At 69.9% G+C, this 461,373-nt stretch carries 395 protein-coding genes, 3 tRNA genes, 11 pseudogenes and 1 riboswitch (2 of these 410 only partly in view); of the genes and pseudogenes, 237 read left to right on the top strand and 172 right to left on the bottom strand.

Annotated elements, in window-relative coordinates; translation table 11 throughout:
* The 3 genes from SGFS_RS22000 to typA form a co-directional block, all read left to right on the top strand.
* A protein-coding gene (locus SGFS_RS22000; protein WP_286252677.1) for an ABC transporter family substrate-binding protein crosses the window boundary here: on the top strand, positions 1 to 2,259 show its 3' portion. Its footprint begins 45 nt before the window's first position; the window shows 2,259 of its 2,304 coding nt (coding positions 46–2,304); its start codon lies beyond the left edge, outside the window; the stop codon is at positions 2,257 to 2,259.
* A 134-nt stretch (positions 2,260 to 2,393) separates the two neighbouring features.
* Positions 2,394 to 3,035 carry a hypothetical protein gene (locus SGFS_RS21995; RefSeq protein WP_286252676.1) on the top strand — a complete coding sequence of 214 codons (642 nt, stop codon included), beginning with the start codon at positions 2,394 to 2,396 and terminating at the stop codon, positions 3,033 to 3,035.
* 195 nt (positions 3,036 to 3,230) lie between these two features.
* The gene (gene typA, locus SGFS_RS21990; RefSeq protein ID WP_286252674.1) at positions 3,231 to 5,138 is read left to right on the top strand and encodes a translational GTPase TypA; all 1,908 of its coding nucleotides are present in this window, start codon (positions 3,231 to 3,233) and stop codon (positions 5,136 to 5,138) included.
* A 67-nt stretch (positions 5,139 to 5,205) separates the two neighbouring features.
* On the opposite strand, the gene SGFS_RS21985 is transcribed toward typA, so the two are convergent.
* The 4 genes from SGFS_RS21985 to SGFS_RS21970 form a co-directional block, all read right to left on the bottom strand.
* Positions 5,206 to 5,736: a hypothetical protein gene (locus SGFS_RS21985; RefSeq protein ID WP_286252672.1), complete on the bottom strand. Its 531-nt coding sequence runs from the start codon at positions 5,734 to 5,736 to the stop codon at positions 5,206 to 5,208.
* 193 nt (positions 5,737 to 5,929) lie between these two features.
* Positions 5,930 to 6,622 carry a LuxR C-terminal-related transcriptional regulator gene (locus SGFS_RS21980; protein ID WP_286252671.1) on the bottom strand — a complete coding sequence of 231 codons (693 nt, stop codon included), beginning with the start codon at positions 6,620 to 6,622 and terminating at the stop codon, positions 5,930 to 5,932.
* Positions 6,623 to 7,405, bottom strand: coding sequence for a hypothetical protein (locus tag SGFS_RS21975; RefSeq protein WP_286252670.1), 783 nt, complete (start codon positions 7,403 to 7,405; stop codon positions 6,623 to 6,625).
* Positions 7,406 to 7,434: 29 nt separating this feature from the next.
* Entirely contained in the window at positions 7,435 to 7,974 is a 540-nt protein-coding gene (locus SGFS_RS21970) for a SigE family RNA polymerase sigma factor (protein WP_286252669.1), read from the bottom strand.
* An 802-nt stretch (positions 7,975 to 8,776) separates the two neighbouring features.
* Between SGFS_RS21970 and SGFS_RS21965 the strand changes: the two genes are divergently transcribed.
* From SGFS_RS21965 to SGFS_RS21940, 6 genes are all read left to right on the top strand, one after another.
* Positions 8,777 to 10,411: a peptide ABC transporter substrate-binding protein gene (locus tag SGFS_RS21965; RefSeq protein WP_286252668.1), complete on the top strand. Its 1,635-nt coding sequence runs from the start codon at positions 8,777 to 8,779 to the stop codon at positions 10,409 to 10,411.
* A gap of 126 nt (positions 10,412 to 10,537) precedes the next feature.
* Positions 10,538 to 11,467 (top strand): ABC transporter permease, encoded by a 930-nt coding sequence (locus tag SGFS_RS21960; protein WP_286252667.1) that lies wholly within the window; start codon positions 10,538 to 10,540, stop codon positions 11,465 to 11,467.
* Positions 11,460 to 12,431, top strand: coding sequence for an ABC transporter permease (locus SGFS_RS21955; protein ID WP_286252666.1), 972 nt, complete (start codon positions 11,460 to 11,462; stop codon positions 12,429 to 12,431). Before SGFS_RS21960 ends, SGFS_RS21955 begins: the two co-directional genes overlap by 8 nt.
* Before the next feature lie 12 nt (positions 12,432 to 12,443).
* Complete coding sequence (locus SGFS_RS21950; protein ID WP_286252664.1) at positions 12,444 to 13,502, top strand: ABC transporter ATP-binding protein; 1,059 nt, start codon at positions 12,444 to 12,446, stop codon at positions 13,500 to 13,502.
* Positions 13,495 to 14,643: an ABC transporter ATP-binding protein gene (locus SGFS_RS21945; RefSeq protein ID WP_286252662.1), complete on the top strand. Its 1,149-nt coding sequence runs from the start codon at positions 13,495 to 13,497 to the stop codon at positions 14,641 to 14,643. The genes SGFS_RS21950 and SGFS_RS21945 overlap by 8 nt, the downstream gene beginning before the upstream one ends.
* A gap of 207 nt (positions 14,644 to 14,850) precedes the next feature.
* Positions 14,851 to 15,246, top strand: a complete 396-nt coding sequence (locus SGFS_RS21940; protein WP_286260006.1) for a VOC family protein — start codon at positions 14,851 to 14,853, stop codon at positions 15,244 to 15,246.
* Between the two features lie 80 nt (positions 15,247 to 15,326).
* On the opposite strand, the gene SGFS_RS21935 is transcribed toward SGFS_RS21940, so the two are convergent.
* Positions 15,327 to 15,866, bottom strand: coding sequence for a hypothetical protein (locus tag SGFS_RS21935; protein WP_286252661.1), 540 nt, complete (start codon positions 15,864 to 15,866; stop codon positions 15,327 to 15,329).
* A 501-nt stretch (positions 15,867 to 16,367) separates the two neighbouring features.
* Between SGFS_RS21935 and SGFS_RS21930 the strand changes: the two genes are divergently transcribed.
* From SGFS_RS21930 to SGFS_RS21905, 6 genes are all read left to right on the top strand, one after another.
* Positions 16,368 to 16,919, top strand: a complete 552-nt coding sequence (locus SGFS_RS21930) for a helix-turn-helix domain-containing protein (protein ID WP_286252659.1) — start codon at positions 16,368 to 16,370, stop codon at positions 16,917 to 16,919.
* A 248-nt stretch (positions 16,920 to 17,167) separates the two neighbouring features.
* Positions 17,168 to 18,808 (top strand): peptide ABC transporter substrate-binding protein, encoded by a 1,641-nt coding sequence (locus SGFS_RS21925; RefSeq protein ID WP_286252657.1) that lies wholly within the window; start codon positions 17,168 to 17,170, stop codon positions 18,806 to 18,808.
* Between the two features lie 79 nt (positions 18,809 to 18,887).
* Entirely contained in the window at positions 18,888 to 19,811 is a 924-nt protein-coding gene (locus tag SGFS_RS21920; protein ID WP_286252656.1) for an ABC transporter permease, read from the top strand.
* Positions 19,804 to 20,820 (top strand): ABC transporter permease, encoded by a 1,017-nt coding sequence (locus tag SGFS_RS21915; RefSeq protein ID WP_286252654.1) that lies wholly within the window; start codon positions 19,804 to 19,806, stop codon positions 20,818 to 20,820. The genes SGFS_RS21920 and SGFS_RS21915 overlap by 8 nt, the downstream gene beginning before the upstream one ends.
* Before the next feature lie 9 nt (positions 20,821 to 20,829).
* Positions 20,830 to 21,813 carry an ABC transporter ATP-binding protein gene (locus tag SGFS_RS21910; protein ID WP_286252652.1) on the top strand — a complete coding sequence of 328 codons (984 nt, stop codon included), beginning with the start codon at positions 20,830 to 20,832 and terminating at the stop codon, positions 21,811 to 21,813.
* The gene (locus tag SGFS_RS21905; protein WP_286252649.1) at positions 21,806 to 22,909 is read left to right on the top strand and encodes an ABC transporter ATP-binding protein; all 1,104 of its coding nucleotides are present in this window, start codon (positions 21,806 to 21,808) and stop codon (positions 22,907 to 22,909) included. The genes SGFS_RS21910 and SGFS_RS21905 overlap by 8 nt, the downstream gene beginning before the upstream one ends.
* Positions 22,910 to 23,054: 145 nt before the next feature.
* Here SGFS_RS21905 and SGFS_RS21900 read toward each other — a convergent pair whose 3' ends face one another.
* The gene (locus tag SGFS_RS21900) at positions 23,055 to 25,190 is read right to left on the bottom strand and encodes a S9 family peptidase (protein WP_286252647.1); all 2,136 of its coding nucleotides are present in this window, start codon (positions 25,188 to 25,190) and stop codon (positions 23,055 to 23,057) included.
* Positions 25,191 to 25,389: 199 nt separating this feature from the next.
* On the opposite strand from SGFS_RS21900, the gene SGFS_RS21895 reads away from it, so the two are divergent.
* From SGFS_RS21895 to SGFS_RS21860, 8 genes are all read left to right on the top strand, one after another.
* The gene (locus SGFS_RS21895; RefSeq protein ID WP_286252645.1) at positions 25,390 to 25,584 is read left to right on the top strand and encodes a hypothetical protein; all 195 of its coding nucleotides are present in this window, start codon (positions 25,390 to 25,392) and stop codon (positions 25,582 to 25,584) included.
* Between the two features lie 122 nt (positions 25,585 to 25,706).
* On the top strand, positions 25,707 to 26,723 hold the full coding sequence (gene mshB / locus SGFS_RS21890; RefSeq protein ID WP_286252643.1) for an N-acetyl-1-D-myo-inositol-2-amino-2-deoxy-alpha-D-glucopyranoside deacetylase: 1,017 nt from the start codon (positions 25,707 to 25,709) through the stop codon (positions 26,721 to 26,723).
* A gap of 199 nt (positions 26,724 to 26,922) precedes the next feature.
* Positions 26,923 to 27,300: a DUF6113 family protein gene (locus SGFS_RS21885; RefSeq protein WP_434027773.1), complete on the top strand. Its 378-nt coding sequence runs from the start codon at positions 26,923 to 26,925 to the stop codon at positions 27,298 to 27,300.
* A gap of 160 nt (positions 27,301 to 27,460) precedes the next feature.
* Positions 27,461 to 29,608: a peptidoglycan binding domain-containing protein gene (locus SGFS_RS21880; protein WP_286252641.1), complete on the top strand. Its 2,148-nt coding sequence runs from the start codon at positions 27,461 to 27,463 to the stop codon at positions 29,606 to 29,608.
* Between the two features lie 337 nt (positions 29,609 to 29,945).
* A complete protein-coding gene (locus tag SGFS_RS21875) occupies positions 29,946 to 30,878 on the top strand; it encodes an ABC transporter ATP-binding protein (protein ID WP_286252639.1) in 933 nt (310 codons plus the stop codon).
* The gene (locus SGFS_RS21870) at positions 30,875 to 31,615 is read left to right on the top strand and encodes an ABC transporter permease (protein WP_286252637.1); all 741 of its coding nucleotides are present in this window, start codon (positions 30,875 to 30,877) and stop codon (positions 31,613 to 31,615) included. The genes SGFS_RS21875 and SGFS_RS21870 overlap by 4 nt, the downstream gene beginning before the upstream one ends.
* Positions 31,612 to 32,787, top strand: coding sequence for a sensor histidine kinase (locus SGFS_RS21865; protein WP_286252636.1), 1,176 nt, complete (start codon positions 31,612 to 31,614; stop codon positions 32,785 to 32,787). Before SGFS_RS21870 ends, SGFS_RS21865 begins: the two co-directional genes overlap by 4 nt.
* Positions 32,784 to 33,398 carry a response regulator transcription factor gene (locus SGFS_RS21860; RefSeq protein ID WP_286252634.1) on the top strand — a complete coding sequence of 205 codons (615 nt, stop codon included), beginning with the start codon at positions 32,784 to 32,786 and terminating at the stop codon, positions 33,396 to 33,398. The genes SGFS_RS21865 and SGFS_RS21860 overlap by 4 nt, the downstream gene beginning before the upstream one ends.
* Positions 33,399 to 33,509: 111 nt before the next feature.
* On the opposite strand, the gene SGFS_RS21855 is transcribed toward SGFS_RS21860, so the two are convergent.
* Together SGFS_RS21855 and SGFS_RS21850 are read right to left on the bottom strand one after the other, a co-directional pair.
* Complete coding sequence (locus SGFS_RS21855; RefSeq protein WP_286252633.1) at positions 33,510 to 34,382, bottom strand: transglutaminase-like and tetratricopeptide repeat-containing protein; 873 nt, start codon at positions 34,380 to 34,382, stop codon at positions 33,510 to 33,512.
* Positions 34,379 to 35,488 carry a GNAT family N-acetyltransferase gene (locus tag SGFS_RS21850; RefSeq protein WP_286252631.1) on the bottom strand — a complete coding sequence of 370 codons (1,110 nt, stop codon included), beginning with the start codon at positions 35,486 to 35,488 and terminating at the stop codon, positions 34,379 to 34,381. Before SGFS_RS21850 ends, SGFS_RS21855 begins: the two co-directional genes overlap by 4 nt.
* A gap of 140 nt (positions 35,489 to 35,628) precedes the next feature.
* On the opposite strand from SGFS_RS21850, the gene fdxA reads away from it, so the two are divergent.
* Both fdxA and SGFS_RS21840 read left to right on the top strand, forming a co-directional pair.
* Positions 35,629 to 35,949: a ferredoxin gene (fdxA, locus tag SGFS_RS21845; protein ID WP_007495984.1), complete on the top strand. Its 321-nt coding sequence runs from the start codon at positions 35,629 to 35,631 to the stop codon at positions 35,947 to 35,949.
* A 143-nt stretch (positions 35,950 to 36,092) separates the two neighbouring features.
* Positions 36,093 to 37,187, top strand: coding sequence for a bifunctional succinyldiaminopimelate transaminase/glutamate-prephenate aminotransferase (locus SGFS_RS21840; RefSeq protein ID WP_286252627.1), 1,095 nt, complete (start codon positions 36,093 to 36,095; stop codon positions 37,185 to 37,187).
* Positions 37,188 to 37,257: 70 nt separating this feature from the next.
* Here SGFS_RS21840 and SGFS_RS21835 read toward each other — a convergent pair whose 3' ends face one another.
* Both SGFS_RS21835 and SGFS_RS21830 read right to left on the bottom strand, forming a co-directional pair.
* Entirely contained in the window at positions 37,258 to 37,722 is a 465-nt protein-coding gene (locus SGFS_RS21835; RefSeq protein WP_286252625.1) for an ATP-binding protein, read from the bottom strand.
* Between the two features lie 330 nt (positions 37,723 to 38,052).
* Positions 38,053 to 39,048 (bottom strand): heavy metal transporter, encoded by a 996-nt coding sequence (locus SGFS_RS21830; RefSeq protein WP_286260005.1) that lies wholly within the window; start codon positions 39,046 to 39,048, stop codon positions 38,053 to 38,055.
* Positions 39,049 to 39,174: 126 nt separating this feature from the next.
* Here SGFS_RS21830 and dapE point away from each other — a divergent pair, with 126 nt between their 5' ends.
* Positions 39,175 to 40,254: a succinyl-diaminopimelate desuccinylase gene (dapE, locus tag SGFS_RS21825; RefSeq protein WP_286252623.1), complete on the top strand. Its 1,080-nt coding sequence runs from the start codon at positions 39,175 to 39,177 to the stop codon at positions 40,252 to 40,254.
* A gap of 77 nt (positions 40,255 to 40,331) precedes the next feature.
* Complete coding sequence (locus SGFS_RS21820) at positions 40,332 to 41,090, top strand: LOG family protein (RefSeq protein ID WP_286252621.1); 759 nt, start codon at positions 40,332 to 40,334, stop codon at positions 41,088 to 41,090.
* A gap of 130 nt (positions 41,091 to 41,220) precedes the next feature.
* Here the strand turns inward: SGFS_RS21820 and folP are convergent, their stop codons facing one another.
* Positions 41,221 to 42,081, bottom strand: a complete 861-nt coding sequence (gene folP, locus SGFS_RS21815; protein ID WP_286252620.1) for a dihydropteroate synthase — start codon at positions 42,079 to 42,081, stop codon at positions 41,221 to 41,223.
* Between the two features lie 119 nt (positions 42,082 to 42,200).
* Here folP and SGFS_RS21810 point away from each other — a divergent pair, with 119 nt between their 5' ends.
* Together SGFS_RS21810 and SGFS_RS21805 are read left to right on the top strand one after the other, a co-directional pair.
* Positions 42,201 to 42,551, top strand: a complete 351-nt coding sequence (locus SGFS_RS21810; protein WP_286252619.1) for a DivIVA domain-containing protein — start codon at positions 42,201 to 42,203, stop codon at positions 42,549 to 42,551.
* Complete coding sequence (locus SGFS_RS21805; protein WP_286252617.1) at positions 42,548 to 43,135, top strand: DNA-3-methyladenine glycosylase I; 588 nt, start codon at positions 42,548 to 42,550, stop codon at positions 43,133 to 43,135. Before SGFS_RS21810 ends, SGFS_RS21805 begins: the two co-directional genes overlap by 4 nt.
* A 119-nt stretch (positions 43,136 to 43,254) precedes the next feature.
* Here SGFS_RS21805 and chcB read toward each other — a convergent pair whose 3' ends face one another.
* Complete coding sequence (gene chcB, locus SGFS_RS21800) at positions 43,255 to 44,058, bottom strand: 2-cyclohexenylcarbonyl CoA isomerase (RefSeq protein ID WP_286252615.1); 804 nt, start codon at positions 44,056 to 44,058, stop codon at positions 43,255 to 43,257.
* Between the two features lie 375 nt (positions 44,059 to 44,433).
* Here chcB and SGFS_RS21795 point away from each other — a divergent pair, with 375 nt between their 5' ends.
* Positions 44,434 to 44,601 (top strand): DUF3117 domain-containing protein, encoded by a 168-nt coding sequence (locus tag SGFS_RS21795; protein WP_003966491.1) that lies wholly within the window; start codon positions 44,434 to 44,436, stop codon positions 44,599 to 44,601.
* A 174-nt stretch (positions 44,602 to 44,775) separates the two neighbouring features.
* On the opposite strand, the gene SGFS_RS21790 is transcribed toward SGFS_RS21795, so the two are convergent.
* The gene (locus SGFS_RS21790; protein ID WP_286260003.1) at positions 44,776 to 45,477 is read right to left on the bottom strand and encodes an O-methyltransferase; all 702 of its coding nucleotides are present in this window, start codon (positions 45,475 to 45,477) and stop codon (positions 44,776 to 44,778) included.
* Between the two features lie 261 nt (positions 45,478 to 45,738).
* On the opposite strand from SGFS_RS21790, the gene sigE reads away from it, so the two are divergent.
* From sigE to SGFS_RS21765, 5 genes are all read left to right on the top strand, one after another.
* Positions 45,739 to 46,455 carry an RNA polymerase sigma factor SigE gene (gene sigE / locus SGFS_RS21785; protein WP_286252614.1) on the top strand — a complete coding sequence of 239 codons (717 nt, stop codon included), beginning with the start codon at positions 45,739 to 45,741 and terminating at the stop codon, positions 46,453 to 46,455.
* On the top strand, positions 46,452 to 47,711 hold the full coding sequence (locus SGFS_RS21780; protein WP_286252613.1) for an anti-sigma factor family protein: 1,260 nt from the start codon (positions 46,452 to 46,454) through the stop codon (positions 47,709 to 47,711). Before sigE ends, SGFS_RS21780 begins: the two co-directional genes overlap by 4 nt.
* Positions 47,712 to 48,018: 307 nt before the next feature.
* Positions 48,019 to 50,859 (top strand): S1C family serine protease, encoded by a 2,841-nt coding sequence (locus SGFS_RS21775; protein WP_286252612.1) that lies wholly within the window; start codon positions 48,019 to 48,021, stop codon positions 50,857 to 50,859.
* A 253-nt stretch (positions 50,860 to 51,112) separates the two neighbouring features.
* Entirely contained in the window at positions 51,113 to 51,553 is a 441-nt protein-coding gene (locus SGFS_RS21770) for a sec-independent translocase (RefSeq protein ID WP_286252610.1), read from the top strand.
* 265 nt (positions 51,554 to 51,818) lie between these two features.
* Positions 51,819 to 52,490, top strand: a complete 672-nt coding sequence (locus SGFS_RS21765; protein WP_286252608.1) for a hypothetical protein — start codon at positions 51,819 to 51,821, stop codon at positions 52,488 to 52,490.
* Positions 52,491 to 52,540: 50 nt separating this feature from the next.
* Here SGFS_RS21765 and SGFS_RS21760 read toward each other — a convergent pair whose 3' ends face one another.
* The 3 genes from SGFS_RS21760 to SGFS_RS21750 all read right to left on the bottom strand — a co-directional run bounded on the left by SGFS_RS21760 (position 52,541) and on the right by SGFS_RS21750 (position 55,776).
* Positions 52,541 to 53,674, bottom strand: coding sequence for an Mrp/NBP35 family ATP-binding protein (locus SGFS_RS21760; protein ID WP_286252605.1), 1,134 nt, complete (start codon positions 53,672 to 53,674; stop codon positions 52,541 to 52,543).
* A gap of 43 nt (positions 53,675 to 53,717) precedes the next feature.
* Positions 53,718 to 54,317, bottom strand: coding sequence for a DUF1003 domain-containing protein (locus SGFS_RS21755; RefSeq protein ID WP_286252604.1), 600 nt, complete (start codon positions 54,315 to 54,317; stop codon positions 53,718 to 53,720).
* 103 nt (positions 54,318 to 54,420) lie between these two features.
* Positions 54,421 to 55,776 (bottom strand): magnesium transporter MgtE N-terminal domain-containing protein, encoded by a 1,356-nt coding sequence (locus tag SGFS_RS21750; protein ID WP_286252603.1) that lies wholly within the window; start codon positions 55,774 to 55,776, stop codon positions 54,421 to 54,423.
* Positions 55,777 to 55,952: 176 nt separating this feature from the next.
* Between SGFS_RS21750 and SGFS_RS21745 the strand changes: the two genes are divergently transcribed.
* A complete protein-coding gene (locus SGFS_RS21745) occupies positions 55,953 to 56,702 on the top strand; it encodes a hypothetical protein (protein WP_286252601.1) in 750 nt (249 codons plus the stop codon).
* Positions 56,703 to 56,715: 13 nt separating this feature from the next.
* On the opposite strand, the gene SGFS_RS21740 is transcribed toward SGFS_RS21745, so the two are convergent.
* Together SGFS_RS21740 and SGFS_RS21735 are read right to left on the bottom strand one after the other, a co-directional pair.
* Entirely contained in the window at positions 56,716 to 57,258 is a 543-nt protein-coding gene (locus SGFS_RS21740) for a hypothetical protein (RefSeq protein ID WP_286252599.1), read from the bottom strand.
* A gap of 22 nt (positions 57,259 to 57,280) precedes the next feature.
* A complete protein-coding gene (locus SGFS_RS21735; protein ID WP_286252597.1) occupies positions 57,281 to 58,405 on the bottom strand; it encodes a magnesium and cobalt transport protein CorA in 1,125 nt (374 codons plus the stop codon).
* Positions 58,406 to 58,999: 594 nt separating this feature from the next.
* On the opposite strand from SGFS_RS21735, the gene SGFS_RS21730 reads away from it, so the two are divergent.
* The 4 genes from SGFS_RS21730 (at position 59,000) to SGFS_RS21715 (ending at position 62,314) form a co-directional block, all read left to right on the top strand.
* Positions 59,000 to 59,584, top strand: coding sequence for a suppressor of fused domain protein (locus SGFS_RS21730; RefSeq protein ID WP_286252595.1), 585 nt, complete (start codon positions 59,000 to 59,002; stop codon positions 59,582 to 59,584).
* 264 nt (positions 59,585 to 59,848) lie between these two features.
* Positions 59,849 to 60,490, top strand: a complete 642-nt coding sequence (locus tag SGFS_RS21725; RefSeq protein ID WP_286252594.1) for a DUF6758 family protein — start codon at positions 59,849 to 59,851, stop codon at positions 60,488 to 60,490.
* A gap of 214 nt (positions 60,491 to 60,704) precedes the next feature.
* A complete protein-coding gene (locus SGFS_RS21720; RefSeq protein ID WP_286252593.1) occupies positions 60,705 to 61,562 on the top strand; it encodes a PHP domain-containing protein in 858 nt (285 codons plus the stop codon).
* 146 nt (positions 61,563 to 61,708) lie between these two features.
* Complete coding sequence (locus SGFS_RS21715) at positions 61,709 to 62,314, top strand: MarC family protein (RefSeq protein WP_286252592.1); 606 nt, start codon at positions 61,709 to 61,711, stop codon at positions 62,312 to 62,314.
* Positions 62,315 to 62,388: 74 nt separating this feature from the next.
* Here SGFS_RS21715 and SGFS_RS21710 read toward each other — a convergent pair whose 3' ends face one another.
* Positions 62,389 to 62,541, bottom strand: coding sequence for a hypothetical protein (locus SGFS_RS21710; protein WP_286252591.1), 153 nt, complete (start codon positions 62,539 to 62,541; stop codon positions 62,389 to 62,391).
* 208 nt (positions 62,542 to 62,749) lie between these two features.
* Between SGFS_RS21710 and SGFS_RS21705 the strand changes: the two genes are divergently transcribed.
* Entirely contained in the window at positions 62,750 to 63,646 is an 897-nt protein-coding gene (locus SGFS_RS21705) for an NYN domain-containing protein (protein WP_286252589.1), read from the top strand.
* 131 nt (positions 63,647 to 63,777) lie between these two features.
* Here the strand turns inward: SGFS_RS21705 and SGFS_RS21700 are convergent, their stop codons facing one another.
* Entirely contained in the window at positions 63,778 to 64,674 is an 897-nt protein-coding gene (locus SGFS_RS21700) for an alpha/beta fold hydrolase (protein WP_286252588.1), read from the bottom strand.
* Positions 64,675 to 64,879: 205 nt separating this feature from the next.
* A complete protein-coding gene (locus SGFS_RS21695) occupies positions 64,880 to 67,414 on the bottom strand; it encodes a DEAD/DEAH box helicase (RefSeq protein WP_286252587.1) in 2,535 nt (844 codons plus the stop codon).
* Positions 67,415 to 67,720: 306 nt separating this feature from the next.
* Between SGFS_RS21695 and SGFS_RS21690 the strand changes: the two genes are divergently transcribed.
* Positions 67,721 to 68,473: a ferritin-like fold-containing protein gene (locus SGFS_RS21690; protein WP_286252586.1), complete on the top strand. Its 753-nt coding sequence runs from the start codon at positions 67,721 to 67,723 to the stop codon at positions 68,471 to 68,473.
* A gap of 128 nt (positions 68,474 to 68,601) precedes the next feature.
* Here the strand turns inward: SGFS_RS21690 and SGFS_RS21685 are convergent, their stop codons facing one another.
* The 4 genes from SGFS_RS21685 to SGFS_RS21670 all read right to left on the bottom strand — a co-directional run bounded on the left by SGFS_RS21685 (position 68,602) and on the right by SGFS_RS21670 (position 70,526).
* Positions 68,602 to 68,871, bottom strand: coding sequence for a hypothetical protein (locus SGFS_RS21685; RefSeq protein WP_286252584.1), 270 nt, complete (start codon positions 68,869 to 68,871; stop codon positions 68,602 to 68,604).
* Positions 68,872 to 69,053: 182 nt separating this feature from the next.
* The gene (locus SGFS_RS21680; protein ID WP_286252582.1) at positions 69,054 to 69,281 is read right to left on the bottom strand and encodes a DUF3107 domain-containing protein; all 228 of its coding nucleotides are present in this window, start codon (positions 69,279 to 69,281) and stop codon (positions 69,054 to 69,056) included.
* Positions 69,282 to 69,461: 180 nt separating this feature from the next.
* A complete protein-coding gene (locus SGFS_RS21675; protein ID WP_286252580.1) occupies positions 69,462 to 70,106 on the bottom strand; it encodes a TetR/AcrR family transcriptional regulator in 645 nt (214 codons plus the stop codon).
* A gap of 201 nt (positions 70,107 to 70,307) precedes the next feature.
* A complete protein-coding gene (locus SGFS_RS21670; RefSeq protein WP_286252578.1) occupies positions 70,308 to 70,526 on the bottom strand; it encodes a hypothetical protein in 219 nt (72 codons plus the stop codon).
* Between the two features lie 219 nt (positions 70,527 to 70,745).
* On the opposite strand from SGFS_RS21670, the gene SGFS_RS21665 reads away from it, so the two are divergent.
* The 8 genes and pseudogenes from SGFS_RS21665 (at position 70,746) to moeZ (ending at position 81,589) form a co-directional block, all read left to right on the top strand.
* The gene (locus SGFS_RS21665; RefSeq protein WP_286252576.1) at positions 70,746 to 71,930 is read left to right on the top strand and encodes an alpha/beta fold hydrolase; all 1,185 of its coding nucleotides are present in this window, start codon (positions 70,746 to 70,748) and stop codon (positions 71,928 to 71,930) included.
* 416 nt (positions 71,931 to 72,346) lie between these two features.
* Complete coding sequence (locus SGFS_RS21660; RefSeq protein ID WP_286252574.1) at positions 72,347 to 73,831, top strand: DUF3152 domain-containing protein; 1,485 nt, start codon at positions 72,347 to 72,349, stop codon at positions 73,829 to 73,831.
* Between the two features lie 169 nt (positions 73,832 to 74,000).
* Positions 74,001 to 74,561 (top strand): annotated as a pseudogene (locus SGFS_RS21655) (ATP-binding cassette domain-containing protein); the annotation flags it as partial.
* 244 nt (positions 74,562 to 74,805) lie between these two features.
* Complete coding sequence (locus SGFS_RS21650) at positions 74,806 to 76,737, top strand: glycosyltransferase (protein ID WP_286252573.1); 1,932 nt, start codon at positions 74,806 to 74,808, stop codon at positions 76,735 to 76,737.
* Entirely contained in the window at positions 76,734 to 78,458 is a 1,725-nt protein-coding gene (locus tag SGFS_RS51845; RefSeq protein ID WP_434027731.1) for a hypothetical protein, read from the top strand. Before SGFS_RS21650 ends, SGFS_RS51845 begins: the two co-directional genes overlap by 4 nt.
* 192 nt (positions 78,459 to 78,650) lie before the next feature.
* On the top strand, positions 78,651 to 79,610 hold the full coding sequence (locus SGFS_RS21640) for an NAD-dependent epimerase/dehydratase family protein (RefSeq protein ID WP_286252572.1): 960 nt from the start codon (positions 78,651 to 78,653) through the stop codon (positions 79,608 to 79,610).
* On the top strand, positions 79,598 to 80,347 hold the full coding sequence (locus SGFS_RS21635) for a spherulation-specific family 4 protein (RefSeq protein WP_286252570.1): 750 nt from the start codon (positions 79,598 to 79,600) through the stop codon (positions 80,345 to 80,347). Before SGFS_RS21640 ends, SGFS_RS21635 begins: the two co-directional genes overlap by 13 nt.
* A gap of 63 nt (positions 80,348 to 80,410) precedes the next feature.
* Positions 80,411 to 81,589 (top strand): adenylyltransferase/sulfurtransferase MoeZ, encoded by a 1,179-nt coding sequence (gene moeZ / locus SGFS_RS21630; RefSeq protein WP_286252568.1) that lies wholly within the window; start codon positions 80,411 to 80,413, stop codon positions 81,587 to 81,589.
* A 62-nt stretch (positions 81,590 to 81,651) separates the two neighbouring features.
* On the opposite strand, the gene SGFS_RS21625 is transcribed toward moeZ, so the two are convergent.
* The 3 genes from SGFS_RS21625 to SGFS_RS21615 form a co-directional block, all read right to left on the bottom strand.
* Positions 81,652 to 83,154: an alpha/beta hydrolase gene (locus SGFS_RS21625; protein WP_286252566.1), complete on the bottom strand. Its 1,503-nt coding sequence runs from the start codon at positions 83,152 to 83,154 to the stop codon at positions 81,652 to 81,654.
* 141 nt (positions 83,155 to 83,295) lie between these two features.
* On the bottom strand, positions 83,296 to 84,846 hold the full coding sequence (locus SGFS_RS21620) for an alpha/beta hydrolase (protein WP_286252563.1): 1,551 nt from the start codon (positions 84,844 to 84,846) through the stop codon (positions 83,296 to 83,298).
* Between the two features lie 236 nt (positions 84,847 to 85,082).
* Positions 85,083 to 87,989, bottom strand: a complete 2,907-nt coding sequence (locus SGFS_RS21615) for a lysylphosphatidylglycerol synthase transmembrane domain-containing protein (RefSeq protein WP_286252562.1) — start codon at positions 87,987 to 87,989, stop codon at positions 85,083 to 85,085.
* A 185-nt stretch (positions 87,990 to 88,174) separates the two neighbouring features.
* Between SGFS_RS21615 and SGFS_RS21610 the strand changes: the two genes are divergently transcribed.
* The 5 genes from SGFS_RS21610 (at position 88,175) to nudC (ending at position 98,370) form a co-directional block, all read left to right on the top strand.
* Complete coding sequence (locus tag SGFS_RS21610; protein WP_286252561.1) at positions 88,175 to 88,540, top strand: MGMT family protein; 366 nt, start codon at positions 88,175 to 88,177, stop codon at positions 88,538 to 88,540.
* Between the two features lie 257 nt (positions 88,541 to 88,797).
* A complete protein-coding gene (locus SGFS_RS21605; RefSeq protein WP_286252560.1) occupies positions 88,798 to 92,235 on the top strand; it encodes an ATP-dependent helicase in 3,438 nt (1,145 codons plus the stop codon).
* A gap of 126 nt (positions 92,236 to 92,361) precedes the next feature.
* The gene (locus SGFS_RS21600; RefSeq protein WP_286252558.1) at positions 92,362 to 95,904 is read left to right on the top strand and encodes an ATP-dependent DNA helicase; all 3,543 of its coding nucleotides are present in this window, start codon (positions 92,362 to 92,364) and stop codon (positions 95,902 to 95,904) included.
* A 10-nt stretch (positions 95,905 to 95,914) separates the two neighbouring features.
* A complete protein-coding gene (locus tag SGFS_RS21595) occupies positions 95,915 to 97,327 on the top strand; it encodes a dipeptidase (RefSeq protein ID WP_286252555.1) in 1,413 nt (470 codons plus the stop codon).
* A 95-nt stretch (positions 97,328 to 97,422) separates the two neighbouring features.
* Positions 97,423 to 98,370 carry an NAD(+) diphosphatase gene (gene nudC / locus SGFS_RS21590; RefSeq protein WP_286252554.1) on the top strand — a complete coding sequence of 316 codons (948 nt, stop codon included), beginning with the start codon at positions 97,423 to 97,425 and terminating at the stop codon, positions 98,368 to 98,370.
* A gap of 18 nt (positions 98,371 to 98,388) precedes the next feature.
* Here nudC and SGFS_RS21585 read toward each other — a convergent pair whose 3' ends face one another.
* The gene (locus SGFS_RS21585; RefSeq protein WP_286252553.1) at positions 98,389 to 98,631 is read right to left on the bottom strand and encodes a mycoredoxin; all 243 of its coding nucleotides are present in this window, start codon (positions 98,629 to 98,631) and stop codon (positions 98,389 to 98,391) included.
* A gap of 212 nt (positions 98,632 to 98,843) precedes the next feature.
* Between SGFS_RS21585 and SGFS_RS21580 the strand changes: the two genes are divergently transcribed.
* The 5 genes from SGFS_RS21580 to SGFS_RS21560 all read left to right on the top strand — a co-directional run bounded on the left by SGFS_RS21580 (position 98,844) and on the right by SGFS_RS21560 (position 102,781).
* On the top strand, positions 98,844 to 101,066 hold the full coding sequence (locus SGFS_RS21580) for an ATP-dependent DNA helicase UvrD2 (protein WP_434027724.1): 2,223 nt from the start codon (positions 98,844 to 98,846) through the stop codon (positions 101,064 to 101,066).
* A gap of 165 nt (positions 101,067 to 101,231) precedes the next feature.
* Positions 101,232 to 101,552 (top strand): hypothetical protein, encoded by a 321-nt coding sequence (locus SGFS_RS21575; RefSeq protein WP_286252551.1) that lies wholly within the window; start codon positions 101,232 to 101,234, stop codon positions 101,550 to 101,552.
* A 172-nt stretch (positions 101,553 to 101,724) separates the two neighbouring features.
* Positions 101,725 to 102,093: a WhiB family transcriptional regulator gene (locus tag SGFS_RS21570; RefSeq protein ID WP_286252549.1), complete on the top strand. Its 369-nt coding sequence runs from the start codon at positions 101,725 to 101,727 to the stop codon at positions 102,091 to 102,093.
* Positions 102,090 to 102,416, top strand: coding sequence for a hypothetical protein (locus tag SGFS_RS21565; RefSeq protein WP_286252548.1), 327 nt, complete (start codon positions 102,090 to 102,092; stop codon positions 102,414 to 102,416). The genes SGFS_RS21570 and SGFS_RS21565 overlap by 4 nt, the downstream gene beginning before the upstream one ends.
* A gap of 155 nt (positions 102,417 to 102,571) precedes the next feature.
* Entirely contained in the window at positions 102,572 to 102,781 is a 210-nt protein-coding gene (locus tag SGFS_RS21560; RefSeq protein WP_286252547.1) for a hypothetical protein, read from the top strand.
* Between the two features lie 7 nt (positions 102,782 to 102,788).
* Here SGFS_RS21560 and SGFS_RS21555 read toward each other — a convergent pair whose 3' ends face one another.
* Together SGFS_RS21555 and SGFS_RS21550 are read right to left on the bottom strand one after the other, a co-directional pair.
* A complete protein-coding gene (locus SGFS_RS21555) occupies positions 102,789 to 104,141 on the bottom strand; it encodes an ABC1 kinase family protein (protein WP_286252546.1) in 1,353 nt (450 codons plus the stop codon).
* Positions 104,134 to 105,411, bottom strand: coding sequence for a ThiF family adenylyltransferase (locus tag SGFS_RS21550; protein WP_286252545.1), 1,278 nt, complete (start codon positions 105,409 to 105,411; stop codon positions 104,134 to 104,136). The genes SGFS_RS21555 and SGFS_RS21550 overlap by 8 nt, the downstream gene beginning before the upstream one ends.
* 218 nt (positions 105,412 to 105,629) lie before the next feature.
* Between SGFS_RS21550 and SGFS_RS21545 the strand changes: the two genes are divergently transcribed.
* The 4 genes from SGFS_RS21545 to SGFS_RS21530 all read left to right on the top strand — a co-directional run bounded on the left by SGFS_RS21545 (position 105,630) and on the right by SGFS_RS21530 (position 109,548).
* A complete protein-coding gene (locus tag SGFS_RS21545) occupies positions 105,630 to 106,226 on the top strand; it encodes a M48 metallopeptidase family protein (RefSeq protein WP_286252543.1) in 597 nt (198 codons plus the stop codon).
* 241 nt (positions 106,227 to 106,467) lie between these two features.
* Positions 106,468 to 108,081, top strand: a complete 1,614-nt coding sequence (locus SGFS_RS21540; protein WP_286252542.1) for a TerD family protein — start codon at positions 106,468 to 106,470, stop codon at positions 108,079 to 108,081.
* Positions 108,082 to 108,089: 8 nt separating this feature from the next.
* A complete protein-coding gene (locus SGFS_RS21535) occupies positions 108,090 to 108,767 on the top strand; it encodes an AIM24 family protein (protein WP_286252541.1) in 678 nt (225 codons plus the stop codon).
* A 28-nt stretch (positions 108,768 to 108,795) separates the two neighbouring features.
* Positions 108,796 to 109,548 carry an AIM24 family protein gene (locus SGFS_RS21530; protein WP_286252540.1) on the top strand — a complete coding sequence of 251 codons (753 nt, stop codon included), beginning with the start codon at positions 108,796 to 108,798 and terminating at the stop codon, positions 109,546 to 109,548.
* Between the two features lie 155 nt (positions 109,549 to 109,703).
* Here the strand turns inward: SGFS_RS21530 and SGFS_RS21525 are convergent, their stop codons facing one another.
* Together SGFS_RS21525 and SGFS_RS21520 are read right to left on the bottom strand one after the other, a co-directional pair.
* A complete protein-coding gene (locus SGFS_RS21525) occupies positions 109,704 to 110,219 on the bottom strand; it encodes an NUDIX hydrolase (protein WP_286252538.1) in 516 nt (171 codons plus the stop codon).
* Positions 110,216 to 111,646 (bottom strand): zinc-dependent metalloprotease, encoded by a 1,431-nt coding sequence (locus SGFS_RS21520; protein WP_286252537.1) that lies wholly within the window; start codon positions 111,644 to 111,646, stop codon positions 110,216 to 110,218. Before SGFS_RS21520 ends, SGFS_RS21525 begins: the two co-directional genes overlap by 4 nt.
* Positions 111,647 to 111,838: 192 nt before the next feature.
* On the opposite strand from SGFS_RS21520, the gene SGFS_RS21515 reads away from it, so the two are divergent.
* The 4 genes from SGFS_RS21515 to SGFS_RS21500 all read left to right on the top strand — a co-directional run bounded on the left by SGFS_RS21515 (position 111,839) and on the right by SGFS_RS21500 (position 115,111).
* Positions 111,839 to 112,951 (top strand): SDR family oxidoreductase, encoded by a 1,113-nt coding sequence (locus SGFS_RS21515; RefSeq protein ID WP_286252535.1) that lies wholly within the window; start codon positions 111,839 to 111,841, stop codon positions 112,949 to 112,951.
* Between the two features lie 201 nt (positions 112,952 to 113,152).
* Positions 113,153 to 113,614, top strand: coding sequence for a molybdenum cofactor biosynthesis protein MoaE (locus SGFS_RS21510; RefSeq protein WP_286252534.1), 462 nt, complete (start codon positions 113,153 to 113,155; stop codon positions 113,612 to 113,614).
* A gap of 106 nt (positions 113,615 to 113,720) precedes the next feature.
* Positions 113,721 to 113,942, top strand: coding sequence for a hypothetical protein (locus SGFS_RS21505; protein WP_286252533.1), 222 nt, complete (start codon positions 113,721 to 113,723; stop codon positions 113,940 to 113,942).
* A gap of 71 nt (positions 113,943 to 114,013) precedes the next feature.
* Complete coding sequence (locus SGFS_RS21500) at positions 114,014 to 115,111, top strand: YlbL family protein (RefSeq protein WP_286252531.1); 1,098 nt, start codon at positions 114,014 to 114,016, stop codon at positions 115,109 to 115,111.
* Positions 115,112 to 115,235: 124 nt separating this feature from the next.
* Here SGFS_RS21500 and SGFS_RS21495 read toward each other — a convergent pair whose 3' ends face one another.
* A complete protein-coding gene (locus tag SGFS_RS21495; protein ID WP_286252527.1) occupies positions 115,236 to 115,778 on the bottom strand; it encodes a PPA1309 family protein in 543 nt (180 codons plus the stop codon).
* 163 nt (positions 115,779 to 115,941) lie between these two features.
* Here SGFS_RS21495 and SGFS_RS21490 point away from each other — a divergent pair, with 163 nt between their 5' ends.
* The 4 genes from SGFS_RS21490 (at position 115,942) to SGFS_RS21475 (ending at position 121,408) form a co-directional block, all read left to right on the top strand.
* Entirely contained in the window at positions 115,942 to 118,863 is a 2,922-nt protein-coding gene (locus SGFS_RS21490; protein WP_286260000.1) for a UPF0182 family membrane protein, read from the top strand.
* A 60-nt stretch (positions 118,864 to 118,923) separates the two neighbouring features.
* A tRNA-Met gene (locus SGFS_RS21485) sits at positions 118,924 to 118,997 on the top strand.
* A gap of 171 nt (positions 118,998 to 119,168) precedes the next feature.
* Positions 119,169 to 121,220 (top strand): tetratricopeptide repeat protein, encoded by a 2,052-nt coding sequence (locus SGFS_RS21480; protein WP_286252525.1) that lies wholly within the window; start codon positions 119,169 to 119,171, stop codon positions 121,218 to 121,220.
* A 114-nt stretch (positions 121,221 to 121,334) separates the two neighbouring features.
* Positions 121,335 to 121,408 (top strand) — tRNA-Met (locus tag SGFS_RS21475).
* An 86-nt stretch (positions 121,409 to 121,494) separates the two neighbouring features.
* On the opposite strand, the gene SGFS_RS21470 is transcribed toward SGFS_RS21475, so the two are convergent.
* The 3 genes from SGFS_RS21470 to hisN all read right to left on the bottom strand — a co-directional run bounded on the left by SGFS_RS21470 (position 121,495) and on the right by hisN (position 123,415).
* On the bottom strand, positions 121,495 to 121,911 hold the full coding sequence (locus SGFS_RS21470) for a Fur family transcriptional regulator (RefSeq protein ID WP_286252523.1): 417 nt from the start codon (positions 121,909 to 121,911) through the stop codon (positions 121,495 to 121,497).
* A 106-nt stretch (positions 121,912 to 122,017) separates the two neighbouring features.
* Positions 122,018 to 122,410 (bottom strand): CBS domain-containing protein, encoded by a 393-nt coding sequence (locus tag SGFS_RS21465; protein WP_286252520.1) that lies wholly within the window; start codon positions 122,408 to 122,410, stop codon positions 122,018 to 122,020.
* Between the two features lie 204 nt (positions 122,411 to 122,614).
* Entirely contained in the window at positions 122,615 to 123,415 is an 801-nt protein-coding gene (gene hisN, locus SGFS_RS21460) for a histidinol-phosphatase (protein ID WP_286252518.1), read from the bottom strand.
* 393 nt (positions 123,416 to 123,808) lie between these two features.
* On the opposite strand from hisN, the gene SGFS_RS21455 reads away from it, so the two are divergent.
* Positions 123,809 to 124,438 (top strand): TetR/AcrR family transcriptional regulator, encoded by a 630-nt coding sequence (locus SGFS_RS21455; protein ID WP_286259999.1) that lies wholly within the window; start codon positions 123,809 to 123,811, stop codon positions 124,436 to 124,438.
* Positions 124,439 to 124,445: 7 nt separating this feature from the next.
* Here the strand turns inward: SGFS_RS21455 and SGFS_RS21450 are convergent, their stop codons facing one another.
* From SGFS_RS21450 to SGFS_RS21435, 4 genes are all read right to left on the bottom strand, one after another.
* The gene (locus tag SGFS_RS21450) at positions 124,446 to 124,769 is read right to left on the bottom strand and encodes a DMT family transporter (RefSeq protein WP_286252516.1); all 324 of its coding nucleotides are present in this window, start codon (positions 124,767 to 124,769) and stop codon (positions 124,446 to 124,448) included.
* A gap of 128 nt (positions 124,770 to 124,897) precedes the next feature.
* Positions 124,898 to 125,911 (bottom strand): ribosome small subunit-dependent GTPase A, encoded by a 1,014-nt coding sequence (rsgA, locus tag SGFS_RS21445; protein WP_286252514.1) that lies wholly within the window; start codon positions 125,909 to 125,911, stop codon positions 124,898 to 124,900.
* A gap of 16 nt (positions 125,912 to 125,927) precedes the next feature.
* Positions 125,928 to 127,241, bottom strand: coding sequence for a 3-phosphoshikimate 1-carboxyvinyltransferase (gene aroA / locus SGFS_RS21440; RefSeq protein ID WP_286252512.1), 1,314 nt, complete (start codon positions 127,239 to 127,241; stop codon positions 125,928 to 125,930).
* Positions 127,242 to 127,429: 188 nt separating this feature from the next.
* A complete protein-coding gene (locus SGFS_RS21435; RefSeq protein ID WP_286252510.1) occupies positions 127,430 to 128,152 on the bottom strand; it encodes a M50 family metallopeptidase in 723 nt (240 codons plus the stop codon).
* Positions 128,153 to 128,202: 50 nt separating this feature from the next.
* Here SGFS_RS21435 and SGFS_RS21430 point away from each other — a divergent pair, with 50 nt between their 5' ends.
* From SGFS_RS21430 to rsrA, 4 genes are all read left to right on the top strand, one after another.
* Complete coding sequence (locus SGFS_RS21430) at positions 128,203 to 129,018, top strand: SOS response-associated peptidase (RefSeq protein WP_286252508.1); 816 nt, start codon at positions 128,203 to 128,205, stop codon at positions 129,016 to 129,018.
* Positions 129,019 to 129,028: 10 nt separating this feature from the next.
* Entirely contained in the window at positions 129,029 to 129,655 is a 627-nt protein-coding gene (locus SGFS_RS21425) for an alpha/beta hydrolase family protein (RefSeq protein WP_286259998.1), read from the top strand.
* Positions 129,656 to 129,957: 302 nt separating this feature from the next.
* On the top strand, positions 129,958 to 130,629 hold the full coding sequence (gene sigR / locus SGFS_RS21420; protein WP_286252506.1) for an RNA polymerase sigma factor SigR: 672 nt from the start codon (positions 129,958 to 129,960) through the stop codon (positions 130,627 to 130,629).
* Positions 130,626 to 130,973 (top strand): mycothiol system anti-sigma-R factor, encoded by a 348-nt coding sequence (rsrA, locus tag SGFS_RS21415; protein WP_286252505.1) that lies wholly within the window; start codon positions 130,626 to 130,628, stop codon positions 130,971 to 130,973. The genes sigR and rsrA overlap by 4 nt, the downstream gene beginning before the upstream one ends.
* A gap of 124 nt (positions 130,974 to 131,097) precedes the next feature.
* Here the strand turns inward: rsrA and SGFS_RS21410 are convergent, their stop codons facing one another.
* Positions 131,098 to 131,463: a hypothetical protein gene (locus SGFS_RS21410; protein ID WP_286252504.1), complete on the bottom strand. Its 366-nt coding sequence runs from the start codon at positions 131,461 to 131,463 to the stop codon at positions 131,098 to 131,100.
* Between the two features lie 154 nt (positions 131,464 to 131,617).
* Here SGFS_RS21410 and SGFS_RS21405 point away from each other — a divergent pair, with 154 nt between their 5' ends.
* The 8 genes from SGFS_RS21405 to def all read left to right on the top strand — a co-directional run bounded on the left by SGFS_RS21405 (position 131,618) and on the right by def (position 138,933).
* Positions 131,618 to 131,992 carry a hypothetical protein gene (locus SGFS_RS21405; protein WP_286252502.1) on the top strand — a complete coding sequence of 125 codons (375 nt, stop codon included), beginning with the start codon at positions 131,618 to 131,620 and terminating at the stop codon, positions 131,990 to 131,992.
* Positions 131,989 to 132,990, top strand: a complete 1,002-nt coding sequence (locus SGFS_RS21400) for a hypothetical protein (RefSeq protein ID WP_286252501.1) — start codon at positions 131,989 to 131,991, stop codon at positions 132,988 to 132,990. Before SGFS_RS21405 ends, SGFS_RS21400 begins: the two co-directional genes overlap by 4 nt.
* Positions 132,987 to 133,694, top strand: coding sequence for a hypothetical protein (locus SGFS_RS21395; RefSeq protein ID WP_286252500.1), 708 nt, complete (start codon positions 132,987 to 132,989; stop codon positions 133,692 to 133,694). The genes SGFS_RS21400 and SGFS_RS21395 overlap by 4 nt, the downstream gene beginning before the upstream one ends.
* A 59-nt stretch (positions 133,695 to 133,753) precedes the next feature.
* On the top strand, positions 133,754 to 134,143 hold the full coding sequence (locus tag SGFS_RS21390) for a roadblock/LC7 domain-containing protein (RefSeq protein ID WP_286252499.1): 390 nt from the start codon (positions 133,754 to 133,756) through the stop codon (positions 134,141 to 134,143).
* A 179-nt stretch (positions 134,144 to 134,322) separates the two neighbouring features.
* On the top strand, positions 134,323 to 135,717 hold the full coding sequence (locus SGFS_RS21385) for an HD-GYP domain-containing protein (protein WP_286252498.1): 1,395 nt from the start codon (positions 134,323 to 134,325) through the stop codon (positions 135,715 to 135,717).
* The gene (locus SGFS_RS21380) at positions 135,714 to 136,967 is read left to right on the top strand and encodes an HD-GYP domain-containing protein (RefSeq protein WP_286252496.1); all 1,254 of its coding nucleotides are present in this window, start codon (positions 135,714 to 135,716) and stop codon (positions 136,965 to 136,967) included. The genes SGFS_RS21385 and SGFS_RS21380 overlap by 4 nt, the downstream gene beginning before the upstream one ends.
* A 198-nt stretch (positions 136,968 to 137,165) precedes the next feature.
* Positions 137,166 to 138,146: a tetratricopeptide repeat protein gene (locus tag SGFS_RS21375; RefSeq protein ID WP_286252493.1), complete on the top strand. Its 981-nt coding sequence runs from the start codon at positions 137,166 to 137,168 to the stop codon at positions 138,144 to 138,146.
* A gap of 136 nt (positions 138,147 to 138,282) precedes the next feature.
* The gene (gene def / locus SGFS_RS21370) at positions 138,283 to 138,933 is read left to right on the top strand and encodes a peptide deformylase (protein WP_286252492.1); all 651 of its coding nucleotides are present in this window, start codon (positions 138,283 to 138,285) and stop codon (positions 138,931 to 138,933) included.
* A gap of 25 nt (positions 138,934 to 138,958) precedes the next feature.
* Here the strand turns inward: def and SGFS_RS21365 are convergent, their stop codons facing one another.
* Positions 138,959 to 139,921, bottom strand: a complete 963-nt coding sequence (locus SGFS_RS21365; protein ID WP_286252491.1) for a GlxA family transcriptional regulator — start codon at positions 139,919 to 139,921, stop codon at positions 138,959 to 138,961.
* A gap of 93 nt (positions 139,922 to 140,014) precedes the next feature.
* On the opposite strand from SGFS_RS21365, the gene SGFS_RS21360 reads away from it, so the two are divergent.
* Together SGFS_RS21360 and SGFS_RS21355 are read left to right on the top strand one after the other, a co-directional pair.
* Positions 140,015 to 140,245, top strand: coding sequence for a hypothetical protein (locus tag SGFS_RS21360; RefSeq protein ID WP_286252490.1), 231 nt, complete (start codon positions 140,015 to 140,017; stop codon positions 140,243 to 140,245).
* Positions 140,246 to 140,331: 86 nt separating this feature from the next.
* Positions 140,332 to 141,129, top strand: a complete 798-nt coding sequence (locus SGFS_RS21355) for a hypothetical protein (protein ID WP_286252489.1) — start codon at positions 140,332 to 140,334, stop codon at positions 141,127 to 141,129.
* A gap of 10 nt (positions 141,130 to 141,139) precedes the next feature.
* Here SGFS_RS21355 and SGFS_RS21350 read toward each other — a convergent pair whose 3' ends face one another.
* The 8 genes from SGFS_RS21350 to SGFS_RS21315 all read right to left on the bottom strand — a co-directional run bounded on the left by SGFS_RS21350 (position 141,140) and on the right by SGFS_RS21315 (position 149,705).
* Positions 141,140 to 142,153 (bottom strand): ribonucleotide-diphosphate reductase subunit beta, encoded by a 1,014-nt coding sequence (locus SGFS_RS21350; protein ID WP_286252487.1) that lies wholly within the window; start codon positions 142,151 to 142,153, stop codon positions 141,140 to 141,142.
* Positions 142,153 to 144,549, bottom strand: coding sequence for a ribonucleoside-diphosphate reductase subunit alpha (locus SGFS_RS21345; RefSeq protein WP_286252486.1), 2,397 nt, complete (start codon positions 144,547 to 144,549; stop codon positions 142,153 to 142,155). The genes SGFS_RS21350 and SGFS_RS21345 overlap by 1 nt, the downstream gene beginning before the upstream one ends.
* Before the next feature lie 124 nt (positions 144,550 to 144,673).
* Positions 144,674 to 144,797: riboswitch (cobalamin riboswitch) on the bottom strand.
* Positions 144,798 to 144,859: 62 nt separating this feature from the next.
* Positions 144,860 to 145,366 carry a GNAT family N-acetyltransferase gene (locus SGFS_RS21340; RefSeq protein ID WP_286252485.1) on the bottom strand — a complete coding sequence of 169 codons (507 nt, stop codon included), beginning with the start codon at positions 145,364 to 145,366 and terminating at the stop codon, positions 144,860 to 144,862.
* 100 nt (positions 145,367 to 145,466) lie between these two features.
* Positions 145,467 to 146,456: a nucleoside hydrolase gene (locus SGFS_RS21335; RefSeq protein WP_286252484.1), complete on the bottom strand. Its 990-nt coding sequence runs from the start codon at positions 146,454 to 146,456 to the stop codon at positions 145,467 to 145,469.
* A 252-nt stretch (positions 146,457 to 146,708) separates the two neighbouring features.
* The gene (gene mctP / locus SGFS_RS21330; protein ID WP_286252483.1) at positions 146,709 to 148,337 is read right to left on the bottom strand and encodes a monocarboxylate uptake permease MctP; all 1,629 of its coding nucleotides are present in this window, start codon (positions 148,335 to 148,337) and stop codon (positions 146,709 to 146,711) included.
* The gene (locus tag SGFS_RS21325; RefSeq protein WP_286252482.1) at positions 148,334 to 148,615 is read right to left on the bottom strand and encodes a DUF3311 domain-containing protein; all 282 of its coding nucleotides are present in this window, start codon (positions 148,613 to 148,615) and stop codon (positions 148,334 to 148,336) included. Before SGFS_RS21325 ends, mctP begins: the two co-directional genes overlap by 4 nt.
* 156 nt (positions 148,616 to 148,771) lie before the next feature.
* Positions 148,772 to 148,888 (bottom strand): CstA-like transporter-associated (seleno)protein, encoded by a 117-nt coding sequence (locus SGFS_RS21320; RefSeq protein ID WP_286252481.1) that lies wholly within the window; start codon positions 148,886 to 148,888, stop codon positions 148,772 to 148,774.
* Positions 148,889 to 148,940: 52 nt separating this feature from the next.
* On the bottom strand, positions 148,941 to 149,705 hold the full coding sequence (locus SGFS_RS21315; protein ID WP_286252480.1) for a GntR family transcriptional regulator: 765 nt from the start codon (positions 149,703 to 149,705) through the stop codon (positions 148,941 to 148,943).
* 368 nt (positions 149,706 to 150,073) lie between these two features.
* On the opposite strand from SGFS_RS21315, the gene SGFS_RS21310 reads away from it, so the two are divergent.
* The 5 genes from SGFS_RS21310 (at position 150,074) to SGFS_RS21290 (ending at position 156,548) form a co-directional block, all read left to right on the top strand.
* Positions 150,074 to 151,354 carry an extracellular solute-binding protein gene (locus tag SGFS_RS21310; RefSeq protein WP_286252479.1) on the top strand — a complete coding sequence of 427 codons (1,281 nt, stop codon included), beginning with the start codon at positions 150,074 to 150,076 and terminating at the stop codon, positions 151,352 to 151,354.
* A 235-nt stretch (positions 151,355 to 151,589) separates the two neighbouring features.
* The gene (locus SGFS_RS21305) at positions 151,590 to 152,585 is read left to right on the top strand and encodes a carbohydrate ABC transporter permease (RefSeq protein ID WP_286252477.1); all 996 of its coding nucleotides are present in this window, start codon (positions 151,590 to 151,592) and stop codon (positions 152,583 to 152,585) included.
* Complete coding sequence (locus tag SGFS_RS21300; protein WP_286252476.1) at positions 152,582 to 153,424, top strand: carbohydrate ABC transporter permease; 843 nt, start codon at positions 152,582 to 152,584, stop codon at positions 153,422 to 153,424. The genes SGFS_RS21305 and SGFS_RS21300 overlap by 4 nt, the downstream gene beginning before the upstream one ends.
* Before the next feature lie 9 nt (positions 153,425 to 153,433).
* On the top strand, positions 153,434 to 154,921 hold the full coding sequence (locus tag SGFS_RS21295; RefSeq protein WP_286252475.1) for a glycoside hydrolase family 3 protein: 1,488 nt from the start codon (positions 153,434 to 153,436) through the stop codon (positions 154,919 to 154,921).
* Positions 154,922 to 155,297: 376 nt separating this feature from the next.
* Positions 155,298 to 156,548 carry an IS701 family transposase gene (locus SGFS_RS21290; protein ID WP_286252474.1) on the top strand — a complete coding sequence of 417 codons (1,251 nt, stop codon included), beginning with the start codon at positions 155,298 to 155,300 and terminating at the stop codon, positions 156,546 to 156,548.
* Positions 156,549 to 156,836: 288 nt separating this feature from the next.
* Here the strand turns inward: SGFS_RS21290 and nagB are convergent, their stop codons facing one another.
* Both nagB and SGFS_RS21280 read right to left on the bottom strand, forming a co-directional pair.
* On the bottom strand, positions 156,837 to 157,622 hold the full coding sequence (nagB, locus tag SGFS_RS21285) for a glucosamine-6-phosphate deaminase (RefSeq protein WP_286252472.1): 786 nt from the start codon (positions 157,620 to 157,622) through the stop codon (positions 156,837 to 156,839).
* Positions 157,623 to 157,780: 158 nt separating this feature from the next.
* Entirely contained in the window at positions 157,781 to 158,533 is a 753-nt protein-coding gene (locus SGFS_RS21280; RefSeq protein WP_286252471.1) for an SDR family oxidoreductase, read from the bottom strand.
* 97 nt (positions 158,534 to 158,630) lie between these two features.
* Here SGFS_RS21280 and SGFS_RS21275 point away from each other — a divergent pair, with 97 nt between their 5' ends.
* Complete coding sequence (locus tag SGFS_RS21275; protein WP_286252470.1) at positions 158,631 to 159,272, top strand: TetR/AcrR family transcriptional regulator; 642 nt, start codon at positions 158,631 to 158,633, stop codon at positions 159,270 to 159,272.
* 476 nt (positions 159,273 to 159,748) lie between these two features.
* Positions 159,749 to 161,224, top strand: a complete 1,476-nt coding sequence (locus tag SGFS_RS21270) for a sensor histidine kinase (RefSeq protein ID WP_286252469.1) — start codon at positions 159,749 to 159,751, stop codon at positions 161,222 to 161,224.
* A gap of 208 nt (positions 161,225 to 161,432) precedes the next feature.
* Here SGFS_RS21270 and SGFS_RS21265 read toward each other — a convergent pair whose 3' ends face one another.
* Entirely contained in the window at positions 161,433 to 161,690 is a 258-nt protein-coding gene (locus SGFS_RS21265; RefSeq protein ID WP_003992873.1) for a WhiB family transcriptional regulator, read from the bottom strand.
* A 318-nt stretch (positions 161,691 to 162,008) separates the two neighbouring features.
* A complete protein-coding gene (locus SGFS_RS21260; protein ID WP_286252467.1) occupies positions 162,009 to 162,980 on the bottom strand; it encodes a diacylglycerol/lipid kinase family protein in 972 nt (323 codons plus the stop codon).
* 178 nt (positions 162,981 to 163,158) lie between these two features.
* Here SGFS_RS21260 and SGFS_RS21255 point away from each other — a divergent pair, with 178 nt between their 5' ends.
* Positions 163,159 to 163,611 carry a hypothetical protein gene (locus tag SGFS_RS21255; protein WP_286252466.1) on the top strand — a complete coding sequence of 151 codons (453 nt, stop codon included), beginning with the start codon at positions 163,159 to 163,161 and terminating at the stop codon, positions 163,609 to 163,611.
* Between the two features lie 42 nt (positions 163,612 to 163,653).
* Here SGFS_RS21255 and SGFS_RS21250 read toward each other — a convergent pair whose 3' ends face one another.
* The 3 genes from SGFS_RS21250 to SGFS_RS21240 form a co-directional block, all read right to left on the bottom strand.
* The gene (locus tag SGFS_RS21250; RefSeq protein ID WP_286252465.1) at positions 163,654 to 164,832 is read right to left on the bottom strand and encodes an RNA polymerase sigma factor SigF; all 1,179 of its coding nucleotides are present in this window, start codon (positions 164,830 to 164,832) and stop codon (positions 163,654 to 163,656) included.
* Between the two features lie 17 nt (positions 164,833 to 164,849).
* A complete protein-coding gene (locus SGFS_RS21245; RefSeq protein WP_286252463.1) occupies positions 164,850 to 165,263 on the bottom strand; it encodes an ATP-binding protein in 414 nt (137 codons plus the stop codon).
* Between the two features lie 320 nt (positions 165,264 to 165,583).
* A complete protein-coding gene (locus SGFS_RS21240) occupies positions 165,584 to 165,844 on the bottom strand; it encodes a UBP-type zinc finger domain-containing protein (protein ID WP_286252461.1) in 261 nt (86 codons plus the stop codon).
* Between the two features lie 61 nt (positions 165,845 to 165,905).
* On the opposite strand from SGFS_RS21240, the gene SGFS_RS21235 reads away from it, so the two are divergent.
* Positions 165,906 to 167,501, top strand: a complete 1,596-nt coding sequence (locus tag SGFS_RS21235; protein WP_286252460.1) for a Na+/H+ antiporter — start codon at positions 165,906 to 165,908, stop codon at positions 167,499 to 167,501.
* Here SGFS_RS21235 and SGFS_RS21230 read toward each other — a convergent pair.
* A complete protein-coding gene (locus SGFS_RS21230; RefSeq protein ID WP_434027690.1) occupies positions 167,498 to 168,472 on the bottom strand; it encodes a 1-aminocyclopropane-1-carboxylate deaminase/D-cysteine desulfhydrase in 975 nt (324 codons plus the stop codon). The genes SGFS_RS21235 and SGFS_RS21230 overlap by 4 nt on opposite strands.
* Before the next feature lie 150 nt (positions 168,473 to 168,622).
* The gene (locus tag SGFS_RS21225; RefSeq protein WP_286252459.1) at positions 168,623 to 169,213 is read right to left on the bottom strand and encodes an N-acetylmuramoyl-L-alanine amidase; all 591 of its coding nucleotides are present in this window, start codon (positions 169,211 to 169,213) and stop codon (positions 168,623 to 168,625) included.
* A gap of 285 nt (positions 169,214 to 169,498) precedes the next feature.
* Here SGFS_RS21225 and SGFS_RS21220 point away from each other — a divergent pair, with 285 nt between their 5' ends.
* Together SGFS_RS21220 and SGFS_RS21215 are read left to right on the top strand one after the other, a co-directional pair.
* Complete coding sequence (locus tag SGFS_RS21220; RefSeq protein WP_286252458.1) at positions 169,499 to 170,905, top strand: family 2B encapsulin nanocompartment shell protein; 1,407 nt, start codon at positions 169,499 to 169,501, stop codon at positions 170,903 to 170,905.
* Positions 170,906 to 171,470: 565 nt separating this feature from the next.
* Positions 171,471 to 172,547, top strand: a complete 1,077-nt coding sequence (locus SGFS_RS21215; RefSeq protein ID WP_286252457.1) for a family 2 encapsulin nanocompartment cargo protein polyprenyl transferase — start codon at positions 171,471 to 171,473, stop codon at positions 172,545 to 172,547.
* Between the two features lie 478 nt (positions 172,548 to 173,025).
* Here SGFS_RS21215 and SGFS_RS21210 read toward each other — a convergent pair whose 3' ends face one another.
* Positions 173,026 to 173,664 carry a TetR/AcrR family transcriptional regulator gene (locus SGFS_RS21210; protein ID WP_286252456.1) on the bottom strand — a complete coding sequence of 213 codons (639 nt, stop codon included), beginning with the start codon at positions 173,662 to 173,664 and terminating at the stop codon, positions 173,026 to 173,028.
* 120 nt (positions 173,665 to 173,784) lie between these two features.
* On the opposite strand from SGFS_RS21210, the gene SGFS_RS21205 reads away from it, so the two are divergent.
* The 4 genes and pseudogenes from SGFS_RS21205 to SGFS_RS21190 all read left to right on the top strand — a co-directional run.
* A complete protein-coding gene (locus tag SGFS_RS21205) occupies positions 173,785 to 174,369 on the top strand; it encodes a dihydrofolate reductase family protein (RefSeq protein WP_286252455.1) in 585 nt (194 codons plus the stop codon).
* Positions 174,370 to 174,437: 68 nt separating this feature from the next.
* Positions 174,438 to 174,731, top strand: coding sequence for a hypothetical protein (locus SGFS_RS21200; protein WP_286252454.1), 294 nt, complete (start codon positions 174,438 to 174,440; stop codon positions 174,729 to 174,731).
* Positions 174,732 to 174,895: 164 nt separating this feature from the next.
* Positions 174,896 to 175,309: a YciI family protein gene (locus SGFS_RS21195; RefSeq protein WP_286252453.1), complete on the top strand. Its 414-nt coding sequence runs from the start codon at positions 174,896 to 174,898 to the stop codon at positions 175,307 to 175,309.
* Positions 175,310 to 175,326: 17 nt separating this feature from the next.
* Positions 175,327 to 175,564, top strand: a pseudogene (locus SGFS_RS21190) (hypothetical protein); the annotation flags it as partial.
* A gap of 20 nt (positions 175,565 to 175,584) precedes the next feature.
* Here the strand turns inward: SGFS_RS21190 and SGFS_RS21185 are convergent.
* Both SGFS_RS21185 and sodN read right to left on the bottom strand, forming a co-directional pair.
* Positions 175,585 to 176,343, bottom strand: coding sequence for a VOC family protein (locus SGFS_RS21185; protein ID WP_286252452.1), 759 nt, complete (start codon positions 176,341 to 176,343; stop codon positions 175,585 to 175,587).
* A gap of 341 nt (positions 176,344 to 176,684) precedes the next feature.
* Positions 176,685 to 177,080 carry a superoxide dismutase, Ni gene (gene sodN / locus SGFS_RS21175; RefSeq protein ID WP_093780820.1) on the bottom strand — a complete coding sequence of 132 codons (396 nt, stop codon included), beginning with the start codon at positions 177,078 to 177,080 and terminating at the stop codon, positions 176,685 to 176,687.
* 145 nt (positions 177,081 to 177,225) lie between these two features.
* On the opposite strand from sodN, the gene sodX reads away from it, so the two are divergent.
* Positions 177,226 to 177,660, top strand: a complete 435-nt coding sequence (gene sodX, locus SGFS_RS21170; protein ID WP_286252449.1) for a nickel-type superoxide dismutase maturation protease — start codon at positions 177,226 to 177,228, stop codon at positions 177,658 to 177,660.
* Here sodX and SGFS_RS21165 read toward each other — a convergent pair.
* On the bottom strand, positions 177,564 to 178,193 hold the full coding sequence (locus SGFS_RS21165) for a CGNR zinc finger domain-containing protein (protein WP_286252448.1): 630 nt from the start codon (positions 178,191 to 178,193) through the stop codon (positions 177,564 to 177,566). The two genes, sodX and SGFS_RS21165, sit on opposite strands and share 97 nt — an antisense overlap.
* Positions 178,194 to 178,293: 100 nt before the next feature.
* Between SGFS_RS21165 and SGFS_RS21160 the strand changes: the two genes are divergently transcribed.
* The gene (locus tag SGFS_RS21160; RefSeq protein WP_286252447.1) at positions 178,294 to 179,100 is read left to right on the top strand and encodes a class I SAM-dependent methyltransferase; all 807 of its coding nucleotides are present in this window, start codon (positions 178,294 to 178,296) and stop codon (positions 179,098 to 179,100) included.
* A gap of 146 nt (positions 179,101 to 179,246) precedes the next feature.
* Here SGFS_RS21160 and SGFS_RS21155 read toward each other — a convergent pair whose 3' ends face one another.
* The 3 genes from SGFS_RS21155 to SGFS_RS21145 are packed head-to-tail and all read right to left on the bottom strand — an operon-like array spanning position 179,247 to position 181,944.
* Positions 179,247 to 180,008 carry an amino acid ABC transporter ATP-binding protein gene (locus SGFS_RS21155; protein WP_286252446.1) on the bottom strand — a complete coding sequence of 254 codons (762 nt, stop codon included), beginning with the start codon at positions 180,006 to 180,008 and terminating at the stop codon, positions 179,247 to 179,249.
* Entirely contained in the window at positions 180,005 to 180,943 is a 939-nt protein-coding gene (locus SGFS_RS21150; RefSeq protein WP_286252445.1) for an amino acid ABC transporter permease, read from the bottom strand. The genes SGFS_RS21155 and SGFS_RS21150 overlap by 4 nt, the downstream gene beginning before the upstream one ends.
* A gap of 38 nt (positions 180,944 to 180,981) precedes the next feature.
* Complete coding sequence (locus SGFS_RS21145) at positions 180,982 to 181,944, bottom strand: ABC transporter substrate-binding protein (protein WP_286252444.1); 963 nt, start codon at positions 181,942 to 181,944, stop codon at positions 180,982 to 180,984.
* Positions 181,945 to 182,569: 625 nt separating this feature from the next.
* On the opposite strand from SGFS_RS21145, the gene SGFS_RS21140 reads away from it, so the two are divergent.
* Together SGFS_RS21140 and SGFS_RS21135 are read left to right on the top strand one after the other, a co-directional pair.
* Positions 182,570 to 183,817, top strand: a complete 1,248-nt coding sequence (locus tag SGFS_RS21140) for an NAD(P)-dependent malic enzyme (protein ID WP_286252443.1) — start codon at positions 182,570 to 182,572, stop codon at positions 183,815 to 183,817.
* 392 nt (positions 183,818 to 184,209) lie between these two features.
* Complete coding sequence (locus SGFS_RS21135) at positions 184,210 to 185,175, top strand: zinc-binding dehydrogenase (protein WP_286252441.1); 966 nt, start codon at positions 184,210 to 184,212, stop codon at positions 185,173 to 185,175.
* A gap of 45 nt (positions 185,176 to 185,220) precedes the next feature.
* Here SGFS_RS21135 and SGFS_RS21130 read toward each other — a convergent pair whose 3' ends face one another.
* Positions 185,221 to 186,318 carry a PadR family transcriptional regulator gene (locus SGFS_RS21130; RefSeq protein WP_286252439.1) on the bottom strand — a complete coding sequence of 366 codons (1,098 nt, stop codon included), beginning with the start codon at positions 186,316 to 186,318 and terminating at the stop codon, positions 185,221 to 185,223.
* A 1-nt stretch (position 186,319) separates the two neighbouring features.
* Positions 186,320 to 187,306 carry a DUF4097 family beta strand repeat-containing protein gene (locus SGFS_RS21125; protein ID WP_286252438.1) on the bottom strand — a complete coding sequence of 329 codons (987 nt, stop codon included), beginning with the start codon at positions 187,304 to 187,306 and terminating at the stop codon, positions 186,320 to 186,322.
* Between the two features lie 181 nt (positions 187,307 to 187,487).
* On the opposite strand from SGFS_RS21125, the gene SGFS_RS21120 reads away from it, so the two are divergent.
* Positions 187,488 to 188,342 (top strand): hypothetical protein, encoded by an 855-nt coding sequence (locus SGFS_RS21120; RefSeq protein WP_286252437.1) that lies wholly within the window; start codon positions 187,488 to 187,490, stop codon positions 188,340 to 188,342.
* 13 nt (positions 188,343 to 188,355) lie between these two features.
* Here the strand turns inward: SGFS_RS21120 and SGFS_RS21115 are convergent, their stop codons facing one another.
* The 6 genes from SGFS_RS21115 to SGFS_RS21090 form a co-directional block, all read right to left on the bottom strand.
* Positions 188,356 to 188,535, bottom strand: coding sequence for a DUF6104 family protein (locus SGFS_RS21115; RefSeq protein ID WP_286252436.1), 180 nt, complete (start codon positions 188,533 to 188,535; stop codon positions 188,356 to 188,358).
* 86 nt (positions 188,536 to 188,621) lie between these two features.
* A complete protein-coding gene (locus SGFS_RS21110) occupies positions 188,622 to 192,422 on the bottom strand; it encodes a multifunctional oxoglutarate decarboxylase/oxoglutarate dehydrogenase thiamine pyrophosphate-binding subunit/dihydrolipoyllysine-residue succinyltransferase subunit (protein WP_286252435.1) in 3,801 nt (1,266 codons plus the stop codon).
* Positions 192,423 to 192,955: 533 nt separating this feature from the next.
* Entirely contained in the window at positions 192,956 to 194,074 is a 1,119-nt protein-coding gene (locus tag SGFS_RS21105; RefSeq protein ID WP_286252433.1) for a HAMP domain-containing sensor histidine kinase, read from the bottom strand.
* A gap of 166 nt (positions 194,075 to 194,240) precedes the next feature.
* A complete protein-coding gene (locus SGFS_RS21100; RefSeq protein ID WP_286252432.1) occupies positions 194,241 to 194,978 on the bottom strand; it encodes a response regulator transcription factor in 738 nt (245 codons plus the stop codon).
* Positions 194,979 to 195,109: 131 nt separating this feature from the next.
* The gene (locus SGFS_RS21095; RefSeq protein WP_286252431.1) at positions 195,110 to 195,784 is read right to left on the bottom strand and encodes a spermine/spermidine synthase domain-containing protein; all 675 of its coding nucleotides are present in this window, start codon (positions 195,782 to 195,784) and stop codon (positions 195,110 to 195,112) included.
* A 91-nt stretch (positions 195,785 to 195,875) separates the two neighbouring features.
* Positions 195,876 to 197,630 (bottom strand): glycoside hydrolase family 3 protein, encoded by a 1,755-nt coding sequence (locus tag SGFS_RS21090; protein WP_286252430.1) that lies wholly within the window; start codon positions 197,628 to 197,630, stop codon positions 195,876 to 195,878.
* 437 nt (positions 197,631 to 198,067) lie between these two features.
* On the opposite strand from SGFS_RS21090, the gene SGFS_RS21085 reads away from it, so the two are divergent.
* Positions 198,068 to 198,904: a rhomboid-like protein gene (locus tag SGFS_RS21085; RefSeq protein ID WP_434028205.1), complete on the top strand. Its 837-nt coding sequence runs from the start codon at positions 198,068 to 198,070 to the stop codon at positions 198,902 to 198,904.
* A 3-nt stretch (positions 198,905 to 198,907) separates the two neighbouring features.
* On the opposite strand, the gene SGFS_RS21080 is transcribed toward SGFS_RS21085, so the two are convergent.
* Both SGFS_RS21080 and SGFS_RS21075 read right to left on the bottom strand, forming a co-directional pair.
* Complete coding sequence (locus SGFS_RS21080; RefSeq protein WP_286252427.1) at positions 198,908 to 199,729, bottom strand: GNAT family N-acetyltransferase; 822 nt, start codon at positions 199,727 to 199,729, stop codon at positions 198,908 to 198,910.
* Positions 199,730 to 199,793: 64 nt separating this feature from the next.
* A complete protein-coding gene (locus SGFS_RS21075) occupies positions 199,794 to 200,453 on the bottom strand; it encodes a GNAT family N-acetyltransferase (protein WP_286252426.1) in 660 nt (219 codons plus the stop codon).
* A 185-nt stretch (positions 200,454 to 200,638) separates the two neighbouring features.
* Here SGFS_RS21075 and lon point away from each other — a divergent pair, with 185 nt between their 5' ends.
* The 7 genes from lon (at position 200,639) to SGFS_RS21040 (ending at position 209,189) form a co-directional block, all read left to right on the top strand.
* Positions 200,639 to 203,077: an endopeptidase La gene (gene lon, locus SGFS_RS21070; RefSeq protein ID WP_286252425.1), complete on the top strand. Its 2,439-nt coding sequence runs from the start codon at positions 200,639 to 200,641 to the stop codon at positions 203,075 to 203,077.
* 420 nt (positions 203,078 to 203,497) lie between these two features.
* Entirely contained in the window at positions 203,498 to 203,899 is a 402-nt protein-coding gene (locus SGFS_RS21065; protein WP_286252424.1) for a hypothetical protein, read from the top strand.
* A gap of 119 nt (positions 203,900 to 204,018) precedes the next feature.
* Complete coding sequence (locus SGFS_RS21060; RefSeq protein WP_286252423.1) at positions 204,019 to 204,942, top strand: hypothetical protein; 924 nt, start codon at positions 204,019 to 204,021, stop codon at positions 204,940 to 204,942.
* A complete protein-coding gene (locus tag SGFS_RS21055) occupies positions 204,935 to 206,431 on the top strand; it encodes a peptidoglycan-binding protein (RefSeq protein WP_286252421.1) in 1,497 nt (498 codons plus the stop codon). Before SGFS_RS21060 ends, SGFS_RS21055 begins: the two co-directional genes overlap by 8 nt.
* A complete protein-coding gene (locus tag SGFS_RS21050; RefSeq protein ID WP_286252419.1) occupies positions 206,428 to 207,237 on the top strand; it encodes an ABC transporter ATP-binding protein in 810 nt (269 codons plus the stop codon). Before SGFS_RS21055 ends, SGFS_RS21050 begins: the two co-directional genes overlap by 4 nt.
* A complete protein-coding gene (locus SGFS_RS21045; RefSeq protein WP_286252418.1) occupies positions 207,234 to 208,514 on the top strand; it encodes an ABC transporter permease in 1,281 nt (426 codons plus the stop codon). The genes SGFS_RS21050 and SGFS_RS21045 overlap by 4 nt, the downstream gene beginning before the upstream one ends.
* A 177-nt stretch (positions 208,515 to 208,691) precedes the next feature.
* Positions 208,692 to 209,189, top strand: coding sequence for a MarR family winged helix-turn-helix transcriptional regulator (locus tag SGFS_RS21040; RefSeq protein WP_286252416.1), 498 nt, complete (start codon positions 208,692 to 208,694; stop codon positions 209,187 to 209,189).
* An 18-nt stretch (positions 209,190 to 209,207) separates the two neighbouring features.
* Here the strand turns inward: SGFS_RS21040 and SGFS_RS21035 are convergent, their stop codons facing one another.
* A complete protein-coding gene (locus tag SGFS_RS21035) occupies positions 209,208 to 209,993 on the bottom strand; it encodes a protein phosphatase 2C domain-containing protein (RefSeq protein ID WP_286252414.1) in 786 nt (261 codons plus the stop codon).
* A 373-nt stretch (positions 209,994 to 210,366) separates the two neighbouring features.
* On the opposite strand from SGFS_RS21035, the gene SGFS_RS21030 reads away from it, so the two are divergent.
* The 5 genes from SGFS_RS21030 to SGFS_RS21010 all read left to right on the top strand — a co-directional run bounded on the left by SGFS_RS21030 (position 210,367) and on the right by SGFS_RS21010 (position 216,255).
* Positions 210,367 to 213,195 (top strand): sensor histidine kinase, encoded by a 2,829-nt coding sequence (locus SGFS_RS21030; protein ID WP_434027673.1) that lies wholly within the window; start codon positions 210,367 to 210,369, stop codon positions 213,193 to 213,195.
* The gene (locus tag SGFS_RS21025; protein ID WP_286252411.1) at positions 213,192 to 213,713 is read left to right on the top strand and encodes a roadblock/LC7 domain-containing protein; all 522 of its coding nucleotides are present in this window, start codon (positions 213,192 to 213,194) and stop codon (positions 213,711 to 213,713) included. The genes SGFS_RS21030 and SGFS_RS21025 overlap by 4 nt, the downstream gene beginning before the upstream one ends.
* Positions 213,710 to 214,213 carry a DUF742 domain-containing protein gene (locus SGFS_RS21020; RefSeq protein WP_286252410.1) on the top strand — a complete coding sequence of 168 codons (504 nt, stop codon included), beginning with the start codon at positions 213,710 to 213,712 and terminating at the stop codon, positions 214,211 to 214,213. The genes SGFS_RS21025 and SGFS_RS21020 overlap by 4 nt, the downstream gene beginning before the upstream one ends.
* Positions 214,214 to 214,382: 169 nt before the next feature.
* Positions 214,383 to 214,958, top strand: a complete 576-nt coding sequence (locus tag SGFS_RS21015) for a GTP-binding protein (RefSeq protein ID WP_286259995.1) — start codon at positions 214,383 to 214,385, stop codon at positions 214,956 to 214,958.
* A gap of 52 nt (positions 214,959 to 215,010) precedes the next feature.
* The gene (locus SGFS_RS21010; protein WP_286252409.1) at positions 215,011 to 216,255 is read left to right on the top strand and encodes a styrene monooxygenase/indole monooxygenase family protein; all 1,245 of its coding nucleotides are present in this window, start codon (positions 215,011 to 215,013) and stop codon (positions 216,253 to 216,255) included.
* Positions 216,256 to 216,297: 42 nt separating this feature from the next.
* On the opposite strand, the gene SGFS_RS21005 is transcribed toward SGFS_RS21010, so the two are convergent.
* The 4 genes from SGFS_RS21005 to SGFS_RS20990 form a co-directional block, all read right to left on the bottom strand.
* On the bottom strand, positions 216,298 to 217,455 hold the full coding sequence (locus SGFS_RS21005) for a C40 family peptidase (RefSeq protein WP_286252407.1): 1,158 nt from the start codon (positions 217,453 to 217,455) through the stop codon (positions 216,298 to 216,300).
* A gap of 162 nt (positions 217,456 to 217,617) precedes the next feature.
* Positions 217,618 to 217,938, bottom strand: coding sequence for a hypothetical protein (locus tag SGFS_RS21000; RefSeq protein ID WP_286252405.1), 321 nt, complete (start codon positions 217,936 to 217,938; stop codon positions 217,618 to 217,620).
* 10 nt (positions 217,939 to 217,948) lie between these two features.
* Positions 217,949 to 218,674 (bottom strand): TetR/AcrR family transcriptional regulator, encoded by a 726-nt coding sequence (locus SGFS_RS20995; protein ID WP_286252403.1) that lies wholly within the window; start codon positions 218,672 to 218,674, stop codon positions 217,949 to 217,951.
* Positions 218,675 to 218,752: 78 nt separating this feature from the next.
* Positions 218,753 to 219,682 carry an AurF N-oxygenase family protein gene (locus tag SGFS_RS20990; protein ID WP_286252401.1) on the bottom strand — a complete coding sequence of 310 codons (930 nt, stop codon included), beginning with the start codon at positions 219,680 to 219,682 and terminating at the stop codon, positions 218,753 to 218,755.
* A 193-nt stretch (positions 219,683 to 219,875) separates the two neighbouring features.
* On the opposite strand from SGFS_RS20990, the gene SGFS_RS20985 reads away from it, so the two are divergent.
* The gene (locus tag SGFS_RS20985; protein WP_286259994.1) at positions 219,876 to 220,766 is read left to right on the top strand and encodes a hypothetical protein; all 891 of its coding nucleotides are present in this window, start codon (positions 219,876 to 219,878) and stop codon (positions 220,764 to 220,766) included.
* A 2-nt stretch (positions 220,767 to 220,768) separates the two neighbouring features.
* Here the strand turns inward: SGFS_RS20985 and SGFS_RS20980 are convergent, their stop codons facing one another.
* From SGFS_RS20980 to SGFS_RS20950, 7 genes are all read right to left on the bottom strand, one after another.
* Positions 220,769 to 221,278, bottom strand: a complete 510-nt coding sequence (locus SGFS_RS20980) for a DUF3291 domain-containing protein (RefSeq protein WP_286252398.1) — start codon at positions 221,276 to 221,278, stop codon at positions 220,769 to 220,771.
* Positions 221,279 to 221,347: 69 nt separating this feature from the next.
* Complete coding sequence (locus tag SGFS_RS20975) at positions 221,348 to 222,811, bottom strand: penicillin-binding transpeptidase domain-containing protein (RefSeq protein ID WP_286252395.1); 1,464 nt, start codon at positions 222,809 to 222,811, stop codon at positions 221,348 to 221,350.
* The gene (locus tag SGFS_RS20970) at positions 222,808 to 224,205 is read right to left on the bottom strand and encodes an FtsW/RodA/SpoVE family cell cycle protein (protein WP_286252393.1); all 1,398 of its coding nucleotides are present in this window, start codon (positions 224,203 to 224,205) and stop codon (positions 222,808 to 222,810) included. Before SGFS_RS20970 ends, SGFS_RS20975 begins: the two co-directional genes overlap by 4 nt.
* A 43-nt stretch (positions 224,206 to 224,248) precedes the next feature.
* On the bottom strand, positions 224,249 to 224,605 hold the full coding sequence (locus SGFS_RS20965) for an SH3 domain-containing protein (protein ID WP_286252392.1): 357 nt from the start codon (positions 224,603 to 224,605) through the stop codon (positions 224,249 to 224,251).
* Between the two features lie 199 nt (positions 224,606 to 224,804).
* Positions 224,805 to 226,076, bottom strand: coding sequence for a sensor histidine kinase (locus SGFS_RS20960; RefSeq protein ID WP_286252391.1), 1,272 nt, complete (start codon positions 226,074 to 226,076; stop codon positions 224,805 to 224,807).
* Positions 226,073 to 226,807 carry a hypothetical protein gene (locus tag SGFS_RS20955; protein ID WP_286252390.1) on the bottom strand — a complete coding sequence of 245 codons (735 nt, stop codon included), beginning with the start codon at positions 226,805 to 226,807 and terminating at the stop codon, positions 226,073 to 226,075. Before SGFS_RS20955 ends, SGFS_RS20960 begins: the two co-directional genes overlap by 4 nt.
* Positions 226,808 to 226,889: 82 nt before the next feature.
* A complete protein-coding gene (locus tag SGFS_RS20950; protein ID WP_286252389.1) occupies positions 226,890 to 227,396 on the bottom strand; it encodes a protein-tyrosine phosphatase family protein in 507 nt (168 codons plus the stop codon).
* Positions 227,397 to 227,493: 97 nt separating this feature from the next.
* On the opposite strand from SGFS_RS20950, the gene SGFS_RS20945 reads away from it, so the two are divergent.
* A complete protein-coding gene (locus SGFS_RS20945; RefSeq protein WP_286252388.1) occupies positions 227,494 to 228,300 on the top strand; it encodes a nuclease-related domain-containing protein in 807 nt (268 codons plus the stop codon).
* Positions 228,301 to 228,938: 638 nt separating this feature from the next.
* Here SGFS_RS20945 and ligD read toward each other — a convergent pair.
* Positions 228,939 to 229,820 carry a non-homologous end-joining DNA ligase gene (ligD, locus tag SGFS_RS20940; protein WP_286252387.1) on the bottom strand — a complete coding sequence of 294 codons (882 nt, stop codon included), beginning with the start codon at positions 229,818 to 229,820 and terminating at the stop codon, positions 228,939 to 228,941.
* Between the two features lie 52 nt (positions 229,821 to 229,872).
* Here ligD and ku point away from each other — a divergent pair, with 52 nt between their 5' ends.
* Entirely contained in the window at positions 229,873 to 230,853 is a 981-nt protein-coding gene (gene ku / locus SGFS_RS20935; protein ID WP_461850751.1) for a non-homologous end joining protein Ku, read from the top strand.
* 84 nt (positions 230,854 to 230,937) lie between these two features.
* Here ku and SGFS_RS20930 read toward each other — a convergent pair whose 3' ends face one another.
* Complete coding sequence (locus SGFS_RS20930) at positions 230,938 to 231,837, bottom strand: lysylphosphatidylglycerol synthase transmembrane domain-containing protein (protein ID WP_350284009.1); 900 nt, start codon at positions 231,835 to 231,837, stop codon at positions 230,938 to 230,940.
* 623 nt (positions 231,838 to 232,460) lie between these two features.
* On the opposite strand from SGFS_RS20930, the gene SGFS_RS20925 reads away from it, so the two are divergent.
* Complete coding sequence (locus tag SGFS_RS20925) at positions 232,461 to 235,346, top strand: SpoIIE family protein phosphatase (RefSeq protein ID WP_286252383.1); 2,886 nt, start codon at positions 232,461 to 232,463, stop codon at positions 235,344 to 235,346.
* A gap of 82 nt (positions 235,347 to 235,428) precedes the next feature.
* Positions 235,429 to 236,208, top strand: coding sequence for a thioesterase II family protein (locus SGFS_RS20920; protein ID WP_286252381.1), 780 nt, complete (start codon positions 235,429 to 235,431; stop codon positions 236,206 to 236,208).
* A 43-nt stretch (positions 236,209 to 236,251) separates the two neighbouring features.
* On the opposite strand, the gene SGFS_RS20915 is transcribed toward SGFS_RS20920, so the two are convergent.
* A complete protein-coding gene (locus tag SGFS_RS20915) occupies positions 236,252 to 237,154 on the bottom strand; it encodes an NAD(P)-dependent oxidoreductase (RefSeq protein WP_286252379.1) in 903 nt (300 codons plus the stop codon).
* A 143-nt stretch (positions 237,155 to 237,297) separates the two neighbouring features.
* Between SGFS_RS20915 and SGFS_RS20910 the strand changes: the two genes are divergently transcribed.
* The 4 genes and pseudogenes from SGFS_RS20910 to SGFS_RS20900 all read left to right on the top strand — a co-directional run bounded on the left by SGFS_RS20910 (position 237,298) and on the right by SGFS_RS20900 (position 241,120).
* The gene (locus SGFS_RS20910) at positions 237,298 to 238,332 is read left to right on the top strand and encodes a GlxA family transcriptional regulator (protein ID WP_286252378.1); all 1,035 of its coding nucleotides are present in this window, start codon (positions 237,298 to 237,300) and stop codon (positions 238,330 to 238,332) included.
* A gap of 47 nt (positions 238,333 to 238,379) precedes the next feature.
* Positions 238,380 to 239,420 (top strand): annotated as a pseudogene (locus SGFS_RS20905) (AMP-binding protein); the annotation flags it as partial.
* Positions 239,421 to 239,571: 151 nt separating this feature from the next.
* A pseudogene (locus SGFS_RS51455) lies at positions 239,572 to 239,679 on the top strand (hypothetical protein); the annotation flags it as partial.
* A gap of 628 nt (positions 239,680 to 240,307) precedes the next feature.
* Complete coding sequence (locus SGFS_RS20900; protein ID WP_286252375.1) at positions 240,308 to 241,120, top strand: acyl-CoA desaturase; 813 nt, start codon at positions 240,308 to 240,310, stop codon at positions 241,118 to 241,120.
* Between the two features lie 128 nt (positions 241,121 to 241,248).
* On the opposite strand, the gene SGFS_RS20895 is transcribed toward SGFS_RS20900, so the two are convergent.
* The 3 genes from SGFS_RS20895 to SGFS_RS20885 form a co-directional block, all read right to left on the bottom strand.
* Complete coding sequence (locus SGFS_RS20895) at positions 241,249 to 242,346, bottom strand: hypothetical protein (protein WP_286252373.1); 1,098 nt, start codon at positions 242,344 to 242,346, stop codon at positions 241,249 to 241,251.
* Between the two features lie 268 nt (positions 242,347 to 242,614).
* Positions 242,615 to 242,875, bottom strand: coding sequence for a S1 domain-containing protein (locus SGFS_RS20890; protein ID WP_286252371.1), 261 nt, complete (start codon positions 242,873 to 242,875; stop codon positions 242,615 to 242,617).
* Between the two features lie 96 nt (positions 242,876 to 242,971).
* The gene (locus SGFS_RS20885) at positions 242,972 to 243,727 is read right to left on the bottom strand and encodes a GntR family transcriptional regulator (protein WP_286252368.1); all 756 of its coding nucleotides are present in this window, start codon (positions 243,725 to 243,727) and stop codon (positions 242,972 to 242,974) included.
* A 78-nt stretch (positions 243,728 to 243,805) separates the two neighbouring features.
* Between SGFS_RS20885 and SGFS_RS20880 the strand changes: the two genes are divergently transcribed.
* The 5 genes from SGFS_RS20880 to SGFS_RS20860 all read left to right on the top strand — a co-directional run bounded on the left by SGFS_RS20880 (position 243,806) and on the right by SGFS_RS20860 (position 245,850).
* Positions 243,806 to 244,084: a hypothetical protein gene (locus SGFS_RS20880; RefSeq protein WP_286252366.1), complete on the top strand. Its 279-nt coding sequence runs from the start codon at positions 243,806 to 243,808 to the stop codon at positions 244,082 to 244,084.
* Between the two features lie 317 nt (positions 244,085 to 244,401).
* A complete protein-coding gene (locus SGFS_RS20875) occupies positions 244,402 to 244,590 on the top strand; it encodes a hypothetical protein (RefSeq protein ID WP_286252365.1) in 189 nt (62 codons plus the stop codon).
* Positions 244,587 to 244,811, top strand: a complete 225-nt coding sequence (locus SGFS_RS20870; RefSeq protein WP_286252363.1) for a hypothetical protein — start codon at positions 244,587 to 244,589, stop codon at positions 244,809 to 244,811. The genes SGFS_RS20875 and SGFS_RS20870 overlap by 4 nt, the downstream gene beginning before the upstream one ends.
* The gene (locus SGFS_RS20865; protein WP_286252362.1) at positions 244,808 to 245,551 is read left to right on the top strand and encodes a GntR family transcriptional regulator; all 744 of its coding nucleotides are present in this window, start codon (positions 244,808 to 244,810) and stop codon (positions 245,549 to 245,551) included. The genes SGFS_RS20870 and SGFS_RS20865 overlap by 4 nt, the downstream gene beginning before the upstream one ends.
* Positions 245,548 to 245,850: a hypothetical protein gene (locus SGFS_RS20860; RefSeq protein WP_286252360.1), complete on the top strand. Its 303-nt coding sequence runs from the start codon at positions 245,548 to 245,550 to the stop codon at positions 245,848 to 245,850. The genes SGFS_RS20865 and SGFS_RS20860 overlap by 4 nt, the downstream gene beginning before the upstream one ends.
* 439 nt (positions 245,851 to 246,289) lie before the next feature.
* Here SGFS_RS20860 and SGFS_RS20855 read toward each other — a convergent pair.
* The 3 genes and pseudogenes from SGFS_RS20855 to SGFS_RS20845 form a co-directional block, all read right to left on the bottom strand.
* A pseudogene (locus SGFS_RS20855) lies at positions 246,290 to 246,662 on the bottom strand (transposase family protein); the annotation flags it as partial.
* Positions 246,663 to 246,815: 153 nt separating this feature from the next.
* Positions 246,816 to 248,675: a hypothetical protein gene (locus SGFS_RS20850; protein WP_286252358.1), complete on the bottom strand. Its 1,860-nt coding sequence runs from the start codon at positions 248,673 to 248,675 to the stop codon at positions 246,816 to 246,818.
* Entirely contained in the window at positions 248,672 to 249,052 is a 381-nt protein-coding gene (locus tag SGFS_RS20845) for a hypothetical protein (RefSeq protein WP_286252356.1), read from the bottom strand. Before SGFS_RS20845 ends, SGFS_RS20850 begins: the two co-directional genes overlap by 4 nt.
* Before the next feature lie 305 nt (positions 249,053 to 249,357).
* Here SGFS_RS20845 and SGFS_RS20840 point away from each other — a divergent pair.
* The 5 genes and pseudogenes from SGFS_RS20840 to SGFS_RS20820 all read left to right on the top strand — a co-directional run bounded on the left by SGFS_RS20840 (position 249,358) and on the right by SGFS_RS20820 (position 256,844).
* A pseudogene (locus SGFS_RS20840) lies at positions 249,358 to 250,086 on the top strand (transposase).
* Between the two features lie 228 nt (positions 250,087 to 250,314).
* Positions 250,315 to 250,491, top strand: coding sequence for a helix-turn-helix domain-containing protein (locus tag SGFS_RS51840; RefSeq protein ID WP_434027655.1), 177 nt, complete (start codon positions 250,315 to 250,317; stop codon positions 250,489 to 250,491).
* A gap of 412 nt (positions 250,492 to 250,903) precedes the next feature.
* Positions 250,904 to 252,361, top strand: a complete 1,458-nt coding sequence (locus SGFS_RS20830; RefSeq protein ID WP_286252354.1) for a TRM11 family methyltransferase — start codon at positions 250,904 to 250,906, stop codon at positions 252,359 to 252,361.
* 15 nt (positions 252,362 to 252,376) lie between these two features.
* Positions 252,377 to 254,902 (top strand): sensor histidine kinase, encoded by a 2,526-nt coding sequence (locus tag SGFS_RS20825; RefSeq protein WP_286252353.1) that lies wholly within the window; start codon positions 252,377 to 252,379, stop codon positions 254,900 to 254,902.
* Positions 254,889 to 256,844: a hypothetical protein gene (locus SGFS_RS20820; protein ID WP_286252352.1), complete on the top strand. Its 1,956-nt coding sequence runs from the start codon at positions 254,889 to 254,891 to the stop codon at positions 256,842 to 256,844. Before SGFS_RS20825 ends, SGFS_RS20820 begins: the two co-directional genes overlap by 14 nt.
* 223 nt (positions 256,845 to 257,067) lie before the next feature.
* Here SGFS_RS20820 and SGFS_RS20815 read toward each other — a convergent pair whose 3' ends face one another.
* The gene (locus SGFS_RS20815) at positions 257,068 to 258,429 is read right to left on the bottom strand and encodes an IS4 family transposase (protein ID WP_286252351.1); all 1,362 of its coding nucleotides are present in this window, start codon (positions 258,427 to 258,429) and stop codon (positions 257,068 to 257,070) included.
* Between the two features lie 368 nt (positions 258,430 to 258,797).
* On the bottom strand, positions 258,798 to 259,895 hold the full coding sequence (locus tag SGFS_RS20810) for a DUF1152 domain-containing protein (protein WP_286252350.1): 1,098 nt from the start codon (positions 259,893 to 259,895) through the stop codon (positions 258,798 to 258,800).
* 90 nt (positions 259,896 to 259,985) lie between these two features.
* On the opposite strand from SGFS_RS20810, the gene SGFS_RS20805 reads away from it, so the two are divergent.
* The 3 genes from SGFS_RS20805 to SGFS_RS20795 all read left to right on the top strand — a co-directional run bounded on the left by SGFS_RS20805 (position 259,986) and on the right by SGFS_RS20795 (position 262,264).
* Positions 259,986 to 260,726: a GntR family transcriptional regulator gene (locus tag SGFS_RS20805; protein WP_286252349.1), complete on the top strand. Its 741-nt coding sequence runs from the start codon at positions 259,986 to 259,988 to the stop codon at positions 260,724 to 260,726.
* A 279-nt stretch (positions 260,727 to 261,005) separates the two neighbouring features.
* Positions 261,006 to 261,470: an ATP-binding protein gene (locus SGFS_RS20800; protein WP_286252346.1), complete on the top strand. Its 465-nt coding sequence runs from the start codon at positions 261,006 to 261,008 to the stop codon at positions 261,468 to 261,470.
* Positions 261,471 to 261,535: 65 nt separating this feature from the next.
* A complete protein-coding gene (locus tag SGFS_RS20795; protein ID WP_286252344.1) occupies positions 261,536 to 262,264 on the top strand; it encodes a GntR family transcriptional regulator in 729 nt (242 codons plus the stop codon).
* 39 nt (positions 262,265 to 262,303) lie between these two features.
* Here SGFS_RS20795 and SGFS_RS20790 read toward each other — a convergent pair whose 3' ends face one another.
* Positions 262,304 to 262,714 (bottom strand): hypothetical protein, encoded by a 411-nt coding sequence (locus SGFS_RS20790; RefSeq protein WP_286252342.1) that lies wholly within the window; start codon positions 262,712 to 262,714, stop codon positions 262,304 to 262,306.
* A gap of 167 nt (positions 262,715 to 262,881) precedes the next feature.
* Between SGFS_RS20790 and SGFS_RS20785 the strand changes: the two genes are divergently transcribed.
* The 12 genes and pseudogenes from SGFS_RS20785 to SGFS_RS20730 all read left to right on the top strand — a co-directional run bounded on the left by SGFS_RS20785 (position 262,882) and on the right by SGFS_RS20730 (position 270,827).
* Entirely contained in the window at positions 262,882 to 263,232 is a 351-nt protein-coding gene (locus tag SGFS_RS20785) for an SCO3933 family regulatory protein (RefSeq protein WP_033530342.1), read from the top strand.
* Positions 263,233 to 263,237: 5 nt separating this feature from the next.
* Positions 263,238 to 264,614 carry an FtsK/SpoIIIE domain-containing protein gene (locus tag SGFS_RS20780; RefSeq protein ID WP_286252339.1) on the top strand — a complete coding sequence of 459 codons (1,377 nt, stop codon included), beginning with the start codon at positions 263,238 to 263,240 and terminating at the stop codon, positions 264,612 to 264,614.
* A 58-nt stretch (positions 264,615 to 264,672) separates the two neighbouring features.
* Positions 264,673 to 265,376: pseudogene (locus SGFS_RS20775) on the top strand (DUF2637 domain-containing protein).
* A gap of 19 nt (positions 265,377 to 265,395) precedes the next feature.
* Positions 265,396 to 265,596, top strand: coding sequence for an RING finger protein (locus SGFS_RS20770; protein WP_286252337.1), 201 nt, complete (start codon positions 265,396 to 265,398; stop codon positions 265,594 to 265,596).
* On the top strand, positions 265,596 to 265,787 hold the full coding sequence (locus SGFS_RS20765) for a mobile element transfer protein (RefSeq protein ID WP_033530338.1): 192 nt from the start codon (positions 265,596 to 265,598) through the stop codon (positions 265,785 to 265,787). The genes SGFS_RS20770 and SGFS_RS20765 overlap by 1 nt, the downstream gene beginning before the upstream one ends.
* A 28-nt stretch (positions 265,788 to 265,815) precedes the next feature.
* Complete coding sequence (locus SGFS_RS20760; RefSeq protein ID WP_286252327.1) at positions 265,816 to 266,010, top strand: hypothetical protein; 195 nt, start codon at positions 265,816 to 265,818, stop codon at positions 266,008 to 266,010.
* 36 nt (positions 266,011 to 266,046) lie between these two features.
* Positions 266,047 to 266,310, top strand: a complete 264-nt coding sequence (locus SGFS_RS20755; RefSeq protein ID WP_286252326.1) for a SpdD protein — start codon at positions 266,047 to 266,049, stop codon at positions 266,308 to 266,310.
* A 131-nt stretch (positions 266,311 to 266,441) separates the two neighbouring features.
* Positions 266,442 to 267,764, top strand: a complete 1,323-nt coding sequence (locus SGFS_RS20750) for a replication initiator (protein WP_286252325.1) — start codon at positions 266,442 to 266,444, stop codon at positions 267,762 to 267,764.
* The gene (locus SGFS_RS20745) at positions 267,737 to 267,931 is read left to right on the top strand and encodes a helix-turn-helix transcriptional regulator (RefSeq protein ID WP_286252323.1); all 195 of its coding nucleotides are present in this window, start codon (positions 267,737 to 267,739) and stop codon (positions 267,929 to 267,931) included. Before SGFS_RS20750 ends, SGFS_RS20745 begins: the two co-directional genes overlap by 28 nt.
* Complete coding sequence (locus SGFS_RS20740) at positions 267,928 to 269,301, top strand: tyrosine-type recombinase/integrase (protein WP_286252322.1); 1,374 nt, start codon at positions 267,928 to 267,930, stop codon at positions 269,299 to 269,301. The genes SGFS_RS20745 and SGFS_RS20740 overlap by 4 nt, the downstream gene beginning before the upstream one ends.
* 104 nt (positions 269,302 to 269,405) lie before the next feature.
* Positions 269,406 to 270,260, top strand: a complete 855-nt coding sequence (locus tag SGFS_RS20735; RefSeq protein ID WP_286252320.1) for a nuclease-related domain-containing protein — start codon at positions 269,406 to 269,408, stop codon at positions 270,258 to 270,260.
* 144 nt (positions 270,261 to 270,404) lie between these two features.
* Positions 270,405 to 270,827, top strand: coding sequence for a hypothetical protein (locus SGFS_RS20730; RefSeq protein WP_286252319.1), 423 nt, complete (start codon positions 270,405 to 270,407; stop codon positions 270,825 to 270,827).
* Between the two features lie 220 nt (positions 270,828 to 271,047).
* On the opposite strand, the gene SGFS_RS20725 is transcribed toward SGFS_RS20730, so the two are convergent.
* Positions 271,048 to 271,119 (bottom strand) — tRNA-Arg (locus SGFS_RS20725).
* A gap of 172 nt (positions 271,120 to 271,291) precedes the next feature.
* Here SGFS_RS20725 and SGFS_RS20720 point away from each other — a divergent pair.
* From SGFS_RS20720 to SGFS_RS20595, 26 genes are all read left to right on the top strand, one after another.
* On the top strand, positions 271,292 to 271,786 hold the full coding sequence (locus SGFS_RS20720) for a response regulator (protein ID WP_434027643.1): 495 nt from the start codon (positions 271,292 to 271,294) through the stop codon (positions 271,784 to 271,786).
* A 357-nt stretch (positions 271,787 to 272,143) separates the two neighbouring features.
* On the top strand, positions 272,144 to 273,154 hold the full coding sequence (gene nrtL / locus SGFS_RS20715; RefSeq protein WP_286252316.1) for an ArgS-related anticodon-binding protein NrtL: 1,011 nt from the start codon (positions 272,144 to 272,146) through the stop codon (positions 273,152 to 273,154).
* A gap of 93 nt (positions 273,155 to 273,247) precedes the next feature.
* Positions 273,248 to 274,639: a diaminopimelate decarboxylase gene (gene lysA, locus SGFS_RS20710; RefSeq protein WP_286252314.1), complete on the top strand. Its 1,392-nt coding sequence runs from the start codon at positions 273,248 to 273,250 to the stop codon at positions 274,637 to 274,639.
* Positions 274,640 to 274,804: 165 nt separating this feature from the next.
* Positions 274,805 to 276,097, top strand: a complete 1,293-nt coding sequence (locus SGFS_RS20705) for a homoserine dehydrogenase (RefSeq protein WP_286252312.1) — start codon at positions 274,805 to 274,807, stop codon at positions 276,095 to 276,097.
* A gap of 6 nt (positions 276,098 to 276,103) precedes the next feature.
* A complete protein-coding gene (gene thrC, locus SGFS_RS20700; RefSeq protein ID WP_286252310.1) occupies positions 276,104 to 277,162 on the top strand; it encodes a threonine synthase in 1,059 nt (352 codons plus the stop codon).
* 271 nt (positions 277,163 to 277,433) lie between these two features.
* A complete protein-coding gene (thrB, locus tag SGFS_RS20695) occupies positions 277,434 to 278,387 on the top strand; it encodes a homoserine kinase (protein ID WP_286252309.1) in 954 nt (317 codons plus the stop codon).
* Positions 278,388 to 278,794: 407 nt separating this feature from the next.
* On the top strand, positions 278,795 to 280,867 hold the full coding sequence (rho, locus tag SGFS_RS20690; RefSeq protein ID WP_286252308.1) for a transcription termination factor Rho: 2,073 nt from the start codon (positions 278,795 to 278,797) through the stop codon (positions 280,865 to 280,867).
* 274 nt (positions 280,868 to 281,141) lie between these two features.
* On the top strand, positions 281,142 to 282,839 hold the full coding sequence (locus SGFS_RS20685) for a trypsin-like serine protease (protein ID WP_286259992.1): 1,698 nt from the start codon (positions 281,142 to 281,144) through the stop codon (positions 282,837 to 282,839).
* A 152-nt stretch (positions 282,840 to 282,991) separates the two neighbouring features.
* Positions 282,992 to 284,134: an LCP family protein gene (locus tag SGFS_RS20680; protein WP_286252307.1), complete on the top strand. Its 1,143-nt coding sequence runs from the start codon at positions 282,992 to 282,994 to the stop codon at positions 284,132 to 284,134.
* 285 nt (positions 284,135 to 284,419) lie between these two features.
* Entirely contained in the window at positions 284,420 to 284,641 is a 222-nt protein-coding gene (gene rpmE / locus SGFS_RS20675; protein ID WP_028804216.1) for a 50S ribosomal protein L31, read from the top strand.
* A gap of 159 nt (positions 284,642 to 284,800) precedes the next feature.
* Complete coding sequence (prfA, locus tag SGFS_RS20670) at positions 284,801 to 285,877, top strand: peptide chain release factor 1 (protein ID WP_286252306.1); 1,077 nt, start codon at positions 284,801 to 284,803, stop codon at positions 285,875 to 285,877.
* 51 nt (positions 285,878 to 285,928) lie between these two features.
* Complete coding sequence (prmC, locus tag SGFS_RS20665; RefSeq protein ID WP_286252305.1) at positions 285,929 to 286,774, top strand: peptide chain release factor N(5)-glutamine methyltransferase; 846 nt, start codon at positions 285,929 to 285,931, stop codon at positions 286,772 to 286,774.
* Between the two features lie 62 nt (positions 286,775 to 286,836).
* The gene (locus SGFS_RS20660) at positions 286,837 to 287,484 is read left to right on the top strand and encodes an L-threonylcarbamoyladenylate synthase (RefSeq protein WP_286252303.1); all 648 of its coding nucleotides are present in this window, start codon (positions 286,837 to 286,839) and stop codon (positions 287,482 to 287,484) included.
* Positions 287,481 to 288,149: an arsenate reductase/protein-tyrosine-phosphatase family protein gene (locus tag SGFS_RS20655; protein WP_286252301.1), complete on the top strand. Its 669-nt coding sequence runs from the start codon at positions 287,481 to 287,483 to the stop codon at positions 288,147 to 288,149. The genes SGFS_RS20660 and SGFS_RS20655 overlap by 4 nt, the downstream gene beginning before the upstream one ends.
* Before the next feature lie 112 nt (positions 288,150 to 288,261).
* The gene (locus SGFS_RS20650; RefSeq protein ID WP_286252299.1) at positions 288,262 to 289,500 is read left to right on the top strand and encodes a serine hydroxymethyltransferase; all 1,239 of its coding nucleotides are present in this window, start codon (positions 288,262 to 288,264) and stop codon (positions 289,498 to 289,500) included.
* Positions 289,501 to 289,629: 129 nt separating this feature from the next.
* Positions 289,630 to 290,913 carry an MraY family glycosyltransferase gene (locus SGFS_RS20645; protein WP_286252297.1) on the top strand — a complete coding sequence of 428 codons (1,284 nt, stop codon included), beginning with the start codon at positions 289,630 to 289,632 and terminating at the stop codon, positions 290,911 to 290,913.
* A gap of 347 nt (positions 290,914 to 291,260) precedes the next feature.
* Positions 291,261 to 291,698, top strand: coding sequence for a hypothetical protein (locus SGFS_RS20640; protein ID WP_286252296.1), 438 nt, complete (start codon positions 291,261 to 291,263; stop codon positions 291,696 to 291,698).
* A gap of 225 nt (positions 291,699 to 291,923) precedes the next feature.
* Positions 291,924 to 292,751: a F0F1 ATP synthase subunit A gene (gene atpB / locus SGFS_RS20635; RefSeq protein ID WP_286252295.1), complete on the top strand. Its 828-nt coding sequence runs from the start codon at positions 291,924 to 291,926 to the stop codon at positions 292,749 to 292,751.
* 73 nt (positions 292,752 to 292,824) lie between these two features.
* Complete coding sequence (gene atpE / locus SGFS_RS20630) at positions 292,825 to 293,055, top strand: ATP synthase F0 subunit C (protein WP_007384721.1); 231 nt, start codon at positions 292,825 to 292,827, stop codon at positions 293,053 to 293,055.
* A 41-nt stretch (positions 293,056 to 293,096) separates the two neighbouring features.
* Entirely contained in the window at positions 293,097 to 293,639 is a 543-nt protein-coding gene (locus SGFS_RS20625) for a F0F1 ATP synthase subunit B (RefSeq protein WP_286252289.1), read from the top strand.
* On the top strand, positions 293,636 to 294,451 hold the full coding sequence (locus SGFS_RS20620) for a F0F1 ATP synthase subunit delta (protein ID WP_286252287.1): 816 nt from the start codon (positions 293,636 to 293,638) through the stop codon (positions 294,449 to 294,451). Before SGFS_RS20625 ends, SGFS_RS20620 begins: the two co-directional genes overlap by 4 nt.
* Positions 294,452 to 294,582: 131 nt before the next feature.
* Positions 294,583 to 296,172 (top strand): F0F1 ATP synthase subunit alpha, encoded by a 1,590-nt coding sequence (gene atpA, locus SGFS_RS20615; RefSeq protein ID WP_286252285.1) that lies wholly within the window; start codon positions 294,583 to 294,585, stop codon positions 296,170 to 296,172.
* 21 nt (positions 296,173 to 296,193) lie between these two features.
* Positions 296,194 to 297,111, top strand: a complete 918-nt coding sequence (locus tag SGFS_RS20610) for a F0F1 ATP synthase subunit gamma (protein ID WP_286252284.1) — start codon at positions 296,194 to 296,196, stop codon at positions 297,109 to 297,111.
* Positions 297,111 to 298,547 (top strand): F0F1 ATP synthase subunit beta, encoded by a 1,437-nt coding sequence (atpD, locus tag SGFS_RS20605; RefSeq protein ID WP_286252282.1) that lies wholly within the window; start codon positions 297,111 to 297,113, stop codon positions 298,545 to 298,547. Before SGFS_RS20610 ends, atpD begins: the two co-directional genes overlap by 1 nt.
* A gap of 214 nt (positions 298,548 to 298,761) precedes the next feature.
* Positions 298,762 to 299,136 (top strand): F0F1 ATP synthase subunit epsilon, encoded by a 375-nt coding sequence (locus SGFS_RS20600; RefSeq protein WP_286252279.1) that lies wholly within the window; start codon positions 298,762 to 298,764, stop codon positions 299,134 to 299,136.
* Positions 299,137 to 299,282: 146 nt separating this feature from the next.
* Positions 299,283 to 299,738 (top strand): DUF2550 domain-containing protein, encoded by a 456-nt coding sequence (locus SGFS_RS20595; protein ID WP_286252277.1) that lies wholly within the window; start codon positions 299,283 to 299,285, stop codon positions 299,736 to 299,738.
* A gap of 13 nt (positions 299,739 to 299,751) precedes the next feature.
* On the opposite strand, the gene SGFS_RS20590 is transcribed toward SGFS_RS20595, so the two are convergent.
* The 3 genes from SGFS_RS20590 to SGFS_RS20580 form a co-directional block, all read right to left on the bottom strand.
* A complete protein-coding gene (locus SGFS_RS20590; protein WP_286252276.1) occupies positions 299,752 to 301,572 on the bottom strand; it encodes a glycoside hydrolase family 18 chitinase in 1,821 nt (606 codons plus the stop codon).
* 127 nt (positions 301,573 to 301,699) lie between these two features.
* Positions 301,700 to 302,341, bottom strand: a complete 642-nt coding sequence (locus tag SGFS_RS20585; RefSeq protein WP_286252275.1) for a response regulator — start codon at positions 302,339 to 302,341, stop codon at positions 301,700 to 301,702.
* Complete coding sequence (locus SGFS_RS20580; RefSeq protein ID WP_286252273.1) at positions 302,338 to 303,606, bottom strand: sensor histidine kinase; 1,269 nt, start codon at positions 303,604 to 303,606, stop codon at positions 302,338 to 302,340. The genes SGFS_RS20585 and SGFS_RS20580 overlap by 4 nt, the downstream gene beginning before the upstream one ends.
* 153 nt (positions 303,607 to 303,759) lie before the next feature.
* Here SGFS_RS20580 and SGFS_RS20575 point away from each other — a divergent pair, with 153 nt between their 5' ends.
* Positions 303,760 to 304,464, top strand: a complete 705-nt coding sequence (locus SGFS_RS20575; protein ID WP_434027630.1) for a hypothetical protein — start codon at positions 303,760 to 303,762, stop codon at positions 304,462 to 304,464.
* A 13-nt stretch (positions 304,465 to 304,477) separates the two neighbouring features.
* Here SGFS_RS20575 and SGFS_RS20570 read toward each other — a convergent pair whose 3' ends face one another.
* A complete protein-coding gene (locus SGFS_RS20570) occupies positions 304,478 to 305,050 on the bottom strand; it encodes a cob(I)yrinic acid a,c-diamide adenosyltransferase (protein WP_286252271.1) in 573 nt (190 codons plus the stop codon).
* A 301-nt stretch (positions 305,051 to 305,351) separates the two neighbouring features.
* On the opposite strand from SGFS_RS20570, the gene SGFS_RS20565 reads away from it, so the two are divergent.
* From SGFS_RS20565 to SGFS_RS20555, 3 genes are all read left to right on the top strand, one after another.
* A complete protein-coding gene (locus SGFS_RS20565; RefSeq protein WP_286252269.1) occupies positions 305,352 to 306,200 on the top strand; it encodes a 3-hydroxyacyl-CoA dehydrogenase family protein in 849 nt (282 codons plus the stop codon).
* A gap of 199 nt (positions 306,201 to 306,399) precedes the next feature.
* Positions 306,400 to 306,723 carry an STAS domain-containing protein gene (locus tag SGFS_RS20560; RefSeq protein ID WP_009297239.1) on the top strand — a complete coding sequence of 108 codons (324 nt, stop codon included), beginning with the start codon at positions 306,400 to 306,402 and terminating at the stop codon, positions 306,721 to 306,723.
* A 271-nt stretch (positions 306,724 to 306,994) separates the two neighbouring features.
* Entirely contained in the window at positions 306,995 to 309,553 is a 2,559-nt protein-coding gene (locus SGFS_RS20555; protein ID WP_286252265.1) for an ATP-binding protein, read from the top strand.
* Between the two features lie 94 nt (positions 309,554 to 309,647).
* Here the strand turns inward: SGFS_RS20555 and nucS are convergent, their stop codons facing one another.
* Positions 309,648 to 310,319 carry an endonuclease NucS gene (gene nucS, locus SGFS_RS20550; protein WP_286252264.1) on the bottom strand — a complete coding sequence of 224 codons (672 nt, stop codon included), beginning with the start codon at positions 310,317 to 310,319 and terminating at the stop codon, positions 309,648 to 309,650.
* Positions 310,320 to 310,723: 404 nt separating this feature from the next.
* Here nucS and SGFS_RS20545 point away from each other — a divergent pair, with 404 nt between their 5' ends.
* On the top strand, positions 310,724 to 311,116 hold the full coding sequence (locus SGFS_RS20545; RefSeq protein WP_286252263.1) for an SCO5389 family protein: 393 nt from the start codon (positions 310,724 to 310,726) through the stop codon (positions 311,114 to 311,116).
* Positions 311,117 to 311,281: 165 nt separating this feature from the next.
* Here SGFS_RS20545 and SGFS_RS20540 read toward each other — a convergent pair whose 3' ends face one another.
* A complete protein-coding gene (locus SGFS_RS20540; RefSeq protein WP_286252262.1) occupies positions 311,282 to 312,310 on the bottom strand; it encodes an LLM class flavin-dependent oxidoreductase in 1,029 nt (342 codons plus the stop codon).
* Between the two features lie 230 nt (positions 312,311 to 312,540).
* Between SGFS_RS20540 and SGFS_RS20535 the strand changes: the two genes are divergently transcribed.
* Complete coding sequence (locus tag SGFS_RS20535; protein ID WP_286252261.1) at positions 312,541 to 312,888, top strand: ATP/GTP-binding protein; 348 nt, start codon at positions 312,541 to 312,543, stop codon at positions 312,886 to 312,888.
* 18 nt (positions 312,889 to 312,906) lie between these two features.
* On the opposite strand, the gene SGFS_RS20530 is transcribed toward SGFS_RS20535, so the two are convergent.
* From SGFS_RS20530 to mce, 7 genes are all read right to left on the bottom strand, one after another.
* Positions 312,907 to 313,770, bottom strand: coding sequence for an ABC transporter permease subunit (locus SGFS_RS20530; protein ID WP_286252260.1), 864 nt, complete (start codon positions 313,768 to 313,770; stop codon positions 312,907 to 312,909).
* The gene (locus tag SGFS_RS20525; RefSeq protein WP_286252259.1) at positions 313,767 to 315,074 is read right to left on the bottom strand and encodes an ATP-binding cassette domain-containing protein; all 1,308 of its coding nucleotides are present in this window, start codon (positions 315,072 to 315,074) and stop codon (positions 313,767 to 313,769) included. The genes SGFS_RS20530 and SGFS_RS20525 overlap by 4 nt, the downstream gene beginning before the upstream one ends.
* A gap of 175 nt (positions 315,075 to 315,249) precedes the next feature.
* Positions 315,250 to 316,020, bottom strand: coding sequence for an ABC transporter permease (locus SGFS_RS20520; RefSeq protein WP_286252258.1), 771 nt, complete (start codon positions 316,018 to 316,020; stop codon positions 315,250 to 315,252).
* Between the two features lie 3 nt (positions 316,021 to 316,023).
* Entirely contained in the window at positions 316,024 to 316,974 is a 951-nt protein-coding gene (locus SGFS_RS20515) for an ABC transporter ATP-binding protein (protein ID WP_286252257.1), read from the bottom strand.
* A gap of 229 nt (positions 316,975 to 317,203) precedes the next feature.
* Positions 317,204 to 318,142, bottom strand: a complete 939-nt coding sequence (locus SGFS_RS20510; RefSeq protein ID WP_286252255.1) for a coiled-coil domain-containing protein — start codon at positions 318,140 to 318,142, stop codon at positions 317,204 to 317,206.
* 270 nt (positions 318,143 to 318,412) lie between these two features.
* Entirely contained in the window at positions 318,413 to 322,264 is a 3,852-nt protein-coding gene (gene scy, locus SGFS_RS20505; protein ID WP_286252253.1) for a polarized growth protein Scy, read from the bottom strand.
* A gap of 347 nt (positions 322,265 to 322,611) precedes the next feature.
* Positions 322,612 to 323,052, bottom strand: a complete 441-nt coding sequence (mce, locus tag SGFS_RS20500) for a methylmalonyl-CoA epimerase (RefSeq protein ID WP_200303868.1) — start codon at positions 323,050 to 323,052, stop codon at positions 322,612 to 322,614.
* Between the two features lie 147 nt (positions 323,053 to 323,199).
* Here mce and SGFS_RS20495 point away from each other — a divergent pair, with 147 nt between their 5' ends.
* The 3 genes from SGFS_RS20495 (at position 323,200) to SGFS_RS20485 (ending at position 326,940) form a co-directional block, all read left to right on the top strand.
* On the top strand, positions 323,200 to 324,402 hold the full coding sequence (locus SGFS_RS20495) for an acetyl-CoA C-acetyltransferase (protein ID WP_286252247.1): 1,203 nt from the start codon (positions 323,200 to 323,202) through the stop codon (positions 324,400 to 324,402).
* A gap of 46 nt (positions 324,403 to 324,448) precedes the next feature.
* The gene (gene meaB / locus SGFS_RS20490; RefSeq protein ID WP_286252245.1) at positions 324,449 to 325,405 is read left to right on the top strand and encodes a methylmalonyl Co-A mutase-associated GTPase MeaB; all 957 of its coding nucleotides are present in this window, start codon (positions 324,449 to 324,451) and stop codon (positions 325,403 to 325,405) included.
* Positions 325,406 to 325,719: 314 nt separating this feature from the next.
* The gene (locus SGFS_RS20485) at positions 325,720 to 326,940 is read left to right on the top strand and encodes an MFS transporter (RefSeq protein ID WP_286252243.1); all 1,221 of its coding nucleotides are present in this window, start codon (positions 325,720 to 325,722) and stop codon (positions 326,938 to 326,940) included.
* A 56-nt stretch (positions 326,941 to 326,996) separates the two neighbouring features.
* Here the strand turns inward: SGFS_RS20485 and SGFS_RS20480 are convergent, their stop codons facing one another.
* Positions 326,997 to 327,695, bottom strand: a complete 699-nt coding sequence (locus SGFS_RS20480) for a PepSY domain-containing protein (RefSeq protein ID WP_286252242.1) — start codon at positions 327,693 to 327,695, stop codon at positions 326,997 to 326,999.
* A 172-nt stretch (positions 327,696 to 327,867) separates the two neighbouring features.
* Between SGFS_RS20480 and SGFS_RS20475 the strand changes: the two genes are divergently transcribed.
* Both SGFS_RS20475 and SGFS_RS20470 read left to right on the top strand, forming a co-directional pair.
* Complete coding sequence (locus SGFS_RS20475) at positions 327,868 to 328,536, top strand: response regulator transcription factor (RefSeq protein WP_286252240.1); 669 nt, start codon at positions 327,868 to 327,870, stop codon at positions 328,534 to 328,536.
* Positions 328,533 to 329,963: a sensor histidine kinase gene (locus SGFS_RS20470; RefSeq protein ID WP_286252238.1), complete on the top strand. Its 1,431-nt coding sequence runs from the start codon at positions 328,533 to 328,535 to the stop codon at positions 329,961 to 329,963. Before SGFS_RS20475 ends, SGFS_RS20470 begins: the two co-directional genes overlap by 4 nt.
* A 122-nt stretch (positions 329,964 to 330,085) precedes the next feature.
* Here SGFS_RS20470 and SGFS_RS20465 read toward each other — a convergent pair whose 3' ends face one another.
* The 4 genes from SGFS_RS20465 to SGFS_RS20450 form a co-directional block, all read right to left on the bottom strand.
* On the bottom strand, positions 330,086 to 330,562 hold the full coding sequence (locus tag SGFS_RS20465; RefSeq protein WP_286252237.1) for a MarR family winged helix-turn-helix transcriptional regulator: 477 nt from the start codon (positions 330,560 to 330,562) through the stop codon (positions 330,086 to 330,088).
* A 130-nt stretch (positions 330,563 to 330,692) separates the two neighbouring features.
* Entirely contained in the window at positions 330,693 to 331,490 is a 798-nt protein-coding gene (locus tag SGFS_RS20460) for an AIM24 family protein (protein WP_286259990.1), read from the bottom strand.
* A 2-nt stretch (positions 331,491 to 331,492) separates the two neighbouring features.
* Positions 331,493 to 332,143, bottom strand: coding sequence for an AIM24 family protein (locus SGFS_RS20455; protein ID WP_286252235.1), 651 nt, complete (start codon positions 332,141 to 332,143; stop codon positions 331,493 to 331,495).
* A gap of 1 nt (position 332,144) precedes the next feature.
* Complete coding sequence (locus SGFS_RS20450; protein WP_286259989.1) at positions 332,145 to 332,777, bottom strand: AIM24 family protein; 633 nt, start codon at positions 332,775 to 332,777, stop codon at positions 332,145 to 332,147.
* 191 nt (positions 332,778 to 332,968) lie between these two features.
* Here SGFS_RS20450 and SGFS_RS20445 point away from each other — a divergent pair, with 191 nt between their 5' ends.
* The 4 genes from SGFS_RS20445 (at position 332,969) to glxA (ending at position 337,616) form a co-directional block, all read left to right on the top strand.
* Positions 332,969 to 333,322 carry a DUF3817 domain-containing protein gene (locus SGFS_RS20445; protein ID WP_286252234.1) on the top strand — a complete coding sequence of 118 codons (354 nt, stop codon included), beginning with the start codon at positions 332,969 to 332,971 and terminating at the stop codon, positions 333,320 to 333,322.
* On the top strand, positions 333,319 to 333,612 hold the full coding sequence (locus tag SGFS_RS20440; protein ID WP_286252232.1) for an MTH1187 family thiamine-binding protein: 294 nt from the start codon (positions 333,319 to 333,321) through the stop codon (positions 333,610 to 333,612). The genes SGFS_RS20445 and SGFS_RS20440 overlap by 4 nt, the downstream gene beginning before the upstream one ends.
* A 221-nt stretch (positions 333,613 to 333,833) precedes the next feature.
* On the top strand, positions 333,834 to 335,657 hold the full coding sequence (locus SGFS_RS20435) for a glycosyltransferase family 2 protein (RefSeq protein ID WP_286252231.1): 1,824 nt from the start codon (positions 333,834 to 333,836) through the stop codon (positions 335,655 to 335,657).
* Positions 335,658 to 335,660: 3 nt separating this feature from the next.
* Positions 335,661 to 337,616, top strand: coding sequence for a radical copper oxidase GlxA (glxA, locus tag SGFS_RS20430; protein WP_286252230.1), 1,956 nt, complete (start codon positions 335,661 to 335,663; stop codon positions 337,614 to 337,616).
* A gap of 9 nt (positions 337,617 to 337,625) precedes the next feature.
* Here glxA and SGFS_RS20425 read toward each other — a convergent pair whose 3' ends face one another.
* The gene (locus tag SGFS_RS20425; RefSeq protein WP_286252229.1) at positions 337,626 to 338,693 is read right to left on the bottom strand and encodes a glycoside hydrolase family 6 protein; all 1,068 of its coding nucleotides are present in this window, start codon (positions 338,691 to 338,693) and stop codon (positions 337,626 to 337,628) included.
* 205 nt (positions 338,694 to 338,898) lie between these two features.
* Here SGFS_RS20425 and SGFS_RS20420 point away from each other — a divergent pair, with 205 nt between their 5' ends.
* Positions 338,899 to 339,408, top strand: a complete 510-nt coding sequence (locus tag SGFS_RS20420; protein ID WP_286252228.1) for a MarR family winged helix-turn-helix transcriptional regulator — start codon at positions 338,899 to 338,901, stop codon at positions 339,406 to 339,408.
* A 36-nt stretch (positions 339,409 to 339,444) separates the two neighbouring features.
* On the opposite strand, the gene SGFS_RS20415 is transcribed toward SGFS_RS20420, so the two are convergent.
* Positions 339,445 to 339,786, bottom strand: coding sequence for a DUF3817 domain-containing protein (locus SGFS_RS20415; RefSeq protein WP_286252227.1), 342 nt, complete (start codon positions 339,784 to 339,786; stop codon positions 339,445 to 339,447).
* Positions 339,787 to 339,880: 94 nt separating this feature from the next.
* Here SGFS_RS20415 and SGFS_RS20410 point away from each other — a divergent pair, with 94 nt between their 5' ends.
* Positions 339,881 to 341,581: an acyl-CoA mutase large subunit family protein gene (locus SGFS_RS20410; RefSeq protein ID WP_286252226.1), complete on the top strand. Its 1,701-nt coding sequence runs from the start codon at positions 339,881 to 339,883 to the stop codon at positions 341,579 to 341,581.
* 152 nt (positions 341,582 to 341,733) lie between these two features.
* Here SGFS_RS20410 and SGFS_RS20405 read toward each other — a convergent pair whose 3' ends face one another.
* On the bottom strand, positions 341,734 to 342,384 hold the full coding sequence (locus SGFS_RS20405) for a TetR/AcrR family transcriptional regulator (RefSeq protein ID WP_286252225.1): 651 nt from the start codon (positions 342,382 to 342,384) through the stop codon (positions 341,734 to 341,736).
* Positions 342,385 to 342,592: 208 nt separating this feature from the next.
* On the opposite strand from SGFS_RS20405, the gene SGFS_RS20400 reads away from it, so the two are divergent.
* The 4 genes from SGFS_RS20400 to SGFS_RS20385 all read left to right on the top strand — a co-directional run bounded on the left by SGFS_RS20400 (position 342,593) and on the right by SGFS_RS20385 (position 346,924).
* A complete protein-coding gene (locus tag SGFS_RS20400; RefSeq protein ID WP_286252224.1) occupies positions 342,593 to 343,570 on the top strand; it encodes a tetratricopeptide repeat protein in 978 nt (325 codons plus the stop codon).
* A gap of 648 nt (positions 343,571 to 344,218) precedes the next feature.
* On the top strand, positions 344,219 to 344,857 hold the full coding sequence (locus tag SGFS_RS20395) for a DUF6230 family protein (protein ID WP_286252223.1): 639 nt from the start codon (positions 344,219 to 344,221) through the stop codon (positions 344,855 to 344,857).
* 191 nt (positions 344,858 to 345,048) lie between these two features.
* Positions 345,049 to 345,609 (top strand): DUF6114 domain-containing protein, encoded by a 561-nt coding sequence (locus SGFS_RS20390; RefSeq protein WP_286252222.1) that lies wholly within the window; start codon positions 345,049 to 345,051, stop codon positions 345,607 to 345,609.
* Positions 345,599 to 346,924, top strand: coding sequence for a hypothetical protein (locus SGFS_RS20385; protein WP_286252221.1), 1,326 nt, complete (start codon positions 345,599 to 345,601; stop codon positions 346,922 to 346,924). Before SGFS_RS20390 ends, SGFS_RS20385 begins: the two co-directional genes overlap by 11 nt.
* Before the next feature lie 96 nt (positions 346,925 to 347,020).
* Here SGFS_RS20385 and pyk read toward each other — a convergent pair whose 3' ends face one another.
* The 3 genes from pyk to pta form a co-directional block, all read right to left on the bottom strand.
* Positions 347,021 to 348,451, bottom strand: a complete 1,431-nt coding sequence (gene pyk, locus SGFS_RS20380) for a pyruvate kinase (protein WP_286252220.1) — start codon at positions 348,449 to 348,451, stop codon at positions 347,021 to 347,023.
* 127 nt (positions 348,452 to 348,578) lie between these two features.
* Positions 348,579 to 349,790, bottom strand: a complete 1,212-nt coding sequence (locus SGFS_RS20375) for an acetate kinase (protein ID WP_286252219.1) — start codon at positions 349,788 to 349,790, stop codon at positions 348,579 to 348,581.
* Entirely contained in the window at positions 349,787 to 351,877 is a 2,091-nt protein-coding gene (gene pta / locus SGFS_RS20370) for a phosphate acetyltransferase (RefSeq protein ID WP_286252218.1), read from the bottom strand. The genes SGFS_RS20375 and pta overlap by 4 nt, the downstream gene beginning before the upstream one ends.
* Before the next feature lie 269 nt (positions 351,878 to 352,146).
* Between pta and SGFS_RS20365 the strand changes: the two genes are divergently transcribed.
* The gene (locus SGFS_RS20365) at positions 352,147 to 353,172 is read left to right on the top strand and encodes an ATP-dependent 6-phosphofructokinase (RefSeq protein WP_286252217.1); all 1,026 of its coding nucleotides are present in this window, start codon (positions 352,147 to 352,149) and stop codon (positions 353,170 to 353,172) included.
* A 29-nt stretch (positions 353,173 to 353,201) separates the two neighbouring features.
* Here the strand turns inward: SGFS_RS20365 and SGFS_RS20360 are convergent, their stop codons facing one another.
* Together SGFS_RS20360 and SGFS_RS20355 are read right to left on the bottom strand one after the other, a co-directional pair.
* A complete protein-coding gene (locus tag SGFS_RS20360; protein WP_286252216.1) occupies positions 353,202 to 353,972 on the bottom strand; it encodes a helix-turn-helix domain-containing protein in 771 nt (256 codons plus the stop codon).
* Positions 353,973 to 354,042: 70 nt separating this feature from the next.
* Complete coding sequence (locus SGFS_RS20355; RefSeq protein ID WP_286252212.1) at positions 354,043 to 355,032, bottom strand: tetratricopeptide repeat protein; 990 nt, start codon at positions 355,030 to 355,032, stop codon at positions 354,043 to 354,045.
* 549 nt (positions 355,033 to 355,581) lie between these two features.
* Between SGFS_RS20355 and SGFS_RS20350 the strand changes: the two genes are divergently transcribed.
* Both SGFS_RS20350 and SGFS_RS20345 read left to right on the top strand, forming a co-directional pair.
* The gene (locus SGFS_RS20350; RefSeq protein ID WP_286252210.1) at positions 355,582 to 356,043 is read left to right on the top strand and encodes a PPOX class F420-dependent oxidoreductase; all 462 of its coding nucleotides are present in this window, start codon (positions 355,582 to 355,584) and stop codon (positions 356,041 to 356,043) included.
* A gap of 156 nt (positions 356,044 to 356,199) precedes the next feature.
* Positions 356,200 to 358,329 (top strand): tetratricopeptide repeat protein, encoded by a 2,130-nt coding sequence (locus SGFS_RS20345; RefSeq protein WP_350284008.1) that lies wholly within the window; start codon positions 356,200 to 356,202, stop codon positions 358,327 to 358,329.
* 168 nt (positions 358,330 to 358,497) lie between these two features.
* On the opposite strand, the gene SGFS_RS20340 is transcribed toward SGFS_RS20345, so the two are convergent.
* The 4 genes from SGFS_RS20340 to SGFS_RS20325 form a co-directional block, all read right to left on the bottom strand.
* A complete protein-coding gene (locus tag SGFS_RS20340) occupies positions 358,498 to 360,414 on the bottom strand; it encodes a tetratricopeptide repeat protein (protein WP_286252209.1) in 1,917 nt (638 codons plus the stop codon).
* Between the two features lie 109 nt (positions 360,415 to 360,523).
* Positions 360,524 to 361,426: a 5'-methylthioadenosine/S-adenosylhomocysteine nucleosidase family protein gene (locus tag SGFS_RS20335; protein WP_286252207.1), complete on the bottom strand. Its 903-nt coding sequence runs from the start codon at positions 361,424 to 361,426 to the stop codon at positions 360,524 to 360,526.
* Positions 361,427 to 361,504: 78 nt separating this feature from the next.
* Positions 361,505 to 362,185, bottom strand: coding sequence for a response regulator (locus SGFS_RS20330; protein WP_286252206.1), 681 nt, complete (start codon positions 362,183 to 362,185; stop codon positions 361,505 to 361,507).
* Positions 362,182 to 363,846 (bottom strand): ATP-binding protein, encoded by a 1,665-nt coding sequence (locus SGFS_RS20325; RefSeq protein WP_286252205.1) that lies wholly within the window; start codon positions 363,844 to 363,846, stop codon positions 362,182 to 362,184. The genes SGFS_RS20330 and SGFS_RS20325 overlap by 4 nt, the downstream gene beginning before the upstream one ends.
* A 440-nt stretch (positions 363,847 to 364,286) precedes the next feature.
* Here SGFS_RS20325 and SGFS_RS20320 point away from each other — a divergent pair, with 440 nt between their 5' ends.
* Positions 364,287 to 365,666: a cation:dicarboxylate symporter family transporter gene (locus SGFS_RS20320; RefSeq protein WP_286252203.1), complete on the top strand. Its 1,380-nt coding sequence runs from the start codon at positions 364,287 to 364,289 to the stop codon at positions 365,664 to 365,666.
* A gap of 160 nt (positions 365,667 to 365,826) precedes the next feature.
* On the opposite strand, the gene SGFS_RS20315 is transcribed toward SGFS_RS20320, so the two are convergent.
* The 3 genes from SGFS_RS20315 to SGFS_RS20305 form a co-directional block, all read right to left on the bottom strand.
* On the bottom strand, positions 365,827 to 366,465 hold the full coding sequence (locus tag SGFS_RS20315) for a TetR/AcrR family transcriptional regulator (RefSeq protein WP_286252202.1): 639 nt from the start codon (positions 366,463 to 366,465) through the stop codon (positions 365,827 to 365,829).
* A gap of 187 nt (positions 366,466 to 366,652) precedes the next feature.
* Positions 366,653 to 367,546 carry an aldo/keto reductase gene (locus tag SGFS_RS20310; protein WP_286252201.1) on the bottom strand — a complete coding sequence of 298 codons (894 nt, stop codon included), beginning with the start codon at positions 367,544 to 367,546 and terminating at the stop codon, positions 366,653 to 366,655.
* 1 nt (position 367,547) lies between these two features.
* On the bottom strand, positions 367,548 to 368,480 hold the full coding sequence (locus tag SGFS_RS20305) for an NAD-dependent epimerase/dehydratase family protein (protein ID WP_286252200.1): 933 nt from the start codon (positions 368,478 to 368,480) through the stop codon (positions 367,548 to 367,550).
* Between the two features lie 45 nt (positions 368,481 to 368,525).
* Between SGFS_RS20305 and SGFS_RS20300 the strand changes: the two genes are divergently transcribed.
* The 5 genes from SGFS_RS20300 (at position 368,526) to SGFS_RS20280 (ending at position 373,684) form a co-directional block, all read left to right on the top strand.
* Positions 368,526 to 369,035, top strand: a complete 510-nt coding sequence (locus tag SGFS_RS20300; protein WP_286252199.1) for an Lrp/AsnC family transcriptional regulator — start codon at positions 368,526 to 368,528, stop codon at positions 369,033 to 369,035.
* Positions 369,036 to 369,064: 29 nt separating this feature from the next.
* A complete protein-coding gene (locus SGFS_RS20295; protein ID WP_286252198.1) occupies positions 369,065 to 369,451 on the top strand; it encodes a MerR family transcriptional regulator in 387 nt (128 codons plus the stop codon).
* A gap of 14 nt (positions 369,452 to 369,465) precedes the next feature.
* Positions 369,466 to 369,780, top strand: coding sequence for a thioredoxin family protein (locus tag SGFS_RS20290; RefSeq protein ID WP_286259987.1), 315 nt, complete (start codon positions 369,466 to 369,468; stop codon positions 369,778 to 369,780).
* Between the two features lie 133 nt (positions 369,781 to 369,913).
* Positions 369,914 to 372,217, top strand: a complete 2,304-nt coding sequence (locus SGFS_RS20285; RefSeq protein ID WP_434027601.1) for a HelD family protein — start codon at positions 369,914 to 369,916, stop codon at positions 372,215 to 372,217.
* 54 nt (positions 372,218 to 372,271) lie between these two features.
* A complete protein-coding gene (locus tag SGFS_RS20280) occupies positions 372,272 to 373,684 on the top strand; it encodes a cytochrome P450 family protein (RefSeq protein WP_286252197.1) in 1,413 nt (470 codons plus the stop codon).
* A 169-nt stretch (positions 373,685 to 373,853) separates the two neighbouring features.
* On the opposite strand, the gene glgB is transcribed toward SGFS_RS20280, so the two are convergent.
* From glgB to SGFS_RS20255, 5 genes are all read right to left on the bottom strand, one after another.
* On the bottom strand, positions 373,854 to 376,442 hold the full coding sequence (gene glgB / locus SGFS_RS20275; protein WP_434027599.1) for a 1,4-alpha-glucan branching enzyme: 2,589 nt from the start codon (positions 376,440 to 376,442) through the stop codon (positions 373,854 to 373,856).
* Positions 376,443 to 376,503: 61 nt separating this feature from the next.
* Positions 376,504 to 378,096, bottom strand: a complete 1,593-nt coding sequence (locus tag SGFS_RS20270) for a maltokinase N-terminal cap-like domain-containing protein (protein WP_286252195.1) — start codon at positions 378,094 to 378,096, stop codon at positions 376,504 to 376,506.
* Between the two features lie 94 nt (positions 378,097 to 378,190).
* Complete coding sequence (gene treS / locus SGFS_RS20265; RefSeq protein WP_286252193.1) at positions 378,191 to 379,891, bottom strand: maltose alpha-D-glucosyltransferase; 1,701 nt, start codon at positions 379,889 to 379,891, stop codon at positions 378,191 to 378,193.
* A complete protein-coding gene (locus SGFS_RS20260) occupies positions 379,888 to 382,035 on the bottom strand; it encodes an alpha-1,4-glucan--maltose-1-phosphate maltosyltransferase (protein ID WP_286252192.1) in 2,148 nt (715 codons plus the stop codon). Before SGFS_RS20260 ends, treS begins: the two co-directional genes overlap by 4 nt.
* Positions 382,036 to 382,283: 248 nt before the next feature.
* Complete coding sequence (locus tag SGFS_RS20255; protein ID WP_286252191.1) at positions 382,284 to 383,522, bottom strand: S8 family peptidase; 1,239 nt, start codon at positions 383,520 to 383,522, stop codon at positions 382,284 to 382,286.
* Positions 383,523 to 383,943: 421 nt separating this feature from the next.
* Between SGFS_RS20255 and SGFS_RS20250 the strand changes: the two genes are divergently transcribed.
* The 4 genes from SGFS_RS20250 (at position 383,944) to SGFS_RS20235 (ending at position 398,474) form a co-directional block, all read left to right on the top strand.
* Positions 383,944 to 386,568 (top strand): glycosyltransferase family 1 protein, encoded by a 2,625-nt coding sequence (locus tag SGFS_RS20250; RefSeq protein ID WP_286252190.1) that lies wholly within the window; start codon positions 383,944 to 383,946, stop codon positions 386,566 to 386,568.
* A gap of 639 nt (positions 386,569 to 387,207) precedes the next feature.
* Positions 387,208 to 390,927 carry a laminin G domain-containing protein gene (locus tag SGFS_RS20245; RefSeq protein WP_434027593.1) on the top strand — a complete coding sequence of 1,240 codons (3,720 nt, stop codon included), beginning with the start codon at positions 387,208 to 387,210 and terminating at the stop codon, positions 390,925 to 390,927.
* Positions 390,928 to 391,023: 96 nt separating this feature from the next.
* Entirely contained in the window at positions 391,024 to 397,983 is a 6,960-nt protein-coding gene (locus SGFS_RS20240; RefSeq protein WP_286252188.1) for a polymorphic toxin-type HINT domain-containing protein, read from the top strand.
* A gap of 5 nt (positions 397,984 to 397,988) precedes the next feature.
* On the top strand, positions 397,989 to 398,474 hold the full coding sequence (locus tag SGFS_RS20235; RefSeq protein WP_286252187.1) for a DUF2247 family protein: 486 nt from the start codon (positions 397,989 to 397,991) through the stop codon (positions 398,472 to 398,474).
* 177 nt (positions 398,475 to 398,651) lie between these two features.
* Here the strand turns inward: SGFS_RS20235 and SGFS_RS20230 are convergent, their stop codons facing one another.
* The 7 genes from SGFS_RS20230 to SGFS_RS20200 all read right to left on the bottom strand — a co-directional run bounded on the left by SGFS_RS20230 (position 398,652) and on the right by SGFS_RS20200 (position 404,490).
* Positions 398,652 to 399,959 (bottom strand): tyrosine-type recombinase/integrase, encoded by a 1,308-nt coding sequence (locus tag SGFS_RS20230; protein WP_286252186.1) that lies wholly within the window; start codon positions 399,957 to 399,959, stop codon positions 398,652 to 398,654.
* Positions 399,959 to 400,183: a helix-turn-helix domain-containing protein gene (locus SGFS_RS20225; protein WP_286252185.1), complete on the bottom strand. Its 225-nt coding sequence runs from the start codon at positions 400,181 to 400,183 to the stop codon at positions 399,959 to 399,961. The genes SGFS_RS20230 and SGFS_RS20225 overlap by 1 nt, the downstream gene beginning before the upstream one ends.
* Complete coding sequence (locus tag SGFS_RS20220; protein WP_286252184.1) at positions 400,183 to 401,628, bottom strand: replication initiator; 1,446 nt, start codon at positions 401,626 to 401,628, stop codon at positions 400,183 to 400,185. Before SGFS_RS20220 ends, SGFS_RS20225 begins: the two co-directional genes overlap by 1 nt.
* Before the next feature lie 148 nt (positions 401,629 to 401,776).
* Entirely contained in the window at positions 401,777 to 402,517 is a 741-nt protein-coding gene (locus tag SGFS_RS20215; protein WP_286252183.1) for a DUF2637 domain-containing protein, read from the bottom strand.
* 37 nt (positions 402,518 to 402,554) lie between these two features.
* Complete coding sequence (locus SGFS_RS20210) at positions 402,555 to 403,955, bottom strand: cell division protein FtsK (protein WP_286252182.1); 1,401 nt, start codon at positions 403,953 to 403,955, stop codon at positions 402,555 to 402,557.
* Positions 403,952 to 404,140 carry a hypothetical protein gene (locus tag SGFS_RS20205; protein ID WP_286252181.1) on the bottom strand — a complete coding sequence of 63 codons (189 nt, stop codon included), beginning with the start codon at positions 404,138 to 404,140 and terminating at the stop codon, positions 403,952 to 403,954. Before SGFS_RS20205 ends, SGFS_RS20210 begins: the two co-directional genes overlap by 4 nt.
* A complete protein-coding gene (locus SGFS_RS20200; protein ID WP_286252179.1) occupies positions 404,137 to 404,490 on the bottom strand; it encodes an SCO3933 family regulatory protein in 354 nt (117 codons plus the stop codon). Before SGFS_RS20200 ends, SGFS_RS20205 begins: the two co-directional genes overlap by 4 nt.
* A 177-nt stretch (positions 404,491 to 404,667) precedes the next feature.
* Here SGFS_RS20200 and SGFS_RS20195 point away from each other — a divergent pair, with 177 nt between their 5' ends.
* Positions 404,668 to 405,537, top strand: a complete 870-nt coding sequence (locus tag SGFS_RS20195; RefSeq protein ID WP_286252177.1) for a winged helix-turn-helix domain-containing protein — start codon at positions 404,668 to 404,670, stop codon at positions 405,535 to 405,537.
* 491 nt (positions 405,538 to 406,028) lie between these two features.
* On the opposite strand, the gene SGFS_RS20190 is transcribed toward SGFS_RS20195, so the two are convergent.
* Positions 406,029 to 407,108, bottom strand: coding sequence for a transcriptional regulator (locus SGFS_RS20190; RefSeq protein ID WP_350284007.1), 1,080 nt, complete (start codon positions 407,106 to 407,108; stop codon positions 406,029 to 406,031).
* A 271-nt stretch (positions 407,109 to 407,379) separates the two neighbouring features.
* On the opposite strand from SGFS_RS20190, the gene SGFS_RS20185 reads away from it, so the two are divergent.
* From SGFS_RS20185 to SGFS_RS20175, 4 genes are all read left to right on the top strand, one after another.
* Positions 407,380 to 407,691: a hypothetical protein gene (locus tag SGFS_RS20185; protein WP_286252174.1), complete on the top strand. Its 312-nt coding sequence runs from the start codon at positions 407,380 to 407,382 to the stop codon at positions 407,689 to 407,691.
* Complete coding sequence (locus tag SGFS_RS20180) at positions 407,684 to 407,971, top strand: DUF7848 domain-containing protein (protein WP_286252172.1); 288 nt, start codon at positions 407,684 to 407,686, stop codon at positions 407,969 to 407,971. The genes SGFS_RS20185 and SGFS_RS20180 overlap by 8 nt, the downstream gene beginning before the upstream one ends.
* Before the next feature lie 244 nt (positions 407,972 to 408,215).
* Positions 408,216 to 408,503 carry a polymorphic toxin type 17 domain-containing protein gene (locus tag SGFS_RS51450; protein WP_126392612.1) on the top strand — a complete coding sequence of 96 codons (288 nt, stop codon included), beginning with the start codon at positions 408,216 to 408,218 and terminating at the stop codon, positions 408,501 to 408,503.
* Positions 408,500 to 408,769, top strand: a complete 270-nt coding sequence (locus tag SGFS_RS20175; RefSeq protein ID WP_286252170.1) for a hypothetical protein — start codon at positions 408,500 to 408,502, stop codon at positions 408,767 to 408,769. Before SGFS_RS51450 ends, SGFS_RS20175 begins: the two co-directional genes overlap by 4 nt.
* Positions 408,770 to 408,986: 217 nt before the next feature.
* On the opposite strand, the gene SGFS_RS20170 is transcribed toward SGFS_RS20175, so the two are convergent.
* The 3 genes from SGFS_RS20170 to SGFS_RS20160 are packed head-to-tail and all read right to left on the bottom strand — an operon-like array spanning position 408,987 to position 412,245.
* Entirely contained in the window at positions 408,987 to 410,312 is a 1,326-nt protein-coding gene (locus tag SGFS_RS20170; protein ID WP_286252168.1) for a tyrosine-type recombinase/integrase, read from the bottom strand.
* Positions 410,312 to 410,503 (bottom strand): helix-turn-helix domain-containing protein, encoded by a 192-nt coding sequence (locus SGFS_RS20165; protein ID WP_286252167.1) that lies wholly within the window; start codon positions 410,501 to 410,503, stop codon positions 410,312 to 410,314. Before SGFS_RS20165 ends, SGFS_RS20170 begins: the two co-directional genes overlap by 1 nt.
* Complete coding sequence (locus SGFS_RS20160) at positions 410,500 to 412,245, bottom strand: replication initiator (RefSeq protein WP_286252165.1); 1,746 nt, start codon at positions 412,243 to 412,245, stop codon at positions 410,500 to 410,502. Before SGFS_RS20160 ends, SGFS_RS20165 begins: the two co-directional genes overlap by 4 nt.
* A 312-nt stretch (positions 412,246 to 412,557) precedes the next feature.
* Here SGFS_RS20160 and SGFS_RS20155 point away from each other — a divergent pair, with 312 nt between their 5' ends.
* The 5 genes and pseudogenes from SGFS_RS20155 (at position 412,558) to SGFS_RS20135 (ending at position 415,551) form a co-directional block, all read left to right on the top strand.
* Complete coding sequence (locus SGFS_RS20155; RefSeq protein ID WP_286252164.1) at positions 412,558 to 412,992, top strand: GntR family transcriptional regulator; 435 nt, start codon at positions 412,558 to 412,560, stop codon at positions 412,990 to 412,992.
* 630 nt (positions 412,993 to 413,622) lie between these two features.
* The gene (locus tag SGFS_RS20150; protein ID WP_274239336.1) at positions 413,623 to 414,006 is read left to right on the top strand and encodes a type II toxin-antitoxin system RelE/ParE family toxin; all 384 of its coding nucleotides are present in this window, start codon (positions 413,623 to 413,625) and stop codon (positions 414,004 to 414,006) included.
* Complete coding sequence (locus tag SGFS_RS20145; RefSeq protein ID WP_274239335.1) at positions 414,003 to 414,341, top strand: helix-turn-helix domain-containing protein; 339 nt, start codon at positions 414,003 to 414,005, stop codon at positions 414,339 to 414,341. The genes SGFS_RS20150 and SGFS_RS20145 overlap by 4 nt, the downstream gene beginning before the upstream one ends.
* 35 nt (positions 414,342 to 414,376) lie before the next feature.
* Positions 414,377 to 414,592: pseudogene (locus SGFS_RS20140) on the top strand (helix-turn-helix domain-containing protein); the annotation flags it as partial.
* Positions 414,593 to 415,149: 557 nt separating this feature from the next.
* Positions 415,150 to 415,551, top strand: coding sequence for a DUF5958 family protein (locus SGFS_RS20135; RefSeq protein WP_286252162.1), 402 nt, complete (start codon positions 415,150 to 415,152; stop codon positions 415,549 to 415,551).
* 136 nt (positions 415,552 to 415,687) lie between these two features.
* Here the strand turns inward: SGFS_RS20135 and SGFS_RS20130 are convergent.
* Both SGFS_RS20130 and SGFS_RS20125 read right to left on the bottom strand, forming a co-directional pair.
* Positions 415,688 to 416,059 (bottom strand): annotated as a pseudogene (locus tag SGFS_RS20130) (tyrosine-type recombinase/integrase); the annotation flags it as partial.
* Positions 416,060 to 416,088: 29 nt separating this feature from the next.
* Positions 416,089 to 417,365: pseudogene (locus tag SGFS_RS20125) on the bottom strand (IS256 family transposase).
* 323 nt (positions 417,366 to 417,688) lie between these two features.
* On the opposite strand from SGFS_RS20125, the pseudogene SGFS_RS20120 reads away from it, so the two are divergent.
* A pseudogene (locus SGFS_RS20120) lies at positions 417,689 to 417,835 on the top strand (IS5 family transposase); the annotation flags it as partial.
* A 122-nt stretch (positions 417,836 to 417,957) separates the two neighbouring features.
* Here SGFS_RS20120 and SGFS_RS20115 read toward each other — a convergent pair.
* The 12 genes from SGFS_RS20115 to glgX form a co-directional block, all read right to left on the bottom strand.
* On the bottom strand, positions 417,958 to 419,478 hold the full coding sequence (locus SGFS_RS20115) for an AAA family ATPase (RefSeq protein ID WP_286252159.1): 1,521 nt from the start codon (positions 419,476 to 419,478) through the stop codon (positions 417,958 to 417,960).
* 84 nt (positions 419,479 to 419,562) lie between these two features.
* Positions 419,563 to 420,084 carry a DUF1990 domain-containing protein gene (locus tag SGFS_RS20110; protein WP_286252157.1) on the bottom strand — a complete coding sequence of 174 codons (522 nt, stop codon included), beginning with the start codon at positions 420,082 to 420,084 and terminating at the stop codon, positions 419,563 to 419,565.
* 75 nt (positions 420,085 to 420,159) lie between these two features.
* A complete protein-coding gene (locus SGFS_RS20105; RefSeq protein WP_286252155.1) occupies positions 420,160 to 421,815 on the bottom strand; it encodes a M4 family metallopeptidase in 1,656 nt (551 codons plus the stop codon).
* Positions 421,816 to 422,127: 312 nt separating this feature from the next.
* Positions 422,128 to 424,200 carry a M4 family metallopeptidase gene (locus SGFS_RS20100; protein ID WP_286252153.1) on the bottom strand — a complete coding sequence of 691 codons (2,073 nt, stop codon included), beginning with the start codon at positions 424,198 to 424,200 and terminating at the stop codon, positions 422,128 to 422,130.
* Positions 424,201 to 424,498: 298 nt separating this feature from the next.
* Positions 424,499 to 425,488, bottom strand: coding sequence for a toll/interleukin-1 receptor domain-containing protein (locus tag SGFS_RS20095; RefSeq protein ID WP_286252151.1), 990 nt, complete (start codon positions 425,486 to 425,488; stop codon positions 424,499 to 424,501).
* Between the two features lie 14 nt (positions 425,489 to 425,502).
* The gene (locus tag SGFS_RS20090; protein WP_286252150.1) at positions 425,503 to 425,898 is read right to left on the bottom strand and encodes a CU044_2847 family protein; all 396 of its coding nucleotides are present in this window, start codon (positions 425,896 to 425,898) and stop codon (positions 425,503 to 425,505) included.
* Positions 425,899 to 425,991: 93 nt separating this feature from the next.
* Positions 425,992 to 427,758 (bottom strand): ABC transporter ATP-binding protein, encoded by a 1,767-nt coding sequence (locus SGFS_RS20085; RefSeq protein WP_286252149.1) that lies wholly within the window; start codon positions 427,756 to 427,758, stop codon positions 425,992 to 425,994.
* Positions 427,755 to 429,491 (bottom strand): ABC transporter transmembrane domain-containing protein, encoded by a 1,737-nt coding sequence (locus SGFS_RS20080; RefSeq protein ID WP_286252148.1) that lies wholly within the window; start codon positions 429,489 to 429,491, stop codon positions 427,755 to 427,757. The genes SGFS_RS20085 and SGFS_RS20080 overlap by 4 nt, the downstream gene beginning before the upstream one ends.
* 115 nt (positions 429,492 to 429,606) lie before the next feature.
* The gene (locus SGFS_RS20075) at positions 429,607 to 431,472 is read right to left on the bottom strand and encodes an ABC transporter ATP-binding protein (RefSeq protein WP_286252146.1); all 1,866 of its coding nucleotides are present in this window, start codon (positions 431,470 to 431,472) and stop codon (positions 429,607 to 429,609) included.
* Entirely contained in the window at positions 431,469 to 433,289 is a 1,821-nt protein-coding gene (locus tag SGFS_RS20070) for an ABC transporter ATP-binding protein (RefSeq protein WP_286252145.1), read from the bottom strand. Before SGFS_RS20070 ends, SGFS_RS20075 begins: the two co-directional genes overlap by 4 nt.
* A gap of 62 nt (positions 433,290 to 433,351) precedes the next feature.
* Positions 433,352 to 436,357 (bottom strand): NACHT domain-containing protein, encoded by a 3,006-nt coding sequence (locus tag SGFS_RS20065; protein WP_286252143.1) that lies wholly within the window; start codon positions 436,355 to 436,357, stop codon positions 433,352 to 433,354.
* Positions 436,358 to 436,473: 116 nt separating this feature from the next.
* Positions 436,474 to 438,732 (bottom strand): glycogen debranching protein GlgX, encoded by a 2,259-nt coding sequence (glgX, locus tag SGFS_RS20060; RefSeq protein WP_286252141.1) that lies wholly within the window; start codon positions 438,730 to 438,732, stop codon positions 436,474 to 436,476.
* A 148-nt stretch (positions 438,733 to 438,880) separates the two neighbouring features.
* Between glgX and SGFS_RS20055 the strand changes: the two genes are divergently transcribed.
* The 6 genes from SGFS_RS20055 (at position 438,881) to SGFS_RS20030 (ending at position 445,270) form a co-directional block, all read left to right on the top strand.
* On the top strand, positions 438,881 to 440,107 hold the full coding sequence (locus tag SGFS_RS20055) for a L,D-transpeptidase (RefSeq protein ID WP_286252138.1): 1,227 nt from the start codon (positions 438,881 to 438,883) through the stop codon (positions 440,105 to 440,107).
* Between the two features lie 180 nt (positions 440,108 to 440,287).
* Positions 440,288 to 441,544 (top strand): L,D-transpeptidase, encoded by a 1,257-nt coding sequence (locus tag SGFS_RS20050; RefSeq protein WP_286252136.1) that lies wholly within the window; start codon positions 440,288 to 440,290, stop codon positions 441,542 to 441,544.
* A 173-nt stretch (positions 441,545 to 441,717) separates the two neighbouring features.
* Positions 441,718 to 442,485: an enoyl-CoA hydratase/isomerase family protein gene (locus tag SGFS_RS20045; RefSeq protein ID WP_286252135.1), complete on the top strand. Its 768-nt coding sequence runs from the start codon at positions 441,718 to 441,720 to the stop codon at positions 442,483 to 442,485.
* A gap of 202 nt (positions 442,486 to 442,687) precedes the next feature.
* Positions 442,688 to 443,296, top strand: coding sequence for an ATP-binding protein (locus tag SGFS_RS20040; RefSeq protein ID WP_286252134.1), 609 nt, complete (start codon positions 442,688 to 442,690; stop codon positions 443,294 to 443,296).
* Between the two features lie 64 nt (positions 443,297 to 443,360).
* Complete coding sequence (locus SGFS_RS20035) at positions 443,361 to 444,584, top strand: YncE family protein (protein WP_286252131.1); 1,224 nt, start codon at positions 443,361 to 443,363, stop codon at positions 444,582 to 444,584.
* A gap of 98 nt (positions 444,585 to 444,682) precedes the next feature.
* Positions 444,683 to 445,270, top strand: coding sequence for an ADP-ribosyltransferase (locus tag SGFS_RS20030; protein WP_286252130.1), 588 nt, complete (start codon positions 444,683 to 444,685; stop codon positions 445,268 to 445,270).
* On the opposite strand, the gene SGFS_RS20025 is transcribed toward SGFS_RS20030, so the two are convergent.
* Positions 445,252 to 445,890, bottom strand: a complete 639-nt coding sequence (locus SGFS_RS20025) for a GNAT family N-acetyltransferase (protein ID WP_286252129.1) — start codon at positions 445,888 to 445,890, stop codon at positions 445,252 to 445,254. The two genes, SGFS_RS20030 and SGFS_RS20025, sit on opposite strands and share 19 nt — an antisense overlap.
* Positions 445,891 to 445,939: 49 nt before the next feature.
* Here SGFS_RS20025 and SGFS_RS20020 point away from each other — a divergent pair, with 49 nt between their 5' ends.
* Positions 445,940 to 446,854 (top strand): helix-turn-helix domain-containing protein, encoded by a 915-nt coding sequence (locus SGFS_RS20020; protein WP_286252128.1) that lies wholly within the window; start codon positions 445,940 to 445,942, stop codon positions 446,852 to 446,854.
* A 72-nt stretch (positions 446,855 to 446,926) separates the two neighbouring features.
* A complete protein-coding gene (locus SGFS_RS20015; protein ID WP_286252127.1) occupies positions 446,927 to 447,139 on the top strand; it encodes an EF-hand domain-containing protein in 213 nt (70 codons plus the stop codon).
* 70 nt (positions 447,140 to 447,209) lie between these two features.
* On the opposite strand, the gene SGFS_RS20010 is transcribed toward SGFS_RS20015, so the two are convergent.
* The 3 genes from SGFS_RS20010 to SGFS_RS20000 all read right to left on the bottom strand — a co-directional run bounded on the left by SGFS_RS20010 (position 447,210) and on the right by SGFS_RS20000 (position 451,467).
* Positions 447,210 to 448,424, bottom strand: coding sequence for an McrC family protein (locus SGFS_RS20010; protein WP_286252125.1), 1,215 nt, complete (start codon positions 448,422 to 448,424; stop codon positions 447,210 to 447,212).
* A complete protein-coding gene (locus tag SGFS_RS20005; RefSeq protein ID WP_286252123.1) occupies positions 448,421 to 450,622 on the bottom strand; it encodes an McrB family protein in 2,202 nt (733 codons plus the stop codon). The genes SGFS_RS20010 and SGFS_RS20005 overlap by 4 nt, the downstream gene beginning before the upstream one ends.
* Positions 450,623 to 450,789: 167 nt before the next feature.
* On the bottom strand, positions 450,790 to 451,467 hold the full coding sequence (locus SGFS_RS20000) for a helix-turn-helix transcriptional regulator (protein WP_286252121.1): 678 nt from the start codon (positions 451,465 to 451,467) through the stop codon (positions 450,790 to 450,792).
* 229 nt (positions 451,468 to 451,696) lie between these two features.
* On the opposite strand from SGFS_RS20000, the gene SGFS_RS19995 reads away from it, so the two are divergent.
* Entirely contained in the window at positions 451,697 to 454,618 is a 2,922-nt protein-coding gene (locus tag SGFS_RS19995; protein WP_286252120.1) for an AAA family ATPase, read from the top strand.
* 334 nt (positions 454,619 to 454,952) lie between these two features.
* On the opposite strand, the gene SGFS_RS19990 is transcribed toward SGFS_RS19995, so the two are convergent.
* Positions 454,953 to 455,987 carry an aldo/keto reductase gene (locus tag SGFS_RS19990; protein ID WP_286252119.1) on the bottom strand — a complete coding sequence of 345 codons (1,035 nt, stop codon included), beginning with the start codon at positions 455,985 to 455,987 and terminating at the stop codon, positions 454,953 to 454,955.
* 34 nt (positions 455,988 to 456,021) lie between these two features.
* Positions 456,022 to 457,503 carry an MFS transporter gene (locus SGFS_RS19985; RefSeq protein ID WP_286252116.1) on the bottom strand — a complete coding sequence of 494 codons (1,482 nt, stop codon included), beginning with the start codon at positions 457,501 to 457,503 and terminating at the stop codon, positions 456,022 to 456,024.
* Positions 457,504 to 457,560: 57 nt separating this feature from the next.
* On the opposite strand from SGFS_RS19985, the gene SGFS_RS19980 reads away from it, so the two are divergent.
* From SGFS_RS19980 to SGFS_RS19970, 3 genes are all read left to right on the top strand, one after another.
* Positions 457,561 to 458,436: a helix-turn-helix transcriptional regulator gene (locus SGFS_RS19980; RefSeq protein WP_286252115.1), complete on the top strand. Its 876-nt coding sequence runs from the start codon at positions 457,561 to 457,563 to the stop codon at positions 458,434 to 458,436.
* Between the two features lie 250 nt (positions 458,437 to 458,686).
* A complete protein-coding gene (locus tag SGFS_RS19975; protein ID WP_286252113.1) occupies positions 458,687 to 459,184 on the top strand; it encodes a cupin domain-containing protein in 498 nt (165 codons plus the stop codon).
* Positions 459,184 to 460,227, top strand: a complete 1,044-nt coding sequence (locus SGFS_RS19970; RefSeq protein ID WP_286252111.1) for a beta-ketoacyl-[acyl-carrier-protein] synthase family protein — start codon at positions 459,184 to 459,186, stop codon at positions 460,225 to 460,227. Before SGFS_RS19975 ends, SGFS_RS19970 begins: the two co-directional genes overlap by 1 nt.
* Before the next feature lie 673 nt (positions 460,228 to 460,900).
* Here SGFS_RS19970 and SGFS_RS19965 read toward each other — a convergent pair.
* On the bottom strand, positions 460,901 to 461,373 hold the 3' portion of the coding sequence (locus tag SGFS_RS19965; RefSeq protein ID WP_286252109.1) for an AfsR/SARP family transcriptional regulator. The gene runs 418 nt beyond the window's last position; 473 of the gene's 891 nt are visible here — the last part of the coding sequence; the start codon falls outside the window, past its right edge — the gene reads right to left on this strand; its stop codon occupies positions 460,901 to 460,903.

The following is a 461,373-nucleotide window of genomic DNA, read 5'->3' as shown; positions in this document are numbered from 1 at the left end:
CTGCTCGGCGCGTGCAGCGAGGAGGACCCGGCCGGCAAGCCCGTCGCCGGCCAGGACATCGCTCCGGCCGACCGGGATCTGATCGCCGACGGCGGCACCCTGCGCTGGGCCGTCGACGCCGTACCGGAGACCCTCAACACCTTCCAGGCGGACGCCGACGCGGCGACGTCCCGGGTCGCGGGCGCCGTACTGCCGTCGATGTACCGCCTCGACGCCGGTGGCCGCCCCCGGCGCAACGCCGACTACCTCGAATCGGCGAAGGTGGTCGACCGCGAGCCGAAGCAGGTCGTGCTCTACAAGCTGAACCAGCAGGCGGTGTGGAGCGACGGCCGCGAGATCGGCGCCGCCGACTTCGTCGCGCAGTGGCGGGCTCTGTCCGGCAAGGACTCGGCGTACTGGACGGCCCGGAACGCGGGCTACGAGCGCATCGAGAAGATCGAGCGCGGCGACAACGACCTGGAGGTCCGGGTCACCTTCGCCCGCCCGTACGCCGACTGGAAATCGCTCTTCTCGCCGCTGTACCCCAAGCAGGTGATGGGCACGCCGGACTCGTTCAACGACGGCGCCCGCCGCAAGCTGAAGGTCACCGCCGGGCCCTTCGCGTTGAAGGAGGTCGACCGCAAGGACGGCGAGGTGACGCTCACCCGCAACGCCCGCTGGTGGGGCCGCCCCGCCAAGCTCTCCGAGCTGGTGCTGCGGGCCGTACCGCGCAAGGACCGGGCGAAGGCGCTGGCCGACGGGAAGGTCGACATCGCGGAGGTCGACGCGGTGCAGGCGCAGCGGGTGATCGCGGCCGGCCGTGACAGCGAGACCGCGAGCGGACGGCCGAAGGGCCGGGCGGGTGGACCGGCGAACGGGCGGGGGCTCGCGAGCCCCGGTGGTGAGCGGACCCCGGCGAAGGAACTGCGTTCCTGGGCGATCGCGCACGGCTCGGACGAGGAGGCGGCCGACAAGGAGACCAGCGCGCGCAAGAAGCGGCGCAAGGCGGTCGCCGCGCACGCCGCCGAGCAGTCAGCCCTGCGCGGTTTCGAGATCCGGCGCTCCCTCGAACCCGCCTACACCCAGCTCGCCCTCAACGGCTTCGACGGCCCCCTCGCCGACGAACGCGTCCGCCGCGCCCTGGCCCGCGCCCTCGACCGCAAGGAACTCGCCACCCTCGTCCTCGCCCCGCTGGGCCTGCCCGCCGAGCCGGTCGGCAGCCATCTCGCCCTCGCGGGCCAGCCCGCGTACGCCGACAGCAGCGGGGCGCTCGGCGACCAGGACACGGAGGAGGCGCGGGCGCTGCTGGCGGACGCGGGGTGGGAGCAGGGCGCTCCGCTGAAGAAGCAGGAGAAGAAGCAGGAGAAGAAGCAGGAGAAGGAGAAGAAGGCGGCGGGGTCGGAGAAGAAGAAGGACGGCAAGGGGGAGGGGGCCGAGGGCGACGGCACGTCCGTCGTCGACGAGGACAACAAGTCGAAGGTGAAGGCGGAGAAGAAGGACGGGGAGGATCAGGACGGGGAGGATCAGGACGGGGAGGGGAAGGAAAGGGAGGGGAAGGTCGACGAGGCTCAGCGCCTCGCGCAGGACGGCAAGAAGTTCAAGCCGGGCGGCGCGCCGGGAGCGTACGCGCCCAAGGGGACGAGGGCGCCGTCCGGTGGGGCGGGTGGGGCGGGCGGCCCCCGCGGGCCGCTGGCCAAGAACGGCAAGCCGCTGACGCTCCGCTTCGTTCTTCCGTCGGGCCCCGGGACGGAGTCCCTCCGGGCGGTCGGCGAGCGCATCGCGAAGATGCTGGACCGGATCGGCGTCCGTGCGGACATCACCAAGGTCGCCGACGAGAGCTACTTCAAGGACCACATCGCGAACGGCCAGTACGACCTCGCCCTGTACTCCTGGCCGGCCTCCGCCTACCCCGCGACCGACGCCCGCCCGATCTACGCCAAGCCGGTCCCGGCGGCGGACGGCTCCCTGAGCGTCGAGCAGAACTACACCCGCGTAGGCACCGACCAGGTCGACCAGCTCTTCGACCAGGCGATCGCCACCCTCGACGAGTCCGAGACCCGCTCCCTGATCAGAAAGGCGGACGCCCGCATCTGGGCGGCGGCGGGCTCGATCCCGCTGTACCAGCGCCCTCAGCTCGTCGCGGCCCGCACGAGTCTGGCGAACGTGGGGGCGTTCGGGTTCGAGACGCCCGTGTATGAGGACATGGGGTTCTTGAAGAAGGACGCGAAGGGGGCGAAGGGGGCGAAGGCGTCGGGGAGCCCGATGCCTGAGAAGGATTGACTGTCGCGCTCATGCCACCTCTGAGCTAGCTCAAATGTCTTGCCGCTCAGGCTTCGCGCCCCGACGATGATCACGACCCGATCATCATCCGATGATCGGGACACGGGGACACGGGGACACGGGGGAGAGGCACCATGGGTCTGAGCGTCATGGCAGGGCGGACTTCGGTGGTGGCAGGACTGGCGACGGTCGCTCTGGCGGCGGGACTCACGGCCTGTACGGGTGGCTCGGACGACGGCGAGGACAAGGCCGCCTCGATGAAGGCGTGCACGGCTGGGACGTATGCCTGGTCGGGCATTCGGCAGTGGGAGGAACTGGCCGAGCTGGCCGACCCGATCAACATCACGAAGAAGACCGCCTTCTACGAGGCCAAGCTCAAGCCCGTGGGCGACAACCGTTACCGGCCGAAGGTCACCGGTGCGCCCAAGGGCGTCGGCACCGATGCTGTGATCAAGGCGCTGGGCAAGCACCTGAAGACCGAGGAGCGGCTCGCGTACCCGTCCGAGCCGGCGGTGCCCGAGACCGCCCACGTCTTCGAGAACGGCACCGGGGACCTCAAGGGCTCGTACTTCGCGTGGTCTTCGGTCGAGCTCGTCGAGGCCGACTTCACGTACACCTGCGAGGGCTCCGAGCCGGTGAAGGGCCACGTGGTGTCGTACAAGAGTTCCCCCACCGGTTGGTGGGACTGCTCCGACGAGCCGGCCGGGGGCGAGGCCGCCCTGAAGGCGGCCCGGCTGAGCTGTCCCGACGGGTCACGTGCGGCGCGGGCCGCCTGACGCCCTCGCTCTGGGCCCGCCGAGGGGCTGCGGCGGGCCCTAACCAGCCCTGACCTGCGGCAAAACACCCGGCGAGCCCCAGCGGCAGCGGCCCCGTACCATGGGGTGAGGCCGTGGCACGTTCCGCCCGGCAGGGTCCGCGTGACGCAGACGTACGCGAGGGCCGTCCACACACCCCGGGAGAATCGCCGCACTATGGCCACGCGCCACGACATCCGCAATGTCGCCATCGTCGCTCACGTAGACCACGGCAAGACGACCATCGTCGACGGCATGCTCAAGCAGGCCGGTGCCTTCGCCGCGCACCAGCTCGAAGGCGTCGACGACCGAATGATGGACTCGAACGACCTGGAGCGTGAGAAGGGCATCACGATCCTGGCCAAGAACACGGCGGTGAAGTACCACCCGAAGGACGGGGGGGACGTCATCACCATCAACATCATCGACACCCCCGGCCACGCCGACTTCGGCGGCGAGGTCGAGCGCGGCCTGTCGATGGTCGACGGTGTCGTCCTGCTCGTCGACGCCTCCGAGGGCCCCCTGCCGCAGACCCGCTTCGTGCTGCGCAAGGCGCTCCAGCAGCGCCTGCCCGTCATCCTGTGCATCAACAAGACGGACCGCCCGGACTCCCGGATCGACGAGGTCGTCAACGAGACGTACGACCTCTTCCTGGACCTGGACGCGGACGAGGAGCAGATCGAGTTCCCGATCGTCTACGCCTGCGGCCGTGACGGCATCGCCTCGCTGACCAAGCCGGAGAACGGCACGGTCCCGGCGGACTCCACCAGCCTGGAGCCGTTCTTCTCCACGATCCTGCAGCACATCCCGGCGCCGACCTACGACGAGGCCGCCCCGCTCCAGGCCCACGTCACCAACCTGGACGCCGACAACTTCCTCGGCCGTATCGCCCTGCTCCGCGTCGAGCAGGGCGAGCTGCGCAAGGGCCAGACCGTCACCTGGATCAAGCGTGACGGCACGATGTCCAACGTCCGCATCACCGAGCTGATGATGACCGAGGCGCTGACCCGCAAGCCCGCCGAGAAGGCCGGCCCGGGTGACATCTGTGCCGTCGCCGGTATCCCGGACATCATGATCGGCGAGACTCTCGCCGACACCGAGAACCCGATCCCGCTGCCGCTGATCACGGTCGACGAGCCCGCGATCTCCATGACCATCGGTACCAACACCTCGCCGCTGGTCGGCCGTGGCGGCACCGGCAAGGGCGCCGAGAACAAGGCGGCCGTCAAGGACCGCAAGGTCACCGCCCGCCAGGTCAAGGACCGCCTCGACCGCGAGCTGATCGGTAACGTCTCGCTGCGCGTCATCGACACCGAGCGCCCGGACGCCTGGGAGGTGCAGGGCCGTGGTGAGCTGGCGCTGGCCATCCTCGTCGAGCAGATGCGCCGCGAGGGCTTCGAGCTGACCATCGGCAAGCCGCAGGTCGTCACCAAGGACGTCGACGGCAAGGTCTACGAGCCCGTCGAGCGCATGACGATCGACGTCCCCGAGGAGCACATGGGCGCGGTCACGCAGCTCATGGGTGTCCGCAAGGGCCGGATGGACAACATGTCCAACCACGGCTCGGGCTGGGTGCGCATGGAGTTCGTCGTGCCGTCCCGCGGTCTCATCGGGTTCCGGACCGAGTTCCTGACCCAGACCCGCGGCACCGGCATCGGGCACTCCATCCACGAGGGCTTCGAGCCCTGGTTCGGCACCCTGCAGACCCGTAACAACGGCTCGCTGGTCGCCGACCGCGCGGGCGCCGTCACCGCGTTCGCGATGACGAACCTCCAGGAGCGCGGTGTGCTGTTCACCGACCCCGGCACCGAGGTGTACGAGGGCATGATCGTCGGCGAGAACTCGCGCTCCGACGACATGGACGTGAACATCACCAAGGAGAAGAAGCTCACGAACATGCGGTCTTCCTCGGCCGACTCGTTCGAGGCGATCGTCCCGCCCCGCAAGCTCTCCCTGGAGCAGTCCCTGGAGTTCTGCCGCGACGACGAGTGCGTCGAGGTGACCCCGGAGGCCGTCCGCATCCGCAAGGTCAACCTGGACGCGCGCGAGCGGGCGCGCGCGGCGAGCCGGGCGAAGCACGGCTGACGACACACAAACGGTCTGGCCGCCCGCGTCATGCGGGAGCGGCCAGACCGTTTTTGCCGACGAGTCGTCAGACGTTCTTGACCGAGGACCAGGGGTCTGCGGACTTCAGCTTGCCGTAGGTCGTGATCGTCTTGCAGTTGCTGGTGACGCGCTTCTGCGTCACCCTGAACTGCCGCTTCAGAATTCCGGTTCGGTACGAGACCCGCTTGTGCGCCGGTACCTTGACGCTCACTTTCTTGCCGACCTCGATGGTGGCACTCACTTCGACCGTGTATGACGTCTTGGCGTTGACTTCAGCGATCAGGATGTTGACTCCGCCGCTGAGTTCGCCTGTGTAGCTCGCCTTGAGTGTCCCGCCCACCTTGACGCTCACGGTCTCGGTCACCGCCGCGCTGCTCTTGCGGTTGTCGATGGTGCCCCGAACACCGACCAGCTTCCCGCCCACCGTCAGCCAGTCAGCCTTGGTCTGCTTGTAGCTGCGGGTGACATAGGGGTCGCATCGTTCGTCCGCGGAAGCAGGGGCTGCTACTACGACCGTGCCGCTCGCGAGGACCAGGCCAGTGACTGTCGCGATCCCCATCGTCTTCATCTTCTGCATGTGTGCGATCCCTTGGTTCGTCTTGCGAGCGCCGGACGGGCGCTCGGTTGATTAGCCACCCCAAGTCTGAGGTGTGCATGCCATAGGCCGCAGCTCGGGTGGGCAAGGAGATCCTTCCGCGCTGGCCGTCCCCGTTACATGGGGCGGCTGTCCCGGAAATGTCCCGCTTCCGCCGGCCCCGGCAGGGCTGACGTCAGTACGTCAGCCCGAAACCCGCTTGTCGGGCGCGGACCACTGCCTGGGCCCGCTGGTTCACGCCGATCTTTCCGAAGATCGCTGAGACGTTGTTCCGTACGGTCTTGTCTGCAAGGGTCAACGCCCGCGCTATCCGGCGGTTGTCGTACCCTCTGGCCACCAGGTCGAGGATCTCCCGCTCGCGCCGTGTCAGTGTGGACAGAAGCTCGTGCTCGGCGGGCCGGAGAGGGGCGCTGAGTAGTCCGTTCAAGAGCAGCGCAGCACCCTGACAGATGAACATGGCACCGGTCGTCACCGCATTGATCGCACCGATCACCTCCGCGACGCCGGCGGACTTGGAGACGTACCCGCGTACACCCGCAGAGAGGGCCGTGAGCAACTGTCCTTCGTCGTCACAGCGTTGGGTCATGGCCACGATCCGCGTCGTCGGTGCATCGCGTATCAGGGCTCCGCATGTCTCCAGGACGGAGGGGCTTGCCCAGTCGAGGTCCATGAGGACGACATCAGGGGTTGAGGCTTTGACGAGCGGCAACGCGTGTTCGTACGCGCCGGTCTCCACGACGATGTCGATGCAGCCCTCGAGGCCGAGCGCCGCATGGAGGTCTGCTCGCAGTCGAAAGTGTCGCTCTCCGACAAGGGCGACGCGGAGCCCGCGGTGGTCGGGCGCACGGTGTATCACGGATGGATCCATCTACTTCGTCACCCGCACCGACTTGAACTCGCCCTCCCATGGTGCCGAGCACACGAACCAGTCCACAGGAGAACCCTGCGCCGGACGGATCACCTCTTCTTCAATGTCGACGTCGAGCCTCGCGGGCACCCTGCTGACTTCGGTGGTCCTTCCGTCCTTCCAGGTGCACGTGACGCGCTGGACGCTCTTGGCGACCTGGCCGATGACCAAGCGGTTGGAGTTGCCGGGACCTGTTCCCAGAGAGCCGGTGATGTACTGCATGTTCGTGTCGGAGACGCTGTTCGTCCTGAACGTGTCTACCCATACCCTTGAGCCGCTGTTCTCGCTGGTCTTCCAGACGATGTACGAGCTCTTGCCAATCAGGTCGGATGCCTGACGCACGTCCGGTGTCTCCCCATGCTCGGTCATCGCCGCCAGTTGGGCCCGGGCCTCGGCCTCGTCGCGTGGTGCCGCCCACACGTAGATGACCACTTCCCAGCCCAAGGACTGGTTGTCGTATCCGTGTCCCAGCACGGTCCGCTGGGCCTTCGTCACATCCCGCTCCTCGGCCGTCGGCGGCTGAGTCGCCACCGGCGCCCCCCGCTTTCCGTCGCCGTCCTGCAGCCCCGTCATCGCCAGTGACACCGTCGAGCCGGCGACCAGCACGGCCGTGGCCGCCGCCACCGCCCAGCGGCGGGTCCTGCGGCGTCGGCCTCCGCGTACCACCGCCTGGACCGGGGCCAGGCCGATCTCGACATCGTCCGCCGCGTCCGCGAGGAGAAGGGTGATGTCCCTGTCTGTCATGCCGTGGTTCTCCTGCCGGTCCGCGCTCATCACTTCCGCCCTCCGTTCGTCACCATCTCGGCCAGGCCCGGTACGGCTCGGAGCTTGGCGATCCCCTTGGCCGCGTTGCTCTTCACCGCACCCACCGAGCAGCCCATCGCCTCCGCGGTCTGGGTCTCGGTCAGGTCCTCCCAGTACCGCAGCACCACCGCCTGCCGCTGCCTCGGTGGCAGTTGGGCAAGGGCCTTGAGCAGGGCTCCGCGGTTGTCGGCCCGTCCGATCGGGTCGCCGGGGTCGGGCAGATCGTGCGCGAGATCGGAGTCGCTTCTGGGCGACAGCAACTCCTTGAGACGTCTGCGGTGTCTGCGCGAATGCGCGTTGATCATCACGCGCCGTACGTACGCTTCGGGGTTGTCCGCCGAGCCGACACGGCGCCAGGCGACGTACACCTGTTCCAGCGTCGACTGGACCAGGTCCTCCGCGGCGTGCTGCTCGCCGGAGAGGAGAAAGGCCGTCCGCAACAACCGCGGCCAGCAGCCGATGACAAAGCTCTGGAACTCCGCGTCTCGAGCCTTTGTCTGTTCCCCCATGGGCACCTCCTTGATGCCCCATAGAGTCCGTGGGCTTCGAGAACCGTTGCCTCGCCTCCAGAGATTTTTCCCGCGGTGTGGCGCGCTCTACAAGATCGCCAGCGAACCGCAGGAGATGTCGTGACGGATCACGGCGGCCGGGCCTGAGGGATTTCCCTGTCCGTGGCCGAGGCCGGAGCTCGCAGCGACCGTGACGGTTCCACCCCCATGGCCGGTGAGGGAAAACCCTTCATTACAGGGGAGAGGGCTCCGCGCCTGGCCGATTCCTATTACTCTGAAGTACGCACAGGTTTCTCCAAGGTCACACCCGTACGTCCTGCGACTGACGTCGCGGTGCGACGTCCGTCGGCAGCCCCGCCGCGGACGGTCAACAGGCGGGAAAACGTTGGTCGTTGAGGAATGCCGCCTGTGCGTCCGGTGCGTGAGCGCGCATGCCGTAGATGCCTTGCACGGCGAGTGCAGCGAGCGCAACTGATTTCCCTCTCCCTACTGTCCGGAATACGGACACCTGCCTCCGGTATTCGTGTAACAAGTCCGTTTCGCAGGGATCTCTCACCAAACTCTTTGTCCGGATTTTGGAAGATGTAGGCGCGAGGTGTGATCGAACCGAGACCTTTTGAAGGTGGCCGGGCGCTGGCCCATGGCAGATAGTTAGGCGCGTAGAGCTCGGATCAAAGCCAGGCGTCCAGGGGGGACGCCGGCTGGCGAGCCCGGGGGGTACCCGACCTTCACCGTCCCGCGTGGCGGCGCGGTGTCTTGTACTCCTTCCTGCGGTGAACAATGGACTCATGAGGAGGAACCCATGCGGGGTGCGAAGAGCGCCAAGTGGGTGGCGATAGCCGCGGTCGTGGCGCTGAGCGTGACCGCTTGTGGTGGTGGCAGTGACAAGGGGGACGACGGCGGCAACGACAAGGGCGCCGTCAACCCCAAGGGCATTGTGACGTTCGAGAGTGGTGAGCCGCAGAACCCTCTGCAGCCCGCGAACACGATGGAGAGCTACGGCTCCGACGTGATCACCTCGATCTTCGACACTCTCGTCGACTACGAGCCCGGCAGCGGCAAGATCACTTACACCAACGCCGAGTCCATCACCACGAAGGACTCCAAGGTGTGGACCGTCAAGCTCAAGTCGGGCTGGAAGTTCCACAACGGCGAGGCGGTCACCTCCAAGTCCTACGTGGACGCGTGGAACTGGGCCGCGAACATCGCGAACAACCAGACCAACGCCTCCTGGTTCTCCGACATCGAGGGCTACGCCGACGTCCACCCGGAGAAGGGCAAGGCCAAGAAGGACGCCATGTCCGGCCTGAAGGTCGTCGACGACAGCACCTTCACCATCACCCTGAGCGCGCCGCTCGCGTACTTCGAGTACAAGCTCGCGTACAACGTCTTCGCGCCGCTCCCGTCCGGCTTCTTCAAGGACCCGAAGGGCTACGGCGAGAAGCCGGTCGGCAACGGCCCCTACGAGTTCGTCAAGTGGGACCACAAGAAGTCGATCGAGGTCAAGACGTACGCCGGCTACAAGGGCCCGAACAAGCCCAAGAACGGCGGCGTGCTCTTCAAGAACTACACCGGCCCCGACGCCTCCTACGCCGACCTGCTCTCCGACAAGGTCGACGTCATCCGCCAGGTGCCGGCCACGAGCCTCGCGAACTACAAGAGCGACCTCGGCGACCGCGCGGTCGACCAGGACTACTCGGCCGTCCAGTCCATCGTCCCTGCCTTCTACACCAAGCAGTGGAAGAACATCGACAACCGCGTCCTGCAGGGCCTGTCGATGGCGATCGACCGTAAGACGATCACCGACACGGTCCTCCAGAAGACCCGTACGCCGGCCACCGGCTGGGTCGCCCAGGGCGTCCTCGGCTTCAAGGCCGGTGCCGCCGGTGACGTCACCACGTACAACCCGGCCGAGGCCAAGAAGCTGATCAAGGCCGGTGGCGGTGTCCCCGGCAACAAGATCAGCATCCAGTTCAACGCCGACGGCGGCCACGGCGAGTGGGTCGAGGCGGTCTGCGGCAGCATCCGCAAGGCCACCGGTGTCGAGTGCACCGGCGACTCCAAGGCCGACTTCCAGACCGACCTCAAGGCGCGCGACGCCCACGAGGTCAAGTCGATGTACCGCGGTGGCTGGGTGCTCGACTACCCGTTCAACGGCAACTTCCTCCGTGACCTCTACGGCACCGGTGTGGCCGGCAACACCAGCGGCTACTCGAACAAGGCGTTCGACAAGCTGGTGAAGGAGGCCGACGCGGCGCCCACCATCGAGAAGTCGGCGGAGCTCTACCAGCAGGCCGAGAAGTCGCTGGTCGACGACATGCCGTCCATCCCGCTCTGGTACTACAAGGTCAACTCGGGCTACTCGAACAACGTGCAGAACGTGAAGTTCAACCAGGCCGGTGACCCGATCCTCAACGAGATCGAAGTCAAGAAGTAACGATCGTCGGCTACTTGGAGAGGCGGCACCGCGAAACCACTTCGCGGTGCCGCCCTCCAAGTGCGTGGTCGCATTGCCCGGGGGGATCTGCGGCCACGTGTTTCACCGACCTGAGACGGAGGCACGATGGGGCGCTATGTCGCACGACGACTGCTCCAGATGATCCCGGTCTTCATCGGGACCACATTGCTCATCTTCCTTATGGTGTACGCGCTGCCCGGTGACCCGGTCCGGGCGATGTTCGGCGACAGGGGAGCCGATGCGGCCACCGTCGCCGCGCTGCGTCACAAGTACGGCCTCGACCAGCCGCTGTGGAAGCAGTACGTCGACTACATGAACGGCATCCTCTTCCACTTCGACTTCGGCGACACCTTCGCGGGCAGGCCTGTCTCGGAGGAAATCGGTCGGGTCTTCCCCACGACGATCCGGCTCGCCACGGTCGCTTTCGTCTTCGAGCTCGTCGTCGGCGTCGCCCTCGGCATCCTCGCGGGCTTGAAGGCAGGCCGGACTGCGGACAGTCTCGTGCTGGTCTTCACCCTGCTCGTGCTCTCCGTTCCGGTCTTCGTCCTGGCGTTCATCCTGCGTCAAGTCTTCTCGTTCAACCTGGGCTGGGTCTCGCCCAATGTGCAGAACGCCGAGAACTGGAACGAGTTGATCCTGCCCGGGGTCGTCCTGGGCTCACTCTCACTCGCGTATGTGGCGCGGCTGACCCGTACCTCGATCGCCGAGAACCTGCGCTCCGACTACATGCGCACGGCCGTGGCCAAGGGCCTGCCGCGCCGCCGTGTCGTCGGTGTCCACCTGATGCGCAACTCGCTGATCCCCGTGGTCACCTACCTCGGAACGGACATCGGCGCCCTGATGTCGGGAGCGGTCGTCACCGAGGGCATCTTCAACGTGCCCGGTGTCGGCAACGCCCTCTACACCGCGCTGTTCCGGCGTGAGGGCGCCACGATCGTCGGCATCGTCACCATCCTGGTGCTGGTGTACATGCTGGCCAGCCTGCTCATCGACCTGCTCTACGCGGTTCTGGACCCGAGGATCCGTTATGCCTGACGTGACCAAGGACGCGGCCAAGGACGCGATCAAGACGGCAGCCGCGGACGTCGAGATTCCCACGCAGGGGACACCGGCTCAGGAACCCGCGCGCAAGGACAAGCCCGCCAGCCTCTGGTCGAACGCATGGCGAGATCTGCGGCGCAACCCGTACTTCATCGTCTCCGCGGCGCTGATCCTGCTGCTGCTGATCATCGCGGCCTTCCCCGGCCTCTTCTCCAGCGGCGACCCCCGCGACGCCGACCTGTCCCAGCACTACCTCGGCGAGCCGGAGCTCAGCCACTGGTTCTCCCCGGAGTGGCTGGGCTACGACGGTCAGGGACGATCCATCTACACCCGGCTCGTCTTCGGCGCCCGCGCGTCGATCCTCGTCGGTGTGGGCGTCACCGTGCTCACCACGGTCGTCGGCGGCTTCATCGGTATGCTCGCCGGCTACTTCGGCGGCTGGATCGACTCGCTTCTCTCCCGGATCACCGACATCTTCTTCGGCATCCCGTTCCTGCTCGGCGCCCTCATCGTGCTCAACTCCTTCGAGACGCGCTCGATCATCGTCGTCATCCTCGCGATGTCCTTCCTGGGCTGGACCCAGGTGGCCCGCGTCATGCGCGGCGCGGTGATCACCAACAAGCAGGCGGACTATGTGCACGCCGCCAAGGCGCTCGGTGCGAGCACCACGCGCATCCTGGCCCGGCACATCCTGCCGAACGCCATCGCCCCGGTGATCGTCGTCGCGACCATCTCTCTGGGCGTCTACATCTCGACCGAGGCCACGCTCTCCTTCCTGGGCATCGGCCTGGCCGACCCGACCGTGTCGTGGGGCATGGACATCTCGTCGGCTGCCAAGGTCATCCGCAACGCACCGCACGTGCTGTTCTTCCCGGCGGCCATGCTGTCGCTGACCGTGCTCGCGTTCATCATGCTCGGCGACGCGGTGCGCGACGCCCTCGACCCCAAGCTGCGCTGAGGAGGGCGTACGTTGACCATCATCGACAACACCGACGCCGTCCCCGCGCCCCGCGGGCATGACGACGACAACGCCCCGCTGCTAGAGGTCCGGGACCTGCACGTGGAGTTCCACACCCGTGACGGAGTGGCCAAGGCCGTCAACGGAGTGAACTACAGCGTGAGCGCGGGCGAGACGCTCGCCGTGCTCGGCGAGTCGGGCTCCGGCAAGTCCGTGACAGCGCAGGCGATCATGGGCATCCTGGACATGCCCCCGGCGAAGATCCCGCAGGGCGAGATCCTCTTCCGCGGCCAGGACATGCTCAAGATGTCGGGCGAGGAGCGGCGGAAGCTCCGCGGCACCAGGATCGCCATGATCTTCCAGGACGCGCTCAGCTCGCTGAACCCGGTGCTCAGCGTGGGCTACCAGCTCGGCGAGATGTTCCGCGTCCACCAGGGCCTCTCCAAGAAGGATGCCAAGGCCAAAGCGATCGAACTGATGGACAAGGTCAAGATCCCCGCCGCCGCGGCGCGGATCAACGACTACCCGCATCAGTTCTCCGGCGGTATGCGCCAGCGCATCATGATCGCCATGGCGCTGGCCCTCGAACCCGACCTGATCATCGCCGACGAGCCCACCACGGCCCTCGACGTGACGGTGCAGGCCCAGGTCATGGATCTGCTCGCCGAGCTTCAGCGCGAGTACAACATGGGCCTGATCCTCATCACCCACGACCTGGGTGTCGTCGCCGACGTCGCCGACAAGATCGCGGTGATGTACGCGGGCCGGATCGTCGAGCTCGCCCCGGTCCATGAGATCTACAAGAAGCCGGCGCACCCGTACACCAAGGGCCTGCTGGACTCGATCCCGCGCCTGGACCAGAAGGGCCAGGAGCTGTACGCGATCAAGGGGCTGCCGCCCAACCTGCTGCATGTGCCAGCCGGTTGCGCCTTCAACCCGCGCTGCCCCCAGGCACAGGACATCTGCCGTACGGAGATTCCGGCACTGCTCCCGGTGACCGAGCGGGACGGCGGCGAACTGGCCGGCCGCGGCAGCGCCTGCCACTTCTGGAAGGAGACGCTCCATGGCTGAGCTCAGCAAGAACGACGAGCCGCAGGACGCCACGCCGAACGTCTCCGAGGTGGATGTCGTCGACGCGCACTCCGAGGCGGAGGCCGTAGCCGCCATCGAGGCGCCCGTCGAGCGCGGCGAGCCGATCCTCCAGGTGCGCAACCTGGTCAAGCACTTCCCGCTGACCCAGGGCATCCTGTTCAAGAAGCAGATCGGCGCGGTCAAGGCCGTCGACGGCATCTCCTTCGACCTCTACCAGGGCGAGACCCTCGGTATCGTCGGCGAGTCCGGCTGTGGCAAGTCCACCGTCGCCAAGCTGCTGATGACGCTGGAGCGGGCCACCGCCGGCGAGGTCTTCTACAAGGGCCAGGACATCACCAAGCTGTCCGGCCGCGCGCTGAAGGCGGTACGCCGCAACATCCAGATGGTGTTCCAGGACCCGTACACCTCGCTCAACCCGCGTATGACGGTCGGCGACATCATCGGGGAGCCCTTCGAGATCCACCCCGAGGTGGCCCCGAAGGGCGACCGGCGGCGCAAGGTCCAGGACCTCCTGGACGTCGTCGGCCTCAACCCGGAGTACATCAACCGCTACCCGCACCAGTTCTCCGGCGGTCAGCGCCAGCGCATCGGCATCGCCCGCGGCCTCGCGCTCAACCCGGAGATCATCATCTGCGACGAGCCGGTGTCCGCGCTGGACGTGTCGGTCCAGGCCCAGGTCATCAACCTGATGGAGCGGCTGCAGGACGAGTTCAACCTCTCCTACCTCTTCATCGCGCACGACCTGTCGATCGTGCGGCACATCTCCGACCGGGTCGGGGTCATGTACCTCGGCAAGATGGCGGAGATCGGCACGGACGAGCAGATCTACGACCACCCGACGCACCCCTACACGCAGGCGCTGCTGTCGGCGGTCCCGGTGCCGGATCCGGAGGTCCGCGCGAACCGCGAGCGGATCATCCTCACCGGCGACGTTCCGTCCCCGGCCAACCCGCCCTCGGGCTGCCGCTTCCGCACCCGTTGCTGGAAGGCGCAGGACAAGTGCGCGGAGGAGATCCCTCTGCTGGCGATCCCCGAGGTCTTCCGGGACGTCGACACTCCGGCCGCGCACGAGTCGGCCTGCCATTTCGCGGAGGAGAAGGACGTGGTCCACGCGGCCTGATCCGCGACGCATGCGTCAATGGGTTCCCGGCACCGGCCCTCCGGTGCCGGGAACCGCTGTTTTCAGCACCGACGGTTTCGAGGTGGATTCGGTGGCCGGGAACGGTGTGCTCGGTGGTTAATCGGTCGACACGCGGGCCGGGGTCAGGAAGGCTCCCGGCGACCACAACCCAGCCCATGGAGGCTTCTGTTGAGCTCTGGCAGCCCAATGCACCCCGCACATCCGACAGCCCACCCCTCCATCCACAGCATCACCTTCGACACCACCGGTGACCCGTACTACGTCGGGCTCTTCTGGAGTCGGTTGCTCGGTCGTCCGCTGGACGAGGACGACAAGCCGGGGGACCCGGCGGCGGTGATCGCGGACCCGGCCGGTGGGCCGAGGCTGCTCTTCATCCAGGTGCCCGAGGGCAAGACGGTGAAGAACCGGGTGCACTTCGACCTGAAGCCGAACGGGCGCACCCGGGCCGAGGAGGTCGAGCGGGCGCTCGGGCTCGGGGCCCGGCTCGTCGCGGACCACACGCGTCCCGACGGTGGGGGCTGGGTTCTCCTCGCGGATCCCGAGGGCAACGAATTCTGTGTGGAGCGGGGCGAGTCGGGGTGAACCGCGGACGGCCCGCCCGGGGTGTGCCACCTCCGGCGGGCCGTCTCACAGGGGCGGCTCGAAGGCCGTGTGACGTGTGCCTACTTGTACTCCAGGCCCCAGACGTTGTTGTTGCGCTTCACCGGGGCGACGAACGTCTTCGTCCACTTGGTCTTCTTCGTGGTCTTGCAGTTGCCGCCCAGAGTCCAGGTGTACTTCCGGGTCTTGAACTTCTTCGCCTCGTGGTACATGACCATGCGGACCTTGGTCTTGCCCGGCTTGTTCTCCGCCGGCAGCTCGTAGTTCCAGCTCGAGCCCTTCGACCACTCGCCGCCCACGGTCACGCTGAACGACGTGCTGGCCTTGGCGAAGATGACACCGGCCTCGGCCTCGACGCCCGCTGTGCCGCTGGCGCTCACGGTGCTCGTCTTGTTCTCGTTGTACGAGATGGTCGGCTTCGTCTTGTCGAAGACCCAGTCGCTCTTGAGGTTGGTCGCCTTGTACACCGTCGACTTGGCGAAGATGGTGTAGCCGGTACCCCGGTCCGGAGCGCAGCCGGCGAAGGCGGGCGTGCCGCTGAGGCCGACCAGGCCGCCCGCCACGATGACGGACGCGATCGCCGAGCCTGCGATTTTCCTCATGGGGTTCGGATTCCCTTCGGTCGGTCAGGTCACTTGGACATGACTGAGGTTGAGTCGTCATCGACGGCTCGGGTGTGGTTTGGGAGGCGTGGACCGCGCCAACTCGTCGACCAGAGGCGGTGACTGACCTGCCGTCCGGCTGACGATGCGCCAAGAGTGATCAGGCCGCGGTGGGTTGGCAAGCGGAGTACATTTGTGCGAAGCGCCACGCGGCTCTTGACAAGGGGTCGGCCGATGAGGGTAAAACGCCCAAAGGGGTGCATGGGGAGAGAGGGCGGTGTCCGCCTTGTGGTGGATGGCCTGATCTCTGCTCCGCGTAATGTGTCGCATCTCTCACGAAGGTCGTTCATGCAGTTCGCGATATGAACGAACCTCCTCGTGAAACTTTCCCGATCGCGGAACCGTTGAAGGTCGTTCGGTTGTCTTCTGGGCGTCGGTGCACGTCACCGGGGTGCAGCCGGTTTCGGCCGGGTCATTCGTTGGCAACGGGGAGAGTGCGGCATGACTGTTCCGTCGGATCGCGATCGCAATGTCGAGCCCGTGGGCGGGCTGTCCGAGTCCTTCGGTGCGGCTGTGCGCGCCCGGCGCCTGGAAATGGGCCTCACGCAGGAGAACCTCGCGTCGCGGGCCGGTATGAGCCAGGGCGCCCTGTCCCGGCTCGAGCACGGCAGGGGCGTACCGACCCTGCCCTCGCTGGAGCGGCTCGCGGAGGCCATGGAGTCGAACCTGCTGATCTCCCTGTCGCCGTCCGGCGCGGTCCAGGTGGCCTTCAGGGCGCCGCGACCGCAGTCCGTGCGGGGGCCGGTCGGTACCGTCGGCGGCGTACCGTCGCAGCGTCCGGCAGGCGGCCTACCGTCTCCGCGCCCGGCGGGCGGCCTACCGTCTCCGCGCCCGGCGGGCGGGGTGCCCTCCCCGCGCCCGGCAGATGGCGTGTCCCGCCCGCGCCCGGCAAGTGGTGTCCCTTCCCCGCGCCCCGCAGGCGGCGCACCCTACTCATGGCGGAACGGCGGCACCCGCCCCACCTCTCTCTCCCGCCTTCACCTTCCCCGCTGACCCACCCTGAGCCCGCCGCTCCACCGGAAGTCGTCGCTGCCTCCGAGTCCCCCGCCGGAAGCCGCCGCTCCACTCCAACCCACCACCCCACCCCGGCCCGCCACTCCACCCTGAGCCCCCTCCCGCCCACTCGTACGGCCCGCGCAAACATGCACTGTGCCCCCTTTCCCCCGATATTGGCCGGTAAAGGAACAGCGCCCCGGCGCTGGAGCACAGCGCGGATCTGCGCACTCACGAGGAGGCACTCCATGCGTCGAGCCATGCGCGGCAGATGGGTCGCTTGCGCGGCGGCGGTAGCTCTCGTGGCGACGGCCTGCGGTGGTGGGGACGACAGCGGCGGCGGTGGCGGTGGCGACAGTGGCGCGGTGCTCAGTTCCTCCTGGGGAGACCCGCAGAACCCGCTGGAGCCGGCCAACACCAACGAGGTACAGGGCGGCAAGGTGCTGTCCATGCTCTTCCGGGGGCTGAAGCAGTACGACCCGAAGACCGGCCAGGCCAAGGACATGCTCGCCGAGAAGATCGAGACGACCGACTCGCAGAACTTCACCATCACGGTCAGGGACGGCTGGACCTTCAGCAACGGCGAGAAGGTCACCGCCAAGTCGTTCGTCGACGCCTGGAACTACGGGGCGAGCCTCAAGAACAACCAGAAGAACGCGTACTTCTTCGAGTACATCGACGGCTACGACAAGACGCACCCGGACGACGGAAGCCAGCAGTCCGCCCAGACGCTGGCCGGGCTGAAGGTCGTCGACGACAAGACCTTCACCGTCAAGCTGAAGCAGAAGTTCTCGACCTTCCCCGACACCCTCGGCTACGCGGCCTTCTCCCCGCTGCCGCAGACGTTCTTCGACGACCACTCCGCATGGCTGAGCAAGCCCGTCGGCAACGGCCCGTACACCGTCGACTCGTACACCAAGGGCTCGCAGCTCTCCCTCAGGAAGTGGGACGACTATCCGGGGGACGACAAGGCGCAGAACGGCGGCGTGGACCTCAAGGTCTACACCGACAACAACACCGCCTACACCGACCTGATGGCCGGCAACCTCGACCTCGTCGACGACGTCCCCGCCGCGCAGCTCAAGAACGTCCAGAACGACCTCGGCGACCGCTACATCAACACCCCGGCCGGCATCATCCAGACCCTCGCCTTCCCGTTCTACGACAAGAAATGGGACAAGGCCGGAATGGAGAAGGTCCGCGAGGGGCTGTCCCGGGCGATCGACCGCGACCAGATCACCGAGACCATCTTCGTGAAGACCCGCACCCCCGCCACCGACTGGACCTCGCCCGTGCTCGGCGGGGACGGCGGCTACAAGGAGGGCCTGTGCGGTGACGCCTGCGAGTACGACCCCGACGAGGCGAAGAAGCTGATCGAGGAGGGCGGCGGGCTCCCCGGCGGCCAGGTCAAGATCTCGTACAACGCGGACACCGGCTCCCACAAGCAGTGGGTCGACGCCGTCTGCAACTCCGTCAACAACGCCCTCGACAACGAGAAGGCCTGCGTCGGCAACCCGGTCGGCACCTTCGCCGACTTCCGCAACCAGATCACCCAGCAGAAGATCAGCGGCCCGTTCCGCGCCGGCTGGCAGATGGACTACCCGCTCATCCAGAACTTCCTCCAGCCGCTCTACTACACCAACGCCTCCTCCAACGACGGCAAGTGGTCCAACGCCGACTTCGACAAGCTCGTCGACGAGGCCAACGCGGAGGAGGACACGGGGACGGCAGTGGAGAAGTTCCAGCAGGCCGAGGAGGTCGTGCGGGACAACATGGCCGCCATCCCGCTCTGGTACCAGAACGGCAGCGCGGGCTACTCGGCGCGCCTCTCCGAGGTCACGCTCAACCCGTTCAGCGTGCCGGTGTACGACCAGATCAAGGTCGGCTGAGCCGAGCCCGACACCGTCATGGGCGGCCCCCTCCCACAAGTGAGACCGACGGCCGCCCAGCAACTCCTCCGGAGCCCTCATGGGACGGTATGTGATCCGGCGCCTGCTGCAGATGATCCCGGTCTTCTTCGGCGCCACACTGTTGATCTTCCTGATGGTGAACGTGATGGGCGACCCCATCGCCGGCCTGTGCGGCGACCGGGAGTGCGACCCCGCCACCGCCGCCCAACTGCGCAAGGAGTTCGGCCTCGACAAGCCGGTCTGGCAGCAATACCTGACCTACATGGGGAACGTCTTCACCGGCGACTTCGGCACCGCGTTCAACGGGCAGGAGGTCACCGAGCTGATGGCCACCGCCTTCCCGATCACCATCCGGCTGACGATCGTCGCGATCCTCTTCGAGGTCGTCATCGGCATCACGCTCGGCGTCGTCACCGGGCTGCGCCGGGGGAAGCCCGTCGACACCGGGGCCCTGCTGGTCACCCTCGTCGTCATCTCCGTCCCCACCTTCGTCACCGGTCTGCTGCTCCAGCTGCTGCTCGGCGTCGAGTGGGGCTGGATCAGCCCGTCGGTCTCCTCCGAGGCACCCTTCGACGAGCTGATCGTCCCCGGGCTCGTCCTCGCCTCCGTCTCCCTCGCCTATGTGACCCGGCTGACCCGTACCTCCATCGCGGAGAACACCCGCGCCGACTACGTACGCACCGCCGTCGCCAAGGGACTTCCCCGGCACCGCGTGATCCGCAAGCACCTGCTGCGCAACTCCCTGATCCCCGTGGTCACGTTCATCGGCACGGACATCGGCGCGCTGATGGGCGGCGCGATCGTCACCGAACGGATCTTCAACATCCACGGCGTCGGCTACCAGCTCTACCAGGGCATCCTCCGGCAGAACACCCAGACCGTCGTCGGCTTCGTGACCGTCCTCGTGCTGGTCTTCCTGGTCGCCAACCTGCTCGTCGACCTCCTCTACGGCGTACTCGACCCGAGGATCCGCTATGCCTGAGCCCGAGCCCCCGGAGCCGCACGTCACGGGCGGCCAACGCGAAGCCGAGGACGGCGCGATCGCCGCGACGGGCATGGGCGGCGTCATGGACCTGGCGACCACCGAGGGGGAGACGCTGGAGAAGGACCTGGACCACGACTCGGACGCCGACGGCCCGTCGGAGAAGCCCCGCAGCCTCTGGTCCGACGCCTGGCGCGACCTGCGCCGCAACCCGGTCTTCATCATCTCCGCGCTGATCATCCTGTTCCTGGTCTTCATCTCCCTGTGGCCCGGGGCCATCACCTGGATGAGCCCCCTCAAGTGCACCCTCTCCAAGGCCCAGGAGGGCTCCCAGGCCGGCCATCCCTTCGGCTTCGACGGCCAGGGCTGCGACGTGTACACGCGCGTGGTCTACGGCGCCCGTACGTCCGTCGCGGTCGGCGTCCTCGCCACCCTCGGGGTCGCCGTCCTCGGCAGCGTCCTCGGTGCTCTCGCGGGCTTCTTCGGCGGTGGCGGCGACTCGATCCTCTCCCGCATCACCGACATCTTCTTCGCCATCCCGGTCGTCCTCGGGGGACTGGTCCTTCTCTCGGTCGTCACCAGCAACACCATCTGGCCGGTCATCGGGTTCATGGTGCTGCTCGGCTGGCCGCAGATCTCCCGTATCGCGCGCGGCTCGGTCATCACCGCCAAGCAGCACGACTACGTGCAGGCCGCCCGCGCCCTCGGCGCCTCCAACTCCCGCATCCTGCTCCGGCACATCACGCCCAACGCCGTGGCCCCGGTCATCGTCGTCGCCACCATCGCGCTCGGCACGTACATCTCCCTGGAGGCGACCCTGTCGTACCTCGGCGTCGGGCTGAAACCGCCCAGCGTGTCCTGGGGCATCGACATCTCGGCCGCCTCGCCGTACATCCGCAACGCCCCGCACGCCCTGCTGTGGCCGTCGGGGGCCCTCGCGGTCACCGTCCTCGCGTTCATCATGCTCGGCGACGCGGTGCGCGACGCCCTCGACCCGAAGCTGAGGTGAGCCGTCGCCATGCTGCTCGAAGTGCGCGACCTCCAGGTGGAGTTCAGGACCCGGGACGGGGTCGCCCGGGCCGTCAACGGTGTCACCTACGCCGTGGACGAGGGCGAGACGCTCGCCGTGCTCGGCGAGTCCGGCTCCGGCAAGTCGGTCACCGCGCAGGCGATCATGGGCATCCTCGACATCCCGCCCGGGCGGATCACCGGTGGCGAGATCTTCTTCCAGGGCCAGGACCTGCTGAAGCTCAAGGAGGACGAGCGCAGGAAGATCCGGGGCTCCGAGATGGCGATGATCTTCCAGGACGCGCTGTCGTCCCTGAATCCGGTCCTCTCCGTCGGCGACCAGCTCGGCGAGATGTTCGTCGTGCACCGGGGCCTGTCCAAGAAGGACGCCCGCGCCAAGGCCGTAGAGCTGATGGACCGGGTCCGCATCCCGGCGGCCAAGCAGCGCGTCCGGGACTATCCGCACCAGTTCTCCGGCGGTATGCGCCAACGCATCATGATCGCCATGGCGCTGGCCCTGGAGCCCTCCCTGATCATCGCCGACGAACCGACGACGGCGCTGGACGTCACCGTCCAGGCCCAGGTCATGGACCTCCTCGCCGAGCTGCAGCGTGAGCTCGGCATGGGCCTCATCCTCATCACGCACGACCTCGGCGTGGTCGCCGACGTCGCCGACCGCATCGCCGTGATGTACGCGGGCCGCATCGTGGAGTCCGCCCCGGTCCACGACATCTACAAGGCGCCCGCCCACCCGTACACCCGAGGCCTGCTCGAATCGATCCCGCGCCTGGACCAGAAGGGCCAGGAGCTCTACGCCATCAAGGGTCTGCCGCCCAACCTGATGCACATTCCGCCCGGCTGCGCCTTCAACCCGCGCTGCCCGATGGCCCAGGACGTGTGCCGCACCGACGAACCGCCGCTGTACGAGATCACCCCGTCGGACGGGGAACGCGGGAGCGCCTGCCACTTCTGGAGGGAGTGCCTCCATGGCTGAACCGACCGTGGCCGCACCGACCGTGGTGGAACCGATTCTGGAAGTCCGCGGCCTGTACAAGCACTACCCGCTCACCCAGGGCATCGTCTTCAAGAAGCAGATCGGCGCGGTCAAGGCCGTCGACGGCGTCGACTTCTCCCTCGGCGCGGGCGAGACCCTCGGCATCGTCGGCGAGTCCGGTTGCGGCAAGTCGACGGTCGCGAAGATGCTGGTCAACCTGGAACGGCCGACCGACGGGGCGATCCTGTACAAGGGCGAGGACATCACCAGACTGTCGGGGCGCGCCCTGAAGGCCGTCCGCCGGAACATCCAGATGGTGTTCCAGGACCCCTACACCTCGCTCAACCCCCGGATGACCGTGGGCGACATCATCGGGGAGCCCTTCGAGATCCACCCCGAGGTGGCCCCGAAGGGCGACCGGCGGCGCAAGGTCCAGGACCTCCTGGACGTCGTCGGCCTCAACCCGGAGTACATCAACCGCTACCCGCACCAGTTCTCCGGCGGTCAGCGCCAGCGCATCGGCATCGCCCGCGGGCTGGCGCTCCGCCCCGAGATCATCGTCGCCGACGAACCGGTCTCCGCCCTCGACGTCTCCGTCCAGGCCCAGGTCATCAACCTGATGGACCAGCTCCAGGGCGAGTTCGGACTCTCGTACGTCTTCATCGCACACGACCTGTCGATCGTGCGGCACATCTCCGACCGGGTCGGGGTGATGTACCTCGGCCGGATCGTGGAGATCGGCCGCGACGCCGAGATCTACGACCACCCGACGCACCCCTACACCCAGGCGCTGCTGTCCGCCGTCCCGGTCCCCGACCCGGAGGCGCGGGTGCACCGCGAGCGGATCATCCTGTCCGGCGATGTGCCCTCCCCGACGAACATCCCCTCCGGCTGCCGCTTCCGTACCCGCTGCTGGAAAGCCCAGGAGAGATGCGCCCTTGAGGTGCCGATGCTGGCGGTGCCCGCGGAGTTCCGGCTGGCCACCGGGCCCGCCGCGCATGACTCGGCCTGCCATTTCGCGGAGGAGAAGCAGGTGGTTCCGCCCGAGGAGCCCACGGAGGATTCCTTGGACGATCATGCGGATGGGGTGGAATAGCCGTACAAATGACCACCAACCGTGTTAACACGCAGGCAACTTGGCTGACGTCATTCCGATATACGGACGCGCGAATCTAAAACGCGTACGGCCGTGCGGGTGCCGTAAACGGGCCGGGGCGCGCCATGTCGCCCCGGCCCGTTTTTTACGCCTGGCCCAGCCCCAGCGAACGCCGCAGGAAGTCCACCTGGAGCAGCAGCAGGTTCTCCGCGACCTGTTCCTGCGGGGTCATGTGCGTGACCCCGGAGAGCGGGAGCACCTCATGCGGTCGGCCGGCCGCGAGCAAGGCGGAGGACAGCCGCAGGGCGTGCGCGAAGACCACGTTGTCGTCGGCGGTGCCGTGCACGATCAGCAGCGGGCGGTGCGGCTCGGCGGGGTCGGACAGGCCGTCGTCCGTGATCAGCGAACTCTTCGCGTACTCCGCCGGGGACACGGTCGGGTCGCCCAGATACCGCTCCGTGTAGTGCGTGTCGTACAGCCGCCAGTCGGTGACGGGGGCGCCCGCGATGCCCGCGTGGAAGACGTCCGGGCGGCGCAGTACGGCGAGCCCGGCCAGCCAGCCGCCGTACGACCAGCCGCGGATCGCCACCCTGGTCAGGTCCAGCGGGAAGGACTTCGCGAGGTCGTGCAGGGCGTCCACCTGGTCGTCCAGCGACACCGTGAGGTCTCCGTCGATCGCCTTCTCCCAGGCGGGGGAGCGGCCGGGGGTGCCGCGCCCGTCGGCGACCACCACCGCGAAGCCCTGGTCGGCGAACCACTGCGACGTGAGGTGCGCGTTGTGCGCCGCCAGCACCCGGGGGCCGTGCGGACCGCCGTAGGGGTCGAGAAGGACCGGCAGGGGAGTGTCGCCGTCGTAGTCCGCAGGCATAAGCAGGGCGCACGGTACGCGGCGTGCGCCCCCCTGTGTGAACCGCACGCGCGGGGAGAAACCGGGATCTTCCGCGTAAGACGCCACGGTCGTCACGCGTTTGCCGTCCTGTAGCACCCGCACCTGGCTGCCCGCCTTGTCGGGCACGGCTGAGACGAGTACCGTCACGCCCCCGGCTCGCACCGCCGAGTGCACGCCGGGTTCCTGCGACACGCGTTCCACGCCCAGCTCGTTCACGCGGTACACATGCACCTCGCCGATCTCCGGCTCGGCAGCCCGCTCGCCCGCGGAAGCCGAGATCAGCACATCGTCGGCGGCGATGTCGAGCACCGCGCGGACATGCAACTGCGGTCCCGTCAGCGGGCGTTCGCCCACCGCCAGCACCCGCGCGCCGCCCTCGTCCGCGACACGCACGAGCTGCCCCGAAGGACTCCAACCGGGCACCCCGGGGAAAAGATCAAGCCAATGTGGATCTTCGTCGGCGTGCACCATCCGGGTCGCCCCGGTCGCCGGGTCCACGGCCAGGTACAGCTGGCTGCGCTGATCTCGCGCCTGCACCAGAAGCAGCGGCGCACCCGCCCCTGACCAGTGCACATGTGCCAGATACGGGTAGCGGGCCCGGTCCCAGACGACCTCCGTGCGCACCCCGTCGAGGTCCGTGAGGAACAGCCGCACGTCCGCGTTGGCCGTTCCGGCCGCCGGATACGCGACCCGCTGCGGAGCGTTTTCCGGCTCTGCGGGGTCCGAGATCCACCAGCGGCGCACCGGCGTGTCGTCCACGCGCGCCACCAGCAGCCCGTCCGAGTCGGGCGACCACCAGTAGCCGCGCGAACGCCCCATCTCCTCGGCCGCGATGAACTCGGCGAGCCCGTGCGTGACGTTCTCCGACGCCTCCCCGGGGCCGCTCTCCGCGAGCGCCCGGTCGCCCCCGCCCTCGGCCTCGACCACCCGCAGGGCGCCCTGGGCGACGTACGCGACATACCGGCCGTCGGGGGAGGGGCGCGGGTCGATCACCGGCCCGGGGACGGCGAGTTCACGTGCGGTGCCGGCCTGCAGCTCGGCCACGAAAAGCCGCCCTGACAAGGCGAAAGCCGCCAACTCCACCGCCGAGTCGGTGGCATAGCCGACGATTCCGGCACCGCCCTCACGGCTGCGCTCACGCCGCGCACGCTCCTCGGCGGACAGTTCCTCCGAGGCCCCGGACAGCAGCGTGAACGGATCGGCGGCGAGCCGCTCCTCGCCGTCTCCCACGTCCAGCACCCACAGTTTGTTGGCCCTGTCGGTGCCGGACGAGGACCGCAGGAACACCACTCGGGAACCATCGGGGGCGACGCTGAACGCGCGCGGCGCGCCGAGGGAGAAACGCTGTGTCCGGGCGTGTCGGCGGGGGAAGGTCTCGGGCTCGGTCGTCATGCCCTGACCATATTGGCCATGCGCCCCCTTGTGCGGCTGTGCGCCGATCGATGCGCGCGTATGGATAGTTATGATCACTACCGCTGAGTGGGTATGAACCTGCTGGCCGCTGTATGGATTTACAACTGCGTCACCCATGTAAGACATTGACAACTGCTTCGCTCCCCAGGTCCCAGGGAACTTTTGGAGGTGAGCCGCCGTGGCACTCTCGATTTCGGCGGTGGTGCTGCTGGCGATCATCGTCGTCATCCTGATCAAGAAGTCAGGGTTGAAGGCACCACACGCGATCATCTGCATCCTGCTCGGTTTCTATCTCGCCTCCTCCACGATCGCGCCGACGATCAGCGAGCTGACGTCCAACATCGCGGGCATGATCGGCAGCATCAAGTTCTGAGCCGCCTCCTGATCCCACCTTTCTGACCTGTACCTTTTATCCTCATTCGCGCGTTGTGGCCGTTCCTGTGAATGACCACGCCCGGCGTGGGCGCGGAGCCGTGGCCTCGTAGGGTGGATCCCATGACGGATCTGCCCGCCCGCCGACTGCTCCTCGTCCACGCCCACCCGGACGATGAGTCGATCAACAACGGCGCGACCATGGCCAGGTACGCGGCCGAGGGCGCCCGGGTGACGCTGGTGACCTGCACCCTCGGCGAGGAGGGCGAGGTCATCCCGCCCCGTCTCGCGCACATGGCGCCCGACCGCGACGACACTCTGGGCCCGCACCGCGTGGGCGAGCTGGCCGAGGCGATGAAGGAACTCGGCGTCACCGACCACCGCTTTCTCGGCGGCCCCGGCCGCTTCCGCGACTCCGGAATGATGGGCGTCGAGCAGAACGAGCGCCCCGGCGCCTTCTGGTCCGCCGACGTCGACGAGGCCGCCGCCCTCCTGGTCGAGATCATCCGCGAGGTGCGCCCCCAGGTCCTGGTCACCTACGACCCCAACGGCGGCTACGGCCACCCCGACCATATCCAGGCCCACCGCGTCGCCATGCGCGCCGCCGACCTGAGCCCGGACCCGGACTTCCGCCCCGACCTGGGCGAACCCTGGGAGATCGCCAAGGTCTACTGGAACCGTGTGCCCCGGGGCGCCGCCCTGGAGGGCTTCGCCCGGCTGCGCCGCGACCTCGCCGAGCCCGGAAAGCTCCCCTTCGGGCGGGCCGCGTCCATCACCGAGGTCCCCGGAGTGGTCGACGACCATGTGATCACCACCGAGATCGACGGCTCCGGCTTCGCTTCCGCGAAGGCCGCCGCGATGCGGGCGCACGCCACCCAGATCGAGGTCCACGAGCCCTACTTCGCCCTCTCCAACGAGCTGGCCCAGCCCCTCCTCGTCGACGAGTGCTACGAGTTGGTGCGCGGCCGGCGCGAAGGGGGCGGCCGGGAGAGCGACTTGTTCGACGGGATCCCCGGCACGTCCGAGGGGATTCCCGGCTCGTCCGAGGATCTTCCCGGCACGTCCGAGGGACTTCGCGGCACCTCCGAGGAAAATTCCGGCACTTCTTTCGAGGGCGCTCAGAACGGAACGGGCCTGTGATGCGTACGAGTGTGTATGACGAACGAGTGGCGCCCACGGGCGGCGGCCGCGTGCCCGAGCGCGACGGCCGAGAGGCGGTCCGGCGATGACGCCGGCGGGCGGGGCGAAGGGCGGTTCCGCGAACAGGCCCCCGGGCCGGCCGGCGGGCGCGCCCTCGGGACGTTCGGCGGGCGGGCAAGGCAGCGCGCTCGCACAGCCGTTGACGCTGCCCCCCATCGGGCGGAGCGCCGCCTACCTGGGGCTCTTCCTGCTCGGGGCGGTGGTCGGGGTGGCCGGGGGACTGCTCCAAGCCGCCTGGTTCCCGGGCGGTTTGCTGCTGTCGCTGCTGGCCGCGGCCGGACTGTTCCTGGGTGGGTCCCGGGCGACCGGCGGCAGAGCGGGGGCCGTTGCGCCGGCCGCCGGCTGGATGGTCTCCGTCATCCTGCTGACCTCCACGCGGCCGGAGGGCGACTTCATGTTCGGCGCGGGAGTCGGCTCGTACCTCTTCCTGCTCGGTGGCATGGCTGTGGCTGTGATGTGCGCCACCCTTGGGCAGGTGCGGCAACCGACCGTGCCCGACGCCCGACTTGGCAAGTGACGTACCACTTCGCCGCAGTGGCGAGGTGCGGGTCGCGTGTGGGTTTCCCACGCGGTCGTGGGATACGCGTCGGAAGTGGCCAGTATGGTGGTGCGCGCCGCCGAGCTGCCCGCTGAGTTGAGGTCGTGACGGGCGGCGGAGCAAACCGGGAGAACCTGCCTTGAGTCGTGAAACTGACACTTCGTCCTCCGGGGCCAATGGGCGCGGCAGCACCGCGTACCCGTCGGGGACACCGCCGTACGGCACGCCCATGGCCACCGGCGCGGGCGCCGACGCGGCCGGGTCGGCCGCGGGCGAGCGGCCGGACGGACCCAAGACCGAGACGACCCTGACGACACGGGTCCGGATCAACATCCCCGGGTCCCGGCCCATCCCGCCGGTCGTCGTCCGCAAGCCGGTCGGCGACGCCGAGGGCGCGTCCGGCGACGCCGGGTCCGAGTCGGAGACGACCGGCACCACGGCGATGCCCGTGCTGACGGACGTCCCGGCCCCCGAGCCGCAGGCGGCGGCGGCCGACGACAAGCCCACGAGCGACTGGTTCGCGCCGCGCAAGGGCTCCGCCCCCAAGGGCGCCCCGGGCGGCGGCGCGAGCAACGGCGCCGGGTTCTCCGCGGGCGGCCCCGGCGCGGGCGCGCCGGGCGGCCCCGGCCAGGGCCCTCGCCCCGGCGGCTCGAACGGCGCAGGCCCGCTGGGCGGCGCCCCCGGCGGCCCGCGCCCCGGCGCCACGGGCGGGCCCCGCCCGGGCGGCAGCGGCGGCGGTACGAACGGCGCCGGGCTCCCCGGTGCCACCGGCGCCGGACCGGTCGCTCCCGGCCACGGCGGCGGCACGGGCTCCTTCGACGTGTCGGCCGCGCTGGCCGCCGCGAAGCCCGAGCGCGACGACCTGCCGTACTTCTCCGAGGGACCGCAGCCGCAGGGCCCCACCGGCGGCCCCGTCACCGGCGACAGCCCCCTCGGGCCCCCGCCCGTCCCCGGACGCCCCGGCGGCGGCCCCGCGGGCCCCGGAAGCCCCTTCGGCGGCCCCGGTGCCGACTTCTCCGCGCCGGGCGCCGACTACGCCCGCCCCGGCGGCGGTATCAGCGACGACACCGCGGTCCTCACCCCGCAGCGGCACGCCCCCGAGCCGGGCGCCCCGGGCTACGGCACCCCCGGTCCGCTCGTGGACAACCCCTCCGGGCACACCCTGACCAGCGGCATCCCCGTGGTCCCGCCCGGCATGCAGGGCTCGCCGTTCGGGCCGGGCGGCGCCGACGGGGCGACCCAGCACACCCCGCCGAAGCTGCCGGACCCCGGCCCGCAGCAGAAGTCCGGATCCGGGAAGGCGGGCAAGCCCGCGAAAGCCGCGAAACCGGCGAAGAAGAAGGGTCGCAGCAAGCTCGGCCTGCTCGTCGGCGGCGTGGTCGTCCTCGGCGGCGGTGTCTACGGCGCCGGTCTGCTGATGAACCACTCCGACGTCCCCAAGGGCACCACCGTCCTCGGCGTCGACATCGGCGGCGGCACCCGCGACGAGGCCGTCAACAAGCTCGACGAGGCCTTCGGCGACTGGACGAACAAGGCGCTCAAGCTCGACGTCGACGGCCAGACGGTCTCCCTCAAGCCCGACCAGGCCGGACTCCAGTTCGACAAGCAGACCACGGTCAGCAACGCCGCCGTCAGCGACTACAACCCGATCTCGGTGATCGGCTCGCTCTTCGGCCAGAAGCGGGTCGTCGAGCCCGTCATGCCCGTCGACGAGGAGAAGCTGGAGGCCGCCCTGCAGCGCGCCGCGGGCAGCTCAGGCTCGGCGAGCGACGGCACGGTCAAGTTCGAGGCGGGCAAGGCCGTCGCCGTCTACGGCAAGGCGGGCAAGGGCATCGACGTCGACGCGTCCACGGACGCCGTCGAGGAGGCGTACCGCACCCAGGTCGAGACCGGCACGGTCACCCCCGTGAAGCTCCCGACCAGCGCCAAGGAGCCGTCGGTCTCCAAGGCCGAGGTCGACCGGTTCATGAAGGACTTCGCGGAGCCGGCGATGTCGGCCAACGTCATCCTGCAGACGAACCCGGCGCAGACCGTCCCCCTCACCATGAGCCCGCAGAACTCCCTGTGGAAGTTCCTCAAGGTCAAGGCGGTCGACGGCAAGCTCGTCGACTCCTACGACGAGAAGGCCCTCAAGGAGCTCTACGGCGGCACCTTCGACGACGTCCTCATCACCCGCGCCAACGGCAAGAAGACGGCCGTCACGGTCGAGGACGTCTACGGCGCCCTCCGCCTGGCCCTGAAGAACAAGACGGACCGCACGGCCGTCATCGAGACGAACCCGAACTAGGGCGTGTTTCGAAAGTGGCGTCGTCCGCCCGGAGGGCGGGGCCCGCGGCGTCTGGTGCGGTGCGTCGCAAGGCGGAGGGTCGTCCGCGTACTGGGTGTACGCGGACGACCCCGACAACGCGGCGAGGTGCCGTGCCAGGCGTCGCGGGGCAGACGGGACTTTCGAAACACGCCCTAGCGGATCCGATCGCTTCGATCGCTTCGTCCAGGGGGCACCCGGCACACGCCGGGTGCCCCCTCGGCGTATATGTCACGGCCGGCGGTATGACTTCTGTCATCCCCGCCTCAGGACCGCCGACACTGCCGCCCCCACCCCCGTCCCGGCCACGATGGTCCACATGACGACGACAACGACGAGGACCGCCGCCCCAGAGGTGGTGGGGTTCGACCAGGTGACCAAGGAGTACGGCGACGTCCGGGCCGTGGACGGGCTGACGCTCACCCTGCACCCCGGCGAGACCGTGGCCCTGCTCGGCCCCAACGGCGCCGGCAAGTCCACCACCCTCGACCTCCTCCTCGGCCTCAAGCACGCCGACAGCGGCACGGTCCGCGTCTTCGGCACCGGCCCGCGCGAGGCGATCGTCGCCGGACGCGTGGGCGCCATGCTGCAGAGCGGCGGGCTGATGGAGGAGGTGACGGTCGCCGAGCTGTTCAAGCTGGCCTGCGCCCTGCACCCGAGGCCGTACCCCGTCTCCGAGGTGCTCGCCCGCGCCGGTATCACCCAGATCGCCGACCGCAAGATCGGCAGGCTCTCCGGCGGCCAGGCCCAGCGCGTCCGGTTCGCGCTCGCGACCGCCGGCGACAGTGACCTGATCGTCCTGGACGAGCCCACCACCGGCATGGACGTCTCCGCCCGGCAGGCCTTCTGGGCCACCATGCGCGAGCAGGCCGACCAGGGCCGCACGGTCCTGTTCGCCACGCACTACCTGGAGGAGGCCGACGCCATCGCCGACCGCGTGCTCGTCCTGCACCGGGGCCGGCTGCTGGCCGACGGCACGGCCGCCGAGATCAAGGCCAAGGCGGGCGCCCGCAGGATCTCCTTCGACCTGCCCGAGGGCCCCATCGACGAGGCCCCCCTGCGCGCCCTCCCCTTCCTCACCACCTTCGACGTATCCGGCCGTACGGTCCGCCTCCAGTCCTCCGACGCCGACGCGACCGTCCACGCCCTCTACGGCCTCGGCGTCTACCCCCGCAACCTGGAAGTCGCCGGGCTCGGCCTGGAGCAGGCGTTCGTCGCGATCACCGCAGCCGAGGAGGCGCGCACCTCATGAACGACCTGATCAAGCTGGAACTGACCCGCGCCCTGCGCAACCGCAAGTTCCTGTTCTTCTCGGTGCTCTACCCCTCGCTGCTGTTCCTGCTCATCGCGGGCAGCGCCAGCACCACGGAGAAGATCAGCGGCACCGGCCTGACCCTCCCGACCTACATGATGGTCTCCATGGCCTCCTTCGGCGCCCTCACGGCCGTCCTGATGGGCAACAGCGAGCGCATCGCCAAGGAGCGGGAGAGCGGCTGGGTACGGCAGCTGCGGCTGACGACGCTGCCGGGGCGCGGGTACGTCTTCGCGAAGACCGCGAGCGCGGCCGTGGTCAGCCTGCCGTCCATAGTGATCGTCTTCGTGGTCGCCGCCGCCGCGAAGGACGTACGCCTCGACGCCTGGCAGTGGCTCGCCCTGACCGGCGCGATCTGGGCCGGCAGCCTGGTCTTCGCCGCGCTCGGCGTCGCCATCGGATACCTGGCGACCGGCGACGCGGTCCGCCCGATCACGATGATCGTCTACTTCGGTCTGTCGCTGCTCGGCGGCCTGTGGATGCCGACGACGACGTTCCCCGGGTGGCTGCAGGACATAGCCAAGTGGCTGCCCACCCACGCATACGCTGCCCTGGGGCAGGCCATCGAACAGAGCCAGGCCCCGCACGCCAAGGACATCGTCATCCTGGCCGTCTCCTTCGCCCTGTTCGCGGGCGGCGCGGCCTGGCTCTACCGGAAGGACACGCTGAAGGCGTGAGTGGCGTCGGTATCGGGCAGCGCCCGCGGAACCGCAGGCAGCGGGCGATGAAATTCCTCTGGACCGGCATCTGGCTCGCCTATCTGAGCGCCCCCGTCAGCGATCTGCTGCACGGGGGCCACAGCGACGGCGTCCGCGCCCTCGGCTGGATCGGCCTGGTGGCCTTCGTCGCCTGGTACTTCGCGCTGATCTTCCGCGCCGGACGCGGCGAGACGAACGGCATGGTGCTCGGCTCGCTCGCCGTGCTCGCCGCCCAGTCCTCGATCCTCGCCCTCAGCCTCGGCCGCGAGTGGCTCGTCCTCTTCGTCTACGTGTCGGTCGCGTCCGGCGCCGCCCTCCCGCTGCGGATGGCCCGGCTGACCGTCCCGGCGGTGTCGGCCCTGCTGACGGCCGTCGCCCTCGCCGTACCGGGCGGCGAGGCCTATCTGGCCTCACTCCTCCTCCCGGCCCTCCTCGGCGGTTTCTCCATGACCGGCGTCCGTGAACTCCTCCGTACGGCGAAGGAGTTGCGCGAGGCGAGGGCGACGGTGGCCCAGCTGGCGGCGAACGAGGAACGCCTGCGCCTCGCCCGGGACCTGCACGACCTCCTCGGCCACTCGCTCTCCCTGATCACCCTCAAGAGCGAGCTGGCGGGCCGGATGCTCCCCGACCACCCCGACAAGGCCGCCCAGCAGGTCGCCGACATCGAACAGGTCAGCCGCCAGGCCCTGGTCGACGTCCGCGAGGCCGTCACCGGCTACCGGCGCCCCCGCCTCGGCGCGGAACTCGCGGGCGCCCGGGCCGCGTTGACGGCGGCCGGCGTCACCGCCGAACTGCCGACGGCCGACCCGGACCTCACCGACGTGCCCGAGGACAGCGAGTCCGCCCTCGCCTGGGCCCTGCGGGAGGCCGTCACCAACGTCGTACGGCACAGCGGCGCCCAGCGCTGCACGGTGGACCTGGTCCGCCGCCAGACCCTGGACGGCCCGATGCTCGAACTCACCGTGGACGACGACGGGACGGGCGACGCGAACGGCTCGGGCGAGGGCGCCGGCACCGGCCTGACGGGCCTCACCGAGCGGCTGGAGAAGGTGGGCGGCACGCTGGAGGCCGGCCCCTCCCGGCACGGCTTCCGCCTGGCGGCCAGGGCCCCGGCCACACCCTCCGGCACGGACGTAGGATCCGGCGCATGAGTCGCACGATCAAGGTCCTGCTGGCCGAGGACCAGTCGATGGTCCGCGAGGCCCTGGCCGCCCTGCTCGGCCTGGAGGGCGACATCGAGGTCGTGGCCCAGGTGGCGCGCGGCGACGAGGTGCTGGCGGCGGCCCGCGCGCACGACGTGGACGTGGCCCTGCTCGACATTGAGATGCCGGGCGCGACCGGCATAGAGGCGGCGGCCGAGGTCCACCGTGCCCTCCCGGCGGTGAAACTGGTCGTCCTCACCACCTTCGGCCGCCCCGGCTACCTCCGCAGCGCCATGGAGGCCGGCGCCGACGCGTTCCTGGTCAAGGACGCCCCCGCCGCACAACTGGCCGACGCCGTACGCCGGGTCCTGGCGGGCGAGCGGGTCATCGACCCCACGCTCGCGGCGGCGGCCCTGGCCGGGGGCGCGAACCCCCTGACGGACCGCGAGCGCGAGGTGCTCCGCGCGGCGGCGGACGGCTCCACGAACGCGGAACTGGCGAAGGCCCTGCACCTCTCCCAGGGCACGGTCCGCAACTACCTGTCGACGGCGATCCACAAGTTGGCGGTGAGAAACAGAACGGAGGCGGTACGGACGGCGAGGGAGAAGGGCTGGCTGTAGAAGCGCCGGTCCGGGGAAGCCGCCCCAGGGGCGCGGGGAACTGCGCGACGAGCCACGACGAACCCGCACCCGCCCACCCACGCACACAACCCCCAAGGCGCACAGGCGAACTCAGTTCAACAGAGCCCGGGCTCCCGCAGCCTCCCCCCGCACCCTCTCCGCGGCGGCTTCGTCCACCGAGGCCACCACCTCCGCGTACTCCTCCAGCGCGGCCGCGCCCCGCAGAAACTCCCCCCGCCGCACAAGCAACTGCGCCCACTCGTACCGCAACCGCGCCGGACGCGAAGGCAGCGCCAACGACAACTCCACGGCCCACAGAGCCACATCCGACCGCTCGGGCCGGGCCGCGGCCCACGCCCGCACGTTGTTCAGGATCCGCAGCACGACATCCAACGGATCGGCGGGACTCAGCATCCCGGGGTCCAGCGGAGCCCCCGTCGCCCCCACGACCAGCGTCTCCGCGTCGCCCCCGCTCAGCACCCGCCCCCCGTCGAACGGATCGGCCAGCACCTGCTCCTCCGGAGGGCCGAACCCCACCACGAAGTGCCCCGGCAACGCGACCCCGTACACCGGCGCCCCCGCCCGCCGCGCGACCTCCATCCACACCACGGACAGCAGGATCGGCAGCCCACGCCGCCGCTCCAGCACCGTGTGCAGCAGGGACGACCCCAGCCGCTGATAGTCCCCGGCGGTACCCCGGAACCCGCACCGCTCCCCGAGCAGCTCCGCCAGCGCGAGCGCCCACGCACGGGGCCCACCGGGACGGTACGGCAGCAGACCCGCGAGCCGGTCGAGTTCGATCTGGGCGGCGTCGATACCGGCCTCGTCCAGCGCCCCGTCCCCCGCCGCCCCCACCAGCAGGCACAACGTGGCCAGATCGGGCCGCTCGGCCCGAGCCTCCTCGGCGAACCGCCGCCTGACCTCGGCGGCCCGCCCGGGCTCCGGAGGACGTGGAGCAGCCATAGCGGGGTGATGCCCGTTCATGACGATCGATAAGGCTCGACGCCGGACTCGATGCCGGACTCGACGCCGGCACCGGACCCGGACCTCGACCCGGCACCGGACCCCTCCCCGGCACCGGACCCGACAGTGCCCCCGCCCTCGGGCGCCCGGTAGTGGTGATAAGCGTGATGCGCCGAGAACCCCATCCCCGCGTACAACCCCCGCGCCCCCACGTTCTCCTCCTCCACCTGGAGCCACCCCGCCGAGGCCCCCTCCTCCAGCGCCCGCCGGGCGAGCGCCGCCATCACCGTCGTGGCCAGCCCCTTCCGCCGCTGGGCGGGATCGACCTCTATCGCCGCGAAGCCCGCCCAGCGTCCGTCCACCACACACCGACCGATCGCCACCGGAGGCTCACCCGCCGCGCCCGGCACGGTCGCGAACCACACCGAGGGCCCGCTCCCGAGCACCTTCAGCGCCACCTCGCTCACCCCCTTGCGCTGGTACCGGCTGAGCCACGCCTCGTCCGCCGCCCGGGACAGCGCGACCCCGGGCGCCTCCCGGTCGCCGATCGGCGCCAGCGAGCCGATCCAGAGCTCGGCGGTGACCTCCCGGACCCACCCGCGCTCCTCCAACTCGGCGCACAGCAGCTCCTGCGTGCCCTCGGCACCGGTCGCGAGCTGCGCGTACGCGGGCAGCCCCCGGGCGGCGTACCAGCCTCGTACGGCCGTCAGGGCCTCGTCCAGGGGCATTCCGGGGTCACCCAGGGGGAGCACCGAGTTCGCCCTCCGGGTGAACCCGGAGGCGGCCCGCAGCTCCCACGCGCCGAGCAGCTCCCGCTCGACCGGCTGCCAGCCCCGCGAGGAGACCCGCGCCAGCTCCTCGTACGAGGCCGCGGGACCCCGTCTGCGCGCCGGAGCCGCGGGCACGACCTTCCCCGCCACCAGCGACGACTCCTCGACGCGCACCCGCTCGCCGTCCCGCCGGGTGATCAGCAGCACACCGTCGTCCCATGATGTGAGAACACCAACCGTGTCGGTGAATTTCCCCCTCTCGGCGCCGTCATGGTCAACACGCCGCACGGAGACACGTTTGCCCACGTCAGCGGGGTCGATACGGACCACGAGCCGTCCGCCGCCAGAGATTTCCACAGGTCGGTCCACCCCTCCTGTTCGGATCATGCCCAAGAACGGAGATACTAGGTGCGGGCATCGACGACGCCGCGCTCCCGCGCGCCAGGCGGCGGGGCCTGAAGCGGCCCGCCAGCGCCCTATCGAGGAGGAACGACAGCGTGACCTACGTCATCGCGCAGCCTTGTGTCGACGTCAAGGACAAGGCCTGCATCGAGGAGTGCCCGGTCGACTGCATCTACGAGGGCCAGCGGTCCTTGTACATCCACCCGGACGAATGCGTCGACTGTGGCGCCTGTGAGCCGGTCTGCCCGGTCGAGGCGATCTTCTACGAGGACGACACTCCGGAGGAGTGGAAGGACTACTACAAGGCGAACGTCGAGTTCTTCGACGAGCTCGGCTCCCCCGGTGGTGCCAGCAAGCTCGGTCTGATCGAGCGCGACCACCCCTTCGTCGCCGCACTGCCGCCGCAGGCCGAGTAAAGGCCCGTCGGCGGCCCCCCAGCGGCCCGCACGCGTGCCGCCTCGGTCCCGTACGGCCTGATCACCCCGATCGCCGTACGGGACCGAGGCGTTTGCCGTACCCGGTCCAGAGGCCGTATCCGTCCCAGAGAGCGAGCAGAACCGTGTCCTCCGCAGTCTCCGACCGCCTTCCCACCTTCCCCTGGGACAAGCTGGAGCCGTATAAGAAGACGGCCGCCGCGCATCCCGACGGCATCGTCGACCTCTCGGTCGGCACGCCGGTCGACCCGGTGCCCGAGCTGATCCAGAAAGCGCTGATCGAGGCGGCGGACTCCCCGGGCTACCCCACCGTGTGGGGCACGGCGGAGCTGCGGGACGCGCTCACGGGCTGGGTGGAGCGCCGCCTGGGCGCACGCGACCTCACCCACCACCACGTCCTGCCGATCGTCGGCTCCAAGGAACTGGTCGCCTGGCTCCCCACCCAGCTCGGCCTCGGCCCCGGCGACCGGGTCGCGTACCCGCGCCTCGCCTACCCGACGTACGAGGTCGGCGCCCGCCTCGCCCGCGCGGACCACGAGGTCTACGACGACCCGACCCGGCTGGACCCGAGCGGCCTGAAGCTCCTCTGGCTGAACTCCCCGTCGAACCCCACGGGCAAGGTCCTGTCCAAGGCGGAACTGACCCGGATCGTGGCCTGGGCCCGCGCACACGAGATCCTGATCTTCTCCGACGAGTGCTACCTCGAACTCGGCTGGGAGGCCGACCCGGTCTCCGTCCTCCACCCGGACGTGAACGGCGGCTCGTACGACGGCATCGTGGCCGTCCACTCCCTCTCGAAGCGCTCGAACCTCGCGGGCTACCGCGCCGCCTTCCTCGCCGGCGACCCCGCGGTCCTGAACCCCCTGCTCCAGATCCGCAAGCACGGCGGCATGATGACGTCGGCCCCGACCCAGGCGGCGGTCGTGGCGGCGCTGGGCGACGACAACCACGTCCAGGAACAGCGCGCCCGCTACGCCGCCCGCCGCGCGTCCCTCCGTGACGCCCTGCTCGCCCACGGCTTCCGGATCGAACACAGCGAGGCCAGCCTCTACCTCTGGGCCACGCGGGACGAGTCCTGCTGGGACACGGTCGCCCACCTCGCCTCCCTGGGCATTCTGGTGGCCCCCGGGGACTTCTACGGCGAGGCGGGCGCGAACCACGTACGCGTGGCGTTCACGGCGACGGACGAGCGGGTGAGGGCAGCGGTAGAGCGTCTGTGACCCCTGCGACCTCCAGGTACAGCAGAAGGGGCCCGGGGAGATCCCCGGGCCCCATCAGACAGACGGCAGGTCAGCCGACCGGCAGCCCACCCTTGAGCGGGAGCTGACCCGCACCCGGCAGGCCACCCTTCCCGACGGAGTCCGTCGGCAGCCCGCCCTTGGTCGCGGTCTTGGTCGCGGTCTTGGTCGCGTCACCCACGACCTTGCCGGCGGAGCCGGCGGCGTCCCCGGCAGCCTTCTGCGCGACGGGCGTCGTCTTCTTGACGGCCTTCCCACCGGTCTTGCTCACGGCCGGCAGGGTGTCCTTGGCCGCCTTGCTGCCGGCGTTGCTCGCCAGGCCGGTGACGTTCTGCGTGGCGCCGTCGACGGTGTTACCGGCGTTCGCCCCATCCACGGCGGACAGACCGCCGAGGTTCGGGGTCGCGGGGAGTTCGGGCGCCGCGCTCGCGGAGCCGGCCGCACCGACCACGGAGGCCGCTCCCGCTGCGGTGAGCAGCGCGGCACGGGCGATCCGGCGGGTCAGGGGGAGGGACATGGTGCTCCTTTGACGGAAGAGAACGTTGAAGTGTCCGACCGGGGCCAACCCCGTGTGTACGGGGAGTGGTTGATCGCTCCGGCCTCGGACGCAGTAACTACCGCTCGAAGTCCGCGAAGGTTGCGGCGACCCGACGTAAAGAGTTGGTAATGCGTCGCATTGTCGAATGCGGACATAGACCGTTAGAAGGGACCCGGTCCGAAAGTCTGCCGAATCCTTACGGCCCCCCATTTCTCAAGGATTTTCGCGATGCGAGGGTGAGTGGGCGAAAATCTGCGCGCACCGTCCATCCGCCGCGCCGGACGTACCCCGCACGGGTGAGCCCGGCGCCTACTGTCCAGTGACGATTCGGACCGCGTCGACGGAGCCGCTCGCCGCGTGCGCCGTACGCCACTCGCCCGCCCGGCCTCCGGCGACCCACTCCCGGCCCGCGTACCCGACGCGCTCGATACCGAGCCGGGAGGAGTTCGCCACGGCCCAGTGCGCCAGCTCCCAGCCGCGCCGCCGGGCATCGGAGCCGGAGTCCTTGGCGCCGTCCGCGACGGGGATGGTCATGGTCCCGGCAGCGGAGGGGGAGGGGGAGGAGGAAGCGGCTGGGCTGGGCGATTCGCCTGCCCCGGCGGCGGTGCCGTCCGACGAGCCCACCACTGCCCCGGCCGTCTCGAACGCGTCCCGGCCGAAGTCCCGAGCGAGCGCGCTGCGCACCGCCTCCGGGCCGCCCGCCCGGGCGGTGGTCGCGGTCTCCGCGCGCCCCTCGCAGGTCAGCGTGGCCGCCGCCCGGCCGGTCAGCGCGGCGGCGAGCAGCGTGGCGTCCGGCTCGTGCTTGGCGTACGCGTCCGGGTAGCCGCTGCGCTGCACCCGCTGGGCGGCGACGGTCAGCGCCAGCTCCTCGTACTCGTCCACCTTGACGAGGTGGTCGTAGAACTCACCCGCCGCGTACACCGGGTCCTGGATCTGCTTCTCGGTGCCCCAGCCCTGCGACGGCCGCTGCTGGAACAGCCCCAGCGAGTCCCGGTCGCCGTGGCCGATGTTGCGCAGCCCGGACTCCTGGAGCGCGGTCGCCAGCGCGATGGCCACGGCCCGCTCGGGCAGCTCGCGCGAGGTGCCGACCGCCGAGATCGTCGCCGCGTTGGCCGCCTGCTCCGGCGTGAACTCGTACGACGTCTCCTCGTCGTCCGCGGACACCACCGTGCACTTCGGCGTGCCGTTTCCCCCGGTCAGGTACTGAACGGTGAGGTAGGCCGCGAGCGCGACCAGGACGACGAAGGCAGCCCCGCAACGCAGGACACGGCTACGGCGACGGGGAGGGCGGGAGGCGGGCGACAGCTTTGGCACGCGTTCCAAGGTACTGGAGAGTAATGGGAGACCGCTGTGGGTTGTGGACAGCGGGCCTGAGGTGGCCGGAACCGTTCGCGGGCCGGCCCGCGGCTCTGGCGCGTTAGGGTCGACGGCATGACCGAGAGCCCCATTGACCTCACGCAGGACGCGGCGCGGCTGACCGCGCAGCTCGTCGACTTCGCCTCCGAGAGCGGCACCGAGAAGCCCCTCGCGGACGCGATCGAGACCGCTCTGCGCGCCCTGCCGCACCTCACGGTCGACCGGTACGGCAACAACGTCGTCGCCCGCACGAACCTCGGCCACGCCGAGCGCGTGGTCCTGGCCGGGCACATCGACACCGTCCCCATCGCGGAGAACGTCCCCTCCCGTCTCGACGAGAACGGCGTCCTGTGGGGCTGCGGCACCTGCGACATGAAGTCGGGCGTCGCCCTCCAACTGCGCATCGCGGCAACGGTCCCCGCCCCCAACCGCGACCTCACCTTCATCTTCTACGACAACGAAGAGGTCGCCGCGGACCTGAACGGCCTGAAGCATGTCTCCGAGGCCCATCCCGAATGGCTGGAGGGCGACTTCGCGGTGCTCCTCGAACCGACCGACGGCCAGGTCGAGGGCGGCTGCCAGGGCACCCTGCGGGTCCTGCTGCGGACGAAGGGCGAGCGCGCCCACTCCGCGCGCGGCTGGATGGGCGCCAACGCCATCCACACGGCCGCCCCGATCCTGGCCCGCCTCGCCTCGTACGAACCCCGCTACCCGGTGATCGACGGTCTGGAGTACCGCGAGGGCCTCAACGCGGTCCGGATCTCGGGCGGTGTCGCGGGCAACGTCATCCCCGACGAGTGCGTGGTGAGCGTCAACTTCCGTTACGCGCCCGACCGTACGGAGGAGGAGGCCATCGCCCACGTCCACGAGGTGTTCGCGGACTGCGGGGTCGAGGAGTTCGTGGTGGACGACCACAGCCCCGGCGCGCTGCCCGGCCTCTCCCACCCGGCGGCCGCGGCCTTCATCGAGGCGGTCGGCGGCACCCCTCAGCCCAAGTACGGCTGGACGGACGTCTCCCGCTTCAGCGCGCTCGGCGTACCGGCCGTCAACTACGGCCCCGGCAACCCGCACTTGGCGCACCGGCGCGACGAGCGGGTGGAGATCGCGAAGATCCTGGCGGGCGAGGAGCGCCTGCGGGCCTGGCTCGCGGAATAGGACACGCTCGCGTCCCCCGTCCGTAACCCGCGTGGATCTAGGCTGGGTGAACGAACAGCACGACGGAGGGAGCGGACATGGCGACCGGCAACCCCGAGGGCAAGAAGCAGCCACCGAAGGAGCAACGGCTGGGGCCGGTGCTGCTCAGGCGCGACCAGGTCCAGTCGAGCACGACGGACCAGCGGCTGCTCGACGCCGGCGGCCCGTCCGACTGGGTCCACACGGACCCCTGGCGGGTTCTGCGCATCCAGTCGGAGTTCATCGAGGGCTTCGGCACGCTGGCCGAACTCCCGCCCGCGATCAGCGTGTTCGGCTCGGCGCGTACGCCGGCCGACTCACCGGAGTACGAGGCGGGTGTACGGCTGGGCCGCGGCCTGGTGGAGGCCGGCTTCGCCGTGATCACCGGCGGCGGCCCGGGCGCGATGGAGGCGGCCAACAAGGGCGCCTCCGAGGCGGGCGGCGTCTCCGTCGGCCTCGGCATCGAACTGCCCTTCGAGCAGGGTCTCAATCCGTACGTCGACATCGGCCTCAACTTCCGCTACTTCTTCGTCCGGAAGATGATGTTCGTCAAGTACGCGCAGGGCTTCGTGGTCCTGCCCGGCGGCCTGGGCACCCTGGACGAACTCTTCGAAGCCCTCACCCTCGTCCAGACCCAGAAGGTGACCCGCTTCCCCATCGTCCTCTTCGGCGAGTCCTACTGGAGCGGCCTCATCGACTGGCTCACCAACACCCTCATCGCCCAGGGCAAGGCCTCGGACAAGGACCTGACCCTGTTCCACGTCACGGACGACGTGGACGAGGCGGTGGCGTTGGTGTCGAAGGAGGCGGGCCGGTAAGCCAGGGGTCTGCCGGGTTGCGGGTGGTGTGGGGTGGCGGCCCGCGGGCCGTTGCCTCTGAGGGCGCCGAGCCTGCGCTACAAATCCCCACCGACCCGCACCCGACAACCCCCCTTACTCCGCCGCGGGCCTACGCCAGCCCCCGCCGGGCCACCGCCGGAGCCCGATGCCCGGCAATGGACGCCACCATGTCCAACACCTGCCGAGTCTCCGCCACCTCATGCACCCGGTACACCTGCGCCCCCAACCACGCCGACACGGCGGTCGTGGCCAGCGTGCCCACCACCCGCTCCTTCACCGGCCGATCCAACGTCTCCCCCACGAAGTCCTTGTTGGAGAGCGACACCAGCACCGGCCACCCCGTCTCCACCATCTCCCCCAACCGCCGCGTCGCCTCCAGACTGTGCCGCGTGTTCTTCCCGAAGTCGTGCCCGGGATCGATCAGCACCGACTCCCGAGGCACCCCCAGCGACACGGCCCGCTCGGCCAGCCCGACGGTCACCCGGAGAATGTCGGCCATGACGTCGTCGTACGTGACCCGGTGCGGCCGGGTCCGCGGCTCCGACCCACCCGCGTGCGTGCACACCAGCCCGACCCCATACCGTGCCGCCACCTCCGCGAGCCGGGGATCGACCCCGCCCCACGCGTCGTTCAGCAGATCCGCCCCGGCCTCGCACACGGCCTCCCCGACCTCGTGCCGCCAGGTGTCGACGCTGATGATCACATCGGGAAACCGCCGCCGCACCTCCGCGACGAAACCGACCGTCCGCCGTGCCTCCTCCTCGGCGGTCACTTCCTCGCCGGGCCCGGCCTTCACACCACCGATGTCGATGATGGCGGCCCCGTCCGCCACCGCCCGCTCCACGCGCGCGAGCGCCGGCTCGTCCAGGAAGGTCGCCCCCTGGTCGTAGAAGGAGTCCGGGGTCCGGTTCACGATCGCCATGATCACCGGCTCGTGCGTGCCGAATTCCCGCTTGCCCAGCCTGAGCATCCGCTGTGACCTCTCCCGGTAAGTCCGTTGAACGACCGCCCTTCGGGGCCGCCTGCGACCCTAACTGTCAGACTCGCATGGCACGATCGGAGCCGGACACACTCGAGGGGACCCCAGCGATGCTCATGTTCTTGTTCCTGGTCGTCGCGCTCGCCGTGGTCGTCGCCGCGGTGACGCTCAACGTGGTGGGCGGCGGCGAGAACGCCGTGCTGCCCGAGACCCCGGTGGAGCGGCTCCAGGACGCGCTGCCCGCCGACCGCCCGGTCCACCGCGGGGACATCGAGTCGCTCCGCTTCCCGGTCACCGCGCGCGGCTACCGCATGGCGGACGTGGACGACGCCCTCGGCCGCCTCGGCGCCGAGCTCGCCGAGCGGGACGACCGCATCGCCCATCTGGAGGCCGCGCTGGCCGGCGTCCGCGCGTCGACGGCGATCTCCCTGAGCAAGCCGGAGGAGGGTGACCACCGGTGAGCGACGGCACGGCCCTCGCCGGACCCGACGGAGCGCTGCGCTGCCCCTGGGCCCTGTCCACCGAGGACTACGTGGCGTACCACGACGAGGAATGGGGCCGCCCGGTCCACGGCGACGACGCCCTGTACGAGCGGCTGTGCCTGGAGGCCTTCCAGTCCGGCCTGTCCTGGATCACGATCCTGCGCCGCCGCGAGGGCTTCCGTAAGGCCTTCGCCGGCTTCCGGATCGCCGAGGTCGCCACGTTCACGGACACCGACAAGGAACGCCTGCTCGCCGACCCGGGCATCATCCGCAACAGAGCCAAGATCGAGGCGACGGTGGCCAATGCCCGGGCCCTGGCCGAGTGGACCGAGGGCGAGCTGGACGAACTGATCTGGTCCCACGCCCCGGACCCGGCCACCCGCCCGGTCCCGAGGACCCTTGCCGACGTCCCGGCGGTCACCGACGAGTCCACGGCCCTCTCCAAGGCCCTCAAGAAGCGAGGCATCCGCTTCGTGGGCCCGACGACGGCGTACGCCCTGATGCAGGCGTGCGGCTTGGTGGACGACCACTTGGAAGCGTGCGTCGCGAGGAGCGCCCCGTAGGAGGCGCGGGGCTGTGACATTCTGCGGCTCCGCCGCGTGGGCGCGATCGACCACGACGGAACCGCAGCTCACCACAGACCGAATCAGCTCCCCAAAAAACCGTCTCTCCGAAAACCGAATCAGCGTCCCAGATACTTCGGTGTCTCCTTGTTGACGAAGGCCTGCACCGCGATCCCATGGTCCTCGGAAGACCCCGCCCGCGTCTGCAGCTCGTCCTCCTTGTCCAGGGTCTCGGCCAGCGAGTGAGAGAACCCGTACGCGACCGCCTCCTTGATCGCCGCGTACGCCACCGTCGGCCCCCCGGCCAGCGCGCGAGCGACCTTCGCCGCCTCCTCGGCCAGCTCCGCCGACGGAACGACCCGGTTCGCGATCCCCAGCTCGTACGCGTCCTGCGCGCTGATGCTGCGCGGGAAGAGCAGCAGGTCGGCGGCGCGACCGGGGCCGATCACCCGGGGCAGGGTCCAGGAGACCCCGGAGTCGGCGGTGAGCGCGACCCCGGCGAAGGACGTGTTGAAGGCGGCCGTGTCGGCGACGACGCGGTAGTCCGCCGCGAGCGCGAAGCCGAGGCCCGCGCCGGCCGCGACCCCGTTCACCCCGGCGACCACCGGCTTCGCCATGCCGGTCAGGGCCTTCACGATGGGGTTGTAGTGCTCGCGGACGGTGGTCATCGTCTGCTGGGAGCCGGTCTCCTTGTCCTGGATCAGCAGCCCGATGTGCTCCTTCAGGTCCTGGCCCACACAGAAGGCCCGGTCCCCGGCGGCGGTCAGCAGCACGGCCCGTACGGCGTCGTCCGAGGCGGCGGACTCAACGGCCTCCCGCAGCGCGACCTTGGTCGCGATGTTCAGCGCGTTCATCGCCTCGGGGCGGTTCAGCGTGATCGTCGCGAGTCCGTTGCTCACCTCGTAGAGCACGGTGTCGGCCATGGCGGTTCCCCTCCGGTGTCGCGGCTCCGGCGTACTGGTCAGTACGCCCTCGGTCACAGCACAGCATGGCGGAGATCGCCGACGGTGGTGCGGGCCGGACATGTGACCTGCGTCAAAGAATCCCTATTGGCCGAGCGGCGGTCGAGGTCCGTGCGGTGGCGCAGTATCGCAGCCACATCGCCGAATTGGGTGGTTTTGCTCGCGCGCGTTGCCCAAGCGATGCCGACTGATGTTGGTCATCGGGTCATGACATGCGGGATAATGGCCTGGAAGCAATGTGTTCGATGCCGGTGTCGCGTGTCCCCGCTTGGACCGCGCGTGCCCTCCAGGGCCGTCGGCTTTGACGATGAGCTGGTTTCAGGAAGGGGAACGAGCATGGCGGCCATGAAGCCGCGGACGGGCGACGGCCCGCTCGAGGTGACAAAGGAGGGGCGGGGCATCGTCATGCGCGTTCCCCTCGAAGGCGGCGGTCGGCTCGTAGTCGAGCTGACCCCTGATGAGGCCGACGCCCTCGGCGACGCTCTCAAGAAGGTCGTCGGCTGACGCGCGTAGCGACCATACCCGTTCAACCGCCCCGGCACCCACGATGGTGCCGGGGCGGTTGTTTGTCCGGGGCCCGGCCCCAGTCGGTGCGGCGGGCCGGTGCGGCGCAGCGAATGCCGTGACCGTCCGGCTCGGTGTCCGATCGTCCGACCCGGTGTCCGCCTCTCGGTCAGCTCAGCGCTTGACCGCGCAGAGCAGGCCGTCGCCCACCGGGAGCAGGGACGGCACCAGCTCGGGGCTCTCGCGGACCGTGCGCAGCAACTCCCGCAGACGTATGACCTCGGTGGGCTGCGGGCCCGAGTCGACCGTGCGGCCGGAGGCGAAGACGCCTTCGAAGGCGACGAGGCCGCCGGGCCGCAGAAGGCGCAACGATTCAGCGAGGTAGTCGAGGGACTCGAGTCGGTCGCCGTCGCAGAAGACCAGGTCGTAGCCGGCGTCCGCGAGGCGTGGCAGTACTTCCAGGGCGTGGCCCGGGATGAAACGGGCGCGGTTGCTGGCGAAGCCGGCCGCGCGGAACGCCTGCCGGGCGAACTGCTGGTGCTCGGGCTCCGGATCCACCGTGGTCAGGACGCCGTCCGGCCGCATGCCGTGCAGCAGATGGATCCCGGAGACACCGGTCCCGGTGCCGATCTCCGCGACGGCCTTCGCGTCCACGGTGGCGGCGAGCATGCGCAGCGCGGCGCCCGTACCGGGCGACACCGAGCGCAGCCCTGCCTCGCGGGCCCGGTCACGGGCCCAGCGCAGCGCGTCCTCCTCGGCGACAAAGGCGTCGGAGAACGCCCAGCTCGTCAGCCGGTTGCCGGTAATGAGCCTCTCCTTATGTCCCCGTGGTTGCCTGGGCGTGACTGTATCCGTTGCCGTCGGGAACCCGCTGATGGGACCGGTCGTTTGAAGGGATGAGTGAAACGACGGGGGCCGCGACGGGGGCAACGGATGGATCAGTACGACGGGCGTCAGGGTGGCGGGCAATTGCTGACACACCCAGATGAGCAGCCATATGGGCCGCATCAGCGCAGATCAATTTCTCGTAAAACCGCTTATCCGGAGCTAACGGGCGAGGTGGCTATGGTAGGGGCTCCACTGGACACCACCAGAGCCGACAGGGGAGGTGCGGCTGCACCTGTGGATCGGGGAGGAGTGCTCCGGCGCTTTCTCGGATCGGCGGGCAGGCCGAAATCCGTGAACGACACCGCTGACCGCAGCCACGCCGACGCCTTCGCCACGCGCGGAGCGCAGACCGCGACCTTCACCACCGACGCGGACTCGCAGGCGTGGACTCCGCCCACCTGGGAGGAGATCGTCAGCACCCACAGCGGCCGGGTCTACCGCCTCGCCTACCGTCTGACCGGCAACCAGCACGACGCCGAGGACCTCACTCAGGAAGTCTTCGTCCGCGTCTTCCGTTCCCTGTCGACGTACACGCCCGGAACGTTCGAGGGCTGGCTGCACCGCATCACGACGAACCTCTTCCTGGACATGGTCCGCCGCAAGCAGCGCATCCGCTTCGACGCCCTCGGCGACGACGCGGCCGAGCGCCTGCCCAGCCGCGAGCCCACCCCGCAACAGGTCTTCAACGACGCGCACTTCGACGCGGACGTCCAGCAGGCCCTCGACACCCTCGCCCCCGAGTTCCGCGCCGCCGTCGTCCTCTGCGACATCGAAGGACTGTCGTACGAGGAGATCGCCGCGACCCTCGGCGTCAAGCTCGGCACGGTCCGCTCCCGGATCCACCGTGGCCGCTCCCAGCTCCGCAAGGCCCTCGCGCACCGCTCCCCGGAAGCCCGGGCCGAGCAGCGTCGCGGGTTCGTGGTGCCGCGGGTGCCCGCGCTGGGAGGAGGGGGCGCGACCGCGTGAGTGGATCACGTCCTACGCCTGCTGAGCAGCATCTGGGAGACCGTCTCTCCGCCCTTGTCGACGGAGAGCTCGGTCATGAGGCGCGCGACCGCGTCCTGGCACATCTGGCGACCTGTCCGAAGTGCAAGGCGGAGGCGGACGCCCAGCGCCGTCTGAAGAACGTCTTCGCGGAGGCCGCGCCCCCGCCGCCGTCCGAGAGCTTCCTGGCCCGTCTGCAGATGCTTCCGGCAGGGGGCGACACCGATGGTGGGGACTCACCGTTCGGTGGTGGCGGCTTCGGCGGAAGACTCAAAGGAACGGCCGGCGGTCCGGGACTCACCCCGGATGCCACCGACTCCAGGGACTTCGCGGACTTCGGCGTCTTCGGCCCGCCCGACGACTCCTTCGGATACCTCCCGTCGGGCCCGCACGGCGGCGCGCTGTCGCCGTCGGAGGGCCGTGGCTTCCTCGGCGGCCGAGGGCTGCCCGGTGGCGGCCGTGGACTGCTCGGTGACCGCGGATTCCTGGGCAACCGGGGCCTCTCCGGTGACCGGGGGTTCCTCGGCGGCCGGGGCGGTACGGGCGCGGGTGACCGCGGGTTCCCGGGCGCAGGTCGCCCGGCGGAGAACCATCGCGAGTCCCGGACGGACGAGGCGGGCGCCGCCGAGGCCGTGGAGGACGGCAGAGGCACCACCGGAGACCGTGGGTTTCGGATCCATGACGTGAGCCGGTCCGAGTTCGAGCGGTCGGCCTCGCGCGGCATGCGGTTCGCCTTCGTGGCGGCCGGCGCCGTGTCACTCGCCGCGATCGCCCTCGGCGGGATGTCCACCGGGGTGCCCACCGAGACGGCGGACGCCCGCGGCGGTCCCGGCTCCGGCAGCAATGTCACCCCGCTGCGGACCCAGGCCTCGGGCACCGCCCAGGCCTCCGAGGCACAGCGCCGCCGGGGAGCCGTCGGCCCCCTGCTCGGACAAGGCGTCCGCTCCATGGCCGAGGGGCCCCTGGCACAGACGTCCGCCTCAGCGCCCCTGCTGCCCGGAGTCCCCGCTCCGGCCGGCCAGGGTCACCACGCCGTGCACCCGCTGACCACACCGGTGCTCGCCGGTGCCGCCGTGATGTCCCCGCTCATACGTCCGCTTCTGGCGACCGCACCGGGCGAGCTGGGCGCCTGGCCGGCGGCACCCGAGCTCACGGCGCCCGAACTCGTGGCTCCGGGCCTGCTGAGCGCTCCCGACACCACCTCGTCCCCCACTCCCACCTCCCCTGCCCTCCGCTGACCCCGGCTTCTGCGCGCCGACCCGCGAACCTGGTTGAATCCAGGGAGGGCCTTGTCCGCTCGGGCCGGGTCCGGCCTGCGGCATGATCCGCCGGACAGCGCCCGAGGCCTGTCCGGCGGATCACTTGGCTTCAGGAGGCAGCGCCTGACCGGCCGCCGGTGAGCGGAGACTGGTGCGTGCGGCTGCGGGCGGAGGTGCGAGGCGACGCGGAGCGTCGTCGATTCACGACGCCGCCGCAGCAGCTGTGCGCGACAGCCCCCGTGGCCCGTGCGTGATCCGCCGGACAGGCCCTAGGTGTGGGGAGAGCATGGACGAGGGGAAGCCCGCGAAGGCGAAGTGGTGGAGCCGGTCCCGTGCCCAGGAGACGGGGGCGACGGGGGACCACGCGGGGTCTTCGGAGGACACCTGGGCGCCGGACACGGTGTCCGCTTCCGCCGGGCTCGGGGACGTGGAGGACGGCACGCGCGGGATCGAGGCCGACAGGGCTGCGGCCGAGCGTGTAGGGGTATCTGACGCAGAGGTACCCGAGCTCGGGGTGCGTCGCGAAAGTGTGGGGGGCGATTACGAGTTGGAACGGCCTGAATCGGTGCCTGCCGGGGGCGGGATCGACACCGGGGACGACACCGGAACCGACACCGGGAACGACTTCGAGCTGGCCCGGCCGGGGGAGACGCCGGCCCCGGGCCGCGGCTCTGATGAGGGTTCCGATGCCGGAGGGGACTTCGAGTTGGAGCGGCCCGCTTCGGTGGAGGCGGCGGGTACGGGGAGCGGCACGCAGGCAGGGGCGGGGGGTTCGAGTTCGTCTCCTGGGGAGGAGGTGACCGCACGCCTCGGTCTGGAGAAGAGCGCTCCGACCGGCGAGACGACTTCACTGCCGGGTGGCGGCGTGGAGGCGGGGGCACCGATGGGTGGCGGGGCGATGAGTGTCCCGGCCGCCGGTGGCGCGATGAGTGCCTCGGGAGTCGCCGACGCGAGCGATGCCCGACCAGCCGCCCAGCAGCCCGCCGACGGCAGTGGTGTTCAGCCGGTCGCCCAGCAGCCCGCCGACTCGGTCGGTACGCCCGGCACGGCGGACACGGGCGTTCAGCCGCTGCAGTACCCGGCCACCCAGCCGACCGCTCAGGTGGAGCGTCCCAAGCCGCTGCACGACCCCGACCCGTACAGCACCCCGCCGTACGGCGAGCCCGGCCCCTGGGCGCCCGCCCCGCCGGTTCAGCACCCCGCGACGACACCCGCGCACGGCACGTCCGTGCAGGCGGGCGCCCCGGCTTACGGCCTGGCCGGTCCGGCAGAGGCTGCGGCTCATGGTGCGCCCACGTCGGCGGAGCCCATGGCGCACGGTGGGCCCCCGTCGGCGGGCGTCCCGGCGCACGCTGGGGCCACCTCGGTCGAGACCCTGGCGCACGGTGTGCCCGCGCCTGCGGGGACCCCGGCGCCCGGCGTGCCCATCTCGGCCGAGCTCACGGCTCCGGTCCCGCCCGGCGTGGCACAGGGCCCCTCCCACGGTTCCCCCGCCCCCGAGGCTCAGCACCAGGCGCCCGGCGTCACACCGGCCCCCGCAGCGACGTACCAGGCGCCCGGCCACACCCAGGGCCCGCCGCCCCACGCCGCCGCCCCCGCAGCCGAGGTGGCCTCCGGCAACGGCATCCCCGGCTCACTGGCGATGACCCCGGCCCACGGCACCTCCGTACCGCCCACGGCGACCCCGTACCCGACGGATGCCGCGCAGCCCGCCCCGGCGACCTTCTACGCCGAGCCGTCCCAGCCCGCTCCGGCGCCCCCTTACGCGGACACGAGCGGGACCACGGTCGCGGCGGCTCCGTACTCGGACGCGAGCGGGACCACGGTTGCGGCGGCTTCGTACTCGGACGCGCCGCACGCCGCGCCCGCGGCGGCTCCATACGCAGACCCCTCCCCAGCCTCACAGGCGGCCGTCCAGGGCACCCAGGCGGCCCCGCCCGGCCCCTGGCAGAACTACGACCCCTGGGCCGGGTCGGGGGCGTTGCAGCAGAACGGGGCCGGTGGGGGTGGTGATCGGCAGCGGAAGCGGGGGCGGAAGGTTCTGGTTCTCGGGGCCGTGCTGCTCGCCCTCGTGGCCGGGGGGATCGGCGGAGCCGTGGGCGCGTATCTGGAGCGCAACGGCGGGGTCGGCGAGGTCGAGCTGCCGCAGTCCAGCGACGGGCTGAAGGGGCGGGCGCCCGACAGCGTCGCCGGGATCGCCGCCAGCGCGCTGCCCGGCGTAGTGACCCTGCATGTGCGCGGGCGGGAGGCCCAGGGCACCGGCACCGGCTTCGTGCTCGACAAGCGCGGTCACATCCTCACCAACAACCACGTCGTCGAACCCGCCGGCTCGGACGGCGACATAACGGTGACCTTCAGCGGCGGCGAGACCGCCGAGGCCACCGTCGTCGGCCGGGACAGCGGCTACGACCTGGCCGTCGTCAAGGTGTCCGGTGTCAGCGGACTCAAGCCGCTGCCCCTCGGCAACTCCGACGAGGTCCAGGTCGGCGACCCGGTCGTCGCCATCGGCGCCCCCTTCGACCTCGCCAACACCGTCACCTCCGGCATCATCAGCGCCAAGGAGCGGCCCATCACGGCCGGCGGCGACGGCGGCGACGCCAGCGACGTGTCGTATGTGGACGCGTTGCAGACCGACGCCCCGATAAATCCGGGCAACTCCGGCGGCCCGCTCGTCGACGCCAGCGCCCATGTCATCGGCATCAACAGCGCCATCCGGTCCGCCGGCAGCTCCGACGCGGACGGCGGACAGGCCGGTTCGATCGGGCTCGGCTTCGCGATACCCATCAACCAGGGCAAGCGCGTGGCCGAGGAGCTGATCAACACCGGCAAGGCGACCCACCCGGTGATCGGCGTGACCCTCGACATGGACTACTCGGGCGACGGCGCCCGTATCGGCACGGAGGGCAGCGGCGGCGGGTCCGCGGTCAACCAGGGCGGCCCCGCCGACAAGGCGGGCCTCCGCTCCGGCGACGTCATCACCGAGGTCGACGGCCAGCGCGTCCACTCCGGTGACGAGCTGATCGTCAAGGTCCGCGCCCACCGTCCGGGCGACGACCTGGAGCTCACCGTCGAGCGCGACGGCAAGGAACGGAAGGTCAGCCTGACCCTCGGGTCCTCGGACGGCTGAGACGACGGCCGAGCCGACCGGAGGGGGCGGACGCACGACGGCCGGGCGGTTACTGACAGGAACTTCACAGCAGAAGGCCCAGCACCCCCTCCGGCCAGGCAAACAGCAGGGAAAACCAGTCGTATGCGGACACCCGGAGGCCGCCCGGCAGTACCGGATCGACAGGATGGCCGGGTACCGTGGACCCGGCCCGGACCACGGAAGACCTGCCGAGGCCCGCGACCGGGACCGAGGACATCGCAAGGAGCTTCAGATGTTCAGTGACATAGGTACGCTTGAGGTGGTGGCGCTCGTCATCCTCGCCGTGCTCGTCTTCGGACCGGACAAGCTCCCGAAGGTGATCCAGGACATCTCACGGACCATTCGCAAGATCCGTGAGTTCTCGGACAGCGCCAAGCAGGACATCCGGCAGGAGCTGGGACCGGAGTTCAAGGACTTCGAGTTCGAGGATCTCAACCCCAAGACGTTCATCCGCAAGCAGCTGGACAACGACGACCTGGGGCTGAAGGAGATCCGCAACGGCTTCGACCTGAAGAAGGAGATGGCCGAGGTCACGGACGCGGTCCACAGCAGCGATTCGTTCTCGTCCTCCTCGTCCTCCTCGGGTGCGTCCGGCGGTTCCGTCGACATGACCAAGAAGCGCGAGGCCCTCGACGTGGGCGAGCGCCCGCCGTACGACCTGGACGCCACCTGAGTCGTACGAGCGTGTGCCGGCCCTCCGGTCGCCGTGCACCCGTGTTCCGCCACGCCCCCGTGCGTGACGCGATTCATACTGCTGAGCCCCTCCGTACGGCCCGAACCCGCCCGTACGCCGTCCCACGCGCCGGGCGCTTTCCCTGCTGCTCGGAGTGCTGTGGCTATGCTGCCCAGTTGTTGTGCGGACCGTATGGAAAGCGAGCGAGACGCCCGGAGGGGGGCGGGCCGCTCCGGTCCGCCGAGAGCGAGGAGGCGTCCGGCAGATGGAGACGACGAGTCGGGTAGGCGCGCAGGCGTCGGCCGCGGAGGGCGGACAACAGGTCCCCTTCGCCCGACGCACGGTCGACGGCTACCTGCTGGCGCCCTTCCCGTGGTACGGCCTCGACGAGGCCTTCACGGGGCCGCGCTGGCTGATGCAGGTCGGTACGTCGGCGGAAGGAGCCGTCGAGCACGGTTCGGTCGGTCACGGTGACGAGCCCTCGGTGCGCAACGAGTACGCCACCGGGGCGGACGACGAGGTCAAGGAGCGGTTCGCGGTCGTGGTGACAGTCGCCGCGAACGACGTCCGTCGCAGCGCGGACGGTACGGGTGTCCTGGAGGCCACCTCGGTCTCCTCCGCGGCGTGGCTGGCCGGGGTCGGGTTGCTGTCCTTCACCTGGCCTGGGCAGTTGGACCACGCCCTGCGGGGCGACTGGCTGGACCAGCAGACCGAGACGGCGTGGGTTCTCGCGGACGATCTCGCGGGGCCGGACTGGTCGACGTTGTCCTTGCCCGTGGACGGGGTGCCTACGCCGTTCCACTACCGGGAGTCCGAGTTCGGGTGGGTGCTCGCGGGGTCCACGTCGCAGGGGGTGCACGTGGGTGCGTACGGGAGAGGGATGAGTGCGTACGGGCTCGGCTTCGCCATGATCAAGGACATTGCGGCGTACGCGTAGCAGAGAGGGGCACCGCTTCGTGTTGCTGCGGTGCCCCTTTTGCTGCGGTGCTAGAACTTGTTCCTCGGTGTGATGCCCAGGCTCATGCCCGACAGGCCCCTCTGGCGGCCGCCCAGCTTGCCCGCGATGGCGCGCAGGGCCGAGCCCGCGGGGGAGTCGGGGTCGGTCAGGACGACCGGCTTGCCCTCGTCGCCGCCCTCGCGGAGGCGGACGTCGATGGGGATGGAGCCGAGGACCGGGACCGTGGCGCCCGTCGTCCGGGTCAGACCGTCGGCGACCGACTGGCCGCCGCCCGTGCCGAAGACGTCGACCATCTCGTCGCAGTGGGGGCACGGCAGGCCGGACATGTTCTCGACCACGCCGACGATCTTCTGGTGCGTCTGGACCGCGATGGAGCCGGCGCGCTCCGCGACCTCGGCCGCCGCCTGCTGGGGGGTCGTGACGACCAGGATCTCCGCGTTCGGGACCAGCTGGGCCACCGAGATGGCGATGTCGCCCGTGCCCGGGGGCAGGTCCAGGAGCAGGACGTCCAGGTCGCCCCAGTACACGTCCGAGAGGAACTGTTGCAACGCCCGGTGCAGCATCGGGCCGCGCCAGACCACCGGCGTGTTGCCCGGGGTGAACATGCCGATCGAGATGACCTTCACGCCGTTCGCGGACGGCGGCATGATCATGTTCTCGACCTGGGTGGGGCTGCCGTCGGCGCCCAGCATGCGGGGCACGCTGTGGCCGTAGATGTCCGCGTCCACGACGCCGACCTTCAGTCCGTCGGCCGCCATCGCCGCCGCCAGGTTCACCGTCACCGAGGACTTGCCGACGCCGCCCTTGCCGGAGGCGACCGCGTACACGCGGGTCAGCGAGCCCGGTTTCGCGAACGGGACCTCGCGCTCGGTCTGGCCGCCGCGCAGCGCGGTCGCCAGCTCCTTGCGCTGCTCGTCGCTCATGACGTCGAGCGTGACGTCGACGTGGGTGACGCCCTCGACCCGCGAGACCGCCTCTGTCACACGCTGCGTGATCGTGTCGCGCATCGGGCAGCCGGAAACCGTCAGGTACACGGTGACCGCGACCGCTCCGTCCGCACCGATCTCCACCGATTTGACCATCCCCAGCTCGGTGATGGGTCGGTTGATCTCGGGGTCGTTCACCGTCGCCAGTGCTTCGCGCACCGCGTCTTCCGTAGCCATAAGGACGATGGTACGGCGACCGGCGGGGGCCTCGGGAAGCCCGTCAGCGGTCGTCTTCGTCACGCCCGCGGTGCTGCTCCTGCGGGAACACGACCCGGCCGTCGCCCCGCCCGTCGTGCTCGTGGAGTTCCTTGACCAGGTCCTGCAGCTCGGAGCGCAGCCAGTCGCGGGTCGCGACTTCCCCGAGGCCGATGCGCAGGGCCGCGATCTCCCGGGTCAGATACTCGGTGTCCGCGATCGAGCGTTCGTTCTGCTTGCGGTCCTGTTCGAGGTTGACCCGGTCGCGGTCGTCCTGGCGGTTCTGCGCGAGGAGGATCAGCGGGGCGGCGTAGGAGGCCTGGAGGGACAGCATCAGGGTCAGGAAGATGAACGGGTAGTTGTCGAAGCGCAGGTCGGCCGGGGCGAAGATGTTCCACAGCACCCACAGGATGATGACGATCGTCATCCAGACGATGAACCGTCCCGTGCCCAGGAACCGTGCGATCCGCTCCGAGAGCCGCCCGAAGGCCTCCGGGTCCCACTCGGGCAGCAGCCTGGTCCTGCGCGGCAGGGGCAGGTCGAGGCGGGTGCGGGGGCGTGCGGAGGCACCCGAGGGCGTGCGCTCCCGCAGGGGGATGCCGGAGGATAGCGTGCGCTCGCGCATCGACGAGGCGCCGGAGTGCGCTCGTTCCCGCCCTTCCCGCCCGTCGCGCTCATGACGCTCGCGCCGGTCATGCCGCTCATGCCGGTCATGCCGATCACGCCAATCAGGAACCATGGCCGACCCCCTCGACTTCGTCGCCGCCCTCGCCCATCTCCCCGCCCTCGCCCATCTCCCCGCCCACGCCCCGGCTTTCGTCCTCGTCCTCGTGAAGGTGGAACTCCGTCTCCCGCCAGTCCTCGGGCAGCATGTGGTCCAGCACGTCGTCCACGGTCACCGCGCCCAGCAGCGAGCCGCTCTCGTCGACCACGGGTGCCGCGACCATGTCGTACGTCGCGAAGAACCCGGCCACCTCGGGCAGCGCGGCCTCCGGGTCCAGCGGCTGGAGGGCATCGTCGAGGATCGCGCTGACCAGCGTGTACGGCGGGTCGCGCAACAGCCGTTGGAAGTGGACCGTGCCCAGGTACTTGCCGGTCGGGGTCTCGTCCGGCGGCCGGCACACATACACCTGGGCCGCGAGCGCGGGGGACAGGTCGGGGTTGCGGACCCGGGCGAGCGCGTCGGCGACGGTCGCGTCCGGACGCAGCACGATCGGCTCGGTGGTCATGAGGCCGCCGGCGGTCTTCTCCTCGTACGCCAGCAGCCGCCGTACGTCCGCCGCCTCGTCCGGCTGCATCAGCGCCAGCAGCCGCTCCTGCTCGTCCTGCGGCAGCTCGGCGAGGAGGTCGGCCGCGTCGTCCGGATCCATGGCCTCCAGGACGTCGGCGGCGCGCTCCTCCTTGAGCTTGCCGATGATCTCGATCTGGTCGTCCTCCGGCAGTTCCTCCAGGACGTCGGCGAGCCGGTCGTCGTCGAGGGCGTTGGCGACCTCGGACCGGCGCTTCGGCGACAGATGGTGCAGCACGTTGGCCAGATCGGCGGGGCGGAGCTGTTCGAAGGTGGCGAGGAGGCTCTCGGCGCCCTGCCCGTGCTCCTCCAGCGAGAACCCGGTGACCGCCGACCACTCCACGGTCAGCGTCTCGGCCTTGCTGCGCCGGAAGGCCCCGCCCCGCCCCTTGCGTACGAACACCCGGTCGATCTCCCAGTCCCGGCGGGCCGGGAGCTGCTGCACCGAGACGTCGAGGACGGTCACCTCCTCGCGGGTCTCGACGAGGGTGACGCGGCGGTCCAGCAGTTCGCCGATGACGAGCCGCTCGGTGGGGCGCTGTTCGAAGCGGCGCACGTTCAGGACGCCGGTGGTGATGACCTGGCCGGACTCGATGCCGGTCACCCGCGTCATGGGAAGGAAGATCCGGCGGCGCGTGGACAGCTCCACGACCAGCCCGAGCAGCCGTGGGGGCTTCCGGCCGACGCGCAGGATGACGACCAGGTCGCGGACGCGGCCCACCTGGTCGCCGTTCGGGTCGAAGACGGCGACGCCGGTGAGGTGGGAGACGAAGACCCGGGGCGCCACCGCTGCCATGAGCCGCCCCTTTCCTTCCCGCCGCAGAGGGATTGTCCGCCGAGGAGGGCTTCAGGCTAGCCCGTCCCGATCGGATATGCCCTGGTGAGCGGTGCGGACGGTCTGCTTCTGAGAGGTGTTCGGGACCCCGGTACTCTGCGGTACGCCCGGACTCCCCACGAAGAGGTGCGAAGCCTGTGACTGTGATTCCCCGTACCCGAAGGGCCGCACTGGTGAGCGCGATCTGCACCCTCGTGGCGAGCGGGGTGGGTCTCACCGGCTGCAGCGAGGATCCCGACGAAGGCACCAACGGTGTCGGCAAGCTGCCGCCCGCGAAGATCCAGAGCAGGACGAAGGCGGCGGCCGACGGCGCGGACACGGTCCGGCTGTCCGGTTCCGTGGTGAGCAACGGCCGTACGTACAAGCTGGACATGCGCCTGAAGGAGGACGGCGGCTCGGGCTCGGTGACATCGGAGGGGGCGACCTTCCGGCTGCTGAAGGTCGGGGACAAGCTGTTCCTGAAGGCCGACGCGGACTTCTGGAAGCACGAGGAGTCCGGCAACCACACGAACGACTCGGAGACGGCCGCCGCGGACAAGCTGGACGGCATGTATGTGAAGGTGCCGACCGACGACCCGGTCTACAAGCGGTTCAGCGGCTTCACCGACAAGGACGTCCTCCTCGACGGTCTGCTCACCCTGCACGGCGCCCTGTCCACCGACGGCCACCACGAGCAGTCCGGCACCCGCACGATCCGCATCACCGGCGACAAGGGCTCAGGCGGCACCCTGGACGTCTCCCTGGAGGGCTCCCCGTTCCCCCTGCGCCTGGTCCGCGCGGGCGACGCGGGAACCATCCTGCTCTCCGACTGGGGCAAGGACTTCACCTTGCAGGAGCCGGACGAGAAGTCGGTCGTGGACTACGGCCAGCAGTTGCCGACGTCGTAGAACTTCGTGGCTGTCAGCCCCGCTTGCGTCGCTTCAGGAGCAACCGGGGCAGCCCCGCCGGGATCGGCTCACGCGTGGTCGCCGGGGTCGGCAGGGGCACCGCGGCCAGGTCGCCGTCGGGCAACGGCAGCGTCGACCCCGCAGGCTCCAGGCGGAGCACCCGGCACTCACGCGCCCAGCGCTCCGGCATCGCCTCGCCGTCGGGCGCGTTCAGCCGCTTGCCCTTGAGCTCGGCCACCGCCGCCTCCCACTCGGGGGAGCGCGCCTCCAGCTCCACGACCGTCGCGTCCCAGGCGACCAGCCGACCGCCCTTGTCCTTGCTGCGGACGGTGACCACGGCCGAGCCTCCGTCGACCAGCCCCGGCAGCGGCTGCTCGCCCGGCCCGTCGCCGACCACGCACGCCGCGCCCTCGTGCCAGACGTGCCACAGCGCACGCGAGGGCACCCCGTGCCCCTGGGTGTGCAGCGTCGGCTCGCCGCCGCCCCGCACCCAGATGAGCCCGGACTTCTTGGTGGCCTCCTCGACGAGGGCCCGGTCGAGCAGCTGTTCCGTCATGGCGCCAGCCTAGCCGGGCCCCTCAGAGCCACCCATTGCGCTTGAGCGTGCGGTGGATGCCCAGGCAGAGGGCGATGGTGACGCCCAGGACCACCGGGTACCCGAACTTCCACTGCGTCTCCGGCATGTACTTGAAGTTCATGCCGTACACGCCGCACACCATCGTCGGTACGGCGATGATGGCCGCCCAGGACGTGATCTTCCGCATGTCCTCGTTCTGTGCGACGGAGGCCTGCGCCAGGTTCGCCTGGAGGATCGAGTTGAGGAGTTCGTCGAAGCCGACGACCTGCTCCTGGACCCGGGCGAGGTGGTCGGCCACGTCACGGAAGTACTTCTGGATGTCCGGGTCGACCAGCCGCATCGGCCGCTCGCTCAGCAGCTGCATGGGCCGCACCAGCGGCAGTACCGCGCGCTTGAACTCCAGGACCTCACGCTTGAGTTGGTAGATCCGGCCGGCGTCCGTGCCGCGCGGCGTGCCCTTGCGGCCCGGCGAGAACACCTCCGTCTCCACCTCGTCGATGTCGTCCTGCACCGCGTCCGCGACCGCCACATATCCGTCGACGACGTGGTCGGCGATGGCGTGCAGCACGGCCGAGGGGCCCTTGGAGAGCAACTCCGGGTCGTCCTGCAGTCGGTGACGCAGTGCCCGCAGCGAGCCCTGGCCGCCGTGCCGGACGGTGATGAAGAAGTCCCGCCCGGTGAAGCACATGACCTCGCCGGACTCGACCACCTCGCTGGTGGCGGTCAGTTCGTCGTGCTCCACGTAGTGGATGGTCTTGAAGACCGTGAAGAGGGTGTCGTCGTACCGCTCCAGCTTGGGGCGCTGGTGCGCGTGCACCGCGTCCTCCACGGCCAGCGGGTGCAGCCCGAACTCGGCCGCGATACCGGAGAATTCGGCCTCCGACGGCTCGTGCAGACCGATCCACACGAACCCGCCGTCGCGGCGCACCTGACGGATCGCCTCGTGCGGGGTGAGGTTCCGCTCGGCTGTGACGCGCACGCCGTCGCGGTAGACGGCGCAGTCCACGACGGCCGTGGTCGCCTCCGCCGGACGCGTCGTGTCGTACACGCCCCCGTCCTTGCGCAGCGACAGGCGCGAGGGTCGGGAGGGACGGACCACGGCACGGAGGTTGTGGATCATCGACATGGGCAGGCTCCTTCGCAACGAAAGGCCGCCGACGACGGTTGGAACTACCCGGAATGGGGACGTTTTGACTGCGGATGTTTGGCACGTCCACAAAGCGGGGAGCACCGCACCGTCGCGGTGACAGCTTCGCTTGATTTCGGATCAGCGGTGCGTGACCAGTGACTTCTGATCGGTGATCGCTGATCGGCGATTCAGATCAAGACGGGAAAGAAATGCTCTTCCGTTGCGCGACGGCCGACGAGCGGCACGACGCGAGTGAGGGTGGCAGCCAGCAGAGCGAGAACTACGGCTACAGCGAGTGCTACGGAACTCGGTGGTCGGAAGAGCGGGTGGTACTGCACGGTCGACTTCGGTCCATCGCAGCCCCACCTCCTCCGGCCGGTCCCTCGTAAGGGACGTTCCATACCCCAGCAGGGGTTCCCCGTAGGGGAGATTCAGTCTCAACGCGTCGAGGCCCTAGGGCTTGCGAAGCCTTGAGAGCGACGCTGTCGCGTGCTGCTCTACTTGTTGCCTCGACCGGCGGTCAAGACTAGCAGCCGGGTGAAGTGTCAAGGCGCCGGATTGCCGGTTCCTGACGAGTTCTATGCTCGGCCCATGGCTGATGTTCTTCCGTTGGTGGAGGCCCGTTTGCGCACCGCGCTGGGCGAACCGGACGCGCGCGCCGCGGTCACCTTCCTCGGCACGGACCGTATCGAGGTCCTCCGTTTCACCGACGGCGACGTCGTCCGCTACGCCACGCTCGGCATGTCCGCCCAGCCGATGGCCGACCCCGCCGCGGTGCTCGCCGATCCCGTCAAGGGGCCGCGCGCCGAGCTGGTCCTGTCCGTGCGCGGCGGGGTCGCCGACACCGACAAGGTGCTCCGCCCGCTCGCCGTGCTCGCTGCGTCACCGCAGGTCGAGGGTGTGGTCGTGGCCCCCGGTGCCTCCCTCGACGTGGGCGGGCCGCTGTGGCCCGGCGCCCCCTTCACCTCGGTCCTCGTCGCCGAGTCCGGCGGGCTGGTGGAGGACCTGGAACTGGACGCCCCCGCCGACCCCGTACGTTTCCTGCCCCTCCTCCCGATGACCCCCAACGAGGCCGCCTGGAAGCGCGTCCACGGCGCCCAGGCCCTCCAGGAGCGCTGGCTCACCGGCGGGACGGATCTGCGCGACCCGCTCCGCAGGTCGGTGTCCCTCGACTGACCCGGTCGGGCCGATCGAGTCGTCTCGCCACGGCCCATGTGACCGAAGGCACGCCCGGCGTGGCCTGTGGGTGACCCGCAGGTGGCTGAAAATCGCCGCTTCCCTTGGTCGTGCGGGCAGTTGATCCCGGTGGTTGATGCCAGTGGACGGATCACTCCCGACGCGCGCGGTGCATGAACGGTCCATAAGCGGAACGTGACGCGCACACGCCGGACGGGTGATCGTCCTTGACGCGAGGAAGCACGGGGAGGACCGTTGAGCCCTATGAGGGGCGAACCCAGTTGCCCGAAGTGTGGTGGCCGGGTCAGGGCTCCCGGACTCTTTGCCGACTCCTGGCAGTGTGATGTGCATGGGACGGTGCATCCGCTGCAGCCCGTGATCCCGCCCAGCGTCGAGGCCCTCAGTGTCGTGGTGCATCGCGCCAAGGTGCCCGTGTGGATGCCGTGGCCGCTGCCCGTGGGGTGGCTGTTCACGGGCGCGGCCTTCGCCGGGGACGACCGCAGCGGTGGCCGCGCCACCGCCGTGGCCTGCTCCGGCCCGGGGCCGCTCGGTGGGATGGGCGAGCTCCTGCTCATCGCCGAGGAGCTCGGCGTCGGTCTCGGCGCGCGGTACGCCGGTGTCGACGGCCCCGACCCCGGGCCGTATCTGAGCGTCGAGAAACCACCCCAGGCCAAGGTCCTGGCCGCCGGCCGCCCGACGCCTCTGTGGCACCTCTCCGGCACACCCGACGACCGTGCGGTGTTCGCCGGGGAAGCGCTCGGGATGTGGCTGTGGGCGATCGTCTGGCCCGAGCAGACGGGGTTGCTGATGTACGACGAGCTGGTGCTGACGGATCTGCGGGACGCCGGGGCGGAGGTGGAGTTGCTGCCTTGTGGGGCGCTTTCGCCGCGGATCCTGGAACCGTAGGGCGCCCTGGTGGCTCGAAGGTTCGGCTGGTTCGGCGGCTTGCGGGTGCCAGGTGGCTTGTCGTGCCCACGCGGCGGAACCGCAAATCGATACAGCACCGCGCCCCTGACCATGTAGGGGGCGCTCGGGGGTTTCGGGTGTGACCGAAGTGGGTCGGAAGCGCGCTACTCTTGAGCGTCCGCTTCTGTTCCGTCACCCGTCTGGAGTCCGCGTCGTGCGTGTCGATCTGCACTGCCACTCCACGGCGTCCGACGGTACGGACACCCCGGCCGGGCTGATGTGCAATGCCGCCGCGGCCGGGCTGGACGTCGTCGCGCTGACCGACCACGACACGACCCGGGGGTACGGCGAGGCGATCGCCGCGCTGCCCGAGGGGCTCACGCTGGTCACCGGCGCCGAGCTGTCCTGTCGGTTGGACGGCATCAGCATGCACATGCTGGCCTACCTCTTCGACCCCGAGGAGCCCGCCCTGCTCGCCGAGCGCGAGCTGGTCAGGGACGACCGGGTGCCGCGCGCCCGGGGCATGATCGCCAAGCTGAACGAGCTGGGTGTGCCCGTCACCTGGGAGCAGGTGGCGCGGATCGCCGGTGAGGGTTCCGTGGGCCGGCCGCACGTGGCCACCGCCCTCGTCGAACTGGGCGTCGTACCGACCGTGGGCGACGCCTTCACCGAGCGGTGGCTCGCCGACGGAGGCCGGGCCTACGTCCCGAAGCACGAGACCGACCCCTTCGAGGCCATCCGGCTGGTCAAGGGCGCGGGCGGCGTCACCGTCTTCGCCCACCCGGCCGCCGTCAAACGGGGCCGGACCGTCCCGGAGTCCGCGATCGCCGAGCTGGCCGCCGCCGGGCTCGACGGCATCGAGGTCGACCACATGGACCACGATCCGGCCACCCGGGCACGGCTGCGGGGCCTGGCGAAGGAGCTGGGGCTGCTCGCCACCGGGTCCTCGGACTACCACGGCAGCCGCAAGACCTGCGCACTCGGCGAGTACACCACCGACCCCGAGGTGTACGGCGAGATCACGCGACGGGCCACCGGCGCGTTCCCCGTCCCGGGGACCGGCGGGAACTAGCTCGCCCTTTTTTGTCGTACGGCACCCGGCTGCTGCCGGCTGTGCCCACCCGTTCCGTCATGCGGAACGACTGCCCGCAGAGTGAGACGGACACGTCGGCCTGTGGGTTGCCCACTCTGACGTACCTCTCTCCGCAAGGCACCCCTGTGTTCGATGTCGCCGTCTTCGGCTCGCTCTTTCTCACCCTCTTCGTGATCATGGACCCGCCCGGGATCACCCCGATCTTCCTGGGTCTCACTGCCGGCCGTCCGGCCCGTACGCAGAAGCGGATGGCGTTCCAGGCCGTCTGCGTGGCCGGCGGTGTGATCGCCGTCTTCGGGCTCCTCGGCCACCAGATCCTCGACTACCTGCATGTTTCCGTGCCCGCCCTGATGATCGCGGGTGGGCTGCTGCTTCTGCTCATCGCGCTCGACCTGCTGACCGGCAAGACGGACGAGCCGACGCAGACCAAGGACGTGAACGTCGCGCTGGTGCCGCTCGGTATGCCGCTGCTCGCCGGGCCCGGTGCGATCGTGTCGGTGATCCTGGCGGTCCAGAAGGCGGACAGCATGGCCACTCAGGTGTCGGTGTGGGTGGCGATCCTCGCGATCCATGTCGTGCTGTGGCTCACGATGCGGTACTCGCTGCTCATCATCCGGCTCATCAAGGACGGCGGAGTGGTGCTCGTGACACGGCTCGCCGGGATGATGCTCTCCGCGATCGCCGTGCAGCAGATCATCAACGGCATCACCCAGGTCGTTCAGGGGGCCTGACGCTTGCGGGGACACGCAGAGCCCCGTACGGCATCGGTGCCGTACGGGGCTCTGAAGTGTGAACGGGTCCGCTGTTATGAGGCGGACACGTCGGCCGGGCGGATCCAGAGGCGCTGTCCGATGGCGGCGGCCTGCTGCACGATCCGGTTGACGGAGGCGGCGTCAACGACGGTGCTGTCCACGGGCGTGCCGTTGACATCGTCGAGTCGCATGATTTCGAAGCGCATGGCTTCTCCCTTCGTCTGGTCATCCTCCGATGAGGACTACTGGTGTTTCATGAGTAGTCAACGGGTTGAGTGTTACGAACATTCCCTACGCTAAGGAAATTTTTCGAGAAGCTAATTACCTCCCGGTAAGTGGTATCGCGGGCGCATCATGGAAGACTGACCGGGACCGGTTGTGTTCGCAGCGTGACCGCCGGGACAATGGACGCATATGAATGACGACCTAGCGGCGCTCGGCGCCCGCATCGACCGTACGAACGAGCTGCTCCAGCGCATGCTCGCCGAGGTGGCGAAGACGCCCTCGACGCATGCGATCTTCGTGGACGCCGGATATCTGTACGCGGCCGTGGGGCGGCTCGTCGCCGGGACGGAGGACCGGCGGTCGTTCGACCTCGATGCGGAGGGGCTCATCGAGGCGCTGATCGACAGGGCGCGCACGATCTTCGCGGACAGCCGGCTGCTGCGCGTGTACTGGTACGACGGGGCGCGGCGTCGCATCCACACGGCGGAGCAGCAGGCGATCGCCGAACTGCCGGACGTGAAGGTCCGCCTCGGCAATCTGAACGCCAACAACCAGCAGAAGGGCGTCGACTCCCTCATCCGCACCGATCTGGAGTCGCTGGCCCGGCATCGCGCGATCAGCGACGCGGCCCTGATCGGCGGCGACGAGGACCTGGTGTCGGCGGTCGAGGCCGCGCAGGGCTACGGGGCACGGGTCCATCTGTGGGGCATCGAGGCACCCGAGGGGCGCAACCAGGCCGAGCCGCTGCTCTGGGAGGTCGACAGTCAGCGGACCTTCGACCTCGACTTCTTCAAGCCGTATGTGTCACGCCGGGCCGCCGTCACATACGAGGCCTCGGCGGGTGCCCGGCCCACGCGCGAGGAGGTTCGTTTCGTGGGCGCGCAGATCGCCGCGAAGTGGCTGGCGTCGCGGGGCCGGGAGGCGCTGGGGGAACTGCTGCAGGGGCATCCGTACCTGCCCGGCTCGGTGGACCAGGACCTGCTCGTCGAGGCGGAGGGGCTGTTGCAGTACTCGATGCGCGGGCAGGCGGATCTGCGGCGGGCGTTGCGGGACGGGTTCTGGGAGCATCTGCGGGCGCAGTTCTAGGGCCTGTCGTCACATTCCCGTCGTCCGCCCGAAGGACGGGCCGCCCGGTGGAGTGGGGGCACCTCCCGCTCGAGCGGAGCCGAGAGTGCGTGCATGGCGTCGCGCGGCAGACGGAAATGTGACGACAGACCCTAGCGGCCGTCCCGCACGCCGTTCCTGCTGTCCACGCCGTCCCAGAAGGCGATGAGGGCCTGTGCCGTCGCCTCCGGCTGGTCCGTGTTGGGTGAGTGGTCGGCCTCGCGGACCACCGTGCGGTGGGCGCGCAGTCGTACGGCCATGTCGTCGAGGACGGAGACCGGCCAGGTGTCGTCGTGGTCGCCGGACAGGACGTGGCAGGGCAGGCCGACGGCGGCCAGTTCGGCGATGCGGTCGGGTTCGGCGCAGAGCTGGCGGCCGGTGGCGATCAGCTGGGCCGGGCTGGTGGCGAGCCAGCGGCGGCGGAGGTCGGCGCTGTCGTCCAGGCCCTCGTCGAGGGCGCCAGTCGCGGTCTCCTCCGGGGGTTCCAGGGCCTGGATGGCTTCCCACACCTCTTCCATGCCCATGACGGTGAGGGCGTCGCGCAGCAACTTCACGCGCTCCTGCTGGGAGGGCGAGATCTGGGCGGGGCCCGAGGACATGAGGGTCAGGGAGGCGAAGGGGGAGGCGTCGCGGAGTACGGCGATGCGGGAGATCTGGCCGCCGAGGGAGTGGCCGAGGAGGTGGAGTGGGCCGCCGCCCTCGCTCACGGCGTGGGCCTGGGCGAGGAGGTCCAGGGCCAACTCGTCCTGGGCGTAGGCCGATTCGTCGTCCCTCGGGCCCGGGGACTCGTACTGTCCGCGGCCGTCCACGGCGATCGTGCGGTAGCCGGCGGCGGCGAGCGGTACGTGGAGGGCGATGAAGTCCTCCTTGCTGCCGGTGAAGCCGGGGATGAGCAGAGCGGTTCCCTTCACCGCCGCGCCCGCCTCGATCACGGCGAACTCGCCGCGCGGGGTGTGGAGGCGGTGGGCGCGGGCGCCGGGGGGTGGGGTGAAGGTGGGCGGACGGCTCATGGGGGGAGGGTATCGGGCGGGTGCGGTTGGTTGGCGGGCGCGGGTTGTGTTGGGTTGTTCGCGCGGTTCCCCGCGTCCCTGAGGGGGTGCGGGGAACCGCGCGACAAGCCCCCAGCGACCCGCGGGCGACAACTCACCCCGGGCTCCACGAACGCCGAAGGCCCGGCCCCCATCGGAATGGGGAACCGGGCCTTCGCAGGCTGAATCAGCCCTCCGTCGACTCCGCGGCAACCGTCGCCTTACGCGTCCGCCGCCTGGGCTTCGGCGCCTCGGTATCCTCACCGGTGACCTCGACCACGGCGGTGGCCTTACGCGTCCGCCGAGGCTTGCTCACGGTCTCCTCGGTTGCCTGCGCCGGAACCACGGCCTCGGTGGCCTTCCGCGTACGGCGGCGCGGCGCGGCCGGAGCCTCGGCCGGCTCGGCGACCACGGCGTCCGGGGCCTCGACCACGGCCTCGGCGGCCTTGCGGGTGCGCCGACGGGGCTTGGCCTCGACCTCGTCCACGACGGCCTCGGCGGTGACCTCGGCCTCGACGGCCTTGCGGGTGCGGCGGCGGGGCTTGGCCGGTGCGGCTTCCTCCACGGTCTCGACCGGGAGGGGGGCTTCGACCGTCTCCACGACGGCTTCGGCGGCCTTGCGGGTGCGGCGGCGCGGCGCGGCCGGAGCCTCGGCCGGCTCGGCGACCACGGCGTCCGGGGCCTCGACCACGGCCTCGGCGGCCTTGCGGGTGCGCCGACGGGGCTTGGCCTCGACCTCGTCCACGACGGCCTCGGCGGTGACCTCGGCCTCGACGGCCTTGCGGGTGCGGCGGCGGGGCTTGGCCGGTGCGGCTTCCTCCACGGTCTCGACCGGGAGGGGGGCTTCGACCGTCTCCACGACGGTCTCGGCGGCCTTGCGGGTGCGGCGGCGCGGCTGCGTCGCCGGGGCCTCCTCCACCGGCTCTGCGGGGAGGGTGGCTTCGACCGTCTCCACGACGGCCTCGGCGGCCTTGCGGGTGCGCCGACGACGCGGCTTGGCCGGGGCCTCCTCCGACGCCGACGAGTCCACGGGCGGGGTGGCGCTCTCCACCGTGTCGGCCACGGCCTCGGCGGCAGCCTCCCCTGCCGCTCCGGCGCGCGTACGGCGACGGCGACGCGGGGTGCGGGGCTCGGCGGAGTCGGTCGGCGCGGGCGTACCCGACACCTCGGACGTCTCCGACGCTTCCGTTGCCTCCGTGGCACCGGGCGTCGTCGCGTCGATCAGCGAGCCGTTGCGCGTGCGGCGGCGACGGCGGGGCGTGCGCGCCGGGCGCTCGCGCTCGGCGGACGGCGCGGACGCCGCGGACGGGGCCGACGAGCGGCCGCCACGACCGCGCGGGCCACGGCCGCCCGGCTCACCGAGGTCCTCCAGCTCCTCCGCGTCCAGACCCGCGCGGGTCCGCTCGGAGCGCGGCAGGACACCCTTCGTGCCCTCGGGGATGCTGAGGTCGGAGTACAGGTGCGGGGACGTGGAGTACGTCTCCGGCGGGTCGTTGAAGTTCAGCTCCAGCGCCTTGTTGATCAGCTGCCAGCGCGGGATGTCGTCCCAGTCGACGAGGGTGATCGCGATGCCCTTGTTGCCCGCGCGGCCCGTACGGCCGATGCGGTGCAGGTACGTCTTCTCCTCTTCCGGCGACTGGTAGTTGATGACGTGCGTGACGCCTTCGACGTCGATGCCGCGCGCGGCCACGTCGGTGCAGACGAGCACGTCCACCTTGCCGTTGCGGAAGGCGCGCAGCGCCTGCTCGCGGGCGCCCTGGCCGAGGTCGCCGTGGACCGCGCCGGAGGCGAAGCCACGCTGCTTGAGCTGGTCGGCGAGGTCGGCCGCGGTGCGCTTCGTGCGGCAGAAGACCATGGCCAGTCCCCGGCCGTCGGCCTGCAGTATGCGCGCGACCATCTCGGGCTTGTCCATGTTGTGCGCGCGGTAGACGTACTGCGAGGTGTTCGCGACCGTCGCGCCCTCGTCGTCCGGCGCCGTGGCGCGGATGTGCGTGGGCTGCGACATGTACCGGCGGGCGAGGCCGATGACCGCGCCCGGCATGGTCGCCGAGAACAGCATCGTCTGGCGGCGGGCCGGCAGCATGTTGATGATCTTCTCGACGTCGGGCAGGAAGCCCAGGTCGAGCATCTCGTCGGCCTCGTCGAGGACCAGGCACTTGACGTTCTTCAGGTTGAGCTTCTTCTGGCCCGCGAGGTCGAGCAGGCGGCCCGGGGTGCCGACGACCACGTCGACGCCCTTCTTCAGGGCCTCGACCTGGGGCTCGTAGGCGCGGCCGCCGTAGATCGCCGACACGCGGACGTTGCGGACCTTGCCGGCCGTCAGCAGGTCGTTGGTGACCTGGGTGCACAGCTCGCGCGTGGGGACCACGATGAGGGCCTGCGGGGAGTCGACGAGGTCCTCGGGCTTGGAGCGGCCGGCCTCGACGTCGGCGGGGACGACGACGCGCTCGAGGAGCGGGAGGCCGAAGCCGAGCGTCTTGCCGGTGCCGGTCTTGGCCTGGCCGATGACATCGGTGCCGGTGAGGGCGACCGGGAGCGTCATCTCCTGGATGGGGAAGGGGGTGATGATGCCGACGGCCTCCAGGGCCTCGGCCGTCTCGGGAAAGATTCCGAGATCTCGAAACGTCGTAGTCAGGGTGCTGCCTCTTCTGTGTGCGCGGTGCGAGGCGAGCGCGGGGGTCGTGTCGTCCGACCGTGCCAGGGGGACGTCGGCCGCCCTCACGGGCGGGCCGTGTGGCACGGGACCACTGCCGACGCTCTAGCGCTCATACCGCTGAGGGGGTCCCTCCGGACGCCGTACGCAGAGTGCCGTACGGAAAAGGAGGGCTGTCGGGTCGGAGCCGATCGGGCCACCGACCGGGCATCCTCATGCGTGCGGCCTGTCGAGATACAGTCGAGACACGTCGACGTACCAGCAGGCGCATTACCACCATACCCCGGAATCGCGCATATGCGATGGCCGATTTGGTCACGTAGTCGTCGTCACACTGAATGACCAGGCCCTTCAACGGGCGGGGAGCGGGCTATTGTGCGCTTCATGACGACGTCTGACAAGCCTGACAACACGGCCGACACCGCCGAGGCCACCGGGATCGCCGCCCAGGACTGGGAGACGGCCGCCGCCGACCCGCAGTACCGCGCCGCGGTAGTGGATCTGCTCGGGGCGCTGGCGTACGGGGAACTGGCGGCGTTCGAGCGGCTCGCGGAGGACGCGAAGCTGGCGCCGACCCTTCTGGACAAGGCGGAGTTGGCGAAGATGGCGGCGGCAGAGTTCCACCACTTCGAGAGGCTGCGCGACCGGCTGGCCGGGATCGGCGAGGAGCCGACGCGCGCCATGGAGCCCTTCGTCGCCGCGCTCGACGGCTTCCACAAGCAGACCGCGCCCTCGGACTGGCTGGAGGGCCTCGTCAAGGCCTACGTCGGCGACTCGATCGCCAGCGACTTCTACCGTGAGGTCGCCAACCACCTCGACTCCGACACCCGCGGCCTCGTGCTCGCCGTCCTCGACGACACCGGGCACGCCGGGTTCGCCGTGGAGAAGGTGCGCGCGGCGATCGACGAGGACCCGCGTGTGGGCGGGCGACTCGCGCTGTGGGCGCGGCGACTGATGGGCGAGGCGCTGTCGCAGTCGCAGCGGGTCGTCGCCGACCGCGATGCGCTGTCCACCATGCTGGTGGGCGGGGTCGCCGACGGGTTCGATCTGGCCGAGGTGGGGCGGATGTTCTCGCGGATCACCGAGGCGCACACCAAGCGGATGGCTGCGCTGGGCCTCGCGGCCTGAGCTGGGGCGCCTCATCGCCGTTGGGGGCCTGGGTTGTCGGGCGCCTGCGAGTTGTTCGTGGCTGTCGCGCCCACGCGGCGGAGCCGCACATGTCACAGTCCCGCGCCCCTCAAGGGGCGCGGCCCCTCTTACGCCGGCGCCGAGCTGCTGTGGAGTCTTTTGGTCGGCCTCAGCAGCAGGGACACGGACGCCGCAGCGAAGACCAGGGCGCCGACGAGGATCACGAGGGCGTTGCCCGAGCCCAGGGCGGTGGCGGTGAGGAAGGCGCCGAAGAGGGCGCCGGCGATGCCGGTGGGCAGGACCAGGGCCCGGGGCGGCAGGCGGTGCGGCAGCCTCACGGCGGCCACCCATGCCAGCGCGAGGCCGAGAACGGCGGAGCCGAGCGCTTCCAAGAACATGATCGGGTTTCCTCCCGCACGGCCATGGCCTGGGCAAATCGGTCGTAGCCGGTCCTACCCGCCCGTGGCGGAACGCAATCCTCCTCTATGGGGGAGTTGTGCTCCATCCGTGCTGAAGTAAGAAGACATGAGAGAGGGGCCCGGTGGGTGAAATCACCGGGCCCCTCTCTCGTGTCTGTCGACTACAGCGCGCTGAAGCCCACCTTGCGGACGGTCGGCTCACCGATGTCCACGTACGCGAGACGGTCGGCCGGGATCAGGACCTTGCGACCATGCTCGTCCGAGAGGCTCAGCAGCGGCGACTTTCCGGCCAGCGCTTCTGCCACGGCCCGCTCGACCTCCTCGGCACTCTGACCGCTCTCCAGAACGATCTCGCGGGGCGCGTGCTGCACGCCGATCTTGACCTCCACGGCTATGTCCCTCCGACGGTCAGTGAAGTGCGCGACCTATCCGCGCCGTACCCAGCACACATTAGCCCGGTGAGGGGACGTACACGCTCCGCTCAAGAACGCCAAGAGCGAACAGTGGGCGGGAACAGAGCCCCCGCCACGGGACGGTCGATGGATCGTGAACAGTGGATCGCGGGTCCGTCAGTCCCGCTGCTCGATGCCGTGCAGCGGGAAGCCCGCGATGCCGCGCCAGGCCAGCGAGGCCAGCAGTTGGACGGCCTGCTCGCGCGGGACGCTGCGGTCGCTGTGCAGCCAGGAACGCGCGACCACCTGGGACAGGCCGCCCAGACCCGAGGCGAGGAGCATCGACTCCGCGCGCGACAGGCCGGTGTCCTCAACGATGACCTCGCAGATCGCCTCGGCGCACTCGTTCGTGACCTTGTCGACGCGCTCGCGCACGGCGGGCTCGTTCGTCAGGTCCGACTCGAAGACCAGCCGGAAGGCGCCGCCCTCGTCCTCGACGTACCCGAAGTACGCGTCCATCGTGGCCCGCACGCGCTGCTTGTTGTCGGTCGTCGACGCGAGCGCCCCGCGTACGGCCTGGATCAGGGCCTCGCAGTGCTGGTCCAGCAGGGCCAGGTAGAGATCCAGCTTGCCCGGGAAGTGCTGGTAGAGCACCGGCTTGCTGACGCCGGCGCGCTCGGCGATGTCGTCCATGGCGGCCGAGTGGTAGCCCTGGGCCACGAAAACTTCCTGGGCGGCGCCCAGCAGCTGGTTCCGTCGGGCTCGGCGCGGCAGGCGTGTGCCCCGCGGGCGCGCCGCCTCTGTCTGCTCGATGGCTGTCACGCCGCCTCCCAAAATCGTCCACATGCGGTGTGCGCCGCGCCGCCATCGTACTTTTCGGTAACCCCGGTGTGCGCGGTGCGAGCGCAGAATTTCACGGACCGGACAGCGGGGAAAGTGCCGCGTAGCACGTCAAACGGGGGCAGGCCGGGCAGAAGGAAGCCCTTGCTCGTCACCGATGGTCGCTCTTCGAGGCTCTCCGCGTCACCTGTAGTCATCCTCGTCGAGGGAGACGACACGGGCCTGTTCGGCGAGGTCGGCCTCGTTGGCGGAGTCACGGTCGGTGCCGGTCAGCGGGTCGTCACGGTCCTCGGTGATGTCGGTGTGCTGCTCGGCGGCGTCGACCTCGGGGGCCTCGAAGTCGATCTCTTCGGCGGTTTCCTCGACCTCGAACGTGTCGGGATCGGTCGGGTCAACGGCCATCGTGGTTTCCCCTTCCGTGCGGGTGCCCGGGTACGGGTGCCCTGTGGTCGAGCCTAGGAGACCGGGGATCGTGGCGCTATGCGATCCGGCGGTGACCTGGCCCCGGCGGGGAGCCGCTGTGGTGGTCGGGAGGATGTCGCGGAGTTTTGTTGGCGCCACGTCAGGTCTGTGACGGCGAACACACGAACCACGGTGTGATCGTCTCGTAACATTGCCCGCATGTCCTCGACCGAGCTGCCGTCCGTGCTGACCGCCACCGCGTCGCCGAAGGCGAGTGCCGTGCGGGTCGCGCCCGGGGAGCGGCTGCGGTCGGTCCGGCTGCCGGGGATCACGCTGTCGATCCGGTCGAGACCGCCGGCCAGGGAGGGGCTGCCGCCCGCCCTGTACGTGCACGGCCTGGGCGGTTCCTCGCAGAACTGGTCGGAGCTGATGCCGCTCCTCGACGACCTCGTGGACGGCGAGGCGGTCGATCTGCCGGGCTTCGGCGACTCGCCTCCGCCGGACGACGGCAACTACTCGGTGACCGCGCACGCCCGCGCGGTCATCCGCTATCTCGACGCGTCCGGACGCGGCCCCGTGCACCTCTTCGGGAACTCCCTCGGCGGCGCCGTCGCGACCCGTGTCGCGGCCCTGCACCCCGACCTCGTCCGTACGCTGACCCTCGTCTCGCCCGCGCTGCCGGAGATCCGCGTGCAGCGGACGGCGGTGCCGACGGGGATGCTCGCGCTGCCGGGCATGACCGCGCTCCTCACCCGCTTCACCAGGGACTGGACGGCCGAGCAGCGCGTACGGGGCGTCACGGCGCTGTGCTACGGCGACCCCGGCCGCGTCACCGACGAGGCCTTCCGCAACGCGGTCGAGGAGATGGAGCGGCGGCTTCAACTGCCGTACATGTGGGACGCGTTGACGAGGTCCGCCCGAGGGCTCGTGGACGCGTACACCCTCGGCGGCCAGCACTCGCTCTGGCGCCAGGCCGAGCGCGTCCTCGCCCCGACCCTCCTCGTCTACGGCCGCCGTGACCAACTCGTCGGCTACCGCATGGCCCAGCGCGCCGCCCGTGCCTTCCGCGACTCCAGGCTTGTCTGCCTGCCGGACGCGGGACATGTGGCGATGATGGAGTACCCCGAGACGGTCGCCGCGGCGTTCCGCGAACTGCTGGCAGATGTGGCGGCGGCGAGGGGCTCGGCCGGCGGCTTGGCCGGCGTGGTGCCGTTGGGCGAGGGCGACTTGGCCGACGCGCGATCGGTGGCCGAGAGTGTCGCGGTCGTGGACGGCGGTCCGGAGACCGGGCCGGCCGATGCGATCGGCGTGGTCGTCGACGGCGGCGCCGTCGATAGGGGATCCTCGGGTGACGAGTCCGCCTCGGGCGGGTCCACTACGGGCGCCTCCGGCGCGGGGAGCTGAGGCGCGGCGTGGGACGGCACAGCCGCAAGGGGCGGGCGCCGAAAGGCGACACAACCGAAAAACAGGCGGCCCAGGCGGGCACCGAGCCACCCTCCGGCAACCGCGGTACGCCTCGGTCGCCGGGGACCCCAGGGGCACCAGGACCGACGGGTCCGTCGACGCCGGGCCCGGGCGGGCTGCCGCTCCGTGGGACGCCCCGCACACCGGACGGCACGCCAACACAAGGAATACCCCAATTTTCCGCCGGCACCCCTGCGCATGGGGTGCCGCGTTTCGCGGACGGCACCCCCGCGCACGGCTTCCCTCGGCTGCCCGACGGCACTCCGGTGCGTGGGACGCCGCGTCCTCCCGACGGCACGTCTGTACAGGGGTTTCCCCGGCTGCCGGACGGTACGCCCTCACGTGGGGGGCCGCGCATGTACGACGGGGCGCCGGCCCACGGGTCGCCCCGGTTCACCGGGGGTGCGCCCGGGCAGGGGGCGCCTCGATTCGGTGACGGTTCGCCCGCGCAAGGTGCCCCGCGTCCTCCCGACGGCACCCCTGCGCGTGGGGTGCCGCGTTTCGCCGACGGGACGCCCGCGCACGGCGTCCCCCGTCTGCCCGACGGCACGCCCGCCTCAGGTACTCCCCGGGTGCGGGGTGGTCACCCCCAGCAGCGCGAAGCCGGTGGTGGCTGGGGACAAGCGGGCGGTGACTCACGGCCGACGGAGGCCGGGCACGGTGTGCGGCACGCGCCTCCCGGGGGCCCTCGCGGTGTGCCCGGAGGTGCTGGTGGTGGGCTCGACGGAGGCCCCCAGGGTCTGCACCCCGGTGGCCCGCAGGCCCCGTACGCCCACCCTCACGGCGGTCCCGCCGGGCAGCGCGGGCCCCGTGTTCCCGCCCCTAGGTCGGAGCGAGGGGCCGTAGCCGCCGGTGGTCCGCGGCAGGCGTATCTCGATGCCTTCGAGGAGGTCGACGACGTCTTCGTGCCTGGTCGAAGGCACCGGCTCGGGGCCACTGGCGTGGCCGATTCCGGCATCACCGCCGAGGTCGATGTCGAGGACGCCGTGCGTGCCGACGGGCTCGGCGCCAAGGAGACCCCCAAGGGCGGCAAGGGCAGGGCTTTCACCGGGATCGCCGCCGCCGCGGTCACCACCGTGCTCGCCGTCATCGTGGGCGGGCATGTCGTCGACGGGCGGGACGACTCCGCCGCGCAGGCGCGGTCCGCCGACACCGCCGAGCGTGATGTGCGCGACGACAGCGCCTCGCGCGGCGACAGCCGGCCCACCCCGTCCGGCGCGCCGAGCCCGAGCGCCACCCCGCTGACGTACGCCGAGAAGATGGCCAAGAAGTACATGCTCGACGCCGATCTCAAGGGGAACGGCAAGTTCGCGGTGGTCGCGGGCTTCGACAAGGCGCCGGGTGCGGGGCGGAAGTACCGCTACCGGATCGACGTCGAGGAGGGGCTCGGGCTCGACGGGGAGCTGTTCGCCGCGGCCGTGCACAAGACGCTGAACGACGACCGGAGTTGGGCCCACAACGGCGGCCGTACCTTCGAGCGGATCTCCTCCGGGCAGCCCGACTTCGTGATCACGCTGGCCAGCCCGGGCACCACCGCCTTCTGGTGCCGCAAGTCGGGCCTCGACACGACCGAGGACAACGTCTCCTGCAACTCTGCCGCCACCGAACGCGTGATGATCAACGCCTATCGCTGGGCGCAGGGATCGAAGACATACGGCGACCGGATGTACGCCTACCGGCAGATGCTGATCAACCACGAGATCGGCCACCGCATCGGCTACCCCCATGTGACCTGCGACAAGGACGGCGACCTCGCGCCCGTCATGCAGCAGCAGACCAAGTTCCTCGATCATGGCGGCATTCACTGCAGGGCCAACCCCTGGCCGTACCCCGGTAGTTGACGGGTAGTCGTCCACGTCGAACGTCCCAGTTGCCTCATAGGTCACATGGGCGCCAGGGCGAAAGTTCGTTTCCGGACGCGACCTGTTCGCCCGACTTGTCCGGAGGGAAGCTCGAGGGCGGGCTCGGATGAGGGCGCGGAGTCCGGGTTCGGAGACGTCGTTCTGGAGGCAGATGGTGTTCCAGGACCCCGTCTCCTCGCTCGGCCCGCGCCGCAGGGTGGGCGAGTCGATCGCCGACCCGCTGCGGGCGCGCGGCGAGCGGGACGCCGTACACATCCGGGGGTGCGTGAGCGAACTGCTGGAGCGCGTGGGGCTCGAACCGGCCCACTACGACCGCTGTCCGCACGAGTTCAGCGGCGGACAGCGCCAACGCGTGGGCATCACGCGGGCGCTCTCCGCCGAGCCGCGCGCCATCGTGTGCGACGAGCCGGTCTCCGCGCTGGACGTGACCACTCAGGCTCAAGTGGTCGCCCTGCTGGGCGAGTTGCAACGCCAACTCGGGCCCGCGCTGGTCTTCGTGGCACACGGCCTCGCCGTCGTACGACAGGTCAGCGACCACGTGGCCGTGATGCGGCGCGGCCGGCTCGTCGAGTACGGGCCCGCCGAGCAGGTGTACGCGTCACCACAGGACCCTTGCGCCAAGCAGCTGTTGGCCGCCGTACCCGCACTGGACCCGACGGTCGCGGCCCGCCGCCGCGCGGTCCGTCTGCAACTGGCCTCGACGGGCTGACGGTTGCCGTGGTCCGGCCGTGGGCTGGGTCCGATGGCCACCATGTCGATCTGACGCGGCGTGACCGCTTGATCCCCTAGCGCGACAAAACGCGACCCGCTCGGGAAAGTTACGGGCGTTCACCCCTTTTGGTGGCGCGACGGACAACCGTCCGTCGCGCCACCGCCTTGTTCGCATACGTTCGTCCCGCTGCGAGCCGCCGGGTGAACGGCGGCTCCCCAAACGGGAGATCGGGGGTGCACGCGTGCGTATCGGACTGCTGACGGAGGGTGGCTATCCGTATGTGAGCGGTGACGCCAGGCTCTGGTGCGACCGACTCGTGCGTGGGCTCGAGCGACACGAGGTCGACATCTACGCGCTCAGCCGCAGTGAGCGGCAGGAGGACGAGGGCTGGATCCCGCTGCCGCCGCAGGTGAGCCGGGTACGGACGGCACCGCTGTGGACGGTCGAGGACGACGGGGTCGTGTACGGGCGCCGTGCGCGACGGCGCTTCGCGGACGCGTACGGCGAGTTGGCGGCGGCGGTGTGCTCGACCGGCGGTGCCGGGGGCATCGGCGGCATCGGGGGACTGGGAGTCGCGGGGGCTTCCGGGGCTCCGGGGAGCGCCTCCGGGAGTGCTGTCGGGGGTGCTGTCGGGGGTGCTGTCGCGGGTGCCTCCGGTGTTGAGGCGGACCGTTTCGGCAGTGCGCTCTACGGGCTTGCCGAACTCGCCCGTGACGAGGGCGGACTGGTCGGCGCGCTGCGCTCCGAGGTAGCTGTGCGGGCGCTGGAGCGCGCCTGTCGTGCGCCCGGCGCGCTGAGTGCGGCACGCGAGGCGCGCGTACTGGATCTGCTGACCGTCGCTGGACACCTCGAACACGCCCTGCGCCCCCTCTCACTCGACTGGTACGAGGACGACGGGCTCGGCTCGGTCGACCTGTGCCACGCCGCGGCGGGTGGCTCGGCCGCACTGCCCGGGCTGCTGGCCCACCACTTCCACGGAGTGCCGCTGCTGGTCACCGAGTACGGCGTGCCGCTGCGCGCGCACTACCTCGGCGCCACCGGGGACGCGCCGGTGCGCGCCCTGCTCGCGGCCTTCCACCGGCAGCTGACCGCAGAGGTGTACCGACAGGCCGTCTGTCTCACCCCCGGCAACACTCACGCCCGGCGCTGGCAGGAGCGCTGTGGCGCCGACCGCGCCAAAATCCGTACGGTCTACCCCGGCATGGACGCGACCCGCTTCGCGGAGGTGGGCGAGTCGCCGGAGTGCGCGGATCCGCACACGCTGGTGTGGGTCGGCCGCATCGAACCCGCCAAGGACCTGATCTCCCTGCTGCACGCCTTCACGGAGATCCGCAAGACCGAGCCGAAGGCGCGGCTCAGGATCGTCGGGGCCGCGGCGGGAGCCGAGGGCGCCGCGTACCTCGGCCACTGCAAGGCCCTGGCCGCCCAGCTCTTCCCCGACGAGGCGGAGGGGGTGCACGCGGTCGGCGACAACCCCGTCTCCTTCGAGGAGATCGGCGGGCCGGCCGTCCCCGACCTGGCGGAGGCGTACGCCTCGGGTGCCGTGGTCGTGCTGTCGAGCGTCGTCGAGGGTTTCCCCGTCAGCCTGGTCGAGGCCATGTTCTGTGCCCGACCGACGGTCTCCACGGACGTGGGCGCGGTCGTGGAGGTCATCGGCGGTACGGGGCTCGTTGTCCCGCCGCGCAATCCGCGGGCGCTCGCGGAGGCGTGCGTGGCGCTGCTGAGCGAGCCCGAGCGCCGTGCGCGCCTCGGCGCGGCCGCCCGCGCACGCGCCCTCGAACTCTTCACCGTGGAGCAGAACGTCGCGGCATTTCGTGGCATCTACCTGGAGATCGTCTCTCACGCCCCGGTCCGGAGGGGCGTTGTGGACGACACCGGCGGACCCCTGCCGTTCGGCGTGCCGGCCGAGGCCCGTGTACCCGGGCGATGGGCCGAGGCCCGGCAGGCCGGAGGGGGTGGCGGAATCGCTGGGGGAGTGGGGGTTTCCGGGGGTGTCGGCGTCGCGGGGGTCGCCGGGGTTGCCGGGCTGGTCGGGAAGCGGCCGCGGTGGGCTGCCGCCGATCCCGTACGGGCCTCGGCGCCGGTACGGGCCACGGCGGGGCCGCCGCCGGCGCCGAGCGGGAGGCCGATGCCTGCGGGCGAACCTGTGCCGGCCGGGGAGGGGGTTCGATGAGCGAGCGGAGACTGAGCGAGCGGCGGTTGAGCGAGCCGGGCGATCTCGGGCGGCCGCAGGCGTCCAGCAGCCTTGACGTCGGCCGGGACGCGTGGCCCGAGGGGCGGCTCCCGGAAAGCGGGGCGGCGCTCGCCGTACGGGGCAGCGCGGAGGCTGCTGCGTGGAGCGTCGCCGAGGAGGCCGAACGAAGCCGCGCGGCCGACGTCGGGCGAGGGGAGCCGGCGGTTGCCGTTCGCCGGGGTGACGCGGGACTTGTGGGGTGTGGTGAGGCAGGGCTTGTGGAGCCTGGCGAGGCTGACCTCGTACGGCGTGGCGAGGTCGACCTCGTGCAGCGTGGTGACGCGGACCTCGCGCTGCGAGACGCGGACCTCGCTCGGCATGGCGCGGCGGTCGCCGGGCAAGGTGACGCACAGTCGCCCGCTGGGGCCGGGGCCGGGGCTGGGGCTGGGGCTGGGGCCGAGGTAGAGGTAGAGGTAGAGGTAGAGGCCGGGATCGGAGTCGGGCCCGTCGAGCCTGGGCTGAGCGATCCGCCCCGAGAGCGGGACGCGGAAGCCCCCCGCCAGGCCGAACTCCCGCTCCGCGCGCCGCTCGGCCGCACGGCCATCGCTTCCCGATCCACCGCCTCCCGACCCACCGACTCCCCACCCACCACCCCCCGACGCGGCGCCGCAGACCCGGTGAAGGCGCTGATGCACCGGCATCGGGAGCTCTGCGAGCGGGCCGTCGACCCGTTGGAGATCGCCGCCGGACTCGAGGCGCACGGCGTCACCGACCGCACCGCTGCCCGCTTCCGGCACCGGGACGTGTTCTCGCTCGCCGAGGAGATGTACGCGCGTGTGCCCCGCGACGCGGACCCGCCACAGGAGCGCGAGCCGACGGCCGCTGGGCCCGGCGCACGCGGCGGATGGGCCGTGCTCGCCCTGCTGCCGGGAGCCCTGTGCGCTGCGGCCGTGGCCGGAGTACGTTTCACCGACGGCCAACCCCGCCTCGTCGTCGCGACGGTGGGCGCCCTCGCGGTCGCGCTCGGTCTGCGCGTGGCCCTCCGCCGGGGCCCGTTGCACGCCCCGTCCGGCACGACCAGCGGCACGCGCGTCTGGACGTTATGGCTCATCGCGTACGCCTTCCTCGGCGACGGCCTGCTGCGCGCAGGCCTCGACGGCGGCCCCGACGACCTCTGGCCCCTCGCCACCGCGCCCGTCCTGGCCCTCGCCCTGGCCTGCGCCCCCGCCACCTGGTGCGCTCACCTCCTCTCCGTACGCGCCCGGCGCAAGCTCGCCGCCAGCCGAGGCCTCGCCGACTTCGCCGACTCCGTCAAACCCCTGCTCGTCGGTGTGTTCGGCCTCTATCTGTGCGCTCTGGCCGCACTTCTCGCTCTGTGCGGCGCGCTCCTGGACGAGCCCGCCGCGTACGCCGGCGCGGGCGCCCTCGGCACACTCCTCCTACTCGCGCGCCTCCTCGCCGCGCACGGCTTCACCCACGCACCGGCCGTCGTCCTCTGCACGGCGGGCCTCACCGAGGCGCTCGCACCGGCCACGGTCTTCGCGAGCCGTCTGCCCGGCTGCGCCTTCCTGAACGCCCCCGTCCGTGCCCTCGTCGACGCCTGGGGCCCCGGCGCCGTCCCTGCCCTGGTCTGCGGCACAGCCGCCCTGCTCCTCCTCGTCCACGCGACCCGCACCCTGACCCGGGCCTCGGCCCACGCCGCCCCCTCCGGAGCGACCTGAACCCCGTCCGACATCCGGCCGACCGGCCCGGACACCGACACCCGGCCCGTCACCCCGGACACCCGAGGCCCGGACCTCCTCCCGGGGGCCCACACCACGGGCCCCGCATTCCAAGACCCACGGCACCACCCCATAAGGAGAACGCCAGATGATCACCTCCCGAACCGGAGAGCCCGCCCCGGGAGCCGCCCGATGAGGGTTCTGCTGATCGGAGCCAACGGCTACCTCGGCCGCTTCGTCGCCGAACGCCTGCTCGCCGACCCGGCCGTACAACTCACCGCGCTCGGCCGTGGTGACGACGCCGACGTACGGTTCGACCTCGCCACCGGCAGCCCCGGAGCGCTCACCCGCTTCCTGGACGCCGTCCACCCCGGAGTCGTAGTCAACTGCGCCGGCGCCACCCGAGGCGGCGCCCGCGAACTCACCCGGCACAACACCGTCGCCGTGGCCACCGTCTGCGAGGCCCTGCGCCGCAGCGGCTGCGGGGCGCGACTGGTGCAGATCGGCTGCGGTGCCGAGTACGGTCCCAGCCAGCCCGGCTCCTCCACCGCAGAGGACGCCGTGCCCCGCCCCGGCGGCCCCTACGGGGTGAGCAAGCTCGCCGCCACCGAGCTCGTCCTCGGCTCCGGTCTCGACGCGGTCGTACTCCGGGTCTTCTCGCCCGCCGGGCCCGGCACCCCCGCCGGCTCCCCGCTCGGCCGCCTCGCCGAGGCCATGCGCCGTGCCATGCAGTCCGGCGACGGCGAACTCAAGCTCGGCGGCCTCGGCGTCCAGCGCGACTTCATCGACGTACGGGATGTCGCACGCGCCGTCCACGCCGCCTCGCTCTCCGCGGCCCAGGGCGTGATCAACATCGGCTCCGGCCGTGCCGTACGCCTCCGCGACGCCGCCGCGGTCCTCGCCCGCGTGGCCGGCTACGGCGGTGCCCTGCACGAACTCGACGCACCGCCCGGCCCCGTCCGGACGGCCATCGGCCACCCCCGTGGCGACTCCGACCACTCCGCCCCGGTCGCGTACCCCTACCCGGACGGCTGCGGCAGCTGGCAGCAGGCCGATGTGCGCACGGCCCGCGACCGGCTCGGCTGGCGGCCCCGGATCAATTTGGAGGAGTCCCTCGCCGATATCTGGATGGAGGCGGCGTGCCGTATCTGACGCCCGCCTCGGCGGGCACCGCGAGCACCGGCCTGAGCCACGGCTTCGGCATCCCCGGTTATGCACACCCCCTCGTCGCCCCACTGGAATGGAGCGAACTCACCCGCCCCGGCACCCCCGTGCACTGGGCTGTCCTCAACGTCTCCGACGGCCCGGGCACCCGCCCCGACCCGCACTGCCTGGAAGCCGCCGGGCGACTGCGCAACGCGGGTGTCCGGGTTCTCGGCCACCTGGACGTGACCTTCGGCGCACGCCCGCTCGGCGAACTCTGCTCCGACGCACAGCGCTATCTCGACTGGTACCGCGTCGACGGCTTCCTCCTGGACCGCTGCCCCACCGAACACTCCACGCTCCCGGAGATCCGCCGTACGGTCACCACCCTTCGGGAGCTCCTCGGCGGCGGCCACATCGTCCTCGGCCACGGCACCCACCCGTACCCCGGATATGCCGAGCACGCAGACCAGTTGGTGACCTTCTCCGGCCCCTGGAGCGACTACCGCTGGTCGCAGGTGGCCGAATGGACCGCCGACCACCCACCCGAACGCTTCTGCCACTTCGTCCACGGAGTCCCGCGCGCCCACCTCGACGAGGCACTGCGCATCGCCCGTTGGCAGGGCGCCGCCACGATCTGGTTCACCGACCGCACGGGCCGCTGCGGCTCCACAGGTCCCTGGGAGGCGCTGCCCGGCTACTGGGACGACATCGTCTCGCTTGTTGGAACGGGTGTCTCGGAATGAAAAAGGGCGTGGCAGTGTTACGGGGAGAACAACTGTAGTGATTGACCGATCAACGGAGTCCCCGTGTCGCTGCCACCCCTGGTCGAGCCCGCTGCCGAGCTCACCGTAGACGAGGTCCGCAGGTACTCCCGCCACCTGATCATCCCTGACGTCGGGATGGACGGGCAGAAGCGGCTGAAGAACGCCAAGGTGCTCTGTGTGGGCGCCGGCGGCCTGGGTTCGCCGGCGCTGATGTACCTGGCCGCGGCGGGCGTCGGCACGCTCGGCATCGTGGAGTTCGACGAGGTCGACGAGTCGAACCTGCAGCGCCAGATCATCCACAGCCAGTCCGACATCGGCCGCTCCAAGGCCGAGTCGGCGCGTGACTCCGTCCTCGGCATCAACCCCTACGTGAACGTGATCCTCCACGAGGAGCGGCTCGAGGCCGAGAACGTGAAGGAGATCTTCAGCCAGTACGACCTGATCGTCGACGGCACGGACAACTTCGCGACCCGCTACCTGGTCAACGACGCGGCCGTCCTGCTGAACAAGCCCTACGTCTGGGGTTCGATCTACCGCTTCGACGGCCAGGCCTCCGTCTTCTGGTCCGAGCACGGCCCCTGCTACCGCTGCCTCTACCCGGAGCCCCCGCCGCCGGGCATGGTCCCCTCCTGCGCCGAGGGCGGCGTCCTGGGTGTGCTGTGCGCGTCCATCGGCTCCATCCAGGTCACCGAGGCCATCAAGCTCCTCACCGGCACGGGCGAGCCGCTGGTCGGCCGCCTGATGATCTACGACGCCCTGGAGATGCAGTACCGCCAGGTCAAGGTCCGCAAGGACCCGGACTGCGCGGTCTGCGGCGAGAACCCCACCGTCACCGAGCTCATCGACTACGAGGCCTTCTGCGGCGTCGTCTCCGAGGAGGCCCAGGAGGCGGCCGCCGGCTCGACGATCACTCCCAAGCAGCTCAAGGAGTGGATCGACGATGGCGAGAACATCGAGATCATCGACGTCCGCGAGATCAACGAGTACGAGATCGTGTCGATCCCCGGTGCCAAGCTGATCCCGAAGAACGAGTTCCTCATGGGCACCGCCCTGGAGAGCCTTCCGCAGGACAAGAAGATCGTTCTGCACTGCAAGACGGGTGTCCGCAGCGCGGAGGTCCTCGCCGTGCTGAAGTCCGCAGGCTTCGCGGACGCCGTGCACGTCGGCGGCGGCGTGATCGGCTGGGTCAACCAGATCGAGCCCCACAAGCCGGTCTACTGACCGGACCTGCTCCGCACGGCGGGGGCTGCGGGCGCCACGGGTGCCCGCAGCCCCCGCCGTCGTCATGAGCAGACCTTGCCGTCCTTCGGCACCGTCCCCTCCAGCAGATAGCCGTTCACGGTCGAGTCGACACAGTCGCTCCCGCTGCCGTACGCCCCATGGCCCTCGCCCTGCCAGGTGAGCACCACACCGACGCCCTCGCCCAGCTCGTCCGCCATCTTCCGCGCGCCCTCGTACGGCGTCGCCGGGTCCCCGGTGTTGCCCACCACCAGGACGGGCGGGGCTCCCGGCGCGCTCACCTCGGGGTTGTCGACCTGGCCGGGCACCGGCCAGTCGTGGCACCAGCCCGCGGTGTCCCAGCCCATGAACTCGCCGAAGACGGGGGAGATCTTCCGGAACTCGGGCAGCAGCTTCTTCGTCTCCTCGGCGGTCGGCCGCTGCTTCTGGTCCAGACACGATATGGCTCGCTGTGAGTGGGTCCCCGTGCCGTAACGCCCCTCGGGATCACGCTCGTTGTACTCGTCGGCGAACGCGAGCAGCTCTGTGCCGTCGCCGTCCTCGGCCGCGTCCAGCGCGCTGGTCAGCGCCGGCCAGCTGTGCTCGGTGTAGAGGGGGTCGACGATGCCGGTGATCGCCAGGGTCTGGGTGAGCCTCCGCTCGGAGGACGTCGCCAGTGGCTCGGCGTCGATCCGCTCCAGCAGGTTCGCGATCTTCCGCGTGCCCTCCTCGGGGTCCTGGTCCGTGGACTTGAGGTAGCTCTCCAGCGCGCGCTGGAAGCCCAGGCTCTGGTTCTTGGCGTGGCCGATCGTGTCGGCCGTGGGGTCGACGACCGCGTCCAGCGCCAGGCGGCCCACGTTCTTGGGGAACAGGTGGGCGTAGACGCCGCCGAGTTCGGTGCCGTAGGAGATGCCGAAGTAGTGCAGCTTGTCGTCGCCCAGGACCTGGCGCATCAGGTCCATGTCGCGGGCGGTGTCCGTGGTCGAGACGTGCGCGAGGAGCTTGCCCGCCCCCTTCGCGCAGTCCGCGCCGAAGTCGCTCGCGTCCTCGAAGAACGCCGTCTCCTCGGCCGCGTCGTCGGGCGTGGAGTCCACCGCCTCGGCGGCCTGGATCTCCTCGTCGTCACGGCAGCGCACACCCTCGCTGCCGGCGACCCCGCGCGGATCCCAGCTCACCAGGTCGTACCGCTCGTGCAGTTGATCGGTGAGGGAGGCATACGGCGGCATGATGGAGACGCCCGAGCCACCGGGGCCGCCGAAGTTGAACAGGAGTGAGCCGATGCGTTCGTCCGCGTCCCCCGTCGCCCTCGACCGGATCAGCGCGAGATCGACCGTCTCCCCGTCCGGCTTCGAGTGATCCAGCGGCACCTTCATCGTCGCGCACTGCCAGTCGCCGCCCGGCGCGGGACCGTCCGACGTCGCCTTGCAACGGCCCCAGTCGAGCTTCTGCGAGCCGAGCGACGACGGCGGCCCGGAGCCACTCTTACCGTCGCTCGTATCGCTGCCACTGCAGCCGGCGCCCAGCAGCACCACTGCTGCCAGAGCCGCCCCCCGTAGGAATCGCGCCATGAGCACTTCCCCCCCTCGCGATGTCGTCCGCGGGATGTCGCGAATGACAGTCCTGCCATGGTAGGCGGGACGTCCCGAGTCGTGCCGAGGCCTGTGGATAACGCTCTGACCTGCAACTATTCCAGTCTGATTCCCAGGCTTCTACGCGCAGACGGTGCCTGCCTTCGGCACCTTCCCCTCCAGCAGATAGCCGTTCACGGCCGACTGCACGCAGGCGTTCCCGCTGTCGTACGAGCCGTGTCCCTGCCCCTTGTACGTCAGCTCGACCCCGACCCCCTCACCGAGCGCCTCCACCATCTTCCGCGCGCCCTCGTAGGGGGTGGCCGGGTCGCCGGTGTTGCCGACCACGAGGATCGGCGCCGAGCCTGCCGCGCCGACATCCGGGTGGTCGGCCTCGCCCGCGACCGCCCAGTCGGCGCAGCTGAGCATGGACCAGGCCAGCCAGGTACCGAAGACAGGGGAGGCGGACCGGAACTCCGGAAGCTTGGCCTCCACGTCCTTCTCGGTGTACCGCGGCTTGTCGTCCGCGCAGTTGATGGAGACGTTCGCCGCGGTCAGGTTGCTGTACTCGCCGTCCTCGTTCCGCCCGTTCATCGCGTCGGCGAGCACCATGAGCAGGCTGCCGTCACCGTTGTACGCCTGCTCAAGACCCTCCGTCAGATAGGCCCAGAAGTCCTTGGAGTACAGGGCCTGCGCGATGCCGGTGGTCGCGGCGGACTCGGTCAGGTCGCGGGGGAATACACCGGGGATCGGTTTGCTGTCCAGGTCCTTCAGCAGCTTCAGGATCCGGTCCTTGACGTCCTGCGCGGTGGCACCGACCGGGCAGTCTCCCTGCGAGACACAGTCCTGCGCGTAGTTGTCGAGCGCGAGCTGAAAGCCCTTGGCCTGCCCGAGGGAACCCTGTTCCGCGTCCTGAGTCGGGTCGACGACCGCGTCGAACACGGCCCGCCCCATCTTCTTGGGGAACAGGTGGGCGTAGACGCCGCCGAGTTCGGTGCCGTAGGAGATGCCGAAGTAGTGCAGCTTGTCGTCGCCCAGGACCTGGCGCATCAGATCCATGTCGCGGGCGGCGTCGGTGGTCCGCACATGGGGGAGGACCTTGCCGGAGTTCTTCTCGCAAGCCGCGTTGAAAGTCTTCGTGTCATCGAGGAGCTTCGTCCGCTCGGCCGAGTCGTCCGGTGTCCCGTCCTGCTGGAAGTACTCGTCGAGCTGCTCCGCGTCCTCGCACTCGACGCCCGCGCTGCGGCCGACCCCGCGCGGGTCGAAGCTCACCAGGTCGTAGCGGGTGCGCAGCTTCGCGTAGTCCTTGCCGAAGGAGGGGAGAGCTGTGATGCCCGAGCCGCCGGGGCCGCCGAAGTTGAAGATCAGCGAGCCGATGCGCTTGTCCTTGGGGCCACTCGTCTCGGCCCGGATCAGCGCGATGCCGATCGTGTCGCCCTTCGGGTCGCCCCAATCGAGCGGGGCCTTCATGGTCGCGCACTGCCATTCATCGCCGTCCGGCAGCGGCGAGGGTGCGTCGCCACCGCCCTCGGAGGCGGCGGGTGCCGGGCAGTCCTTCCAGCTCAGCCGCTGGGTCGCCAGATCCTCGTCCTTGCTCTCGGCCCCTTCGCCACCGCATCCCGCGGCCAGGGACCACAGCAGGACGGCGGTTGCGGTCAGGGCGACGCTACGCGGCGGGGACGGGGTGGACATGCTCCCATCCTGGAGCTGCCCCGGGCGGCACGCTCGGGGCACGGGCCGTGCGGGTGAGGCCTCGGGTGGGAGCGCCACGCGCGCGTACGCCGTTTGCCGGAGGCACACGCGCGTGTGCTGCTTTTCGCGTGTACGCGCGCGTGGCCCGACCTTGTGGGCCCGGCCTTGTGGGGCGTACACCCAGGCCCGCGTGGCCTGCCTTCGCGGCGCGTGTCCGGAGCCGCGCGGCCGAGCTGTTAGAGCGCGCCCTTGCGCGACAGTTGGTTGAAGGCCAGCCAGCCCGGCAGTACGGGCAGCCACAGGGTCAGCAGACGGAACAGCAGGACCGCGGGCGCGGCGACCTCCTTGGGGAGCCCGACGGCGATCAGACCGACCGTCAGGGTGGCCTCGACCGCGCCCACACCGCCCGGTGTCGGCGCAGCGGAACCCAGCGCGTTGCCCGCGAGGAAGACGACGGCGACGCTGGCGATGCTGATCGAGGCCGACTCGTCGCCGAAGGCCCGGATCGAGGCGTCCAGACACATCACGAAGCAACCGGTGAGCAGCAGCATGCCGCCGATGCCGGTGACCAGCTTCTGCGGCCGCTGCAGCACATCGAGCATGCGCGGCACCACACCCGCGAAGAGCGACCGCACGCGTGTGACGACGAATTTCCGCAGGAACGGGATCGACGTGACCACCAGGACGAGCACGGCGACCGTCAGCAGGCCCGCGATGACCGTGCGGGACGGCGACAGGGACGGCGTCTTCTCGGTGCCGGTCAGATAGCCGAAGGCGAGCAGCATCAGGATGTGGCAGCCGAGCCCGAACAGCTGCGACGCGCCGACACTCGCCACCGCGAGCCCCGGCCGCACCCCCGCGCGCTGCAGGAAGCGCGTGTTGAGGGCGACACCGCCCACTGCGGCCGGTGCCACGATCTTCACGAACGACCCGGCGACCTGCGCCGCCACCGTCCGCGGGAACGGCACCCGCTCCGGCACGAAGCCCAGCAGGCTCATCGCGGCGGCGACATAGCTGAGGGCCGAGAAGAACACGGCCGCGGCGACCCAGCCCCACTCGGCGTTCTCGATGAGCAGCCCGAACTCGATGTGCGTGAGCTGGGTCAGCAGGAAGTACGCGCCGATGGCACCGGCGATGAAACTGATGAGCGTGCGCGGTTTGACCCGCTCCAGACGAGCCGGTTCGACCGGTGCCTGGGGCCTGATCAGCAGCACCTGGTGACGGATCTGGGTGAGCAGATCCTCCTCGCGCGCCCCCTCCAGTGCCTCGTCGATCGCCCGCTTCTCGGCCCGCTGCTCGGCACGTACGGCCTTCTTGTCGGCCTTGCCGGGCTCGGCGGCTTCCTTGTGCTCCTCCGCACGGGCCTGCTTGGCCAGCCGGGACGCCTCCAGAACGGCCTCGCGCTCGCGCTCGGCCCGCTCCCTGGCCAGTCGGCGCAGGGTCGCGCGCGTGGAGCGCGACAGCGCGATGGGCTGCAGCATGGGCAGGCAGTCGGCCACCGCGTCGGGCCCGAGAACACTCACCGCCGAGGCCACCGCGCGCTCGGCGCCCACCCGCAGGCCGAGTGTCGTCAGCAGCTGGGAGACGTCCATGCGCAGCACCAGGTCGCCGGCCGCGATCTCGCCGACGCGCAGATCGGTGAGGATCACCGTGCCGGAACGATCCACCAGAATCGCGTCGCCCACCAGCCTGCGGTGCGCGATACGACGCGACTGCAGGGCCTTCACCTGCTCCCAGGTGTCGTGCAGCAGCTCGTCGGTGACGTCCTCGTCCGCCAGCGAGTCCAGGGTGCGCCCGCCGGTGTGCTCGTAGACGAGCATCACGGCGTCGGGCCCGAGTTCGGAGGTCGCGATCAGCTTGGGCGCGTTGGCGCCGGCCGCGATGGCCGCGTACGCGAGAAGGGCCTCCTGCTCCAGGGCCTGGCGCAGGGACTGCAGACTGCGGCGCGTGGTGATGCCGCGCAGTGTCAGCCGCCGCCAGACCCGGTAGAAGAAGCCCTGTGCCTGCTGCTCCCGGTCCACGACGGTGACGTCCAGCGGAGGGCCGTCCTCCAGGGTCACGAAGTACCGTCGGCCCCGGTCGCCGCTCTCCGCCGTGTCGGAGACCTCCTCGCGGGCCGCGCTGACCGGTTTGAAGCCGACGCGCCGCAGACCCGCCATCAGCGTCCGCCCCGTAGGACGTACGTTCGGTGAGCCGACCGCGTACAACGTTCCGTACGCCACGGTCCAGCCGATCAGTACCGTCAGGATGATCGAGAACGGTGTGGTGTAGCCGGTGACCAGCATCGAGAAGGTGTCGAGCAGCAGCACGATCCACAGGACCGCCCGCCAGCGCGGTCGGCGTGACATCCCGACGGCCGTCATGTACGCGATGACCGGCGCGAGATAGCCGTGCACCGGGTCGGTCAGGGCGTGGATGTCGCCGGGGGAGGGCTGGGTGAGCGCCTCCTGGATCGAGTCCGGGGCGGCCCGGGCGACCCACAGGTCGGTGGCCAGCGTCACTCCGTGCGCGAGCACTGCCGCGAGCACGCCGTCCGCGATGCGCAGCCCGTCCCGCTTGACCAGCCGCTCGATCGCGAAGGCGACGGGCACGAGCAGGATCGCGATGCTAGACCCCAGCCCCGCGATGTTGATCAGCAGATCGGGTGCCTTGCCGGTGCCCTCGTTGATGTCCTGCTCGAGCCCCGACGTCGTACCGTGCGCGAACGCCGCGATCGCCAGCAGAACGATGATCCCCAGCATGCCGACCAGGAGCCGCATCAGGTCGGAGGGACGGTGCACGCGCGCGGGGAGGAGCGGTTCGTCGCCCTCCACTTCTTCCGCGTGACCGTCCTCAGGTCTGTCCACACCCGGTCCGACCTGCTGCTTCTCGTTTTCGTACGACATAGGGGAGCGCGTTTTCCCCGACTGCGGCTCGGGGCTGTCGTCCTTCTGCCCGGACTGCGGGTCGGTGTCGCTGTCCTTCTGCGAGGCGGAGCCGGAGTCCGTCCGTGCGGCGGCGTCGGCGTCCTGTTCGGAACCGGTGTCGGTGGTCCTCTTCGAGGAGGCGCCGCCGTCCTTGTCGTCCGCGTCGGCGGTGTCCGGGCGCGACGAGGCGTCAGAGGTGCCCGCCGCGTCCTCGGGGTGCACGCTCTGCTGCTTCATCGTCTCTTCTTGGTCTCGTATCACCAGTCACCGCCCGCACGATGGTGGCATGCCGGGTGGGCACACAGGGGCATCAGGGTGCAATGCGGGGGCGCACAGTCTGCCCGAAGCCTCGCTCCGGGGCGAGGGATGCGCCCTCCGGCCACCACGACCCATTGTCGGTGGGGTGGGGCAGTATGGGGCGGATGAGCGAGGAGAGCCTTCCGGCGGACGCCCTGCCGGAGTACGCGGAGCGGGTCCTCGAGGTCGCCGAGCTGATCCCGCCCGGGCGGGTCATGACCTACGGGGACGTCGCCGAGTGGCTCCAGGAGGGCGGGCCGCGTCAGGTGGGCCGAGCGATGGCCCTCTACGGCGGAGCCGTGCCGTGGTGGCGCGTCGTCCGAGCGGACGGGGCGCTGCTGCCGGGCCACGAACTGAGAGCCCTGGATCACTACCGGGAAGAGGGAACACCCCTGCGAGAGGCGAGCCGCGCCTCCCAGGGCCATCTGCCGCGCCTCGACATGAGGCACGCGCGCTGGGACGGCGGCGCACACGACGAGGAACACCCCTGACAGCTTCCGGCACCGGCCGGACCGCGGTGCGAACCGTGGACCGTACGGGCGAAACGGGGCACGTCGGTGGCATGCCGTACGTTCGTGAGGCGAGGGACGCACGTGTCGCACGAGCCGGGAGGGAACAAGGGGAAGCCCTGTTTCCGCACCACCCGTCGGCGTAGCGTCGGCTGCACACGTCCCCCTCACCCCCCGGCCACCGTCCTCCACGGACGGCGAGCCGCCGACCAGCACACCCACCAGGACCGGCGAACCACGTGAGCTCCTCATCCTCCACCAGGCGCCTGCCGCACACCCACGTGCGACAGGGGAGCCGTGGCGCTTACCGACTGGTGCGTACCCCACCGGCCCGGACGGACCCCCCTCGTCTGGACGCCGAGCAGCGCGCCGTGGTTGACCACAAGATCGGCCCGATGCTCGTTCTCGCAGGTCCGGGCACCGGCAAGACGACCACGCTCGTTGAGTCGGTGGCGTCCAGGATCACCTGCGGCGCGGACCCCGAACGGATCCTTGTGCTGACCTTCAGCCGCAAGGCGGCGGTCGAACTGCGCGACCGCATGGCCCTGCGCATGGGAGCCGCACGCGCCCCGCGGGCCACCACCTTCCACTCGTTCAGCTACGCCCTGGTCCGCGCCCACCAGGACAGCGACCTCTTCGTCGAGCCTCTGCGGTTGCTGTCCGGCCCCGAACAGGACGTGGCCGTCCGTGAACTGCTCGCGGGCCAGCCCGACCTGGAGCGGCTCGGCCTCGCCCATGTGCGCTGGCCGGACGAGCTGCGCGCCTGCCTCACCACACGCGGCTTCGCCGACGAGGTCCGCGCGGTCCTCGCCCGCAGCCGTGAACTGGGTCTCGCCCCCGAAGACCTGCGCAGCTTCGCCGCCCGCATCGGCCGCCCGGACTGGCAGGCGGCCTCCGCCTTCCTCGCCGAGTACCTCGACGTCCTCGACCTGCAGGGAGTCCTCGACTACGCGGAACTGGTCCACCGCGCGGTGCTCCTCGCCGACCGCCCCGGCGTCGCCGAGCACCTGGCAGCGCAGTACGACGCCGTCTACGTCGACGAGTACCAGGACACCGATCCGGCCCAGGTACGGCTGCTGAGGGCCCTCGCGGGTGGCGGCCGCACCCTCGTCGCCCTGGGCGACCCCGACCAGTCGATCTACGCGTTCCGGGGTGCCGATGTGAACGGCATCCTGGAGTTCCCGGCAGTCTTCCCGCGCGCGGACGGCCGTCCCGCGCCCGTCGCGGTCCTCAGGACCTCCCGCCGCTCCGGCGCCGCCCTGCTCGCAGCCACGCGCCTGGTGACCCAGCGCATGCCGCTCACCCGCCTCCCGGCGGAGACGGTACGCGCCCACCGAGAACTGAAGCCGGTACGGGACGGCGGCCGCGTCGAGGTCCACACGTACCCGACCTCGGGCACCGAAGTCGACAACATCGCGGACATCCTGCGCCGGGCGCACCTGGAGGACGGCGTCCCGTGGAACGAGATGGCCGTTCTGGTGCGCGCCGGCGCCCGCACGATCCCCGCGATGCGCCGGGCGCTCACCGCGGCGGGCGTCCCCCTGGAGATCGACGGCGACGACCTGCCCCTGCGCCACGAGCCGGCGGTGCAGCCACTGCTGACGGCACTGCGGGCGGTGGCGCGGGCCGAACTGGGGGGCGCGACGCAGGTTTCCCTCCCCGAAGAAGGCCCGCAGGAGCCCGAGGACGGAGCTGGGCAACCCGAGGACGGAGCTGGGCAACCCGAGGACGGGGCGGGGCAACCCGAAGGCCCGTCCCCCGAAGCCGGCCAAGTCCCCGAGGAAACCTGGCCCTCCTGGCTCGACACCGAAACCGCCCTTACTCTCCTCGCCTCCCCCCTCGCCAGCATGGACACCGCCGACCTGCGGCGCCTCGGCCGTGCCCTGCGCGAGGAGGAGCGGGCCGCCGGCAACCCCGTACCACCGCCCTCCGACGAGCTGTTGGCCCGCGCGCTCGCCGAGCCGGAGCGGCTGGTCGCGCACGACCCGGCGTACGCGCGGGGCGCGCAACGCCTCGGCGCGCTGCTGAAGAAGGCCCGTGAGTGCCTGGCGGGCGGCGGGACGGCAGAAGAGGCGCTCTGGGAGCTGTGGGACGGCACACCCTGGCCGCGACGCCTGGAGGGTGCCGTCCGGCGCGGCGGGGCGGCCGGACGCAACGCCGACCGTGACCTCGATGCCGTGTGCGCGCTGTTCGCGACGGCCGCGCGCGCGGAGGAGCGCACCGGCGGCCGGGGCGCCCTCAACTTCCTGGAGGAGATCGGGGCGGAGGACATCGCCGCCGACACGCTCACCGGCCGGGCGGTGCGCCCCGGCGCCGTACGACTGATGACCGCGCACCGATCCAAGGGCCTCCAGTGGCGCCTGGTCGTCGTCGCGGGCGTCCAGGAGGGTCTGTGGCCGGACCTGCGCCGTCGAGGCTCGCTCCTGGAGGCCGACCGCATCGGACGCGACGGCCTCGCCGAACCGCTCACCCCGGGAGCGCTCCTCACGGAGGAACGACGCCTGTTCTACGTGGCCACCACGCGCGCGCGTGAACGCCTCGTGGTGACCGCCGTGAAGGCCCCCGCCGACGACGGCGACCAACCCTCCCGCTTCCTCACCGAACTCGGCGTCGAGCCCAAGGACGTCACCGGCCGACCGCGCCGCCCACTGTCCGTGGCCGCACTCGTCGCCGAACTGCGCGCCACGACCGTGGACCCGCGTGTGTCGGACGCGCTCAGGGAGGCCGCCGCCGTGCGCCTGGCCAGGCTGGCCGCGCTGAGCGACGAGGACGGCCGCCCGCTCGTCCCGTCGGCCCACCCGTACCGCTGGTGGGGCATGTTCGACCCCACCGAGAGCAAGGTCCCGCTCAGGAACCGCGACCAGCCGGTCGTGCTCTCCGGCAGCGCCCTCGACCAGCTCGCCAACACCTGTGCCCTGCAGTGGTTCTTGGGCCGCGAGGTGAAGGCCGACGCGCCCGCGACCGCCGCTCAGGGCTTCGGGAACGTCGTCCACGTCCTCGCCGACGAGGTCGCCTCGGGGCGCACCCCGGCCGACCTCGACGTCCTCATGGAACGCCTCGACTCCGTGTGGAACGCGCTCGCGTTCGACGCGCCCTGGAAGTCGGAGCAGGAGAAGCAGCACGCGCGCGTGGCGCTCGAACGCTTCCTGAAATGGCACGTCGACTCCAACGGCGTCCGCGCCGGACGGGCCCCTGTCGCCAGCGAGCACGACTTCGACGTCACCCTCGAGGCGGGCGACTACGAGGTGCGCATCCGAGGCTCCATGGACCGCGTCGAGGCCGACACCGACGGCCGCGCCTACGTCGTCGACTTCAAGACCGGCAAGCAGTCCCCGAGCGCCGCCGAAGTGGACCGCCACCCCCAGCTCGCCGTCTACCAGCTCGCCGTCAGCGAGGGAGCCGTGGACGAACCCTTCGGAGGCGTGCGCCCCGAGCCGGGCGGCGCCGAACTCGTCCAGCTCCGGCAGGGCGCCGCCAAGAAGAACGGCGGAGAGACCCTCCCCAAGGTGCAGGCCCAGGCCCCTCTGGAAGGGGAGTGGGTCGGCGACCTCCTCGCCACGGCCGCGGGCAAGGTCCTGGACGAACGGTTCTCGCCAACTACCGGACAACACTGCACACATTGCGCATTCCGGGCTTCGTGCAGTGCGCGACCCGAGGGCCGTCACGTGGTCGAGTGACGTCGGCCACGGCAAGGGGCCGCGACGGAAGTGATCCACCACACCCTGCGCGCTGACCAGTGCTTATCCCGTTCCGGAGGCCGACGCGGGAGTCCACTGTCGGTGGCCGCCGCTAGCCTCTCTGGGGTGTCCGCCCATATCAACGATGCCGAGCAGCTCAAGGAGCTCCTCGGCATCCCGTTCACCCCGGAGCAGACGGCCTGCATCATCGCGCCGCCCGCCCCTCAGGTGATCGTGGCCGGAGCCGGGTCGGGCAAGACCACGGTGATGGCCGCGCGCGTGGTGTGGCTGGTCGGCACCGGACAGGTCGCCCCCGAACAGGTGCTCGGCCTGACGTTCACGAACAAGGCGGCGGGCGAACTCGCCGAGCGCGTGCGCAAGGCCCTCGTCAAGGCGGGCATCACCGACCCGGACGTCATCGACCCCGACAACCCGCCGGGCGAGCCGGTCATCTCCACCTACCACGCCTTCGCGGGCCGCCTCCTCACCGACCACGGGCTGCGCATCGGCCTGGAGCCCACCTCTCGGCTCCTCGCCGACGCCACGCGCTACCAACTCGCCGCGCGCGTGCTCCGCGAGTCCCCGGGCCCGTACCCGTCGCTGACCCGCTCTTTCCCCGACCTGGTCAGCGACCTCCTCGCGCTCGACTCCGAACTCTCCGAGCACCTCGTACGCCCCGAGGAACTGCGCGCCTACGACGCCGAACTGCTGCGCGAGCTGGAGGGCGCCAAGCTCAGCAACGCCGACCTGCGCAAGGTCCCCGAGGCGGCCGCCGCCCGGCGTGAACTCGCCGAGCTGGTGGGCCGCTACCGCGCGGCCAAGCGCGAGAGGGACCTCCTCGACTTCGGCGACCAGATCGCCCTGTCGGCCGGCCTCGCCCGGCTACCCGAGGTGGGGCGCATCCTGCGGGACGAGTTCCGGGTGGTCCTGCTCGACGAGTACCAGGACACCTCGGTGGCCCAACGTGTCCTGCTGGCGGGCCTGTTCGGCGGCGGCACCGGCCATCCCGTGACGGCGGTCGGCGACCCCTGCCAGGCGATCTACGGCTGGCGCGGCGCCTCCGTGGCCAACCTCGACGACTTCCCCGAGCACTTCGCCCACGCGGACGGCACCCGAGCGGAGCGTCAGTCCCTCAGCGAGAACCGCCGCAGCGGCGGCCGCCTCCTCGACCTCGCCAACGGCCTCGCAGAGCCCCTGAGGGCCATGCACGCGGGCGTGGAGGCCCTCAGGCCCGCCCCGGGCGCCGAGCGCGACGGAATGGTCCGCTGCGCCCTGCTGAGCACCCACGCCGAGGAACTGGCCTGGATCGCCGACTCGATCGCCCACCTCGTGCGCACCGGCAAGGAACCCGGCGAGATCGCGGTCCTGTGCCGCACGGCGACCGACTTCGCGGAGATCCAGGGCGCCCTCGTCGCACGCGACGTCCCGGTGGAGGTCGTCGGTCTCTCCGGGCTGCTCCACCTCCCCGAGGTCGCCGACCTCGTCGCCGTCTGCGAGGTCCTCCAGGACCCCGGAGCCAACGCCTCGTTGGTCCGTCTGCTCACGGGCCCGCGCTGGCGCATCGGCCCGCGCGACCTCGCCCTCCTCGGGCGCCGGGCCAGGCTGCTCGTGTCCCACGCGCGCGTGGGCGCCGATGACGACCCCGACCGTCGGCTCGCCGCAGCCGTCGAGGGCGTGGACCCGTCCGAGGTGATCTCCCTCGCCGACGCCCTCGACACGTTCCTCGAGCTGCCGTTCGAGACCCAGAGGGAGGACGACGGGCTGCCCTTCTCGCCGGACGCGCGCGTACGCTTCGCCCGCCTCGCCGCCGAACTGCGCGACCTGCGCCGTTCCCTCGCCGACCCCCTCATGGACGTGCTCCACCGGGTGCTCGCCGTCACCGGCCTGGAGGTCGAGCTCTCCGCGTCCCCGCACGCGCTGGCCGCCCGCCGCCGCGAGACGCTCTCCAACTTCCTGGACACGGCCGCGTCCTTCGCCGCCAACAGCGCCGGAGACGCCACCCTGCTCGCGTTCCTGGCCTTTCTGCGCACGGCCGTCCAGTACGAGAAAGGCCTCGACAACGCCCTGCCGGGTGGCGAGAACACCGTCAAGGTGCTCACCGCCCACAAGTCCAAGGGCCTGGAGTGGGACGTCGTCGCGGTCCCCGGGCTGGTCACCGGAAACTTCCCGAGCACCCAGGGCCGCGAGAAATGGACCGCGCAGGGCAAGGTGCTCCCGCACGGGCTGCGCGGCGACTCCGACACCCTCCCCGACATCGAGGCCTGGGACTCCCGGGGCCTGAAGGCCTTCCAAGAGGCCATGAAGGGCCACCAGCACACCGAGGAACTCCGCCTCGGCTACGTCACGTTCACTCGCCCCCGCTCCCTGCTCCTCGGCTCCGGCCACTGGTGGGGCCCCACCCAGAAACGCCCCCGCGGACCGTCCGACTTCCTCCAGGCCCTCCACGACCACTGCGCCGCCGGATACGGCGAGATCGAGGTCTGGGCCGACCAGCCCGAGGAGGACGCCGAGAGCCCCGCCCTGCACGCGACCACCGCCGACCACGCCTGGCCGCTCCCCCTCGACGACACGGCACTGGCCCGCCGCCGGGCGGCCGCCGAGACCGTACTGGCACATCTGGAGCGCGCGGCCTCCCTCCCCGGGGCCGCCCCCGATCCTCGGCCCCACGAAAACCCGGAGTGGCCGCCTCCGCCGGAGGAAGACTTTCCGGACGACAGCATCGAGGACTTTCCCGAGGAGGACGCCTCCGACTGGGACACCTGGACGGCGGACCGCCCGGCGGAAACGCCGGAGATCCCAGCGGACCCCGAAGAGCCCCTCCACGCGCGCGTGCCCCACCCGGACCCGCACACGCCCGCCATCCCGCACGCCCGACGGCATCCGGCCGAGCACGACCTCACCCCCGAGGAGGCCCGCACCCTCGCCTCCTGGGACCGCGACCTGGACGCCCTCACCGGGGAGCTCCTGCGCGCCCGCGCGAACGTCACCGACGTACCCCTGCCCGCGTCGCTCACCGCCTCGCAAGTGCTGCGCATGGCGGCCGACCCGGACGGTTTCGCGCAGGAACTCGCACGCCCCATGCCGCGCCCTCCACAACCGGCAGCGCGCCGGGGCACCCGCTTCCACGCGTGGGTCGAGGCCCGCTTCGAAGAGCTGACACTGCCCATGCTGGAGCCCGACGAGTTGCCCGGCAGCGAGGCCGAGATCGCCGACGAACGGGACCTGGAGGCCCTCAAGGACGCCTTCGAACGCACTCCGTACGCGCAGCGCACGCCCCACCGCGTCGAGGCGCCCTTCCAGCTCGCGATCGCCGGACGCGTCGTACGCGGCCGCATCGACGCCGTCTACGAGAGCCGCGACGGCGACGGGACGACGTACGAGATCGTCGACTGGAAGACCAGCCGCTCCCTTACCGCCGACCCTCTCCAGCTCGCGCTCTACCGACTCGCCTGGGCCGAGCAGAAGGGCGTGCCCCTGGAGACCGTGAAGGCCGCTTTCCTGTACGTGCGCACCGGCGAGGTCGTACACCACGAGGCTCTGCCCGACCGGGCCGCGCTGGAACGGCTGCTGCTGGAGGAGCCGGGCGTCGACGGGCCGCAGACGCCTCTGGACGGGCCCGAGCCCTTCGCGGACGAACCGCCCGACGGGGATGTCGGTGGGGGCCGATAGGCTCGTGAGTATGAGCAAGCCCGTTGACAGTGCCGTCAGCGCCGTCCGTACGTACATCCAGAACCACCGCGCGGCTTTCCTCGACGACCTCGTGGAATGGCTGCGCATCCCGTCCGTGTCGGCCCAGCCCGAGCACGCCGCGGACGTCGAGCGCAGCGCCGACTGGCTCGCCGCCAAACTCCGGGAGACCGGCTTCCCCACCGCCGAGGTCTGGCGGACACCGGGCGCACCCGCCGTCTTCGCCGAGTGGCCCTCCGACGACCCCGAAGCCCCGACGGTCCTCGTCTACGGGCACCACGACGTGCAGCCCGCCGCCCGCGAGGACGGCTGGGACACCGAGCCGTTCGAGCCCGTGATTCGCGGAAACCGCCTCCACGCGCGCGGGGCGGCCGACGACAAGGGCCAGGTGTTCTTCCACACACTCGGCGTCCGCGCCCACCTCGCCGCCACCGGCCGCACCGCCCCGGCCGTCCGTCTGAAGCTGCTCATCGAGGGCGAGGAGGAGTCCGGCTCCCCGCACTTCCGCGCCCTCGTCGAGCAGCACGCCGATCGCCTCGCCGCCGATGCGGTGATCGTCTCCGACACCGGCATGTGGGCCGAGGACACTCCCACGGTGTGCACCGGCATGCGCGGCCTCGCCGAGTGCGAGATCCAGCTGTTCGGGCCCGGCCAGGACATCCACTCTGGCTCCTTCGGCGGCGCCGTCCCCAACCCGGCCACCGAGGTCGCCCGCCTCGTCGCCGCCCTGCACGACGAGCACGCGCGCGTGACGATCCCCGGCTTCTACGACGGCATCGTGGAACTCACCGACGTTGAGCGCGCACTCTTCGCCGAGCTGCCCTTCGACGAGGAGCGCTGGCTGCGCACGGCCAAGTCGACGGCGGCGTACGGAGAGGCCGGCCACACCACCCTGGAGCGCGTCTGGGCCCGCCCGACCGCCGAGGTCAACGGCATCGGCGGTGGCTATCAGGGCGCCGGCAGCAAGACGATCATCCCGTCGTCCGCCATGGTGAAGCTGTCCTTCCGCCTGGTCGCGGGCCAGGACCCGGACCACATCGAGAAGATCGTCCGCGCGTGGGTCATCGATCGGATCCCCACGGGGATCGGCTACGAGATCACGTTCAGCGGCGCCACCCGCCCCTGCCTGACTCCGCTGGACCACCCCGCCCTGCAGGCCGTCGTACGCGCCATGGGCCGCGCCTTCGAGCAGCCGATCCGCTACACACGCGAGGGCGGCTCAGGGCCCGCCGCCGACCTCCAGGACGTCCTCGGCGCACCTGTGCTCTTCCTCGGCATCTCCGTCCCCTCCGACGGCTGGCACGCCCCGAACGAGAAGGTCGAGCTGGACCTGCTCCTCAAGGGAGTCGAGACCAGCGCCCACCTCTGGAGCGACCTGGCCGAAAGCCCCCGCGAGGCACACTGAACAAGGCCCGCCACGCCCCAGCACATCCGCCCGCCGTACGCCCCGCAGAACCGCCCACTCAAACAACCGTTCCATCGGGGGAGTTGGAAGCACTCGTGACCACTTGGACCGACCACACCGCCGACCGACCCATCGCGCTCACCGCCCCGAGCGGCATCGACCGGGCCGCCCACCACCGGCTCGACGAGGCCTGGCTCGCGGCGGCGTGGAGCCACCCCACCACCCGCTGCTTCGTGGTCTCCGGCGGCCAGGTCCTCATCGACGAGACACCGGACGGCGCGACCGAACTCGTCATGACCCCCTCGTTCGAGGCCCCGCTCACCGAGGCGCACCGCTACTTCCTGGGCACGGACTCGGACGGTGTGAGCTATTTCGCACTCCAGAAGGACGCGCTGCCCGGTCGCATGGACCAGTCCGCGCGCCCGGCGGGTCTGCGGGAGGCGGGCATGCTGCTGTCCGCGCGCGACACGGGCCTCATGGTCCACGCGGTCGGCCTGGAGAACTGGCAGCGCACCCACCGCTTCTGCTCCCGCTGCGGCGAGCGCACGGTCATCGCTGCGGCCGGCCACATCCGCCGCTGCCCGGCCTGCGGCGCCGAGCACTACCCACGCACCGACCCGGCCGTGATCATGGCCGTCACGGACGACGAGGACCGCATCCTGCTCGGCCGCCAGGTGCACTGGCCCGAGGGACGGTTCTCGACCCTCGCGGGCTTCGTCGAGCCCGGCGAGTCCATCGAGGAGTCCGTGCGCCGCGAGGTCCACGAGGAGGTCGGCGTCTCCGTCGGCCAGGTCGAGTACATCGCCAGCCAGCCCTGGCCCTTCCCGTCCAGCCTCATGCTGGGCTTCATGGCCCGCGCCACCTCGACCGAGGTCGACGTCGACGGGGACGAGATCCACGAGGCCCGCTGGTTCTCCCGCGAAGAGCTGCGGGCCGCGTTCGAGTCCGAGGAGGTCCTGCCTCCCTACGGCATCTCGATCGCGGCCCGGCTGATCGAACTCTGGTACGGCAAGCCCCTGCCGATGCGAGGTCACACCGGCTAGGACCCGACCCGCGAGGCGTCAGACGCCGACCTTCTGCTTGACCTGCGCCAGCGAGGGGTTCGTGAGCGTCGAACCGTCCGGGAAGAGAACGGTGGGAACCGTCTGGTTCCCACCGTTCGCCTTCTCGACGAACGCCGCTGACTCCGGGTCCAGTTCGATGTTGATCTCGTTGTACGTGATGCCTTCGCGGTCCATCTGGCTCTTCAGACGGCGGCAGTAGCCGCACCACGTGGTGCTGTACATCGTCACAGTGCCCGGCATGTCTCTGGCGCTCCTTCACGGCGTTACGGCTTGGGATGCGTGGTCGCAGTGGGAGGAACGTACGCGAGAGCGCGGCCATTCCCGTACGCAGCCCTGGGGCGCCTGCAGTACTGAAACGTGGCGCGGTGACAGCTGTCGCATTAATACGACTGCGAGGGCCTCCCTGTGGACAACCGGCTCAGCCGTCTCCGGCGACCTGGCAGCATGGCTGTGTGACAGCAGCAACGCACTCCACCCTCTTCCCGCGGGTCCCCGACTCGGCCGACGCGGTGCTCGAAGGGCTCGACCCCGAGCAGCGCGCGGTGGCTACCGCCCTGCACGGGCCGGTGTGCGTGCTGGCCGGCGCCGGTACGGGCAAGACGAGAGCGATCACCCACCGCATCGCCTACGGGGTGCGCGCCGGAATGCTCCAACCCGCCAGCGTGCTCGCCGTCACGTTCACCAACCGCGCCGCAGGAGAGATGCGTGGGCGCCTCCGTCAGCTCGGAGCCTCCGGCGTCCAGGCCCGGACGTTCCACTCGGCGGCCCTGCGGCAACTGCAGTACTTCTGGCCCAAGGCCGTCGGCGGCGTCATGCCGAGGATCGTCGACCGCAAGATCCAGCTCGTCGCGGACGCGGCCGCCGCCTGCCGCATCCGTCTCGATCGCAACGAACTGCGCGATGTGGCGGCCGAGATCGAGTGGTCCAAGGTCACCCAGACCGTCCCCGCCGACTACGCTCCCGCAGCCGACAAGGCGGGTCGTGACATCCCTCGCGACGCCGCCGAGATCGCCCAGCTCTACGCGACCTACGAGGACCTCAAACGCGGGCGCTCGGTCATCGACTTCGAGGACGTGCTGCTGCTCACCGTCGGCATCCTGCAGGACCGCCACGACATCACCGAACAGGTCCGCTCCCAGTACCAGCACTTCGTGGTCGACGAGTACCAGGACGTCAGCCCCCTCCAGCAACGCCTCCTGGAGCTGTGGCTCGGCGACCGGGACAATCTGTGCGTGGTGGGAGACGCCAGCCAGACCATCTACTCGTTCACTGGCGCAACCCCCGACCATCTGCTGGACTTCCGCCTCCGCCACCCCGGGGCCACCGTCGTCAAACTGGTCCGCGACTACCGCTCCTCCCCGCAGGTCGTCCACCTCGCCAACGGCCTCCTCTCCCAGGCCCGTGGCCGCGCCGCCGACCACCGCCTGGAGCTGATCTCCCAGCGGCCCCCGGGTCCCGAACCCGTCTACACCGATTACACGGATGAGCCGACCGAGGCCGAGGGCGCCGCCCGCCGTATCCGCGACCTCGTCGCCTCCGGGGTCCCGGCCGGCGAGATCGCCATCCTGTTCCGCACGAACTCCCAGTCCGAGACCTATGAACAGGCCCTCGCCGACGCCGGAGTGCCGTACCAGCTCCGTGGTGCCGAGCGGTTCTTCGACCGACCCGAGGTACGCAAGGCGGGCACGGCGCTGAGAGCCGCCGCCCGCTTCGGCGCCAACGACACCCTCCTCGAAGACGCCGTCGACCTCCCCTCGCAGGTGCGGGCCGTGCTGTCCGGCGAGGGATGGACCACCGAGCCCCCGGCGGGCTCCGGCGCCGTCCGAGAACGCTGGGAGTCGCTCGCGGCCCTGGTGAGCCTGGCGCAGGACTTCGCCGCGGCCAGACCGGACGCGACGCTCGGCGACCTGGTGGCGGAACTCGACGAACGGGCGAGCGCCCAGCACGCCCCGACCGTCCAGGGCGTCACCCTCGCCTCACTGCACTCCGCGAAGGGTCTGGAGTGGGACGTCGTGTTCCTCGTCGGAGTCGCCGAGGGCATGATGCCGATCACCTACGCGAAAACCGACGAGCAGATCGAAGAGGAGAGACGTCTCCTCTATGTGGGTGTCACCCGCGCGCGAGAACGGCTCTTCGTCTCGTGGTCCCTGTCCCGCTCGCCCGGCAGCCGCCCGAACCGTCGCCCCAGTCGCTTCCTCAACGGCCTGCGCCCCGGCTCGTCCGCCACCACGGGCCGAACGGGGGCGAGCGGCTCCGGAGGCGTCGAACGGGGCTCGGCGAGCAGCCCCCTCGTGGGTGAGACGGGCGGCGGCACAGCGGCGGCCCCGCGCCGCACCAGCCGTACGCCCGCCCGCTGCCGTGTCTGCGGACGCACCCTGCGGGACGGCGGCGAGATGAAGCTGATGCGCTGCGAGGACTGCCCCTCCGACATGGACGAGGGACTCTACGAACGGCTCCGCGAGTGGCGGGCCGTTCAGGCTCGGCGCAGCGGACAGCCGGAGTTCTGCGTCTTCACGGATCGCACCCTCATGGCCATCGCCGAAGCGGGGCCGAGCACTCCGGTCGAACTCACTCGCATCCCCGGCGTCATCGCGCGTAAGCTCCAGCGCTACGGCGCCGATGTACTCGACATCTGCGCAGGTCGGGAGCCCGCGAGCCTTGACGAGAGCGACTGATACGAACTCGTCGAAAAAATAGTTTGCGCATGCCCCAGCAATCCCCATAGGTTCTTAAGCACGAGAGCGGCGGCCTTTTCGAAGGCCCCAGTTTCGTGATGTACTTCATACCCGTCGGATCGGCTTCGCATCGATCCCCCTAGACGCCGAGAGGAGGCGAGTCCAGTGATCAGCATCAACACCAGCTCCATCAGCCCGGTCAAAATGACCGATTGCTCGGCCGTCTCCCTGTGCATGCTCGGCGTCTCGAACCTGGGCACCGGTCTGTCCGCCATCCGTGGCGGTCGTCCGGCCTCCTCCGTGTCTCCTGCGGGTCTTCCCGTCAGCGAGCGCAATGAGCGACCGACCAAGGCACTGGAAGCAGCAGTAACGGCACAGGCCCAGGCCTATGCCTTTGCGGCCGGTGCCGGATTCCGGAAGCAGACGACGCAGCACCACCTGATGTGGGCCTTCCGTGGGCCACGACCCTGGAGTGATCCAGCCTGATCCGATCAGGCCGGCGCCTTCAGGGCCGCGGAACCCCATCCGGGATCCGCGGCCCTTCTGTTTGTCCCCGACCGGGGGCTGCAGAGCGAAGGGGCCTCGGGACAAGAAAAGAACCCGGTACCAGCCGCCACCCGGCCAACCGGCCGGAACGACAAGACGAGGAAGACGAACCGTGCAACTCGAAGCGCACGCCCCGTCCGTACCGCCCTCAGAAGCGATCCCCAAGCCCGGTCTCACGGAGGACTCCACCTTGACCCCGCTCACTGCGCTCACCGCGCTCGACGACGCCATCGAGAACCTCGGCGTATCCGTCCCCTGCCGCTCCTACGACCCGGAGGTCTTCTTCGCCGAGTCGCCGGCCGACGTCGAGTACGCCAAGTCCCTCTGCCGCACCTGCCCGCTGATGGAGGCTTGCCTCGCCGGCGCCAAGGAGCGGCGTGAGCCCTGGGGCGTCTGGGGTGGCGAGCTGTTCGTCCAGGGTGTCGTCGTAGCCCGCAAGCGGCCCCGTGGTCGCCCGCGCAAGAACCCGGTCACGGCATGAACATCACCGGAACGATCGACCGCCCCCTCACGCACGACCCCCAGAAGCAGGCCCCGATGAAGCCGTCCACCAGCGAGCCCAGAGGCTCCGCGACCCCAGACTTCACCACCACCGGCGCGAACGACTCGCGTCAGAACAGGACCCGAGAGATGCATCTCATGCCAGAAGCCATGGCTCGTGCGCATATGCGCGAGCTCCTGCACACGGCCGAGCAGGAACGCCCGGCCGCGCGCCTGGTGACTGCCCGCCGGATGCAGCGCAGGGCCGAGCGCGCCTCGATGCGCGCCCGCCGTGCGCTCGCCATGGCGGTCATGCAGGCGTAGCCGTCATGCAGTAGTGGTCTCCGCTGACGGAGGACTGACACGTCAGTACCGCCACCTGCAGCAGTGCCTCGTCCCGGGGGGCCGGTCCGAACGGACCTGCCCCCCGGGGTGCGTTGTGACCGGCTTTCCGTCGGTCACGGCGTTATCGTCGCCGAGTGACGAGTCTTTCCGGGGGCGACGACAGCTCCGGCTCTGCCGTCGACCCTCAGACCCTTGTGTGCGCCAACTGTGGCGCCACCACCGAAGACCCCCAGCCGCTGTGGACCTGCTCCGTGGAGAACGGCAGACGGCACTATCTCTGCGAGACCTGTGCCCGCGAGAACCTGCGAGCGATTGAGGGACGGCTCGACTTGGCCTGGTGGTGACCCCCGCTCAGGCCTCGGCGGCGGGCTCGCTCTCCTCCTCCGGCAGGAACCCCGGCAGCCACTCCTCCAGTTCGTCGCGCATACGAACCGTGGCGCCGAGCTGACACAGAACGCCGATCGTGCTCAACGTCACACGGTGGATGAGCAGATAGGACGGGGGCAGGTTCAGCTGCTTGCCGAGCTGGTGGGCGGGGGAGCGGGGATCGGCTATGCGGGCGGCCTGGCTGCGCATCCATCCTCGGGCGAAGGTGAACTCGTCCGCCCGCACCGGCTCGATGATGGGGAGCAGATAGTCGAGGACCGCGTCCGGGTCCAGTTCTATCGACTCCTTCACGAAACCCTCCGTACAGAGCATCTCGTAGACGGCCTCGGCCTCGCCCTCGATGGTCAGCCGCAACGCATCACCGATAGGGGCCGGCAGGCCGCCCGGCAGACGGTCCACCGTGCCGAAGTCGAGGACGCCCAGCCGCCAGCCGAGCTTCTCGTCGGGCAGCAGACGGAAATTGCCCGGGTGGGGGTCCGCGTGAAGGAGGCCCGTGCGGGCCGGGCCCGAGAACAGGAAGCGGGTCAACAACTGGCCTGCCCGGTCGCGCTGCTCCTGAGAGCCGTCGGTGATCACTTCCGAGAGGGGTATGCCGTCGATCCACTCTGTGACCAGGACCTGGTCGCACTGGTGCACCACGGCCGGCACCACCACGTCCGGGTCGCCCGCGAACTCCTCCGCGTGGGCCTGCTGGGCCTGAGCCTCCAAGCCGTAGTCGAGCTCTTCGGAGACTCGGTCCCGCAGTTCCGCGATGAGCGGCTTGACGTCTATCCCGGGGATCAGCGGGCCCAGAAGGCGGGCGAAACGGCCGAGTTGGTTCAGATCGGACAGGAGGGCTTCCCCTGCGCCGGGGTACTGGACCTTGACCGCGACCTGGCGGCCGTCGTGCCACACGGCACGGTGCACCTGACCTATCGAGGCCGCTGCGGACGGCTTGTCCTCGAACTCCAGGAACAGCTCCTGCCAATGGTCGCCGATCCGCTCCTGGAGCACGGAGTGCACCGTGCGTGTCGGCATCGGGGGCGCCGCCTCCTGGAGCTTCGTCAGCGCCGCGCGATAGGGGCCGGCGACCTCCTCCGGGAGCGCCGATTCGAAGACCGACAGGGCCTGGCCGAACTTCATGGCGCCGCCCTTCAGCTCGCCCAGGACCTTGAACAGTTGCTCCGCCGTGCGCTGTTGCAGCTCGCGGCCCACGAGCTCGGCGGACTCGCCGACGATCCGTTTGCCGAGTCCCCAGGTGGCCCGGCCTGCGATGCCGAGCGGAAGCGCGGCAAGCTTGGCGGTCCGGGTGACCGCCTTCCGGGGAAGATCAGACATGCGCCCTCCAAGTCCCAGCAGGCCGTGCCGCGTGTGCCTTGCGGGACAACCTCGTTGACCGCTGATGCCCCGCCATTGTCTCGTGCGGTCCCCCGTCCATAGCGGTGTGTTCCTCATTACCTTTCTCGACGGGCTCCCTCTCCGCGGCCGCGCACGGGCACGCGGGGTGTGCCCAGACCGGGCGCGCGTGCCAGTCGAACCCGGGCAACGTGGTCTCCCAGCGGGCTCCCGCACTGGACGGCAACCGCCCGTCGAGGAACGCGAGGGCATGCCCGGCGGCCAGCCCGGCGACGGTCGTGGCCAGCGCCAGATCGCACGCCTCGACCTGACGAGGCCGACCGGAACGCCACTGGGCCACCAGCCGCGGCCAGGTCTCGTCGCGATCGGCCCGCCCCTGGTCGAGACAGCCCGCGCAGGCCGTCTCACCGGGGAGGACCAGAGGGCCGACGACACCCGTTCCCTCCACGACCCCGGCATAGAGATGGGGTGTGCCCGAGGCGATCAGCGGCTCGGCGGCAGTGGGCTTGGGGGCGTGGACGTCGACACCGTCGCGCGGGGCGACGATCACCAGGGAGAAGCCGGGCTCCTCGCGAAGACGGTTCGTCGGCCCCTCCTCCGCCTGGCTCTTCGAAAACTCCGGTGGCGACTGCGGTCCTCGTCGGCGCCGGGGCGGGCGATCCGGTGCGGCGAGGCGAGCGGCCCGCCGTGCCGCCGTGTCCCTGCGGTCACCGATCGACTCGGCGGGCAGACCGCCCGGCGCCACGTCCCACGGCTCGACCCGGCCCACGTCGCACACGCCGACCTCGCCGACGCCCGCGCCCGACAGGAGAGAGGCGATGACGGCACCGACGCGGCCCGCGCCCCGTACCTGCACGCGCATTGAACGGCGGGCGGCCAGCTGCTTCATGGCGTCACCCGGGGCGGGCGCGATCAGCGAGAGCGTGGCGGCGTCCGGCCGGAGCCGGGCCAGGACCTCGGGTTTCCCCCGCAGTTCGTCGGCGGCCGGGCCGCCGCCCCTCACGTCGTCCAGCAGACCGGAGCGGGCGAGCCGGTCCACCAGCCCGTCCACATGCCCGTCGGGCAAGCCCATTCTGCGGCCCTCGTCACGCAGGAGCGGCAGCCCGCGCGTGCCGTCGAGCAGGTCGAGAAAACTCCCCGTTGCCGTGTCCATCGGCCCGAGCACCATGGCGTGCGCGGGCGCGAGCCCGAACTGCACGGTGTTGAGATCCCGCCAGCCGCGCCGCAGCGCCGGCTTCACCATCGGATGCATGATCGACCCCCGTGGTCGTGAGTAGGTCCCCGTGCGCCGACGGTGTCCGTGCATGGCTCGCCGACGAGTGCCAGCATGTACGGGCCGCGACGACTGGTGTCGAGAGTTGTCCACAGGCGGCCGTATTCGTCGTACAAATCAGGCTCTCGGAGTGCGGATCCTTACCGAACCGTTCGCGAGGCGGGACTTCCCCCATGTGCAGCGGGTAACGTCGGGGCGTGCCCGCCGACCCACTGCACCGCGCCGGAAAGCCACAGCGCAGCACGACGAGCCAGCCGCCAAGCGGTTCGGGGGCGAGCGCGATCGAGGTTCGCAGGAGCGCGCGACGGCGCAGAACCGTCTCCGCGTACCGCGAGGGCGATCGCACCGTCGTACTGATCCCCGCTCGTATGTCCGAGGCGGAGGAGCAACGCTGGGTGACCGTCATGCTCGACAAGCTGGCCGCACAGGAGAGTAAACGGCGCATCGGCGACACCGAACTGGCCGAGCGCGCCGAGCGCCTGTCGGAGCAGTTCTTCGGCGGCCGGGCCCGCCCGACGTCGGTCCGCTGGGTCACCAACCAGAACACACGCTGGGGCTCGTGCACCCCCGCCGAGGGCAGTATCCGGCTGTCGCACCGCCTGCAGGGCATGCCCGAGTACGTCGTCGACTACGTCCTCCTCCACGAACTCGCCCACCTGCTCGTGCCCGGCCACGGCCCGCGCTTCTGGCGGCTGCTGGAGGCGTATCCGCGCACCGAGCGCGCTCGCGGCTACCTCGAAGGAGTGGTGGCCGCCGACCGGCTGCCGCACCTGCCGGCCGGACGCGACGAGTGACAACACCCCTGATGCCACCGCCCGGCAAACGGGGCGCATCGGATGCCCGAGACGCGTAAAACGCGCACTACGGGCAGTCGGCGCACTCCACGCGCGCGTGTGCGTTTCGCGGTACGGGCGGCCGAAGCCGCGTTTTTGTACCGGGTCTGTACCAGCCTCGTACGGCTCGGGACTTTGCGGTTAGCCTGACGCGACGCGCACGCAGGCGTACTCACTTCGGGATGGGGGACGGTCGTTACGCATGGCCAGGGAATTCCAACGCGGCCACAAGGCCAAGATCAGTGACCTCACCGCGGGCACGGACCTGTACGTAGGCGTACAGATCACCGCCCCCGGACTGACCTTCGACATCAGCTGCTTCGGTCTGGACGCCGACGAACGGCTCTCGGACGACCGGTACTTCATCTTCTTCAACCAGCCGAAGAGCCCCGAGGAGTCGATCCAGCTCCTCGGTGCCCAGTCGGGCGACACGGAGTCCTTCCGAGTCACACTCGACAAGATCCCGCCGCAGATCCAGAAGCTGTCGTTCACGGCGACGATCGACGGCAACGGGCAGATGTCGCAGATCTCCCCCGGTTATGTCCGCATCGTCGCAGGTGGCGAAGAGGTGGCCCGCTATCCGTTCGACGGCTCGGAGTTCTCCACCGAGCGCGCCGTGATGCTGGGCGACTTCTACCTGAAGGACGTCTGGCGGTTCGCCGCAGTCGGCCAGGGCTTCGACGGCGGCCTGGACGCGCTGCTGAAGAACTTCGGAGGCGAGGTCGCCGAGGAGGAGCCCGCCGCCGCACCGCAGCAGCCCCAGTCCGACGCCGCCCCCGGCTTCGCCCCGCCCGCGTTCGGCGCACCGCCGGCTTCGGTGCCCGCCCCCGCCCCGGCGCCCGACCAGGGCTTCGCGCCCCCGGCTCCCTCGCCCTCCGTGCACGCCGCGCCGACCATCGTTGCGCCCCTGAACACGCCGCCCGGCGGCACGGTGCCGCCTCCGGCGGCGCCTCAAGGCGGGCCTTTCACGCCTCCCGGTGCCCCACCGCAGGGCGGGCCTTTCACGCCTCCCGGCGCACCACCGCAGGGCGGACCCTTCACGCCCCCCGGCGCCGCGCCGCAGGGAGGCCCGTTCACGCCCCCGGGCGCCCCCGTCGCCTTCCCGGGCCAGGCACAGCCCTTCGGCGGTGGTACGCAACTCGCGCCCGTGCCGCCGGAGGCAGGCCTACGCGCCGTTCTGACGAAGTACAGCGAAGCCCCCGTCGGCGACCGCTGGACCGAACAGAACCCCCAGCTCGTACGGACGACGCTCACCAAGGGCGCCAACATCCTCGCCAAGCAGGGCAGCATGGTCGCCTATCAGGGCGACATCGATTTCGCCCACAAGGGCTCCGGTCTGCTCGGCAAGCTCACCGGGCAGCTCACCGGCCAGGGCATGGCCCTGATGCGTTGTTCCGGCGACGGCGAGGTGTTCCTCGCCGACGAGGGCAGCCATCTCTTCGTCATCCGCCTGGAGAACGAGCAGCTCTACACCAGCGCGCGCGGAGTCCTCGCCTTCGACGAGGCGCTGGACACCGAGATCCGCCGTATCGAGGGTGCGGGCCTGCCCGGCGGCGGCCTGTTCAGCATGCTCTTCTCCGGCACGGGCGCGGTCGTCGTCAAGACGCGCGGCCTTCCCGTCGTCCTGCCCGTCGGCCCGGCCACCTACGTCGACGGCAACGCCGTCATCGCCTGGTCCGCCGGCGCGCAGGCCGTCACCACGACCTCGCTCAGGCTGCGCCGCTCCGGGTACGCCCGGCAGACCCAGGAGGCCATCAACCTCCAGTTCCGCGGCGCCCCCGGCAACTTCGTCGTCGTCCAGCCCTTCGAGGTGTGAGGCAGAGCATGGACCTCCAGACACTCAACGCGCACCGCTCCACGTCCACCGGCGTCCGTATGAGCGTGCACAGCTCCAAAACGCTCAAGGTCGCCATGGTCACCGGTCAGGACCTCCTGGCCAAGGCCGGCTCGATGATCGCGTACGACGGCTATGTGCAGTTCGACGCCGCGCCCGCCTCTCTGCGCCGCAGCGCCGAGGAGATGGTCAGCGGCGAGGGCGGCAAGCTGATGCTCTGCCGGGGCGACGGGGAGCTCTATCTCGCCGACTACGGCGGTGACGTCCTCATCCTCCACCTGAACAACGAGGCGCTGTCGGTCAACGGCCCGACCCTGCTGGCCTGCGACGCCTCCCTCCAGCTCACCATCGAGCCGGTCAAGGGCCTCGCCAAGCTCTCCGGCTCCGGCCTGACCAACCTGGTCATCCGCGGCACCGGATGGGTCGCCCTGGTCAGCCGGGGTGTGCCGATCTCCCTCGACTGCGCCGAGCGGGAGACGTATGTCGACCCCGACGCGCTGATCGCCTGGACCGACGGCCTCGACATGAAGGCCCGCCGCACCATCAAGGCCGGTGCCCTGATCGGCCGGGGCAGTGGCGAGGCCTTCCAGATCGGGTTCAAGGGGCAGGGCTTCGTGGTCGTCCAGCCCAGCGAGGACACCGGCGACCGCTTCAAGATCCGTGGCTGACCGGGGCTGAGAGGAGCACCAGCACACCATGCACAGCACACTCTTCGCGCACATCCCGGTGAACCACACCGAGCGCTACACACTGCAGAACCCGCAACTGCTCAAGACCGACGTCACCATCGGCAGCAGCCCCGTCCTCGCCCGGCAGGGCGCCATGGTGGCCTTCGAGGGGCAGGTGGAGTTCGACAGCCAGTACCGCAACCGCAGCTGGCGCAATGTCGAGCGGATGACCGGTGAGCGCCTCGAACTCATGCGCTGCAAGGGCAACGGCATCGTCTACCTGGCGAACTTCGCCCAGTACCTGCACATCATGGAGGTCGGCAGCGGCATCACCGTCGACTCCTCCGCCGTCCTCGCCTTCGACGGCTCCCTCAACGTCGGCATCGTCGCCGTGGACAGCGCCGTCGAGGTCGCCTCGGCGGGGGCGTACAACCTGGAGCTGTCCGGCGGTGGCAAGGTCGTCCTGATGACCTCGGGCGCGCCGCTCGCCCTCGAAGTCACGCCCGAGAAGAACATCTGCGTCGACTCGGACGCCGTCATCGCCTGGTCCACCTCGCTGCGTACGCAGCTCCAGGCGCCGACCTCCACCTCCGCCGTGTGGCGCCGCAGGGGCTCCACCGGTGAGGGCTGGGAGATGCACTTCGGAGGCCGCGGACACGTCCTGGTGCAGCCGAGCGAGCTGCTGCCGCCGCAGCACGTGCGTACGTCCGGGGTGCTCGGACAGTTCGGTATGGGCGGCGGCGGGCTGAGCGGGAACTCTCTCGGGGGCAGCCGCAACTGATCGGCCTTGGAGCACGGACAGGCACATGTGTAAGGGGCGGCCGCCATGGCGGTCGCCCCTTACGGCGTCTTCCCCCCGACGGGGGTCTTCCCCCAGTTCCGCAGCGCCACACCGTGCCGGGTGTGCCACATCGAGCCGGGCCTCAGAGTCGGGCCTCAGAGTCGGGCCCGCGTCGCCTCCAGCAGTCGTACGACCGAGTCGTCGGCCACGTCCGCCACCTCGGCGTACGGGAACCAGCGCAGGTCGAGGGACTCGTCGCTGATCGCCTCGACGGCGCCGGACGGGGCGAGGGCCGCGTACTGGACGTCCAGGTGCCAGGCGCAGGGTGTGTGATGGCGGTCCAGGCGGACCGGTCCGCCCGGCAGGAGAGTCAGCCCGGCGACACCGGATTCCTCCGTCGCCTCGCGCAGGGCAGAGCCCGCAAGGGTGACGTCCTCCGGCTCGCAGTGGCCGCCCATCTGGAGCCACATGCGCAGCTTCTTGTGGAGCGTGAGCAGCACCCGCTCGCGCTCGGGGTCGATCACCAGCGCGCTAGCCGTGATGTGGCCGTCGCCGCAGGCCTTCCACATGCCGTCCGGGTGGGCCGCCAAGTGGTCCAGATAGGTCTGGCGCAGCTCGGCCTGGTCCTCGTAGCTCTTCAGTACGAGGACCGCGTCGTCGTGCAGGCTCACTCGGTGTCGTCGTCCTTCTTCTTCAGGTCCTTCTTCAGGTCCGGCTTCTCCGTCGAGCCGCCCTCTGCGGCCTCGCCGAGCATCTTGTCCAGCTCGGAGAAGTCGAGCTGCTCGCGGTGCACGAAGCCGTCCGGGTCGTCCAGGTCGGAGGCCGTGGGCAGCATGTCCGGGTGCGCCCACAGGGCGTCACGGCCGTCGACACCGCGCGCGTCCGTCAGGGACGCCCACAGACGGGAGGCGTCGCGCAGGCGGCGCGGCCGCAGCTCCAGGCCGATCAACGTGGCGAACGTCTGCTCGGCCGGGCCGCCCGTGGCGCGGCGGCGGCGCAGCGTCTCCCGCAGCGCGTCCGCAGACGTCAGGCGCGGCTTCGCGGCCGCGTGCACCACCGCGTCCACCCAGCCCTCCACCAACGCCAGCGCCGTCTCCAGACGGGCCAGGGCGGCCTTCTGCTCCGGGGTGTCCTCCGGCTGGAACATGCCCTGCTGGAGCGCCTGCTGCAGCTCCTCGGGGTTCTGCGGGTCGAACTGACCGACCACGTCCTCCAGCTTGGCCGTGTCGACCTTGATGCCGCGCGCATAGCCCTCGACCGCGCCGAACAGATGCGAGCGCAGCCACGGCACATGGGCGAAGAGCCGCTGATGCGCGGCCTCGCGCAGGGCCAGATAGAGCCGGACCTCGTCCTTGGCGATGCCCAGGTCCTTGCCGAACGCCTCCACGTTCAGCGGCAGCAGCGCGGCCTTGCCGGCCGGGCCGAGCGGCAGGCCGACGTCGCTCGAGCCGACGACCTCGCCCGCGAGCACGCCCACGGCCTGCCCGATCTGCTGGCCGAACATGGCGCCGCCCATCGACTTCATCATGCCGATCAGCGGGCCGGCCATGGCCTGCATCTCCTCCGGCAGGATGTCGCCCATGGCGCCGCCGACCCGCTCGGCGACCGGGTCGACCAGCTCCTTCCACGCGGGCAGGGTGGCCTCCACCCACTCCGCGCGGGACCACGCCACGGCCGAGCCCGCGCCGGACGGCAGGGACGTCGCGTCGTCCAGCCACAGGTCGGCGAGGCGGACGGCCTCCTCGACCGCGGTGCGCTCGGCGGGGCCGACGCTCGCGTCCTTCGTGCCGTCGGAGGTGCCCTGCGCGACCGTCTGGCGGGCGATCTGTTTGGCCATGTCCCAGTTCACCGGGCCGCCCTCGTACGAGAGCATCTGGCCCAGCTGCTGGAAGGCGGCGCCCAGGTCGGTGGGGTTCATGGAACCGAACATCGCGGCGAACGGATTGTCGGCGCCGGAGCCGCCGGCCCCGGGGAACCCGAAGCCGAACGGGTTGGCCGGTCCCTGACCACCACCGCTCTCCTGGTCCTTCTTCTTGCCCTCGTCGCCGTCGTCCGGCTCCTCCGGCGGAAGGCCGAATCCGAATGGGGTGTCGCTCACGGGATTCCTCGGCTGGTAGGGCCGGCGGCTCTTCGCCGACGGCACGGGCTGCCCGAACACCATCCAGCGTAGACACCGCGGCGGGTTCGGGCCTCGGTGCTTCGCCGACTGAACGCCTGCGGCAGGATGGATGCCACCTGGTACGTACGCGTCACACGCGTATCTACTGAAGACAACCGCTGGAGACGCCCGGTGAGTTCCCCAGATCCGCAGGTTCGCGCAGCGCGAAACCTTTCAACCAATCCCGCCGTGCGAGGGCCCGTCGTCGCGGTCACCGGCGCCGCGTCCGGGGTCGGTGCGCTGCTCACCGAGCGGCTCGCCGCGTCCGACGAGATCCGGCAGGTCATCGCCATCGACGAGCGGCGCGGCGAGTGCGCGGACGCCCAGTGGCACATCCTGGACGTACGGGACCCGGCGATCGCCGACAAGCTGCGCGGGGCGGATGTCGTCGTGCATCTCGCGGTCGACCTCGACCTGGGTACGGACGCGGCGGCGCGCAGCGCGTTCAATGTGCGCGGCACCCAGACCGTGCTCACGGCGGCCGCCGCGGCCGGGGTGCACCGGGTCGTGCTGTGCACCTCGGCGATGGTCTACGGGGCGCTGCCCGACAACGAGCTGCCGCTCTCCGAGGACGCGGAGTTGCGCGCGACCGCCGAGGCCACCGGGGTCGGCGACATGCTGGAGATCGAGCGCCTCGCACGCCGGGCGCCGCGCGCCCATCCGGGCCTCAATGTCACCGTCGTACGCCCCGCTGTCCTCGTCGGCGGTACGGACACGGCGCTGACCAGGTACTTCGAGTCGCCGCGGCTGCTTGTGGTGGCCGGGTCCCGGCCCGCCTGGCAGTTCTGCCATGTCGAGGATCTGTGCGGTGCTCTGGAGTACGCCGTGCTGGAGAAGGTCGACGGGGAGCTGGCCGTCGGGTGCGAGGGCTGGCTGGAGCAGGAGGAGGTCGAGGAGCTCAGTGGGATCCGGCGCATGGAACTGCCGTCGGCGGTGGCGCTGGGCGCCGCGGCCCGGCTGCACCGGATCGGGCTGACACCTTCGCCGGCGGGGGACCTGGCCTACACGATGTACCCGTGGGTCGTGAGCGGGAGCCGGCTGTACGACGCCGGGTGGCGGCCGCAGTGGACGAACGAGGAGGTCCTCGCGGAGCTGCTGGAGGAGGTCTCGGGGCGGCACACGGTCGCCGGGCGGCGGCTGGGGCGGAAGGACGCGACGGCGGCGGGTGCGGCCGGCGCGACGGTGGCGCTGCTGGGCACGGCGGCGTTGGTACGGCGGGCGCGGAAGGCTCGGCGGCGGCTTTGAGGGTGCGCCCTTGCGGTGGCCGGGCGGGGGTGGGGCGCGCGGCCCGGCGCTCGAGGTGTGCCCTCTCGTCGGGACGGGTGCCACCTCGGCGGCACGACTGCCCGCGGTCACCAGCCGCTGTACGAGGCTCCGAGGCTCCGCGCGCGCGTGACTGGTGATACGACGATGTCGCCTGGTGTGCTGGTGAGGCACGATGGAGGCATGGCTGCCAATAACGATCATCCTGGTGAGCAGGGGGCCGACGAGCCCGTCAAGCTGATCGCCGTTCGCGAGACCGCCCTCTCCCTCGATGAGGTCTTCCGGGCCGTCGGGGACGACGCCGCCGGCGGGACCGCGCTCTTCGTGGGGACCGTGCGCAACCACGACGGAGGCGCCGACGTCGACACGCTCGGCTATTCGTGTCATCCGACCGCCGAGGCCGAGATGCGGCGGATCGCCGAGAAGGTGGTCGCCGACTACCCGGTCCGGGCGCTCGCCGCCGTGCACCGCGTGGGGGATCTCAAGGTCGGGGACCTCGCCGTCGTCGTCGCCGTGTCCTGTCCGCACCGGGGGGAGGCCTTCGAGGCCTGCCGCAGGCTCATCGACGACCTCAAGCACGAGGTGCCGATCTGGAAGCACCAGAAGTTCTCCGACGGGACGGAGGAGTGGGTGGGGGCCTGCTGAAGATCGGCGGGTCCGACGGCCGGTGCCGCCCGTGCTGTGGCCGGAAGGCATCCGTGTGTATTCCGGTTGCGTAACCGGCCCCCCGGCGTGAGCGTTGACGGAGCTGATGGTTAATCTGCTGATCAGTCAGTTGCGGTCGCTCGATTGGGGTTGGGAGGTCGGCATGGCGGCGCTTGCCTGGTTGCTGATTCCGCTTGTGGCTGCGATCTGTGCCGGACTGTGGGCCGGCTGGGTCGGCCGGAACCGCAAGACCATCGAGGACGACACCGAACTCGCGGGCTACACCCGTTTCCGCGAGGCAATGGAGAGGTCGCACTCCGCGAGCTAGGCGCACGTGCGCGCGTACCCGCTCGGCGGCCCCGACAGTGTGTTGACAGAGCTGTCCCGTACTGTCGTTCCATGCCACGCCGCACCGCGACGATGCTCGCCTCCACCCTGATGCTGATCGCGCTCCTGTGTGTGGGAGTGTTCATTCCCGTGCCGTACTCGGAGATGTCACCGGGGCCGACGGTCAACACGCTCGGGGACCACGGCGGCGAGCCGGTGCTGCAGATCTCGGGGCACAAGACCTATCCGACGACCGGCCATCTCAACATGACCACGGTCCGGGTCACCTCCGCCGACTACAAGATGAACCTCGTGGAGGCCGTCTACGGCTGGCTCGCGCACGACAACAAGATCGTGCCGCACGACACGCTGTACCCGGACGGCAAGACCGAGGAGGAGTCGACGCAGGAGAACGCCGAGGAGTTCAGCCAGTCCCAGGAGAGCGCCAAGGTCGCCGCCCTGGAGCAGCTGGACATCCCGGTGACGTCCTGGGTGATCGTCTCCAGCGTACGCAAGGACACCCCGGCCGAGGGCAAGCTGCACGCCGGTGACGTCATCAAGTCCGTCGACGGCACGGCGGTCGAGGCGCCAGGGGACGTGGCGAAACTGGTCACCAAGCACAAGCCCGGCGAGGACGTCGTCTTCACGATCGTGCCCGCGAAGGCGCAGGCCGCCGCCGAGAAGAAGAACAAGACGGCGACCGAGACCGAGAAGGTCACGATCACCACCGTCAAGTCGGACGACACGGGCGAGGACCGGGCGATCGTCGGCATCGCCGCCGGAACCGACCACACGTTCCCGTTCACCATCGACATCAAGCTCGCCGACGTCGGCGGCCCCAGCGCCGGGCTGATGTTCGCGCTCGGCATCTACGACAAGCTCACCCCGGGCAACCTCACCGGCGGCAAGTTCGTGGCCGGCACCGGCACCATCGACGACGAGGGGAACGTCGGCCCGATCGGTGGCATCGAGATGAAGACGGTCGGTGCGCGCGGCAAGGGCGCCCAGTACTTCCTGACGCCGAAGGACAACTGCGCCTCCGCCGCCAAGGACACCCCCGACGGCCTCACCCTCGTCAAGGTCGACACCATAAAGGACGCCCTGGACGCCCTGAAGGACATCCGCTCGGGCGACACAGCCGACCTCCCGAAGTGCACCTCCAAGGGCTGAGACACAGGACGACTCGAAGAGGACGCAAGAAGAGCACAAGAAAACAGACGTACACGCGCATGGGGGCGCCCCGGAACCGGGGCGCCCCCATCGCCGTACATCCGAAGCCGGAAGCGGCTGAAGGTCAGTCCACGAACGTCGCCGCCAGGGCCTCCGCCAGGCCCGGGACCAGCTCCGGGCCCGTCAGGACCTCCGTCGGGGTGTCCTTCTCGCGCAGGCGCAGGGCGGACTCGCGGGTGCCGTCGCGGAGCACCGCGACCGTCATCCGGACCTCCTGGCGGTCCGGGTGGTCGGCCACCCACTTGGTGAGGCGGGCGCCGTCGAGGTCCGCCGGTACGGACGCCTCGGCGGACGGCGGCAGCATCAGCCGCTCCACGGTCAGTGCGCAGCCGACCACCGAGTCCGGCCAGGCGATGGTGCCGAGGAACTCGTCAAGCGGCTTGCCGGACGGGACCTCGTCCTGCTCGATCGGGGTGAGACCGGCGGTCTCGGACTCGTCCTGAAGACCGAGCTGGGCCGCGAGCGCGGGTTCCTGGGCCCGCAGCCGAGCGGTATCCACGAGGGCGAAGAGGCGAGCGGGCTGGTCCCAGCCGAGGCCGGAGGCGTACTCGTCGAGCTCGAGCACGGCCCGGGTGAGCGGGTTCGCTGCCATGGGTGTGTTGGACATGGTCACAATCCTGCCTCGTTCGTCACCGGAACCGGGAACCGAGTAAAGCGTGAGTAAGTTGCATAGGTGAGGCCTCTACGATCACGGGGCCCGCTGGAGGGTCCGTAGACCGCGGGCCTGACGGATCGACAGCGACTTCGAGGTGCGCACCTTGGCTTTCCAGATGCCGGACCGCGGCGGAGGCCCGTCGGGGCCACGGATCAGAGTGGGCCGACCGTCCCGACGTGTCCGGACGCTGCTCATGACACTGGGCGTCCTGGCCGTCCTCGGCATGGCGTTCATCATGTTCGCGGGATTCTGGACGGACTGGCTCTGGTACCGGTCGGTGAATTACTCGTCCGTGTTCACTACCACGCTGTGGACGAAGATCGGGCTCTTCTTCGTCTTCGGTCTGTTGATGGCGGCCGCGGTCGGCTTCAACATCTGGCTGGCGCACCGGCTGCGCCCGCCGCTGAGCGCCATGTCGATGGAACAGCAGAGCCTCGACAGATACCGCATGGGCATCGCGCCCTACAAGAAGTGGCTGCTCCTCGGGATCACCGCCCTGGTCGGCCTCATCGCCGGCGCCTCCGCCTCCGGGCAGTGGCGTACGTGGCTGATGTGGGTCAACGGAGTGTCGTTCGGCCAGAAGGACCCCCAGTTCGACCTGGACGTCTCCTTCTACGCCTTCGACCTGCCCTGGTACCGCTTCCTGCTCGGCTTCGGCTTCGCCGCCGCCGTGCTCTCGGTGATCGCCGCCGCGCTCACGCACTACCTGTACGGCGGTCTGAGGATCACTTCCCCCGGCGCGCGCGCCACGGCCGCCGCCACCGGGCACCTGTCGGTGCTCATCGGGATCTTCGTCGCCCTGAAGGCGGTCGCGTACTGGCTCGACCGGTACGGCCTCGCCGTGAAGTCCAGCGACTTCAAGGCGACCGGCAACTGGACGGGCCTCAGGTACGTCGACGCGAACGCGTATCTGCCGGCCAAGACGATCCTGTTCTGCATCGCCGTGATCTGCGCGCTGCTCTTCTTCGCCACCATCTGGCGGCGCACCTGGCAGCTGCCGGTCATCGGCTTCGGTCTGATGGTGCTCTCGGCGATCCTCATCGGCGGGCTGTACCCGGCGATCGTCCAGAAGTTCCAGGTCCAGCCGAACGAGCAGGCCAAGGAAGCCCCGTACGTCGAGAAGAACCTCGAGGCCACACGCAAGGCGTACGGCATCGACGGCACCGACGTCGAGGAGTACTCGGGCACGAGCGACACCACCGACAAGGCCAAGCTCCGCGCGGACGCCGACACCACGGCGAGCATCCGCATGCTCGACCCGAACATCGTCTCGCCGACATTCCAGCAGCTCCAGCAGATGAGGAACTACTACGCGTTCCCCACCAACCTGGACGTCGACCGCTACAAGGGCCAGGACGGCGCGGAGCAGGACACCGTCATCGGTCTGCGTGAGCTGAACCTCGCGGGCATCCCGAAGAACAACTGGATCAACGACCACTTCCGTTACACCCACGGTTACGGCGTGGTCGCCGCCAAGGGCACCGAGGCCACCTCCGGCGGCCGGCCGGTCTTCACGGAGTCCGACCTGCCGTCCAAGGGTGACCTGGGCACCTACCAGCAGCGGGTCTACTACGGCGAGAAGACCACCCAGTACTCGATCGTCGGCGGTCCCCAGAAGGAGATCGACTACTCCGACGACAACGGCGAGAAGACCAACAGCTACAAGGGCGGCAGCGGGGTCAACCTCTCCAGCCCGGTCAACCGGGCCGCCTACGCGGTGGCGTTCAACGAGCCGCAGATCCTCTACTCGGGCGCGATCGGCGAGGGTTCGAGGATCCTCTACAACCGCACGCCCAAGGAGCGGGTCGAGGCGGTGGCCCCCTGGCTGACCATCGACGGCGACGCCTACCCGGCCGTCGTCAACGGGAAGATCCAGTGGATCGTCGACGCGTACACGACGACCAACGGCTACCCGTACGCCTCCCGCACCACCCTCGGTGACACGACGGCCGACTCGCTGACCGCGAACAACAACCAGCGGGCGGTGGTGGCCCAGCAGAACCAGGTCAACTACATCCGCAACTCGGTGAAGGCGACCGTCGACGCGTACACCGGTGACGTCAAGCTCTACCAGTGGGACACCGATGACCCCGTCCTGAAGACCTGGATGAAGGCCTTCCCGGACACGGTGCAGCCCAAGGCCGACATCTCGCCGGCGCTCATGGAGCACCTGCGGTACCCGCAGGACCTGTTCAAGGTCCAGCGCGAGCTGCTCACCCGCTACCACGTGAAGGACGCCCAGACGTTCCTCAGCGGCAGCGAGGTGTGGCAGGTCCCGGACGACCCGACCAACACCTCGGGCAACGCGGTGCCGCCGTACTACCTGAGCATGAAGCTGCCCAAGCAGTCGGAACAGGCGTTCTCGCTGACGACGACGCTCACGCCGAACGGCCGGGACAACCTCAGCGCCTTCGTCTCGGTCAACGCCGAGGCGGGCACGCCGGACTACGGCAAGATCAGAATCCTGAAACTGCCGACCAGCGAGCCGATCGACGGCCCCAAACAGGTCCAGAGCCAGTTCAACTCGGAACAGGACATCGCCGAGACCATCAGCCTCCTCAAGAGAGGTGACTCCCAGGTCGAGTACGGCAACCTCCTGACGGTCCCGCTCGACGGCGGACTGCTCTACGTGGAGCCCGTCTATGTGAAGGGCGGCGGCCTGAAGTACCCGCTGCTGCGCAAGGTGCTGGTCACCTACGGCGGCAACACGGCCTTCGAGGACACGCTCGACGAGGCGCTCAACAAGGTCTTCGAGACGGAGGGGTCGACCGCCGAGCCACCGGACGAGGGCGACGGCGAAGAACCGCCGACGTCCAGCGATCCGACGGTCAAGGCGGCGCTGGCGGACGCCCAGAAGGCCTTCGGCGAGGGTCAGCAGGCTCTCAAGGACGGTGACTGGGAGGCGTACGGCAAGGCTCAGGACGACCTCGCGGACGCGCTCGAGAGGGCCGAGGAGGCCCAGGCCAAGGTCGACTCCGAGACGGAGAAGGGCAGCGGCAAGAACAGCGACGACAAGGGCGACAAGAGCTCCGGGTAGCTCCGGGAGCGACTGATTCCGAGCTCCACCCCGCGCCGTGGTACGGTTGCAACACAACGGCGCGGGGTGGAGCAGCTCGGTAGCTCGCTGGGCTCATAACCCAGAGGTCGCAGGTTCAAATCCTGTCCCCGCTACTGAAGTTGAAGGCCCGGATCCTCTAAAGGATCCGGGCCTTCGACGTGTTGTGCGTGGAGGTTGGGAAATCTGTGTTTGACTTGTCGCTCTGTGGGCATGTCGACAAAACGCTGTAGTGACCTCAATGGCTGCGGTATACCAGGTGTACCCAGGTTGCAGGTGGTGCGACGATGGACGTTATGGGGGACAAGGCAACTCTGTTGGAGACAGGGCGGTTTGCGCGGCCTGCCGACTTTGCGATGCCTGCCGACTATGTGATGGGTGCCGACCTCGCGGAGCAGTTGACCGACTCCGTGCAGACATCGGGCGAACTCGTACAGACGTCGGCCGACTTCGTGCAGTCGGCGGACCGGGACGAAGTCGTGGACGCGGCAGAGGCCGTGGAGGAGGCCCGGCAGCGGCTCGCTGCCGAGGCCGGTGACGCCGAGGCGATGAGCGTGCTCGGCGCCATGCTGCTGCGTCGAGGAGACCTGGACGGCGCGGAGCCGTTTCTGCGCGCCGCCACGGCCGCCGGGGACCGGGCCGCGGCCAACAACCTGGGCGTCCTGCTGCACCAGCGCGGGTACCCGGACGACGCCGCCCAGTGGTGGCGGATCGCCGCCGTCGCCGGTTCGGCGGCCGCCGCGCACGCGCTCGGACGGCACCACCGTGAACGCGGTGACGAGCCGGCCGCCGAGTACTGGCTGCGCCAGTCCGCCGAGCAGGGCCACGCCCTGGGCGCGTACGCCCTCGCCGATCTGCTGGAACACCGCAGTGACGCCGGGGCCGAGCAGTGGATGCGGGTCGCCGCCGAGCGCGGGCACCGCGAGGCCGCGTACCGGCTGGCCCGGGCGCTAGACCTGAAGGCCGCACGCGAGGAGCGCGCGGCCGTGCGCGAGGGGCGCAGGGTGGCGCGTGCGGCGCTGGAGATCGGGGGCGCGAGCCGCGAGCCCGTACGGGATGCGCGTGCTGCCGTACGAGGACAGGAGTCCGGTGCCGACAACGGTGTCGGCGCGGGCGGTGCCGGGCCCTCCGCCGCCGAGGAGGCCGAGCAGTGGTACCGCCAGTCCGCCGCGCGCGGGCACCGGCGGGCCGCGCTGCACCTGGGCGCGATCCTGGAGCGGCGCGGGGAGCTGAAGGAGGCCGGGCGCTGGTATCTGACCTCCGCCAAGGACGGCGAGCCGCGGGCGGCCTGCGCCCTGGGCTTCCTGCTGCGCGACGCGGGGGACACCGAGAGCGCCGCCGTGTGGTGGCTGCGGGCCGCCCAGGACGGCGACGGCAACGCGGCGAACGCGCTGGGCGCGCTGCACGCCGAGCGCGGCGAGACCCAGACCGCCGAGCGGTGGTACCGGGCCGCGATGGACGCCGGTGACGTCAACGGCGCGTACAACCTCGGGCTGCTCTGCGCCGAGCAGGGGCGGACCGCGCAGGCCGATCAGTGGTACCGCCGGGCCGCGTACGCCGGGCACCGGGAGGCCGCGAACGCGCTGGCCATCCTGCTGCTCCAGGTCGGGGACGCGTCCGGGGCCGAGCCGTGGTTCTCCAAGGCGGCCGAGGCGGGGAGCGTGGACGCCGCGTTCAACCTCGGGATTCTGCACGCCGGGCGGGGCGACGACCCGACCGCGCTCGTCTGGTACGAGCGGGCGGCCGCCGCCGGGCACACCGATGCGGCGCTCCAGGTCGCCATAGCGCGGCTGCGGGACGGGGACGAGCGGGCGGCCGAGCGGCATCTGCGCAGTGCCGCCGGTGGAGGCAGCGCGGAGGCCGCGTACCGGCTGGCCGCGGTGCTCGACGCTCGGCGGCCGCCCCGGCCCGCGCATGAGCTGGGGGAGCCGGCGCGGGAGAGGACGGAGTGCGAGGAGTGGTACGAGCGGGCCGCGTCCCAGGGGCATCGGCGGGCGCAGGTGCGGGTCGGGATGCTGGCCGCCGCGCGCGGCGATGTGGTCGAGGCGGCGCGGTGGTACCGGGAGGCGGCGGAGGCCGGGTCTCGGAACGGGGCGTTCAATCTGGGGCTGCTGCTGGCCCGGGAGGGCAGTGAGCCGGAGGCGGCGTTGTGGTGGACGCGGGCCGCTGACGCGGGGCATGGGCGGGCGGCATTGCGGCTAGCCCTGGTCTACGCGCGTCGTGGGGAGCTGGTGGAGGGGCAGCGCTGGGCGGACCGGGCGGTGTCGCTCGGGCCTGCGGAGGTTGCCGAGCGGGCGGCGCGGTTGGGTGACGCGTTGCGGGAGGAGCTGTCCGCGTAGGCGCACTCCGGGGCCGGGGTGACGTGGGCGGACGGTTCGCGACGCACCGTCGCCTGCCCTGCCGATAGTGATTTGCGCTGGTCGATGCGGGTGACGTACTGTTGCGTTTAACGACGCGGGGTGGAGCAGCTCGGTAGCTCGCTGGGCTCATAACCCAGAGGTCGCAGGTTCAAATCCTGTCCCCGCTACTGAAGGCCGAAGGCCCGGAACCGATGAGGTTCCGGGCCTTCGGTGTTTCCGCCTTCGTTGTTTCCCGTTGTCGTTCGAGACGTGCTTACGCCGCCGCGCAGTTCGGGCACACGCCTCGGTACGTCACCTCTACGTCCGAGACCGTGAAGCCGAAGCGCTCGGAAGAGGGGAGGTCGGCGAGCGGGTTGCCCGTCGGGTGGACGTCACGGATGGTGCCGCACTGGGCGCAGACCAGGTGGTGGTGCGGACGGTGCGCGTTCGGGTCGTACCGCTTGGCGCGCTTGTCCGTGGTGACCTCGAGGACCTCGCCGAGGGAGACCAGCTCGCCCAGCGTGTTGTAGACGGTCGCGCGCGAGATCTCCGGCAGCTTCTCGACGGCGCGGACGTGCACCTCGTCGGCCGTCAGATGGACGTGGTCTCCGTCGAGGACCTCGGCCACGACGCGTCGCTGCGCGGTCATCCGCCATCCGCGGCCGCGCAGTCGGTCCAGAAGGTCACTCATACAGACCAGAATAACAGAAGGAGACCAGAACCCGAACGGGTGTGATTTTGGAAGTCGACTTGAGTTAGATTAGGTCTAAACAGGATCGAGTGGCGCCGAGGGCGCGTCACGCGGGGGCGTGCTGTCGCGCCGGGACCCAGCAGCGGATGATGTCGCGGACCGAGACGATGCCGATCGGATCGCCCCGGTCGAGGACGATGAGGTGGCGGAAGCCGCCGTGTGCCATGGCGCGGGCCGCCTCCTCCAGGGTCCAGGACGGCGCGGCGAACACGACGTCGGTGGTGGTGTGGTCGTGGGCCCGCTCGATGTCGGGGTTCTGGCCGAGGCCCACGGAGTTGAGGACGTCGCGTTCCGTCAGGATGCCGAGTCCGCCGGCGTCCGGGTCGAGGACCACGGCCGCGCCGATCCGGCGCGCGGACATCAGCGCGGCGGCCTGGCGAAGGGTGTGGTCGGGGCCGATGGTCAAGACCACCGTGCTCATGGCGTCGTGGACGAGCATGGAGTTCAGCCACCTCCTAGGGAGTCCCCGTGGTGGGCAGGTCAGGCTCGGCGCCGGAGGCGCCTGTTGAGCACTGCACAAGTTCACAAGTGGGGGAGCTCTCAATGTGGCAGGTAAAGCGGAGGTCAACAAGAGGGCGCGCGTGGTCAGTTCGGGGGCGCCCCGGGATCACTCCGGGGCACCGTGCGCATCGATACGACCGGTTCAGTAGCGCTGGTTGAGATAGCCCAGCAGCTCGTCGTGGAGCGGGCCGTTCGACGCCGCCGCGTTGCCGCTGTGCGGGCCGGGGCGGCCGTCGAGGCCGGTGAACGTGCCGCCCGCCTCGGTCACGATGATCGCGTTGGCGGCCATGTCCCAGAGGGACAGCTCCGGTTCGGCGCAGATGTCCACCGAGCCCTCGGCGACCATCATGTACGGCCAGAAGTCGCCGTACGCGCGCGTGCGCCACACATCGCGGGTCAGGTCCAGGAAGCCGTTCAGATGGCCGCGCTCCTCCCAGCCGCTGAGCGAGGAGTATGCGAACGAGGCGTCCGACAGCTTCGTGACGCGCGAGACGTGCAGGCGGGAGGCCGAGCTGAGGCTGCGGCCGGTGAAGGCGCCGTGGCCCTTCGCCGCCCACCAGCGGCGGCCGAGCGCGGGGGCGGAGACCACGCCGACGACGGGTTGGTAGCCGCCCTCGGCCGCCTCCATCAGGGAGATCAGGGTGGCCCAGACCGGGACGCCGCGGACGTAGTTCTTGGTGCCGTCGATCGGGTCGATGACCCAGCGGCGGGGGCCCGTGCCCTCGATGCCGTACTCCTCGCCGAGGATCGCGTCGCGGGGGCGGGCGCGCTGGAGCTGGCCGCGGATCAGTTCCTCGGCGGACTTGTCGGCCTCGCTCACCGGCGTCATGTCCGGCTTCGTCTCGACCTTGAGGTCGAGGGCCTTGAAGCGGTCCATCGTCGCGGCGTCGGCGGCGTCCGCGAGGACGTGGGCGAGGCGCAGGTCATCGAGATAGTCGGCCATGTTGCGAACGGTATCTGCCGAGGTCGGTGCGGGGCTACAGGGGGACGGGCGTGGGATGGGGATGGTGGCTGGGGGCCGGGTGTGGAGGGCACCCTCTGCCGTGGCCGGGCGGGCGTGGGGCGCGCGCCCACGGCGCTTGCGGGGTCCGCTGCGCTCACCGTGCCGCCCCAGGGGCATGACCGCCCGCGGCTGCGTCAGGCAGCCCCAGGGGCATGACCCTGCAGCTACGACAGCCCAGCGGCCCGACCGCCCGCAGTTACGCCAGAGCGAACCCCGCGCCCCTGTGCGCGCATCCTGGCCGACGCGCGCCCCCCGGTGCCGTCGCGAACCCTTGACAGTGGTCTGGTGCGCGTCAAATCTGGGCACAGAGCTGCTCGCCCCTGGGAGGCGATGATGCCTGCAGCGCGGGAATCCCTGCTGGACGCCGCTTACACGGCGTTGGTCCGACGGCCTTGGTCCGCTGTGCGCATGGTCGATGTGGCCGCGGCGGCCGGGGTGTCCCGGCAGACGCTGTACAACGAGTTCGGCAGCAAGGAGGGGCTCGCCCGGGCCCTGGTCCGCAGAGAAGCGGACGGCTATCTCGCGGGCGTCGAACGGGCTCTCGCCACGCCCCTGGAAACCCGGGATCGGCTGGCCGCGACCGCCGAGTGGACCGTGGCGGCGGCCCGGGGCAACGCGCTCGTCCGGGCCATGCTCACCGGCTGCTGGAGCGAGCGGCTGCCCTCGCCGACGCTCACGGCGGTGCCGTCGTCGTCCGCGGTGCCCGCGCAGCGCCGCGCGGACGGGCCGCTGCCCGCGCCCTCCGACTTCGTGACCCTGGTCCGCGACCGCGCGGTCCTCGTGCTCGCCGCGCCCGGCACCCCCAAGTCGGACACCACGGAACTGGCCCGCCTCTGCGAACTCGCCGTCCGGCTCGCCCTGTCCTGTGTGGCGGCGCCGCCGGGGGAGGGTGGGGTCATCGATCTCGTACGGACCGCGCTCCCGCGCCAGCTCAGCAGATCGCTCAACCAACGGACCGACTAGGGCCGGCCTAGTGCGCCGAGCCCGACAGCTGCAGGCCCACGACCCCGACGATCACCAGTGTGATCGAGACGATCTTCAGGATGGACACGATGTCGCCGAGGAAGACCATCCCGTAGATCGCCGTGCCCGCCGCGCCGATGCCCGTCCAGACCGCGTACGCGGGGCCGACGTCGAGCTTTCTCAGGGCAAGGGTCAGCAGGCCGAAGCTGCCGAGCGCGAAGACGCAGAACGCGACCGTCGGCCAGAGTCTGGTGAAGCCGTGCGACAGCTTCAGACAGACGGCGAACCCGGTCTCCAGAAGTCCGGCCACGACCACCAGCAGCCACGCCATGTCTCGTCCTCCCGTGTCCCCACGTTTCGTGACCGCTTCGTCGGTGCTCGCCTGATCTCGTCCGGTCTGGCTCCGACTGGTGCGATTATGCACTTACCGGGAGGAGGGGAACGCAAACAACGCGGAGGTCAGTCGCCTTCTCGTCGTTCGCGGGTGGCGAGCAGTCTGCGCAGGGAGTAGAGGCGCGCCGGGTCCGCGTGACCGTCCGCGACCCACTGGTCCAGCGCGCAGTCCGGCTCGTCGTGACTGCACGCGCGCGGACAGCCCTCGGTGCCGGGCACCAGGTCCGGGAAGGCGTTGATGACCCGGAAGGGGTCGATGTGTGCCAGGCCGAACGACCGTACGCCCGGGGTGTCCACCACCCAGCCGCCGTCCGAGCCCGCCAGGGGGAGCGCCAGCGCCGAAGTCGTCGTGTGGCGGCCGCGGCCCGTCACCGCGTTCACATGGCCCGTCGTGCGGCGGCGGTCCTCCGGGACCAGCGCGTTCACCAGCGTCGTCTTGCCCACACCCGAGTGGCCGACGAACGCCGTGATCTTGCCGTCGAGATGTTCGCGTACGCGGTCGGCGGCGCCGCCCGTCTCCAGTTCCTGGCGGCTCGTCACCACGTACGGGATGTCCAGGTCGCCGTACAGCTCCAGGATTTTGTCGGCCGAGGCGAGGTCCGACTTCGTCATGACCAGCAGGGGGGTGAGGCCGCCGTCGTACGCCGCGACCAGGCAGCGGTCGATCAGGCGGGGGCGGGGCTCGGGGTCGGCGAGGGCGGTGACGATGGCGAGCTGGTCGGCGTTGGCGACGACCACGCGCTCGTACGGGTCGTCGTCGTCGGCCGTGCGGCGCAGCACCGATGTGCGGTCGCCGATGCGGACGATCCGGGCGAGGGTGTCCTTCTTGCCGGAGAGGTCGCCGACGAGGGCGACGGTGTCGCCGACCACGGCGGCCTTGCGGCCCAGTTCGCGGGCCTTCATGGCCATGACCACGCGGTCCTCGACGAGACAGGTCAGCCGGCCCCGGTCGACGGTCAGGACCATGCCGTCGGCCGCGTCCTCGTGCTTCGGGCGGATGTGGGTGCGCGGGCGGTTGCCCTTGCGGTTGGGACGGCTCCGGATGTCGTCCTCGTCGGTGTGCTTGCCGTAGCGGCGCATGATCGTCGTCCGCCCGTCAGTTCCCGAGCATTCCGGCCCACAGTTCGGGGAAGTCGGGGAGGGTCTTGGCCGTCGTCGCCACGTTCTCGATGCGTACGTCCTTCACCGCCAGGCCGATGATCGCGCCGGCCGTGGCCATGCGGTGGTCGTCGTAGGTGTGGAAGACGCCGCCGTGCAGCGGGCGTGGCCGGATGTGGAGGCCGTCGGCGGTCTCGGTGACGTCGCCGCCGAGCTCGTTGATCTCCTTGGTGAGCGCGGCCAGCCGGTCCGTCTCGTGCAGGCGCAGATGGGCGACGCCGCGCAGCGTCGAGGGGGAGTCGGCGAGGGCGGCGACCGCCGCGATGCCCGGGGTCAGCTCGCCGACCTCGCTCAGGTCCACGTCGATGCCGTGGATGGCTCCGGAGCCGGTGAACGCCAGTCCGTAGTCCGTCAGTTCGCAGGTGCCGCCCATCTCCGTGAAGATCTGGCGGAGCTGGTCGCCCGGTTGGGTGGTGCGCGTCGGCCAGTCGGGGACGACGACCTTGCCGCCGGTCACCAGGGCCGCCGCCAGGAACGGCTGGGCGTTGGACAGGTCCGGCTCGATCGTCAGGTCCCGGCCGAGCAGGGCGCCCGGCGTGACCCGCCAGACGTTCGGCTCGCCGCCCGACTCCGGGGTGTCCACCTGCGCGCCGACCGAGCGCAGCATGTCCACGGTCATCCGGATGTGGGGGAGGGACGGGAGGGTCGCGCCGATGTGGCGGACCTCCACGCCCTGGTTGAAGCGGGGCGCCGAGAGGAGGAGCGCGCTCACGAACTGGGACGAGGACGACGCGTCGATCTCCACGGGGCCGCCGTCGAGGGCGCCGCTGCCGTGCACGGTCAGCGGGAGGGCTCCCCGGCTGTCGTCGTCGATCCGGGCGCCGAGCGTGCGCAGGGCGTCGATCACACCGGTCAGGGGGCGCTCGTACGACCTCGGGTCGCCGTCGAAGCGGATGGGGCCGTCCGCGAGGGCGGCCACCGGGGGCAGGAAGCGCATGACCGTGCCGGCGTTGCCGACGTCGACCGTGGCAGGCCCGCGCAGACCCGTCGGCAGTACGCGCCAGGCCTCGCCTGAGCCGTCCGGGCCGATCCCTTCCTCGATCTCGATGCCCATCGCGCGCAGAGCCGCCGCCATGAGGAGGGTGTCGCGGGAGCGCAGGGGGCGGCGCACCCAGCCGGGCTCGCTCGCGAGGGCGGCGAGCACGAGGGCGCGGTTGGTGACCGACTTGGACCCCGGGACGTGGACCGTCGCGTCGACGGCTCCGCTCGCGTGCGGGGCGGGCCAGAGGGCGGGCTGTGCGTTCAGGGCCATGCGGCCACTTTAGTGGGGCTTCGCGTTAGGGGGTGTCCTCCGTGATCGCCGGGCGCGGTACGGGTGCCTCTTGAGCGCCGTGGGCGTCTACGGGTTCGTTGTGGCTGGTCGCGCCCTGCTGCGGAGCCGCAGATCGATACGGCCCCGCGTCCCTCACGGGGCGCATCTCAAGGGGGCGAATCAGCGATTCAGAGCCCCAGCAGCCATCGGCCGCCCCCCAACAACGAACACAGCGACACCACGTGGAACAGGAACAACCACATCCACGCCGGTACGTGAGTCAGCCGAGACAGCTGGTCCGCGTCCGAGTCGCCCGCGCCGCCCCTGCGCCGCTTGGCCTGGAGTTCGAAGGCGGGGCGTACGCCGCCCAGCAGCAGGAACCACACCACCGCGTACGCGAAGGCCGCCTGGACCTGGGGGCCCGTCAGCCAGGAGACGAGCACGAAGGTGCCGCCGGTCAGGAGGACCGTCAGGGCGCCGTACGCGTTGCGGATCATCACCAGCATGGCGACCAGGAGGATCGTGGAGAGCCACAGGAGAAGCGTGATGCGGCCCGCGCCGAGGAGGGCGGCGCCGCCGAGGCCGAGCAGTGGGGGAGCGGTGTAGCCGGAGGCGGCGGTGAGGATCATGCCGAGGCCGGTGGGCTTGCCCCGGCTGACCGTGAGCCCGCTGGTGTCGGAGTGCAGGCGGATGCCGGTCAGGGTGCGGCCGGTGAGCAGCGCGACCAGGCCGTGGCCGCCCTCGTGCGCGATGGTGATGGCGTTGCGCGAGAGCCGCCAGACGCCGTGCGGGACGATCGCGGCGAGCGCGGCGACCGCCGTGGCTATGACGACCCAGGTGTCGGGGTCGGGCTGGGTACCGAAGATCTCGTCCCAGAGGCCTGCCAGCGAGACGGCTGCGATGCTTTCCATTGGCGGCGATGGCTCCTCTGGGTCGTTTCGGATCTGGCAGTGTGGCACTTATGTGCGGACGGTATGCGGCGAGTCGTAGGCCAGAGGATCTCGCAGGAGTCTTTGAGGTCGAGAAGTGGGAGCCGGAGGAGACCCTGGCGCCGGACTACAACGTGGCTCCCACCAAGGAGGTCTACGCGGTACTCGACCGCCCTCTGAAGGACGCCGATGACAAACGGCCGGTTCGCCAGTTGCGCAAGCTGAAGTGGGGACTGGTCCCGTCCTGGTCCAAGTCGCCCGAGGGCGCGGCCCGGATGATCAACGCCCGCGCCGAGACCGTCCACGAGAAGCCCTCGTACCGCCGGGCCTTCACCTCCCGGCGCTGCATCCTGCCCGCCGACGGCTACTACGAGTGGGTCACCGGCAAGGGGGAGCGTGATCTGGAGGTCGAGGGAAAGAAGAAGCGGCCCCGCAAGCAGCCCTACTTCGTGCTCCCCGCCGACGGGTCCGTCTTCGCGATGGCCGGTCTGTACGAGTTCTGGCGGGACCGTACGCTGCCGGACGACCACCCGCAGGCCTGGTGGGTCACGTGTTCGGTGATCACCACCGAGGCCGAGGCGACCCCGCTGGCCGTGGCCCCGGAGGAGGGCCCGCACGCCCTGGCGGAGATCCACCCCCGTATGCCCCTGATGCTCACGTCCGACCGCTGGGACGCCTGGCTCGACCCGGCCCGCACCGACGCCGACGACCTGCGCGAACTGCTGTCGCCGCCACCCGCCGGGCTGATGCGCGCCTACCCCGTCTCCACGGCCGTCAGCAACGTCCGCAACAACAGCCCGGAGCTGCTGAAGGAGCTGGAAGGGCCCGAGGAGGGCACACTCTTCTAGCGTGACCGAGATCGCAGAAGAGGTTGAGACCGACGCCGGTACCGCCCGCGTCACCTGGCACGAGGCCGAGAAGCCGGCGTTCGTCCTCGCTGTCGGCCATGGCGCCGGCGGTGGCATCGACGCGCGTGACCTGAAGGCCCTCGCCGCCGTCCTGCCCGCGCACGGGGTGACCGTCGCCCTCGTCGAGCAGCCCTGGCGGGTGGCGGGCAAGAAGGTCGCGCCCGCGCCGAAGACGCTGGACGTGGGCTGGCGGGGCCTGTGGCCCGCGCTGGCGAAGCCGGGGCTGCCCGTGATCGCGGGCGGGCGCAGCGCGGGGGCCCGCGTGGCCTGTCGTACGGCGAGGGAGCTGGGCGCGGTGGCCGTGCTCGCGCTGAGCTTCCCGCTGCACCCGCCGGGCAGGCCGGAGAAGTCCCGCGCCGGAGAACTGCTCGATGCCGGGGTGCCCACCCTCGTCGTACAGGGCGCGAACGACCCGTTCGGCCGACCCGAGGAGTTCCCGGAGGGGGCCCACGGGCTCGTAGAGGTGCCGTACGGCGATCACTCCTTCGGCGTGCCGAAGCGGGCGCCCGTCGACCAGGATCAGGCCCTGAAGGTCGTCACCGACGGTGTCGTGGAGTGGATCGCGTCACTCCGGTAGGGCGGACGGGGCGAGAGTGGGATGTGTCACTCGGTAAGGAGTCGGTGGGAAGCGGGGAATGCCGGGGTGCGGCTTTCTGTTGTGCGGATCAGACAGCGCTGACCGTGCTGACCGTCGTACGAGAGGAAGTCCGCCGCATGGGTTCGACCTTCTGCCCGAGCCGCAGCAGCCGTGCTGACCTGGAGTGGACGGTGCTGCACGCGGCCAAGAACGCCCCTATTCGGGCGGCGGCGGGCATGGATCGTCGTCTATCCTCCGATTCTGGTGGTACCGGTTTCGGTACTGCCCGGACGCTGGAGGAGGTGGGTCCGGTCACTGGGACCGACGCAGGGACCGAACACGGCCAGGCGGAGCAGCCCGAGGGCACCGAGACCGCCAGGGAGCGAAGCGCCCGGTTCGAGCGGGACGCTCTGGAGTACCTCGATCAGATGTACTCCGCCGCGCTGCGCATGACGCGCAACCCGGCCGACGCCGAGGACCTGGTGCAGGAGACGTACGCGAAGGCGTACGCGTCCTTCCACCAGTTCCGTGAGGGGACCAACCTCAAGGCCTGGCTGTACCGGATTCTCACGAACACCTTCATCAACTCGTACCGCAAGAAGCAGCGCGAACCCCAGCGCTCCGCGGCCGAGGAGATCGAGGACTGGCAGCTCGCGCGCGCCGAGTCGCACATGTCGACGGGGCTGCGCTCCGCCGAGTCGCAGGCGCTCGACCACCTGCCCGACTCGGACGTGAAGGAAGCGCTGCAGGCGATCCCCGAGGAATTCCGCATCGCCGTCTATCTGGCCGATGTCGAGGGCTTTGCCTACAAGGAGATCGCCGACATCATGGGGACACCCATCGGTACGGTGATGTCCCGGCTGCACCGGGGCCGTCGTCAGCTGCGCGGCATGCTCGAGGACTACGCCCGTGACCGTGGGCTGGTCCCGGCCGGCGCCGGAGAGTCGAACGAAGCGAAAGGCTCGGGGTCATGAGCTGCGGAGAGCCGCACGAGACGGATTGCAGCGAAATCCTCGATCATCTCTATGAGTTCCTGGACCGGGAGATGCCGGACTCGGACTGCACCAAGTTCGAGGCCCACTTCGAGGAGTGCTCGCCGTGCTTGGAGAAGTACGGGCTGGAGCAGGCCGTGAAGAAGCTGGTCAAGCGGTGCTGCGGCCATGACGACGTGCCGACCGATCTGCGGGCCAAGGTGATGGGGCGGATCGATCTGATCCGGTCGGGTCAGGCCGTTCCCGAGCACGATGTCGCGGCCACGGCGCCGGCGTCGGCCGCGCCCGTCTCTCCGGTCTCTCCGGTTTCTCCGCAGGAGTCCTGAGCGCCGAGCAGGAGCGCAGGAACTCTGACACACCTGCGGTATCACGTCCTGAGCCCGTTCCCGGGCGGCCGAACGGCCGCTCCCGGAACGGGCTCAGTGCTTCCCCGCCGCCGGTGGGGGCGGCTCAGACGTCGAGGCCGGTCTCGATGCGCTTCAGGGCGTGGCGGGCAAGCGCCAGGTTGCTGCGCGACCGGTCCAGCGCGAGGTAGAGGAACAGCGACCCCTTGCTGCTGCCGAGCGGGCGGATCAGGTGGTACTGCTGGCCCAGCGTGATCAGGATGTCCTCGATCACGTCGTTCATGTCCAGCGAGGCCAGCGTGCGCATCTTGGAGCGCACCACCTCGGTGTTGCCGGCCGCCGCGAGTTCGAGGTCGAGGTGCTGGCCGCCGCCGAGCGTGCCGAGCGACATACCGCTCTCGTAGTCGACCAGTGCGACGCCGATCGCGCCGTCGACGGTCATCGCTTCCTTGAGCGCGGTCTCGATGTTCATATTGCTGCCCCAATTCCTCAGTGCTGCTGACCGGTAACTGTCCGGCCATCTACGATCGAACGCGAGCGATCCTTGGGTCGCAAACGTCAACTTTGTTGTGGGTTGCGAAAGTTAGCGTTCAAACTACTGTGCGGCGCGTGAACGTGGAGGGCGAATGGGGGAACGGGCCACGGCACTCCAGGCCTCCCTGGACCGGCTACTCGACTCTCCCGGCGTCACCGGCGTCGCCCTGATCGACGCGGTCACCGGACTCACCTACGGCGTGGCGGGAGACGCCGTCCAGGCCGGCGCCGGGACGGAAGCCGCCGACCTCGCCAACCTCATCTCCGAGCGGCTCGGCGAGGCGGGGGCCGTGGGGGAGTTGGAGAGCGTGATCATGACCAGCACGAAGCGCCACCAGGTACTGCTCTCCGTGGTCAGGTCGGCCGGTGATCCGCTGCTGCTCGCGGCCGGGCTCGACCGCAGCCGGGCCAATGTGACCCTGGCACTGCGCAGCATGGGCGACCCGGCCCGCGAGGTGCTGGCGTGAAGAACCCCTCGGCACGCAATGTGCCGGCTCTCCTGCAGGCGCTGCGCGAGGAGGGCTTCGACGGCACGGTACGGGTCTCCGGTTCCCCCGGTGGCACGATTCACCTGCGCGACGGCCTGGTCGGCGCGATCGAGACACCGGGCGCGCCGACCGCGACGTCCGCGCTGCTCGCGTCCGGCCGGATCGACGACGAGGCCTGGCTGGCGGCGTGCGCGGCGCAGCCCGACGCCGACCGGCTCGGATCACATCTGGTGGCCGCGGGCCTGATCGGCGCCGGCGAGCTGGATGTCGTCTGTACGGCGGCCGTGTACGACGGTGCCTTCGCCATGGCGCTCAGCCCGCCCGGCGGTTGGGAACTGACCGGGCGTGAGCCCACGCTCGTCGCCCGGCCCGGAGTGGAACCACGGACACTGGCCGAGGAGACCACCCGACGCATGACGCTGCTGTCCCGGCTGTGGGGTCCTGCGGGGGAGCTGGCCCGGGTACGGCCGGCGCGGGTCGGCGGTTGGGGAGATCCGGATGTGCCGGGGGAACCTGGGGCTTCGGGAGACCGGGAGGGCGCTGGAGGCCTGGGGGCCACGGGAGACCCTGACGCCCCGGGCGGCTCGGCAAACCCTGGAACCACTCGAACTACTGGAACCACTGGACCTCAGGGGACCCGAGGAACCCCGAAGACCCCTGCGCTCGACGGCCGACTGACACGGCGTCACCTCGACCTCGTCGAGAGTGCCAATGGACGCCGTACGCCACGTGACATCGCGTTCGCCCGGGGGCGCGGGCTCTACGCGGTGATGCTGGACCTGATCCGGCTGGAGTCGTTCGGCGTCGTCCAGTGGGAGACCAGGACCACATTCGATGGCCGGCCCAGCACCGCGCCCCGGGTCCCGCAGGCGTACACGGCGTCGCAGGAGCCGTCGGCACGGGCGGGCCCCCTGCCCAGACGCAGACCCGGTGGGGGATCTCCCGCCGACGACCTCGGAGCAGAGGGCGGGTCGTGAGACCAGACGAAGACCCGGCCCGCAAACGCCGCCGGCGCAGCAAGGCCGCCCGGCTTCGGCGGGGCCTGGCCGCGAGTCCGCGAGAGACCGCGGCCGAACGGCCGACGGCACCTGTGGAATCGCCGCCGTCCCACGAGTCCGGCCGCACGGGGGTGGAGTCCGACTCGGGAGCTGCGGAGTCCGGCCTCTCGGCCATGGAGTTGGGCCGTGCGGCCGCGGAGTCGAGCCTTCCGGTGGCGGAGTTGGGTCTGGCTGATGTGGAGCCGGGCCTTCCGGCGAAGGAGCGGGGTTCCGCGGTTGCGGAGTCCGGTCTTCCGGCCCCGGAGTCCGTTCCTCCGGCCGTGCAGTCCGTTCCCGCGACCGACCTGCCCGTTCCCGCGACCGATAAGTCCGTTCCCACGACCGACAAGTCCGTTCCCGTTGCCGACGGGTCCGGCCCCGCGGCTCCAACGCCCGGCCCCACGGCCGAGCCACCGCCGCCGCTGCCCGTGCGGAAGCCGGCGCGGGGTGCGGCGCCCGGTTCCGGGGGTGTCGGCGACGACGGGCAGGGGAGCCCTGCCGGAGTGTCGCCGCCCGATTTCCCTTCCTTATCCCTTCTCTCGGCCGAGGACCTCCTCGCCGACCAACCCTCTGTCGAAATGCTGCGGCGCGTCCGCCGCGGGCTGCGGGCTCTCCCCGAGTCCGACCGGCATCTGTCCGACTGACTGAGCCGCTCGGGCCGCACGACCCACCGCAGAACATCTGGACCAAGGAGCACGTCCCCATGACCGCACACGCATCGACCGAATCGTTGACCGGCATCCTGGCCGCGCTGCGTGACCGGGTGATGGGCGTCTCCGAGAGCGTCCTGTCCACCGTGGACGGGCTGTTAGTCGTCGCCGACGTCGACAAGGTCCACGCCGAGTCCGTCGCCGCCCTCGCCGCCGCAACCCTTGGCGTCTCCCGTCGTATGGCCGACCAGTCCGGCGTCGGCGCGCTCCGCGAGGTGATGATCCGCTGCGGTTCCGGGCACGTCATCGTCGTGGCCGTCGGCGAGCGGACCCTGCTGACCGTGATGGCCGACGACGGCCTCGACATCGCCGCCTTCCAGCGCGAGACCCCCGCCACGGTGGAACAGCTCAACAAGGCCCTCGCGGCAGACGTGGCCGGCTGAGCGACGGCCTGGGAGCGAACGCCACCCAGACCCGTCACCGCAGCCGTCGCCACAGGAACGTCTCTTCACCCGAAGGGGTTAATCCCGCCACCTTGGCCCGACCTATTCCCCCATAGCCACCCCTGCCCGCCCCGGGCCGCCCTAGGCTCCGGAGCCTGAAATCACGGGAAGGCGGCGCCATGGGGTCGGTTCCGGCATGGGCACGTGCGTACGTCGCCTGTGTCGTTCTCGGTGCCCTGGTCTGTCTGGCCCCGCTGCCGGACGTACGCGCCCCGTGGTGGGCCGTCGCACTGCTCGCGGTGCTCTACGCGGCCTGTGAGCAGATCACCCGCTGTCCCTTCGTCGGCCACCGGGCGCCGAAGGGCATGGGCACGTTCTTCCCCGTACTGCTCGCGGGGGCTTTTCTGCTGCCGCCCCCGGCCGCCGCGCTCGTGGCCGTGCCGGGGGCGCTGCTCGCCCGGGTCGAGCAGCGGCCGCGTCGGCTGCGGCGGATCTGGCGCGCGGCGCAGCTGGCCCTCGCCGTGTGGGCCGCCTCGTGGGCGCACTGGGCGCTGGGCGGCCGGGACGCCGTCGCCGGACCCGACTTCCCGTACGCCCTGCTGCCCGCCGGGGCCGCGGTGCTCGCGTTCTGCGCGGTGCTGACCGTGCTCGACGGCGGGATCCGGGCGCTGGCCATGGGGGTCCCCCCACTCGAGCGGAGTCGAGAGTGGGGGAGGGGGCCGGTGCGCGGCGCGTGGGGCGGGCTCTTCGCCCGTTCACTGGGCCCCGTCGCCGTCCATGGGCTCGCCGGGCTGATGATGGCGGTGCTCTGGCGCAGCCCGTACGGACCGGTCGCGGCGCTGCTCGTCCTGCTGCCGATGTATGTGTCCTGCTGGGTGTTCGCCCAGTACCACCGGGAGCGGGCGGCGCACCAGGCGACCATCCGCGCGCTGGTGCAGGCCGTCGACATCAAGGACGGCTACACGCGCGGGCACAGCGAGCGGGTCGGGCAGGCGTCCATGATGATCGCCCGGGAGCTGGGCATGGACGACGAGCGGGCCGAGGTGCTCCGCTTCGCCGGCATCCTGCACGACGTGGGCAAACTCGGCGTCCCCACCCGGCTGTTGCGCAAGGACGGGCCCCTCACCCCCGAGGAACGGCGGGTCATCGAACTGCATCCCGAGTACGGCCACGAGATGGTCCGCGGGATCTCGTTCCTCGGCGAGGCCCGGGCGGCGGTGCTGCACCACCACGAGCGGCTGGACGGGAGCGGGTATCCGTGCGGGCTGATGGGGAACCAGATCCCCGAGTTCGCCCGGGTGGTGGCGGTCGCCGACGCCTTCGACGCGATGACCTCCACCCGGTCGTACAGCCGGGCCCGGCCGGTCGCCGCCGCCCTGGAGGAGCTGGAGAGGTGCGCCGGGGCGCAGTTCGACCCGGTCATGGTGCGGGCGCTCGTCCGGGCGCTGGACCGGTGCGGATGGCATCCCACGGTCACGGCGGAGGCCGGCGGAAACGTATCGGCGCAGCGCACACCCCCGGCCGAGCGGATCGTGGGGCAGCCCAACGCCACGGGTGGGAGGGCCGCTCCATGAGACCGGCCCGCCGCCTGCGCCGCCTCTCGCTCCTCCACACCACCACCGTTCTCCTCGCTCTCGTCTCCGTCGCCCACACCCTCTGGTACGGCCTCCACGAACCCGGGGCCGCCCTCGCCTTCGGGGCGCTCATCGCCGTCGGGGAGCTGTCCCGGTGGAGCGGGGAGGGGCGGGCCAGCGCGCCGCTCGGGGCCGCCGGGGCCCTGGCGTACGCGCTGCTCGGTGAGAACGGCGGACAGTCCACGCACCACGGGGTGCTCCAGGTCGTCGCGGTCGTCGTCGCTGCCGCGCTGGTCGGCTGTGTGCCGCACGTGGCGAAGGGGCGCGGGCGCACCCTCGACCACCTCACCCGGCGTGTTCTCACCGTCGCCTTCGCCGCCGTCTGCTTCCAGCCCCTCTACAACCGGGGCCTGCTGGCGGAGTGGACCGGCCCCGCGTACGTCCTGCTCCTCGTCTCGCTGCTCGTGCTGACCGCGCTGTGCGGGGCCGTCCTCGCCGCGACGACCGCGCGCGCACGCACGGGGTGGCCGTTCGGGCCGCTGCTGAGGGACGAGCTGCGAGCGCTGGTCGGGATCGGCCCCGCGGTGTGCGCGACCGGCGTCGTGATGTCGCTCGCGGTCGCCGTCGTGGGACTGTGGGCCCTGCCCGTCTTCTCCCTCCCCCTGCTGCTCACCCAGCTGTCCTTCCGGCGGTACGCGGCCGTGCGGGCCACCTATCGGCAGACCATCGCGTCGCTGGCCAGGGCCACCGAGATCGCCGGATACACCCCCGCGGGGCACGCGCGGCGCGTGGCCGCGCTCAGCCGTGACGTGGGCCGGGAGCTGGGCCTGACCGAGGCGGAGCTGATCGTGCTGGAACACGCGGCGCTGATGCACGACATCGGACAGCTCAGCCTCGTCGACCCCGTGCCCGCCGGAGCCACCGCAGGGCTCCCGGCCGAGGAACAGCGCCGGATCGCACTGCTCGGCGGCGCGGTCGTACGGCAGACCGGGGTGGACGCCGAGGTCGCCGTCGTGGTGGAGCGGCAGGCGGATCCGTACCGTGAGCAGCCGGTCGGCGCCCGGGTCGTACGAGCGGTGAACGCGTACGAGGAGAAGACGCGGGACGGGGCGGCGGGGGCGCCGCTGAAGGCGCTGGAGGAGCTGCGGCTGGGGACCGCGCGGGACTATCAGCCGCAGGTCGTGGAGGCACTCGCCCGGGTGCTGGCCAGACAAGGGGGCGGCGCGACGGGAGTCCCTCCGGGTGTTTGAGCTCCGGGGAAAGCTCGGCAAGGGCGGTGGTGGGAGAGGGGCCGACGGTCTTACGCTGCCGATGACTGGGTAACCCATGGGTAATGAGCGGCTCTCCTTCCGTCCGTGGTTGGATGCGAGGGAGAGGGTATGCGGGGGCACAGGCCAGCTCACTCCACGGAACTGGCAGGCGGGATTCGTAACTGGCAGGCGGGAATCGTGAGGATCTTCGGCAAGGGACGGCACCGGCCCTCCGCCTCGTGGCGGCAGGCCACCGACCGCGCGTTCACGCTGATCGGCGACGGACGCTACGAGGACGCGGGCGCGCTGCTGACACGTGCTGCGGACCTGGAGCCGTGGCTGTCCGAGTCCTGGTTCAACCTCGCCCTGCTCCACAAGTTCCGGCACGACTGGGAGCAGGCGCGGGCCGCGGGTCTCAGGGCCGTCGCGCTGCTCGACCGCGAGACCGGCGCCCCCGACTGGTGGAACGTCGGCATCGCCGCCACCGCCCTGCAGGACTGGCCGCTGGCCCGCCGGGCCTGGCAGGCGTACGGGCTGAAGGTGCCCGGCAGCGGGACCGGCGCCGGCGAGCCCGTCGGCATGGAGCTCGGCAGCGCGGCCGTACGGCTGTCGCCGGAGGGCGAGGCCGAGGTCGTGTGGGGGCGGCGGCTGGACCCGGCACGGATCGAGGTGCTGTCCATTCCGCTGCCGTCGTCCGGGCGGCGCTGGGGCGAGGTCGTGCTGCACGACGGCGTTCCGCACGGCGAGCGGACCACGGCCGCCGGGCACGCCTACCCCGTCTTCGACGAGATCGAGCTGTGGGCGCCGTCGCCGGTGCCGACGTGGGTGGTGCTGCTGGAGGCGGCCACCGAGGACGATCGGGACGCCTTGGAGCGGCTCGCGGCCGACGCCGGGTTCGCGGCGGAGGACTGGTCGTCGTCGGTGCGGCTGCTGTGCCGGTTGTGCTCGGAGTCGCGGATGCCGTCCGACGAGGGTGACGGGGAGCATCTCGACCCGCATGATCACAGCGAGCCGGGACATCCCGGGCCGCTCGGGCACCGGACCGACGGGCAGCTGTGGGCACCCGAGCGGGAGTGCGGGATCGCTGCGCCGGCCTCGCTGGTCCGGGGGCTGCTGGACGGGTGGGTGGCCGACAGCCCGGACTCTCGTGACTGGCGGGATCTGGAAGAGGTCTGTTAGGGGCGTGCGGTCGTGTTCCGGCCCGCGGGTTCGTGGGGGCCGGTCGCGCGGTTCCCCGCGCCCCTTGAGGGGCGCCACCGACCCGTAGGCTGTATCCGCACCTTTTCTTTGAATCTCAGGAAGGCATACGTCGGTCATGGCGCAGCAGGACACCGATCAGCAGCACGCGGGCGTGCTCCCCGTGGACGACGAGGGCTTCGTCATCGACACCGAGGACTGCGAGGAGCGCGAGGCGGCCCGCCGTGAGCGCGGTACGTCGCGGCCCATCACGGTCGTCGGGAACCCCGTGCTGCACAAGGAGTGCAAGGACGTCACCGAGTTCGACGACGAACTGGCGAAGCTGGTCGACGACATGTTCGCCAGCCAGCACACCGCCGAGGGCGTGGGCCTGGCCGCCAACCAGATCGGCGTCGACCTGAAGGTGTTCGTCTACGACTGCCCCGACGACGAGGGCAAGCGGCACACCGGCGTGGTCTGCAACCCCAAGCTGGTCGAACTCCCCGCCGAGCGGCGCAGTCTGGACGACAGCAACGAGGGCTGCCTGTCGGTGCCGACCGCGTACATGCCGCTCGCGCGCCCCGACTACGCCGAGGTCACCGGGCAGGACGAGAAGGGCAACCCGATCAAGGTGCGTGGCACGGGCTACTTCGCGCGGTGCCTGCAGCACGAGACCGACCACCTGTACGGGTACCTCTACATCGACCGGCTCTCCAAGCGCGACCGCAAGGACGCGCTGCGGCAGATGGCCGCGAACGAGCCCCGTTACGCCGTGGTCGCGAACGACTGAGAGCCGCTCCGGGAGCTGTTCGCCGTCAGGCGGCCTCCGGGCCCCGGAAGGCGCGGCGGTACGCCTGCGGGGTCGTGCCCAGTGAGCGTACGAACTGATGGCGCAGGGCGGCCGCCGTGCCGAAGCCGGTGCGCCAGGCGATCGCGTCCATCGTCTCGTCCGTCGCCTCCAGCAACCGCTGGGCCAGCAGCACACGTTGGCGCAGGATCCAGCGGTAGGGAGTCGTGCCCGTCTCCTGCTGGAAGCGGCGGGCGAACGTACGCGGTGACATATGGGCCCGGGCGGCGAGCTGCTCGACGGTGACCTCCTCGTCGAGGTGCTGCTCCATCCACACGAGCACCTCGCCGACCGTGTCGCACTGTGTGCGCGGCAGCGGCCGCTCGATGTACTGGGCCTGTCCGCCGTCCCGGTGCGGGGGCACGATCATCCGCCGGGCGATCTTGTTGGCGACCTCCGGTCCCTGTTCCTTCCGCACGAGGTGCAGACAGGCGTCGATGCCGGAGGCGGTGCCCGCCGAGGTGATCACCGGGTCCGCGTCCACGTACAGCACGTCCGGCTCGACGATCGCCCGCGGATACTGCCGGGTGAGCTCGTCGGCCTGCTTCCAGTGCACCGTGCAGCGCCGGCCGTCCAGCAGGCCTGCCGCGCCGAGCACGAAGACACCGGAGCAGACGCTGAGCACCCGGGCACCGCGGTCGGCGGCCCGGCGCAGCGAGTCCAGCAGGTCCGCCGGATAGATCCGCCGCACAAAGCTCTCGCCGGCCGGTACGACGATGAGGTCCGCCTCCTCAAGCCGGTCCAGGCCGTACGGCGTGGAGATCGTGAACCCGGCGTGCGTGCTCAGCGTCGGCCCCTCCGCCGAGGTGACCGCGAAGTCGTACACCGGCAGTCCCTCATCGCTGCGGTCCAGGCCGAAGACCTCGCAGACGACGCCGAGTTCGAAGGGATGCACACCGTCCAGGAGGACCACGGCCACGTTCTGCAACATGCTGCCAGTGTGCCGCAGTCTTGGCAGGAATTCGAGGGTGTGCGGCAGTCCTGCCACTCACGGTCAGGAGTGTTCGGCGGGACAGTGGTGTCCATGAACACGACACAGGCAGAAGCCCTCATCGGAACTCTGACCGTCCTCGGCATGCTCCTCCTGGTCGCCCTGCCCGCTCTGATCGGCGTGGCCCGCGACCGGCGCATCGACCGGCAGATCAGGGAGGCCCAGGAGCGTAACGCGGCCGTCGAGAGGCCTGACACCGCGCAGGGCGTGCGCACCGCCGCCCGTGAGGCGTCCTGCTCGCACCGCATCGCCCGCGCGGCCTGATCGCGCATCTTGCGGCGCTGATCGCGTATCCGTACGACGCCGTCCGGCGTCCTGTGTAGCCTCTCCCCGACCACAAGGGGAGGAACATGAGACACAGAACGCGCCCCGCGCACGGCCGGACCCTGGCCGTCGCGGGCGGGGCGGCGGCCCTGGTGCTGCTGGCGGCGACGGGCGCTCACGCCGAGGGGAAGGGCGACGTCCGGGTCACCGACGCGGTCGTCAACGCCGGCAGGAACATCATCATCGGGACGTCGAGGACGATCAGTTTCCCGATCGCCGTCACCATCAAGGACAACTCGGGCGCCAAGAAGATCACCGATCTCAGCACGTTCAACAGGGCCAACGGCTACGGCTTCACGACCTGGTACGGCGACTCGTTCTGCGTCAAGAAGAGTGCGACGACTTCGGTGTGCACGGGAACGATGAGGGTGGACCCCGGCTCGATCCCCGACAGCGACGACATCGACTCCAACCGCGTCGCCGGCGTCTGGCAGGTCAACGCCACCGTCAAGGCGAACGACGGCGACTACTGGATCTCCGACGACATCGCCCGGTACAAGGTCAAGCGTGCCTCGACCCTCACCACGGTCATCAAGCCGGAGAAGGTCGCCAAGGGTGCGAAGGTCGCCGTGACCGGCAAGCTGTCGCGGGCCGACTGGGAGACCCTGAAGTACAAAGGGTTCACCGGGCAGTCGGTCCAGCTGCAGTTCAAGAAGAACGGCGCCACCCGCTACACCACGGTCAAGACGGTGAAGACGGGCAGCGCCGGGAAGCTCGGCACCAAGGTGACCGCCACGGCGGCGGGCAGTTGGCGCTGGTACTTCCCCGGCACGACCACGACCGCGAGGGTCGCGTCGGCCGGGGACGCGGTCACGCTCAAGTGACCTCGGCGGCCTAGAAGTCCTCGTCCAGGTCGACGGTGCCCTCCACCGCGACCTGGTACGCCGACGGACGGCGCTCGAAGAAGTTCGTCAGCTCCTGGACGCCCTGCAGCTCCATGAAGGAGAAGGGGTTCTCGGAGCCGTACACCGGCGCGAAGCCGAGGCGCGTGAGGCGCTGGTCGGCGACACACTCCAGGTACTGCCGCATCGACTCGGTGTTCATGCCCGGGAGGCCGTCACCGCACAGGTCGCGGCCGAACTGCAGCTCGGCCTCGACAGCCTCCTTCAGCATGTCCGTGACCTGCTGCTGAAGCTGGTCGTCGAAGAGCTCCGGCTCCTCCTTGCGGACGGTGTCGACCACCTCGAAGGCGAAGCTCATGTGCATCGTCTCGTCGCGGAACACCCAGTTGGTGCCGGTCGCGAGGCCGTGCAGCAGGCCCCGGCTGCGGAACCAGTAGACGTACGCGAAGGCGCCGTAGAAGAACAGGCCCTCGATGCACGCGGCGAAGCAGATGAGGTTGAGGAGGAAGCGGCGGCGGTCGGCCTTGGACTCCAGGCGCTCCAGCTTCTCGACCTCGTTGATCCACTTGAAGCAGAACTCGGCCTTCTCGCGGATGGAGGGAATGTTCTCCACCGCCGCGAAGGCCGCCGTCCGGTCCTCCGGGTCGGGGAGGTAGGTGTCCAGGAGGGTCAGGTAGAACTGGACGTGGACGGCCTCCTCGAAGAGCTGCCTTGAGAGATACAGGCGAGCCTCGGGGGAGTTGATGTGCTTGTACAGCGTCAGCACGAGGTTGTTCGCCACGATCGAGTCGCCCGTCGCGAAGAACGCGACCAGGCGGCCGATCAGGTGCTGCTCGGCCGGCGTGAGCTTCGCCAGGTCGGCGACGTCCGAGTGGAGGTCGACCTCCTCCACGGTCCAGGTGTTCTTGATCGCGTCCCGGTAGCGCTCGTAGAAGTCGGGGTAGCGCATGGGGCGGAGAGTCAGCTCGAAGCCCGGGTCGAGCAGGTTCTTGGCTTCGCTGGTCATTACTGGCAGGCCTCGCAGGACTCGGGGTTTTCCAGGGAGCAGGCGATCGCCTCTTCGGAGGTCGCCTGCTGGACGGGGATGGTGTTTTCAGGCTGCTGGGCCTGTGCCTGGGCGGCGCGGGCGATGCGGGTCGCCGGGCGCGAGCGCAGGTAGTACGTCGTCTTCAGCCCCGACTTCCAGGCGTACGCGTACATCGACGAGAGCTTGCCGATGGTCGGCGTCTCCAGGAACAGGTTCAGCGACTGCGACTGGTCCAGGTACGGCGTGCGGGCGGCGGCCATGTCGATCAGGCCGCGCTGCGGGATCTCCCACGCCGTGCGGTACAGCGCCCGTACGTCGGCCGGGATCCACGCGAAGTCCTGCACCGAGCCGTTGGCGTCACGCAGCGCCTCACGGGTGCGGGCGTCCCAGACGCCGAGCTCCTTCAGGTCGTTCACCAGGTATGAGTTGACCTGGAGGAACTCGCCGGACAGCGTCTCGCGCTTGAACAGGTTGGACACCTGCGGCTCGATGCACTCGTACACACCGGCGATCGAGGCGATGGTCGCCGTCGGCGCGATGGCGAGGAGCAGCGAGTTGCGCATGCCCGTCGTCGCGATGCGCTCGCGCAGGGCCGCCCAGCGCTCCGGCCAGGTGAACTCGACGCCGTAGTGGTCGGGGTGCAGCACACCACGGGCCGTACGGGTCTTCTCCCAGGCCGGCAGCGGGCCGTTGCGCTCGGCGAGGTCGGCGGAGGCCTCGTACGCGGCGAGCATGATGCGCTCGGCGATCCGCGTGGACAGGGCCTTCGCCTCGGGGGAGTCGAAGGGCAGGCGCAGCTTGAAGAAGACGTCCTGGAGGCCCATCGCGCCGAGGCCGACCGGACGCCACTTGGCGTTGGAGCGGCCCGCCTGCTCGGTCGGGTAGAAGTTGATGTCGACGACGCGGTCGAGGAAGGTGACGGCGGTGCGGACCGTCTCGTCCAGCCGCTCCCAGTCCATGTCACCGGTCGCCCGGTCGACGAACGCGCCCAGGTTCACCGAACCCAGGTTGCAGACCGCCGTCTCCCCGTCGTCAGTGACCTCCAGGATCTCCGTGCAGAGGTTGGAGGAGTGGACGACATGGCCCGACTCGGCCGTCTGGTTGGCCGTGCGGTTGGCCGCGTCCTTGAAGGTCATCCAGCCGTTGCCGGTCTGCGCGAGCGTGCGCATCATGCGGCCGTACAGGTCGCGGGCCGGGATGGTCTTCTTCGCCAGGCCGTTCGCCTCCGCCTTGAGGTACGCGGTGTCGAACTCCTCGCCCCACAGGTCGACCAACTCGGGAACGTCGGCCGGGGAGAACAGCGACCACTGCTCGTCGGCGTTCACCCGGCGCATGAACTCGTCCGGGATCCAGTGCGCCAGGTTCAGGTTGTGCGTACGCCGGGCGTCCTCACCCGTGTTGTCGCGCAGCTCCAGGAACTCCTCGATGTCGGAGTGCCAGGTCTCCAGGTAGACCGCGGCCGCGCCCTTGCGCCGCCCGCCCTGGTTCACCGCGGCGACCGAGGCGTCCAGCGTCTTCAGGAACGGCACGATGCCGTTGGAGTGCCCGTTGGTACCCCGGATCAGCGAACCGCGCGAGCGGATCCGGGAGTACGACAGCCCGATGCCGCCCGCGTGCTTCGAGAGACGGGCCACCTGGTGGTAGCGGTCGTAGATGGAGTCCAGCTCGTCCAGTGGGGAGTCGAGGAGGTAGCAGGACGACATCTGGGGGTGTCGCGTACCCGAGTTGAAGAGCGTCGGGGAGGAGGGGAGGTAGTCGAGGCGGCTCATGAGCCCGTAGAGCGCGGCGACTTCGTCGACGGAACGAGCGGTGTCGTCCTCGGCGAGGCCGCTCGCCACCCGCAGCATGAAGTGCTGGGGCGTCTCGACGACCTTGCGGGTGATCGGGTGCCGGAGCAGATAGCGGCTGTGCAGCGTGCGCAGGCCGAAGTAGCCGAAGCGGTCGTCGCCGGCCGGGTCGACGAGCGCGTCGAGGCGCTCGGCGTGGACGCGTACGAACTCCGCCGTGCGGTCGGCGACGAGGCCCTCACGGTGCCCCACGACGATGGACTGCGTGAACGTCGTGACGCCCTGCGAGGCGGCCTCGGCGCGGACGCTGACGGCCAACAGCCGGGCGGCCAGCTTGGAGTAGGCGGGGTCCTCGGAGATGAGGCCGGCGGCCGCCTCCGTGGCCAGCTCGCGCAGCTCCGCCTCGTCCGCCCGCGCGGACCGGCCGCGCAGCGCGGCGGCGGCGACCCGGCCGGGGTCGGCGTCGGGGAGGTCGGCGGTCAGCTCGGTCAGGGTCCGCAGCAACGCGGTACCGGGACCGTCGGTCTCCGTCACCGGGGCGGCCGAAGCCGGGGCAACTGAAGCCGGGTCGGCTGGCGCGATGGTCACGTGGGGCTCTCCCTCGCTCGGCAGTGGACCTGGTGAAGGGCAGGCGGCAGCACACGAGCGCACGGGGGCGTCGCGTCCACCGGCCCACTCCACGAGGCCCGGACGTCAGGGCACCCGGACCGGTCGGCCGGGCGCGCTGTCGGCAGGTCCTCGGACTGAACAGGCGTGCAAATACACGCAAGTACACCGTTGCGGGACAGTTCCGGATTCGCGCCGGATTCCCCTGCGGCGACAGCGAGCATGAGCATACATCTTGTGTCGGGCTGCGGGGTCACCCCCAGATGTTGTGTCACGTCGACTTCGGAGCGTGTCAGAGCGTCAACTCATAGGTGAGGAGCATGATGTCGTCGAGGTGTGGAACGGGGTTCCAGTCGCGCTCGGGTGTACGAGTGAAGCCCAGACGTTCGTAGATGCGATGGGCGGTGCGCATGGTCCGCTGGGTCGACAGCACGAGGCGTACGCAGCCCTCCACGGCCCGGGCGCGCTCGACGCAGGTACGCACCAGAGCCTCGCCGATGCCTCGACCGCGCATCTCCGGGGCGACCGCGAGCATACGTATTTCGGCCTCTCCCGCACGGGCGATGTCGGCCATGGGGCCACCGGCCGGGACGAAGGTCACACCGCCGAGCACCCGACCGTCCGCCACGGCGACGAGCACCTCGGCCGCGGCGGCCCGCTTGGCCACGTCACGCAGCTCGCCGAGGTACTCGTCGCTCTCTCCGAAGTCCAGCAGTCCGTCGCCCAGGTAGGCCTGAGCGGTGATCTCGCCGAGGGTGGCGTACTCGTCGGCAGCCACCTGCCTGATCGTGATGTCCATGCGTCGCAGTGTGCAGCAGCGGACGCGGATGGGGCCCGGCGTTTTCCACAGGGGCGAGGGATAGTCCTATGAGCAGATCGCTAGAGGGTGGTGGCCGCCATCAGACGGTGGCAGGCCACTGCGGAAGCGTCGCCACGAAGTCCTTGGAGAAGTCGCGGGTGCCGGGGCCCAGGGCGACGCGGCCGGTGGCGCGCAGGCGGGCGGTCAGGGCGGGGGACTCGGAGTAGTAGACCCGCCGGGCTTCCGCGGGTACGAACACGGTCTGACCGCGGGTGAGTTCGCTGGCGCACTCGACGACCACGGCCCCCTCGGCGGCGCTCACGAACGCCTCGTCCGCGCACACGCCCACCGCGAGCGGGTCGTGCAGCGGGCAGGTGCCGTCTCCGCCGTGTCGGGTGTAGGCGTCCATGTAGGTGCGCATCAGCCGTGCGGCGAGGGCCGTGGCCGGGCCCGCGGCCTCCAGCGCGGCCAGGTCGGCGGGGCGGAAGAGCCAGCGGTGCGAGGCGTCCAGGTCGACCATCGTGAACGGGATGCCCGAGGAGAGCACGATCTCGGCGGCGTCCGGGTCGGACCAGATGTTGAACTCGGCGACCGGGGTGAAGTTGCCCGGCACCTGCGCCGCGCCGCCCATGAACACGAACCTCCTGACGCGGCGGGCGAAGTCCGGGTCCTCCAGGATCGCGATCGCCACGTTGGTGAGCGGGCCCGTGGCGCATACGGTCAGCTCGCCCTCGTACTGTCCGGAGAGCCGGAGCAGCGCCTGCGCGGAGGACTCCGCCTGGTGCGGGGCGGTGGAGTCGGGGAGCGTCTCGTCACCCAGGCCGGCGGGGCCGTGGAACGCGGAGGCCTCGCGGTAGGGAAGGCGGGAGAGGGGGCGGCCGGCGCCGCGGTGCACGGGGACGTCGTCGTCGATGCGCATGGCCCGCGCGAGCGCTCGGGCGTTCCGGTAGGTGGCGTCCGCGGGGAGGTTGCCGCCGACCGACGTGTACGCCTTGAGGTCCCACAGGCCCGTGCCGAGCAGGTACTGCAGGGCCACGGCGTCGTCGATGCCGGGGTCGCTGTCGAGGACGATCGGAGCGAGGGCGGTCACGAGGTCCAGCGTAGTCGCGGCAAGCAGGAGGGCCGGGGGCGAGATCCCGCCCCCGGCCCGAGAAGACCATGGATCTAGGGCGTGTATTCGAAAGTCCCGTCTGCCCCGCGACGCCTGGCACGGCACCTCGCCGCGTTGTCGGGATCGTCCGCGTACACCCAGTACGCGGACGACCCTCCGCCTTGCGATGCACCGCACCAGACGCCGCGGGCCCCGCCCTCCGGGCGGACGACGCCACTTTCGAAACACGCCCTAGTGGCTCGACCCCGCCGTAGCCGGCGGCAGCTCCACCTGCACCCCCGCGTCGCCCGCGTCCGCCGTGTAGTCCTCCGGCTTGGTCTGGTCCACGCCCTCGGGGGCCTTGGCCGCACGCAGGACGAAGGTGAGGACGACCGTCACCACCAGGTTCAGGACGAACGCGGTGAGACCGATGTAGCCGATCTCCCCGATCCCGGGAATCTCCGCCGAGGACCCGCCGAAGTGCTTCTGCGTGGGCGAGGCCACCCCGTACGCGGCCAGCGTCCCGTACAGCATGCCCACCGCCCAGCCGGCGAGCAGTGCCCAGCGGTGGAACCAGCGGGTGAAGAGGCCGCCGACCAGAGCCGGGAAGGTCTGGAGGATCCAGATGCCGCCCAGGAGCTGGAAGTTGATCGCGACCGTCTTGTCCATCGTCAGGACGAAGACCAGGGCCCCCACCTTCACCAGCAGCGACACCAGCTTGGAGACCTTGGTCTCCTGCTCCGGGGTCGCGTCCGGCTTGATGAAGTCCTTGTAGATGTTGCGGGTGAAGAGGTTTGCCGCCGCGATGGACATGATCGCCGCCGGCACCAGCGCACCGATGCCGATCGCCGCGAAGGCCACGCCCGCGAACCAGTCCGGGAACATGGTCTCGAAGAGCTGCGGGATGGCCAGCTGCCCGTTGGTCACCTTCACCCCGGCCGCGATCGCCATGAAGCCCAGCAGCGCGAGCAGGCCCAGCATCAGGGAGTAGAGCGGGAGGATCGTGGTGTTGCGGCGGATCACCTCACGGCTGCGCGAGGAGAGCGTCGCCGTGATCGAGTGCGGATACATGAAGAGCGCGAGCGCCGAGCCGAGGGCGAGGGTCGCGTACGTCCACTGGTTCACCTCGGGCGGTACCAGCGCCCCGCGCGGTTTGCCCGTCGCCGGGTTGATCTGGCCGTACGCCTCGCCCGCCTTGGCGAAGATCTCGTCGAAGCCGCCCAGTTTGATCGGGATGTAGATGATCGCCACCGCGATGACGATGTAGATCAGGGTGTCCTTGACGAAGGCGATCAGCGCGGGCGCGCGCAGGCCGGACGAGTACGTGTACGCGGCCAGCACACCGAACGCGATCAGCAGCGGCAGGTCCTTGACGAACCAGTTGGTGTTCTCACCGCCGCCGACACCCATCACGTCCAGCACCGCCTGGATGCCGACGAGCTGGAGCGCGATGTATGGCATCGTTGCCAGGATGCCGGTCAGGGCCACCGCCAGCGACAGCCCCTTCGAGCCCCAGCGGCCGCGCACGAAGTCCGAGGTCGTCACATAGCCGTGCTTGTGCGACACCGACCACAGGCGGGGGAGGAAGGTGAAGATCAGCGGGTACACCAGGATCGTGTACGGCACCGCGAAGAAGCCCGCCGCGCCCGCCGCGTAGATCGCCGCCGGGACCGCCACGAACGTATAGGCCGTGTAGAGGTCGCCGCCGAGCAGGAACCACGTGACCCAGGTGCCGAACGAGCGGCCACCGAGGCCCCATTCGTCGAGGCTGTTCTCGTTCTCGGCCTTGCGCCAGCGCGCGGCCAGGAAGCCCATGACCGTGACGGCCAGGAAGAAGAAGATGAATACGGCGAGTGCGACGCCGTTCACGCCGTCCTTCACTTCGCGACACCCCCGTTCTGCGACCGGACCGGGGCCTGCGACTTGCGGGCACGCTGGTCACGCTGCCAGAGCACGTACGCGGTGGCCGTGAGCGCCGTGGAGATCAGCACCCAGGCCATCTGGTACCAGTAGAAGAACGGGATGCCGATGAACGCCGGGTCCGGCTTGGCGTACGCGCCGACCCAGAGCATCGCCACGAACGGGGCGAACAGACACAGGGCGATGACCACCCGGACCGGTGTCACCACCGGTGGTTTCACTTCAGGCGCGTCTGACATGTCAAGGCTCCGTCCCCTCACCGATACCTGTGATGACTCGTGATCACGTGTGCAACGCGCAGGAAATCTAAGGGACGCTTCCGCGTTAGGGAACCCCGCCCGCATAACGGATGTGCGGCACAACCAGTGCGCCGTGCAACAAGCCCGTCGCGCAGCTCAGCAGCAGCGGAACCCCTGCCAGGGATCGGACTCCCGCCGGTCCGTCCGCAGGCGTTCGAAGTCTCGCCGGGACGGAAGCGGCCGCTCCCGGGCGTGTGCGCGCAAATGATTCACGAAGGTGTGGCCCACTTGGGGCGGCGGGGAAGCGCCACACCGCAACGCGGCCTCAGTCCGTGGGCCTCTTGAGCCTCGCCACGAACTTGTACCGGTCCCCCCGGTACACCGACCGCACCCACTCCACCGGCTGCCCCTCCTTGTCCAGCGAGTGGCGGGAGAGCATCAGCATCGGCAGGCCCACGTCCGTGCCGAGCAGGCCGGCCTCGCGCGGGGTCGCCAGCGAGGTCTCGATCGTCTCCTCGGCCTCGGCGAGATGGACGTCGTAGACCTCGGCGAGCGCGGTGTAGAGGGACGTGTACTTGACCAGGGACCTGCGCAGAGCCGGGAAGCGCTTGGCGGACAGGTGGGTCGTCTCGATCGCCATCGGCTCGCCGTTCGCCATACGGAGGCGCTCGATCCGCAGGACCCGGCCGCCGGCCGTGATGTCGAGCAGACCCGCCAGCGTGTCGTCCGCGGTGATGTAGCCGATGTCGAGCAGCTGAGAGGTGGGTTCGAGGCCCTGGGCCCGCATGTCCTCGGTGTACGAGGTGAGTTGCAGCGCCTGTGAGACCTTCGGCTTGGCCACGAACGTGCCCTTGCCCTGGATGCGCTCCAGCCGCCCCTCGACCACCAGCTCCTGCAGCGCCTGGCGCACGGTCGTGCGTGAGGTGTCGAACTCGGCGGCCAGCGTGCGCTCGGGCGGGACCGGGGTGCCGGGCGGCAGCGTTTCGGTCATGTCGAGCAGGTGCTTCTTCAGGCGGTAGTACTTGGGCACACGGGCGGTACGGACGGTCGTCCCGTTCTCGTTCTCCGCACTGCTGACGTCGGTGCTCATGCTCCGCCTTCCCGGCTCCTTGTGGCGTGATCCTTCTGTATACCCCCACACCCCCCGCTGGTCTAGTCCACGGAGCGAGTCTCGCTGGTCTGCTCCGCGAGGGCGAAGTGGTCTACCCGAAGAGTGTGACCCAACGGCGCGGATTTCGCCGCCTTCTTACTTAAAGGTTCTTGCATATGTAGGTCGCATAACGGCTGGTCGGAGCCGTATCGCACCCCCTTGACACACCGATTGGTCTGAGCCAAGCTCCGGCGTACTGGTCTACACCATTGGTCCAGGTCCCGGCCCCATGGGCGGTACGTCTGTCGCCGCGGGGAGCAGGGGGGTTTGTGGCATCCCTGAGCAAGGGCATCCCTGAGGAGGGTGGCGTGAAGCGCAAGCTGACAACCGCGATCTGTGTCGCGGGCATGATGGTCTCCATCGCGGCATGCGGGAACGGCGAGAGCGGGGGCTCGGACACCGGTGCGGACGCCAAGGAGCTGACGGTCTGGCTCACGGTCGACGCGCAGAACAACTGGCCGGAACTGGTCAAGGCGGCCGATGCGGCGGTCAAGAAGAAGCACCCGGGCATCAAGATCAATCACGAGTACTACGGCTGGCCCGACAAGAACGCCAAGCTCGACGCCGTCCTCGCCACCGACAAGGCCCCCGACGTGGTCGAGATGGGCAACACCGAGATGCTCGGCTACATGGTCAAGGGCGCCTTCGCCCCCGTCGACCCGGCGAAGTTCGACAACTCCGATGCCTGGCTGGACGGTCTCAAGGCCTCCGTCACCTATGAGGGCAAGACGTACGGCGTCCCGTACTACGCCGGCGGCCGCGTCGCCAACTGGCGCAAGGACGTCTTCGCCGCGGTGGGCGTCAAGTCCACGCCGAAGACCTACGACGAGCTGACCGCCGCCCTCGGCAAGGTGCAGAAGAAGCAGGGCAAGAAGTTCAGCGCCTGGTACCAGCCGACCCGCGACTGGTACGCGGCCATGTCCTTCGTCTACGACGCCGGCGGCTCCATAGCCGTCGAGTCGGGCGGCCAGTGGAAGGGCAACCTCTCCTCACCCGAGTCCGTCAAGGGCCTCAACGAGTTCAAGAACGTCGTCGACACGTACATGCACGGCGACAAGACCAAGGACGAGTCCGACCGTTACATCGTCTACGGCCAGGGCAAGTCCGGCATGATCTTCGCCCCCGCCTGGGAGGGCGCGACCGCCGCGGCGAAGGAGAACGACAAGACCGGCAAGCTCGCCGGCAACGTCGAGAACTTCGTGATGCCCGGCCCCTCCGGGAAGAACCTCCCCGTCTTCCTCGGCGGCTCCGACCTCGCCGTCCCGGTGAAGTCCGACGCCCAGGCCGTCGCCGCCGAGTGGATCAACGCGTTCGCGGGCTCCTCCGGCCAGAAGGGTCTGATGGCCAAGGGCAACCTGCCCAACAACAAGACCGACCTCGCCACCCTGAAGGACGACCCGGCGACCGCCGTCCCGGCCACCGCGGCCGAGTCCAACTGGTTCGTCCCGATGGCACCGGGATGGGGCCAGGTCGAGAAGGCCCAGGTCCTGCAGACCATGCTGCAGAGCATCGGCACCGGCAAGAAGTCGGTCGAGGCGGCGGCCGCGGAAGCGGACGCCGCAATCGACAAGGTCATCAACGCCAATTGAGCCCTCCACTGCCCGAAGGCGGTGAATTCCTGGCTCACGTGGCCCGGTCGCTCACCGAGCGACCGGGTCTTACACGATCAGCACCAGCCGGGTTGGAACCAGCCCGGATACGCAAAGCCTGCAAGGACGTTGCTGTGCCAGCTTGGTTCTCGCCAGCACACCGTAACCATCACACTTCGCACGGTTACGGGGCGCGGCTTCCCGTACGACCCAAGGGACTGCTGAGGAGCGCGCGATGAGTGCCGCAGACACGACCACAACCGCCAAGGTGCCGCCCGCGCGGCCCGCCCCCCAGCCACCGCCGGCGGCCCCGCAACGGCCGGGCAGAAAGCGGACTCCCGGCGGCGGTGCCACCGTCCCCTGGGCCCTGCTGGCGCCCTGCCTGCTGATCCTCGCCCTCGTCCTCGGCTATCCGCTGGTCCGGCTGGTCACCCTGTCCTTCCAGAAGTTCGGCCAGTCCCAGCTGTGGGGCTTCAAGCCGGCGGAGTCGGTCGGCTTCGACAACTTCACCGAGGTGCTGGGCGACAGCGAGTTCTGGGCCGTCACCGTACGGACCGTCGTCTTCGCCGCCTCCTGCGTGATCTTCACGATGGTCATCGGCATGCTGATCGCCCTGCTGCTCCAGCGGGTGTCCGGCTGGGTGAAGACGCTCATCAACATCGCGCTCGTGGCGAGTTGGGGCATGCCGATCATCGTGGCCACCACCGTCTTCAAGTGGCTCTTCGACTCCGACTACGGCATCTTCAACGCGCTCCTCAGCAAGCTCCCCGGCGTCGACATGATCGGCCACAACTGGTTCGCCAGCGGTACCGAGGGCCTGGCCGTCATCACGCTCCTCGTGGTGTGGGGCGCGGTGCCGTTCGTCGTCATCACCCTCAGCGCCGGACTCACCCAGGTCCCCAAGGAGTTGGAGGAGGCCGCCCGCCTCGACGGCGCCGGCGCGTGGGGCGTGTTCCGCTACGTCACCCTCCCCATCCTCAAGCCGATCATCGTGATGCTCACGACCCTGTCGGTCATCTGGGACATGGGCGTCTTCCCGCAGGTCTTCGTGATGCGGGGCGGCCACCCGGAGCCCGAGTTCCAACTGCTCACCACCTACTCGTACGACAAGGCGTTCGTGGTCAACGACTACGCGCAGGGCTCGGCGATCGCCCTGCTGACCGTGCTGTTGCTGCTCGGTGTGATCGGGGTCTACATGCGCCAGATGCTGAAGATCGGAGAGGTCGAATGAGTACTGCCACTGTCTCCGGTCCCCGGAGGTCCAAGCTCGGCTGGAACCTCCTCGGCCTGTTCGTCTTCGTCACTGCGGGCTTCCCCGTCTACTGGATGCTGAACACGGCGTTCAAGCCCGCGAAGGACGCCATCGACCCCGACCCCAGCCTGCTGCCGACGTCCGTCACCCTCGCCAACTTCGGCCGGGCACTGGACATCGCCGACTTCTGGGGCCCGGTCGGCCGCAGCCTCGTCGTGTCCCTCACGGTGGTGGTGATCGGCATCTTCGTCGGCATGCTGGCCGCCCTCGCCATCTCCCGCTTCGCCTTCCGCGGCCGCAAGGTCGTGATCGTCGCCATCCTGGCGGTCCAGATGGTCCCGCTCGTCGCGATGATCATCCCGGTCTTCCTGCTCCTGAACGACCTCGGCCAGTACGACCGCCTCAGTGGCCTGATCATCACCTATCTGACCTTCATCCTCCCGTTCACGGTGTGGACCCTGCGCGGCTTCATCGTCAACATCCCGCGCGAGCTGGAGGAGGCGGCCATGGTCGACGGCTGCTCCCGCACCACCGCCTTCCTCCGCGTGGTCTTCCCTCTCCTCGCCCCCGGCATGGTCGCGACCTCGGTCTACGGCTTCATCCAGGCGTGGAACGAGTACCTGTACGCCCTGATGCTGATGAGCCAGCAGAACCAGACCGCGACCGTCTGGCTCGGCAACTTCACCACCAAGCACGGCACCGAATACGCCCCGATGATGGCCGGCTCCACGATGATGGCCGTGCCGATCGTCGTCCTGTTCCTCCTCGTCCAGCGCAAGATGGCCGCGGGCCTCACCGCGGGCGCCGTGAAGGGATAACCCCACCCGATGACGACATTCGCCACTGGCACGGACACTCTGACGCGAGACGTGCTGACGGTCCTCCAGCCCGGGTTCACGGGCACCACCGCCCCCGACTGGCTGCTGCGCCGCCTCGGCGAGGGCCTCGCCTCCGTCGGCCTCTTCGGCCGCAACATCACCTCGCCCGAACAACTCGCCGCCCTGACCGCCCAGTTGCGTGCCGAACGCGAGGACGTCCTGGTCGCGATCGACGAGGAGGGTGGCGACGTCACCCGCCTGGAGGTCCGCACCGGCTCCTCCTTCCCGGGCAACCACGCCCTGGGCGCGGTCGACGACGTGGAACTGACCCGGCAGGTCGCCCACGAACTGGGCCGCCGCCTGGCCGAGTGCGGCGTCAACTTCAACTGGGCGCCCTCGGCGGACGTGAACTCGAACCCGGCCAACCCTGTCATCGGCGTACGCTCCTTCGGCGCCGACCCCGACCTGGTCGCCCGCCATACGGCGGCCTACGTCACCGGCCTGCAGTCCGCCGGCGTCGCCGCCTGCACCAAGCACTTCCCGGGCCACGGCGACACCGCGGTCGACTCCCACCTGGCCCTGCCCCGCATCGACGCCGAGCGCTCCCTGGTGGAGGCCCGCGAACTGGCACCCTTCCGCGCCGCCATCGCCGCCGGCACCCGCGCGATCATGAGCGCCCACATCCTCGTCCCGGCCCTGGATCCCGACCACCCGGCAACGTTGTCCCCGGGCATCCTCACCGATCTCCTCCGCCGCGGCCTCGGCTACGAGGGCCTCATCGTCACCGACGGCATGGAGATGCAGGCCATCGCCGGCACCTACGGCATCGAGCACGGCAGCGCCCTCGCCCTCGCCGCAGGCGCCGACGCGATCTGCGTGGGCGGCGGCCTCGCGGACGACGAGACGATACGCCGCCTGCGCGACGCCCTGGTCGCGGCCGTACGCGCCGGCACCCTCCCCGAGGAACGCCTCGCCGACGCGGCGTCCCGCGTACGGTCACTGGCGCGCAGCACGGCCCGGACACCCGGGGTCTCGGCCGGACCGGCCCGCGAGACCATCGGCCTGACCGCGGCCCGCCGCGCACTCCGGCTTACAAGCGCCGACCCGTACGAGCCCACAACCCACCCCCTCTACGTCGCTGCCTTCACTCCGGTCGTCAACATCGCCGTGGGCGACGAGACACCCTGGGGCGTCGCCGCCGACCTGGCACGCCTCCGCCCCGGCACCGAGACCGGCACATTCGCGGGCGACAGCGCGGGCGCCTCCGCCCTGGCCGTCGCGGGCACACGCCGCATCGTCGCCGTGGTCCGCGACGAACACCGCCACCCCTGGATGACGGAAGCCCTGAACACCCTCCTCACCACCCGCCCCGACACGATCGTCGTCGAAATGGGCATCCCCCAGGCCCCACCAAGAGGCGCCCTCCACATCGCGACCCACGGCGCGGCCCCCGTATGCGGAAGAGCAGCGGCGGAGGTCATCGCGGGGGTGCGGTAGCCCCCCGGAGCGGGCGGCGGCTCCCAACCTCGCGGCGGCATGGAGGCGGCGACCCGCACCCTCCTGCTGGTGGGCGGGGGGTGGCTCGCACCTCCTGCTGCTGTGCCGCAGGCCCCCTCGTAGCCACGGCGTGGCGTCTGCCCACCCATTTTCGCCGGGACGGAACGGGTGGGCACACACCACCCACCGGCCGGCACCTGCCCGACGACCGCAAGCCCTGCTACGCGTAGGCGCCGACGGCCCCCACTTCCGGGGACCTCGGCGCCTGTCTGCGTCCTACTGACTCACCGGCCCTAGTAGGGCTTGGTCATCTTCACTTGTGGATGCGTGTCCACTGCTCTTTGAGCGTCGTTGGAATGGTGTGACACCTGAGGAGATGGCCTCGGTCCGGGAGGACTTGGAGGCGTTCGCGGCGGGGTTGTTCGACGGGTTCTTCCGTGCCGATCAGCGGCGGTGGGGGCAGGCGTATGTGCGCGGGCTGCTGCTGGACGGGCGGCGCAAGTCGGTGGAGCCGATGGCGGCCCGTCTGGGCGAGGACGGCAACCGGCAGGCACTGGCTCACTTCATCACCTCCAGTCCGTGGGATCCCGCGTATGTGCGGGCCCGGCTGGCCTGGAGGATGCAGGACGTGATCGGCGTGGAGGCGTTGATCGTGGATGACACCGGCTTTTTGAAGGACGGGGATGCCTCGGCTTGTGTGTCGCGGCAGTACACCGGCACCGCGGGCAAGGTCACCAAATGCCAGGTGGGCGTCTCCCTGCACCTGGCCAATGACCGTGCCTCCGCGGCCGTCAACTGGCGGCTGTTCTTGCCGGCATCCTGGGATCCCGCCTCGCCGGAGGCCGATGCGGACAAGATCGCCCGCCGCGGCCGCTGCGGGATTCCCGCCCAGGTGGGGCATGTGGAGAAGTGGCAGCTGGCGCTTGACATGATCGACGAGGCCCGGTCATGGGGCGTCGACGTTCCCCTGGTGGTCGCGGACGCCGGATACGGTGATGCCGCCGCCTTCCGCCTGGGTCTGGAGGAGCGCAAGCTGCCCTATGTGGTGGGGATTTCCTCCCGCCATACCGCCCAGCCCGCCGGCGCCCGGCCCGTCCAGCCCGTCTATGCGGGCACCGGCCGGCCACCGAAAATTCAGTACCCCGAGCCTGCGCAGAGCATGAAGGACCTGGTCATCGCAGTCGGCCGGACGGCCGCACGGCCGGTGTCCTGGCGGGAAGGCTCCCGGGCGGGCAAGGGCCAAAGTGGCTTCAAGCGCATGTACTCGCGGTTCGTCGCCCTGCGCATCCGCCCGGCCGGACGCGGCATCTGCAAGGCCGGCGACGATCCTGAACTGCCAGAACGCCGGCTGCTGGCCGAATGGCCTGCCGGTGAGAGCGAACCGGTGCAGTTCTGGCTGTCGAACCTGCCCTCCGGGATGCCGCTGGCCACGCTGGTGCGGCTGGCCAAGCTGCGCTGGCGCATCGAGCACGACTACCGCGAGATGAAACAGGCCCTGGGCCTGGCCCACTTCGAGGGCCGCACCTGGGGCGGCTGGCATCACCACGTCACCCTCGTCTCCGCCGCCCACGCCTTCTGCACCCTGCAACGGATGGCACGAGACCCAAAAGACGCAGCGCAGGTGTGAGTCTCTACCAGATCGTCCGGGAACTGCAGACACTCCTCGCCACCTGGGCCGGAGCCTGCCCCACCTGCCATCGCGACATACCCACACCGATACGAATCTGACCAAGCCCTACTAGGGCGTGTTTCGAAAGTCCCGTCTGCCCCGCGACGCCTGGCACGGCACCTCGCCGCGTTGTCGGGGTCGTCCGCGTACGCCCAGTACGTGGACGACCCTCCGCCTTGCGATGCACCGCACCAGACGCCGCGGGCCCCGCCCTCCGGGCGGACGACGCCACTTTCGAAACACGCCCTAGATCCCCTGCCAGGCAGGCTTGTGCGCATACGTGTGCCGGAAGTAGTCCGCCAGCTTCAGCTTGGACGCCGCCCCCTCGTCCACCACCACCGTCGCATGCGGATGCAGCTGCAACGCCGACGCCGGGCACACCGCGGCCACCGGCCCCTCCACGGTCGCCGCGATCGCGTCCGCCTTGCCCTCGCCCGTCGCGAGCAGCACCAGATGCCGTGCCTCCAGGATCGTGCCGATGCCCTGGGTGATCACATGGTGCGGCACCTGCTCGATGTCCCCGCCGAAGAAGCGCGCGTTGTCGACCTGGGTCTGCTCCGTGAGCGTCTTGATCCGCGTCCGGGACGCGAGCGAGGAGCACGGCTCGTTGAACCCGATGTGCCCATCCGTCCCGATGCCGAGCAACTGCAGATCCACGCCCCCGGCCTCGGTCAACGCCCTTTCGTACGAGGCGCACGCCCCGAGCACGTCCTCGGCGGTGCCGTCCGGCCCCATGAACGCGTCCATACCGAGCCCCAGCGGCTCCAGCACCTCCCGGCGCAACACCGAGCGATACGACTCGGGATGCTCGGCCGGCAGCCCCACGTACTCGTCGAGCTGCGCTATTCGCGCCCGCGAGGCATCCACGCCTCCGGCGCGCACCTTCGCCGTCAGTGCCTCGTAGATGGGCAGCGGGGTCGACCCCGTGGCCACCCCGAGCAGCGCGTCGGGCTTGTGCCGGAGCAACTGGGCCATCGCCTCGGCTATGAGCTCGCCACCCGCCTTGGCATCCGGAACGATGACAACTTCCACGCTGGGCCTGCCGATCTGGAAAGTAAGGGCTCAAGAGGGCTCGACCGCAACCCAGGGGGCCAAGCACCTCCGTCATGTGGTGTAGACCAATCTAGCAGGGGTGGCCGCTCCTCCACAGGGGTCGACCCGGGCGGACGGCGGGAATTCGACGGCAGGTCCTAGTGCAGGCTCAGCAGCGAACCCCCCGTCGCGTCCATGTGCTGGCCCGTGATCCAGCGGGAGTCGGGCGAGGCCAGGAACGCCACCACGTCCGCCACGTCGGAGGCCGTGCCGACACGCTTGAGGACCGAGACGGCCTCGGCGTGCGCACGCACGGCCGGGTCGGCGAGGGCCGCCCGCGTCAGGTCGGTGTCGATGAAGCCGGGCCCGACGGAGTTGGCGGTGATGCCGCGCGGTGCCAGTTCGGCCGCGAGGGAGCGGGTCAGGGTCGTGACCGCGCCCTTCGCCATGTGCGTGGCGGCGATGGGGGCTATGGCGGCGTCCGTGACCGCCGTGACGTTGATGATCCGGCCGTGGTCCCGCAGCCGCCGCAGACCGTGCTTGACGATGAAGAACGGCGCCCTGGCGTTGACCGCCTGTGTCCGCTCGTACATCTCCTCGTCCGTCTCGGCCACGGTGGCGAAGACCGCCATGCCCGCGTTGTTGACCAGGATGTCCACGCCCTGCGCTTCCCGGTCGAAGGCTTCCCACAATGTCTCCGCGTCGCCCGGCACCCCGAGCTCGGCCCGGAGCGCGAAGGCGCTGCCGCCGGCCGCCTCGATCGCGGTCACCGTCTCCTTCGCCGCCGCCTCGTTGCTGCCGTAGTGCACGGCGACCCGCGCCCCGTCGCGCGCCAGCCGCTCGGCAACCGCCCGTCCGATCCCCCTGCTCGCCCCTGTGACCAGCGCCGTCCTGCCCGCGAGCACGCTCATGCCCACGCCCCCTTCGTAATTTCCTAGTGGTCGCTACAGAAAAGACCGTACAGCAGGCCGCCGACATTTCTCTAGTGCTCGCTATAAAATGCATCCCATGGTGAGCGACGAGGAGAAGACAAGCGTGCAGTCGAAGGTCGGGCCCGTGTCCAGGTCCCGTGGGCGTCCGCGCTCCTTCGACCGGGAGACCGCCCTGGAGAAGGCGCTCCTCGCGTTCTGGGAACGCGGCTACGAGGCGACCTCCGTCTCCGACCTCACCCGCGTCATGGGCATCGGCGCCCCGAGCATGTACGCGGCCTTCGGCGACAAGCAGGCGCTCTTCCAGGAGGTCGTTCTCGCTTACGGCGCCCGGTACGCCTCGTTCGGCGACCGTGCCCTCGCCGAGGAACCCACCGCCTGCGCCGCTGTGGCGCGGACGCTGCGGGAGGCGGCCGTCATGTACACCGACCCCGGCCACCCGCACGGCTGCCTCTACGCCCAAGCGGCAGTCAACTGCTCGACCCCGGAGGTCGCGGAATCCCTGCGCGAGCGGCGCAACGCCACCATCGCCGCGTTCGAGAGCCGCATAAGAGCCGGCATCGCGGCCGGTGAACTGCCCGCCGACACCGACGCCGCCAGCCTGGCCCGTCATGCCGGCGCAGTCATCCAGGGCATGTCCCAGCAGGCGCGCGACGGCGCGAGCAGGCAGGAACTGGAAGCGCTCGCCGAACTCGCCATGGCGATCTGGCCCCGAGCCTGACGTGCCACAGGACTTGCCGTGGGACCGGCTCCGGGACCTGCCACGGCATTCCGACCCGGCCCCGGGCCGAAGCGGGCTACTCTGCGGGTAAGCCCTTCGGCAGATGTCGGACAATGGAACAACAACAAACATCCGCCAACGCATGGACACAGGCAGTGGTCTAGTCAACAATGCGTGGTAGAGCATGTGATCGATCAGCGGCCCCCGGCCGTGGAGGATCGCGCGCGATCGACAACAAGCCTCCGCCTTCCCCGCACAGGAAGGCGGATCGAGGAACCGGCGCTCTCTGCCCTGACTGCTCCGGCTCCTCATCCTTCGGCCGACTGGGACCGCACACCCCACGGCCGATGTTGCTCCGGGCTGCGGTGCCGGGAGGGTTGAGGGTCCCTCCCAGGCGCCGCGGCCCGCGGGTGCTCCAGGGGCCGCGCGAGCCTCCGTTTCCGGTCATGTCCGTACCGCCAGGTACGCTCGCACCCGTGCCCTCCATGAACGAACTGGTCCGCCAGCACACCGCCCTCAGCGACTCCGACCTGGAGTGGCTGCATCTGCTGGTGTCGGAGTGGCAGCTTCTCTCCGATCTCTCCTTCGCCGACCTCGTCCTCTGGGTCCCCACGCGTGACGGCACCCGCTATGTCTCCGTGGCCCAGATGCGCCCCAACACCGGCCCCACCTCGTACCAGGACGACATGGTCGGCCACCTGGTCCCGCGCGGCCGGCGCCCCCTCCTCGATGTCGCGCACGACGAGGGCCGCATCGTCCGCGAGGGCGACCCGGAGTGGCGCGAGGAGGTGCCCGTACGGGTCGAGTCGATCCCCGTACGACGTGAGGGACGCGTCCTCGGCGTCATCGCGCGCAACACCAACCTGCTGACTGTGCGCACCCCGAGCCGCCTGGAGCTGACCTACCTCCAGAGCGCCTCCGACCTGGCCCAGATGATCGCCGCCGGCGCGTTCCCGTTCCCCGACCAGCAGGTCGACATGGACGCCTCGCCGCGCGTCGGTGACGGCCTGATCAGGCTCGACGCCGACGGCATCGTCCAGTACGCCTCACCGAACGCCCTCTCCGCGTACCACCGCCTCGGCCTCGCCGCCGACCTCGTAGGCTGCCACCTCGGCCGTACGACCGCCGAACTCGCCCCCTCCCGGGGCCCGGTGGACGAGGCGCTGGCGAAGGTGGCGAGCGGCTGGGCGCCGCGTGAGTTCGAGATCGAGTCGGACGACGGGGTGATCCAGTTCCGGGCGATCCCCCTCAAGCCCAAGGGCCCGCGCATCGGTTCCCTGGTCCTGCTCCGCGATGTGACCGAACTCCGTCGCCGCGAGCGCGAGTTGATCACCAAGGACGCGACCATCCGGGAGATCCACCACCGGGTGAAGAACAACCTCCAGACGGTCGCCGCGCTGCTCCGTCTCCAGGCCCGGCGCATCGAGTCCGAGCGCGGCCGCGAAGCCCTCGAAGAGGCCGTACGACGGGTCGGTTCGATCGCGATCGTGCACGAGACGCTCTCCCAGAACCTGGACGAGCGCGTGGAGTTCGACGAGATCGCCGATCGGGTGCTCGCCATGGTCGCCGAGATCTCCCCGGGCAAGGTCACCGGCCGGCGCACCGGACGCTTCGGCATCCTGGACGCGGAGGTCGCGACCCCGCTCTCCATGGTCCTCACCGAGATCCTGCAGAACGCCCTCGAACACGGTTTCCGCGAGGGCGACACCGGCACCGTCGAGGTCTCGGCCGTGCGTGGCGGCACCACCAAGGAGACCCGTCTCCTCGTCACCGTCCAGGACAACGGCGTGGGCCTGCCCGAGGGCTTCGACCCGCACCGCTCGGGGAACCTGGGTCTGCAGATCGTACGGACGCTGGTGGAGGGCGAGTTGGGCGGCACCTTCGACATGGTCCCGGCTCCGGAGCGGGGCACCCAGGTGATCCTCGACCTCCCGGTGCGCGCCCAGAAGTAGTGCACACCCACGAGCGGACAAGAGGAAGCCGCGCAAGCAGTCACGTAGCAGCCGCGAACAGCACTGAGCCCCGGACCATCAAGTGGTCCGGGGCTCAGGCTCGTGGCTGATTAGGCGCATCGGGGGCACTGCGCGCTGCGGCTCGGGGGCGGGAGATGCGTACTCGCTGTACGCGCCGCCAAGCTCAGGCTATTTGCTGGGTGGGATGTCAGGCAGAGGCCTGACGTGCCCGGTTGCGGGCGGCGCGGCGCTTCATGGCGCGGCGCTCGTCCTCGCTGAGACCACCCCAGACGCCGGAGTCCTGGCCGGACTCAAGCGCCCACTGCAGACACTGCTCGATCACCGGGCAGCGACGGCAGACAGCCTTGGCTTCCTCGATCTGCAGCAGCGCAGGACCAGTGTTGCCGATAGGGAAGAAGAGCTCGGGGTCTTCCTCGCGGCAAACGGCGTTGTGACGCCAGTCCATGGCTGCTACCTCTCCTTGGTATTACATGCACGTTGCTTGTGAATGTGAACGCTTTCACGAATCCCTCAACAAGTGAAGGGACGATCACCAGACGGACTGGTGTGGTCCTGTGTTTTGAGGAGGGGTTCCGGCGCTCTCTTGAGCCGATGTTGCGGGCTGTCCCGAGCGCCACGTAGAGACTCGCAAACCTCAGCGGCGGATACAACCCCTTCCGGAAAGTTTTTTTTGATTCCTCGGTGTCGACTGTGTCACAGCCGTACTTCCATGGGGTGGATCCTGGCCTAAACGTTCGAGTGGAAGGACTTTTGCCCGTTCCGCTCACACAATCACACGCAGTGCACGGCGTACGCCTGTGAACGTCACGCTCGTACGCAGTCCGAGGTGGTCGCCGTCCATCTGGAGGGGGAGGGGGACCTTCGAATGCAAGGTGAACTCGGTCAGGTCGTGCAGGGAGGCCGCGTGCTTGCCCTGGGGTCCGCGAGTGGGGGACGAAGTGAGCAACTGTGTGGCATAACGGGCAAGTGCGGGTGTCGACATCCGGCTCAGGCCGAGCACGTCGAGACCTTTATCGAACGAGGCCTTAGGTGACGCGTACACCGGGCGATTGCCGAGAAACGTCCACGGGGAGGTGTTGCAGACTATGGACAGCACAAGATCGGAAATCGGTTCCTCGCCGGCCCGTTCCAAAGTGATCGTGCCGTGTCTGCGGTGCGGCTCCTCCAAGAACTGACGGAAGGCCTGGCGAAGGTAAAGAGCGTGTGTGGATTTCTTGCCGCGTTCGCGCTGCTGTTCCACCCGGCCGATCACACCCGCGTCGAAACCGAGGCCCGCGCAGAACGTGAACCAGCGGGACGGCACCGACTCGTCCTCCGTGCCCGGCGTGCCCGCGGCTATACCGAGGCCGACCGTACGCTCGCGTTCCTCGCGCAGGGCGTCCAGGAGTGCGCCGGTTGCCTCCACGGCGTCGTTGGGCAGGCCCAGGGCGCGCGCGAAGACGTTGGTGGAGCCACCGGGGACGACGGCGAGGCGGGGGAGGCGCTCGGGGTCGGGGCCGCTGTGCAGCAGGCCGTTGACGACCTCGTTGACCGTGCCGTCGCCGCCCAGCGCGACGACCAGTTCGACGCCTCCCTCACCGTCCGCGGCCCGGCGGGCGAGATCCCGGGCGTGACCGCGGTATTCGGTGGTGACCACCTCGAGCTTCATCTCGCTCGCGAGGGCGTGGATCAGCACATCGCGCGTACGTGCGCTTGTGGTGGTTGCCGCCGGGTTGACCACGAGAAGTGCACGCATGCGTTGCAGGGTACCTACTGGGTGGTACTCGGCCCATACCGAGGTGCGGATCAAGCCGGAGATCGTGTAGTGACGATGAGCACGCGGGGGCGCGCGGCGGCGGAGCACGTGCCACGCGCCGGGATGGGCGAGGACCGGGGTACGGGGTGGGCTGATGGGCGACGGCTACCCTTCAGGGGTGAGCCCTGAGCAGAACCCCACATCGGACACCGCCGACGCCGAGCCCCGCCCCGGGCGCCTGACCGCCGCGGCGGCGCTGGCCGCGCTGGAGGGGGTGGCGCTGTTCGTCGGGGGCGCCGCCATGCTCGTCCTGGGCTTCACCGGCGACTCGGACGATCTGAGCACGGGCGTCACCGGGGGCATCACGCTGATCGCGTTGGCGCTGCTGCCGCTGATCGCCGCGCGCGGACTGCTGCTGCGGCGCAGCTGGAGCCGGGGGCCGGCCGTCATCACACAGATCATGGCGCTGCCGGTGGCATACAACCTGTTGCAGGCGGACAGCGTGGCGATTCCGGCGGGGATCGTGCTGGCGGTGGTCGCCGTCGCGGAGCTGGTGCTGCTGCTCAATCCCGCGACGACCCAGGCCCTTGGGATTCAGGGGCCGGGTCGTACGGAGGAAACCAAGCGGTAGCCGCGCGCCCGGGCGTTGGTTGTCCGGTGCCGGCGCTGTGGCCTACTCCTCCACCAGCAGCTTCTCGCGCAGCTGGGCCAGGGTCCTCGCCAGCAGGCGGGAGACGTGCATCTGGGAGATGCCCACCTCCTGCGCGATCTGCGACTGGGTCATGTTGCCGAAGAAGCGAAGCAACAGGATCCGCTTCTCGCGGGGCGGAAGGTCCTCCAGGAGGGGCTTGAGCGACTCGCGGTACTCGACGCCCTCCAGCGCCTCGTCCTCCGCGCCCAGGGTGTCCGCGACGGCCGGGGACTCGTCGTCCGTGTCGGGGACGTCCAGGGACAGCGTGGAATACGCGTTCGCGGACTCCAGGCCCTCCAGGACCTCCTCCTCCGAGATGGCCAGCTTCTGGGCCAGCTCATGGACGGTGGGGGAGCGGCCGTGCTGCTGCGAGAGCTCCGCCGTCGCCGTGGTCAGCGCGAGACGCAGCTCCTGGAGCCTGCGCGGGACCCGCACCGCCCAGCCCTTGTCGCGGAAGTGCCGCTTGATCTCGCCGACGACCGTCGGCGTCGCGTACGTGGAGAACTCCACCCCGCGCTCCGGGTCGAAACGGTCGACCGACTTGATCAGGCCGATGGTGGCGACCTGGGTCAGGTCGTCCAACGGCTCGCCGCGATTGCGGAACCGGCGCGCGAGGTGCTCCACGAGCGGCAGATGCATCCGGACCAGCTTGTTGCGCAGCTCCGCGTACTCGGTGCTGCCCTCTTGCAGTTTGCGCAGCTCGACGAACATCGCCCGTGCGCCACTGCGGTCCTGAGGGTTGTGCTGGGTGACCTGGACGCGCTGCGCGCCAGGTGCGTCGTCTCGCTCGTGCTCGCTCATAGTCCCGCCCGCCGTCACCGATCCCCCAGCTCCCGACTGTGCTCGAGCGGGGGAGGCCCCAGTCCGTCCTCGTGAGGACGTGGTGCTCGTCACGGCACCCTCCGGATCGTGTCGTACGCCGGAGAGCGCCTCGCGCTCCTCGCCGCCGGCCGGCTCCGCCCGGCGAGCCGCCCCGGCCACTGCGGGGGAGTCGTCCTCCGGGTGCGGCCGGGCCTGCTCGGGGATGCCGTCGACGCCATCCGCCAGGTGCGACAGCCCGTCGGGGCCGCCGCCCTCTCCCGAGCCCACGACTCCGCCCGGCCAGGGTGCGCCCCCGGCCTCCGCGGGAAGCTCCCGTGTGCCGCGTTCTTCGTCCCGCACCGGCCCGTCCTCGCTCCTCACGCCGGCCCGGGTCCCGCGCCGCGCTGCTTGTAGAGGCTGATCGAAACGGTTTTGTCGGCTGCGACCGCGGAGGAGACCTTGCCCGCCAGGGCCGACAGCACGGTCCAGGCGAAGGTGTCGCGCGAAGGGGCGTGGCCGTCCGTGGTCGGCGCCGAGACCGTGACCTCGAGCGAGTCGTCGACGAGGCGGAAGACACAGCTGAGCACCGAGCCGGGCACGGCCTGCTGGAGCAGGATCGCGCAGGCCTCGTCGACCGCGATGCGCAGGTCCTCGATCTCGTCGAGGGTGAAGTCCAAACGGGCCGCGAGGCCGGCCGTCGCCGTACGCAGCACCGACAGGTAGGCACCCGCGGCCGGCAGCCGGACTTCCACGAAGTCCTGGGTCCCGGGCTCGCCTGCGATCTGGGACACCCTCACCTCCAAGGTGGTACAAGCTTTTTCAGGGGCCGAGGGTCGCCCCCCGGGGGTAACGCGCTATGTGGTTCAGCGGTGACGCTACCGCGCTCCGAAGCTCCCTGTCCCAGGGACCCCGCCCCATGCTGTCACTCATAGTAATCACATGAACACGCACGGTGTCTAGGGGTCTGCGGGTCTCAAATAGGAAGAGCGCGCGCCGGATTGACGTACCCCGGCGTCCGACTGCCGAACCTTGTCACACGAGTACGTCGACGTGTCACGGGACGCGATGGTTCCGTCGTACGGGGTCGGTGACGTGTTCGTCGTTGGTCCTGTCATACGAGTACATGGTCCACGAAGCACCAGCGCCAGTTCTCGCCCGGCTCGAAGGTGCGCATGATGGGGTGGCCGCTCTCCTTGTGGTGTTCGGTCGCGTGCCGCCCCGGTGAGGAGTCGCAGCAGCCCACATGCCCGCACACCAGGCAGATCCGCAGTTGTATCGGGTGCGCTCCGACGGCCTGGCACTCCGGACAGGTCTCGCTCAGGGGTGCCGGTTCGGGGAGCGGCAGCGCATCCGCGTGCGTGCACTGTTTCATGATTGCCAGGTTACGACGGGTGCGCGGAAGCCCGCGCGGAAAAAGGAGGCGGCGGGAAGCGATGCACTTTCTGCCCTTGCTGTTGCTGGTCGCGGGGAGCGCGACGGTCGCCGGGGCCGCCCGGCGTACGCCGGTGCCCGCACCACTGCTGCTGGTCGCGGTGGGGCTGGTGGTCTCGTATCTGCCCGGCGTCCCCGCCTACGAGCTCGATCCCGAGATCGTCCTGCCGCTGATCCTGCCGCCGCTGCTGTACACGGCCGCCACGGACAGCTCGTACCTGGATCTGCGGGCCCAACTGCGGCCCGTGGCGCTGCTGTCGGTCGGATACGTGCTCTTCGCGACGCTCGCCGTGGGCTGGGCCGCGTACCTGGTCGTGCCGGGGCTGCCGCTGCCGGCCGCGCTGGTGCTCGGCGCGGTGGTGGCGCCGCCGGACGCGGTCGCGGCGACGGCGGTCGCGCGCAGGGTGGGGCTGCCGTCGAGGGTCACGACGATCCTCCAGGGCGAGTCCCTGGTGAACGACGCGACCGCGATCACCGCGTACCGGGTGGCGCTCGCGGCCACCGTCGGCGAGGGCGCGAGCTGGGCCGGCGGGATCGCCGAGTTCCTGGTGGCGGCGATCGGCGGCATCGCGGTGGGGCTGCTGCTGATGGTGCCCATCCACTGGCTGCGCACCCACCTGCAGGAGGCGCTTCTGCAGAACACCCTCTCCCTGCTGATCCCGTTCGTCGCGTACGGGCTCGCCGAGTGGGTGCACGCCTCCGGGGTGCTCGCCGTGGTCGTCGTCGGCCTCTACCTCGGCTACCGCAACTGGCAGGTCGACTTCGCGACCCGCCTCCAGGAGGAGGCCGTCTGGAAAATGGTCGCCTTCCTGTTGGAGTCCGCGGTGTTCGCGCTGATCGGACTGCAGCTGAAGGTCGTGATCGAAGGGCTGGGGGAGTACGAGGGGGCGCGCGCCACCTGGTACGCCGTCGCCGTCTTCCTTGTCGTCGTCGTGTCCCGGTTCGTCTGGGTGTATCCGGCGACCTTCCTGCCGCGGATGCTGTCGGCGCGGATCAGGGAGCGGGAGGAGAACCCCACCTGGAAGGGGCCCTTCGTCATCGCCTGGGCCGGCATGCGGGGTGTCGTCTCCCTGGCCATCGCGTTCTCGATCCCGCTCACGGTGCACGGCGGCGAGGCCTTCCCGGAGCGGAACCTGATCCTGTTCCTGACGTTCACGACGGTCATCGGCACCCTGGTCATCCAGGGGCTGTCCCTGCCGCCGCTGATCCGGCTGCTGAGACTGCCGGGGCGCGACACGCAGGCCGAGACCCTCGCCGAGGCGAACGCCCAGGCGCAGGCCTCCCGGGTGGCCGAGGCCCGGCTCGAAGAACTGCTGGCGGACGAGAGCAACGCGCTGCCGCCCCCGCTGGTGGACCGGCTGCGGATGGTCCTGGAACGGCGCCGCAACGCAGTGTGGGAGCGGCTGGGCGCCGTGAATCCCGTGACCGGCGAGAGCGTCGACCACACCTACAACCGCCTGTCCCGCGAGATGATCGGCGCCGAGCGGGAGGTCTTCGTACGGCTGCGCGACGGCCGGTACATCGACGACGAGATGCTCCGGACGCTGCTGCGCAGACTGGACCTCGAGGAGGCGGCGGCCTACCGGGAGGCGTCCTAGGATCCGGCGGGCGGGGGGAACGGGCGTCCGGTGATCACGGCGGCGATCGTCGTCCCGCGCGGGAAGGCGTTCTCCGCTGTGAGAGCCAGAAGTCCGTACAGCAATTTGGCGACATAGAGACGCTCCAGGGCCACTTTGTGGCGGGCTTCGAACTCGTCTGCGAAGGCGTCCAGCTCTGGGGTCGTGCGGGCGTAGCCGCCGAAGTGGAAGCGTTCGTCGAGGGACCAGTTGCCGCGTCGGCGGCCGAAGGCCTGCTGCTGGAGGGCGGAGATCTCGGCCGCCAGGAAGCCGCCCTTGAGGACGGGGATGCCGAGGGCGCGCTGCTCGGGGGCGAGGCCGGCGGCCAGGCCCGCGAAGGTGCCGCCGGTGCCGCAGGCGACGGCCACCACGTCGGCGTGACCGCGCAGCTCGACGCCGAGCTCCCGGCAGCCGCGTACGGCAGGGGAGTTGCTGCCGCCCTCGGGTATGACGTACGCCTCCTCGGCGTCGGTGGCGTGGAGGAGGGCGGTCAGGGTGTCCGGGTCGGCCTTGTGGCGATATGTCGACCTGTCGACGAAGTGCAGCCGCATGCCGTCGGCCACGCACCTGGTCAAGGAGGGGTTGAGGGGGCGGTCGGCAAGTTCCTGACCGCGGACGACGCCGATGGTGGGCACGCCCAGGAGACGGCCCGCGGCGGCGGTGGCGCGCAGGTGGTTCGAGTAGGCGCCGCCGAAAGTGAGCAGTGGGCGTCCCGCAGCCGCGACCAGGTTCGGGGCGAGCTTGCGCCACTTGTTGCCGATCAGCTCCCGGTGGATCAGGTCGTCGCGCTTGAGGAGCAGCCGTACGCCGTGGCGCGCGAAACGGTCGTCGGTGACTTCCTGGAGGGGGGACGGCAGCCGGGGGCTCAGGGCGGAGGCCGGGTCGGAGGCTGCCGAGTCAGGGGCTGTTGGGTCGGGGGGCGCGGCGGGTGTCACGTGACTATTGTCGGACATCTGTCCGGGCGGGGCGGGTTCGCCCGGGGCGGGACCTTGTGGGTGGGTGGGGTGCGCCGGGGGCCCGGCACACCCCTTCTCCGGACTCCGGGCTCCGGCACTCCGGTGCTTCGGCCGAGGGTCTGCTTGTCGGCGGTCTGCCGCCCGGACCTAATTCAGACGGTCGCGGATCCGTTCCCGCATGGCGGCCATGGTGAAGCCCTTGGGGTCCGTCTTGCCCGGTTGCCATTCCAGGTGGCCGATGACCGAGCGCTCCGTCCAGCGGTGGTGGCGGCAGATCGCGGCCGAGACCCTTTCCACGGCGTCGAGCTGGGCCTCGGGCCACGGGTCCTCGCCGTCACCGAGGTTCTCGCACTCGAAGCCGTAGAAGTGGCGGTTGCCGTCGGTGTTGGCCTCGTTGTCCGGCGGGAGCGCCCTCTCGGCGACGACCGCCTTCAGGACGTCGTCGTCGCCGAGGCCCGCGTGGTTGGCGCGGCCGTAGCCGACCAGATGGACGCGGCCGTCCTTGGTGATGACGCCGTGGCACAGAGGGCCGGGCAGCCCCGCGTAGCCGTCGCGGCAGATCCGCACGGTGGCTTCGGCGCCGGATGTGACCGTGTGGTGGATCATCACGCCGTGGACAGGTCCCCACGGACCCCTGTGATTGCGATGGTGATGTTCCCAGTCACCGACCTCGACGACGGTCACACCCTCGTTCCTGAGGATGTCGAGAAACCTGGCAGCGGACATGGGTGGGGCCATGACCGACTCCTTAGCGCTGTACGACGGCCGCTCTGGTCATGGCCGTCTCGTACGCAGCTTGTACCGTCGCCGCAGACGTCGGAACCAGGCGTTCGTACGCCGTGCGAGCCGATCCGGACAGGCGGAAGCGTGAGTTCCGGTGGTCGACAAAGTCCCTCGATATGCCCAGCCTTTTAAGATCCATTCCCGCTCTTTCGTGTAATAGCACCGGCGTGCTCGCTGGTGCGAGGGTGGTTCGTGAGATCGGTGACCGCGATATCAGTGCATACCCGGAGGGGAATCCGAATGTCGGTAGGCGAAGAGGTTCGTCCGCAGCAGGACAAGCCGCAGCAGAGTCTCGGCACGGCGGCTGCGCGGAACCTGGCCACGACCACGAAGTCCGCGCCCCAGATGCAGGAGATCAGCTCGCGCTGGCTGCTGCGCACACTGCCCTGGGTGAATGTGCAGGGCGGCACGTACCGGGTGAACCGGCGGCTGACCTACGCGGTCGGCGACGGCCGTATTACTTTTGTGAAGACCGGCGACCAGGTCGCCGTGATCCCCGCCGAGCTGGGCGAGCTGCCCGCCCTGCGGACCTATGAGGACATCGAGGTGCTCGGCGAGCTGGCGCAGCGGTGCCAGCAGCGGGAGTTCTCGCCCGGTGATGTACTGGCCGAGTTCGGCAGCCAGGCCGAGGAGGTGTTCCTGCTCGCGCACGGCAGGGTCGAGAAGATCGGCACCGGACCCTACGGCGATGACGCGGTCCTCGGTGTGCTGGCCGACGGCGCCTACTTCGGCGAACAGTCGCTGCTCGACGGCGAGGCCATCTGGGAGTACACAGCTCGCGCGGTCACCGCGTGCACGGTGCTCGTCCTGCCGCGTCAGGCCGTCGAACAGCTCTCCGAGCGGGCCCAGACCCTGGGTGAGCATCTGCAGCAGCAGCGCTCGATCCCCTCGCAGCGCACCAACAAGTACGGCGAGAAGGAGATCGACCTCGCGGCCGGCCACAGTGGCGAGCCGGACATTCCGCACACCTTCGTCGACTACGAGGCCGCGCCGCGCGAGTACGAACTGAGCGTCGCCCAGACCGTGCTGCGCATCCACTCGCGTGTGGCCGACCTCTACAACCAGCCGATGAACCAGACCGAGCAGCAGGTGCGGCTCACCGTCGAGGCGTTGAAGGAGCGTCAGGAGCACGAGCTCATCAACAATCGGGAGTTCGGGCTGCTCCACAACTGCGAGTACGACCAGCGAATCCAGCCGCACGACGGTGTGCCCAGCCCCGACGACCTGGACGAACTGCTCAGCCGGCGCCGAGGCACCAAGCTGCTCCTCGCCCACCCGCGCGCGATCTCCGCGATCGGCCGTGAGCTCAACAAGCGCGGGCTCGTCCCGGAGACCATCGACGTCGGCGGCAACCGCATCCCCACCTGGCGCGGGGTGCCGATCTACCCGTGCAACAAGATCCCGGTGACCGAGGCCAGGACCAGCTCGATCATCGCCATGCGTACCGGCGAGGAGGACCAGGGCGTCATCGGTCTGCGGGCGGCGGGCATCCCGGACGAGATCGAGCCGAGCCTGTCCGTGCGGTTCATGGGCATCAACGAGCAGGCGATCATCAAGTACCTCGTGACGGCCTACTACTCGGCCGCGGTCCTGGTCCCCGACGCGCTCGGCGTGCTGGAGAACGTCGAGATCGGCCGCTGGCGGTGACCTTTCCCGTGCCGGATGCCGTGTTCCCGCCCGTCAGGACGGGTGCAACCCGGGAGTACGCGCCCAGCGGCAGCGCGAGTGCCACCGTCCGCACACTCTCCGAAACGATCCCATGGGCGAGGTCATGGGTGAGGTCGTGACGGAGACGAAGCAGAGTCCGGCAGAGAGCCCGGAGCGATCGGCCGTGAACCGGGAACGGGTGACCGAGTCACCGGAAAGGTGGAACACCATCGTGACGCCCTCGGATCCGACGGGCGTCCCGGACCCCAGGGATGCCATGGCTTCGAATACCGCGGTCGTGAATCCGGTGGGTGCCGGTCAGCCGCCGGGGGTCGATGACCCGGCGGGGGAGACGGGCTCGGAAGACGCGTTAGGGCCGGGAGCGTCGGTGGGCGCAGCGGCTCGGAGTGGGTCGTCCTTGCCGTCCGGCGCGCCCTCGCGGGTCGACTTGGCTCTGCCGGGTGGCCCAGTGGGGTCGGGTGGCCCGGTGGGGTCGGGCGGGGCGGTGGGATCGGGCGGGGCGGATGAGGTGGGCCGTTCGGGTGGGACGGTTGGCTCGGGTGAGGTGCTTGGCTCGAGCGAGTTTGTCGACTCGGGTGGGGCGGCGGGAGCGTCCGGGGTCCTCGATGCTTCGGAGGCCGCCGGGATTCTTGAGCAGGCTCGGGAGTTCGTCGACCCTGAGCTGCGTCGGGCCGTCGATTCGCTGCCCGTCTCGATGCGGCGGGTCGCGCGCTACCACTTCGGCTGGGAGCACGCGGACGGTACGCCGGCGGCGGCCCACGCGGGAAAAGCGATCCGTCCCGCGCTGGTGCTGGCCGCGGCCACGGCGCTCGGCGGCCGTACGTCCACGGCCGTACGGGCCGCAGCGGCTGTGGAGTTGGTGCACAACTTCACGTTGCTGCACGACGACGTCATGGACCGGGACACCACCCGACGGCACCGGCGCACCGCGTGGGCCGTGTTCGGCGACGCCGACGCGATTCTCGCCGGGGACGTCATGCAGGCCCTGGCCTTGCGACTGCTCGCCGAGGATTCGCACCCGGCGTCCGCGGCGGCCGCCGCCCGGCTCGCGGACTGCGTCGTCGAACTGTGCGCGGGGCAGCACGCGGACACCGAGATGGAGGGGCGTCGTCCGGAGGAGGTCACCCTCGACGAGGTGCTCGCGATGGCCGAGGCGAAGACGGGCGCGCTGCTCGGCTGTGCCTGTGCGCTGGGGGCGTTGTACGCGGGGGCCCGGGAGGAGGACGTCGAGGCTCTCGACGCGTTCGGCCGGGAGGCCGGGCTCGCCTTCCAGCTGATCGACGACGTGATCGGCATCTGGGGGGACCCGAGCCGTACCGGCAAGCCGGCCGGGGCGGATCTCATGGTCCGCAAGAAGTCGTTGCCGGTGGTCGCGGCGTTGGCCTCCGGCACACCGGACGCGGTCCAGCTCGCCGAGTTGTACGGGCTGCCGTACGAGGAGGGGGACTTGGAGCGGACGGCGCTCGCGGTGGAGCGGGCAGGGGGTCGGGACTGGGCGCAGTTGCAGGCGGCCGATCGGATGGCTCGGGCCATGCATGAGCTGTCGCGGGCGATTCCGGATCCGGAGGCGGCCGGGGGGCTCCTGGCATTGGCCGAGTTCGTGACGCGGCGTAGTCACTGAAGTCGGGTGTGTGGCCGGCTCTCGGTGAGGTGTGTGGCCGGTCGGCTCTCGGTGAAGAGTGGGGTTTCGGGCTGTGGTTGTGCTCGGGCCTTGTGGGCCCCGGAGCGTCGGCGCTGTGCAGACCTGACCCTGCACGGCGTCGGTTGCTCCGGCTCGGGTGGGTCCCGCGCATCCCCACGGTGCGCGGGCCTCGCCCTTTTTGGGTTCGCCCCCGCCGCCCCTACCCGTCCCATCCCCCAGGGGCTGCCGCCCCTTCGACCCCTGCCTGCCCCTGCCTGCCCGGGGCTGGGCCCCTCGCCCCGCCACGGGGCTCTGCCTCGGACTCCGCCAGGGGCGCTGCTCCCCCTGAACCCTCGCGGGAATCAAGGGAGCTGGGACCTCCCCGCCGCGGCGCGGCGGCCCGCCGCCCGGCCCGGAATCGCTGCTGACGACGCCTGGATGCCTTGCCCACTGGCCGCCTTCTGGCCCGCTACAGGCCTCAGGGCGTTGTGCCCTGGCCCTGAAGGGTTCCGCACGGTGTGTTCGGCCGCCCCTCGGGCACGATCGTGTTCACGATTCGTTCCAGGAGGGCGTCCGGTACGTCGGCGTCGGGGACTATGCCGGTCAGGACGTCCGGGAGGGTCAAATGTTCGAGGAGGAGGCCGAGGACGGAGAGGTAGAGCAGGGCTACCGTCTCGTCGTCGCCGGGTAGGCCCGCCTCCCGGTGGAACCGCATGCCCAGCTCCAGTTCTCTGCGTACCGACTTGGTGTACGAGGCGCGCAGGGCGGGGCGGCGGGTGGCCTCCAGGCGTAGTTCAAGGAGGGCCAGGTAGCCGGTGCGGTCGCGGGTCGCGCGGGACAGCAGGTCGCGCATGGACGCCAGGACCAGGGAGCGGTCCTTGGGCGCCGCCATCAGCTCCTCGATCACGGCCGGGTCGGGGGCCAGCCGCTCGTGCAGCCGGGTGTCGATCTGGTTCAGCAGGGTGTCGCGGTCGGCGAAGTAGTTCGACGCGGTGCCGACCGGGACCCCGGCCTCGGAGTCCACCGCGCGGAACGTCAGCCCTCGCGCACCCTCCCGTGCCAGCACCACCGCCGCCGCGTCCACCAGGGCGGCCCTGCGCTCCGGGTTTCTCGCCATCCGGCCCGACCTCCTCGACGTACCTCTGCTTACTTCGTTGCAACCACTACACTTGAAGCACTATAACTGAAGTGGTCGGCGCGCTCGGCGCCTGATGAGGGACGACGAAAAGAGACCGGTTTGCGTAAACTCACGTACTTCATCGCCTGCTCCATCGACGGCTTCATCGGGGGTCCGGACGGCGACGCGTCGTTCATGTATCCCTTCGTGGACGAGGAGTTCCTCGCCTTCCTCAAGGCGGAGTACCCGGAGACGATCGCGACCCAGGGCCGCCGCGCCCTCGGTGTCGACGACCTTCCGAACAGGAAGTACGACACGGTCGTCAGCGGCCGTTCCAGCTACGACGTGGCGTTCAAGGAGGGCATCACCAGCCCCTACGCCCATCTGCGTGAGTACGTCGCCTCGCGCAGCCTCGGGGAGTCGCCCGACCCGAATGTCGAGATCATCTCGGACGACCTCGTCGGCAAGGTCCGCGCGCTCAAGGCGGAGGACGGCGAACTCGGCATCTACCTGTGCGGTGGCTCGGTGATCGCGGGCCGGCTGCTCGACGAGATCGACGAACTCGTCATCAAGACCTATCCGATCGTGCTCGGCACCGGTATGCCGATGTTCGGATCCGGCTTCGCCGTCAGTGGGTTCACGCTCGACGGCACACGTGTCTTCGGCAACGGGGTCATGGTGCGGACGTTCAACAGGAAGCGCTGATCACGGCCGTGGAGACGGGCCGTTCCCGCCGTGGAGCGGCTGCCGCGTTCCGGTCATACCCTGAGGGCATGGCTACACAGGAGCATGCCTGCCCGGTGTGCGGACGGCCCGTGGCCACCGTCGTGCGACGGCACAAGACGCTGGGCGCGTACGTACCCGTATGGGGTGCCGGGCCGTGCACGAATCCGCGGTGCGAGGCGTACGTCGACGAGGCGGTCCAGAGGGCGGAGGCAGCCGAGGCGAAGCCGCGGGCCGTTGCCCGTAGGACCCACGGCACCCATGCCACGCATGCCACCCACGGCACCCATGGCGCTCACAGCGCCCATGGTGGCCACGGGGACGGGCGGAGCGAGCCCGGCTAGCCGGGCCCGGCCGTTCGCCCGGTCGGCCCGGCTCGAAGAACCGCCCACGGGGAACCGAGAAAGGTTCGCGGGGTCGTGTCGAGAGGCGCGGGGCGGATCCGACGTTCCCCGTGAGAGCCGCACACCGTGGGCGGTCCGGACGGGGAGGACGAAGGAGCGGACTCATGAAGTACCTGGTGATGGTGCAGGGTACGCAGGCCGACTACGAGGGCATGCGCGGCAAGGCCTCCGAGCACGCCCCGGCCTGGACCCAGGAGGAGCTGCGGGCCATGTACGCCCACATGGGCGCGATCAACGACGACCTCGCCGAGACCGGGGAGCTGGTCGACGGGCAGGGACTCGCCGAACCGGCGCAGACCAGGCTGGTCTCGGTCGACGCGGACGGCAAGCCCGCGATCACGGACGGGCCGTACTCGGAGACCAAGGAACTGCTCGCCGGTTACTGGGTCCTCGACTGCGCGAGCCTGGAGCGGGTCACGGAGATCGCCGAGCGCGTCGCCCGCTGCCCCGGACCCGAGGGGCTCACGGACTACCCGGTGGTGATCCGGCCGATCCTGGACGGGGCCGGGGACGTGTGAGTCGCAGGCCGCGTGTGGCCGGGCAGTGGCCGGTCTCCGGGGTGCCCGACGATCCGCGCGGCCGACTGATCAAGGTCGCCTCGCGGCGGCCCCGGTGAGGACGACACGTTGGCCTTGTTGTTTCTGTGCTGTCACCTTCTGCGCTGTCATCCGGATCTGTCGACTCCTGCGCCGATCGCGTCGACTCCGCGGGCCGTGGGTGGGCATCCCGTCCCCCAGGGGCGCCGCCCTTCGACCTCACCGGGGGCCCGGCTCAGGTTGTGCGGCGTCGGCCGTCACCCCGCCGCCGGCAACCCTCCCGTCTCCGGGTCCCGCCCCGTCAGGCAGTACGTGCCGCCCGCCGGGTCCCGCATCACCGTCCAGTGGGGCGCTCGGGTGATGAACTCGGCGCCGAGGCTCTCGTGGTGGGAGCGGGTCCTGGTGATGTCGGAGCAGGCCAGGTCCAGGTGGGCCGAGGTGGGGCGGGAGGCGTCCAGACGCTGGAGGAGGATGCGGGTCGGGAGGCCGGGCGGGGGTTTCAGTACGTGGAACTCCGGGCGGGATCCCGCGTAGGACTCCCAGCCGGTCAACGTCGTCCAGAACGCGATCTCCGTGTCGAAGGAGGCAGGGGCCAGGTCCACGCACACCTGGTCCAGGCGGCTGTTGTCGAACACCGGTGGGCGCACTGCCTCGCCGTGCCACGGAACCGCGCAGAACAGCTGGCCGCCGGGGGAGCGCAGGACCGTCCAGCCGTCGTGCGGGGTGACGATCTCGGCGCCGAGGGCGAGTGCGGAGGCGACCAGGGCCGGTACGTCGCTCACGCACAGATCCAGGTGGGCGCCGCCGGGGTCGGCTGTGTCGACCGCCTGGGCTTTCACGGAGGCGTCCGCGCCCCGGGGGAGGAGGGTGACGAACTCGCCGTGCTCCCCTCGGGGTTCGGAGAGCTTCGTGTCCGTCACCGCCGTCCAGAAGGCGCACGCGCGGTCGAAGGACGCCGCCGGACGGTCGATGAACACATGTGTCCAGCGGATGGGCTCGAACCGGGGCTCAGTCATGGGTGTCGCTTCCTCTTTCCAGAAATCGCAGCATGTTCCCCGCCGGGCCGCGGAACGCGCGGTCGCGGACGCCGTACGGCTGGTCCATGGCTCCAGGACGATCTCGTGTGCGGCGGCTCGGACTTACTTCCTCAGTGCCGCTTCCCAGCAGTTTCGGTGGCCTTCAGGAGCCGCCCGCCCGTTCCCGGTCTCGGCCCCTCCGCCCCACTCACAGTCGGGCGACAAAAAACCGCACCCGGCCCGTCACACCCACCGTCGTCAACGGTGGGCATCCGGACCGGGTGCGGCAAGTGAGACGCTGCGAGTGAAGAGACCGCAGGTCAGAGGGCACGACCCGAGGGTCAGGCCTTCTTCGTCTCCCAGAAGATGCGGTCGATCTCGGCGATGAGCTCCAGGGCCTTCTCGCCGGTCTTCGGGTCGGTGGACGCCTTGGCGGCCGAGAGGGCCTTCAGGGTGTCGTTGACCAGGACGTGCAGCTCCGGGTACTTCTCGAAGTGCGGGGGCTTGAAGTAGTCGCTCCAGAGCACCGACACGTGGTGCTTGGCGAGCTCGGCGCGCTGCTCCTTGATGACCGTGGCGCGCGCCTGGAAGTGCGGGTCGTCGTTGGCGGCCATCTTCTCCTGCACGGCCTTCACAGACTCCGCCTCGATGCGGGCCTGGGCCGGGTCGTACACACCGCAGGGCAGGTCGCAGTGGGCGCTGACCTTGACCTTGGGGGCAAACAGGCGGGAAAGCATGGAGCATTCCTTCCTCGTGATCGTCTTCTCAGGTGGGACATTACTCCCTGCGGAACGGGATTTCGCGGGTGCCCCCATGGGCTTAGGACAAAAGTCCGGGGTCAGACTGGGACTGGTGGAGGATGGACCGGGGAGGTGCCGGGTGATGCCGGAGCTGTCGCAGGACACCGAGCGCGGGAGGGCTGTTCTGCCCCTGGGGGTGGCCGAGGTCACAGGGCCCTCCATGGTGCCCACTCTGCGTCACGGGGACCGGCTCCTCGTCCACTACGGGGCACGCGTACGGGTCGGTGACGTGATCGTGCTCCGGCATCCGTTCCAGCAGGACCTCCTCGTCGTCAAGCGGGCGGCCGAGCGCCGCGACGGCGGCTGGTGGGTCCTCGGCGACAACGCGTACGCCGGCGGGGACAGCACGGACTACGGGACCGTGCCCGACGAACTGGTGCTCGGCAGGGTCCGGTTCCGGGTGCGGCCCCGGCCCGGCGGTCAGCGTTCGCCGCTCGCGCTCGCCCGCTGGGCGCTCTCCGCGGCCCGGCCCGTGCTCGGCGACCGGTCCGCCTCCAGGCGTTTGCGGGCGCGGTAGGCCGCCACGTTGGCGCGGGTCGCGCAGCGGTCCGAGCAGTAGCGCCGGGAGCGGTTGGTGGAGGTGTCGAGGTAGGCGTTGCGGCACGGGGCCGCCTCGCACAGGCCGAGGCGGTCCACGCCGTACTCGGTCAGATGGAACGCGAGGCCCATCGCGGCGATCGCCGCGTAGCCCGCGGTCGCGTTCGACGGATGGTCCGCCAGATGCATGTGCCACAGGGGACGTCCGTCGTCGTCCCGGTGGTCGTGGCCGGAGATCTGCGGGCTCACCGGGAACTCCAGCAGCAATGAGTTCAGCAGGTCGACGGCGAGCGTCTCGTCGCCGCCGTCCGCCGCCTCGAAGACCGCGCGCAGCCGCCCCCGGACCGAGCGGAAGCGCGTCACATCCGCCTCCGCGGCACGCCGGGCCGCCGACTGATTGCCCCCGAAGAGGTCGCGGACGGCCTCGACCGAGGTGAGCGCGTCCTTGCCCCGGAGCGGTTCCTCGCTGTTCACGAGGCGGACGGCGTAATCCGAGTAATAGGCCAGTTCCACTTGTAGTCCTTACGAGGCCGCTCTATTGTCGAGCGCACGGAGAAGGTAACGGCTGATTGTGCTTTCAGGGTATTACGGGGTACGGCGAGAAGGGGCTCCCATGACGACCACGAGCGGCACCACGTCCGGCAACAGTTCCGACAACACCTCTGGTGACGCCTTCGGCACCGACTGGCGCGCCTGGCAGGAGAGCTGGGACCGGCAGCAGGAGTGGTACATGCCCGACCGCGAGGAGCGGTTCCGGGTGATGCTGGACATGGTCGAGGCCCTTGTCGGCCCCGAGCCCCGCGTCCTCGACCTCGCCTGCGGTACGGGATCCATCACGTCCAGGCTGTTCGCGCGGTTCCCGAAGGCCGTCAGCACCGGAGTCGACCTCGACCCGGCGCTGCTCACCATCGCCGAGGGCACCTTCGCGGGCGACCGGCGCGTCACCTTCGTCACCGCCGACCTCACCGACCCGGACTGGCCGGCACAGCTGCCGTACGACTCGTACGACGCCGTGCTGACGGCGACAGCCCTGCACTGGCTGCACAGCGAACCCCTCGCCGCTCTCTACGGTCAGGTCGCGGAACTGGTCCGCGACGGCGGTGTCTTCATGAACGCGGACCACATGATCGACGAGACCACGCCCCGGATCAACGCCGCCGAGCGCGCGCAGCGCCACGCCCATATGGAACAAGCCAAGGCGAACGGCGTCCTCGACTGGGCCCAATGGTGGAACGTCGCAGCCCAGGACCCCGTTCTCGCCGGTCCGACCGCCCGCCGCTTCGAGATCTATGGCGAACACGCCGACGGTGACATGCCCTCCGTCGAATGGCACGCGCGCGTGCTGCGCGAAAAGGGGTTCACGGAGGCCCGGCCGGTGTGGTCCTCGCCGTCGGACACGCTGTTGCTCGCCCTGAAGTAGGCCGTCAGGGAACGGCCCTGAAGCAGACCGTCCGGGCACGCGGAAGGGGGCGGTACGGGCATTCCCGTACCGCCCCCTTCGTGCGCGCTCACACGAAACGTTCCGTCAGGAGCCGTTCCGCCGGGATCCGATCCCTTGAAGGAGTGTCAGAGCACCTTCGACAGGAACGACTGCGTCCGTTCCTCCTGCGGGTTCGTCAGGACGTCGCGCGGGTTGCCCGCCTCGACGACCACACCGCCGTCCATGAAGACCAGGCTGTCCCCGACCTCGCGGGCGAAGCCCATCTCGTGGGTGACGACGACCATCGTCATACCGGACTCGGCGAGGTCGCGCATGACGTCGAGGACGTCGCCGACCAGCTCCGGGTCGAGCGCCGAGGTCGGCTCGTCGAAGAGCATCAGCTTCGGCTCCATCGCCAGCGCCCGGGCGATGGCCACCCGCTGCTGCTGGCCGCCGGAGAGCTGGGAGGGGTAGTTGCCCGACTTGTCGGCGAGGCCGACGCGGTCCAGCAGTTCCATCGCGCGGTGGTGCGCGTCCGCCCTCTTCGTGCCTCGCACCTGCACCGGCGCCTCCATGACGTTCTCCACGGCCGTCATGTGCGGGAACAGGTTGAACCGCTGGAACACCATGCCGATGTCCCGGCGCTTGAGGGCGACTTCGCTGTCCTTCAGCTCGTACAGCTTGTCGCCTTTCTGGCGGTAGCCGACGAGCTCGCCGTCGACGTACAGTCGGCCGGCGTTGATCTTCTCGAGGTGGTTGATGCACCGCAGGAACGTCGACTTGCCGGAGCCGGACGGGCCGATGAGGCAGAACACCTCGCCCGTCTTCACCTCCAGGTCGATGCCCTTGAGGACCTCGACGGGGCCGAACGACTTGTGGATGCCCTCGGCCTTCACCATGGCGTTCATGCCGAGACTCCCTTCGGGCGGCGCGCGGGCAGCACGGCCGCCTTGAGACGCTGCATCGGTGTCGGCGGGAGGGACCGGGAGGAGCCCTTCGCGTAGTGCCTCTCCAGGTAGTACTGCCCGACACTGAAGACGCTGGTCAGGATCAGGTACCAGGCGGCGGCGAGGAACAGCATCTCCACGGTGGAGCCGGCGCTCTGGCCGATGTCCGTGGCCGCCTTGAGCAGATCCACGAACTGCACCGTCGAGACGAGCGACGTGGTCTTCAGCATGTTGATGACCTCGTTGCCCGTGGGCGGCACGATCACACGCATCGCCTGCGGGATGACGATGCGGCGCAGCGTCCTGGCGTGGCTCATGCCGAGCGCGTGCGACGCCTCGGTCTGGCCCTCGTCGACCGACAGCAGACCGGCGCGGCAGATCTCCGCCATGTACGCGGCCTCGTTGAGACCGAGACCGAGCAGCGCCGTCAGCAGCGGCGTCATGAAGGAGGACCAGTAGTCCTTGTAGATCGGGCCGAGGTTGATGTACTCGAAGACCAGGCCCAGGTTGAACCAGACGAACAGCTGGACCAGGACCGGTGTGCCCCGGAAGAACCAGATGTAGAACCAGGCGATCGACGAGGTCACCGGGTTCCTCGACAGCCGCATCACCGCGAGCAGGATGCCGCCGACGATGCCGATCACCATGGACAGCACGGTGAGCAGCAGGGTGTTCAGTACGCCCTTGATGATGCGGTCGTCGAAGAAGTACTCGGGGATCGCACCCCAGTTGATCTTGCCTTGCGCGAAGGCGTAGACGACCGAGCCGAGGAGGGCGAGCGCGATGGCCGCAGACACATAGCGCCCCGGGTGCCGGACCGGAATGGCCTTGATGGCCTCCGGACCGGCGGGGGGAGTGTCCGCGGGACCGTCCGTCTTGTTGACGTCAACAGTCACGGGTGGAGCCTTTCAGAACCGAGACGAACGATCAGAGGTCAGGAACCGCCGTTGACCTTGGCCTCGGTGATGGCGCCGTCCTCGACGCCCCACTTCTTGATGATCTTCTCGTACTCGCCGTTGTCGATGATCGCCTGGACCGCGGCCTGCAGCGCGTCACGCAGCTCGGTGTTCTCCTTGGCCACGGCGATGCCGTAAGGGCCCGCCTCGACCTGGTCGCCGACGATCTCGAAGTAGTTGCCGCCGCCCGAGGTCTTCACGGAGTACGCGGCCACGGGATAGTCGGCGGAGACGACGTCCGCGCCCTTGGAGCGCATCCGGGTCTCGGCCTCGGGGTTGGTCGCGAAGTCCTCGATCTTGAGGGCCTTCTTGCCGTCCTTCGTACACTTCTTCGCCTGGTCCTTGGCGAGGTCGTGCGAGAACGTGTTGCGCTGCACGGCGATCGTCTTGCCGCACAGATCGTCCCAGGTCTTGATGCCCTGGTCGTCGCCCTTGTTGGTGTAGAGCGAGACACCCGCGGTGAAGTAGTCGACGAAGTCGACGCCGGAGCCGACCTTCTTGCCGCTCTCGGAGTCGACGCCCTCCTGGCGGTCCTTGGTGTCCGTCATGGCCGACATCGCTATGTCGTACCGCTTGGACGCCAGACCACCGATGAGGGTGTCGAAGGTCGCGTTCTCGAACTTGAACTCCACACCGAGCTGCTTGCCCATCGCCACGGCGATGTCCGGGTCGATACCGACGACCTTGCCGGCGTTGTCCTTGTACTCGACCGGGGCGTACGCGATGTCCGAGCCGACGTTGATCACGCCCTTGTCCCGGATCGACGCGGGAAGCTTGTCGGCCAGCGGGGCCGAGCTCGTCTTGGCGGTATCCGAGCCGCTGTCCTTCTTCGTCTGGTCACCACAGGCGGTGAGCAGCAGGGCGCCCGCGACCGCGATCGCGCCGACCGCGGCTGTCCGAGAGCGCAGGCCGGTCGTACGACGGGTGGTGCTTGCGGTCATGGTGGATTCCTCCGGCGGGGTGTGTGGAGAATGTGCCGATTCGGTCGGTGGGGGCCAACACACGCCTTCGAGTGTCGCGACCTCGTGTGATTACCGCATCTTGCCATTCGGGCATGTGCATTCAGATGACCCGCCATGTCAAAATCGGATAACGGGTCACCCCCGATCGCCTCACGAACCGACGCACACCGGGCTATCCAGCCGAATCTTGTGCGGACTTCCCTTCTTTCGGCCGGAAGATCTTCGGCGCATCTCAGGATGCGGGCGGCCGCGAACTCCGTACATGCGGCCATGTGGTGACACGCCATGCCTTGTCCGGACTTGTTTCCCTGTTTGTCGATGAGTCACTCTGCTCGCGGCCGTCCGTACTCGGCTGCAAATGACCTTCGAGTTGTGACCTTCGAGGTATGAACAGGCTTGGGCTCGTCCTTGGCGCCGTCCGTCGGGTAAGAAGGTTCCTTACACCCCTCATCCGGGGCCCAGGGCGCGTGTGCGGCGCGCCCGTCGCGTCTGTGCCCGTACGAGTCGCCGTACGCATCGGTGACCTGGGACCTACGCGGTGCCCGCCCGCTTCCGAACCGGGAGCGGTCACCCTCAAACCTTGAAGCCTTAAGGGGTAAACAAAGTGGCAGCGGAGATTGTCAATCCTCGCACCGACAACGGCGACGGCAATACGGATCAGGACGCCGGTGCGGAGCCTCTCAATTCGCACTCCCACGACGCCTTCGATCCCGCGTTCGCCCTGCACCGCGGCGGCAAGATGGCCGTGCAGGCCACCGTGCCGATCCGCGACAAGGACGACCTGTCCCTCGCCTACACGCCCGGCGTCGCGCGGGTGTGCACCGCCATCGCCGAGCGGCCCGAACTGGTCGACGACTACACCTGGAAGTCGTCCGTCGTCGCCGTCGTGACGGACGGTACGGCGGTTCTCGGCCTCGGCGACATCGGCCCGCAGGCCTCCCTCCCCGTGATGGAGGGCAAGGCGATCCTCTTCAAGCAGTTCGGCGGCGTGGACGCGGTCCCGATCGCGCTCGACTGCACCGGGGTCGACGAGATCGTCGAGACCGTGGTCCGGCTCGCCCCGTCGTTCGGCGGCGTGAACCTGGAGGACATCTCGGCGCCGCGGTGCTTCGAGATCGAGAAGCAGCTCCAGGAGCGCCTCGACATCCCGGTCTTCCACGACGACCAGCACGGTACGGCGGTCGTGACGCTGGCGGCCCTGCGGAACGCGGCCAAGCTGACCGACCGTGGGCTCGGCGATCTGCGCGCCGTGATCTCGGGTGCGGGCGCGGCCGGTGTGGCCATCGCGAAGATGCTGTTGGAGGCCGGTCTCGGCGACGTCGCGGTCACCGACCGCAAGGGCATCGTCTCCGTGGACCGCGAGGACCTGACGCCGGTCAAGCGTGAACTGGCCGAGCTCACCAACCGGGCGGGCCTGTCGGGCTCCCTGGAGGACGCGCTCGCGGGCGCGGACGTCTTCATCGGCGTCTCGGGCGGTACGGTCCCGGAGGCGGCGGTCGCCTCCATGGCCGACAACGCGTTCGTGTTCGCCATGGCCAACCCGAACCCCGAGGTCCACCCCGACGTGGCCCACAAGTACGCGGCCGTCGTCGCCACGGGGCGCTCGGACTACCCGAACCAGATCAACAACGTGCTGGCGTTCCCGGGGATCTTCGCGGGCGCGCTCCAGGTGCGGGCCTCGCGCATCACCGAGGGCATGAAGATCGCGGCGGCCGAGGCGCTGGCCGCGGTCGTCGGCGACGACCTCGCGGCCGACTACGTCATCCCGTCCCCGTTCGACGAGCGGGTCGCCCCGGCGGTCACGGCGGCGGTGGCGGCGGCGGCTCGTGCCGAGGGTGTGGCTCGGCGTTGACGGTCGGTTAGGGCGTGCCGTTTGGAACACGCGGCCTTTCGGGCGACGGCGCCATTTGGCTGCCGGTGCCCCGCGGCCCAGGCGTTGTCCCAAACGACAGGATCTGGATCAGCCGGTTGGTTGAACGGCCCCGCCCGGGGAACGGGCGGGGCCGTTTCGTCGTGGTTCCGGCTGCCGCGGCTGCGGACGTCGTGCCGCTGGGGCCGGAACGGGTGGGCGCGGACGGCGCCCCGTAACGTCCACGTGGGCGTGGTGGAGCCAGTCGACGGGGTCGCTGGGGGAGTACGCACCGTCGGACGGCCCATCGGCCCCGGCGGGGTCACGAAGATCGGGACGCGTGTCACAGCGTCCCGTGGTTCCCTCGCCCCCGGCGGCGTCCTAGGGTCAGGGCCATGTTCGCCGCCTACGCCGCCCGCATCGACCGCGACCATCCCCTCAACGGCCTGGAGTTGGGTGACCGCCCGGCTCCGGAACCCAGGCCCGGCTGGACGACCGTGAAGGTGAGGGCCGCTTCCCTCAACCACCACGACCTGTGGTCCCTGCGCGGTGTCGGCCTCGCGGAGGACAAGCTGCCGATGATCCTCGGCTGTGACGCCGCCGGTATCGACGAGGACGGCAACGAGGTCGTCCTCCACTCGGTCATCGGCCAGTCCGGCCATGGTGTCGGCCCCAAGGAGCCCCGCTCCATCCTCACCGAGCGCTACCAGGGCACCTTCGCCGAACAGGTCTCCGTCCCCACCTGGAACGTCCTTCCCAAGCCCAAGGAACTCTCCTTCGACGAGGCCGCCTGCCTGCCCACCGCCTGGCTGACGGCGTACCGCATGCTCTTCACCAACGCCGGCGTACGCCCCGGTGACTCCGTCCTCGTCCAGGGGGCCGGTGGCGGGGTCGCCACCGCCGCGATCGTGCTCGGCAAGGCTGCCGGTCTGCGGGTGTTCGCCACCAGCCGGGACGAGGCCAAGCGCAAGCGGGCCATCGAGCTGGGCGCGGTGGAGGCGCTGGAGTCCGGGGCTCGGCTGCCGCAGCGCGTGGACGCGGTCATCGAGACCGTCGGCGCCGCGACCTGGTCCCACTCGGTGAAGTCGCTGCGGCCCGGGGGCACCCTCGTCATCTCCGGCGCAACCAGCGGCGACCGCCCCTCGAACGCCGAACTGACCCGCATCTTCTTCCTCGAACTCAAGGTCGTCGGCTCCACCATGGGCACCAAGGACGAACTGGAGGATCTCCTCTCCTTCTGCGCCGCCACCGGCGTACGCCCCGTCATCGACGAGGTGCTCCCCCTGGACCGCGCCCGTGAGGGCTTCGAACGGCTTCAGTCGGGCGACCTGTTCGGCAAGATCGTGCTCACCTGCCCCTGACAGCCGACAGCCACCCGCAGATCGGCCTCTGCCCGCGCCACCCGCTCACCCCTTGGGCACTCGCAGCGCCGCGCCGATGTGGGCCGCCGCCGTCGACAGATGGCGGCGGGCTTCGCGCAACTGGTCCTCCGTCACCCCGTGGTCGCGGGCCGCGTCGCGGATGTCGTCGCGGAAGCGGTCCAGGAGGCGGTCGAGGTCGCGGGCCGGGTCGCCCGTCGGGGCCTCGTGCACCCAGGCGGGCTCATACGCGGCGGGGAAGTCCTCGGGAGTGGTCGTGAAGTCGGGCTCGGCGGGCCTCGGGCCGGTATCGGAGCCAGGCGCGGCACCGGTGCCCGGGCCGGACTCGGTCCCCGCGCGCCCGAACCCGAAGTCCTTGCCGAACTCCTTTCCGAAGTCCTTCCCGAACTCGCCGAACTCCTTGGCCAGTTCGGTCAGCCCCTCGCGCACCCCCGTCGGCCAGTCACCCCGGGTGAAGTGATCCTGGACGTGGTCCTGGACCCGCTTGGCGATGCGCTGCACCTCCTCCTGGGCCTGCGTACGCGCCCGCTCCTGCGCCTCCTTGGCCTGGCGGCGAGCCCGCTGTGCCTCCTCGCGGGCCCGCCTGCTCTCGTCCTTGGCGCGCCGGGCCTGCTCCTTCCACTCCTGCTTGACGCGCCGCATCTCCTCCTTCGCGGCCCGCCAGGACTCCTTGTCGGCGTACTCCCCGAACTCCCCGAGCGGGCCCTGCTCACCGGCACCCTCGCCCCCGGTCCCCCTGCGGGCCTCGGAGGCGGCCGCACGCATCTCACGGCGCAGGTCGCCCGCGGCGCCTCGTACATCGGCCCGGATCTCGGCGGCCAGCTCCGCCACCGAGTCGCGGATCTCCAGCTCCAGGTCGGCCAACTCGCCGCTGCGGTCAGCCAGTTCGGCGCGGCCCGCGTCCGCGATCGCGTACACCTTGCGGCCGCCCTCGGTGGTGTGGGTGACCAGCCCCTCGGCCTCCAGCTTGGCCAGGCGCGGGTACACCGTGCCGGCCGAGGGGGCGTACAGCCCCTGGAAGCGCTCCTCCAGCAGCCGGATGACCTCGTAGCCGTGGCGCGGGGCCTCGTCCAGCAGCTTCAGCAGATAGAGACGCAGGCGTCCGTGAGCGAAGACGGGAGGCATGTCAGAGCACCTTCTTGTCGGTCGTGCCGGAGGCCGGGTCGTCGGACGGATTGTCGTTCACGCCGTCGGGGGCAGCCGTGGGCGGGGTGCCGTCGGGCGCACCGGCCGCCACGGTCCTGCCGGGCTCACCGGCAGACGGGCTGTCGCCGTCGGAGGTGGTCTCGTCCCACGGCTCGTCCTCCGTCGGAGGGCGCCGTAGGAGGGCGATCGAGCCGGAGACCGTCGTCGCCTTCAGCCGGCCGTTGCCCGTGCCGAGGCGGCCGGTGACCTTGTGGGCGCCCCAGGGGCCGCTGACCCGGAGGTCGTCGAAGGCGTTGGAGATCGTGCCTCTCGCGGTGTTCGCCTCGACGTCCGTGTCCGTGAGGTGGGGGAGGCGGATGGCGATCTCGCCGGAGACACTGGTGAGGCCCACGTCGGTGGGGCCGCCCGTGGAGTCGAGGTCGAGGATGATCGAACCGCTCACGGAGTCGGCCTTCACCCTGGGGCAGGAGCCTTCTATCACCGTCAGATCACCGGAGACGGAGCTGAGCCGCAGATCGCCGGTGAGGGCCTGCGCCTCCACGTTCCCCGACACCGTCGTGGCGCGCACCGGGCCGGTGAGGCCCACCAGGGTGGTGTCGCCCGAGACGCCCTTCACCTCCGTACGCCCGTCCACCCCCGACACGACGGCCGTGGCGCCGACCACGCCCACCTCGACGCGGGTGCCCGCCGGCACGGCGAGGGAGACCAGGGCGCTGCGGCGCCAGCCCTTGCGGTCGAGCCACTTCAGGAAGCCCTTCCAGGGCAGGTCGTCGTACGCCACCGTCAGCGTGCCGTCCTTCTGCGTCACCGTCAGGGGTGGGCCCTCGATGTCGGACACCTCCAGACGAGGGGAACCTTCGTCCGTCCCCACCACGTTCACCGTGCCGTTGACCACGTGGACGTGAAGTGCCTTCACCGGCTCGTCGAACGTGAGCTTGCACGGTTCTGCGACGGACCACTCGGACATGACGCCAACCCCCTGGACACCTGAGACAGCTCGACTGAACACCACTCGACCGAACATCACGCCAGACACGCCATATCGCGTATCTCGCTATTCACGATATATCGCGGTCATGGAAAGTCAAGACACCCGTTCTGGTGATCCCGCGAGGATGTACACGTACAAATCGCCCTAGCGTGGAGGCATGTCGACGGACAGCCCGCAGCGACGACCCGGCGGTTCCACGCCCGCCCCCGCCCCCGGCGCGCTCCTGCTCTGCAGGGCGCACCCCGAGGCCGTCGCCCCGGCCGCCCAGCTGCTCCGCGAACGCATGCTGCTCACCCCGGCCGGCCCCGAGTGGAGCGTGCTCGTGCCCGAGGGCAAGCCCTGGCTGGACGGCGCCGAACCCGTCGACCGTGTCCTCACCGGCTGGGCCGGCGCCCTGGCCGTCGGCGCCCCTTGGCCCGTACTCGCCCTGTGGTGGGACGCCGACCGCAGCGGCTACACCCTCGCCTCCGGCTTCCGCCGCACCGTCGGCTACATCTGGCTCACGAACGGCACCCCGGTCGGCGAGGACGAGGCGATGCGCACCTTCGCCGCCCGCCTGGCCCTGGACCCGGTCCTCGACGCACAGCCCCTGGACGACCTCACGCGACCGGACCCGACGGCGAACGCCCGCACCCGCATGCTCGGCCTCCTCGCGGTGCTCACGCGCGCGGGCGTGGCCCTCCCCGTCGGCCTCACCCCCGGCGAGCCCGCCGACCGCCTGCGCGAGGTCGCCCGCGTCCAGCCCGGCGTCCAGCGCATCGAGTGGACCGGCTGGCGCGGAGCCGTACGCATGGAACTCGACGCCATCGAACACGGCCGCCTCGGCCCCTGGCTCCCCTGGGCCGGTACCCCCAGGGCCCGCGCCCTGGCCGCAGCCCAGCTGGCGGCGGGCCTGCCGTTCACGGCCTGGGGCCTGTACCGCCGCAGCGGGGGCTGGATCGTCGCGGGCGGCCTACTGATCGGCCACGGGGCGCTCGGCCTCCTCTACGACCTCGCCCACCCCCGCGACTGAGCGGCCGACGGACCTACTCGTCGTCCTCGTCGTCCAGCCGCGCCAGCCACGTCGCCAGTCGCTCGACGGGCACCTCGAAGTCCGGATTCAGATCGACGAACGTCCGCAACTGCTCGGCGAGCCACTGAAAGGTGACCTCCTCCTCGCCGCGCCGCTTCTCCAGTTCTTCGATGCCACGGTCCGTGAAGTACATGGGTCAAGGATAAGTGCGGGAAAACGGCCGGGCCGCACCCCCGTGGAAGGGAGTGCGGCCCGGCTGCGTACGGCCTTCGAGCGCTGTTACGCCTCGAACACCTCACGCACCAACTGCTCCTGCTCGGCCTGGTGGCGCTTCGCGGAACCCACCGCCGGCGACGAGCCGTGCGGGCGGGAGATGCGCCGCAGACGCTCGCCGTGGGGGACGTCCGCGCCGACCGCGAGGTCGAGGTGGTCGATCAGGTTGAGGGCGATGAACGGCCAGGCACCCTGGTTCGCCGGCTCCTCCTGCGTCCAGAGGTACTTCTCGGCGTTCGGGTACTTGTTGACCTCCGCCTGGACCTCGGCGCCCGGCAGCGGGTACAGCCGCTCGATGCGGATGATCGCCGTGTCGGTGACGCCGCGCTTCTGGCGCTCGGCCTCCAGGTCGTAGTAGACCTTGCCGGCGCAGAAGACGACCTTCTTGACCGCGTTCGGGTCGACCGAGCTGTCACCGATGACCGGGCGGAACTGGCCGCTCGTGAACTCCTCCGCCTTCGACGCGGCGGCCTTGAGGCGCAGCATCGACTTCGGGGTGAAGACGACCAGCGGCTTGTGGTGCGGGTTGTGCACCTGCCACCGCAGGAGGTGGAAGTAGTTCGACGGGGAGGTCGGCATCGCGACCGTCATGTTGTTCTGCGCGCAGAGCTGGAGGAAGCGCTCCGGGCGGGCGGACGAGTGGTCCGGGCCCTGGCCCTCGTAGCCGTGGGGGAGGAGGAGCGTGACACCGCTCGTCTGGCCCCACTTCTGCTCCGCCGACGAGATGAACTCGTCCACGACCGTCTGGGCGCCGTTGACGAAGTCGCCGAACTGGGCCTCCCACATCACGAGGGACTCGGGACGGGCCAGCGAGTAGCCGTACTCGAAGCCCATCGCCGCGTACTCGGAGAGGAGGGAGTTGTAGACGTTCAGCCGCGCCTGGTCCTCGGAGAGGTACATCAGCGGCGTGAACTCCTCGCCCGTCTCGCGGTCGATGATCACCGCGTGACGCTGGCCGAAGGTGCCGCGCTGGGAGTCCTGGCCGGCCAGCCGGACGGGGGTGCCCTCCAGGAGGAGGGAGCCGACCGCGAGGGTCTCGCCCATGCCCCAGTCGATCGTGCCGTCCTCGACCATCGACGCCCGGCGCTGCAGCTGCGGCAGCAGACGCGGGTGGGCGGTGATGTGGTCCGGGACGTTGACCTGGGACTCGGCGATGCGCTTGACGGTCTCCGCCGTGATCGCGGTGTTCACCGCGACCGGGAAGCCGTCCTGCGGGTCCTGTGCGGCGGCGGCGGCCGGCTGCGACGTGGCCTCGCGGACCTCCGTGAAGACCTTCTCCAGCTGGCCCTGGTAGTCCTGCAGGGCCTGCTCGGCCTCTTCCAGGGTGATGTCGCCGCGACCGATGAGGGACTCGGTGTAGAGCTTGCGCACCGAGCGCTTCTTGTCGATCAGGTCGTACATCAGCGGCTGGGTGAAGGCCGGGTTGTCCGACTCGTTGTGACCGCGGCGGCGGTAGCAGATGAGGTCGATCACCACGTCCTTGTTGAACGCCTGGCGGAACTCGAAGGCCAGACGGGCCACACGGACCACGGCCTCCGGGTCGTCGCCGTTCACGTGGAAGATCGGGGCCTCGATCATGCGGGCCACGTCCGTGGCGTACATGGAGGAACGCGAGGACTCCGGGGCGGCCGTGAAGCCGACCTGGTTGTTGATGACGATGTGGACCGTGCCGCCGGTGCGGTAGCCGCGCAGCTGCGACATGTTCAGGGTCTCGGCCACCACGCCCTGGCCCGCGAAGGCCGCGTCGCCGTGCAGGGCCACCGGCAGGACCGTGAAGTCCGTGCCGCCCTTGTTGATGATGTCCTGCTTGGCGCGGGCGACGCCTTCGAGGACGGGGTCGACGGCTTCGAGGTGCGAGGGGTTCGCGACCAGCGACACCTTGATCTGCTCGCCGTCCAGGCCCGTGAACGTGCCCTCGGCGCCCAGGTGGTACTTCACGTCGCCGGAGCCGTGCATCGACTTCGGGTCGAGGTTGCCCTCGAACTCACGGAAGATCTGCGCGTACGACTTGCCGACGATGTTCGCCAGGACGTTCAGGCGGCCGCGGTGGGCCATGCCGATGACGACCTCGTCGAGACGGGACTCCGCCGCGCTGTCGATGACCGCGTCGAGCAGCGGGATGACCGACTCGCCGCCTTCGAGCGAGAAGCGCTTCTGGCCGACGTACTTCGTCTGCAGGAAGGTCTCGAAGGCCTCCGCCGCGTTCAGCCGGCGCAGGATGCGCAGCTGCTCCTCGCGCTCCGGCTTGGTGTGCGGGCGCTCGATACGGTCCTGGATCCAGCGGCGCTGCTTCGGGTCCTGGATGTGCATGAACTCGACGCCGGTCGTACGGCAGTACGAGTCACGCAGGACGCCGAGGATGTCACGCAGCTTCATCAGGGACTTGCCGGAGAAGCCGCCGACCGCGAACTCGCGCTCCAGGTCCCACAGGGTGAGGCCGTGCTCGGTGATGTCCAGGTCGGGGTGCTTGCGCTGGCGGTACTCCAGCGGGTCGGTGTCGGCCATGACGTGGCCGCGGACCCGGTAGGAGTGGATCAGCTCGAAGACGCGGGCGGCCTTCGTGACGTCGTCGTCGTGCGAGGCGTCGATGTCCTTGAGCCAGCGGACCGGCTCGTAGGGGATGCGCAGGGCCTCGAAGATGTCGTCGTAGAAGCCGGCCTCGCCGAGGAGGTAGTTCGCGACGATGCGGAGGAACTCGCCGGAGGCGGCGCCCTGGATGGTCCGGTGGTCGTAGGTCGACGTGAGCGTCATGACCTTCGAGATACCGAGCTTGTTCAGGGTGTCCTGGCTGGTGCCCTGGAACTCCGCCGGGTAGTCCATGGAGCCGACGCCCATGATGACCGACTGGCCGGGCATCAGGCGGGGCACGGAGTGGACGGTGCCGAGGCCGCCGGGGTTGGTCAGGGAGACCGTGACACCGGTGAAGTCGTCCATCGTCAGCTTGCCGTCACGGGCGCGGCGGACGATGTCCTCGTAGGCCTGCCAGAACTCGAAGAAGTTCAGCGTCTCGGCCTTCTTGATGCCCGCGACGACCAGCTGGCGGTCGCCGTTGGGCTTCACCAGGTCGATGGCGAGGCCGAAGTTGACGTGCGGCGGCTTGACGAGGGTGGGCTTCCCGTCCTTCTCCGCGTAGTGCCAGTTCATCGACGGCATCGTCTTGATGGCCTGCACCATCGCGTAGCCGATCAGGTGCGTGAAGGAGATCTTCCCGCCCCGGGCGCGCTTCAGGTGGTTGTTGATGACGATGCGGTTGTCGAACAGCAGCTTCACCGGGACGGCGCGCACGGACGTGGCCGTGGGCAGCTCCAGGGAGGCGTTCATGTTCTTCGCGACCGCGGCGGCGGGGCCGCGCAGCGTGATCAGCTCCGGGCCGTCGGGGGCGGCCGTCACCTCGCCGGCCTTGGGGCGGCCGGGGAGCTTCGCCGCGGCCGCCGGCTGGGCGGGCGCGGCCGCGGGCTTCGCGGCGGCCGGGACCGGGGCGGCGGCGGCGGGCTTCGGGGCCGCCTGCGCGGGAGCGGTCTGGGCCGGAGCCGCGGGGGCGGCCGGGGCGGCGGGTGCCGCGGGTGTGGTGGTTGCTGCGGCCCCCGCGGCCGCAGTACCCGCCGGAGCCGAGGCGGCAGCGGCGCCCGGCTTGTAGTCGGCGAAGAAGTCCCACCAGGCTCGGTCTACCGAATTCGGGTCCTGGAGGTACTGCTGATAGATCTCGTCGACGAGCCACTCGTTCGGGCCGAACGCGGCAGCGGGGTTCTTGCCCGCTTGGTCTGCGTCGGTCGAGATGCTCGAGTTACTGGGGGACTGTGGCGACACGGCGGCAACCGCCCTCTTCCGCTTCACAAGGTGATGGACAGCGGGAATAAAGGCTACGCCTCTGTGGCCGAGAAGGTCAGGCCGAGCCCGCTCATCGTCGCGTAAGTCACATTGGAAAGTGCGTTTCGGGGGTGGAAATGGCGGGAAACAAGCGTGGTTCCGGTCTGGAACGGGTGTGCTGGGCATGTACCGGGCAGGCGTCGGCCGGGCCTGCGGCGTCTTGCGGCGCGGCCCTCTGCGCGAACGCACCTGATCACACGTGTCCGTCGGTGCGGACAGAGGTGGATCTTGTGGCTCCGGTTCGAACTTTACGTCAACTTGGCAGAGATGTAAGCCCCGGGAGGATGAGCGGAATTCGGCAATGGTGGGGGGATTCGGCCACGGTGTATGTGGGTACCTGGGGATTTTTCGCCCCCGCCGCCCCTGCCCGTCCCATTTCCCGGGGGTGCAGCCCCTTCGACCCGGATCGGCTTTGCGCCCCTCAAAACATGGCCTCGGGAAACTGCGCGACCGGCGACGGGGGGCGAGACCCCTCAGGGCTGGGTGGACGTGCGCTGGGATCCCAGGCCGGGCGCACCCGGCAGTACCACCTGGATCCGGCAGCCCTTCCCGGACTCGGCGACGCCGATGCGGCCGCCGTGCAGATCCACCGCCCAGCGGGCGATCGCGAGGCCCAGGCCGGTGCCGCCGTCGCTGCCGGGGCCGTGCGGGGAGCTGACGGCGCCCCGGTTGAAGCGTTCGAAGACGCGGTGCCACTCGCTCTCCGGGATGCCGGGGCCCTCGTCGAGGACCTCCAGCTCCAGGGACTCGGGCACAGGGCCGCGCCGCGCCTTCACCGTGACCCGGCCGTGCGGCGGGCTGTGCTTGACCGCGTTGTCGATGAGGTTGGCGACCACCTGGTGGATCCGCTCCGGGTCCGCGTTCGCCGTCAGCTCCGGTGGGTGCACGTCCAGGTGCAGATGGACGTCCGTACGGGTGTGGTTGCCGGAGCCCGAGGTGATGCCGCCGCGCGCCGAGGCGACCATCTGGGCCTCCTTGAGGACTCCCGAGAGATACGGCCAGACCTCGAAGCGGCGGCGGCGGAGCGGTACCACGCCGTTGTCCAGGCGGGAGAGGTCCAGCAGCGTCTCGACCAGGCGGCCCAGGCGTTCCGTCTGCTTCAGCGCCGTACGCATCGTCTCGGGGTCGGCCTGTGTGACGCCGTCGACGATGTTCTCCAGGACCGCGCGCAGGCCCGCGATGGGGGTGCGCAGCTCGTGGGAGACGTTCGCCACCAGCTCCTTGCGCTGGCGGTCCTGGGCCTCCAGCTCGTCGGCCATGAGATTGATCGTGTGGCCGAGATCACCCAGCTCGTCCCGGCGGTTGTCGCGCACCCGGCGCGTGTAGTCGCCGCGCGAGATGGACCGGGCGACCGTGTTCATCTCGTCCAGCGGAGCGGTGAGCGAATGCGCCACGAACTGCGTAATCAGCAGCGTGGCGATCATCGAGAACACCGTGATGAAGCGCAGCTCGGTCTCGGTGCGCACCGCGATCATCAACAGACCCGTGGTGATCAGCACCGAGACCACGACGAGCGTGCCCAGCTTCGTCTTGATGGAGAAGGGCCGCAGATTGCCCAAGGGGCCCGCGCCCCTGCGCACTTGCGGTGTCATCGACGCCACCGATGCCGACGCCGCCTTCGCCGATGCCGGCGTCACCGACACCGACGCCGATCCCGTCGACGCCGACTTCGACCCACCGAGACCGTTCATACCGCCACCAGCCCCCAACACCTGCACCTGCCATGCCCGTGCGATACGGAGCAACGCTCGCGTCGGCTCAGGGGGTCGGGGTCTCCAGGGCGTACCCGACGCCGTGCACCGTGCGGATCCGCTCCGCGCCGATCTTCCGCCGCAGCGCCTTGATGTGGCTGTCCACGGTCCGCGTCCCGGACGCGTCCGCCCAGTCCCACACCTCGGCGAGCAACTGTTCGCGCGAGAGTACGGCACGTGGGGTGTTCGCGAGACATACCAACAGGTCGAACTCGGTGGGCGTGAGGTGCACGTCCTCGCTGCGCACCCGGACGCGGCGCTGCGCGTGGTCGATCTCCAGCTCGCCGAGGCGCAGGATGCCCGAGCGCGGCGTGGTGGCGGCCAGCGCGGCACGCTCGACGCGACGCAACAGGACGTGCACGCGGGCGGCCAGCTCACGCATGGAGAACGGCTTGGTCATGTAGTCGTCGGCGCCGACGCCGAGCCCGACCAGCATGTCCGTCTCGTCGTCCCGGGCGGTGAGCATCAGCACCGGGACGGGCCGCTGGGCCTGGACACGCCTGCACACCTCCAGGCCGTCGAAGCCCGGCAGCATGATGTCGAGGATCAGCAGATCGGGCTGCCAGGCCTCCGCGGTGTCCACCGCGGCGGGACCGTCGGACGCGGTCTGCACGACGAAACCCTCGGCGCGCAGACGGGCCGCGATGGCGTCGACGATCGTCGGGTCGTCCTCGACCACGAGCACCCGGCGCTGGGCGCCCGGCGTCGCCGTGGTGCTGCTGTGGGTGGTGTGTGTCTGCTCCATCGCCCGCCCCTGTGTTGCTTTCCGGAATCCGTGGGGTGATCCCTTGACTACGCATGGCTGCGCATGACTGCGATTGACGCTTGAATGATCGGCGCCAGGGAAGCAGGGTACGGGCAGTCGCCGCGCGACGGCTATCCAGGTCGGATCGCGAGGTGCACCACGTCCGGAACTCCTCGGGCAACCGGGATCTCTTCGGTACGCACCCCCCGGAACCCGGCATTCCCCAAGGTTTCCTCGAATTCCGCAGATGGCTTCGCGGACCACACCGCGAGTACTCCGCCGGGTCTCAACACCCTTGCGCAGCTTGCCAGTCCGGCAGGTGAGTACAGGGATTCGTTGCTGTCGGAGACGGTCCAGTCGGGCCCGTTGTCGATGTCCAGGCACAGCGCGTCGAACGTGGCGGATGTCTCATTGACGTAACTGACGAGATCGGCTTCGACGATGTCCGTACGGGGGTCCGCGAGCGCGTCCGAGGAGAGCGCGGACAACGGTCCTTCCTGATGCCACTCGATGACGGCGGGCTCCCGTTCGACGACCGTGATCCGGCCCCAGCGAGGGTCCGCGGCGGCGTGTGCGAGCGAGAACCCGACGCCCAGGCCGCCGATCAGCACACTCGGCCGAAACCGATCGTCCAGCGCGTCGAGGGCCGCGTCGACCAGCAACCGCTCCGAGCGCCCGTCCGAAGTGTCCATCAGGAAGCAGCCGTTGGCGATGATCTGCAACAGCTCTCCGTGCCGTCGCAGCACGACCTCGCCGTACGGACCCTCGCGCCGGTCGATTACTTCGGGTGCGTCGATGGTGGACATCCACCCATCTTTACGCGTCCCTTGCGCGAGGGCGGCCGAATTACGACGGCGTCGCCCCGGGATGGCGTGATCGCAGCGTCGGCCGGTGCGTTCAGATCTCCAGCCCGTGCCCGTACGGGAACACCGGGTCCTCCGTGTCGCCCGGTACGTCCGGCCGGGACGCCTCCACCGCCGCCATGGAACGGGGGAGTTCGAAGGGGAGCCGGCCCTCGGCGCGGGCCCGGCCGAAGGCGATGTCCAGCAGGGCCGCGTCACAGGCCCCGTAGTCGGCGACGAGCGCGGCGGCCTTCGCGGCGATCTCCGGGAGTACGGCGGGACGTTCCAGGTTGACGCAGACCAGTGTGGGCACGGCGTCGAGCAGCCCGAGGATTTCCTTCAGCCGTTTCTCGGGGAAGGCGAGCGACCCCGAGTGGAAGAACGACTCGAACCGGCCCGGCCGTTCCTCGTGGGGGGTGCGCAGCCGCAGCACGGCCACGTCCGCGTCGACCGGATCGGTGACGACATTGCCGTACAGCGACGCCGTCTGCGCGACCACGCCCTCGACATAGAGGTTCGGGCGGTCGGTGAGCGGCAGCAGGGACCTGTTCGTCAGGACGGTGAGCGAGCGGCGCTGGGCGGACTGGCCGAGGGCGGTGAACTCGGCGGCGCCGACGGTCTCCTCGGCCCGGTTCGGGCAGACGTACGGGGTGTCGAAGAGCCCGAGGGCGAACTTCTCGCGCAGGAGGCGGCGCACGGAGGTGTCGAGGCGCTCTTCTGAGATCCGGCCGGAGCGGACCAGTTCCACGACGACCTCGGGGCACTGTTCGCCGCCGAACTGGTCGGCGCCCGCGTCCAGGGCCTTCGCCGCGCGTTCGGCGACGGAGAGGTGTTCGACGCCCCAGGCGCGGGCCTCGTGCGACTCGCCGAGGACGGGCGCGTCGGTGAGCAGGCCCCAGTCGGTGCAGACGATCCCGTCGAAGCCGAGGCGTTCGCGGAGCAGGCCGGTGAGGACGTCCCGGTTGAAGCCGAAGCCGACCTCCTCCCAGCCGTCGACGCCGATCGGCCGGCCGTGGCACGGCATCAACTGCGAGCAGCCGGCCTCGATCGCCGCCCTGAAGGGCGCGAGGTGGAGGTCGCGCATCCCGCCCGGGTACACCTGGTCCTTGCCGTGCGGGAAGTGCGGGTCCTCGCCGTCCTTCCGCGGGCCGCCGCCGGGGAAGTGCTTGACCATGGCGGCGACGGAACGCGGCCCGAGGCGGGGCCCTTGAAGACCCCGTATGTACGCCCGTACCAGCGCGCTCGTGACCTCGGCGGACGAGCCGAACGTGCCGGACTGGCGGGACCAGCGGGGCTCGGTGGCGAGGTCGATCTGCGGGTGGAGCGCGACCCGGAAGCCGACGGCGAGGTACTCGCGGCGGATCGTGTCGCCGAACTTCTCCACCAGTTCCGGGTCGCCGATCGCGGCCAGGCCCAGGGGTTCGGGCCACGCGGAGAAGGCGCCGGAGTGGAAGGACGCGCCCGGGTTGTCGATGAACGCGTGGCGCGGGTCGGTGGAGAGGGTGACCGGGATGCCGAGCCGGGTGTCGGCCGCGAGGGCCTGGAGGCGGTTGGCCCACTCGGCCGTCTCCCGGACGCCGTACTGGCCGACGAGGTTGAAGTGGCTCAGATGCCCGTCCACGACCAGTTCGGTGGTGCCCTGCCGCAGAGGACCGCCTTCCTCGGCCTCGGCCAGGGTTCCGTCCGCGTTCATCGTCAGCGTCGTGTGGAAGAGCTGGCCCGCCTTCTCCGCCAGGGTCATCCGGGTCAGGAGGTCTTCCACCCGTTCGTCGACGGGACGGTTCGGGTCACGGTAAGGGGGCGTGGGCATCCGGGATTCCTTGTGCGTGGGGCCCTTGTGGGGCTGCCTTGGGCTACTTGGCGGAGCGGATGAACTGGACGGCGATCGCGCCCACGACCGGATGAGGGCGCGGCTTTGTCGCCTGCGGCTCGTTCAGGGAAGCAGCAAAAACGGGTGGGTACCAGGTTTTCGTCAAGTGGCCACCATCACGCGGCAGATGGCTTGAAACGCAGGGGACTTGACTCGTGTAACCGGCGGTTTCCGAACCGGTCGTGAGGCGGTGCCGGGCTGTGGCGCGCGGAGCTCAACGCAGCGACGAGAGCCAGTGGGTGCTGGACCGTCAAGTTCCCGTCAGCTTCGCTGTCAGGTTTCTGTGAATGGGGCCGAGCGTGGCCGGGGTCACAGACAGGGGCTCGTCGGGCGTCCACTGTGAGGTGAAACGGAAGGAGTGCCTCACCGTGGACACCGTGGGCAGGGCCGCATCGCCCGACGTGACGCCGTCGGCCGCCGGGCCCGTCCTGGACGGGATTCCACGGCAGGCGGGTGCGGTGTCCGCGCCGGTCGAGGAGCAGGTGGGGCCGGGAAACGGAATCGGGACCGTACGCGCCGTCGGACCCGGAATCGGGATCACGGTCGAGACCGGAGCCGAGGCCCCCCGACGCCGTTCCGCCCCGCGCCCCTGGCGGCTCCTCCCCACCCTCAAGGGCACGCCCTTCACCTTCTCCTACGCCACCGTCCTGGTGGTCACCTCGGTCGTCGCCGAGTACGCCGACCCGGCCCTCGTGCGCGCGCTGCACCAGGGCTCCAGTACGGACGTGGCGCATCTGCTCCACGACCCGGTGCTCGTGCTGGTCGCGAGCGCGCTGTGGATCGCGGGGGGCGTCGGCTCGCCGTACGCGGTCGGGTTCCTGGTGGTGCTGACCGCGCTGGAACGCCGCATCGGAGGGTGGCGCACGGCCGCGGTCTTCCTGCTCGGGCATGTCCTCGCGACCCTCGCCACCGAGGTCCCTGTCGGCTTCGCGGTCCTGGGCGGCCACCTGCCCGACAGCTCGCTGCACCGCCTCGACTACGGCATCAGCTTCGGCGTGGCGGCGAGCGTGGGCGCGCTCGCGGGGCTGCTGACGCCGTGGCTGCGATGGCCGATCGTGCTGGCGGTCGGCGGCATGCTCGTGGACGACCTGATCGCGTTCACGAACCCGATGACGAACTGGGGGCATCTGATGTCGCTGGCCATCGGGATCGCGACCTGGCCGGTCGTGCGGCGGTGGCGGGACGAGCACGCGGCCACCACCGACACGGCTTAGGCCTTACGGCCTGTCGTCCGACGACAAGTCCTGAGGGCCCGGCGGCGACCACACGTACGGCGTGGTCGTGGTGACGGCCCGGAAGCCCAGGCCGCGCAGGACGGGGTGGCTGTCGGCGGAGGCGTCGACGTGGAGGTACGGGACCTCGCGGGCGGCGGCGAGTTCCGCGCGGGCGGCGACGAGGGCGCGGTAGATGCCCCTGCCGCGCCACGCGGTGAGGGTCGAGCCGCCGTACAGACTGGCGAACTCCGATGCCTCGCGGAAGATGATCCAGGCCGCGGACACGACCTCGCCGTCGGCCTCGGCGACGAAGACGGCGATCCCGTCCGGGGCGGCGGCGATCCGTCCGATCAGGTCGTCGGCCAGCCAGTGAAGGTCCTGTTCCCAGACGGCCGACTCCAGGGCGGCGATCCGCCGCATGTCCGTCTCGGCGGTGACCTGGCGGACCGTGACCCCGTCGGGCAGCACCGACTGCCGCACGGTGAGGTCCTCGACGATGCCGACGACCACCGTCTCCGGCTCCTCGGCCACGAAACCGGCGGCGAGCAGCCGGCCGGTGAGCTCGGTCGGCCGGTCGTAGCCGCGGACCTTCCACTTCAGGCTCTCGCCGCGCACGCCGAAGTAGTCGCGCTGGCGGACGATCAGCTCGTCCAACTCCGCGCCCCGCACCCCGAGATCGCTTGCCGCCGCGACATACCCGCAGACCTGCCCGACGACCCGCACCACGGGCCCGTCCTGCTCGTACGTCACTCCCGCGGGCGGGTTCGGGGGTGCGCCGCGCATCTGGGCGTCGTAGGCGGCGAGCAGGGTTTCGGTGTCCGTCATGCGCCAGACGCTCGCTCACGGGCCGGGGTGCGGCAACGGGATTTTCACCGCCGGGCGGCACTCCTTACGGCCGCCCCGTGAACTTCGCGCTCGTCAGGGGTGCCGCCACCGTCCAGCCCAGGGACTCGTACAGTGCGCGGCCTTCCGGTGTGCCGGCCAGGATGCCCGTCTCGGCGCCCTGTTCGAGGGCGGCGTGGGTGAGGGTGCGCATGATCAGGGTGCCTAGGCCCCGGCGGCGGTGGGACGGGGAGGTTTCTATCTGGTCGACGACCGCCGTGGCGCCGGTCGGGGCGATCTGGCCGCGGGCCGCCCAGGAGCCGTCGGGGGCGGCGATCATCGCGCGGGTCACGCCGCCGCGGGACCAGACGCGCAGCCGGTAGCCGTCGGGCCCGCCCGGGACCTCGGCGCCCTTCGGTGGCCTCGACAGCGGGACGGACATCAGGTAGCCCGGTTCGGGGTCGATCCACCAGCCCTCGCCGAGCCAGGGGGCGACCGTCGACGGCGCGGCGAAGACCTTGAGCCATACGCCGGCACCGGTCACCGCGTCCGCGACCTTGCGGACCGTGGTCTCGTCGACGGCGTCGTTCGTGGCGGTGAGGACGTGGCGGGTGATGTGGTCGGGCGTTCCCACGTCGATCGTGCAGCCCCACGGCTCCGCGATGGGCGGCGCCGCCCCGCGCGAGACGACCCATCCGTCGATCCAGGCCCGCACGATTCCGTCCACCGCGACCCCCAGGTGTTGTGTGATAGATGAAATGTAATAGGTGAAATGGCTTAGTGATTATTACTTATGCCGGGCCCTCCGCGGTGATCGATCGCTCACAGCGAACGAGCCGCTCCCCTGGGAACAATCACCGGCGCACACGCATTGAGTCGGCATAGCTCAACTTGAATGCCGAGGGAGAGATCATGGCTTCGACGTCCGCACCGCTCACCCTGCCCGTACTGCCGCTCGACGACGAGGTCGTGCTGCCTGGCATGGTGGTGCCGCTGGACCTCAATGACACGGATGTACGGGCCGCGGTGGAGGCCGCGCAGGCCGCGGCGCGGGCCGAGCCGGGCAAGCCACGGGTGCTGCTGGTGCCACGGATCGACGGGACCTACGCGAGCACGGGCGTCCTGGGCACCGTCGAGCAGGTCGGGCGGCTCGCCGACGGCGACCCGGGGGCCCTGATCCGGGCGCGCGGGCGGGTGAGGATCGGGGCGGGGACCACCGGGCCCGGGGCCGCGCTGTGGGTCGAGGGCGCCCAGATCGAGGAGAGCGTGCCCGAGCCGCTGCCGGGGCATGTCGGCGAGCTGGTCACGGAGTACAAGGCGCTCGCCACCAGCTGGCTCCGCAAGCGCGGCGCCTGGCAGGTGGTTGACCGGGTGCAGGCCATCGACGACGTGTCCGCCCTCGCCGACAACTCCGGGTACTCGCCGTTCCTCACCACCGAGCAGAAGATCCAGCTCCTGGAGACCGGCGACCCCGTCGCCCGGCTGAAGCTCGCCACCCAGCTGCTGCGCGACCACCTCGCCGAGCAGGACGTCGCCGAGACCATCGCCAAGGACGTTCAGGAAGGCGTCGACAAGCAGCATCGGGAGTTCCTGCTGCGGCGGCAGCTCGACGCCGTCCGCAAGGAACTGCGCGAGCTGAACGGCGAGCAGGACGGGGACGAGTCCGACGACTACCGGACGCGGGTCGAGGCCGCCGACCTTCCCGAGTCCGTGCGTGAGGCCGCGCTCAAGGAGGTCGACAAGCTGGAGCGGACCAGCGACCAGTCGCCCGAGGGCGGGTGGATCCGCACATGGCTCGACACGGTGCTCGAACTGCCGTGGAACGAGCGGACCGAGGACTCCTACGACATCCAGGGCGCCAAGGGAGTGCTCGACGCCGAGCACGCCGGCCTGGAGGACGTGAAGGAGCGCATCACCGAGTACCTCGCCGTGCGCAAGCGGCGGGCCGACCGGGGGCTGGGCGTCGTCGGCGGGCGCCGCGGGGGTGCCGTACTCGCCCTCGTGGGGCCCCCCGGGGTCGGAAAGACCAGCCTCGGGGAATCGGTCGCGCACGCCATGGGGCGGAAGTTCGTGCGGGTCGCGCTCGGCGGTGTGCGTGACGAGGCGGAGATCCGCGGGCACCGGCGTACGTACGTGGGCGCCCTGCCCGGGCGCATCGTCCGCGCCATCAAGGAGGCCGGGTCCATGAACCCGGTGGTCCTGCTGGACGAGATCGACAAGGTGGGCTCCGACTTCCGGGGCGACCCGGCGGCCGCCCTTCTCGAAGTCCTCGACCCCGCCCAGAACCACACCTTCCGGGACCACTACCTGGAGGTCGAACTCGACCTGTCCGACGTCGTGTTCCTCGCCACCGCCAATGTGCTGGAGGCCATTCCGGAGGCGCTGCTAGACCGGATGGAGCTGGTCCGGCTGGACGGGTACACCGAGGACGAGAAGGTCGTCATCGCCCGGGACCATCTGCTGCCCCGGCAGTTGGAGCGGGCCGGGCTCGGGGCCGACGAGGTCGTCCTCGACGAGAGCGCGCTGCGCAGGCTCGCCGGTGAGTACACGCGCGAGGCCGGCGTACGGAACCTGGAGCGGGCCGTGGCCCGGCTGCTCCGCAAGGTCGCCGCACAGCACGAACTGGGCGAGCGGGAGCTGCCGTTCACCATCGCGGACGGCGATCTGCGCGCGCTCATCGGGCGCCCGCACCACGTGCCCGAGTCCGCCCAGGACCCGGCCGAGCGGCGTACGGCGGTACCGGGTGTCGCGACCGGGCTCGCGGTCACCGGCGCGGGCGGTGACGTCCTGTACGTGGAGGCGTCGCTCGCCGACCCGGAGACGGGCGCGGCGGGGCTGACGCTCACCGGGCAGCTGGGCGATGTCATGAAGGAGTCGGCGCAGATCGCGCTGAGCTTCCTGCGCTCGCACGGGGCCGAACTGGAGCTGCCCGTGGGCGATCTGAAGGACCGGGGCGTGCACATCCACTTCCCGGCGGGGGCCGTGCCCAAGGACGGGCCGAGCGCGGGCGTCACCATGACGACGGCGCTCGCCTCGCTCCTGTCGGGGCGGCTGGTCCGGACGGATGTGGCGATGACCGGTGAGGTCTCGCTGACCGGGCGCGTGCTGCCCATCGGTGGCGTCAAGCAGAAGCTGCTGGCCGCGCACCGGGCGGGCGTCACGACCGTCGTCATCCCCAAGCGCAACGAGCCCGACCTGGACGACGTCCCGGCCGAGGTCCTCGACAAGCTCGACGTCCATGCCGTGACCGACGTCCGGCAGGTGCTGGAGCTGGCGCTCGCCCCGGCGGAGACGGCAGGGGAGTCCAAGTCCGGGGAGTCCGGGGAGGTGAGGATCCCGGCCGCGGCGTGACGGACGCGGTGCGGGTGTGTGTGGCCCGGGGCCCCTTACGGGGTTCCGGGCCACACGCGTATGCGGCGACGGGGGCCGGGGCGGGCGGCTTCGGGTGCCGAGGGGGTGTTTCCGGTCCAACTTCCGTCATGGGCATGACGTCCGGATCAATCCCGAATCGCCTGTGAAATTTATGTCAGCTTTATGTAAAGACCCTGTGTAAAGGACGGGTCGGGGCCCGCCCAGGACGCGAGCGGTGCGCCCGAGGGGTGTGCGCAAGCGGTCAACTCCCTTGTCCGGAACGTTTGTTGGCGGTTTGCCCGCGACTGGCGCCTCCACGACAGTGATGCCGCTCCAACCCTCCGGGGCCGTTCGACGCCCCTGGAGTTCTTCGCAGCACGTTTCCGTTCCACCTCGTCAACTGAGTGAGAGGAAACAGCAATGCGCATCAGAACCGTCCTCGCCGCAGTCGCCCTGAGCGGTGCGGCCGCCCTCGGGGCCGTGGCCCCGGCCCAGGCGGCGCCGAGCGACACCGAGCAGGAGGCCGGCGCCCTCGCGGTCGTCCATGTCGTCCTCTACCAGCACGCCAACTACGGCGGTGCGTCGTTCACCCTGACCGGCGACTACGGCTGTGACACCAACGCCGACGTGGACTGGCAGCTCAGCTCGTTCTCGCCCTACGGGTGGAACGACACGGTCTCGTCCTTCCTGAGCTACTCCGACTGCGAGACCAGGCTCTGGGAGCACGACAACTTCGGCGGGGCGAGCTACGGCGCCTACGTGAACAGCAGCTATGTGGGCGACGCCATGAACGACAAGGCCTCGTCGTCCCAGAACTCCTGACGCTCCCACACACCGTGAGCGTCCTCGCACGGTGAACGGTGGCGCCGACGGCCGGAATCCGCCGGCGCCACTGGGCCCCAGTTTCTCAGAAGGTCTCCCACCCGGAGGTTTGGAGTTCCGTGAGCCGCATCAGGTTCCGCAGCGCGACGCCGGTCGTAATTCTGGCCGTCGTCCTAGCCGGTTGCTCGGGGGAAGGCACCGAGGGCGACGGGCCCGTGCCCGACCTCGGCGCGATACCCCGGGTGCGCAGCAGCGCGGACATCTCCGATCTGCCGATGGACGGGTACATCCTCGGCAAGGAGCAGTACGGGACGTATCTCAAGGCCCAGCGGTCGCTCATCCGGCGGTGCATGTCGCGGTTCGGCTTCGACTTCCGGGCCATGGACGCCGTTCTCGACGCCGGCGAGGTCCCGGACCTCCGCCCCGACATGACCCGTTACTACTTCCTCATCGACGCGGACGCGGCGGCCACCTCCGGCTACCGGGCGCCCGAGCGGCACCGCCCCGTCGAGGAGGGCGACGGCACCGGGGAGGACACCACCCCCACCGCGGCCGAGCGCGCGGTGCTCGTGGGCAGCAACGCGGGCAAGCAGGTCGACGGCGAGCAGGTCCCCGAGGGCGGCTGCCGGGGCGAGGCGAACCGCGAGACGCTCGGCGAGGGCGGGACGGACAGCTTCCTTCAGTTGCCCAACGACCGAGTCGCGCTCCGGGCCCGTACGGACGCCGACGAGCGGGTGAAGAAGGTCTTCGGCGAGTGGAGTGCCTGCATGGAGAAGGCCGGCTACGACTACGACGACCCGATGCAGGCCAACGACGACGACAAATGGGACGCCTCCAAGCCCGCCGGCCAGGCGGAGATCCAGGTGGCGAAGGCCGATGTCGCCTGCAAGCAGAAGGTCAACGTCGTCGGTGTGTGGTGGGCCGTGCAGGCCGCGTACGAGAAGCAGTACATCGAGAAGAACGCCGAACGCATGGCTGAGGTGAAGCGGACCGTCGACGCCGTCCTGCGCAACTCGGGGCGGCTGGTGGGCGGCGGTGCCTGAGGAGTCCACGGAGCCGACGACCGAGGAGCTCGCGGCCGGTACGGCGACCGGGACGGCCGATGGGGGTGCCGCCGATGCCGATGCCGGTGAGGGCGCGGGCGGCGGTGGCGGTGAGGGCGCGGGCGGCGGTGGTGTGGCGCTCGCGCGGCGGCGGAGTCTGCTGGTCACCGTCGTCGTGGCGGCCGTCGTGCTGTCGGCCGGAGGCATCGGCGCCGCCACCCTGGTCAAGTCCCCCGCGGAGCGCGCCGCCGCACAGGGACCGCCCCCGGCGGACGTGCTCACCGCTCCCGTCGAGTACCGGGTGCTCAAGGACTCCGTCGTGCTGCGCGGCACCGTACGGGCGGACCAGACCGTCGAGATCACGGCGGTGTCGGCGGGCGGCGGGGACGCCGTGCGCGCGGTGGTGACCAGGACCCCGCTGCGCGAGGGCGCCGCGGTGAAGGCCGGCTCGGTGCTGGTCGAGATCTCCGGCCGACCGCTCTTCGCCCTTCAGGGCACCCTGCCCGCCTACCGCGACCTCAAGCCCGGCGCGCGCGGCGCGGACGTCACCCAGTTCCAGCGCGCGCTCACCCGTCTCGGCCACGGCACCGCCCCGGACCCCGAGGGCACCTTCGGCGCGGGCACCGAACGGGCCCTTGCCGCCTTCTACGCCTCCCGGGGCTACGAACCGCTGCCCGCCAGACCCGACGGCGCCGCCGAACTGACCGCCGCCGAGCGGGCGGTGACCCAGGCCGAGCGCACCTGGCAGGACGCGCCGAAGGGCAAGCAGAGGAGCCGCGCGGCGGAGGACCTGGCCGCGGCCAAGGCCGAACTCGCCGCGCTGGAGGCGGTCGACGGCCCCATGCTGCCCGCCGCCGAGGTGGTCTTCCTGCGCGGTATCCCCGCCCGGGTCGACCGGCTGGGCACCCGGGTCGGCGCCGAGGCCGGGCCCGGCGCGGAACTCCTCACCGTCTCCGCGGGCGACCTCGTCGTACAGGGCCGGATCGGCCCCGAGCAACGCGACCTGGTTCGGGCCGGGCAGCGGGTCGAGATCCTCTCCGAGGCCACCGGCACCACGGCCGAGGGCACCGTCACCACGGTGTCCGAGGCGGCCGACCAGGGCGACGGCGAGAGCCAGGACGCCGGGGACGGCTCGGGGGAGGGGAGCGGCGGCGGGTATGTCGTGCTGGTCAAACCGGGGAAGAGGCTGCCCGCCGGACTCTCCGGTCAGGACGTCAGGCTCACCGTTACCGCAGGCTCTTCCAAGAAAAAGGTGCTGATCGTACCGGTCGCCGCGATCTCGGCCGGGGCCGACGGCAAGTCCGTCGTCACGGTGTACGGCGCGGGCGGCAAGCGCCACCGCACGGAGGTCGCCACCAGCACCACGGGAGACGGCTTCGTCGCCGTACGGCCCCTGGGCGGAGCCCGGTTGCACAAGGGCGACCGGGTGATCGTGGGCGTGACGGGCGGGGAGAACGCCGGGCCGGACTCCGGGGAGAACGCCGGATGACCGAGGCCGTACACGAGTCCGTGAGCGAACCCCCCGTCCTCGAACTGCGCGGCGCCGCCTTCACCTACCCCGGCCCACCCCCGGTCGAGGCGCTCAAACCCTGTGACCTGCGGATCGAGCGCGGCGAGTACGTCACCGTCGTCGGGCCCTCCGGCTCCGGGAAGTCGACCTTCCTCAACATCGCGGGGCTGCTGGACACCCCGACGGCCGGCATCTGTCTGCTCGACGGCCATGACACCGGCGCGCTGAGGGACAGCGAGCGCACGGCCCTGCGCGGCCGCCGCATCGGCTTCGTCTTCCAGTCCTTCCACCTCCTGCCCCACCGCAGCGCCCGCGAGAACGTCGAGCTGGCGATGATGTACGGCGGGCGCGTACGGCGGGGGGCGCGCGCGGCGCGGGCGCGGGAGGCGTTGGAGCGGGTCGGGCTCGGCGCGCGCGCCGACGCGCCGCCCACCCGGCTCTCCGGCGGCGAACGCCAGCGCGTGGCCATCGCCCGCGCCCTCGTGGCCCGCCCCTCGCTCCTGCTGTGCGACGAGCCCACCGGCAGCCTGGACACCGCGACCGCCGAGTCCGTGCTCCGCCTCCTCGACGCTCTGCACGACGACGGCATGACGCTCGTGGTGATCACCCATGACCCGGCCGTCGCCGCCCGGGGCCGCCGCACGATCACCATCCGGGACGGGGCGCTCAGCGAACCGAGCGGGCTGAACGGGCCGGGCGGGCTGGGCGGGCCGAGCGCACCGGGCGGGCCGGGCGGGCTGGGCGGGCCGGGCGCACCGGGCGGGCGGAACGGGCGTGCCGCATGAGGTTCCCCAGGTTCCCCGGGCTCCGGCTGAGAGCGCCCCGCCGCCACAAGGGCCCCACCCCCACCATCCCCCGCTCCCACCTCACCCTCCACGACCTCCTCTCCGAAGCCGTCGCCGGAGTACTCCAACGCCCCGGGCGCTCCGCGCTCACCGCGCTCGGCACCGTGCTCGGCGTCGGCACCTTCGTGGCCATCCTCGGGCTGACCGCGACCGCCTCCTCCCAGATCGACTCCCGCTTCACCGCCCTGACCGCCACCGAGGTGACCGTCGAGGACACCGGCGGCGACGAACCCGTGAAACCCGCCCTCTCCTTCCCCGACGACGCCGACCGCCGGATCGAACGCCTCCACGGTGTCGAGGCCGCCGGGGTCTACTGGACCGTCGACGCCCCCGCCGCCCGCCGGGTGCGCGCCGCGCCGGTCGGGGAGGGCGCCCGGGGCGACGAGGTCCCGGTCCTCGCCGCGTCCCCCGGTGTCCTCACGGCCGCCCGCGCCACCCTCCAGCAGGGCAGGCTCTTCGACTCCTGGCACGACAGGGAGCGGCAACGGGTCGCCGTGATCGGCGCCGGTACGGCGGCCCGGCTGGGCATCACCACCCTGGACACCCGGCCCGCCGTCTTCATCGGCGAGGTCCCCTTCACCGTCATCGGCGTCGTCGCGGACGTGGAACGCAAGGCCGATCTGCTGCTCTCGGTGGTCGTGCCGCGTACGACGGCGGCAGCGCTGTGGGGCCCGCCCATCCAGAACCGCGCCGGCATGCTGATCTCCACCCGGATCGGCGCGGCCGTCCAGATCGCCGAGGAGGCCCCGCTCGCCCTGCGCCCGGACCAGCCGGGCCACTTCAAGGCCGTACCGCCGCCCGACCCCAGGTCGCTGCGCACCTCCGTCACCTCCGACCTGGACCAGCTCTTCCTCGTCCTCGCCGCGATCTGCCTGGTCATCGGGGCGGTCGGCATCGCCAACACCACACTCGTCGCCGTACTGGAACGCACCGGGGAGATCGGCCTGCGGCGCTCGCTGGGGGCCGGGGGGCGCCACATCCTCGGCCAGTTCCTCGCGGAGTCCGGGGCGCTCGGCATGCTCGGCGGGCTGGTCGGCACCTCGCTCGGCGTACTCACCGTGCTCACCGTCGCCGTCGTACGGGACTGGACGGCCGTCATCCATCCGGGCACCGTGGCCGCGGCCCCGCTCATCGGTCTCGCCACCGGCGTACTGGCCGGCCTCTACCCCGCCTGGCGGGCCTCCCGCATCGAGCCGGCCGAGGCTCTGCGAAGGTAGGGACCGCCCCGGAGCCGACAGACCGCGGGGACGGGTGCCGATCCGGCCCCGGCTCTGCGAAATACTGTCGGAGCTGCGTAAACGGCAGCCCATGGCGGGAACTTCCGGATCCCCGGAAAACCCGGAAGCGCAGCAGACGAAAACCCGGCAGCACAGCGAACGGATCAGGAGCGCCGCATGCGGGACGAGGGCGGAAACGGCGACGGGCAGCACTTCGGGTCCCACGCGCCGACGGGCGGGATGGACCAGGCGTTCCTGGCGCTGGAGCGGGAACTGACGGTCCTGTTCCGGCGGGCCCGCGCAAAGTCCGGCGAGATGGCCCGCGCCGTCCACCCGGAACTGGAGTCCGCCGCGTACGGCCTGCTCGCCCGGCTCGACGAGGCCGGCCGGCTGCGCGCCACCGAACTCGCCGCGTTCATCGGCGTCGGCAAGGCCACCATGTCCCGCCAGTTGCGGGCCCTCGAACACCTCGGCCTGATCGCCCGCGAACCCGACCCCGCCGACGGCCGCGCCTGGCTCGTCCACCTCACGGACGAGGGCCGCGCCCGGTTCAGGGCCGTACGCAACGCCCGGCGCGCGGAGTACGTACGGCAGATGACGAACTGGGACCGCGACGAGGTCGCCCAACTGGCCCACCTCCTGCACCAGCTGAACCGCGACAGCACCGAGAGCTGACGCCCGCCGCGCAAGCCGTCACAGCTCCGCGTACACCACCGTCGCGTCGTCGTGCCGCTTGCTCCGGCCCAGGAACTGCCGCTCCACATCCGCCGTTTCGAGCACCCGTACGCGGTCCACGAGCGCCCGTGCGCCCTCCTTGCGGACGACGGTGAAGCAGTCCGCCCAGTCGCCCTCGTGGAACTTCTCCACCCAGCGGGTCGCGCCGTCCGTCAGCGCGGCCAGCGCCCGCACCTGCGCGCGAGGCAGCGAACCCGTCACCGCCCGCGCCGCCACCGCCGGGTCGGCGGCCGCCGTCCAGAAGCCGCCCTCCTTGTTCCGCAGCGTCGCGTCCACGTGCGCGGCCGACGCCAACGACGTGCGCGGGACGCGGGCGAGACGGTCGTCCAGGAGGGCCGTCACCATGCCGTTCGGGGCCTCGGACAACAGCGCCGAGTCCGACAGGACCAGGTACTCGACCCGCTCCGCCGACCAGCGCGCCAGGACCACCGTCGCCTGCGGGGTACGCGGGTGAGAAAGGTCACAGGTTTGGGCGTGCTCCTCGGCGGTACGAGAAATAGCCTCGCCGAGCACCTCGGTCAGGGGCGGAAGCCGTGGTGAAACGGATAGTTCGGTCAGGGCGCCGCCGAGGCGGGAACTGAACCAGGCGACCGAATGTCGACAGCCGTAGTCCCCCTGAGGGGGCGTCACACCGTCGAGGACGACCAGCGCGCCGCCCTGTCCCCCCGCGGGAAGGGCGACGGATGCGAAGTCCTCGTTGGGGCGGGACGGGTCACCGGGCTCCGAGGCGAGTTCCGTACGCATTCGGCCAGTCTGCAGGAGAGATTCAAGGGCCGTGAAAGGCCGACAACGGTCGCCGTACGTCCGGGACCCGGCAGGCGGGGCGCCGGGTTTGGCATGGAATGATCGTGGCCGGTGAGGCGTGCTGGCGAATCCTGCCAAAGCGCGTCGCCGACGTCCAACCGACCCGCTGTCCGGGACACCCGCGCGAGCCAGCGGAACTTGCTCGCCAACTCCCCCGCGATGTTCACTCCTTCGGGTGGCGGGTCTGATGATGCGGGACCGCCGCCCACCGGCGCTGGGAGGGTCGGGAGCCGTACCGGGGACGCTCTTATGTGACTAGTTGGCGGATCGTCACCCGGGCCCATGGGTACACGAGTCAGGAATGCGAGCACCGGTGCAGAAGACGCGGCCTCGGCGCACAGGCAAGCAGGCGACTGCCAAGGCCTCCAAGGCCCAGAAGGGCTCCGCCACCCCGGGACAGGGGACGGCGGACCAGCAGGGCCCCACTGTCGGCACCGGGCGCAGGACACACGCGCGCAACCGGCTCATCGTCGCGGTGGCCGTCGTGGCCGCCGCCGTCGCGGGCGCCGGCGCCCCCTCGATCCTCGCCGCCTCGGAGCAACTGAGCGACACCCAGAGCCTGGTCACCCTCTCCGAGCGGACCCAGGAAGCGCTCACCCTCGCCCACGCGCTGTCCGACGAGCGCGACGAGGTCACCGCCTACATCGCCGCCGGACGGCCGGAGGGCGCCGTCCCCAGCAAGCAGCACAGCGCCCGCGTCGACCTCCAGGTCCGCGAGCTGAGCGCGGACACCGACACCCCCGGCGCGCTCCGCGAGGACCTCGCGTCCATCGCCGTCGTACGGAAGTCGGCGCTCACCGGCGACGGCACCGCGCTCGAGACGCACCAGGCGTACTCCGCGGTCCTCACCGAACTCCACGCGCTGGCCGTGGACCTGGCCGAGCAGCTGCCGCCCCGCGCGGGCGGCGGCGCCCACGCGCTCGCCGACCTCGACACCGCCGTCCAGCAGGCCGCCGTCGCCCGGGGGCTGCTCCTCGCCGCGCTCAGCGTCCCCTCGACCCCGCAGACGGTCGTCGACCCCGCCACCGGTCTGTCCACCACCACGGACAGCGCCACCGTCGCCGACCGGAAGCAGCGCGACGCCCTCACCGCCGCCGCCCAGCAGGCCCGGGTGCGCTCCGACGCCGCCCTCGCCGACTTCCGCGAGATCGCGACCGCCGCCGCCCGCTCCTCCTACGACTCCACGGTCACCGGCCCCGAGGCGAACAGCGCCGACAAGTACCTGAAGAGCCTCACCGACCAGCCGACGCTCTCCGCCGGCGACCTGGACACCGACCGCGACAAGGCCAACGCGGCGCTCTCCGCCCGCGTCGACCTGATGCGCGGCGCCGAGTCCTCGCTCTACGACCGGCGCACCAAGGACCTCGCCCAGCTGCGCGACGACGACGTCACCGCCCTGGAGATCAGGATCGCCGTCCTCGGCGCCCTGCTGCTCGTGGCCGTCGCCCTCGTCTCCGCCATGGCCCGCTCGCTGACCCGCCCGCTCGCGGTGCTGCGCATCGGCTCGGCCCGCGTGGCGGGCGACCCGGCCGCCGAGGAGCCCATCAAGTTCACCGGCCGCAACGACGAGTTCGCCCAGGTCGTCCGCTCCGTGAACGCCCTGCACGCGCACGCCCTCGCCCTGCACGAGCGGCTCGCGCCCCTGGAGGGCGACCGCAAGCACCTCATCGGCCAGCGCCAGACCATGGCCGACGACCGCGACCGGCTGCGTGCCGAACTCGCCGACGCCGCCGCCCATCTGAAGAAGATCCAGCACAGCATCCACGGCACCTTCGTCAACCTCGCCCTGCGCACCCTCGGCCTCGTCGAGCGCCAGCTCGCCGTCATCGAGTCCCTGGAGGAGCGCGAGCAGGACCCCGACCGGCTCTCCACGCTCTTCAAGCTCGACCACTTCGCCACGGTCATGCGCCGCCACAGCGAGAACCTCCTGGTCCTCGCCGGCCACGAGCACGTCCAGCACCACGCCGGGGCGGTCCCGCTCGTCGACGTCGTCCGGGCCGCCGTCAGCGAGATCGAGCGCTACGAGCGCGTCCGCATCGCCCAGCTCCCACCGCACGCGCACATCGCCGGTTTCGCCGCCGACGACCTGAGCCACCTCGTCGCCGAACTCCTGGAGAACGCCACGTCGTTCTCGCCCCCGGAGATGTCCGTCGAGGTCTCCGGCTGGCTGATGGAGAACGGCGAGATCACCCTCTCCGTCCAGGACGGCGGCATCGGCATCGCCCCCGACCGGATGGCGAAGCTCAACGCCCGCCTCACCGAGTTCGACCCCGAGGCGGTCCACGACCAGGAGGACGGCGAGGGCCTCGGGCTCGGCCTCTACGTCGTGGCCCGGCTCGCCCACCGCCTCGGCACCCGCGTACGGCTCCAGGACCAGCGGCCCGGCGGCACCGCCGCGGTCGTCGTGCTGCCCACCTCGATGCTGGCCGAGGCCCCCGCCGCGCCGACGGCCCCGGCCCCCGCGCCGGGCACCGGCGCGCTGTCCTTCCCGGGCGCGGACGCCGAGACCAACGGAGGCGTCCTGCCCGCCCGTTCCGTCGCCGTGCGGGAGCCGGAGGGCGGCGGGGACCCGCTGATCGAGGCGGCGGAGCGGGCCCTGAAGGCGCGCGAGGAGACGGCGGAGGCCATGGAGGCCGCCGAGACCGTCTCCGAGACCACCATGGAGCTGTTCGCCCCGGTGATCCCGGAGCAGAACACCGGCACCCCGGACCGGGCACCGGGGACGGACGACACCGACGCCAACGACCACAACGACCACACGGACCACGCGTACGAGCCGGACGGGGAATCCGGCACGTACACCATCGGGCCCGACGGCCACGAGCGCGCCGCCGACGAGGGGGACGCGGCGCACCCGGCGGCCGAACAGACGCCGCGCCTCACCGACAAGGGCCTGCCCAAGCGCACGCCCAGGATCACCGCACCCGTACCGGCTCCCAAGCCGCGCGGCGGCGGTGTGGACGCGGAGGAGCTCAGGCGCCGGCTCGGCGGGTTCCACCAGGGGGCCAGGGAGGGCCGCCGGGACGTGGAGGCGGAGATCGCCGAGAAGACTGGGGAGAACCGTGCGCCCGAGGCGGCACAGCAGTACCGGACAGACGCAGTTGACACCACGGGGGGCACTTCCGAGGAGGCAAGCAGTTGACCGCGCCCAGTACCTTCGGACTGAGCAGTGAAGCCCGCAATCTGCACTGGCTGTTGACCAACCTCGTCGAGGAGGTGCCGGGGCTGCTGTCGGTCGCGGTGGTCTCCTCCGACGGTCTGCTGCTGCTCTCCTCCGACCCCGGCAGAAACGCCGCGGCCCGCGAGGCCCGTCAGGAACGGCCACAGGGTCCCCGGGGCTCCTCCGCCGACCTCGCCACCATCGTCTCCGGCATCGGCAGCCTCACCATCGGCGCCGCCAAGCTGCTGGAGTTCGGCGGGGTCAAGCAGACGATGGTCGCGATGGACGAGGGCAGCCTCTTCGTGATGTCGATCAGCGACGGCTCGCTGCTCGGTGTGCACGGCTCCCCGGACTGCGACATGAGCGTGGTGGCGTACCACATGGCGCTCTTCGTCGGCCGCGCCGGTCACGTCCTCACTCCCGAACTCCGCAGCGAACTGCGCCAGTCGCTGCAGACGGAGGCCGAGAAGGAGACCGAGGCGGCGGGGAGCGGCCGGTGAGCGGCCCCGAGAAGACCAGGTCGTGCACCGGAAAGGCGGGTCCGGCGAAGAAGCCGGCCGCCGGCCGCAAGGGTGCGCAGAAGAGGCTCCCGGTCCGCGGCGGGGACCGCAAACCCGCCCGCGTCCGCCCCTACTCGCTCACCGGTGGCCGTACCCGCTTCGGGCACGTCCTGCTCGTGGAGACCTTCGTCGCCGTGCTCGAAGCCCCGGAGCAGCGACCTCAGCCGGATGGGGGTACCGCCCACACGTCTGGTCGTGGGGGCGGTTCGGGCAACGCCAAGGTGATGCCCGAGATGCGGGCCATCGTCGAACTCTGCCGCCGTATGCGGACGGTGGCGGAGATCGCCGCGCTGCTGAGAATGCCGCTCGGTGTGGTCCGCGTCCTCCTCAGCGATCTCGCGGACCAGGGAAAGATCCGTGTGTACGGAACAGGTCACGGACCGGGACAGCCGGACCGCGCTCTGCTGGAAAGGGTGCTGAGTGGACTCCGCAGTCTCTGACGCCGCCTCGCCTGGCGTCACCCCCGACGCCACGACCGGTGTCACCCCGGGCGTCGACGCCGACGCCTCCCGGCCGCCCGGGGGCCATGCCCCGGCCGCCTCCCGCGGTCACGACCGCCTCTCCGAACCCCGGTTCGGGCCCGTCGCCGAACTCGAACGCGAGGAAGACCTGAAGGCCTGGCAGACCGATCTCACCCATGCCCCCATCGCCACCAAGATCGTGGTCGCGGGCGGCTTCGGCGTCGGCAAGACCACCCTGGTCGGCGCGGTCTCCGAGATCACCCCGCTGCGCACCGAGGCGCTGATGACCACGGCCAGCGAGGGCACGGACGACCTCTCCGCGACGCCGGACAAGGTCACCACCACCGTCGCCATGGACTACGGCCGCATCACGCTCGCCGACGACCTGGTGCTCTATCTGTTCGGCACCCCCGGACAGGAACGTTTCTGGTTCATGTGGGACGACCTGGTGCGCGGCGCGATCGGCGCGATCGTCCTCGCCGACACCCGCCGCCTCACCGACTGCTTCCCGGCGCTCGACTACTTCGAGAGCTGCGGACTGCCGTACATCGTCGCGGTGAACGAGTTCGACGACAGCGAGCACTTCGAGGTGGCGGACGTACGGGACGCGCTGACCGTACCCGCGCACGTACCTGTCATGATCATGGACGCGCGCAACCGGACCTCGGTGATCGACACCCTGCTGGCCCTGTGCGGGCACGCGATATCCGTCAGCCCCGAGTAGCCCCCGCGAGGGGCGCGGGGGACACCAGGACGCTGTAGGAGAGCAAGTCCGGATGCGGAAGATACTCGTCGTCGGAGCCGGCCAGTCCGGGCTCCAGCTCGCCCTCGGCCTGCAGTCGCACGGGTACGAGGTCACCCTGATGTCCAACCGCACGGCGGACGAGATCCGCCACGGGCGGGTCATGTCGACGCAGTGCATGTTCCATACGGCGCTCCAGCACGAGCGCGACCTCCGGCTGAACTTCTGGGAGACCCAGGCCCCCAAGATGGTCGGCATCGGCGTCTCCGTCGCCGGCCCCGGTGCCGAGCGGGTCGTCGACTGGGTCGGACGGCTCGACGGCTACGCCCAGTCGATCGACCAGCGGGTGAAGATGGCCGGCTGGCTGGAGACCTTCGCCCACCGCGGCGGACAGCTCGTCGTCCACGGCGCGGCCGTCTCCGACCTCGACTACTTCTCCCGGGTCTACGACCTCGTCCTGGTGGCCGCGGGCAAGGGCGAACTGGTCTCCATGTTCCCCCGGAACGCCGCCCGCTCCCCCTTCACCCGCCCGCAGCGCGCCCTCGCCGCGTCGTACGTCCACGGTCTCGGCCCGCGCCCCGAGCACCCGGAGTACGAGGCGGCCCACTGCAACCTGGTCCCCGGCGTCGGCGAACTCTTCGTCACCTCGACGCTGACCACCTCCGGCCCCGCCGACCTCCTCTTCTGGGAGGGCGTACCCGGCGGCCCCGCCGACGTCTTCCAGGGCGTCGTCGACCCGGCCGAGCACCTCGCCCTCACCCTCTCCCTGATGAAGCGGTTCACCCCGTGGGAGTACGCCAGGACCGCGAACGTCGAACTGACCGACGCGGGCGGGGTGCTGAGCGGCCGCTACACCCCCGTCGTACGGGAGCCCGTCGCCCATCTGCCCGGCGGAGGGCTGGCCCTCGGCGTGGCCGACGTGGTCGTGGCCAACGACCCGCTCACCGGGCAGGGCGCCAACACGGCGTCCAAATGTGCCGCAACGTATCTGCGGGCCATCCTCGACCACGGCGACCAGGAGTTCGACGAGGCGTGGATGCGCCGGACGTTCGACCGCTTCTGGACGGAGACGGCGGGGCCGACGACGAAGTGGGCCAACGCGATGCTCGGCGAGCCGCCGGAGCATGTGCTGAACCTGCTCGGCGCGGCCGGGGCGTTGCCGGTGGTGGCTTCTCGGTTCGCCAACGGCTTCGATGATCCGGCGGATTTCGAGGGGTACTTCTACGAGGCGGAGAAGACGGAGGCGTATCTCTCCGAGGTGGCCGGGGGAGCGCCGTAGGGAGTGCTGAGGGTGTGTGGCCAAGGGTTCGGTGCCCCCTTGCTACAAGGCGTCGTAGGCCTCGTCCGAACCCTCTGCCGCCGTGCTCGGGAGCTTTGGCGGCCGGTAGTGCTTGAGGGGCTCGGCGTCGGGATCGGGGCGTACGGCGCCCAGGACCGGGTTGGCCGCCATCGGTGAGACCTTGATCTTCGCTCCCGGTCGCGGGGCCTGGACGACCATCCCCCCTCCCAGGTACAGGGCGATGTGGGTGGCCTTGTCGAAGTAGACGATCAGGTCGCCCGGGCGGAGTTCCTCCAGTGGGACATGCGGCAGCTGGGCCCACTGTTCCTGGCTCGTCCGGGGGATGGGGTGGCCGGCGTCCGCCCAGGCCTCGGAGGTGAGGCCCGAGCAGTCGTACGTGTCCGGGCCCTCGGCGCCCCACTCGTACGGTTTGCCGATCTGGGCCACGGCGTACCGGAGGGCCTTCGCGCCGTTCGCGGTCGGTGGGCGTGGGGTGCTGCCGAGCGCGCCGGAGGTGATCAGCTCGTCCTGGGCCGCCGCGGTGGTGTCCTTCTCCAACTCGGCGAGGTCGGCGAGCTGGTCGGCGGTGAGGGAGGCGAGGAGCCGCTCGACCTCGCCGAGGCGGTCGCGGACGCCGTCGCGTTCCTTCCTGCGGCGCTCGGTGAGGGTGAGCTGCCGGTCGAGGGCGGCGCGGGCCTTGTGGGCCAGGGCGTCGGTGCGTTTCTCGCCGCCGGCCACGCGGTCCAGGGTCTCCGCGCGTTCCTGGGCGACCTGGTGGATGACATGGCCCTGTTCGAGGACGCGGTGCGGGTCGCGGGCGAGCAGCAGGCGGACGTACGGCGAGAGGGTCGTGGTGCCGTTCTGGTACTGCTGGCGGGCGAGGCGGCCGGCGGCGCCCCGGCTGTCGTGCAGGGAGAGACGGGCCCGGGTGAGCTTCCGGTCCAGCCTGGCGACCTCGGCGCGCTGTTTCGTCAGCTCCTCCTCGGTGGCGTTGTAGGCCTCGGTGGCCTCCTCGGCCTCGCGGTAGAGCCGCTGGAGGTCGGTGAGGAGGGTGGCGACGGAGCGGTCGCCGGGGGCGGGGAGTGCCGGGCCGGACGGAGCCGGGGTGGGGCCGGGGCCGGGGGCCGCGGCGAGGAGTGCGCCGGTCACGACGGTCACCAGCGCTGTCGTACAGGCCCGGCGCAGGAGCCTTCCTGACACTTCATCACCTCCGGTGCGGGGGTGGGGGATCCACCCGGGGCCTGTCGTTCGGATCAGGCCTGGCCGCGGGGCTTGGCATGATCCGAACGGCAGGCCCGCACCGGCAGGATGGGGGGAGCGGTGGCCGGGCGCGCGCCGGGTGGGCGGTTCGGCGCAAGGGGGTCACTCGTCGGCGGGGCCGTGCTTCGCGGTCGGCGTGGCGGTTTGCGTGTCCGAGGCGGTCGGCTTGGACCAGGGCCACTTGAGGTCGAGGCGGCGGCTCGGGTCGGCCTCCGGGTCGTACTCGTACCTCCACAGCTGGTGCATGAGAGTGCCCCGGCCCGCCTGCACGCGCCGGTAGACGAACACGGCCGGGGGACCGCCGGCGGCGTCGGGCACGGGCACCCGGTAAGTCTTGGGCGGGTGCCCGGTGATGCCGAGCAGCACGGGCAGGACGCGCCCGTCGAGGGGGCCGCCCACGAAGGGGGTGTCTACGCTCTTCACCGGACCAGTGTCACAGCAGGTGGGCGGCGTCGCCGACCACGGGCAGCACGCGGCGGGCCAGGGAGGCGACGGGGCCGTCGGCGGTTTCCAGGGCGAGGGCGGTGCGTACGGCGGTGGCGGTCTCGGTGTCCCGGGCGGCCGTGGCGACGAGCGCGGCGACGAACTGTTCCACGAGCCAGTCGCGCAGCTCGGCGGCGTCCGGCTGTTTGCCCTCGTCGAGCCAGATCAGGGAGGCGGCCTCGACTGTCGTGATCCACAACCGGACCGTCGTGCGGAGCCGCAGGCCCGGGGTGGTGATGTCGAGGTGGCGGAGGACGTGCTCGGCGGCGGCGCGGCGCACGCCGTCCACGATGGCGGTGGTCCGGGAGGTCTCGACGACGCTGCCGCCCTGGAGGAGGGCGCTGAAGCCGGTGTCGTGCTCGTCGACGAAGGCGAGGTAGCGGTCGAGGGCGCGGGCCAGTCGGCGGGTGGGCGGGCCCTCCGGGGCTTCGTCGAAGCACTGCTGGAGCTCTTCGGCGGCGGAGCCGAGGGCGGCCTCGTAGAGCTGTTGCTTGCCGCCGGGGAAGTAGCGGTAGACGAGGGGGCGGGAGACTCCGGCCCGTTCGGCCACGTCGTCGAGGGAGATGTCCTCCGGTCGGCGGTGCGCGAACAGTTCCAGTGCCGCGATGAGCAGCTGACTCCGTCGCTCCTCGATGCTCAGTCGGCGGTAGGTGCGGGTGGGGGAGTCGGGGGTCATGGCGTGCAGCGTAGTCGGGTGGGTGGGGTGCGTCGGCGGGTGCGGGTTCGTCGTGGTCGCCCGCCTGGGGGCGGAGCCCTACGCCAGCAAGCCCGAGGCCCTCCACAGCCGTCGCCCCACACCCCGCAGCACCCCGATGTCGTCCAGGAACTCCGTCAGGCGCCCGGCACCGGTCTGCATCACCTCCCGGCGGTGGGCGCTCGCCCGCACCTCCGCGAGCGCCGCGCGGCGGTCGAGGCCGACGTTCGTGTAGACCTCGGGGTTGACGAAGGCCACGGAGAAGACGCGGGCGAACTCGCCGGAGGAGACCCGGGTGAACTCACGGGACCAACGTGGAGCGGTCACCATCTGACGGCGCAGCTCCTCGCGGGCGTAGCGCACATGCCGCGCCTCCTCCACCACGTGGATACGCGTCACCCCCCGGATCAGGGGCTGCACCCGCTCGTCCGGGAACATCAGACGCTGCATCCAGTCGAGGATCTCCTCACCCAGCAGCGTCGCCGTGAACGACCCCGGGGTCGTCGAGACCGTCTTGAACAGGCGGCCCAGATTCTGGTGGGCCCGGCTCACCGGGTAGTACGGCGTGCCGCCCTTGGCGATCACCCGCGCGAACATCTTCGAGTGCCGGCACTCGTCCTCGATCTCGGTCAGCGCATAGCGCACATGCGCGCTCGTCGCCGCCTTGTCGTAGATGTGCCGCACCAGCAGCTGCATCAGGATGATCTCGAACCAGATGCCCAGTGAGGCCAGCGCCGCCGCCTCGTGGCGCGACAGGTCGATCCGCTGCTCCTCGGACATCCGCTCCCACATCGGTGTCCCGTACAGCGACACCAGCTCCGGCGGCCAGTACCACCGGCCGTCCTCCCAGGGCGCCTCCCAGTCCAACTCCTTGTCGGGGTCGAAGGAGTGCTTGGCGGAGGAGACGAGCAGCCGCTCTGCCACCTGCTCCCGGTCCTTGAGCAGACCGAGCGCGTCGCGCAGGACCTCGGCCTCGGACACCGTCGTCATGGCTGTTCCCACCTCGTCGTACGGGGGTTGCGAGAAGTTACCGTGCGGTCAGCGCTTATGAGACTACTTGTCAGCAAGGGCGTCAATCCCCTGCGCACCACTTGTCGCGGGCCCCGACGGCCAGTCCACCGGACCGGGAACGGCGACCGCGTCCAGCCCCCGTGATCACGTGAAGTACCGTGCTGGCGTGTCCATGCCTCCGCCGCAGCAGCCGTACGGCCAGCAGTACCCGCCCCAGTACCCGCAGCAGTACCCGCATCAGCAGCCGTCCGGTCAGCCGCATCCGGCACCGCCTCAGCCCTACGGCGGGCAACCTGCCGCGCCCTACGGGACCCCGTACGGGCAGCCCCCGCAAGGGCAGCCCCCGTACGGTCAGCCTCCGTACGGACAGGCCCCGTACGGGCAGCCGTACCCCGCGGCCTGGCCGCCTCCGCCTCCGCCGCCGAAGAGCAGGGTCGGGCTCGTCCTGGGGATCGTGGGCGGGGCCGTCGCCCTGTTGATCCTGGGCGCGGCCGGGATCGTGGTCGTCGGGGTGAACTCCGGGAACGGCCTTCCCGAGGCGGAGTACCGGCTGACGCTGCCCGAGACCCTGCTCGACGGTGAGTACGAACTGGCGCAGGACCTCTCCGACACGGAGGGGAAGGAGCTGGAGGAGCAGGTGGAAGGCGCCAGGGACGCCCGCGACATCCAGGCCGCCATCGGTCAGTACACCCGCAGTGGTGACGCTTCTCTGAGCGGCTTGGCGATTTCGGGGATGTACGGCCGGTTCACGAACGCCGACGACGCGCGTCAGCGGATGCTGACCGGGGCCGGAGAGGCCGACCGGACGTCCGTCGCCGTGCAGCCGAGGGACTTCACGCCGGCCGGCTCGGACACCACGATCAGCTGCCAGGTGGGTGTCATGGAGGGATCGGGTCTGGACGGCTCCGTCCCGATGTGCAGTTGGGCGGACGGGAACACGGGGGCGATCGTCATCGAGATCACCACCGAGTTCCTGGACCAGGAGCCCTCCGAAGTGGATCTGGAGGCGTTCGCGGAGCGAGTCCAGCAGATCCGGTCCGAAGTCAGGAAGCCGATCGACTGAGGTCAGGAATCCGATCGACTGACCACGTCGGCCACCGGTTCCGCCGCCCCTGCCGGGAACGACGTCCGCAGGTCGAACGCGTACGGCGTCGGGCCGTGCGCGCGCAGATGCAGCAGCCGTTCCTCCGCCTCCGCCACGGTCGGGCGGTGGCCCGCCGGCACCCACCACAGCGCGGTGACGGCCTCCGACAGCCGCTCGAACCACTCCCTCCTGCGTGCCAGCAACTCCCGGTGCCAACCTTGGTACATGAACGCGGTCAGCGTGTTGGTGTCCAGCCACACCGACATGTTGATGATCAGCCAGTCGTCACCGAACACGGGTACGTCCGTGGCGTTGCCGGAGTCGCTCTGGAGGCGCCAGACGAAGCCGGCGGCCGTGTCGGCGACCGCGTTGACGGGGTCCAGGGCGTCGACGAAGTCCTTCAACTGCGGGGAGTCCAAGGGGGCCTTGAGGCGGGCGATGTTGACCTGGGCGAGTTCGTACGCGGAGTTGTCCGTCGCGGGCTGATTCATGTACCGAACGGTAGGTCGGCTCGCGTGTCTCGTCCAGGGGGCGTCTCACCTGGTGAGCTCGCGAGGGTGTCAGCCGGCGGCCTTCAGCACCGCCTCCATCACCCCCTTCGCCACCGGTGCCGCGTCCCCGCCCCCGCTGATGTCCCCCCGCTTCACGTCCGCGTTCTCGACCACCACCGCCACCGCCACCTGTGGCTCCATCGCGCGGTCCGACTGGGCCCAGCCGATGAACCAGGCGTAGGGGATGCCGGAGTTGCCGATGCCGTGCTGGGCGGTGCCCGTCTTGCCGCCGACCGTGGCGTCGGGGATGGCCGCTCGGGTGCCGGTGCCCTTCTCGACCACGTCGCGCATAAGCTCGCGCAGCCGCATCGCGGTCGCCGGGTTCATGGCGCGGCGCAGGGTGCGGGGGCCGCGCGCCGCGACCGTGCGGCCCGCCTTCGTGGCCGTGCGTTCCACCAGGTACGGCTGCTGCACCGAACCCCCGTTCGCCACCGCGGCCGTGACCAGCGCCATCTGCAGCGGGGTCGCCCGGGTGTCGTACTGGCCGATCGAGGAGAGCGCGAGCTGTGCCTTGTCCATGTCGGTGTCGAAGCTGCTGGTGGCGACCGCGTACGGGATGCGCAGCCCCGAGTCGTTGAAGCCGAAGGCGCGGGCCGTGTTCGTCATGGCGCCGAGGCCCACGTCCACGCCGAGCTTCGCGAACACCGTGTTGCACGACCAGGTGAAGGCATAGCGCAGCGAGGCGTCCGCGCAGCCCTCGACCTCGTTGGCGAGGGAGGTCGTGGTGCCGGGCAGCCGGTACGGGGCGGGGGAGCGGGTCGGTTTGTCCAGGTCGGTGAGCACCCCGTTGTCCAGGGCCGCCGCGGTCGTCACCACCTTGAAGGTCGAGCCCGGCGGATACGTCTGCCGCGCCGCGCGGTTGAGCATCGGCCGGGCCGCGTCCGAGTTGAGCCGCGCCCAGGCCCGCTCCACCGCCCGCCCGTTCCCGGACAGCTCCCCGGGGTCGTACGAGGGGGTCGATACCAGGGCGAGGATGCGCCCGGTGCCCGGTTCGAGCGCCGCGACCGCGCCCCGGCGGGCGCCGAGGCCCTCGTAGGCCGCCCGCTGGGCCGCCGCGTCGATGGTGGTGACGACCTCGCCGCCGGCGTTCTGGTCGCGGGTGAGGTCGTTCCATAGGGGGAGGAAGGACAGCAGGGGGTCGCTGCCGTCGAGGAGGGAGTCCTCCGTGTGCTCCAGGAACGTCGTCCCGTACACCTGTGAGGCGAAGCCGGTGACCGGCGCGTACAACGGGCCGTCGGTGTACGTCCGTTCGTAGCGGAGCTGCTCGCCGGTGTCGTTCGAGCCGGTGACCGGGCGGCCGTCGACCGTGATGTTTCCGCGCGGTTGGCTCCAACGGGCGATCGCCGGGCGGCGGTTGGCGGAGCTGTCGTCGTACCGCTTCGCCTGGATGACCTGGATGCGGGCGGCGTTGGCGAGGAGGGCGATCAGCAACAGGGCGCACAGGGCGGCGGCACGGCGGATGTACTTGGTCACGCGAGCCCCTCCGCAGGGCCGTCGTACCGGTTGTCGTGCGGCCTGCGGGCCGAGTCGCTCAGGCGCATCAGCAGGGCCACGATGATCCAGTTGGTGACGACCGAGGAGCCGCCCTGGGCGAGGAACGGCATCGCCATGCCGGTCAGCGGAATGAGCCCGGTCACTCCGCCCGCGATCACGAAGACCTGCAACGCCACGATCGAGGCGAGGCCGATGGCGAGCAGCCGGCCGAAGGGGTCTCTCAGGGCGAGGCCCGCGCGGTAGCCGCGTTCCACGACCAGCGCGTAGAGCAAAAAGATCGCCGACAGGCCGGCCAGGCCCAGTTCCTCGCCCGCCGTGGCCAGGATGAAGTCCGACTTGGCGGCGAACCCGATCAGGATGGAGTGGCCGAGGCCGAGACCGGTGCCGAGCACCCCGCCGGCGGCGAACGCGAAGAGGGACTGGGCGAGTTGGTTGGGGCCGTCGCCCGCCTCGATCGAGGCGAAGGGGTGCAGCCAGTCCTCGACCCGGCTGTGGACGTGCGGTTCGAGCGTGCCGACGGCGAACGCGCCGACGCAGGCGAGCAGCAGACCGACCGCGATCCAGCCGGTGCGGCCCGTGGCGACGTACAGCAGGATCACGAACAGCCCGAAGAACAGCAACGACGTGCCGAGGTCCCGCTCCAGGACCAGCACGCCGACGCTCAGCAGCCAGATCGCGACGATCGGACCGAGCACCCGCCCGGTCGGCAGCTGAAGACGCCTGAACCGCCAGATCTGCCGCCCGGAGTACGCGAGCGCCGTGCGGTTCGCCGCCAGATAGCTCGCGAAGAACACCGCGAGCAGCACCTTCGCGAACTCGCCCGGCTGGATGGAGAACCCGTCCATCCGCATCCAGATCCGGGCGCCGTTGACGGGCGGGAAGAGGATCGGCAGCGCCAGCAGCGCCAGCGCGCCGGCCCCCGAGACATACGCGTAGGCCTGGAGGGCCCGGTGGTCGCGCAGCAAAACCACCACCGCGATGAACAGCGCCACGCCGAGGGTGGACCAGTTGAGCTGTGCGGGGGCGGCCGGATCGCCCGGGGTCTCCAGGTCGAGGCGGTGGATCAGCACCAGACCGAGTCCGTTGAGCAGTACGGCGATGGGCAGCAGCAGCGGATCGCCGTACGGCGCCCGCCAGCGCACGGCCAGATGGGCCAGCAGCGCGAGTATGCCGAGCCCGGCGCCGTAATCGGCGGCGCCGGGCGGGACGGTGCCGGTCCTCGCCAGACCGACGGCGCAGTAGCCGTACACGGAGAGCAGGACGGCCACGACGATGAGGGTGAACTCGACGCCTCTGCGCCGGGGGAGGCGGGTGGCGGGTGGGGACGGGTCCGAGGGGTCCGCCGCCAGGGTCGTTCCGGCCTTGGTGGTCATGTCCGGAACCTACCCAAATGGAATGACTTGTGTGCCGTGCGGCTCAGCACAGGCGTGGCGTGCGCGCGGTCGCGATGTACCGCGCCGAACCCCAGGCCCAGGTGCCGTCGGTGAGGAGGTACCAGAAGCGGTTGCCGTCGATGGTCTGCCCCTGGGCCCTGCAGAAGATGTTCACGGTCGCGCCGTAGGGCTTGAAGCCGAGGACCGCCCCGCCCCGGTTCGGTGCGCTGCGCAGCAGCAGGCCGGTACGGGCGGTGACCGTGCCCTTGGTGGTGCGGGGGTGGTTGTCGTGGTGCTCCCGGGGGCCGTTGGCGGCTGCGGGGGTGGTCGCGGCGAGCGCCACGAGAGCGCCACCGGCGGCGGCTATGCCGAAACGCACGAGCAGGGACCGCAGGGACATGGCTTGCTCCTCCAGGCTGGGGACGAAGCTGACTATTCGCCACGTTAGGTGCAGGGAGAGGATGTACGCCCGTCGCGTTGGCCCATCAGAGGAGGGCCCCGAAAGGGGTGCGGGGCCGTATCGATGTGCGGCTCCGCCGCGTGGGCGCGCTCAGCCCTCACGCACCCGCGGCGAAGTCGGAACCGGTGGCCCCGAGCTCTCACTCCCCACCCTCGGCCGGCAGCCGCAACACAGCCACCGCCCCACCGCCGGAGTCATCCGAATTGGAGAACGACAACCCCGCCCCCAACACCTCCGCCTGCCCCACGGCGATGGTCAACCCCAGCCCATGCCCCTTGGTGGAGCCCTCCGTGCGGAACCGCTGCGGCCCGTCCACCACGAGATACTCCGGAAACCCGTCCCCGTGGTCCCGCACGGTCAGCACCGCCCCGTCCACGGTCACCACCACCGGCGCCCGCCCGTGCTTGTGCGCGTTGGCCACCAGATTCCCCAGCACCCGCTCCAGCCGCCGCCGATCGGTCTCCACACACGCGTCCCGCACCACCCGCACTTCGGTGCCGGTGCCGGTGCCGGTGCCGGTGCCGGTGGCCACCCGCTCGGCCAGCGCGGCGACCCACGTCGCCTCCACATCCAGCCGCTCACTGCCCGCGTCCAGCCGCGAGATCTCCAGCAGGTCCTCGGTCAGCGTGCGCAACGCCGCGACCCGGTCCTGGACCAGCTCGGTCGGCCGCCCCGGCGGCAACAGCTCGGCCGCCGCGTGCAGCCCGGTCAGCGGGGTCCGCAGCTCGTGCGCGACATCGGCCGTGAACCGCTGCTCGCTCAGCAGTTTGCGCTGCAGCGTGGACGCCATGGTGTCCAGCGCGGCGGCCACCGCGGCGACCTCGTCCTGGGGGCGGGAGGGGTCGCCCGTACGGGGGTCGTCGACGCGCGCGTCCAGGTCGCCCGCGCTGATCCGCCGGGCCACGCGGGCGGTCGTGTGCAGCCGCCGGGTCACGCGGGTGATCGCGACCGCGCCGACCGCCAGTGTCACGCCGATGGCCAGCGCGGAGGAGCCGAGGATGGCCCGGTCCAGCCCCTCGATCGTGGCGGCGCTCTGGGCGTAGTCGATCTGCACGGCGAGCGCGTGGCCGTCGGCGGGGGCGGCCGCCCACATCGTGGGGTAGCCGTCGGCCTCGCCGAGCATCGTGCCGCGCCGCCCGCTCTCGGCCAGCCGGCGCAGCGCGTCCGGCAGCCCCGCGGGGTCGATCCCGGCGTTCGGCGGGAGCCGGTCCCCGGCCTCGTACGCCCCCACCGCGTCGTCGAGCCGGACCAGTGCCCGGGAGCGTGCGTCGCTGACGGTCTGGTGGGTGACGGAGTTGTGGACGAGGGCGCCGAGCAGCGCGGCCAGGCCGCAGCACATGACCGTGATGAAGGCGAGGGCCTTCCAGGTGAGGGAGGCGGTCCAGCGCCTCAGCCGCAGCCGGGGTGTCATCGCGGACTCTCCGAGGGCGACGGGGAGGAGGAGCGCGACGGCTTCGGCGGCGTCGGTCTGCGCGACGCGCCCACCCGCAGGATCTCGTCCCGCGTCAGCAGCATCCCGAGCTGCTCGGCGTCCCAGGTCCACTGGGTGCGGTACTCGTAGCCGGTGATCCCGGCCGGGGAGCGGATGATCACCTTGCGCCCGGCCAGCTCGACCCCTGTCACCGCGTCGTCGTTGGCCAGCACCTGCACCAGACGGTCCGCCTCGAAGGTGTACACACGCACGGCGGTCTGGTTGCCGGGCCGCAGCCGGAAGGCGAGCGTCATGTCGTCCCGGCCGTCGCCGGTGAGGTCGCGGTAGTAGGCCTTGAGCACGGGACACCGGCCGCCCCCGGAGGCTCCGGCGCCGCACGCGGACATCAGACGGGCCGTGTCGTGGTACGGCCCGTCGGTGCCGTAGTACTCCGGATGCGCCGCGATCTCGGCCCGTACGACCGCCACCGGATCCACCTTGTGGATGTCATCGCCGACGGCGCGGATGCCCTTGATCGCCTCCTTCTGGGCCTCGCCGTAGTCGTATGCCGGGGAGGAGGCGGGCGGCTGGTCGGGCCACAGCCGGGTCGGGCCGCTCGCGGTGGGGGTCGGGCCCGCGCTCACCAGACCGCCGGAGTCGCCGCAGCCCGCCAGCAGCAGGACGGCGGTCGCGGCGCCGAGGGCCGCGCGCGCGGGGCGGCTGGGGAACACGGGACTCCTGGCTACGGGGTGGGCGTCCCGTACACCTTATGCGGGTCGTTCAGCCGGAAGTCCCGTTCTGCGTACACACGTGCTACTCGGCCAGCTCCTCCAGCAGCCGGACCGTCGGCAGTCCCGTGCGCAGATACTCCACGAACAGCTCGTTGTGCAGGGCCCACGGCGAACGTCGGGAGCGGATCAGCCGGATCGCGTCCTCCGCGGAGTGCCCGTCACGGACGAGGGAGTGGGCCACCACCAGCCCCGACCGGTTGTACCCGTGGTAGCAGCGGACGAGGACCCGCTTGCCGTCCTCCAACGCGTCGGACGCGGCCTGCGCCAGCCGCATCACACCGGCCAGCTGCGTCCCGTCGAGGGGCCCGTCCGGGATCGGCCACACATGGTGCTCGACGCCGACGTCCGGCCCGTAGCCCGGTAGTCGCAGGAGCGTCAGCACGAGATCGAACTCATCGTGCACGACGGCGGATTCGACGTCTCCGGTCCGCCCCGTGAACTCGTGCCCGCCCATCCACAGGCCGGGCACGATCTCGCTCCACGGAACATCCGGAGCCGGAACATCGGGTTGCTTCCTGCGCGTCCGCAACGGCGCCTCCCCAGACCCCAGCCTCATCCCCAACGTTAGCCGGGTTCTTGCCGATGCAGCACCCCACCTGTTCCCATGGACAGTGGGGTGATGGTCCATGAGAGGACTGCGCGTCATACCGACCTGGCGGCACGGGCAGCAGCGGCTGTACGTGTGCCGGACCGACGGGAAGAACGTCGCCTGGTACGACCCCGAGGCCGGCCGGGTCAACCTCCTCGGCGAGGAGCGGCGGGCGGATGTGCTCGGCGTGCTCGCGCCCTTCCTCACCGGTCCCGTCACCGTGGGCCCGCCCCCGGTCCCCACCCCCGCCGAACTGGCCCGCCTCAGCCTCCACCCCGACGACGACCTCGCCCCCAACCGCCCCGGCGAGGCCCTGCTGATCGCCCTCGACCGCGACCCCGGCCCCACGCGCCGGCTCCGCCCCGACCCCCGGCGCCGCGCCCTCGCGGCGGAACAGACGGTCGGCGAGGCCCTGGACCGGCTGGAGGGCGCGGGCTGGCGCACCCTGCACTCGATCCCGCTGCCCGGCGGAGACCGCATCCACCACCTGCTGATCGGCCCGGGCGGCCTCTTCGGCGTCCGCTCCCTCCACGCCCGCAGACAGCGTGTCGTGGTCAACGACCCCATGGTCGCCGTCGGCCGCCGCGAGCCACGTCCGCTGCTGCGCCATGTCCGCGCCGCCGCCGACCGCGCCTCCTACGCCCTGACCGCCGAGGTCCACCCCGTCCTGGCCCTGGTCGGCCCGGCCGACCTCGACATCACGGCCCCCCTGCGCGAGGCCCGCGTCCTGACGGACACGGCCCTCCCGTCCCTGGCCCGCACCGGCGGCCTGCTCAAACCGGCGGACGTGGAGGCCCTGCACGCGATGGCCCGCGACCGGAGGACGTGGGTTTCCGGCGGCTGAGCCGGGGTGCCTCCGTCGGTTGGGCCGGTGCCTCCGTCGGTTGGGCCGGTGTCTTCGGGGGTTGGGTCGGTGTCTTGGGGGTGGGCGGGGTCGACTTCGGCGGTTGGGTCGGTGTCTTCGGGGGTGGGTCGGGTCGGGTCGGCTTCGGAGGCGGAGCCGGTGCCTCCGGCGGTCGGGCCGCGTTGCGTCGGTGGCGGAGGTGGTTGTCTTCGGGGGCTCGGGTCGGTTGCCTTGGTGGCCGGTCGGGCTGGTTGTCTTTGGGGTTTGGGCCGTGTCGCCTTGGTGGTCGGGCTGGTTGTCTTTGGGGTTTGGGCCGTGTCGCCTTGGTGGTCGGGCTGGTTGTCTTCGGGGTTCGGGCCGTGTCGCCTTGGTGGTCGGGCTGGTTGTCTTCGGGGTTCGGGCCGTGTCGCCTTGGTGGTCGGGCTGGTTGTCTTCGGGGTTCGGGCCGCGGCGCCTTGGTGGCCGGGCTCGTTGTCTTCGGGGTTGGGCCGGTCGCCTCGGAGGCAGAGCCGGGTGTCTCCGCGGCTGATCCGGGTGTCTCCGGCGGCTGAGCCGGTTCCCTCCGGCTGCTGAGCCGGTTCAGCACGTGGCGCGGGTCGGCCGTCGTGGCCGGACCGCGGTAGCGAGCGTGCGGTCGCTCAGGGCAGTCGTCCGGCGGTGGACGGGTCGAGGAGCGGCGCGAGCAGGTCGCCGTGGTCGGACAGCCGGGGGGCGATGTCCGTGGCGAGGAAGCCGAGCCGCCCCGGTGAGCGGCACTCCTCGACCTCCTCCCAGGTGACGGGCGCGGAGACGGTCGGTTCCGGGCGGGCGCGCAGCGTGTACGGGGTGGCCGTGGTCTTCCGGGCGGCGTTCTGGCTCCAGTCGACGAACACCTTCCGGGGCCGCAGGCTCCGGGTCATTCGGTGCACGACGAGCCGGGGCATGGCCTGCTCGGCGGCCACGGCCAGCTCCTTCGCGTACTCCGTCACCCGTTCGGAGGGTGTCGGCGTCAGGGCGGCGAGCAGATGCAGCCCTTTCGAACCGGACGTCTTGGCGTACGCCTCGATCCCGTCCGCGGCGAGCCGCTCACGCAGCCACAGCGCGACCTCGCAGCACTCGACGACGGACGCGGGCGGCCCGGGGTCGAGGTCGAAGACGATCCGGTCGGCGATGTTGGGGGCGCCGACCACCCACTGGGGCGTGTGGAACTCGGTGACGAGGTTCGCCGCCCAGACCAGGCTCGCCAGATCCTGGACGACGACCATCCGGGCCGCCCCCTCCGACCTCGGCACCTCGGCGGTGCTGACCCAGTCGGGCGTACCCGGCGGCACGTTCTTGGCGAAGAACACCTGGCCGCCCGGCCCGTCCGGATACCGCAGGAAGGACAGCGGGCGGTCGCGCAGATGGGGGAGCAGGGCGTCGGCGGTGGTCGCGTAGTAGTGCAGCACCTCGCCCTTGGTGAACCCGGTCGCGGGATACAGCACCTTGTCCAGATTGCTGAGCGCGATCCTGTGCCCCTCCACCTCAGTGATCGGCGTCATACGATGAGAATCCCACGGAAAAGGGTCGATACCTCACTGAAAGGTGCTGATCGTGCGATCCATATGGAACGGCGCCATCTCGTTCGGCCTGGTCAGCATCCCGATCAAGCTGGTGAACGCCACCGAGAGCCACTCCGTCTCCTTCCGCCAGATCCATCTGGAGGACGGCGGCCGTATCCGCTACCGCAAGGTCTGCGAGCTGGAGGACCGTGAGGTGGAGCAGGGGGAGATCGGCAAGGCGTACGAGGACGCCGACGGCACGATGATCCCGGTCACGGACCAGGACCTCGCGGCGCTGCCGATCCCGACCGCGAAGACGATCGAGATCGAGGGCTTCGTGCCGGCCGAGCGTGTCGACCCGCTCCAGATGGACGCCGCGTACTACCTCGCCGCGAACGGCGTCCCGGCCGCCAAGCCGTACACCCTGCTCCGGGAGGCGCTGAAGCGCAGCGGCAAGGTCGCCATCTGCAAGTTCGCGCTGCGGGGGCGGGAGCGGCTGGGCATGCTCCGGGTGGTGGACGACGTACTGGCGATGCACGGACTGCTCTGGCCGGACGAGATCCGCGCGACCGAGGGGGTCGCCCCCGACGCGGGCGTCACGGTCAGGGACAAGGAACTCGACCTCGCGGACGCCCTGATGGACACGCTCGGTGACGTCGACCTCGAAGCGCTCCACGACGACTACCGCGAGGCGGTCGAGGAACTCATCTCGGCGAAGGCCTCCGGCGAGGAGCCACCGTCCGCCCCCGCCGCGCCCGCCGGCGGCAGGGTCCTGGACCTGATGGCGGCCCTGGAGAAGAGCGTGCGTGAGGCCAAGGAGTCCCGTGGCGAGGAGGCCGCGGACATCACCCACCTGCCGAAGAAGTCGACAACCACGACGAAGAAGAAGACGGCCGCGTCCGCGAAGAAGTCGACGACCGGATCACCACGGACAGCGAAGAAGACAACAGCGAAGAAGACGACAACAGCCAAGTCCACAGCGGCGAAGAAGACCTCCGCGAAAAAGACGACCCCACGCAAGCGCACGGCTTAGGGGGAGAGGTCGAAGCATCGGCTGGAGGCCTGAGAAGACAGGGGGCGCAGCAGCCCCGTCTTCTCATGCGAGGCGCGGCTCGCGTCACAGAGCCTTCGCGCGCACGAGGGCCGAGAGGACGAGCGTGCCGGGGAGCAGGGGGAGCCAGACGGTCAGCAGGCGGTAGCCGATGACGGTGGTGGTGGCGAGGGTCGCGGGCGCGCCGAAGGCGACGAGGGTGAAGACCACGGCCGCGTCGACCGGGCCGATGCCACCGGGTGCGGGGACGGCCCCGACCACGGTGCTGGCGGCGAGATAGGCGAAGACCATGAGCGGCCAGGACACCGGCAGATCGACGGACGCGCCGACCGCGGCGAGGACGCAGGCCTGCAGTACGGGGAGGGCGGCCGCCCCGCCCCACAGGGCGAGGGCACGGCTGGGGCGCCGGTGGACGAGGCGGAGGTCCGTCAGGGCGGTCTGCGCGAGCCGGATGCAGTGGCGGCGCAGCACTCGTACGGCCGTCAGGGTCACGACCACGGCGACGAGCGCGAGGGCGACTGCCGCGGCGACGACGGCCAGGGTGCGGGTGTCCGGGAGCAGGTCGCCGAGGTGCAGGGTGCCCGGGAGGGCGAGGACGAAGACGGCGATAACGGCGGTTCTCGCCACCGGCTTGACCAGGGAGTACAGGGCGATCGAGGCGGTGGCCCGGGGCAGGGGTATGCCCTGGCGCTGGAGGAAGCGCAGGGTGACGGCGTGGGCGCCGAGGTTGGCCGGGAGGACATGCCCGGCGGCCCCCGCGGCGAACTGCGAGGCGAACAGCAGCCCAGGCGGCAGTCGCTCGGGAACGGTCCCCTGGCGGATGCACGCGGTGGCCGCGGAACACAGAACGGCGAGCACGGCCCCGGCCAGCAGCCAGGACAGCTCGGCCGAGGCGAGCCGGACGGCACTGCCGTACACGACCTCCCAGTCGATCACTGCCCACACCGCGATCAACAGCAGCGGCAACAGACTGACGGCGAGCCGAACCTGCCGCCCGGTGACACGTGGCAGTGGAACGCGGGAGAGGAGATTGACGGGCGCTGGCGGCGGGGGAGGCGGCGCGTCGAGCGGAAGCGGAATCAAGGGCAGGTCGTCCTTCCGTGTCGCGCGGGCCCGGAAAAGGGGGACGGGACCGACGCGGCCAGGGCGAGACAGGAGCGGGGAGGGAGAAGGGGTGCGGGAGAACCGGGAGAGGGGACGAGGGAATACGAGAACGTGGGGAACGAGACGACCGTTCCCCGCCGACATGACCCCCCGGTGTTAGAGAACGTAATTCCCTCCACCGACCAGGCGACATGCCATCACCGAGACACTGGTCACAGATCAACTTCACCAGGCCCCCGGAAAGGGGCGCGGGGACCCGCGCGATCAACCACGACGACCCCGTACCCGCCGACGGACCAGCCCCTCCCGAGCTCTGAAGCGCGGAAGGGGCGGGTTCGGAGAGGCGGCAGCCCCCTGCGGGCCTTCTGTTGTGAGGCGCATCACAACGGGTCTAGTGTGAGAGCGCTTGGAGGGCCGCCCCGGTGGCGAGCCGAGCGGCGGCACGCGACGGGCCCGGCCGACTCCAGCCGAGGGAAGTGATCCCCTTGACTGTCGCCTGGGACGACATCGGCGGTCTGGTCGACGCCCACGAACGCTTCCTCGCCGGCGCACACGTCGGCTCGGACGTCCGCCACCCGGTGCTCGACTCCTGGAAACGCTGCCGCTCGGCCGGACTGGAACCACACCGCCCGCTGGTCTCCTACGCCCCGGACCTCGCCATGGAGGACCCCTTCCTCCGCGCCGCCGACCCGGTACTGACCCGCCTGACCTCGTCCCTCTCCGCCGTCAGCATGGCCATCGTGCTCTGCGACGGCCAGGCCCGCGTGGTGCAGCGGCGCGGCGGCGACCGGCGATTGCTGGCCCGCCTCGACGACGTCAACTTCGCCCCTGGCTTCTGCGCGTCCGAGTACGCCACCGGCACCAACGGCGTCGGCACCGCCCTCGCCGAACGACAGCCCATCTACGTCGTCGGCCGTGAGCACTTCGCCGACTGCCTCTCCCCCTTCGCCTGCGCCGGCGCCCCTGTCCGCAACCCGCTCAGCGGCCGCATCGAGGCGATCCTCGACCTCACCTGCCTCCGCGAGGACGGCGACCCCGCCATGCTGCGGCTGGTCCGCGAGGCCGCCCACGACATCGAGGCCGAGCTGCTGGAGCAGGCCACGGAGAGGGAACGCGCCCTGCTCGCCGCGTATCGCAGGGCCGCCCGGGGTGTCGGCGGCCCCGACGTGTGGCCACGCCAGCCCCCCGAGCACGGGCCGACCGGACGAGCGGTTCCGGTCGGCCCGACCGTCGGACACGGCGGCCGGGCAGCATCCGACGGACGGGCCGGCGAGGCGGCCCTCGGCCGCGTCGACCTGGCGGTACTGCGCGAGAAGGCCGAGGAACTCATCGCCTCACCGCACCGAACCCTCGACGAGGTCGCCCTCTCCGGCGGCCGGATCGCCAACCTGCTCCGGCGCCCGATCATGGGCGCGGCGGGCGAGCGGGGCGTGGTCGTCGAGGCCCGCGTCCTGGGCGGCCCCCACCTGCGCCACGTCGAACTGACCACCCCGGCGGCTCCCCCGGCACTCACACCCCCGCCCCTCGTCGCCGCCCCCACAACGGCACCACCCGCCCCGCTTCACTCCCACCCGCTCACCCCCACCCGGGAGGCGACCCCACCCGCCCCCGGGACAACCGAACCCACCCCCACCCCCACCTCCACCGACTCCTGGCTCCTCCTCGTGGGCGACCCCGGCGTAGGCCGCCTCGCCCTCCTGGCCCGCAGACGCCTGGAGCTGCTGCACGACGCCGGTGTCCGCGTCGGCACCACCCTCGACGTCACCCGCACCGCGGAGGAGCTGGCGGAGGTGACCGTCCCCCGGTTCGCCGACTTCGCCGCCGTGGACCTGCCGGACAGCGTGCTGCAGGGTGACGAACCCGGCCCGCTCGGCGCGGGGAGCCCGCTGCGCCGGGTCGCGATGGGGGCCGTGCACAAGGGGTCCCATCTGTATGAGGTCGGCGACTCCTTCCCGTACGTCCCCTCCACGCCCCAGGCCCGCAGCTGGGAGACCGGCCAGTCGGTGCTCGAACCCGTACTGGCAGAGGCGCGCGGCTGGCTCGCCCAGGACCCGGCCCGTCTCGAACGGGTCCTCGCCGCGGGCATCCACTCCCTGATCACGGTCCCGCTGAAGGCCCGCGGCGTGACCCTCGGCGTCGTCAGCTTCTACCGCGCCGAACGCCCCGCCCCCTTCGAGGACGACGACCTTTCCCTCGCCCAGGAACTGGTCGGCCGCGCGGCGATCTGCATCGACAACGCCCGCCGCTACACCCGCGAGCACAACACCGCCCTCGCCCTCCAGCGCAGCCTGCTGCCGCGCGGCCGTTCCGAGCAGAGCGCGGTCGAGGTCGCCTACCGCTATCTGCCGGCGCAGGCCGGGGTGGGCGGCGACTGGTTCGACGTCATTCCCCTCTCCGGCGCCCGGGTCGCCCTGGTGGTCGGCGACGTCGTCGGCCACGGACTGCACGCCGCCGCCACCATGGGCCGCCTGCGCACCGCCGTGCACAACTTCTGCTCCCTCGACCTGCCCCCGGACGACCTCCTCACCCACCTCGACGACCTGGTCGGCAGGCTCGACCGGGGCGAGGGCTGGGCGGTGGAGAACACCCACCAGGACTCCGGCATCGTCGGCGCGACCTGCCTGTACGCCGTCTACGACCCGGTGTCCCGGACCTGCGTCCTCACCCGCGCGGGGCACCCCCTCCCCGCGGTCGTCGCCCCGGACGGCACGGTGGACTTCGTGGACCTGCCCTCGGGACCGCCGCTGGGGCTGGGCGGCATGCCCTTCGAGACGGTCGAGCTGAAGCTGGCCGAGGGCAGCCAACTCGTCCTCTACACCGACGGGTTGATCGAGGACCGGCACCGCGACATCGACACCGGCCTCGACAAGCTCCGTACCGTCCTCGCCCACGCGGACCGTGCCCCCGAGGACACCTGCGAGATGGTTCTCGACGCCCTGCTCCCGGACCGCCCGAGCGACGACGTGGCCCTGCTGGTCGCCCGTACGCACGCCCTGGGCGCGGAGCGGGTCGCCCAGTGGGAGCTGCCGAGCGACCCGGCGGTCGTCTCCCGGGCCCGCCAAGCCGTCATGGACCAGCTCGCGGCCTGGGGCCTGGACGAGCTGGCCTTCACCACCGAACTCGTCGCCGACGAACTGGTCACCAACGCCATCCGCCACGCCAGCGGCCCCGTCCAGCTCCGCCTGCTCCGCGACCGCGCCCTGATCTGCGAGGTCTTCGACGGCAGCGGCACCTCCCCGCGCCTGCGCCGGGCCAGGACGGAGGACGAGGGCGGCCGCGGCCTCTTCCTGGTCGCCCAGCTCACCGAACGCTGGGGCACCCGCTACACCCCCGACGGCAAGATCATCTGGACCGAACAGCCGCTGCCGTGACATACGTTGTTCTCTGATCGGCAGTCATCGAACTACGTGCGATGGAGGAGCAGTTGAGCGCGAAGTCACGGGACCGGTGCGCGTGAGTCAAGGACAGGACATCTGGTTCCGCCGCTTCCGGGCACTGACACGGCCGCACTCGACCACGGCCGCGGACGCGGCCTACGAGCTGGTCTGCTTCCCGCACGCGGGCGGCTCCGCCGGCTACTGGCGCCCACTCGCCGTCGGACTCGCCCCCGCCGTCGACGTCCTGGCCGTGCAGTACCCGGGGCGGCTCGACCGGTTCCGCGAGGCGCCGGTCGAGGACCTGCACCTGCTGGCCGACCTGATCGTCGAGGCCCTGGGCCCGCCGGGCGACCGGCCCCGGGCACTGCTGGGCCACAGCATGGGCGCCTCGCTCGCGTACGAGGTGGCCGTACGCCTCGCCCGCCTGCCCGGCGGCGAACCCCACCTCCTCGTCCTGTCGGGCCGCCGCGCCCCGTCCTCGGCCAAGCGGCGCACCGAGGACTGGCCGCGCAACGACGCCGAACTGGTGGCACGGGTCCGCGGACTCGGCGGCACGGAGTCCGCGTTCTTCGACGACCCCGAACTGCTGGAGCTGGCCCTGCCCGCACTGCGCGGCGACTATCGGGCCCTCGCCTCGTACGAGGACACCGAGGGCCCCCTCCTGTCGTGCCCCGTGGTGACCCTGACGGGCGACCGGGACTCCGCGGCCCCCGTCGAGGACGTACAGGCCTGGCAGAACCACACCTCGGGCGACTGCCGGTCGCACGTGTTCGCGGGAGGCCACTTCTTCCTCAACGACCACGCGAGCGAAGTGACCGACCTGATCCGTGATCTGCTGCCGACCCGCACGGCCTGACGGCCGCGCCGACGTGGGCGGGCCATCGGTCGGCCCGCCCCCGTCAGCCGGACGTTCCCGCGCGGAACTGCTCGATCAGCGCCGCGTAGCCGCTGCCGGCATGCCCGGCGGTCACCGCCCGGTCGACGAGGACCTTGAGGAACCGGGGCAGTTCGGCGTTGACGCCGAGGGTCTCGCTCTCCTCGACCAGGTGGGCCATCGCCTCCTGATGCACGGTCATGGTGGCGTCACCGGCCGGGTACTCGCCCGCGTCGATCTGCGGCGCGTACGCACTCACGTACTCGGTGACGACGTTGATCATCGTGTTGGCGAGCGGCGCGAACGTGGTGGCCTTCACCTGCGCGGTGCCCAGCAGGGCGGCACCTTGCAGGAAGCCGTTCAGGATGCCCCACATGATGCCCAGCAGCGACAGGTCGTAGAGCGCCGACAGACCGTGGTCGGTGTCCAGATAGGTGGTGCCCGCCCCGCCCAGCGCGCGCAGCGTCGCCTCGTGCTCGGCGAAGTGCTCCTTCGGCCCGCTGTACAGCAGGACGGCGGCGTCCGTGGCGATGTCCGCGGGAACGGCCATGACGGCCCCGTCGAGATAACCGGCGCCCCCCGACCGGGTCACCCACTCGGCGGTCTCCCGGGCCTGCGCCGACGTACCCGTGGTCAGGTTCACCACGACCTTGCCGTCGAGCACACCGCCCAAGGGCTCGAACAACTCGCGCACAACGGCATAGTCCGTGACACAGACGATCACCAGCGGACCGGCGGCGACCGCGTCCCCGACGGAAGGGGCGAGGACAGCACCCCGTTCGACGAGCCGGTCGGCCTTCCCGGCGGTCCGGTTCCACACGGTGGTGGGATGCCCCGCGTCGAGTAAGGCGCCGGCCAAGGCCTGCCCCATGAGCCCCAGCCCGACGACGGTGACCGGCGCGCGGTCGGCGGCATTGACGTACGACATGAGAAACCCCTGTTCATTGGCTCGTTTCTGGCCGCGTGCGCGGCGGTGATCCCCCGTTCACCGAACGATCGCACCGGGGAAAGGGCGGCTGACAGTGGCAGAAATGCCGACCTTCGCAAAATTCCTGCCGTAGCCTCGGGTCCATGAACCCCGGGTCCGTCGCCATCGCCCTGATCAACGACACGAACATGCAGGCATGCGAGATCTACGAGGCGGCCATCGCGTTCGCGGTGTTCGGCGACCCCCTACCGGACCTGGCGGACCCCTGGTACGAGGTGAGGCTGTGCACGCTCTCCGGTGAGTCGTCCGGTGGTCCGGGGGCGCGAGGATTCTCCGTGCGGACCGCACATGGGATGGAGGACCTGGTCACCGCCGACACGGTGATCGTCCCCTCGGTCCCGGACGCCGTCGCCTCGCGGGGCGAGCCGCTCCCACCCGAGTACGTCGACGCCCTGCGCCGGGCGCACGACGCCGGCGCCCGCATGGTGTCCCTGTGCACCGGAGCGTTCGCACTGGCGGAGGCCGGACTCCTCGACGGCCGCAGGGCCACCGCGCACTGGCTGAACACGGCCGACCTGGCCAGGCGTTACCCCAAGGTGGAGGTGGACGACTCGGTCCTCTACGTCGACGAGGGCCAGGTCCTCACCAGCGCCGGCATGACGGCCGGAATGGACCTGTGCCTGCATCTCGTACGCCGCGACCTCGGCGCCCATGTGGCCAACCAAGTGGCCCGACGCCTGGTGGTCTCCGGCCACCGTCCGGGCGGACAAGCCCAGTTCGTGGACCTCTCCGTGCCGGTCACCGACGACGACAGCCTCGGCCCCGTCCTGGACTGGGCCGCCCGCAACCTCGACCAGCCCCTGACGGTCGACGACATGGCGAGAAAGGCGGGCCTGAGCACCCGCACCTTCTTCCGCCGCCTCCAGGCCGCCACCGGGATGACGCCCCTCAAGTGGCTCCTCAACCGCCGCCTCGCACACGCCCAGACCCTGCTGGAGACGACGGACCTCCCCATCGAACGGGTCAGCGAACTCAGCGGCCTGGGCACGGCCTCCAACCTGCGCCGCCACTTCACCCTCCAGGTGGGGGTGACCCCGACCGCCTACCGCCACTCCTTCGGCCCGACCCCGACCCCGACCCCGGCCCCGGCCCTGGCCCGCCGCCCCGGCCTCGGCTGACGAGCCCCCCGATCCCCTGTAGTCAGGCGGAAGTTGAAGAAGTTACAGTGTCGGCCTCACCTGATCGACGACTGTCTTCTGTCGTGGGAGCGCCCGACCCGGCGGCTTCGGAAGGGGGTTCGGTGGAGCAGGAGGCCGCGACACGTCAGCGGGATCGAGCGTCCTCGCAGATCGCGCGGTACCTGTCCCGGCCGGACGCGACACTCACCGGCATCCTCGATGTCCGCGCACGATGCACGCCCCACCACCCGGCGTTCCGCGTCCTGCCCGATGGCACGAGCAACCACATCGAGTCGTGGACCTACGGCGATCTGAAGCGGAACTCCGACGCCGTGGCTGCGCGGTTGAGGTCCGCAGGACACAGTGGCGACCGCGTGGTGCTGGCCGGTCAGCCCGGACTGAGGTTCGTGGCGGGGCTGATGGGCATCCTCCAGGTCGGCGCGACGGCCGTCCCGGCATTTCCTCCGACCAACCGGCGGGCCGTGACCCGACTGCGCTCGATCCTGGCCGACTGCGCGCCGGGGGCGATCCTGGCCGAACCCCGCCATGAGCGACGATTCACCGGGATGGCGGCTGGTGGAGACGTGCTGCCGGGGCTGATCCCACTGGACCTGGACGACGAACTTCCTTCGAAGGCGGCCGACGATCCGGTGCGGCCGACGGACACGGCGCTGATCCAGTACTCCTCCGGCTCGACGGGCGACCCGAAGGGCGTGGAGCTGACGCACGCCAACCTGATGAGCAACTGCCACGCCATCGGCAGACACATCGGCGCGGAGGACGATCGAGTCGGGTTGACCTGGTTACCGCCTTATCACGACATGGGACTCATCGGGACCATCATGCTGGCGCTGCACGGCGGCTGGCCGCTGCTGATGATGACACCGGAGCACTTCGTCCAGCAGCCCGCTCGCTGGCTCCAGGCGATCACCGAACACCGGGTGACCATCACCGTCGCGCCGAACTTCGCCTTCCAGCTCTGCGCCGACACCGTGGACGACGACGATCTGGCCGGCGTGGACCTGTCGTCGCTCCGGCACGTCTTCTGCGGCTCCGAGCCGGTTGTGCTCGACACCTTGGACGCCTTCCGCAAGCGGTACGAACCCCCTGGGCTACCGCGAGCAGACCCTGATCTCGTGTTAGGGACTCGCCGAGGCCACGCTGTTCGTGACGGCCAAGGCGCCCGGGACGGCCGTACGCGTCGAGTAGGCGGACCGGCAGGAACTGTCGCGCGGCCGGGTGGTGGGCGCGGCGGGCGATACAAGCGACTCGGTGCCCCTTGTCGGTTGCGGGGCCGCGGCGGAGGGCCACGAACTGCTGGTCGTCGATCCGGACTCCGGCCGGGAGCTGCCGGACGGCGAGGTCGGAGAGATCTGGGTACGCGGCCCCAACGTCGCCGCCGACTACCACCGCAGACCCGAGCTGACCGCTACGACATTCGGCGAGACGCCCGCCGACCGCGCCGGTCGCCGGTCCGCACACGAATCTGCGGACCGGCGACCTCGGCTATATGCGCGCTGGCGAACTGTTCGTCACCGGCCGGATCAGCGCCCTGCTCGTGGTAGCCGGCCGGAACATCTACCGTTCCTAGGGACGGAGCGGGAGCGAGTCCCGTTCAGCCGCGCGCCCCGAACGGTCTTGGGCGAGCTGGTCCCCGGCGTTCTCGACCCCGGGTGGCGACACGCATCCTGTGCGTGGTCCGGGCCCGGGAGGCCAGTTCCCTCACGACCTGGCCAGTTGGGTACGGCCAGAGGCGACGGGAAGGCCCTGAACCATCCTCCGGTGGAGCAGGGGCCCCGCACGCTGACGCCGTACCCGGCGTCCCAGGTCGCACCACCACGTCAGCCCGATAGCCCGATCAGCCCAGGGCACCGCAAGCCCGCAGGCGGACGATCACACGATCGAGCTAATCCGGTCCTCGTGTGCACTCCTTGCCGACCAGCTACCAACCTCCGGCGGATCCACTCTCGGCTTCGTGGCCGCGATCGTCTTCACCGCCCACCACGGCTGGTCATGGCTGCACTTCACCCTGTTCCTCGGCATGTACCTCGTCACCTCACTGGGAGTCGAGGGCGGGCTGCACCGGTTCTTCTCCCACCGCTCGTTCTCCGCCGGCCCGGTTCTGACCCACCTGTGGGGCGTCGCGGGCAGTATGGCGGCACAGGGGCCGATCATGTTCTGGGTGTCGGTGCACCGCAAGCACCACGCCTTCGCCGACCGGGACGGCGATCCGCACTCGCCGCGCCCGCGGGGCGAGGGACGGCTGGCCGTCCTGCGCGGCCTGTGGCACGGCCACGTCGGGTGGCTGTTCACGGTCCGGCGGGAGGGCTGGGCCAAGCTCGTCCCCGATCTGCTCCGCAATCGCCACGTCGTCACGATCGATCGCCACTACGCCTGGTGGATCGCCCTGGGCCTGGCCCTGCCGGCAGGGTTGGGCTGGGCGGTGACCGGCCGGCCGGTGGACGCGCTCGGCGGACTGCTGTGGGGCGGGTTCGCCCGCATGTTCGTCCTCGACCATGTGACGTGGACGGTCAACTCGCTGGGGCACACGCTGGGCCGCCGCCCCTACGAGACCCGGGACTCCAGCCAGAACCTCGCCGTGCTCGCACCGGTCTCGGTGGGCGGGTCCTGGCACAAGCACCACCACTCGCAGCCGTCGCTGGCGCACAACCGGCACCGCTGGTGGCAGATCGACATCACCGGCGGGGTCATCGGTCTCCTGGACCGGGCGGGACTGGTGTCCGAGGTCCGCTATCCCGCGCGGATGACCGAAGCCCGGGAAGCCTAGGAGAAGGGGGAGCGAACCATGTCGGCTCTCAGTGCCCCGGCGGGCATCGTCCGGCTCGGCCCGAAGAGCCTGCGGATCAAGAGATTCTCCGCGCTGACCACCATTCTGATTCCTGCGGGACTGCCGCCTCACGACCGTGTGGCAGTCCCGCACCCCGCATCGCCGGCCTCCCGCATGCGCGTTTCCATCGATTTGCTCCGGTCGTACGGGTCGACCTCCGCGCCGTCTCCCGGGGACGAAGTCGCGCGCTCTGCGCTGAACTCGGGGGTGAGGTAGCCGGTGAAGGTATCGCAGCCACCGTTGGTGGTGTCCACCTTGTAGGAGACGAGGGAGAACGTACCCGGCTCGATGACGATCTTCGCCGGGTCGTCCCAACTCATCACGACCTCGCGGCGCACGATGGTGCGCGCGACTTCGTCGCTTCCCGCTGCGGCGCGTACGACCGGATATACGTATGTGACATCGGTGGTCACCTCGACCGCACCGCGCTTACCTTCTCGGTACGTGATCCGCCCCCGTGTCTTGACCACATCCCCGACAGGCCGGACCTTCGTCTTCTCGAACCGGCTGAACAGCAGCAGAGGATCGTTCTCGCGGCTGGGCGCACGGAACGCGGTCGTCAGGTAGTCCTGGACATCCTGCTGATGAGGATTGATCAACGCGATCGCCTTCTTCGGGCGCTCCCCGCGCAGCACACCAGGATCCAGACTGGACGCGGCGAGGAAGTCCCGGGTCTCCTCAAGCGCGTGCGCGACCTGACCCTTGCTCATCCAGCCGGTCGCCCGTGCCTCAGGCAGGCCGATCCCAGCCGTCCCGTCACCCCACTGCGCCGCGGGCGAACCTCTGAACGGCTGCTCCACGGTGGGAGGTTGGGCCGCCGCTTCCGCCGGCGGCGGTTGATCCGGACGTTCCGACTCCACGGCGAGCGGAGTGCTCTCGCCACCTCCGCCTCCGAACCATTCAGCCACCCGCCCCGGAGCCAGCGCCACGACCAACACGGCGACAGCGACCAGCAGACCGATGGCGTACCAGCCCTTACCGCCCTGCCGCCGGGCCGGTTGGTGACTCCGCCACGGCTCCGGCCGGCCGGTCCCCTCCCGTAGCCGCCCCGCCACCATGCGGGCCCGCGCCGACGGCTCCTCGGGCGCGTCCTTGGTCCCCGCTTCGGCTTCACGAAGGAAGCGCTCCCACTCCTCGTCCGGTATGGACTCCCCACCCTTGCCCACGACGGCCCCCGTTCCCTTCTCCCGTACCCGGTCCCTCCACGGGGCCGGTCATCTTTTGCGCATCATCACACAGCGCAACTCGGCTCCGTGATCGCCGCCGGCGCATCCCCGGGGGCTCCGCGCCGTTGCGCCGAGCTGAGCACCGCTTTAGGAGTTCGATCACCGTGCGGTGCAGGGTGCTGAAACGGCTTTGAACGGCTCGTCGTCGGTCCGGCCGTGGCCGCTTCGGTGCGGCAGCGTTCGCGGCCGTTGATGTCAGGTGTGGATGTCAGACCGGCCTGGGGATGATGCTCACTGCGCGGTAGTCGTACCCGTCCTGCTTGAAGCCGGGTGCTTCCCAGACGAGATCGACCTGTTGTCCGGGTGACAGCGTGCGAAAGCCGGGCGCCTGAATGTCGGCGAAGTGACCGAAGCATCCTCCGGGAGTCTCGGGCGAGTCGAGCACACCCCACCCCTCCTCGTCCCTCCACTCACGCACAGTCGCAGTCACGGCTGCGGGAACCTTGCGGGTCCCTCTGCGGCGCGGCATCTGTCTCTCCTCCCATCCATCCCACAAGATCACAAAAGGCCTGGCCTATCAGGCTGACACAGTCCTCCGTGGGAGGCACTGCTGAAAACGGCACGCTCACCGGTTGATTGGGATCTCGTAGACGATCTCGCAGTGAGCGGCAGGCACGACGATGTCCGCCGTCTCCACGGGCTGGCCGTCGTCGCTGTAGTACGTCCGCCGGATGTGCGTCACGAGCGCGGCTTTCTGGATGCCGAGTAGTGAAGCCTCCTCGGCGGTCGCCTGCCTCGGCTCCGGCTGCTCCACGGCATGGCTGACGGTGACCCCGATCGCGGCCATGCGGTTCACGACCCCCGTGCCCGCGTGGGGACCGCCTTCGGGGAGGACGACGAGAGAGCCCGCGGTGAGGTCGTACGGCTCCCAACTCGTCGACAGCTGAACCGGCCTGCCGTCCGCCAGGAACTCGTACGTCGTCCGGACGCACAGCTCGCCTTCGGCGATCCCGAGCCGCGCTGCGATCTCCGCCGGAGCCGGCACTTTGGCGTCTGTCCGGCTCTCCCAATCGCCCTGCCTGCCGAGTGCCTTCATGTCCGCCCGGAACGGCGAACCGCTGGGCTGTTCCCGTGCCGACGACCGGACGACCCGCACCCGCTGCCGGGGCTCGGCGACGTACGTGCCCGAACCGGCCCGGCCCTCCAACACGCCCTGGGAGATCAGCAACTCCTGTGCCCGGCGGACCACGTTCTCGCCCACGCCGCACTCCTGGCCGATCTGGGTGCGGGAGGGCAGGCGGTCTCCCGGCTCCCACACGTGCTCCACGATCCGCCGCCGGAGTTCGTCGGCGATGCGGAGATAGGGCGGCTGCTCAGGCATATGGAAAATCTAGTCCACTAGCTCTAATCTAGTTAACTAGCTTTACTCAAAGTGATCGCTGGTGACGGAGGCTGCCCTGTGCCCGCTTCGGGAGTTAGCGCGGCGGCCATCGCCGCCCGGCTGTCCGCCCTCGGGCTGCTCACGCGAGTGGAGGAACACCCCCGGCACACGTCGGTGGAAGCGGAGGTACCGGAAGCGCTCTCCGCCGAGTCATGGCGGGAGGTCCTGGACGTGGTGGCCGAGGCCGACCGTTTCGGTCTCCTCGCCACCAGCCTGAACGGCCGCACCCTCTGGGCGGTCGTACGCAAAGCGGTCCCCACGACGGGCGATGTCGGGGGACCGAGCCATCAGCGATAGGAGCTGAATAGCGTGCTCAACCGTATCCGCCGTGCCGTCTCGCTCACCAGAGCGCGGTACATCCCCAAGGGCAGGCACCGCCGCCCCTTGACCCCCGTTCGGCCGTCGGCCGTTTCCCTTGCGCCTGCAGATGCGTCGACCGTCGTCCTGGGGCGGGCTCCCGCCAGTGCGGACCACGAACACTCGCTCACGGGTGAGGACAACGCGCTCGTCCGCCCATACGTGCTGGCCTGGGAGACGCGCGTGCGGACGCCTGCGGTGGTCGTAGCTCCCCATCCGCCGGCCGCAGTCTGGTCGAGCCTCGCGGGGGTCCGCTGATGCCTCCTCGCCAACAGCCGCACATCACGGACACCTCGGTCGTCCCCTACCGCTCTACCGCCTGCTCGATCGGTACGCACCTCGCCTGCTCGGAGTCCCCTCCGGCCTCGGCGCCGGTCGACCTGCCGCTGATCTACGAGGCGTGCAGCTGCCCGTGCCACTCGGCGCCTGCGGAGGTGCAGCGGTGAGCAACCGGACTCCCGGAGGCGCACTGGTCTCCAACATCGAGGTCACCGCGAACACCGTGCAGCGCGGCGACATCATCCAAGTCGGTGGCCAGGCCTGCCGGGTGAGCAACCTCTTCCAACTCCCGCAAGGCGCCAAGCAGATCCTTTTTGAGTCGGGAGAGCTGCTGACCATACACACGCGGACCCGGCTCGTTGCCGTGCGATTGCTGAGAAGGCGGTGACCGGGTCCGTGCCTTCTCTCCGGCACGCCATCGCCGACGACCTCCGGTCCCAGATCATGACCGGCAGAATCCAGCCCGGCGAACGCCTCCTCTCCGAAGCCGGCCTGGCCGACCGGTACAAGGTCAGCACGGCGACGCTGCGCGGTGCTCTCGCGGTGCTCCAGGGGGAAGGTCTCGTCGAGAAGATCCACGGCAAGGGCAACTTCGTCCGGCGCCCCCTCCGCAAGATCTTTTACGTCGGCGGCTGGGGGACGCTGGACCCGTGGACCGCCGCTGAGCCGGCCCTGAGCGTCACCGTTCGCACCGCCACAGTTCGGGCCCACGGGCATCTGACGACTCTGCTGAAGGTGCCGACGGGTAGCCCCCTCGCCGAGTTCTCCTGCGTCAGCCTCGAAGGGGAGTCACCGCACGGGCTGGCACGCATCTACGTGCCGCGCGACCTGGCACCGGCCGGAGTGCTCGACGATGCGTCCTCGTGCCGAGAGACGGTCACGAGATTCGCGGTCACCGGTCCGCCGCCGGCCGCTGTCCGGGAGACGGTATGCGCTCGCCCACCGACCCCGGACGAAGCGTCCGCGCTCCGGATCGGCTCCACTGGGGCAGTTCTGGCGATCACACGCATCGCGACCGACTCCGCTGGGCGGGTCGTCGAAGCCGCGCTCTTGGTTTTCTCGGGGGATCGCGTCGACGCGGTCTTCACCACCCACCACGTGATCGATGAGAGGCAGACGCAAGGATGACGGCACGAAACGAGCTGCGATTTCTTCCGTGGTCGGGCCCCGAGGGAAAGCCCTGCTACCTGAGCACCGACGACCGGGCCGGCTACATGTCCCGCCTCGCGGACAACATCGAAGCGGCCCAACTCGGTACGGCGGCCGAACTGCTGGAACAGGCCTCCGAGACCCTCACCGACCAGGACACGGACCCGGAGGAGGTGCAACGGTTGGCGCAGGAACTGACCGGAGCTCTGCGGGACGTCCTCCGCGTCGCCAACAGCCGCGGTCACCTCCTGGCGGTGAGCGAACCGCACTGCATCTGAAGAAGCGGTCGCGAAACGGCGCCTTCCAATGACAGCCCTTCCACGTAGGGAGGGGAGCCCGATCACCAACCTGGGCTCCCCTCCCCGTCGCGTGATGCCGGCCTCTGCTGACATGCCGCGCACCGATGCAGAGACGCACCCTTCCGCGACCGTCTAGACCTCAGCCGACGACAGTGAGCCACGACGGCGGGTGCGCCGAACGACCAGGCGCGCGTGTGCCTCGCTGCACCCCCACCGGCCTCAGCCACGCTGCCGGGTGTCGTCCTTCGCCGGATAGGCGCAGTGGCACACGGCTCCGGAGGCCTTTTGGCTCCTACGCACTCCTGCAGGTCATCGCCCTGCGCACGGTTGTCCGGGCTGGACGAGTCCACGGATAGTCCACAGCTGTTGAGTACGGGTCTGGGACGCCCGTGGCGGTAAGAGTCATTGAGGTCTTTCGGCGTTGCCGCTCCAGGGTGAGCATAGCTGCGCCGATTGACGTCATTCGATTCGGGCTGCATCGGGATCGGCGGAAGATGCGCCAGGACTTCAGGCGTGCGATGCCGCGCTCAACTCGGGGCCCGCGCCCTCGACAGCGCCCGGTTGACGGTCTGTTGGGTGAGCGTCAGTTCGCCTCCCGCAGGCCGTCTGGCCGGTGTGGTCACCCACGCGCCGGCACCGATGTAGGCGCGATCGGCGAGGATCGGCACTCCTTGGGGCTCGCAGATCCTGATGATCCAGTGGGCGCGGGCCGCGGTCAGGTCGTGGCAGTGCCCCGGCAGGGCCGAAGACAGCCACAGCACCGAGCATGGTGATCCACTCGATGAACGCATGGGGCAGGTCGAGTGCGGCAGGATGAGGGACCAACAGGGCTCCTGCGCCGATGGGTTGAGACTTCGAACACCTCCCTCAACGGCACGGGAGTCTTGTGCGTTGTGGCCAAGGTTGCTGTCACCCGATCGGTGCCCTCACTGAAAGTATCGCATTCAAATCCACGTGCCCATGACGTCATCATGGCTGGGTTCGAGAACCAACGGCGTACCAAAGATGACGCTGGCAGGGCTTAGAGCAGTTGCTAGTTCTCGGAGATCCCAGCCAATGAGCCCCAGGTAGTTGGCCAGTTGTGGCTTATCGATGAGCCCCGCACTGGAGGCTAGGCCGAGTGCCGCCAGAGCCTCCACCAACTCCTTGTCGCGATCAAGAAGCTGCCACAGGCCACTGTCCAGCAAGGGCTTGCAAACACGCTCTAGGGCTTCCTCGGGCAGCCTGAGAGTCGCGTACAAGAAGTAGAACTCTGCCAATTCCTTGAGCAAGTGCTCTTCGAAGAAACGCAGCTGCTGTCCTGCCCGCGTTGGGGACTCCCGGGCAGCAGCGACAAGGGCGTCCCGCTTGGCCTTCTCCCGCAGAAGCTGATTGCGGTCTAGAAGGAAGTTATCAATTCTTTTCCGCTCGGATTCGGAGATTCCACTCGGGTGGATCAAGCCAATTGTTTCGCCACCGGCTCCGACAATGGCGAAAGCTTGATATTCATGCACTACAGAGAGGAAGTATTGGAGGACTGCCTTGCGCGCATGGTGCTCCTCCCGGTTTTGCTCGGTAGCCCTCCCCACTGCGATCGGCACTCCATCGCAGGTGAATAGTACTCCCGCGCCGACTGCGTGTGCCTGCCCGGGAAGCTCTCCGACAAAGGCCAGCTCCCGCTGACTCATCCGCGCCACGTCGGTTTCGCAGAGCTCCCAAACAGCATCATCTTCGTGCGTGGAGAACTGAAGTCCCTCCATCAGTGAGTGCAACAGGGCACAGCCGCGCATACTTGCAGCCTCATCAACCAGGAGGCCGGGAAATTGCTCAAACTCCTGCTGGGGGTAGAACCGAGGGGCTTCCGCAACCTCTACAGCTCGGGCTCGGTCATATTTATTGAACTCTCCGGACAATTCTCGTACAGAACTGACAAACTTCCTGAGCCGTTGAGTGAAGTAGAGCAAAATCCGGCTCCCCGCTGAAATTCCGTCCCCATGAGGAGCGAGAAGAGCATCAACCAGTCCATAATCGCTATATATCCAACTTCGCAGGTAGGACAGGAAGGCGTCACTATCGCGACTAAACATCTCGCAGTGTTCGAGTGCCAAGAAATATAGATTCTTCACTGTCAGGTAGCCAGCTAGATAGCCGCCGTCCTCAAGGAGTGGCTTAACAAGCAGGCCCGCCTTCTTATCTACGGACCGCTGATCAAGACGAGCATGGGCGAGTGACTCCAACACCGCTGCCTGCATGGCCGAAGCCTCGCTTCCCCCGTATTCCAACGCTGGCGGGCCGTACCGGTGTATACGAAACAGCGACTCTCCCAGTCCGCCTAGACCCACTGCAGTACGATCCGCCTCTTCAGGGCGTTCGGGATTTTCGTAAGCGAAATGATGATGCGCCCACTTAAGGGGTATCGATATGCACGGGGATTTTCCAGGAGTAGCGTCGAACTCGGCAAATAGCGCTAGGCCTTCGGCGTACGGGCGGAGCAAGGAAACAACAGTGTCAGAAATGGTTAGATCACGGAGAGCAGATTCGAGGCTCTCGCTGTCACAGTCCAGGCCAGCCTGCGCCAATTTGTGCTCGGCTCGCATACGCAGACCAGCAATCGCGTTACCGACAGGAGACAGAAAGCACCAGTGATGCGTCAGCTCGTGCAGGAAGGTGCCAAGCAACTTTGGTGAGGCGCGCCCTTCCAACAAACCTGCGGCGTGAGCTCGAAGAGTGACCGGACCCAGCACTGCGACATTGCTGACGGGATCGACGAAGCTTTGGGGGTCGCCGAGGCCGCAGTACTGGTGCGTGCCTGTCTGCCCGATCATTGCGCTTGGGTGCCAGTGGGCGGATCTTGGCTTGCAAGGAATGCCGACAACTCGGCCCCGGAGGCGGTGACTTCAGGGGGAGCCGGTGTGGAGGCCGTGATCCGCAGCGTTCCCTCCTCAACGGAGCCGTCCGGCAGGGTCAAGGTGTAAGTCTTCTCTACGACGCTCTTGCGTTTCGCGAGGGCACTGGAAAGCGACTTAGCGATAGGTATTAGGAGGATCACGATAGCTGTGACCAAGCCTAGGTCTTTATATCCATCCTCCTTGGCATCGACAGCAGCCTTGTCGATGCGCACAGTTTCGCCGAGCTCCTCGCGCAATGCCAGGGCTTCCAGTTCCGTCAAATCTGGCAATTCCAAGGTTGCTGTCTGGGACATTGTGCGCTCCCAATCCCGCGTTCCTACTCAAAGCATCGCACGGATCGATGCTCGTCGCGCGGCGAACTCGGCTGGCCAAAGCGCGCGCCCGAGGAGAGTGGCGGGTCGAGGAATACCTACGGCCAACTCGCCGCCGGCTTCGAGGTCGGCATCGCTACGGTTTACCGCTACATACGTGAGGCGATCACTGAGGTCTTTCAGTGAGGGCACCGATCGGGTGACAGCGACCTTAGCCACAACGCACAAGGCTCCCGTGCCGTTGAGGGAGGTGTTCGAAGTCTCAACCCATCGGCGCAGGAGCCCTGTTGGTCCCTCATCCTGCCGCACTCGACCTGCCCCATGCGCTCATCGAGTGGGTCACCATGCTCATCGTCACCCGCGAGGGTGACCGCCGATGCAAGCTCCCACTCTGGTGTACCTGCGCAAGCACGAGTCCCTCGCACAGATCGCCGCCGGGTTCGGCATCTCGGTCGGCACCGCGCACGCCTACACCAGCGCGCTCATCGAGCTGCTGGCCGCCCGTGCCCCGGGCCTGTTGCCCGCTCTGCGGGAGACGGACCCCAAGTTCGTCCTGCTGGATGGCACCCTGGCCGAGTGCGACCGCCTCGGTGACGGCCGGGCCGACTACTCGGCCAAGCACCGACGGCACGGGGTGAACGTGCAGGTGGTCACCGACCTCCATGGCGAGGTGCTGTGGCTGTCTTCGGCCCTGCCGGGGCGCTGCCACGACCTGACCGCGGCCCGCGCCCACTGGATCATCAGGATCTGCGAGCCCCAAGGAGTGCCGATCCTCGCCGATCGCGCCTACATCGGTGCCGGCGCGTGGGTGACCACACCGGCCAGACGGCCTGCGGGAGGCGAACTGACGCTCACCCAACAGACCGTCAACCGGGCGCTGTCGAGGGCGCGGGCCCCGAGTTGAGCGCGGCATCGCACGCCTGAAGTCCTGGCGCATCTTCCGCCGATCCCGATGCAGCCCGAATCGAATGACGTCAATCGGCGCAGCTATCCTCACCCTGGAGCGGCAACGCTGAAAGACCTCAATGCTGGTGCCGATGTTGAGGTACGCCTTCTGACTGCACGTCTCTGGAGAGATTGGTCACCAGCGCCGTGACTGGAAATCTGCCAGGTGGCTCATTGTGTTTGGTGGCACGGGGGCATCCAGTCGGAGTGGGTATGGCAGCACTGGTGACGGTTCGCCGACCTACCAAGCAGGAGGGACAGAAGCTGCAGCGGATCGTTGGCAGGGAAGCACCGATTGAGTGCGATTTCCATGGGCGATGATGCTGCTGACCTCGTCGGGAGTCAATCCGGTCCTGTTGATCGCGCAGATGGTCCAGGCCGACGAGGACACCATCCGGGACGCGATCCACCGGTTCGACGAACCGGCCTGGCCTTCCTGCAGTCTCGGCGTGTGGGGGACCCTTCGCGCCTGCTGAGGGCATTGAGGGCGAGGCCTTCGTTGTCGAGCTGGCTATCCCCCCGCCACGGGGCGGGCAAACCTCTCATCCGCTGGTCGGTCCGTAACCGAGCAATCCCGTGTTGCTGGTGGCTCGGCCGCCGAAGGAGCAGCGGGGCCTGCCCGGGAAGCGGTAAGAGTGGGCTCGTGCCGAGGCAGAGGGCTAACAACACCTCAGAAGCTGGCGAACTGACATGCGTGTAGCTGCGCGCTTGGCACCGTTTGGTCACGTCATGCCACCGAATCAGCCAACAGGACAGCCTCGTCACCCTCTCTGGCCGCCAGTAGCCGTGACGTGACGACATGTCATCTGCTTCAATCAATGAACTTGTTTACAGTAACTGCGCAGGCGGGGGGCCGGGTTGATCAACTCAATGACGGACCCTGCCGTGATGGAGGGTGAGATGGGTCGCCCATCGGGGCCGAACGCCAGTAGAGCTGATGCGCAGCGGGTTCCCACGCAGAGGGAGGGCCTGGCAGAGCCCCTGAGCCTGCCACCCGATGGCGCCGAGGAGGACCTGGCTGCACGGCTTCGGGAGCGTGCCGCGTTAAGCCCTGAATTTTGGTCATTCTCCGGCCGCTCGCGCCGTGAGGGCGGTCATGGCATTTTCGCTTACCCGGCAATGATGGTTCCGCAGCTACAGGGAGCCCTGCTGGAAGATGTACAAGCAGTCGATCCAACCGTCTCGACCGTCCTCGACCCCTTCATGGGCTCTGGCACCGTGATGCTCGAATCGGCGCGGCGTGGCTTGTCTTTTCATGGGACGGATATCAATCCTCTGGCCGTTCTTCTGGCAACCGTCAAGTCTCATATCTATGACCCTGAACTGCTTGCCAAGGTGCGCCAGCGCATTGCCGTGCGAGTAATAGAGGACGAAAGCCACGAAATTATCGTCAACTTTACTAACCGCGATAAATGGTTTCGCGATGACGTGGCCATAGATCTGTCAAAGCTAAAAAGGGCTATCTCGGTTGAGCGCCCCAGGGTGGTTCGCCAGGCCTTCTGGGTTGCTCTGGCTGAGACTATCCGACTGGTGAGCAATAGTCGGACCTCCACGGTTAAGCTGCACTCGTACAGGCCCGAAGAGATTCAGGCGCGACAGCTTAATGCGATCGATACCTTCCTGCGAATCTCTGCATCCCAAATTGAACAACTTGAGGATCAGGCTGTGGTCCTTGCGCAGGGATTGGATATGAATCCGAGCCTTTCAATCACCTGCACAGTCGCTGATGCTCGAAGTGCCGCCAGGTCAAAGTATCGCGCGACCGCGGATATTCTAATGACGTCTCCTCCTTACGGGGATAACGTTACAACAGTCACCTACGGGCAGCATAGCTACTTGCCGTTGCAGTGGATCGACTCGACTGACGTTCCTGGGATGAGGCAAGAGCTGCTTGAATATACGCGATCGATTGATTCAATCAGCCTAGGTGGAAAACTAAAAGGATCACTGGATTGGGCCGACGAGTTGCGGGTCAAGTCGGCAGCATTCGCACAGTGTCTCGACCAGTTGGATGGTCATCCACGCAACGCGCAGACCAGGATGGTTGCTTTTATTCGAGACCTGGATGAATCGCTTGACGCGATTGTCTCGCGTCTGCGTAGTAATTCCTGGATGTTCTGGACGCTTGGTGAGCGAAAGATTAGCGGTGTCCGCGTGCCTACAGTAGCCATCGTTCGAGACCTACTGGCAGCTCGCGGAGCTCGGCATGTTGAGACGCTGGAGAGAAAGATCCCTGGGGGATCGAAGAGAATGGCAGCGCGGAACGCCAGCGTAGAGACGATGAACAGTGAAAGCGTCTTGGTCATGCGTGGCCCCTGTGACACCCATTGCGATTCCCGTTCGTGAAGGAAGGAGCCACGAATGTCTGAAACGCATGGACCCGAGGTGTTCCACCTAGAAGTCCATCCTTCGGTTGTCTTCAAGCTAGGTGAAGACCTCATCACTGACTCAATGCAAGCCCTTATCGAGCTTGTGAAAAATTCATATGACGCAGATGGCACCTGGGCAGAAATTACAATTGACACCGGTCTCTCTGCCGCAGGGAAGCAAGAGCAGCCTTCGATCAAGCTGAGTGATAATGGCTCAGGCATGACGATCGAGGACATCAGGCGGGGTTGGCTCACGATTAGCAATTCGGTCAAACGGGAAATGAAAGCTCGTGGGATCGCTACTGATCGCGGTAGGACACCTCTCGGAGATAAAGGGCTCGGCCGGCTCGGTGCTCAGAGGCTGGGCGATGTTGTCACTATCGTCACCCGCCCCAAGGGCGGGAACGTAGAGTATGAGTTGACTATCGACTGGCGCGAATTCCAGAGCAAGTCTTCACTTAGTGAAGTCGACCTAACTCTCTTGTCACGGCCAACCAGCAAGCGTCATGGTACGACACTGACTATTACTGAGCTTCGTGAGCCAGAACAGTGGCGCAACGCAGCAATGAGCAGCACTGGCGAGGGCGCGTCCGCCCTCCAGAAGGACCTCTCAGTCATGATCTCGCCGTACGGTGATGAGAGAGGTTTAAAGATTCTCTTGAAGGTCGATGGGGAGCGCATCGACCTCTATGAGCTACCTAAGCGGGTCCGCCGGGCAGCAGAACTTCGCTATTTCCTAGACTATGCCGATGGCACTCTAGAGATTGTTGGCGAAGCGGCCCTGAGCTATTGGGCACCTCAGGATCGAGCTAAGCCAGAGGATAGAGCAGCTTTTGAGGCGCTGCTGCACAGCGATGCAGGCAATGCATTTATGGATTGGCTGCACCAAAGTCGGGCTAGGCAAATGGAAGCCTTTGACTGTCACCGGGCTGATTCCCCGTACCTGTTGCGAGCCCACCGGTCATTCCGGTTGGCGGATCTCGATAATGTGGCGCTACACAGGACGGGCGGGATCGGATCTGACAGTGCTCCTGCGGATCCAGGAAAATTTAACGGTGAAGTAGATTACGTGACTCTGGGGCAGGGTCAACCCGACGCGTTCGGCTCTCGCAGCGAGTTCCGAACTTATTTGAAGAGCTTGGCCGGACTCCGCGTATACCGTGATGGTTTCGGCGTTCGGATGGATGAAGACTGGGTTGGGCTGCGGAAATCTCAGACGAGTGGTTCGTCTTTTTACGCGCTTAGGCCTGAGAATACGCTGGGCTTCATCGATATCTCCGCTCGCGATAACGGCCAATTGATCGAGACAACGGACCGCGAAGGTTTTGCTGACACGCCGCACTATCGCAACTTTATGGCTCTTTTGCAGGCCTGGCGTTCCTTTACGGAGCAATTCCAGACGTTCATTCGCCGTTCATACAATGAGTATCGTCAGGAAACGAGTATCTCTGCGGCTGGGCTCGATCCGGAAGCCAGCACTGAGGTACTCATCCAACATGTCGAGAACACGCACAAGCGCACTATTGTAACTGCGAAGCAGCATATTAAAAGCATTCGGAAAGACGCAGACGAGGCCAGTAAAGGCCACGAGCGAGTGGCTAAAGAGCTCGATGCAAGCCAGCGATCACTCTTCGCTGGCGCCGTAGACCCTGCGATTGAAAAAGAACTAACCAATCTGCGCGCTCGTGAAAAGCGAACTGAAGAGTCAGTCTCCGGGATCGAGGCAATTTTCGACTCGCTGGACTCAGAGCAAGCAGTACTGGACGTACTGAAAAGCCAGTCGGAGCAAATTCGGTCTCAACTGGCACAAACATGGGAAACAGTATCTCTGGGCCTCACGGCTGAAGCGGTTTCCCATGAGGTTGCCCATGTCGCAGAGGGTATCTCCGTCAGAAGTACTCAACTTCGCAAGTATCTCGCCGAAGCTGAAATCGCGGATAGGCGAATCCTCAACTACGTGCAGTACATTCAGTCCGCGGCGAGCGCACTGAAGCGTCAATTGGGCCACCTAAATCCCTCGCTGCGCTACATGCGTGAGCGTCGCGAGCGGCTTTGTGTCTCCAGTTTCTGCGAGGAAATGGTTGGCTATCATCGCGAGCGATTGAGTAAGGGGCCAATCGCTATCGTCGTTTCAGTTGAACGCGATTTCGATGTTGAAGTGAACCGAGGGAAGCTCACCCAGGTAATTGACAATCTCGTATTGAATAGCGAGTATTGGCTACTCCAAGATCATCGGATGGGCGTGCAAGAGGCACCCGAGATCTCTATCAGGGTGAACTCGCCTGTGGTGACAGTTAGCGATAATGGTCGTGGAATCGATAAAAGCGTTGAAGCGACACTCTTCGAACCGTTTATTTCATTCAAGAAACGGGGAGAGGGTAGAGGGCTCGGGCTCTATGTCGTAACGCAGTTGCTCGATTCTGAGGGGTGCACAATCGAGCTAGCGTCCGAGCGTAACGTAAACGGGCGACTGTTTAAATTCCGTTTGGATCTAGGGGGGATGCGTGTTGAAGCGTGATGGGAACACCATGGAGGCTGCGGCGACTGGTGTCGACGCCAACGCGCCAGCTATCCCTGCACAGCCGAGCCCTACGGTTGTTGTGCCTTTCGACGCCAAAGCGGCTTCGCAGGAGCTGCTGACTCTTGCGCGAGTCGACCGGATTATCTGTGTCGATGACTGGTACGCCGAGCGTGAAGACGATGGTGAAGACGTCTTTGCTGCACTCGTCGATGGTCTGCTGAGGATGGCGGACTTACAGAAGATCGCTAAAACCATACCTTCCTTGGAAGTCGATGAGGACTCCTCTACGCCGCTGGAACTAGTCGCCGACGAGGTAAGAAAAGTATGGGGAAACCTAAATCAGGTCGAGCGCGCGCAGATCCGTTCCGCGGTAGCTGGAGGGTTCGATTCTGATCCGCTAGAACCTTCGCCGGAAGAGGACGAGCCAGCCGCAGCAAATTTGAGGGAGTTGCTTGCCGACTCGCGAGAGTTCATCACTCTCTCCCTCTCTTCCTGGCGCAAACAGCGGAGTGCTCTGCTGACCGACGGCAAGAGCACGTTGATCCTCTTTGACCGCGATTTCAGTAGAGAGGGGGCCTCAGAAGACGCCGGTGAGCAGGAAATTGCTGCCCTCCTGCACGATGCCCCAGAAAGTTGGCGTATCGGTCTTCTGACTCACACAGTTGCCGATGCTGATGCAGAAATCGAAGTATGGAAGGCTCTTGCAAAGAAGTTTGATGCGGACTCCTCCCGATTTCTAGTTATCGCCAAAGGGCACCTGTCAGTCAGCCAGGCAGGTTTTCCCCGAATGCTGAAACTTACTCTGCTCGCACCGGCGTTGGAACGCATGCAACAGAGCCTTGCTGGTGCAGTGAGGGGCACATGGGGTGAGGCGATATCGAAGGTTGGGGACATCGACCCGTACACCTTGGAGGCCGCTCTCAACGGGGACAGACTGACAGACGGGACCTGGGGCCCTGAAACACTGCTCAGGATTGCTACAGCCTTCACCCAGGACTCAGTGCGTGCCAAACTGCGGGCCGATGAAAACGTGCACAATTCGAACCGCATAGTGACGAAGCTGAGTCGGGTTAAATTGCCGAATTCTCCTGACCCTGACAGAGTCAGGAGAGAGCTTGCCGAGATTGAGCGATTGGAATATTTCGAATCGCCGGATCATTTGACGCAGTTGCATTTTCCGCTCGAAGTAGGCGATGTTTTCTGCTTCCAGAAATTCGTTGACAAGCCTCATTCTTTTGAACTGGCGAAGGGTAGGAAGGGTGGGGTTGCGGAAGAGGACGACTCTGCGGCTCTAGTTCCGAGGCAGGATGGTGCAGAAAATTACATGATCTTGCTGGCGCAGCCGTGTGACTTGGCGATTCGACACAACGGTAAGAGAACCAATGATCTCGAATTTGTCAGGCTCGCGCCGTTGAAGCGACCCGTCGATGGACGAGTTATTGCGCAGCCTGGTGGGGGTATTGCGACGTCATTTGACCTCCCATTCTTCTTCTCGGAATCGGGTGGCGGTGTTGAAGTCAGGCTCAGTCAGCAGCAGTATGTGCCCCTGACGGCGCTTGATATGTGCGTCCTCAATGATCAAGGCGCTGGCTGGCTGTCTTCGGATCAAGCCATGCCTGATCACGTATTGCCCAATTGGCAGGAGCGTTTCAATATCTTGCGTTCCTGGGTTGTGAAAAAGGTGGCGGCATACAAGGCTATGCAGCCTCACCGCATTGCAGGTAAAGGGGCCGATCAAATTACCGCCGCCTTGACTTGCACCGTACCTTCGCCGGCCCTGCAGTCGCTCATCTCGATCGAGACCTCAACCGTGTTCTATGGTGTGAAAAGAGTTGGGCGCCTTCGAGAGCCGTATCGGTCGGCCCTGCTCTCAAGGATGTCGCAACGCGATTCTCGTGACGCGTTCGACCCGAGTCTTATTGATAAGGGCAATGCGTAGCATCGCTCGCCAGGTGGCGCTTGCGTCAGACAGGAGCGAGGTCGGTGGAGCGGGTTTGGTCGGTGGCCTGCCCGGTTTGGGGTCGAGCATGATCAGGGGGCCGTACGCTGGTTGGCAACTCGGGCAGGCTTTGGGCCTGACCGCAATTAGCACGAGTGGCCCCCTGGTCTTGCTCGACGCGGGACCCTGACCGGGGAGGTGGCTAAAGCCCAAGACCGGGAAGTTAAGGTCTGTCGGCGCTGGTCAGGGTGATGGTGGTGGTCACGGTCGTCTTGTGTCCGACGCTGCCTTTGGTCTTGTTGTAGGCGTAGGGCGACAGGGTGCGTTTGACGCACCGCGGGCTGGTGCGTGAACGGCGCCGTGTGGGCGCGAGGTTGCGTGCTTTCAGCAGGACTTCCGCAAGGAGGGTCGGTCCTGTGGTGTTGGCGGTGATCAGCGTGAGCCGGATGGTGTGCAGGGCCGTGGTCAAGGACAGCCGGTCGGGGTCGACCCCGGCGGTGGTGGCCGCCTGGGTCATGGCGATGCGGGCGGCCTGGTAGACGGTCAGCAGCGCGAGGAGTTCCTGTTCAACTCCCGCGACGGTGCGTGAGCGCAGGACGCGGTCGGCTCCGCGCAGGGTGACCTTGAGCCCGTAGTAGGCGGTCTCGATCTCCCAGCGCTGCTGGTAGAGGACGGCCAGCTCGGCGGCCGGGTGCTCGTGCGGGTCGAGCAGCGTGGTGACCAGGCGGACCGTGCTGGTGCGAAAGGTGCCGTCCGCGGCGGTCCGGGTGACCCGGTAGCTGATCACACGCAGCGTGAGGGCGGTCAGGTGTGCGGGCATCGGACCGCGGCGGCCGTGGCGCATCCACCGGGTGAGCCGGTCACCGGAGCGCCGGTCGGTGACCAGGGTGAGATGGGTGCCGTCCGGCAACGGGCGGATGACGGGCAGCAGACGCCCTGCCTGCACCCGCCACAGCACATCGGCGCCGGTGGCAGCAGCGTCCCGCAGGGCCTCGAAGCCGTCGTAGCCGCGGTCGGCAAGCAGCAGCATGCCAGGCTGCAGAGAGGGCAGCAGAGCACGGGCCTGCGGCCACTCGGTGTACTGCTGCGGCCCGAACACCGCATCGATTAGGGCACGGGTCCCGCACTCCACCAGCGCGGTCAGCCGCACCTGGGGATAGCCGGCCGGACGTGTGGTGCGGGCCGCATGCCGCCTGAACCGGGCCACGTTCGCTTCGCTGTCCGCCACCTCCACGCAGGTGCCGTCCCAGGCCACCAGCCGCAGACTCCGCCAGAACACCCCCGGCGTTGCCGGGGTGCCCACCGTGCCGCGAAGCCGGTCGAACAGCAACGCCAGCGGCTCGACCCCCAACCGCCGACGAGCCTGCCGCAGAGCCGCTGCCGATGGATCGGCAAGTGCCGAACCGGGCCACCTGGCCGTCAACGACGCCCACACCCGGCGGTATCCACACTCCGGGAACAGCACCATGGCCAGCACGAAGTAGACCACCACCCGCGCCGGCAGCAGCCGCACCCGCCGCTCACCCCGGCCCGCCGCTCGAACCACCTCGTCCACCAGCGACGGCGGCACCCACCGCGTCAACACCCCTAAATGACCGGGCAACCACACCCACGACCGGTCCCGAACCACCCCTGCGGTGGCACACTGAACAGACAACGGAGCCCCCTCGGACCGTGACCTCGACACTCACAGTCCGCGCCGGGCTCCGTTCCCATGTCAACCCACCCGACCAGCCACAACAGCCCTAACTTCCCGGTCTTGGGCTAAAGCCGTGGAGCCGACCGCCCCAGCCACGATGCACCCTTTACTGGCATCAGGCGGCTGATCGCCATGAGCGCGGCCCGGCCCCCGGCCGGGCTGGAGCGGGACGTAGGCAGGAGCGCAGGCCCGGCCGGGGGCCGGGCCGCGCGCGGGGAGCGGAGCGAGCCGCCTTGAACCCGTGAAGAAGATTGTTACTCAGCAGTGGATGTGATGCGCCACAGGGGCGCATCGTACTTCTCCGGAGTGCTGCTGATCAGGAGTTGGCGCAGGTCCTCACGTAGGGAGCCGTTGAGGTTCATCGCCTCGGTGATGCGGCGGAACGTCGTGTGGGTGATTCCGCGGTTCCGGGCCTCGGCTTCGAACTGGTCGAGTTGGGACAGCACGGCCTGGGGGGCGAGCTTCAACGGTGGCTGGTCCTTGAGCCATGCGGCCTTGTTGCGCTCGTAGTCGATCTCTGAGTATCCGCAGATTTCGCGGCTGTGTGCCTCTACCTCGTCCAGAGTTGCGCTCACTGTGATGGCGCGGGCCAACTGGTTGCGGCTCAGGGCTTCGTCGAGGTCGACTTCATGGACGGTCGGCCCTTCGTCAGTGAGAGGGACGGGAAGGCCGGCGTCTCGCATCTCGCACGTGCCGCGTACCCCTCGGGCTGTCGCCGCGAGCATCCCGGTTGCTTCGGATGGGTGCCACTCCAGGACCGAGCTGATCGGCTCAACGTCCTTGGCCGTGAAGGTGTGGACGAGAGGGCCGAGGATCCCGCGTAGTTCATCGGGAGGCAGTTCGCCGTCCAGACCGGGGCCTGTCACTAGGAGGCGGATCGGTGCGTTCACCTGGCAGCACGCGGCGAGCGTGACGGCGTCGGCGAGCGGGCTCTTCAGTGTCGGCTCATCGCCTCGGGCGAGGATGTCTCCGCCAACGTCCAAGAGATCGATCGACTCCGGTGACAAGCGGTCCACTAGCTCTTCGAGCTGGCGGGCAATGCCTTCGACTCCGTGGTGTGGGTCGATCAGCGCGAAGGTGTGTGGGAGCTCTGCTGCGAGTCGGGGGAGGGTGGAGCCTGCCGGAGCGATCGGGCGGGCCTCGGCCGGCACTGTCCAGACTGCTGGGGTGAGGTGTTGGAGGCCGGTGAAGTTGTCCGGTCCTCGGGGGCCCGGAACTGGATCGATCAGGAGGCGGTCCCACGCGTACGTGAGGATCACCGCCTGGTCCTCGTCGCCGTAGAGGGCGGCGTGAAGCATTGCGGCGGCGACTGCGTCGCCCCCTCCTCCTGCTGCGACGATCAACCGCTTCATGCGGTTCAGCCTACGGGGTCGAGGGTTGACCACTCACTCTATAGTGGCTACTGGCCATAGCCACTTGGGCTGGGTAGATGAGGAGGAGACATGCCTCAGATCGAAGAGGCTCAGCCGAAGTATCTCCAGATCGCGCACTACATTCGTGATCAGATTCTTCGGGGTGACCTGCGGCCGGGGGACGAGGTGCCCTCGGAGCGGCAGTTGGCGGCGAACTGGAAGGTGTCCCGCCCTACTGCTGCGCGGTCGCTGGAGGCGCTGAGCCATCAAGGGCTCGTCGAGAAGCGTCAGGGATCGGGCACGTATGTGCGCAGCCTGGAGGTCAACCGGCGGGCGCGCGAGTTGTACGGGCGGGCTCGGCAGACCGGGAAGATCTACACGCCCGGTGAGTACGCGGTGATCACCTCAGCCGGTTGGATGGATGCGCCGGACCACGTTGCTGAGGCTTTGGGTCTGGTCAAAGACCTTCGGGCCGTGCATCGGCGGCGGGTGACGAACAATCAGGACGGGCCGATCACGCTGTCCACTTCGTGGTTCGCTCCGGACGTCGGCCACCGCGCCCCGAAGCTCCTGGAGCCGGAGCGGATCCAAGAGGGGACGCTCATGTACGTCGAGAACATGACCGGGCGCCAGGGGAGTTACGCCGAAGACCGTATGTGTGCTCGCAGTGCAACGGAAGAGGAGGCGGCAGACCTCCAGCTGCAAGCCGGGTCTGCGGTCCTGATCGTTCATCACGTCGTCTTCGACCTCCAGGACCGGCCGTTGGAGTTCGCCGAAGCCGCGTATCCGCCGCATCGCTGGGCGTTCGAGCAGGGCTACCCGCTCACCTGATGGCCCGGGAGTTGTGTCGAACCGCTTGCACAGTCCAAGTGGCTAATGCCACTATCCAGGAAGTGGCTAAGGCCACTTGGATTCGGAAGGGGGCACGGAGTGACGAGTCGGCGGCCGGACCAGGGCGCGCGTGCAACTTGCCGGGGATGTCGGGGGCGCGGTTGGAAGCGCGTCGGCTCCCGCACGGCACTGGCGCTCTCCACGGCCAATGACCGCCTCAGTGTCACATCGAAGCGACGCTGCCTCGACTGCGACGGCAGCGGCAAGGAGTGAGTGCGGATGGCCTACACGATCGACCGCTTTCCCTCTGCGGACTCGCCGCGACTCGGTGCCATGACCCTGCACCCTGTCGCGGAGTCCGTACCTCGGGCGCGGCGCTGGTTCCGGAAGTTCATCGCCCCGTACAACCCGGCCTGCTCGATCGACGACTGTGTGTTGATGATCTCGGAGCTGGTGACCAACGCCATTCTCTACGGACGGGCTGACGAGACCTGGACGGTGCGCGTTGCTTGGTACCGCGTGGAGACGTCGCTTCGGATCGAGGTGCATAATCCGGGGTTTCCGGCGAGTGTGCGCATGCGGCAACCGGAGGCCAACGATGCCCATGGGCGCGGGTTGCTCCTCGTCGACTCCATCGCTGAGTCGTGGCACTCCGGTCCAAGTCGCTTCGGTGGGACAGTTGTCTCCTTCGATGTTGCCGACGCGTGGCCGTCCGATGAGGGCGTTGGGCCGGTTCTGTCCTGACGGCCCAGTTGTCGCTAGTCTGGTTGACCAGTTGACTTGGCCAATCTCGACAGGCGGCGGCGTTCATGGCGTATGAAGTGGAGGCACCGAAGTACGTCCGCCTCGCTCAGACCATTCAGCAGCGCATCGAGGACGGCACATATCCGCCCGGCACCCGCGTGCCCAGTGAGAACCAACTCGTGCAAGCCTTTGGGATGTCCCGACCAACCGTCGTCCGGGCTCTGGACCTTCTCAAGCGTGACGGCTGGCTTGAGTCCCGGCAGGGATACGGCACGATCGTCCGCGGACGTCCGGCTGGCGTGGAGCGCAAGGACCGCCGGGGGAGCGAAACGCTCGCACGTGATGAGGCGCAGACCCCTGGGCGGCTGGTCGAGGTCGGTCGGGTTCCTGTTCCGGCGCGCGTAGCCTCTGCCCTCGGCTTGTCGAAGCGTGCCAAGGTGCTCGTGCGCCGGTTCCTTGTCGTCGAGGACGGCGAACCCGTCGAGTTGGTCTCGTCGTACTTCCCCGCCGGCCTGGTCGAAGGCACCGAGCTGGAGAGTGCGAATCCGTTGAGCGGCGGCACCCGTGCTCACCTTGAGACGCGGAAGAAAATCCGCTTCGATCACGTGACAGAACGTGTCTCGGCTCGCCTCCCTGAGCGGGGCGAGGTCGAGCTTCTAGAGCTGCCGGACGGCGTGCCCGTCCTCAGCGTCCTGGTCGTCGCGTGCGACGCTTCTGGCCAAGCCCTGCAAGTCTCTGATGTGCTGCTCCCCGCTGATCGGCAGGAACTCGAAGACACTTACCGGCTCACCTGAACCGGCGGGCCGCCTGCTGCTCGGCTGCGATGGCCTGTCTCAAGTGCGTCGGCTGGCGAGTCGGTAGACCACGTACGAGAAGCCAAGAATGACGTCGACCGCTGCCCACAGGCCGATGATGAGTCCCACGCCGATGGTGGTTCCTACATCGCTCGCGTCCTCGCACAGCTTCAAGGCGTCACCGGTCTGGCCTTGGCACTCGTCGGGTGTGCCGCTGCCGCTCGCGGCGCCCGTGATCACCCAAATCAAAAACAAGATCTGGACGGCCAGGAAGAGCCACAGGAAGACGCGGTGTCGCTTCTTCGGCCGGGGTGTCGTCTCGCCGTGATAGGGGCTGTTTGGCGGAGGGCCATGCGGTGGCTCGGACCATGCGTTCGGTGGTGGCGCGGACCCCTGTGAGTTGCGGGGACCCCATGACTGCGGCTCCTGAGCGCGGTGTTGTTCGTCCATGGCGCGCCCTCCTCTGTGCTGCCTGGGTTCATGGTGCGCTTGCGTTGTCGATCGCGCTCGTTGGTCGCCACTAAGCCACTTGACAAGTCAACTTAGCATCCCTAACTTCAAACTTGCTAAGTCAACTTGTCAGATGGCGAGTTGATCGACTCGAAGGAGAAACCTCTGTGCGTGTGATCCGCATTGACGCCTCGACCGCCACGATCCTGCTCACCGAAGCGCCGGCGCCGAAGGTGCGCGACCGGCAGACCGGGGAGATCGCCAAGGACGCCGTGAGCGGTGAGGCACTGATGACGGTCGGCGTCGTCTTCATCGACGAAGGCGAGTCGTCCCTGATCCAGGTCACCATCCCCGAGAGCGGGGTGACCGACGGGCTGACGGTCGGTGCTCCCGTCTCGCTGCCGGGGCTCATCGCCCGGCCGTGGGAGAGCGTGTTCAACGGCCAGCAGCGGCACGGCATCGCCTACCGGGCCACCGCCGTGGCTCCGGGTGCCTTCCCGATGGCACAGGCGGGCTGATCGCCGTGACCGACCTGGTGACGCTGGCCGAGTGGGGTGCGCCGCTCGCTGCGATAGGCGGCGGCGCGCTCTACACCCGGCACGCCCACCCTGCGGCGTACTGGTCCACGGTCGGGCTGCCGGTCTCGGTGGCCCGGCTGCTGGCCTCGTACTCCTCAACGATGGACGCGTGCGGCCTGACGGTCCCGCCGTCCCGGTTGCGGGCGCTGGCCGTCAAGGCGACCACTCGGCGGGAGATCCGGCCCGTACCGCCTCGGCGGGGCATCATCCGGCCCACGTCGACCGGTCTGCGGCTCCGGCTGCGGCTCGCTCCGGGACAGGAACCTGCGGATGTGGCGGCCTCGGCCGAACGGCTGCGGCACGCCTGGGGCGTTCACGCCGTGTACGTGCGGGACGTCAAACCCGGGGTAGTGGAACTGCGGCTCGTCGGCTTCGACGTCCTGCGGAAGGTGCGGATGCCTCGTCGGACCGTCGCCGGGCCGCTTCGGGTGCCGGTGGCTCTGCGCGAGGATGCGACGGCGTTCGTACGGGACTACCGGGCCGTTCCGCATGAACTCGTCCTCGGCGCCACGCTGTCGGGCAAGTCCATGTTCCTGCGCAACCTGCTCACCGGGCTGGCCGCTCAGCCGGTTGTCCTCGTCGGGATCGACTGCAAGCGCGGCGTCGAGCTGGCCCCGTTCGCGGCCCGGCTCTCCGCCCTGGCCACCGACCCGGTACAGGCGGCAGAGCTGCTGCCCGTGCTGGTGAAGGAAATGGAGGAGCGCTACGACCTGATCAAGGCCCGGCAGGGTATCGCCCCCGGTACTCCGGATGAGCTGATCACCTCTGACATCTGGGGCCTGCCGGACGACGAGCGCCCGTCTCCCGTCGTGCTGTTCATCGACGAGGTGGCGGAACTCTTCCTCGTCGCCACCAGGAAGGAGGAGGAACGGCGGGACGAGATGGTCACTCAGCTCATCCGCCTTGCCCAGCTCGGTCGTGCGGCCGGCATCTATCTGGAGGTGTGCGGGCAGCGCTTCGGTGCGGAGCTGGGCAAGGGCGCCACCATGCTGCGGGCGCAGCTGACCGGCCGTGTCTGCCACCGGGTCAACGACGAAGCCTCCGCCAAGATGGCGCTCGGTGACATCGCCCCGGAGGCGGTCTACGCGGCCTGCGGCATCGCGCCCGAGCTGCCCGGCCTCGCCGTCGTCGGCGACACGTCCGGCGGCTGGTCCCGCATCCGCACGCCTCACCTCTCCCTCGCCGAAGCGGCGGCCATCTGCCGCGAGACGGCCCACCTCGCACCCGACGTGCCCGCGCTCGCGCCCTTCCGCCCCTACGTCCCGCCCGCGCCCGTGGAGACGTCCGGGCCGGTAGCCACTCCTCGCCCCGTCGTCGAGTAGCCGCACCCATTCCCACGGTCGGCGCGACCGTCCCGCGCGCCACGTCCCTACCCCACCCATGCCTGAAACCGGAAGGAGTCGCGCCGTGCCTGCCCTGCCTGTCCGTGTGGACGCCGTACTCGTCCAGGCGCTCATCGCCGCCGCGCTGTCCTTCGCCCACCTGCACGACCTTGCCTCCGCCGCCGGACAGGACGGCTGGAAGGCATGGGCCTACCCGGTCTCCGTCGACCTGCTGATGGTCGCGGCCTGGCGACGGCTCCGCTCGGGGGAGGCGAAAGCCGCCGGGTGGTGCTGGTTCCTCGTCGCGCTGGCGGCCTCTCTCGGTGCCAACGTCGCCACCGCCGGACTGCTCGACCTGGACGACGTGCCCGCCTGGCTGCGCATTCTCGTCGCCGGCTGGCCCGCGGTCGCCTTCCTCGGCGGCACGCTCCTCGCCCACGGCGCACCCAAGACACCCCGCGCCATGGCCGACACCGAACCGCCCTCGACGGTCACGGACTCGGCACCCCAACACCGCCCGCCACCGAGGTGGAGCCGCCCGTGACGGTGGCCGAGCTGCCATCCGCCGAAGCCGGATCGGCTCCGCCCTCGCCCGCCCCTGTACCGCCCGCTCCCGTACCTCCTGCCCTCGTCGCCCTCGCCCGGAAGGTCGCCGACGAGCACCACGTCCGAACCGGCACTCCCATCGACACCTCGACCCTTCGCGCCCGGCTCGGCGTCCCGATGCCGCTGGCCGAAGCCATCGCCGCTCAACTCACCTGACCTCGGAGGACTTTCCATCTTGCGACCGTCCACGCTCCGCGCGCTCAAGCGTGCCGCCGAGCTGACCCGACAGAGCCGCCTCACCGAAGCCGTGCTCATCGCCGAACCGGTGATCCTCGCCGCCGACAGCTACGAGGGCGACGAGATCTTGCGCTGGCTCGCCGACCACGTCACCGACTTCACGGGCGAAACCCCCAACGACCAGAAGGAGAACCCCTGATGCCCGCCAACCGCCGCTTCCGCAACCTCGTCCGCATCGGTCCCGTCCAGGTCGGCACGTACTACGACGGCCGTGGCCGTGAGAAGCACACCGCCGCGTGTACGGCTCCGCGCTGCGGCTTCTCGACCGACTACGACAGCCGGGCCGCCGCCGAGCTGGCGGCGCGCACCCACCGCTGCGCCGTCCGCTGATCCGAGACGACACCCCCGAGGAGATCCCGTGACCGTCTCGTTGCCGCTCGTCTTCGTCCTGGGCGTCATCGCCTGGGCCGCGATCAAGTTCCTCGGCGTCCGCATGTGGGTCGCCGTAGTGATCGCGCTGTTCGGCTTCTGGCTCTCGCACACCGTCCTCGCCCCGGCCATCGAGTCCGGCACCCGCTCCGGGGTCGACGTCGTCAACGGCGCCCGCGACTGAGCCAACGACTGCACACAACCGCAAAGGAGACCTGCCGTGTTCCGTCCCAAGCTGCCCGACACTCCGCACGTCCCGAGCATCACCACGCACATCCCGCAGAACCACGCCCCGGTTCCGGCTCACTCCGCCGGCCGCCCGGTTGCTCCGTTCGTGGGCGTCGGTGTCGGCGCGGTCGCCGCGGTGGTGGTCGTGGGTGTCGTCCTCACCGCGCTCCTGGCGGCGGTCGCCGTCTCGGCGATCTCCGTGGCCATCGCCGCCGTCGTCCTGCGCTCCCTCGTCACCGACGCCAACAGGCGCTGACCGGCCGCCGGGGCGGCAACAAGCCGCCAAGCATCCAGCCGCCCCGGGGCCGTCCCTCCCAACCGCCGAAACAGCCGAAAGGAAGACCCATCATCACCCGGCAGACTCCGCCCCCGCTGGCGGAACTCTCCATGCTCGCCTCACTCGGCACCCTGCCCGAACTGGCCCGCCAACTCTCCGGCCTGGGCGGCTGCACCCACCCCGTACGCCTCGACGGCCACCGCACCGAGTACGCCGTCGACACGACGACCGGTGAGATCGGGCGCGTCCTGCACCACCTCGACTCGACCACCCTCCCCGCCGGAAACCTCCTCGTCCGCTGCAACAACCGCCGTGCCACCCGCTGCGCGGCCTGCGCGGAGGTCTACCGCCGTGACACCTTCCACCTGATCACCGCCGGACTGCGCGGCGGCAAGGGCACCCCCGAACAGGTCGGCACGCACCCCCGCGTCTTCGCCACCTTCACCGCCCCGAGCTTCGGACCGGTCCACAACCGCCCCTCCAGCGGACGGCCCTGCCGCTGCGGCGTCCGGCACGAGGACACAGCCCCGGTCCTCGGCACGCCGCTCGACCCGGACACGTACGACTACGAAGCGGCTGTGCTCTGGAACGCCCACGCCGGGGCCCTGTGGCGCCGGTTCTCCATCTACCTCCGCCGCGAGGTCGCCAAGCTGGCCGGCCTCACGCAACGCGCCTTCCGCGACCACGCCCGCATCTCCTTCGCCAAGGTCGCCGAGTACCAGAAGCGCGGAGCCGTCCACTTCCACGCGGTCATCCGCCTCGACGGCCCCGAGGGCGGCGACACCTCGCCCCCGGCCTGGGCCACGGCCGAGCTGCTGAGCGACGCCATCCACGCCGCTGCCACCGCCGCTCGCGTCGGCGGTCCGACTGTCGACGGACGGGCCCACACCTTCACCTTCGGCCGTCAGCTCGACGTCCGCCCGATCCGCTCGGCCGACTTCGACGGCGGCCAGGAGCTGACCGAGCGGGCCGTAGCGGCGTACATCGCCAAGTACGCCACCAAGGGCGCCGAGACGACGACCGGCACCCTTGACCGTCCGATCCGCTTCCTCGCCGAGCTGGCCGGGGCCCGGATCACCGACCACGCCCGCCGCATGATCCGCACCGCCTGGACCCTCGGCGCACGCCCCGAACTGGCAGACCTCCGCCTACGCGCCTGGGCGCACATGCTCGGCTTCCGCGGCCACTTCTCCACCAAGTCCCGCCGCTACTCCACCACCCTCGGCGCCCTCCGCGACGCCCGCGCCGAATGGCGCCGAGCACAAGCCGCCCCGCCCACACCCCAGGACGGCGAAACCACGCTCGTCCTCGCCCACTGGGTCTTCGCCGGTACGGGCCTCAGCGCGGGCGAGACCTGGCTCGCCGCGTCCCTCGAACCCGCCCCTGGAACGGAAGGAGAGCCGACATGGACTACCGCCGCGACGAACTCATGACTGTCCCGCAGGTCCTCGACGAACTTGGCGGAGTGCCCCGGCGGACGTTCTATCGCTGGCGCGAACTGGGATTGGGGCCCGCTGCTTTCAAGCTCCCCAACGGTGAGCTGAGAGTGTGGCGGAGTGATTTCAGGACGTGGCTGCGGCAGTTGGAGGCGGCGGCGTGAAGTCTCTCGACGTGAAAGTCTGGGGTGTTCGGAAGCGCGACACCAAGACGCCCTCGTACGGTGTCCGCTGGTCCGTGGCGGGCAACGTCTTCTCTGACAGCTTCCGGACCAAAGCACTCGCTGATCACTACCGCGCGAAGCTGATGCGGGCCATGCGGGACGGCGAGGAGTTCGATACGGAATCCGGGCTCCCGGCGTCCATGGAACAGCAGAAAGCCACCGTGTCCTGGTACGACTTCGCTCTCAGGTATCTGGCAATGAAGTGGCCGCACGCTGCTCCGAACACGCGCGATGGCATCAATGAGTCACTGACGAGTGTGACCGTAGAGCTCCTGGACGAGCGTGCGGGGCGTCCGTCTGATGAGGCGCTCCGCAGAGCGCTGCGGAACTGGGCATTCGTACTGCCGGGGCCCTCTGATCGGGAGCTTCCGGACGACGTGCGGAACGTTCTCCACTGGGTGTCCAAGGCCTCTCGACCACTTGCCGATCTTGCTGACCCCGCCACGGCCCGCGCGGTCCTCGATTCGCTGAAACTGAAGCTCGATGGCACCGCAGCCGCGGCGGAAACTGTGCAGCGTAAGCGCAGGACGCTGGTCAACGCCGCGAACTATGCCGTCGACCTGGGGGAGCTGCGCGAGAACCCCGTCACGGCGGTCCGCTGGCAGAAACCGAAGGTGTCCAACCAGGTGGACTCGCGCGTGGTCGCCAACCCGGAGCAGGCTCGCAATCTTCTGGCGGCCGTTTCCTATGTGGGCGGATACCGGCGTGCCCGCGGCCGTCGCCTCGTGGGTCTGTTCGCCGCTATGTACTTCGGCGGCCTTCGGCCGGCGGAAGCTGTCGGCCTCGTCGAGACGGACCTGACCCTCCCCGAACGGGGCTGGGGATCAGCTCTCCTCCACCGGACCCGCCCCTCCGTCGGCAAGCAATGGACCGATTCGGGGGAGACCCATGACGCCCGCGGGCTGAAGAACCGGCCGACCGATGACGTGCGGCGCGTGCCGATCCCGCCTCACCTCGTCGCTGTACTCCGCGAACACCTGGTCACCTTCGGTACCGCCGACGACGGGCGGCTCTTCTTCAGCGAGAAGGGCTCGGTCGTCCCGTCCTCGACCTACTACCGCGTGTGGCAGGAGGCTCGGCTCCTCGCGCTCCCGCCGGCCGTCGCTGCCTCGCCGCTCGCGAGTCGGCCGTACGACCTCCGCCACTCGGCGCTGTCGACATGGCTCAACGCTGGCGTCGACCCCACCGAGGTCGCCGAGCGCGCCGGCAACAGCGTGGAGGTCCTGCTGACCCGCTACGCGAAGTGCCTAGACGGACGGCAGGACGTTGCCAACCGGCGCATCGAGGACCTCCTTCGCGAATACGAGTGAGACTCCCTCATCCCATTGAGGCTCCGGGCATTCTGTCCGGAGCCTCTCTCGTTTTAGGCCTTACCTCTTGCGATGCTTCGGCCGTGAGCGGACGAGGGGGGCTCGTGGAACTGAAGGTCACGCGCTGGAAGCGGTACGGACATGATCGCCTGTATGCGAATCTGCCGGATGGAACCGCGGTCGGCTGGGCGGACTTGAGGACGGGGGACATCGCTGTCTTGGTAGACGTGTATCGCGACGACGTGATCGCCGTGCTGACACACCACTTACGGGACGTCCTCAAGCTGGTTGTGCCGCAGGAGGCACCTGAAACTGAAGCTCGCCCGATGCTGCCGCCTCTGACGCCGTCAGACGACCTGTCCACCAACCGTCCCGGAGAATCCCTCCGTGACCTGCTCGCCACATCCGGCCCAGGTCTGGTCGAGCGAGTCGTCTCACGGCTTCTGCGGCGTCCCTCGGAGTGGCACTCGTGGCGTCAGGGCCTGGCGGGGGAGAGGCGAGTAGGAGCCGAGCTGGACCGCTTGGCGCGTCACGGATGGCGGGTCCTGCATTCCATCCCCCTGGCCAACAACGTGGACGTCGATCACTTGTTGATCGGGCCCGGAGGCGTGTTCAGCATCAATACGAAGCACCACCACAACAAGGCCGTATGGGTCGGCGACGATTCGGTGAAGGTCGATCACGGAAAACCGGCGCCCTACGCACGCAAGAGCCGGGCAGAGGCCAAGCGAGCAATCCGAGTGCTTGAGCACTATTGCGGCTTTCCCGTACCGGTGGAGCCAGTGCTCGTCTTCGTCGGCGTGACTGATCTACAAGTGGTCGCCACACAGCTCAGCGTGCGCGTGTACCAGGAGCGTCAGGTAGCGGCACTGGCGCCGCTTTCGGGTGTGCTGACGGGTGAGCAGGTTGAGCGGGTGTACGGCGTCGCTCGTCATCGTCAGGCTTGGAGTCGGGCCTGAGCCAGTTCTCTCAGAAGCTGCCGGTCTTCCTCGCGGGAGCTGTTGGAACCCCCAGGGGCTGTTGACCGTCGCCCGGGTGGCCTGTCAGTGCTGTCTCATACTCTCTGCTCCTGAGTAAACAGTTCGAATGGAGAGGGGACGCGGATGGGCGGCGACGCATGGACCCACACGGGCCCGTATCAGCGTGATCTGGCGGCCGCGTTCCGGCAGGCTCAGGAAGACGAGCTGGCGCGGGACAACCACGGCTTCGAGGGCCAGTCCATCGAGGAACTGTGGCGTGACCCGGAGTGGCAGGAGTACATCTTCACCGGAGGCACGAGCACCGTGCTGGACTTTCCTCTCATGATCGAGGCCGCGGACACCGACGACGGTCCGTTCATGCGGCCGCTGACCGATGATGAGGTGCGTGCGTGGGCTCCTCACGGCCGCCCCACCTACGAGGAGTGGGATGCCGCTCTCGATTCCGAGCAGTTGGCCTTCCCGGGCCGCGCCCAGGGGAACTGCACAGTGCTCTACCGCGACGGCAGGCCCGCACAAATCGGTTACTGGGGGGTCACTGCCGACTAGGAGGGGACTGCTACCGACTCGCGATCTGGCCCTTGCACCCTGCCCTGCGGCCACATCGATTTGTGGGGCTCACCTGGCGTTTTGCTTCAAGATCCCGTCCACGCCTCGTCCACGGACACCGACATACGGCCGCTTCGAGCGGCATACGGCTGCGCAGACGCGAAGACCCCGTCCTCAGCGAAAGCGCTGATGGCGGGGTCTTTGGGCACCTCGTACAAGGTGCCCCCGGCAGGATTCGAACCTGCGCACACGGCTCCGGAGGCCGTTGCTCTATCCCCTGAGCTACGGGGGCGTGTCGTGCGCCTTGCTTGGCGGCGACGGGTAGAACCCTACCAGCTCTGTGGGGGAGGTCATGAACGGGTTTTGGGGGTGCGGGGGCGGGTTGACCTGGGGGAGACCGCCCGCAGGGGGTGGAAGTGGGGAAAACCCGGACGCGGCGGTGGCCACGGACCTACTCTCGAGTTGTGCCAGGCGCGTCCGGCCGGGTGCTTGTTGTGGACGACAACAAGGTCATCCGGCAGCTGATCAGGGTCAACCTCGAGCTGGAGGGCTTCGAGGTGGTGACCGCGGCCGATGGTGCCGAGTGTCTGGACGTCGTCCATCAGGTGCAGCCCGACGTGATCACCCTCGATGTCGTCATGCCTCGACTCGACGGTCTGCGGACCGCCGCCCACCTCCGCGGCGACCCTCTCACCCAACGGCTGCCGCTCGTCATCGTCAGCGCCTGTACGCAGTACGAGGTCGAGGCCGGGCTCGACGTCGGCGTCGATGCCTTCCTGGCCAAGCCCTTCGAGCCCGCCGAACTCGTCACACTCGTACGGCAGTTGGCCGAGCGCGGCGGTCCCGACGCCTCCCCCGAGCACGGCATCGGCGCCGGTGCCCCCACCGGCAGCCCGGCCGGCGGCACCGAGCACGCCGAACGAACCGGCAGCGAGCACGCCGAACGAACCGGTGCCTGACCCCCGACGAACCGGTGCCTGACCCCCAATAAACCGGCGCCTGACCCCCGACGAACCGGCGCCTGACCCCCGACGAACCGGTGCCTGACCCCCGACGAACCGGTGCCTGACCCCCAACAAACCGGCGCCTCACCCCGGTCCGGACTCCACCCCGTCCGGACTCCGCCAGCCCCGCGGTCATCCACGCTTAGCCGTATCGGCCCCCACACGTCCCGACCCAGGCTCCCCCTGACCTCCACTCCCGACCTCCACCCCCGACCTCCACCCCACCCCCGCCCACCCCTCCCCGTCCACATCCCGGACCGCAGGGGAAACCGAGTCGCCCACCCACCCCCCTCCTCCCCTACGCTTGTCCCCGTGACCCCCGTCGAGCTCTCCCGCACCGTGCTGCGCGCGGTGCGTTGTGCTGTGGATCAGGGGGAGCTGAGCGTGGTCGTGCCCGCACGGGCCGTGGTGACGCCGCCCGGGCCCGGCGGCAGCGGGGACTTCGCGACGAACATCGCCCTGCAACTGGCCCGGCCCGCGGGGCGCCCGCCCCGCCAGGTCGCCGAGATCCTGCGGCCCCACCTCAGCCGTACGGAAGGCGTTGCCGCCGTCGAGATCACCGGGCCGGGTTTCCTCAACATCCGTCTCGACCGCGCGGCCACCACCGCCCTCGTACGTCGGATACGGAACCAAGGCCAAGGCCACCACCAGCCCCCCGCCGAACCCCCCTACGGCCACACCACCACCCTCACCGGCGAAGTCCTCCGCCTCCGCATCCCCTACGACATCCGCGCCGAAGTCGTCGCCGAGGCGCTCGCGCGGATCGTCGCCACCCAGGGCGGCCGCGTCGAGGTCGACCACGCGCGGCCCGGCGAGCCCGTCGACCTGCGGCCCGTGCCGGCGCCGGAGGACCCCGCGCCGCTCGGGCCCGACGCCCTGCGCTGGGCCCTGTTGCACCCCGCCGCCCACGACCGGCCCCGGATCACCGCCGACCTCCTCGTGCAGCGCGCGAGCAACCCCCTCTTCCGGGTCCGTTACGCCCACGCCCGAGCCCGCGCGCTCACCCGCAACGCCGCCGCCCTCGGCTTCACCGGTGACCCTGGCGACCCGAACAGCCCGGCCGACTCCGACCTCCTCGGCGCCCTCTCCGAATACCCCCACGTCCTCACCCTCGCCGCCACCCAGCACGCCCCCGACCGCCTCGCCCGGCACCTGCTCGTCGTCGCCGACGCCCTGCTCGCCTTCCAGGACACGGTGCTGCCGCGCGGCGACGAGAAACCCTCGGCCGCCCACCGCGCCCGGCTCGCGCTCGCCGAAGCCGCCGGGACGGTGCTGGCCGGCGGCCTGTCCCTGCTCGGCATCGACGCACCCGAATACCTCTGAGAGCCCAGAGCCAGGAACTCGAAGAACTGAAACCAGACCGAGCCCCGGCCCCGAGCACCAGAGAGCCAGCCAGAGAGAGACCAGACACAGATCATGAGCCGATCCGCACACCCCGCCGGTCCCCGCCACGCCGACGTACTGCCCGAGGGCCACTACGCCGCCCCGCCGGCCGACCTCAACACGCTCGACCCGAAGGTGTGGGCCCAGACCGTCACCCGTACGGACGACGGGGTCGTCAGTGTCGGCGGGATCGACGTGAAGACGCTCGCCGAGGAGTTCGGCACCCCGGCCTACTTCCTCGACGAGGCCGACTTCCGGGCCCGGGCGCGCGCCTGGCGCACCGCCTTCGGGCACGACGCCGACGTCTTCTACGCCGGTAAGGCCTTCCTTTCGCGGGCCGTCGTGCGCTGGCTGCACGAGGAAGGGCTCAACCTCGACGTCTGCTCCGGCGTCGAACTCACCACCGCCCTCTCCGCCGGCATGCCCGCCGACCGCATCGCCTTCCACGGCAACAACAAGTCCACCGTCGAGATCCACACCGCGATCGAGGCCGGAGTCGGCCGTATCGTCCTCGACTCCTTCCAGGAGATCGTGCGCGTCGCCCACATCGCCCAGTCCCTCGGCAAGCGGCAGCGCGTGCAGATCCGCGTCACCGTGGGCGTCGAGGCGCACACGCACGAGTTCATCGCCACCGCGCACGAAGACCAGAAGTTCGGGATTCCGCTTGCCGGGGGGCAGGCCGCCGAGGCCGTACGGCGGGCGCTCAAGCTCGACGGGCTGGAGCTCATCGGCATCCACTCCCACATCGGGTCGCAGATCTTCGACACCTCCGGGTTCGAGGTCGCCGCGCACCGGGTCGTCGGACTTCTCGCGGAAGTCCGCGACGAGCACGGCGTCGAGCTGCCCGAGATCGACCTCGGCGGCGGGCTCGGCATCGCGTACACCAGCGACGACGACCCCCGTGAGCCGCACGAGATCGCCAAGGCGCTCACCGAGATCGTCACGCGCGAGTGCGAGCGGGCCAAGCTGCGCACGCCCCGCATCTCCGTCGAACCCGGGCGGGCCATCGTCGGCCCGACCGCCTTCACGCTCTACGAGGTCGGCACCATCAAGCCGCTCGACGGCCTGCGCACCTACGTCTCCGTCGACGGCGGCATGTCCGACAACATCCGGACCGCGCTGTACGACGCCGAGTACAGCGTCGCCCTCGTCTCCCGCGCCTCCGACGCCGAGCCCATGCTCGTGCGCGTGGTCGGCAAGCACTGCGAGAGCGGCGACATCGTGGTCAAGGACGCGTTCCTGCCGGCCGACCTGGCGCCCGGTGACCTGATCGCCGTCCCGGCCACCGGCGCGTACTGCCGTTCGATGGCCAGCAACTACAACCACGCGCTGCGCCCGCCGGTCGTCGCCGTCAACGACGGTGAGGCCCGGGTCGTCGTACGCAGGGAGACGGAAGAGGACCTTCTCCGTCTCGATGTCGGGTGACACCGGACAGGCGATGACCCGATGACGTCAGGGCCGGAAGATCTCCTGTCTTCCGGCCCGGTGAAAATGAAATAGATGTCTCACGATCCGGACGAAGGGTAGAAACTGCCGTCCGGTGAGTGAGACTGGTCCCACCGTATTCGGTATGTGAGGAAACGAGGTCGGATGATGCGTACGCGTCCGCTGAAGGTGGCGCTGCTGGGCTGTGGGGTTGTCGGCTCAGAGGTGGCGCGCATCATGACGACGCACGCCGACGATCTCGCCGCCCGCATCGGTGCGCCGGTCGAGCTCGCGGGCGTCGCGGTCCGCCGACCCTCCAAGGTCCGTGAAGGCATCGACCCGGCCCTGGTCACCACCGACGCCACCGCCCTGGTCAAACGCGGCGACCTCGACGTCGTCGTCGAGGTCATCGGCGGTATCGAGCCCGCCCGTTCCCTCATCACCACGGCGTTCGAGCACGGCGCCTCCGTCGTCTCCGCCAACAAGGCCCTCCTCGCCCAGGACGGCGCCGCCCTGCACGCGGTGGCCGACGAGCACGGCAAGGACCTCTACTACGAGGCCGCCGTCGCCGGCGCGATCCCGCTGATCCGGCCGCTGCGCGAGTCCCTCGCCGGCGACAAGATCAACCGGGTGATGGGCATCGTCAACGGGACCACCAACTTCATCCTGGACAAGATGGACTCCACGGGGGCCGGGTACCAGGAGGCCCTGGACGAGGCCACCGCCCTCGGGTACGCCGAGGCCGACCCGACCGCCGACGTCGAGGGCTTCGACGCCGCCGCCAAGGCCGCGATCCTCGCCGGTATCGCCTTCCACTCGCGCGTCCGGCTCGACGACGTCTACCGCGAGGGCATGACGGAGGTCACGGCGGCCGACTTCGCCTCCGCCAAGAACATGGGCTGCACCATCAAGCTGCTCGCCATCTGCGAGCGGGCCGCGGACGGCGGCTCCGTCACCGCGCGCGTGCACCCCGCCATGATCCCGCTGACCCACCCCCTCGCCTCCGTGCGCGGCGCGTACAACGCCGTGTTCGTGGAGTCCGACGCCGCCGGCCAGCTGATGTTCTACGGCCCCGGCGCGGGTGGCGCCCCCACCGCCTCCGCGGTCCTCGGCGACCTTGTGGCCGTGTGCCGCAACCGCCTCGCGGGCGGGACCGGGCCCGGTGAGTCGGCGTACGCGGCCCTGCCCGTGTCGCCGATGGGTGACGTCGTCACGCGCTACCACATCAGCCTCGACGTCGCCGACAAACCGGGTGTTCTCGCCCAGGTGGCGACCGTGTTCGCGGAGCACGGAGTGTCGATCGATACGGTTCGGCAGCAGGGCAAGGACGGCGAGGCCTCCCTCGTCGTCGTCACCCACCGCGCCTCCGACGCCTCCCTCAACGGGACCGTCGAGGCGCTGCGCAACCTCGACACCGTGCGGGGTGTCGCCAGCATCATGCGGGTTGAAGGAGAGTAACCAGCAATGACCCACCAGTGGCGCGGAATCATCGAGGAGTACCGGGACCGGCTGCCCGTCTCCGACAGCACGCCGGTCGTGACGCTCCGCGAGGGCGGTACGCCCCTCGTACCCGCGCAGGTGCTCTCCGAGCGCACGGGCTGCGAGGTCCACCTCAAGGTGGAGGGCGCGAACCCGACCGGGTCCTTCAAGGACCGCGGCATGACCATGGCCATCACCCGGGCGAAGGAAGAGGGCGCGAAGGCAGTCATCTGTGCCTCGACGGGCAACACCTCTGCCTCCGCGGCCGCCTACGCCGTCCGCGCGGGCATGGTCTCGGCCGTGCTCGTCCCGCGCGGCAAGATCGCGCTGGGCAAGATGGGCCAGGCCCTCGTGCACGGCGCGAAGATCCTCCAGGTCGACGGCAACTTCGACGACTGCCTCACCCTCGCCCGCGAGCTGAGCGACAACTACCCCGTGGCGCTGGTCAATTCGGTCAACCCGGTGCGGATCGAGGGCCAGAAGACTGCGGCGTTCGAGATCGTGGACATGCTCGGCGACGCCCCCGACATCCACGTCCTGCCGGTCGGCAACGCGGGCAACATCACGGCGTACTGGAAGGGTTACAAGGAGTACGCCGCCGACGGCATCGCCGCCCAGACCCCCCGCATGTGGGGCTACCAGGCCTCCGGCTCCGCGCCGATCGTGCGCGGCGAGGTCGTCAAGGACCCGTCGACCATCGCCACCGCGATCCGTATCGGCAACCCCGCGTCGTGGAAGTACGCGCTGGCCGCGCGGGACGAATCGGGCGGTCTCATCGACGAGGTGACGGACCGTGAGATCCTGCGCGCCTACCGGCTGCTGGCCGCGCAGGAGGGCGTCTTCGTCGAGCCCGCCTCCGCCGCCTCCGTCGCCGGTCTGCTGAAGGCCGCCGAGAGCGGCAAGGTCGACCCGGGCCAGACCATCGTCTGCACGGTCACCGGGAACGGCCTGAAGGACCCCGACTGGGCCGTCGCGGGCGCCCCGCAGCCCGTCACCGTCCCGGTCGACGCGGCGACGGCGGCCGAGCGCCTCGGTCTCGCCTGACCGGGACTCTCGGCAGGGGCCCCGGAGGGGTAACCCCACCGGGGGTGCACAGGGGGCTTACGACACGCATCGTGCGCCTCCTGTGCGCCCTATGTCGCCACAGAACCTTCCTTCGATAGGCTGTACCGAACCCGCCCCCTGCATATGCCCCGCAAGGGTGCGGCGCCGCGCCGTGTCGTACGCGGCCACCGGGTTCTCATGTACGTATCGAATGTCATTCGACAGTCGTCAAGCAATGTCAATCCCGCAGCTCAAGGAGAGTCATCGAGCGATGGCCGGTCCAGCCTTCCGCGCCGCCGCCGTCCGGGTGCGCGTCCCCGCCACCAGTGCCAACCTCGGCCCGGGCTTCGACGCCCTCGGCCTCGCGCTGGGGCTCTACGACGACGTCGTCGTCCGGGTGGCCGACTCCGGGCTGCACATCGACATCGCGGGCGAGGGCAGCGAGACCCTCCCGCGCGACGAGAAGCACCTCCTCGTACGTTCCCTGCGCACCGCCTTCGACCTGCTCGGCGGGCAGCCCAGGGGCCTTGAGATCGTGTGTGCCAACCGCATCCCGCACGGCCGCGGCCTCGGCTCCTCCTCCGCCGCCATCTGCGCCGGCATTCTCGCCGCCCGCGCCGTGACCATAGGCGGGGAGCACCGCCTCGACGACGCCGCGCTGCTCGAACTGGCCACCGAGATCGAGGGCCACCCCGACAACGTCGCGGCCTGCCTCCTCGGCGGCTTCACGCTCTCCTGGATGGAGAACGGCGCAGCGCGCGCCATCACCATGGAGCCCGCCGATTCCATCGTTCCGGTGGTTTTCGTCCCAGGAAAGCCCGTACTGACGGAAACGGCGCGCGGACTGCTCCCGCGCACCGTCCCGCACGTCGACGCTGCCACCAACGCGGGCCGGGCGGCCCTGCTCGTCGAAGCCCTGACCAGGCGACCCGAGCTGCTGCTCCCCGCCACAGAGGACCGGCTGCACCAGGAGTACCGGGCGCCCGCCATGCCGGAGAGCGCGGCCCTGGTGGAGCGGCTGCGGGCCGACGGCATCCCCGCGGTCATCTCCGGCGCCGGACCCACCGTCCTCGCGCTGGCCGACCACGCCGGCGCCGACAAGGTGGCCCACCTCGCGGGGGAGGGCTGGGCCGCCAACCGGCTGGACCTCGACGCCCGAGGGGCCTGCGTCCTGCCGCTGACCACCACCGTCGCCGACACCGGCGCCGACCTCGGCGACGAGTAGGGGCGCACGGTTGCCGGATTTCGAGAGGGGGAATGTTTGTTGGATCCGGTAGTGTTAACCTCAAGTCTGCACCTGCCCCAGCCATGGCATGGTGCTTATCGTCCCCGTCCGGGACAACCATTCTTCCGGGAGTCTCCCAAGCCGCACGGTTCTCCGTACGTCAGGCATCACGCCGTACGCGGGGGCTGAGCGGTCTGCCGAGCAGACGCCGGAACAGGCGTGACCGAGCCGCGTGACACAGACACTCAAGTCCACGGCCCGGGGTAAGCGCCGAATCACCGTAAATTTCCTCCGCCGCTTTGGCGGACCACCGCCCCGGCACGGTCCACCCGAACAGGACCGAAGCCGGACAGCACAACCGGTCGCCGAGCCAGAAGGCCGACGTCCGCTCCAGGGAAGGACCCTTCGTGAGCGACACCACCGATCTGATGGGCGCACGTGTCGAGGAGACCGCTGCCGCGCCCGCCACGGACGCCGCGCCTGCCGGCGCCAGGCGGCGCCGTGGCACCGGCCTCGAGGGCATGGTGCTGGCCGAGCTGCAGCAGGTCGCATCGGGCCTGGGCATCAGGGGCACCGCGCGCATGCGCAAGAGCCAGCTGATCGAGGTCATCAAGGAGGCGCAGGCCGGAGGAGGCGCCGCGGCTCCCAAGGCCGAGGCCGCCACCGAGACCAAGCCGAAGCGCCGCACCACCTCCAAGGCGCGTACGGGCGACGACGCCGCCGCCCCGGCCGAGAAGCCGGCGGCGAAGAAGGCCGCTGCTCCCGCCGAGAAGGCCGTGGCCCAGCAGCAGATCGACATCCCCGGCCAGCCGGCCGGCGGTGACGACGCGCCCACCGAGCGCCGCCGTCGCCGTGCCACCGCCGAGGCGGGCAGCCCCGAGACGGTCGTGGCCGAGGCCAAGAGCGAGCCCAAGGCCGAGACGCCGGCCCAGACCGCGCAGCCGCAGGCCGAGGCCAAGGGCGACGCCGGCGAGGGCGACGGCCGTCAGGGCCGCCGTGACCGGCGCGAGCGCGGTCGCGAGCGTGGTGACCGCAGCGACCGCGGTGACCGCAGCGACCGCAGCGACCGCGGTGACCGCGGTGACCGCCGCGGCAAGGGCGACGAGCAGCAGGGCGGCGGTCAGCAGGGCGGCGGTCAGCCGCAGCGCGACCGCGGCCAGCAGCAGAGCCAGCAGCAGGGCGGCCGTCAGGACCGCCAGGACCGTCAGCGCGACAACGGCCCGCAGGACGACGACGACTTCGACGGCGGCCGCCGCGGCCGTCGGGGCCGTTACCGCGACCGCCGTGGCCGTCGCGGCCGCGAGGAGTTCGGCGCCAACGAGCCGCAGCTCGCCGACGACGACGTCCTGATCCCCGTCGCGGGCATCCTGGACATCCTGGACAACTACGCGTTCATCCGGACTTCCGGCTACCTGCCCGGCCCGAACGACGTGTACGTCTCCCTCGCCCAGGTCCGCAAGAACGGCCTGCGCAAGGGCGACCACGTCACCGGTGCCGTGCGTCAGCCGAAGGACGGCGAGCGCCGCGAGAAGTTCAACGCGCTGGTCCGCCTGGACTCCACCAACGGCATGGCGCCCGAACACGGCCGTGGCCGCCCGGAGTTCAACAAGCTGACCCCGCTCTACCCGCAGGACCGCCTCCGCCTGGAGACGGACCCGGGCGTGCTGACCACCCGCATCATCGACCTCGTGTCGCCGATCGGTAAGGGCCAGCGCGGTCTGATCGTGGCCCCGCCGAAGACCGGCAAGACCATGATCATGCAGGCGATCGCCAACGCCATCACGCACAACAACCCCGAGTGCCACCTGATGGTCGTCCTGGTCGACGAGCGTCCGGAAGAGGTCACCGACATGCAGCGGTCGGTGAAGGGCGAGGTCATCTCCTCGACCTTCGACCGCCCGGCCGAGGACCACACCACGGTCGCCGAGCTCGCCATCGAGCGCGCCAAGCGTCTGGTGGAGCTGGGCCACGACGTGGTCGTACTGCTCGACTCGATCACGCGTCTGGGCCGTGCGTACAACCTCGCCGCCCCGGCCTCCGGCCGCATCCTGTCCGGTGGTGTCGACTCGACGGCCCTGTACCCGCCGAAGCGCTTCTTCGGTGCGGCCCGCAACATCGAGGACGGCGGCTCGCTGACCATCCTCGCCACCGCCCTGGTGGACACCGGGTCCCGCATGGACGAGGTGATCTTCGAGGAGTTCAAGGGCACCGGCAACATGGAGCTCAAGCTCGACCGGAAGCTCGCCGACAAGCGCATCTTCCCGGCGGTGGACGTCGACGCGTCCGGCACCCGCAAGGAAGAGATCCTGCTCGGCAACGAGGAGCTCGCGGTCGTCTGGAAGCTGCGCCGGGTGCTGCACGCGCTCGACCAGCAGCAGGCCATCGAGCTGCTCCTCGACAAGATGAAGCAGACGAAGTCGAACATCGAGTTCCTGATGCAGATCCAGAAGACGACGCCGACGCCGGGCAACGGCGACTAGTCGTAGGCGACCAGTCGTCAAGGCGGAAAGAGCCGGGGTCACCCTCTTCGTGAGGGTGGCCCCGGTTTCTTGTGAGACGCACCTGTAGTGCCCCCTGTGACACGTGTACGATCACGGTCTTCACCTCGCGTCGAAGAGATCTCCGCCCTCTGCTCCGCGGGCCTTCGACGTTTCTCAACTCATGACGTTTCTCAACTCATGACTCCCAGGGGGGACTTGCGTGGGTAGATCCTTGTCCGGAGCCGTCGCCGCCGCGACGGCCGGGACGCTGCTGATGGCTTCCGCGAGTGGTGCCGAGGCGACGCCGACGCTCGACGAGCTGGACCAGCGGATCGTGTCGGCCATGGCGGCGGACGGCACCGCCTCCGCCGGGCAGAGCGCCCAGAAGTCGTCGATGAGCGCGGACTCGGACCTCCCGGGCCGGGATGCCAAGATCATCGGCGGCTCGGAGACCACCATAGGCACGGCGCCGTACATGGCCCAGCTCTGGTACTACGACGACAACACCGGCATCGGCTTCTTCTGCGGCGGCTCGGTCGTCTCACCGACGAAGATCCTCACCGCCGCGCACTGCGTCGACAAGGACTACTACGACTGGGCTGCGAACGGCGTCGTCGTCACGGGCACCCAGCAGTTGCCCACCAAGGTCACCGATGCCAACGGCGCCGTCGTGGACGTGGACTACCACGGCGGCACCCGCAGCCTCGTCGCACGCCAGTGGAACCACTCCTCGTACGACGAGGACGCCATCGACAACGACGTCGCCGTCCTCACGCTCGCCGAGCCGGTCAAGGCCGCCCCCATCAAGATGACGACGTCCGGCGACACGGCCTCGTACGCGAAGGACATACCGGCCAAGGTCTACGGCTGGGGGCGTACCAGCTCCACCAGCGACGCCGTCTCGCAGACGCTGAAGACGGCCGACATGCCCGTCGTGACCGACACGACCTGCGGAAACTTCTGGGGCGACCTGTTCGTCAAGGGCCACATGTTCTGCGCGGGCAAGCCGTCAGGCGGCACCGACAAGACCACCACGGCCAGCTGCAACGGCGACTCCGGTGGCCCGCTCGTCTACAAGAACAAGGTCATAGGCGTCGTCTCGTGGGGTGTCACGGACTGCGTGTACAAGGGCGCGTACCCGGTCTTCGCCAAGGTCAGCAGGTATGTCGGCGCGGCCTCGGCGCGCGTCAACGACATCGACCTCAGCCGTGACGGCAAGGCCGACGTGTTCCTGCGCAACAAGGACACCGGCATCGGCTACATGCGCGCCTCAAAGGGCTCCTCGCTCGACTCGCGCGAGAACCTGGGCGCGGCCGTCGGCAGCTGGATCGGCTACGACCTCGTCCAGCAGACCGACCTCGACCGGGACGGCTTCCAGGACTTCGTGATCCGTCGCGGCGCCGACGGCGACGTCTTCTGGCGGCACTACGTGCCCGCGTCCAAGGCCTGGACCGACACGCAGATCTTCGACAACTGGACGACCCGCACCCGGATCGTCACCCCTGGTGACGTCACCGGCGACGCCCTGCCCGACCTGCTCTCGGTCGACTCCGGCGGCGCCCTGTGGATCTACCCCGGCAAGGGCAACGGCACCTTCGCGACCCGGGTGAAGGTTGGTACGGGCTGGAACCAGTACAACGCGGTCCTCGGCCACGGCGACTTCACCGGCGACGGCAAGACCGACCTGATCGCCCGTACGAAGACCGGCTCGAACATCTACCTCTACAAGGGCACCGGCAAGTCCGGCACGAGCGCCTTCGCCACCCGGATCAAGGTCCGCTCCGACTGGAGCGCCTACGACACGCTCATCACCCCCGGGGACGTGAACGGCGACAGCAAGGCGGACCTGCTGGCCCGTACGAAGGCGGGCACGCTCTACCTCTACAAGGGCACGTGGACGGCCACCAGCGAGATCTTCGACACAAGGATCTCCGTCGGCACCAGTTACGCCCAGTACGACCTGCTCGGCTGAAACCCCAGGTGAACCCGGTACCCCCGGGCCCTCTCATCACGCACTGTGCCCATCGCACTTCACGCGATGGGCACAGTACGTTGTGCAACCCTTTGCCGAGTTCCTCCGTCTGACCAGGGGGCAACCGACCCGAAAGAGGACCGAGGGAGCAGATGTCCGCCGAGAGCACGCCGGATTCCGGCACCCCGGAGCAGAGTGACACCACCGGCCCGCGTCATCGTGCCGCCAAGGGCCGCCGCCGCAAGGCACGCGGCGGACGAAGCAAGGCGGTACTGGTCACCGTCTGGACCGCCGCGGGCATCCTCGTCCTCGGAGGCACGGGCGCCGGGTACCTGTACTTCAAGCTCAACGGCAACATCAAGAGCGTCGACATCAACCAGGCCCTCGGCACGGACCGGCCCCTCGACGTCGACAACGGCTCGCAGGACATCCTCGTCCTCGGCTCCGACACCCGCTCCGGCAGCAACAAGAAGCTGGGCGGCGGGGTCGACGACGGCAGCGCCCGCTCCGACACCGCGATGATCGTGCACGTCTACGAGGGCCACAAGAAGGCCAGCGTGGTCTCCATACCCCGGGACACCCTCGTCGACCGGCCCGAGTGCACCGACACGAACGGCAAGACGTACCCGGCCGTGACGATGGCGATGTTCAACTCGGCCTACTCCACGGGTGGCGCGGCCTGCGCGGTCAAGACCGTCGAGTCCATGACCGGCATCCGTATGGACCACTACATCGAGGTCGACTTCGCGGGCTTCGAGAAGCTGATCAACGTCCTCGGCGGGGTCGACATCACGACCACCAAGGACATCAAGGACCCCGACAGCCATCTGAACCTGAAGGCCGGCGAGCACACCCTCACCGGCAAGCAGGCCCTGGGCCTGGTCCGCACCCGGCACGGCGTGGGCGACGGCTCCGACCTCGGCCGTATCCAGCTCCAGCAGGCGTTCATCAAGGCGCTGCTGGAACAGGTCAAGGAGATCGGACTCCTGTCCAGCCCGGCGAAGCTGTACGACCTGGCCGACACCGCGACCGACACCATCACCACCGACTCCGACCTGGACTCCATCAAGGACCTCGCCTCCTTCGCCGGCGGCCTCAAGGGCATCGGCTCCAAGAACATGACCATGGTCACGATGCCGGTCCAGTACGACCCCGCGGACCCGAACCGGGTACTGGTGGACGAGGCGAAGGCGAAGCAGGTCTGGGCGGCGCTGAAGGCGGACAGAACGATCCCGAAGTCGGCGACGAAGGGAACGGCCAAGGGCGACGCGGACGGGGTCGTGGCTTCTTCCTAGGGCGTGTTTCGAAAGTGGCGTCGTCCGCCCGGAGGGCGGGGCAGACGGGACGTTCGAAACACGCCCTAGGGCCAGGGCGCCCCGGGGCTTCCGCGCGGCGGACGGGACTGTGACGACAGGCCCCAGCGGCATGACTGCCCGTAGTCGGGGCGCCGGGGAATACATGACCGCACCCCCTGGTTTTGGGAGATGGCGCCAGTCCTGGCAGACTGGTACGTCGGCTCCGGTTCACGCTCCCGCATCCCGCGGCAGCGACCCGGCGCCCTCCCGAAACTAGGAGACACCTTGAAGCGCGACATCCACCCCGAGTACGTCGAGACGCAGGTCAGCTGCACCTGTGGCGCGTCGTTCACCACCCGCAGCACGATCGAGAGCGGCACCATCCGTGCCGAGGTCTGCTCCGAGTGCCACCCGTTCTACACGGGCAAGCAGAAGATCCTCGACACCGGTGGCCGCGTGGCCCGCTTCGAGGCCCGCTTCGGCAAGGCTGCCGCTGCCAAGAAGTAGCGAGCCCCAGGGGCGCTTCCGCCGGATCTCCGCGGCACGGACATCCAGCGGACACGCCCTGGCGCCGGTCCTCGGTGCCCCCGCTCGGGGGCTTCCGGGACCGGCGCTTTGCGGTGCAGCCCATTTATCACGTCGTACAGGTCGTACAGGGAGCCGGAGATGTTCGAGGCGGTCGAGGAACTGGTCGGGGAACACGCCGACCTGGAGAAGAAGCTCGCCGACCCGTCGGTCCACGCGGACCAGGCCAACGCGCGCAAGCTCAACAAGCGCTACGCGGAGCTGACCCCGATCGTCGGCACGTACCGCTCCTGGAAGCAGACCGGCGACGACATCGAGACGGCCCGCGAATTCGTCGCGGACGACCCGGACTTCGCCGCCGAGGTCAAGGAGCTGGAGAAGCAGCGCGAGGAGCTGACGGAGAAGCTGCGGCTGCTGCTCGTCCCGCGCGACCCCAGCGACGACAAGGACGTGATCCTGGAGATCAAGGCGGGCGCCGGCGGCGACGAGTCCGCCCTCTTCGCCGGCGACCTCCTGCGCATGTACCTCCGCTACGCCGAGCGCGTCGGCTGGAAGACCGAGATCATCGACTCCACCGAGTCCGAGCTGGGCGGCTACAAGGACGTCCAGGTCGCCGTGAAGACCAAGGGCGGCCAGGGCGCCACCGAGCCCGGCCAGGGCGTCTGGGCCCGGTTGAAGTACGAGGGCGGGGTGCACCGCGTCCAGCGCGTGCCCGCGACCGAGTCCCAGGGCCGTATCCACACCTCCGCGGCCGGCGTGCTCGTCACGCCCGAGGCCGAGGAGGTCGAGGTCGAGATCAACGCGAACGACCTCCGCATCGACGTCTACCGCTCCTCCGGCCCCGGCGGGCAGTCCGTCAACACCACCGACTCCGCCGTGCGCATCACGCACATTCCCACCGGAGTCGTCGCCTCCTGCCAGAACGAGAAGAGCCAGCTGCAGAACAAGGAGCAGGCGATGCGTATCCTGCGCTCCAGGCTGCTCGCAGCGGCGCAGGAGGAAGCGGAGAAGGAAGCCGCCGACGCCCGCCGCAGCCAGGTCCGCACCGTCGACCGCTCCGAGAAGATCCGCACGTACAACTTCCCGGAGAACCGCATCTCGGACCACCGCGTCGGCTTCAAGTCGTACAACCTGGACCAGGTCCTGGACGGCGACCTCGACGCGGTGATCCAGGCCTGCGTCGACGCGGACTCGGCAGCGAAGCTGGCGGCCGCGTAGGGGACGCACAGACGCAACGGCGCACGACCGAGTACGACACGGAGGACTTGCGTGAACCTGCTGCTCGCGGAGGTGGCCCAGGCCACCCAGCGGCTGGCCGACGCCGGCGTGCCCTCGCCGCGCAACGACGCGGAGGAGCTCGCCGCGTTCGTGCACGGCGTCAAGCGGGGCGAGCTGCACACGGTCAAGGACTCCGACTTCGACGCCCGGTACTGGGAGGTCATCGCCCGCCGCGAGCAGCGCGAGCCCCTCCAGCACATCACCGGGCGCGCGTACTTCCGCTACCTCGAACTGCAGGTCGGGCCAGGGGTGTTCGTGCCCCGGCCGGAGACCGAGTCCGTGGTCGGTTGGGCCATAGACGCCGTACGCGCGATGGACGTCGTCGAGCCGCTCATCGTCGACCTGTGCACCGGCTCCGGCGCCATCGCCCTCGCCCTCGCCCAGGAGGTGCCGCGCTCGCGCGTGCACGCCGTGGAGCTGTCCGAGGACGCCCTGACGTGGACCCGCAAGAACATGGCGGGCTCACGCGTCGACCTGCGCCAGGGCAACGCCCTGGACGCCTTCCGCGACCTCGACGGCCAGGTCGACCTGGTCGTCTCCAACCCGCCGTACATCCCGCTCACGGAGTGGGAGTACGTGGCGCCCGAGGCCCGCGACTACGATCCCGAACTCGCCCTGTTCTCAGGGGAGGACGGGCTCGAACTGATCCGTGGACTGGAACGCACCGCACACCGGCTCCTGCGCCCCGGCGGCGTCGTCGTCATCGAGCACGCCGACACCCAGGGCGGCCAGGTGCCGTGGATCTTCACCGAGGAGCGGGGCTGGGCCGACGCGGCCGACCACCCGGACCTCAACAAGCGGCCGAGGTTCGCGACCGCCCGCAAGGCGCTGCCGTGAGCACCCGCCCGACGGCAGTTTTTTCGGAAGCCCAGCATTACGTGTACGAGGAGGCCCGCTAGATGGCACGGCGATACGACACCAACGACGCCACCGACCGCGCGACCGGTCTGCGCGAGGCCGCGTCCGCCGTCCGCCGGGGCGAGCTCGTGGTGCTGCCGACGGACACCGTCTACGGCATCGGCGCCGACGCGTTCTCCTCGGAGGCCGTGGCCGATCTGCTCCAGGCCAAGGGCCGGGGCCGTGCCATGCCCACGCCCGTCCTCATCGGCTCCCCGAACACCCTGCACGGGCTCGTCACCGACTTCTCCGAGATGGCCTGGGAGCTGGTCGACGCCTTCTGGCCGGGCGCGCTCACCCTCGTCGCCAAGCACCAGCCGTCGCTGCAGTGGGACCTCGGCGACACCCGTGGCACGGTCGCCGTGCGCATGCCGCTGCACCCGGTCGCCATCGAGCTGCTCACCGAGGTCGGCCCCATGGCGGTCTCCTCCGCCAACCTGACGGGCGAGCCGGCGCCGGAGAACTGCGACGCCGCCGAGGCGATGCTCGGCGACTCCGTCTCCGTCTACCTCGACGGCGGCCCGACCCCCGGCATCGTGCCGTCGTCGATCGTCGACGTCACGGGCAAGGTGCCGGTGCTGCTGCGTGCGGGCGCCCTGTCGGCGGAGGAGCTGCGCAAGGTCGTACCCGACCTCGAGGTGGCGAATTGACAGCCCCTGACGCGGGGCGTGGCATATGGAACGGGGAAGAGACGGGGACCTTCGGCCTCCCGCGTGACACTTTCCGGATCCTCCACGTCAGCACCGGGAACGTCTGCCGCTCGCCGATCACCGAGCGGCTGACCCGCCATGCCCTGGCGGACCGGCTCGGGGACCCGCTGTGGGGCGGGCTGATCGTCGAGAGCGCGGGGACCTGGGGGCACGAGGGCGCGCCCATGGAGGCGAACGCGGAGGCGGTCCTCGCGGACTTCGGCGCGGACGCCTCCGGCTTCACGGGGCGTGAGCTGCTGGACGAGCACGTCATCCGGGCCGACCTCGTCCTGACGGCCACGCGCGACCACCGGGCCCAGGTCATCTCCATGGGGCACTCGGCGGGGCTGCGGACCTTCACTCTGAAGGAGTTCACCCGCCTGGTGCGGGCGATAGATCCGGCCACGCTGCCGCCGCTGGACGAGGGCATGGTCGCGCGGGCGCGCGCACTGGTGCGCGCGGCGGCCGCTCTACGCGGGTGGCTACTGGCCCCGACGGCGGAGGCGGACGAGGTGTACGACCCGTACGGGGCGCCGCTGCCGTTTTTCCGCTCGGTGGGGGACGAGATACATCAGGCGCTGGATCCGGTGGTGACGGCGCTGACGGGGGTGGCGGCGAGGGCGTAGCCGGCCCGGCCGACCCTGGTCGCACGACACCGATCGGCGGCATCAGCAGCGCGCCCCGCGCGTCCGCGGCCTACATTGGACGTACGTCACCGTCGACGCCCCGGAGCCCATCATGTCGGTCATCCCTGTCCTAGAGACCGATGTCCTGCGGCGGCAGGACCCCGAGCTGGCCGACATCCTCCTCGGTGAGCTGGACCGGCAGTCGACGACGCTCCAGCTCGTCGCCGCCGAGAACTTCACCTCGCCCGCGGTGCTGGCCACGCTGGGCTCGGCGCTCGCCAACAAGTACGCGGAGGGCTATCCGGGTGCCCGGCACCACGGCGGCTGCGAGATCGTCGACGTCGCCGAGCGGCTCGCCGTGGAGCGCGCCAAGGCCCTTTTCGGCGCCGACCACGCCAACGTCCAGTCCCACTCCGGGTCGTCGGCCGTTCTGGCCGCGTACGCCGCCCTGCTGCGCCCCGGTGACACCGTCCTGGCGATGGGCCTGCCCTTCGGCGGCCACCTCACGCACGGGTCGCCCGCCAACTTCTCCGGCCGCTGGTTCGACTTCGTCGGGTACGGCGTCGACGCGGACTCCGGGCTCATCGACCACGAACAGGTCCGCGCCCTCGCCCGTACGCACCGCCCGAAGGCCATCGTGTGCGGTTCCATCTCCTACCCCCGGCACATCGACTACGCGTTCTTCCGCGAGGTCGCCGACGAGGTGGGCGCGTATCTGATCGCCGACGCCGCCCACCCGATCGGGCTCGTCGCCGGGGGAGCGGCGCCCAGTCCGGTGCCGTACGCCGACATCGTCTGCGCCACCACCCACAAGGTGCTGCGCGGCCCGCGCGGCGGCATGCTGCTCTGCGGGAGCGGGCTGGCCGAGCGCGTCGACCGGGCCGTGTTCCCGTTCACCCAGGGCGGCGCGCAGATGCACACCATCGCCGCGAAGGCCGTCGCGTTCGGGGAGGCGGCAACACCGGCGTTCACCGCGTACGCCCATCAGGTGGTCGCCAACGCGCGGGTGCTGGCGGAGGGGCTGGCCCGGGAAGGGCTCGCCGTCGTCACCGGGGGCACCGACACCCACCTCCTCACCGTCGATCCCGCGCCACTCGGCGTCGACGGACGCACGGCACGGGGGCGCCTCACGGCCGCCGGGATGATCCTGGACTGCTGTGCCCTGCCGCACGGGCACGCCCGCGGGCTGCGTCTGGGCACGGCCGCAATGACCACGCAGGGCATGGGCGAGGCCGAGATGGCGCGGGTCGCCGTACTGTTCGCGCAGGTCCTGCGGGACGGCGGGGACGGCAGGCGGGCGCGTGAAGAAGTGCGGGACCTGGCCGGAAGATTTCCGCCGTATCCGCGCTGAGGTGGGGTGGACGGACCACACGACACAGCATCACGTGCAACCATCGTCGCTACCCGGAAGTCCCCAACCATATGCGCGCATCGCTAGGGTGTGGGGCTGAGATGGCCAGCGAGACCTGTGGGGAAGCCCGTGCGTGAATACCTGCTGACGCTCTGCATCACGGCCGCGGTGACGTACCTGTTGACAGGACCGGTACGGAAATTCGCGATCGTGGCCGGAGCCATGCCGGAGATCCGTGCGCGCGACGTCCACCGAGAGCCCACACCCCGCCTCGGCGGCATCGCGATGTTCTTCGGCCTGTGTGCCGGTCTGCTGGTCGCCGACCATCTGACCAACCTCGGCGAGGTCTTCGCCGAGTCCAACGAACCGCGCGCGCTGCTCTCCGGGGCCGCCCTGATCTGGCTCATCGGCGTTCTCGACGACAAGTTCGAGATCGACGCGCTGATCAAGCTGGGCGGGCAGATGATCGCCGCCGGCGTGATGGTCATGCAGGGTCTGACGATCCTGTGGCTGCCCATCCCGAGCGTCGGCATCGTCGCCCTGACCCAGTGGCAGGGCACGCTGCTCACGGTCGCCCTGGTCGTCATCACCATCAACGCGGTCAACTTCGTCGACGGCCTGGACGGGCTCGCGGCCGGCATGGTCTGCATCGCCTCCGGCGCGTTCTTCATGTACGCCTACCGCCTCTGGTACAGCTACGGCATCGAGGCGGCCGCCCCGGCCACGCTGTTCGCGGCGGTCCTGATGGGCATGTGCCTGGGCTTCCTGCCGCACAACATGCACCCCGCGCGGATCTTCATGGGCGACTCCGGCTCGATGCTGATCGGCCTGGTGCTGGCGGCCGGCGCGATCTCCGTCACGGGGCAGGTCGACCCGGACGTGATGGGCTTGTACATCTCGGAGCGCAGCACGGTCTACTCGATGGTGCCGGTCTACATCCCGCTGCTGATGCCGCTCACCATCATCGCGATCCCGGCGGCCGACCTGATCCTCGCCATCGTGCGCCGCACCTGGCGCGGCCAGTCGCCGTTCGCCGCCGACCGCGGCCATCTGCACCACCGGCTGCTGGAGATCGGGCACTCGCACAGCCGCGCGGTGCTGATCATGTACTTCTTCTCGGCGGTCATCGCCTTCGGCACCCTCGCGTACACCGTGAACGCCGCGTCCATGTGGATCGTGCTCGGCATCGCCGCGCTCAACGCGGTCGGCCTCTTCCTGCTCCTGCTGCCCCGGTTCACCCCGCGCGCTCCCCGTTGGGCCGAGCGCTTCGTCCCGCCCCGCTACCGCCGCCGCAAGCCGGGTACGGAGGCCGCCGGCGCGGTGGCCGAGTGGCAGCCGTCCCTGAACGGCGCGACGGCCCTCGGCGAGCGCCCGCTGGACGAGGAGCGCAAGCCTGCGGGGGCGCGGCACTGAGACCGTAAGAAACAGTCGAAGGGGGGCCTGCGGGCCCCCTTCCTCTTTGCCACAAGGTAAGAATCTGACTAGAGCATTGCCAAGTCGTGGGGGAACAAAGCGCCCTAATACCAGACAGGTCGGCACTGTTTTTGCACAGACGCGCACTGTCACTCTCATGTGTGACATCGAGCACGCCAACTAGGTAAAGACCTCATCAAATAGTTTGTGATACGGTTCACGAGAACCCGGGACAGAGCCGCGGGGCCGCAGTGCGACGGTCCACCGGCGCGAGATTTCCGCTCGCCCCCGGGGTCTACGCTCGTCCATGACGACACCTGCCCCCTTAAGCAAGCGGAGTTGCCGCCATGCCGTCCAATGACGCCCGGATCCTCCTTCAGGCCGCCGTACCCACGGCTGCCGCCGGCGCCATCGCCGCTGTCATCAGCGGTGTGGTCGTCGGAGGCAAGGGGGCTGTCGGCGCCGTCGTGGCGGCGGTGATCACGATCCTCTTCATGGGAATCGGGCTCTACGTTCTGCAGCGCACTGCCAAATCGCTTCCTCACCTGTTCCAGGCGATGGGCCTGATGCTCTACGCGGCACAAATTCTGCTGCTGTTCATCTTCATGGCCGCGTTCAAGAACACCACGCTGTTCCACCCCAGGTCCTTCGCGTTCACGCTCGTCGGTACCACGCTCGTGTGGATCGTCTTCCAGACGCGTGCCCACATGAAGGCCAAGATTCTTTACGTCGAACCTGATTCCTCGACGGGCAACAAGCCCGAAAAATCAGGGCACTCGTCGTGAGGAGTAGGGCCGGGATAAGCGTCCGCAGGAGATCCTGCTATCGTCCGGTGCCAACTGCGGCATCGCGGGCGCGGGCAATCGAGCTGACGCCTGCCCTAGTGCGAGGCTCCATGCCCCACAGCCGCCCTCACATCCGTAACACCAGTCCAGTGCCGACCCGCGGCTGTCCGCCGCGCCGACACAACGAGGTTGCCGTACCCATGCGCCACGCTGAAGGAGCCCGCGGTGAGTGCTGATCCGACGCAGGTGCTCGCCTTCGAGACCGACTGCCACATCTTCGCCGACTGTGGCTTCGCCGAGGTTTCCCCCGGCCTGCACTCGTTCTTGTTCCAGCCTCTCTGGGGCGACGGCGACAGCAATCTGTACTTCAACAAGACGATGCTTCTGGCGCTGCTCGGCTCGATCATCATCGTCGGCTTCTTCTGGGCCGCCTTCCGCAAGCCGCAGGTCGTCCCCGGCAAGCTCCAGATGGTCGCCGAGGCGGGATACGACTTCATCCGGCGCGGTGTCGTCTACGAGACCATCGGCAGGAAGGAAGGCGAGAAGTACGTCCCGCTCGTCGTCTCCCTGTTCTTCTTCATCTGGATGATGAACCTCTGGTCGATCGTTCCGGTCGCGCAGTTCCCGGTCACGGCGATCATCTCCTACCCCGCAGTCCTCGCGCTGATCGTGTACGTCACGTGGGTGGTCCTGACCTTCAAGCGACAGGGCTTCGTCGGCTTCTTCAAGAACGTCACGGGCTACGACAAGTCGCTCGGTGCGGTGCTGCCGCTGTCGATGACGATCGAGTTCTTCTCGAACATCCTGATCCGGCCCTTCACCCACGCCGTACGACTCTTCGCGAACATGTTCGCCGGTCACACGCTGCTGCTGCTCTTCACGATCGCCAGCTGGTACCTGCTGAACAGCTTCGGCATCGCCTACGCGGGTGTCTCGTTCGTGATGGTCCTCGTCATGACCGCCTTCGAGTTGTTCGTCCAGGCCCTGCAGGCCTATGTGTTCGTCCTGTTGACCTGCACCTACATTCAGGGCGCTCTCGCCGAGCACCACTGATCAGGCACCTCACCGACCCCAATTCGTCCGGTGGCCAACCGCCACCGGTCCGTAAAGAAAAGGAAGAACTGGCATGTCCACGACCCTTGCTGCCGTCGAAGGTTCCCTCGGTTCGATCGGTTACGGCCTTGCCGCCATCGGCCCCGGCGTCGGCGTCGGCATCATCTTCGGCAACGGCACCCAGGCTCTCGCCCGCCAGCCCGAGGCGGCCGGCCTGATCCGCGCCAACCAGATCCTGGGCTTCGCCTTCTGTGAGGCGCTCGCCCTGATCGGTCTGGTCATGCCGTTCGTCTACGGCTACTGATCACCGACACCAGTCCAGCCGACTAGACGAAAGGCACACACATGAGCCAGCTGCTTATCGCAGCCGGGGATGGAGAGAACCCTCTCATCCCGCCGATTCCTGAGCTCGTCATCGGCCTGCTCGCCTTCGTCATCGTCTTCGGCCTCCTCGCCAAGAAGCTCCTCCCGAACATCAACAAGGTTCTGGAAGAGCGCCGCGAGGCCATCGAGGGCGGTATCGAGAAGGCCGAGATCGCTCAGACCGAGGCCCAGAGCGTGCTTGAGCAGTACAAGGCTCAGCTCGCCGAGGCCCGGCACGAGGCCGCGCGGCTGCGCCAGGAGGCGCAGGAGCAGGGCGCCACGCTCATCGCCGAGATGCGCGCCGAAGGCCAGCGGCAGCGTGAGGAGATCATCGCCGCCGGTCACGCGCAGCTCGACGCCGACCGCAAGGCCGCCTCGCAGGCGCTGCGCCAGGACGTCGGCAAGCTCGCCACCGACCTGGCCGGCAAGCTCGTCGGTGAGTCCCTCGAGGACCACGCCCGGCAGAGCCGCGTCATCGACCGCTTCCTCGACGACCTCGAGGAGAAGGCCGAGGCCGCGCGATGAACGGAGCGAGCCGCGAGGCCCTGGCTGCCGCACGTGAGCGTCTCGACGCGCTGACGGACTCCACGTCCGTGACCGCGGCGTCGCTCTCCGACGAGCTGGCCGCCGTCACCGCGCTGCTCGACCGCGAGGTGTCGCTGCGTCGGGTCCTCACCGACCCGGCGCAGGCCGGTGAGGCCAAGGCCGACCTGGCCGGACGCATCCTCGGCGGCCAGGTCAGCGGGACGACCGCCGACCTGGTGTCCGGTCTGGTGCGCTCCCGCTGGTCGCAGTCGCGTGACCTGGTGGACGCGCTGGAGGAGCTGGCGAGCCTCGCCGAGCTCACCGCCGCGCAGAAGTCGGGCGACCTCGACGACGTGGAGGACGAGCTCTTCCGGTTCGGCCGGATCGTCTCCTCCAACACGGAGCTGCGGTCCGCGCTGACCGACCGCAAGGCGGGCAACCCGGCCAAGGGCGAGCTGCTGCGCAGCCTGCTCGGCGGCCGTGCCAAGCCCACCACCGAGCGTCTGGTGACGCGCCTGGTGACCGCGCCCCGTGGACGTAGCCTGGAGTCGGGACTCGAGTCCCTGTCCAAGCTCGCCGCCGAGCGTCGTAACCGCATGGTCGCAGTCGTCACCTCGGCGGTCCCGCTGAGCGACCCGCAGAAGCAGCGCCTCGGCGCCGCCCTCGCGAAGCTCTACGGCCGTCAGATGCACCTCAACCTCGACGTGGACCCCGAGGTCCTCGGCGGGATCCGGGTGCAGGTCGGTGACGAGGTCATCAACGGCTCGATCGCGGACCGACTCGAGGACGCCGGCCGCCGCCTGGCGAGCTAGCAAACTTCATAGCAGTACGTACGTATGTCTGCGGCCCGGTTGGGCCGTGCAGAGGATTCACCTCGTTCAGGGGGGAGTCCCCATCCCCCCAAGTGAAACTTCGGGCCCAACAAGGAGAGCAGGGAACCCAGATGGCGGAGCTCACGATCCGGCCGGAGGAGATCCGGGACGCGCTGGAGAACTTCGTCCAGTCGTACAAGCCGGACGCGGCCTCGCGCGAGGAGGTCGGTACGGTCACCCTTGCCGGCGACGGCATCGCGAAGGTCGAGGGTCTGCCCTCGGCCATGGCCAACGAACTGCTGAAGTTCGAGGACGGCACCCTCGGCCTCGCGCTCAACCTGGAAGAGCGCGAGATCGGCGCCATCGTCCTCGGTGAGTTCAGCGGCATCGAGGAGGGCCAGCCGGTCTCCCGTACCGGCGAGGTCCTGTCGGTCGCCGTGGGCGAGGGCTACCTCGGCCGCGTCGTCGACCCGCTCGGCAACCCGATCGACGGCCTCGGCGAGATCGAGACGACCGGCCGCCGTGCCCTGGAGCTGCAGGCTCCGGGTGTCATGGCCCGTAAGTCGGTGCACGAGCCGATGGAGACCGGCTACAAGGCCGTCGACGCGATGACCCCGGTCGGCCGTGGCCAGCGTCAGCTGATCATCGGTGACCGCCAGACCGGCAAGACCGCCCTGGCCGTCGACACGATCATCAACCAGCGCGACAACTGGCGCTCCGGTGACGTGAACAAGCAGGTCCGCTGCGTCTACGTCGCCATCGGCCAGAAGGGCTCGACCATCGCCTCCGTGCGTGGCGCCCTCGAAGAGGCCGGCGCGCTGGAGTACACGACCATCGTCGCCGCCCCGGCGTCCGACCCGGCCGGCTTCAAGTACCTGGCGCCGTACACCGGTTCGGCCATCGGTCAGCAGTGGATGTACGAGGGCAAGCACGTCCTCATCATCTTCGACGACCTCTCGAAGCAGGCCGACGCCTACCGCGCCGTGTCGCTGCTGCTGCGCCGCCCGCCGGGCCGCGAGGCCTACCCGGGTGACGTCTTCTACCTGCACTCCCGTCTGCTCGAGCGCTGCGCGAAGCTCTCCGACGACCTGGGTGCCGGCTCGATGACCGGTCTGCCGATCGTCGAGACGAAGGCCAACGACGTCTCGGCGTTCATCCCGACCAACGTCATCTCCATCACCGACGGCCAGTGCTTCCTGGAGTCGGACCTCTTCAACGCCGGTCAGCGCCCCGCGCTGAACGTCGGTATCTCCGTCTCCCGAGTCGGTGGTTCCGCGCAGCACAAGGCGATGAAGCAGGTCTCCGGCCGCCTCCGCCTCGACCTCGCCCAGTACCGTGAGCTGGAGGCGTTCGCCGCCTTCGGTTCCGACCTGGACGCCGCGTCGAAGGCCCAGCTGGAGCGCGGTCAGCGTCTGGTCGAGCTGCTCAAGCAGCCTCAGTACCAGCCGATGCCGACCGAGGACCAGGTCGTCTCCGTGTGGGCCGGTACCACCGGCAAGATGGACGACGTCCCGGTCACCGACGTCCGCCGCTTCGAGAAGGAGCTCCTGGAGTACCTGCACCGCAAGGAGCAGGGCCTCATGACCTCCATCAAGGAGGGCGGCAAGATGTCGGACGACACCCTCACCGCTGTTGCCGACGCGATCGCCGACTTCAAGAAGCAGTTCGAGACCTCGGACGGCAAGCTTCTCGGCGAGGACGCCCCGGCCGCGGCCAAGTGACGTAAGGAAGGGACCTGACTCATGGGAGCCCAGCTCCGGGTCTACAAGCGTCGCATCCGATCCGTCACCGCGACCAAGAAGATCACCAAGGCGATGGAGATGATCGCCGCCTCGCGCGTCGTCAAGGCGCAGCGCAAGGTGGCGGCCTCCACGCCGTACGCGACCGAGCTCACCCGCGCGGTCACGGCGGTCGGTACCGGTTCGAACACCAAGCACCCGCTGACCACGGAGGCGGAGACGGCGACCCGTTCCGCGGTACTGCTCCTCACGAGCGACCGCGGACTGGCCGGCGCCTTCAACTCCAACGCGATCAAGGCCGCCGAGCAGCTGACGGCGCGTCTTGAGGCGGAGGGCAAGGAGGTCGACACGTACATCGTCGGCCGCCGCGGTCTGGCCCACTACAACTTCCGCGAGCGCAAGGTCGTGGAGTCGTGGTCGGGCTTCACCGACGAGCCCACCTACGCGGACGCCAAGAAGGTCGCGGGTCCGCTGATCGAGGCCATCGAGAAGGAGACGGCGGACGGCGGAGTGGACGAACTCCACATCGTCTTCACCGAGTTCGTCTCGATGATGACGCAGACGGCGCTCGACGCCCGTCTGCTGCCGCTCAGCCTCGACGAGGTGGCCCAGGAGTCGGCGCCGAAGGGCGAGATCCTTCCGCTGTACGACTTCGAGCCGTCGGCGGAGGACGTCCTCGACGCCCTGCTGCCGCGCTACGTCGAGAGCCGTATCTACAACGCGCTGCTCCAGTCGGCTGCCTCCAAGCACGCCGCCACCCGCCGCGCGATGAAGTCGGCGACCGACAACGCCGGAGAGCTCATCGAGACGCTCTCCCGCCTTGCCAACGCGGCCCGCCAGGCCGAAATCACCCAGGAAATCAGCGAGATCGTCGGTGGCTCCGCAGCCCTGGCCGACGCGACCGCGGGGAGTGACAGGTAATGACGACGACAGTTGAGACGGCCGTTGCCACGGGCCGCGTCGCCCGGGTCATCGGCCCGGTCGTCGACGTGGAATTCCCCGTCGACGCCATGCCGGAGATCTACAACGCCCTTCACGTCGAGGTGGCCGACCCGGCCCAGGACGGCGCGAAGAAGACGCTGACCCTGGAGGTCGCCCAGCACCTGGGTGACGGCCTGGTCCGCACGATCTCGATGCAGCCCACCGACGGTCTGGTCCGCCAGGCCCCGGTCACCGACACCGGCACGGGCATCACCGTTCCGGTCGGCGACTTCACCAAGGGCAAGGTGTTCAACACCCTCGGTGAGGTGCTGAACGTCGACGAGCAGTACGAGGGCGAGCGCTGGTCCATCCACCGCAAGGCCCCCAACTTCGACGAGCTCGAGTCGAAGACCGAGATGTTCGAGACCGGCGTCAAGGTCATCGACCTTCTCACCCCGTACGTCAAGGGTGGAAAGATCGGCCTGTTCGGCGGTGCCGGCGTCGGCAAGACGGTGCTCATCCAGGAGATGATCTACCGCGTCGCCAACAACCACGACGGTGTCTCCGTGTTCGCCGGTGTCGGTGAGCGCACCCGTGAGGGCAACGACCTCATCGAGGAGATGGCGGACTCCGGCGTCATCGACAAGACGGCCCTGGTCTTCGGGCAGATGGACGAGCCCCCGGGCACCCGTCTCCGTGTGGCCCTGGCCGGTCTGACCATGGCGGAGTACTTCCGCGATGTGCAGAAGCAGGACGTGCTGTTCTTCATCGACAACATCTTCCGCTTCACCCAGGCCGGTTCCGAGGTGTCGACCCTGCTCGGCCGTATGCCCTCCGCGGTGGGCTACCAGCCGAACCTGGCCGACGAGATGGGTCTCCTCCAGGAGCGCATCACCTCGACCCGTGGTCACTCGATCACCTCGATGCAGGCGATCTACGTCCCCGCGGACGACCTGACCGACCCGGCCCCGGCCACCACCTTCGCCCACCTCGACGCGACGACGGTTCTCTCCCGTCCGATCTCCGAGAAGGGCATCTACCCGGCCGTGGACCCGCTGGACTCCACGTCCCGCATCCTGGACCCCCGCTACATCGCGGCGGACCACTACAACACCGCCATGCGCGTCAAGACGGTGCTGCAGAAGTACAAGGACCTCCAGGACATCATCGCGATCCTCGGTATCGACGAGCTCGGCGAGGAGGACAAGCTCACCGTCCACCGTGCCCGTCGCGTGGAGCGCTTCCTGTCCCAGAACACCCACGTCGCCAAGCAGTTCACCGGCGTCGACGGGTCGGACGTCCCGCTGGACGAGTCGATCACCGCGTTCAACGCGATCATCGACGGCGAGTACGACCACTTCCCGGAGCAGGCGTTCTTCCTGTGCGGTGGTATCGAGGACCTGAAGAAGAACGCGAAGGAGCTCGGCGTCAGCTGACGTCAGGCACTCGTGGCAGAGGGGGGCGGGGCCGCACCTCAGGGGTGCGTCCCGCCCTTCTCCGTACTCCCTCTGCCACATCCCCCCGGGGGACTACCCCCGGATCCCCGGCCGAAAGACCCGGGGCGGGCCCCGACGATTCGATTCTCGGCGCCCTACTAGACTTGTACCCAACACCCGGCGGAACCGCCGGGTGGTGACCCGAGGAGCCACCTTGGCTGCTGAGCTGCACGTCGCGCTGGTCGCGGCCGACCGAGAGGTCTGGTCGGGCCAGGCCGCCTTGGTCGTCGCGCGCACCACGTCCGGCGACATCGGCGTCATGCCCGGTCACCAGCCGCTGCTCGGTGTGCTGGAGTCGGGCCCGGTGACCATCCGTACGAGCGAGGGCGGCACGGTCGTCGTCGCCGTGCACGGCGGTTTCATCTCGTTCGCGGACAACAAGCTGTCCCTGCTGGCGGAGGTCGCCGAGCTGGCCGACGAGATCGACGTCAAGCGCGTCGAGCGCGAGCTCGAGCTCGCGAAGGCGGAGGGCGATGCCGCCGCCGAGCGTCGCGCCGACGTCCGACTGCGTACGGTGGCGGCGCGCTAGGCCCGCGCGCCGTGTGATGCTGTATCTCAGCCGCGGCTGGGTCCGGATATATCCATCCGGACCCAGCCGCGGCTGAGGCAAATGTGGGTGTTTTTTACGTTCCATTACCAAGTTTCATTGCCTAGGAGACGAGGAGGTCGGTGTCGATGGTCCTCGCTCTGACTGTGTGCGGGCTGGTGGTCCTGCTCGTGGTGGTGGGACTCTTCGTCTTCGGCCTGCGCCGCAGACTCATCCAGCGCTCCGGCGGCACCTTCGACTGCAGCCTGCGCTGGGACGCCCCGGAGAAACCCGAGAAGGGCGAGGAGAACGGCAAGGGCTGGGGCTACGGCGTCGCCCGCTACAACGGCGACCGCATCGAGTGGTACCGCGTCTTCTCGTACTCCCCCCGCCCCCGCCGTGTCCTCGAGCGCTCGGCGATCGAGGTGGCCGGGCGCCGCACCCCTGACGGCGAGGAGGAGCTGGCCCTGCTCTCCGACGCCGTGATCCTCGCGTGTCTGCACCGCGGGACCCGGCTGGAACTGGCGATGAGCGAGGACGCGCTGACCGGTTTCCTCGCGTGGCTGGAGGCAGCCCCGCCCGGTCAGCGCGTCAACGTCGCCTGATCTTTCCTTTCGGCTACTTCAGCCCGTTGTTGATCGCGGTCACCAGCTCTCCGTTGCTCGTGTCGCCGCTGAACTCCCAGAAGAACGCGCCGCCCAGCCCCTGGTTCTTGGCCCAGGTCATCTTCGTGCCGATGGTGGCGGGGGTGTCGTAGCTCCACCAGTTGGTGCCGCAGTGCGCGTACGCCGTGCCCGCGACGGTGCCGGTGGCCGGGCAGGAGTTCTTGAGCACCTTGTAGTCCTCGATGCCCGCCTCATAGGTGCCGGTGGCCGCGCCGGTCGCCGTGCCGCCCGGGGAGGACTGGGTGACGCCGGTCCAGCCACGGCCGTAGAAGCCGATGCCCAGCAGGAGCTTCGAGGACGGGACGCCCTTCGACTTGAGCTTGGCTATCGCGTCGGCGGAGTTGAAACCGGCGGTCGGTATGCCGGAGTACGAGGTCAGCGGGGAGTGCGGGGCGGTCGGGCCCGTGTTCGCCCAGGCGCCGAAGTAGTCGTACGTCATCACGTTGTACCAGTCGACCGAGGCAGAGGCGCCGCCGTAGTCGGCCGCGTCGATCTTGCCGCCGGAGGAGCCGTCGGCGGTGATCGCGGCCGTGACCAGGTAGTTCGAGCCGAACTCGGTGCGCAGGGCCGACATCAGGTTCTTGAAGGCCGCAGCACCGGAGGTGTCGCAGGTCAGACCGCAGGCGTTCGGGTACTCCCAGTCGATGTCGATGCCGTCGAAGACGTCCGCCCAGCGCGGGTCCTCCACGACGGCCTTGCAGGACTTGGCGAAGGCGGCCGGGTTCTGCGCGGCCTGGCCGAAGCCGCCCGAGTAGGTCCAGCCGCCGAACGACCACAGCACCTTGAGGTGCGGGTACTTCGCCTTGAGCTGGCGGAGCTGGTTGAAGTTGCCGCGCAGCGGCTGGTCCCAGGTGTCCGCGACCCCGCTGACGGACTGGTCGGCGGTGTACGCCTTGTCGGTGGCCGCGTAGGAGTCGTCCAGCACGCACTGGCCGTTCTTGACGTTGCCGAAGGCGTAGTTGATGTGGGTGATCTTGGCGGCGGAACCAGAGGTCACCAGGTTCTTGACGTGGTAGTTGCGGCCGTAGACGCCCCACTCGGTGAAGTAGCCGAGGTTGACCTTGGAGGTCGGCTGGGGGGTGGTGCCGCCGGTCGTGCGGACGGCGACCGCGCCGCTCACCGGGCCGGTCCGGTCGGCGGTGTCACGGGCCTGGACGGTGTACGAGTAGTCGGTGCCGGAGGTCAGGCCGGTGTCCGTGTACGACGTGGTCGTGACGGTGGCGACCTTGGTGCCGCCGCGCAGGACGTCGTAGTTCTTGATCCCCTTGTCGTCGGTGGCCGCGCTCCAGCTGAGCTTCACCGAGGTGTCGGTGACGTCGGAGGCGGTCGGGGTGCCGGGGGCGGAGGGTGCCGCGTCGCCGGGGACGGTGGGGCCGCCGTCACAACTGCCACCGTTCAGCTTGCAGTTGGCCGGGGAGCCTGAGCCGCTCCCGTTGAAACCGAAGGAGACGGAGGCGCCCGGGGCGAGGGTGCCGTTCCAGGATTTGTTCTTGGCGGTCCAGTGATTGGCGGACGAGGTGACGTCCGCGTCCCAGGCCGAGGTGACGGACGTGCCGGAGGGGAAGTCCCACTCGACCGTCCAGGCGCTGATGGATGTGGTGCCGGTGTTCTTCACCGTCCACTTGCCTTCGAAGCCGGTGCCCCAGTCCTGGGTCTTGGTGTAGGTGGCGGTCGCCTCCGTGGCCGCTTGCGCGGGGGTGGCGAGACCGACCAGGCCGGCGAGGGGGAGCAGCAGGGTGACGAAGCCCGCTGCGGCTCTGTGCCTGAAGCGCATGACGCGCCTCCTTGTGGGGTGTCGTGAGCATGAGCATGACGTGGCGCAGTGCCGCGAGAATAGAAAGGTCTGGACCAGAGGTCAATGGGTCTGGACCAGTGCGCTCATGCGGGACCCCGCTGAGGGGTCAGATCCCCAACTCCTGGGCCAGTACCGCAGCTTGGACCCGACTCCGCAGATCGAGCTTGCCGAGGAGGCGGCTGACGTGCGTCTTCACCGTGGCCTCCGCCATGTTCAGACGGCCCGCGATCTCGGCGTTCGACAGCCCTTCCCCGAGACAGGACAGCACCTCGCGCTCACGGCGGGTGAGGGTGTCGAGGACGCCGGGGTCGGCCGTCGGTTCGCGCACCGGCTTGGCGGCGAACTCGGCGATCAGCCGCCGGGTGACGGCCGGGGCGATCAGACCTTCGCCGCGCCCGACGGCCCGGACGGCCTCGATGAGGTCGATCGCCTCCGTGTGCTTGAGCATGAACCCGGCGGCACCGGCCCGCAGCGCCCCGAACACATACTCGTCGAGGTCGAAGGTGGTGAGCACGAGGACATCGGCGAGACCTTCCGACACCACCTGCCGGGTCGCCGACACCCCGTCCAGGCGCGGCATCTGGATGTCCATCAGCACGACGTCCGGCCGAAGCTTCCGGGCCAGCGCCACCGCCCGCTCGCCGTCGGGCGCCTCACCGACCACCTCGATGTCGGGCGCGCTGCGCAGGATGAGGACGAGCCCGGCCCGTACGGCGGACTGGTCCTCGGCGACGAGCACGCGGATCACGCGGGGTCTCCTTCGTCGGAGGCGGAGGCGGAGGCGGAGGCGGAGGCGGAGGCGGAGGCGGAGGTAGAGGTAGAGGCGGGTGTGGGGGCCGCGACGGTTGTGGGCAGGCTGACGCGTACGGCCCAGATCCCGCCGCTCGCGGAACTCTCGGGGCCGGACTCGAAGGTGCCGCCCAGGAGCGCGGTCCGCTCCCGCATCCCGACCAGACCGGCGCCGGAGCCGGGCGCGCTCGGGCCGTCCCGGTCACCGTACGGGCTGGTCACGGCGATGGCGAGGGCGCCGTCCGTCTGTCGCAGGGTCACCGTGACGCGGCCGGGGCAGGCGTGCTTGAGGGCGTTGGTGAGGGACTCCTGGACGATGCGGTAGGCCGCCAGCTCGACCGGCGCGGGGAGCCTTTCGCCGTGCTCGGCGTCGAGCTTGACGTCGAGGCCGTTGGTGCGGGCGCCCCCGACGAGCGCGCCGAGGCCGTCGAGGGTGGGCGCGGGGGCGGGCTCGGTGTCGTCGCTCGAATCGCGCAGGATGCCGATCAGCCGGCGCATCTCCGCGAGCCCCTCGACGCTGTTCTCCCTGATGACGCCGAGGGCCTGCCGCGAGGTGTCCGGGTCGTCGAGGGAGAGCGCGGCCGTGGAGTGGATCGCGATCGCCGAGAGGTGGTTGGCGACCATGTCGTGCAACTCCCTCGCCATACGCGCCCGTTCGGAGGCGATGGCCTGGGCGCGGTCCATCTCCGCGAGCAGCGCGGTCTGTTCGGCGCGCAGCCGGGCGGCCTCGGCGGCGTCGCGGTGGTTGCGGACGATCCAGCCGGTGGCCGCCGGGCCGAAGGCCACGGCCCCGATGACGACGCCGATCAGCAGGGCTTTCGGCACCCGCCAGACGGCGAACGGCACGATGGACCCGGCCAGGGAGAGCAGTCCGGTGATCCAGGGGATGCGGCGGGCCGAGGCGGGCGGGCCGTACAGGACGGCCGCGTACACGATGTCCGTGAACATCAGCAGGGTGGCGATGCTGCCCTGGGTGACGGTGTCGGCCGTCAGCGCGACCGTGGCGACCAGCAGGGCCGTGCGCGGGCTCGTGCGGCGCAGCACCTCGCAGCCGGCCATCACGGCGAGCGGGACCAGCACCGCCCATCGGCCGTCCCACAGCACGATCGGTTCGTCGGCCGGGCGGGTGCCGATGCCCAGGCCCCAGAGCAGCAGCCCACCGAGCAGCCCGCCGAGCGCGACACACACGTCGAAGCGGTGGGGGCGGGGGAGTCGTACGGCCATGTCTCACATCCAACAGGGGGCGGGCGCTCGGCGCCTGATGCCGGGGAACGGTCCTGGACTGCATCTTTCGATGTACCCCGACTTCGTCACCGCCGACGACGAATCCCGCTGATCCCGCCGGGAGCCTGGAAGGGTGAACGAAGGGAGTGCGTCGTGATCGTCGCGTTGATCATCGCCTGTGAGGTCGGCTTCTGGGTGCTGCTGGCGCTGGCCCTGGCCGTCCGCTACCTGCTGAAGTGGCGCCGGACGAGTGTGGTGCTGCTGCTGTGCGAGCCGGTGCTGGAGCTGGTGCTGTTCGCGGTGACGGCCGTCGACCTGAAGAACGGCGCCGAGCCCGGCTGGGAGCACGGCCTGGCCGCGCTCTACATCGGCTTCACGGTCGGCTACGGCCACTACACGATCCGCTGGCTCGACGGCCACGCGGCCCATCGCCTGGGCGGCGCGCCCAAGCCGGCGGGGCCACCGAAGTACGGCCTGGCCAGGGCCCGCCACGAAGGCGAACTGTGGGTACGGACGCTGGTGGCGGCGGGCGTCGCGCTGGTGCTGCTCCAGGGGGCGGTCTGGTACGTGGGCGACGACGGGAACGCGGAGTCGCTGAGGGCGTTCCAGTGGACGGCGATCAGGGCCGCGGGGATTCATGGGCTGGTGGCACTGGCGTATCTGATCTGGCCGAAGAAGGAGCCGGGGCCGGGGCCGAAGTCGGTTCCGGGGGCGGAGTCGGACTCGGATCCGGGGCCGGAGTCGGAGTCGGTTCCGGGGGCGGAGTCGGACTCGGATCCGGGGCCGGAGTCGGAGTCGGTTCCGGGGCCGAAGCCCGAGCCGGAGCGGGCCCCGGCCCAGGAGAAGGCATCCCGGTAACCCGAAGGGACGCTCAGCGCTCCCCGCCCGGCACCCACAACACGTCCCCGACCTCCTTGTTCGCCGTCCTCGCCAGGATGAACAGGAGGTCGGAGAGGCGGTTGAGGTACGTGGCGGTCAGCGGATTCATGGCCTCGCCGTACGCCTCCAGGGCCGCCCACGTCGAGCGTTCGGCGCGCCGGACCACCGTGCAGGCCTGGTGGAGGAGTGCCGCGCCCGCCGTACCGCCCGGCAGGATGAAGGAGCGGAGCTTCTCCAACTGCTCGTTGAAGTGGTCGCAGTCCGCCTCCAGCTTGTCGATGTAGAACTGCTCGACGCGCAGGGGCGGGAACTCCGGCTTCTCGACTACCGGGGTGGAGAGGTCGGCCCCGACATCGAAGAGGTCGTTCTGCACACGGGTGAGGACCCTCACGACCTCCTCCGCCAGCCCGCCCAGCGCGATCGCCGTGCCGAGCACCGCGTTGGCCTCGTTGGCGTCCGCGTACGCCGAGATCCGCAGATCGGTCTTGGGTACCCGGCTCATGTCGCCGAGGTTGGTGGTGCCCTTGTCGCCGGTCCTGGTGTAGATGCGCGTGAGGTTGACCATGCGGCCAATGTAGACGGTTCGTTGCAGCCACCATTCCGGCTCCCTGACCCCAGACATCTCGCCGGTCTGTGCGGCGCCAACCGGCGTGAACCGCAGGGTATCGGCGCTCCATCCGACAGGGTCGGAATCCCTGTGGCTCAGGCTGCGCGGAGTATCGCCAGGTCCGTCGGTCGCGACGTGACGACCGTCTCACGCGGTGAGACAGTGACACGCATTACTTCACGGTCACATGGCCCCCTCACGACCGCTATCGTCCGCCCGAGAGGCATACGTAAACAGCGCGTACAAGGGGAGTCGCACAGTGGCACGGAAGCTCGCCGTGATCGGAGCCGGGCTCATGGGGTCCGGTATCGCCCAGGTGTCCGCGCAGGCGGGCTGGGACGTCGTCCTGCGCGATGTCACCGACGAGGCGCTGAACCGTGGCATCGGCGGCATTCAGGCGTCGTACGACAAGTTCGTCAGCAAGGGCAAGCTTGCCGCCGAGGACGCGGAGGCCGCCCTCGGACGGATCACCACCACCACCGACCTCGACGCGGCCGCCGACGCGGACATCGTCGTCGAGGCCGTGTTCGAGAAGCTCGAGGTCAAGCACGAGATCTTCCGTACGCTCGACAAGATCGTGCGGGACGACGCCGTGCTCGCCTCGAACACCTCCGCCATCCCGATCACCAAGATCGCGGCGGTCACCGAGCGGCCCGAGCGTGTCGTCGGCGTGCACTTCTTCTCTCCGGTGCCGATGATGCAGCTCGTCGAACTCGTCCGCGGCTACAAGACGAGCGACGAGACGCTCGCCACCGCCCGGGAGTTCGCCGAGTCCGTCGGCAAGACCTGCATCGTCGTCAACCGCGACGTCGCCGGCTTCGTGACGACCCGTCTCATCTCCGCCCTCGTCGTCGAGGCCGCGAAACTCTACGAGTCGGGTGTCGCCACCGCCGAGGACATCGACCTCGCCTGCAAGCTGGGCTTCGGTCACGCCATGGGCCCGCTGGCCACGGCCGACCTCACCGGCGTCGACATCCTGCTGCACGCCACGAGCAACATCTACACCGAGTCCCAGGACGAGAAGTTCGCCGCGCCGGAGTTGATGCGCCGGATGGTTGACGCCGGTGACATCGGCCGCAAGAGCGGGCAGGGCTTCTACAAGTACTGAGGTTCGAGCAGCGCCCGGGTACTCCGGGCGCTGTGTACAGCACTGACGTCGCATCAAACGAATGAGCCTCTCGGGTGTCACCCGTTGAGGTGAATTGGGTATCGGTTCGCTTACAGACGGCAACCTGATCGTGTCGAACGCCGTCAGACGTTGCATCACCCACATCACGGAGTACGAGACGCACTCACGGGGAGCGCTTATGTACATCAGGGGCGACCACGCCGAGCTGGTCGTCGGGGGCCGCCTCGACGTACGCAGCGCGGCGGACGCCCGTACGGTCCTGCACTCGGCCGTCGACGACGGAGCCGGCGACCTGGTGCTCGACCTGTCAGAGCTGGACTCCTGGGACGCCACCGGACTCGGCGTGATCATGGGGGCCCACCGGCGGGCTGGACGGTGCGGGCGTCGGCTGGTGCTGCGCGGTGTGCCGCCACAGATGCAGCGGCTGCTCGTGGCGACCAGACTGCACCGCATCCTCGCGATCGAGGGCGGCATCGGACTGGAGTCGCTGCCCCGGGTGTGAACGGGCATGCGAGGGTGTGCGTATTGCTCGTGGGTGCAGGCCCCCGTATGCCATGGGGGACGAAACGCACTACGTGCGCAATCCTCACGAGACTGTGATGTCTCGTACGGCGCGGGACCCCGGGCTGTCGGTAATACTGTGCGAAGGTTTAGGGTTCGGCTGCCCGCTGCCAGCAACCCTTGAGCGGGTTCCGGACCAGAAGCGACAGCGCGGTGTGCGGCAAGGCCGGGAGGGGCTCCACACACAAGACGCTTTTGGGGGGCTAGGACTTATGGACCCGATCAACCGGGGACCCGCAGAGTACGGCCATGACGACGGACAGGCGCAGAACAAGCGTCCCTCGCGTGATTCCCTCGCGCAGGACTTCGGCCAGCACACGCCGGCCCTCGCCCGTACCGTCCAGCTCGTCTCGGGTGACTTCCTGCTCACCGTCAACCCCGTCGACGGCAGCGAGATAGAGAACTGCCCGCCCGGAGGCACCGCCCACGCGAGCGAAGCCGAGCGTGGGGGATTGCCCGGCAGGCCTGAGAAGCACGCGCCGGCCGAGCGCGCCGAGCTCGACCGCGCCGCCCGGCCGCCCGTCCCGCCGGGGCCCTCGCTGCCCCGGCTGCCCCTGCTCCAGCGCGACGACGAGAGAGAACGGCTCGTCCGGCTCCTGGCCCGCGGCCGCTCCGTGCGCCTCACCGGCGCCCCCGGCTCCGGCCGCACCACCCTCCTCGACGCCGTCGCCGAGGACTGCGCGAACCTGGCCCCCGACGGCGTCGTACGGCTCAGCGGCCACCGCCGTACGGCGAACGACCTGCTGTACGACCTGTTCGCGGCCGTGTACGACGCGCCCCTGTTCCGGCCCGCTTACGCGCAGGTCCTCGACCTCGTGCGGGACATCGGCGCGGTCGTCGTCCTGGACGACCTGGAATTCGGCGGCGGCGCGCTCGACGAACTGCTCGACGCGACCCCCGAGTGCGCCTTCCTGGTCGCCGCCACCCCCGACACTCCTCTGCCGTCGGCCGACGCGCCGCTGGAGGAGATCGTCCTCGGCGGCTTCGACCGGGCCGGCAGCGAGGCCCTTCTCGAACGCGCTGTCGGGCGCGTGCTCACCGAGGACGAGTCGAACTGGGCCGGTGACCTGTGGTTCGAGTCCGAGGGGCTGCCCCTGCGGTTCACCCAGGCCGGGGCCCTGCTTCGGCAGCGGGACCGGTTGCGGGCCGGGGCGGCCGCCGTCGACGAGTTCGGCGTCTTCCAGGACACCCCCGTCGACGCCGTGGACACACCGCTCGACACCGACGACACCCATGAGACCCCGCTGCCCTCGCTCGCCGAGGGGGCCGCGCCCGCCGCGCTGCTCGCGTCCCGGCTGAGCGCCTCCGCGCGCGAGACCCTCAGGTTCGCGGTCGCACTCGGCGGCGAGATCCCGCACCAGGCGCATCTGCCCGCCCTGGTGGGCGACACCCACGCCGACGCGGCCCTCGGCGAACTGGTCGGCTGCGCGCTGGTGACACCTGTAGGCGCCCGCTACCGGCTCGCGGCCGGCGTGCTGACCCAGCTGGAGAACGCCGGATACGCCGACGACGCCGAGAACCGCGCCGCCACGGCCGCCCGGCACTACGCCTGGTGGGCCGGACACCCCTCGGTGACCCCCGAGCGGGTCTCGGCGGAGGCGGACGCGGTACTGGCCGCGTTGACCGCGATCGTGCCGGTGACCACGGCTCCCGGCGAGGACCAGGACGAGGACGAGGAGAGCCTCGCCGTGCGACTGGCCCGGCAGGCGGGGCCCGCGTTCGCCGCCGGACTGCACTGGAGCGCCTGGGACCGCGCGCTCCGGGCCGGCGCCGAGGCGGCGAGGCTCGCCGGTGAGGTCGGCGACCAGGCCTACTTCCACCACGAACTCGGCGTCCTCGCCCTCTGCTCCGGGCAGCTCGACCGGGCCCGCCTCGAGCTGGAGTCCTCCATCGGGCTGCGCGGCGCCCTCGCCGACAAGCGCGGCGCGGTCGCGGGCCGCAGGGCCCTCGCCCTGGTCGCCGACCGCTCCGGCGCGACCCCGCCCGGCGGGCGCACGGCGGCGGGGGAGGAGGTGCAGGACGCCCGGCACGAGGAGTCGGCCTCACCGCCCGGCGGGGTGCCCTCGGGGTACCTCCCGCTGGGTCTCGGGGCGGCGCCGTCGACGGGTACGGGACCGGGCCCGGCGTCCGGTCCTGGTGACTCCTCGACGACTCTGGTCACGCACCAGCCGGGACACCCGCCCGCGCACAAGGGCGGCGGCGTCAAGGGCCTCGTCGGCACCGCCCGGCGCAACCTGGTCGCGGTCGGCGCGGGCGCGCTCCTCGTCGCCGTACTCAGCACGATGGTGACGCTCGGCGCGAACTCCGACAAGAACGACAACACGCCCGCCGAGAAGGTCGGCGTCGAACCGTCCGCCAGCGCGGGTGTGGACGACGAGGGCCTCGGCGCGGACCGCGCCAAGCACGGCGGCGAGGACGACGGCTCCGATTCGGTGCCGGAGCCGACGGACCCGGGCCCCGACGGAACGTACGGCACGTCGGACGATCCGACGCCGACCGACGAGGCGGAGCCCTCAAAGGACCCGACCGGGACGAAGGGGCCGACGAAGTCGGCGTCCCCGACGCCTTCGAAGTCGGACAAGCCGACGCCGTCCGACACGGAGTCGGAAACCGAGCCGACTCCCACCCCGACCCCGACGCCCACCCCCACGCCGACCCCCACCCCCACCGCGACGGAGTCCGCGGACCCGCCGCCGGACGACACCAACACCATGAGCGCGCCCGTGTCCAGCCCGGCCGACTCCGCCGCCCCCGGCGAGTCGACGGCCTGACACCCCGCCCCGTCGCCCCGTGCAGCACCGGAGGGCCGGGTCCGTCATCGGACCCGGCCCTCCGCTCTGCCGTACGTACGCGTGGGGGAGCGGCTCAGAACAGCCGCAGCTTGTCGTCCTCGATTCCGCGCAGGGCGTCGTAGTCGAGGACCTGGCAGCCGATGCCGCGGTCGGTGGCGAGGACACGGGCCTGGGGCTTGATCTCCTGCGCGGCGAAGACACCGCGGACCGGCGCGAGATGCGGGTCGCGGTTCAGCAGCTCCAGATAGCGCGTGAGCTGCTCCACGCCGTCGATCTCGCCGCGCCGCTTGATCTCGACCGCGACGGTCGCGCCGTCCGCGTCCCGGCACAGGATGTCGACCGGGCCGATGGCCGTCATGTACTCGCGGCGGATGAGCGTGTAGCCCTCGCCGAGGGTCTCGATGCGGTCGGCGAGGAGCTCCTGGAGGTGCGCCTCGACGCCGTCCTTGATCAGGCCGGGGTCGACGCCCAGTTCGTGCGAGGAGTCGTGGAGGACTTCCTCCATCGTGATGATGAGCTTCTCGCCCGCCTTGTTGATGACGGTCCAGACGCCCTCCTCGTCCCCGGACCCCTCTTTGAGGGTGCAGGGCGGCGACATCCAGTTGAGGGGCTTGTAGGCCCGGTCGTCCGCGTGGATGGAGACGCTGCCGTCCGCCTTCACCAGGATCAGACGGGGGGCTGAGGGGAGGTGGGCGGTGAGCCGGCCCGCGTAGTCCACGGAGCATCGGGCGATGACGAGACGCATGGTCGGCAACGCTACTCGACCGCGACGGGTGCGCGCGATTCGACCACCGGAACACCCGCCGCCGGACCCCGCGATCGACCCCGCGACCGATTCTACGACCGCCCACACCCACCCTTCTCTGCTGTCGGCGCGAGTGACTCGCGTAGCCCTCCGTCACTCTCCTGTGCGGCCCACAAAGGCCCTTGTCCGGACTCCGGCATGTGCCACTGACAACTCTCGTTCGGCAATGGCTGATTGTGTGCGAGAAGAGGCCCGTCGGTGCGCGCAATCTCCTGGTGCGGCCACGGCCAGTTGCTTACCGTAGAAACGGGTGGTCGCGACCCGCGCACTCTGCGTGTTCGGTAACGCGAACCCCGACCCTGTCCGTCAACCCCTGTTGTTGTGGGGGTGCGAGAGGAGAACCCATGTCGCTCGACGTCTCACCGGCCCTACTCGAACAGGCCGAGCGAGGCGAGGTCGACGAAGCCGCCTTCGTCGACTGCGTCCGGACCTCCCTGCCCTACGCGTGGGAGATGATCAGCTCCCTGGTGGCCCAGCTGAAGGTCGACGGCGGCGAGTTCGCCGACAACCAGACGCCTCCGCCGGACGAGCAGGCACGCGGACAACTGCTGCGCGCGCTCGCCAGTGACGCGATTCGCGGCGCGCTGCAGCGGCACTTCGGTGTGCGGCTGGCCTTCCAGAACTGCCACCGGGTGGCGGTGTTCCCGCTGGACCCGGCCGTGGACGAGAGGCTCGCCCGCTTCACGTCGATCCGTGGCCAGCTCCTCAACCAGTCCCCGGAACTCAGGGACTGCTGAGGACGTGAGGCAGCACGGCTTGCCGCTCCTGGCGCGGGAGGTGCATGAGTGAGTGGGGCGGCAAGCTCCCCACCGGACACGGTCGTGTGACCGTGCCGGACAGCGAGGCACAGGCCGGTGCCGGACGACCCGGGCACCGGCGGTGAGCAAGGCACAGGCAGTGGCTCAGCCGAGGTGTGGCAACACCTCGGCACCGAGTCGCCGTACGTTCTCCTCCGTCGCCGCGAGGTCACCGGTGCCCTCGACCAGCAGGGCGAAGCGGGAGATGCCCGTACGCTCGCTCGTCGCCGCCAGCCGGTCGGCGCAGAGCCGGGGGGTGCCCACGGGGTGCAGCCCACAGAGCAGTTCGGTGTACGCGAGGGGGTCCCGCATGGCGCGGGTGCGGCCGTCGACGGTCACATGGGCGTCAAGACCGTACTTGAGCCAGCCCGGCATGGCCTTGGTGAGCGCCTCCACGGCGTCCGTGCGCCGGTCCGCGATCTGGCAGACACCGGCGGAGACATGGGCGGCGCCGGCGATCTCCTCGGGGGATCGGCCCGCGGCCCGGGCGTACTTGCGCCACGCGACCACCATCTCGGCCTTCTCCTCGTCCCCGACGTGCATCCCGAGCAGCATCGGCAGCCCGCGCTCGGCCGCGAGCCGGACGCTCGCCGGTGAGGTGCACGCCACGACGACCTCGGGCCCCGGCTCCTCGCTCAGCGCCTCCGACGGCCTCGGTACGACGGGGACTTCACGGAAGCTGAATCGTTCCCCCGAGGCCGACACCGAGGCTTCGCGGAGCCAGCGCACCAGCAGATCGAGTGATTCCGGGAACCCCTTCTCGTACGCCTCAAGTCCGGCGCCGAACACCTCGAGATCGACCCACGGTCCGCCGCGCCCGAGGCCCAGCGAGAAGCGGCCGCCGGACGTCACATGCAGCAACGCGGCCTGCTCGCCCAGGGCGACGGGGTGGACGGTGGGCAGCACGCTCACCGCCGTGCCGACACGGATCCGCCGGGTGCGGCCCAGCAGTAACGCGGCCAGGGTGATGGCGGACGGGCATGTGCCGTACGGCACGAAGTGGTGTTCGGCCAGCCAGACGGTGTCGAGCCCGGCCTCCTCGGCCACCTCCGCCGAGCGCACGGCCCGGTGGAGCGGCTCCCCTTGGCCCTGCCCGGGGAACTGGGCGGCCAGTACAAATGTTCCTACGCGCATCGCACTTCCTGCTTCCTCGGCTCCGACTCAGGAGCTCCCCCACCCGGCATAACCGCCTGACACGTGCCGAAGTCACGGCCTGGCGGCGAGATTTGCGGATTGTCTGCAGAATGCTGCGGGTGGAGGTCGGTGGGGGGTGTTCTGAGGTGTTTGGTGACGTACGCATACCCTCACCCGGCCCGCGTAGGCTGGATGGCCCGTGCTCCCTGTATAGCCCCGTGAGGTGTCCCGTGTCCCCGCGTCGCAACCGCCCCAAGGGCGCTGATTCGTTGGGCCCGTCCGGTCGCGATGCCGGAGCCGACGAGGAGAGGTCGGGCCGTTACGGTGGCTGGCAGTCCGCCGAGCGCTGGCAGGGCGAGGAGTGGAGCGTGCGCCATGTGGCGGGCGCGAGCGCGCTCGGCAAGACCTACCGCTGCCCGGGCTGCGACCAGATGATCCCCTCCGGGGTGCCGCACGTCGTGGCCTGGCCCGAGCACTCCGGGGTGGACGAGCGCCGCCACTGGCACAAGGCCTGCTGGAACGCGAAGGACCGCCGCACCACGAGGGTGCAGCGGTCCCGCAACGCGCCGAGGTTCTGACCCCGGCCCGGCTCGCTGCTACACGTCCCGCTTCTCCAGCAGCGCGTACGCGCCGACGAACGCGGCCGTCGTCAGCCCCAGCATGATCCACAGCGGGTCCCAGCCGGACGGGCCCGACTCGCTGAGCGCCGCGCCGTAGAAGACGCTGAGCTGGCTCGGGATCGAGTACTCGAGCAGGAACTGCTGCACGTCCCGCAGGGACTCCGAGAACATGAAGATCGCGATGACCAGCGGCGCGAGGAACACACCGAGCATGATGGTGATCGCGCCCGCCGAGTGCCGGATCAGCGAGCCCATCAGCAGGGACATCAGGCCGAACAGGGAGAGGTAGAGGCTGACGCCGACCGTCGCCTTGAGCCACTCCTCACCGGTGGGGGTCGCGGCGCCGTTGCCCTCCAGGAGCGCCACCGCGGCGAAGCTGACGAACGCGCTGCAGATCAGGGTGACCGTGAAGGTCAGCGCGAAGAAGACGATCGCCTTCGCCGCCAGCACCCGGCCACGGCTCGGGCAGGCGGTCATCGTGGTCCGGATCATCCCGGTGCCGTACTCGGAGGCGGTGCTGAGCACGCCGAGCGTGATGAGGCAGACGCTGCCGATCATCAGCCCGAACAGGCCGAGGGGCAGCGGCGTATCACCCTCCATGTTCGCGTCCGTGCCGGCGGCGATGAGCGAGAAGAGCAGGCCGAGACCGATCACGAGGACGACGAAGACGCCCAGCGTCCAGATCGTCGACCGCACCGACTTGATCTTCGTCCACTCGGAGGCGATCGCATGCCCCAGATGCGTGCGCACCACCGGGATCGGCGAGGTGTACGAGATGCCGGGCGCGCCCTGCCAGGTGGGGGCGAGCTGCTGGGCTACGGGTGGCTGGGGCGTGCTCATCGGGCGTCCTCGGGCTTGGTCAGGTCGGCGGCGGGAGCGGCGGGAGCGGCGGGAGCGGCGGGCACGGGCGCGGGCGCGGCGGCGGCCGGCTGTGCCGGGGCGGCCTGGGGCGCGGCCGGCGGTGCGGCCTGCGGGGCCGGGGCCTGGGCGGCGTACGGGTTCGGCTGCGGCTGACCGGGCGCCGGAGCCCCGTACGGGCCCGGCGCGACCGGCGGCTGTCCCTGCGGCACGGGCTGGCCGTACGGCTGGCCCTGCGGCGGTGCGTACGGCTGGCCGCCCTGCTGCGGGGCCGGCGGGGCGTACCACCCCGGCTGGCCCTGCCCCGGCACCGGCATCGGCGGCTGCGCGCCGGGCGGCAGGGGCTGCTGGAGCCCGGCCTTCTGGTCGATGGTCGAGCGGTAGTCGACGGCGGCCTGTGTCATCCGCATGTACGCCTCCTCCAGCGAGGCCTGGTGCGGCGACAGCTCCCACAGGCGTACGTCGGAGTCGTGCGCGAGGTCGCTGATGCGGGGCAGCGGCAGACCGGTGACGCGCAGCGCGCCGTCCTGCTCGGGCAGCACCTGGCCGCCGGCCTCGGTCAGCGCGGCCGTCAGCTTCTCGCGCTGCTGCGGCTCGGTGTCGGGCGTCCGGACGCGCGCGAAGTCGGCGGAGTTCGCCGAGATGAAGTCCTTGATGCTCATGTCCGAGAGGAGCTGTCCGCGCCCGATCACGATCAGGTGGTCGGCGGTCAGCGCCATCTCGCTCATCAGGTGCGAGGAGACGAAGACCGTACGGCCCTCGGCGGCCAGGGCCTTCATCAGGTTGCGCACCCAGAGGATGCCCTCGGGGTCGAGGCCGTTGACCGGCTCGTCGAACAGCAGTACCTGGGGGTCGCCGAGCAGGGCGGCGGCGATGCCGAGCCGCTGGCCCATGCCGAGCGAGAAGCCCTTGGAGCGCTTTTTGGCCACACCCTGGAGGCCGACGACACCCAGTACCTCGTCCACACGGCGGGCCGGGATGCCCGACAGCTGGGCCAGGGACAGCAGGTGGTTACGGGCGTGCCGGCCGCCGTGCACCGCCTTGGCGTCGAGCAGGGCACCGACCTGACGGGCGGCGTTCGGCAGCCTGCGGTACGGGTAGCCGCCGATCGTCACCTGCCCGGAGGTGGGGTTGTCCAGGCCGAGGATCATGCGCATCGTCGTCGACTTGCCCGAGCCGTTGGGCCCGAGGAAGCCGGTGACGGCCCCCGGCCGCACCTGGAAGGAAAGGTTGTACACGGCCGTCTTCGCGCCATAGCGCTTGGTCAGGCCGACTGCCTCGATCATGCTCCGCACCCATCGAACGTGTCAGGACGTCTCGTCTCAGGACGTCGGGGCGCACGCCCCCGTAAGGGTTAGGAGCTTAACCGGGCGCTGACGGTTCCGCTCAAGAGTAAGTAAAAGGTCGCAGGTCACAGGGGGAGTGCGTTGGCATGTACGTTTCTGCTGGTCAGGGAGGTGGTCACGCGTCCCGCTTCTTCAGCAGGGCATATCCGCCGAGCAGCGCCGCGATCACCCACAGTGCCATGATCCCGAGTCCGCCCCAGGGGCCGTACGGTGTGTCGTCGTCGACCGGGGTCACCACCTGCATGATTCTGCTGCCGGCCTGGTCGGGCAGGTAACGGCCGACCTTCTTGGTGGCGCCGACGTTGCCGAGGATGTTGGAGATCAGGAAGAAGAACGGCATCAGGATGCCGAGCGACAGCATCGGGCTGCGCAGCATGGTGGCGACGCCCATGGAGAAGACGGCGATGAGGGTCATGTAGAGCCCGCCGCCGATGACCGCGCGCAGTACGCCCGTGTCGCCGATCGACGCCCTGTGCTCGCCGAGCATGGCCTGGCCGAGGAAGAAGGTCGCGAAGCTGGTGGCGACGGCGACGACGAAGGCGAGCCCGGTGGCGACGGCGATCTTGCTGAACAGAAAGGTGCCGCGCTGCGGTACGGCGGCCAGCGAGACCCGGATCATGCCGGTGCTGTACTCGTTCGACACGACCAGCACCCCGAACACGATCATCGCCAGCTGACCGAGTGTCATGCCCGCGAAGCTGATGAACGTCGGGTCGAAGGAGAGCTGGTCCCGCGCGCTCAGGTTGTCGAACTCGTTCTTCGACAGCAGCGAGATCAGCACACCGAGTGCGATCGTGACGATCACGGCGAGGGAGAGCGTCCAGACCGTGGACGCCACCGACCGGATCTTGGTCCACTCGGACCGGACGACCTGGGTCGCGGCCATGACTCAGACCTCCCTCTGCCAACCGTCGCCCCATCCGTCGCCCGAATCCTGGGCATGTGCGTGATACTCCACGGACTCGGCCGTGAGCTGCATGAACGCATCCTCCAGCGAGGCCTGTTGAGGGCTCAGCTCATGCAGCACGATCTGGTGGCGCGCGGCCAGCTCCCCGATCAGCTCGGGCTTGCCCCCGTCCACTTCGAGCGGACCCCCGCCCGTCTCGACGACGGTGATCCCCGCCTCGTGCAGCACATCGAGAAACCGCTCCCGCTGCGGGGTGCGAATGCGAACGTACGACCGTGAGTTCTGCTGGATGAAGTCGGCCATGGAGGTGTCGGCCAGCAGCCGGCCCTGCCCGATGACGACGAGGTGATCGGCGGTCAGAGCCATCTCGCTCATCAGGTGCGAGGAGACGAAGACGGTCCGGCCCTGCTCGGCGAGGGACTTCATCAGATGGCGGATCCAGTGGATGCCCTCGGGGTCGAGCCCGTTGACGGGTTCGTCGAACATCAGGATCCGCGGATCACCGAGCAGCGCGCCCGCGATCCCGAGCCGTTGGCCCATTCCGAGCGAGAACCCCTTGGCCTTCTTGCGCGCTACGGAGGTCAGCCCGACCGTGTCCAGCACCTCGGCCACCCGGGCCCGGGGAATGCCGTTGCTCTGGGCGAGGCACAGCAGATGGTTGAAGGCGCTGCGTCCGCCGTGCACGGCTTTGGCGTCGAGCAGGGCGCCGATGTAGGTGAGCGGGTCCTTGAGGTGGTCGTAATGCGTGCCGTCGATCCGCACATCGCCGGCGGTCGGCCGGTCGAGCCCGAGAATCATCCGCATGGTCGTCGACTTCCCGGCGCCGTTCGGCCCGAGAAAGCCGGTGACGATACCGGGCCTGACGGCGAAGCTGAGGTTGTTGACCGCCACCTTCTCGCCGTACCGCTTGGTCAGCCCGTCGAGCTCGATCATGCGGCCACGCTAAGACGGGCATGGGGCGCCTGCCACCGGAGTGGTCCAGCCCGTCGGGGGCGCGGGGAACTGCGCGACAAGCCCACGACGGGCCCCGGCGCTCACGGGGCGCCGCCGCGCCCACCCTCCCCCGTGGCCCCAGCGGCAAGATCGCCCGCAGCCATGACAACGGCGAGGGCCCGCACCCCCCGAAGGAGACGCGGGCCCTCGACCGGCAACGATCGTGGTGTTACCGGGACTGCTGAGCCGGAACCCCGCGAGAGATCGGCTCGTCGTCCGTGACCGGCGCGCCGGCCGCGGCCACCGCCGCACCCGTGAGCGTCGCCAGCATCTCGCGCACGTTCGTCAGCTGCGCGTTGATCGAGTCGCGGCGGTTCGTCAGCGCCGCCAGCTCGCGCTCGGATTCCGAGCGGATGCGGTCGGCCTTGGCGTTGGCGTCGGCCACGATGTCCTCGGCCTGACGCTGCGCCGTCTCCACCGTCTGGCGGGCGCGGCGCTCGGCGTCCGTGCGCAGCTTCTCGGCCTCCAGGCGGAGCTGCTCGGCGCGGTGCTCGATCTCGGCCAGACGCTTCTCGGCCTTCTGCTGACGCGAGGCCAGGTCGCGCTCGGACTGCTCGCGACGCTTCGCCAGGTTCGTCTCGAAGTCGGCGGCGGCCTGCGCGGCCTTGGCGCGGGTCTCCTCGAAGAGGGCGTCCGCCTCCTCACGCTTGGACTGCGCGTCCTTCTGCGCCTCCTGACGCAGCTGCGTCGCGTCGCTCTTGGCCTTCTCGACGATCCGGACGCCCTCGTCCTCGGCCTTGGCCTTGCGGTCCGCGGCGAACGTCTCCGCGTCGTTGCGCACCTGCTGGGCCGCCGACTCGGCGAGCTCACGGTGCTGCTCGGCCGCCCGGCGGGCCTCTTCGCGCAGGTCCTTCGCCTCTTCCTCGGCGAGGCGGAGGATCTTCTCGACGCGTGCGCCGAGACCGGCGTACGACGGCTCGGCGTCGGTGACCGCGGCCTGGGCGTTCTGCGTCTCGAGGTGGAGCTCCTCGATGCGCTTTTCCAGAGCGGTGATGCGGGCGAGAGCGCTGTCACGGTCGGAGACGAGCTTGGAGATACGTTCGTCCACCTGAGCGCGGTCGTACCCACGCCGCACAAGCTCGAAGCCGTAGGGGGAAGTGTCGCTCATGGGGTTCCTGTCGAAAGAGACCGGTGAGGTGATAGGTGGAATCCTAGGGGGCGAAGCGGCGTGTCATCGAGCAGATGCACGTTTGATCTGGAGAATGACACCCCTTTTGCGTATCCGGCTGTCCGATTGCTTGCCCGAATCTTTGCATCGAGGCCCTGGCAAGCACAGAACGGGCACAAATCGGTGTCTGTAGTCCAGTGGTGCCGGGAATTGTGGGCACACTCCCCGCGCTGTGAGGCGCCGGAACATACCCGCAACTTCCCCATACCGCTATCCGTCTGACGACTTGCCACCCGATCGGGTCGCACCCGCCGCGGCACCCGCCTTGACTCCACCGTCCTTGGCGCTCGACGGGGCCTCAAAAGACTCCAACGCCTCCAGGACGTCCTGGACACGGGAAATCTCCGCATTGATGTCCTCGCGGCGCCGGACCAGCACCTCCAGCTCGCGCTTGCCCTCCTCGACCGTGCGCCGCGCCTCGCGGATCGCCTCGGCCTTGAGCTCCTCGGCCTCGCGGACGAGCGTGGACTTCTTCTGCTCGGCCTCCTTCAGGAGACCCTCCGCCTTCTTCACGGCGGCGATCCGGACCTTGCCCGCCTCGGAATTTGCCTCGGAGACGATCTCCTTGGCCTTCGCCGTCGCCTTCTCCAACTGCTCCTCGGACGCCTTGATCAGCGCGTCGCAGCGGTCGCCGGTCGTCCTCATCGTCTCGGCGGCCTCGCGGCGGGCCCGCTCGTGCAGCGCCTCGATCTCCGAGGTGATGCGGTCGCGCAGCTCCTCGGCGCGCTCCCTGATGGCCGTCGCGTCCCGGCGCGCGCCGATCAGCAGCTCGTCGGCGTCCGTACGGGCCTTCTCCACCAGGGAGTTGCCCTCGACGGTCGCCTCCCCGACCAGCCGGTCGGCCTCCTTGCGGGCCGCGCCCACCATGGAGTCGGCCTGCGCCTCGGCGTCCGCGGTGGTCTTCAGGGCCTGCGACTGCGATTCGGTGAGCAGCTTGTCGGCCTCGGCCGCGGTCTCCGTGATGAGCTTGTCGACCTGCTCGGCGGCCTCGGAGCGCCGCTTGTTGGCGTCATTGCGGGCCTCGTCCAGGGTGCGGTCGGCCTCGTCGCGCGCCACCGACATGAGCCGGTCGGCCTCCACCTCCGCCTCGGCACGTGCCCGCTCGGCGTCGGCGCGCACCCGCTCGGCGTGCTGCCGGGCGGAGCCCACCGTCTCGGCGGCCTCGGCACGCAGCCGCTCGGCGTCGTCGGTCGCCTCGCCGATCAGCCGCTCGGCCTTGGCGACGGACTCGGCCCGTACGCGCTCGGCCTCCTCGTTGGTCTCCCGCGTCAGGCGCTCGGCCTCGGCGGTGACCTCCGTGATCAGGGTGTCGGCCTGCGTCGCCGCGTCCGACCGCATGCGGTTGGCGTCCTCGCGGGCCTCCGCCCGGGTGCGCGAGGCGTCCTGGTCGGCCCGCGCGATGGTGTCCGAGGCCTCGGTGCGCACCCGCTGGGCGTGCCCGGCCGCGTCGGAACGGATCCGCTCCGCCTCGGCGATGGCCTCCCCGACCGTGCGCTCGGCGAGCGCCTTGGCGGCGTCCGTCTCGTCCCGGGCCTCGCGGCGCACCCGGTTGGCGTCCTCGGTGGCCCGCTCCCGCTCGGCGTAGGCGTCGGAGCGGACCCGGTCCGACTCCTCCTCGGCCTCCCGGCGCGTACGCTCCGCCGCGTGGTCCGCGGCGTTGCGCAGCCCGGCGATCTCCTCCTGGGCCTGCTCGTGCAGCCCCGCCACGGAGTCCCGTACCTGCTGAGCGTGCTGCTCGGCGGCCGACACCATCTCCATGGCCCGCCGCTCGGCCTCCTCGACCAGCCGTACGGCCTCGGTCTCGGCCTCCTCCACGCGCTTGCGCGCCGAGGCCAGCAGCTCCTCGCTCTGCTCGCGGGCCCGCTCGCGCTCCTGGTCGGCCTCCTGCCGGGCCGAACCGAGCAGCTCCTCGGCCTCGCGGCGACGCCGGGCCGCCTCCTCCTGCGCGGCGGCCAGCGCCTGGGAGGCCTCCGTGGCGAGCCGCTCGGCCGCGGCCTGGGCCTCCGCCCGCACCCGGTCGGCGGTGTCCTGCGCCTCCGACTTCAGCCGCTCCGCCTCGGCCGCGGCCTCCGACCGCAGACGTACGGCGATGGCCTCGCCCTCGGCGCGGGACGTGGACGCGTCGGCGGCGGCCTCGTCCCGCATCCGCTGGACCTCGGCGTCGGCCTGCGCCTGGAGCGTACGGATGCGCTCGGCGGCCTCGCCGCGCAGCCGGTCCGTCTCCTCGGCGGTCTCCCGGCGGATCCGCTCGGCCTCCGCGCGCGCGTCGGCGAGCGCCTCCTCGGCGGACGCGAGGCGGGCCTCGGCCTCGGCCTGCAGCCGGGCCAGCTCCTCGGCGGCCTCCGCCTTGCGGGCCTCGACGCCGCGCTCGGTCTCCTCGCGCAGCTCACGGGCGGCGCGCTCGGCCTCGGCCTTCAGCTCCTCGGTCTGCTCGGCGGCCTCGGCGCGGTGCCGCTCGGCCTCCTTGCGGGTGCGCTCCAGGGTCTCCTCGGCCTGGCGGCGCAGCGTCGAGGCGCGCTCGATGGCCTCCGTACGGACCTTCTCGCTGTCCGTCGTGGCCGTCTGGCGCAGCTCGTCGGCGTCCGTCCGGGCCTTGGCGAGCAGTTCCTCGGCGGTCTTGGCCGCCTCCTCGATCTGCTGGACGGCCTCACGCCGGGCCTCGGACCGGATCCGCTCGCCCTCGGCGACCGCGTCGGCCCGCAGCTGCTCGGCCTCGCCGCGCAGGCGGCGCGCCTCCTCCTGCAGTTCGACCGTCTTGGCGCGGTACTCCTTGGTGTCGTCCTTCGCCGTGCCCTTGAGCTCTTCGGCGAGGTCGTGCGCCTCGGCGCGCAGCCGGTCCGCCTCGGCCTCGGCCTCGGCGCGGATGCGCTCGGCCTCCTCGGCGGCGGCCTTGGTGGTGTTCTTGGCCTCCTCGGACGCCTTGTTCAGCACGTCCTCGGCGGTCTTGGCGGTCTTGGCGAGCTGGGACGCCGACTCCTCGGCGGTGATCGAGCGGGCCTTCTCGGAGGCCTCGGCGACGATCTTCTCCGCCTTGGCCTTGGCGTCCGCGACGACTTCCTCGGCGGACGCCTTGGTGGCCTCGGCCTCCTTCGTGGCCTCCTCGACCAGCCGGGCGACCTGCTCCTTGGCCGTGCGCGTGCGCTGTTCGTTGGTCGACTCGGCGGTGGAGAGCGACTTGGCCGCGTTCTCCTTCGCCTCGGTGACCAGCTTCTCGGCCTCGGCGCGCGCCTCGCGCAGCGCCGACTCGGCCTCCGTCATCCGCTGCTCGGCGGCCCGGCTCAGCTCACCGGCCTGGCGGCGGGCGGCGTCCGACTCGGTCGCGGAGGAGGAGCGCAGCTGCTCGGCGTGGTCGGTGGCCTCCTGGGCCTGCGTCGACGCCGCGTTCAGCAGCCGCTCGGCCTCGGCACGGGCCCGGCGCAGCACCTGGTCGGCCTCGGCGCGGGCCGTTTCCGTGTCGTTCTGGAGCCGCTGGCGGGCCTCGGCGGTGAGCCGCTCGGCCTCGGCACGGGCGGCGGCCAGCGCCTGCTCGGCCTCGGCACGCGACTCGTCGACGAGCCGGCGGGCCTGGGACTCGCTGCGGGCGCGCAGCTGCTCGGCCCACGCCACGTTCTCGTTGACGTGCGACTCGACGGTCTGGCGGCGCTCGGACAGTTCCTGGTCGAGCTGCTGGCGGCGGGTGACCGCCTCCTGGTGCAGCTCCGCCTGGAGGCGGGCGGCCTGCTCGGCGTGCTCCTGGAGGATCCGCTGCGTCTGCGCCCGGGCCTGGCTCAGCTCGCGCTCGGCGTCGGCGCGCAGCTGCTCGGCCTGCATCTGGGCCTGGCGGAGCATCTGCTCGGCCTGGTACCCGAGGTCGCCGCCGCTGTCGTAGGCGGGCCGGGACATGATGGTGCGACGCGCCTCGTGCAGCTTGGCGCGTAGCACCTCGACCTGGTAGCCGAGGTCCTCGGCGTGCTGAATCGCCTTTTCCCGCTCGGTCTTCAGCCGCTCCATCTCGGCCTCGAACCGAGAGAGGTGGTCGACGTCAGCCGCCGGCTCTCGCTCCTGGCGTTCGTAGCCCCGCACTGCGCGGTCCCATCCGTCCCCTGGTCGCAACCTCTGGCAAACGAGCTCCGTCCAACCGCCGAACGGGGCCCCCGGGGAATGGTGTCAGATCAACGGCGGAGCACGGACTGCCGCCCTCCACCCTCGTCCCCCGAAACCTGGACCCCGGCCCTAGGGCACTCCTGATGGATCTCCGCGGCGTCACGGCGTTCGGTGCGTGCTCTCGCCGCACCGGACGCCGCTCCTTCACCCACGGCCATCCATCAGAAATGCCCTTGGATCCCACTCCTCGGAAAGCGGCAGGACCCGGGCCGTCACCTTGAAAAGGGACGGCCGACCCCAACCCTACCGGCCCATATGTACGGGGGTCAGTGCTCAGGTGACTCAACCGGTGCCGAAGTGACCAGTTCTGTCAGTACGCCATGGCAATCCTTGGGGTGCAGGAACGTGATCCGTGACCCCATGGAACCGCGTCGCGGCTCCTCGTACAGGACGCGTACGCCCTTGTCCTTGATCGCGGCCGCCTCACCGTCGACATCCGCCGTGCCGAAGGCGATGTGGTGGACCCCCTCGCCGTTCTTGGCCAGCCACTTGGCGACGGTGGAGTCCTCGCGGGTGGGCTCCAGGAGCTGGAGGTAGGAGGCGCCGCCGTCGTCCGTGCTGTTGATCTTGAGCATGGCCTCGCGTACGCCCTGCTCCTCGTTGACCTCGGAGTGGAACACCTCGAAGCCGTACGTGGCCCTGTAGAACTCGACAGTGGCGTCGAGGTCGAAACAGGCGATCCCGATGTGGTCGATTCGCGTCAGCATGGTGTCAGTGCACCGCCCCGGAGGTGGTTACGCAACGTGCGCGCGATCACACTGACGGCCCGGTGACGGCACGGAGTGCCACTCAGTACATTCAAGTAAACCCTCGTTCACTCCTCGGCTGTGCAAGCTGGAAGGGGATCGCACCTCATGACTGGAACGAACGGCAGGACCTCGGTGATCGTCGCGGGCGCCCGTACGCCCATGGGACGGTTGCTCGGTTCGCTGAAGTCCTTCTCCGGAGCCGAGCTCGGTGGCTTCGCGATCAAGGCCGCCCTGGACCGTGCGGGGATCGGCGGCGACCAGGTGCAGTACGTGATCATGGGCCAGGTGCTCCAGGCCGGGGCGGGGCAGATCCCGGCGCGCCAGGCCGCGGTCAAGGCGGGCATCCCGATGAACGTGCCCGCGCTCACGATCAACAAGGTCTGTCTGTCGGGCCTCGACGCCATCGCGCTGGCCGACCAGCTGATCCGAGCGGGTGAATTCGACGTGGTCGTGGCGGGTGGCCAGGAGTCCATGACGAACGCCCCCCACCTGCTCCCGAAGTCCCGTGAGGGCTACAAGTACGGCGCGATCGAGATGCTCGACGCGATGGCGTACGACGGGCTGACGGACGCCTTCGAGAACATCGCCATGGGCGAGTCCACGGAGAAGCACAACACGCGCCTCGGCATCCTGCGCCCCGAGCAGGACGAGATCGCCGCGCTCTCGCACCAGCGGGCCGCCGCCGCCCAGAAGAACGGGCTCTTCGAGGCGGAGATCACGCCGGTCGAGATCCCGCAGCGCAAGGGCGAGCCGGTCGTCTTCAGCCAGGACGAGGGCATCCGCGGCGAGACCACCGCCGAGTCGCTGGGCAAGCTGCGGCCGGCGTTCACCAGGGACGGCACGATCACGGCCGGTTCCGCCTCGCAGATCTCGGACGGCGCCGCCGCCGTGGTCGTCATGAGCAAGGAGAAGGCGGAGGAGCTGGGCCTTACGTGGCTGGCCGAGATCGGCGCCCACGGGAACGTCGCCGGACCGGACAATTCTTTGCAGTCGCAGCCGTCGAACGCGATCCAGCACGCCCTGAAGAAGGACGGCCTGGAGGTGGCGGATCTGGACCTGATCGAGATCAACGAGGCCTTCGCCGCGGTCGCCGTTCAGTCAATGAAGGACCTCGGGGTGTCCCCGGAAAAGGTGAATGTCAACGGTGGTGCGATTGCCCTCGGCCACCCCATCGGCATGTCCGGCGCGCGCCTGGTCCTGCATCTGGCGCTGGAGCTGAAGCGGCGGGGCGGCGGGGTCGGCGCGGCCGCGCTGTGCGGTGGCGGCGGGCAGGGCGACGCGCTGATCGTGCGGGTGCCCGAGGCCTGAGCCCTTTCAGTCTCAGGTGTACGTGGCTACTCGGAACGGAGCTGTGATGCAGGACGTCCCCACACTGGTGGCCCAGGCCAGGGAGGGGCGGCCGCGTGCCGTCGCCCGGCTGATCTCGCTGGTGGAGGGGGCGTCCCCGCAGTTGCGCGAGGTCATGGCGGCGTTGGCCCCGCTGACGGGCGGGGCCTACGTGGTCGGTCTCACGGGCTCACCGGGTGTCGGCAAGTCGACCTCCACGTCGGCGCTGGTGACGGCGTACCGGCGGGTAGGCAGGCGGGTCGGCGTGCTGGCGGTGGACCCGTCGTCGCCGTTCTCCGGCGGGGCGCTGCTGGGTGACCGGGTCCGGATGTCGGAGCACGCGTCGGACCCCGGTGTGTACATCCGTTCGATGGCGACGCGTGGGCATCTGGGCGGCCTGGCGTGGGCGGCGCCCCAGGCGATCCGGGTCCTGGACGCCGCCGGGTGCGAGGTGATCCTGGTCGAGACGGTCGGGGTGGGCCAGTCGGAGGTGGAGATCGCGTCGCAGGCGGACACGTCCGTGGTGCTGCTGGCGCCCGGCATGGGTGACGGCATCCAGGCGGCCAAGGCCGGGATCCTGGAGATCGGGGACGTCTACGTCGTCAACAAGGCCGACCGCGACGGGGCCGACGCGACCGCGCGCGAGCTGAACCACATGCTGGGGCTCGGGGAGTCCCGTGGGCCCGGCGACTGGCGTCCCCCGATCGTGAAGACGGTCGCCGCGCGGGCGGAGGGTATCGACGAGGTCGTGGAGGCCCTGGAGAAGCACCGTGCGTGGATGGAGGAGCGGGGGGTCCTCGCCGAGCGGCGCCGTTCTCGGGCCGCGCGGGAGGTCGAGACGATCGCGGTGACCGCGCTGCGGGAACGGATCGGGGACCTCCACGGTGACCGTCGCCTGAGTGCGCTGGCGGAGCGGATCGTGGCGGGGGAGCTGGATCCGTATCGCGCCGCGGACGAGCTGGTGGCGGGGCTCACGGAGCGCTGATCGGGCGCCGACAGGCTTTTTCGCCCCCGCCGCCCCTACCCGTCCCATCCACGAGCCGGTGGCCGCGCCCCCAGACCCCGCCGGTTTGTCGGCTGCGGGCGGGTGGGGGCTTGTCGCGCGGTTCCCCGCGCCCCTGAAGGCCTGGGCTGCGCCCCGTGCTTCCGTATGTGGGGGCGCGGGCCGCGTCGCGCTGTTACGTTGAGCTCCATGTTCCTCCTCTTGGCGTAGTGGACGTATCCGTCCCGCCGACGGCGTGAGTGCCGTCGCAGGACTTCGGCGTCCCCTTCTCCGCCTCAAGTCGAGGAACCTCTCGCATGTCTGCGACCCCGTCGCGGCCCTCGTACGCCGCGCTCCTCCGCATCCCCCACGCCCGCCGCACCTTCGCCACCGCCCTGCTCGGCCGGCTCTCCTACGGCATGGTCTCGCTCGCCGTGCTGCTCGCCGTCGACCGGGCCACCGGGTCGTACGCCGCCGCCGGGACGGTGCTCGCGCTGTTCGGTGCCACCAGCGTGTTCCTGTCACCGGCCCGCGCCGCACTCGTCGACCGGCACGGCCCGCGTCGCGCACTGCTTCCGATGGCCGTCCTCTACGCCGTACTGCTCACGGCGCTCGCCCTCGTCAGCCGGCCGCCCGGGGCCTCCGCCACCCTCCTGGGCGCCGTGGCCGCGGTCGCCGGTGCCTGCACGCCTCCGCTCGGGCCGACCATGCGGGCGGTGTGGGGCGAACTCGCCCAGGATCCGGGGATGTTGCGGCGGGCGTACAGCCTGGACGGCGTCGCGGAGGAGCTGTTGTTCGTGTCGGGGCCGCTGGTCGTGGGCGGTGTCGTGCAGGTCGCCGAGCCCGCGGTCGCCGTGGCGGTGAGTGCCCTCCTCGTGGCCTCGGGGACCTGCGGGTTCGTCGCCTCGCCGGTCGTGGCCCGGGTGCCGGGTGCCGCCCGGAAGCCGGGGGACCGGGCACCCCGCGTCTCCACCGGGATCCTGCCGCCCGTCGCGCTGGCCGCCGGGGTCGGGCTGTCGATCGGCGCGCTCGATCTGCTGGTGCTGGCCTTCGCCGAGGGGCACGGGCACGGAGACGACGCCGTGGCCTGGGTGTTCGCCGCGCTGTCGGCCGGGAGCGCCGTGGGCGGGCTGGTGAACGGTGCCGTCGAGTGGCGGGCCGGGGCCGGGACGAGGCTGTCGCTGCTCGCCGCCGGGCTCGGCATCGCCCTGGCCTGCGCCGGACTCGCCCCGGGGCTCGGTGCCCTCATCGGGGTCGTGGTCTGTGCCGGGTTCTTCATCGCCCCGGCCCTGACCACCGCGTACCTCTTCGCCGACGAGTGCGCGGCGCCGGGCACCCGCGTACGGGCCGGGGCCTGGGTCAACACCGCGGTGAACGCCGGTACCGCGACGGGTACGGCGGCCGGTGGACTCCTCGTGGGCCGGCTGCCGGTGGGCCTGTGCTTCGCGGCGGCGGGCGGGGTGGCGCTGTTCGCCGCGGCCGCGGTGGCGGTCGGCGTCCGCCAGCCGAGTACGCCGGAACTCTCCGAACGCCGGTAAGGGCACCCGGTGCCGGGTGCCCTTACCTGTGGGGGGGAGGGAAGTGGTCGTGGGGGTCAGTCGTCCGAGCGGTCCGCGGTGACCTTGCCGGAGTCGAGGTTCACGCGCCAGTCACTGCCGGTGCCGTCGGCGGCGGTGGTGTCGGCCTCCCAGGCCTGCTGCGGGCCGTCCTCGTCGAGGTCGACGGAGGTCACGGTGCCCTTGGCGGCGGCGGCCTCCGCGGCCTCGGCGGCCGTCACGGAGCTGCCCTTCAGGGCGGCGCGGATCTGCGCGGCCTCGGCGGCGTCGTCACCGTCGTCGTCCTGCTCGGTGTGCGAGCCGAGGACCTTGCCGGTGGCCGGGTCGATCTGGATGCTGTCCCAGGAGCCGCCGCCCGTCAGCACGTCGACCTCCCACACATGGGCCGTGCCCTCGTCGTCGAGGTCGGCCGAGACCGCCGTACCGGCCGTGTGCTTCAGCGCCGCCTTGATCGCGTCGGCGGCCGTGATCTGCGCGGCCTTCGCGTCGGCCGCGTTCTCCGCCTTGTCCTCGGCGTCCTCGTCAGTGTCGCGGGCGGCCCGGTCCTCGGCCGTGTCCTGAGCCGCGTCGTCGGTGTCGTTGATGTCGGCGTCGTCGCGGTCGTTGTCGTCGTTCGAGACCGTCACCGTCTTGTTCGCCGGCGCCTCGTCGTCACCCGAGACCGCGATGGCGGTCGCGGTGCCGCCGCCGATCAGGGCCACGGCCGCGATGGTGGCGATGACGATGTTGCGCTTCATGGGATTCCTCCAGGATGCGACTGGTTGCAACCAGTAACGGACGTTGTCGCCGGTTGCAGTTGGCTTGTGTGCCTCGTCTGCTTTCGACGAGGACCAATCTGGCTGAGCGACGCTGAAGCGGACCTGAAGTCTCCTGAAGGTCTCTTCAGGTTCGGTTTGCCAAGCTGAACGCATGCGCCTGTTGATCGTGGAAGATGAGAAGCGGCTCGCGGTGTCGCTGGCCAAGGGCCTGACGGCCGAGGGATACGCGGTGGATGTCGTCCACGACGGCGTCGAGGGCCTGCACCGGGCGAGCGAGGGGACGTACGACCTCGTGATCCTCGACATCATGCTGCCCGGCATGAACGGCTACCGCGTGTGCGGCGCTCTGCGCGCCGCCGGCCACGACGTGCCGATCCTGATGCTGACCGCCAAGGACGGCGAGTACGACGAGGCCGAGGGGCTCGACACGGGCGCCGACGACTATCTGACCAAGCCGTTCTCGTACGTCGTCCTCGTCGCCCGGGTGAAGGCGCTGCTGCGGCGCCGCGGCCCGTCGGGCGGGGCCTCGCCCGTGCACACGGTCGGCGACCTGAAGGTCGACACCGCCGCCCGGCGCGTGTTCCTCGCGGACGACGAGATCGCCCTGACCACCAAGGAGTTCTCCGTCCTCGAACAACTCGTCGTGCGGGCCGGGGAGGTCGTGTCGAAGTCCGACATCCTGGAGCACGTCTGGGACTTCGCGTACGAGGGCGACCCGAACATCGTCGAGGTCTACGTCAGCACCCTGCGCCGCAAGCTCGGCCCCGCGCTGATCAAGACCGTACGCGGCGCCGGATACAGACTGGAGGCCCGGACATGAGGCGGCGACTGGGGTCCGTACGGGCCCGCGCCACCCTCGCAGCCACCCTCGTCGTCGCCGTCGCCCTGGTCGCCGCGGGGGCCGCCGTACTGCTCGCGCTGCGGTCCAGCCTCATCGACCAGGCGGACGCCGAGGCCGACTCCGTGGCCCGCAACGCCGCCTCGGCGCTGGCGCACGGATTCGCCTACGACAAGCTGATCCTGCCGGACGGCGACGAGAACCCCGTTGAGGTACTGGACCGCAAGGAGAAGCCGGTCGCGGTCGGCGAGGACGTCGAGGGCATCAGCGTGAGCGCCATCGACTCGGACCGGCTGAACTCCGAGACGAACGACGACGCCGACGACCGGGCGGAGGGCGACGCGGAGCCGGAGGACGAGGACACGCTCGTCGCCGGCGAGGTCGCCGACGAGACCTGGTACGGCGAGGGCACGGCGACCGTCGAGGGGGAGACGAAGCACTACCGCTTCGCCGGGGTCGACGTGGTCACGGCGCAGGGTGTCCCGCTCACCGTCTACGCGGGCGCCCCGCTCTCCGTCGAGGAGGACGCCGTCAGCACCGCGTTGACGACGATGCTCATCGGGCTGCCCCTACTGCTGGTGACCGTCAGTGGTGTGACCTATGTCGTGACCAAGCGGGCCCTGCGCCCGGTCGAGGGCATCCGCGCCGAGATGGCCGCCATCACGGCCTCCGAGGACCTCTCGCGCCGCGTCCCCGAGCCCGCCACGCACGACGAGGTCGCCCGCCTCGCCCGTACGACGAACGAGACCCTCGCCGCCCTGGAGACCTCGGTGGAGCGGCAGCGCGCGTTCGTCGCGGACGCCTCGCACGAACTGCGCAGCCCGATCGCGTCCTTGCGCACACAGCTCGAAGTGGCCGCCGCGCACCCCGAGTTGCTGGACCTGGACGGCGCCGTCGAGGACACCGTACGACTCCAGCGCCTCGCCTCCGACCTGCTGCTGCTCGCCCGGCTCGATGCGGGGGAACGGCCGCAGCCGGACGCGCGGTTCGACCTCGCGGCCGTCGTACGGGAGGAGACGGAAGGACGGGACGGCGTGACCGTCGAGGGCGGCACCGGACCGGTCGAGGTGCGCGGATCGCGGAACCAGGTGTCCCGCGTCCTCGGCAACCTGCTGGACAACGCCGGGCGGCACGCCCGTGAGCGGGTCGCCGTCGCTCTGCGCACCGAGGGCGACTGGATCGTCCTGGCCGTCGCCGACGACGGCACCGGCGTACCGCCCGCCGACCGCGACCGTGTCTTCGAGCGCTTCGTCCGCCTCGACGAGTCCCGCGCGAGGGACGACGGCGGCGCGGGCCTGGGCCTGGCGATCGCGAGGGACATCGCCGTACGACACGGGGGAACGCTCACGGTCGGGGACGCGCCGGGAGGCGGAGCCCTCTTCGAACTCAGGTTGCCTCAGAAGGGATAGGGGCGCGGGGCCGCATCGATGTGCGGCCCCGCCGCGCGGGCGCGACCAGCCACGACGAAAGCCGCGGCCGAAAGCAGTCCCGCAGTCCCCCCCGACACCTCACCGGCGCCCCGAGCGGAACGCTACGGCTTGCCCCGATGGCTGCGCAGGTGCTCCGCGATGGGTGTCAACGACTTGTGCAGCTCGTCCAGGGCCTCCGCCGGCAGCAGATCGATGAAATGCCGCCGCACGGAGGCGACATGATGTGGCGCCACCTTCTTCATCGTCTCCATGCCGTGCTCGGTGAGCACGGCATACAGCCCGCGCCGGTCGGACTCGCAGTTCTCGCGGCGTACCAGGTCCGCGTTCTCCATCCGCGTGATCTGGTGCGACAGGCGGCTCTTCGACTGGAGAGTGGCGGACGCGAGGTCGCTCATCCGCATCCGTACGCCCTCCGACTCGGAGAGGTTCACCAGGATCTCGTAGTCGTTCATAGTCAGGCCGAACGGCTGCAGGTCCTTTTCGAGCTGGTAGGTGAGCAGCCTGTTGACCTCGAGGTGGGTGCGCCAGGCGCACTGCTCCGCATCGGTCAGCCAGCGCGTGGCCGTTTCGGTCTCCATGGATGAAGTCTACCTAAAATGTTGAAAGGCGAACTAGCGAGGGCAAGGGCGTGTCGGCATTTGGCATGACAACGTGCCCGTGTCCATCATGACGCGTACACGCTCGATGTCACACTCCGCAGACTACCGCTCACAGCCCGAAGCGACGCTGGAGGTCCCCCAGCTGTCCGGGAAGGCGCGGTGCCCCCGGTTGCTGTCCTTGGTACCCCGGCATCCCGCCGCCGCCCGGCACCCCCGGCTCGTGCGGGACCATGCCCGTGGCCTGCTCGGCCATCAGCATCTCGGAGGACTGGAGCAGCACCGTGCCCGCCCCGACGAACTCGAACTGGTGCTCCTCGCCGGAGGCGCCGCCGATGCCCGTCAGCGCACGTAGGCCGCCCATCACGCCCGTCATGTACCCGTGGTCGTAGTGGTGGCACGGCGAGGGGCAGTCGGCCCAGCCGACCAGCGCCTGCGGGTCCACCCGGATGGGGGGCTCCATGAAGACGACAGGGCCGTTCGAGGCGGCCACGAACTTTCCGGTCCCGATCAGTGTCAGGAAGCCCGGAACGATCGACTGCTTCAGCGCGAGACTTGGCTGAAAAGCGAGAAGGTTGCCCGAGCGAATGGTCAGGTTGCCGTCTTCCAGGTCATACGAATTGACGTCGAAGGCCCGGTCGGCGAGGAGCATCTTGCCCGATCCCTCCGCCACGACCCAGTCGCTCGCGTGCAGAGGCGAATGGAACGACGTACGGACGAGCCGGTCCAGCCGACCGTGCCCGATGCCGTTGAACTCCATCTGGCCGTAATACGCGATCATCTTCCCCTTCTGCAGGAACCACTGGCTCCCCTTGAGCTCCACGCAGAAGGTGTAGTTGTTGACGTTGTCGTCGCTCGGCAGCGTCATGGGGTCGTGGACGGTCGGGCCGGCGCCCGGAGCCCCGTACATGCTCACAGCTTCTCCTCCGAGGCCTGGACGTACACCGCACCACTGCCGCTCAGCTCCAGCTGGAACGCCTCGCCGGAGCCGCGGCCCACCATGTCGCGCCAGCCGAGCGCGGTGGACAGCTTGTTGCGTACGTCGCCGTGGTGCGCCACGTACGCCTGGGGGTCCACGTGGACCGGGCGCTGGGGGGTGATCGGGACCTCGATGACACCGCCGTGCGCCATGACGGCGACCGCGCCGTGGCCCTTGAGGGTGGTCGTGAACAGGCCCTGGCCGGTCACCTGGCCGCGGACCATGCCCATGACGCCGCCCTGCGAGCCCATGAACATCGTGCCCTGCTGGAGCGTGCCGTCGAAGGCCAGCAGGCGGTCGGCCTCGACGTAGAGGGTCTCGCCGGTCAGGTTGATCACCTGGATGTGGTGGCCGCCGTGTCCGAACAGGACCGTGCCGCTGCCCTCGACCGTCATCAGCGGCGTCGCCTCACCCGCCACCCGGCGGCCGATCATCGACGCGATGCCGCCCTGGCCGCCCTGCATGTTGGGCGTGAAGGACACCTCGCCCTTGTAGGCGAGCATCGCGCCGCGCTGGCTGAACAGCCGCTGGCCGGGCATGACCGTCGCCTCGATCATCTTGGAGTTGATCTCACGAAAGGGCATGTCACACCTCCCCCGCGATCGTGTTCCGCTCGCTCGGCTGGACGTAGACGAGTCCGTCGCCCTCGAAGCGGATCTGGAAGGCCTCGCCGCCGCCCTCGCCGAGGAGTGTGCGGAACGTCACACCCGACTGGAACGACTGGTGGAGATCACCCTGGTGCGCGATGTACGCCCCCGGGTCGACCGTCAGGGGGTACTGGCGGCTCACCCGCAGCACCACCGCCGGGCCGTCGGACATGATCGCCGCCTGACCGTGGCCCTCGATGGTCGTGGTGAACAGGCCGTTGCCCTGGGAGGCGCCGCGCAGGCCGGTGAAGCTCGTGCCGGTGCGCAGCCCGCCGTCCGTCGCGAGCAGGTTGCTCGACTCCACGTACAGCTTGTCCCCCTGGAGATTCACGAGGTTGATCTCGGAGGCCCGGTCCGCGAACCAGCAGGTGCCCTGCCCCCTCACCTCCATCAACGTCATCTGCTCGCCGGTCAGTCGACGGGTCACCATCCCGCGGATGCCCTCACCGCCGCCGCTCAGCTTCTTGAACGCCATCTGGCCGTCGTACGCGACCATCGAGCCGTTCTTCGCCTTGACGGCGTCGCCGGTCATCTCGACGGCCAGCACCTTGCTGCCTTGAAGTCGGAACATTGCCACGGAGGGACGGTAACCGGCCCATGGGGGGACAGGACAGGGCCTGGAGGTGGATCTCGACCCTGAAAGGACCCCTAGGACGATTGCCGGGTTGACGGATGCCAGAATGGACGGCGCTTGTGCTTCTGTTCACAAGGACCGCCAAGCGATGCGACGACTCGCCCCGCCGACCCCACCGAAGGTGAACCGTGGACATTAAGACCGCCTCCGCCCTGCGCCGCCTGCGCCTCGTCTCGGCCCCCGAAGCGGTGTCGTTCCTGCTGCTGCTCGTCTGCTCGGTGCTGAAGCGCACCACGGAGTTCAACGCGGTGCCCGTCATGGGCCGGGTCCACGCCGTCCTCTTCATCCTGTATCTGATCTTCTGGGCCGTCGCCTGGATCCGCACCAAGTGGTCGCTGAAGACGGCCGCGCTGTACTTCGCCCTGTCCGTGCTGCCGACCGGCGGTTTCTTCGCCGACCGGAGGCTGCGCCGGGAGGCCGAGAACGCAGTCGACGCTGCGATCGCCTCCCGCGTCAGCAAGGAAGGGATCGTGAACGCGTGATCGTCGCCTTCTCCGTGACTCCGCTCGGCGTCGGCGAGGACGTGGGGGAGTACGTCGCCGACGCCGTGCGGGTCGTCCGTGCGTCGGGGCTGCCCAACCGCACCGACGCGATGTTCACCTCGATCGAGGGTGAGTGGGACGAGGTGATGGACGTCGTGCGGCGTGCCGTCGCCGCCGTCGAGGAGCGCGCGCCCAGGGTGTCCCTCGTCCTCAAGGCGGACATCCGCCCCGGCGTCGCGGACGGACTGACATCGAAGGTGGAGACGGTGGAACGGCACCTGTCCGCGTAGGCCTCCGGCTGTGTTCAGCTCTCAGACCCCGGTCCACCAGGGCCGGGGTTTTCGCGTGTGAGAGCTCGGGTGGGTGGGGTTCGTCGGCGGGCGCGGGTTCGTCGTGGTTGCTCCCTCCCACCCGCGGTCGAACCACCCACCGTTCGGCCCCCCTCAGTTCGACACACCCCCCATTCGGCCCTTTCGTAGAGATATCGACTCGTTCGATCACGGGAGGCGCTGTGCGGCCGGAGGGATACGACTACGACAGCCACAGCGTGCTTGCCGGGCCGCTCACGGAGCCGCCCGGATCGGCGTACCAGGTGCGATACATCAGGCTTCTGTCGCGCGAGCCGCACCGAATACGGGCCGTCCTGCTGATGACGCTCGCCCCCGTCCTCACCGGCCTCCTGCTGGTCTACCTGGTGTGGCCCACCCACTGGGTCTCCCGCGAGGGCGCCGACAGTTGGCTCGTCGGGCTCGACGTGACCATGCTGATAGCCATCGGGCTGATCGAGCTGTTCATGGTCGTCAACGTCGCCTCGATCGCCCACGCGACGATGGTCGCCCGCGACCCCGTCCCCGTCGTCCCCGAACCCGGCACCCGCGTCGCCTTCCTCACCACCTATGTCCCGGGCAAGGAACCCCTCGCCATGGTCCGGGCCACCCTCGAAGGCGCCACCCGCATCCGGCACACCGGCCCCCTCGACGTCTGGCTCCTCGACGAGGGCGACGACGACCACGCCAAGGCCCTCTGCGCGGAACTGGGCGTACGCCACTTCACCCGGCACGGCGTTCCCGAGTGGAACCGGCCCAGGGGCCCGCACAAGGCCCGTACCAAGCACGGGAACTACAACGCCTGGATCGCGGCACACGGCGAGGAGTACGAGTTCTTCGCCTCCGTGGACACCGATCACGTCCCGCTCCCCAACTTCCTGGAGCGGATGATGGGGTACTTCCGGGATCCCGACGTCGCCTTCGTCGTCGGGCCCCAGGTGTACGGCAACTACACCACCGCCGTCACCAAGGCCGCGGAGTCCCAGCAGTTCCTCTTCCACGCCCTCATCCAGCGCGCCGGCAACCGCTACCGCGCCCCCATGTTCGTCGGCACCAACAACGTCGTACGCATCGCCGCCGTCAAGCAGATCGGCGGGCTGTACGACTCCATCACCGAGGACATGGCCACCGGGTTCGAACTGCACCGGCGCCGCAATCCGGGGACGCGCAGGCACTGGCGGTCCGTGTACACGCCCGACGTGCTCGCCGTCGGTGAGGGTCCCGTCTCCTGGACGGACTTCTTCACCCAGCAGTTGCGCTGGTCGCGCGGCACCTACGAGACGCTCTTCAAGCAGTACTGGAAGGCACCCTTCACCATGCCCTGGGGCCGCCTCTTCTCGTACACGCTGATGCTCGTCTACTACCCGATGACGGCCGTCAACTGGCTGCTCGGCATCGTCAGTTGTGTGCTGTTCCTGTGGTTCGGGGCGTCCGGCACGCAGGTCGCCGCCTCCGTCTGGCTGATGCTCTACAGCGACGCGGCCGCCCTCCAGATCGGGCTGTATCTGTGGAACCGGCGGCACAACGTCTCGCCCCACGAGCCGGAGGGGTCCGGAGGGCTGGCCGGGATGGCCATGTCCGCGCTCTCCGCGCCCATCTACCTGGAGTCCCTGGGGGCCGCGCTGCTCCGGCTGCCCTGCCGTTTCGTCATCACCCCCAAGGGCGGGGACGCCAGCGCGGACCGGCTGCCGACCTTCCGGGTCCATCTGTTCTGGGCGACGGTCCTGGCGTCCTCGCTGACCGCGTCGTTCGTCCTCGACCACAGCCATGCGGCCATGCGCACCTGGGCGGTCCTCGCCCTGGCGGTCTCGCTCGCGCCCGTCGCCGTGTGGATCGTCACCCGGCACCGGGCCCGCCGGACGAGCGCCGCCCACCGGACCGACCGCCGCGACGCCGCGACGGCCGCGGCCAGGCTCGACGACGGCCCCGAACCGGCGCTCGCCGCCACCCCGGGCACCGCGGTGACCCCCGCCCCGACGGTCTCCGGCACCACGACAGGAGGCAGCTAGGACATGGCCCGCCAGCTCTCGAAGAAGACGAAGAAGCTCCTGCTCGGTGTCGGCGCCTTCGCGCTGCTCGTCGGTCTCAACGCCCCGGCCGCCATCGGCTTCGCACAGGAGCAGTACTACGAGTGGAAGATCGCCCAGCCCGGCTACCGGGCCAGATACGGCTCCTGGAAGCAGGTCGACATCCCCGAGAAGTACCGCACCAACGCCATCCACGCGGCCCTGCTGCACACCGGCAAGGTGCTGATCGTCGCCGGGTCGGGCAACGAGCAGAAGAAGTTCGACAAGGGCGACTTCGACACCGTGCTGTGGGACCCGGTGAGGAACACCTTCAAGAAGATCCCCACCCCCGAGGACTTCTTCTGCTCCGGGCACGCCCAACTCCCCGACGGCCGCCTCCTGGTCGCCGGCGGCACCGCCCGCTACGAGTTGCTGGAGGGCGAGGTCGAACGGGCCGGCGGCGGTATGCGGGTCAAGAACGAGAACCCCGACAAGGCGGTCGTCCTGAAGAAGGGCACCCGCTTCCGCTCACCGGCCGGCGTCGAGTACGTCAGCCGCTTCGACGTCACGGTCCCCAAGGCCGAGCGCACCTTCGACGTCACGTACGACGAGGCCGGGGTGATGCGGCCCTGGAAGACCAGCGTCAAGCCGAGCGAGGCCCGGGTCTTCGTCGAGTCCGCGAAGAAGGGGGAGCGCTTCGTCACGGCCAAGCAGGCCCAGTACGAGATCGTCGGCCTCAAGGGCGAGGACGCCGACAACACGTACGGCCTCTCGGAGAAGATCACCATGGACAAGCAGGACTTCCAGGGGATCAGGGCGGCGTACGAGTTCGACCCGAAGGCCGAGAGGTATGTGCCGGTCGACCCGATGGACAAGGCCCGCTGGTACCCCACGCTCGTCGGCCTGGCGGACGGGCGTGTGCTCGCCGTCTCCGGACTCGACGACGTCGGTGTGGTGGACCCCGGTGACAACGAGATCTACGACCCGAGGACCAAGAAGTGGAAGCCGGGCCCCAAGCGGTACTTCCCCACGTACCCCGCCCTCTTCCTCACCAAGGGCGGGAAACTCTTCTACCCCGCCTCGAACGCCGGCTACGGCCCCGACGACCTCGGCCGCGCACCGGGCCTGTGGGACCTGAGGACGAACAAGTTCAAGAAGGTGCCGGGTCTGACGGACCTGGACCGGACGGAGACCTCGGCGGCCGTGCTGCTCCCGCCCGCGCAGGACCAGAAGGTGATGATCCTCGGCGGCGGTGGCGTCGGCGAGTCCAAGAAGGCCACCTCGCGCACGGCGGTCGTCGACCTGAAGGCGGACAACCCCTCCTTCAAGGACGGCCCCGACCTCCCGCACGGCACGCGCTACCTCAACAGCGTGCTCATGCCGGACGACACCGTCTTCACCTCCAACGGCTCCAGGGACTACCGCGGCCGCAGCGCCAGCAACATCCTCCGGGCGCAGTTCTACGACCCGAAGTCCAACTCCTTCCGTACGGCCGCCAACCCCAGGGTCGGCCGCAACTACCACTCCGAGGCGCTGCTCCTGCCCGACGGCCGGGTCGCCACCTTCGGGTCCGACCCGCTCTACGACGACCAGCAGAACACCAAGCTGGGCCACTTCGAGCAGCGCATGGAGATCTTCACCCCGCCGACCCTCCACAAGTACGGCAAGAACCGGCCCGCGCTCGGTGAGGGCCCGCAGGAGCTGGACGCCAAGGGCCGCGCGACCTTCGCCACGCTGCACCCGGAGCGGGTGGTGACGGCCCGGCTGATGCGCCCGAGCGCGGTCACGCACAGCACGGACGTCGAACAGCGCTCCATCGCCCTGGGGGTCACCAAGACCCGCTACTCGGTCACCGTCGACGCACCGACCGACCCGACACTGGTCCCGCCGGGCTGGTACATGCTGTTCGTGGCGGACGCACAGGGGACGCCGTCGGAGGCGAAGTGGATCCAAGTGAAGTGAACAACCGCCTCACTGCGCCTTGGAGTTGCGCGCCAGCCCCAGGGCGTAGTCCGGCCACCACTGCCCGGCCGCCGGGCCGCCCCGGCACTCCCCGTCCGACTCCCCGGGCCGCTTGATCCACAGGTAGGCGTCGAGGGCGGGCTCGTCGGTGTCGACGGTCGGCGGGGTGCCGAGGGCGCGGCCGGGCGGGTTGCACCAGGCCTCGGCGCGGTCGCCGGCGAGCGGGCCGTTGCCGTTGCGGCTGCTGTCGACGACGAAGTGCTTGCCGCCGAGTTCCTCGGACAGGCGCAGCCCGTACGCCTTCGTCGTGGCGTCGGTCTGGAAGTTGGAGACGTTGAGGGAGAAGCCGTCGGCGCGTGCGACACCGGCCCGCCGCAGCGGGTCGACCAGCCTGCCCGAGTCCTTGATCCAGGCCGGGTTGCCCGCGTCCAGGTACACCTTGGTCTCGGGCTGCTCCTTCAGCCGGTCGATCGCCTCGCCCAGCAGCCGTTCGCGCTCGGCGTGGTACTCGCCGGGGGTGCAGCCGTCCACGATGTGCGCGATCGCGTCGGGTTCGAGGACGACGAGCGCCTCGCTGTCGCCGATGGCGTCGGCGAACGCGTCGATCCAGTCCCGGTAGGCGTCCGAGTCGTGCGCTCCGCCGGCCGAGTGCTGGCCGCAGTCGCGGTGCGGGATGTTGTACGCGACGAAGACGGCGGTTCGGTCCTCGTCGTCGGCGGCCCTGGTCGCCGCGCGGATCATGGGCACCGGGTCGTCGCCCGCGGGCCACAGCGCGGCCGGGCGGTCCGCGATGCGCCGCAGCAGCACGGCGTCCTTCTCCCGCCCCTCCCGCTCCCAGCTGTCGACCTGCTGGGCGGCGGGACTCGACGGATCGACCCAGAACGGCGATCCGGCCGCCGACCGGACCCTCTCGTCGGCCTCCTCGGTGGCATCCCCGACGACGGAGGCCTCACCCACCCCGGCGGGGATCTCGGAGGAGCAGCCGGCCGTGAGCGGGAGGGCGGCCAGGACGGAGAGCGCCGCGAGGAAACGGATCGGCGTACGGATGACGACCGAGGTACGGATCAGCCGGGACATACCGCTCCCTTGCGCTCCCGGAGGGGTGACATTCTGTGGCGATTTGTCGCCTATAGTCCCATGGGGAGAGAGATCGTCCCGGCTACGACACCGGCGGCAAGGCGTCCGGGAAGGCGCCGCGGGCGGGTGTGATGGGGGTCATGGTCACCGACCGACAGGCGAGACGGGGCTGACCATGATGTGACCGGCCGGTAGGGTCGATGCCGTGCCGAAGCCGCTCAGCCTCTCCTTCGACCCCATCTCGCGTGCCGACGAGCACTGGAAGCAGCGCTGGGGAAACGTACCGTCCATGGCCGCGATCACCTCGATCATGCGCGCCCAGCAGATCCTGCTGGCCGAGGTCGACGCCGTCGTCAAGCCGTACGGGCTGACCTTCGCGCGCTATGAGGCCCTGGTGCTGCTCACCTTCTCGCAGAAGGGCGAGCTGCCGATGTCCAAGATCGGCGAACGGCTCATGGTGCATCCCACGTCGGTCACCAACACGGTCGACCGCCTGGTGAAGTCGGGTCTGGTCGACAAGCGCCCCAACCCCAACGACGGCCGTGGCACCCTCGCCTCCATCACGGACAAGGGCCGCGAGGTCTGCGACGCGGCCACCCGCGACCTGATGGCCATGGACTTCGGCCTCGGCGCGTACGACGCGGAGGAATGCGGGGAGATCTTCGCGATCCTGCGCCCGCTGCGGGTGGCGGCGGGGGATTTCGAGGAGGAGTGACCGCCGCCCGCAGGCTGCTTCCCGGCGCCGCCGGGGTCAGGCCGTGGCGGGATCCGGGGTCGCTTCCTCGATGATGAGCGGCTCGACCTCACGGGTCACCCGGCGTTCGACGAAGAAGGCGGCGGTCGGGACCGTGCCCGCGAGGAGCACCCACAGCAGGCGTCCGACCGGCATCTTCGCCTTGTTGCCGAGGTCGAAGGCGAAGACGAGGTAGAGCACGTAAAGCCAGCCGTGGGCAAAGCCGACCACGGTGACGAAGCCGTCGAAGCCGTCCAGGCTCAGCACACGCTTCGCGATCACGCCCGCCGTCAGCAGGATCAGCAGGACAGCGGTGACATAGGCCATCACGCGGTAGCGGGTCAAGACGCTCTTCTTCATGGCGTCGAGCCTAACGGGTGTCTTTCGGCGCCCCGCGCGCGCGTCCTGACCAGCATAACTGTCACTTACTAGGACGTCCTAGTAAATTAGGTGCATGGACGCTGACGCCATCGAGGAGGGTCGCCGTCGCTGGCAGGCCCGCTACGACGCCGCGCGCACGCGCGAGACGGACTTCACCACGCTCTCCGGCGATCCCGTGGAGCCGGTGTACGGGCCCCGGGCCGGGGACCGGTACGAAGGGTTCGAGCGGATCGGGTGGCCGGGGGAGTATCCGTACACCCGCGGGCTCCACCCGACCGGCTATCGAGGGCGGACGTGGACCATTCGGCAGTTCGCCGGGTTCGGGAACGCCGAGCAGACCAATGAGCGGTACAAGATGATCCTCGCCAACGGGGGCGGGGGCCTGTCCGTCGCGTTCGACATGCCCACGCTCATGGGGCGGGACTCCGACGATCCCCGGGCGCTCGGCGAGGTCGGGCACTGCGGGGTCGCCATCGACTCCGCCGCCGACATGGAGGTGCTGTTCAGGGACATTCCGCTGGGGGATGTCACCACCTCCATGACCATCAGCGGGCCGGCCGTTCCCGTCTTCTGCATGTACCTCGTCACCGCCGAGCGACAGGGGGCCGACCCCGCCGTGCTCAACGGGACGCTCCAGACCGACATCTTCAAGGAGTACATCGCACAGAAGGAGTGGCTCTTCCAGCCCGAGCCCCATCTGCGGCTCATCGGGGACCTGATGGAGCACTGCGCGGCCGGCATCCCCGCCTACAAACCGCTGTCCGTCTCCGGGTACCACATCCGGGAGGCGGGGGCCACGGCCGCGCAGGAGCTGGCGTACACGCTGGCGGACGGGTTCGGGTACGTCGAACTGGGGCTCAGCCGTGGGCTCGATGTCGACGTGTTCGCCCCCGGGCTCTCCTTCTTCTTCGACGCGCACGTCGACTTCTTCGAGGAGATCGCCAAGTTCCGTGCCGCGCGGCGCATTTGGGCGCGGTGGATGCGGGATGTGTACGGGGCTCGGTCCGACAAGGCGCAGTGGCTGCGGTTCCACACCCAGACCGCCGGGGTCTCCCTCACCGCCCAGCAGCCGTACAACAACGTCGTACGGACCGCCGTCGAGGCGCTCGCCGCCGTGCTCGGCGGGACCAACTCGCTGCACACCAACGCCCTGGACGAGACCCTCGCGCTGCCCAGCGAGCAGGCCGCCGAGATCGCGCTGCGCACGCAGCAGGTGCTGATGGAGGAGACCGGGGTCGGCAACGTGGCGGATCCGCTGGGCGGTTCGTGGTACGTCGAGCAGCTGACGGACCGGATCGAGGCGGAAGCGGAGAAGATCTTCGAGCAGATCAAGGAGCGGGGGCTCAGGGCGCATCCCGACGGGCGGCACCCCATCGGGCCCGTCACCTCCGGCATTCTGCGCGGGATCGAGGACGGGTGGTTCACCGGCGAGATCGCCGAGTCCGCCTTCCGGTACCAGCAGTCGTTGGAGAAGGGCGAGAAGCGGGTCGTGGGCGTCAACGTCCACACCGGGTCCGTGACCGGCGATCTGGAGATCCTGCGGGTCAGTCACGAGGTGGAGCGTGAGCAGGTGCGGGTGCTGGCCGAGCGGAAGTCGCATCGCGACGACGCGGCTGTTCGTGCGGCGCTGGAGGCCATGCTCGCGGCCGCGCGGGACGGTTCGAACATGATCGAGCCGATGCTGGAGGCGGTGCGGGCCGAGGCGACGCTGGGGGAGATCTGCGGGGTGCTGCGGGACGAGTGGGGGGTCTATACGGAGCCGGCCGGGTTCTGAGGGGCGGGTGGGGGTGGCGTGGCTTGTTCTCGCCCGCGCCGCCCCACCCATACCCGTTCCCTGGGGCCCATTCCCGTCCCCTGGGGCCCATTCCCGTCCCGTGGGGGCCGCGGCCCCCGGACCCCCGCTTCTCGGCCCGGACGGCCTCGTCCTCAAGCGCCGGACGGGCTGTCCGGTGCGGGACTCTGCTGGGGAGTCAGGCCGAGCAGCAGCACCCTCGTGAAGCTCCGTGCCCACTGCTCGTCCGCCGGTTCCGCGCTGACCAGGGTGCGGTGGACCACCGCACCCGCGACCATGTCGAAGATGAGGTCCACCGTGCGGGCGGACTCCACCGGGTCGGACTCCGGGGGGAGTTCGCCGCGGGACTGGGCGCGGGCGCGGCCCTGGTGGACCAGGCGTTTCTGGGGGGCGACGACCGCGGCGCGGATCCGTTCGCGCAGGGCCGCGTCGCGCGTGGACTCGGCCACGACCGCCATCAGGCCGCTCTTCGCCTCGGGGCGGGCCAGCAGCGCGGCGAACTGCAGGACCACGCCCTCGATGTCGGCGGCCAGGCTGCCCCGGTCGGGCAGTTCCAGCTCGTCGAAGAGTGCCGCCACGGCGTCCACGACCAGCTCGTTCTTGCCCGCCCAGCGGCGGTAGAGCGTGGTTTTCGCCACCCCGGCCCGTGTCGCCACGTCCCCCAGCGTCAGCTTGGACCAGCCCAGCTCGACCAGGGCCTCACGGGTCGCCGCCAGGATCGCGGCGTCCGCGGCGGCGCTGCGCGGGCGGCCCGTGGCGCGGGAAGAGGGGCTGCGGCTCTGCATCCGTCGACCATATCCGGCCGTTCCCGAGGTCTTCCGGATGTCTTTCGCGACGTCGTGAGGCAGATCACCGGGGAGTGGGTACGTCAGTGGGTGCAGAGCGGTCGCGAGCACAGTTACGCTACGACCCGTAGCGAAAGCGGGCGGCGGTGGGGCGCCGGCTTTCCCGACGCTTTTTCACGCGCGCGCTCGGAAGGGGGAGGATGTACTCATGCAGCCACGGAACATGTCCATGAGCGGAGTCGTCGACCTCGCCGCGGTGAAGGCGGCCCAGGAGGCCAAGGCGAAGGCGGAGCAGGCGCGCGCCGAAGCGGCCCGGCAGGGCGGGGGAGGGGCCGTGTCGCCCGCCGATCTCGTCATCGACGTAGACGAGGCCGGGTTCGAGAGCGAGGTCCTTCAGCGGTCCACCGAGGTGCCCGTCGTCATCGACTTCTGGGCCGAGTGGTGTCAGCCCTGCAAGCAGCTCAGCCCGGTGCTGGAGCGGCTGGCCGTCGAGTACAACGGCCGGTTCGTCCTCGCCAAGATCGATGTCGACGCGAACCAGATGCTGATGCAGCAGTTCGGTGTCCAGGGGATCCCGGCCGTCTTCGCCGTCGTGGCGGGGCAGGCGCTGCCCCTCTTCCAGGGGGCCGCCCCCGAGCAGCAGATCCGCGCCACGCTGGACCAGCTCGTGCAGGTCGCCGAGGAGCGCTTCGGGCTGACCGGCCTCGTCGTGGACCCGGACGCCGAGCCCGGCGCCGCCCCCGAGGTGGCCCCGCAGATCCAGGCCGGTCCGTACGACCACCTGCTCGAAGCCGCCGTACAGGCCCTGGACGCGGGCGACTTCGGCGGTGCGGTGCAGGCGTACAAGAACGTGCTGAGCGACGACCCGGGCAACACCGAGGCCAGACTGGGCCTCTCGCAGGCCGAGTTGCTCCAGCGGGTGCAGGGTGTGGACCCGCAGGACGTGCGCAAGGCGGCCGCCGAGGACCCCGCCGACGCACAGGCGCAGATCGCCGCGGCGGACCTGGATCTCGTCGGCGGGCATGTGGATGACGCCTTCGGTCGACTTATCGACACGGTGCGGCGCACGGCGGGGGATGACCGGGAGGCCGTACGGGTACGACTGTTGGAGCTGTTCGACGTGGTCGGCGGCGACGATCCGCGGGTTGCCGCGGCGCGGCGGGCGTTGGCCCGGGCGCTGTTCTAGAGCCGGGTCCGGCCTCGGTCCGGTCCCGTCCCCGGTGCCGTCGGGGCGGGGCGGTGGCGGGGTGAGGGATTTGGCGACACAGTGACTTTGCGGCCGCGCTTTACCAAATCTTGGTAATTCGCGGCCGCTGTTACTTGAAGTAAGAGAACCGCGTCGTTGTGTCGGACTCTGTCCGACTGTCAACCGAAGTGTCACGTCACCCGGAGGCACCCTGAGTCGTCGGCCGATGCCGATGGGTCGTTGTTCGGTTATCCGTCCGTTACTAGCCAGTAACGACCCCCCTTGCGGGGGCGACGAGAATGCACCACGATCGGCGACGCTCGGTCCGTTCCCGTACCCCGTCAGCCAGTCGGGTCAAACGGATTTCTGGATCCCCACCGAGTAGAGCCGGCGACAGTGGCGTCGGTTCTTGGACAGGGGGGTCTCTGCCAACGGCGGAGCCTGTCCAGCAGGTTGTGCGTGATGCGTGTCAGGCGCGACCAGTGGTTGTCGCTCGGGGGTGATCGCCGGTGATTCGGGCGCTTCGGCGCCACCGAGCGCGGGCGCTCTCCTTCCCGAGGACGTAGCACTTCTCCCATCCCTGCCCGGCCGAGCCGCCGTCACGGGGCGATCCGGTGTCAGGAGATGTACGTCCGAGAAGGAGGAAACATGGGTTCCAAGCCGCGTGGCGGGACCAGATGGAAGCGCTTCGCTGTGGTCATGGTCCCCAGCGTCGCCGCGGCCGCAGCAGTGGGCATCGGGCTTGCGCAGGGTGCGCTCGCCGCGTCGTTCACCGTCTCCGGCCAGCAGTTCAAGGTCCGGGCCGGTCACCTCGAAGGTGACGGGTTCGCCCAGTACGGCGGTCTGGTCGACGGTTACACGTCGATCGCTGGCGACAAGACCACCAAGCGTCCGGTGGCGATCTCGTCGTTCAACACCGCGACGATCAACAACCTGTGCCAGTCGCTGAAGACGGACATCCCGCTGTTCGGGACCGTCTACATGCGTATTGACGCGGGTTCGGACAAGAACAAGCCGGTCGAGGCCAAGCAGCTCTACCTCGACATAGCCCAGCTCGATGGCGATGCCGAGTTCACCAACATGGACATCGGTGTGGCCGTCAAGGACCAGAGCAAGGGTCCCGCGGTCAAGGACAAGGGCGTTCTGCCGGGCGGCTTCGCCCAGCAGGCCGACAAGGCCGTGCTCGACAACGCCGAGCAGGTCGCCTGGTCCACCACGGCCGGCACGTTCAAGCTGAGCAACCTGAAGCTCAGGCTCGGTACGGACTCCAAGATGGAGTGCTTCTGAGCCTCCATCGCGCGAGTACCCCTGGGTACTTGAGCTGACGGTCGGGCGGGGAAGCCCGTGCTTCCCCGCCCGTACGGTCCGCCCGACGCGCCATGCGCCGGGTACCGCTCTTCGCGCGTTGAACTTCGCACACCTCTCCACGGCGGCATAGCCGGTACGTACTTCCACCGGATCCAGGGAGCTGTTTTTCCATGAGTGCCGAGACTCCGGTCCAGAGCGCCGGGACCTTCACCCGGGCACGTCTGCGGTTTCGCGACTGGCGGGGCGACCGGCCTTTCTGGGCGGGCCTGTTCACACTCCTCAGTGGTCTGCCCATCGCTTACTTCCCGTACGCCACCCTCAAGCTGGGCCAGATGTCGATCGCCATGGCGACGACGGGTGGCGCCGGCTCCCTGATCATCGGCGTACTGCTGGTCACGCTGGGCCTGACGATGTGGTTCCAGCAGGCCACCCGGATCTTCGCCGGTGTCGCCGCGATCGTGTTGTCCCTGGTGTCGCTCGTGGTGTCCAACTTCGGTGGATTCGTCATGGGCTTCCTGCTGGCGCTGATCGGTGGCGCGCTCGCCCTCTCCTGGGCGCCGGGCGAGGAAGGGGCCCCCGAGGCCGCCCAGTCCGACGGCCCGAAGGAGGTGCCGTCCGCCGATGTCGCCCCCGGGCCGGTCGCCGACGCGGGCGAGCACGGCCTGCCGGTGCCGCAGACCGCGGACGCCGGCGCGTCCGACAACGACAACGGGAGGAACCGTGCCGGCTGAGCCGATGGGGGACGAGTCCGCGGCCGGGTCCCGTACGAGAACGGGGCCGCGCCACGCGGCCCCCAAGAAGCCGCTGCTCACCAGGCTCCATGTGCCGACCGGCAAGGCGATAGCCCTGGCGGCGATGCCGACGGCGGTCCTCATGGGCATGGGATTCACGCCGACGCTCGCCCTGGCCGACGACCCCTCGTCGTCGAAGAGCCTGACCGCCGACGAGTACAAGGACTGTGTCTCGGCCCTGGAGGGCGAGGACGCCGAGGAGACGACGGCCACGCCGTCGCCGTCGGCCTCCGCGAGCGAGAGCGCGTCCGAGGACAAGGACGAGGACAAGAGCGAGGACACGACGTCCGACTCCTCCGACTCCGGTTCCTCTTCGTCGGATTCAGGTTCCGACGACAAGGACGACGACACGGCCGAGCCCACGCCGACCGACACCGCGACCCAGGACACCTCCACCGGTGACGACGCGTCCACGGACACGTCGTCCTCCTCCACGGAGACCACCGAGGAGAGCGGCGGCAACGTCCTGGAGGACATCGGCAACGCGCTCGAGGACATCTTCACCCCCGGCGACACCGACGACGCCACGTCCGACGACGCCGCCGCCTCGCCCTCTGCCACCCCGTCCCCCTCGGCCTCCGAGGACGAGACCGACACGGCCGGCGATGCGAAGGAAGAGGCCGAGAAGGACGCCAAGGCCGCCACGACGGACGACGACACCGCCAAGGACGTCACCGACACCGTCGAGGACGCGGCCGAGAAGGCCAAGGAGGACACCGACACGGCCTCCTCCAGCCCGAGCCCGTCCCCGAGCGAGACAGAGCTCCCGAAGAGCTGTGTGGCCGCCACGGACGACGAGAGCGGTGTCGAGAAGGGCATCCCGCTCCTCGCCGACGACCCGTGGACCCTCGAAGCCAGCTCGCTGACGCTCAAGGGGGCCGACTACAAGGGCATCGTCAAGGTGAAGACCGCCGACGGCACGGTGAAGGAGGTCCTGAAGTACGTCGTCTCCGACGGCACCGACATCGGCGACCTCCACCAGATCGTCGACGACCCGGCCGCCGGGGTGCAGTACCACGTGAAGGCCGGCAAGGGCACGACGTCCGAGATCACCGGCGGCAAGACGGTCATGTACACCGAGAGCATCTCCGGCAACCTGCTGGGCCTGATCCCGGTCACCTTCGACCCCAAGCACCCCCCGCCGGTGAACATCCCGTGGATCTACTTCACCAAGGTGAAGGTCATCCAGGCCGCCCAGTTCGGCGGGACCCTCAAGGTCCCCGGGATGCAGCAGTCCATCACGCCGCTCGGCTGAGGACCTCAGGACCACACCGGGAGCCGCACAGCACCGAGGGCGCCCCCTGCCACAGGGGGCGCCCTCGATGTCGTACAACGTCCTTCGCGGTGCCTGTCAGTCCCGCGCCCCGCCGCCCAGGTGATGCACCCGGACCATGTTCGTGGTGCCCGGGACGCCGGGCGGGGAGCCGGCGGTGATGATGGCGATGTCGCCCTCCTTGAAGCGGTTGAGCTTGACCATCTCCTGGTCGACCAGATCCACCATCTCGTCCGTGCTGTTCACGAACGGCACGACGTGGGACTCGACGCCCCAGCTCAGGGCGAGCTGGTTACGCGTCGACTCGTCGGTGGTGTACGCCACGATCGGCTGGGACGCGCGATAGCGGGACAGCCGACGGGCCGTGTCGCCGGACTGGGTGAAGGCCACCAGGGCGCGGCCGCCGAGGAAGTCGGCGATCTCGCAGGCGGCACGGGCGATCGAACCGCCCTGCGTACGCGGCTTCTTGCCCGGCACGAGCGGCTGCAGGCCCTTGGAGAGGAGCTCCTGCTCGGCCGCCGCGACGATCTTCGACATCGTGCGGACCGTCTCCAGCGGGTACGCGCCCACGCTGGACTCCGCCGACAGCATGACCGCGTCCGCGCCGTCCAGGATCGCGTTGGCGACGTCGGACGCCTCGGCGCGCGTGGGGCGGGAGTTGGTGATCATCGACTCCATCATCTGGGTCGCCACGATCACCGGCTTGGCGTTGCGGCGGCACAGCTCGATGAGCCGCTTCTGCACCATGGGGACCTTCTCGAGCGGGTACTCGACGGCCAGGTCGCCACGGGCGACCATCACACCGTCGAACGCCATCACGACGTCCTCCATGTTCTCGACCGCCTGCGGCTTCTCCACCTTGGCGATCACGGGGACCCGGCGGCCCACCTCGTCCATCACCTTGTGGACGTCCTGCACGTCGTTCGCGTCCCGCACGAACGACAGCGCCACCAGGTCACAGCCCATGCGCAGCGCGAACCGCAGGTCCTCGACGTCCTTCTCGGACAGCGCCGGCACGTTCACCGCCGCGCCGGGCAGGTTGATGCCCTTGTGGTCCGAGATGACACCGCCCTCGATGACCTCGGTGCGCACCCGCGGACCGTCGACCTCGATGACCTTCAGCTCGACATTGCCGTCATTGATGAGGACCTGGTCGCCCGGGGCGACGTCACCGGGCAGACCCTTGTACGTCGTACCGCAGATGTGCTTGTCACCCGGCACGTCCTCGGCGGTGATGGTGAACTCGTCACCGCGCACCAGCTCCACCGGGCCCTCGGCGAAGGTCTCCAGGCGGATCTTCGGGCCCTGAAGGTCGGCGAGGACACCGATGGCCTTGCCGCTCTCGGCGGAGGCGGCCCGGACCCGGTCGTAGCGGCCCTGGTGCTCGGCGTGGCTGCCGTGGCTGAAATTGAAGCGGGCCACGTTCATGCCGGCCTCTATCAGGGCGACGAGTTGCTCGTGGGAGTCGACCGCGGGGCCGAGAGTACAAACGATTTTCGAACGGCGCATGGGGCGATCCTATCGGTTTGTTTCGCTACGGAATATTCCGGCTGGTGGAATACCCAAATGGGCGGCTGTGCGCTCAGGCGTGTTACCGGTGTGTATTGCCCGGCTGCTCAGTTGTTCTTTTCGTAGCTCAGATGTTCTTTACGACCAGTGCGTACGTCTGGGTCGCGATCTCCAGTTCCTCGTCGGTCGGTACGACGGCCACGGCGACCCGTGCGCCGGCCGGCGAGATCAGCCGCGGCTCGTCGCTCCGTACGGCGTTGCGGGCGTCGTCGACCGCCAGGCCAAGCCCCTCCAGGCCCGCGACGGCGGCCTCCCGCACCGGTGCCGCGTTCTCACCGACACCCGCCGTGAACGCGACCGCGTCCACCCGGCCCAGCACCGCGTAGTAGGCGCCGATGTACTTCTTCAACCGATGAATGTAGATGTCGAAGGCCAGCTTCGCCCGTTCGTCGCCCTCGTCGATACGTCGGCGTATTTCCCGCATGTCGTTGTCGCCGCACAGTCCGATCAGACCGCTCTTCTTGTTGAGGAGAGTGTCGATCTCGTCCGTGGACATTCCGCCAACGCGCATCAAATGGAAGATGACGGCCGGGTCCATGTCTCCGGAGCGCGTACCCATCACGAGCCCCTCCAAAGGCGTCAGCCCCATGGAGGTGTCCACGCACCGGCCGTTCTCGACCGCCGAGGCCGACGCCCCGTTGCCGAGGTGCAGCACGATCACGTTCACCTCTTCCGGCGCCCTGCCCAGCAGTTCGGCCGTCGCCCGGGCCACATACGCGTGCGAGGTGCCGTGGAAGCCGTAGCGACGGACGCGGTACGCGTCGGCGGTCTCCACGTCGATCGCGTAGCGGGCCGCCGACTCCGGCATCGTCGTGTGGAAGGCCGTGTCGAAGACGGCGACCTGCGGCAGGTCCGGGCGCAGTGCCTGCGCGGTGCGGATACCGGTGAGGTTGGCCGGGTTGTGCAGCGGCGCCACCGGGATCAGCCGCTCGATCTCGGCGAGTACGGCGTCGTCGACGACCGTCGGCTCGGTGAAGCTCTGCCCGCCGTGCACGACGCGGTGGCCGATCGCGGCCAGCTCGGGGGAGTCGAGCCCCAGCCCGTCCTTGGCCAGTTCCTCGGCGACGGCCTTGAGCGCGGCCTCGTGGTCGGCGATCGGGCCGGTCCACTCGCGGGACCCACCCCCGTCGGTGAGCGGCGTGTGCTTCAGCCGGGAGGTCTCCTCGCCGATGCGCTCGACCAGGCCGACGGCCAGGCGGCTGCTGTCGCGCATGTCGAGCAGCTGGTACTTCACCGACGAGGAGCCGGAGTTGAGGACGAGGACGCGGGAGGAGCTCACTGGGCGGTTGCCTTCTCGCTGGGGGACTGGGCCTGGATCGCCGTGATGGCGACGGTGTTGACGATGTCCTGGACGAGCGCGCCCCGGGACAGGTCGTTGACCGGCTTGCGCAGCCCCTGGAGGACCGGGCCGACCGCGATCGCGCCGGCCGAGCGCTGGACGGCCTTGTAGGTGTTGTTGCCGGTGTTGAGGTCCGGGAAGATCAGCACGCTGGCCTGCCCGGCGACCTCGGAGCCCGGCAGCTTGGTCGCGGCCACGGACGGCTCGACTGCGGCGTCGTACTGGATCGGCCCCTCGATCTTCAGATCGGGGCGCCGGGAGCGGACGATCTCGGTCGCCTCCCGCACCTTGTCGACGTCGGCGCCGGAGCCGGACGTCCCGGTCGAGTACGACAGCATCGCGATCCTCGGTTCGACGCCGAACCGCTGTGCTGTGGCGGCGGACTGGACGGCGATGTCGGCGAGTTGCTGGGCGTTGGGGTCCGGGTTCACCGCGCAGTCGCCGTAGACGAGCACCTTGTCGGCGAGGCACATGAAGAAGACGGACGAGACGATGTCGGCGTCCGGATTGGTCTTGATGATCTCGAAGGCGGGCCGGATGGTGGCGGCCGTGGAGTGCACGGACCCCGAGACCATGCCGTCGGCGAGCCCCTCCTGCACCATCAGCGTGCCGAAGTAGTTCACGTCCGACACGACGTCGTACGCCAGCTCGACGCTGACGCCCTTGTGGGCGCGAAACCCGGCGTACAACTCGGCGAAGGTGTCACGCAGCTCGGAGGTCCGCGGGTCGATCAGCTGGCTGTCGCCGAGGTCGATGCCCAGGTCGGCGGCCTTCTTGCGGATCGTGTCGACGGGCCCGAGGAGGGTGAGGTCGCAGACCCCGCGCCGCAGCAGCACCTCGGCCGCGTGCAGCACGCGCTCCTCGGTGCCCTCGGGCAGGACCACGCGGCGCCTGTCGGAGCGGGCCTGTTCGAGGAGGGTGTGCTCGAACATCATCGGGGTGACGCGGTCGCTGCTGGGCGCGGAGACCCGGGTGCTCAGCTCGGCGGTGTCGACGTACCGCTCGAAGAGCCCGAGGGCCGTCTCCGCCTTGCGCGGGGTCGCGGCGGTCAGCTTCCCCTCCATGGTCACGAGTTCGGACGCGGTGAGGAAGGACGCGGACTCGACGGCGACGACCGGGGTGCCGGGCGCGAGGCGGGCGGCGAGGGTGAGGACCTCGTCGCTGGGCCGCTCGTTGAGCGTGAGCAGCACACCCGCGATCGGGGGGGTGCCCGCGCTGTGCGCGGCGAGGGCGCCGACAACCAGGTCCGCGCGGTCGCCGGGGGTGACGACGAGGCAGCCCGGGGTCAGGGCGTTGAGGAAGTTCGGCAGCATGGCGCCGCCGAAGACGAAGTTCAGGGCGTCACGGGCGAGGCCGGAGTCGTCGCCGAGGAGGACCTTGCCGCCCAGCGCGTGGGTGATCTGCGCGACGGTCGGCGCGGCGAGCGCGGGCTCGTCGGGGAGGACGTAGACGGGCGCGGGGAGCCGGGAGCCGAGCCGCTCGGCTATCTCCGTACGGTCGGCCGGGGCGACCCGGTTCACGACCATCGCGAGGACGTCGCAGCCGAGGCCCTCGTAGGCGCGGTAGGCGTTGTGCGTCTCCGCGGCGACGGACTCGGCGGTCTGCCCCCGCCCGCCGACGACGGAGATGACGGACGCGCCGAATTCATTGGCCAGCCGCGCGTTGAGGGAGAGCTCGTCGGGGAACTGGCTGTCCGCGAAGTCGGTGCCCAGCACGAGGACGACGTCGAAGTCACGGGCGACGGCGTGGAACCGGTCGACCAGCGTGGAGACCAGCTCGTCCGTGCCGCGCTCGGCCTGGAGCGTGGACGCCTCGTGGTGGTCGAGGCCGTAGACGGTCGTCGGGTCCTGGGAGAGCCGGTAGCGGGCGCGCAGCAGATCGAAGAGCCGGTCCGGACCGTGGTGCAGCAGCGGGCGGAACACCCCCACCCGGTCGACCTGGCGGGTCAGGAGTTCCATGACCCCCAGCTCGACGACCTGGCGGCCGTCGCCGCGGTCGATCCCGGTCACGTACACGCTGCGCGTCACGTGGGCTCTCCGTTTCATGTGTGGCGGGTGTGGGTTCATATGTGGCGGGTGCGGGTGCGGGTGCGGGTGCGGGTGCGGGTGAACGAAAATCACCGTCGTGGCGGACGGAAACCCTCTTGACAATACCCTTGGCGATAGGTAATACGCCCGTCAGGTCGCGGTGGGGCGGCGGGGCCGCAGGGGGCGCGGCGGTGCCCTGGGAGCCGTGAAACAATCGGACTGGCTCACAAGTACCAGCACCAAGCAGGACGAGCAGGAGACACAGCACGATGCGTATCGGAGTTCTCACCGCAGGCGGCGACTGTCCGGGCCTGAACGCAGTGATCCGGTCGGTCGTGCACCGAGCCGTGGCGCACTACGGCGACGAGGTCATCGGCTTCGAGGACGGCTACGCCGGCCTGCTCGACGGCCGCTACCGCAGTCTCGACCTGGAGTCCGTCAGCGGCATCCTCGCCCGCGGCGGCACCATCCTCGGCTCCTCCCGCCTCCAGCGCGACCGCCTCCGCGAGGCGTGCGAGAACGCGCAGGACATGGCACACCAGTTCGGCATCGACGCGCTGATCCCGATCGGCGGCGAGGGCACGCTGACGGCGGCGCGGATGCTGAGCGACGCGGGCCTGCCGGTGGTCGGTGTCCCCAAGACGATCGACAACGACATCTCGTCGACGGACCGCACGTTCGGCTTCGACACGGCGGTCGGCGTCGCCACCGAGGCGATGGACCGTCTGAAGACGACCGCCGAGTCGCACCAGCGGGTGATGGTGGTGGAGGTCATGGGCCGCCACGCGGGCTGGATCGCGCTGGAGTCCGGGATGGCGGCGGGCGCACACGGCATCTGCCTGCCCGAGCGGGCGTTCGACCCGGCCGACCTGGCGAAGATGGTCGAGGAGCGCTTCGCACGCGGCAAGAAGTTCGCGGTCGTGTGCGTCGCCGAGGGCGCCCACCCCGCCGAGGGCTCGATGGACTACGGCCACGGCGAGATCGACCAGTTCGGCCACGAGCGCTTCCAGGGCATCGGCACGGCCCTCGCGTACGAGCTGGAGCGACGCCTCGGCAAGGAGGCCAAGCCCGTCATTCTCGGCCATGTCCAGCGGGGTGGCTCGCCGACCGCGTACGACCGGGTGCTCGCCACGCGCTTCGGCTGGCACGCGGTGGAGGCCGCGCACCGGGGTGAGTTCGGCCGGATGACCGCGCTGCGCGGCACCGAGATCGAGATGGTGCCGCTGGCGGAGGCGGTGACCGAGCTGAAGACGGTGCCGAAGGATCGGATGGACGAGGCGGAGTCGGTGTTCTAGACGTTCAATAGCCGTCTACACGTTCAATCTCAATAGCTGCTGGTCCGCTGCACGAGTGGCCAGAAGTGATCGATGATCTGTTCGAGATGGTCGCGACCGGCGTCGCCCGCGTCGGTCGCGGCGGTGCCGTTGGCCCAGGTGAGGCCGGCGGTCACCAGCTCCTGGTAGTCGGTGTGCATCTCCTGGAGCACGGCCTCCAGGAGGCGTCGGTCGAGGGACAGCAGCTTGGCGGTGGGCCGTACGTAGGCCTGCCAGCGGGTGGTGACCGCGCCACGCAGGAGATCGGCGAGATGGGCCTCGCGGCCGGTGACGACGATCAGGTCGGGCAGGGAGAGGCCGAGGACGTCGGCGAGGGCGGAGGCCTGACGGTCGCTGCCGTGCCAGTCACCGGCGTCCTCCATGCGCAGATAGCTGTTGAGTTCGAGGCCGACGGCCCGGGCGACGTCCTCCGGCGCGAGACCGCGGGTCACGCGGTGCTCGCGCAAGGTGCGCGGGGCGCCGATGAGTTCCCTCGGTGAGCACCACAACACCCCAGCGAGTGCGGTGAGTTCGGGTGCGGTCGGGGTCATGGTCCCGCGTTCCCAGGCCATGACGAGGTCCGGGCCGACGTAGGGGAGGCCGTACGAGGAACGCATCCAGTACGCCACGTCCTCGGGGCCCATGTTGAGGGCGACGCGGAGTTTCTGGGCGGCCGGGGCGTTGAAGGGCGGGGTGTGGGTGGGGGCCTGTGCGGGTTCCTGTTGTTGCGGGGGCTGCCGTTCATGCCGGTCGTGCCGTTCATGGGCTGGGCGTCGGTGCACGCGCACAACCTAGGGGCGTGGGGCTGCGGTGACTACGGGCGGTTCGGCCACAATCACGGATTGTAGGAAACTACGGTTCGGGCTCGGGTGGGGGTTCCGGCTGGGGCTGAGGCTGAGGCTCGGGCTCGGGTTGCGCTTCGGCTGAGGGCAGTAGTTCGCGGGCGACGGTGAGGTTGTCGGTGACGCGCTTCGCGCCTTCGGCGTCGCCGAGGTCGCGGAACAGGGCCCGGGCCTCTTCGTAGGCCTCTACGGCGTTTGCCGTCCGGCCCGCGCGGATGAGGGAGCCGGCGAGATTGTTGAGGGTGCGGGCCTGGGTGCGCAGGTCGTTGGCGGTACGGGCCTTGACCAGGGCCTTCTCGGTGACGGAGACGGCTTCGTCGACGCGGCCCGCGAGGAGGTAGGCGCTGGCGAGGTTGGAGAGGGTGGAGGCCAGGCGGGGGTGGTCCGGGCGGTCCTTCCGGAGGGCGTCGGGGCCCGTCGGATCCTCCAGGTCGGCGACGGCTCGCAGGCCCAGTTCGATGGCCTCGGTGAGGTCGCCGTCGTTCCCCGTGTGTTCGTACCGGACGCGGAGCGCGCTGCTGAGACTGGCGAGGGCGGCGGCCCGCTGGGAGAGGCCGGGCGGCAGCTGGACGACGGCGTATCGCCCCCAGGAGATCGCCCGGTCCAGGTCCACGGCGTTGCCGGTGACCTCGGCGCGGGTGTGGAGCGCGCTGATCAGGTTGGGGATCGTGGCGCTGAGCGCGGGTGCACTGCTGTGCCGGAGCTGGTCGAGCTGGGCGACGAGGGCGTCGGCGAGGTAGGTGATGGCCCAGTCGAGATCGGTCACGTCTGCGCTGTGGCGGAAGCGGGCGAGGCGGAGAAGACCGAGGTTGGAGAGGAGCGTGGCGCGCAGCGGGCCCGGTTCGGTGACGGGGAGGACTCGTTCGAGTGGTTTCAGGGCACGGTCGGCCGTGTTGGTGTCGGTGATCGACTCCGGGGACGGGGGGTTCTGGAGCAGGGCGACGGCTCTGCGCTGGGTCTCGGGGTCGATGTCGGGGTTGATGTCGGGGTGATCGCTCATGTTCCTAGGCCCATGTTCCTCAGGTGCGCGTCGATGAAGTAGCGCGCCATCCCCTCGTCGTAGAAGTAGATGCACCGTTCCTCGTCGAGCTCGACCCGCATGATCACGCCGGATGGCTGGTTGTTGCGGGAGGAGGGGGAGGCGGGGGGCGGGTGAGGGGGTGGACCTGCGGGGTCGGCGGTGGTGGGACGGAAGGGACCGAGGGGTGCGGGGTTCCGTCCCCGAGGGGGTGGTCTGTCGGCGGGGCCGGGGCGGGGGCTGGGGGATGGATGTGAATGGTTCCCGCGTTGCCGACCTGGATTGCGTTGCCCGTGATCTGGGGGGTGCCGTCGATGGAGTTGGCGGTGCCCGTCGGGGTGGCCGATGTGGCAGTCGGTTGGGCGGCCGGGGGCGGCGGGCTCGGTGGGTTGGGCGGATTGGGGGGTGTGCTCCCCAAGTCCCTTCCGGTGCCGCCCACTTGCTCCAACCCCCGTCGTCACATCCGTACCTCAGTTCAGTCTGACTGGCGAAGTGCGCGCACAGCAACCGCTCGTGGGTAAGGGTGACCTCATGGTGAAGCTGGACGGACACATACGTGAGCGCCTACTGGCGCCGAACTTCTGGCACTTGGCGACGGTCGGCCCTGACGGGGCACCTCAGGTGTCGCCCATGTGGGTGGACATCGAGGTCGACGGAGACGGCGACGGGGCCCATGAGTACGTCATGGTCAACACGTCGGTGGGGCGCGTGAAGGAGGAGAACCTGCGGCGCAACCCGAGCGTGTCCCTGTCCCACCACGACACCGAGAACCCCTACGACCGGGCCGAGATCCGGGGGCGGGTGGTCCGGTTCGTGGAGGGGGAGGAGGCGGAACGGGGCATGGACCGGCTGACGCGGAAGTACATCGGGGAGGAGCGGTATCCGTGGCTGCTGCCCGGCGAGCGGCGGCTGATGATCCTGATCGAGCCGGTGCGGGTGCGGAGGGTGGTGGGGGTGGAGCCGTTCCGGCCCGGGGTGTTGCCGGAGGGGTGAGGGTTGGGGTTTAGAGCAGGTGGTCGGCCTTGGTGGGTGGCGTGGCGGGCACCTCTTCACGGTACTGCGCAGTGGCCTGGCCAGAGTGGGTGTTGGGCGGGTCGTGGAGGCGTAGCGTGTTGGGGCGTTGTGTTCGGGAGCGGCTCGGGGGATGGCGTGGTGGTCGGTGAGGGTGGGCGGTACGGCGGGGACCACATCGATGCCCGGGACGCGACCTTCAACGGGCCTTTCGTCGCCAAGGGCGACTTCCATCAGCATGCGGCGGCGGCGCCGACGGCCGTGGACGCGCTGCCTGCGAGGGTGGCCGGGTTCACCGGTCGGGCGGGTGAACTGGGGCGGCTGCTCGACGCGCTCGAACCGTCCTCCGATCGCGGCGAGGCGACGCCGCCGGTGCTCGTCGCGGCCCTGTCCGGGCTCGGTGGCATCGGCAAGACCGCGCTCGCCGGTGAAGCGGCGCACCGGGCGTGTGGGAGGGGCTGGTTTCCGGGCGGGGTGCTCTTCCTGGATCTGCACGGGTACGACGACGAACCGGTGAGCGGCGAGCAGGCCTTGGCGGCGTTGCTGCGTGCGCTCGGTGTGGAGCCGAAGGACATTCCCGTAGGGATGGACCAGCGGGCCCCGCTCTACCGGTCGAGGCTCGCCGAGCGGGGGCGAGAGCGTGGCGCGGTACTGATCCTGGCCGACAACGCGTCTTCGCCGGACCAGGTACTGCCGCTGTTGCCCGGTGACGTACGGCATCGGCTGCTCGTCACCTCGCGCGACAAGTTGCCCCAGCTCGGGGCGCGGCTGCTGGCGTTGGACGAGCTGACGTCCGGGGAGGCGTACGAGCTGCTCGATCGGGCTGTGCGGATCGCCGATCCGGCCGACAGCCGTGTCGAAGACGAGGCCGGGGCGGCAGCCGAACTCGCCGCCCACTGTGGACATCTGCCGCTGGCCCTCCAGATCGCGGCGGCGCTGCTCGTGCTGGACTCTGGCAAGCCCGTTGCCGAACTCGCCACCGAACTCTCCGAGTTCCGCAACCGCCTCGACCACCTCGGCGACGGTAAGCGCAGTGTCCGCGCCGCATTCGACCTCTCGTACCGGAGGCTGCCGCGCGAGCAGGCCCGGTTGCTGCGCCTGCTCGCCCTTGCGCCGGGGCCTGAGGTGAGCAATGAGGTCGCTGCGGCGCTGGTCGGCCCAGGCGCTCCTCCGCTGCGGGAGCTGGAGGCGTTGGCCCGTGCGCACCTTGTGGAGCGAGGCGGCCGGCGTGGGTGGTGGCGGTTGCATGACTTGGTGCGGGTGTTCGGGGCGGGTGTGGTGGAGGGGGATGCGGGGCTGCGGGAGGAGGGGGCGGCGGCGCGGCAGCGGGTGCTGGGGTTCTACAGCCGGTGGGCGTTGGCGGCGGACAACCGGTTGCGGTGGTTGCCGGGGAGGGCGGAGCCGGAGCGGTTTGCGGACCGGGGGGAGGCGCTGGCCTGGCTCGACGGGGAGCGGGCGGGGTTGGTGGTGGCGGCTTCGTGGGCGCGGGAGGAGCGGTTCGCCGACACGGCGGTGAGGTTGGCCGCGTGTCTGGGGGAGTACCTTCACTGGCGGCGCCATTTCGACGACTGGATCATCGTCGGCCGTGCCGCGCTGGAGGCCCCGCACGGCGCCGGGGGTCGCCTCAGCGAGGCCATCGCGCAGAACAATCTTGGCATTGCCCTACGGGAGACAGGTCGGGTGGAGGAGGCGGTCGAGGCCCACAACCGCGCCCGTGACCTGCATCAGGCCGCAGGGGACCGGCACGGTGAAACCGCTGCGTGGAGCAATCTGGGTCTCACTCTGCGGGAGGCGGGTCGGGTGGAGGAGGCGATCGACGCGCTGGCCCGTGCCCGCCGGCTGTTCCAGGCAGCCAAGGACCGTCATGGCGAGGCCACGACGTGGAGCAATCTGGGTCTCACTCTGCGGGAGGCGGGTCGGGTGGAGGAGGCGATCGAGGCCCTGGCCCATGCCCGCCGGCTGTTCCAGGCAGCCAAGGACCGCCATGGCGAGGCCATGACGTGGAACAGCCTTGGCCGCGCCTTGCGGGACGCGGGCCTGATGGAAGAGGCGATCGAGGCGCACGGCAGAGCCCCGGAGATCCTCTGCGAGTTCGAGGACTGGTACAGGGCAGGCGATGCCTTCCACAACCTGGCCTTCGCTCACGAGCACGCCCATCGCCCTGCCGAAGCCCGCGTCACCTACCTCCGAGCCGCCGACGCCTACACCCGAGCCGACGCCCCTGCCGAAGCCGCCCAATCCCGCACCCGGGCCGAAGCCCTGGAGTAACCCCACCTCGTTGCTTAACCGCCCCACCCAAAGTTCCCCCACATCATCACGACTGTTTGCAGGAGACCTCGACGGTGTCCGGGGCGCTGCCGGAGCCGTTGCCGCAGGCGGTGAGGGCGGCTGAGGCGAGGGCGACTGCGGCGGCTGTCGCGAGGAGGGGTGGTCCGGTCAGGTCAATGCGTCTGCGGCGGCTTGGGCTTGGGCGGCTTCGGAGGGGGCCTTGGCTCGGGTGAAGGCTTCAGCGGACCGGAGGAGGTAGTCGCGGGCTTCGGTGGGTTGGTCTCGCATGTGGGCGACCCCCAGGTTGTGCAGGACCTGGCCCACACAGCGCCAGTCCTCGAACCTCAGGTGGATGTCCAAGGCGTGGTCGAGGGCCTCGACGGCCTCGGCAATGCGATGTGCCCTGCCCAAGGCCAAGCCCAGGTTGCTCCACGCCAGAGCCTCACGATGCGGGTCTTCCACGGCCCGATACAGGTCGCGGGCGCGGGTGTGAGCTTCGATCGCCTCCTGTGTCCGGCCCGTCCCCTGCAAGGTGACGCCGAGGTGATTCCAGGCGTTGCCCATACCGCGGCGGTCCTCAAGTTCCTGATACAGGCCGAGGCAGCGGACGTGCGCCTCGATCGACGCCTCCAGCCGACCGCTCTTCGCCAGGGCGTTGGCAAGGTCGTCCAAGGCCGTGGCTTCGCCGTGACGGTTTCCGATGTCCTGAAACAGATCGCGAGCCCGGGAACAGGCTTCGATCGCCTCCTCCGTGCGGTCGGCCGTTCTCAGGACCATGCCCAGGCGGTTCCAGGTACGGGCCTCGACCGATCGGTCTCCGGAGCGTTGGGTGACCTCCAGGGCGGTACGGGCGACGGTGATTCCCTCGTCGAGGTACCGCCACCACTCCAGGTACCGGATCAGGCATCCGGCCAGTCGCGCCGCCCTATCCGCGTACCGCTCCTCGCGCGCCCACTGCACCGCCGCGACCAAACCGGCACGCTCGCTGTCCAGCCATGCCCATGCCTCCAACCGGTCCGCGAAGCGCTCCGGCTCCGCCATCCCCGGAATCCAGTTCAACCGGTCGTCGGCCGCCTCCGCCCACCGGTGGTAGAACTCCAGCAGCTGCTCCCGAGCTCGCTCCCCTTCCTCCCGCAGCCCCGCATCCCCGGCCACCACACCCACCCCGAACGCCCGCACCAAGTCATGCAACCGCCACCGGACATCCCCAGCCGACAACAGCGGTGTGACAAGGCGTGACGCAGCCAGCTCGTCCAGCAAGGCCAACGTCTGGTCCGTGGCAAGGCCGGCCAGCGCCACGGCCGCTTCCTTGCTGATCTCGGCCGTCGGTGCCAGACACAGCAGGCGCAGCAACCTCGCCTGTTCCGGAAGAAGTTGGTCGTACGCCGCCTCGAGAATCGGTCGTACGCCCAGCGCTGTTGTCCTGTCTTCGGTGTTCCGGAGCTTCTCCACCATCGACTCGATGGTCCGGAACCGTCCCCTGCGCAGCAGACCGGCGACGATCTGGAGCGAGAGCGGGTGGTGACCGCACAACCGGGCAAGGTCGGCAACGGCGTCGGGCTCCCGCGCAACCCGGTCGTCCCGCTCGTCACTGATCCGCAGGGACTTGTCGATGAGGTCGGCCGCGTCCCCCGGCTCCAGCGCGTCCAGGTCGATCAGCCGGGCGTCCAACGCCCAGAGCCGATCCCGCGAAGTGATCAGCACGCGGTGATGGTCAGTACCGGGAATGAGACGGTTGACCTGGCTCGCAGTCGACGCGTTGTCGAGAACCAGCAGCATCGGGGCGCGCCGCTCCGCGAGAAGCTCCCGATAGAGGACGTACTGCTCAGGCGCCGTAGCCGGAAGATCCGCCCCCTGCACCCCGAGCTTGCCCAGAAGGGCCAGAACCGCCTGATCCGGCGTGACCGGATTGTCGTCGTACCCCCGGAAGTCGACGAACAGCGTCCCGCCCGGGAACCACCCCTGCCGCACCGCCTTGTGCCCGGCGTACAACGCCAACGACGTCTTACCGATCCCACCCAGCCCGGACACCGCGCAGATCACCACCGGCAGATCGGACTCGGCCGACGGGTCCAGGATCGGCATCAGACGAGCCAGGTCGTCGTTCCGGCCCGTGAATCCGATGGGTACGGCAGGGAGCGAGGCGCTCGCGACCGGGACCGGGCCGTGTACGGGGCCACCGCCCTCCGCTGCGTTACCGCCTGTCGTCCTCCCGCCGCTCCCGCCCCACCTGCTTCGCGACGAACGGCCCGTTGAACGTGCTCCCCCGGAAGTCGTAGTGCCCCCCTCCGTACGTGGGCCCCCGATCCCCGTACGTCGGAGTGGACCCCCCATGGGGCCCCTCCTCTGAGTCGCCGGACCCGGACCCCGACGACCGCCCCCTGAAGGGCTGAAGTCTCCGCAGCACGGCCACCAGCGCCTCCGCCGCCCGCTCCGCGGCCTGCGGCTGGGAGCCGGAGGTGTCCGCCTCGGGCTTGCCCGCGTCCGCGTGGTTGCCGATGCCCCGGATCACCAACGCGTCCAGGCCGTCGCTCAGATGCGCCGCGTGGGCGACCCCGGAGCCCTCCGTCTCGATCGCGGCGGCGTCGTTGTAGTGCAGCCGCAGATACGCGGCGATCGCCGATTCCGCGTCGGCCAGTACGACATCGCCCACCGCGATCGGCTTGAAGTGCACCGGGAGGTCACGCAACGCGAACCGTGCCGCCTGCTCCAACCGGTACGAGGAGCGCCAGGCCTCCGGGCGGACCTGGAACCCCTCCGGGGTCTGCTTGCCGCCGTGGATGCCGTACACCTTCGTACCCACCACCACATCGCCGAGCGCGATGTCGTCCTGGAGACCGCCGGCCACCCCGACGAAGAGCAACGCCTCGGGGTCCAGCCAGTCCACGATCCGCTCGGTCAGCGCGGCGGCGTTCTGCGCGCCCGCGCCCAGTTCGGCCACGGCCACGTGCCACGCGGAGTCGGGGAGGCGGCCCCGCTCGACCAGCGTCCCCTTCCGGTGTTCCAGCACCTCCGTGTCCTTCAGGTGCTTACGGACGGCCATGAACTCCGACGGGAGCGCGGTGAGGACCACTACGGTGGGTTTTGTCTCCGGCACACGTCCAAGGTACTGCCAACTCACCTGAACAGACCGTGCGTTGGCGGATCCCCCACATCAGCCCCGCCCTACTGCCCCTTACTGCCCCTTCACCCACCGATACTGCAACTCCGGCCGCCCCACCTGCCCGTACTGCGGACTCCGCGCAGCCCTCCCCGAGTCCACCAGATGCTCCAGATACCGCCGAGCCGTGATCCGCGAGATCCCCACCTCCTCCGCGACCCCGGCCGCCGTCAGGCCCTCGGCGCAGTCGCGCAACGCCACGCTCACCCGCTCCAGCGTGGGCGCGCTCAAGCCCTTCGGGAGGGCCGCCGGGCCGGGGGCGCGAAGCGTCGCCAGTGCCCTGTCCACCTCGTCCTGGCCGCTCGCCTCCCCGGCCGCCGCATGGAACTCGGAGTACCGGATCAAGCGGTCCCGGAGCGTCGCGAACGTGAACGGCTTCAGTACGTACTGCACCACCCCGAGCGAGACCCCCTCGCGCACCACCGTCAGGTCCCTCGCCGACGTCACCGCGATCACGTCCACGTGGTAGCCCGTCGCGCGAAGTGAGCGGGCGAACTGCAGGCCGTGTACGTCCGGCAGGTGTAGGTCCAGGAGGAGGAGGTCCACCGGGGTGCGGTCCAGCGCCCGGCGGGCCTCCGCCCCCGTGTGCGCCTTGCCCACCACCGTGAAGCCGGGGACGCGGCCGACGTACATGACGTGTGCGTCGGCGGCCACGGGGTCGTCCTCCACGACCAGGACGCGGATCGGCTCGCTCATGCTCTCTCGCCCCCCGCCACGGTCACCGGCACCGTATCCGCCCTCCGCAGCGGCAGCCGTACCTCGAACTCCGCCCCGCCCCCGGCCGCCTCCGCCACCGTCAGGGTGCCCTCGTGGCGGCGTACGGCCTGGCGGGCCAGGGCCAGGCCGAGGCCTCGGCCGCCCGGGCCCGCCGGTTTCGTCGAGAAGCCGCGTTCGAAGACCGCCTCCGCATGGGCGGGGTCCACGCCCGCGCCCGTGTCGGAGACGCGCAGGACCAACACCGAGTCGTCCGCGACCTCGGCCCCGTCATCCGTATCCGTGTACGCCGTCACCGTCACTCTCGCCCCCACCGATCCCTGTGCCGCGTCCACGGCGTTGTCGATCAGATTGCCCAGCACCGTCACCAGGTCGCGGGCAGGGAGCGACGGCGGCAGCAGGCCGTCGTCGATGCGACTGTCCTCCGAGACCACCAGTTCCACACCCCGTTCGTTCGCCTGCGCCGCCTTGCCGAGCAGCAAGGCGGCCAGCACCGGTTCGCTCACCGCCGCCACCACCTGGTCCGTGAGGGCCTGTGCCAGTTCCAGCTCCGCCGTCGCGAAGTCGACCGCCTCGTCAGCCCGGCCCAGCTCGATCAAGGACACGACCGTGTGGAGGCGGTTCGCGGCCTCGTGCGCCTGTGAGCGCAGGGCCTGGGTGAAGCCTCGTTCCGAGTTCAGCTCGCCGGTCAGGGACTGCAGCTCCGTCACATCCCGCAAGGTCACCACCGTTCCCCTGCGCTCGCCGCCCGACACCGGTGACGTGTTCACCACCAGCACCCGGTCCGCCGTCAGATGCACCTCGTCCACCCTCGGCTCCGACGCCAGCAGCGCCCCGGTCAGAGGGGCGGGCAGGCCCAGGTCGGCGACCGAGCGGCCGACCACGTCCTCCGTCACGCCGAGCAGTTCCCGCGCCCCGTCGTTGATGAGCGCCACCCGGTACTGGCCGTCGAGCATCACCAGGCCCTCGCGTACGGCGTGCAGGGCGGCCTGGGTGTAGTCGTGCATATTGCTCAGCTCGGCGGCGTTCATGTTGTGGGTGTGCCGACGCAGGCGGGCGTTGACGATGTACGTACCGAGGCCGCCGAGGGCCAGCGCGCCCGCCGCCACGCCGACCAGGGCCGTCAGCTGGCCCTGGACGCGCTCGCTTATCGCCACGACCTTGATGCCGGCGCTGACCAGGCCGATGACCTTGCCGTTCTCCTCTATCGGCGTGACCGCGCGGACCGACGGGCCGAGGGTGCCCGTATAGGTCTCGGTGATGGAGTCGCCCTCCAGCGCCCTGTCGATGTGGCCGAGGAAGTGTTCGCCGATCTGCTCCGGACGGGGGTGCGTCCAGCGGATGCCGTCGGTGTTCATGATCGTGACGAAGTCGACGCCCGAGTGCTGCTGCACCTCGGTGGCGTACGGCTGGAGCAGCTTCGTCGGGTCGGAGGTGTGGACCGCCTCACGTACGGAGGGGGAATCAGCCACCGTACGGGCCACGGCCAGCGCGTGGCGGCGTGCGGCCTCCTCCGCCTGGGAGCGGTCGCTGACGTACGTGAACACCGCGTACCCCAGCACCACGACCGTGATCAGTACGGCCTGCACGGCGAAGAGCTGACCGGCCAGGCTGCGGGGGCTGAGGAGTCGGGGGACGCGCATGCCAACAGTCTGCATCGACGTGTAGGCGTGAACTAAATGAACGGAAGGGTGACCGCCCTCACAGAGCGAGACATAGTCACCCCATCGACCACAGCGCGAAAGGGAGCACGACTCCCGCCCCGGGACCCCACCCCCGAGCCGCCGGGAGCCCCCACTCCCACCCCCAGGAACCCACCCCGGTTCCGCCCCCGTGAACCTGCGGGTTCCAGCCAACAGCAAGCCGACAGGGACCTTCGGGTTCCGCCCCGGGAGCCCCCACTCCCACCCCCTGGGAGCCGGTCTCCCAACCGGAGGCCACAACGGCTTCCACCCCGGAGGCCACAACGGCTTCCACCCCGGAGGCCACAACGGCTTCCACCCCTGGGAGACCTTCTCCCGCATTCCCCCGGACGTGAGCCGCACGCCGGATGAGCCGACGACGTCGTCGACGAGGAGCAGCCGTGGCCAGCACCACCAATACGGCACCTACCGCACCCGCCAAGCGGGACCGCACCCACTACCTTTACATCGCCGTGATCGTGGCTGTGGCCCTCGGCATCGCCGTGGGCCTCATCGCCCCCGACTTCGCCGTCGAGCTGAAGCCCATCGGCACCGGCTTCGTGAACCTGATCAAGATGATGATCTCGCCGATCATCTTCTGCACGATCGTGCTCGGCATCGGTTCCGTACGGAAGGCCGCCAAGGTAGGCGCGGTCGGCGGTATCGCACTGGGCTACTTCCTGATCATGTCGCTGGTCGCCCTCGGCATCGGTCTGGTCGTCGGCAACATCGTCGAGCCCGGCACGGGTCTCGCCGTCACCGACGCGATCAAGGAGACCGGCCAGGCGCAGGTCTCGCCGGAGGCCAAGGACACCACCGAGTTCCTGCTCGGCATCATCCCGACCACGATCGTCTCCGCCTTCACCGGCGGCGAGGTCCTCCAGACCCTGCTCGTCGCGCTCCTCGCGGGCTTCGCGCTCCAGGCCATGGGCAACGCCGGCACGCCGATCCTGCGCGGCGTCGAGCACATCCAGCGCCTCGTCTTCCGCATCCTCGCCATGGTGATGTGGGCCGCCCCGGTCGGTGCGTTCGGCGCCATCGCGGCCGTGACCGGTTCCGCCGGTCTGGACGCCCTCAAGAGCCTCGCCGTGCTGATGGTCGGCTTCTACATCACCTGCTTCCTCTTCGTCTTCATCGTCCTCGGCGCACTGCTGAAGATCGTCGCGGGCCTGAACATCTTCACGTTCTTCAAGTACCTGGGCCGTGAGTTCCTGCTGATCCTGTCCACCTCCTCCTCCGAGTCCGCGCTGCCGCGCCTCATCGCGAAGATGGAGCACCTGGGTGTCAGCAAGCCCGTCGTCGGCATCACCGTCCCGACCGGCTACTCCTTCAACCTCGACGGCACCATGATCTACATGACCATGGCGTCCCTGTTCATCTCCGACGCCATGGGCACGCCGATGGCGATCGGCGAGCAGATCGCGCTGCTGCTCTTCCTGCTGGTCGCCTCGAAGGGCGCCGCCGGTGTCACCGGTGCCGGTCTCGCCACCCTCGCGGGCGGTCTGCAGTCCCACAAGCCCGCCCTGGTGGACGGCGTCGGCCTCATCGTCGGCATCGACCGCTTCATGAGCGAGGCCCGCGCCCTCACCAACTTCGCGGGCAACGCCGTCGCCACGGTCCTCATCGGCACCTGGACCAAGGAGATCGACAAGGGCCGGGTCGAGCAGGTCCTCGCCGGACAGCTGCCCTTCGACGAGAAGACACTGCAGGACGACCACGTTGTCGCCGGGGACGATGCCGCCTCCGACGCCGACGGTGAGAAGGAACTCGCCAAGGCGTGAGTGCCTCGGGCGCCCCGCTCCCCGAACGGGGCGCCCCCTGAGAAAGACCCCCTGAGGAAGACCCTGAGAACCACCCCCTGAGCCCTCCCGAGAACGCCGAGCGGCCGGATCCTCCCCCGTAGATCCGGCCGCTCGGTCTTTTCTGTTCTCAGGTCCGTTCTCAGGTCTGCTCGGAGGTCTGCTTGGAGGCCATGTTCACCACCAGCGCGGTGGCCGTGTCCGTCGGCACCCCCGCCCCCATCAGCATCGTGACCGCCGCCGAGCGGCCCGCCTCCGCGGCGGGCAGCAGCCCGTCGTTCACCGCCTCCATCAGGGCGAACAGGGTCTGCTCGTGTACGTACGACAGGGCCGGCGCCGGCAGCGGAGAGGTGAACGCGCCCTCGTCCAGACCCCGTCGGAGCAGGGCGACGGCGGCCTCGCGGACCGGGGCGAGCCGTTCGCGGATGCCCTGGACGGTGACGCTGCGCTGGGCCAGGGCGACAAGCAGCCGGTAACGGTCGGCGATCTCCCAGGTGGCCAGGACCGAGCGGGTCAGCTCCTCCGCCGGGTCGTCGACGCCCTCGCGGCTGACCGCCTGGGCCGCCGCCACCGCCTCCACCGCCTGGTCGACGAGGGTGCCGACCAGGGCCTCGCGGTTCGGGAAGTGGCCGTACACCGTGCGCCGTACGACACCTGCGGCGCGCGCGATCTGGTCCATGGACGCGTCGGGGTCACGCAGCAGCTCGGCGAGCGCCACATCGAGGATCCGGCGGCGGTTCGCGTCGGCACGGGTGGGGTTACCGGGGGTCATGTGAGCCATTGTGCCCGCGTCGGCTTGTCGGCTCCGGGTGGGTGGGTGGGGGTACAAAAGCACGGGGCGCAGCCCCGGCTTTCAGGGGAGCGGGGAACTGCGCGAGCAACCCACCACAACCCGCACCCGCCGACACACCTCACCCACCCCTGACCACCGCCGACCTCACCCACCCCTGACCCACCGCCGACACACCTCACCCACCCCCGACCACCGCCGACAACCGCCCCACCTCCCCCTCCGTCAGCTCCAGCCCCGCCGCCCCCGCCGAGTCCCGGACGGACTCCGGGCGGCTCGCCCCCGGTATCGGTACGACCGTCGGCGACAGGGCCAACAACCAGGCCAGGCAAACCTGTTGAGGGCTCACTCCACGCTCCCGGGCCACCTCGTGGAACGCGCCGAAGGCGACCGGTGAGCTCCGCCCGGACGGACCGTCCAGCGAACTCCGCGATATCCCACCCAACGGACTCCACGGCAGAAACGCCAGCCCCGATTCCTCGCACAGCCGCAGCTCGGCCTCGCTGTCCCGGACGGCGGGCGAGTACCGGTTCTGCACCGACACCAGCCGGTCGCCCAGTATTCGCCGGGCCGTGCGGATCTGGCCGGTGTCCGTGTTGGAGAGGCCGGCCAGGCGGATCTTGCCCTCGTCGAGGAGGTCGCGCAGGGCGCCGACGGAGTCCTCGAAGGGGACGGCGGGGTCGGGCTTGTGGAGCTGGTAGAGGCCGATGGCGTCCACGCCGAGCCGCTTGAGGGACGCCTCGGCTGCCGTCTTCAGATGACGTGGCGAGCCCGACACCGTCCAGCTCCCGTCGGCCGGTCTGCCCCGGCCACCCTTCGTCGTGACGAGGACGTCGGCCGTGTCGCCGCCGTAGGAGGCGAGAGCACGGGCCACCAGCCGTTCGTTGTGGCCGGGTTCGGCGCCGGGGAGATGGTACGAGTCCGCCGTGTCGATCAGGGTGACACCGGCGTCCAGCGCCGCGTGGACGGTCGCCGTCGCCCGCGTCTCGTCGGGGCGGCCCTCGATGGACAGCGGCATCGCGCCGAGCCCGATCGCACTGACACGAAGGTCGCCGAGGGTGCGGTACCGCATGTCAGACGTCGCCCTTTCCGAGAGTCTCGGCCACCGCGCCCGGAAGCCATTCCCGTACGTCGCCGAAGGAGAAACCGAGCCGTTCGGCCCGGGAGTTGTCCATGCCGTAGGAGCGGAAGAAGGAGAACGGGGAGACCTCGCCGACCTCCACGGGCTGGAGGACCGCCTTGCCCGCCGGGACGTGCGCGGCCACCGCCTCGCACAGTTCCCCGGTGTTCAGCACCCCGTGGGAGGCGGCGTTGACCGGACCAGTGAAGTCCTCGCGGGCCGCCCACGCCAGGAAGTCCGCGATCTCCTCGACGTGGATGTACGTCGCCGGGTGGTTCACGGCGGGCACGGGGATCGGTTCGCCGGCGCGGAGCCGGTCGGCGTAGTAGTCGAGCCGGCCCGTGAAGTCGTCGTCCCCGCCCAGCACATGGGCCACCCGGACGGCCGTGTACGGGAAGGGCGGGTCGGCCGCGAACACCGCCTCCGCCTGCCGCTTGCCCTCGCCGTAGTGCGCCTCGCGGAACTCCGGCTCGTGCCAGGGGAGTCCGAGATCGACCGGCACCCCGAGCGGGTCGACGGCCGTCTCCCGTACAGGGGCCGCCGAGTCCTCGTACTCGTACACCTCGACCGTCGACGTCAGCACATACCGGCGGGTGCGCCGCGCGAAGACGCGGCGGGCGATCGCCGCCTGGAGCGGTGTGTAGCAGACCTGGTCGATCACGACGTCGAAGGTGCGGGCGCCGAGCGCCGTATTCAGCGACTTCTCGTCGTCGCGGTCGGCGACGAGGTGAATTGCGCCCGGGGGTGGCGGGGACGATCCGCGATTCAGTACCGTCACCCGGTTCCCGGCGGCCAGCAGGCGGGCGATGAGCCGCTTGCCGAAATAGCGGTTTCCGCCGATGACCAATATCTTTCGCACCTCTGGTGCCTTTTCCGTGATCGTCATGACCATAATTCTCCCGGCGTACATCCACGTCCTGAAGGGGGAACCATGGGAGTTCAGGCCGCCGCACCGAAAGAACCACGGCATCTGCGGGCCGCCACCGGCGAAACATCGGTGGCCTTCGACGCGCTGGACCGGCAGATCCTCCAACTGCTCCAGACCGACGGGCGGATCAAGCTCAGCGAGCTGGGCCGCCGGGTGCGGCTGAGTCCGGCGGCGGTCACCGAGCGGGTGCGAAGGCTGGAGGCCGCGGGCGTGATCAGCGGCTACGGCGCCCAGGTGGTCCCGGCCCGCCTCGGCTACGGCATCCAGGCGTTCATCCGGGTCAACCCGCACGGCGGCTACAACCTCAAGCACCCCCGCACGCTGGAGCTGATCGCGCGCCCGGAGATCACGGAGGTGCACCACGTCGTCGGCGAGGACTGCTGGATCCTCAAGGTCGCCGTCCGGGACACCGTCCACCTGGAGGAGGTCCTGGAGGAGGTCTCCGCGCTGGGGCGCACGACGACGTCCATCGTGCTGACCTCCCCCGTGGAGCGGAAACCGCTGTTGCCTTGACGTCGGCGTCAAGGACTACGTTCGTACGCATGCGAATCGGCGAGCTGGCCGCTCGGGCCGGGACCACGACCCGGACGCTGCGGTACTACGAGGCACGGGGGCTGCTGCCCGCCCGGCGCGGCGGCAACGGATACCGGACGTACGACGAGAGCGATCTGAAGCTGCTCCGGCAGATCCGGACGCTCCAGGACTTCGGGTTCGACCTGGAGGAGACACGGCCCTTCGTGGAGTGTCTGCGGGCCGGTCATCCGGAGGGCGACTCCTGCCCGGCCTCGCTCGCGGTCTACCGGCGCAAGCTCGACGAGCTGGACGCGCTGATCGGCGAGTTGCAGGCCGTACGGGCGGAGATCGGAGTGCGGCTGGCAGCGGTCGAGGAGCCACCACCGATGTGCGAACTGGGAGGGCAGGAGCTGTGATCAAGGCGGCGGGTGTGGCCGAGGTGACCGACGCGGACTTCGCGGCGGAGGTGATCGGGGCGGAGCTGCCGGTGCTGGTGGAGTTCACCGCGGACTGGTGCCCGCCCTGCCGGCAGATGGGGCCGGTGCTGAGCGCCCTGGCGGCGGAGGAGGGCGACCGGGTGAAGGTGGTGCAGCTGGACGTGGACACCAACCCGGGGACGACCAACGCCTACAAGGTGCTGGCGATGCCGACGTTCCTGGTGTTCAAGGGCGGTGAGCCGGTGAAGTCGATGGTCGGGGCCCGGCCGAAGCGACGGCTGCTGGAGGAACTCGCCGAGGTGCTGTAATACCGGCCCGAACAGAAGAAATCCCCCGAGCGAATTGCGCTCGGGGGATTTCTTGACGTATCTTTGATGATTCGCGACTTCATGTGGGAGTGGTCGCGGAAAAGTTCAATGAGCAGAGTATATCGGGCCGGGAGTGGAATTGTCAAACACCGACTTTCCAGACAGTGAATTGCGTCGGGAGCAGGAATTCATCGACTCGCTGTACGCGCGCGTGGACGTGCTGCGCGGCGACACCGAGGTCTCCGTCACGGACGCGCTGGCGCAGGGCAACACCCCCCAGCAGGCCCGCCTGGAGCGGGACATCCTGGTCGCCGAGCGCTCGGGGCTGCTCGCCGCGCTGAACGCCGTCGACGGTTCGCTCTGCTTCGGCCGGATCGACCTCGCCTCCGGCGTCAGCCACCACATCGGGCGGATCGGGCTGCGCCGGGACGACGCCGAGCGCACGCCGATCCTCATCGACTGGCGGGCCGGGGTCGCCCGTCCCTTCTATCTCGCCACCGGCCACACCCCGATGGGCCTGCGCCGCCGCCGGCATCTCACCACCGACGGCCGCCGGGTCACCGCCCTGCACGACGAGATCCTCGACCTCGGCGACGAGACCCGCACCGGGCACGAGGACCCCTCCGGCGACGCCGTGCTGCTGGCCGCGCTCAACTCCGCCCGCACCGGCCGGATGAGCGACATCGTGCAGACCATCCAGGCCGAGCAGGACCGCATCATCCGCGCCCCGCACCAGGGCGTCCTGGTCGTGGAGGGCGGCCCCGGCACCGGCAAGACGGCCGTCGCGCTGCACCGGGCCGCGTATCTGCTGTACGAGCAGCGTGAACTGCTCGCCAAGCGCGCCGTCCTCATCGTCGGCCCGAACCCCGCGTTCCTCGGCTACATCGGCGAGGTGCTGCCCTCCCTGGGCGAGACGGGCGTCCTGCTCGCCACGGTCGGCGAACTGTTCCCCGGCGTACGGGCCACGGCGGCCGACACCCCGGCGGCGGCCCGTGTGAAGGGCGGCGCCGCCATGGCCGAGGTGCTCGCCGCCGTCGTACGAGACCGGCAGGCGCTCCCCGACCCGGTCATCGCCATCGAGCACGACCGCGAGGTCCTCATGCTCGACGACGACCTCGTCCGGGTCGCCCGCGAACGCACCCGCGAGGCCAAGCTCCCGCACAACGCGGCCCGCGAGCACTTCGAGGGCTATGTCCTCAACACCCTCACCGACATGGTCGCCGAGCGCATCGGTACCGACCCGTACGACGGCTCCAACCTCCTCGACGCCAGCGACATCACCCAGATCCGCGACGAGCTGGCCGAGAACCCCGAGGTCTGGTCCGCGATCGACCGGTTGTGGCCCCGGATCACCCCGCGCCGCCTGGTCGCCGACTTCCTCGCCGAGCCGGACGCGTATCTGTCGCGGGAGGACGCCGACGCCGTACGCCGCCCGGTCACCCGCGCGTGGACCGTCGCCGACGTACCCCTCCTCGACGAGGCGGCGGAACTGCTCGGCGAGGACGACCGGCTGTCCCGTGCCCGCGCGGAACGCCGACGGGAGACCCAGATCGCGTACGCGCAGGGCGTGCTGGACGTGTCCTACGCCTCGCGCACCTACGAGTTCGAGGACAAGGAGGACGGTGATCCCGACGCCTCGGAGGTCCTGTCGGCCCACGACATCATCGACGCCGAGCGGTTCGCCGAGCGGCACGAGGAGGACGACCACCGCAGCGCGGCCGAGCGGGCGGCGGCCGACCGGACCTGGGCGTTCGGACACATCATCGTCGACGAGGCGCAGGAGCTGTCGCCGATGGCCTGGCGGCTGCTGATGCGGCGCTCGCCGACCCGCGCGATGACCCTGGTCGGCGACCCGGCCCAGACGGCGGAGGCCGCGGGCGTCGGTTCCTGGGCCGACATCCTCGCCCCGTACGTCGAGGACCGCTGGGAGCACACCCGTCTCGGCGTCAACTACCGCACCCCGGCCGAGATCATGGAGGTCGCGGCCGCCGTCGTACGCGCCGCGGAGCCGGACTTCGAGCCGCCGAGCTCGGTGCGGTCGACGGGAGTACGGCCGTGGGCGCGTCGGTCGGCCGCCGGGGAGCTGCCCGCCGCGGTGGCCAAGGCGGTCGCGGAGCTGACCCCCGCCGAGGGACGGCTCGCGGTCATCGCGCCGCGCGAGCTGCACCGGGCGCTGGCGGCCCGCCTGGACGGGGTGACCGCCGGCGCGGAACCGGACCTGACCAGGACCGTCGTCCTTCTCGACCCCCGGCAGGCCAAGGGCCTGGAGTTCGACTCCGTCCTGGTCGTGGAGCCCGGCCGGTTCGGCACCAGCGATCTGTACGTGGCGCTGACGCGGGCGACGCAGGCGCTGGGTGTCGTGCACGAGGGGGACCTGCCGGCGCCGCTGGCGGGGATGACGGTCACCCCAGGTGCATCAGGGATCACCAAGCCGTAACAGTTCGGGTCATCGTCACTGCTTGTGCAGGTGGGATGCGGTATGCGTGTCGGCATGGAAACACATCCGTTCGCGGCCGCTCCGGCCGACAGCCCCACGCTGGAGTCGCTGAGCGTGGAGCCGTTGCTGACCTCGGAGTTCGACGTGGATCCGGGGAGCGTGTACGAGCGACTGCGGCGTACGTACGGCCCGGTGGCGCCCGTGGGTCTGATGGGCGTACCGGCTTGGTTGGTCCTCGACTACCGCGAGGTGCTGGAGGTCCTGCGCAACGAGAGCGTGTGGCGGCGGGACGTACGGCACTGGCGGGCCCGCGCGGAGGGGCGGCTGCCGCAGGACTGGCCGCTGCTCGCCGGGTACGAGGTACGGCAGACGATGTTCTTCGACGACGAGGAACACCGGGCCGCGCGGCAGACGTACCACTCGGCGATGCGGCCCTTCCAGGACGGCCACAGCCCCGAGGGGTGGGAGCTGAGGGCGGCCGTCGCCCGGTACGCGGACGAGCTGGTCGGGATGCTGGCCGCCGAGTCCGGGCGGGTCGGTTTCGCGGATCTGGCGGCGCAGTACACACGGCCGCTGCTGCTGATGGTCACGACCAAGCTGTTCGGCTGCCCGGTGGAGCTGAGCGACGAGATCGTCATGGACCTGTGGCGGATGCTGGACGGGGGGCCGGACGCCGGGCCGGCGACGGGGCGGGTGCTGGGCGCGATGACCCGCCTGGCGGCGCACCGCCGCTCGCGACCGGGCGAGGACCTGACCTCGTACATGCTGCTCGCGGACCCCACGCTGAGCGACGAGCAGCTGGGCCGTGAGCTGTTCATGAACGCGGTCTATCTGAACGACATCACGGGGAACATGGTCTGCAACACGCTGCTGGAGGTGTTGCGCGGCAACGCGAGCGTGCGGCGGAGCCTGTCGGCCGGGCAGGTCGGCGAGACGGTGAACCGGGCGGCCCTCGCGAATCCGCCGACCGCCAATCTCTGCTTCCGGTTCGCGGCGCGGGACGTGCGGCTGGGGAACTTCTGGATCCGGGCCGGTGACATCGTCTCGCCGTCGGTGGCCTCCGCGCATCGGGACCTGCTGGCCATCCAGTCGTCCCACCTCGTCGACTCCGCGATCAGTACGCGGGCGCATCTGGCGTGGGGGGCTGGGCCGCACCAGTGCCCCAGCGCCGCGCGCGAGCTGGCCGGGACGATCATGACGACTGCTGTCGGCCGCATCTTCGAACACTTCGCCAAGGCAGAACTGACCCTGCCGCCGGACCAGTTGCCGTGGCGGTCGGGGCCGGTGGTGCGGGGGCTGCGGCTGCTGCCGGTCCGGTACGAGTTGAGCGCGGGGGTGGTTGTGCCCGGGCCGCCGGAGGGCGCGGAGAAGACGGACGGGGTGGTCGCCGTGCCCGAGGCCGAGCGGCAGAGGAGCGGGTTGCTGGGGGCGTTGCGGAGGATGATGTTCGGGGGGCGGAAGGCCTGACGGGGTGCCGGGCGGATTTTCCTCACCCCCGCCGCCCCTACCCGTTCCCATCCCTGGGGGCTGCGCCCCCAGACCCCCCGGGGCGCTTGTTCGACTGCGGGCCGGTGGGGGCTTGTCGCGCAGTTCCCCGCGCCCCTGAAGGGCGCGGGGAACTGCGCGAGCCAGGAAATCAGGCGGGGCGAAGCCAGACCGTCGACAGCGGCGGCAGAGTGAGGCGGACGCTGGCGGAGCGGCCGTGCCAGGCCTGGGGCTCCGGCTTCACCGGATCCGCGTTACCGACGCCGCCACCCCCGTACCGCTCCGCATCCGTGTTGAGCACCTCGACCCAGGCCGGCACCTCCTCCGGCACCCCCAACCGATACTCCTCCCGGACGACCGGCGAGAAGTTCGAGACCGCCAACACCGGCGAACCCTCCGCGTCGTACCTCAGGAACGCCAGCACATTGTCGTCGGCCGCGTCCCCGGTCACCCACTGGAACCCGTCCGGCTCGGTGTCCCGCTCCCACAACGCAGGGGTGTGCCGGTAGACCGCGTTGAGGTCCCGGACGAGGTCCCGAACCCCCCGGTGGTCCGCCTCCGCCCCGTACGCCGGATCCAGCAGCCACCAGTCCGGCCCGTGCGCCTCCGACCACTCCGCCCCCTGCGCGAACTCCTGCCCCATGAAGAGGAGTTGCTTGCCGGGATGGGCCCACATGAAGCCCAGGTACGCCCGGTGGTTGGCCCGCCGCTGCCACCAGTCGCCCGGCATCTTCGACACCAGCGAGCCCTTGCCGTGGACGACCTCGTCGTGGGAGATGGGGAGCACGTAGTTCTCGCTGTACGCGTACACCATCGAGAACGTCATCTCGTTGTGGTGGTGCTTGCGGTGGACGGGCTCCTTCGCCATGTAGCCCAGCGAGTCGTGCATCCAGCCCATGTTCCACTTCAGGCCGAAGCCGAGACCCCCGAAGCCGCCCGGCCCGGTGTGGTGCGTGGCGCGCGTGACGCCGTCCCAGGCGGTCGACTCCTCCGCGATGGTCACCACCCCCGGCACCCGCCGGTACACCGTCGCGTTCATCTCCTGCAGGAACGCGACCGCGTCCAGGTTCTCCCGGCCGCCGTGCTCGTTCGGCGTCCATTGACCCGGCTCACGCGAGTAGTCCAGGTACAGCATCGAGGCCACGGCATCCACCCGCAGCCCGTCGATGTGGAACTCCTCGCACCAGTACACCGCGTTCGCCACCAGGAAGTTCCGCACCTCCCGCCGCCCGTAGTCGAACTCCAGCGTTCCCCAGTCGGGATGCGCCGCCCGCGACGGGTCCTCGTGCTCGTACAGCGGACGCCCGTCGAACTCGGCCAATGCCCAGTCGTCGCGCGGGAAGTGGGCCGGCACCCAGTCCATCAGTACGCCGATCCCGGCCCGGTGCAGGGCGTCGACCAGGTACTTGAAGTCGTCGGGGGTGCCGAGCCGGGCCGTGGGCGCGTAGAAGCCGGTGACCTGATAGCCCCAGGAGCCGCCGAAGGGGTGCTCGGCCACGGGGAGCAGCTCGACGTGGGTGAAGCCGAGGTCCTTCACGTACGCCGGGAGCTGCTCGGCCAGTTGGCGGTAGGTCAGGCCGGGGCGCCAGGAGGCCAGGTGGATCTCGTAGACCGAGAAGGGGGCCTGGTGGACGGGGACGTCCGCGCGCCTCGTCATCCACTCCCCGTCGCCCCACTCGTAGGCGGACGCGTGGATGATCGACGACGTGTTCGGCGGGGCCTGCGTGTGGCGCGCCAGCGGGTCGGCCCGGAGGGTCTTCGAGCCGTCCGGCCGCGTGATCTCGAACTTGTAGAGCTCGCCGTCGCCGATCCCGGGCACGAACAGCTCCCACACCCCGGACGACCCCAGCGAGCGCATCGGATAGCCGCTGCCGTCCCAGAAGTTGAAGGTCCCGGCCAGCCGCACCCCGCGCGCGTTCGGCGCCCACACCGTGAAGCGGGTACCGGTCACACCCTGGTGGGTCATGGGCTCGGCGCCCAGCGCCCGCCACAGCTCCTCGTGCCGGCCCTCGCCGATCAGGTACAGGTCCAGCTCGCCGATCGCGGGCAGGAAACGGTACGCGTCCTCGGTCTCCTGCACGCTCTCCTCGTACGAGACGAGCAGCCGGTACGAGGGGGGCACCTCCCGCAGCGGCAGCAGCCCGGAGAAGAAGCCGTCCCCGTCGTCGTGCAGCTCGGCCCGCAGCGAGTCCACCACCACGCTCACCCCGAGCGCGTACGGCCGGAACGCCCGGAACACCACGCCCCCGGGCGCGGGGTGCGCCCCCAGAACGGAGTGCGGATCGTGATGCGTGCCCGAGACCAGCCGCTCACGGTCACCGCCGTCGACGGCCGGGGAGAAGGCGGGGGCCACCCCGGGGGCCTTGCGGGGCTTGGGCACCTTGGTGGTCTTGGTGGCCTTGGTCGCCTTGGCGGTCTTCACCGCCTTCACGGCCTTCACCGCCTTGGCCGGCTTCTTCGCGGCGGTCTTCTTGGCGGGGCTCGTCGTGGCGGCGGCTGTCTTGCTCGCGGTCTTCTTGGCGGTGGCCTTCTTCGCCGGGGCCTTCTTGGCGGTGGCCTTCTTCGCGGGGGCCTTCTGCGCCGGTGTCTTCTTCGCGGTCGCCTGTTTCGCCGTCGCCTTCTTCGCCACGGTCTTCTTCCCGGCCGTCTTCCTGACCGCGGGCCTGGCCTCGACGGTCTCGTTCTGCGCGTCTGCGCCGGTGTGCTGCGTGCTGTCCTCGGACGGCGGACGGGGAGTCACAGGTACGGCCTCCTACTGAGCGTGGACGTTGACGTACGTGGGTGTGGGCGGTGGATCGGGGTCAGGGAACATCGGCACCGGCGGCCAGCCGACGGACCGCCGTCAGCGGGACCTGGAGCCAGTCGGGGCGGTGGCGGGCCTCGTAGAGGACCTCGTACACCGCCTTGTCGGTCTCGAAGGCGCGCAGCAGCACGGGATCGGTGCGCGGATCCGCCCCGGCGACCTCCGCGTACCCGGAGCAGTACGCGGCCCGGCACAGGGCCGCCCAGTCGGTGGCCGGTGGCTGGACGGAGTGCGCGGCGTAGTCGAAGGAGCGGAGCATTCCGGCGATGTCGCGGGCGACGGGCTGGGGCATCCGCCGCTCGGCGAGCGGTTTGGCCGGCTCGCCCTCGAAATCTATGAGAGACCACTCGCCGGAAGGTGAAGCAGAAGCAGAAGCAGAATCGGATGCGGATGCGGATGCGGATGCGGAAACGGAAGCAGGACCGGCATCGTCACCGACACCGGAGGGCGACCGCAGGCACTGCCCCAGATGCAGATCCCCATGGATGCGCTGGGCCGTCCACGAGCGCCCCTCGGCCGCCAGATCCGCGAGCGCCTCGAAGGCCGTGTGCAGCCCGGGCGCGTAGGGCCGGAGCGCCGGTACGGCCTGGGCGGCGGCGTCCAGCCGTTCGGTCATCCCGTCGACGAGCGCCTCCAGTTGGGCCCGGCCGAAGGTGACCGTCGGCAGGGCCCGGGCCAGAGCCGTGTGGACCTCGGCCGTCGTGCGTCCCAGCGCCCGCGCCTCCGCCGTGAAGTCCTCCCCCTTGGCCAGCACGCTCAACGCCAGCTCCCAGCCGTCGGCAGCGCCCTGGAGATACGGTTGGAGCACCCCCAGTACATGCGTCCCGTCACCCGAGACGGAACCAGAACCAGAACCAGGACTGGAACCAGAACCAGAACCGGAACCGGAAACGAAATCAGAACCTGAAGCGGAGCCTGAACCTGAACCATTGCCGCCCACGGAGTCCAGGTCCGCCAGCATCCAGGCCGCCGGCGCCGGCACCCGGCGGCACCCCTCGCGCGACAGCAGCAGCGGCAGTTCCAGATCGGGGTTGGCGCCTGCCACGACCCGGCGGAACAGCTTCAGAATGAACGTATCGCCATAGACGATCGACGAGTTGGACTGCTCCGAGGTCACCAGACGCGGCACGAGATGCTCCGCGATCCGATGGTCCAGGTCCCGCTCGCAGCGCAGCTCGCCGACGCGTGCCTCCGTCCGCAGCGCCTCCAGCAGCACATCGGCGAGCCGGGGGTCGTGCAGCGCGTCGTACACCGTGCGCCCGGCCAGCGGTCCCTCGGTCACATGGCCGATCAGCGCGGGTGCGAGCCGGGGCGGCAGGGTCTCGCGTACGCCGATCAGCAGCTGGTAGCAGTCGGCGGGGACGGCGGGCGCGCCCTGGGCCGGTACGAGGGGCTGGTGGGTGCGTACGAGAAGGTGCAGCAGGCCGAGGTTCGAGTCCAGCGGCAGCAGTTCGGTCGCCGCCACCGGGGTGAACCCGGTGACGGGGCGTCCTTTGCCCGCGAACCACCGCTGCCGCGGCAACCACTCCCGCAGCAGCGGGTCCAGCCAGCCAGAGCTTTTCGCGATGGTGTGCGTGACGGCTTCCGACATGGCGTCGTGTCCTTTCCCCGGGGAGGGCGGGGCGTTCCTGTTGGCGTGCCCCGGGCGGGCCGGGGGAAACCGCCCCGCCCGGGTTCCGGATGGGCTACACGGGGTCCTTTCGCAGGCGGAACCAGTAGAAGCCGTGGCCCGCGAGGGTGAGGAGGTAGGGCAGTTCGCCGATCGCTGGGAAGCGGACGCCGCCGATGAGTTCGACGGGGTGGCGTCCCTCGTAGGCGCGCAGGTCGAGTTCGGTGGGCTGCGGGAAGCGGGAGAAGTTGTTCACGCAGAGCACCAGGTCGTCCTCGTACTCGCGGAGATAGGCGAGGACGGCCGGGTTCGACGAGGGCAGCTCGTTGTAGGAGCCGAGTCCGAACGCCGGGTTCTGCTTGCGGATCTCGATCATGCGCCGGGTCCAGTGCAGGAGCGAGGACGGCGAGGACATCGACGCCTCGACGTTCGTCACCTGGTAGCCGTAGACCGGGTCCATGATGGTCGGGAGGAACAGCCGTCCCGGGTCGGACGAGGAGAAGCCCGCGTTGCGGTCCGGGGTCCACTGCATCGGTGTGCGGACTCCGTCGCGGTCGCCGAGCCAGATGTTGTCGCCCATGCCGATCTCGTCGCCGTAGTAGAGGATCGGCGAGCCGGGGAGGGAGAGCAGCAGGGCGGTGAACAGTTCGATCTGGTTGCGGTCGTTGTCCAGGAGTGGGGCCAGGCGCCTGCGGATTCCGATGTTGGCGCGCATACGCGGGTCCTTCGCGTATTCCGCGTACATGTAGTCGCGTTCTTCGTCGGTGACCATTTCGAGGGTCAGCTCGTCGTGGTTGCGCAGGAAGATGCCCCACTGGCAGCCGGACGGGATCGACGGGGTCTTGGCGAGGACTTCCGAGACCGGGTAGCGGGATTCCCGCCGCACCGCCATGAAGATGCGGGGCATGACGGGGAAATGGAATGCCATGTGGCATTCGTCGCCGCCGCTGGGGAAGTCCCCGAAGTAGTCGACGACGTCCTCCGGCCATTGGTTGGCCTCCGCCAGGAGAACCGTGTCCGGGTAATGCGCGTCGATCTCCTTCCGCACCCGCTTCAGGAAGTCATGGGTGGCGGGCAGGTTCTCGCAGTTCGTGCCCTCCTGCTGGTACAGGTACGGCACCGCGTCCAGTCGGAAGCCGTCGATGCCCAGGTCCAGCCAGAACCGCAGCGCCGAGACGATCTCCTCCTGCACGGCCGGGTTCTCGTAGTTGAGGTCCGGCTGGTGGGCGAAGAAGCGGTGCCAGTAGTACTGCTTGCGGACCGGGTCGAAGGTCCAGTTGGAGGCCTCGGTGTCGACGAAGATGATGCGGGCGTCGTCGAACTGCTTGTCGTCGTCGGCCCAGACGTAGTAGTCGCCGTAGGGGCCGTCGGGGTCCTTTCTCGACTCCTGGAACCAGGGGTGCTGGTCGCTGGTGTGGTTCATGACGAAGTCGATGATGACGCGCATACCGCGTTGGTGGGCGGCGTCGACGAATTCCACGAAGTCGGCGAGGTCGCCGAACTCGGGGAGGACGGCGGTGTAGTCGGAGACGTCGTAACCGCCGTCGCGCAGGGGGGATTTGAAGAAGGGCGGGAGCCAGATGCAGTCGATGCCCAGCCACTGCAGATAGTCGAGTTTGGCGGTCAGGCCCTTGAGGTCGCCGACGCCGTCGCCGTTGCTGTCCTGGAAGGAGCGGACGAGGACTTCGTAGAAGACGGCGCGTTTGAACCAGTCCGGGTCCCGGTCCTTCTGCGGAGTGTCCTCGAAGGTGTCCGGAACGGGTTCGTTGACGATCATTGTGTGGGTGACCCCCCGATCTGCGGGTTGGACGGTCGCAGGACGGTCAGTACGTGCGCGGGCGCGCGGCCCGGTTCGAGACGTACGTAGTTGTTCCTGCCCCAGGTGTAGACCTCACCGGTGAGCTCGTCGCGCACCAGCACGGACTCGTGCCAGTCGAGGCCGAGCCGCGGCATGTCCAACGAGACCGTCGCCTCATGGGTGTGGTGGGGGTCGAGGTTCACGACCACCAGAACCGTGTTCGAACCCGCGCGCTTCGAGTAGGCGATCACCGCCTCTTGGTCGGCGTGATGGAAGTGCAGGTCTCGCAGTTGGCGCAGAGCCGGGCTCCGACGCCGGATCGCGTTGAGCCTGCCGAGCAGTGGTGCGATCGTACGTCCGTCGCGTTCCGCCGCGTCCCAGTCGCGGGGCCGGAGTTGGTATTTCTCGGAGTCCAGGTACTCCTCGCTGCCGGGTTTCAGTGGGGTGTTCTCGCACAGTTCGTAGCCGGAGTAGACGCCCCAGGTGGGGGAGAGGGTCGCGGCGAGGACCGCGCGGAGTTCGAAGGCGGGGCGGCCGCCGTGCTGGAGGAACTCGTGGAGGATGTCGGGGGTGTTGACGAAGAAGTTCGGCCGCATGTAGGCGGCGGCCTCCCCGGACAGTTCGGTGGCGTAGTCGGTGAGTTCCTGTTTGGTGTTGCGCCAGGTGAAGTAGGTGTACGACTGCTGGAAGCCGGCCTGGGCGAGGGCGTGCATCATCGCCGGGCGGGTGAAGGCCTCCGCCAGGAACACCACGTCCGGGTCGGTGCCGTTGACCGCGGCGATCACCTGTTCCCAGAAGACGACCGGTTTGGTGTGCGGGTTGTCCACGCGGAAGATCCGCACGCCGTGGTCCATCCAGTGCCGCAGCACCCGCACGGTCTCGGCGATCAGGCCGGGCATGTCCGCGTCGAAGGCGATGGGGTAGATGTCCTGGTACTTCTTCGGCGGGTTCTCCGCGTACGCGATCGAGCCGTCGGGGCGGTGATGGAACCACTCCGGGTGCTTGTGCACCCAGGGATGGTCCGGGCTGCACTGGAGGGCGAAGTCCAGCGCCACCTCCAGACCCAGGCCCCGCGCCTCACCGACGAAGAAGTCGAAGTCCTCGATCGTGCCCAGGCCGGGGTGGACGGCGTCATGGCCGCCCTCGGGCGAGCCGATCGCCCACGGCACGCCGACGTCGTCGGGGGTCGGGGAGAGGGTGTTGTTGCGGCCCTTGCGGAACGTCGTCCCGATCGGGTGGACCGGCGGCAGGTAGATGACGTCGAAGCCCATCTCCGCGATCGCCGCCAGCCTGCGCGCGGCTGTGCGGAAGGTGCCGTGGGGCTGCTCGGGGGTGCCCTCGGAGCGGGGGAAGAACTCGTACCAGGAGCCGTACAGGGCCCGTTCCCGCTCCACCAGCAGCGGCAGCGGATCGCTGCTGGTGACCAGTTCCCGCAGCGGATACAGGGCCAGGACCTCGTCCACCTCCGGCGTCAACGCCGCCGCCAGGCGTGCCGCGGCCGAACGGTCCGTGTCCCGGAGCGCGTTCGCGGCGGTGAGGATCACATCACGCCTGCCCCGGTGCTTCGGGGCCCCGGCGGCAGCGCGCTCGTACAGCCGTGCGCCCTCCTCCAGGACGAGTTCGGTGTCGATGCCGGCCGGGATCTTGATCTTGGCGTGATGCCGCCAGGTGGCGACCGGGTCGCCCCACGCCTCCACGGTGTACGTCCAGTTCCCCTCGGCCGTCGCGGAGACGGTGGCGCCCCAGCGGTCGGAGCCGGGGGCCAGCTCACGCATGGGGGCCCAGGGGCCCGGGCGCCCCTCGGGGTCGCGGAGGACGACATTGGCGGCGACCGCGTCATGGCCCTCGCGGAAGACCGTCGCGCTGACCTCGAAGGTCTCGCCCACCACCGCCTTCGCGGGGCGTCGGCCGCCCAGGACGAGCGGGCGGACGTCGAGAACCGGTATCCGCCCTATGGCCGGGGCGTACGACGTGTCAGACGCGTCCGGGGTGTCTGGAGGCGTGGCGAGGGGGGTGGGCGGGCTTGTGCGCGCCCGGCGTGCGGGGCGTGCGTCGGGGGCGTTCGGCGTCGCGGTGGTGGCGCTGGGCGTCGGAGGTGCTGACGAGTGGTGCGTGGCGGGCATGGCCGCTCCTGTCCGCGTCAACGTGGGTGGGCGGATGAAGGGGTGGGGAGGTGGGGCCTGCGGGACGTACCGGAGGAGCCTTCCCACCCTGAGCGGGTGGGCATTCCGGCACTTTGTTAACTACTCACGCGTATGTCTACACACAAGACCGGCCTCGTCCCAAGGGGACGAGGCCGGTCACTGTACTAGCCGCCGGTTAAGGGCGGTTGTCCTCTGATGTCACCGGGATCGTTCGTGATTCCCACTGGTCACAGTAGGTTCAGGACTTGCAGGAGTTTGTTCGGTGAGCCGATTCCCCGGCTCGTCACCTTGCCCGAAACCGCCCGTTCGACCAGCGCCTTGCTCACCTCGGCGGGCGCGGCCCACGGATGTTCGGCCAGATACAGCGCCGCAGCGCCCGCCACCTGCGGGGCGGCCATCGACGTGCCGGAATGGGTCGCCTTCGCGGTGTTGCTCGTGTTCGACGCGGAGGTGATCGACACGCCGGGCGCGAACAGGTCCAGGCTCGCGCCCCAGTTGGAGAAGTTCGCGCGGGCGTCCCCCTTACCGGTGGCGCCGACGGTGATCGCCTGCTTGACGCGGGCCGGCGAGTACAGACTCGCGGCGAGCCCGTCGTTGCCCGCGGCGACCGCGTAGGTCACCCCGGACGCGATGGAGTTGCGTACGGCGGCGTCGAGCTGGGCGTTGGCCAGGCCGCCCAGGCTCATATTGGCCACGGCCGGCTTCCTCGCGTGCTGGGTGACCCAGTCGATACCGGCGATGACCTGGGCGGTCGTGCCCGAGCCCGCGTCGTCCAGGACGCGTACGGCGACCACCTCGGCCTGCTTGGCGACGCCGTACTTGGTGCCCGCGACGGTCGCGGCGACATGCGTGCCGTGGCCGTTGCCGTCCTGGGCCTTCTTGTCGTTCTGCACGAAGTCCCAGCCGTAGCTGGCCCGGCCGCCGAAGTCCTTGTGGGAGATCCGGATGCCGGTGTCGATCACGTACACGGTGGCGCCCCGGCCCGCCGACTCCGGCCAGGTGTAGCTCTTGTCGAGGGGCAGGTCGGTCTGGTCGATCCGGTCGAGGCCCCAGGACGGCGGATTTGGCTGGTTGTGGTCGTAGCGGACCTCGGTGTCCTGGACGACCGAGGCCACACGGGAGTCCGCCGCGAGCCGCCTGGCCTGTTTCTCGCCCGCCTTCACGGAATATCCGTTCAGGGCAGAACCGTACGTGTGGCGTATTTTCGCCCCGTACTTCCGCGCTATGCCCTTTCCGGACTTCGACGGAGCCTTCGTCCCCGCCTTGAGAGTCACTATGTAACTGCCGCTCACGGAACCGGGATCTCCGGCGCCGAGCACGACCCCCTCCGGTGCGGCGTGCGCGGGCAGGGCGACGGCCGAGAGAACCGCGGCCGTGATGACCGCCGTGAGCCATCCTGCCCAGCGCGGACGCCTCTTTCTCCGCTGTTCGAAGTGGAGCGCGAGTGGCTGCCTGTGTGGCTGCATGCGTGACTTTCCCCCTCCTCGACTCGGCGCGGGGCGGCCGAAGTCCGCCGAGCGCGGACCATGACCGCCGGTACGCCACACGGCAGCCTCTCGTGCGGTGCGAAGTGTCACAAGGTCGAGCAGAGGGGCGGAATCGGCCATATCGCCCGTGAGGTACACGTGAAGGATGCGGCGAATTCCGGACTGAACGTCCCCGGGGGGACTGGGCGGCGGGGCGGCCGGGGTACGGATGCGGCCGTGGTTGCCATGGCTCCCACATCGATCCCTCATTCATTTGTTCCAGTTGGTCTGGTTGCCGAGCCCTCCGCGCCGCTGCCGCCGCTACCGTCGGGGGTGACGGAAACGGGCGCACAGCGTCGTGCGCCCCTCGGCCCGTACGTCCTGGTACCTGGTACGTCCTGGCGTGAAGGTGGAATTCCCCGTGAAGGCGATCCGCAGATTCACCGTCCGACCCGTCCTCCCCGACACCCTTCACCCGCTCAGCGAACTGGCGCGCAATCTGCGCTGGTCCTGGCACGCGGAGACCCGTGACATCTTCCAGTCGGTCGACCCCGAACGCTGGGCCGCCTCGGGCGGCGATCCCGTACGGCTCCTCGGTTCCGTCTCCATCGGACGGCTGGCCGAACTGGCCGAGGACCGCCGCTTCCTGCGCCGCCTGGCCGACGCGGCCGACGAGCTGCGCGAATATGTGAGCGGCGACCGCTGGTACCAGGGTCAGACCTCCGCCGAACTCCCCGCGGCCATCGCCTACTTCTCCCCGGAGTTCGGCATCACGGCCGCGCTGCCGCAGTATTCGGGGGGTCTCGGCATCCTGGCCGGCGACCACCTCAAGGCGGCGAGCGATCTCGGTGTACCGCTGATCGGCGTCGGCCTGCTCTACCGGCACGGCTACTTCCGGCAGTCCCTCTCCCGGGACGGCTGGCAGCAGGAGCACTACCCGGTCCTGGATCCCCATGAGCTGCCGCTGGTCCCGCTGCGGGAGGCGGACGGCTCCCCGGCCCAGGTGGGCCTGGCGCTCCCCGGCGGCCGTGAACTGCACGCCCGCGTCTGGCAGGCCCAGGTGGGCCGGGTGCCGCTGCTGCTCCTGGACTCGGACGTGGAGGAGAACGACCTCGGCGAACGCGGCGTCACCGATCGCCTCTACGGCGGCGGCAGCGAACACCGCCTGCTCCAGGAGATGCTGCTCGGCATAGGAGGAGTCAGGGCGGTACGCACATACTGCCGGCTGACCGGCCACCCCGACCCCGAGGTCTTCCACACCAACGAGGGGCACGCGGGCTTCCTCGGGCTGGAGCGGATCGCCGAACTCCACGACGACGGGCTCGACTTCGACGCCGGTCTTGAGGCGGTCCGCTCGGGCACGGTCTTCACCACCCACACCCCCGTCCCGGCCGGCATCGACCGCTTCGACCGCGAACTGGTGGCCCGCCACTTCGGTCCCGACGCCGAACTGCCCCGTATCGACGTCGAACGCATACTCGGTCTGGGCATGGAGACGTACTCGGGCGGCGACCCGAACGTCTTCAACATGGCGGTGATGGGGCTGAGGCTGGCGCAACGGGCGAACGGAGTCTCTCTCCTCCACGGCAACGTCAGCCGCGAGATGTTCTCGGGCCTGTGGCCGGGCTTCGACCCGCAGGAGGTGCCCATCACCTCGGTGACGAACGGGGTGCACGCCCCGACCTGGGTGGCCCCGGAGGTCTTCCGCCTCGGCGCCCGCCAGATCGGCGCGGAACGGACCGAGGACGCGATGACGGTCGGCGGCTCGGAGCGCTGGGACGCGGTCGGAGACATCCCCGACCAGGACATCTGGGAGCTGCGGAGGAATCTGCGGGAGCAGTTGGTCGTGGAGGTACGGCAACGCCTGCACGCCTCCTGGCGCCAGCGCGGCGCGGGCACGGCGGAACTGGGCTGGATCGACGGCGTCCTGGACCCGGACGTCCTGACGATCGGCTTCGCCCGCAGAGTCCCGTCGTACAAACGCCTGACGCTGATGCTCCGCGACCAGGACCGCCTGATGGACCTGCTGCTGCACCCCGAGCGCCCGATCCAGATCGTGATCGCGGGCAAGGCCCACCCGGCGGACGACGGCGGCAAACGCCTCATCCAGGAACTGGTCCGCTTCGCCGACGACCCCCGCGTACGCCACCGCATCGTCTTCCTCCCCGACTACGGCATGGCGATGGCACAGAAGCTGTACCCGGGCTGCGACGTCTGGCTCAACAACCCACTCCGCCCCCTGGAGGCGTGCGGTACATCGGGCATGAAGGCGGCCCTGAACGGCTGTCTGAACCTCTCGGTGCTGGACGGCTGGTGGGACGAGTGGTTCCAGCCCGACTTCGGCTGGGCGATCCCCACGGCGGACGGTACGGCGACGGACGACGACCGCCGGGACGACCTGGAGGCGGCGGCCCTGTACGACCTGCTGGAACGCCGGGTGGCGCCCCGTTTCTACGAACGCGGCCAGGGCGGACTGCCGGACCGCTGGATCGAGATGGTCCGCCAGACCCTGACCCATCTGGGCCCGAAGGTGCTGGCCGGCCGGATGGTCCGCGAGTACGTGGAGCGCCTGTACGCCCCGGCGGCCCGCGCCCACCGCTCGCTCACCCCGGACGTGGCCCGCGCACTGGCCGGCTGGAAGTCCCGCGTCCGCTCCGCCTGGCCGGGCGTCACGGTCGACCATGTGGAGACCTCGGCGGCCCCCACGAGCACGGCGGAACTGGGCGCGACGCTGATGCTGCGGGTACGCGTCGGCCTGGGCGACCTGGCCCCGGACGACGTGGAGGTCCAGGCGGTCTCGGGCCGGGTGGACTCCGACGACAGCATCACGGACGCGACGGCGACCCCGCTGAAACCGACGAGTGGTCCGGACGCGGAGGGGCGGTGGACGTACGAGGGGCCTCTGTCCCTGGACCGCACCGGCCCGTTCGGCTACACGGTACGCATCCTGCCGACGCACCGGTTGCTGGCGTCGGCGGCGGAGGTGGGGGTGGTGGCCGTGCCTTCGGACGGGGTGGGGGTGGGGGCGGGGGTGTTGATGCGGTGAGGTGCGCCAGGATGGCGATGAAGTGTGTGAAGTGAGGGCGATGTAGGGGGGATCGGGGGCGGATCCGCGCAGCCGGCAGAACGGTGAATGCGTAGGCACCCAGGGCTTGAAAATGCCTCAGTCGAGCCGCAGTTGGGTGCCTACGTGCGGTAACAGCTGTCCGGGGCCGCGGTTGGCGGTTGGCGGGTTTTGGCGCATCTCGGGCTCGTCCCCAGAAGAGGTACTTGAACGTTAACGTGCATTGAGCAGTGGGAATTGAGAGCCGCACCCCGGCAGGACGTTTGCTGAAGCGTTTGCCGCTGAATGGCCGGATCTTTACGGCCCGAACGTCGATTCATGTGCGGAGTGTGAAATTTTCAGGGTGTGAGTCGACCGTGCGTATGTCCGGTATGCCCTGGCTGTTTTTGCAGGTCAGGGGCTTGTCGCAACCCGCATTTGTGGCACAGTTCACATTGACTTCGGGAACTGATGGGGCGTTGACTCGCCGGGATCTATGAAGGTTCTGTGACTACGGGGTGGGTTGTGGGGTCGAGGCGGGGGCATCGTCATGTTCAGACGCGAAGAACGCGAAGCGTTGGCTTGCGTGGAGTGATTGGTGGGGTCTCCGCGGCGGCGACGCTTCTGTCGCTGCTGCCTGTGGTGACGTTCGCAACTTCCGGTGAGGCTCGGGCCGCAGCGCCGGAGACGGCACTGACCGAGCAATCTGCCTCGGAACGGGCCGCCGCAACAGGCGAGTCGGTCGAGGTGACCTCGGAGCGGTCGGAGTACGCGACGACGGTTGCGAACCCCGATGGCACCTTCACGCTCACACAGTCGACCCAACCGCAGCGTGCCCGGGCCGAGGACGGCACGTGGCAGGACATCGACGTCACACTCGAGAAGCGCTCCGACGGAACCGTCGGGCCGAAGGCCGCCGTGGTGGACATGGCGTTCTCCGGCGGCGGCAGTGGCTCTGGGCTGCTGAGCCTCGGGCGCGACGGCCATGAGTTGAGGATGGGTTGGCCCAGTTCTCTGCCCGCGCCCACGCTGGACGGCCCCACGGCGACGTACGCGAACGTGCCGGTCGCCGGCGTCGACCTGCAGATGACGGCGTCGGCCGAGGGCTACCGAGAGGTGCTGGTCGTCAGGACTGCGGAGGCCGCTGCCAGCCCCGAGCTGGAGAAGATCAGACTCACGGCGACCGGTGACGGCCTGAGCGTGGTGCCCGGCGAGGGCGGCGGGCTCCGGGCTGTCGACGCCGACGGCAACGTGGTGTTCCGAGGTCCGGCCGGGCAGATGTGGGACTCCGCCGGCGACGACACGGCGACCGGTCCGCAGACTCAACTCCTGTCGACGGCGGCCGAGGCGTCCGGTGAACCGCAGAAACCGCAAGCCGCTGCGGACCCGTCGCACCCCGACGAGGGCGACACCACCGCCGAGCTGCCCGTGGCGGTCGGCGAAGGCACGGTGTCGGTGGAACCGGACCTGAAGCTGCTGCGCGGCCAGGAGACCGTCTACCCCGTCTTCATCGACCCGTCCGTCGGACTGGGCGTCTCCGAGTGGACGAAGCTGTCGTCCGACGGAGACAGGTTCTGGAAGTTCACCGAACCCAAGGGCGTCGGCCGCTGCGGCGTCGCGGACGGCTACGCCTGCGGTTCCGGCTACACCGACCGCATGTACTTCGAGTTCGGCCCCGGCAAGCTGTCCGGCAAGCACGTCCTGGACGCGACGTTCCGGGCGCACGAGACCTGGTCGTTCAACTGCACCCCGTACTGGGTCGATCTGGAGCGCACTGACAACATCTCGGAGGGCACACGCTGGCCGGGCCCGAAGCAGCTCGACCAGATGGGCGACAAGTACGTCTCGGCGGGCCGCGGTGACCTGTGCAGCCCTGAGCAGCCGAACAAATGGGTCGAGTTCAACGACAGCCCCAGCGAGACGGACGAGAACCTCACCTCGACCGTACGTGCCTTCGCCGCGGGCAAGTTCCCCCGGCTGACACTGATGCTGCGAGCGAAGGACGAGACCGAGCCGCGAGCCTGGAAGCGGTTCGACAACAATGCCGAGCTCAAGGTCTGGTATGTGCACAAGCCGGGGGTGCCGACTTCGGTAGGTGCGATTCCGGGGACCGGGAATACGGCCGTATGCCGATCCGCCTCCGACCCGCTGACAGTGACGGTCGAGACGCCGACCGTTCAGGCACGAGTGCAGACGCTCGTCGAACAGAATCAGGGCGAGGAAGAGGGCTACCTACAGGCCGAGTTCGTTATGCAGCGCTCCAGCACTGACACTCGGTCGGGCACTTGGTCCCAGGTGTGGAGTGACTACAGGCCCGACTCCGGTTGGGACCCGGACGGCACGCTGGAGAAGACCACGACGACCAAGCGGGCCGATGGCGGTCTGTACCGCTTCCGGGCCCGAACCCAGTCCCACTGGAGCTACGACGGCAAGTCCGGCGACCTGTTCTCCCCGTACTCGTCCTGGTGCTATCTGCGCATCGACTCGACAGCTCCCAAGGTGCCGACCATCGTCTCCGTCGGCCCGTACACTGAGTGCACCACCAACGACTGTGCTTCGAACGGGGCTCCCGGCGTACCGGGCACCTTCACCTTCAAACCGAATACGGCCGACAAGGATGTGAAGGCCTACCGCTGGCGTTTCCTCTCCACCGATGCGAGCGCGACCAAGCGAGTCGAGGCCGGCACGACCAACGCACCGGTGACCCGCAAGGACATCACACCCGGCCTGCCCGGCACACAGACACTGGCGGTTGAAGCCAGCGACCTGAAGCTGGACAAGGAAGGCCGCGTGCGCTGGGGCCCGCCGGCGGAGTTCGTCCTCAAGGTGGGAACGCCGCCCGGGCCGACCGGCCGCTGGCGGTTCGCCGACGGCGCGCCGGGCTCCGGGGTGACGGTGGCGAAGGACACCGGTGAGGTCGGCACCCGCCACGACGCCGTGCTGCGCGACGAGGCCGGCACGGGGTGGTCGACGATGGGCCGCCGCGGCGCCGGCGACTACTCGCTGTGGCTGAACGACAGCGCCGACCCGGCCAAGCAGTCTGGCTACGCGTCGACGGACGGTGCCGCGGTCAACACGCAGGACTCCTTCACCGTGTCGGCGTGGGCATACCTCACGGACGCGTCCGCCAACAGGGTCGTGCTGTCTTCACCTGGTCAGTACGGGTCCGCGTTCACCCTCTACTACTCGTCCGCGTACAAGAAGTGGGTGTTCAACCGGACCGATCAGGACAAGAAGGATCCGATCTACGTTCGCTCGTCGGCCGATGAGGCGAGTCCCCCCTTGAAGGTATGGACCCACCTGGCCGGCGTCTTCGATACCAAGAACGACGCCGACAAGAGCAACGACACCATTCAGCTCTATGTCAACGGCCAACCGCAGGGTGAGCCGGTCGTGCCTGCCCAGACGGCGTCGACGTACGTGCCCTGGGCGGCGGACCGGAACCTCATGATCGGCCGATCGAAGGTCGACGAGGCGTACGGCGAGTACTTCCACGGACGTGCAGACGAGATTGCAGTGTGGCAGTACGCCCTGTCGGCCGATCAGATCCGCGAGGAGCACCGTCTGGAGAAGGGCGGCGTGGCGACCAACGAACTCGTCGCCCACTGGGATGCCACGATCTCGTCCGGAAACCAGGTGTTCGAGAGCCCGGAGGACCCTGACAACCCGGCCAGCACCTCGTTCCCGTACCGGCGCGGTGGTCTGACCATGTCCGGCACCGGTGCTGGGCTGACCGGTGAGGACGCCACAGCACTCGTGCTCGACGGGACCGCTGGTTACGCGTCGACGACTGGTCCGGTGGTCGACGAGACAGGATCCTTCACGGTTTCCGCTCGGGTTCGGCTGAACAAGGCGCTGTTGGCGGCGAAGCCGGTCGGCTACCGAGGAATGGCCGCGGGCCAGGCTACGCCCGTGGGCAAGGAATCTTCCTGGGCCCTGTGGGTGGAGAAGGTCGCGGACGACGTCTACCAGTGGAAGTTCGGGCGTACGGCCGTCGACTCCACCGGGAAGGTGGTCGATACGGCCCTCGCTCCGGCACAGGAGGCAGTCGGGGAGCGGGAGTTCGACACCTGGGTGGATGTCACCGGAGTCTTCGACGCGACGAAGGACTTCGTGGCCGATGACGGCACCCAGCACTTCGGAGTGGCGCAACTGTACGTCGGCCCCTTCGTCCAGCAGAGCGAGGAGGACGCCGGCCTCGCGGTGGCCGAGCAGGGCGCGGGCGCACTCTCGGCCGGGCGCGGCTCTGCGGGCGGCACCACCGGTCACTACCTGCCGGGTGACTTGGCGAAGGTCCGAGTGTGGACCGGCGCGATGACGAGGGACCAGGTGTCCAGCCAGATCGCGGAGCCGTCCACGTAGGAACCGGCCCACTTCGCCGTCCTCTCAACTTCTTCTTCACGACCTTCAACGGCGTGCGGCTGCTCCGGGGGAGCAGCCGCCGCGAGGAGACTTGTCATGTCCCAGCTCGCCCCTGGCTCACCCGGAACAGGAAGTGCCACGCGCGGCAGACGACCTTGGTTGCGGCGCATCGCCTCGGTCGTCGGCTTCACGATGCTTCCGAGTCTGCTGACGCCGGTTGTCTTCGCGGCATCCGCCGATCCGCTGGGCAGGCCGGACCTGAAGGACCCGAAGGCGGCCAAGGTCTCCCCGTGGACGGTGAAGGCGAACAAGAAGAACACCGCCGTCGTCGAGAAGTCCGCAGCGGCCGACCGGGCTGCCGCGCAGCGTGCCCGCACGGACCAGGGGCGTAAGGTCACCTGGCCCGAGGGCGGCACCGCGGAGCTTTCGCTGCCCGCCTCGGGGCGAGCGAAGGCCAGCCCCGGCTTCTTGCCGCTGACCCTGACTGTCCCGAAGACGGCCAAGGGGACGAAGCAGCCGCGTACCGCCGACGAGGTCCGGGTCCGGGTCCTCGGCCAGAAGGCCACGAAGAAGCTCGGCATCAAGGGCGTGGTCCTCAAGGTCACCGGCCCGGAGGCCGGCGGCCGGGCACAACTCGGCATCGACTACTCGGCGTTCGCTTCCGCCTACGGTGGTGACTGGGCAGGCCGTCTGCATCTGCTGAAGTTCCGCGACTGCCGACTCGGCGACACAGGCAAGACCAAGGGCAAGTGCCGCACCACTCAGCCTCTGGCCTCGGCCAACGACCGTGGCGGAGAGCGTCTTTCGTCCACGCTGGCATTCAAGGCCAACTCGGCCGGTGGCGAGACGATGGTGCTGGCCCTCGCCGCCGGGACCCAGTCCGGCGCCGGCGACTACAAGGCGACGCCTCTGGCTGCCTCGTCGACCTGGGAGACAGGCGGCTCGTCCGGCACGTTCACCTGGTCCTATCCCTTCCGTACACCGCCGGCCGCCGCGGGCCCGACTCCGGACCTGTCCATCTCGTACGACTCCGGTGCGGTGGACGGTCGTACCGCGTCCACGAACAACCAGGGCAGCCAGGTCGGTGAGGGCTTCGAGCTGACCTCCTCCTACATCGAGCGCAAGTACGGCTCCTGCGACGACGACGGCCAGACCGACAAGTTCGACCTGTGTTGGAAGTACGACAATGCCTCACTCGTCCTGAACGGCAAGGCCACCGAGCTGGTCAAGGACGACAGCACTGGCGAGTGGCGCCTCAAGAGCGACGACGCCTCCAAGGTCGAGCACCTGGTCGGTGCCGACAACGGCGACGACAACGGCGAGTACTGGTCCGTCACCACGACCGACGGCACCCAGTACGTCTTCGGCAAGCACAAGCTGCCGGGATGGCGCTCGGACGACCCGGCAACCCTCGACGCCGTTGACCCCGACCCCACGACCGACTCCACCTGGCTCGCACAGGTCTACGGCGACGACTCCGGCGAGCCCGGCCACGACAAGGGCAGCGCGTTCTCCGACCGCTCCCTCGTCCAGGCCTGGCGCTGGAACCTGGACTACGTCGTGGACAGCCACGGCAACGCGATGTCGTTCTTCTACACCAAGGAGAACAACTACTACGCGAAGAACGGCTCCTCCACCAACAGTCCCTACACCCGCGGTGGTTACCTCCGGCGCATCGAGTACGGGCAGCGCCCGGAGACGCTCTTCACGTCGCGTGCGGCGCAGAAGGTGACCTTCGGCTACTCGCAGCGCTGCACCGCTTCCGACTGCGACTCGTTGACCGAGTCCACGCGGGACAACTGGCCCGACGTTCCTTATGACTCCATCTGCACCTCGTCCACCGACGACTGCTCCGGAAACGTCGGCCCGTCCTTCTTCACCCGCTACCGCTTGACGAGCGTCAACACCTACGCCTGGGACGCGGACGCCGCCACTCCCGACTACGCGCCGGTGGACAGTTGGGCGCTCAAGCACCTCTATCTGGACCCGGGCGACACGGGCGACTCCACCGACCAGTCCCTGTGGCTCGACGAGATCACGCACACCGGCAAGCGCGGCACCGATCTGACGCTGGACCCGGTCAAGTTCACCCACGTCTTTCTGCCCAACCGGGTCGACGGCCCCAGCGATGACATCCTCTCTCTGGACAAGCCGCGCCTGCGCACGGTCACGTCCGAGGCGGGGGCGCAGACGATCGTGTCGTACGCCGAGGCCGACTGTGTCCACGGGCAGACCATGCCCAAGGTCGACGAGAACACCAAGCGCTGCTACCCGGTGTACTGGTCGCCCAACGGTGAGAAGACCCCGATCCTCGACTGGTTCCAGAAGTACCCGGTCACCGCCGTGTCCACGACGGATCCGTACGGAGGCTCGGAGGCCGTCCAGCACACGTACCAGTACGCGGGTGGCGGAGCCTGGCACTACAACGACGACCCGTTCACGCCCGAGAAGGAGCGGACCTGGTCCGTCTGGCGCGGTTTCGAACGCGTCACGCACCTCACCGGCAAGAGCGACAGCGCCCAGCTGAAGACCGTCTCTGTCTACATGCGAGGCATGAACGGCGACCGGGTGCTCGGCTCCGACGGCAAGACCCCGGACCCGGACAAGCGCAAGACGGTGAAGGTGACCGGCGTCAGCGCGCCGGAGGCCGCGGACCAGGACCAGTACGCGGGATTCACCCGTGAGTCGGTCACCTACAACGGCTCCGCCGAGGTCGCCGGCACCATCACCGACGTCTGGTCCCGAAAGACCGCCACCCAGCACAAGTCCTACGCCGACACCGAGGCCTATATGGTCCGCGTCAGCGCCACGACGGACCGCACCCGCATCACGACCACGGGCACCGCCGTCAACCGGACCCACCGCATCACCCACGCCTATGACGACCTCGGCATGGTCTCCACGACCGAGGACCAGGGCGACGCGGCCGTCAGTGACGACGAGAAGTGCACCCGCACCTGGTACGCCCGCAACACGGACAAGGGCATCACCTCTCTCGTCTCCCGCACCCGCACGGTCGCCAAGACGTGCGCCACCACCGACGCGAGCCTCGACCTTCCGGCGGACGACGCCCGTCCAGGCGACGTCATCTCGGACACCGCCACGATCTATGACGACACCGACGCCACGGCTTGGTCCGCTTCTCAGAAGCCGACCAAGGGCGACGCCGTCTGGGTGGGCCGAGCCAAGTCCTACGGCGGTGACGACGCCCCCGCGTGGCAGAAGGTCGCGACGACGACGTACGACGGGCTCGGTCGTCCGCGCGTGGTCAAGGACACCAACGACAAGACGGTTGCGGACACGGCCTACGTCCCGGCGGCATCAGGCCCGCTGACCTCCACCAGCGTCACCAACATCAAGGGCCACAAGGCCACCACCAATTTGTCCTTCGCGACAGGCAGCCCGCTCAAGGCCACGGACGCCAACGGAAAGATCACTGAGACCGAGTACGACAGCCTCGGCCGCGTGACCAGCGTCTGGCTGCCGAACCGCCTTAAGGCCCTCAGCCAGAAGCCGAACCACGTCTACACCTACAAGGTCACCAACTCGGCCATGTCCTGGGTGTCGACGGGCACCATCAAGGGCGACGGCTCCGGCTACAACACCACGTACGAGTTCTACGACTCCCTCCTGCGCTCCCGCCAGGTTCAGACCCCGACCCCGGTCGGCGGACGCCTGGTCTCCCTGACCCGCTACGACGACCGCGGACTCGCGGTCAGCGCACAGGGCGACATCTGGGACGAGACCTCCTCACCGTCCGGCACCCCGGTGCAGACGGAGGGCAGCCAGGCACCGATCCAGACGGACACGACATACGACGCTGCCGGCCGCGCCACCAAGGTGGTCACCAAGGCGTACGGCGTGACCCGCTGGACCACCGACAGCACGTACACCGGAGACACGGTCACCACGTCGGCCCCGCCCGGCGGCCAGGCCATCGCGGTGGTCACCAACGCCCTCGGCCAGATGACTGAGCGCCGCGAGTACGCGGGTCCGCAGCCCACGGGCACGGACTACACAACGACCGCGTACACGTACACGGACGCCGGGCAGCAGGAGACCATCACCGGCCCCGACAAGGCCAAGTGGTCGTACACGTATGACCTGTTCGGCCGCCAGGACACTGCCACGGACCCCGACAAGGGAACCAGCACGACCGAGTACGACAGCCTCGACCGCGTTGACTACACCGTCGACGCCGAAAAGAAGAAGCTGCTGTACGGCTACGACGAGCTGAACCGTAAGACCGGCCTGTGGCAGTCGGAGAAGACGGACGCCAACAAGCTCGCCGCCTGGACCTTCGACTCCCTGGCAAAGGGGCAGTTGGACACCGCGGTCCGCTATGACGGCGGCCTGACCGGCAAGGCTTACACGAAGAAGGTCACGTCTTACGACAACCTGTACCAGGTCAAGGAGAGCCAGCTGCTGCTCCCCGAGAACGACGACCTCGTCACGGCAGGCGTGGCGAAGACCCTGACGTTCACGACGGGTTACCGGATCGACGGAACGATCAGCCAGACGTCCCACCCAGCGGTGGGCGGTCTCGCCTCGGAGACGGTCGGCTATGAGTACAACGCGACCGGACAGCAGGTCAAAGCATCCGGTACGACCGGTTACCTGCACGGGTCGGTGTTCTCGCCGCAGGGTGACCTGCGCCAGCTCACGGTAGGCATGGACGGGTCGGCTTCGGCGAAGAAAGCGTTCCTGAACTGGGACTACGAGAAGGGAACCCGTCGCCTCACCCGCGCCTATGTCACCGACGACGTGCACAGCTACAGGCCACAAGACCTGGAGTTCACCCAGGATGACGCCGGTAACGTCACCTCGATCTTCGACGGCGCGACCCAGGGTGGCACGGCGAAGCCCGACTATCAGTGCTTCACATACGACGGCAACCGCCGGCTGACCGAGTCCTGGACTCCGAAGACGGCGGACTGCGCGACGTCGAGTCGAGCGGTGGGGAACCTGGACGGTGCGGCCCCGTACTGGACGTCGTACACCTACACATCAGCAGGCCAGCGCAAGACAGAAACGCAGCACGCGTCTTCGGGCGACAGCACCACGACGTACACGTACGACGACGAGACGTCGGACAAGAAGCCTCACACCCTCGACAAGACGACGGGGGCAAGGACCGCGACGTACGGGTACGACGAGACCGGCAACACCAAGTCCCGCTCCGGTCTCACCGCTCAGCAGACCCTGGGGTGGAACAGCGAGGGCAAGCTGGCGAAGACGTCCGAGGGCACGGCGGAGACGAGCTACCTGTATGACGCCGACGGGGAGTTGCTGATCCGTCGGGCGAAGGGCGACGGCGACACGATCCTGTACCTGGGTGGCACGGAAGTCCGCCTGACGGTGAAGGGCACCAAGAAGACCCTCTCCGGCACCCGCTACTACACGGCCAACGGCCAGACGATCGCGGTCCGCGCGGCGGTCTCGGGCACGTCGGGCACCAAGCTGAACTTCCTGGCCGCCGACCACCATGGCACGTCCAGCCTCACCCTGGACGCGACGACGTACGCGGTCACGAAGCGCTACACGACACCGTTCGGTGCCTCGCGCGACCCGAAGACGGTCACGGCTTGGCCGGACGACAAGTCCTTCCTGGGCAAGCCGGCCGACGCGGGCACGGGTCTGACGCACATCGGGGCGCGGGAGTATGACCCGAAGACAGGGCAGTTCCTGAGCGTGGACCCGGTCCTGGCCCTGGACCAGCACCAGTCGCTCAACGGCTATGCCTACGCGGGCAACAACCCCGTCACCTTCAGCGATCCGACCGGGTTGAAGTTCTGTGAGGCGGACTGCAGGAGCGGTGATGACTTCGTCGACAACGGGGTCTATCACGATGTCGACGGGGACAACGCCAACTACTGCAAGACTCATCTATGCGCTGGTGGCTCCTCCAGGCGTAGTGGTGGCACCGCCACCACCGACAGCGCTGGATATACCAGCATCAAGAAGGGGCCGGGTGATTCCGAGAACGGCTGTGGTTCGTGGGGCTTTCTCAGCGGGATCTGCAGCGGCGTCGGAGAGACGTTCTACGGCTTGGTCTCCAATGTTCCGCATACGGCCGAGTACGTCGGGTGGATCGTCGACGGTGACTGTTGGGGAGACGGCGGTCCGGGGGCTCCAGGATGTGACTACGGGGCCCAGTTCGACGAGTGGGTAGCAGGTCATGGCTATGACACGTCGAGCGACGCCTACCGGGTTCCCAGCGCTGTGGCTGCGATTCTCGGCCACAACCCCGCGAAACCTGGCAAGCCTGGTAAGCCCGGGAGGTCCGGAAAAGGCAAACTAGGCTGCAAGTGCTTCCTGGCCGGCACTGAAGTTCTCTTGGCTGACGGCTCGACTGAGGACATTGAGGACGTCGATCTCGGCGACATGGTTCTGGCCACCGACCCGAAAACCGGTCAAACTGGCGCGCGAGAAGTGACTCGCCTCATCAAAACCGAGGACGACAAACACTTCAACGAGCTCACGATCGCCACGGAAAGCGGCACCGAGAACCTCACGGCCACCCATGAGCACCCCTTCTGGTCCCCGTCCGAACACGACTGGATCGAGTCCGGAAAACTCAAGCCAGGCATGACCCTGCGTACCGACGACGGCACAACCGTCACCGTCACTGGTAACCGTCCCTTCACTCAGCGTGCCATCACCTACAACCTCACGGTTGACGATCTGCACACGTACTATGTGCTGGCTGGGCAGACGCCGGTACTCGTTCACAACAGCGGACCGTGGTGCGGGGTCGGCTCCGCAGAAGCTCAGGAAATCATCCAGAATGCCAAGGGGTATGGGTCCGGGCTGAAGCAGGATGCTGGGCACAGGGCGGCAGATTTCGTTGTCGGTGATATCGCAACTAAGGGTGTAACCACTCGACTTGTTGGTGGAGACGGAGTGGAGCGCTTGTTGGTGCAGATGCCGGGAGAGATGAACGGAAAGGCTGGACGCTTTGAGTGGCTAGTTGAGCGCGGCGGGAGCGGAAACCTGATCACTCATCAAAGATTTGTAAACGGAGGATCGATGAACGGAATCCCAAACAAACCATGAACGCGATGGCTAAGTTCAAGATCCCCGGTAGCTTTGTTGTGGATCGAGTGGATCTGACGACCAGGGAAGTCGCTTACGGGAAGCATTGGGGGTGGTTGGATGATTCTGCCATCGTGCAGATCTACATGCGCAAAATGCAGGCCGGCCGCCCGCTGCTTGACGTGGAGGAAAGGTGGGCGCTCGCGCTCTCGGAGGAGATCCGGTCCGGGGATCTTCCGGACCTTTCGTCTGAGGACTTGGGTGACTCCCGCGAGCTGTCCGCCGTGTGGATCTATCTATCGCTGGCCTGGCTCCATCAAAGTGGCCTGAGCGAGCAGCAATTGTTCAACGTTATCGAGGAGTTGTATTCGGACTTTGAGTATCCTGAGGAGATGGAGGGCTTCGTGAAATATATGCCTCCCCCTCCTGGGGGTAAGGGGGGAATTTCCGGAATGGCCGAAAGGCTAGAAGCGTTCCTGAGGTACTCGGAAGATCTGTATCGGCAACGGTGAGTACGGGCACCGGCGGAGATGGGTACATCCACGCCGCGCGACACCGCCGTGCGAGGTGGAGCCTCACGGCCCGATCTCGCAACCCATGCGCTAGATAGCAATAGCAAACTTGAAGCCCCGTCAGGTGTGTCCTGGCGGGGCTTCTGCGGTGGGTGACGGCAGTAGTTGACGGCAACGTCAGCGGACGGTGGCTCCGCACAGCGGCGGGTCGTCGCCGTCGTCGCGGGTCGACTCGTCGTCGCCAGGGCCGTCAAGGGCGGTGCTGAGGGTGTCGATGGCGTCGCGCTGGAGGCGGAGTCGGACGTGGGCGTAGACGGTCGCGGTGACGCCGATGTGGGCGTGGCCGAGGAGTTCCTTGATGACGACGAGTTCGACGCCCTGTTCCAGGAGAAGGGTGGCGGTCGAGTGCCGGAGGTCGTGGAAGCGGATGCGGCGGAGGCCGGCCTTGCAGAGGAGTGTGGTAAAGGCGCGGGTGAGGTTGGTCGGGTCGATCGCTCTTCCCTGCGGGGTGGTGAAGACGTATCCGTCGTGCTGCCACTCGGTGCCTGCCGTGTCACGCTCGTGCTGCTGCTGTTCGTGGTGGCGCTTCAGCGACTGGAGGCAGCGGGCGGGGAGGGCGATGCGGCGCTCCGAGGCCCGAGTCTTTGTGGGCAAAGCGGTGAGGCCGGCCGTGCTGGTGCGCTGCAATGTTCGGCGGATGGCAGCGGTGCCTGTGTCGAGGTTGAGGTCTTCCCAGCAGAGGCCGAGGAGTTCGCCCTTGCGGAGTCCGGTGTGGAGAGCGAGTTCGAACAGGGTATGCAGCCGGTGTTCGTTCGTGGCGGCGAGGAATTGGCGGGCTTCGTCGGCGGTGAGGGGTTCGAAGCGACGGGGCCGGGGTGTGCCGGTGCGGACGTTGCGGGCGACGTTGCGTGGGATCTCTTCCTCGCGGACGGCGTGCTCCAGGGCGGACTTGAGGACGGAGTGGATGTACGTCAGCGTCAGTGGGGAGAGTCGTTTGGAGCAGCATGTTCCGGCGGCGCAGCAACGGGTCTGAACGCGGTGGGCATCGGTGCCGCGGGCGCAGCACTGGCAGGTGGTGCGGAGCTGGTTGATCCAGGTGCGGACGTCCTTGGCGGTGAGCTTGGCGAGCTTCTTCTTGCCCAGGCCGGGGATGAGGTAGTTGTTCACGCAGGCGGTGTAGCGGGTGTGGGTGTTCTCGCGGAGGTGATGGACGGCAACGGCCTCCAGCCAGTACGTCAGGTATGCGCCGAGGCTGCCCTGCGCGGAGGGCGCGGGGACGCCGCGATTGCTGTTGGCGATCTTCTCGGTGAGCTTGGCCAGCGCGTCTTTGCGGGTGGTGCCGTAGACGCGGACGCGGCGGCGGGTGTTGCCAGGAGCCAGGACGTACCCGGCTGCTTCCCAGCGTCCGTCCTTGCGCTGATAGACCGTTCCGTCGCCGTTGGCGCGGCAGCGGCGGGAGGCGGGGGTGTCGCGGGGTGTGGCCATCAGGCGGCTTCCTGTTCGAGGCGGGTGCGGATGAAGTCGGTGAGGGCGTGGGTGGGGATGCGGCGGGCGCGGCCGAGGGTGATCGAGGCGAGCTGGCCGGAACGGAGCAGGTCGTAGACGGCGGAGCGGCCGAGCTGGAGACGAGCCATGACCTGGGGGACCGTCAGCAACTCCAGGGCCGGGCCCGTCCCGGCGTGGAGGACTGCGGGTGGGCGCGAGGTCATCAGCAGCCCCCTTCGGCAGTGAACTGCCGTTCCAGTTCCCTGCGGTGCCAGACGTGGGCGGCGAGGAGGCCGGCACCGGGGCTGTAACCCGAGCCGAGGTAGTCCCAGTGGCCGACCACAAGCGTGGTAGTCGGGTCGGACTCGGGCAGGCCGGAGTGGGCGCGGGCCTGTTCGGTGCGCCAGGCGCGGCGGGCGTCGCGCAGCGCGCCGAGGGTGGTGGAGTAGCTGCGGGACTTGGTGGAGAAGTGGCCTCGGAAGCCGAGCATGTGCGCCCACTTCCAGAGCTTGAGGTCGGCGAACTCCGGCAGCCTGCCCAGCTCCCAGCAGGTGCGGATCATCTGCCGGACGTGGCGGGCGACGGCGAGCCGGGGCAGTGGGCGGGCCTGTCCGGTGCCGTCGCATGCGGTGCACGGGAGCGGGGTCCCGTGGGGCAGGAGGATGGCGCCGCGTCCCTGGCAGGGGCGGCAGAACAGGGCGCGGTCGAGGGTGCCGGAGGCGTCGGCGGACTTGGTGGCGTACTTGGCCACATAGGCGGCAACCGCCTGGTCGGTGAATTCGGCATCGGTGCCGAAAGCCGTGATCTCGGATACGTCGAGCTGTTCGCCCCAGCCGAGTTCGCGTTCCCCGACCGCATCCGACTCAACCGTGACGCGGACCCGCGCGGCGGCAGCGTGTACGGCCTCGGTGAGTACGCCGACGGTGGCGTACGGAGGCGGAGGCGTGGTGTTGCCGTCCGGGCCATCGAGCCGGATGACGGCGTGGAAGTGGACCAGACCGCGCTGCTGGTACTCGGCGACCTTGGCGAAGGAGATCCGCAGGACCTCATGGGCGGCCTTCTGGGTCATACCGAGTCGGGCAGCGATCTCGCGGCGCAGATAGGTGGTGAAGCGGGCCCACAGGGCGGAGGCGTGGGCGTTGAACAGGACCGCACCCGCGTAGTCGTACCTCGCGGGGTTCAGCGGCGTCCCTATCAGGGCGTCCGTGGGGTCGTGGAGCTTGCGGCAGCGGCAGGGACGGATGTCGCCGCCGGGGGTAGTGAGGCGGTTGTGGACGGGGCCGAAGGACGGCGGGGTGAGGGTGACGAAGACACGAGGGTGGGTGCGGACGCTGTCGGGCACGGTCTTGCCGCCGGAGAGGCCGGCGCGGATCAGGTGGTAGGTGTCGGCGGCATAGAGGCGGGAGCAGGCCGGGCAGCGGGAGGCGCGGCGGTTGCCGCATGCGGTGAGCAGGCTACCCGTGGGTTCGCTGGAGGAGGTGTAGGAGCGGAACACCTCACCAGTTGTGGTGTCGACCGTGGCGGTGTGGCCGGTCAGGCGGACGGGTTCGGTGCAGCCGCCGAGGCGCTCGATCTGCTGCTGTGCGCGGTCGAAGTCGGGGTGGTTGACGAGGTGGAGCAGGTCCCGCACGGCGGGGCTTGCCACGTGGCGCAGGTCCAGGGTGACCATTCGGGGCGTGTCCCTTCTGTTCGGGCGGTGGCCCCGAGCAGCAACCAGCCCGTGAGGTAGGTGTGTTGGTGCTGCTCGGGGCATGACGAACCAGGCCCGGGGCGGGCGTGGGTTCAGCGAGGGAGATGCGGCCGGAGCAGGCCGGGGCTCAGAGCTGAGCGAGTGCGGCGGTCGCCACCGGCAGGGCGACGCCCATGCGCGTGCCCAGGTGGGCGGCGCTGATCGGTGTTCCGTGCTCGGCGCGGTGGGCGTCCGCGATGCGGCTAGCCGCGTCCAGCAGAGCGGCCGGAAGGGCCGGGCCGGAGGCGGGCCGGGCCGTCTTGCCGACGACGACGGGCGGAGCGACGGCCAGAGCCAGAGCGGGCTCCAGTTCCTCGGCCGAGGAGGCGGCGACGACCGGGGCGGGCGTCGGGGGCTCGGGTGCGGGTGCTTCGTCGGGCACCGGGTCAGAAATGGGAGCGACGGCCTCCAGGTGCGGGGTGGGGTGGGTGAGGGTGTGGAACTGGGCGAGGAAGGCGGGTCCGACGTGGCCCCAGCCGAGGAGCAGGAGCGGGGCGACGGTGTCCAGGCAGGCCCTTCCGTAGCGTCCGGTCAGCAGCGGTTCGGCGGTGTTCAGCGCGAGGGTGAGCAGGCCGCACAGGTGCAGCAACCGGGTGCCGGCCTTCAGGTCGCGCTTGGGGACGCCGCGCAGGGCGAGGAACCGCAAGGCGACCAGGAGTCCGACGACGGACAGGTCGACCATGGGGGCGATCAGTGGCGCGATCGGGTGGGGGACGCTGAGCCGCAGGGCGAGCGCCCAGACGTTGCCGAAGGAGAAGGCGAAGGCCAGGGCCGCGATGACCGCCATGACCACGGTCACGATGCGCCGGGTGAACCGTTCCTCCGCCATGCGATCAACCTCCTTTTCCGGTGTGGGCTTTTCGGGACTACTTGGTAAGCGGGGCCCGGGGTGCTGCCGTGGTCCGGCCGGTCGAGCGGAGGAGAGCGTCCAGGCACAGGTCCGGGTCGGCGGTCAGGTGCGAGGTGTCCTCGGCGACGCGGGCCGCGTCGGCGTCCGAGACGTAGGGGGTGCGGATGCGGGTGTAGCCGGGGCGGCCCTGCATGGCCATCACCGCGACGCCGACGTAGGCGGGGTCCTGCAAGGTCACCGGGCTGGCGTCGGGCCAGTTGCGGATGTCGTCGCCGAGTGCGGCCACCGCGGCTTCCACGGTTTTCTGCGCGAAGGTCAGCCCGATGGGGCACACGTCGCGGATGAAGGTGGGGATGGCGTCGCCGGTGGTCTTCTGGCTGATCAGGATCACCAGGATGCCGACGCTGCGGCCCTTCTTGACCAGGTCCTCCACCAGGCGGGCGTTCTCCGCCGTCAGCGCGGCCAAACGTTTCGTCTCAGCGTCGCTGCCCTTGTACTCGCGGAAGAACGTGTGCGCCTCATCGATGATCAGGACCGTGAGCGGCCACTCCGGCGAGGGGCCGACATGCCACATGTTCTTCGCACCCAGCACGTCACGGATGGTCGAAGAACGCCGCTTGCGCAGCTCCACCAGGCGTTTGAACAGCGCGTTGGCTTCATCGAGGTCGTCACCGCAGAACGCGAACATCCGCTTGACCAGGTCGGCGTAATCGCCCTCCGATGCCCGCGATACCTTGCCGTCCGCAGTCGCGATCTGCACGGCCGCCGACGGCGCGAAGTCACAGACGAACTTGTTGACCCCCGAGGTCTTGCCCGCACCGGGGACGCCGGCCACGGTCACCCCGGGCACGTTGGCCAGGGACACGCACACCTGCGCGGCGTACTCGTCCACGCCCAGTTCCCAGCGCGTCAGGTCCGTGGGCGGGCGGCCGGTGGGCCGGTGCGTGGTCGGCGTGGTCAGTGGGTCGGAGCGCACGCCCCGGATCACCACCTTGCCGGGGCCGTCCGGCAGGACGGAGACCCGCGTGCACCGCCAGGCGTCCGCCAGGAACCGTGCCGACTTCTGGTACTCCTCCAGCCCGACCTGCGGCAGCGTCCGGGCTCGTACGATCACGCCGAACTGGTCCGGCGCCACCTTGATTCGGGGAGTCAGCACCCGAGGCGCGGGGGTGGGGCCGTCCTTGTGCGCGGTGATCTGGGCGAGCAGGCTCGGGGTCTTGTCGGTGACCGTCAGCCCGGCCATCCGCGCGAGCCGTACCCAGCCCCAGCGGACCCGGAGGGCCTGCCGCATGCTGGTCCGTGTGCCCCGGTCGGCCCGCACGTAGTGCACAACGCCCACCAGCAGCCACACGCTGACCAGCACGACCACGACCAGCAGCGCGTACGACGCGTATTCCGTCACGGCTTCCACGTTCATGCCCCCTCTTCGCGTATCAGGCGGAACACGTGGCCCAGGTCCAGGCGGGCCGCCTGCTCCGGGCTCAGGCCGAGCAGATCGAGCACCGCAGACGAGGCGGAGAACGTGGCCTTGCCCTCGGTCCCCGGCAGGGGCCGGAGCGGGTACAACTCCCGCTCCGGCACGGAGTCTTCGAAGCGGATCACTGGGCCGCCTCCACCGTCACCAGCTCCAAGCGGGCGGCGCGGTAGGCGACGCCGTCGGAGAGCTGCCCGTTGAAGATCCGCGCCCACGGGGTCGCGAACAGGTCCACCGGCCGCACCATCACACCCGGCTTGAGCCCGGCGGCCAGGCCCGTCTCCGGGACCGTGACCTTCAGGACCTCGGCCCGGCCGTCCTCCATGAGCATCACGGTCACCGTGTACAGCGACGCGCCGGTCTCCCGGTCGGTGGCGACCTCCCCGGTCTGCTGGTCCTTGATCTTCAGCGCCGGGTCGGTGCCCGCGATGCAGACCGCCGACGGCAGTAGAGCAACACGGATACGGGTCATGGCCATGCCATCACATCCTCGTTCGATGGAGCCGCTTGATCGACTCGCCATGAGCATAAGGAGAAGATCGCTCATCTTGCAAGAGCGATTAGCTTGTGACATCGATGAGGTGCAGTGAGCGCCAGATGGGTAGCACGTAGATGTGCCTGTAGCGCTACGGGCTGCTGGCGATACCGTGGGGGCATGACCCTGCCCTTGGACGAGGACCCCCGGCCGCCGTATCTCCAGGCCGCCGAAGCTCTACGGGACGCGATCCTGAACGGCGAGTTCCACCCCGGTGAGCGCCTGCCCTCGGCCAACGTGCTGGGGGAGAGGTTCGGTGTCTCCAGCTCCACTGTTCAAAACGCTCTGCGGGTCCTCAAGCAGGAAGGGCTGGTCCATTCCCAGCTCGGCCGGGGCAGCTTCGTCAGCATGTCCGCGAACGGAAGCGCCGAGCCGACCGACAGTGAGCACGACGAAGCTGAAACCGGAGAGCCGGACTGGCCGGTCGATGCCATCCGTAACGAAGACGGCCGGCCGCCGTACGTTCAGGTGGCCGACGCCCTCCACCGAGAGATCGTGGAAGGCGTCTACCCTCCCGGTTCCCAGCTGCCCCCGGCCCGCGAGATCCAAGAGCGGTTCCAAGTCGCCAACTCCACCGCCCAGAACGCCTACCGGAGACTCAAGCAGGCAGGACTTGTGTACGCGGTCAAGGGGCGCGGCGTCTTCGTACGCCAGGAACCGGAGCCGGGCAAGCACCGCAGTCCCATCACGAACTACCTGCTGAGAGAAGAGATCGACCGCGAGGCCCGCTCAGCCGCCACCGAGTTCGCCGACCTCAGCGACGAGGAGCTGCTGGAACGAGAAGCGGAGCTGGACCAGCGATGGGTCACGGTCCGTGAGGAGCACCAACGGCTCTTCAACGAGCGCCGGAAGGTCAAACGAGAGAAGAGCCGACGCGGCCTGTTCCTGCCACCCCTCCACGGCGACGACGCCGAGCCGGACATGTCGCCGAGCGAGAAGCTGGAGACCGCCCTGGCCGAATCGAAGAAGCGCCGGCAGCAGCGACCCTGACCATCGGCCAGACAGCTTGACCAGCGGGTGAGCTGTTCAGAGTTTCTTTACTTGATCAAGGCGGCCCGCTGGCGCGGCCCGCGCGCGCTCCGGCCCTGCGGGGCCGCCGCCCGCTCCTGTCTCCGCCCCGCTGGCGACGGCCCCGCCGGTCCGGGCGCGCAACAACCAGCACAGCCAACCCTTTCCGGGGCTCCACCCCAGACCCCGGCCCTCCCTCCGAGGGGCAGGGGGCCGTGTGCGAGTGCGGCTTCGTCGTGGTGTGGGGTTCGCGGTCGCGGGAGGGGGTCCCTCGTCGCCCGGGCACCGGAGGCGTACCAGGAACCCCCGGGGGCCGCCAAGGCCGAGCGCACGCGTCACGAAGTGAGCCTTGGCGGCCCCCGGAGAACCCTGGCACGGCGAAGCTGCCCGACCGACGAGGGACCCCCTCCCACTCAGGCCCGGAATCTGCCGGAGGCTGACTCCGGCCGGCGGACGGCCAACTCCGAGGGCGCTCAGGACGCCAGCAGTTCGGCGACTTCGGGCACGTCGCGATAGGCCCGCAGTCGATCGAGTACGATCCTCGTGCGTTCCGCCGTGCGTTCGCTGCCGCTTTGCCCGAGGGCGAGCATCCGACCCGCTGTTCCCGCTGCGGCCTCGGGCTCGTTGGCGTCGGCGTAGGCCACCGCCAGCCAGGAAAGGTACAGCGCCAACTCCCGGGCGTGGCTGGCGTCGTATCGTCCCAGCACGTCCGTCAGCAGCGGCACGGCCCGCAGCGGGCGCCGCAGTTCGGTGTAGACGCGGGCCTCCATGACCTGCAATTCCCCGGCGTCCATCCAGTACAGGTACGACGGAGATTCGGTGCCGGCCGAGTCCTCGGACAGAGCCTCGGCTGCTTCCCCGAGGGCGGTCATCGCCGGGCGGTCCTGCCCGGCACGGGTATGCGCCCAGGCGACACGGTCCAGGTACAGCGCGCGAGCCTTCGCCGGGGCGTCCGGACCCGCGTCCTCCAGCGCGGCGCGGGCCAGTCCCACTGCGTCCGCTGTCCGGCCGGTGTTGCTCCACTGGTAGGCCAGCGAGCCCGCCACGTTCCCGGACAGCACGCCGTCCTCGGCGGCCTGTGCGGCGCTCATGCCGAGCCGGTAGATGCGCTCCGCCTCGGCATGCTCCCCTGCATCGGAGGCCACCCACCCGGCGATCTGCGCCAACTCTCCGATGGCCCGTAGAAGTTCGCGCCCCACTTCTTCGGTGTGTGTGCCCTCGCGGTAGAGCTTCACCGCCGCTTGCAGCTCGCGCAGGGCGGGCCCGATCAGGTCTTTGCCGTAGACCACATCGTCAGCCAGCCGCAGGCCGTGGACCCGCTGGGCCAGGTCGGCCACCTGTCCGGCCCCGATCCGGCGGCCCGTACGAGCACGCAGTGGGGCCAATGGGTCGCCCTCGGGCAGGAAGTCGGCGACGGACCGGACACGCGGCGCGGACTCGACCCGCTGAACGGCTTTCGCCATCTCCAGCATCTCGCGCGGCACCTCCAGCACCTGCGCGAGGAAGGGCAGCCACTCCCGCGGAGACCGCGTCCCGATCTCCCAACGGGACACGTCATTTCGCGTCGGCGGAACGCGCCCAGGAGCAGCCTCAGCCAGAGCCTCGGCGAGCCGCCGCTGACTCCAACCACGCGCCAGGCGCAGCCGCCTGACCAGTTCCCCGACCGTCTCCCGCACCCCACCAGCTTGGCAGACAGCAAGGCAGACACGCTGGCTACTCCGCAAGGTCCACGCCAGCGGGACGCTGATCAGCAACCCCGGGTCGAGTCGAGGAGAGGGCAACAAGATGTCTGAGCATGCGACACCGTGGTCAGAGGGTCCCGCTATGCAGGGGCCGCGCCTGCTGCCTTGGGCCACCGCCGAGGGGAAACCCTGCTACCTCAGCACCGACGGCCGCGGCTACGTCGCCACCCTCGCCGACAACATCGAGTCGGTACAACTCGGTATGGGTGCGGAGCTGCTGGAGTACGCCCGAGACACCATGGCCCCCGGCGCGAAGATCCTGTCGGCCACCGAATACTGCTGGCTGGCCTGCCGGTTGACCGAAGCCCTCTCCGACGCACTCCGGGTCGCCGACTCACGCGGACAACGCCTCCCGGGCCCGGAGGAGGAAGAGGAAGCGGGCGAAGATGTCTGACTCCACGAACACCGACGCACCGGCCCGCAGTACTGCCCGTGGCCGCTTTCGATTCCGCGAGTACCACGTGACCACCGTCCCCGACACCTTGGCCCTGCCGACCGTCGCGGCGGAGTGCGTCACCGGCGAAGACCGCAACTGCGGTGCCACCTCCGGCCCCCTGCACACCCCGGACGAACTGACCCGCTGGATTGCTGGACACTGCGCCGCCACCGGCCACGAGCTGTACGAACAGACCACCCGCACCCTCCTCTGCGCTGAGCCCGGAGCATGGCAGTAAAGTCCCCTGCGCCAGCACCACTTCGGGTACAGCGCGACCGCGCGGCCAGTACCGTCTGACGGCAGTAGCGACGGCAACACCCACGGATTCCCCCGCACAACCACGGACACCAGCGGAACCCGAAACCATCGCTGATCTGCGAATACGCAGATAGAGAGGGGTCGCGTAGCACACGTACTATGTGCTGGCGGGGCAGACTCCGGTCCTCGTTCACAACAGCAACTGTTGGACTGTCAAGGCGAGAATGCGTGCAGCCGGTCCGGGGGAGGAATTCGGTCTGCCGAACCAAGGTCGCATTCGATATGTACCTCCGAAGGGCTATAATCCCGCGAACCCCTTGCCGCGAGGTCGTAACGGTGGATATGTTGACCGATTCGGTAACGAGTGGACAGTGGGTCCATCGCGTACCGAGGGGCATCCTTTCGAGTGGGATGTTCAGTTGTCGCGTCAAGGACGGGAGAAGATCGGTTGGCTCTCTCGCGATAATCGCCACGTCAATGTAGACCCATTTGGGGAGGTGACTCATAGATGAGGGAGTTCGATTTCGATGAAGTCGTCACCGTTCTCGAAACCAGCCGCACTGTAGAACTCGGAGTTGCTGGCGCCATAGGGGCGATTTGGGGCAAGAGTCAAGGCGTCGACGAGAGGATCTACGCTGTCCTCATCGGGGATGAAACGACCATGCTCCCAGAGTCTGTCCTCGTGCCGACCGGGCGCTACATCGATCCAGACGAGGTGTACAGCGGTGAATCCATCAGGGTTCAAGCAGAAAGGTATCCTGAAAAAGGAGTGGAGTAATTGAAGCCCCCACTTCTTCACTGCCCGGAATCCCGAAGTCGGGTCAGGATGCACCGATGTTGGGGTTTATGTTCGGTGGATTTGAATCCTCCGAATGGTGTTGTGGGAACTGGCTAGGCGAGCGATATGTATTCGTAGCACGCGCAAAGTTGAAGCCCCGTCAGGCTGCGCCTGACGGGGCTTCTGCGTGGGGTGACGGCAGTAGCTGACGGCAACGTCAGCGGATGACGGCGGCTCGGGGTGGTGGTTCGTTGCGACCAGAGCCGACAGATTCCCCAGAGCCGACGGTCTCCGTGGTCTTCGGACTCCCGAGGGCGATGCCGAGGGTGTTGATGGCGTCGTGCTGGAGGCGGAGTCGGACGTGGGCGTAGACAGTGGCGGTGACGCCGATGTGGGCGTGGCCGAGGAGTTCCTTGATGACGACGAGTTCGACGCCCTGTTCCAGTAGGAGGGTGGCGGTCGAGTGACGGAGGTCGTGGAAGCGGATGCGGCGGAGGCCGGCCTTGCGGAGGAGTGTGGTGAAGGCGCGGGTGAGGTTGGTCGGGTCGATCGGTCGGCCCTGCGGGGTGGTGAACACGTGCCCGTCGTGCTGCCATGTGGTGCCTGCGGCCTCACGTTCGCGCTGCTGCTGTTCGTGGTGGTGCTTCAGGGACTGGACGCAGCGGGTGGGGAGGGCGATGCGGCGCTCGGAGGCTCGCGTCTTGGTGGGCAGAGTGGTGAGCCCACCCGCGCTCGTGCGCTGGAGGGTTCGGCGGACGGCGGCGGTGCCTGCGTCGAGGTCGAGGTCTTCCCAGCGCAGTCCGAGGAGTTCGCCCTTGCGGAGTCCAGTGTGGAGGGCGAGTTCGAACAGGGCGTGCAGCCGGTGGCCCTGGGTGGCGGTGAGGAGCTGGCGGGCTTCGTCGGTGGTGAGCGGTTCGAAGCGCCGGGGCCGTGGGGTGCCGGTGCGGACGTTGCGGGCCACGTTGCGCGGGATCTCTTCCTCACGCACGGCGTGCTCCAGGGCGGACTTGAGCACGGAGTGGATGTAGGTGAGCGTCAGCGGGGACAGCAGCTTGTGGCAGCACTGGCCGACGGCGCAGCAGCGGGACTGTTCGCGTCGGGCGTCGATGCCGCGCGTGCAGCACTGGCAGGTGGTGCGGAGCTGGTTGAGCCAGGTGCGGACGTCCTTGGCGGTGAGCTTGGTGAGCTTCTTCTTGCCCAGGCCGGGGATCAGGTACCGGTTGACGCAGGCGGTGTAGCGGATGTGGGTGTTCTCGCGGAGCTGGTGAACGGCGACGTTCTGAAGCCAGTACGTCAGGTACGCGGCCACGCTGCCCTGCGCGGAGGGGACGGGGAGGCCGCGGTTGCTGGCGGCGATCTTCTCGGTGAGCTTCGCCAGGGCTTCCTTGCGGGTGGTGCCGTAGACACGGACGCGCCGACGCGTGTTGCCGGGGGCGAGGACGTATCCGGCAGCCTCCCAGCGGCTGTCCTTGCGTTGGTAGACGGTGCCGTCGCCGTTGGCGCGGGTGCGGCGGGAGGCGGGGGTGTCGCGGGGTGTGGTCATCAGGCGGCGGCTTCCTGTTCGAGGCGGGTGCGGATGAAGTCGGTGAGCGCGTAGGCGGGGATGCGGCGGGCGCGGCCGAGGGTGATCGAAGCGAGCTGACGAGAGCGGATGAGGTCGTAGACGGCGGTGCGGCCCAGTTGGAGGCGGGCCATGACCTGGGGGACGGTAAGGAGTTCGGTACTGGCGGTCACGCGACGGCCTCCGCCCGGACAGCACTGGTCAGCCGATCAGCGGAGCGACCGACCGGGTGGCTGGTGGAGTGAATGGCGCGGTCACTGGAGTGCTCCGAGCGCCGGGTTCGGGTCGGTTGCTCGGGTCGGGTCTGCCGTGTCGCGGCCAGGAGGTCGGCGAGATGTTCGAGTTCGGGCAGCAGGCCGGTTCCGGCGTACTGCCAGTGGGAGATGACCAGCGTCGTATCCGAGCCCCCGCGCTGACTGGCGGTATCGCGGTGACCTGTTGGGTGGCCGTGACCGGATCGGTGATCGGCGGTCAGGCGGGTGGGGTGACCGGCCCGGTCACCGACCAGGTGCCTGTCGGTGCGGTGGTCAGCGGTCGGTATGTCGGCTGCGGCGTCGTGTCGGCCGGTTCGCCAGGCGGTGCGTTCGGCGCGGAGGTGGGCGAGGGTGGTGGAGTAATGGCGGGTGCGGGTGGAGAAGTGGCCTCGGAAGCCGAGCATGTGGGCCCATTGGCGCAGGCGGAGGTGGGCGTGCTGGCGGTTGGTGGAGAGGTGCCAGGCTGTGTGGATCATGCGGCGGGCGTGGTCGGTGATGTCGTGCGTGGCGAGTTCGGCGAGGAGTCGGAGGCGGCGGTCGAGGGTGCCGGTGGTGGTCTCGGCTCCCTTGGTGGCGTACTTGGCGATGTAGGCGGCGACGTGCCGGTCGGTGACGGGGCCGTCTCCGGTGAAGTCGGTGCCGCGGATCGTCCGGACGTCGATCTGCCGCCCGAACCGGAACACCAACCGCCCCGCCCGATCTGAGTCTTGGGGCGGGGACGTGGGGACGTTCCCGGCGGGCTGCGGTTGCTTCGGTGGTTCGCCCTCGTGGTGGACGCGGGTGCGTGTGGCGGCGGCGCGGATGGCGTGGTTGAGGAGTTGGGTGGTGGCCCAGGCGGGCGGGGTGCTGGCGGGTCCGGTGGGTCCGTCGAGGCGGATGACGGCGTGGAAGTGGACCTGTCCCCGTTTCTGGTATTCGGCGACCTTGGCGTAGGAAAGAGTGGCGTGGTGGCGCAGGGTCCGCTGCGTCAGCCCCGCCGCCTTGGCGATCTCCCGCCGCAGGTGGGTGGTGAAGCGTGCCCACAGGGCCGGGGCGTGAGCGTTCCACAGGACCGCGCCGATGTAGTCGTACCGCTCGGGGTCGAGTGGGGTGCCGAGAAGCGGGTCGTCGTCAGCATGGAGCTGGCCGCAGTGGCAGCGGCCGGTGTCGGGCTGGTTGTGGACGGGGCCGAAGCCGGGTGCGGTGAGCGTGGCGAACACGCGCGGGTGGGCGGCGACGCTGGTGGGGACTGTTTTGCCGCCGCGTAGTCCGGCGGCGATGAGTTGGTAGGTGTCGTAGCGGTAGACGGTGGAGCAGGCGGGGCAGCGGGTGGCGCGACGGTTGCCGCAGCGGACCAGCAGTTCGCCCGCCGGGAGCCGGCCGGAGTCGAAGTGGTCGAGGATCTCGCCGGTGGCGGTGTCGAGGTGGGTGCGGTGTCCGGTGAGGCGGATTGGGTGCGTGCAGCCGCTGAGTCCGGCTATCTGCCGTGCGAGGGGTGCGAGTTGGCCGGTGGCGGCGAGCTTGGCCAGCCTGGCGGTGAGCCTAGCGCGACGCTCCAGCGCCCGCCCTGCAGCCGCAGTGGCGGTGACTTCCGCCGGACACGTCGGCGTCGTGAACGCCGACGACGGACGCGAGACGGCTGGAACGGTCGCGGGGTACGGGAGTTGGACCTGTGCGGGCATGGGGAAAGAGGCCTTTCGGCGGGAGCGCGGAAGCGGTACGGCGCGGGGTGGCGTGGGCAGGTCGAAGTGATCGGCTCACAGGGGAACGGGGCGCCTCGGAGTTGGGCGCGGGGCCGGACCAGGGTCTGGTCGGCGGGGCGCGGTGGTGATCACCGGCGGGTGCGTGACGCTAACATCGCCCCACGAATTCAAGTGCATCCCTCCTCATTCCTTTCTGTGGGTGGTGGGACGCGGGTAGTGTGGGGCCGGTTTCCCGGTTTGGACGGGCCGGATTTCGCTGGTAGAGGGCGTGGAAAGCGGGGGTGATCGGGCGTGGTGGTGGGGCGGCGCGGGCGCAGGCCGGCGGGCAGCGGGGTGCCGCTGACGTTCGAGGTGATCGCCGAGACCTTGCGCGAGCGGATCCGCTCGGGCGGGTTGCTGCCGGGGGACGCGTTGCCGACGCAGGCCGTGTTGATGCGGGAGTTCGGGGCGGCGAGTCTGACTGTGCAGAAGGCCATGGCCCTGTTGAAGCAGGACGGGTGGGCGCTCTCCCGTCCCGGCAAGGGAGCCTTCGTCGCCGACCGCGACCACGTCGCCGGCGACGCTGATGACCTCGATGGCCCGGAGGCGACCGCACCCGCCGGCGGGACGTTGGCTCGCGTCGAGGCGCTGGAACGAGCGCTGGCCGAGGCCGCTCAGCAGATTGCCGACCTCCGCGCCCGCGTGGAGGTACTGGAGTCGGGCGGCGGCGGTGGGCGGGGCCGCTGACCCGCCGTGCCGGGTGACCCGGGGTGTGCGTTCAGATTTTCTCTTCGAGGTTCAAGGCGGGCCTCGCCCGCATTGGCTGACCGCCGTCGCCGACAAGCCCGCCGTTCGCTCGGGAGGCCAGCCGCCCCGGCAAGGGAACGGTCCAGGACTGCGAGAGCGGCAACCGGCCAGATTGCCGGGATGACCGGAACCGGGCTCCTGGCGGAGCAAGTTGTCGCCCACGACCGTCCTACGGCCGGATCGCAGGCACATGGCCGACCAGGGGGCCGCCCCTCACGCGCGCCGCCGGACTCGCCGAGCCCGGTGGTCGGCGTTGCCTCCGGCGGGGGCGAAGCTCCCGGCCGCCCGTCGGGGGCCGACTCTTCCCGCCCCGGCCCCGCGCCGCCAGACTGGGCGACGCACCCGCCCGGCCGTACGCTGCCTCTCCCGCTCGGGCCTGATCCTGCCGAAAGAAGCCGACCCTGCGCCGCCTCGGCAGGTTGCCGCTGGTTTGCGGGCGGCGCCGTGGCATCAGGACGAAGGGGGGAGTGCGGGGTGTGTGACGCTGGAGCGGCTGCGGTCGCGGCGACGACACACGACCTGAACTACGAAGTCGCGCTCTCCCACCCCGTGCGATATATCATCGACGATATGGACAGCGGGCGGTACTCGATCGAGATCGAGCCGGAGGTGCGGCTGTGGCTGGAGAACCTTCCCGCCCATCACTACAAGCAGGCCGAACGCGTCGCCGACCTGCTCGCCGAGCAGCCCACCACCCTCGACGAACCGCACTCCCGCCACCTGGGCGGCAAGCTCCGCGAGCTGCGCTTCCGCCTGGGCGATGCCCATCAGCGGATCACCTACTGGCTGGCGCCCGGCCGACGTGTCGTGCTGCTCACCGTGTTCCGCAAGACCAAGATGCGCGAGCAGGCCGAAGTGGACCGCGCACACGCCGCACAGCGATTGTGCGAGGCAGAGCATGAAGCCGCCGCCGAGCACGACCTCTACAGTCGCAACCTCAAGGAGAACCGATGAACCACAGCGAATGGAGGACCCGTCGCCACCGCCAGCTGCTGGGCGAACACCTGGACGCTGACCCCGAGTACGACCGGGTCTACGAAGAGGCCGGCCTCGCCATGACGTTGGGCAAGGCCGTCTACGACCGGCGTAAGCAGCTGGGCCTGAGCGAGGCCGAACTCGCCGAGCGCATGCACGTCGACGTCGATGACATCGAAGGCATCGAGACGGCCACCGAGCTGCCGCCCATCGCGGTCATCATGCGCCTGGCCCGCGCACTGGACCTCACGGTGGACGTGCACCTCGCCGGCGGAGACGAGCCCACCGTCACCATCGTCGCCCCAGCGGCCTGAGGCGGGGAGGAACCATGCAGGACCCGCCTTCCGCGCTCGCCCGTGAGCTCGGGCAACTCGTCCACGACCGGCGCATCGAGCTCGGGCTGTCCCAGGCCGAGCTGGCCGAGCGGTGCGGGATGAAGCAGCCGCAGATCTCCCGCTTCGAAGGCGGCGGGACCGTGCCCACGCTTCCCCTCCTGCGCCGCCTGGCTCAGGCTCTCGGCGCCGACCTGACCATCAGCCTCACCCCGCACGACAAAGCCGCTTGACACGCATTCGGAATTCCTGGAATTCCCCAGGCGGTGTTGACCACTGACGGCAGCAGTGACGGCAACACCAGCAGACTCCAGCGCACGAGCACGAACATCAGGCGACTGTCAAATTGCCCGCTGACCAGCAAACTTGCAGGTAGGAGCGGGCTGGCCTGCACACGTACTATGTGCTGGCGGGGGCGACGCCGGTCCTGGTTCATAACTCCAACGGGTGGTGTGGTCCAGGCTTTAGAACAGCGTCAGATGCGGGTATCAGAGCCAATGATGCGAAGCGCATCCAGAATGCTGCCGACAAGACAGGTCAGGCGATCATCGTGGTCGGTAGCCGAGCGGGTAACGGGAACCTCAACCCAACTTCTGACTGGGATTACATATTGACCGGTCCGTCCCGGGCCCGTAGTAGCGTCAAGAACTCCCTGCCTCAGGGTATGGGTGATGGAGAGGGTGGAAGTGGGCGTGGTCGGGACTTCTATCAGAGCTACAATCCAAATGCCAAACAGTACACGGAGTTGGACAGGGATAGGCCTTACGTGGTCTTCGAACCCAGGGGGTAGGTGACCGTGACCGAATTGCGGGCCTCGGAACGGATGATCAACGAGGTGGCCCAGGAGTTGCACAGCCTGGAGGAGGGCGTGGAGTGGTTCTCTGCGTTCGGTCCAGAGGAGCAGAAGTCCATTCTGCATGAGATCGCCCTCTATCTGATGCAGGCGCATGTCACTGTGGAAGACGGGCGTATGGGCCTCGAGAAATCAGGGGTCAAGGCGACCATGACCCCTGCGGTTCTCATTGTTCGGGAGCCAATCCTCGAACAAATAGGGAAGATTGAAAGATTGCCGCAGCAGGAATATTTGAAGGCGTTCCGCGTCCTCATGTCCACGTTCGCGGTGGCTGATACACGACGAAGAGAAATGGAGTGCCGAGGAGCTTGTACTCACGCCTGGCATAACTTGTCTTAGGGGTCAACGTCCTCGGCGCCCCGAAGAGTAAATTATCGAGGAATTCTGAGTTCACTCGGGCGTAAGTTGGGAGCCCCCGCCGATTCGATAATCGGCGGGGGCTCCCGGGCGTTTGACGGCAACGCTGACGGCAACGTCAGTGGACGAGTGCTGCGGCAGGTGGATCGTCAGGCGGTTCCTCGATGCCGTTCAGGGCGTTGTTCAGGCTGTCGATGGCTTGGCGTTGGAGGCGAAGTCTGACGTGGGTATAGACGCCCGCGGTGACGCCGATGTGGGCGTGGCCGAGTAGTTCCTTGATGATGACGAGGTCGACGCCCTGTTCCAGGAGCAGGGTTGCGGTTGAGTGGCGGAGGTCGTGGAAGCGGATGCGTCGGAGTCCGGCCCGGTCGAGGAAGGTGCAGAAGCGGCGGGTGAGGTTGGCCGGGTCGAGAGGCCTGCCAGCGGGTGTGGTGAAGACGAGGCCGCTGTCTCTCCAGCCTGGCCCTGCCGTTTCGCGTTCCTTGTCTTGGGTCGTGTCCCTTCTCGTGGTGTAGGCGATCATCCGGCGGTCGTGTTGGTGGTGTTGGGTAGTGCGGGGGCGCTTTCGGGGCGCTGGGCGGGGTAGAGCTGGTCCATGCTGCCTTCGGGCAGGTAGCGGCGGGGGAAGGCGATCCATTCGTCGTGCAGTTCGAAGAGCACGGCGGTGACCAGCCGCAGGAGCGCGTCGTCGTTGGGGAAGACCTGGACGACGTCGGTGCGGCGCTTGACCTCGCGGTTGATCCGCTCCAGCGGGTTGGTGGACTGGATCTTTTTCCAATGTCGCTCGGGGAAGGCGGCGAAGGCGGTCAGGTCGTCCTTCGTCTCCAGCAGCATGTCTTTGACCTTGGGGAACTGTGTGCCGAGCATGTCGGCGACGGTGTCGAGCTGGGTGCGGACCGCGTCGGCGGTGGGCTGGGCGAAGATCGTGCGGATCGTGGCGGCGGCCATCTCGGCGGCTTCCTTGTTGATCACGCTGAACACGTTGCGCAGGAAGTGGACCCTGCAGCGCTGGTAGGCGGCCCCGAGCATGACCTTGCGGATGGCTTTGACCAGTCCCAAGTGGTGGTCGCCGATGACGAGCCGGACCCCGGTCAGACCGCGTTCGCGCAGGTGACGCAGGAACTCGGTCCAGAACACCTCGGTCTCACTGTCGCCGACCTCCCCCACTCTCGACTTCGCTCGAGCGGCGGGACCCCCATCGCCCAGCACCTCCCGCCCGCCCTCCTCGGTGATCCCGGTGGCGATCACCACGGCCCGGGACACGATCTGGTGCTCGACCCGCGCCTTGCAGTAGGTCGCGTCCAGATAGACGTACGGGAAGCGGACGTGGTCCAGTGGCCGGGCACGGAACGCGGTCAGCTGGCCGTCCAGGTCCTGGCAGATCCGCGAGACCTCGCTCTTGGATATCCCGGTCTCCGCGCCGAGGGCCTTGACCAGGTCGTCGACCGACCGCGTGGACACACCGTGGACGTAGGCCTCGATAATGACCGCATACAGGGCCTGGTCGATGCGGCGGCGCCGCTCCAGCAGCGCGGGGAAGAAGTTCCCCGACCGCAACTTGGGGATCGCGAGGTCCAGGTCGCCAGCCTGGGTGCTGAGCGTCTTGTCGCGGTGGCCGTTGCGAAGCCCGGTGCGCGTGTCGCTGTGCTCGTTCCATTCCGCGCCGATCCGGGCAGTGGCCTCGGCCTCGATCAGCTCCTGGAGCATCCGCTCAGCCACGCTGCGGACGATTCGAGCCCGTCCGCCGAACGTAGTGACTCAAGCAGCCGGAGTAAGTCATGCTGAGACAGGGCCATCCTGCACCTCCTGCGTTGAACTGCCCGTTCACTACGGAGAGTTGCACGATGGCCCACCTTGCGGGCAGGGAGCGAAAGCCCATCGGCACACGCCCCCGGCGCACTCCCTAACCGTGATCGGCTACACCACGACGAGGGACGCCATCCTCCTCCGATCCACAACAAGCCGTCCGCTGCCTGCCCCTACCCCGTCGCGATCATGCCCCGCACACGAAGAAGCCCCTGCTCACCGAACAGGGACTCCCTTTGCCACAACGCACTTAGATAGGAATTCGCGCCCCGAAGTCCCGGCCACCCCGCACAACGCCCGATATCGAAGCACCATGCAGCCCTCCCGGCCCTATCCCAGTGACCTGTCCGACGCCCGCTGGGAACTCATCCGCCCCACCCTGGAAGCCTGGCGCCAGGCCCGCAACGGCATCCGCAAACCCACCCACGACCTGTGCACCCTGATGAACGCCATCTTCTACGGACCCGTGCGATGTGCGTGCCGGTGAGTTCCTCGGTGTTCCATGCCCCGGCGTATTCCTTTTTGCGGCAACACTCAGACGGTACCCGGCCAGTGGACCTCTCAGGGCGTTTCGATCCCTGCTCAGGCGTCGACCCCGTACAACGTGCTCAGGTCGATCAGGAGAACATCCTGGCGTTTCTTGGCGAGTTCCGTCACGTCCGCATGGAACCCGTACAACGAGAACAACGCCAGAGTCACCCCACTCGTGTCGTACCCCTGACCGGCCAGCAACTCCCTGATCCGCTCCAGCCGCTGTAGGTCCCCCATCCCCCGCCGCGCCGCCGTAGCCTTGGCTTCGCCCAGCAGTGCGATCCGGGCCCGCGGGGACTGTGGGCGTTCACCGAGGGCCAGGGCGATGACGTCCACCTCGTGTTTGGTGCGGGCGGCGGGGTCGGGGACCTCTGTTGTGCCGACGGGGCCGGGGAGGCCGCCCGGGAGTACGGCGTGGGCGTAGCGGCGGGTCCAGGTGCGGGCGAGTTCCTCGAAGTGGGGGCCCAGGATCTTGGAGTTGAACGTGGGCAGGGAGGTCTGCCAGATCTCCTCCGCGTTGCCCTCCTCCACGGCTGCCGCCTGGGGGAGTGTGATGAGCTGGTTGAAACGGATCACCGGGTCCGTGAGAGTGATGACGGGGTGGCGGGTGCGGAGGATGTCCTGTTCGCGGTGGATGTAGCCCGTTGAGTCCAGGACATCCAGCGGGTGCGTGACGGCGTTGCGCTGACGGCCGAGCGCGGCGCCGATCTTGCTGGGGGTGCTGGCGCCCTGCGCGATGGCCGAGAGGATGTCGTAGTACAACGTGTGTTGGGTGATGCGGGGGTCCTCACGTAGGAGGTACTCGGTCTCCGCGGGAGAGTAGACCGCCCGGCCCGGGTCGAGGAGCGTCCGCGTGATCCATTCGTCGAAGCCCGCGTTGGGACTTGGGCGACCGGCGAGAGAGCGGTAGCCGGCGGCACCGCCCAGGACCGCGTGGACGCGGAGCGCCGTGAGCGGGTCGTCGATTTGCCAGAAGTCCTTGCTTGTACGGAAATCGAAGGCGCCCAGGCGCAGGTCGATGACAGCGCGTCCGCGCAGCGGTTTCGTGCCCGACAGCAGCTCGTGCATGACGCTCATCGCCGATCCGCACAGAATGACTCGCGCGCCCACGCCGTCGTCCCACTGGTGCTCGTCGTAGAGGAGCTGGAGCAGGCCCGGCAGTTCGGGGGAGTGCTGGAGCAGATACGGGAGTTCGTCGATGATCAGGAGGGCCGTTGTGGAGCTCCGGGCCGCCACGTCCAGGGCATTGGTGAGAACCTCTCGCCAGTCCGGCAGATTCAGGGTGCCGGGGCGCAGGCCCGCATGTGCGGCGATCGCCTCGCTGAAGCGTCGCAGAGCCGGGAGGCGGCCTTCCTCCCTGACCGCGGTGATGTAGAGGCCGCCGTACTCCTTGCACAAGGCCCGGAGGAGGTACGACTTGCCGTGGCGTCGTCGGCCGGACATGATGCCGAGCCGCATCTCGGGTGATGGGTCGCTGAGGAAATCCGTGAGCAGCGCCCATTCTCGATCGCGATCGACGACTCTGCCGGGCTTTGACGGCTGAGGTTGGTACCCAGCCTCGTGTTCTCCCATAGGAGGCACTCCTGCAGATCGACTATGGCGGATTCTGTCTAAGTGTAGTTAGACACAAAAAGTCACAGCCCGTTGCGACGGAGTTCACTCGTTCGGGTCCCCGCTCAACCTCCGCAACACCACCCCACACCGCCGCGCATAAGCATGCTGCAACCCCCTCGTCGCCGCCCCGCCCGCCCGGGCGTACCACTTGGCGGGCCGGCTGAAGGCCGAGACGGTGAGCCACACGGTCCCATCCCCCGTGCGGTCCACCACGAACGCCTCCTCGCCGCATTCGGGGTGGCCGGGGAGGGTGCCGTAGGCCCAGCCCTTGCGGCGGGGGTCGTCGAGTGTCCAGACGACACGGCAGGGGGCCTTTATCACTCCGCCCAGGGAGACCGTGAGGTCGACGCCCGGGGCGGCCTCCATCGCCTCCGTGCGTATGCCCACGCCCATCGCGCGGTGCATCTCCCAGGTGAAGACCGCCTGGGCGGCGCGTTGGAAGACCTCCACGCCCTCGCCGAGGCGGGTGCGGACATGGAGGGGGTGGAAGCCGGGTGGGGTGCGGCCCTCGCGGGTCGCTCCCACGTCCGTGTAGGTGTAACCGGAGATGTCTGAGTGGGGCATGGGGCCAAAGCGTAAGGCGGTACCCGGAGTCGCCTTCTCTCCGGGTACCGCCCCAGTGCTTTGCCTAGCTCAGCGTCACGCGGTGACGTTCACCGCGGCCCAGGCCGCGTTCACACTCGCGTACTCCGTGCTGCTGGAGCCGTACAGGGCCGACGCCGCGTTCAGGGTCGCCGTGCGGGCGCCCTTGTAGTTGGTGGTCGACGTCATGTACGTGGTGAGCGCCTTGTACCAGATCTGCGAGGCCTTGTCGCGGCCGATGCCGGTGACCGTGGCGCCGTTGGACGTCGGGGAGTTGTAGGTCACCCCGTTGATCGTCTTCGAGCCGCTGCCCTCGGAGAGGAGGTAGTAGAAGTGGTTCGCCGGGCCCGAGGAGTAGTGGACGTCCAGGTTGCCCAGGGTCGACGACCAGCTGTCCTTCGACGCGCCGTCCTTGCTCGGCTTGTCCATGTAGCGCAGCGGGGTGCCGTCGCCGTTGATGTCGATCTTCTCGCCGATGAGGTAGTCGCCGACGTCCTTGGAGTTGCCCGCGTAGAACTCGACCGCGGTGCCGAAGATGTCGGAGGTGGCCTCGTTCAGGCCGCCGGACTCACCGGAGTAGTTCAGCCCGGCGGTGTTCGAGGTGACGCCGTGGGTCATCTCGTGGCCCGCCACGTCGATCGAGGTCAGCGGCTTGGTGTTGCCCTCGCCGTCGCCGTACGTCATGCAGAAGCAGCTGTCGTCCCAGAACGCGTTGACGTACGCGTTGCCGTAGTGGACGCGGGAGTAGGCGGCGACACCGTTGTTCTTGATGCCGTTGCGGCCGAGGATGTTCTTGTAGAAGTCCCAGGTGACCTGGGCGCCGTAGTGGGCGTCCACGGCCGCGGTCTGCGAGGTGGAGGAGCTGGAGGCCGCGCCCGTGCCCCACGTGTCGTCGGCGTCCGTGAAGAGGGTGCCGGCGGAGGACGAGGTGCTGCGGGCCTTGTTGTACGTCTTGTGGTTGCCGCGGCCGGTGTCGTTCAGCTGGTACGTCGAGCCGGACAGCGAGGTGCCGATGGTCACCGAGCCGCTGTACTGGCTGTTGCCCGTACCGGTCTGGACGGCCTCCCACTCGTACAGCTTCTTGCCGCTCTGCGCGTCGGTGATGACGTGCAGCTGCTGCGGGGTGCCGTCGTGCTGGAAGCCGCCGACGACCGTCTCGTAGGCGAGGGTCGGGGTGCCGCTCGCGGCCCAGACGACCTTGCGCGGGGCCTTGTCGGCCGCGGACTTGGTGGAGCCCTCCGCCTTGGCGGCCTTGAGGGCCTGCTTCTCGGCGGTGGCCTTGGTGACGTCCGCGGTCAGGTCGGTGACCTTGATGCTCTTCTTGGTCGCCTTGGTGACGCTCTTGACGGCGCCGGCCTTCGTCTCGTGGACGACCAGGTCGCCGCCGAGGACGGGGAGTCCGCCGAAGGTGCGCTCGTAGCGCGTGTGCACGGTGCCGTCGGCGTCCTTGACGACGTCCTTGACGACCAGCTCTTCCTTCGAACCGAGGCCTATCGCGTCGGCGGTCTTCGCCGCGTCGGCGTCCGCCTCCTTGATGAGGGCGGTGCGCGCGGCCGCGGTCAGCGAGACCGGGGCGGCCGAGAGCTCCGGGGCGCCCGAGGTGGGCTGCGCGGTGGCGCCGGTGGTCAGTCCGGCGGTCAGCAGGGCACCGGCGGCGACCGCGGTCGCGATGGCCAGGGTGGTCTGCTTGCGACGCGCGTAGAACGGGCTCACTCATGCTCCTTGGTGGGGGAGACCGGTCGGTGTTGGGGTGGCCGGCCGGTGAATCTGAAGTTACGAGTGCGGCGGTTGGGTGAAGAGTGGCATCCGGGGCGCGTACATGTCAGGAGGGCATAAGGAGGTTGGCTGAAAACCGACCTTCTTGCTTTGTTACTGCCGCGTAACGCGCGCGTGGAGGTGGTAAAGCGCCAACCAACCGGCCATCAGGGCAAGGTAAAGAGGGCGCCGCCCCGGGGAGTCGCTCCACCGGGACGGCGCCCTGTCGCCGCGCGTTCCCACGACCGGCCGAGGCCGGTCAGGCATGGCCTACGGGAAGGTCAGCTTCCAGCTGTTGATGTACCCGGTGTCCTGGGCCGCGTTGTCCTGAACCCTCAACTGCCAGGTCCCGTTGGCGACTTCGGAGGACGCGTTCACCGTGTACGTGGTGTTGATGTTGTCCGTGCTGCCGCCGGTGCCGTACGCCTTCAGCGTGTACGCCGTGCCGTCGGGGGCGATCAGCTGGACCTGGAGGTCACCGATGTAGGTGTGCACGATGTTGACCGCCACCGCGAGGTTCGACGGCGCGTTGCCCGTCCGCCCGGTCACCGTGATCGAGGAGTTGACCGCCGCGCCGTTGTCCGGAATTGATACGTCGGTGGCGTTCTCGAAGGAGGTGCCGCCACCGCCGCCGCCACCGCCGTCGGAGCGGGAACCGACCGCGACGCCGGCCCACGCGTCCTGTACGGCCTTGTACTCGGCGGACGTGGTGCCGTACAGCTCACCGGCGACCGCGAGGGTGCCGGTACGGGCGCCCGCGTAGTTGGTCGTGGAGGTGAACTTGGTGGTGAGCGCCTTGAACCAGATCTGCTCGGCCTTGGCGCGGCCGATGCCCGTCACCGGGAGGCCGTCCGAGGTGGACGAGTTGTAGCTGACGCCGTTGATGGTCTTGGCGCCGCTGCCCTCGCTCAGCAGGTAGAAGAAGTGGTTCGCGGGACCGGACGAGTAGTGGACGTCGACGGACCCGATGCCCGAGTACCAGCTGTCCTTCGACGAGCCGTCCTTGCTCGGCTTGTCCATGTAGCGCAGCGGGGTGCCGTCGCCGTTGATGTTGATCTCCTCGCCGATGAGGTAGTCACCGACGTCGGAGGAGTTGTTCGCGTAGAACTCGACCGTCGAGCCGAAGATGTCCGAGGTGGCCTCGTTCAGACCGCCGGACTCGCCCGAGTAGTTGAGACCGGCCGTGGCGGAGGTGAGCCCGTGGGTCATCTCGTGCGCGGCCACGTCGATCGACGTCAGCGGGTTGGCGTTGCCCGAGCCGTCGCCGTACGTCATGCAGAAGCACGAGTCGGACCAGAAGGCGTTGACGTACGCGTTGCCGTAGTGCACCCGGGAGTAGGCGCCGACGCCGTCGCCCTTGATGCCGTTGCGGCCGTGCACGTTCTTGTAGTAGTCCCAGGTCAGCTGGGCGCCGTAGTGGGCGTCGGCGCCGGCCGACTCCGCGTTCGAGGCGGTGCCGTTGCCCCAGACGTCGTCCGGGCCGGAGAAGAGCGTGCCGGTGCCGGACGTGCCGCGGTTGAGGTTGTACGTCTTGTGGTTGCCGCGCGCGCCGTCGGTGAGGTTGTACGTCGAACCCGACTGCGTGGTGGTGAGGTCGACCGTGCCGGAGTACACCGTGTTGCCGGTGCCGGTCTCGATCGCCTCCCACGCGTACAGCTTCTTGCCGGTCTGCGCGTCGGTGATGACGTGCAGCTCCTGCGGGGTGCCGTCGTGCTGGAAGCCGCCGACGACCGTCTCGTAGGCCAGGGCCGGCTTGCCGTCGGCGGCCCAGATCACCTTGCGGGGCGCGCGGTTGACGTCCGGGCTCTTGGCCTTCTCCGCCTTCGCGGCACCGAGCGCCTGCTTCTCGGCCTTGGCGGTGGCGATGGCCGGCTTCAGCGAACCGACCTTGATCGTGGCCTTGGTGGCCTTGACGACACCCTCGGTCCGGCCGGCCTTGGAGGTCTCGACGACCAGGTCGCCGCCGAGGACCGGCAGCCCCCGGTACGTCCGCTCGTACCGGGTGTGCACGGTGCCGTCGCGGTCCTTGACCACGTCACGGACGACGAGCTTCTCCTTGGCGCCGAGGTTCAGCGCGTCGGCGGTCTCGGCCCGGGTGGCGGTCGCCTCGCGTATCAGCTCGGCGCGCTGGGCGGGGGAGAGCTTGGCCGGAAGTGCGCCGGGGTCGGCCTTGCCCGCGGCCGACGGTGCCTTCTCCGGGGCGGCGGTGGCGGCGCCCGACTGGACGGCCGCGGCCAACAGGGCGGTGACGGCGACGAGTGCGCCGGCTGCCGCGCGCCGCTGGACGGTGCGCGAACGGGTGGTGCTGGTGTGGGAGGTGTGTCTGTGGGACTGGCGTCTCAACACTGACTCCTTCTGCGTGGCCGCGGGTCACGCGGCCGGGGAGACCGGGCGGTTGGTGACCGCCCGGGCAGAACAAGGGTGAACGCGAAATCCACATACGTGGGGGTTGCGCCACGGCACGGTGGCGGTGCTCGCACGGTGATGCTTGTGAGATTGCTGTGCCGTGGTTGTGGGCAGAGTGGCAGGAGTCTGTGGCGCCTGTCAGGAGCGCGTCAACAAGTTGGCCGGAAATCGTCCGTTGGCCGGTTGGTCATGTTCGCTATACGGACCATTCGCAGCCGGGAGACCTGGGAGGGCGTCAGTCGCCGGCGGGCTCCCGTGGGTTCTCCTCGGTGTCGGCGGCGGGCCTGGGTGGGGCCAGGACGACCGAACGCTTTCCGGGACCGGTGATGATCTCGTAGCCGTCGGAGGAACGGAGGGTCACCGAAACGCCCTTGCTGTTGGCGAACTCCTCCATATGGGAGCGGACCGAGTCCACGTTGTCCGCCGAGACCGTCCCCGAGTCGTACACGACCTGGATCTCCGCCGGAATGCGGTCCGTGACCACGCGGTAGGCCTTCGCCCTGTCGTAGCGGAGCGGCAGGGCGGTGAGCAGGTCGTCGAGGAGGTTCCGGCCGACCTCCGACTTGTCGCTCGACGAGTCCGCGCCGCTCTTCCCGATCTGCTGCATCGGGACGCCGGACGAGTCCACCCGCTCCGCGATCATGCGCAGCACGCTCTCCTGGCGCCGCGCCAGCACGAGGACCTCTTCGAGAACCTCGTCGGTGGCGCGGGCCGGGGTGGCGGAGGCGGCCGGACTGGCCATGCTGCGGGCCCCGGCGAGTCTGGTCTCCAGGTCCGGCCAGAAGTAGGCATCGAACGCCTGGCCCAACTGGACGTCCGTCGGGTTCGTCAGCCCCGCGTGGTCGCGCAGGGAACGCAACATGGCGAGGACTTCGCCCTTGTCCGAGCTGGAGACGGCCTGGAACTGTGCGAGCGGCCCGGTGAGATCACTGACCGGGAGATCCAGCAGACAGGGGATCACGCGGGTCTCGCCGACCGCCTTCGACAGGGCTCCCGCTTCGAAGTTGATCCACGGGGCGAGGCTGTTCTCCCGGGTGACGCAGATGATCCCCGACGCGGACTGTGCGAGCTCCTGCTCGATGACCCGCAGGCCCCGGTCGCCCTTGGCGATGTCCTGCGAGGAGACGAAGGGAGTGGCGCCCTGGAGGAAGATCCCCAGCCAGTCCCTCAGCGATTCCGCCATGGCCTGGGCCCGAGGCCCCGACCAGCTGATGAAGACCTTCACGGTGGCGCCTCCGATCAGATCTCGCCCGTGTCGCCGGGCCGGTTGTCCCGAGTCCAGCTCAGCGTCACCTCGAAGTGCCCGTCCGAGACCTGAGACACCACAGCCTCGCCGGTCGCCGTCATCTTGATGCCGAAGCGCAACTGCACTTCGTCGGGGCGGGCCCCGGAGTTCCTCGCTTCCTGGACGAACGACTCGGCGATGCGCATGACCGGTCTGAACGTGTCCGACAGATAGCCGAACGCACGCTCCCGAGAGACGGGACGGAACCCGTCCTCGGGTTGCTCGACCTCCACCAGGACGCGCTCACCGCCTGCGGTGACGTAGGAGACGAACGGTCCCTCACTCCTGTCGTACACGCCCAAGCCGACCAACCCCTCCAGCCTCCGGCTGTTCCGCCCCTCGGAGCCCATCGGACCAGAATGTCACGCCGGGCCCTGCCGAGGAGGGCGAACCACCCGGTCCCCACGACGAGTTGGCTCCGACCGGCGAAGCCCGCCGTTCGGTCACACGGGCGGCCGCTGGTCCCCGTGCCACGAGTGCCACAGCGCCGCGTACGTGCCACCGGCCGCCACCAGCGTGTCGTGCGGGCCCAGTTCGGTGAGGCGGCCGTCCTCCATCACGGCCACGCGGTCGGCGTCGTGCGCGGTGTGCAGCCGGTGGGCGATGGCGATGACCGTACGGCCCTCCAGCACGGCGGCGAGGGCGCGCTCGGCGTGGCGGGCGGTCGTCGGGTCCAGCAGGGCCGTGGCCTCGTCGAGGATCAGGGTGTGCGGGTCGGCCAGGACGACACGGGCCAGCGCGAGCTGCTGGGCCTGCGGGCCGTCCGTACGGCGGCCGCCCTCGCCGAGCCGGGTGCCGAGGCCGTCCGGCAGCTCCCGTACCCACTCGTCGGCGCCGACGGTGGCGAGCGCCGCCCACAACTCCTCGTCCCCGGCGGAGGGTTCGGCGATCAGCAGGTTGTCTCGAACCGTGCCGAGGAACACATGGTGCTCCTGGGTGACGAGGACGACCTGGCGGCGCAGCCGCTCGGGCCCGAGGGCGACGACGGGCACCCCGCCCACGGTCACCGAACCGGCGGTCGGCGCGTCGACTCCCGCCAGCAGCCTGCTCAGGGTGGTCTTCCCGGCGCCGGAGGGACCGACCACCGCCAACCGCTCCCCGGGACGCAACGACAGGTCGACCCCGCGCAGCACCTCGCCCCCGCGGTCGTAGGCGTACCGCACGCCGGTCACGTCGATCCGGTCGTCCGCCGGCTCCGGGGAGTCGGCCGCGACCGTGTGCGGCGCCTCGGCCAGGCCCTCCACCCGGGCGAACGAGGCGCCACTGCTCTGCAGTTGCTCGATCCGCATCAAGATCTCGTCCAGCGGACCGCCGAGCTGCAGCAGATACAGGGCCGCAGCCACGACCGCGCCCACGCTCATCGTGCCGCGCGCGTGCAGCACCCCGCCGAGCAGCAGCACCGTCACCACGGGCACGAGATAGGAGATCTCCACGCCGGGGAAGAACACCGTGCGCAGGGAGAGCGTGTAGAACCGCCTGCGCCGGGACGTCTCCAGCGCGTCCCGGCTCGCGGCGATCCGCCGCCGCTGAAGCCGCAACGCCTCGACCGTACGGGCCCCGGCCGCCGTCGCCGCCACGATCTCGGCGACCTCGGAGCTCGCCGCGCCCTCGGCGAGATAGCCGTCCCGCGCCCGGCGCAGATACCAGCGCAGCACGAACCAGATGCCGGTCAGCCCGACCAGCCCGCACGCGCCGAGCAGCGGGTCCAGCGCGAACACCGCCCCGATCAGGAACAGAGACTGCACGGTGTTGATGAGCAGTTCGGGCCCGACATCGCGCAGTGTCTTGCCGACGGCGTCCACATCGGCCGTGCCACGCGCCGTCAGATCACCGGTGCCGGCCCGCTCCACCACCGACGCGGGCAGCGCCAGCACCCGGTCCACGAACTCCTCGCGCACCCGCGCCAGCATCCGCTCCCCGAACCGGTGCCCCACATACCGGGCCCAGCGCGCCAGCAGCAGCTGCGCCACCGCGCACAGCAGGATCGTGAGCGCCAGCCGGTCCACGGCCCCGACACCGCCCCCGCCGCGCACCTCGTCGATGATCCGCCCGAGCAGCCACGGCCCGGTGAGCCCCGCCCCTGCCGCCGCCGCGTTCAGCGCCAGCACGGCGAGGAAGGCCCGCCCGTCGGCCCGGACCAGCCGTACGGCCGCCCGCCGCACCTCCCCGGGCCCGGCGACGGGAAGTCCCCGCGACGACGTGGCGCTCACCGTGTGACCTCCTCGCCCGCGTCCACCGCGGCCTGTGTGTCTTCCGTGTCCCGGGCCACCAGCGCCCTGTACCCCGGTGCCCGCTCCAGCAGTTCCCGGTGGCCGCCGGTGGCCGCGACCTTGCCGTCGACCAGGTAGTGGACGGTGTCGGCGTGCTCCAGCACGAGAGGCGAGGTGGTCGTGACGAACGTCGTACGGCCCTCGCGGGCGGCCCGCAGCCGTGCCGCCACCCGTGCCTCCGTGTGGGCGTCGAGGGCCGAGGTCGGCTCGACGGCGAGCAGCACCTCGGGATCGGCGAGCAGCGCCCGCACCAGCCGTACGCGCTGCCGCTGGCCGCCGGAGATGTTGCGGCCCTGGGCGTCGATCACCGAGTCGAGCCCGTCCGGCAGCCCCTGGACGACGTCCTCGGCCACGGCGGCCCGCACCGCCCGGGCGATGGTGTCGTCGTCGGGATCGGCCCGGCCGCCGACCAGCTCCCGCAGCGGTCCCGAGAACAGGTCGGCCTCGTGGTCGGCGACCAGGATCCGCTCTCTGACCTGCGTCAACGGGATCTCGTCGAGCGGTGTCCCGCCCCAGGTCACCGCCGATACGGCGTACCGGCCGAGGCGGTCCACCACCATCGCGGCGTCGCCGGGCCGGGCACAGGCCAGCGCGGTCAGCCGCCCCGGCGGCACCCGTACGCCCGACTCGGGGTCGTGCAGCGTCGAGGGCTCCGCGGGCGCGTCCCGGGTGCCGTGGTCCGGCAGCGGTTCCAGCCGCAGGAACCGGATGACGCGGCGGGCCGCCACCACCCCGCGGCTCACCTCATAACCCCACTCGACGAAGTACGCCACCGGCCGCACCAGCACGGTGACGTACCCGTACACCGACACCAACTCGCCCACCGTGATGGCCCCCTGGGCGGCGAGCCGGGCCGCCAGCCAGGTCACCACCGCGAGGAACAGCGTCGGCAGCCCCACCCCGAGCGCCTGCACCCAGCTGGTCACCGCCCCGACCCGGTACCCCTGCGCCCGCAGCCGCTGCGAGTCCCGGTGGAACGCGTCGGCGACCAGCCCCTTGCCACCCAGCCCGTTGAGGACGCGCAGCCCGCCCGCGAGATCCGCGATCCGCGAGGTCAGCACGCCCTGCCGCTCGCGGTACTCCGTCTCGGTGCCCTGCAACCGTCGCAGCAACGGCCCCACGAGTACGGCCATCAGCGGCATCCCGAGCAGCACCACCGCCGCGATCGGCAGCGAGACCGACACGAGCAGCCCGGCGACCACCAGATACGCGGCGATCGCGCCGACGCCCGGACCGATGACGGTCAGCGACGACGAGATGGTGTGGACGTCGCCCACCCCGATCGTGACGACCTCACCGGCCCCCACCCGGCGCGGCAGCGCGGCCCCGAGCCGCACGGCCTGGTCCACGACGACCTTGACCGTACGGAAGTTGGCGTCCATCCGCACCCGGGTCATCGTGCGGTGCCGCATGATGCTCAGCCAGGCGTTGAAGACGCCGACACAGAACAGCGCGGCTGTCCAGCCGGCCAGTGCGCGGTGGTCGCCGGGTTCGAGTCCTTCGTCGATCGCCCGTGACAGGAGATACGGCGTCGCTGCGAGCAGCACCATCCACACGCAGGAGATGAGTGAGCCGAGTGCGGAGCGGCCGGCCTGGCGTTTGACCAGCCACCACAGGTAGGCGCCGCCGCCGTGGCAGTCGGGTGTGCCGGGGTCCTCGTACGCGTTGATCATGGGCCCCCGATTCCTGTGTTGGGTGTGTCGTGCTTCGGCTGCGGGTGAGTGGGGGGCTGATCGCGCCCACGCGGCGGAGCCGCATATGTCGCAGCCCCGCGCCCCTGTCGGGGCGCTATGCCAAGCTGTCCCGCCACGCCCGGTGCAGATCCGCGAACCTGCCCGTTCCCGCGATCAGTTCGGTCGGGCTGCCGTCCTCCACGATCCGGCCGTGTTCCATCACCAGCACCCGGTCGGCGATCTCGACCGTGGACAGCCGGTGGGCGATCACGACGGCCGTACGGCCGCGCAGCACGGTCGACATCGCGCGCTGCACCGCCCGCTCCCCGGGGATGTCCAGGGAGCTGGTCGCCTCGTCGAGGATGAGGACGGCCGGGTCGGCGAGCAACGCACGCGCGAACGCGACGAGCTGGCGCTGCCCGGCGGAGATACGACCGCCCCGCTTGCGTACGTCGGTGTCGTAGCCCTCCGGCAGCGCGCTGATGAAGTCATGGGCGCCGATGGCCTTGGCGGCCTGCTCGATCTCCGCGCGGCCGGCGTCGGGGCGGCCGATCGTGATGTTCTCGGCGACCGTGCCGGAGAACAGGAACGACTCCTGGGTGACCATGACCACCCCGCGCCGCAGCTCGGGCACAGCGAGGTCGCGCAGGTCGACGCCGTCGAGGAGGACGCGCCCGTCCGAGGGGTCGTAGAACCGGGCGAGCAGCTTGGCGAGCGTCGACTTGCCGGCGCCGGTGGAGCCGACCACGGCCACGGTCCGGCCGGCCGGGAGGGTGAGATCGAAACGGGGCAGCACCTCGCCGCCGGTGCGGTACGCGAACCGCACGCCCTCGAACACGACCTCGCGGCCGGGCAGTTCGGAGGCGGGGGGCGGCAACTCCCTGGGCTCGGCGGGCTCGGGGACCGACGGCGTCTGGGCCAGCAGCCCCGCGATCTTCTCCAGCGAGGCCGCCGCCGACTGGTACGAGTTGAGGAACATGCCGAGCCGGTCGATCGGGTCGTACAGCCGCCGCAGATACAGCACCGCCGCCGCCAGCACACCCAGCGCGAGCGAGTCCGCCGCCACCCGGTACGCGCCCCACAGCACGATCCCCGCGACCGTGATGTTGGCGACTACCCGCGAGCTGACCACATAGCGGGCCATCTCCAGCAGCGCGTCGCCGTTCTTGCGCTCGTGCCGCTTGTTGAGGACGCCGAACTCCTCGTCGTTCGCCTGCTCGCGGCGGAACGCGCGCACCGGCCGGATGCCGTTCATCGTCTCCGCGAACTTCACGATCACGGCGGCGATGGCGGTGGACCGGGCGCCGTAGACCTTTGTGGCCCGACGCCGATACCGCCGTACGAACCAGTACAGCGGCCCGAACGACGCCACCGCCGCCGCGCCCAGGCCGAGGTCCAGCCAGAGCAGCATCGCCGAGATGTAGACGACGGAGAGGATGACGGTCACCAGCTCCTGGAGACCTTCGTCGAGCAGCTCGCGCAACGACTCGACATCCGTGGTGGAACGGGAGATCAGCCGCCCCGAGGTGTACCGCTCGTGGAAGTCCACGCTCAGCGCCTGCGCGTGCCGGAAGATCCGCCCGCGCAGATCGAGCAGCACGTCCTGACTGACCCGCGCGGAGACCGAGATGAACGCGTACTGCAGCGCGCCCGACGCCACCGCGCACAGCAGGTACGCCACCGCCACGGCGACCAGCGGCCCGTGCCGGCCGTCCCGGAAGGTCGGCACGGCCCGGTCGATCGCGTACGCCACCAGCAGCGGGCCCGCCTGCACCGCCGCCTGCTGAAGCAGCAGCAGCACGCTGGTGAGCACGACCCGGGCCTTCATCGGGGCGAGGAGGGAGCGCAGGAGGGCGGCGGTGGCGCCCGGGGGAGTGGGGAGGTCGTCGTGGTCGAAGGGGTCGACGGGGGTGGGTTGTCGCGCGGGGGGTTCCTCTTCGTTGGGGTCCTTGTCCGGCGCGGAAGTCGTGGGCGCCGTCATCGTTCGTCCTCCTCGGTGCCGGACATCAGATGGGCGTACTCGGCGTTCGTACGCAGCAGTTCGTGGTGGGTGCCGACCGCGGCGATACGGCCGCCGGAGAGCAGGGCCACGCGGTCGGCGAGCAGGACCGTGGACGGCCGGTGCGCCACGATCAGGGCGGTCGTCTCGGCGAGCACCTGGCGCAGGGCGGCCTCGACGGCGGCCTCCGTGTGCACGTCCAGCGCGGACAGCGGGTCGTCCAGCACGAGGAAACGGGGTCGGCCGACCACCGCCCGCGCCAGCGCCAGCCGCTGCCGCTGGCCCCCGGAGAGGCTGAGCCCCTGCTCGCCGACCTGGGTGCCGGTGCCGTGGGGCAGGGCGTGCGTGAAGTCGGCCTGGGCGATGGCGAGGGCCCGCTCCAGCTCGGGTTCGCCCGCGCCGTGCCCTGCGCCCATGAGGACGTTCTCGCCGACGGTGGCGGAGAAGAGGGTGGGTTCCTCGAAGGCGACGGCGACGAGGGCGCGCAGCGACTCCCGGGACATCTCGGTGATGTCGTGACCGTCGAGGGTGATACGGCCGGAGGTCGTTTCGTGGAGGCGGGGGACGAGGGCGGTGAGGGTGGTCTTGCCGGAGCCGGTGGCGCCGACCAGGGCCATGGACTCGCCGGGGCGGATGTGGAGGTCGATGTGGGTGAGGATGGGGGGCGTGTCGGGGGCGGCGTCGGGGTAGCGGAAGACGACGTCGTGGAACCGGAGCCCGCTGTCCTCGGAGTCTGCTGGTGCGGCACCCGACACAGCCGTACCGACGGTCTCGGCCTCCGGTTTCTCGTCCATCACCTCGAAGTACCGCTCCGTCGCCGTCGCCGCCTCCTGGCTCATCGCCAGCAGGAACCCGATGGAGTCGACGGGCCAGCGCAGCGCGAGGGCCGTGGACAGGAAGGCGACCAGCGTTCCCGCCGACAGCACCCCGTCCGCCACCTGAACCGTCCCGAGCACCAGTGCCGCCCCGATCGCCAGCTCCGGCAGTGTCACGATCACCGCCCAGATCGCCGAGAGCAGCCTCGCCTTGCGCAATTCCGTGCCGCGCAGCGTCCTGGACAGTTCACGGAAGGCCCGGGCCTGGCTGCGGTGCCGTCCGAACCCCTTGATGATCCGGATCCCGAGCACGCTCTCCTCGACGACCGTGGTCAGATCGCCGACCTGGTCCTGAGCGAGGCGCGCCACCTCGGCGTACCGCTTCTCGAAGAGCACACATGTGACGATCACGGGCACCGCGGGCCCGAGGATCACCAGCCCCAGCGACCAGTCCTGCATCAGCATGATGAACAGGCCGGCGAGGATGGTCACGGCGTTGACCAGCAGGAACGTCAGCGGAAAGGCCAGGAACATGCGCAGCAGCATGAGATCGGTCGTGCCGCGCGACAGCAGCTGGCCCGAGGCCCAGCGGTCGTGGAACGCCATCGGAAGCCGCTGCAGATGCCGGTACAGATCCGCGCGCATCGCCGCCTCGACCCCGGCGAGCGGTCGCGCCACCAGCCACCGCCGTAACCCGAACAGCAGCGCCTCCGCGAGCCCGAGCAGCAGCAGATACAGCGCGCCGAGCCACACGCCCGCCGGGTCGCGGTCGGCTACGGGTCCGTCCACCATCCACTTCAGCACGAGCGGGATCACCAGCCCCGTACAGGACGCCACTATCGCCACGGCCGCGGCCGTGAACAGCCGTACCCGCACGGGCCGCACGTACGGCCACAGCCGCAGGAGCGTTCTGACGGCGGAACGGTCCCTGGACGGCTCGGGTTCGCTTTCGGGTTCGCTGGTGGTTGCACGTGTAGTGGACATCAGTGGCGAGCCTACGGATCGCCACTGACAACGCCCAGTGAGTTTCGGGCGCGCACGGGGGCTCATTCGGCGGCGGCGAGGGCGTCGCGGAGGGGGTTGTCGATCTTGGCGGTGATGCGGGCGGCGCGGAGGGCCGCCGCCACGGTGGTCAGGGTGAGCGACCCCATGACCAGCAGGGCTACGGGCCAGCCGAACAGGTCCCTGCCCGAGGCGAGCGTGAGCCAGAAGAGGTGGGTGGCACAGACGCCTTCGGTCACGACGAGGAGGGCTATGGTTCCGTCGCCGGTGGCTCTCGCCAGGCCGGCCATGGCGGCGACCATGGTGATCAGGACTGCCGTCGCGAGCGAACGAGGCCCCCAGGGCTCCATCCCCCACGGCGCCCACGCGAAGGCCCCTGACACCAGGCGTGTCCCGCCGAGCACGAGGGTGAGGAGCGCCAGCAGCGTCCCCGTCGTCCAGGCCAGGCCCTTCAACGCCACGGGCGCGTCGGGTTCCTCGCGGACCTGACGCCATTTCGTCCGGAAGCCGCGAGTGTCGGAGGCGCCACTGCCGAAACGCGCACCCAGGAGGCGTGTCTGAGCCTGCCACGGCAGCGCCGCCAGTACGGCCCGCTGGGCTGCGGACACGCTGTGGGCGGTCAGAAGCGCGTCCCTGAGCGGTTCCAGGGTGCGTCTTCCGGAGGGGGCGACTGCCGCGTCGGAGTCGAAGAGGCGCGCGATCGTCACCCGGCGGCGCGCGTCAGGCCGCTGGTTCGGCAGGCCGGGCACGGTGGGGATGACCGACTGGACCTCGCCGAGGACGTGGTCGATCTCTCCCATGGGAATCCCGGGACCAAAGCGCCCGAAATCGGCGCAGGCGAAGAGCGGAATCCCGATGCGGGGGTCGATCGACGTGACGCCGCTCCAGGCGGACGGGACACCCGTGCGCATCAGCTCGGCGATCCTGCCGACCACCACCGTCAAGCTCTTCTCGCGCTGGAAGGGCTCCCACACCCAGTCGTACGGGTGGTGGACATCGGACCGCGGCGCCCACTCGGCGAGCGCGGAGAGCACCTCCGGGGTGCGGATGAGAGACGCCAACTGCCACGCCGCCGTGGCGGCGACCTCGGCGCCGTTCGCCCTCCGGATCCGCTCCGCCCACAGCAGCCCGGCCAGTCGAACCGCTGCCGCCGGGGTTCCCACCGACCCCAGGGACCGTACGGCCCACACCTCCCCGTGCTCCGCCACCTGGGCCAGCGACGGGACCGCCACGTCCCCCATGGCCTGCAACGCCGCCCTCGCCTCGTCGTCCTCCAGCCACGCCAGCGCGGTCGCCGCCTCCTGCCGCCCCGACACCACGAGCGCCCGTATCGCCGCCGACCGCCGAGCCGAAACAGGGCCCCGTGCCGCCGCGATCAGTGCCTCCCGCACCCTCCGCCCCCGAAGCCCGCTGCTCGCCGCCAAGATCCCCAACCCCTTGGAGACATCGCCTTCCACATCCCCGGCGGCCCCCAACCGCCCCAGGAAGAACGCCAGAACCTCCTCCGCCAGCTCCTCCTCGATGTGCACCGTATCGGCCAGGCACTGCAACGCCAGCACTTGCCGCCGTATGTCGGTGTCCTCGAACACCTCCCGTACCACCTGCGTGCAGGACCCCCGAGTCACCGCACACCACATCCGCACCGTCTCCCGCCACGGCGTCGGATCCCGGCGGTAGTACTCCATCAACCGCTGCTCGTCGCCCCGCAACTCGCACGCCGCGAGGTACTCCAACAGCGTCAGGTGGGTGAACTGGTAGTGCCGCCCCCGGTCGATGTCCTTGATCAGCTCGCTGCGGTGGACGATCTCGGCCAGCATCCTCTGAAGATGCGGGCTCCGTTCCAGGTCGAAGCCCGGCAGCAGCTCGTCGATCACACGCTCGAACCGCTCACGGGTGATCTCCTGCCGATCCCCTCGCGCCGAGGACGTACTCAGCTGTCTGAGCGCGAGACGTTGGAGCACCAGCGTCTTGCGGCCCGCGTTGTAGACGCCGATCGCCTCGCTGCGGTTCAGCAGCCGGTCCCGGTCGAGGAGATGGGCGACGGCCATGTCGTAGAACGCGGCCCGGGAGTTCGGCAGCGGGCCCACGCTCTCCGCCCGGTCGCCCGACTGGAGGTACGCGATCATCGTCAGCATCAACGGACTGCGCGCCAGCACCATCAGCTCCGGATCGTCCTGCAAGGCCTGGAAGATCCGCGCCGCCATCACCGGATCCGTCAGCTCCGGCCACTTGGACAGAAACCGCAGGATCGACGCGTCGTCGAACTCGGCGATCCGTATCTCCTGCTCGAACACATCCTGCAACTGCCCGTCGTACGCGGCGCTGCGGCACGACACGACCATGTCGCAGTCGCCGTACCGGATCGCGAACTCCCGCAGTTCACGCACGGCCCGCTCGAAGTGCTCCGTCCCCACCTCGTCGAGCCCGTCGAAGAAGACGCGCAGGCCGCCGGAGTCCAGCCGGCTCTCCACCATCTCCCTCGCCGTCGAGATCCCGGCCTTCGCGAACTTTCCGGTGATCAACCACTCGAACAGCCCACGAGCGTCATCGGGCCGCTGAGCCGTGTTGCAGGCGTGCAGTTCCACGATCACCGGCAGCGCCTTGTCGTCCTCCCCGTCCGCCCACTCCAGCATCTCGTGCTTGAGCAGCAGCGACTTGCCCGCGCCCGGCGCGCCCAGCAGCACCGTGCGATGGTGCTCGCGCAGCAGCGTCGCCGCGTCGGTGCGCCCGCCGTTCTGCTCGCACTGCAACGGCACGTACACGTCCCGCAGGCCGGGGGTACCGTGTCCGCCGCCGCCCTCCCGGCCGCTCGGTGAAAGGCCCAGCCTGACCTTGGAGTTCTCGGTCCGCACCTGGTTGCGGTACCGCCTCAGCTTCCGGCCGCCGACGGGGCGCAGCCGCCGGTACAGCCGTCGTACGGCACCGGGGGTGGCCTTCGCCGCGTCGCCCGCCAGGGTGGTGAGGAAGGGGCGCGCGAAGAAGAACAGCAGAGCCAGGAAGGCGACGGCGCCGACCCCGTACGGCAGGAGTGTGTCGATCTGTCCGCTCACGAAGGGAGGTTACCGACCAGGACATGACAGTCACAGGCAGTCACTCCCATTCCGTTACGGAATCTCCCCCGCTCGTCTACTCAACTCCCTTGATCCACCCGCCACTTCACGCGAATTCACCCCACGACCCGCAGCAGCACCACGGACCTCCCCGCCATCACCACCGTCTCCCCGGCCTCATGCACCACCCCGGGCGCCTCCCCCTGCGCCTCCTCCGCGGTGTCCACGACCACCTCGTACCGCTCCGCCCACGGCGGCCCCGGCAGGACGAAGTCCACCGGGCCGTCCCCGGCGTGCAGCACGGCCAGGAAACTGTCGTCGAGGATCGGCGCCCCCCGCCCGTCCCGGCCGGGGATGTCCCGGCCGGACAGGTACATGCCCAGCGTGGCGGCCGGCGCGTACCAGTCCTGTTCCGTCATCTCGGTCCCGTGTGCCGTGAACCACGCCAGGTCCCGCAGCCCGTCCGCCGAGTGGGCCCGGCCGGAGAAGAAGGCCCGGCGGCGCAGCACCGGGTGCTCGTGCCGGAGCGCGATCAGCCGTGCCGTCAGGTCGAACAGGGCCTTCCAGCCCGGCTCCTCCAGCAGCCCCCAGTCCAGCCAGCTGATCTCGTTGTCCTGGCAGTACGCGTTGTTGTTGCCGCCCTGCGTGCGCCCCAGCTCGTCCCCGGCGACCAGCATGGGCACACCCGTCGACAGCAGCAGCGTGGTCAGCAGGTTCCGCAGCTGCCGCCGCCTGAGCGCCCGTACGCCCTCGTCCTCCGTCTCGCCCTCGGCCCCGCAGTTCCAGGCCCGGTTGTCGTCCGAGCCGTCCCGGTTGCCCTCCCCGTTCGCCTCGTTGTGCTTGTGCTCGTACGAGACGAGGTCCCGGAGCGTGAAACCGTCGTGCGCGGTGATGAAGTTGACGGAGGCGTACGGGCGGCGGCCTCCCCACGCGTACAGGTCGCTCGACCCCGACAGCCGGTACCCCAGATCCCGTACGTCCGGCAGCGCGCCCCGCCAGAAGTCCCGGACGGCCCCCCGGTAGCGGTCGTTCCACTCCGTCCACAGGGGTGGGAAGGCGCCCACCTGGTAGCCGCCCGAGCCGACGTCCCACGGCTCGGCGATCAGCTTCACCCGCCGCAGCACGGGGTCCTGGGCGATGACGGCGAGGAAGGGAGACAGCATGTCGACGTCATGCATGGACCTGGCGAGTGCCGCAGCCAGATCGAACCGGAAGCCGTCCACCCCCATCTCCGTCACCCAGTACCGCAGCGAGTCCGTGATCAGACGCAGGACGTGCGGCTGGACCACGTGCAGGGTGTTGCCGCAGCCCGTGTAGTCGGCGTAGTGACGCGCGTCGCCCTGCAGCCGGTAGTAGCCGCGGTTGTCGATGCCCCGCAGGGACAGGCTCGGGCCGCGTTCGTCGGCCTCGGCCGTGTGGTTGTAGACGACGTCGAGGACGACCTCGATGCCGGCCGCGTGCAGCGCCCGGACCATGCGCTTGAACTCGCCGACCTGCTGGCCGGTCGTGCCGGAGGCCGCGTACGCCGCGTGCGGGGCGAAGTAGCCTATGGAGTTGTAGCCCCAGTAGTTGCGCATGCCCCGGCGCAGCAGGTGGTCCTCGTGGGCGAACTGATGGACGGGGAGCAGCTCGACCGCCGTCACGCCCAGCTTCACCAGGTGCTCGATCGCCGCCGGGTGCGCCAGGCCCGCGTAGGTGCCGCGCAGTTCCTCGGGGATGCCGGGGTGCAGCTGTGTGAACCCCTTCACGTGCAGCTCGTAGATCACCGAGTCCGCCCACGGGGTCTTCGGGCGCCGGTCGTACGTCCATTCGTCGTCGGTCACGTCATCGTGGACGACGACCCCCTTCGGGACGTACGGCGCCGAGTCCCGCTCGTCGCGCACGGTGTCCGCCACCCGCTGCTCGGGCCAGTCACGGACGTGCCCGTACACCTCGGGGGGCAGGCTGAACTCGCCGTCCACGGCACGCGCGTACGGGTCCAGGAGCAGCTTCGCCGGGTTCCAGCGGGCGCCGGTCCAGGGGTCCCAGCGGCCGTGCACCCGATAGCCGTACCGCCGGCCGGGGAGGACGCCGGGCACGAAGCCGTGCCAGATCTCGTGTGTGAGTTCCGTCAGCCTCAGCCGGGTCTCCACGCCCTCCTCGGAGAACAGGCACAGCTCCACGGCCTCCGCCCCGCCCGCCCACAGCGCGAAGTTGGTGCCCGCGACTCCGTCGGGGCCGACCCGGAAGCGGGCCCCGAGTGGGGTCGGGGCGCCCGGCCACACGGGCATGGACGGCTCCGCCGGGATCCGTTTGCCGTTCAGCCCGGGGGCCGGGCGCGCGGCCGGCACCGCGCGTGCCTCCTGAACTGCCTCCTGCTCGGCTGCGCTCGACACCACGGCCTCCCGCGACTCGGTGGGACGACGGGGACGGGGACCCGGGTGTCCCGCCCCGGGGCCTGTCTCGTCGTCCTCCCAAGGGTTCTGCCCAGAGCACGCCTCGCACTCACGTTTCCCGGGGGCGTGCGCCGTCGTTGGGCCGCACGTGAACCACGCACAGACGCACGCGCGCCGCGCCCGGGCCGCGCTGGCCGCCGCACTGACCTGGGCAGGACTGCTCGCCGGAGCCGTCGGCTGCACCCCGGGAACGCCCCTGACCAGTGAGAAGGCGCCCGACGACATGATTCGTGTGACCCCCGAGGACGGCAGCAAGGGGGTGCGCGCCGACCAGCGCTTCGAGGTACGGGTGCCCAGCGGGCGCCTGGAGTCCGTGAAGGTCGTTAAGTCCCAGGACGCCCAGGAGTCACCCGTGCCCGGGCGTGTCTCGGCCGACGGACTGACATGGCGCCCCACCGGCGCACGGAAGCTCGCGCTGGCGGCCAAGTACACCGTCGACGCGGTCGCCCTGGACGGCCACGGCCGCCGCTCGGCGCGGCACGTCACCTTCACCACGCAGGTCCCCAGAAAACGCTTCATCGCGTACGTCACACCGGAGAACCGGGCCACCGTGGGCACCGGGATGATCGTCTCCCTGGAGTTCAACCGGAAGATCGAGAACCGCGCGGCCGTCGAGCGGGCCGTCGCCGTGACCGCCTCGCCGGCCGTCGACGTCCGGCCGCACTGGTTCGGCAGGAAGCGCCTGGACTTCCGGCCCGAGAAGTACTGGAAGCCCGGCACGAAGGTCACCGTCGGGCTGCGGCTGCGGGACGTCGAGGGGGCACCCGGCGTCTACGGGCAGCAGTACAAGAGCTTCTCCTTCACTGTCGGCAGACACCAGGTCAGCCGTGTCGACGCGGCCACCCACACCATGCGCGTCCAGCGCGGCGACCACCACCTCGCCACCCTGCCCATCACGGCCGGGGCGCCCGGCACGACCACGTACAACGGCAAGATGGTCGTCATCGAGATGCTCGAGGTGACCCGGATGAACGGCGCCACCGTCGGCTTCAAGAAGGCCGACGGCAAGGGCGAGTACGACATCCCGGACGTCCCGCACGCCATGCGCCTGACCACCTCCGGCACCTTCCTGCACGGCAACTACTGGGCGCCGGACGCCTTCGGGCGGGCCAATGTCAGCCACGGCTGTGTCGGGCTGCGCGATGTGAAGGGCGGCAGTTCCTCCACGCCCGCGGGCTGGTTCTTCGACCGCAGCCTCATCGGGGACGTCATCGAGGTGGTCAACAGCAACGACAAAAAGGTCGCTCCCGACAATGGCCTCGGCGGGTGGAACTTGCGCTGGAAGGAATGGAAAGCGGGTGCCGCGGTGAAGTAGACCGACATAGGGGCGCTATGCGGGCGGCCGGGGGGACGTACATGATCGTTGAAGTTGGGACTGAACGGTGACATGCGCCGAGACCAATCCATCCCGATCATCTGGTTAATGTACGTGCGTACGCGCGGGTCGCGCGTAGGGGTGCGGGCCTGATCAGGCCGTGCGAGGGGAGACAGAAAGTTGAACGGGCGACCGATATCGGGGGCGTCGGTTGGCGCGCGGAACCGGGGGAGCAAGGGGGTCCTGGCACTGCTGCTCGGGATGACGCTCTTCACCGCGACCGCGTGCGGGGGCGGCGGGGGCTCGGACTCCGGCTCCGGCGACGGCAGGAAGAACGGCTCGGACAGGACCGCCTCCGACAAGGCGGACACCGCCGCCTCGAAGGCCGTGGTCTCCATCGCGCCCAAGGACGGCGCCGACGACGTGGCGACCAGCGGTGCCCTCAAGGTCACCGCCGCCAAGGGAAAGCTGTCCGAGGTCACGGTCAAGGACGGCAAGGGCGAGGAGATCGCCGGGGAGATCACGGACGGCGGCGCCACCTGGACGCCCTCCACCCACCTCTCCTCGGCCACCGAGTACAAGGTGCACGCGGTCGCGAAGGACTCCGCGGGGCGTGAGGCCGCCGAGGACTCGTCCTTCACCACGCTGACCCCGAAGAACACCTTCGTGGGCATGTTCACCCCCGAGGACGGCTCGAAGGTCGGCGTCGGCATGCCGTTCTCGATCCGCTTCACGCGCGGCATCACGGCCCCCGACGACGTCGAGAAGGCCATCACCATCAAGACCGAGCCGGCCGTCGACGTCGAGGGCCACTGGTTCGGCAACGACCGCCTCGACTTCCGCCCGGAGAAGTACTGGAAGGCGGGCACGAAGGTCACCGTCGACCTCAACCTCGACGGTGTCGAGGGCCGCGACGGCGTCTACGGCGAGCAGAACAAGAAGGTCTCCTTCACCATCGGCCGCAGCCAGGTCTCCACGGTCGACGTCAAGACCAAGAAGATGGTCGTCAGGCGCGACGGCAAGGTCATCAAGACCATCCCCGTCACCACCGGCGCGCCCGGCTACGACACCTGGAACGGCCAGATGGTCATCACCGAGCGCCTCTCGGTGACCCGGATGAACGGCGAGACGGTCGGCTACGGCGGCGAGTACGACATCAAGGACGTCCCGCACGCCCAGCGCCTGACCACCTCCGGCACCTTCATCCACGGCAACTACTGGGGCGGCGACGCCTTCGGCAACCGCAACGCCAGCCACGGCTGCATCGGTCTGCGCGATGTGCGCGGCGGCTACGACAAGAACGTTTCCGCGGCCTGGTTCTTCAACCGCTCGATGATCGGCGACGTCGTCGTCGTGAAGAACTCCAACGACCGGATCGTCGACCCGGACAACGGCCTCAACGGCTGGAACATGTCGTGGGCGAAGTGGAAGGCGTGACCCTTCCGGGCTGATGCCCCGACGTACGGCCCCGGTGCGCTGTGACACGGCACACCGGGGCCGTTGTCGTCGGTCCCCGTGCCGTGTCCGCCTGGGGGCAACCCCCGGACCCCCGGCCGACTGTGATCGACCGCACCGGAACGGTTGCTGTTAGTCCCGGTTAACCTGCCCTCATGACTGTGCATCTCGAAGTCGCCGAGGGCGTCGGCACGATCCGGCTCGACCGTCCGCCCATGAACGCGCTGGACATCGCCACGCAGGACCGCCTCAAGGAACTGGCGGAGGAGGCCACGCGCCGCGAGGACGTGCGCGCCGTGGTGATCTACGGCGGGGAGAAGGTGTTCGCGGCCGGCGCCGACATCAAGGAGATGCAGGCCATGGACCACGCGGCGATGGTCGCGCGCTCCCGGGACCTGCAGGACTCCTTCACGGCGGTGGCCCGCATCCCGAAGCCGGTCGTCGCGGCCATCACGGGGTACGCCCTGGGCGGCGGCTGCGAGCTGGCGCTCTGCGCGGACTACCGCATCGCCGCGGAGAACGCGAAGCTCGGCCAGCCGGAGATCCTGCTCGGCCTGATCCCGGGTGCCGGCGGCACCCAGCGACTGTCCCGGCTCGTCGGCCCCTCCAAGGCGAAGGACCTCGTCTTCACCGGCCGGATGGTCAAGGCGGACGAGGCCCTCACGCTCGGCCTGGTCGACCGGGTCGTCCCGGCCGACGAGGTGTACGAGGCCGCGCACACGTGGGCCGCCAGGCTCGCCCAGGGCCCGGCGATCGCGCTGCGGGCGGCCAAGGAGTGCATCGACGCGGGCCTGGAGACCGACCTGGAGACGGGGCTCGCGATCGAACGGAACTGGTTCGCGGGGCTGTTCGCCACGGAGGACCGGGAGCGCGGGATGCGGAGCTTCGTGGAGGAGGGGCCGGGCAAGGCCAAGTTCCTCTGACGGCTACCGGTTCGGCGGGCCTGACGGCTCGACAAATATCGCGGATCGACTTGCAGTTGACGCGATGTCTTACCCGTGTCCCCCGAAGGGGCGGTTTGGCCGCACCTTAAGGGAGCCTTAAAGGATCCTTGTTGGTAACCTCCGGCGTTGACCGATATTCAGTGCATGTCCGCAGGTCAACGCCGGTTTGGTGCGGTATTGGATGCCTCTGTCATATGCCGGGCGAATCCACCGGAATGGTTGGTTCCGGGGGTTGTATTCCTGCGGAACGCCCCCGAAGCGCGCCCCGGGCGGCCATGATGGGGGCATGGCGGGGCTGGAGGGTATCGAACAGCCGCGGCGGCACGTGAGTGCGACCGCGGCGCGCTGGTCGCCTGCGATCGAGGACGAACGGGCGCTGAAGGCACTGGAGTTGTTCGGCAACCCGACGGAGGCCGAGGTCCCGCTGCCGTCCCGCCCCGAGTCCGCGGCCACCGCGCGCAGGCTCGCCCAGGTCGTCGTACTGCGCCACTGGGGGCTGTCGCCCAAGATGACCGAGGACGCGGTGTTACTCGTCTCCGAGCTGGTCGGCAACGCCGTGCGGCACACGGGGGCCCGTGTTTTCGGGCTGCGGATGCGGCGGCGGCGGGGGTGGATCCGGGTGGAGGTCCGCGATCCCTCGCGGGGGTTGCCCTGTCTGATGCCGGTGCAGGAGATGGACATCAGTGGGCGGGGGTTGTTCCTCGTCGACAAGTTGGCCGACCGGTGGGGGGTGGATCTGTTACCCCGGGGGAAGACGACGTGGTTCGAGATGAGAGTGGCGGACCGTTAGGGGCGCAACGCGCACCTCCGCCGAACGGGCCAATCGCCGGAATTCGCGCCCGACCTCCCTATAAATGGTGCGCGTGACCACACCCCGCACCCCCCTCATGCAGCGCGCCCTTCTCGCGGCCGCCGTTCTCGCCGCCGTGGCCGCGTGTGGCACCGACTCCAAGACCAAGGAGCAGGAGCAGCGGATCCGGGCCGACAGAGCCGACCGGGCCGCCGCCGAAGCCGCCGAGCGGAAGAAGAGACAGCGGCCGGCGATCCAGGGGCTGCACGGTATGCCGCCCGTGCTCGACCCCAAGGACGTCTACGCCGCCGACCGCCCGAACATGCTCTCCCCGGTGGTCAAGGACTTCCCCTCCCGGGTCTACGTCCCCAACAGCGAGTCCGACACCGTCTCCGTCATCGACCCCAAGACGTACGAGATCATCGAGACGATCCCCGTCGGCAGGCAGCCCCAGCACGTCGTGCCCTCCTGGGACCTGAAGACCCTGTGGGTCAACAACAACCGGGGCCACACCCTCACCCCCATCGACCCCAGGACGGGGAAGGTCGGCAAGTCGGTCGAGGTGCACGACCCGTACAACCTCTACTTCACTCCCAACGGCAAGTACGCCGTCGTCATGGCCTCCCTCGACCGCGAACTCGTCTTCCGCGACCCGCACACCATGAAGCGGATCAAGACCGAGCCGGTCACCTGCTACGGCGTCAACCACGCCGACTTCTCGCTCGACGGCAGGTACTTCATCGTGTCCTGCGAGTTCAGCGGTGAACTGCTCAAGGTCGACACCGAGAAGATGAAGGTCGTCGGCCAGCAGAAGCTGCCGTTCGACGGGGCCATGCCGCAGGACGTGAAGATCTCCCCGGACGGCAAGCGGTTCTACGTCGCCGACATGATGGCCGACGGCATGTGGGTCCTCGACGGCGACAAGTTCGACGAGCCGGAGCTGCTGCCCACCGGCAAGGGCTGCCACGGCCTGTACGTCGGCCGCGACTCCCGCGAGATGTACGTCTCCAACCGCGGCGAGGGTTCCGTGTCCGTCTTCGACTTCACCAGGAACGAGCTGACCAAGAAGTGGCACCTGCCCGACGGCGGCAGCCCGGACATGGGCGGCGTCTCCGCCGACGGCAACGTCCTGTGGCTGTCCGGCCGCTACGACTCCGAGGTGTACGCCATCGACACCCGCAGCGGGAAGCAGCTCGCCCGCATCCCGGTCGGCAGCGGCCCGCACGGCCTCGCGGTCTATCCGCAGCCCGGCCGCTACTCGCTGGGCCACACGGGCATCTTCCGGTGACACACGACAGACGGCGCATGACAACCGGGCGCTCTGACACGCCGCCGTACGGGTGATGATCCCCGGCCCGGCGCCGCACAGCCGAGAAGGTGCCCTGCATGATCACAACTCGTCTGCGGCGCCGGGCCGCCGCCGTCGTCCTGTCCTTCGCGGCCGTCTTCGCGACGACCGCCGCCACGACACCGGTGAAGGCCGCCGCACCCGCCTGTACCCAGTACGACGACCCCGTCAAGGCCGCGGTCGACCGCCGTGTCGACGTCGACCGCATCACCCCCGCCCCGGTCTGGCGCAAGACCTGCGGCACCCTCTACCGCAGCGACGGCCGCGGCCCGGAGACCGTCTTCGCGGAGGGCTTCCGCCCCAAGGACGTCATCAACGGCCAGTACGACATCGAGCAGTACGTCCTGGTCAACCAGCCCTCGCCGTACGTGTCCACGACGTACGACCACGACCTGTACAAGACCTGGTGGAAGTCGGGCTACAACTACTACATCGACGCCCCTGGCGGCGTGGACGTGAACAAGACCATCGGTGACACCCACAAGTGGGCCGACCAGGTCGAGGTCGCCTTCCCCGGCGGGATCGACCGGAAGTACATCATCGGCGTCTGCCCGGTGAACAAGACCACCAAGGTCGAGATCATGAGCGCCTGCCAGAGCAACCCGCACTACGAGGCCTGGCACTGAAGCAGCGCCTCCGAGCCGACCGGACGGTAGCCGGCCGACTGGAACGCCCGCATGCTGCGGGCGTTCCCCGGCGCCACCTGCGCCCACAGCGGCTCGGCGACGAGATGGCGCGCGGCGGTCACCAGCGACCGGCCGAGCCCCCGGTGCCGTACGTCCTCGTCCACCTCGACCGAGACCTCCAGACGTCCGGCGATGCCGCGCCCCGTCGTCAGGACACCGCCGTCCGTCGTCCAGACCCGTACGTCGTCACGGCGCCGTCGCGCGTAGACGACACGAGGATGCCCGGCGTCCTCGATCTCCCTCAGTGCCACCGGCGGTTCGCCCGGCAGGGGTGAGCCGACCAGCATCGCGTCGATCGTCTCGGACCTGCGGCCCGTCCGTTCCATGAAGGCCGCCAGGAACCACGGGTTCATGCTCGCGGACAGCGCGTCGCACTCCGCGGCCGCCAGCGTCTCGTACACCCAGTGCGGATCCTCGTCCGTGAAGACGACGGAGTGTGCCGTGAAGGACAGGACACCCGCGTCCCGGGGCGAGTGCTGGGGGACGACGGTCGTACGGCCGTCCGCCGGCGGGAAGAGACCCTGCGCCGCCGCGTCGAGAATGTCCCGGAGAGTCTCCATCACCACGCTCCTTGAGTCTCCACCCACTGGAAGGCCCAGACTCGCAGACATGATCGAAAACGGCACCGGCCTTTTCACCATCGGGCAGCTCGCGCGCGCCTCCGGCCTGACCGTCCGTACGATCCGCTACTGGTCCGACGAGGGCGTCCTCCATCCGGTCACCCGGAGCGCGGGCGGCTACCGGCTGTACGACGCCGGATCCGTGGCCCGGCTCGAACTGATCCGCACCCTGCGGGAGCTGGGCCTCGGCCTCGACCACGTCCGCAAGGTGCTCGCGGGCGAGGAGACGGTGGCGGAGGTCGCGGCCACACATGTGGCGGCGCTGGACGCGCAGATCCGGGCGCTGAGGGTGACCCGGGCGGTGCTGTCGACCGTGGCGCGACGCGGCTCGACCGCGGAGGAGATGACACTGATGAACAAGCTGGCACGCCTGTCCGCCGCCGAACGAGGGCGGATCATCGACGACTTCATGGAGGAGACGTTCGGAGGCCTCGACACCGCCGACCCCGACATCCGCACCCGGCTCCGGTTCAGCCTCGACGATCTGCCGGAGGACCCCACACCCGAGCAGGTGGACGCCTGGGTGGAGCTGGCCGAACTGATCCAGGACCCCGGGTTCCGGGCGAGGATGCGGCAGACGGTCGAGTTCAACGCGGCGGACCGGGGGCCGGACGTCCCGGCCGGTACGTCGCTGTGGTTCATGAGCCGCCTCGTGCAGCTCGCCGGCGAGGCGCTCCAGGAGGGCGTCGACCCGGCCTCGCCCGCCGCCGAGGAGATCCTGAACGGGCTGCTCGGTGACGCCGACCGGGCCGCCGTACTGGACCGCATGGAGTCGGCGGCGCACGCCGAGCTGGCCCGGTTCCGGGAGCTGGCCGCGCTGGTGAGGGGCGTGGAGCCGCTGTCGGCGCACAGGGAGGAGTTCGCGTGGGTGGTCGCCGCGCTGCGCGTTCACAGGGGAAGTTAGTCTGACCCCTGTCAGCAAGAGCGTCGGCAGGATCACCTGCGAAACGGCGAGGCAGCAAGAAGGGGCGGATCGGTGGCGGACATCGAGGAAGCACGCAAGCAGTTCGAGCGGATCGATGCGGACGGTGACGGGTTCATCACTGCCGCCGAGTTCAAGACCGCCCTGGCCCAGGAGGGCGACTGGAACGTCACGGAGACGGTCGCGGAGGCCATCATCAAGAGCCGCGACCTCAACGGCGACAAGCTCCTGTCGTTCGACGAGTTCTGGGCCCACCTGAACAAGTGAGCCGTGCGCCGAAGGGGCGTCTCCACCGCGTGCGTGCGGAGGGGGCGCCCCTTCGGCGTGGTGTGAGGGGTCAGGCGGGGGGCCCGTTCGCCGTTCTTCGGGCCAGGTCCGCCACCTCCGTGAGGAGGTCGGCCGGGCGTCGGGACAGGTCCAGGGCGTGGGCCGTGATCGTGATGCCCGCGTGGCGGATCGTGTGGTCGACGGGGGTGTTGGCCCCGGATGCCGCCGCGTAGACCAGGTGGCCGTGGGGCAGGGCCAGGGCGGTGCAGTAGGACAGAAGTTGGTAGAGGTGGTCCACGGGTGGGGCCGTGGGCTTGAGGAACGTGTACTTCGCGTCGACGACCGAGACCGGGCGGCCCGCTCGGTACAGGACCAGGTCCGGTCGGAAGGGGACACGGCCCGCCTCGTCCAGGCGGTGGTGGGTCTCCTGGTCCGCGCAGCGGATGCCGTGCCGGGTCAGGGCGGCGCCGAGGGCGAGGGTGAGGAAGCGTTCGAAGACCCTCGGCATGTCCAGCAGGAAGCCGTCCATGGTGATCGAGGCGGCTCCCTCCGGCTGCGGCGCGCGGGCGGACAGGAGCAGCTCCGCCAGGCGGAGCGTCTGCGTGTAGCGGGAGTTGAGGCGGGTCGGGGTCCAGTCGGGGAGCGGTGCGCCCGGGGCCGGGAGCGTGACGCCGTGGAGGCGGTCGGCGAGGTTGCGCAGGGCCAGGAGGGTCGGCCGCGGGACGTCCGGCAGGTGGGCGGCCAGGCGCAGGGCCGCCAGGAGGATGCGGTTCTCGGCGATGTCCGGGGTGTGGTCGTCGTACTGCACCGCTATCGGGAGCGGCAGGCCGGTACGGCGGAGCTGGTCCGTGGCGCGGATACGGCCCCTGATCAGGGGGAGGTCCTCCGCCGTCTCGCGGTAGCCGTGCAGGACGCCCGTCTCCAGGGTGCGGCGCGCGGTGCGGGCGAGGAGGTCCGCGAGGGCGGGCAGGAGACCGTCCGCCGCCGCGGCGGTGACCGGCTCCGGGTGCCATGGGTCGGTGGGGGAGTGGGCGAGCAGGAAGAGGAGGTTGTGGATCTCCAGTTTGGGGCGCAGGTCGAGGTGGATCGCCGCGCCCGACCGGGTGCGCAGGCGGACCAGGCCCGCCTTCTGGTTGCCGCGCAGCCGCCACCGGCCGCCCGGCGCCGGGGCCAGCCGCACCAGGTCCGGTACGGCGACCAATGCGGCCACCTGGTCGGCGGTCAGCTCGTACGGGGTGCCCGGGCCCGTCTCCCGTACGGTCAGGGTCAGGGCGGCGGCGGTCACGAGTCGACGGCCGCGCGCAGAGAGGCGAGGCCGTACTCCTCCTCGATGTCGATGCCCGTGCCGTACAGCTGGTCCTCCAGGAGCGGCAGGATCTGGGTGCGCCAGATCAGGTCCAGGCCCTCGGGGCGGGCCGCGCCGGGCTTCATCAGATACGACGGGCCGATGGCGCGGTCGGCGTCACCGAGCCGGGCGTTCAGCTCGTCCAGCAGCCGGGCGGCGGTGTCCGGCAGACCGCGGGCGTGCAGCCAGCGGGCCAGCAGGCCCTGGACCGGCGCCTTCTCCGGGGAGAGCCGGCGGAAGGCGAAGCGGCGGCGCATCGCCGCGTCGATCAGCGCGATCGAACGGTCGGCGGTGTTCATCGTGCCGATCAGGAAGAGGTTGCCGGGAAGGTGGAAGGGGTCGTGGGGGCTGTACTGGGTGGTGACGGGCTCCTCGCGGTACTCCAGCAGGAAGTACAGCTCGCCGAAGACCTTCGCCAGGTTCGCCCGGTTGATCTCGTCGATGATCAGGACGTACGGGTTCGCCGGGTCCTTCCGCGCCCGCTCGGCCAGCAGCTTGAACGGCCCCGGCAGCACGTCGAAGACCACCGAGCCGCCCTCGCCCCGCACGGGACGGAACCCCTCGAAGAAGTCCTCGTAGGTGTAGGAGGGGTGGAACTGGATGAGCTGCACCCGGTCCGGCCCCGCCAGGTGCTTGGCCAGGGCGCGGGCGAGGTGGGTCTTGCCGGTGCCGGGCGGGCCGTGGAGCACCAGCTGCAGCTGGTCCTGCAACTGCTCGGCGGTCTCCCGCAGCCACTCCGGCGGCATGAGCAGCTCGTCGGCCAACTCCTGGGTGACCGGGGGGAGTTCGAGGGGCTTGGTGACGTCGACGTCGGCGAGTTCTTCTGCCACGACGTCCTCCAGGTCCGCGCGTTCCGCCAGTTCGGCCGCCACGCTGCTGATGTCGTACACCGTGGGTGGGAGTGGCAGCCTGGCCTGCACCTTCTCGGGGAGGTCGGCCCGGACGAGGGGGCGCTCGGCCGTCGCCCAGCGCACCGGGCGGCGGCGGGCGTTGTCGAGGCCCTCGGAGGGGTCGTAGGACGGTGGGCCCTGGACCGTGCCGACGTGCACCTCGTCCGGGGTGACCGTGACGACCAGGTCGCCGGGCTGCATGACGGTCAGGAAGACGTGCAGTTGGTAGGCGGCGGCCGCGCGCATCTGGGTGCTCGCGTCGGGCATGGCCTCGGCGACGGCCTGTTGGACCTGCTGTTTCGTCGCGTCCGCGGGGATCTCCGGGGCCTCCCGCCAGGAGACCGAGCAGTAGCCGTCGCGGATCCAGGCGGGGATGAAGTTGTGGCCGTCGACGTTGTAGCCGCGGACCAGCCAGCCGCGCTGTTCGTGCTGGACGGCGCCCTTGCGCCAGCGGGCGACCCACGGTTCGTCGTAGAAGTCGACGTGGGCGCCGGTCTGTGCCTCCAGGATCCTGGTCAGGTTCAGAAGGTCCCGGTCGTCGTTGTCGGTGGCCAGGGGAAGCTCGTCCGCGAACGCCTTGAGGATCTCGTACTTGTGGTGGGCGCTGGCGATGGGCTGGAAGGTGTCCGGGAAGAGCATGTGGAGCAGTACGTGGATCTGGGCGCGGCCCTTCTTGTGGCCGACCGTGTCCTGGATGCCGAAGCAGAGGTCCCGGAACCGCCACGGGTCGCTCAGGAGTGCTTCCCGCTCCTGGCGTTCCGTCCCGGCGAGGCGCTCCACCAGCAGGACGAGGATCTGGAACTGGGCCCAGCGGTAGTTCAGGAAGCCCTGGCCGCCGTGGAGGAAGCCCTTCAGGCCGGGTTCCAGGTCCGGGGGCACCTCTGTGACGTTGCGCGGAAAGTCCGGTACCTCCGAGTCGGCCCAGGACAGCACCTCGCGGAGGATCTGGAGCTTCTTCGGGAGGCCGATCTGCTCCGGGACCAGCGGGGCCATGTTCACGAAGAGGAGTTCGGCGGCGAGGGTGATCGTCTCGTCGGGGGCGCCGGCGAGTTGCCGGCGCAGTTTGACCAGGAAGGTGTCCGAGGACTCGTCCGGCTGGTCGACGAAGCGGGCGCGGAGGTCGGCGGCAGTGGTGTCGGTCCACGCCGTCAGGTCCGGTGCGAACGCGGACCTGCCGGTCAGCAGGCCGCCCCGGAACACCCGTTGCACCGCCGCCACGACATCGGCGCCGTCCGGCCGTCTCGCCACGGTTGCCACCCACCCCTCGCGCGTTGGAAGTGCCCACCCTAGAAGGGGGATGGGCACCCGTCACGACGAGGGTCGACCGATGCGGCGAGCCCGGCCCCGCAGGCGTACCGGGGACGTCGAGGGGCCGAGCCCGGTGCCCGAGCGGCCTCGTGCGGTTGCCTGTTCGATCAGATGTAGCCTTCCCGGAGCGCATAGGCCACCGCGTGCGCCCGGTTGCGCAGACGCAGTCGGGTGGTGAGCCCGTGCATCACGTTCTTGACGGTGCGTTCGGAGTAGGACAGCTTGCTCGCGATCTCCCCGGTGTCCAACCCCTCGGCGACCAGCCGCAGGACGTCGATCTCGCGCGGCACCAGGCCGGAGAGCGGCGACGCCCCCGGGCGGCCGGCCACGGAGCGCTGCAAGCTGCCCACCTGGTTGATCAGCCGCCCCAGCAGATCGGCGGGCAGGTCCCCGTCACCCCGGGCGGCCGCGATCACGGCCTGCGCCAGACGCTGCGCGGTGGCCTCGTGGCGCCACACGACGGCGGCGACCCCGCACTCGATGATGTCGAGCAGTTCCGACTCGCGGATCGCGCTCACCACCAGCACGGCCCGCGCCCCGTCACTGAGCACGAGCCTGCGCAGCGCGGAGAGCGTGGGCTCGTCCGGTGTGTCGCCGATCAGTACGGCCACGGTGCCGGGTTCCGGCTCGGACCCGTCGACCAGGTCGATCACCGGATGTCCGCGCAACTGGCTGAGGACTCCGGCCCTGGAGAGCGGGTCCGGCGTGTGGACCACGACCGGGATGCGGCGTTCGGACTCCGGCGACGCGCCGGTGTCGTCCGTGGTCCGGTTCGAGCTGTACAACCGTTTCTCCCATGTCCGCGCGAGCACCGCTCCTGCGACGGGAGCGGAAGACGGGCTCTCACCACACTCGTGCGGTCCGGGCATCGCGGGCAATCGTGGAGGACCACGAGAGGCACCACGAGATCGTCCCCGACACCTCCACGACATCGGGTCGCGAGATGAGCACCGAGACGGCGTTCGCCACGTCTACCGGAGCGGGCAGTGACCCGTTCACGACAGGAGGCCAGCGATGTGCGGACCGGAACCACTTCTCGAACGCGCGGACGCCCTGGAGCTGCTGGCCGCCGAGGCCGCCCGCGCCCGCACCGGCTCCGGCAGACCGGTGCTGCTCAGAGGTGCCACCGGCACCGGCCGCACCGCGCTCCTGGAGGCCGCCGCCGAGCACGCGGCGGCGAGCGGCATGCGGGTCCTGCGCGCTCGCTGCTCACCGGAGTACACCTCCGTACCCTTCGATGCCCTCTTCCAACTCCTCTCCCAGGGGCCGGAGTTCGACCCGGCGGCGGAGTTCGGCGTGGTGGGCGGGCCCGGCGCGGTGGGCGAGCCAGGCCCGGCGCCGGACGGGACACCTGACCCGCCCGGCACCCCGCCGTACCGGGCCACCCCGGCGCGGCTGTGGCGGCTGCTGCGCGCGTACGCGGACGAGGCCCCGCTGATGGTCGCCGTGGACGACGTGCACCTCGCCGACGCCTGCTCGCGCCGCTGGTTCGCCGAGGCCGTACGGCGGATCGACCGATTACCAGTACTGCTGGTGATGACCGAGCGCAGCCAGTACGACATCGCCCCCCCGGCCGACGGACTGACGCACGCGCTCTCCCCCTCCCTCGTCCACACCCTCAACCTGGCCCCGCTCGGCACGGACTCCACGGCCGAACTGGTGCGCTTCGCACGCGGCGGCGACGCGCCGCCGGAGTGGGTGGACGAGTGCGTACGCGCGGGCACGGGCAGCCCGCTGCTGCTGCGCGCCCTGATGGAGGACCTCCAGCACGCCGACACGGACGCCCTGCCGGACATCTGCGCCGCGCTCTACCCGGGCGCCTACCCGGCGGCGGTGTCCTGGTGGCTGGACAGCGCCGGGCCCGCGACCGCCGAGGTGGCCCGGGTGCTGGCCGCGCTGGAGGACTCTCCGGGCGCCGGGCGGGGCGCGGCCGGCGCCGAGGACGGTTCCGCCGCGGTCGACGCCGAACTGCTCGCGCGGGCGGCGGGCGCCGACCCCGCCCGGGTGGCGGGCTGGCTGACGGCGATGACCCGCCTGGGGCTGCTGCGCCCGGACGCCGGCGGGCTGCCCCGCTACGCCCATGCGCTGCTGCGGGACGCGGTCCTCGCCGGCTGGCCGACCGCCGACCGGCGGGCCGCCCACCGCCGGGCGGCCGAGGCGATGCTGCACCGCGGCGACGGCCCCGGGACGATCGCCGCCCAACTGCTGCGGGCCGACACCGTGGGCCGGGCCTGGGCGACGGGCGCGCTGCTGGACGCCGCCGACCTGGCCGTCCGCGACGACCGCAGCGACGACGCCCTGGCATTCCTGCGCCGTGCCCTCGACGAGCCCATGTCGGCCGCCCGCCGGGCCGTGGTCCTCACCGAACTGGGCTCCCTGGAGTACGCCACCGTGCGTTCGACGGCCGGACTGAGCCGGCTCACCGAGGCCCTCAAGCTGCCGGGCCCGCCGCAGGACCGGGTGCGCGCGGCGGTCGCCCTGGGCACCGCGCTGGCCCGGCGCGGCGAGGCCCGGGCCGCCATCGACGTGCTGCGCGGCCTCCAGGAGGAGCATCTGACGGGCCACCCCGACCTCATCCGCACGGTCCACACCGCCTCGGCCCTGCTCTCCGACAACGACCAGGGCGTACGGCAGGAGGTCTACCGCTGGCTCCGCGAGACCGCCGAACACTCCCCGGGCCTGGTCGGCACAGCGGGCCAGGCACTGCTGGTGCGCTACGAGTCCACGGCCGGCCTGACCTCGGCGGAGTCGGCGATGAGCCGGATCCGCGCGCTCCTGGCACAACCGGCCGAACCGCTCTCGGAGGCCTTCCTCCTCGGCACGGCCGCCGCCGTCGCCCAGTGGGCGGACCAGCTCGACGAGGCCGAACGGCTCGTCGTCCGGGGCCTCGCCGGACAACGCACCTCCCTGCTGCACCCGATGCACCAGGCCCTGCTGAACACCCGTATCGACATCGCCACCGCACGCGGCGCGTACGAGCAGCTGCTCACCGAGGCGGACGTGCGGCGGCCCGGCGAGGACCGGCCCGAGTCGGCCAACGTGCGGGCGCATGCCGTCGTCGCGCTGGTCGAGACGGGCCGTACCCAGGAGGCCGCCCGCCTCGCCGACGGCTTCGACCTGGAGAACGCGCAGGACTCCTGGGAGACCAACCGATTCGTCTACGCCCGTGGCGTGCTGCGCGCCGCCTCGGGTGATCCGGCGGGCGCCCTGGTCGACTTCCTGGAGTGCGGCCGCCGCCAGTCCACACGGGACGTGGTGAGCCCGATCGTCACCCCCTGGCGGGCCGCCTCGGCGGAATGCAACCTCGCGCTCGGCCGCCCCCGCGAGGCCCTCGCCCTGGCCGAGGAGGAACTCTGCCTGGCCAACAGATGGAACACCCCCCGCGTCGTCGGCCGCGCCCTGAGCGTCCTCGGCACGGCGACCGGCGGCCGCCGCGGCCTGGAACTGGCGGACCGGGCGGTACGGCTGCTGCGACAGAGCACCGGCACCGACACCGCGTCGGCCCTCGTAGGCGGGGCCCCGGTCGAAACGGAACTGATCCCGGCGCTGATCGCCCAGGGCCGGCTGCTGACCGCCGCGGGTGAGCGGGCCCGGGCCCGTGACACCCTGCGCGAGGCGGGCGAACGCGCCGAACGGCTGGGCGCGGTCCGGCTGCGGGCGGCGGCGGACACGGCCCTGCGCGAGGGCGGAGCCCGCCGCACGACGACGACCCTGACCGGCCCCGCCGCGCTCACCCACGCCGAGCGCCGCATCGCGGACCTCGCCGCGCAGAGCCGCACGAACACCGAGATAGCGGAACTGCTGCACCTGGCCCGCCGCACGGTGGAGACCCACCTCACCAGCGCCTACCGCAAACTCGGCATCCGCCGGAGGTCCGAACTGGCTGGGGCGCTCACGAAGGCGGGGGCGGGGGCGGGGGTGTCGGCCGAGGGCTGACGGGTGGTGGCTCCGGTGTGTCGGGCGTCGGTTGGTGGGGCGGCGGGTTTCGGTGTGTCGGGCGTCGGTTGATGGGGCGGGGGGTTTCGGTGTGTCGGGCGTCGGCGGTTTCGGGGATCGCCGACGGTTGATGGGTCTGCAACCGGTACGGGTGCAGGGGGGCGACGGTCCCCTGCAGGCCAGTCTGCTCGGCTGCAGGAGCGCCCCGGGTGCACCGGACGGCAGCCGAGCCCCGGGCCCGAAAACCCCTGCTGACAGCGGCAATCCGGCAAGAAGCGGCAAGCTTCGTGCGCGCGGGCGCGCGCCCGGGAACCAGTCCCCGACCCCCGCTCGCTCAGTCCAGGCCCTCCTCCCTGACCCGTTCCGCGTCGCAGTAGTCCTGGTGCCAGTACGGGTACGGCAGCGGTGACGCGCTCGTCTCGTCCAGGGCTTTGCGTTCCTCGGGGGTGAGGGACCAGCGGGTCGCGGCAAGGTTGTCGGCGAGTTGGCGTTCGTTGCGGGCGCCGATGACCACCGAGGTGACACCGCGCTGCTCCAGCACCCAGCGCAGGGCGACCTGGGCCGGCGACATCGAACGCTCGTCGGCGATCTCGCGCAGCACGTCGATGGTGTCGAAGGTGCGCTCGGGGTCGACCGGTTCGAACCAGCCCACCGACCGTCGGGTGCCCGGCGGCGGTGTGGCGCCCCGCTCCTGGTGACCGCTGAGCAGACCGCCCGCCAACGGGCTCCACACCATGACGCCCACCCCCTCCGCCTCGGCCATGGGCAGCAGCTCCCACTCGACCTCGCGGGCGGCCAGGCTGTACTGGATCTGGTGCGAGGCGAACCGCTCCAGGCCCTGCCGCTCGCTGGTGGCCAGGGCGCGGGTGAGCTGCCAGGACGTCAGGTTGGACGCGCCCACGTAGCGGACCTTGCCGGCCCGTACGAGATCGTCCAGCGCCCGCAGGGTCTCCTCCCACGGGGTGCGGCCGTCCCAGCCGTGCGTCTGGTAGAGGTCGATGTGGTCGGTGCCCAGGCGGCGCAGACTCGCCTCGACCGAACGCACGATGTGGTGCCGCGACAGCCCCCGGTCGTTCGGGCCGCCGCTGCCGTCCGGCATCTGCCAGCGCACCTTCGTGGCGATGATCGCGTCGTCGCGGCGACCGGCGAGAGCGGCGCCCAGGACCTCCTCCGACTGGCCGGCGGAGTACATGTCGGCGGTGTCGAAGAAGTTCACGCCCTCGTCCATGCAGAGATGGACGAGCCGTCGGGCCTCGATGGTGTTGAGCTGTCCCATGTGCTGGAAGCCGTGCCGGCCGCCGAACGTCATGGTGCCGAGACAGATCTCGGACACCTGCAGGCCGGTGCGGCCCAGATAGCGCCTACGCATGCGGATGGTCGTCCTTTCGTTCCGTTCTCCTCGCTCAGCGCGCGTCTGCCGCGAGCCGCTCGCCCGCGCTCGTGCTCGCACCGGCCGAGGCGTCGGCCGACGCTGTCCGCCCGGGGCGCAGGAACGCGATGGCGACGAGACCGGCGGCGAGCAGCACGGCGGCGGCGGTCAGCAGGCCGCCCTGTACGCCGTTGAGGACCGCGGCCGGCCCGCTGCCCCCTGCGGAGGCCATGCCGGACGCGGCGACCGTGGCGAGGACCGGGGTGCCGACCGTGACGCCGAGCTGCTGGCCGGTGTAGGCGAGCCCGGTCGCGAGGCCCTGCTCGTGGTCCGGCAGCCCCGAGGTCGCGGTGATCATGTAGCCGACGACCGCGAGGAGGTGGCCGAAGCCGCCCGTCGCGGTGGCCAGGAGCAGCAGCGGCATCCCGCCCTCGGTGTCCAGGAAGAACAGCGCGGCCGTGCTCGCCGCCTGCAGGAGCAGACCGTAGACAAGTGCCCGGTGGACGCCGATCCTTCCGATGATCCGGGCTGCGAAGGCGCCGCCGAGGACGGCCGCGACACCGAGCGCGGCGAACGCGAAGCCGGCGTCCAGCGGGGTCATCCCGCGCACCTGCTGCATGTACAGCGTGAGCAGGAAGACCATGCCGGTCATCATCGCGAAGGTGATCAGACCGGTGGTGTTGCCCCAGCTGACGGTACGGCGGCGCAGTACGCCCAGGTCGACGAGCGGCGCGGCGACGCGCGACTCGACGGCGAAGAACGCCACCAGCAGCACGGCACCCGCCGCGAGCGCGCCCAGCGTCATGCCGGAGCTCCAGCCGTTGCGCTCGGCGGAGGTGATGCCGTAGATGACCGACAGCAGGCCGCCGGTGACGGTCACCGCGCCGAGGACGTCCAGCTTCGGCGTCTCCTCGTTGCGGCTCTCCTTGATGAGCACCGGGGCGGCGATCGAGGCCGCGATGCCCACCGGGACGCTGATGAAGAGCGTCACGCGCCAGCTGGTGAGATCGGTGATGACACCGCCCAGCACCACACCGGACAGGAATCCGAGCGACAGCAGGGCGCCGTTGATGCCCAGGGCGCGGTCGCGCTGCGGGCCCTCGGCGAAGTTGGTGGTCAGCAGCGACATCGCCGCCGGGGTCAGCATGGCGGCCGCGACGCCCTGGGCCGCGCGTGCCGCGAGCAGGAATCCGGGGCTGGGGGCGAGGCCGCCGGCCAGTGAGGCGACCGTGAACAGGACCATGCCGGCGATGAACCAGTTGCGGCGGCCGTACAGGTCGGCGGCCCGGCCGAAGAGCAGCAGCAGACCGCCGGACGGCAGGGCGAACGCGGTGACGACCCACTGCAGGTCGCTCAGCGCGAAGCCGAGGTCCTTGCCGAGGACGGGGAGCGCGACGCTGAGGATGGAGAAGTCCAGCGCGAGCATGAACTGCGCGCCGCACAGCAGGGTGATGATGAGCCACTGGCGCGTGGTGAAACGCGCCTTGGCCGCGGAGTCGACGGGATCGGAAGTCATGCCGCGAGGCTCGCAGTCCTCAACACGCCCCGGGGAGCCCGTACTTATCCTGGGTTCATGACCACCAGTCTGAACGCGGTAAGGGAGCCCCGCCGACGCGAGGAGCTCAAGCACTTCCTGCGTACGTGCCGGGAGCGTCTCACGCCGGAGGAGGTGGGCCTGCCTCCGGGGGCGCGCAGGCGGACCCCGGGGCTGCGCCGGGAGGAGGTCGCCCTGCTGGCCGGGATCGGGGCCTCCTGGTACACCTGGCTCGAACAGGGCCGGGACATCAAGGTGTCGGCGCAGGTCCTGGACGCCCTCAGCCGCACGCTGCGGCTGGACGCGGCGGAACGCGACCACCTCTACCAGCTGGTGGGCATGAACCCGCCGCGCCGTACGGCGGACGACCTGGCCGACACCTCGCGCCTCACCGTCCTGCTGGAGGGCTGGATGCCGTCCCCGGCGTACGTCATCGACCGCTGCTGGAACATCGCCGGGGCGAACCGCGCGGCCCGGCTGGTCTTCGGTTTCCGCGAGGGGGACACCAACTGCCTGGTGGCCTTCTTCACCAACCCGGCGTTCCGGGCGCGGCACCGCTACTGGGAGGAGATCGCCCCCGGTCTGGTCTCCGAGTTCCGCCGGGACGCCGCCCGCTACCCCGACGACACGGAGTTCACCCTGATCGCGGACCGGCTGGTCGCGGAGAGCGCCGAGTTCGCGGAGCTGTGGGCGCGGTACGAGATCTCGGCGACGAACCAGGGCGTGAAGGCCATCGACCATCCGCGGGCCGGGTGCCTGATCTTCGACCACTCGGTGCTGGAGATCCCGGACCGCCCGGGCGTCCGGCTGATGCTGCACACGGCCCGGGCGGGCACGGACACCCGCGAGCGGGTCATGGAACTCCTGGGCCGGGACGAGCGGAAGGAACGGATCTCGCTGGTCGAGGCGGGCTGAGACGGGCTGACGCGGGCATTCGCGGTACCGGCTGGGGGCTCGCCGTGGCGGGGCGGTCGAGGACGGCTGGAGACCCGGTCGAAGGGCGACTGAAGACCCACCAGAGGGCAGCACAGGAAGCTACGACAGCCCTCGATCGGGTGCCAGTGCTCTGGTACACATGGCTGCGGGCAGGGGCGTGGAGCGCCGCTCCCGTCTCCCCGCGCTGTCACTTTCCGCCAGCCTTTCCGCGAGCAGAGGAAGACGTACCGTGATCAACAAGAGCAAGGTCGCGGCAGCCGGTGCCGTCCTCGCGGTGACCTTCGCCGCCGGGTTCGCCACCCAGCAGCTCGCCGTGGCCGAGGAGCCCCCGGTCAGTGTGGTCACGCTGAGCCAGGGCGTCACCTCGGCCCCCTTCAAGATCAAGGCGAACGGCGACCGCAAGGTCCTGTACCGCAAGGCGGTCGTGCAGCCCGGCGCGTCCACGGGCTGGCACTACCACCTGGGCGAGGAGATCGCCGTCATCAACTCCGGCACCTTCACCCGGATCGACGGCTCGGACTGCTCGGTGAAGGAGTACGGCCCCGGGCAGTCGCTCGTCGAGCCCGTCGGCCCCGACACCGTGCACATGGGCATCAACAACGGCACGGAGCCCGTCGAGCTGTACGTCGTCGACATCATCCCCAAGGACGCCACCGCGCCGGTCGTGGCCGCCCCGGACCCGGGCTGCGACACCGCGCAGTACAAGAGCGAAGACGGGGAACGGTGATGCGGCTGCCCCGCCCCCTGGGCATCTCGGGGCCCGCACTGTGGCTCCCCGAGCGGCGGCAGAGCGCGTCGGAGGCCGTCGAGCTCGGGCTGATCGACGCCGAGACCGCCGGGGAACTCGGCTGCGACGGGCTACCGGTGGCCGAGCTGGCCCCGCCCGAGATGGCGGTCGAGGCCGGCCGCCGCGCGCTCGCGGCGGCCAGTGAGGACCCGGGCGACCTGGGCCTCGTCCTGCACGCCTGGATCCACTACCAGGGCCATGACCTGTGGTCCCCCGTGCACTTCATCGCCGACCGACTGGGCGCCGACGACGCCGTACCCGTCGGCGTGCAGCAGGTGTGCAACGGCGGAGCGGCGGCCGTGGAGCTCGCCGCCGCCCGGCTGTTCGTCGAACCGGAGCTGCGCCGGGCCCTGGTCACCACGGCCGACGCGTTCGCCGAGCCGGGCTTCGACCGCTGGGGCGGGGACTACGGCATCGCCTACGGCGACGGGGCCACCGCCCTGGTCCTGCACCACCTGGAGGATACGGAGGGCGGACGGCCCGCCGACCTGGTGCTGCACTCCCTGTCCACGGTGGCGGCCCCCCGGCTGGAGCGGATGCACCGCGGCGACGACCCGTTCAGCCCCGCCGCCCGCTCGCTCGGCCCCCGGGTCGACCTCCGCCGCACCAAGAAGGCCTTCCTCGAAGCCGGCGGCATGGAGGCGTTCACCGAAGCCAGCACCCGCGCGCTGCGAACGGCGGTGGAGTCATGCCTGGCCGACGCGGGGATGGCACCCACGGGCGACCTCCCGCTCCGCTACGTCGTGCCCCCGAGGCTCGGCCGCAAGACCGTCGACCTGGCCTACGCCCCCCTCCTCTCGAAGCTCACGGGAGCGGAACTGCTCCGCCCCGGCACGGACACCGGCCACCTGGGCGCCGGTGACGCGGCAGCCACCCTGTCCGAACTCCACACCCGCCGCCTGCTGGGGCCCGAGGAGTACGCCCTGGTGGTGAGCGCCGGTGCGGGCTTCACCTGGTCGTGCCTGCTGGTGAGCGGGGGCTGAGGGGCTGCTGCGGCTGAACGCGGGGTGCCGGAGCGTTGGGTTGTACGCCGGGTGGGGTGTCGGAGCCTGGCCGAGCCCCGGAGCCCTGGCCGAACCCTGGGTCGGGCGCCGGAACCCAGGCCGAGCGCCCGAGAGCCCGAGAGCTTGAGCGCCCGAGAGCCGCTGGCCAGGCGCTCGCCCCGCGGCCGGGCGTCTGCCGGGCCGCCCGGCACCACCCTCGCCGCGCGCCCGTAGGCCGTGCCGGCCCCGCGCGCCCGTAGGCCGTGCCGGCCCCGCGCGCCCGTAGGCCGTGCCGGCCCCGCGCGCCCGTAGGCCGTGCCGGCCCCGCGCGCCCGTAGGCCGTGCCGGCCCCTCGCCATCAGGCTCTGCCCCGCCTTGCGCTCCCGCTCGCCCTGCTTGCCCGTTCCCGCCCCCGCTCGCCCCCGCCCGAGCGAGGCGCCTCCGTACCCGCATGACGACGTGCGCCGACCCGAGCGGCGACCCCGTACCCGCATGACGACGTGGCCCGACCCGAGCGGCGACCCCGTACCCGCATGACGACGTGGCCCGACCCGACTGGACCCCAGACTCCGGCCCCGCCCCCGACAACACGAAGGGTCCGCAGGGCGTTCGCGCCCTGCGGACCCTTCGTGCTTAGGGGTCGTACCACCGGTCGTAGTACGAACCCCGCGCCTCAGCCGGTCGGCTGCATTGCCGACATGGGCAGGTGACGGTGCCGGACCGTCCCTCCGCCGACGGCCCGGGCCGGGTGTCGCCTTGGGCCCTGGTCGGTGAATCCTGGCTCCGGCTCGTCCAGGGACGGTTCCCCGCGCAGGATGTCCTGCTCCAGCTGGATGAGGAACGGCGAGGGCTCCAGCCCCAGTTCCTCCACCAGACGGGTGCGCAGCCGCCGCATGACGGCGAGCGCCTCCGCTCTGCGGCCCGAGCGGTACAGCGCGAGCATCAGGTGGCGGTGGAAGTTCTCGTGGAGCGGGTGGCGGGCGGTGAGCCCGGTGAGCTCGGGCACCAGCGTGCGATGGGCGCCGCGCTGGAGGTCGGCGTAGATGCGCTGTTCCTCGACACAGATCAGGGACTCGTCCAGGTGGACGATCCGGGCGCTGAGCAGCTCGCCGGCCTCCACATTGACGAGTGCCGGGCCCCGCCACA

Origin of the sequence: Streptomyces graminofaciens (assembly GCF_030294945.1) — a bacterium.
GTDB lineage: Bacteria > Actinomycetota > Actinomycetes > Streptomycetales > Streptomycetaceae > Streptomyces > Streptomyces graminofaciens.
The sequence above is the reverse complement of the archived record's forward strand: the minus strand, read 5'-3'. Positions and strand labels throughout refer to the sequence as shown.

Coding starts and splice junctions, on each gene's coding strand:
- SGFS_RS21930 (WP_286252659.1), top strand. CDS start 16,368: ATGACTGTTCCGTCGGATCGCGATCGCAATGTCGAGCCCGTGGGCGGG.
- SGFS_RS21495 (WP_286252527.1), bottom strand. CDS start 115,778: ATGTCCAACACACCCATGGCAGCGAACCCGCTCACCCGGGCCGTGCTC.
- SGFS_RS21315 (WP_286252480.1), bottom strand. CDS start 149,705: ATGAGCACCGACGTCAGCAGTGCGGAGAACGAGAACGGGACGACCGTC.
- SGFS_RS20145 (WP_274239335.1), top strand. CDS start 414,003: ATGAACCACAGCGAATGGAGGACCCGTCGCCACCGCCAGCTGCTGGGC.
- SGFS_RS20800 (WP_286252346.1), top strand. CDS start 261,006: ATGGCCTACACGATCGACCGCTTTCCCTCTGCGGACTCGCCGCGACTC.
- SGFS_RS20475 (WP_286252240.1), top strand. CDS start 327,868: ATGCGCCTGTTGATCGTGGAAGATGAGAAGCGGCTCGCGGTGTCGCTG.
- SGFS_RS20830 (WP_286252354.1), top strand. CDS start 250,904: ATGGAGGGTGAGATGGGTCGCCCATCGGGGCCGAACGCCAGTAGAGCT.
- SGFS_RS20485 (WP_286252243.1), top strand. CDS start 325,720: ATGTCTGCGACCCCGTCGCGGCCCTCGTACGCCGCGCTCCTCCGCATC.
- SGFS_RS20305 (WP_286252200.1), bottom strand. CDS start 368,480: ATGACGATCACGGAAAAGGCACCAGAGGTGCGAAAGATATTGGTCATC.
- SGFS_RS20595 (WP_286252277.1), top strand. CDS start 299,283: ATGGTCCTCGCTCTGACTGTGTGCGGGCTGGTGGTCCTGCTCGTGGTG.
- SGFS_RS21240 (WP_286252461.1), bottom strand. CDS start 165,844: ATGAAACAGTGCACGCACGCGGATGCGCTGCCGCTCCCCGAACCGGCA.
- SGFS_RS21145 (WP_286252444.1), bottom strand. CDS start 181,944: ATGACCGCAAGCACCACCCGTCGTACGACCGGCCTGCGCTCTCGGACA.
- sodN (WP_093780820.1), bottom strand. CDS start 177,080: ATGCTTTCCCGCCTGTTTGCCCCCAAGGTCAAGGTCAGCGCCCACTGC.
- SGFS_RS20660 (WP_286252303.1), top strand. CDS start 286,837: ATGGCACGGCGATACGACACCAACGACGCCACCGACCGCGCGACCGGT.
- SGFS_RS20355 (WP_286252212.1), bottom strand. CDS start 355,032: ATGAGCGATCACCCCGACATCAACCCCGACATCGACCCCGAGACCCAG.
- SGFS_RS21480 (WP_286252525.1), top strand. CDS start 119,169: ATGGACGTTATGGGGGACAAGGCAACTCTGTTGGAGACAGGGCGGTTT.
- SGFS_RS20455 (WP_286252235.1), bottom strand. CDS start 332,143: ATGCCCTTTCGTGAGATCAACTCCAAGATGATCGAGGCGACGGTCATG.
- SGFS_RS20160 (WP_286252165.1), bottom strand. CDS start 412,245: ATGCCCGCACAGGTCCAACTCCCGTACCCCGCGACCGTTCCAGCCGTC.
- SGFS_RS20070 (WP_286252145.1), bottom strand. CDS start 433,289: ATGTCCACTACACGTGCAACCACCAGCGAACCCGAAAGCGAACCCGAG.
- SGFS_RS21435 (WP_286252510.1), bottom strand. CDS start 128,152: ATGGAAAGCATCGCAGCCGTCTCGCTGGCAGGCCTCTGGGACGAGATC.
- SGFS_RS20240 (WP_286252188.1), top strand. CDS start 391,024: ATGTCCCAGCTCGCCCCTGGCTCACCCGGAACAGGAAGTGCCACGCGC.
- SGFS_RS20910 (WP_286252378.1), top strand. CDS start 237,298: ATGAACCCCGGGTCCGTCGCCATCGCCCTGATCAACGACACGAACATG.
- SGFS_RS20365 (WP_286252217.1), top strand. CDS start 352,147: ATGCGTATCGGAGTTCTCACCGCAGGCGGCGACTGTCCGGGCCTGAAC.
- SGFS_RS20875 (WP_286252365.1), top strand. CDS start 244,402: ATGCCTCCTCGCCAACAGCCGCACATCACGGACACCTCGGTCGTCCCC.
- SGFS_RS20745 (WP_286252323.1), top strand. CDS start 267,737: ATGGACTACCGCCGCGACGAACTCATGACTGTCCCGCAGGTCCTCGAC.
- SGFS_RS20180 (WP_286252172.1), top strand. CDS start 407,684: ATGTCTGACTCCACGAACACCGACGCACCGGCCCGCAGTACTGCCCGT.
- mce (WP_200303868.1), bottom strand. CDS start 323,052: ATGCTGACGCGAATCGACCACATCGGGATCGCCTGTTTCGACCTCGAC.
- SGFS_RS21225 (WP_286252459.1), bottom strand. CDS start 169,213: ATGGCCCCACCCATGTCCGCTGCCAGGTTTCTCGACATCCTCAGGAAC.
- SGFS_RS20030 (WP_286252130.1), top strand. CDS start 444,683: ATGATCACAACTCGTCTGCGGCGCCGGGCCGCCGCCGTCGTCCTGTCC.
- SGFS_RS20340 (WP_286252209.1), bottom strand. CDS start 360,414: ATGCCGATCCTGGACCCGTCGGCCGAGTCCGATCTGCCGGTGGTGATC.
- SGFS_RS20980 (WP_286252398.1), bottom strand. CDS start 221,278: ATGAATCAGCCCGCGACGGACAACTCCGCGTACGAACTCGCCCAGGTC.
- SGFS_RS21585 (WP_286252553.1), bottom strand. CDS start 98,631: ATGCCGGGCACTGTGACGATGTACAGCACCACGTGGTGCGGCTACTGC.
- SGFS_RS21325 (WP_286252482.1), bottom strand. CDS start 148,615: ATGTCAGACGCGCCTGAAGTGAAACCACCGGTGGTGACACCGGTCCGG.
- SGFS_RS20395 (WP_286252223.1), top strand. CDS start 344,219: ATGGGTTCCAAGCCGCGTGGCGGGACCAGATGGAAGCGCTTCGCTGTG.
- hisN (WP_286252518.1), bottom strand. CDS start 123,415: ATGGCCGACTATCTCGATGACCTGCGCCTCGCCCACGTCCTCGCGGAC.
- SGFS_RS20525 (WP_286252259.1), bottom strand. CDS start 315,074: ATGATCGAGGCAGTCGGCCTGACCAAGCGCTATGGCGCGAAGACGGCC.
- SGFS_RS21135 (WP_286252441.1), top strand. CDS start 184,210: ATGTTCGCCGCCTACGCCGCCCGCATCGACCGCGACCATCCCCTCAAC.
- SGFS_RS20225 (WP_286252185.1), bottom strand. CDS start 400,183: ATGACCTCGCGCCCACCCGCAGTCCTCCACGCCGGGACGGGCCCGGCC.
- dapE (WP_286252623.1), top strand. CDS start 39,175: ATGACCGAGAGCCCCATTGACCTCACGCAGGACGCGGCGCGGCTGACC.
- SGFS_RS20210 (WP_286252182.1), bottom strand. CDS start 403,955: ATGAACGTGGAAGCCGTGACGGAATACGCGTCGTACGCGCTGCTGGTC.
- def (WP_286252492.1), top strand. CDS start 138,283: ATGGCGCAGCAGGACACCGATCAGCAGCACGCGGGCGTGCTCCCCGTG.
- SGFS_RS21390 (WP_286252499.1), top strand. CDS start 133,754: ATGACCGCACACGCATCGACCGAATCGTTGACCGGCATCCTGGCCGCG.
- SGFS_RS20470 (WP_286252238.1), top strand. CDS start 328,533: ATGAGGCGGCGACTGGGGTCCGTACGGGCCCGCGCCACCCTCGCAGCC.
- SGFS_RS21820 (WP_286252621.1), top strand. CDS start 40,332: ATGGCGACCGGCAACCCCGAGGGCAAGAAGCAGCCACCGAAGGAGCAA.
- SGFS_RS21230 (WP_434027690.1), bottom strand. CDS start 168,472: ATGTCCGACAATAGTCACGTGACACCCGCCGCGCCCCCCGACCCAACA.
- SGFS_RS20020 (WP_286252128.1), top strand. CDS start 445,940: ATGATCGAAAACGGCACCGGCCTTTTCACCATCGGGCAGCTCGCGCGC.
- SGFS_RS20545 (WP_286252263.1), top strand. CDS start 310,724: ATGTCGCTCGACGTCTCACCGGCCCTACTCGAACAGGCCGAGCGAGGC.
- ligD (WP_286252387.1), bottom strand. CDS start 229,820: ATGACGCCGATCACTGAGGTGGAGGGGCACAGGATCGCGCTCAGCAAT.
- SGFS_RS51450 (WP_126392612.1), top strand. CDS start 408,216: ATGCGTGCAGCCGGTCCGGGGGAGGAATTCGGTCTGCCGAACCAAGGT.
- SGFS_RS20495 (WP_286252247.1), top strand. CDS start 323,200: ATGACTGGAACGAACGGCAGGACCTCGGTGATCGTCGCGGGCGCCCGT.
- SGFS_RS21765 (WP_286252608.1), top strand. CDS start 51,819: ATGGAGACGACGAGTCGGGTAGGCGCGCAGGCGTCGGCCGCGGAGGGC.
- SGFS_RS20460 (WP_286259990.1), bottom strand. CDS start 331,490: ATGTACGGGGCTCCGGGCGCCGGCCCGACCGTCCACGACCCCATGACG.
- SGFS_RS20650 (WP_286252299.1), top strand. CDS start 288,262: ATGTCGGTCATCCCTGTCCTAGAGACCGATGTCCTGCGGCGGCAGGAC.
- SGFS_RS20080 (WP_286252148.1), bottom strand. CDS start 429,491: ATGATCAACGCGTACGAGGACCCCGGCACACCCGACTGCCACGGCGGC.
- SGFS_RS21915 (WP_286252654.1), top strand. CDS start 19,804: ATGCCTGAGCCCGAGCCCCCGGAGCCGCACGTCACGGGCGGCCAACGC.
- thrC (WP_286252310.1), top strand. CDS start 276,104: ATGACCCACCAGTGGCGCGGAATCATCGAGGAGTACCGGGACCGGCTG.
- SGFS_RS21405 (WP_286252502.1), top strand. CDS start 131,618: ATGGGGGAACGGGCCACGGCACTCCAGGCCTCCCTGGACCGGCTACTC.
- SGFS_RS21300 (WP_286252476.1), top strand. CDS start 152,582: ATGAGTACTGCCACTGTCTCCGGTCCCCGGAGGTCCAAGCTCGGCTGG.
- SGFS_RS20170 (WP_286252168.1), bottom strand. CDS start 410,312: ATGACCACACCCCGCGACACCCCCGCCTCCCGCCGCACCCGCGCCAAC.
- SGFS_RS21685 (WP_286252584.1), bottom strand. CDS start 68,871: ATGTTCTTGGAAGCGCTCGGCTCCGCCGTTCTCGGCCTCGCGCTGGCA.
- SGFS_RS20810 (WP_286252350.1), bottom strand. CDS start 259,895: ATGAAGCGGTTGATCGTCGCAGCAGGAGGAGGGGGCGACGCAGTCGCC.
- SGFS_RS20280 (WP_286252197.1), top strand. CDS start 372,272: ATGGAAACACATCCGTTCGCGGCCGCTCCGGCCGACAGCCCCACGCTG.
- SGFS_RS20590 (WP_286252276.1), bottom strand. CDS start 301,572: ATGCGCTTCAGGCACAGAGCCGCAGCGGGCTTCGTCACCCTGCTGCTC.
- SGFS_RS21100 (WP_286252432.1), bottom strand. CDS start 194,978: ATGGAGCAGACACACACCACCCACAGCAGCACCACGGCGACGCCGGGC.
- SGFS_RS20765 (WP_033530338.1), top strand. CDS start 265,596: ATGCCCGCCAACCGCCGCTTCCGCAACCTCGTCCGCATCGGTCCCGTC.
- SGFS_RS20860 (WP_286252360.1), top strand. CDS start 245,548: ATGACGGCACGAAACGAGCTGCGATTTCTTCCGTGGTCGGGCCCCGAG.
- SGFS_RS21200 (WP_286252454.1), top strand. CDS start 174,438: ATGGCTACACAGGAGCATGCCTGCCCGGTGTGCGGACGGCCCGTGGCC.
- SGFS_RS21120 (WP_286252437.1), top strand. CDS start 187,488: ATGTCGACGGACAGCCCGCAGCGACGACCCGGCGGTTCCACGCCCGCC.
- SGFS_RS21610 (WP_286252561.1), top strand. CDS start 88,175: ATGAGCGAGGAGAGCCTTCCGGCGGACGCCCTGCCGGAGTACGCGGAG.
- SGFS_RS20805 (WP_286252349.1), top strand. CDS start 259,986: ATGCCTCAGATCGAAGAGGCTCAGCCGAAGTATCTCCAGATCGCGCAC.
- SGFS_RS21040 (WP_286252416.1), top strand. CDS start 208,692: ATGCGGGACGAGGGCGGAAACGGCGACGGGCAGCACTTCGGGTCCCAC.
- SGFS_RS20215 (WP_286252183.1), bottom strand. CDS start 402,517: ATGGCGGAGGAACGGTTCACCCGGCGCATCGTGACCGTGGTCATGGCG.
- SGFS_RS20110 (WP_286252157.1), bottom strand. CDS start 420,084: ATGCCCCACTCAGACATCTCCGGTTACACCTACACGGACGTGGGAGCG.
- SGFS_RS21935 (WP_286252661.1), bottom strand. CDS start 15,866: ATGAGGAAAATCGCAGGCTCGGCGATCGCGTCCGTCATCGTGGCGGGC.
- SGFS_RS21185 (WP_286252452.1), bottom strand. CDS start 176,343: ATGACTGAGCCCCGGTTCGAGCCCATCCGCTGGACACATGTGTTCATC.
- SGFS_RS20175 (WP_286252170.1), top strand. CDS start 408,500: ATGAGGGAGTTCGATTTCGATGAAGTCGTCACCGTTCTCGAAACCAGC.
- SGFS_RS20730 (WP_286252319.1), top strand. CDS start 270,405: ATGGGCGGCGACGCATGGACCCACACGGGCCCGTATCAGCGTGATCTG.
- rsgA (WP_286252514.1), bottom strand. CDS start 125,911: ATGCGCCGCTACGGCAAGCACACCGACGAGGACGACATCCGGAGCCGT.
- SGFS_RS21770 (WP_286252610.1), top strand. CDS start 51,113: ATGTTCAGTGACATAGGTACGCTTGAGGTGGTGGCGCTCGTCATCCTC.
- SGFS_RS21160 (WP_286252447.1), top strand. CDS start 178,294: ATGACGACCACGAGCGGCACCACGTCCGGCAACAGTTCCGACAACACC.
- SGFS_RS20040 (WP_286252134.1), top strand. CDS start 442,688: ATGCCTCTGTCATATGCCGGGCGAATCCACCGGAATGGTTGGTTCCGG.
- SGFS_RS20750 (WP_286252325.1), top strand. CDS start 266,442: ATGCTCGCCTCACTCGGCACCCTGCCCGAACTGGCCCGCCAACTCTCC.
- SGFS_RS21305 (WP_286252477.1), top strand. CDS start 151,590: ATGAGTGCCGCAGACACGACCACAACCGCCAAGGTGCCGCCCGCGCGG.
- SGFS_RS21125 (WP_286252438.1), bottom strand. CDS start 187,306: ATGTCCGAGTGGTCCGTCGCAGAACCGTGCAAGCTCACGTTCGACGAG.
- SGFS_RS20640 (WP_286252296.1), top strand. CDS start 291,261: ATGCCGTCCAATGACGCCCGGATCCTCCTTCAGGCCGCCGTACCCACG.
- SGFS_RS21050 (WP_286252419.1), top strand. CDS start 206,428: ATGACCGAGGCCGTACACGAGTCCGTGAGCGAACCCCCCGTCCTCGAA.
- SGFS_RS21945 (WP_286252662.1), top strand. CDS start 13,495: ATGGCTGAGCTCAGCAAGAACGACGAGCCGCAGGACGCCACGCCGAAC.
- SGFS_RS20230 (WP_286252186.1), bottom strand. CDS start 399,959: ATGGCCACACCCCGCGACACCCCCGCCTCCCGCCGCTGCCGCGCCAAC.
- SGFS_RS21510 (WP_286252534.1), top strand. CDS start 113,153: ATGGCTGCCAATAACGATCATCCTGGTGAGCAGGGGGCCGACGAGCCC.
- SGFS_RS20390 (WP_286252222.1), top strand. CDS start 345,049: ATGAGTGCCGAGACTCCGGTCCAGAGCGCCGGGACCTTCACCCGGGCA.
- SGFS_RS21700 (WP_286252588.1), bottom strand. CDS start 64,674: ATGAGCCGTCCGCCCACCTTCACCCCACCCCCCGGCGCCCGCGCCCAC.
- SGFS_RS21065 (WP_286252424.1), top strand. CDS start 203,498: ATGCGCATCAGAACCGTCCTCGCCGCAGTCGCCCTGAGCGGTGCGGCC.
- SGFS_RS21490 (WP_286260000.1), top strand. CDS start 115,942: ATGCCGGACCGCGGCGGAGGCCCGTCGGGGCCACGGATCAGAGTGGGC.
- SGFS_RS21350 (WP_286252487.1), bottom strand. CDS start 142,153: ATGACCAGCGAAGCCAAGAACCTGCTCGACCCGGGCTTCGAGCTGACT.
- SGFS_RS20315 (WP_286252202.1), bottom strand. CDS start 366,465: ATGGCTCACATGACCCCCGGTAACCCCACCCGTGCCGACGCGAACCGC.
- atpA (WP_286252285.1), top strand. CDS start 294,583: ATGGCGGAGCTCACGATCCGGCCGGAGGAGATCCGGGACGCGCTGGAG.
- SGFS_RS21155 (WP_286252446.1), bottom strand. CDS start 180,008: ATGAACGCCATGGTGAAGGCCGAGGGCATCCACAAGTCGTTCGGCCCC.
- SGFS_RS20195 (WP_286252177.1), top strand. CDS start 404,668: ATGACCCTGCCCTTGGACGAGGACCCCCGGCCGCCGTATCTCCAGGCC.
- SGFS_RS21860 (WP_286252634.1), top strand. CDS start 32,784: ATGAGTCGCACGATCAAGGTCCTGCTGGCCGAGGACCAGTCGATGGTC.
- SGFS_RS20555 (WP_286252265.1), top strand. CDS start 306,995: ATGGACCCGATCAACCGGGGACCCGCAGAGTACGGCCATGACGACGGA.
- SGFS_RS20045 (WP_286252135.1), top strand. CDS start 441,718: ATGACTGTGCATCTCGAAGTCGCCGAGGGCGTCGGCACGATCCGGCTC.
- SGFS_RS20885 (WP_286252368.1), bottom strand. CDS start 243,727: ATGCCTGAGCAGCCGCCCTATCTCCGCATCGCCGACGAACTCCGGCGG.
- typA (WP_286252674.1), top strand. CDS start 3,231: ATGGCCACGCGCCACGACATCCGCAATGTCGCCATCGTCGCTCACGTA.
- chcB (WP_286252615.1), bottom strand. CDS start 44,058: ATGGCCGACACCGTGCTCTACGAGGTGAGCAACGGACTCGCGACGATC.
- SGFS_RS21275 (WP_286252470.1), top strand. CDS start 158,631: ATGGTGAGCGACGAGGAGAAGACAAGCGTGCAGTCGAAGGTCGGGCCC.
- SGFS_RS20200 (WP_286252179.1), bottom strand. CDS start 404,490: ATGGCCATGACCCGTATCCGTGTTGCTCTACTGCCGTCGGCGGTCTGC.
- SGFS_RS20330 (WP_286252206.1), bottom strand. CDS start 362,185: ATGAGCGAGCCGATCCGCGTCCTGGTCGTGGAGGACGACCCCGTGGCC.
- SGFS_RS20680 (WP_286252307.1), top strand. CDS start 282,992: ATGTCCGCCGAGAGCACGCCGGATTCCGGCACCCCGGAGCAGAGTGAC.
- SGFS_RS21365 (WP_286252491.1), bottom strand. CDS start 139,921: ATGTTGCAGAACGTGGCCGTGGTCCTCCTGGACGGTGTGCATCCCTTC.
- SGFS_RS21965 (WP_286252668.1), top strand. CDS start 8,777: ATGCGGGGTGCGAAGAGCGCCAAGTGGGTGGCGATAGCCGCGGTCGTG.
- SGFS_RS21760 (WP_286252605.1), bottom strand. CDS start 53,674: ATGGCTACGGAAGACGCGGTGCGCGAAGCACTGGCGACGGTGAACGAC.
- glxA (WP_286252230.1), top strand. CDS start 335,661: ATGGCCCGCCAGCTCTCGAAGAAGACGAAGAAGCTCCTGCTCGGTGTC.
- SGFS_RS21195 (WP_286252453.1), top strand. CDS start 174,896: ATGAAGTACCTGGTGATGGTGCAGGGTACGCAGGCCGACTACGAGGGC.
- SGFS_RS21670 (WP_286252578.1), bottom strand. CDS start 70,526: ATGGCCGTTGACCCGACCGATCCCGACACGTTCGAGGTCGAGGAAACC.
- SGFS_RS21210 (WP_286252456.1), bottom strand. CDS start 173,664: ATGGCGAGAAACCCGGAGCGCAGGGCCGCCCTGGTGGACGCGGCGGCG.
- SGFS_RS21340 (WP_286252485.1), bottom strand. CDS start 145,366: ATGGACATCACGATCAGGCAGGTGGCTGCCGACGAGTACGCCACCCTC.
- SGFS_RS20410 (WP_286252226.1), top strand. CDS start 339,881: ATGGACGCTGACGCCATCGAGGAGGGTCGCCGTCGCTGGCAGGCCCGC.
- SGFS_RS21795 (WP_003966491.1), top strand. CDS start 44,434: ATGGCGGCCATGAAGCCGCGGACGGGCGACGGCCCGCTCGAGGTGACA.
- SGFS_RS21090 (WP_286252430.1), bottom strand. CDS start 197,630: ATGCCCACGCCCCCTTACCGTGACCCGAACCGTCCCGTCGACGAACGG.
- SGFS_RS20510 (WP_286252255.1), bottom strand. CDS start 318,142: ATGAGCGACACTTCCCCCTACGGCTTCGAGCTTGTGCGGCGTGGGTAC.
- nucS (WP_286252264.1), bottom strand. CDS start 310,319: ATGCGTCTCGTCATCGCCCGATGCTCCGTGGACTACGCGGGCCGGCTC.
- meaB (WP_286252245.1), top strand. CDS start 324,449: ATGCAGGACGTCCCCACACTGGTGGCCCAGGCCAGGGAGGGGCGGCCG.
- SGFS_RS20115 (WP_286252159.1), bottom strand. CDS start 419,478: ATGGGAGAACACGAGGCTGGGTACCAACCTCAGCCGTCAAAGCCCGGC.
- SGFS_RS21450 (WP_286252516.1), bottom strand. CDS start 124,769: ATGGCGTGGCTGCTGGTGGTCGTGGCCGGACTTCTGGAGACCGGGTTC.
- SGFS_RS20825 (WP_286252353.1), top strand. CDS start 252,377: ATGTCTGAAACGCATGGACCCGAGGTGTTCCACCTAGAAGTCCATCCT.
- SGFS_RS21295 (WP_286252475.1), top strand. CDS start 153,434: ATGACGACATTCGCCACTGGCACGGACACTCTGACGCGAGACGTGCTG.
- SGFS_RS21535 (WP_286252541.1), top strand. CDS start 108,090: ATGGACCTCCAGACACTCAACGCGCACCGCTCCACGTCCACCGGCGTC.
- SGFS_RS20415 (WP_286252227.1), bottom strand. CDS start 339,786: ATGAAGAAGAGCGTCTTGACCCGCTACCGCGTGATGGCCTATGTCACC.
- SGFS_RS21960 (WP_286252667.1), top strand. CDS start 10,538: ATGGGGCGCTATGTCGCACGACGACTGCTCCAGATGATCCCGGTCTTC.
- SGFS_RS21360 (WP_286252490.1), top strand. CDS start 140,015: ATGAACACGACACAGGCAGAAGCCCTCATCGGAACTCTGACCGTCCTC.
- SGFS_RS21235 (WP_286252460.1), top strand. CDS start 165,906: ATGCACTTTCTGCCCTTGCTGTTGCTGGTCGCGGGGAGCGCGACGGTC.
- SGFS_RS21265 (WP_003992873.1), bottom strand. CDS start 161,690: ATGGACTGGCGTCACAACGCCGTTTGCCGCGAGGAAGACCCCGAGCTC.
- SGFS_RS20520 (WP_286252258.1), bottom strand. CDS start 316,020: ATGGCCGCGACCCAGGTCGTCCGGTCCGAGTGGACCAAGATCCGGTCG.
- SGFS_RS20970 (WP_286252393.1), bottom strand. CDS start 224,205: ATGACCACCAAGGCCGGAACGACCCTGGCGGCGGACCCCTCGGACCCG.
- SGFS_RS21355 (WP_286252489.1), top strand. CDS start 140,332: ATGAGACACAGAACGCGCCCCGCGCACGGCCGGACCCTGGCCGTCGCG.
- SGFS_RS21465 (WP_286252520.1), bottom strand. CDS start 122,410: ATGCTCGTCCACGACGCCATGAGCACGGTGGTCTTGACCATCGGCCCC.
- atpD (WP_286252282.1), top strand. CDS start 297,111: ATGACGACGACAGTTGAGACGGCCGTTGCCACGGGCCGCGTCGCCCGG.
- SGFS_RS20465 (WP_286252237.1), bottom strand. CDS start 330,562: ATGGAGACCGAAACGGCCACGCGCTGGCTGACCGATGCGGAGCAGTGC.
- SGFS_RS20790 (WP_286252342.1), bottom strand. CDS start 262,714: ATGGACGAACAACACCGCGCTCAGGAGCCGCAGTCATGGGGTCCCCGC.
- SGFS_RS20530 (WP_286252260.1), bottom strand. CDS start 313,770: ATGAGCACGCCCCAGCCACCCGTAGCCCAGCAGCTCGCCCCCACCTGG.
- SGFS_RS20960 (WP_286252391.1), bottom strand. CDS start 226,076: ATGACACCCCGGCTGCGGCTGAGGCGCTGGACCGCCTCCCTCACCTGG.
- SGFS_RS20580 (WP_286252273.1), bottom strand. CDS start 303,606: ATGGCCGTACGACTCCCCCGCCCCCACCGCTTCGACGTGTGTGTCGCG.
- SGFS_RS21260 (WP_286252467.1), bottom strand. CDS start 162,980: ATGCGTGCACTTCTCGTGGTCAACCCGGCGGCAACCACCACAAGCGCA.
- SGFS_RS20945 (WP_286252388.1), top strand. CDS start 227,494: ATGAGAGGACTGCGCGTCATACCGACCTGGCGGCACGGGCAGCAGCGG.
- SGFS_RS21430 (WP_286252508.1), top strand. CDS start 128,203: ATGTGCGGACGGTATGCGGCGAGTCGTAGGCCAGAGGATCTCGCAGGA.
- SGFS_RS21870 (WP_286252637.1), top strand. CDS start 30,875: ATGAACGACCTGATCAAGCTGGAACTGACCCGCGCCCTGCGCAACCGC.
- SGFS_RS20570 (WP_286252271.1), bottom strand. CDS start 305,050: ATGGTCAACCTCACGCGCATCTACACCAGGACCGGCGACAAGGGCACC.
- SGFS_RS21385 (WP_286252498.1), top strand. CDS start 134,323: ATGGGGTCGGTTCCGGCATGGGCACGTGCGTACGTCGCCTGTGTCGTT.
- SGFS_RS20295 (WP_286252198.1), top strand. CDS start 369,065: ATGCGAATCGGCGAGCTGGCCGCTCGGGCCGGGACCACGACCCGGACG.
- SGFS_RS20610 (WP_286252284.1), top strand. CDS start 296,194: ATGGGAGCCCAGCTCCGGGTCTACAAGCGTCGCATCCGATCCGTCACC.
- rsrA (WP_286252505.1), top strand. CDS start 130,626: ATGAGCTGCGGAGAGCCGCACGAGACGGATTGCAGCGAAATCCTCGAT.
- SGFS_RS21970 (WP_286252669.1), bottom strand. CDS start 7,974: ATGGGGGAACAGACAAAGGCTCGAGACGCGGAGTTCCAGAGCTTTGTC.
- SGFS_RS21220 (WP_286252458.1), top strand. CDS start 169,499: ATGTCGGTAGGCGAAGAGGTTCGTCCGCAGCAGGACAAGCCGCAGCAG.
- SGFS_RS20150 (WP_274239336.1), top strand. CDS start 413,623: ATGGACAGCGGGCGGTACTCGATCGAGATCGAGCCGGAGGTGCGGCTG.
- SGFS_RS19990 (WP_286252119.1), bottom strand. CDS start 455,987: ATGCGTAGGCGCTATCTGGGCCGCACCGGCCTGCAGGTGTCCGAGATC.
- SGFS_RS19995 (WP_286252120.1), top strand. CDS start 451,697: ATGTGCGGACCGGAACCACTTCTCGAACGCGCGGACGCCCTGGAGCTG.
- SGFS_RS21900 (WP_286252647.1), bottom strand. CDS start 25,190: ATGACGACCGAGCCCGAGACCTTCCCCCGCCGACACGCCCGGACACAG.
- SGFS_RS21750 (WP_286252603.1), bottom strand. CDS start 55,776: ATGGCAGCGGTGGCGCCCCGGGTCTTCGTCTCCCACCTCACCGGCGTC.
- SGFS_RS21710 (WP_286252591.1), bottom strand. CDS start 62,541: ATGCGCTTCGAAATCATGCGACTCGACGATGTCAACGGCACGCCCGTG.
- SGFS_RS20220 (WP_286252184.1), bottom strand. CDS start 401,628: ATGGTCACCCTGGACCTGCGCCACGTGGCAAGCCCCGCCGTGCGGGAC.
- SGFS_RS20425 (WP_286252229.1), bottom strand. CDS start 338,693: ATGTCCCGGCTGATCCGTACCTCGGTCGTCATCCGTACGCCGATCCGT.
- SGFS_RS20260 (WP_286252192.1), bottom strand. CDS start 382,035: ATGCCCGCCACGCACCACTCGTCAGCACCTCCGACGCCCAGCGCCACC.
- prfA (WP_286252306.1), top strand. CDS start 284,801: ATGTTCGAGGCGGTCGAGGAACTGGTCGGGGAACACGCCGACCTGGAG.
- SGFS_RS21565 (WP_286252548.1), top strand. CDS start 102,090: ATGAACATCACCGGAACGATCGACCGCCCCCTCACGCACGACCCCCAG.
- SGFS_RS21380 (WP_286252496.1), top strand. CDS start 135,714: ATGAGACCGGCCCGCCGCCTGCGCCGCCTCTCGCTCCTCCACACCACC.
- SGFS_RS20685 (WP_286259992.1), top strand. CDS start 281,142: ATGGCTTCCGCGAGTGGTGCCGAGGCGACGCCGACGCTCGACGAGCTG.
- sodX (WP_286252449.1), top strand. CDS start 177,226: ATGCCGGAGCTGTCGCAGGACACCGAGCGCGGGAGGGCTGTTCTGCCC.
- SGFS_RS20795 (WP_286252344.1), top strand. CDS start 261,536: ATGGCGTATGAAGTGGAGGCACCGAAGTACGTCCGCCTCGCTCAGACC.
- SGFS_RS21775 (WP_286252612.1), top strand. CDS start 48,019: ATGGACGAGGGGAAGCCCGCGAAGGCGAAGTGGTGGAGCCGGTCCCGT.
- lon (WP_286252425.1), top strand. CDS start 200,639: ATGGCTTCGACGTCCGCACCGCTCACCCTGCCCGTACTGCCGCTCGAC.
- SGFS_RS21500 (WP_286252531.1), top strand. CDS start 114,014: ATGCCACGCCGCACCGCGACGATGCTCGCCTCCACCCTGATGCTGATC.
- SGFS_RS19985 (WP_286252116.1), bottom strand. CDS start 457,503: ATGACTTCCGATCCCGTCGACTCCGCGGCCAAGGCGCGTTTCACCACG.
- SGFS_RS21810 (WP_286252619.1), top strand. CDS start 42,201: ATGCTCATGTTCTTGTTCCTGGTCGTCGCGCTCGCCGTGGTCGTCGCC.
- SGFS_RS21725 (WP_286252594.1), top strand. CDS start 59,849: ATGAGGGGCGAACCCAGTTGCCCGAAGTGTGGTGGCCGGGTCAGGGCT.
- SGFS_RS21455 (WP_286259999.1), top strand. CDS start 123,809: ATGCCTGCAGCGCGGGAATCCCTGCTGGACGCCGCTTACACGGCGTTG.
- SGFS_RS21755 (WP_286252604.1), bottom strand. CDS start 54,317: ATGCGCGAGCGCACGCTATCCTCCGGCATCCCCCTGCGGGAGCGCACG.
- SGFS_RS21875 (WP_286252639.1), top strand. CDS start 29,946: ATGACGACGACAACGACGAGGACCGCCGCCCCAGAGGTGGTGGGGTTC.
- SGFS_RS21740 (WP_286252599.1), bottom strand. CDS start 57,258: ATGACGGAACAGCTGCTCGACCGGGCCCTCGTCGAGGAGGCCACCAAG.
- SGFS_RS21975 (WP_286252670.1), bottom strand. CDS start 7,405: ATGACAGACAGGGACATCACCCTTCTCCTCGCGGACGCGGCGGACGAT.
- SGFS_RS21855 (WP_286252633.1), bottom strand. CDS start 34,382: ATGAACGGGCATCACCCCGCTATGGCTGCTCCACGTCCTCCGGAGCCC.
- SGFS_RS20450 (WP_286259989.1), bottom strand. CDS start 332,777: ATGTTCCGACTTCAAGGCAGCAAGGTGCTGGCCGTCGAGATGACCGGC.
- SGFS_RS21505 (WP_286252533.1), top strand. CDS start 113,721: ATGGTTAATCTGCTGATCAGTCAGTTGCGGTCGCTCGATTGGGGTTGG.
- SGFS_RS51845 (WP_434027731.1), top strand. CDS start 76,734: ATGAGCGAGCGGAGACTGAGCGAGCGGCGGTTGAGCGAGCCGGGCGAT.
- SGFS_RS20705 (WP_286252312.1), top strand. CDS start 274,805: ATGATGCGTACGCGTCCGCTGAAGGTGGCGCTGCTGGGCTGTGGGGTT.
- SGFS_RS21130 (WP_286252439.1), bottom strand. CDS start 186,318: ATGCCTCCCGTCTTCGCTCACGGACGCCTGCGTCTCTATCTGCTGAAG.
- thrB (WP_286252309.1), top strand. CDS start 277,434: ATGGCCGGTCCAGCCTTCCGCGCCGCCGCCGTCCGGGTGCGCGTCCCC.
- SGFS_RS20620 (WP_286252287.1), top strand. CDS start 293,636: ATGAACGGAGCGAGCCGCGAGGCCCTGGCTGCCGCACGTGAGCGTCTC.
- pyk (WP_286252220.1), bottom strand. CDS start 348,451: ATGCGCCGTTCGAAAATCGTTTGTACTCTCGGCCCCGCGGTCGACTCC.
- SGFS_RS21550 (WP_286252545.1), bottom strand. CDS start 105,411: ATGCATCCGATGGTGAAGCCGGCGCTGCGGCGCGGCTGGCGGGATCTC.
- SGFS_RS21625 (WP_286252566.1), bottom strand. CDS start 83,154: ATGGCGCGATTCCTACGGGGGGCGGCTCTGGCAGCAGTGGTGCTGCTG.
- SGFS_RS20270 (WP_286252195.1), bottom strand. CDS start 378,096: ATGTCGGAAGCCGTCACGCACACCATCGCGAAAAGCTCTGGCTGGCTG.
- SGFS_RS21105 (WP_286252433.1), bottom strand. CDS start 194,074: ATGACACCGCAAGTGCGCAGGGGCGCGGGCCCCTTGGGCAATCTGCGG.
- SGFS_RS20350 (WP_286252210.1), top strand. CDS start 355,582: ATGGTGAAGCTGGACGGACACATACGTGAGCGCCTACTGGCGCCGAAC.
- SGFS_RS21530 (WP_286252540.1), top strand. CDS start 108,796: ATGCACAGCACACTCTTCGCGCACATCCCGGTGAACCACACCGAGCGC.
- SGFS_RS21920 (WP_286252656.1), top strand. CDS start 18,888: ATGGGACGGTATGTGATCCGGCGCCTGCTGCAGATGATCCCGGTCTTC.
- SGFS_RS20075 (WP_286252146.1), bottom strand. CDS start 431,472: ATGACGGCGCCCACGACTTCCGCGCCGGACAAGGACCCCAACGAAGAG.
- SGFS_RS21910 (WP_286252652.1), top strand. CDS start 20,830: ATGCTGCTCGAAGTGCGCGACCTCCAGGTGGAGTTCAGGACCCGGGAC.
- SGFS_RS21995 (WP_286252676.1), top strand. CDS start 2,394: ATGGGTCTGAGCGTCATGGCAGGGCGGACTTCGGTGGTGGCAGGACTG.
- SGFS_RS20090 (WP_286252150.1), bottom strand. CDS start 425,898: ATGGGCTCCGAGGGGCGGAACAGCCGGAGGCTGGAGGGGTTGGTCGGC.
- SGFS_RS21925 (WP_286252657.1), top strand. CDS start 17,168: ATGCGTCGAGCCATGCGCGGCAGATGGGTCGCTTGCGCGGCGGCGGTA.
- SGFS_RS20560 (WP_009297239.1), top strand. CDS start 306,400: ATGTACATCAGGGGCGACCACGCCGAGCTGGTCGTCGGGGGCCGCCTC.
- SGFS_RS21095 (WP_286252431.1), bottom strand. CDS start 195,784: ATGTCCACCATCGACGCACCCGAAGTAATCGACCGGCGCGAGGGTCCG.
- SGFS_RS20235 (WP_286252187.1), top strand. CDS start 397,989: ATGGCTAAGTTCAAGATCCCCGGTAGCTTTGTTGTGGATCGAGTGGAT.
- SGFS_RS21035 (WP_286252414.1), bottom strand. CDS start 209,993: ATGCGTACGGAACTCGCCTCGGAGCCCGGTGACCCGTCCCGCCCCAAC.
- SGFS_RS21115 (WP_286252436.1), bottom strand. CDS start 188,535: ATGTACTTCACGGACCGTGGCATCGAAGAACTGGAGAAGCGGCGCGGC.
- SGFS_RS21730 (WP_286252595.1), top strand. CDS start 59,000: ATGGCTGATGTTCTTCCGTTGGTGGAGGCCCGTTTGCGCACCGCGCTG.
- SGFS_RS20480 (WP_286252242.1), bottom strand. CDS start 327,695: ATGAAGCGCAACATCGTCATCGCCACCATCGCGGCCGTGGCCCTGATC.
- SGFS_RS21470 (WP_286252523.1), bottom strand. CDS start 121,911: ATGAGTGACCTTCTGGACCGACTGCGCGGCCGCGGATGGCGGATGACC.
- SGFS_RS21665 (WP_286252576.1), top strand. CDS start 70,746: ATGTCCTCGACCGAGCTGCCGTCCGTGCTGACCGCCACCGCGTCGCCG.
- SGFS_RS20515 (WP_286252257.1), bottom strand. CDS start 316,974: ATGATCGAGCTCGACGGGCTGACCAAGCGGTACGGCGAGAAGGTGGCG.
- SGFS_RS21660 (WP_286252574.1), top strand. CDS start 72,347: ATGTACGACGGGGCGCCGGCCCACGGGTCGCCCCGGTTCACCGGGGGT.
- SGFS_RS20300 (WP_286252199.1), top strand. CDS start 368,526: ATGGGAGTTCAGGCCGCCGCACCGAAAGAACCACGGCATCTGCGGGCC.
- SGFS_RS21540 (WP_286252542.1), top strand. CDS start 106,468: ATGGCCAGGGAATTCCAACGCGGCCACAAGGCCAAGATCAGTGACCTC.
- SGFS_RS20185 (WP_286252174.1), top strand. CDS start 407,380: ATGCAGGGGCCGCGCCTGCTGCCTTGGGCCACCGCCGAGGGGAAACCC.
- SGFS_RS20400 (WP_286252224.1), top strand. CDS start 342,593: ATGCAGCCACGGAACATGTCCATGAGCGGAGTCGTCGACCTCGCCGCG.
- treS (WP_286252193.1), bottom strand. CDS start 379,891: ATGATCGTCAACGAACCCGTTCCGGACACCTTCGAGGACACTCCGCAG.
- aroA (WP_286252512.1), bottom strand. CDS start 127,241: ATGGCCCTGAACGCACAGCCCGCCCTCTGGCCCGCCCCGCACGCGAGC.
- SGFS_RS21080 (WP_286252427.1), bottom strand. CDS start 199,729: ATGACGGACACCGAAACCCTGCTCGCCGCCTACGACGCCCAGATGCGC.
- SGFS_RS21735 (WP_286252597.1), bottom strand. CDS start 58,405: ATGTCGATGATCCACAACCTCCGTGCCGTGGTCCGTCCCTCCCGACCC.
- SGFS_RS21985 (WP_286252672.1), bottom strand. CDS start 5,736: ATGCAGAAGATGAAGACGATGGGGATCGCGACAGTCACTGGCCTGGTC.
- SGFS_RS20310 (WP_286252201.1), bottom strand. CDS start 367,546: ATGCGGTACCGCACCCTCGGCGACCTTCGTGTCAGTGCGATCGGGCTC.
- SGFS_RS20845 (WP_286252356.1), bottom strand. CDS start 249,052: ATGTCCCAGACAGCAACCTTGGAATTGCCAGATTTGACGGAACTGGAA.
- SGFS_RS19980 (WP_286252115.1), top strand. CDS start 457,561: ATGACCACCAGTCTGAACGCGGTAAGGGAGCCCCGCCGACGCGAGGAG.
- SGFS_RS21595 (WP_286252555.1), top strand. CDS start 95,915: ATGAGCAAGCCCGTTGACAGTGCCGTCAGCGCCGTCCGTACGTACATC.
- SGFS_RS21010 (WP_286252409.1), top strand. CDS start 215,011: ATGCGGAAGATACTCGTCGTCGGAGCCGGCCAGTCCGGGCTCCAGCTC.
- SGFS_RS21620 (WP_286252563.1), bottom strand. CDS start 84,846: ATGTCCACCCCGTCCCCGCCGCGTAGCGTCGCCCTGACCGCAACCGCC.
- SGFS_RS21290 (WP_286252474.1), top strand. CDS start 155,298: ATGGCCTCGGTCCGGGAGGACTTGGAGGCGTTCGCGGCGGGGTTGTTC.
- mshB (WP_286252643.1), top strand. CDS start 25,707: ATGACGGATCTGCCCGCCCGCCGACTGCTCCTCGTCCACGCCCACCCG.
- SGFS_RS20255 (WP_286252191.1), bottom strand. CDS start 383,522: ATGCAGCCACACAGGCAGCCACTCGCGCTCCACTTCGAACAGCGGAGA.
- folP (WP_286252620.1), bottom strand. CDS start 42,081: ATGCTCAGGCTGGGCAAGCGGGAATTCGGCACGCACGAGCCGGTGATC.
- SGFS_RS21905 (WP_286252649.1), top strand. CDS start 21,806: ATGGCTGAACCGACCGTGGCCGCACCGACCGTGGTGGAACCGATTCTG.
- SGFS_RS21410 (WP_286252504.1), bottom strand. CDS start 131,463: ATGAACATCGAGACCGCGCTCAAGGAAGCGATGACCGTCGACGGCGCG.
- SGFS_RS21640 (WP_286252572.1), top strand. CDS start 78,651: ATGAGGGTTCTGCTGATCGGAGCCAACGGCTACCTCGGCCGCTTCGTC.
- SGFS_RS20625 (WP_286252289.1), top strand. CDS start 293,097: ATGAGCCAGCTGCTTATCGCAGCCGGGGATGGAGAGAACCCTCTCATC.
- SGFS_RS21615 (WP_286252562.1), bottom strand. CDS start 87,989: ATGAAGCAGCAGAGCGTGCACCCCGAGGACGCGGCGGGCACCTCTGAC.
- SGFS_RS19970 (WP_286252111.1), top strand. CDS start 459,184: ATGCGGCTGCCCCGCCCCCTGGGCATCTCGGGGCCCGCACTGTGGCTC.
- SGFS_RS20965 (WP_286252392.1), bottom strand. CDS start 224,605: ATGTCCCTGCGGTCCCTGCTCGTGCGTTTCGGCATAGCCGCCGCCGGT.
- SGFS_RS20405 (WP_286252225.1), bottom strand. CDS start 342,384: ATGCAGAGCCGCAGCCCCTCTTCCCGCGCCACGGGCCGCCCGCGCAGC.
- SGFS_RS20025 (WP_286252129.1), bottom strand. CDS start 445,890: ATGGAGACTCTCCGGGACATTCTCGACGCGGCGGCGCAGGGTCTCTTC.
- atpE (WP_007384721.1), top strand. CDS start 292,825: ATGTCCACGACCCTTGCTGCCGTCGAAGGTTCCCTCGGTTCGATCGGT.
- SGFS_RS20995 (WP_286252403.1), bottom strand. CDS start 218,674: ATGACCCCCGACTCCCCCACCCGCACCTACCGCCGACTGAGCATCGAG.
- SGFS_RS21705 (WP_286252589.1), top strand. CDS start 62,750: ATGAATGACGACCTAGCGGCGCTCGGCGCCCGCATCGACCGTACGAAC.
- SGFS_RS20890 (WP_286252371.1), bottom strand. CDS start 242,875: ATGCCGCGCCGCAGAGGGACCCGCAAGGTTCCCGCAGCCGTGACTGCG.
- SGFS_RS21835 (WP_286252625.1), bottom strand. CDS start 37,722: ATGTCCCTCCCCCTGACCCGCCGGATCGCCCGTGCCGCGCTGCTCACC.
- SGFS_RS20915 (WP_286252379.1), bottom strand. CDS start 237,154: ATGTCGTACGTCAATGCCGCCGACCGCGCGCCGGTCACCGTCGTCGGG.
- SGFS_RS20540 (WP_286252262.1), bottom strand. CDS start 312,310: ATGCGCGTAGGAACATTTGTACTGGCCGCCCAGTTCCCCGGGCAGGGC.
- SGFS_RS21955 (WP_286252666.1), top strand. CDS start 11,460: ATGCCTGACGTGACCAAGGACGCGGCCAAGGACGCGATCAAGACGGCA.
- SGFS_RS21280 (WP_286252471.1), bottom strand. CDS start 158,533: ATGAGCGTGCTCGCGGGCAGGACGGCGCTGGTCACAGGGGCGAGCAGG.
- SGFS_RS21555 (WP_286252546.1), bottom strand. CDS start 104,141: ATGTCTGATCTTCCCCGGAAGGCGGTCACCCGGACCGCCAAGCTTGCC.
- SGFS_RS20325 (WP_286252205.1), bottom strand. CDS start 363,846: ATGCGCGTCCCCCGACTCCTCAGCCCCCGCAGCCTGGCCGGTCAGCTC.
- SGFS_RS20985 (WP_286259994.1), top strand. CDS start 219,876: ATGCCTCCGCCGCAGCAGCCGTACGGCCAGCAGTACCCGCCCCAGTAC.
- SGFS_RS20035 (WP_286252131.1), top strand. CDS start 443,361: ATGGTGCGCGTGACCACACCCCGCACCCCCCTCATGCAGCGCGCCCTT.
- lysA (WP_286252314.1), top strand. CDS start 273,248: ATGAGCCGATCCGCACACCCCGCCGGTCCCCGCCACGCCGACGTACTG.
- SGFS_RS21940 (WP_286260006.1), top strand. CDS start 14,851: ATGCACCCCGCACATCCGACAGCCCACCCCTCCATCCACAGCATCACC.
- SGFS_RS21045 (WP_286252418.1), top strand. CDS start 207,234: ATGAGGTTCCCCAGGTTCCCCGGGCTCCGGCTGAGAGCGCCCCGCCGC.
- SGFS_RS21980 (WP_286252671.1), bottom strand. CDS start 6,622: ATGGATCCATCCGTGATACACCGTGCGCCCGACCACCGCGGGCTCCGC.
- SGFS_RS20850 (WP_286252358.1), bottom strand. CDS start 248,675: ATGATCGGGCAGACAGGCACGCACCAGTACTGCGGCCTCGGCGACCCC.
- SGFS_RS20990 (WP_286252401.1), bottom strand. CDS start 219,682: ATGACGACGGTGTCCGAGGCCGAGGTCCTGCGCGACGCGCTCGGTCTG.